The organism is Pseudomonas sp. Tof1 (assembly GCF_055390395.1).
The window spans coordinates 2,393,471-2,850,570 of sequence record NZ_AP024344.1 but is presented as its reverse complement, the minus strand read 5'-3'; the positions used below and the strand labels follow the sequence as shown (position 1 = coordinate 2,850,570).

General features: G+C 63.6%; 397 protein-coding genes, 1 tRNA gene, 32 pseudogenes and 1 riboswitch (2 of these 431 running past the window's edge). Of the genes and pseudogenes, 202 read left to right on the top strand and 228 right to left on the bottom strand.

Annotated features, from left to right (window positions below):
* The 3 genes in view from ACZ5KU_RS13205 to ACZ5KU_RS13195 are tightly spaced (each overlapping or abutting the next) and all read right to left on the bottom strand, a layout consistent with a single transcriptional unit that may run on beyond the window.
* Positions 1-504, bottom strand: partial view of an ABC transporter permease gene (locus ACZ5KU_RS13205; protein WP_054056730.1) — the 5' portion only. The gene continues 369 nt to the left of window position 1, outside the view; the window shows 504 of its 873 coding nt (coding positions 1-504); its start codon is at positions 502-504; its stop codon lies off the left edge, out of view.
* Positions 497-1,312, bottom strand: a complete 816-nt coding sequence (locus ACZ5KU_RS13200; protein ID WP_054056729.1) for an ABC transporter ATP-binding protein — start codon at positions 1,310-1,312, stop codon at positions 497-499. Before ACZ5KU_RS13200 ends, ACZ5KU_RS13205 begins: the two co-directional genes overlap by 8 nt.
* On the bottom strand, positions 1,312-2,343 hold the full coding sequence (locus ACZ5KU_RS13195) for an ABC transporter substrate-binding protein (protein WP_464737294.1): 1,032 nt from the start codon (positions 2,341-2,343) through the stop codon (positions 1,312-1,314). The genes ACZ5KU_RS13200 and ACZ5KU_RS13195 overlap by 1 nt, the downstream gene beginning before the upstream one ends.
* Positions 2,344-2,569: 226 nt before the next feature.
* Here ACZ5KU_RS13195 and ACZ5KU_RS13190 point away from each other — a divergent pair, with 226 nt between their 5' ends.
* Positions 2,570-3,490, top strand: coding sequence for an SMP-30/gluconolactonase/LRE family protein (locus ACZ5KU_RS13190; RefSeq protein ID WP_273825696.1), 921 nt, complete (start codon positions 2,570-2,572; stop codon positions 3,488-3,490).
* A gap of 42 nt (positions 3,491-3,532) precedes the next feature.
* Positions 3,533-4,872: pseudogene (locus ACZ5KU_RS13185) on the top strand (MFS transporter).
* A 16-nt stretch (positions 4,873-4,888) separates the two neighbouring features.
* On the opposite strand, the gene ACZ5KU_RS13180 reads toward ACZ5KU_RS13185, so the two are convergent.
* Positions 4,889-6,118: an MFS transporter gene (locus ACZ5KU_RS13180; protein WP_464737293.1), complete on the bottom strand. Its 1,230-nt coding sequence runs from the start codon at positions 6,116-6,118 to the stop codon at positions 4,889-4,891.
* Positions 6,119-6,203: 85 nt separating this feature from the next.
* Positions 6,204-6,881 (bottom strand): RraA family protein, encoded by a 678-nt coding sequence (locus ACZ5KU_RS13175; RefSeq protein ID WP_054059558.1) that lies wholly within the window; start codon positions 6,879-6,881, stop codon positions 6,204-6,206.
* Positions 6,882-7,106: 225 nt separating this feature from the next.
* On the opposite strand from ACZ5KU_RS13175, the gene ACZ5KU_RS13170 reads away from it, so the two are divergent.
* From ACZ5KU_RS13170 to ACZ5KU_RS13160, 3 genes are all read left to right on the top strand, one after another.
* On the top strand, positions 7,107-8,084 hold the full coding sequence (locus ACZ5KU_RS13170) for a hydroxyacid dehydrogenase (protein ID WP_054059559.1): 978 nt from the start codon (positions 7,107-7,109) through the stop codon (positions 8,082-8,084).
* 82 nt (positions 8,085-8,166) lie between these two features.
* The gene (locus ACZ5KU_RS13165; protein WP_054059560.1) at positions 8,167-9,495 is read left to right on the top strand and encodes an MFS transporter; all 1,329 of its coding nucleotides are present in this window, start codon (positions 8,167-8,169) and stop codon (positions 9,493-9,495) included.
* Positions 9,496-9,580: 85 nt separating this feature from the next.
* Complete coding sequence (locus ACZ5KU_RS13160; RefSeq protein WP_464737292.1) at positions 9,581-10,498, top strand: amidohydrolase family protein; 918 nt, start codon at positions 9,581-9,583, stop codon at positions 10,496-10,498.
* A gap of 54 nt (positions 10,499-10,552) precedes the next feature.
* On the opposite strand, the pseudogene ACZ5KU_RS13155 reads toward ACZ5KU_RS13160, so the two are convergent.
* Positions 10,553-12,432 (bottom strand): annotated as a pseudogene (locus ACZ5KU_RS13155) (sigma-54-dependent Fis family transcriptional regulator).
* 387 nt (positions 12,433-12,819) lie between these two features.
* On the opposite strand from ACZ5KU_RS13155, the gene ACZ5KU_RS13150 reads away from it, so the two are divergent.
* The 7 genes from ACZ5KU_RS13150 (at position 12,820) to ACZ5KU_RS13120 (ending at position 21,221) form a co-directional block, all read left to right on the top strand.
* Positions 12,820-13,890, top strand: coding sequence for an ATP-NAD kinase family protein (locus ACZ5KU_RS13150; RefSeq protein ID WP_054062388.1), 1,071 nt, complete (start codon positions 12,820-12,822; stop codon positions 13,888-13,890).
* The gene (locus ACZ5KU_RS13145; protein ID WP_054062389.1) at positions 13,871-14,845 is read left to right on the top strand and encodes a thiamine pyrophosphate-dependent dehydrogenase E1 component subunit alpha; all 975 of its coding nucleotides are present in this window, start codon (positions 13,871-13,873) and stop codon (positions 14,843-14,845) included. The genes ACZ5KU_RS13150 and ACZ5KU_RS13145 overlap by 20 nt, the downstream gene beginning before the upstream one ends.
* Positions 14,846-14,913: 68 nt before the next feature.
* Positions 14,914-15,933 carry an alpha-ketoacid dehydrogenase subunit beta gene (locus ACZ5KU_RS13140; RefSeq protein WP_054060718.1) on the top strand — a complete coding sequence of 340 codons (1,020 nt, stop codon included), beginning with the start codon at positions 14,914-14,916 and terminating at the stop codon, positions 15,931-15,933.
* A complete protein-coding gene (locus tag ACZ5KU_RS13135; protein ID WP_464737291.1) occupies positions 15,930-17,042 on the top strand; it encodes an acetoin dehydrogenase dihydrolipoyllysine-residue acetyltransferase subunit in 1,113 nt (370 codons plus the stop codon). Before ACZ5KU_RS13140 ends, ACZ5KU_RS13135 begins: the two co-directional genes overlap by 4 nt.
* Before the next feature lie 64 nt (positions 17,043-17,106).
* Positions 17,107-18,171, top strand: coding sequence for a 2,3-butanediol dehydrogenase (locus tag ACZ5KU_RS13130; protein ID WP_241494296.1), 1,065 nt, complete (start codon positions 17,107-17,109; stop codon positions 18,169-18,171).
* Between the two features lie 234 nt (positions 18,172-18,405).
* Positions 18,406-20,148 (top strand): copper resistance system multicopper oxidase, encoded by a 1,743-nt coding sequence (locus tag ACZ5KU_RS13125; RefSeq protein ID WP_464737290.1) that lies wholly within the window; start codon positions 18,406-18,408, stop codon positions 20,146-20,148.
* Positions 20,149-20,270: 122 nt separating this feature from the next.
* On the top strand, positions 20,271-21,221 hold the full coding sequence (locus ACZ5KU_RS13120) for a copper resistance protein B (protein WP_464737289.1): 951 nt from the start codon (positions 20,271-20,273) through the stop codon (positions 21,219-21,221).
* Positions 21,222-21,264: 43 nt separating this feature from the next.
* On the opposite strand, the gene ACZ5KU_RS13115 is transcribed toward ACZ5KU_RS13120, so the two are convergent.
* Positions 21,265-22,170: a methyl-accepting chemotaxis protein gene (locus tag ACZ5KU_RS13115; protein WP_054060723.1), complete on the bottom strand. Its 906-nt coding sequence runs from the start codon at positions 22,168-22,170 to the stop codon at positions 21,265-21,267.
* A gap of 257 nt (positions 22,171-22,427) precedes the next feature.
* Positions 22,428-23,657, bottom strand: a complete 1,230-nt coding sequence (locus tag ACZ5KU_RS13110; protein WP_464737288.1) for an MFS transporter — start codon at positions 23,655-23,657, stop codon at positions 22,428-22,430.
* A 68-nt stretch (positions 23,658-23,725) separates the two neighbouring features.
* Between ACZ5KU_RS13110 and ACZ5KU_RS13105 the strand changes: the two genes are divergently transcribed.
* Positions 23,726-24,166 (top strand): helix-turn-helix domain-containing protein, encoded by a 441-nt coding sequence (locus ACZ5KU_RS13105; protein WP_054062396.1) that lies wholly within the window; start codon positions 23,726-23,728, stop codon positions 24,164-24,166.
* 26 nt (positions 24,167-24,192) lie between these two features.
* Here ACZ5KU_RS13105 and ACZ5KU_RS13100 read toward each other — a convergent pair whose 3' ends face one another.
* Positions 24,193-25,185, bottom strand: a complete 993-nt coding sequence (locus ACZ5KU_RS13100) for a putative bifunctional diguanylate cyclase/phosphodiesterase (RefSeq protein ID WP_464737287.1) — start codon at positions 25,183-25,185, stop codon at positions 24,193-24,195.
* A 29-nt stretch (positions 25,186-25,214) separates the two neighbouring features.
* Complete coding sequence (locus tag ACZ5KU_RS13095; RefSeq protein WP_464737286.1) at positions 25,215-25,961, bottom strand: GAF domain-containing protein; 747 nt, start codon at positions 25,959-25,961, stop codon at positions 25,215-25,217.
* Positions 25,962-26,170: 209 nt separating this feature from the next.
* Between ACZ5KU_RS13095 and ACZ5KU_RS13090 the strand changes: the two genes are divergently transcribed.
* The 3 genes from ACZ5KU_RS13090 to ACZ5KU_RS13080 all read left to right on the top strand — a co-directional run bounded on the left by ACZ5KU_RS13090 (position 26,171) and on the right by ACZ5KU_RS13080 (position 29,867).
* Positions 26,171-28,081 carry an ATP-binding protein gene (locus ACZ5KU_RS13090; RefSeq protein WP_464737285.1) on the top strand — a complete coding sequence of 637 codons (1,911 nt, stop codon included), beginning with the start codon at positions 26,171-26,173 and terminating at the stop codon, positions 28,079-28,081.
* Between the two features lie 251 nt (positions 28,082-28,332).
* On the top strand, positions 28,333-28,779 hold the full coding sequence (locus ACZ5KU_RS13085) for a hypothetical protein (protein ID WP_464737284.1): 447 nt from the start codon (positions 28,333-28,335) through the stop codon (positions 28,777-28,779).
* Positions 28,780-28,781: 2 nt separating this feature from the next.
* Positions 28,782-29,867 (top strand): diguanylate cyclase, encoded by a 1,086-nt coding sequence (locus ACZ5KU_RS13080; protein WP_464737283.1) that lies wholly within the window; start codon positions 28,782-28,784, stop codon positions 29,865-29,867.
* A 123-nt stretch (positions 29,868-29,990) separates the two neighbouring features.
* On the opposite strand, the gene ACZ5KU_RS13075 is transcribed toward ACZ5KU_RS13080, so the two are convergent.
* Positions 29,991-30,548: a hypothetical protein gene (locus ACZ5KU_RS13075; RefSeq protein ID WP_464737282.1), complete on the bottom strand. Its 558-nt coding sequence runs from the start codon at positions 30,546-30,548 to the stop codon at positions 29,991-29,993.
* A gap of 141 nt (positions 30,549-30,689) precedes the next feature.
* On the opposite strand from ACZ5KU_RS13075, the gene ACZ5KU_RS13070 reads away from it, so the two are divergent.
* Complete coding sequence (locus tag ACZ5KU_RS13070; RefSeq protein WP_054062402.1) at positions 30,690-31,226, top strand: hypothetical protein; 537 nt, start codon at positions 30,690-30,692, stop codon at positions 31,224-31,226.
* An 87-nt stretch (positions 31,227-31,313) separates the two neighbouring features.
* Here the strand turns inward: ACZ5KU_RS13070 and ACZ5KU_RS13065 are convergent, their stop codons facing one another.
* Entirely contained in the window at positions 31,314-32,180 is an 867-nt protein-coding gene (locus tag ACZ5KU_RS13065; RefSeq protein ID WP_464737281.1) for a hypothetical protein, read from the bottom strand.
* A gap of 986 nt (positions 32,181-33,166) precedes the next feature.
* Between ACZ5KU_RS13065 and ACZ5KU_RS13060 the strand changes: the two genes are divergently transcribed.
* On the top strand, positions 33,167-33,451 hold the full coding sequence (locus tag ACZ5KU_RS13060) for a hypothetical protein (protein ID WP_464737280.1): 285 nt from the start codon (positions 33,167-33,169) through the stop codon (positions 33,449-33,451).
* 399 nt (positions 33,452-33,850) lie between these two features.
* A complete protein-coding gene (speD, locus tag ACZ5KU_RS13055; RefSeq protein WP_054059646.1) occupies positions 33,851-34,213 on the top strand; it encodes an adenosylmethionine decarboxylase in 363 nt (120 codons plus the stop codon).
* Between the two features lie 58 nt (positions 34,214-34,271).
* Here the strand turns inward: speD and ACZ5KU_RS13050 are convergent, their stop codons facing one another.
* From ACZ5KU_RS13050 to ACZ5KU_RS13030, 5 genes are all read right to left on the bottom strand, one after another.
* Positions 34,272-34,973, bottom strand: coding sequence for a YczE/YyaS/YitT family protein (locus tag ACZ5KU_RS13050; protein ID WP_054059645.1), 702 nt, complete (start codon positions 34,971-34,973; stop codon positions 34,272-34,274).
* 49 nt (positions 34,974-35,022) lie between these two features.
* Positions 35,023-35,955, bottom strand: a complete 933-nt coding sequence (locus tag ACZ5KU_RS13045) for an ROK family protein (RefSeq protein ID WP_054059644.1) — start codon at positions 35,953-35,955, stop codon at positions 35,023-35,025.
* The gene (locus ACZ5KU_RS13040) at positions 35,955-36,698 is read right to left on the bottom strand and encodes an SDR family NAD(P)-dependent oxidoreductase (RefSeq protein WP_416773113.1); all 744 of its coding nucleotides are present in this window, start codon (positions 36,696-36,698) and stop codon (positions 35,955-35,957) included. Before ACZ5KU_RS13040 ends, ACZ5KU_RS13045 begins: the two co-directional genes overlap by 1 nt.
* A gap of 254 nt (positions 36,699-36,952) precedes the next feature.
* Entirely contained in the window at positions 36,953-37,672 is a 720-nt protein-coding gene (locus ACZ5KU_RS13035; protein ID WP_464737279.1) for a transglutaminase-like domain-containing protein, read from the bottom strand.
* Positions 37,672-38,955 carry an alkaline phosphatase family protein gene (locus tag ACZ5KU_RS13030; RefSeq protein ID WP_081009819.1) on the bottom strand — a complete coding sequence of 428 codons (1,284 nt, stop codon included), beginning with the start codon at positions 38,953-38,955 and terminating at the stop codon, positions 37,672-37,674. Before ACZ5KU_RS13030 ends, ACZ5KU_RS13035 begins: the two co-directional genes overlap by 1 nt.
* A 510-nt stretch (positions 38,956-39,465) precedes the next feature.
* Between ACZ5KU_RS13030 and ACZ5KU_RS13025 the strand changes: the two genes are divergently transcribed.
* Genes ACZ5KU_RS13025 through ACZ5KU_RS13010 form a run of 4 tightly spaced genes read left to right on the top strand, consistent with a single transcriptional unit; the run spans position 39,466 to position 44,015 of the window.
* Positions 39,466-40,674 (top strand): DegT/DnrJ/EryC1/StrS family aminotransferase, encoded by a 1,209-nt coding sequence (locus ACZ5KU_RS13025; protein WP_054059639.1) that lies wholly within the window; start codon positions 39,466-39,468, stop codon positions 40,672-40,674.
* Positions 40,671-41,735 (top strand): Gfo/Idh/MocA family protein, encoded by a 1,065-nt coding sequence (locus tag ACZ5KU_RS13020; protein ID WP_081006030.1) that lies wholly within the window; start codon positions 40,671-40,673, stop codon positions 41,733-41,735. Before ACZ5KU_RS13025 ends, ACZ5KU_RS13020 begins: the two co-directional genes overlap by 4 nt.
* A gap of 50 nt (positions 41,736-41,785) precedes the next feature.
* Positions 41,786-43,141, top strand: coding sequence for an MATE family efflux transporter (locus tag ACZ5KU_RS13015; protein ID WP_054059637.1), 1,356 nt, complete (start codon positions 41,786-41,788; stop codon positions 43,139-43,141).
* 16 nt (positions 43,142-43,157) lie between these two features.
* Positions 43,158-44,015: a glycosyltransferase family 2 protein gene (locus ACZ5KU_RS13010; RefSeq protein WP_464737278.1), complete on the top strand. Its 858-nt coding sequence runs from the start codon at positions 43,158-43,160 to the stop codon at positions 44,013-44,015.
* On the opposite strand, the gene ACZ5KU_RS13005 is transcribed toward ACZ5KU_RS13010, so the two are convergent.
* The 29 genes and pseudogenes from ACZ5KU_RS13005 to ACZ5KU_RS12865 form a co-directional block, all read right to left on the bottom strand.
* Positions 43,970-44,701, bottom strand: coding sequence for a PIG-L deacetylase family protein (locus tag ACZ5KU_RS13005; RefSeq protein WP_160320653.1), 732 nt, complete (start codon positions 44,699-44,701; stop codon positions 43,970-43,972). The two genes, ACZ5KU_RS13010 and ACZ5KU_RS13005, sit on opposite strands and share 46 nt — an antisense overlap.
* A gap of 44 nt (positions 44,702-44,745) precedes the next feature.
* A complete protein-coding gene (locus ACZ5KU_RS13000; protein ID WP_054059634.1) occupies positions 44,746-45,891 on the bottom strand; it encodes a bis-aminopropyl spermidine synthase family protein in 1,146 nt (381 codons plus the stop codon).
* Positions 45,892-45,924: 33 nt separating this feature from the next.
* The gene (locus tag ACZ5KU_RS12995) at positions 45,925-47,115 is read right to left on the bottom strand and encodes a hypothetical protein (RefSeq protein WP_054059633.1); all 1,191 of its coding nucleotides are present in this window, start codon (positions 47,113-47,115) and stop codon (positions 45,925-45,927) included.
* A gap of 59 nt (positions 47,116-47,174) precedes the next feature.
* Positions 47,175-48,386 carry a hypothetical protein gene (locus ACZ5KU_RS12990; RefSeq protein ID WP_054059632.1) on the bottom strand — a complete coding sequence of 404 codons (1,212 nt, stop codon included), beginning with the start codon at positions 48,384-48,386 and terminating at the stop codon, positions 47,175-47,177.
* A complete protein-coding gene (locus ACZ5KU_RS12985; RefSeq protein WP_054059631.1) occupies positions 48,383-49,186 on the bottom strand; it encodes an outer membrane lipoprotein-sorting protein in 804 nt (267 codons plus the stop codon). Before ACZ5KU_RS12985 ends, ACZ5KU_RS12990 begins: the two co-directional genes overlap by 4 nt.
* 40 nt (positions 49,187-49,226) lie before the next feature.
* Positions 49,227-51,551, bottom strand: a complete 2,325-nt coding sequence (locus ACZ5KU_RS12980) for an efflux RND transporter permease subunit (protein WP_464737277.1) — start codon at positions 51,549-51,551, stop codon at positions 49,227-49,229.
* 2 nt (positions 51,552-51,553) lie between these two features.
* Positions 51,554-52,171, bottom strand: a complete 618-nt coding sequence (gene cysC / locus ACZ5KU_RS12975; protein WP_054059629.1) for an adenylyl-sulfate kinase — start codon at positions 52,169-52,171, stop codon at positions 51,554-51,556.
* Between the two features lie 17 nt (positions 52,172-52,188).
* Positions 52,189-52,806 (bottom strand): sugar O-acetyltransferase, encoded by a 618-nt coding sequence (locus tag ACZ5KU_RS12970; RefSeq protein ID WP_054062413.1) that lies wholly within the window; start codon positions 52,804-52,806, stop codon positions 52,189-52,191.
* 27 nt (positions 52,807-52,833) lie between these two features.
* Positions 52,834-53,574, bottom strand: a complete 741-nt coding sequence (locus ACZ5KU_RS12965; RefSeq protein WP_054062414.1) for a class I SAM-dependent methyltransferase — start codon at positions 53,572-53,574, stop codon at positions 52,834-52,836.
* Between the two features lie 105 nt (positions 53,575-53,679).
* On the bottom strand, positions 53,680-54,033 hold the full coding sequence (locus ACZ5KU_RS12960; protein ID WP_054059626.1) for a DUF1801 domain-containing protein: 354 nt from the start codon (positions 54,031-54,033) through the stop codon (positions 53,680-53,682).
* A 43-nt stretch (positions 54,034-54,076) separates the two neighbouring features.
* The gene (locus ACZ5KU_RS12955; protein WP_054059625.1) at positions 54,077-54,469 is read right to left on the bottom strand and encodes a VOC family protein; all 393 of its coding nucleotides are present in this window, start codon (positions 54,467-54,469) and stop codon (positions 54,077-54,079) included.
* Positions 54,466-55,287, bottom strand: coding sequence for a 4'-phosphopantetheinyl transferase family protein (locus ACZ5KU_RS12950; RefSeq protein ID WP_054059624.1), 822 nt, complete (start codon positions 55,285-55,287; stop codon positions 54,466-54,468). The genes ACZ5KU_RS12955 and ACZ5KU_RS12950 overlap by 4 nt, the downstream gene beginning before the upstream one ends.
* Entirely contained in the window at positions 55,284-55,928 is a 645-nt protein-coding gene (locus ACZ5KU_RS12945; RefSeq protein WP_464737276.1) for an alpha/beta fold hydrolase, read from the bottom strand. Before ACZ5KU_RS12945 ends, ACZ5KU_RS12950 begins: the two co-directional genes overlap by 4 nt.
* On the bottom strand, positions 55,823-58,840 hold the full coding sequence (locus tag ACZ5KU_RS12940) for an amino acid adenylation domain-containing protein (RefSeq protein ID WP_464737275.1): 3,018 nt from the start codon (positions 58,838-58,840) through the stop codon (positions 55,823-55,825). Before ACZ5KU_RS12940 ends, ACZ5KU_RS12945 begins: the two co-directional genes overlap by 106 nt.
* A 317-nt stretch (positions 58,841-59,157) precedes the next feature.
* Positions 59,158-59,313 (bottom strand): annotated as a pseudogene (locus tag ACZ5KU_RS12935) (hypothetical protein); the annotation flags it as partial.
* On the bottom strand, positions 59,310-59,618 hold the full coding sequence (locus tag ACZ5KU_RS12930; protein WP_054057969.1) for an acyl carrier protein: 309 nt from the start codon (positions 59,616-59,618) through the stop codon (positions 59,310-59,312). The pseudogene ACZ5KU_RS12935 and the gene ACZ5KU_RS12930, both read right to left, overlap by 4 nt.
* Entirely contained in the window at positions 59,611-60,045 is a 435-nt protein-coding gene (locus ACZ5KU_RS12925; protein ID WP_054057968.1) for a type II 3-dehydroquinate dehydratase, read from the bottom strand. Before ACZ5KU_RS12925 ends, ACZ5KU_RS12930 begins: the two co-directional genes overlap by 8 nt.
* Positions 60,023-60,694: an HAD-IA family hydrolase gene (locus tag ACZ5KU_RS12920; protein WP_081005938.1), complete on the bottom strand. Its 672-nt coding sequence runs from the start codon at positions 60,692-60,694 to the stop codon at positions 60,023-60,025. Before ACZ5KU_RS12920 ends, ACZ5KU_RS12925 begins: the two co-directional genes overlap by 23 nt.
* Entirely contained in the window at positions 60,687-61,328 is a 642-nt protein-coding gene (locus tag ACZ5KU_RS12915) for a sulfotransferase domain-containing protein (RefSeq protein ID WP_160319832.1), read from the bottom strand. Before ACZ5KU_RS12915 ends, ACZ5KU_RS12920 begins: the two co-directional genes overlap by 8 nt.
* Positions 61,329-61,368: 40 nt before the next feature.
* Positions 61,369-61,734 (bottom strand): VOC family protein, encoded by a 366-nt coding sequence (locus ACZ5KU_RS12910; RefSeq protein ID WP_464737274.1) that lies wholly within the window; start codon positions 61,732-61,734, stop codon positions 61,369-61,371.
* Positions 61,724-62,782 (bottom strand): OsmC family protein, encoded by a 1,059-nt coding sequence (locus ACZ5KU_RS12905; protein ID WP_054057964.1) that lies wholly within the window; start codon positions 62,780-62,782, stop codon positions 61,724-61,726. The genes ACZ5KU_RS12910 and ACZ5KU_RS12905 overlap by 11 nt, the downstream gene beginning before the upstream one ends.
* Positions 62,779-64,104, bottom strand: coding sequence for a trans-sulfuration enzyme family protein (locus ACZ5KU_RS12900; protein ID WP_464737273.1), 1,326 nt, complete (start codon positions 64,102-64,104; stop codon positions 62,779-62,781). Before ACZ5KU_RS12900 ends, ACZ5KU_RS12905 begins: the two co-directional genes overlap by 4 nt.
* A gap of 70 nt (positions 64,105-64,174) precedes the next feature.
* A complete protein-coding gene (locus ACZ5KU_RS12895; protein WP_054057962.1) occupies positions 64,175-64,429 on the bottom strand; it encodes an acyl carrier protein in 255 nt (84 codons plus the stop codon).
* A 2-nt stretch (positions 64,430-64,431) separates the two neighbouring features.
* Positions 64,432-66,645, bottom strand: a complete 2,214-nt coding sequence (locus tag ACZ5KU_RS12890) for a class I adenylate-forming enzyme family protein (RefSeq protein ID WP_464737272.1) — start codon at positions 66,643-66,645, stop codon at positions 64,432-64,434.
* The gene (locus tag ACZ5KU_RS12885) at positions 66,635-67,468 is read right to left on the bottom strand and encodes a radical SAM protein (protein WP_464737271.1); all 834 of its coding nucleotides are present in this window, start codon (positions 67,466-67,468) and stop codon (positions 66,635-66,637) included. Before ACZ5KU_RS12885 ends, ACZ5KU_RS12890 begins: the two co-directional genes overlap by 11 nt.
* A complete protein-coding gene (locus ACZ5KU_RS12880) occupies positions 67,465-67,761 on the bottom strand; it encodes a hypothetical protein (RefSeq protein WP_464737270.1) in 297 nt (98 codons plus the stop codon). Before ACZ5KU_RS12880 ends, ACZ5KU_RS12885 begins: the two co-directional genes overlap by 4 nt.
* A gap of 3 nt (positions 67,762-67,764) precedes the next feature.
* Entirely contained in the window at positions 67,765-68,949 is a 1,185-nt protein-coding gene (locus tag ACZ5KU_RS12875) for a B12-binding domain-containing radical SAM protein (protein WP_464737403.1), read from the bottom strand.
* Between the two features lie 65 nt (positions 68,950-69,014).
* Positions 69,015-69,578 (bottom strand): hypothetical protein, encoded by a 564-nt coding sequence (locus tag ACZ5KU_RS12870; protein WP_464737269.1) that lies wholly within the window; start codon positions 69,576-69,578, stop codon positions 69,015-69,017.
* A complete protein-coding gene (locus ACZ5KU_RS12865) occupies positions 69,579-71,078 on the bottom strand; it encodes an alkaline phosphatase family protein (protein ID WP_054057958.1) in 1,500 nt (499 codons plus the stop codon).
* 272 nt (positions 71,079-71,350) lie between these two features.
* Between ACZ5KU_RS12865 and ACZ5KU_RS12860 the strand changes: the two genes are divergently transcribed.
* The 3 genes from ACZ5KU_RS12860 to ACZ5KU_RS12850 all read left to right on the top strand — a co-directional run bounded on the left by ACZ5KU_RS12860 (position 71,351) and on the right by ACZ5KU_RS12850 (position 74,337).
* A complete protein-coding gene (locus ACZ5KU_RS12860) occupies positions 71,351-72,142 on the top strand; it encodes a TolC family protein (RefSeq protein WP_464737268.1) in 792 nt (263 codons plus the stop codon).
* A 295-nt stretch (positions 72,143-72,437) separates the two neighbouring features.
* Complete coding sequence (locus ACZ5KU_RS12855) at positions 72,438-72,803, top strand: DUF6124 family protein (RefSeq protein WP_464737267.1); 366 nt, start codon at positions 72,438-72,440, stop codon at positions 72,801-72,803.
* 196 nt (positions 72,804-72,999) lie between these two features.
* Positions 73,000-74,337 (top strand): chloride channel protein, encoded by a 1,338-nt coding sequence (locus ACZ5KU_RS12850; protein ID WP_464737266.1) that lies wholly within the window; start codon positions 73,000-73,002, stop codon positions 74,335-74,337.
* 269 nt (positions 74,338-74,606) lie between these two features.
* Here ACZ5KU_RS12850 and ACZ5KU_RS12845 read toward each other — a convergent pair whose 3' ends face one another.
* Complete coding sequence (locus ACZ5KU_RS12845; protein WP_464737265.1) at positions 74,607-75,353, bottom strand: SDR family oxidoreductase; 747 nt, start codon at positions 75,351-75,353, stop codon at positions 74,607-74,609.
* Between the two features lie 97 nt (positions 75,354-75,450).
* On the opposite strand from ACZ5KU_RS12845, the gene ACZ5KU_RS12840 reads away from it, so the two are divergent.
* The 3 genes from ACZ5KU_RS12840 (at position 75,451) to ACZ5KU_RS12830 (ending at position 78,240) form a co-directional block, all read left to right on the top strand.
* Entirely contained in the window at positions 75,451-76,353 is a 903-nt protein-coding gene (locus ACZ5KU_RS12840) for an AraC family transcriptional regulator (protein ID WP_464737264.1), read from the top strand.
* Positions 76,354-76,969: 616 nt separating this feature from the next.
* On the top strand, positions 76,970-77,311 hold the full coding sequence (locus ACZ5KU_RS12835; RefSeq protein WP_206542439.1) for a hypothetical protein: 342 nt from the start codon (positions 76,970-76,972) through the stop codon (positions 77,309-77,311).
* Entirely contained in the window at positions 77,308-78,240 is a 933-nt protein-coding gene (locus ACZ5KU_RS12830) for an AAA family ATPase (protein ID WP_464737263.1), read from the top strand. The genes ACZ5KU_RS12835 and ACZ5KU_RS12830 overlap by 4 nt, the downstream gene beginning before the upstream one ends.
* 477 nt (positions 78,241-78,717) lie before the next feature.
* Here the strand turns inward: ACZ5KU_RS12830 and ACZ5KU_RS12825 are convergent.
* The 4 genes and pseudogenes from ACZ5KU_RS12825 to ACZ5KU_RS12810 form a co-directional block, all read right to left on the bottom strand.
* Positions 78,718-79,499 (bottom strand): annotated as a pseudogene (locus ACZ5KU_RS12825) (EAL domain-containing protein).
* 181 nt (positions 79,500-79,680) lie between these two features.
* A pseudogene (locus ACZ5KU_RS12820) lies at positions 79,681-80,462 on the bottom strand (IS256 family transposase); the annotation flags it as partial.
* A gap of 321 nt (positions 80,463-80,783) precedes the next feature.
* Positions 80,784-80,869: transfer RNA gene (locus ACZ5KU_RS12815), tRNA-Leu, on the bottom strand.
* A 261-nt stretch (positions 80,870-81,130) separates the two neighbouring features.
* Positions 81,131-82,048 (bottom strand): LysR family transcriptional regulator, encoded by a 918-nt coding sequence (locus ACZ5KU_RS12810; protein ID WP_054057951.1) that lies wholly within the window; start codon positions 82,046-82,048, stop codon positions 81,131-81,133.
* Positions 82,049-82,154: 106 nt separating this feature from the next.
* Here ACZ5KU_RS12810 and nfsB point away from each other — a divergent pair, with 106 nt between their 5' ends.
* Positions 82,155-82,811 carry an oxygen-insensitive NAD(P)H nitroreductase gene (nfsB, locus tag ACZ5KU_RS12805; RefSeq protein ID WP_054057950.1) on the top strand — a complete coding sequence of 219 codons (657 nt, stop codon included), beginning with the start codon at positions 82,155-82,157 and terminating at the stop codon, positions 82,809-82,811.
* A gap of 25 nt (positions 82,812-82,836) precedes the next feature.
* Here nfsB and ACZ5KU_RS12800 read toward each other — a convergent pair whose 3' ends face one another.
* From ACZ5KU_RS12800 to ACZ5KU_RS12785, 4 genes are all read right to left on the bottom strand, one after another.
* Positions 82,837-83,697 (bottom strand): TIGR03915 family putative DNA repair protein, encoded by an 861-nt coding sequence (locus tag ACZ5KU_RS12800; RefSeq protein WP_054057949.1) that lies wholly within the window; start codon positions 83,695-83,697, stop codon positions 82,837-82,839.
* Positions 83,694-84,914 carry a putative DNA modification/repair radical SAM protein gene (locus tag ACZ5KU_RS12795; protein WP_416773083.1) on the bottom strand — a complete coding sequence of 407 codons (1,221 nt, stop codon included), beginning with the start codon at positions 84,912-84,914 and terminating at the stop codon, positions 83,694-83,696. The genes ACZ5KU_RS12800 and ACZ5KU_RS12795 overlap by 4 nt, the downstream gene beginning before the upstream one ends.
* A 157-nt stretch (positions 84,915-85,071) precedes the next feature.
* A complete protein-coding gene (locus ACZ5KU_RS12790; protein ID WP_054057947.1) occupies positions 85,072-86,091 on the bottom strand; it encodes a branched-chain amino acid aminotransferase in 1,020 nt (339 codons plus the stop codon).
* Positions 86,092-86,243: 152 nt separating this feature from the next.
* Positions 86,244-87,320 (bottom strand): diguanylate cyclase domain-containing protein, encoded by a 1,077-nt coding sequence (locus ACZ5KU_RS12785; protein ID WP_419736305.1) that lies wholly within the window; start codon positions 87,318-87,320, stop codon positions 86,244-86,246.
* Between the two features lie 384 nt (positions 87,321-87,704).
* Between ACZ5KU_RS12785 and ACZ5KU_RS12780 the strand changes: the two genes are divergently transcribed.
* Positions 87,705-88,049, top strand: a complete 345-nt coding sequence (locus ACZ5KU_RS12780) for an FKBP-type peptidyl-prolyl cis-trans isomerase (protein ID WP_416773080.1) — start codon at positions 87,705-87,707, stop codon at positions 88,047-88,049.
* 5 nt (positions 88,050-88,054) lie between these two features.
* On the opposite strand, the gene ACZ5KU_RS12775 is transcribed toward ACZ5KU_RS12780, so the two are convergent.
* Positions 88,055-88,510, bottom strand: a complete 456-nt coding sequence (locus ACZ5KU_RS12775; RefSeq protein WP_054057944.1) for a GNAT family N-acetyltransferase — start codon at positions 88,508-88,510, stop codon at positions 88,055-88,057.
* A 141-nt stretch (positions 88,511-88,651) separates the two neighbouring features.
* On the opposite strand from ACZ5KU_RS12775, the gene ACZ5KU_RS12770 reads away from it, so the two are divergent.
* Positions 88,652-89,491, top strand: a complete 840-nt coding sequence (locus ACZ5KU_RS12770; protein WP_054062557.1) for an NAD-dependent protein deacetylase — start codon at positions 88,652-88,654, stop codon at positions 89,489-89,491.
* A 24-nt stretch (positions 89,492-89,515) separates the two neighbouring features.
* Here the strand turns inward: ACZ5KU_RS12770 and ACZ5KU_RS12765 are convergent, their stop codons facing one another.
* Positions 89,516-90,214 carry a glutathione S-transferase N-terminal domain-containing protein gene (locus ACZ5KU_RS12765; RefSeq protein ID WP_464737262.1) on the bottom strand — a complete coding sequence of 233 codons (699 nt, stop codon included), beginning with the start codon at positions 90,212-90,214 and terminating at the stop codon, positions 89,516-89,518.
* A 132-nt stretch (positions 90,215-90,346) separates the two neighbouring features.
* Here ACZ5KU_RS12765 and ACZ5KU_RS12760 point away from each other — a divergent pair, with 132 nt between their 5' ends.
* A complete protein-coding gene (locus ACZ5KU_RS12760) occupies positions 90,347-90,571 on the top strand; it encodes a YgdI/YgdR family lipoprotein (RefSeq protein ID WP_054061542.1) in 225 nt (74 codons plus the stop codon).
* Between the two features lie 70 nt (positions 90,572-90,641).
* Here ACZ5KU_RS12760 and ACZ5KU_RS12755 read toward each other — a convergent pair whose 3' ends face one another.
* From ACZ5KU_RS12755 to lexA, 4 genes are read right to left on the bottom strand one after another with little or no spacing between them, the layout of a single operon-like run.
* Positions 90,642-93,722, bottom strand: a complete 3,081-nt coding sequence (locus tag ACZ5KU_RS12755) for an error-prone DNA polymerase (protein WP_464737261.1) — start codon at positions 93,720-93,722, stop codon at positions 90,642-90,644.
* Positions 93,719-95,137, bottom strand: a complete 1,419-nt coding sequence (locus ACZ5KU_RS12750) for a Y-family DNA polymerase (RefSeq protein ID WP_464737260.1) — start codon at positions 95,135-95,137, stop codon at positions 93,719-93,721. The genes ACZ5KU_RS12755 and ACZ5KU_RS12750 overlap by 4 nt, the downstream gene beginning before the upstream one ends.
* Positions 95,138-95,144: 7 nt before the next feature.
* Positions 95,145-95,762, bottom strand: coding sequence for a translesion DNA synthesis-associated protein ImuA (gene imuA, locus ACZ5KU_RS12745; RefSeq protein ID WP_054062560.1), 618 nt, complete (start codon positions 95,760-95,762; stop codon positions 95,145-95,147).
* A complete protein-coding gene (gene lexA, locus ACZ5KU_RS12740; protein WP_054062561.1) occupies positions 95,762-96,382 on the bottom strand; it encodes a transcriptional repressor LexA in 621 nt (206 codons plus the stop codon). The genes imuA and lexA overlap by 1 nt, the downstream gene beginning before the upstream one ends.
* Positions 96,383-96,786: 404 nt before the next feature.
* Between lexA and ACZ5KU_RS12735 the strand changes: the two genes are divergently transcribed.
* Positions 96,787-97,923: an aKG-HExxH-type peptide beta-hydroxylase gene (locus ACZ5KU_RS12735; RefSeq protein WP_416773072.1), complete on the top strand. Its 1,137-nt coding sequence runs from the start codon at positions 96,787-96,789 to the stop codon at positions 97,921-97,923.
* A 9-nt stretch (positions 97,924-97,932) separates the two neighbouring features.
* Here ACZ5KU_RS12735 and ACZ5KU_RS12730 read toward each other — a convergent pair whose 3' ends face one another.
* Positions 97,933-98,949 carry a M14 family metallopeptidase gene (locus tag ACZ5KU_RS12730; protein WP_464737259.1) on the bottom strand — a complete coding sequence of 339 codons (1,017 nt, stop codon included), beginning with the start codon at positions 98,947-98,949 and terminating at the stop codon, positions 97,933-97,935.
* A gap of 210 nt (positions 98,950-99,159) precedes the next feature.
* On the opposite strand from ACZ5KU_RS12730, the gene ACZ5KU_RS12725 reads away from it, so the two are divergent.
* On the top strand, positions 99,160-99,795 hold the full coding sequence (locus ACZ5KU_RS12725; RefSeq protein WP_054060972.1) for a TetR/AcrR family transcriptional regulator: 636 nt from the start codon (positions 99,160-99,162) through the stop codon (positions 99,793-99,795).
* Positions 99,796-99,836: 41 nt separating this feature from the next.
* On the opposite strand, the gene ACZ5KU_RS12720 is transcribed toward ACZ5KU_RS12725, so the two are convergent.
* From ACZ5KU_RS12720 to ACZ5KU_RS12700, 5 genes and pseudogenes are all read right to left on the bottom strand, one after another.
* Positions 99,837-100,535 carry an ABC transporter permease gene (locus ACZ5KU_RS12720; RefSeq protein WP_054060973.1) on the bottom strand — a complete coding sequence of 233 codons (699 nt, stop codon included), beginning with the start codon at positions 100,533-100,535 and terminating at the stop codon, positions 99,837-99,839.
* Between the two features lie 5 nt (positions 100,536-100,540).
* Positions 100,541-101,254 carry an ABC transporter permease gene (locus tag ACZ5KU_RS12715; protein ID WP_273825655.1) on the bottom strand — a complete coding sequence of 238 codons (714 nt, stop codon included), beginning with the start codon at positions 101,252-101,254 and terminating at the stop codon, positions 100,541-100,543.
* Between the two features lie 167 nt (positions 101,255-101,421).
* Complete coding sequence (locus ACZ5KU_RS12710; RefSeq protein ID WP_054060975.1) at positions 101,422-102,204, bottom strand: transporter substrate-binding domain-containing protein; 783 nt, start codon at positions 102,202-102,204, stop codon at positions 101,422-101,424.
* Positions 102,205-102,231: 27 nt separating this feature from the next.
* A pseudogene (locus ACZ5KU_RS12705) lies at positions 102,232-104,234 on the bottom strand (aminotransferase class I/II-fold pyridoxal phosphate-dependent enzyme).
* Between the two features lie 150 nt (positions 104,235-104,384).
* Positions 104,385-106,016, bottom strand: a complete 1,632-nt coding sequence (locus tag ACZ5KU_RS12700) for a 5-guanidino-2-oxopentanoate decarboxylase (protein ID WP_054062565.1) — start codon at positions 106,014-106,016, stop codon at positions 104,385-104,387.
* A 277-nt stretch (positions 106,017-106,293) separates the two neighbouring features.
* Between ACZ5KU_RS12700 and ACZ5KU_RS12695 the strand changes: the two genes are divergently transcribed.
* A complete protein-coding gene (locus tag ACZ5KU_RS12695; protein WP_464737258.1) occupies positions 106,294-111,336 on the top strand; it encodes a dermonecrotic toxin domain-containing protein in 5,043 nt (1,680 codons plus the stop codon).
* Positions 111,336-111,929, top strand: coding sequence for a hypothetical protein (locus tag ACZ5KU_RS12690; protein WP_464737257.1), 594 nt, complete (start codon positions 111,336-111,338; stop codon positions 111,927-111,929). Before ACZ5KU_RS12695 ends, ACZ5KU_RS12690 begins: the two co-directional genes overlap by 1 nt.
* Before the next feature lies 1 nt (position 111,930).
* Here ACZ5KU_RS12690 and ACZ5KU_RS12685 read toward each other — a convergent pair whose 3' ends face one another.
* From ACZ5KU_RS12685 to ACZ5KU_RS12660, 6 genes are all read right to left on the bottom strand, one after another.
* Positions 111,931-112,638, bottom strand: a complete 708-nt coding sequence (locus ACZ5KU_RS12685; protein ID WP_054056934.1) for a winged helix-turn-helix domain-containing protein — start codon at positions 112,636-112,638, stop codon at positions 111,931-111,933.
* A gap of 127 nt (positions 112,639-112,765) precedes the next feature.
* Positions 112,766-113,398 (bottom strand): TetR family transcriptional regulator C-terminal domain-containing protein, encoded by a 633-nt coding sequence (locus ACZ5KU_RS12680; protein ID WP_054056935.1) that lies wholly within the window; start codon positions 113,396-113,398, stop codon positions 112,766-112,768.
* Between the two features lie 47 nt (positions 113,399-113,445).
* On the bottom strand, positions 113,446-114,147 hold the full coding sequence (locus tag ACZ5KU_RS12675; protein ID WP_464737256.1) for an NAD(P)H-dependent oxidoreductase: 702 nt from the start codon (positions 114,145-114,147) through the stop codon (positions 113,446-113,448).
* Between the two features lie 128 nt (positions 114,148-114,275).
* Complete coding sequence (locus ACZ5KU_RS12670) at positions 114,276-116,363, bottom strand: acetate--CoA ligase family protein (RefSeq protein WP_464737255.1); 2,088 nt, start codon at positions 116,361-116,363, stop codon at positions 114,276-114,278.
* Between the two features lie 20 nt (positions 116,364-116,383).
* Positions 116,384-117,544 carry an acyl-CoA dehydrogenase family protein gene (locus ACZ5KU_RS12665; RefSeq protein ID WP_054062570.1) on the bottom strand — a complete coding sequence of 387 codons (1,161 nt, stop codon included), beginning with the start codon at positions 117,542-117,544 and terminating at the stop codon, positions 116,384-116,386.
* 18 nt (positions 117,545-117,562) lie between these two features.
* Positions 117,563-118,354, bottom strand: coding sequence for an enoyl-CoA hydratase/isomerase family protein (locus tag ACZ5KU_RS12660; RefSeq protein WP_419736318.1), 792 nt, complete (start codon positions 118,352-118,354; stop codon positions 117,563-117,565).
* A 340-nt stretch (positions 118,355-118,694) separates the two neighbouring features.
* On the opposite strand from ACZ5KU_RS12660, the gene ACZ5KU_RS12655 reads away from it, so the two are divergent.
* Together ACZ5KU_RS12655 and ACZ5KU_RS12650 are read left to right on the top strand one after the other, a co-directional pair.
* A complete protein-coding gene (locus ACZ5KU_RS12655) occupies positions 118,695-119,897 on the top strand; it encodes an MFS transporter (protein WP_054062572.1) in 1,203 nt (400 codons plus the stop codon).
* 169 nt (positions 119,898-120,066) lie between these two features.
* The gene (locus ACZ5KU_RS12650) at positions 120,067-120,663 is read left to right on the top strand and encodes an NUDIX domain-containing protein (protein WP_054059120.1); all 597 of its coding nucleotides are present in this window, start codon (positions 120,067-120,069) and stop codon (positions 120,661-120,663) included.
* Positions 120,664-120,669: 6 nt separating this feature from the next.
* Here the strand turns inward: ACZ5KU_RS12650 and nadE are convergent, their stop codons facing one another.
* The 3 genes and pseudogenes from nadE to ACZ5KU_RS12635 all read right to left on the bottom strand — a co-directional run bounded on the left by nadE (position 120,670) and on the right by ACZ5KU_RS12635 (position 123,384).
* A complete protein-coding gene (gene nadE / locus ACZ5KU_RS12645; RefSeq protein WP_054059121.1) occupies positions 120,670-121,497 on the bottom strand; it encodes an ammonia-dependent NAD(+) synthetase in 828 nt (275 codons plus the stop codon).
* Position 121,498: 1 nt separating this feature from the next.
* On the bottom strand, positions 121,499-122,728 hold the full coding sequence (gene pncB / locus ACZ5KU_RS12640; RefSeq protein ID WP_054059122.1) for a nicotinate phosphoribosyltransferase: 1,230 nt from the start codon (positions 122,726-122,728) through the stop codon (positions 121,499-121,501).
* 3 nt (positions 122,729-122,731) lie between these two features.
* Positions 122,732-123,384 (bottom strand): annotated as a pseudogene (locus tag ACZ5KU_RS12635) (isochorismatase family protein).
* A 168-nt stretch (positions 123,385-123,552) separates the two neighbouring features.
* Between ACZ5KU_RS12635 and ACZ5KU_RS12630 the strand changes: the two are divergent.
* From ACZ5KU_RS12630 to ACZ5KU_RS12615, 4 genes are read left to right on the top strand one after another with little or no spacing between them, the layout of a single operon-like run.
* The gene (locus tag ACZ5KU_RS12630; protein ID WP_054059124.1) at positions 123,553-124,098 is read left to right on the top strand and encodes an adenylyltransferase/cytidyltransferase family protein; all 546 of its coding nucleotides are present in this window, start codon (positions 123,553-123,555) and stop codon (positions 124,096-124,098) included.
* 1 nt (position 124,099) lies between these two features.
* Entirely contained in the window at positions 124,100-124,816 is a 717-nt protein-coding gene (locus tag ACZ5KU_RS12625; RefSeq protein WP_054059125.1) for an NUDIX hydrolase, read from the top strand.
* A gap of 8 nt (positions 124,817-124,824) precedes the next feature.
* Positions 124,825-125,247, top strand: coding sequence for an NUDIX hydrolase (locus tag ACZ5KU_RS12620; RefSeq protein ID WP_464737254.1), 423 nt, complete (start codon positions 124,825-124,827; stop codon positions 125,245-125,247).
* A complete protein-coding gene (locus tag ACZ5KU_RS12615) occupies positions 125,184-125,339 on the top strand; it encodes a hypothetical protein (RefSeq protein WP_464737253.1) in 156 nt (51 codons plus the stop codon). Before ACZ5KU_RS12620 ends, ACZ5KU_RS12615 begins: the two co-directional genes overlap by 64 nt.
* Here the strand turns inward: ACZ5KU_RS12615 and ACZ5KU_RS12610 are convergent.
* The 3 genes from ACZ5KU_RS12610 to ACZ5KU_RS12600 all read right to left on the bottom strand — a co-directional run bounded on the left by ACZ5KU_RS12610 (position 125,334) and on the right by ACZ5KU_RS12600 (position 127,714).
* Entirely contained in the window at positions 125,334-126,176 is an 843-nt protein-coding gene (locus ACZ5KU_RS12610; RefSeq protein ID WP_464737252.1) for a PhzF family phenazine biosynthesis protein, read from the bottom strand. The genes ACZ5KU_RS12615 and ACZ5KU_RS12610 overlap by 6 nt on opposite strands.
* 66 nt (positions 126,177-126,242) lie before the next feature.
* Positions 126,243-127,217 (bottom strand): porphobilinogen synthase, encoded by a 975-nt coding sequence (hemB, locus tag ACZ5KU_RS12605; RefSeq protein WP_054056483.1) that lies wholly within the window; start codon positions 127,215-127,217, stop codon positions 126,243-126,245.
* A 173-nt stretch (positions 127,218-127,390) separates the two neighbouring features.
* Positions 127,391-127,714 carry a hypothetical protein gene (locus ACZ5KU_RS12600; RefSeq protein ID WP_464737251.1) on the bottom strand — a complete coding sequence of 108 codons (324 nt, stop codon included), beginning with the start codon at positions 127,712-127,714 and terminating at the stop codon, positions 127,391-127,393.
* A 196-nt stretch (positions 127,715-127,910) separates the two neighbouring features.
* Between ACZ5KU_RS12600 and ACZ5KU_RS12595 the strand changes: the two genes are divergently transcribed.
* Positions 127,911-128,225 (top strand): hypothetical protein, encoded by a 315-nt coding sequence (locus ACZ5KU_RS12595; RefSeq protein WP_054056481.1) that lies wholly within the window; start codon positions 127,911-127,913, stop codon positions 128,223-128,225.
* A 241-nt stretch (positions 128,226-128,466) separates the two neighbouring features.
* On the opposite strand, the gene rtcA is transcribed toward ACZ5KU_RS12595, so the two are convergent.
* From rtcA to ACZ5KU_RS12575, 4 genes are all read right to left on the bottom strand, one after another.
* The gene (gene rtcA, locus ACZ5KU_RS12590) at positions 128,467-129,486 is read right to left on the bottom strand and encodes an RNA 3'-terminal phosphate cyclase (protein ID WP_054056480.1); all 1,020 of its coding nucleotides are present in this window, start codon (positions 129,484-129,486) and stop codon (positions 128,467-128,469) included.
* A gap of 12 nt (positions 129,487-129,498) precedes the next feature.
* Complete coding sequence (locus tag ACZ5KU_RS12585; RefSeq protein ID WP_464737250.1) at positions 129,499-130,287, bottom strand: nucleotidyltransferase domain-containing protein; 789 nt, start codon at positions 130,285-130,287, stop codon at positions 129,499-129,501.
* Positions 130,288-130,414: 127 nt separating this feature from the next.
* Positions 130,415-131,641 carry an RtcB family protein gene (locus tag ACZ5KU_RS12580; protein ID WP_054056478.1) on the bottom strand — a complete coding sequence of 409 codons (1,227 nt, stop codon included), beginning with the start codon at positions 131,639-131,641 and terminating at the stop codon, positions 130,415-130,417.
* 390 nt (positions 131,642-132,031) lie between these two features.
* Entirely contained in the window at positions 132,032-133,579 is a 1,548-nt protein-coding gene (locus ACZ5KU_RS12575) for a TROVE domain-containing protein (RefSeq protein ID WP_054056477.1), read from the bottom strand.
* A gap of 204 nt (positions 133,580-133,783) precedes the next feature.
* Here ACZ5KU_RS12575 and rtcR point away from each other — a divergent pair, with 204 nt between their 5' ends.
* From rtcR to ACZ5KU_RS12545, 6 genes are all read left to right on the top strand, one after another.
* A complete protein-coding gene (gene rtcR / locus ACZ5KU_RS12570) occupies positions 133,784-135,391 on the top strand; it encodes an RNA repair transcriptional activator RtcR (RefSeq protein WP_464737249.1) in 1,608 nt (535 codons plus the stop codon).
* Between the two features lie 174 nt (positions 135,392-135,565).
* The gene (locus tag ACZ5KU_RS12565; protein ID WP_054056475.1) at positions 135,566-136,009 is read left to right on the top strand and encodes a CBS domain-containing protein; all 444 of its coding nucleotides are present in this window, start codon (positions 135,566-135,568) and stop codon (positions 136,007-136,009) included.
* A 370-nt stretch (positions 136,010-136,379) separates the two neighbouring features.
* On the top strand, positions 136,380-136,970 hold the full coding sequence (gene pmrG, locus ACZ5KU_RS12560; protein WP_239687877.1) for a lipopolysaccharide core heptose(II)-phosphate phosphatase PmrG: 591 nt from the start codon (positions 136,380-136,382) through the stop codon (positions 136,968-136,970).
* A gap of 281 nt (positions 136,971-137,251) precedes the next feature.
* Positions 137,252-138,943, top strand: coding sequence for a lipid IV(A) 4-amino-4-deoxy-L-arabinosyltransferase (arnT, locus tag ACZ5KU_RS12555; protein WP_464737248.1), 1,692 nt, complete (start codon positions 137,252-137,254; stop codon positions 138,941-138,943).
* Positions 138,940-140,505: an ArnT family glycosyltransferase gene (locus ACZ5KU_RS12550; protein ID WP_464737247.1), complete on the top strand. Its 1,566-nt coding sequence runs from the start codon at positions 138,940-138,942 to the stop codon at positions 140,503-140,505. The genes arnT and ACZ5KU_RS12550 overlap by 4 nt, the downstream gene beginning before the upstream one ends.
* A gap of 96 nt (positions 140,506-140,601) precedes the next feature.
* On the top strand, positions 140,602-141,126 hold the full coding sequence (locus ACZ5KU_RS12545) for a DUF2867 domain-containing protein (RefSeq protein WP_464737246.1): 525 nt from the start codon (positions 140,602-140,604) through the stop codon (positions 141,124-141,126).
* A 55-nt stretch (positions 141,127-141,181) separates the two neighbouring features.
* Here ACZ5KU_RS12545 and ggt read toward each other — a convergent pair.
* Positions 141,182-142,908 (bottom strand): annotated as a pseudogene (ggt, locus tag ACZ5KU_RS12540) (gamma-glutamyltransferase).
* A gap of 186 nt (positions 142,909-143,094) precedes the next feature.
* Between ggt and ACZ5KU_RS12535 the strand changes: the two are divergent.
* Complete coding sequence (locus ACZ5KU_RS12535; RefSeq protein WP_464737245.1) at positions 143,095-144,540, top strand: SulP family inorganic anion transporter; 1,446 nt, start codon at positions 143,095-143,097, stop codon at positions 144,538-144,540.
* Positions 144,541-144,767: 227 nt separating this feature from the next.
* Positions 144,768-145,166 (top strand): hypothetical protein, encoded by a 399-nt coding sequence (locus ACZ5KU_RS12530; protein ID WP_054062580.1) that lies wholly within the window; start codon positions 144,768-144,770, stop codon positions 145,164-145,166.
* A 7-nt stretch (positions 145,167-145,173) separates the two neighbouring features.
* Here ACZ5KU_RS12530 and ACZ5KU_RS12525 read toward each other — a convergent pair whose 3' ends face one another.
* Complete coding sequence (locus ACZ5KU_RS12525; RefSeq protein ID WP_464737244.1) at positions 145,174-146,154, bottom strand: arsenic resistance protein; 981 nt, start codon at positions 146,152-146,154, stop codon at positions 145,174-145,176.
* A gap of 66 nt (positions 146,155-146,220) precedes the next feature.
* Positions 146,221-146,832: a LysE family transporter gene (locus ACZ5KU_RS12520; RefSeq protein WP_464737243.1), complete on the bottom strand. Its 612-nt coding sequence runs from the start codon at positions 146,830-146,832 to the stop codon at positions 146,221-146,223.
* A gap of 217 nt (positions 146,833-147,049) precedes the next feature.
* Between ACZ5KU_RS12520 and ACZ5KU_RS12515 the strand changes: the two genes are divergently transcribed.
* Positions 147,050-148,264: an MFS transporter gene (locus ACZ5KU_RS12515; RefSeq protein WP_054062782.1), complete on the top strand. Its 1,215-nt coding sequence runs from the start codon at positions 147,050-147,052 to the stop codon at positions 148,262-148,264.
* Positions 148,265-148,275: 11 nt separating this feature from the next.
* Here the strand turns inward: ACZ5KU_RS12515 and ACZ5KU_RS12510 are convergent, their stop codons facing one another.
* Entirely contained in the window at positions 148,276-149,631 is a 1,356-nt protein-coding gene (locus ACZ5KU_RS12510; protein ID WP_054056466.1) for an MATE family efflux transporter, read from the bottom strand.
* A gap of 488 nt (positions 149,632-150,119) precedes the next feature.
* Here ACZ5KU_RS12510 and ACZ5KU_RS12505 point away from each other — a divergent pair, with 488 nt between their 5' ends.
* Positions 150,120-150,620 carry a DUF1640 domain-containing protein gene (locus ACZ5KU_RS12505; protein ID WP_464737242.1) on the top strand — a complete coding sequence of 167 codons (501 nt, stop codon included), beginning with the start codon at positions 150,120-150,122 and terminating at the stop codon, positions 150,618-150,620.
* A 219-nt stretch (positions 150,621-150,839) separates the two neighbouring features.
* Here ACZ5KU_RS12505 and ACZ5KU_RS12500 read toward each other — a convergent pair whose 3' ends face one another.
* Positions 150,840-151,712, bottom strand: a complete 873-nt coding sequence (locus ACZ5KU_RS12500; RefSeq protein ID WP_464737241.1) for a LysR family transcriptional regulator — start codon at positions 151,710-151,712, stop codon at positions 150,840-150,842.
* A gap of 207 nt (positions 151,713-151,919) precedes the next feature.
* On the opposite strand from ACZ5KU_RS12500, the gene ampC reads away from it, so the two are divergent.
* Positions 151,920-153,089 (top strand): class C beta-lactamase, encoded by a 1,170-nt coding sequence (gene ampC / locus ACZ5KU_RS12495; RefSeq protein ID WP_464737240.1) that lies wholly within the window; start codon positions 151,920-151,922, stop codon positions 153,087-153,089.
* Between the two features lie 43 nt (positions 153,090-153,132).
* Complete coding sequence (locus ACZ5KU_RS12490) at positions 153,133-153,534, top strand: hypothetical protein (protein ID WP_054056463.1); 402 nt, start codon at positions 153,133-153,135, stop codon at positions 153,532-153,534.
* 7 nt (positions 153,535-153,541) lie between these two features.
* Here ACZ5KU_RS12490 and ACZ5KU_RS12485 read toward each other — a convergent pair whose 3' ends face one another.
* On the bottom strand, positions 153,542-154,444 hold the full coding sequence (locus tag ACZ5KU_RS12485) for a helix-turn-helix domain-containing protein (RefSeq protein WP_464737239.1): 903 nt from the start codon (positions 154,442-154,444) through the stop codon (positions 153,542-153,544).
* A gap of 172 nt (positions 154,445-154,616) precedes the next feature.
* On the opposite strand from ACZ5KU_RS12485, the gene ACZ5KU_RS12480 reads away from it, so the two are divergent.
* From ACZ5KU_RS12480 to ACZ5KU_RS12470, 3 genes are read left to right on the top strand one after another with little or no spacing between them, the layout of a single operon-like run.
* On the top strand, positions 154,617-155,975 hold the full coding sequence (locus ACZ5KU_RS12480; RefSeq protein WP_054056461.1) for a glutamine synthetase family protein: 1,359 nt from the start codon (positions 154,617-154,619) through the stop codon (positions 155,973-155,975).
* Between the two features lie 45 nt (positions 155,976-156,020).
* A complete protein-coding gene (locus ACZ5KU_RS12475) occupies positions 156,021-157,109 on the top strand; it encodes a polyamine ABC transporter substrate-binding protein (protein ID WP_054056460.1) in 1,089 nt (362 codons plus the stop codon).
* Positions 157,106-158,407 (top strand): NAD(P)/FAD-dependent oxidoreductase, encoded by a 1,302-nt coding sequence (locus ACZ5KU_RS12470; protein WP_464737238.1) that lies wholly within the window; start codon positions 157,106-157,108, stop codon positions 158,405-158,407. Before ACZ5KU_RS12475 ends, ACZ5KU_RS12470 begins: the two co-directional genes overlap by 4 nt.
* 3 nt (positions 158,408-158,410) lie before the next feature.
* Here ACZ5KU_RS12470 and ACZ5KU_RS12465 read toward each other — a convergent pair whose 3' ends face one another.
* From ACZ5KU_RS12465 to ACZ5KU_RS12450, 4 genes are all read right to left on the bottom strand, one after another.
* Positions 158,411-160,012, bottom strand: a complete 1,602-nt coding sequence (locus ACZ5KU_RS12465; RefSeq protein WP_464737237.1) for an ABC-F family ATP-binding cassette domain-containing protein — start codon at positions 160,010-160,012, stop codon at positions 158,411-158,413.
* 265 nt (positions 160,013-160,277) lie between these two features.
* Positions 160,278-160,589, bottom strand: a complete 312-nt coding sequence (locus ACZ5KU_RS12460) for an AzlD domain-containing protein (RefSeq protein ID WP_162491338.1) — start codon at positions 160,587-160,589, stop codon at positions 160,278-160,280.
* Positions 160,589-161,287, bottom strand: a complete 699-nt coding sequence (locus ACZ5KU_RS12455) for an AzlC family ABC transporter permease (RefSeq protein ID WP_464737236.1) — start codon at positions 161,285-161,287, stop codon at positions 160,589-160,591. Before ACZ5KU_RS12455 ends, ACZ5KU_RS12460 begins: the two co-directional genes overlap by 1 nt.
* 117 nt (positions 161,288-161,404) lie before the next feature.
* Positions 161,405-162,064 carry a ribonuclease T2 family protein gene (locus tag ACZ5KU_RS12450; RefSeq protein WP_054056455.1) on the bottom strand — a complete coding sequence of 220 codons (660 nt, stop codon included), beginning with the start codon at positions 162,062-162,064 and terminating at the stop codon, positions 161,405-161,407.
* 296 nt (positions 162,065-162,360) lie between these two features.
* Between ACZ5KU_RS12450 and ACZ5KU_RS12445 the strand changes: the two genes are divergently transcribed.
* Positions 162,361-163,185, top strand: a complete 825-nt coding sequence (locus ACZ5KU_RS12445; protein WP_054056454.1) for an aspartyl/asparaginyl beta-hydroxylase domain-containing protein — start codon at positions 162,361-162,363, stop codon at positions 163,183-163,185.
* 390 nt (positions 163,186-163,575) lie between these two features.
* Here ACZ5KU_RS12445 and ACZ5KU_RS12440 read toward each other — a convergent pair whose 3' ends face one another.
* Positions 163,576-164,853, bottom strand: a complete 1,278-nt coding sequence (locus ACZ5KU_RS12440; protein WP_054056453.1) for a serine/threonine transporter — start codon at positions 164,851-164,853, stop codon at positions 163,576-163,578.
* A 488-nt stretch (positions 164,854-165,341) separates the two neighbouring features.
* Between ACZ5KU_RS12440 and ACZ5KU_RS12435 the strand changes: the two genes are divergently transcribed.
* Positions 165,342-165,887 (top strand): DUF4946 domain-containing protein, encoded by a 546-nt coding sequence (locus tag ACZ5KU_RS12435; RefSeq protein WP_054056452.1) that lies wholly within the window; start codon positions 165,342-165,344, stop codon positions 165,885-165,887.
* Positions 165,888-165,897: 10 nt separating this feature from the next.
* On the opposite strand, the gene ACZ5KU_RS12430 is transcribed toward ACZ5KU_RS12435, so the two are convergent.
* The 6 genes from ACZ5KU_RS12430 to galU all read right to left on the bottom strand — a co-directional run bounded on the left by ACZ5KU_RS12430 (position 165,898) and on the right by galU (position 170,939).
* The gene (locus ACZ5KU_RS12430) at positions 165,898-166,356 is read right to left on the bottom strand and encodes a DUF2214 family protein (protein ID WP_054056451.1); all 459 of its coding nucleotides are present in this window, start codon (positions 166,354-166,356) and stop codon (positions 165,898-165,900) included.
* A 210-nt stretch (positions 166,357-166,566) separates the two neighbouring features.
* Entirely contained in the window at positions 166,567-167,526 is a 960-nt protein-coding gene (locus ACZ5KU_RS12425; RefSeq protein WP_464737235.1) for a quinone oxidoreductase family protein, read from the bottom strand.
* A 34-nt stretch (positions 167,527-167,560) separates the two neighbouring features.
* Positions 167,561-167,734, bottom strand: a complete 174-nt coding sequence (locus ACZ5KU_RS12420; RefSeq protein WP_017906538.1) for a DUF1427 family protein — start codon at positions 167,732-167,734, stop codon at positions 167,561-167,563.
* Positions 167,735-167,839: 105 nt separating this feature from the next.
* Complete coding sequence (locus ACZ5KU_RS12415) at positions 167,840-168,607, bottom strand: AraC family transcriptional regulator (RefSeq protein WP_416773014.1); 768 nt, start codon at positions 168,605-168,607, stop codon at positions 167,840-167,842.
* Between the two features lie 2 nt (positions 168,608-168,609).
* Positions 168,610-169,968 carry a glutathione-disulfide reductase gene (gorA, locus tag ACZ5KU_RS12410; RefSeq protein ID WP_054059650.1) on the bottom strand — a complete coding sequence of 453 codons (1,359 nt, stop codon included), beginning with the start codon at positions 169,966-169,968 and terminating at the stop codon, positions 168,610-168,612.
* A gap of 131 nt (positions 169,969-170,099) precedes the next feature.
* A complete protein-coding gene (galU, locus tag ACZ5KU_RS12405) occupies positions 170,100-170,939 on the bottom strand; it encodes a UTP--glucose-1-phosphate uridylyltransferase GalU (protein ID WP_054059651.1) in 840 nt (279 codons plus the stop codon).
* 280 nt (positions 170,940-171,219) lie between these two features.
* Here galU and ACZ5KU_RS12400 point away from each other — a divergent pair, with 280 nt between their 5' ends.
* Positions 171,220-171,396, top strand: a complete 177-nt coding sequence (locus ACZ5KU_RS12400) for a hypothetical protein (RefSeq protein WP_192842751.1) — start codon at positions 171,220-171,222, stop codon at positions 171,394-171,396.
* 19 nt (positions 171,397-171,415) lie between these two features.
* Positions 171,416-171,697: a hypothetical protein gene (locus tag ACZ5KU_RS12395; protein ID WP_054059652.1), complete on the top strand. Its 282-nt coding sequence runs from the start codon at positions 171,416-171,418 to the stop codon at positions 171,695-171,697.
* A gap of 20 nt (positions 171,698-171,717) precedes the next feature.
* Here the strand turns inward: ACZ5KU_RS12395 and ACZ5KU_RS12390 are convergent, their stop codons facing one another.
* On the bottom strand, positions 171,718-172,077 hold the full coding sequence (locus ACZ5KU_RS12390; protein ID WP_273820493.1) for a hypothetical protein: 360 nt from the start codon (positions 172,075-172,077) through the stop codon (positions 171,718-171,720).
* Between the two features lie 211 nt (positions 172,078-172,288).
* On the opposite strand from ACZ5KU_RS12390, the gene ACZ5KU_RS12385 reads away from it, so the two are divergent.
* From ACZ5KU_RS12385 to alkB, 3 genes and pseudogenes are all read left to right on the top strand, one after another.
* Positions 172,289-172,594, top strand: coding sequence for a DUF1883 domain-containing protein (locus tag ACZ5KU_RS12385; RefSeq protein ID WP_017906757.1), 306 nt, complete (start codon positions 172,289-172,291; stop codon positions 172,592-172,594).
* A gap of 33 nt (positions 172,595-172,627) precedes the next feature.
* Complete coding sequence (locus ACZ5KU_RS12380) at positions 172,628-172,789, top strand: hypothetical protein (RefSeq protein WP_162491336.1); 162 nt, start codon at positions 172,628-172,630, stop codon at positions 172,787-172,789.
* A 31-nt stretch (positions 172,790-172,820) separates the two neighbouring features.
* Positions 172,821-173,485: pseudogene (gene alkB / locus ACZ5KU_RS12375) on the top strand (DNA oxidative demethylase AlkB).
* Here alkB and acuI read toward each other — a convergent pair.
* Positions 173,475-174,458: an acrylyl-CoA reductase (NADPH) gene (gene acuI / locus ACZ5KU_RS12370; protein ID WP_419736341.1), complete on the bottom strand. Its 984-nt coding sequence runs from the start codon at positions 174,456-174,458 to the stop codon at positions 173,475-173,477. The pseudogene alkB and the gene acuI overlap by 11 nt on opposite strands.
* Before the next feature lie 46 nt (positions 174,459-174,504).
* Complete coding sequence (gene acuR / locus ACZ5KU_RS12365) at positions 174,505-175,140, bottom strand: acrylate utilization transcriptional regulator AcuR (protein WP_464737234.1); 636 nt, start codon at positions 175,138-175,140, stop codon at positions 174,505-174,507.
* A gap of 198 nt (positions 175,141-175,338) precedes the next feature.
* Here acuR and ACZ5KU_RS12360 point away from each other — a divergent pair, with 198 nt between their 5' ends.
* The 5 genes from ACZ5KU_RS12360 to ACZ5KU_RS12340 all read left to right on the top strand — a co-directional run bounded on the left by ACZ5KU_RS12360 (position 175,339) and on the right by ACZ5KU_RS12340 (position 180,168).
* The gene (locus ACZ5KU_RS12360) at positions 175,339-176,403 is read left to right on the top strand and encodes an NAD(P)H-dependent flavin oxidoreductase (RefSeq protein ID WP_464737233.1); all 1,065 of its coding nucleotides are present in this window, start codon (positions 175,339-175,341) and stop codon (positions 176,401-176,403) included.
* 134 nt (positions 176,404-176,537) lie between these two features.
* Entirely contained in the window at positions 176,538-177,305 is a 768-nt protein-coding gene (gene modA / locus ACZ5KU_RS12355) for a molybdate ABC transporter substrate-binding protein (protein ID WP_054059657.1), read from the top strand.
* On the top strand, positions 177,306-177,986 hold the full coding sequence (gene modB / locus ACZ5KU_RS12350; protein ID WP_054062596.1) for a molybdate ABC transporter permease subunit: 681 nt from the start codon (positions 177,306-177,308) through the stop codon (positions 177,984-177,986). It begins immediately after the preceding gene.
* A 3-nt stretch (positions 177,987-177,989) separates the two neighbouring features.
* Positions 177,990-179,078 (top strand): molybdenum ABC transporter ATP-binding protein, encoded by a 1,089-nt coding sequence (modC, locus tag ACZ5KU_RS12345; RefSeq protein ID WP_054062597.1) that lies wholly within the window; start codon positions 177,990-177,992, stop codon positions 179,076-179,078.
* Positions 179,079-179,148: 70 nt separating this feature from the next.
* The gene (locus ACZ5KU_RS12340) at positions 179,149-180,168 is read left to right on the top strand and encodes a DNA topoisomerase IB (protein ID WP_054059660.1); all 1,020 of its coding nucleotides are present in this window, start codon (positions 179,149-179,151) and stop codon (positions 180,166-180,168) included.
* A 15-nt stretch (positions 180,169-180,183) separates the two neighbouring features.
* On the opposite strand, the gene otnI is transcribed toward ACZ5KU_RS12340, so the two are convergent.
* On the bottom strand, positions 180,184-180,969 hold the full coding sequence (otnI, locus tag ACZ5KU_RS12335; RefSeq protein ID WP_054059661.1) for a 2-oxo-tetronate isomerase: 786 nt from the start codon (positions 180,967-180,969) through the stop codon (positions 180,184-180,186).
* A 178-nt stretch (positions 180,970-181,147) separates the two neighbouring features.
* Here otnI and traD point away from each other — a divergent pair, with 178 nt between their 5' ends.
* Complete coding sequence (traD, locus tag ACZ5KU_RS12330; RefSeq protein ID WP_054059662.1) at positions 181,148-183,250, top strand: type IV conjugative transfer system coupling protein TraD; 2,103 nt, start codon at positions 181,148-181,150, stop codon at positions 183,248-183,250.
* A 67-nt stretch (positions 183,251-183,317) separates the two neighbouring features.
* On the opposite strand, the gene gabP is transcribed toward traD, so the two are convergent.
* The 6 genes from gabP to ACZ5KU_RS12300 form a co-directional block, all read right to left on the bottom strand.
* Positions 183,318-184,724, bottom strand: coding sequence for a GABA permease (gene gabP, locus ACZ5KU_RS12325; RefSeq protein ID WP_054059663.1), 1,407 nt, complete (start codon positions 184,722-184,724; stop codon positions 183,318-183,320).
* Between the two features lie 264 nt (positions 184,725-184,988).
* On the bottom strand, positions 184,989-185,447 hold the full coding sequence (gene msrA / locus ACZ5KU_RS12320) for a peptide-methionine (S)-S-oxide reductase MsrA (protein WP_054059664.1): 459 nt from the start codon (positions 185,445-185,447) through the stop codon (positions 184,989-184,991).
* Positions 185,444-186,355 (bottom strand): homocysteine S-methyltransferase family protein, encoded by a 912-nt coding sequence (locus ACZ5KU_RS12315; protein WP_419736352.1) that lies wholly within the window; start codon positions 186,353-186,355, stop codon positions 185,444-185,446. Before ACZ5KU_RS12315 ends, msrA begins: the two co-directional genes overlap by 4 nt.
* Positions 186,352-187,398 carry an ABC transporter substrate-binding protein gene (locus tag ACZ5KU_RS12310; RefSeq protein WP_054062600.1) on the bottom strand — a complete coding sequence of 349 codons (1,047 nt, stop codon included), beginning with the start codon at positions 187,396-187,398 and terminating at the stop codon, positions 186,352-186,354. The genes ACZ5KU_RS12315 and ACZ5KU_RS12310 overlap by 4 nt, the downstream gene beginning before the upstream one ends.
* Before the next feature lie 8 nt (positions 187,399-187,406).
* The gene (locus tag ACZ5KU_RS12305) at positions 187,407-189,464 is read right to left on the bottom strand and encodes an ATP-binding cassette domain-containing protein (protein ID WP_464737402.1); all 2,058 of its coding nucleotides are present in this window, start codon (positions 189,462-189,464) and stop codon (positions 187,407-187,409) included.
* Positions 189,465-189,691: 227 nt separating this feature from the next.
* Positions 189,692-190,747, bottom strand: coding sequence for an NAD(P)-dependent alcohol dehydrogenase (locus ACZ5KU_RS12300; RefSeq protein WP_054060787.1), 1,056 nt, complete (start codon positions 190,745-190,747; stop codon positions 189,692-189,694).
* Between the two features lie 440 nt (positions 190,748-191,187).
* Between ACZ5KU_RS12300 and ACZ5KU_RS12295 the strand changes: the two genes are divergently transcribed.
* The 9 genes and pseudogenes from ACZ5KU_RS12295 (at position 191,188) to codA (ending at position 200,193) form a co-directional block, all read left to right on the top strand.
* Positions 191,188-191,346: a hypothetical protein gene (locus ACZ5KU_RS12295; protein ID WP_160319901.1), complete on the top strand. Its 159-nt coding sequence runs from the start codon at positions 191,188-191,190 to the stop codon at positions 191,344-191,346.
* Positions 191,347-191,383: 37 nt separating this feature from the next.
* A pseudogene (locus ACZ5KU_RS12290) lies at positions 191,384-192,615 on the top strand (alpha/beta hydrolase).
* Between the two features lie 73 nt (positions 192,616-192,688).
* Positions 192,689-193,591, top strand: coding sequence for a LysR substrate-binding domain-containing protein (locus ACZ5KU_RS12285; RefSeq protein ID WP_054060785.1), 903 nt, complete (start codon positions 192,689-192,691; stop codon positions 193,589-193,591).
* Positions 193,592-193,746: 155 nt separating this feature from the next.
* Positions 193,747-194,672, top strand: a pseudogene (locus tag ACZ5KU_RS12280) (AEC family transporter).
* A gap of 74 nt (positions 194,673-194,746) precedes the next feature.
* On the top strand, positions 194,747-195,595 hold the full coding sequence (locus ACZ5KU_RS12275) for an AraC family transcriptional regulator (protein ID WP_054060783.1): 849 nt from the start codon (positions 194,747-194,749) through the stop codon (positions 195,593-195,595).
* 48 nt (positions 195,596-195,643) lie between these two features.
* Positions 195,644-196,030: a cupin domain-containing protein gene (locus ACZ5KU_RS12270; protein WP_054060782.1), complete on the top strand. Its 387-nt coding sequence runs from the start codon at positions 195,644-195,646 to the stop codon at positions 196,028-196,030.
* 448 nt (positions 196,031-196,478) lie between these two features.
* Positions 196,479-197,744 carry a cytosine permease gene (gene codB, locus ACZ5KU_RS12265; RefSeq protein ID WP_464737232.1) on the top strand — a complete coding sequence of 422 codons (1,266 nt, stop codon included), beginning with the start codon at positions 196,479-196,481 and terminating at the stop codon, positions 197,742-197,744.
* Positions 197,741-198,961: a PucR family transcriptional regulator gene (locus ACZ5KU_RS12260; RefSeq protein WP_464737231.1), complete on the top strand. Its 1,221-nt coding sequence runs from the start codon at positions 197,741-197,743 to the stop codon at positions 198,959-198,961. Before codB ends, ACZ5KU_RS12260 begins: the two co-directional genes overlap by 4 nt.
* Positions 198,958-200,193: a cytosine deaminase gene (codA, locus tag ACZ5KU_RS12255; protein WP_054060351.1), complete on the top strand. Its 1,236-nt coding sequence runs from the start codon at positions 198,958-198,960 to the stop codon at positions 200,191-200,193. The genes ACZ5KU_RS12260 and codA overlap by 4 nt, the downstream gene beginning before the upstream one ends.
* A gap of 347 nt (positions 200,194-200,540) precedes the next feature.
* On the opposite strand, the gene ACZ5KU_RS12250 is transcribed toward codA, so the two are convergent.
* Positions 200,541-201,227: a GNAT family N-acetyltransferase gene (locus tag ACZ5KU_RS12250; RefSeq protein WP_206542425.1), complete on the bottom strand. Its 687-nt coding sequence runs from the start codon at positions 201,225-201,227 to the stop codon at positions 200,541-200,543.
* Positions 201,228-201,277: 50 nt separating this feature from the next.
* Complete coding sequence (locus ACZ5KU_RS12245) at positions 201,278-201,685, bottom strand: MAPEG family protein (RefSeq protein ID WP_054062603.1); 408 nt, start codon at positions 201,683-201,685, stop codon at positions 201,278-201,280.
* Positions 201,686-201,777: 92 nt separating this feature from the next.
* Between ACZ5KU_RS12245 and ACZ5KU_RS12240 the strand changes: the two genes are divergently transcribed.
* The 3 genes from ACZ5KU_RS12240 (at position 201,778) to ACZ5KU_RS12230 (ending at position 204,867) form a co-directional block, all read left to right on the top strand.
* Positions 201,778-202,740: a GlxA family transcriptional regulator gene (locus tag ACZ5KU_RS12240; RefSeq protein WP_054060354.1), complete on the top strand. Its 963-nt coding sequence runs from the start codon at positions 201,778-201,780 to the stop codon at positions 202,738-202,740.
* Between the two features lie 115 nt (positions 202,741-202,855).
* Positions 202,856-203,497 carry a DUF2239 family protein gene (locus ACZ5KU_RS12235; RefSeq protein WP_054062604.1) on the top strand — a complete coding sequence of 214 codons (642 nt, stop codon included), beginning with the start codon at positions 202,856-202,858 and terminating at the stop codon, positions 203,495-203,497.
* Between the two features lie 23 nt (positions 203,498-203,520).
* The gene (locus ACZ5KU_RS12230) at positions 203,521-204,867 is read left to right on the top strand and encodes an alpha/beta fold hydrolase (RefSeq protein WP_464737230.1); all 1,347 of its coding nucleotides are present in this window, start codon (positions 203,521-203,523) and stop codon (positions 204,865-204,867) included.
* A 1-nt stretch (position 204,868) separates the two neighbouring features.
* On the opposite strand, the gene ACZ5KU_RS12225 is transcribed toward ACZ5KU_RS12230, so the two are convergent.
* Positions 204,869-205,735: an AraC family transcriptional regulator gene (locus ACZ5KU_RS12225; protein ID WP_054061235.1), complete on the bottom strand. Its 867-nt coding sequence runs from the start codon at positions 205,733-205,735 to the stop codon at positions 204,869-204,871.
* Between the two features lie 130 nt (positions 205,736-205,865).
* Between ACZ5KU_RS12225 and ACZ5KU_RS12220 the strand changes: the two genes are divergently transcribed.
* Positions 205,866-206,252, top strand: a complete 387-nt coding sequence (locus tag ACZ5KU_RS12220) for a hypothetical protein (RefSeq protein ID WP_054061234.1) — start codon at positions 205,866-205,868, stop codon at positions 206,250-206,252.
* Positions 206,253-206,262: 10 nt separating this feature from the next.
* The gene (locus ACZ5KU_RS12215) at positions 206,263-206,619 is read left to right on the top strand and encodes an antibiotic biosynthesis monooxygenase (RefSeq protein WP_054061233.1); all 357 of its coding nucleotides are present in this window, start codon (positions 206,263-206,265) and stop codon (positions 206,617-206,619) included.
* 19 nt (positions 206,620-206,638) lie between these two features.
* Here the strand turns inward: ACZ5KU_RS12215 and ACZ5KU_RS12210 are convergent, their stop codons facing one another.
* The 5 genes from ACZ5KU_RS12210 to ACZ5KU_RS12190 form a co-directional block, all read right to left on the bottom strand.
* Complete coding sequence (locus ACZ5KU_RS12210) at positions 206,639-207,310, bottom strand: DUF3313 domain-containing protein (RefSeq protein WP_054061232.1); 672 nt, start codon at positions 207,308-207,310, stop codon at positions 206,639-206,641.
* A 98-nt stretch (positions 207,311-207,408) separates the two neighbouring features.
* Positions 207,409-208,053: a DUF4180 domain-containing protein gene (locus tag ACZ5KU_RS12205; RefSeq protein ID WP_464737229.1), complete on the bottom strand. Its 645-nt coding sequence runs from the start codon at positions 208,051-208,053 to the stop codon at positions 207,409-207,411.
* Complete coding sequence (locus ACZ5KU_RS12200; protein WP_464737228.1) at positions 208,053-208,652, bottom strand: alpha/beta fold hydrolase; 600 nt, start codon at positions 208,650-208,652, stop codon at positions 208,053-208,055. The genes ACZ5KU_RS12205 and ACZ5KU_RS12200 overlap by 1 nt, the downstream gene beginning before the upstream one ends.
* Positions 208,649-209,071 (bottom strand): helix-turn-helix domain-containing protein, encoded by a 423-nt coding sequence (locus ACZ5KU_RS12195; protein ID WP_054061229.1) that lies wholly within the window; start codon positions 209,069-209,071, stop codon positions 208,649-208,651. The genes ACZ5KU_RS12200 and ACZ5KU_RS12195 overlap by 4 nt, the downstream gene beginning before the upstream one ends.
* Before the next feature lie 86 nt (positions 209,072-209,157).
* Positions 209,158-210,732 (bottom strand): L,D-transpeptidase family protein, encoded by a 1,575-nt coding sequence (locus ACZ5KU_RS12190; RefSeq protein WP_416772983.1) that lies wholly within the window; start codon positions 210,730-210,732, stop codon positions 209,158-209,160.
* 133 nt (positions 210,733-210,865) lie between these two features.
* On the opposite strand from ACZ5KU_RS12190, the gene ACZ5KU_RS12185 reads away from it, so the two are divergent.
* Complete coding sequence (locus tag ACZ5KU_RS12185) at positions 210,866-211,582, top strand: murein L,D-transpeptidase catalytic domain family protein (RefSeq protein ID WP_054061227.1); 717 nt, start codon at positions 210,866-210,868, stop codon at positions 211,580-211,582.
* 137 nt (positions 211,583-211,719) lie between these two features.
* Here ACZ5KU_RS12185 and ACZ5KU_RS12180 read toward each other — a convergent pair whose 3' ends face one another.
* Entirely contained in the window at positions 211,720-212,931 is a 1,212-nt protein-coding gene (locus ACZ5KU_RS12180; RefSeq protein ID WP_273820454.1) for an MFS transporter, read from the bottom strand.
* A 275-nt stretch (positions 212,932-213,206) separates the two neighbouring features.
* Here ACZ5KU_RS12180 and ACZ5KU_RS12175 point away from each other — a divergent pair, with 275 nt between their 5' ends.
* The 3 genes from ACZ5KU_RS12175 (at position 213,207) to ACZ5KU_RS12165 (ending at position 217,377) form a co-directional block, all read left to right on the top strand.
* Entirely contained in the window at positions 213,207-215,126 is a 1,920-nt protein-coding gene (locus tag ACZ5KU_RS12175; RefSeq protein ID WP_464737227.1) for a HAMP domain-containing methyl-accepting chemotaxis protein, read from the top strand.
* Positions 215,127-215,204: 78 nt separating this feature from the next.
* A complete protein-coding gene (locus ACZ5KU_RS12170) occupies positions 215,205-215,885 on the top strand; it encodes a class I SAM-dependent methyltransferase (RefSeq protein WP_464737226.1) in 681 nt (226 codons plus the stop codon).
* A 35-nt stretch (positions 215,886-215,920) separates the two neighbouring features.
* A riboswitch (Fluoride riboswitch) is annotated at positions 215,921-215,991 on the top strand.
* A gap of 78 nt (positions 215,992-216,069) precedes the next feature.
* Positions 216,070-217,377: a voltage-gated chloride channel family protein gene (locus ACZ5KU_RS12165; protein WP_464737225.1), complete on the top strand. Its 1,308-nt coding sequence runs from the start codon at positions 216,070-216,072 to the stop codon at positions 217,375-217,377.
* A 70-nt stretch (positions 217,378-217,447) separates the two neighbouring features.
* On the opposite strand, the gene ACZ5KU_RS12160 is transcribed toward ACZ5KU_RS12165, so the two are convergent.
* A complete protein-coding gene (locus tag ACZ5KU_RS12160) occupies positions 217,448-219,163 on the bottom strand; it encodes an amidase (protein ID WP_273820449.1) in 1,716 nt (571 codons plus the stop codon).
* A 271-nt stretch (positions 219,164-219,434) separates the two neighbouring features.
* Positions 219,435-220,934 carry a MocR-like pyridoxine biosynthesis transcription factor PdxR gene (pdxR, locus tag ACZ5KU_RS12155; protein ID WP_464737224.1) on the bottom strand — a complete coding sequence of 500 codons (1,500 nt, stop codon included), beginning with the start codon at positions 220,932-220,934 and terminating at the stop codon, positions 219,435-219,437.
* Positions 220,935-221,017: 83 nt separating this feature from the next.
* Between pdxR and ACZ5KU_RS12150 the strand changes: the two genes are divergently transcribed.
* Positions 221,018-221,647 (top strand): FMN-binding negative transcriptional regulator, encoded by a 630-nt coding sequence (locus ACZ5KU_RS12150; protein WP_464737223.1) that lies wholly within the window; start codon positions 221,018-221,020, stop codon positions 221,645-221,647.
* Between the two features lie 58 nt (positions 221,648-221,705).
* Positions 221,706-222,470, top strand: coding sequence for a sulfite exporter TauE/SafE family protein (locus tag ACZ5KU_RS12145; RefSeq protein ID WP_054056676.1), 765 nt, complete (start codon positions 221,706-221,708; stop codon positions 222,468-222,470).
* A 59-nt stretch (positions 222,471-222,529) separates the two neighbouring features.
* Here the strand turns inward: ACZ5KU_RS12145 and ACZ5KU_RS12140 are convergent, their stop codons facing one another.
* Together ACZ5KU_RS12140 and ACZ5KU_RS12135 are read right to left on the bottom strand one after the other, a co-directional pair.
* Positions 222,530-223,306 carry an N-acetylmuramoyl-L-alanine amidase gene (locus tag ACZ5KU_RS12140; protein WP_464737222.1) on the bottom strand — a complete coding sequence of 259 codons (777 nt, stop codon included), beginning with the start codon at positions 223,304-223,306 and terminating at the stop codon, positions 222,530-222,532.
* Positions 223,307-224,100: 794 nt separating this feature from the next.
* Positions 224,101-224,843, bottom strand: a pseudogene (locus ACZ5KU_RS12135) (outer membrane beta-barrel protein).
* A 529-nt stretch (positions 224,844-225,372) separates the two neighbouring features.
* Here ACZ5KU_RS12135 and ACZ5KU_RS12130 point away from each other — a divergent pair.
* Complete coding sequence (locus ACZ5KU_RS12130; protein ID WP_464737221.1) at positions 225,373-226,455, top strand: DUF1176 domain-containing protein; 1,083 nt, start codon at positions 225,373-225,375, stop codon at positions 226,453-226,455.
* On the opposite strand, the gene ACZ5KU_RS12125 is transcribed toward ACZ5KU_RS12130, so the two are convergent.
* The 3 genes from ACZ5KU_RS12125 to ACZ5KU_RS12115 all read right to left on the bottom strand — a co-directional run bounded on the left by ACZ5KU_RS12125 (position 226,366) and on the right by ACZ5KU_RS12115 (position 229,006).
* Positions 226,366-226,611: a Y-family DNA polymerase gene (locus ACZ5KU_RS12125; RefSeq protein WP_416773475.1), complete on the bottom strand. Its 246-nt coding sequence runs from the start codon at positions 226,609-226,611 to the stop codon at positions 226,366-226,368. The genes ACZ5KU_RS12130 and ACZ5KU_RS12125 overlap by 90 nt on opposite strands.
* 73 nt (positions 226,612-226,684) lie before the next feature.
* On the bottom strand, positions 226,685-227,905 hold the full coding sequence (locus tag ACZ5KU_RS12120) for an MFS transporter (protein ID WP_054062617.1): 1,221 nt from the start codon (positions 227,903-227,905) through the stop codon (positions 226,685-226,687).
* 276 nt (positions 227,906-228,181) lie between these two features.
* Complete coding sequence (locus ACZ5KU_RS12115; RefSeq protein ID WP_464737220.1) at positions 228,182-229,006, bottom strand: helix-turn-helix domain-containing protein; 825 nt, start codon at positions 229,004-229,006, stop codon at positions 228,182-228,184.
* 107 nt (positions 229,007-229,113) lie between these two features.
* On the opposite strand from ACZ5KU_RS12115, the gene ACZ5KU_RS12110 reads away from it, so the two are divergent.
* Together ACZ5KU_RS12110 and ACZ5KU_RS12105 are read left to right on the top strand one after the other, a co-directional pair.
* Positions 229,114-229,428, top strand: coding sequence for a hypothetical protein (locus tag ACZ5KU_RS12110; RefSeq protein WP_054062619.1), 315 nt, complete (start codon positions 229,114-229,116; stop codon positions 229,426-229,428).
* Positions 229,425-229,856: an MAPEG family protein gene (locus ACZ5KU_RS12105; protein WP_464737219.1), complete on the top strand. Its 432-nt coding sequence runs from the start codon at positions 229,425-229,427 to the stop codon at positions 229,854-229,856. Before ACZ5KU_RS12110 ends, ACZ5KU_RS12105 begins: the two co-directional genes overlap by 4 nt.
* A gap of 185 nt (positions 229,857-230,041) precedes the next feature.
* On the opposite strand, the gene ACZ5KU_RS12100 is transcribed toward ACZ5KU_RS12105, so the two are convergent.
* The 4 genes and pseudogenes from ACZ5KU_RS12100 to ACZ5KU_RS12085 all read right to left on the bottom strand — a co-directional run bounded on the left by ACZ5KU_RS12100 (position 230,042) and on the right by ACZ5KU_RS12085 (position 233,425).
* Positions 230,042-231,079 carry a GGDEF domain-containing protein gene (locus tag ACZ5KU_RS12100; protein ID WP_464737218.1) on the bottom strand — a complete coding sequence of 346 codons (1,038 nt, stop codon included), beginning with the start codon at positions 231,077-231,079 and terminating at the stop codon, positions 230,042-230,044.
* An 85-nt stretch (positions 231,080-231,164) separates the two neighbouring features.
* Positions 231,165-231,530: pseudogene (locus tag ACZ5KU_RS12095) on the bottom strand (methyl-accepting chemotaxis protein); the annotation flags it as partial.
* Positions 231,531-231,704: 174 nt separating this feature from the next.
* A pseudogene (locus tag ACZ5KU_RS12090) lies at positions 231,705-232,433 on the bottom strand (PAS domain-containing protein); the annotation flags it as partial.
* 98 nt (positions 232,434-232,531) lie between these two features.
* Positions 232,532-233,425, bottom strand: coding sequence for a hypothetical protein (locus tag ACZ5KU_RS12085; RefSeq protein WP_054056685.1), 894 nt, complete (start codon positions 233,423-233,425; stop codon positions 232,532-232,534).
* A 524-nt stretch (positions 233,426-233,949) separates the two neighbouring features.
* On the opposite strand from ACZ5KU_RS12085, the gene ACZ5KU_RS12080 reads away from it, so the two are divergent.
* Positions 233,950-234,141 carry a hypothetical protein gene (locus ACZ5KU_RS12080; RefSeq protein ID WP_054056686.1) on the top strand — a complete coding sequence of 64 codons (192 nt, stop codon included), beginning with the start codon at positions 233,950-233,952 and terminating at the stop codon, positions 234,139-234,141.
* Positions 234,142-234,154: 13 nt separating this feature from the next.
* On the opposite strand, the gene ACZ5KU_RS12075 is transcribed toward ACZ5KU_RS12080, so the two are convergent.
* The 3 genes from ACZ5KU_RS12075 to ACZ5KU_RS12065 all read right to left on the bottom strand — a co-directional run bounded on the left by ACZ5KU_RS12075 (position 234,155) and on the right by ACZ5KU_RS12065 (position 239,938).
* Positions 234,155-235,117: a bifunctional helix-turn-helix transcriptional regulator/GNAT family N-acetyltransferase gene (locus tag ACZ5KU_RS12075; protein ID WP_054056687.1), complete on the bottom strand. Its 963-nt coding sequence runs from the start codon at positions 235,115-235,117 to the stop codon at positions 234,155-234,157.
* 174 nt (positions 235,118-235,291) lie between these two features.
* Complete coding sequence (locus ACZ5KU_RS12070; protein ID WP_464737217.1) at positions 235,292-238,198, bottom strand: sensor domain-containing phosphodiesterase; 2,907 nt, start codon at positions 238,196-238,198, stop codon at positions 235,292-235,294.
* Between the two features lie 369 nt (positions 238,199-238,567).
* On the bottom strand, positions 238,568-239,938 hold the full coding sequence (locus tag ACZ5KU_RS12065; protein WP_464737216.1) for an MFS transporter: 1,371 nt from the start codon (positions 239,936-239,938) through the stop codon (positions 238,568-238,570).
* 94 nt (positions 239,939-240,032) lie between these two features.
* Here ACZ5KU_RS12065 and ACZ5KU_RS12060 point away from each other — a divergent pair, with 94 nt between their 5' ends.
* Positions 240,033-240,893, top strand: coding sequence for a LysR family transcriptional regulator (locus ACZ5KU_RS12060; protein ID WP_419736386.1), 861 nt, complete (start codon positions 240,033-240,035; stop codon positions 240,891-240,893).
* A 112-nt stretch (positions 240,894-241,005) separates the two neighbouring features.
* Positions 241,006-243,207: an OsmC domain/YcaO domain-containing protein gene (locus tag ACZ5KU_RS12055; RefSeq protein WP_464737215.1), complete on the top strand. Its 2,202-nt coding sequence runs from the start codon at positions 241,006-241,008 to the stop codon at positions 243,205-243,207.
* 77 nt (positions 243,208-243,284) lie between these two features.
* Here the strand turns inward: ACZ5KU_RS12055 and ACZ5KU_RS12050 are convergent, their stop codons facing one another.
* Positions 243,285-244,493 (bottom strand): TraI domain-containing protein, encoded by a 1,209-nt coding sequence (locus ACZ5KU_RS12050; protein WP_464737214.1) that lies wholly within the window; start codon positions 244,491-244,493, stop codon positions 243,285-243,287.
* 193 nt (positions 244,494-244,686) lie between these two features.
* On the bottom strand, positions 244,687-245,022 hold the full coding sequence (locus ACZ5KU_RS12045) for an ArsR/SmtB family transcription factor (protein WP_054056713.1): 336 nt from the start codon (positions 245,020-245,022) through the stop codon (positions 244,687-244,689).
* 57 nt (positions 245,023-245,079) lie between these two features.
* Between ACZ5KU_RS12045 and ACZ5KU_RS12040 the strand changes: the two genes are divergently transcribed.
* From ACZ5KU_RS12040 to ACZ5KU_RS12010, 7 genes are all read left to right on the top strand, one after another.
* Positions 245,080-246,171: an NADH:flavin oxidoreductase/NADH oxidase gene (locus ACZ5KU_RS12040; protein WP_054056693.1), complete on the top strand. Its 1,092-nt coding sequence runs from the start codon at positions 245,080-245,082 to the stop codon at positions 246,169-246,171.
* A gap of 243 nt (positions 246,172-246,414) precedes the next feature.
* Entirely contained in the window at positions 246,415-247,080 is a 666-nt protein-coding gene (locus ACZ5KU_RS12035; RefSeq protein ID WP_054056694.1) for a hypothetical protein, read from the top strand.
* On the top strand, positions 247,077-247,598 hold the full coding sequence (locus tag ACZ5KU_RS12030) for a hypothetical protein (protein WP_054062626.1): 522 nt from the start codon (positions 247,077-247,079) through the stop codon (positions 247,596-247,598). Before ACZ5KU_RS12035 ends, ACZ5KU_RS12030 begins: the two co-directional genes overlap by 4 nt.
* Positions 247,595-248,116 carry a hypothetical protein gene (locus tag ACZ5KU_RS12025; RefSeq protein ID WP_054056696.1) on the top strand — a complete coding sequence of 174 codons (522 nt, stop codon included), beginning with the start codon at positions 247,595-247,597 and terminating at the stop codon, positions 248,114-248,116. The genes ACZ5KU_RS12030 and ACZ5KU_RS12025 overlap by 4 nt, the downstream gene beginning before the upstream one ends.
* 62 nt (positions 248,117-248,178) lie before the next feature.
* Positions 248,179-248,406: a hypothetical protein gene (locus ACZ5KU_RS12020; protein WP_054056697.1), complete on the top strand. Its 228-nt coding sequence runs from the start codon at positions 248,179-248,181 to the stop codon at positions 248,404-248,406.
* A 35-nt stretch (positions 248,407-248,441) separates the two neighbouring features.
* Positions 248,442-249,020 carry a DUF4291 domain-containing protein gene (locus ACZ5KU_RS12015; protein WP_464737213.1) on the top strand — a complete coding sequence of 193 codons (579 nt, stop codon included), beginning with the start codon at positions 248,442-248,444 and terminating at the stop codon, positions 249,018-249,020.
* 51 nt (positions 249,021-249,071) lie between these two features.
* Positions 249,072-249,632 (top strand): enolase-like domain-containing protein, encoded by a 561-nt coding sequence (locus ACZ5KU_RS12010; protein WP_416772953.1) that lies wholly within the window; start codon positions 249,072-249,074, stop codon positions 249,630-249,632.
* A gap of 155 nt (positions 249,633-249,787) precedes the next feature.
* Here the strand turns inward: ACZ5KU_RS12010 and ACZ5KU_RS12005 are convergent, their stop codons facing one another.
* Positions 249,788-250,153, bottom strand: a complete 366-nt coding sequence (locus ACZ5KU_RS12005) for a winged helix-turn-helix transcriptional regulator (protein WP_416772951.1) — start codon at positions 250,151-250,153, stop codon at positions 249,788-249,790.
* A 73-nt stretch (positions 250,154-250,226) separates the two neighbouring features.
* Between ACZ5KU_RS12005 and ACZ5KU_RS12000 the strand changes: the two genes are divergently transcribed.
* A complete protein-coding gene (locus ACZ5KU_RS12000) occupies positions 250,227-250,781 on the top strand; it encodes a carboxymuconolactone decarboxylase family protein (RefSeq protein WP_464737212.1) in 555 nt (184 codons plus the stop codon).
* 204 nt (positions 250,782-250,985) lie between these two features.
* Here the strand turns inward: ACZ5KU_RS12000 and ACZ5KU_RS11995 are convergent, their stop codons facing one another.
* The 6 genes from ACZ5KU_RS11995 to ACZ5KU_RS11970 all read right to left on the bottom strand — a co-directional run bounded on the left by ACZ5KU_RS11995 (position 250,986) and on the right by ACZ5KU_RS11970 (position 261,205).
* Positions 250,986-251,456, bottom strand: a complete 471-nt coding sequence (locus ACZ5KU_RS11995; protein ID WP_416772948.1) for a hypothetical protein — start codon at positions 251,454-251,456, stop codon at positions 250,986-250,988.
* 16 nt (positions 251,457-251,472) lie between these two features.
* Positions 251,473-251,952 (bottom strand): hypothetical protein, encoded by a 480-nt coding sequence (locus tag ACZ5KU_RS11990; protein WP_464737211.1) that lies wholly within the window; start codon positions 251,950-251,952, stop codon positions 251,473-251,475.
* The gene (locus ACZ5KU_RS11985) at positions 251,949-257,927 is read right to left on the bottom strand and encodes a DUF637 domain-containing protein (protein WP_464737210.1); all 5,979 of its coding nucleotides are present in this window, start codon (positions 257,925-257,927) and stop codon (positions 251,949-251,951) included. The genes ACZ5KU_RS11990 and ACZ5KU_RS11985 overlap by 4 nt, the downstream gene beginning before the upstream one ends.
* On the bottom strand, positions 257,855-258,772 hold the full coding sequence (locus ACZ5KU_RS11980; RefSeq protein ID WP_464737209.1) for a filamentous hemagglutinin N-terminal domain-containing protein: 918 nt from the start codon (positions 258,770-258,772) through the stop codon (positions 257,855-257,857). Before ACZ5KU_RS11980 ends, ACZ5KU_RS11985 begins: the two co-directional genes overlap by 73 nt.
* A 33-nt stretch (positions 258,773-258,805) precedes the next feature.
* On the bottom strand, positions 258,806-260,521 hold the full coding sequence (locus ACZ5KU_RS11975) for a ShlB/FhaC/HecB family hemolysin secretion/activation protein (protein WP_464737208.1): 1,716 nt from the start codon (positions 260,519-260,521) through the stop codon (positions 258,806-258,808).
* Positions 260,522-260,680: 159 nt separating this feature from the next.
* On the bottom strand, positions 260,681-261,205 hold the full coding sequence (locus ACZ5KU_RS11970) for a hypothetical protein (protein ID WP_464737207.1): 525 nt from the start codon (positions 261,203-261,205) through the stop codon (positions 260,681-260,683).
* 307 nt (positions 261,206-261,512) lie between these two features.
* Here ACZ5KU_RS11970 and ACZ5KU_RS11965 point away from each other — a divergent pair.
* The 13 genes and pseudogenes from ACZ5KU_RS11965 to ACZ5KU_RS11905 form a co-directional block, all read left to right on the top strand.
* Positions 261,513-262,646: pseudogene (locus tag ACZ5KU_RS11965) on the top strand (cache domain-containing protein); the annotation flags it as partial.
* A 339-nt stretch (positions 262,647-262,985) separates the two neighbouring features.
* Positions 262,986-263,507, top strand: a pseudogene (locus tag ACZ5KU_RS11960) (methyl-accepting chemotaxis protein); the annotation flags it as partial.
* A gap of 139 nt (positions 263,508-263,646) precedes the next feature.
* Entirely contained in the window at positions 263,647-264,111 is a 465-nt protein-coding gene (locus tag ACZ5KU_RS11955) for an SRPBCC family protein (protein WP_464737206.1), read from the top strand.
* Between the two features lie 169 nt (positions 264,112-264,280).
* Positions 264,281-264,727 (top strand): DUF411 domain-containing protein, encoded by a 447-nt coding sequence (locus ACZ5KU_RS11950; protein ID WP_464737205.1) that lies wholly within the window; start codon positions 264,281-264,283, stop codon positions 264,725-264,727.
* Between the two features lie 63 nt (positions 264,728-264,790).
* Positions 264,791-265,813, top strand: coding sequence for an alpha/beta fold hydrolase (locus ACZ5KU_RS11945; RefSeq protein WP_054056709.1), 1,023 nt, complete (start codon positions 264,791-264,793; stop codon positions 265,811-265,813).
* A gap of 10 nt (positions 265,814-265,823) precedes the next feature.
* Complete coding sequence (locus tag ACZ5KU_RS11940; protein ID WP_054056710.1) at positions 265,824-266,777, top strand: D-2-hydroxyacid dehydrogenase family protein; 954 nt, start codon at positions 265,824-265,826, stop codon at positions 266,775-266,777.
* A gap of 476 nt (positions 266,778-267,253) precedes the next feature.
* Positions 267,254-268,818 (top strand): annotated as a pseudogene (glgA, locus tag ACZ5KU_RS11935) (glycogen synthase GlgA).
* Positions 268,819-268,831: 13 nt separating this feature from the next.
* Positions 268,832-270,636: pseudogene (gene treZ, locus ACZ5KU_RS11930) on the top strand (malto-oligosyltrehalose trehalohydrolase).
* Complete coding sequence (malQ, locus tag ACZ5KU_RS11925) at positions 270,633-272,714, top strand: 4-alpha-glucanotransferase (protein WP_464737204.1); 2,082 nt, start codon at positions 270,633-270,635, stop codon at positions 272,712-272,714. The pseudogene treZ and the gene malQ overlap by 4 nt, the downstream one beginning before the upstream one ends.
* The gene (locus tag ACZ5KU_RS11920) at positions 272,711-275,449 is read left to right on the top strand and encodes a malto-oligosyltrehalose synthase (protein WP_464737203.1); all 2,739 of its coding nucleotides are present in this window, start codon (positions 272,711-272,713) and stop codon (positions 275,447-275,449) included. Before malQ ends, ACZ5KU_RS11920 begins: the two co-directional genes overlap by 4 nt.
* 22 nt (positions 275,450-275,471) lie before the next feature.
* Positions 275,472-275,756, top strand: coding sequence for a DUF2934 domain-containing protein (locus ACZ5KU_RS11915; RefSeq protein WP_054062641.1), 285 nt, complete (start codon positions 275,472-275,474; stop codon positions 275,754-275,756).
* Positions 275,757-275,944: 188 nt separating this feature from the next.
* Complete coding sequence (gene glgX, locus ACZ5KU_RS11910; protein WP_054056944.1) at positions 275,945-278,089, top strand: glycogen debranching protein GlgX; 2,145 nt, start codon at positions 275,945-275,947, stop codon at positions 278,087-278,089.
* Positions 278,090-278,229: 140 nt separating this feature from the next.
* Positions 278,230-278,988 carry a PIG-L deacetylase family protein gene (locus tag ACZ5KU_RS11905; protein WP_054056943.1) on the top strand — a complete coding sequence of 253 codons (759 nt, stop codon included), beginning with the start codon at positions 278,230-278,232 and terminating at the stop codon, positions 278,986-278,988.
* A 68-nt stretch (positions 278,989-279,056) separates the two neighbouring features.
* Here the strand turns inward: ACZ5KU_RS11905 and glgB are convergent, their stop codons facing one another.
* From glgB to ACZ5KU_RS11890, 3 genes are read right to left on the bottom strand one after another with little or no spacing between them, the layout of a single operon-like run.
* Positions 279,057-281,285 carry a 1,4-alpha-glucan branching protein GlgB gene (glgB, locus tag ACZ5KU_RS11900; RefSeq protein ID WP_054056942.1) on the bottom strand — a complete coding sequence of 743 codons (2,229 nt, stop codon included), beginning with the start codon at positions 281,283-281,285 and terminating at the stop codon, positions 279,057-279,059.
* Positions 281,282-284,620 (bottom strand): maltose alpha-D-glucosyltransferase, encoded by a 3,339-nt coding sequence (gene treS, locus ACZ5KU_RS11895; RefSeq protein ID WP_464737202.1) that lies wholly within the window; start codon positions 284,618-284,620, stop codon positions 281,282-281,284. Before treS ends, glgB begins: the two co-directional genes overlap by 4 nt.
* Positions 284,621-284,649: 29 nt before the next feature.
* Entirely contained in the window at positions 284,650-286,647 is a 1,998-nt protein-coding gene (locus ACZ5KU_RS11890) for an alpha-1,4-glucan--maltose-1-phosphate maltosyltransferase (RefSeq protein ID WP_054056941.1), read from the bottom strand.
* Positions 286,648-286,854: 207 nt separating this feature from the next.
* Here ACZ5KU_RS11890 and ACZ5KU_RS11885 point away from each other — a divergent pair, with 207 nt between their 5' ends.
* Positions 286,855-287,022 carry a hypothetical protein gene (locus ACZ5KU_RS11885; RefSeq protein WP_193394198.1) on the top strand — a complete coding sequence of 56 codons (168 nt, stop codon included), beginning with the start codon at positions 286,855-286,857 and terminating at the stop codon, positions 287,020-287,022.
* Between the two features lie 124 nt (positions 287,023-287,146).
* Here ACZ5KU_RS11885 and ACZ5KU_RS11880 read toward each other — a convergent pair whose 3' ends face one another.
* The gene (locus ACZ5KU_RS11880; RefSeq protein WP_464737201.1) at positions 287,147-287,647 is read right to left on the bottom strand and encodes an MgtC/SapB family protein; all 501 of its coding nucleotides are present in this window, start codon (positions 287,645-287,647) and stop codon (positions 287,147-287,149) included.
* Positions 287,648-287,791: 144 nt separating this feature from the next.
* On the opposite strand from ACZ5KU_RS11880, the gene ACZ5KU_RS11875 reads away from it, so the two are divergent.
* The 3 genes from ACZ5KU_RS11875 to mapR all read left to right on the top strand — a co-directional run bounded on the left by ACZ5KU_RS11875 (position 287,792) and on the right by mapR (position 291,241).
* Positions 287,792-288,031 carry a DUF3203 family protein gene (locus tag ACZ5KU_RS11875; RefSeq protein WP_054056939.1) on the top strand — a complete coding sequence of 80 codons (240 nt, stop codon included), beginning with the start codon at positions 287,792-287,794 and terminating at the stop codon, positions 288,029-288,031.
* Between the two features lie 207 nt (positions 288,032-288,238).
* On the top strand, positions 288,239-289,654 hold the full coding sequence (ccoG, locus tag ACZ5KU_RS11870) for a cytochrome c oxidase accessory protein CcoG (RefSeq protein ID WP_273820405.1): 1,416 nt from the start codon (positions 288,239-288,241) through the stop codon (positions 289,652-289,654).
* Positions 289,655-289,831: 177 nt separating this feature from the next.
* Complete coding sequence (gene mapR, locus ACZ5KU_RS11865) at positions 289,832-291,241, top strand: GntR family transcriptional regulator MpaR (protein WP_464737200.1); 1,410 nt, start codon at positions 289,832-289,834, stop codon at positions 291,239-291,241.
* 126 nt (positions 291,242-291,367) lie between these two features.
* On the opposite strand, the gene ACZ5KU_RS11860 is transcribed toward mapR, so the two are convergent.
* The 6 genes and pseudogenes from ACZ5KU_RS11860 to ACZ5KU_RS11835 form a co-directional block, all read right to left on the bottom strand.
* Positions 291,368-292,114 carry an SDR family oxidoreductase gene (locus ACZ5KU_RS11860; protein WP_054062647.1) on the bottom strand — a complete coding sequence of 249 codons (747 nt, stop codon included), beginning with the start codon at positions 292,112-292,114 and terminating at the stop codon, positions 291,368-291,370.
* A gap of 105 nt (positions 292,115-292,219) precedes the next feature.
* A complete protein-coding gene (locus tag ACZ5KU_RS11855) occupies positions 292,220-293,665 on the bottom strand; it encodes an efflux transporter outer membrane subunit (protein ID WP_416772928.1) in 1,446 nt (481 codons plus the stop codon).
* A complete protein-coding gene (locus tag ACZ5KU_RS11850) occupies positions 293,662-294,723 on the bottom strand; it encodes an HlyD family secretion protein (protein WP_273820398.1) in 1,062 nt (353 codons plus the stop codon). The genes ACZ5KU_RS11855 and ACZ5KU_RS11850 overlap by 4 nt, the downstream gene beginning before the upstream one ends.
* A gap of 25 nt (positions 294,724-294,748) precedes the next feature.
* Positions 294,749-296,290, bottom strand: coding sequence for an MFS transporter (locus tag ACZ5KU_RS11845; protein WP_464737199.1), 1,542 nt, complete (start codon positions 296,288-296,290; stop codon positions 294,749-294,751).
* Between the two features lie 138 nt (positions 296,291-296,428).
* On the bottom strand, positions 296,429-297,337 hold the full coding sequence (locus ACZ5KU_RS11840; protein WP_054062784.1) for a LysR family transcriptional regulator: 909 nt from the start codon (positions 297,335-297,337) through the stop codon (positions 296,429-296,431).
* A 93-nt stretch (positions 297,338-297,430) separates the two neighbouring features.
* Positions 297,431-298,557 (bottom strand): annotated as a pseudogene (locus ACZ5KU_RS11835) (MFS transporter).
* A 360-nt stretch (positions 298,558-298,917) separates the two neighbouring features.
* Here ACZ5KU_RS11835 and ACZ5KU_RS11830 point away from each other — a divergent pair.
* From ACZ5KU_RS11830 to ACZ5KU_RS11820, 3 genes are read left to right on the top strand one after another with little or no spacing between them, the layout of a single operon-like run.
* A complete protein-coding gene (locus ACZ5KU_RS11830) occupies positions 298,918-299,910 on the top strand; it encodes an aliphatic sulfonate ABC transporter substrate-binding protein (RefSeq protein WP_054060292.1) in 993 nt (330 codons plus the stop codon).
* 19 nt (positions 299,911-299,929) lie between these two features.
* Positions 299,930-300,769 carry an ABC transporter permease gene (locus tag ACZ5KU_RS11825; RefSeq protein WP_054060291.1) on the top strand — a complete coding sequence of 280 codons (840 nt, stop codon included), beginning with the start codon at positions 299,930-299,932 and terminating at the stop codon, positions 300,767-300,769.
* 2 nt (positions 300,770-300,771) lie between these two features.
* A complete protein-coding gene (locus ACZ5KU_RS11820; RefSeq protein WP_054060290.1) occupies positions 300,772-301,485 on the top strand; it encodes an ABC transporter ATP-binding protein in 714 nt (237 codons plus the stop codon).
* Position 301,486: 1 nt separating this feature from the next.
* Here ACZ5KU_RS11820 and ACZ5KU_RS11815 read toward each other — a convergent pair whose 3' ends face one another.
* A complete protein-coding gene (locus tag ACZ5KU_RS11815) occupies positions 301,487-303,130 on the bottom strand; it encodes an acetolactate synthase large subunit (protein ID WP_054060289.1) in 1,644 nt (547 codons plus the stop codon).
* Positions 303,131-303,355: 225 nt separating this feature from the next.
* A complete protein-coding gene (locus ACZ5KU_RS11810) occupies positions 303,356-304,528 on the bottom strand; it encodes an acetyltransferase domain-containing protein (protein WP_464737198.1) in 1,173 nt (390 codons plus the stop codon).
* A 283-nt stretch (positions 304,529-304,811) separates the two neighbouring features.
* Here ACZ5KU_RS11810 and mrdA point away from each other — a divergent pair, with 283 nt between their 5' ends.
* From mrdA to ACZ5KU_RS11795, 3 genes are all read left to right on the top strand, one after another.
* Positions 304,812-306,704: a penicillin-binding protein 2 gene (gene mrdA / locus ACZ5KU_RS11805; RefSeq protein WP_273820385.1), complete on the top strand. Its 1,893-nt coding sequence runs from the start codon at positions 304,812-304,814 to the stop codon at positions 306,702-306,704.
* Positions 306,705-306,983: 279 nt separating this feature from the next.
* Positions 306,984-307,727 (top strand): ABC transporter permease, encoded by a 744-nt coding sequence (locus tag ACZ5KU_RS11800; protein ID WP_464737197.1) that lies wholly within the window; start codon positions 306,984-306,986, stop codon positions 307,725-307,727.
* On the top strand, positions 307,727-308,431 hold the full coding sequence (locus ACZ5KU_RS11795) for an ATP-binding cassette domain-containing protein (RefSeq protein WP_464737196.1): 705 nt from the start codon (positions 307,727-307,729) through the stop codon (positions 308,429-308,431). The genes ACZ5KU_RS11800 and ACZ5KU_RS11795 overlap by 1 nt, the downstream gene beginning before the upstream one ends.
* 30 nt (positions 308,432-308,461) lie before the next feature.
* On the opposite strand, the gene ACZ5KU_RS11790 is transcribed toward ACZ5KU_RS11795, so the two are convergent.
* Positions 308,462-309,091: a LysE family translocator gene (locus ACZ5KU_RS11790; RefSeq protein ID WP_054060284.1), complete on the bottom strand. Its 630-nt coding sequence runs from the start codon at positions 309,089-309,091 to the stop codon at positions 308,462-308,464.
* A 168-nt stretch (positions 309,092-309,259) separates the two neighbouring features.
* Between ACZ5KU_RS11790 and ACZ5KU_RS11785 the strand changes: the two genes are divergently transcribed.
* Positions 309,260-310,885: an NADP-dependent glyceraldehyde-3-phosphate dehydrogenase gene (locus tag ACZ5KU_RS11785; protein ID WP_464737195.1), complete on the top strand. Its 1,626-nt coding sequence runs from the start codon at positions 309,260-309,262 to the stop codon at positions 310,883-310,885.
* Between the two features lies 1 nt (position 310,886).
* Here the strand turns inward: ACZ5KU_RS11785 and ACZ5KU_RS11780 are convergent, their stop codons facing one another.
* Positions 310,887-311,105: a hypothetical protein gene (locus ACZ5KU_RS11780; RefSeq protein WP_054060282.1), complete on the bottom strand. Its 219-nt coding sequence runs from the start codon at positions 311,103-311,105 to the stop codon at positions 310,887-310,889.
* Between the two features lie 182 nt (positions 311,106-311,287).
* On the opposite strand from ACZ5KU_RS11780, the gene ACZ5KU_RS11775 reads away from it, so the two are divergent.
* Together ACZ5KU_RS11775 and ACZ5KU_RS11770 are read left to right on the top strand one after the other, a co-directional pair.
* Complete coding sequence (locus ACZ5KU_RS11775; protein WP_464737194.1) at positions 311,288-312,856, top strand: sensor domain-containing diguanylate cyclase; 1,569 nt, start codon at positions 311,288-311,290, stop codon at positions 312,854-312,856.
* A 101-nt stretch (positions 312,857-312,957) separates the two neighbouring features.
* The gene (locus ACZ5KU_RS11770) at positions 312,958-314,106 is read left to right on the top strand and encodes a MalY/PatB family protein (RefSeq protein WP_416772914.1); all 1,149 of its coding nucleotides are present in this window, start codon (positions 312,958-312,960) and stop codon (positions 314,104-314,106) included.
* Between the two features lie 124 nt (positions 314,107-314,230).
* Here ACZ5KU_RS11770 and ACZ5KU_RS11765 read toward each other — a convergent pair whose 3' ends face one another.
* The 11 genes from ACZ5KU_RS11765 to ACZ5KU_RS11715 form a co-directional block, all read right to left on the bottom strand.
* On the bottom strand, positions 314,231-314,884 hold the full coding sequence (locus tag ACZ5KU_RS11765; RefSeq protein ID WP_054060279.1) for an iron-containing redox enzyme family protein: 654 nt from the start codon (positions 314,882-314,884) through the stop codon (positions 314,231-314,233).
* 50 nt (positions 314,885-314,934) lie between these two features.
* Positions 314,935-315,333 carry a nuclear transport factor 2 family protein gene (locus ACZ5KU_RS11760; RefSeq protein ID WP_054060278.1) on the bottom strand — a complete coding sequence of 133 codons (399 nt, stop codon included), beginning with the start codon at positions 315,331-315,333 and terminating at the stop codon, positions 314,935-314,937.
* Between the two features lie 38 nt (positions 315,334-315,371).
* The gene (locus ACZ5KU_RS11755) at positions 315,372-316,148 is read right to left on the bottom strand and encodes an N-acyl amino acid synthase FeeM domain-containing protein (RefSeq protein WP_239688074.1); all 777 of its coding nucleotides are present in this window, start codon (positions 316,146-316,148) and stop codon (positions 315,372-315,374) included.
* Between the two features lie 319 nt (positions 316,149-316,467).
* Entirely contained in the window at positions 316,468-316,905 is a 438-nt protein-coding gene (locus tag ACZ5KU_RS11750; RefSeq protein WP_054060277.1) for an HIT family protein, read from the bottom strand.
* Between the two features lie 326 nt (positions 316,906-317,231).
* Positions 317,232-317,438, bottom strand: coding sequence for a hypothetical protein (locus tag ACZ5KU_RS11745; protein ID WP_054060276.1), 207 nt, complete (start codon positions 317,436-317,438; stop codon positions 317,232-317,234).
* 132 nt (positions 317,439-317,570) lie between these two features.
* Positions 317,571-318,413, bottom strand: a complete 843-nt coding sequence (locus ACZ5KU_RS11740) for an alpha/beta fold hydrolase (RefSeq protein WP_464737193.1) — start codon at positions 318,411-318,413, stop codon at positions 317,571-317,573.
* A gap of 36 nt (positions 318,414-318,449) precedes the next feature.
* The gene (locus ACZ5KU_RS11735) at positions 318,450-320,093 is read right to left on the bottom strand and encodes an ABC transporter ATP-binding protein (RefSeq protein ID WP_464737192.1); all 1,644 of its coding nucleotides are present in this window, start codon (positions 320,091-320,093) and stop codon (positions 318,450-318,452) included.
* Positions 320,090-320,599, bottom strand: a complete 510-nt coding sequence (locus tag ACZ5KU_RS11730) for an ABC transporter permease (protein ID WP_464737401.1) — start codon at positions 320,597-320,599, stop codon at positions 320,090-320,092. Before ACZ5KU_RS11730 ends, ACZ5KU_RS11735 begins: the two co-directional genes overlap by 4 nt.
* Entirely contained in the window at positions 320,599-320,937 is a 339-nt protein-coding gene (locus tag ACZ5KU_RS11725; RefSeq protein ID WP_464737191.1) for a hypothetical protein, read from the bottom strand. Before ACZ5KU_RS11725 ends, ACZ5KU_RS11730 begins: the two co-directional genes overlap by 1 nt.
* Positions 320,937-321,926 carry an ABC transporter permease gene (locus ACZ5KU_RS11720; RefSeq protein ID WP_419736418.1) on the bottom strand — a complete coding sequence of 330 codons (990 nt, stop codon included), beginning with the start codon at positions 321,924-321,926 and terminating at the stop codon, positions 320,937-320,939. The genes ACZ5KU_RS11725 and ACZ5KU_RS11720 overlap by 1 nt, the downstream gene beginning before the upstream one ends.
* A complete protein-coding gene (locus ACZ5KU_RS11715) occupies positions 321,923-323,533 on the bottom strand; it encodes an ABC transporter substrate-binding protein (RefSeq protein ID WP_054062664.1) in 1,611 nt (536 codons plus the stop codon). Before ACZ5KU_RS11715 ends, ACZ5KU_RS11720 begins: the two co-directional genes overlap by 4 nt.
* A gap of 313 nt (positions 323,534-323,846) precedes the next feature.
* Between ACZ5KU_RS11715 and ACZ5KU_RS11710 the strand changes: the two genes are divergently transcribed.
* Positions 323,847-325,208: a tetratricopeptide repeat protein gene (locus tag ACZ5KU_RS11710; RefSeq protein WP_464737190.1), complete on the top strand. Its 1,362-nt coding sequence runs from the start codon at positions 323,847-323,849 to the stop codon at positions 325,206-325,208.
* Between the two features lie 93 nt (positions 325,209-325,301).
* Here ACZ5KU_RS11710 and ACZ5KU_RS11705 read toward each other — a convergent pair whose 3' ends face one another.
* From ACZ5KU_RS11705 to ACZ5KU_RS11695, 3 genes are all read right to left on the bottom strand, one after another.
* The gene (locus ACZ5KU_RS11705; protein WP_416772905.1) at positions 325,302-325,811 is read right to left on the bottom strand and encodes a GNAT family N-acetyltransferase; all 510 of its coding nucleotides are present in this window, start codon (positions 325,809-325,811) and stop codon (positions 325,302-325,304) included.
* The gene (locus ACZ5KU_RS11700; RefSeq protein ID WP_464737189.1) at positions 325,801-326,580 is read right to left on the bottom strand and encodes a HesA/MoeB/ThiF family protein; all 780 of its coding nucleotides are present in this window, start codon (positions 326,578-326,580) and stop codon (positions 325,801-325,803) included. The genes ACZ5KU_RS11705 and ACZ5KU_RS11700 overlap by 11 nt, the downstream gene beginning before the upstream one ends.
* A gap of 115 nt (positions 326,581-326,695) precedes the next feature.
* Positions 326,696-326,872: a hypothetical protein gene (locus ACZ5KU_RS11695; RefSeq protein WP_160319858.1), complete on the bottom strand. Its 177-nt coding sequence runs from the start codon at positions 326,870-326,872 to the stop codon at positions 326,696-326,698.
* A 157-nt stretch (positions 326,873-327,029) separates the two neighbouring features.
* Here ACZ5KU_RS11695 and ACZ5KU_RS11690 point away from each other — a divergent pair, with 157 nt between their 5' ends.
* Together ACZ5KU_RS11690 and ACZ5KU_RS11685 are read left to right on the top strand one after the other, a co-directional pair.
* Positions 327,030-327,389: a hypothetical protein gene (locus ACZ5KU_RS11690; protein ID WP_464737188.1), complete on the top strand. Its 360-nt coding sequence runs from the start codon at positions 327,030-327,032 to the stop codon at positions 327,387-327,389.
* Positions 327,334-329,441: pseudogene (locus ACZ5KU_RS11685) on the top strand (peptidase domain-containing ABC transporter). The gene ACZ5KU_RS11690 and the pseudogene ACZ5KU_RS11685 overlap by 56 nt, the downstream one beginning before the upstream one ends.
* Before the next feature lie 95 nt (positions 329,442-329,536).
* Here ACZ5KU_RS11685 and ACZ5KU_RS11680 read toward each other — a convergent pair.
* Positions 329,537-330,529 (bottom strand): P1 family peptidase, encoded by a 993-nt coding sequence (locus ACZ5KU_RS11680; RefSeq protein ID WP_464737187.1) that lies wholly within the window; start codon positions 330,527-330,529, stop codon positions 329,537-329,539.
* Positions 330,530-331,026: 497 nt separating this feature from the next.
* Between ACZ5KU_RS11680 and ACZ5KU_RS11675 the strand changes: the two genes are divergently transcribed.
* From ACZ5KU_RS11675 to ACZ5KU_RS11650, 6 genes are all read left to right on the top strand, one after another.
* Positions 331,027-333,462 carry a TonB-dependent receptor plug domain-containing protein gene (locus tag ACZ5KU_RS11675; protein ID WP_054061119.1) on the top strand — a complete coding sequence of 812 codons (2,436 nt, stop codon included), beginning with the start codon at positions 331,027-331,029 and terminating at the stop codon, positions 333,460-333,462.
* Between the two features lie 64 nt (positions 333,463-333,526).
* Positions 333,527-334,855: an LLM class flavin-dependent oxidoreductase gene (locus tag ACZ5KU_RS11670; protein ID WP_054061118.1), complete on the top strand. Its 1,329-nt coding sequence runs from the start codon at positions 333,527-333,529 to the stop codon at positions 334,853-334,855.
* Positions 334,852-335,871 (top strand): LLM class flavin-dependent oxidoreductase, encoded by a 1,020-nt coding sequence (locus ACZ5KU_RS11665; protein ID WP_464737186.1) that lies wholly within the window; start codon positions 334,852-334,854, stop codon positions 335,869-335,871. Before ACZ5KU_RS11670 ends, ACZ5KU_RS11665 begins: the two co-directional genes overlap by 4 nt.
* Positions 335,868-336,863 carry an LLM class flavin-dependent oxidoreductase gene (locus ACZ5KU_RS11660; RefSeq protein ID WP_464737185.1) on the top strand — a complete coding sequence of 332 codons (996 nt, stop codon included), beginning with the start codon at positions 335,868-335,870 and terminating at the stop codon, positions 336,861-336,863. The genes ACZ5KU_RS11665 and ACZ5KU_RS11660 overlap by 4 nt, the downstream gene beginning before the upstream one ends.
* Before the next feature lie 219 nt (positions 336,864-337,082).
* Entirely contained in the window at positions 337,083-338,087 is a 1,005-nt protein-coding gene (locus tag ACZ5KU_RS11655; protein WP_464737184.1) for an LLM class flavin-dependent oxidoreductase, read from the top strand.
* Between the two features lies 1 nt (position 338,088).
* A complete protein-coding gene (locus tag ACZ5KU_RS11650) occupies positions 338,089-339,228 on the top strand; it encodes an LLM class flavin-dependent oxidoreductase (RefSeq protein WP_464737183.1) in 1,140 nt (379 codons plus the stop codon).
* Between the two features lie 171 nt (positions 339,229-339,399).
* Here the strand turns inward: ACZ5KU_RS11650 and ACZ5KU_RS11645 are convergent, their stop codons facing one another.
* Positions 339,400-340,479: a sigma-54 interaction domain-containing protein gene (locus ACZ5KU_RS11645; protein WP_054059387.1), complete on the bottom strand. Its 1,080-nt coding sequence runs from the start codon at positions 340,477-340,479 to the stop codon at positions 339,400-339,402.
* A complete protein-coding gene (locus ACZ5KU_RS11640) occupies positions 340,476-340,691 on the bottom strand; it encodes a TOBE domain-containing protein (protein ID WP_186680386.1) in 216 nt (71 codons plus the stop codon). Before ACZ5KU_RS11640 ends, ACZ5KU_RS11645 begins: the two co-directional genes overlap by 4 nt.
* A 243-nt stretch (positions 340,692-340,934) precedes the next feature.
* Here ACZ5KU_RS11640 and ACZ5KU_RS11635 point away from each other — a divergent pair, with 243 nt between their 5' ends.
* The 4 genes from ACZ5KU_RS11635 to ACZ5KU_RS11620 all read left to right on the top strand — a co-directional run bounded on the left by ACZ5KU_RS11635 (position 340,935) and on the right by ACZ5KU_RS11620 (position 343,473).
* Positions 340,935-341,756, top strand: coding sequence for an aldo/keto reductase (locus ACZ5KU_RS11635; RefSeq protein WP_464737182.1), 822 nt, complete (start codon positions 340,935-340,937; stop codon positions 341,754-341,756).
* Between the two features lie 153 nt (positions 341,757-341,909).
* A complete protein-coding gene (locus ACZ5KU_RS11630) occupies positions 341,910-342,266 on the top strand; it encodes a VOC family protein (RefSeq protein ID WP_464737181.1) in 357 nt (118 codons plus the stop codon).
* A 98-nt stretch (positions 342,267-342,364) separates the two neighbouring features.
* Entirely contained in the window at positions 342,365-342,934 is a 570-nt protein-coding gene (locus ACZ5KU_RS11625; RefSeq protein ID WP_464737180.1) for a saccharopine dehydrogenase NADP-binding domain-containing protein, read from the top strand.
* A complete protein-coding gene (locus ACZ5KU_RS11620; protein WP_464737179.1) occupies positions 342,862-343,473 on the top strand; it encodes a hypothetical protein in 612 nt (203 codons plus the stop codon). The genes ACZ5KU_RS11625 and ACZ5KU_RS11620 overlap by 73 nt, the downstream gene beginning before the upstream one ends.
* A gap of 7 nt (positions 343,474-343,480) precedes the next feature.
* On the opposite strand, the gene ACZ5KU_RS11615 is transcribed toward ACZ5KU_RS11620, so the two are convergent.
* The gene (locus ACZ5KU_RS11615; protein WP_464737178.1) at positions 343,481-344,392 is read right to left on the bottom strand and encodes an MFS transporter; all 912 of its coding nucleotides are present in this window, start codon (positions 344,390-344,392) and stop codon (positions 343,481-343,483) included.
* A gap of 2 nt (positions 344,393-344,394) precedes the next feature.
* On the bottom strand, positions 344,395-344,670 hold the full coding sequence (locus ACZ5KU_RS11610; RefSeq protein WP_464737177.1) for a hypothetical protein: 276 nt from the start codon (positions 344,668-344,670) through the stop codon (positions 344,395-344,397).
* 164 nt (positions 344,671-344,834) lie between these two features.
* On the opposite strand from ACZ5KU_RS11610, the gene ACZ5KU_RS11605 reads away from it, so the two are divergent.
* Entirely contained in the window at positions 344,835-345,563 is a 729-nt protein-coding gene (locus ACZ5KU_RS11605; protein ID WP_464737176.1) for an AraC family transcriptional regulator, read from the top strand.
* 147 nt (positions 345,564-345,710) lie between these two features.
* Here ACZ5KU_RS11605 and ACZ5KU_RS11600 read toward each other — a convergent pair whose 3' ends face one another.
* From ACZ5KU_RS11600 to ACZ5KU_RS11520, 17 genes and pseudogenes are all read right to left on the bottom strand, one after another.
* Positions 345,711-346,037, bottom strand: coding sequence for a hypothetical protein (locus ACZ5KU_RS11600; RefSeq protein WP_054059381.1), 327 nt, complete (start codon positions 346,035-346,037; stop codon positions 345,711-345,713).
* 116 nt (positions 346,038-346,153) lie between these two features.
* Entirely contained in the window at positions 346,154-346,786 is a 633-nt protein-coding gene (locus ACZ5KU_RS11595) for an RraA family protein (protein WP_054059380.1), read from the bottom strand.
* The gene (locus ACZ5KU_RS11590; RefSeq protein ID WP_416772865.1) at positions 346,777-347,556 is read right to left on the bottom strand and encodes an IucA/IucC family C-terminal-domain containing protein; all 780 of its coding nucleotides are present in this window, start codon (positions 347,554-347,556) and stop codon (positions 346,777-346,779) included. The genes ACZ5KU_RS11595 and ACZ5KU_RS11590 overlap by 10 nt, the downstream gene beginning before the upstream one ends.
* Entirely contained in the window at positions 347,553-348,344 is a 792-nt protein-coding gene (locus ACZ5KU_RS11585) for an ABC transporter ATP-binding protein (RefSeq protein WP_273825614.1), read from the bottom strand. Before ACZ5KU_RS11585 ends, ACZ5KU_RS11590 begins: the two co-directional genes overlap by 4 nt.
* A 10-nt stretch (positions 348,345-348,354) precedes the next feature.
* A complete protein-coding gene (locus ACZ5KU_RS11580; protein WP_464737400.1) occupies positions 348,355-349,386 on the bottom strand; it encodes a FecCD family ABC transporter permease in 1,032 nt (343 codons plus the stop codon).
* Positions 349,387-349,392: 6 nt separating this feature from the next.
* Positions 349,393-350,367 (bottom strand): annotated as a pseudogene (locus ACZ5KU_RS11575) (FecCD family ABC transporter permease); the annotation flags it as partial.
* Positions 350,364-351,260 carry an ABC transporter substrate-binding protein gene (locus ACZ5KU_RS11570; protein ID WP_054062679.1) on the bottom strand — a complete coding sequence of 299 codons (897 nt, stop codon included), beginning with the start codon at positions 351,258-351,260 and terminating at the stop codon, positions 350,364-350,366. The gene ACZ5KU_RS11570 and the pseudogene ACZ5KU_RS11575, both read right to left, overlap by 4 nt.
* Positions 351,250-353,118 (bottom strand): IucA/IucC family protein, encoded by a 1,869-nt coding sequence (locus tag ACZ5KU_RS11565; protein ID WP_464737175.1) that lies wholly within the window; start codon positions 353,116-353,118, stop codon positions 351,250-351,252. The genes ACZ5KU_RS11570 and ACZ5KU_RS11565 overlap by 11 nt, the downstream gene beginning before the upstream one ends.
* 4 nt (positions 353,119-353,122) lie before the next feature.
* Positions 353,123-353,896 carry an HpcH/HpaI aldolase family protein gene (locus tag ACZ5KU_RS11560; protein WP_054057941.1) on the bottom strand — a complete coding sequence of 258 codons (774 nt, stop codon included), beginning with the start codon at positions 353,894-353,896 and terminating at the stop codon, positions 353,123-353,125.
* Entirely contained in the window at positions 353,890-355,770 is a 1,881-nt protein-coding gene (locus ACZ5KU_RS11555) for an IucA/IucC family protein (protein WP_464737174.1), read from the bottom strand. Before ACZ5KU_RS11555 ends, ACZ5KU_RS11560 begins: the two co-directional genes overlap by 7 nt.
* Before the next feature lie 34 nt (positions 355,771-355,804).
* On the bottom strand, positions 355,805-357,211 hold the full coding sequence (locus tag ACZ5KU_RS11550; RefSeq protein ID WP_416772860.1) for a DHA2 family efflux MFS transporter permease subunit: 1,407 nt from the start codon (positions 357,209-357,211) through the stop codon (positions 355,805-355,807).
* Positions 357,208-358,430, bottom strand: a pseudogene (locus tag ACZ5KU_RS11545) (type III PLP-dependent enzyme). Before ACZ5KU_RS11545 ends, ACZ5KU_RS11550 begins: the two are co-directional and overlap by 4 nt.
* Complete coding sequence (locus ACZ5KU_RS11540) at positions 358,423-360,207, bottom strand: IucA/IucC family protein (protein WP_416772859.1); 1,785 nt, start codon at positions 360,205-360,207, stop codon at positions 358,423-358,425. Before ACZ5KU_RS11540 ends, ACZ5KU_RS11545 begins: the two are co-directional and overlap by 8 nt.
* Positions 360,208-360,462: 255 nt before the next feature.
* Entirely contained in the window at positions 360,463-361,839 is a 1,377-nt protein-coding gene (locus ACZ5KU_RS11535) for a diaminobutyrate--2-oxoglutarate transaminase (protein WP_054061085.1), read from the bottom strand.
* Between the two features lie 327 nt (positions 361,840-362,166).
* Positions 362,167-364,571, bottom strand: a pseudogene (locus ACZ5KU_RS11530) (TonB-dependent siderophore receptor).
* 68 nt (positions 364,572-364,639) lie between these two features.
* On the bottom strand, positions 364,640-365,602 hold the full coding sequence (locus ACZ5KU_RS11525; RefSeq protein ID WP_464737173.1) for a FecR domain-containing protein: 963 nt from the start codon (positions 365,600-365,602) through the stop codon (positions 364,640-364,642).
* A complete protein-coding gene (locus ACZ5KU_RS11520) occupies positions 365,602-366,111 on the bottom strand; it encodes a sigma-70 family RNA polymerase sigma factor (protein WP_054057388.1) in 510 nt (169 codons plus the stop codon). The genes ACZ5KU_RS11525 and ACZ5KU_RS11520 overlap by 1 nt, the downstream gene beginning before the upstream one ends.
* Before the next feature lie 206 nt (positions 366,112-366,317).
* On the opposite strand from ACZ5KU_RS11520, the pseudogene ACZ5KU_RS11515 reads away from it, so the two are divergent.
* Both ACZ5KU_RS11515 and ACZ5KU_RS11510 read left to right on the top strand, forming a co-directional pair.
* Positions 366,318-366,965: pseudogene (locus tag ACZ5KU_RS11515) on the top strand (sterol desaturase family protein); the annotation flags it as partial.
* A gap of 115 nt (positions 366,966-367,080) precedes the next feature.
* The gene (locus ACZ5KU_RS11510) at positions 367,081-367,410 is read left to right on the top strand and encodes a hypothetical protein (RefSeq protein ID WP_054057386.1); all 330 of its coding nucleotides are present in this window, start codon (positions 367,081-367,083) and stop codon (positions 367,408-367,410) included.
* A 14-nt stretch (positions 367,411-367,424) separates the two neighbouring features.
* Here ACZ5KU_RS11510 and ACZ5KU_RS11505 read toward each other — a convergent pair whose 3' ends face one another.
* Complete coding sequence (locus tag ACZ5KU_RS11505) at positions 367,425-368,108, bottom strand: ATPase (protein ID WP_464737172.1); 684 nt, start codon at positions 368,106-368,108, stop codon at positions 367,425-367,427.
* 513 nt (positions 368,109-368,621) lie between these two features.
* Positions 368,622-369,953, bottom strand: a complete 1,332-nt coding sequence (locus tag ACZ5KU_RS11500) for an aminotransferase-like domain-containing protein (protein ID WP_464737171.1) — start codon at positions 369,951-369,953, stop codon at positions 368,622-368,624.
* Positions 369,954-370,051: 98 nt separating this feature from the next.
* Between ACZ5KU_RS11500 and ACZ5KU_RS11495 the strand changes: the two genes are divergently transcribed.
* On the top strand, positions 370,052-370,948 hold the full coding sequence (locus ACZ5KU_RS11495; RefSeq protein WP_464737170.1) for a DMT family transporter: 897 nt from the start codon (positions 370,052-370,054) through the stop codon (positions 370,946-370,948).
* Between the two features lie 197 nt (positions 370,949-371,145).
* On the top strand, positions 371,146-372,999 hold the full coding sequence (locus tag ACZ5KU_RS11490; protein ID WP_054062734.1) for an ABC transporter ATP-binding protein: 1,854 nt from the start codon (positions 371,146-371,148) through the stop codon (positions 372,997-372,999).
* A gap of 159 nt (positions 373,000-373,158) precedes the next feature.
* Here ACZ5KU_RS11490 and ACZ5KU_RS11485 read toward each other — a convergent pair.
* From ACZ5KU_RS11485 to ACZ5KU_RS11460, 6 genes and pseudogenes are all read right to left on the bottom strand, one after another.
* A pseudogene (locus ACZ5KU_RS11485) lies at positions 373,159-376,304 on the bottom strand (efflux RND transporter permease subunit).
* Entirely contained in the window at positions 376,301-377,554 is a 1,254-nt protein-coding gene (locus ACZ5KU_RS11480) for an efflux RND transporter periplasmic adaptor subunit (RefSeq protein ID WP_081009833.1), read from the bottom strand. Before ACZ5KU_RS11480 ends, ACZ5KU_RS11485 begins: the two are co-directional and overlap by 4 nt.
* Positions 377,551-378,804 (bottom strand): TolC family protein, encoded by a 1,254-nt coding sequence (locus tag ACZ5KU_RS11475; RefSeq protein ID WP_464737169.1) that lies wholly within the window; start codon positions 378,802-378,804, stop codon positions 377,551-377,553. The genes ACZ5KU_RS11480 and ACZ5KU_RS11475 overlap by 4 nt, the downstream gene beginning before the upstream one ends.
* Before the next feature lie 89 nt (positions 378,805-378,893).
* On the bottom strand, positions 378,894-379,238 hold the full coding sequence (locus ACZ5KU_RS11470) for a hypothetical protein (protein WP_416772843.1): 345 nt from the start codon (positions 379,236-379,238) through the stop codon (positions 378,894-378,896).
* Between the two features lie 104 nt (positions 379,239-379,342).
* A complete protein-coding gene (gene hglS / locus ACZ5KU_RS11465; protein ID WP_464737168.1) occupies positions 379,343-380,725 on the bottom strand; it encodes a 2-oxoadipate dioxygenase/decarboxylase HglS in 1,383 nt (460 codons plus the stop codon).
* 15 nt (positions 380,726-380,740) lie between these two features.
* A pseudogene (locus ACZ5KU_RS11460) lies at positions 380,741-381,984 on the bottom strand (2-aminoadipate transaminase).
* Between the two features lie 309 nt (positions 381,985-382,293).
* Here ACZ5KU_RS11460 and amaB point away from each other — a divergent pair.
* The gene (gene amaB, locus ACZ5KU_RS11455; protein ID WP_273825644.1) at positions 382,294-383,784 is read left to right on the top strand and encodes an L-piperidine-6-carboxylate dehydrogenase; all 1,491 of its coding nucleotides are present in this window, start codon (positions 382,294-382,296) and stop codon (positions 383,782-383,784) included.
* A gap of 98 nt (positions 383,785-383,882) precedes the next feature.
* On the opposite strand, the gene ACZ5KU_RS11450 is transcribed toward amaB, so the two are convergent.
* Entirely contained in the window at positions 383,883-384,704 is an 822-nt protein-coding gene (locus ACZ5KU_RS11450; protein ID WP_054060789.1) for an amino acid ABC transporter permease, read from the bottom strand.
* Positions 384,701-385,522: an ABC transporter substrate-binding protein gene (locus ACZ5KU_RS11445; RefSeq protein ID WP_054062740.1), complete on the bottom strand. Its 822-nt coding sequence runs from the start codon at positions 385,520-385,522 to the stop codon at positions 384,701-384,703. Before ACZ5KU_RS11445 ends, ACZ5KU_RS11450 begins: the two co-directional genes overlap by 4 nt.
* Before the next feature lie 104 nt (positions 385,523-385,626).
* On the opposite strand from ACZ5KU_RS11445, the pseudogene ACZ5KU_RS11440 reads away from it, so the two are divergent.
* The 3 genes and pseudogenes from ACZ5KU_RS11440 to ACZ5KU_RS11430 all read left to right on the top strand — a co-directional run bounded on the left by ACZ5KU_RS11440 (position 385,627) and on the right by ACZ5KU_RS11430 (position 388,734).
* Positions 385,627-386,525, top strand: a pseudogene (locus ACZ5KU_RS11440) (homocysteine S-methyltransferase family protein).
* Positions 386,526-386,824: 299 nt separating this feature from the next.
* On the top strand, positions 386,825-387,211 hold the full coding sequence (locus ACZ5KU_RS11435) for a hypothetical protein (protein ID WP_192842823.1): 387 nt from the start codon (positions 386,825-386,827) through the stop codon (positions 387,209-387,211).
* Complete coding sequence (locus tag ACZ5KU_RS11430) at positions 387,208-388,734, top strand: conjugal transfer protein TraG N-terminal domain-containing protein (protein WP_419736456.1); 1,527 nt, start codon at positions 387,208-387,210, stop codon at positions 388,732-388,734. The genes ACZ5KU_RS11435 and ACZ5KU_RS11430 overlap by 4 nt, the downstream gene beginning before the upstream one ends.
* Before the next feature lie 9 nt (positions 388,735-388,743).
* Here ACZ5KU_RS11430 and ACZ5KU_RS11425 read toward each other — a convergent pair whose 3' ends face one another.
* Positions 388,744-389,109: a DUF3742 family protein gene (locus tag ACZ5KU_RS11425; protein WP_054056888.1), complete on the bottom strand. Its 366-nt coding sequence runs from the start codon at positions 389,107-389,109 to the stop codon at positions 388,744-388,746.
* Between the two features lie 447 nt (positions 389,110-389,556).
* Here ACZ5KU_RS11425 and ACZ5KU_RS11420 point away from each other — a divergent pair, with 447 nt between their 5' ends.
* Complete coding sequence (locus ACZ5KU_RS11420) at positions 389,557-389,847, top strand: hypothetical protein (RefSeq protein WP_054056889.1); 291 nt, start codon at positions 389,557-389,559, stop codon at positions 389,845-389,847.
* 52 nt (positions 389,848-389,899) lie between these two features.
* Here ACZ5KU_RS11420 and ACZ5KU_RS11415 read toward each other — a convergent pair whose 3' ends face one another.
* Positions 389,900-390,121, bottom strand: coding sequence for a PLD nuclease N-terminal domain-containing protein (locus ACZ5KU_RS11415; RefSeq protein ID WP_054056890.1), 222 nt, complete (start codon positions 390,119-390,121; stop codon positions 389,900-389,902).
* 249 nt (positions 390,122-390,370) lie between these two features.
* Here ACZ5KU_RS11415 and ACZ5KU_RS11410 point away from each other — a divergent pair, with 249 nt between their 5' ends.
* A complete protein-coding gene (locus tag ACZ5KU_RS11410) occupies positions 390,371-390,637 on the top strand; it encodes a hypothetical protein (RefSeq protein ID WP_054056891.1) in 267 nt (88 codons plus the stop codon).
* A gap of 19 nt (positions 390,638-390,656) precedes the next feature.
* Here the strand turns inward: ACZ5KU_RS11410 and ACZ5KU_RS11405 are convergent, their stop codons facing one another.
* From ACZ5KU_RS11405 to ACZ5KU_RS11395, 3 genes are all read right to left on the bottom strand, one after another.
* Positions 390,657-391,808: a carboxylate-amine ligase gene (locus ACZ5KU_RS11405; RefSeq protein ID WP_464737167.1), complete on the bottom strand. Its 1,152-nt coding sequence runs from the start codon at positions 391,806-391,808 to the stop codon at positions 390,657-390,659.
* Between the two features lie 15 nt (positions 391,809-391,823).
* Entirely contained in the window at positions 391,824-392,783 is a 960-nt protein-coding gene (locus tag ACZ5KU_RS11400) for a methyltransferase (RefSeq protein WP_054056893.1), read from the bottom strand.
* Between the two features lie 143 nt (positions 392,784-392,926).
* Positions 392,927-394,171 carry an iron-containing redox enzyme family protein gene (locus ACZ5KU_RS11395; protein WP_464737166.1) on the bottom strand — a complete coding sequence of 415 codons (1,245 nt, stop codon included), beginning with the start codon at positions 394,169-394,171 and terminating at the stop codon, positions 392,927-392,929.
* A gap of 430 nt (positions 394,172-394,601) precedes the next feature.
* Here ACZ5KU_RS11395 and ACZ5KU_RS11390 point away from each other — a divergent pair, with 430 nt between their 5' ends.
* The 6 genes and pseudogenes from ACZ5KU_RS11390 to ACZ5KU_RS11365 all read left to right on the top strand — a co-directional run bounded on the left by ACZ5KU_RS11390 (position 394,602) and on the right by ACZ5KU_RS11365 (position 399,586).
* Positions 394,602-394,781, top strand: a complete 180-nt coding sequence (locus ACZ5KU_RS11390) for a con-10 family general stress protein (protein ID WP_464737165.1) — start codon at positions 394,602-394,604, stop codon at positions 394,779-394,781.
* A gap of 406 nt (positions 394,782-395,187) precedes the next feature.
* Positions 395,188-396,216: an acyl-CoA dehydrogenase family protein gene (locus ACZ5KU_RS11385; protein WP_464737164.1), complete on the top strand. Its 1,029-nt coding sequence runs from the start codon at positions 395,188-395,190 to the stop codon at positions 396,214-396,216.
* Positions 396,217-396,224: 8 nt separating this feature from the next.
* A complete protein-coding gene (locus ACZ5KU_RS11380) occupies positions 396,225-396,980 on the top strand; it encodes a PIG-L deacetylase family protein (protein WP_054056930.1) in 756 nt (251 codons plus the stop codon).
* Positions 396,977-397,576, top strand: coding sequence for a class I SAM-dependent methyltransferase (locus tag ACZ5KU_RS11375; protein WP_054056897.1), 600 nt, complete (start codon positions 396,977-396,979; stop codon positions 397,574-397,576). The genes ACZ5KU_RS11380 and ACZ5KU_RS11375 overlap by 4 nt, the downstream gene beginning before the upstream one ends.
* Positions 397,573-398,225, top strand: a pseudogene (locus ACZ5KU_RS11370) (glycosyltransferase family 2 protein). The gene ACZ5KU_RS11375 and the pseudogene ACZ5KU_RS11370 overlap by 4 nt, the downstream one beginning before the upstream one ends.
* A gap of 8 nt (positions 398,226-398,233) precedes the next feature.
* Positions 398,234-399,586: a cation:proton antiporter gene (locus ACZ5KU_RS11365; protein WP_464737163.1), complete on the top strand. Its 1,353-nt coding sequence runs from the start codon at positions 398,234-398,236 to the stop codon at positions 399,584-399,586.
* A 60-nt stretch (positions 399,587-399,646) separates the two neighbouring features.
* On the opposite strand, the gene ACZ5KU_RS11360 is transcribed toward ACZ5KU_RS11365, so the two are convergent.
* Positions 399,647-400,177, bottom strand: a complete 531-nt coding sequence (locus ACZ5KU_RS11360; protein WP_054056900.1) for a hypothetical protein — start codon at positions 400,175-400,177, stop codon at positions 399,647-399,649.
* Between the two features lie 322 nt (positions 400,178-400,499).
* Here ACZ5KU_RS11360 and cyoA point away from each other — a divergent pair, with 322 nt between their 5' ends.
* From cyoA to ACZ5KU_RS11300, 12 genes are all read left to right on the top strand, one after another.
* Positions 400,500-401,426 carry a ubiquinol oxidase subunit II gene (gene cyoA / locus ACZ5KU_RS11355; RefSeq protein ID WP_416772823.1) on the top strand — a complete coding sequence of 309 codons (927 nt, stop codon included), beginning with the start codon at positions 400,500-400,502 and terminating at the stop codon, positions 401,424-401,426.
* A gap of 1 nt (position 401,427) precedes the next feature.
* Positions 401,428-403,407, top strand: a complete 1,980-nt coding sequence (gene cyoB, locus ACZ5KU_RS11350) for a cytochrome o ubiquinol oxidase subunit I (protein WP_464737162.1) — start codon at positions 401,428-401,430, stop codon at positions 403,405-403,407.
* A complete protein-coding gene (cyoC, locus tag ACZ5KU_RS11345; RefSeq protein WP_464737161.1) occupies positions 403,404-404,018 on the top strand; it encodes a cytochrome o ubiquinol oxidase subunit III in 615 nt (204 codons plus the stop codon). The genes cyoB and cyoC overlap by 4 nt, the downstream gene beginning before the upstream one ends.
* A gap of 1 nt (position 404,019) precedes the next feature.
* Positions 404,020-404,358 carry a cytochrome o ubiquinol oxidase subunit IV gene (cyoD, locus tag ACZ5KU_RS11340; RefSeq protein WP_054056904.1) on the top strand — a complete coding sequence of 113 codons (339 nt, stop codon included), beginning with the start codon at positions 404,020-404,022 and terminating at the stop codon, positions 404,356-404,358.
* 297 nt (positions 404,359-404,655) lie between these two features.
* Positions 404,656-404,958 (top strand): con-10 family general stress protein, encoded by a 303-nt coding sequence (locus ACZ5KU_RS11335; protein WP_081005884.1) that lies wholly within the window; start codon positions 404,656-404,658, stop codon positions 404,956-404,958.
* A gap of 154 nt (positions 404,959-405,112) precedes the next feature.
* Positions 405,113-406,000: a manganese catalase family protein gene (locus ACZ5KU_RS11330; RefSeq protein ID WP_464737160.1), complete on the top strand. Its 888-nt coding sequence runs from the start codon at positions 405,113-405,115 to the stop codon at positions 405,998-406,000.
* A gap of 458 nt (positions 406,001-406,458) precedes the next feature.
* Complete coding sequence (locus ACZ5KU_RS11325; RefSeq protein WP_054056907.1) at positions 406,459-406,728, top strand: DUF6555 family protein; 270 nt, start codon at positions 406,459-406,461, stop codon at positions 406,726-406,728.
* Positions 406,729-406,799: 71 nt separating this feature from the next.
* Positions 406,800-407,072 (top strand): hypothetical protein, encoded by a 273-nt coding sequence (locus ACZ5KU_RS11320; protein WP_054056908.1) that lies wholly within the window; start codon positions 406,800-406,802, stop codon positions 407,070-407,072.
* Between the two features lie 131 nt (positions 407,073-407,203).
* Positions 407,204-408,994 carry a thiamine pyrophosphate-requiring protein gene (locus ACZ5KU_RS11315; protein WP_464737159.1) on the top strand — a complete coding sequence of 597 codons (1,791 nt, stop codon included), beginning with the start codon at positions 407,204-407,206 and terminating at the stop codon, positions 408,992-408,994.
* A 208-nt stretch (positions 408,995-409,202) separates the two neighbouring features.
* Positions 409,203-409,439, top strand: a complete 237-nt coding sequence (locus ACZ5KU_RS11310; RefSeq protein ID WP_054056910.1) for a hypothetical protein — start codon at positions 409,203-409,205, stop codon at positions 409,437-409,439.
* A gap of 133 nt (positions 409,440-409,572) precedes the next feature.
* Positions 409,573-410,133 (top strand): type 1 glutamine amidotransferase domain-containing protein, encoded by a 561-nt coding sequence (locus ACZ5KU_RS11305; protein WP_054056911.1) that lies wholly within the window; start codon positions 409,573-409,575, stop codon positions 410,131-410,133.
* Between the two features lie 174 nt (positions 410,134-410,307).
* Positions 410,308-411,165, top strand: a complete 858-nt coding sequence (locus tag ACZ5KU_RS11300; protein WP_054056912.1) for an SDR family oxidoreductase — start codon at positions 410,308-410,310, stop codon at positions 411,163-411,165.
* Here the strand turns inward: ACZ5KU_RS11300 and ACZ5KU_RS11295 are convergent.
* Together ACZ5KU_RS11295 and ACZ5KU_RS11290 are read right to left on the bottom strand one after the other, a co-directional pair.
* Positions 411,160-411,912, bottom strand: coding sequence for an alpha/beta hydrolase family protein (locus tag ACZ5KU_RS11295; RefSeq protein WP_054056931.1), 753 nt, complete (start codon positions 411,910-411,912; stop codon positions 411,160-411,162). The two genes, ACZ5KU_RS11300 and ACZ5KU_RS11295, sit on opposite strands and share 6 nt — an antisense overlap.
* Positions 411,902-413,002 (bottom strand): DUF3182 family protein, encoded by a 1,101-nt coding sequence (locus ACZ5KU_RS11290; RefSeq protein ID WP_054056913.1) that lies wholly within the window; start codon positions 413,000-413,002, stop codon positions 411,902-411,904. Before ACZ5KU_RS11290 ends, ACZ5KU_RS11295 begins: the two co-directional genes overlap by 11 nt.
* A 276-nt stretch (positions 413,003-413,278) precedes the next feature.
* Between ACZ5KU_RS11290 and ACZ5KU_RS11285 the strand changes: the two genes are divergently transcribed.
* From ACZ5KU_RS11285 to ACZ5KU_RS11270, 4 genes are all read left to right on the top strand, one after another.
* The gene (locus ACZ5KU_RS11285) at positions 413,279-414,073 is read left to right on the top strand and encodes an endonuclease/exonuclease/phosphatase family protein (RefSeq protein WP_054056914.1); all 795 of its coding nucleotides are present in this window, start codon (positions 413,279-413,281) and stop codon (positions 414,071-414,073) included.
* On the top strand, positions 414,070-415,266 hold the full coding sequence (gene clsB, locus ACZ5KU_RS11280; protein WP_054056915.1) for a cardiolipin synthase ClsB: 1,197 nt from the start codon (positions 414,070-414,072) through the stop codon (positions 415,264-415,266). The genes ACZ5KU_RS11285 and clsB overlap by 4 nt, the downstream gene beginning before the upstream one ends.
* Positions 415,266-416,222, top strand: coding sequence for a lysylphosphatidylglycerol synthase domain-containing protein (locus ACZ5KU_RS11275; protein WP_054056916.1), 957 nt, complete (start codon positions 415,266-415,268; stop codon positions 416,220-416,222). Before clsB ends, ACZ5KU_RS11275 begins: the two co-directional genes overlap by 1 nt.
* A gap of 87 nt (positions 416,223-416,309) precedes the next feature.
* Positions 416,310-416,546 (top strand): hypothetical protein, encoded by a 237-nt coding sequence (locus ACZ5KU_RS11270; protein WP_054062761.1) that lies wholly within the window; start codon positions 416,310-416,312, stop codon positions 416,544-416,546.
* On the opposite strand, the gene ACZ5KU_RS11265 is transcribed toward ACZ5KU_RS11270, so the two are convergent.
* The 3 genes from ACZ5KU_RS11265 to ACZ5KU_RS11255 all read right to left on the bottom strand — a co-directional run bounded on the left by ACZ5KU_RS11265 (position 416,527) and on the right by ACZ5KU_RS11255 (position 418,238).
* Complete coding sequence (locus tag ACZ5KU_RS11265) at positions 416,527-416,973, bottom strand: DUF421 domain-containing protein (protein ID WP_054056918.1); 447 nt, start codon at positions 416,971-416,973, stop codon at positions 416,527-416,529. The two genes, ACZ5KU_RS11270 and ACZ5KU_RS11265, sit on opposite strands and share 20 nt — an antisense overlap.
* Positions 416,974-416,980: 7 nt before the next feature.
* Positions 416,981-417,499, bottom strand: a complete 519-nt coding sequence (locus ACZ5KU_RS11260; RefSeq protein ID WP_464737158.1) for a hypothetical protein — start codon at positions 417,497-417,499, stop codon at positions 416,981-416,983.
* Between the two features lie 484 nt (positions 417,500-417,983).
* Entirely contained in the window at positions 417,984-418,238 is a 255-nt protein-coding gene (locus ACZ5KU_RS11255) for a DUF1652 domain-containing protein (RefSeq protein ID WP_054056919.1), read from the bottom strand.
* Between the two features lie 990 nt (positions 418,239-419,228).
* On the opposite strand from ACZ5KU_RS11255, the gene ACZ5KU_RS11250 reads away from it, so the two are divergent.
* Entirely contained in the window at positions 419,229-419,780 is a 552-nt protein-coding gene (locus ACZ5KU_RS11250) for an ATP-dependent Clp protease proteolytic subunit (protein ID WP_054062763.1), read from the top strand.
* A 28-nt stretch (positions 419,781-419,808) separates the two neighbouring features.
* Positions 419,809-420,048, top strand: coding sequence for a DUF2934 domain-containing protein (locus tag ACZ5KU_RS11245; protein ID WP_081009834.1), 240 nt, complete (start codon positions 419,809-419,811; stop codon positions 420,046-420,048).
* 377 nt (positions 420,049-420,425) lie between these two features.
* Here the strand turns inward: ACZ5KU_RS11245 and ACZ5KU_RS11240 are convergent.
* A pseudogene (locus ACZ5KU_RS11240) lies at positions 420,426-421,975 on the bottom strand (histidine kinase famiy protein).
* A gap of 680 nt (positions 421,976-422,655) precedes the next feature.
* On the opposite strand from ACZ5KU_RS11240, the gene ACZ5KU_RS11235 reads away from it, so the two are divergent.
* Positions 422,656-423,132: a nuclear transport factor 2 family protein gene (locus tag ACZ5KU_RS11235; RefSeq protein WP_054056923.1), complete on the top strand. Its 477-nt coding sequence runs from the start codon at positions 422,656-422,658 to the stop codon at positions 423,130-423,132.
* A 459-nt stretch (positions 423,133-423,591) separates the two neighbouring features.
* Positions 423,592-423,786 carry a hypothetical protein gene (locus ACZ5KU_RS11230; RefSeq protein ID WP_416772804.1) on the top strand — a complete coding sequence of 65 codons (195 nt, stop codon included), beginning with the start codon at positions 423,592-423,594 and terminating at the stop codon, positions 423,784-423,786.
* 212 nt (positions 423,787-423,998) lie between these two features.
* On the opposite strand, the gene ACZ5KU_RS11225 is transcribed toward ACZ5KU_RS11230, so the two are convergent.
* From ACZ5KU_RS11225 to ACZ5KU_RS11215, 3 genes are all read right to left on the bottom strand, one after another.
* The gene (locus tag ACZ5KU_RS11225; protein ID WP_054056924.1) at positions 423,999-424,253 is read right to left on the bottom strand and encodes a DUF2790 domain-containing protein; all 255 of its coding nucleotides are present in this window, start codon (positions 424,251-424,253) and stop codon (positions 423,999-424,001) included.
* 122 nt (positions 424,254-424,375) lie between these two features.
* Positions 424,376-424,846 carry a cyanase gene (gene cynS / locus ACZ5KU_RS11220; protein WP_054056925.1) on the bottom strand — a complete coding sequence of 157 codons (471 nt, stop codon included), beginning with the start codon at positions 424,844-424,846 and terminating at the stop codon, positions 424,376-424,378.
* Between the two features lie 28 nt (positions 424,847-424,874).
* Complete coding sequence (locus ACZ5KU_RS11215) at positions 424,875-425,534, bottom strand: carbonic anhydrase (RefSeq protein WP_054056926.1); 660 nt, start codon at positions 425,532-425,534, stop codon at positions 424,875-424,877.
* A gap of 111 nt (positions 425,535-425,645) precedes the next feature.
* On the opposite strand from ACZ5KU_RS11215, the gene cynR reads away from it, so the two are divergent.
* The 9 genes and pseudogenes from cynR to lysA all read left to right on the top strand — a co-directional run bounded on the left by cynR (position 425,646) and on the right by lysA (position 436,601).
* A complete protein-coding gene (cynR, locus tag ACZ5KU_RS11210; RefSeq protein WP_464737157.1) occupies positions 425,646-426,533 on the top strand; it encodes a transcriptional regulator CynR in 888 nt (295 codons plus the stop codon).
* Positions 426,534-426,910: 377 nt separating this feature from the next.
* The gene (locus tag ACZ5KU_RS11205) at positions 426,911-427,963 is read left to right on the top strand and encodes a diguanylate cyclase (protein ID WP_054062766.1); all 1,053 of its coding nucleotides are present in this window, start codon (positions 426,911-426,913) and stop codon (positions 427,961-427,963) included.
* A gap of 18 nt (positions 427,964-427,981) precedes the next feature.
* Positions 427,982-428,098: pseudogene (locus ACZ5KU_RS11200) on the top strand (DNA alkylation repair protein); the annotation flags it as partial.
* Positions 428,099-428,229: 131 nt separating this feature from the next.
* Complete coding sequence (locus ACZ5KU_RS11195) at positions 428,230-429,606, top strand: nucleobase:cation symporter-2 family protein (RefSeq protein WP_464737156.1); 1,377 nt, start codon at positions 428,230-428,232, stop codon at positions 429,604-429,606.
* Positions 429,607-429,775: 169 nt separating this feature from the next.
* Complete coding sequence (locus ACZ5KU_RS11190) at positions 429,776-431,617, top strand: DAHL domain-containing protein (protein ID WP_054061092.1); 1,842 nt, start codon at positions 429,776-429,778, stop codon at positions 431,615-431,617.
* Between the two features lie 221 nt (positions 431,618-431,838).
* Complete coding sequence (locus tag ACZ5KU_RS11185; RefSeq protein ID WP_464737155.1) at positions 431,839-433,191, top strand: OprD family outer membrane porin; 1,353 nt, start codon at positions 431,839-431,841, stop codon at positions 433,189-433,191.
* Positions 433,192-433,407: 216 nt separating this feature from the next.
* A complete protein-coding gene (locus ACZ5KU_RS11180; protein ID WP_464737154.1) occupies positions 433,408-434,190 on the top strand; it encodes an ATP-grasp domain-containing protein in 783 nt (260 codons plus the stop codon).
* A 60-nt stretch (positions 434,191-434,250) separates the two neighbouring features.
* A complete protein-coding gene (locus tag ACZ5KU_RS11175; RefSeq protein ID WP_054061094.1) occupies positions 434,251-435,168 on the top strand; it encodes a LysR family transcriptional regulator in 918 nt (305 codons plus the stop codon).
* Between the two features lie 194 nt (positions 435,169-435,362).
* On the top strand, positions 435,363-436,601 hold the full coding sequence (gene lysA, locus ACZ5KU_RS11170) for a diaminopimelate decarboxylase (protein WP_464737153.1): 1,239 nt from the start codon (positions 435,363-435,365) through the stop codon (positions 436,599-436,601).
* Positions 436,602-436,703: 102 nt separating this feature from the next.
* On the opposite strand, the gene ACZ5KU_RS11165 is transcribed toward lysA, so the two are convergent.
* A complete protein-coding gene (locus ACZ5KU_RS11165) occupies positions 436,704-436,919 on the bottom strand; it encodes a DUF2790 domain-containing protein (RefSeq protein WP_464737152.1) in 216 nt (71 codons plus the stop codon).
* A gap of 298 nt (positions 436,920-437,217) precedes the next feature.
* On the opposite strand from ACZ5KU_RS11165, the gene ACZ5KU_RS11160 reads away from it, so the two are divergent.
* From ACZ5KU_RS11160 to ACZ5KU_RS11145, 4 genes are all read left to right on the top strand, one after another.
* Positions 437,218-437,916, top strand: a complete 699-nt coding sequence (locus ACZ5KU_RS11160; protein WP_054062770.1) for a YoaK family protein — start codon at positions 437,218-437,220, stop codon at positions 437,914-437,916.
* Between the two features lie 444 nt (positions 437,917-438,360).
* Entirely contained in the window at positions 438,361-438,858 is a 498-nt protein-coding gene (locus ACZ5KU_RS11155; RefSeq protein ID WP_054059450.1) for a hypothetical protein, read from the top strand.
* Between the two features lie 57 nt (positions 438,859-438,915).
* Entirely contained in the window at positions 438,916-439,236 is a 321-nt protein-coding gene (locus ACZ5KU_RS11150; protein ID WP_464737151.1) for a hypothetical protein, read from the top strand.
* Entirely contained in the window at positions 439,212-439,412 is a 201-nt protein-coding gene (locus ACZ5KU_RS11145) for a hypothetical protein (RefSeq protein ID WP_464737150.1), read from the top strand. The genes ACZ5KU_RS11150 and ACZ5KU_RS11145 overlap by 25 nt, the downstream gene beginning before the upstream one ends.
* Before the next feature lie 71 nt (positions 439,413-439,483).
* Here the strand turns inward: ACZ5KU_RS11145 and catC are convergent, their stop codons facing one another.
* Together catC and ACZ5KU_RS11135 are read right to left on the bottom strand one after the other, a co-directional pair.
* Positions 439,484-439,774: a muconolactone Delta-isomerase gene (catC, locus tag ACZ5KU_RS11140; protein ID WP_054059448.1), complete on the bottom strand. Its 291-nt coding sequence runs from the start codon at positions 439,772-439,774 to the stop codon at positions 439,484-439,486.
* An 18-nt stretch (positions 439,775-439,792) separates the two neighbouring features.
* Positions 439,793-440,913: pseudogene (locus ACZ5KU_RS11135) on the bottom strand (muconate cycloisomerase family protein).
* A gap of 130 nt (positions 440,914-441,043) precedes the next feature.
* Between ACZ5KU_RS11135 and ACZ5KU_RS11130 the strand changes: the two are divergent.
* Together ACZ5KU_RS11130 and ACZ5KU_RS11125 are read left to right on the top strand one after the other, a co-directional pair.
* A complete protein-coding gene (locus ACZ5KU_RS11130; protein WP_054059446.1) occupies positions 441,044-441,928 on the top strand; it encodes a LysR family transcriptional regulator in 885 nt (294 codons plus the stop codon).
* 216 nt (positions 441,929-442,144) lie between these two features.
* Positions 442,145-443,170: an AraC family transcriptional regulator gene (locus tag ACZ5KU_RS11125; protein WP_464737149.1), complete on the top strand. Its 1,026-nt coding sequence runs from the start codon at positions 442,145-442,147 to the stop codon at positions 443,168-443,170.
* Positions 443,171-443,241: 71 nt separating this feature from the next.
* Here ACZ5KU_RS11125 and ACZ5KU_RS11120 read toward each other — a convergent pair whose 3' ends face one another.
* Complete coding sequence (locus tag ACZ5KU_RS11120; RefSeq protein WP_464737148.1) at positions 443,242-444,213, bottom strand: AraC family transcriptional regulator; 972 nt, start codon at positions 444,211-444,213, stop codon at positions 443,242-443,244.
* Positions 444,214-444,421: 208 nt separating this feature from the next.
* On the opposite strand from ACZ5KU_RS11120, the gene antA reads away from it, so the two are divergent.
* Genes antA through catA form a run of 4 tightly spaced genes read left to right on the top strand, consistent with a single transcriptional unit; the run spans position 444,422 to position 448,303 of the window.
* Positions 444,422-445,810, top strand: coding sequence for an anthranilate 1,2-dioxygenase large subunit (antA, locus tag ACZ5KU_RS11115; protein ID WP_054059443.1), 1,389 nt, complete (start codon positions 444,422-444,424; stop codon positions 445,808-445,810).
* On the top strand, positions 445,807-446,298 hold the full coding sequence (gene antB, locus ACZ5KU_RS11110) for an anthranilate 1,2-dioxygenase small subunit (RefSeq protein ID WP_054059442.1): 492 nt from the start codon (positions 445,807-445,809) through the stop codon (positions 446,296-446,298). The genes antA and antB overlap by 4 nt, the downstream gene beginning before the upstream one ends.
* An 11-nt stretch (positions 446,299-446,309) precedes the next feature.
* Positions 446,310-447,344, top strand: coding sequence for an anthranilate 1,2-dioxygenase electron transfer component AntC (antC, locus tag ACZ5KU_RS11105; RefSeq protein ID WP_464737147.1), 1,035 nt, complete (start codon positions 446,310-446,312; stop codon positions 447,342-447,344).
* A 32-nt stretch (positions 447,345-447,376) separates the two neighbouring features.
* Positions 447,377-448,303, top strand: a complete 927-nt coding sequence (gene catA / locus ACZ5KU_RS11100; RefSeq protein WP_054059440.1) for a catechol 1,2-dioxygenase — start codon at positions 447,377-447,379, stop codon at positions 448,301-448,303.
* Between the two features lie 70 nt (positions 448,304-448,373).
* Here the strand turns inward: catA and ACZ5KU_RS11095 are convergent, their stop codons facing one another.
* The 6 genes from ACZ5KU_RS11095 to ACZ5KU_RS11070 form a co-directional block, all read right to left on the bottom strand.
* The gene (locus ACZ5KU_RS11095; protein ID WP_464737146.1) at positions 448,374-449,795 is read right to left on the bottom strand and encodes a methyl-accepting chemotaxis protein; all 1,422 of its coding nucleotides are present in this window, start codon (positions 449,793-449,795) and stop codon (positions 448,374-448,376) included.
* An 81-nt stretch (positions 449,796-449,876) separates the two neighbouring features.
* Complete coding sequence (locus ACZ5KU_RS11090; RefSeq protein WP_416772784.1) at positions 449,877-450,809, bottom strand: SphA family protein; 933 nt, start codon at positions 450,807-450,809, stop codon at positions 449,877-449,879.
* 100 nt (positions 450,810-450,909) lie between these two features.
* Positions 450,910-451,443, bottom strand: a complete 534-nt coding sequence (locus ACZ5KU_RS11085) for a flavin reductase family protein (protein WP_054056397.1) — start codon at positions 451,441-451,443, stop codon at positions 450,910-450,912.
* A 12-nt stretch (positions 451,444-451,455) separates the two neighbouring features.
* Positions 451,456-452,694 (bottom strand): styrene monooxygenase/indole monooxygenase family protein, encoded by a 1,239-nt coding sequence (locus ACZ5KU_RS11080; RefSeq protein ID WP_464737145.1) that lies wholly within the window; start codon positions 452,692-452,694, stop codon positions 451,456-451,458.
* Between the two features lie 67 nt (positions 452,695-452,761).
* Positions 452,762-453,547, bottom strand: a complete 786-nt coding sequence (locus tag ACZ5KU_RS11075) for an SDR family oxidoreductase (RefSeq protein ID WP_464737144.1) — start codon at positions 453,545-453,547, stop codon at positions 452,762-452,764.
* Between the two features lie 3 nt (positions 453,548-453,550).
* Positions 453,551-454,801 carry a dienelactone hydrolase family protein gene (locus ACZ5KU_RS11070; protein ID WP_464737143.1) on the bottom strand — a complete coding sequence of 417 codons (1,251 nt, stop codon included), beginning with the start codon at positions 454,799-454,801 and terminating at the stop codon, positions 453,551-453,553.
* Positions 454,802-455,825: 1,024 nt separating this feature from the next.
* Here ACZ5KU_RS11070 and ACZ5KU_RS11065 point away from each other — a divergent pair.
* Positions 455,826-456,581 carry an RHS repeat-associated core domain-containing protein gene (locus ACZ5KU_RS11065; RefSeq protein ID WP_464737142.1) on the top strand — a complete coding sequence of 252 codons (756 nt, stop codon included), beginning with the start codon at positions 455,826-455,828 and terminating at the stop codon, positions 456,579-456,581.
* A 383-nt stretch (positions 456,582-456,964) separates the two neighbouring features.
* Here the strand turns inward: ACZ5KU_RS11065 and ACZ5KU_RS11060 are convergent.
* Positions 456,965-457,100, bottom strand: a pseudogene (locus ACZ5KU_RS11060) (transposase); it runs 565 nt beyond the window's last position.

The window sequence follows — 457,100 nt, the reverse complement described above, 5'->3', positions numbered from 1 at the left end:
CGAAACGGCCCACAGCACCGAGTGCACGATCACCAGCATCAGGCTCTGGATACCCAGGCCGAACCAGAGCATGGCGAGCGGCAGGATGGCGATCGCCGGCAACGGGTTGAACATGGCCGTGAGGGTGGCCAGTACGTCGGTGCCCAGGCGCGTCGACACGGCCAGCGACGTGAGTATCGCGGCAAGCCCGATAGCCAGGGCATAGCTCATCAGCAGCACCTTGAGCGAACTCACCACGGCCTGGGGTAATACGCCACTGAGCAGGTCCCGGGTCATGGCCACCACGGTTTCGCTGAAGGTGGGGAACATCAGCGAATTGTCCAGGTAGCGGGCATACACCTCCCACAGCACCGCCAGGACCACCAATACCAATGTCCGGCGGACACCGGCGTGAGCGAAGAGACGTTCGAACAGGCCCAGGCGCCGGGCGATATCGCCCACCTGGCCGGGCGCTACCGGGGCGTACTCGACATCCGCACGCGCTTGAATCACTGGCTTAGTCATGGGCAGTCTCACTGTGACCGAAGAGCATGTGGCTGATGCGCTGGTGCAGTTGGGCGAAAGCCGTCATGCCCTGCTCGGCGAACCCGAAGGCACTGGCGTCCAGCTCGGCACGCACCTGCCCCGGATGCGGGGTCAGCACGAGAATGCGCGTGCCGAGCACGATCGCCTCATCAATGGAATGGGTGACGAACATCAGGGTGAACGGTGCCTGGTCCCAGAGTTCCAGCAGTTCCTCCTGCATGCGGCGACGGGTCAGCGCGTCGAGGGCGGCGAACGGCTCGTCCATCAGCAACATCGCCGGCTCCATGGCCAGGGCCCGGGCAATGGCCACCCGTTGCTTCATCCCCCCGGACAACTGGTGGGGGTAGGCATCCCTGAATTTTTCCAACCCCACCTTGGTCGCGGCCCGGGCAGCACGCTCGGCGATCTCCTCACGGGGAAAGCGGGCGGTGACCTGCATCGGGAACATGATGTTGCCGATCACCGTTTTCCACGGCATGAGCTGGTCGAACTCCTGGAACACCATCATGCGGTCGGGGCCCGGCTCGCGAACCAACTGCCCATCCAGGCAGATCTGCCCGGCCACCGGTTCGACGAAGCCGGCCACGCTCTTGAGCAGGCTGGACTTGCCGCAGCCCGAAGGACCGAGCAGGACGAAGCGATCGTTGCGCTGCACATCGAACGAAACGCCATGGGTTGCCGTGATCAACTGATCCCGGGTCTTGTACTGCAACGTGACGTTTTCGACCCTCAGCAGTGCAGCAGCACCGAGATCGCTGGATACGGCGATAGGCGACAGGAGGCTCATCAGCTGCCCTCCCCGTTCGAAACCGGGGCGAAAAACACTTCGCGCCAATCGTCCGGTGCCTTTTTCAAGGCCCCGGATCGCACCATGAAACGGGCCAGCACCATCACCCCTGTCGGCTCCACCGACCACTCGCTTTCCACCTGCCGCAGCATGTCCTCGATCTGCTCGACCGAAAGGCTGGAAGGCTCGCTGGACAGGAACAACTGCGCGGCCTTGCGCGGCTCCCGACGGATGTAGTCGTTGGCCTCATCGATCGCCGCGACCACCGCGGCACTCAACTGCGGGTTGTTTTTCACGAAACGGCCGGTACTGGTCAGCACGCCGCTGGTCATGCGCAGGTTCAGTGCCGAGGAAAAGTCGTAGAGCTTGCTGACCCGGGGGTCCTGAGCCAGCTGGTAACGGTAGGGGTTGGGCCCGATGTAGCCCTTGATGCCTGCCTTGTTTATCAGGCTGGAGGTCGCATCGGGGTGCGGCAGGCTGACCATCAGCCGGTCGAGACGGTGGATCTGCTCGGGCCCGAACTCGCGCTCGGCGGCCATCTGCAGCAACAGGGCCTGCTGGCCACTGGGCGAACTCACCGCGATCTTGTCATCGGGCTTGAAGTCGGCCAGCGAGCGGATCGCGGGATCGTTCACGAATAATCCGTTATCACCGGCCACCAGCCCACAGAGCGCCCGCACATCCAGGGATTTTCGGGTTTTCTCCCAGGCGATCAGGGTACCGGACAAGCCGTAGCCGCCAATGTCGACGTTACCGCTGATCAAGGCATCGTTGATCGCCGGAGCCCCACTGATGCGCTTGATCTCGAACGTGGTTTCCGGCTGCCCATGGGCCTGGGCCTGTTTCTGGAACAACCCCAGTTTGTCCGCGACCGTGACGGGCAGATAGGCATATCCGTACTGGATCGCCAGGGTCACCCTGGCCTGCTCGGCCTGCGCCGCGGCACTGAGGGTGAAGACGCTCACGGCCAGGGACAGCGCCTTGAACGACAACCTTGAACGGCACGCTCCGTGCCGGGAATGGCTGTGCATGGGAACCTCCATTTTTCTTGTTTTTAGAATGACATTCCTTTTTTAAGCTATTCACAACCGCGCCAACCGTCAATCGCATTTTTACAGCGCAGCAAAATTCGGAAATACCGGACATTCGGCATCGCTTTTTTAAAACTCATGATTTATTTTGAAATGGCATTGCATTAGATTGCGAAACATAACAACAACCAGGCGCCCTGTTGCGCCCCTGTCGCCCGGAGCCTCCATGAGCTTCTTCGCCGCGCCACCGCGCACCGAAACCACCGTTTTCACACGCCTGCCCGATCGCTACCGCGATGTCCGCCCCACTGCGTGGGCCAATGCCAATCGCCAGGGCCGAGCCATCGACTCGTTTCTCGAAGGCCCGTCCTTTGATCGTCAAGGCAACCTCTACGTGACCGACATCCCCAACGGCCGGATTTTTCGCATCTCCCGCCAGGGAGAATGGGAACTGGTCTGCCAGTACGACGGTTGGCCGAACGGCCTGAAAATCCACCAGGATGGGCGAATCTTCATCACCGACTACAAGCGCGGCATCATGGTGCTCGATGCGCAGAGCGCAAGGATCGAGCCATTGCTGGAGTCCGCAGGCTCGGAAGGTTTCAAGGGCGTCAATGACCTGGTGTTCGCCCCCAACGGCGACCTGTACTTCACCGACCAGGGCCAGACCGGCCTGCAGGATGCCAGTGGGCGCGTGTACAAGCTCGACGCCGGCGGCAATCTCACCTGCCTGCTCAATACGATCCCCAGCCCCAACGGCATCGTCTTCGACCCGCACCTGAACCACCTGCTGATCGCGGTGACCCGCGCCCAGCAGATCTGGCGAATCCCCCTGGGCAACGGCTCGATCATCGGCAAGGTGGGCGTCTTCGCCCAGTTGCATGGCGGCCTCGGCGGCCCGGATGGCCTGGCCCTCGATGCCCAGAGCAACCTCTATGTCGCCCACACCGGTTTCGGTTCGGTCTGGAAGCTGTCCAGAGTCGCGGAGCCCCTGGAGCGCATCGTCTCTTGCGCCGGGATCAGCAACACCAACCTGGCCTTTGGCGGCGACGATGGACAGACCCTGTTCATCACCGAATCCGAGACCGGCAGCATCCTCCAGGTTCGTACCGCCAGCCCTGGGCTGCCCCTGTATTCCCATAGCTGACAGCCATACGGCTCACACAACAATTACAAAAAGAGTAATGACATGTCCCACGACACTCCCAACGCTGCGGCGCCGCTCGACGACGCCGAGGGCGAACGCCTCATGCGCCGCGTTCTCTGGCGACTGATCCCGTTCATCTTCCTCTGCTATGTGATCAGCTACCTGGATCGCACCAACGTCGGCTTCGCCGCCATCAGCATGAACCAGGACCTGGGCCTGACCGCAACCTTGTTCGGCTGGGCCGCAGGGCTGTTTTTCTTCGGCTACTTCATCTTTGAAATACCCAGCAACCTGCTGCTGCAACGCTTCGGCGCACGCGTGTGGATTGCGCGGATCATGATCACCTGGGGCCTGGTCTCCATGGCGACGGCGTTCGCCACCGGCCCCATCAGTTTCAGCATCGCACGCTTCCTGCTGGGCCTGGCCGAAGCGGGCTTCACCCCGGGGTGTACCTGTACTTCACCTACTGGTTCCCGGGCAAATGGCGGGCCAAGGCGACTGCGGCATTCCTCCTGGGAATTCCCGTTGCCAACATCGTCGGCTCGCCGCTGTCCGGCTGGCTGCTGGAACAGCACGGCGTCTGGGGGCTGAAGAACTGGCAGTTGCTGCTGGTGACCGAGGCCATGCCGGCCGTGCTGCTGGGCGTTGCCTGCCTGTTCGTGCTGGTCGATACCCCGGCGAAGGCCAAGTGGCTGACCGCGCGCGAAAAAGCCTGGCTCAGCGAAAGGATTTCCAAAGAGCAGCGGACCATTGGCGCATCGCACGGCAATACCCTGCGCGCCGCCCTGACCAACCCCAAGGTGTTTACCCTGGCCGCCATCAATTTCTGCTGTATCGTCGGCTCCATCGGCATCGGTATCTGGCTACCCCAGATCATCAAGGGCCTGGGCATCAGCAACGGGATGGTTGGCCTGGTGGTGGCCCTGCCCTATCTGCTGGGTGCGGTGTCGATGACCCTGTGGGCCCGTCTGGCCAACCGCAGCCAACGGCGACTGCCCTATGTCGTGGCGGCCCTGGCGCTGGCCGCAGTGGCCCTGGTTGCCGCCGCCCTTACGACCCATCCAGTGCTCAGGATCGCCAGCCTCTGCGTGGCCGTGGCCAGCATCCTGTCGTTCCAGGCAACGTTCTGGGCCATTCCCTCGACATTCCTCACCGGCCGCGCCGCGGCGGGAGGCCTGGCGATGATCGTTTCGATCGGCAACCTGGGCGGTTTCACCGGTCCCTTCCTGATCGGCCTGATCAAGGATGCGACCCACAGTTTTACCCTGCCGTTCTTCGCCGTGGCGTCGATCCTGCTGATCGGTACCTGCCTGATGATCTGGCTGGGCGACCCGGCCAAACAGCAGCCGGCACAGCCCCGGGCACTCGACAGTCACGCCTGAGCCGCCGCGTGGCGCCTTATCGCAAAGGGCGCCGCGCGACCAGGATCACCAGAAGACCGACCGCCAACAGGCCGCCGGCAATCCCCAGGGTTGCCGGCGCACCGCAATGGGCGGCCATCAACCCCGCCAACATGCCGCCCAGCGCTTCGAAACCGAAACGCATGGCGATGTAGAACGCGACCACGCGACCACGCAACTGGGCCGGCGCAGTGCTCTGCAACTGCATGTTGGTGCTGACGTTGTTCAAGGTGATGCCAAACCCCAGCAGCCCCAGGGCCAGCAGCGCCCATGGCAGCGCCTCCGAGAGCCACAGTCCGATCAGGGCCACCGCGCAGAGCAGCGCACCGGCATCGGTAAAGCGCCGCAAGCGCTGCTGCGCTCCCCCGACCGCCAGCACCAGGGTGGCGACAAATGCGCCCGCCCCTGCCGCCCCCCAGAGCCAGCCGAGAATACGCGCATCGCCGGCATACACGGCCTTGGCCAGAATGGGCAGCAAGGCGGCGTAGCAGGAGGCCAGCAGGTTCACCATGATGACGTTGCCCATGAGCTGGCGAACGCTTCGGCTGCGCCACATGTAGGCCAGCCCCTCGCGAAACACCTGGGCAGTCGATCCGGCGGCCTTGGGCGCCGGCGTGCCGCGCACCTTCAGCAGGCCACCGAGCAACGCCAGGAACCCCAGGGCCGTGAGCAGGAAACAGGGCGCTTCGCCAGCCAGGGCGATCAGGCCGCCCGCCAGGGGTGGGCCGACGAAACGCGCCGCATTGATGAGCATGGCATTGAGCGCCAGGGCGTTCGGCAAGTCCGCGGGGTCGTCGACGAAACTGCCGATCAGCGCCTGGCGTAAAGGAGTCTCCAGGGCATTGAGCAAACCCAGCAGCAGCGCCATTACGGCGATGAACACCCCATCGATCCAGCCCTGGCTGGTTGCCAGGGCCAGGACAAGCGATTGCACCACCAGCATCCCCTGCACGGCGATCAACAACCGGCGCTTGTCATGGCGGTCGATCCAGGCACCGGCGAGCGGACCGATCACCAGCTGGGGGGCCAGCGAAAGAAAGGTGATCAGGCCCAGCAGGACGGCCGAGCCTGTCAGGTGATAGGCCAGCCAGGACAAGGCGACCTGCTGCACCCATTTGCCCAGGGTCGAGACACCCTGGCCAATGAAGTAGATCTGGAAGTTGCGATAAGCGAGCGCCCGAACGGCCGCGGGCCACGGGTTACGACGAGACGACGATGAATCGGACAAGACTGCGTATCCTCAATAGGCCCGCGTCCGTGTCCAACTCATCGCCTCGTGCATACCGGTGGCGAGGTATGCATTCTGTGCTGAATCAGCCCGGCAGCAGGCAACCTTTCTTCTTCAGGGAATCCAGGACCCAGGAGCGGTCATTGGTACCCTGGGCAATGTGCTCCATCTGGGCGGTTTCGGCAGCATGCTTGGCGGTCGCACGCTCGTAGACTTCGGCAACATGGTCGTAAGGCACGCACAGCAGGCCATCGTCATCACCGATGACCAGGTCGCCCGGCTCGATCACCATACCATCAATGGCGATCGGTACGTTGATCTCACCCGGACCATCCTTGTACGGCCCCCGGTGCGAAATACCGGCGGCAAACATCGGGAAGTCGCCTTCGCCAATGCTCGCGGCATCACGGATCGCGCCATTGACCACGATACCGGCCACACCCCGCTTGACCGCGTAGGCCACCATCATTTCGCCGATCAGGGCGTTGGTCAGGTCGCCTCCGGCGTCCACCACGATGACATCGCCGGGCTCGGCGATATCGATCGCGTAATGCAGCATGAGGTTGTCACCAGGGCGCGCCTTGACGGTCAGTGCCGGGCCGGCGAGTACGCCTGCGCGATGCATCGGGCGCAGTCGGGCTCCGCCTGCGGTCATGCGATTCATCGAGTCGCTGACGTTGGCGACCGGAACCTCGCGATAGCGCCCAACCCATTCTGTGCCGACCTTGCGCGCGCGCTCAAGCACTTGGAAGCCAATGCTCATGTGACCTACCTCTCTTGGTTTTTATTGGATGTCTTCGACGGCTGCCGAATCACATTTTTAGAATGTCATTTCATATTTGCATTGGCAAATGCTTTTTCAACCTACATTCGTGGACTAGACGAATAGCAGAATCATTTTCTTGCAACGTCATTTCATTATGTTAGGGTTAATCCATCGCCGCTTCCGAGCGAGCGCATTTGCCCAGACAAGAACAAGGTACTCACGATGTCCCGCACCCTGCTGCTTACCGGCCCTGAACTCGCCGCCGATGCCATGACACTCGCCGCCGAGCACGGCATCCGAGTGATCCCGACCACACCGTATCTGCCGGAGCAGGAGCTGGAAGCGATCATCCGCGCCGAGCAGCCCGACGCGATCATCGTTCGCCAGGGCAAGCTGACCCGCGACATGATCCAGGCTTCGAGCAAACTCAAGGTGATCGCCAAGCATGGTGTCGGCTACAACACCATCGACATCCAGGCCGCCGCGGATCACGGTATCCCGGTCTCCATCGCGGTCGGTGCCAACGCCCAGTCCGTGGCCGAGCATGCCTTTGCATTGATGTTCAGCGTGGCCCGGCAAACCGCGCTGCTCGATGCGCGGATGCGCGATGGGCACTGGGACAAGAGCTCGGCCAACGGCATCGAGCTGTTCGGCAAGACCCTCGGCCTGGTCGGGCTGGGCTCGATCGGCAGCATTCTCATGGACCTGGTCGCGCCCCTGCGCATGAAGGTCAAGGTATACGACCCCTACCTCAAGCAGTTACCGGAGCGCGCCCATGTCGAGCGGGAGGAGGATTTCGATCGCCTGCTGAGCGAAAGCGATATCATCAGCCTGCATTGCCCGCTGACCGAGAGCAACCACAACCTGATCGCTGCCGATCAGTTCGCCCGCATGCGTCCCGAGTGCATCCTGATCAACACCGCACGGGGCGAGCTGATCGACACCGACGCCCTGGTACAGGCGCTGAGCGAGCGCAGGATCGCCGGTGCCGGCCTGGATACCTTCAACCCCGAGCCGCCGCCTGCCGACAGCCCGCTGTGGGGGCTGCCGACACTGGTTGCCACTCCCCATGTCGGCGCCAACACCTCAGCAGCCAGGGATCGGGTCGGACTGGTCGCCCTGGGCCAGGTACTCGACACCTGGGCGGGCAAGGCCCTGGATCCGCGCTGCGTCGTCAATCGCCACCTGCTCGACAACTGATCGATAGACAGGCGCCCGGCCGTTGCCCGGCCGAGCGCCTTCACCCAGCGAAACTCCAGAAAAAAAACAATCGGAGAGCCCCATGAATCCTGCAACTTCCCAGCCTGACGCACTCGAGCGCAGTACCATGCGGCGGGTCGCCTGGCGACTGCTACCCTTCCTCATCGTCTGCTACCTGATCGCGATCATCGACCGCGGCAACATCGGCATGGCCTCGCTGCAGATGAATGCGGACCTTAACCTGACAGCCAAGGTCTTCGGCTTCGCCAGCAGCCTGTTCTTCTTCGCCTACTTCCTCATCGAAGTCCCCAGCAACCTGGCCATGCAGCGCTACGGCGCACGAATCTGGATTGCCCGGATCATGATCACCTGGGGCCTGATCTCCGCCGGCACCGCCTTCGTCCAGGGGGCCAACTCGCTCTATGTGATGCGCTTCCTGCTGGGGGCGGCCGAGGCCGGCTTCTTCCCCGGCGTGCTGCTCTACCTCACCTATTGGCTGCCGTCGGCCTACCGTGCCCGCATGGTGGCGTTGTTCATGGTGGCCATTCCGGCGGCCAACTTCATCGGTTCGCCGTTGTCGGGCCTGCTGCTGGGACTGGACGGCTGGATGGGCATGCGCGGCTGGCATTGGCTGTTCATCCTCGAAGGCATCCCGGCGGTGCTGCTGGGTATCGCCTGCCTGTTCGTGCTGACCGACCGTCCGGAGCAGGCCCAGTGGCTCACCGACGAGCAACGCTCCTGGCTCACCAGCCGCCTGGCTGACGAAGCCTCTAAAAAGACCGCCATCGGCCACATTTCCCTGTGGAAGCTGCTGCGCCACAAGGATATCTGGGTGCTGGCGCTGATCTATTCGGGAGCCTCCGCGGCGGGCAGCACCATGAGCGTGTGGGCGCCACAACTGCTCAAGACCTTCGGCCTGACTTCCCTGCAGATCGGCCTGGTCAATGCCATCCCCTACGGCATCGCCTCGGTACTGATGATCATCTGGGGCCGCAGCTCGGACCGTACCGGTGAACGCCGCTGGCACACCGCCATGACCCTGCTGCTGATCGCCGCCGGCCTGCTGATGACCCTGTTCACCTCGTCGCTGGCCGCCACGGTGTTCATGCTGACCCTGGTGCTGGTCGGTGCCTACTCGATGAAAGGCCCGTTCTGGGCGCTGGTTTCCGGCTGGCTTTCGTCATCCACCGCCGCCGCCGGCCTGGCCGCCGTGGGGGCCATGGCCAACCTGATCGGTGGCGGCCTGATGGTCAACGCCTACGGCGCCATCCACGATGCCACCGGCAGCTATGCCCTGGCGCTGATGCCACTGGCAGCCCTGTGCACCTTCGCCGGCATCAGCGTGCTGGTCATCGGTCGCAAACGCCAGCTTGAGCAGGCCGCACCCGTCCCCGCGGCCAGCGCCAAGTAACTCGCTGCCCCTCCCCGCGATACCCACCTCCGCCCTCGGCGGTGGGTATCGTGCCCCCAGAACAACAATAATCGAGGTATACCCGATGTCCCTGTCACGTCGTCATTTCCTGCTGGCGGGAGGCGCACTCGGCGCCGCCGCCTCCATGGGCGCCCTGGCCAAGGTGCCCTTCAGCGAGGGGGAAGCCAGCCCCCGACTGACTCCGCCGGCTGGCAGCGTGGACTGCCACATGCACCTGTACGACAGCCGTATCCCGGCGGCCCCCGACGCCACCCTGCTGCCACCCGATGCCTCGCTGGAGGACTACCGCGCGCTGCAGAAACGCCTGGGCATCCGCCGCATGGTGATCGTGACGCCGTCCACCTACGGCACCGACAACCGCGTCATGCTCGATGGCCTGCTGCGCAGCCGGGGGGATGCGCGCGGAGTCGCCGTGGTGGATGGTTCGGTCACCGACGCCGAACTGGCCCGCCTGCAGGACGCCGGCGTACGGGGTATCCGCTTCAACCTCAGCCTCGGCGGTACCGCCCTGGACGATCTCGAACGTCTGGGCGCACGGGTCAACGAGCTGGGCTGGAATGTCCAGTTCGCAACCGGGCCCTTGCTGCCGGAAGTGGCGCCGCGGCTGCTCAAATTGCCAGGGAGCATCGTCATCGACCACATGGGCCACGTCCCCCAGCCTGAAGGTCTCAAGTCGGCGGCATTTGCCTCGCTCGTGCAATTGCTCGACAGCGGTCGGGCATGGGTGAAGGTCTCGGCACCGTACGTGCGCTCGAAGGTTGGCGCTCCGGGGTTCGAGGATGTCGGGAGGGTGGCCAGCCACCTGATCGGTCGTTACCCCCAGCGCATGCTCTGGGGCAGCGACTGGCCACACCCGACACTCACCAGCGGGCAGAAGCCGGATGATGCCTCTGTCCTGGACCTGCTGCTGGCCTGGGCGCCTGAGGAAAGCACCCGCGCCCTGATCCTGCGCGACAACCCTGTCAGCCTGTACGGTTTCTGATTCGCTGCGGGCGCTGCCCCGGCGCCCGCCTCCGTTGCCGACCGTTGGAGGGTTTCAACGGCCTGGCACCGGTTCATGGGGCTTGACCCGCGGCATCACGATGTCATGCTGCTTCACGCGCCGATACAAGGTCGCCCGGGAGATACCCAGGGCTTGCGCCGCCGGCCCCGGCTGCCAGCGATGGCGCACCAGGGCCTCGAGCAACGCCTGGCGCTCGGGCTGGCGGGGCCCTCCGCCCGCACCGGTGGCAAGCGGCCGTGCAGGTCCTCGGGCAGGTCCTCCAGGCGGATGCTGTCACCCGGACAGATGGCGCAGGCGTAGCGCAGGACATGGCGCAACTGGCGCACGTTGCCCGGCCAGCTGTAGCCCAGCAGACACTCCAGGGCCGCAGCCCCCAACCCCAGGCGCATGCCGCAGCGTGCGGCTTCCTCGTCGAGGATGCGGTTGATCAGGTCCAGCTTGTCGCTACGCTCGCGCAGCGGCGGCAGTTCGAAACGCGCACCGCTGAGACGAAAATACAAGTCCTCGCGAAAGGCGCCTTCGGCCACCAGGCTCGCCAGGTCGCGGTGGCTGGCACAGATCACCTGAATGTCCACCGCCTGCCGCCGCGCCGCCCCCAGCGGCGCCACTTCGCCCTCGGCCAGCGCCCGCAGCAGGCGTGTCTGCAGGGCCAGCGGCATGTCACCGATCTCGTCGAGGAACAACGTGCCGCCATCGGCCTGCTGCAGCAGCCCGCGCGCGCCCTTGCGCTCGGCACCGGTAAAGGCGCCGGCGACATAACCGAACAGCTCGCTCTCGATCAGGCTCTCGGGGATCGCGGCGCAATTGAGCGCCACGAAGGGCTTGTCGCGCCGCGCGCTTTGCTCATGCAACTGGCGCGCGAAGACCTCCTTGCCGGCGCCGGTTTCGCCATGGATCAGCACGGGCAGGTTGCGGTCCTTGACGCGGACCGCCAGGCGCAGGCTCTCGGCGATCCGCGGATCCGGTTCGCCGGCGGCGTGGCGCGCAACCGCCCTCTTGTGCGCGCCCCGGGGAACGCTCAGACGAATATGCAGGCCGTGCTCGGCAACATGCCGCGGATGTTCGTCGGCGGCCGCGTGCAACAGGTCCGGGTCGAAGACCTCGCCGATGTGCCGTGGCAGTTGTCCATGGCGCTCCAGCAGGTAATGCCGGGCCGAGGGGTTGAGCGCCTGTACGCAACCGTCGGCGTCCCAGGCGAAGAGAAACTCCGGCTGGCTGTCGACATAGCCCGGGGCGGCGTGTGCCCGCAACACCCACAGGCCACGGGTGCTGTGCATGAAGAAGGCGTTTTCGATGTCACGGGCACTCTGCACGGTCATCTGCCGGATCAGGTGCTGGCTGCGGCGGTCATCCGGGGATTCGACGGCCGACACGTCGAGGACACCGAGCAGCTCGCCCCAGGGGTCGAACACCGGTGCCGCCGAGCAGGTCAGGCCGATGAAGGCGGCGCGGAAATGGTCACGCTTGTGCACCGTCACCGGGACGCCATTGGTCAGCACCGCGGCCACGCCACAGGTGCCCTCCTCGCCTTCCGACCAGCAGGTTCCCAGGTACAGCCCGGCACGCCGGCAATCGGCACGGATCGCCGACTCCACGCGATAGTCGATGGTATTGCCCTGGGCGTCGGTGAGCAGCACACAGTAGTCGGCGTCGCGCACCCGGCCATGCAACCGCGAGACCTCCTCGCCGGCGATGCACAGGAAGCTCTCGGCGCGCTCGCGGTATTCCCTGAGCAGCGTCTGGCTCAGGATCCGCGGGCCCTGCAGGGAGCCCGGATCCAGGTGGTGCTGCTCCATCGAGCGGCGCCAGGAGTCGAGGATCAGGTTCGGTACCGGCGCTTCAGGCAAGCGGCCAGCATGACGCAACACACGGCTGACACAGTCCACGTGGGCTCTGGAGTAGGCAGGAAGCATGGGGCCTCCACGGCGTGTTTCATTGTTCTTGTTGCGCTCATTTAAGCCCCGCCTCGCCTGCGGGACAAGTGCCACGAACAGACGGCGGCCGACTGAGACGCAGCGTCTCAACGTCTCACCGCAACGCCGGGCAGGCTGACATGGCCCGTCTCATTCGGCTGTGGTCCCAGGCCCCGCCCGATACGGCACCAACCGCTCTGGCCCGCCACATGCGCCGTCATGAACAGCGCCCTGGCACCGCCCTTGCTATGACCCGGCAGACACCGGGACGTCATCCCGCACCCACAACAACAATCAGAGGTGCCTCATGTCCGCAACTGTTGCTTCGCCCTGCTTCCTGGCCGCCAAGGTCGCCCTGATCAACGCCGTCGGTGGCGGCCTGTCCCTATGAGCGCCGCCCTGCGTGTCGGCATCATCGCCAACCCCGCCTCGGGACGGGACCTGCGCCGCCTGACCGCGAATGCCGGGCTCTACTCCAGCACCGACAAGGCCGCCGTGGTCCAGCGCCTGCTGGGCGCCTTCGGTGCCACCGGCATCGAGGAGGTGCTGATGCCTCCGGACATGACCGGCATCGCCGCCGCCGTGCTCAAGGCGAGCAGCGGCCGCCACGCCCGCGAAAGCCGCTGGCCACGCCTGGAGTTCCTCGACATGCCGCTGCGCCAGAGCGTGGAGGACACCCGCCTGGCCGCGCGCCTGCTGGTCGAGCGAGGCGTCAGCCTGGTGGCCGTGCTCGGTGGCGACGGCACGCACAAGGCAGTGGCCGCCGAGGTCGGTGACATCCCCCTGCTGTGCCTGTCCACCGGAACCAACAACGCCTTCCCGGAGCTGCGCGAGGCCACCGGGGCCGGGCTGGCCGGCGGGCTCTATGCCAGCGGGCGGATTCCCCCGCAGGTCGGCCTGCGGCGCAACAAGCGCCTGCGCGTGCGGCTGGCGGCACGGGGTATCGACGAGATCGCCCTGGTGGAGGTCGCCGCCTCGCCGCTGACCTTCACCGGCGCCCGCGCCATCAGCCGCGCCGAGGACCTGGCGGAAATCCACGCGGCGTTCGCCGAGCCCCACGCCATCGGCCTGTCCTCGCTGTGCGGGTTGTGGAACCCGGTGTCGCGGCGCTGTCCCCGCGGCAGTTGGCTGCGCCTCTCCCCGCAGGCTGACGAGGCACTGCTGGCGCCGCTGGCTCCGGGCCTGCTGCAAGCCTGCGGCATCGTCGCCAGCGGCAGCCTCGAACCGGGTGTGCCGCGCCTGCCGCTGCTGGCCGCCGGCACCCTGGCGCTGGACGGTGAACGCGAGATCGAGTTCGTCGCCGCCGACCGCCCCAGCATCACCCTCGAACTTGACGGCCCGCTGAGCATCGACGTCGAGGCCGCCCTGGCCTTCGCCGCCCACCATCACCTGCTGGCCGTTGCCGGCAAGCCCGTGAACCACCCTGGAGAACAAGAAAATGTCCACGCTACCGACTGAACAACTGCTCCATGCCTATCGCGTGATGCGCACCATTCGCGCCTTCGAGGAACGCCTGCACGTGGAGTTCGCCACCGGCGAGATTCCCGGCTTCGTGCACCTGTACGCCGGCGAGGAGGCCTCCGCCGCCGGGGTCATGGCCCACCTCGACGACGAGGACTGTATCGCCTCCACCCACCGCGGCCACGGTCACTGCATCGCCAAGGGGGTGGACGTGTACGGCATGATGGCCGAGATCTACGGCAAGAAGACCGGCGTCTGCCAGGGCAAGGGTGGCTCCATGCACATCGCCGACCTGTCCAAGGGCATGCTCGGCGCCAACGGCATCGTCGGCGCCGGCGCACCGCTGGCGGCCGGTGCGGCACTGGCCGCCAAACTCAAGGGCAACCGCGCGGTGGCCGTGGCCTTCTTCGGCGACGGCGGCTCCAACGAGGGTGCGGTGTTCGAGGCGATGAACCTGGCCTCGGTGTGGAACCTGCCGTGCATCTTCGTTGCCGAGAACAACGGCTACGCCGAGGCCACGGCCTCGAACTGGTCGGTGGCCTGCGATCACATCGCCGACCGTGCCGCCGGTTTCGGCATGCCCGGGGTGACGGTGGACGGCTTCGACTTCTTCGCCGTGCACGAAGCCGCCGGGGCCGCCATCGAACGCGCCCGCGCCGGCGAGGGCCCGTCGCTGATCGAGGTGAAACTCACCCGCTACTACGGCCACTTCGAAGGCGATGCCCAGACCTACCGTGCCCCCGATGAGGTCAAGCACTACCGCGAAACCCGCGACTGCCTGATGCAGTTCCGCGAACGCACCGTGCGCGCCGGCCTGCTGCAGGCCAGCGCCCTGGACGGCATCGACGCCGAAGTGCACGCGAGCATCGATGAAGCCGTGTTGCGGGCCAAGGCCGATCCCAAGCCGTCGCCAGCCGACCTGCTGAGCGACGTGTACGTCGCCTACCCCTGAGATCAGCCGCCGGGCGCCGTGCGACAGACCCGCACCCCGGCCCATGGAACAACAAGAGGAGAGCCATCATGGCCAGAAAGATCAGTTACCAGCAGGCCATCAACGAAGCCCTGGCCCAGGAAATGCGCCGCGACCAGACGGTGTTCATCATGGGCGAGGATAACGCCGGCGGTGCTGGCGCACCCGGTGAGGACGACGCCTGGGGCGGCGTGCTCGGCGTCACCAAGGGCCTGTTCCACCAGTTCCCCGGCCGCGTGCTGGATACCCCGCTGTCGGAGATCGGCTACGTCGGTGCCGCCGTGGGCGCCGCGACCCGTGGCCTGCGCCCGGTGTGCGAACTGATGTTCGTCGATTTCGCCGGCTGCTGCCTGGACCAGATCCTCAACCAGGCGGCCAAGTTCCGCTACATGTTCGGTGGCAAGGCGGTGACCCCGCTGGTGATCCGCACCATGGTCGGTGCCGGCCTGCGCGCCGCCGCCCAGCACTCGCAGATGCTCACCGCGCTCTGGACGCATATCCCCGGGCTCAAGGTGGTCTGCCCGTCCTCGCCGTATGACGCCAAGGGGCTGCTGATCCAGGCCATCCGCGACAACGACCCGGTGATCTTCTGCGAACACAAGCTGCTCTACTCGATGCAGGGCGAGGTGCCGGAGGAGCTGTACACCGTGCCCTTCGGCGAAGCCAACTTCCTGCGCGAGGGTGATGACGTGACCCTGGTGACCTACGGGCGCATGGTCCACCTGGCCATGGACGCCGCCGCCAGCCTGGCGCGCCAGGGAGTCTCCTGCGAGGTGCTGGACCTGCGCACCACCAGCCCGCTGGACGCCGACAGCATCCTCGAAAGCGTGGAAAAGACCGGTCGCCTGGTGGTGATCGACGAGGCCAACCCCCGTTGCTCCATGGCCACCGACATCGCCGCGCTGGTGGCCGAACAGGCGTTCGATTCGCTCAAGGGCCCGATCCGCCAGGTCACCGCGCCGCACACACCGGTGCCCTTCTCCGACGCCCTGGAAGACCTGTATATCCCCAGCGCGGCGAAGATCGAGGCCACGGTCCTGGAACTGGTGCAAGGGAGGAAGGTGGCATGAGCCGAATCCATACCCTGACCATGCCCAAGTGGGGCCTGTCGATGACCGAGGGGCGTATCGACTCGTGGCTCAAAGATAACGGCGACGTCATCGAGAAAGGCGACGAGGTGCTCGATGTGGAGACCGACAAGATCAGCAGCAGCGTCGAGGCGCCCTTCAGCGGCATCCTTCGCCGGCAGGTGGCACGCGAGGAAGAAGTCCTGCCGGTCGGCGCCCTGCTGGGCGTGGTCGTCGAAGGTGAAGCCAGCGACGAAGAGATCGACGAAGTGGTCAGGCGCTTCCAGGCCGAGTTCGTTCCGAACGGCGGCAGCGAGGCTGACAGCGGGCCCACACCACAGAAAGTCGAGCTGCAGGGGCGTGTCGTGCGTTACTTCGAGCGCGGCGAAGGCGGCGTACCGCTGGTGCTGATCCACGGTTTCGGCGGCGACCTGAACAACTGGCTGTTCAACCACGAGGCGCTGGCGGCCGGACGCCGGGTCATCGCTCTGGACCTGCCGGGCCATGGCGAGTCGGGCAAGACGCTGCAACGCGGCGACCTCGACGAATTGAGCGGCGCGGTACTCGCCCTGCTCGATCACCTCGATATCCAGCAGGCACACCTGGCCGGGCACTCCATGGGCGGCGCGGTGGCGCTCAATACCGCACGGCTGGCGCCTCGGCGGGTGCGCACGTTGAGCCTGCTGGCCAGCGCCGGGCTGGGCACGCAGATCAACGGCGACTACCTGCAAGGCTTCGTCAGGGCCAACAGCCGCAACGAGCTCAAGCCGCAGCTGGTGCAACTGTTCTCCGACCCGGCGCTGGTCAACCGGCAGATGCTCGAGGACATGCTCAAGTACAAGCGGCTCGAAGGTGTGGGCACGGCGCTGCAGCAGCTTGCCGACCAGCTCTTCGCCAACGGCCGGCAGCAGCACGACCTGCGCCATGTCCTGGATACCGCCGAACATCCGGCCCTGGTGATCTGGGGCGAGGCGGACGCGATCATCCCGGCCAGCCACGCCGAGGGGCTGCCTGCCGAAGTTCACGTGCTGCCCAAACAGGCCCACATGCTCCAGCTCGAAGACGCCGAGGCGGTCAACGCCCTGCTGCTGGACTTCCTCAAACGCCATTGACCAACGAGGGTCCGCCCATAGGGCCGGGCCCCAGGAGACAGCCATGACCCTCAACACCAACAGCATGCGTGCCGCGGTCTGGCACGGCCGCAACGATATCCGTGTGGAAAACGTGCCGCTGCCGGGTGACCCGCCAGCCGGCTGGGTGCAGATCCGCGTGCACTGGTGCGGCATCTGCGGTTCGGACCTGCACGAGTACGTCGCCGGTCCCGTGTTCATACCGGTGCAAGCGCCACACCCGCTCACCGGCATCAAGGGCCAGTGCATTCTCGGCCACGAATTCTGCGGCGAAATCGTCAAGCTCGGCCCCGGCGTCGAAGGCTTCAGCAGCGGCGAGGTCGTCGCGGCCGACGCCTGCCAGCACTGCGGGACCTGCTATTACTGTCGCAACGGTCTGTACAACATCTGCGAGAACCTGGCCTTCACCGGCCTGATGAACAACGGCGCCTTCGCCCAATGGGTCAACGTACCGGCCAACCTGCTGTACAAGCTGCCCGCGGGCTTCCCCGCCGAAGCCGGGGCGTTGATCGAGCCGCTGGCGGTGGGCATGCACGCGGTGAAGAAGGCCGGCAGCCTGCTGGGGCGCAACGTGGTCGTAGTCGGCGCGGGCACCATCGGCCTGTGCACCATCATGTGCGCCAAGGCCGCCGGTGCCGCGCAGGTGATCGCGCTGGAGATGTCCTCGGCCCGCAAGGCCAAGGCCCGTGAGGTCGGCGCCAGCCATGTGCTCGATCCGAACGAATGCGACGTGCTGGCGGAGGTGCGCCGCCTCACCCAAGGCCTGGGGGCGGACGTCAGCTTCGAGTGCATCGGCAACCAGCACACTGCCAAGCTGGCCATCGACGCCATCCGCAAGGCCGGCACCTGCGTGCTGGTGGGCATCTTCGAGGAACCCAGTTCGTTCAACTTCTTCGAACTGGTGGCGACCGAGAAGCAGGTGTTCGGCTCGCTGGCCTACAACGGCGAGTTTGCCGATGTGATCGCCTTCATTGCCGACGGCCGCCTGGACATCGCCCCGCTGGTCACCGGACGCATCGAGCTTGAGGACATCGTCGAGAAGGGCTTCCAGGAGCTCGTGAACAACAAGGAGCACAACGTGAAGATTATCGTTTCACCCCAAGTGCCTTGAGTTTCACCTTGAGGGCCGCAGGTTGCGGCCCTCTTCAGTTATGCAGCCGGCATCAGACCCCACCTGTTCCATCGGTGAACAGCAGAATCTCCCCTCCAGAAGCTGACGGAAAAGTAATGTCGGGCTCAGGTCGCTGACAGCACGGGATCACTAACTTGATCACGAAGCCAGGGACCAGGCCGGCCGCATTGGCCTGCCTGGAGACCCGCGAATCATCTGACTGGACGCAACGGCATGCAAAGCAAAACCACGAGACGTTCCTTCGTCAAGGGCCTGGCCGCCACCGGCCTGCTGGGCGGGCTGGGCATGTGGCGCGCCCCGGTTTGGGCGCTGACCAGCCCGGGCCAGCCGAATGTGCTGACGGGCACCGACTTCGATCTCTACATCGGTGAGCTGCCGGTGAACATCACCGGCACCCCACGCACGGCAATGGCAATCAACGGTTCCCTGCCCGGGCCGACTCTTCGCTGGCGCGAAGGCGATACCGTCACGCTGCGCGTGCATAACCGCCTCAGGCAGGATACCTCCCTCCACTGGCACGGCATCATCCTGCCGGCGAACATGGACGGCGTGCCAGGCCTGAGCTTCCACGGCATCGCGCCCGATGGCCTGTACGAATACAGGTTCAAGGTCCGCCAGAGCGGCACCTACTGGTACCACAGCCACTCCGGCCTCCAGGAGCAGGTGGGCGTGTACGGCGCACTGGTGATCGATGCCCGGGATCCCGAGCCATTCACCCACGAACGTGATTACGTCGTCATGCTCAGCGACTGGACAGACGAGGACCCGGCGAGGGTTGCCTCCAGGCTCAAGAAACAGTCCGACTACTACAACTTCCACAAGCGGACCGTCGCGGACTTCATCAGCGATGTGAGCGAGACGGGTTGGTCGGCCGCGTTAGCCGATCGCAGGATGTGGGCCGAGATGAGGATGAACCCTACCGACCTGGCCGACGTGAGCGGGTACACCTACCTCATGAACGGCCAGGCCCCGGACGGCAACTGGACCGGCGTATTCAAGCCCGGCGAGAAAATCCGCCTGCGCTTCATCAACGCCTGCGCCATGAGCTATTTCGATGTGCGGATTCCCGGCCTCAGGATGACGATAGTCGCCGCGGATGGGCAACCCGTCCATCCGGTTTCGGTCGACGAGTTCCGCATCGCCGTTGCGGAAACCTACGATGTCATCGTCGAGCCTGAAGACCAGCCGGCCTACACCATTTTCGCTCAGTCCATGGATCGCACCGGGTACGCCAGGGGCACCCTGGCCGTCCGCGAAGGCTTGCAAGCCCGGGTGCCGGCGGTCGACCCGCGCCCCCTGCTGTCCATGAATGACATGGGCATGGATCACGGCGGGATGGATCACGGCGCCATGCCGGGCGGTATGCCGGGCATGGACCACGGCACGATGGCCGGCATGGACCACGCCGGCATGACCGGCATGAGCACAACGCGGCAGGGCCATCCGGATTCGGAGAAGCACAATCCCCTGGTCGACATGCAGGCGACGAACCCGCTACCGAAGCTGAACGATCCGGGCATCGGGCTGCGTAACAACGGACGCCGCGTGCTGACCTATGCGGACCTGCGCAGCACCTTCCCCGACCCGGATGGCCGGGAGCCGGGCCGCACGCTCGAGTTGCACCTGACCGGCCACATGGAGAAATTCGCCTGGTCCTTCGACGGCATCAAATTCTCCGATGCCGAACCGCTGCGCCTCAGGTACGGCGAGCGCCTGCGCATCACCCTGGTCAACGACACCATGATGGCTCACCCCGTCCACCTCCACGGCATGTGGAGTGATCTGGAGGATGAGAACGGCCGTTTCCGGGTGCGCAAGCACACGATCGACATGCCGCCCGGCTCAAAACGAAGCTATCGGGTAACGGCCGATGCGCTGGGGCGTTGGGCCTATCACTGCCACCTGCTGTTCCATATGGAAATGGGCATGTTCCGGGAAGTCCGCGTGGAAGAATGACGGGAGATTCGAGATGACCCCACCGATGCAGCGTAACGCCCTTTTCCCCATGGCGGCGGCAGGCCCGCTTGCAGCCAATACCCCATTCTCCTGGTACGGTGACCAGGCCAAGGCAGGGCAACATGAGCAATAACCTGGCAAGACCCGCGCTGCTGACCTTGACCGCTGCCCTCGGCCTGCTGAGTGGAGCGAGCGGTTTCGCCGCTCAAGAGAGGGACCATTCGGCGATGGGACACGGCAACATGCAGACGGATAGCGTGCCCTCGCCGGGATCGATGCCAGGCATGGATCACGGCGCCATGAATCATGGTGCCATGAATCATTCCGGCATGAACCCTGGCCCGGCTACGCCGGCGGCGACCAGCCGGACGCCGATTCCGGCCCTGACCGACGTCGACCGCCAGGCCGCCTTACCCCCATTGGGCGGGCACCAGATCCATGACAACCGGATCAACAGCTTTTTCCTGCTGGACCAGCTCGAGTACCAGTCTGCCAACGAGGGCAGCACCCTGGCCTGGGAAGCCTCGGGCTGGGTGGGCACGGACACCGACCGGCTCTGGCTTCGCTCCGAAGGCCAGCGTACCGATCGCACCACCGAGGACGCCGAGCTGCAGCTGCTGTACGGGCATTCGATCAGCCCCTGGTGGGACGCCGTCGCAGGGGCACGCCAGGATTTCAAGCCGCAATCGCCCCAGACCTGGGCGGCGTTCGGCGTCCAGGGCATGCCGCTCTATGACTTCGAAACCCAGGCCACCGCCTTCATCGGTGAAAACGGCCGGACAGCCGTTCGGCTGAAAGGCGAGTCCGACATCCTCCTGACCAATCGCCTGATCCTGCAGCCAACCGCTGAAGCCAATTTCCATGGCAAAAACGACCCGGCACGCGGCGTGGGTTCCGGCCTCTCCAATACCGAAGTCGGGCTGCGGTTACGCTATGAAGTCGTGCGCCAGTTCGCCCCCTACATCGGCGTCACCTGGAGCCGCGCCTACGGCAGGACCGCCGGCTTCATCCGCGACGAGGATGGGGACGTGGATGAGGCGCGTTTCGTTGCCGGCATCCGGATGTGGTTCTGAGCATGAACCGTGCCCGCGCCGCCGTGGCAGTGGCCGATGCCCTTCATTGTTTGTGCTGGTGCAACATGGTCTGAATCTGGTGGGTCGCCTGGCGGGTACTTTCCGCCAGTTTGCGCACCTCATCGGCCACCACGGAAAATCCACGTCCCACCTCCCCCGCCCTGGCCGCCTCGATCGCCGCGTTCAGCGCCAGGAGATTGGTCTGGTCGGCAATCCCCTTGATCACCCCCACCACCGTCGCAATCTGGTCGTAGGTCGCCTGATTCTGCGTCAGCATCTGCTGATGGGCTGACTGGGCCGATCGCTCATCGCTGATGTCGCGCACCGCGCCAATCACCCGGGTCAATCGCCCCTGCTCATCGCGCACCCCGCGGCCACGCTCGCGGCACCAGATATAGCCCCGGCTCTTGTGCCGCATCCGGTACTCGAAAACATACTCGCCACTGCCGTGGAGACCGAGGATTTCGCGGTCGAAGATTGCCATCATCTTCGGCAGGTCGTCCGGATGGGTAATACCCACCTGGGCCTCCCAGCCATCGGGCAGCTCCTGGGCGGTGTACCCCAGCAGGACGCGGAACTGATTGGAAAAGCGCATGCAACTGGCCGGGTCCTGAACATCGCCGTTGACCACCGCGATGTCCCAGCAGCCCTCGGTCAGGGTCGACTGCAACAGTTCCCAGACCCTGGCCTCCAACTGATGCTGGCCAGCCCGCTGCAGGTGCTGTTGCACCTCGAGGTCGAGAGCCTGCTCCCGCTGGCGCATCGGCTCCAGTTGCCGATGCAGGGTTTCAAGCGCGTGCTCAACCTGCGCCAGGCGAATGGCCTGTTGCTCGGCCAACTGCGTGGCCGCCTGCAACTGCTGTGTAAGACGCGCGTTTTCCTGCGTGGACTGCTCCAGTTGCCGGGCCTCGCCGGACCCTTGTGGCTGTTTGTGCTTCTTGAAGAACATGCGCCTGCCCTTTGTGCGTCACGTCGAAACACTGAATCTAATCGCAGGCCCAGGGTGATTACTTGTACGAGCCTGAAGCGGGTCTTGCCCATGCCTGCCAGGCAAGGGGACAGCACCCTGTCGACAAGAGGGGTTCGCCAGGCAGGTGTAAGGATCACGGTCTCGCATCGATGAAACACCGTGGTGCTTCAGGACTACAGGGGGCAGCGTGGCCCTTTGAAAAACAATGTTATCCGGGCCTGAGGGGTGTGTTGTTATCACGAACGACAGGAGGCGCGACCGACGGTGATCACGATTGAGGCGATCATCATCACGCCAGCCAGTATGAAGGTCAGGCGCATCCCGGAGGCGATCGCCAAAGCGCTGGCGTGCGAGAACGCTTGCGTTCCGACACCGTACGAGAAAACGGCCCCCATCACGGAAGCCCCGGTGATCAGGCCGACATTGCGCGACAGGCTGAGCAGTCCCGACACGGTGCCGCGCCGATCCTGGGGCACGTCTGCCAGCGTGGTGGTGTTGTTGGCCGCCTGAAAGAGCTGGTAGCCCGGCGTCAGGACGATAATGGAAATCAGGTAGCCCGCAACGCCGATCATGTTCGGCAAAAACGCGAGCAAGAGAGCGCCCGCCGCCAACAGGGCCAGTCCCAGGGCCAGTGCACGTTCACTGCCCCAGGTATCAACGAGCCGTCCCGAGGGAACCCCGCTGAAGATGGAAATCACCGGTCCCATGGCCATGACAAAACCGACCTGCGCCGCCTTCAGGCCCAGACCGACGCCCAGAAAGAAGGGCCCCACCACCAGCGTCGTCATCATGACAGCGGCCACCAGGCCGTTGACAAGCAGGTTGGGCACCAGGCGCCAGCCCAGCACCGACCACACGCCTGCAGAGGGCGTCGTGCCCTCGCCGGTGTCGCCCGGCAGCGTCACGGCAGCCAGGATCAAGGCGATAAACGCCAGCGGGAACTGGACCCAGAAGATCCCGCGCCATCCCGTCACCTCGATCAAGAGCCCTCCCAATGAGGGGCCCAGCGCTGTTCCGAGTGCCGAGACGGTACCGAGCAGGCCCATCGCACGCCCCATACGCGCCTCACTGGCCGTCTGGCGCATCAACGCCATGGCCAGCGTCATCAGGAAGGCGGCGCCGATACCCTGGAGCGCCCTCGCACCGATCAGCAGCCACAGGTTGGGCGCAACGCCGCACAGCCCCGAGGCAACGCCGAATATCGCCAGTCCAGCCATGAGCATCGGTTTCAGCCCGAAGCTGTCGCCGAGCCGGCCGGCGATCAGGACCGCGATCGTCAGGGTCGCCAGGTAGGCGACGACCACCGACTGCACCTGGGCGAACGGTGCCGAAAACGCCTCGGCCAGCGTGGGCAGCGCGATATTGGCAATGCTGGTGCCGAGCGAGGTCAGCAGCATCGACAATGCCAGCGTGAACGTGATGCCTGCTTGTGTTCTCTTCGATACAAGCGATTGCGCCCATTTCATCACCTTGCCCCTTTCCAGAATTTCAGACTCAAAGTAGTTTGCAACTTCAAGTCAACTTGAGGTCAAGCATGAAACTTCTGGATATTGGCGAGGTGTCGGCGAAGAGCGGGATCAGGCCCTCGGCGCTGCGCTACTACGAGGAAGCCGGGTTGATCGCGTCCATCGCACGGCATGGGCTGCGCAGGCAGTTTTCGCCCGAGGTGCTGTTGCAGCTCAAGCTGATTTCGATGGGTAAATCAGCGGGTTTCTCGCTTGGGGAGATTGCCGGCATGTTCGGCAGGGATGGCCTGCCGGACCTGTCACGCCCCTTGCTCCATCACAAGGCTGACGAGATTGACCGCCAGATCCGCGAGCTGACGGCCCTGCGCGACACCCTTCGCCACGTTGCCGACTGCCCTGCGCCATCCCACCTGGAATGCCCCACTTTTCGGCGACTGGTAGAGATGGCCGGCAAGCGCGACATCAAGCAGGCAAAGAAGAAATCACCCGCCTTCAAGGCCAACCGGTGACCCTGGAAGCGGGCCCGCTCAAGGCGTCACACCGGCCTCGCCAACCAGGCCACGAGGTCCTCGGGCGGCATGGGCTTGGCGTAGTAATACCCCTGCCCCTGATCACATCCCCAGCCACGCAGGAGATGATGGTGTAAATCCGTTTCTATACCTTCCGCCACGACCGTGAGACTCAAGTCGCGCAGAAGGCTGATCAGGCCTCGAACAATGTGCCACTCATTGTTCCCCGGCTGCAGGTTGGCCAGCAGCGAGCGGTCGAGCTTCACGCTGGTGGCGGGAATTCTGCGCAGATACACCCAGTTGCTGTAGCCACTGCCAAAATCGTCGATGCCAATCGCCACACCCAGGTCTCGGAAGCGTTGCAGTTGCTGGTGGACCATATCGAAGTCGGTCACGAGTGCGCTCTCGGTGAACTCGAGTTCTATATGGCGAGCGTCCAGGCGGTATTCGCTCAACGCGCGGGTCAAGTCCTCGAACAGGTGGCCGTCACCCAGATCCAGCGCAGAGATGTTCAGCGATACCGACAGCTGCAGCCCTTGAGCCTGCCATTGGGCCAGTTGCTCGCAGACACGCCGGACCACCAGGCGTGTGATGCCACGAATCGATGCGGTCGTTTCAGCCAAGGGGATGAATTCCGCAGGGCTGATCGGACCCAAGGTGGGATGGGTCCAGCGCAGAAGTGCCTCGACTGCCACACAGCGATTATTGGCCAGGCCGACCCTGGGCTGGTAGACGAGGCGCAATTGATCCGAAGCGATAAGCGCCGCCTCGAGGTCGTTGAGCAATGTGGTGCTGCGACGCAGGCTGGCATCCACCACAGGGTCATAACCCAGCCAGCGATGTTCGCTTTGACGTGCGGCGTCGGTCATGCTGGCCATCAGGCGCAGGCTGTCGAGTGAGGCATCGACCTCTACGCCCAGTTCCAGAACACTGATAGCCACGTCCGCGAACACCGGCACGTTGCCACAGTGCAGCGGCCTGCTCAGCGCCAGGACGATTTTATTGAGTTGTTCGGACAAGGCCATCGCCTCGCAAGGCTCGACCAGGGTCAGGAGCTCAGGGTACTGACCCGATACAAACGTGCGGATGCAGGCAGCACCTCCAACAGGACTTCCTTGACCGCGAGCATGAAATCGGTGAAAAACTCCACACCCAGAGCCTTCACCTGTCTGTCCATGCCAGATGCCGAAATCGGCTCGATCAATACAGCCAGTTGGCCGGCAAATGCATCGGCGTCATGAAGGTCAGCCTCGAAGCGCCGCCGATTGGGCAACCCGGTGATCGGGTCGTAAAAATGTTGCTGGTGGATGGACTGCAGTCGCGACACCACAATCTGCGCGGCATTGCGCAGCAGCTCCTGATCGCGCTCGTTCAGAGCCGCTCGCGTCTTCCGGTCGATGATGCACAGGCGGCCTACACTCACACCGGGCCTGACCATCAGGGCAGCCCCGGCGTAGTAGCGGATGTACGGGTCCCCCGTCACCAACGGATTATCGACAGTACGGGAATCTGTCTGTGCATCGCAGATTTCCAGCACCGTCTCCTGCCCCAGGCAGTGAGCACAGATGGACAGCTCCTTCGGCGTACGCTCCAGGGCCATACCTATCCGTGCCTTGAATATCTGATAGTCGCGATCAATGATGCTGACCAGTGCGATCGGCACATTGAAATAAGCGCAGAGCATGGATACGACGCTGTTCAGCACAGGGTCCGAGCCGCTTGAAAGCTCGGACGTCAAACGGTCGACCTCGACCAGACGCAAGCGTTCATCCTGCTCGATTGTCGTATTGTCCATGGTAACTCCAGTTGCAGTGTGAAAGGCGCATGCCCTTAAGAGTGGCACATTGCCGGTTTGTTCATCCTTGAGGGCTCCGCAAGATGGAACCTCATGCTCCTTCAAAGGAACTAATGCCAGACCGTTACTGACGGGGAAAGCCTCCAGGCAGCGCCCTAGACGCTTGCCAGCTATGATGATGGCCAGAAACCTCAACACCGGAGTCATTCTTGTCCAGTTTTTTTAGACGGGCCGCCAACGTTCTTCAACGTTTGGAACGAATTCATCTCAAGCGCCCGACACGCTACCTGGGGGCTGTGCTGGTGGTTGCGTTGTGCTGTGTTGTGCGTGCACAGATGTCAGCCACGGCGCTCCCTTATCTATTCTTCATACCCGGCTTGATGCTCATCGGCTTCTGGTTTGGTGTAGGACCCTCCGTACTGGGATGCGTCCTGGCAGTGCTCGCGGCACAATATTTCTTCATAGGACCGATCGGTTTTGAAGACGACCCGACGACGTGGCTCAACAGCCTGAATTTCGGATTGGTCACCTTGGGCATAGCCATCGTCTGCGCCCTGTTGCGACGCAGCCTCAGAGCACTGGACAAGGTCAATAAAAACCTTGAAGGCGAAGTGCAACGGCGCACGGATGAGCGCGATGGTATCTGGAAGGCGTCTCCCGACCTCATCTGCACACTGTCCGAGAGCGGTGAAGTGCTGGCGATGAACCCCGCCTGGCAGGTCGAAACCGGCTGGAGCGAGCAACAGCTCAGGGAAGGCGCGTTTTCCAGTCTGATTTCACCGGCACAGTTATCGGACGCCTTGCGCAGTCTCGGTGATCGCCCCATAGCGGAACTCGATACCCAGAGTGTGCGCAGCAATGGCCAGCCCCTGCTCCTGAACTGGAGAATCGCGGAGCGTGCAGGCCTCTATTTTGCTATCGCACGGGACATCACCCTCTACCGTGAGCGACAGCAGGCACTGGAACGGGTCAGCACCCAGTTGCAGCAGAGTCAAAAAATGGAATCGCTCGGACAATTGACGAGGGGGCTGGCGCACGACTTCAACAACCTGCTCACCATCATCAATGGTACCCAGGAGATGATCCAGCAGCGCCTCCTCCAGGGGCGATTCGGTGAAGTCGAGCGCTATGTCACGCTGGCCAGAGACGCCACCCACAGGGCCAGTTCACTGACACATCGGCTGCTGGCTTACGCCAGGAAGCAACCCTTGGCGAGTGAAACGGTCGACCTCGCCCTGCTCATGGAGGGCATGAAAGAGCTGATTGCCAGAACGCTGACACCGCAGATTGAATTCCAGTTGCTGACAGTTTCAGACTCAGCCCTGTGCTACTGCGATGCCCATCAATTCGAAAATGCCCTGTTGAACCTGTGCATCAACGCACGCGATGCCATGCCCAACGGCGGTTGCCTGACCGTCGAGGTGCTCAGGCTGACTCTGGACACTCCCCCGCCGGGTTCCGATCTGCACAGGGGTGACTATGTGCAGATACGGGTCACGGACACCGGCCAGGGCATGCCGGCCAGTGTGGCCGAGCATGCGTTCGAGCCGTTTTTCACCACCAAACCGCTGGGTTCGGGTTCCGGCCTGGGACTCTCGGTGGTGCAGGACTTCATACGTCAGGCATCCGGGCATGCGCAAATCGAATCAGTGTTGGGTGAAGGCACCTCGGTCAGCCTGTTCTTGCCGGTATACAGCGGCGTGATGCCGGCTGCGAAAGATACCCCCGTCGACAGGATCGATAGGGCCGGACAGACGAACCTGGGCTCGGCGCTGGTCCTCGACGATGAGGCCGCCATACGCGAACTGGTCGGAGAGGCATTGCAGGACATGGGCTACCAGGTGGTCGAAGCGAGTACACCCAGTCAGGCTCTACAGCAGATCAATGAGCTACAGAATCTGCAGTTGATTGTGACGGACATCATATTGCCCGGTAACGTGAATGGCCACGACGTCGCCAAGGCTGCATGGGCAATGCGACCCGCCCTCAAGATTCTGTTCATATCAGGTTTCGTCGATGCCACCACCCGTATTCACGAACAGCAGGGCAAGGCCAAGCTGCTGGTAAAGCCCTTTACCATTCAGGAGTTCAAGACAGGCGTTGAACGACTGCTCAGTTAGCCCGACGGCTTCGTCGGGGGGATCATCGATTCACCTGCAAGCCAGGAAACTAGCTAGCCATACTATTACCACGACGCCGAACGATTAAACTTTCTGTGAAATCTTCATGGCTTGGATGAGAGCCATGGGGAGCCCTTTCAAAAACGTCTTGTTCCAACACCTTGTTCATAAAGATAACGGCAAGCGTGCCGATACTCCAAAAGCACTCCAGTCACTGCACGCTGTTTTTGACGATGAGCAAGGAACACAAAATGATGTCTACTCGTCAGAACGCACTCAAAGCAGCAGACGTCATCCTGTGCGGATTGGTGTGCCTGGCAGGGCTGGCCATCACCTTTCTGGTACTGGCTCTGTTCGAAAGGTCAGAGCAGCGTACCGTTAGCGTTGCTTTTCAGCTGGAGGTCGACGAGAGATTCAGTCGCCTGCAACGACGCTTTAATACCCAGGTCCTGAAACTGGACGTTGTGAGGCGTTTCTTTATCAACGCCGACAATGTCACTGAAAGGGAGTTTTTGGGATTCGTCACGCCCCTGGTCGGAGAGGACGAATCCTGTGGCTGGGTACCGAGGATTCTCGAGAAGGACCTCCAGGCTTTTCGCGCCAAGGCGCTTGGTAACGGCACCAGTGATTTTTCATATCATGAAATGAATCCCGTCACCGGCGAGAGAGCCCCCTCACCCACCGGCCGGAACACCTGATATTGCTCTACTTATTGAAGCGCGATGACGTAACGATCATGCCCGGCATGGATGTTCTGGCTCGCCCGGGCCGCCAGGCCTTGATGAGCAAGGCACGAGAAACACGTCAAATAGCCGTGTCGGAACCGTTGGAAATGACCAATGGGCAGTCGGGAATTTTCTTTGTCGCACCTGTCTTCCGCGAGTCCCGCAAGGCTTCCTTGAACGATGATGATTTGCAGGGATTCGTTGTCTCCACCGTGCGCTTGGCTTCTTTGATGGAACAAGGGATTCCATTGCCAAGTCTGCAACGACTGAACGTGACGCTTTCATTGAGCGACACGCAGCATCAAGGGGAAACCATTTATCACAGCTCGACCCCTGCTGCCCCTTCAGGGCTGTACGCGCAGCGGCTGCTGAAAGTAGCCGACCAGAATTACCTGATCCAGTTCAGACCCAGCTCGACCTTTCTGCTCAGCAACAGCTACGCCCTGTCCACCAACCTGATTATCGCGTTCGGAGCAGGGTTGACACTGCTGCTGACCTCGATGGTGTACATGCTGATCACGCAGCGCGCCCGTGCGCTCTTGCTGGTTGATGAACGCACACAAGACTTGCGTCTGTTGAACATCACCGACCACCTGACCGGCGTCTATAACCGCCGATACTTCGAAGAATTGATGGAAAGCCTGCTCGTCGAGGCTACCGTGCACTACCGCCCTCTGTCGCTGATCATGTTTGACGTCGATCACTTCAAACAGATCAACGACCGCTACGGCCATCAGTGGGGTGATAACGTTCTGAAATCGTTGTGCACACGGATACGTTCGGCCACACGCAAAACCGATCTGTTGTGCAGAACGGGCGGAGAAGAGTTTGCATTGATCTGCCCGGATACCGAACTGGACGATACGAGACTGCTGGCAGAAAAGCTTCGAGCTCTGATAAGCAACCTGCCGTTTGACGATATTGGACAGGTGACTTGTAGCTTCGGCGTTGCGACGTGGACTCCATCAGAATCGTTTGACGCCTTCGTCCGGCGTGCCGATACCGCGATGTACAGAGCCAAATCAAGTGGTAGAGATCAAGTCCAGCTTGCCGAGGTGTAGCAGAGCGGCTGCCGGGGTCCAACACCACCAAGCAGCACGCCGGAAGATCATCTTCACCAACAGCCCGCCCACCGAGGGGACTATTGCGGCTTTTCCCGACGATAAGGTGAGGCTTCACCCGTACTAGGCCCATCGTGTCCCCGCCACATCCCATGACAGCGCCTGCTGCTCTCTCACGTGACTCCAGGTGCCGTGGTCCAGGCGGTACATGACCATCGTCTTGAGGATCCGCTTATTGAACCCTTCGTACTCGATCAGCGTGACCAGCAGCGGAACGTCGGCTTCCCAATATTGCTCAATGTAAGCCAGCTGTTTTTCGAGGGTACCCGTGGGCGCATAGCTGAACAGAAAACAGAACTGGGGACGCTCCTTGAGGGCTGCATCAGAGAGCTTTTTTGGCTCGTTGATCTCGTTTTCAAGGGGACTCTCCCACTCCCACTCGGCAAAGACCACCGCGCTTTTCTGCGCGTCGCGGATCACCGCATCGGTACGGCCACTGGACTCAAAATGAGCGTAGTACCCCATCAGGTCGGCGACCCGGCGTACGGTGTAGCCGGTATGGATGCTCCAATCCGAAGTCGAGCCCCAGTCCCGACTGTAGCCATCCAGGGGAAGTCGCGGTACCAGCAATAGGCAAACAGCGTCGAGAAATCGTTGAGCAGGTCCGTCTTCATGTTTCATATCCTTTTGGCCCAGTGAAATGCTGAGCCCTTGATAAAACCCCCAACCTCGCTTTTTTGCGCCTTTGGGCCCCGCTGCGCAGGTATGATACGCGCCCGAAGCCGTCCGCTGGAGGCGGTGTGTTTGAGCACAGGAAGTCCCATGAAAAAAATGCTGTTCGGTGTGTGTCTGCTCTCACTGGCCGGTTGCGTCAGCTCGCCCGATACCACCTTCACCCAGGCCACCCCAGGCTGCAAGTCGTCCACCACTGAGGTCAACGGAAAACCGGTCACCACGCAGTTCTGCATCAAGTCCATCGCCTTCAAACCCTCGCAATACCGAGTGGCTGTCAACGACCAGGTGCTGTTCACCGGTACGGATTACCAACGCGTAGCCTTCACCAAAACCATCAAGGAAGGCCCGGCCAAAGGGGGGTGCGATGAGCTGATGCAATTGCAGGGCTCAGGTTCCAAGCCGGTACTCTTGAACCAGTTGCCCGCCGAATTGGTGGCCGGTTGCCGGATTACCGCCGACGCGGCCGGAAATGCCCAGGCCTTCAGCAAAGACGCCGCATGCGACAAAGTGTTCTATAAGTCGCTGGTGTCGTTGTTGGGGAAAGTGACGCCGGTTGAAGTGGCCCGCCAATGCACCGTGGCGGTCGGTGAGCAAAAAGTGTTTGACCAGCGTTTCGATTTTTAGAGAACGCAGCTGGAGCGGAGGAATGGATAGCGTTCCTCTGCTCTGGCCGTCAGTCGGGAATGCAGCTGCCGCTCCGCTGCGCGGGGCCTATAAGGCGCTTTCGAAGCGCTCCTTGATGCCCGCCACAATGGCAGGAATGTTGAAATCGTGGGGCGCCGCAGTGGCCCGTGGCGAAATACCTTTCAGTTTTCGATCAATGCTGCTCAGGCGAGACAAGAGCGAGCCACTGATGGCTGCGTACTTGGCCAGCAGGAGCAGATAGTCGTCAGCGGCAGGGTTGAGGGCGTCGACCGCCCCAGCAATTTTCATTATCTGCTGGAGCGTAAACTGTCGCTGGTCCTGATAGGTCTGCAGGTCATTGACCCGGTTCAGGGCCCGGCCCTCCCGGAGAGAGAACCGGATATCAAACAAAAAGTGGGTCTGAACAATCGGCTCGTTATTGAAGAAGTCCTTACGACGGCATGCGCTCTCCAGCACGGTCATAAACAAGGTGATGCCGGGTGCCAGTGTCCTCTTATCCGCCTTGATGGTAACAAGGTCCTCGGTTGGCGAGCCGGAACGGGTCAATAGCCCCTGTACGGTGTCGAATGCAGCATTGGAGATCAATACGTCAAGATTGCTCATTTCCCCAAGCACGTAGCTCGTCTCGCTGGCAAACGGTCCCCAGAGTACGCCGACCGGGGGCGGAGCACCAAAAAGGGTCTTGCAGCAGGCATCGATCATCTGCTCGACCGACTCAAGCGACCACTCACTGACCAAGGTCAGGTGCCGAAAGTCGCCCGACATGAGGGAGGTGTCGTCGCCATATGAGCGGTAATGGGCTTCGATCCTTTGCTTGAGCTCGGCGGCTTGGCCGTCAAGGCGCCTATACAACTCATTAAAGGATTGATCGATGTAAACCTGGAATCGGGCGTTCAATTTGAGCAGCTGTTCGACACTTCTCGACTGTCCCATACATCGCTCCTGGTGTGAGTGGATATCAGCCCGTGCTGCGCACCTCAGCTTCTGGTCCTTGGGCACCCAGCACAGGCGACGGCCAGAGCATAAGCCGGGGTTCCCGGATTGCTTATGGCTATCTGCCAGCTAACCCCTGGCGTATGATCCTGAGGGCACCCTGAACGCACTCAGTCCCTCGCCATTGGCGACAGAGGCGCCCTTCTAGCCCTACACGATGCCCACTCCACCATGACACTCTGCGAAGGCGACACCATCAGGCTCATCACCGTTGATCTGGCCGAGATCACCTATAGGGATTGGCTGAGTTTCAGGGAGGCAGCGCCGGGAGACATTGCCCAAGTCCTGCACCTGTATGACAGCCCCTCCGGCAGATCTCTGCAATTGGTCTGCGGGCCTCCACCCGGTAACTTCGAGTGGGGTGCTACGTTCAAGGAGCAAGGGTTCACTTTTGAGGTCGTGTCCAGGAAGGTCGATGAAATATAGCCGTATCTCACGACCCCGGCGCAGCTTCAAGGTAAATGATCGCTGGCGCAGCTGCGAATGGACTGGATGCTGGAGAAGCAGACCGCCAGTGCCAGCAACTGACCGCGCTGTGTAGAAAAACGGGAAGCCAGGCTTCCTGCTTAACCATATGAAGGCACGCGGCGACAACCGAGCCTCACCGCAGCCTCAGGTCATTTGGCGCTGAAGTCGAAGCGCCAAAGACCGTGATCGCGGGTGAGAGTGACATCCACCTGTGTAGCAGTTACAGGCAAGACGTACTGGGTCATATCAGAGATGTTCTGAACGATGAACCAGCTCGATGGCTTCCCGCTTGAACCCGGGGCTGTATTTCTTGCGCTTCATGAACACTCCTTCAGCTCGGTGTGAGCTTACTCGAAAGTGTCCGTGTTAGTGGGGTAGAACCGAGGCAAGCCTACAAGCTTTGCAAGTCCACCGTTTCTGCGGCCAAGCTGATTACTGATCCGATCGTGGAACAGGCCATGATGTCGCTGACCGCGATAGTCAACCGCGCTCACAGTATTCTGCACCCGTCCGATAAGGATCACGCCAAACGCATTCTGCGAATCCTGCGTTCGCGCAATCACCAAGAACCGGCTCAAAACATCAAGCTCTGGGCAATCCAGAATGGCTGGTTACCCAAGGCTGCTGAACGTTTGGAAGCCCTGGCCGAAAAGACGTTCGCGTTGCGGTCAAAGCCAAAATTCGATACCCCAGAACATGCCAAGCAAAGCTACCAGCGTTGGACGGACGCAGCTAAGTCTTAGCAGCACGACCAAGCGGGAGGGCTACTAAAAATGCCTTACTAAACATCCCCGGCGCCATCTCAGTCAACGCAAGAAGATCCCTCTCGCCTTCGAGATAGCCGCCTGTCACACCTTGCAGATGGCTCTCGTAGGTGTTGGCATTTCGCAAACCCACTCCTTCCACACACTGAACCAGCACCCGAGCGGTGCATTTCTGGCGCAATATCATGGGGGCGCAAGCATGGAACAATCACGCAGGTTGAACACAGGCAAACGGTAATATTTGGTATCAACTAATCACAACTTCAAACAATCCCCGCCTGATTTTTTTAGTGTCCAGCGAAACGCTGCTGCATGATCGGCAAGTGAACTCAACCTGGTCGACACGCTGTTGTCGCTTCCCCTGAACACGGATGTCAAATGAACACCCACACCAACTTTTTCTTTGGAAAGCACGCCCTTGGCGAACTCTATGACGTTGCCCTGGACAAACTCAACGACATCGACGGCCTGACACAATTGCTCTGCAATGCAGCAGCCAAGGCCGGTGCAACAGTCTGTGGCACCCTGACCAAACGTTTCGAACCTCAAGGCGCAACGATTCTGGTGCTACTGGAGGAATCGCACGCCTCCTTCCACACCTATCCAGAACATGGTGCATTGTTTCTCGACATCTTTACTTGTGGAACAAGCTGCGACCCCACCAAGGCCTTCGATTTCATTCGTGAGCATTTGCAGTGTGGCGAATCGGCGATGAAGGTCGTGGAGCGCGGTGCAATCTGATAAGAATGCCGCCCGGTTTTCCCCAGGCGGCAGGCGTTGCTTGAGCAGGTAACCGGTGTCACTCGACCGACAGGGATTGACGCTGGCTGAGTCCATAGTTGGATAGGCGCAAATAGCGTTCATTGAGGTTCATGAACGGCCGAATCAGCGGGGCGATGATGAGCAGAAATGCAATCGTACCAATACCGAAAGGCCCGCCCAATACCCACCCAGCCAGGAAGATGGAGATCTCCAGAACCATTTTGGAAAAGGTGAAGGACCAGCCCACCTTGCGCATGATGGTGATCACCATCAGATCGATGACACGAATACCAATCCCGCTCATGATAATCAGCGCAGAAGCATAGGCGCACAACGCCAGGCCGATGGCGAGCATCACATAGGAAGTGAACCTGGCGCTCAGCAGGTCATCGATCTCCAGCAGCAGCCATAAGTCGATGAACAGACCGGTCAGCGTGGTGGTGACAAACGGACTGATGGGAGGCCATCGCTTGTTCCACAGGGCCCACCAGGCCAGCATGGCGATGGAAAAAATCGCGGAACAGGCACCCAATCCCAAATTCAACTTACCGTTCAAACCAATAACGAACACGTCTAGCGGGTCAGTCCCCAGATGGCTGGTGATGAAGAACAACGCCCCCAACGAAAATACCACCACCCCTCCCAGGTACATGCTCAGCCGATCCACCGCCGACCAGGCCCTGGCACTTTCAATCAATACCCGTCGAACGGTGCCGTTACGATCACTTCTGTTTCTCATTCCAAGTACGCTCCTTCGTTGAAACTTTCGGTTGTCCAAGGCCATCCCCTCAGCGTGTGCTCATGGAGATGAAGCTCAACCCGTTGCCGACATGGCGGATGGTTGCCTTGCTGTTGCCCTGGCCGCCTTCACAGATTTCGTTCTGTACTTCATGGCTGGCCTCGGCCAGGTACAGTCCTCCCAACAGGGAAGCCTCGGTACCCTGGGGGGACTGCATGACCAACGGGGCAGTCAGAGACGGCTTGAGATAGCCGGGCTCGCGCAGCAGAACGCTGACCATCTGCGGCATTTCAGGAAAACGCCCCAGCAGACCGCCGCCGAGGCAGACGACCTCGACTCGGAACAGCTCGACCAGGTTGGCCACAGTCAGTGCCAGCGCCTGAACGGCCCGCAAACGCCAATGGCTGAGCGCGGCCTCGTCAGAGAACCCCATCGAAGCGACAAACTTGTCCAGTGAGCGAAACGAGGCGTAAGCCTGCAGGCAACCGCTGCGGCCACAACTGCACAAAGCCCCTCCTGGCCAGACAAGCAGATGCCCCAGCTCCCGATTGGGCAGGATGCGTCCCTGGTAGACCACGCCACCGCCCACACCGGTACCCAGCGACAGATGCAGCAGGTTCGAGGCCCGCATGACCGTGGCATCACCGTAGGTCGCAGCGGTACCATCATCACACCAGATCACCCGATCGACGCCGGCGACACGAAAGACATGTGCCAAGGCGACCCCCTCCCAGTCGGGCCGATTGGGCCAGCGGATGATGGTGCCGTCGGCGTTGAGCGTCGGAGCGCTGGCGATGACCAGGCTACTGATCGGACCATGGAGCAGGATCTGCGATTCGATCAGTGCCTTCACCTGGTCCAGGATGACCTGAGGATGAAGACCGGAGGGAATCTCGATACGCTCACGCTGCATGATCCGTCCCGAGAAACTGAAGCACAGGGCGATCTTGCTACCACCCAGATCTACGCTTGCGCAATGCATCAGAAGCGCCCTCCACCGTCGACGGCAATCACCGCCCCGTTGATGTAGGAGGCCTCCGCACCGAGCAGAAAGGCGACCACCCCGGCCACCTCGGCTGGCTGCCCCAAACGACGCAAGCCGATGTGCCGACAGATCTCGCTGGCTTCGGTTTCGCTGTAGTGAGTCAAGGGGCCGGCGATCGCACCAGGGGCAACTACATTGACCGTGATGCCCTGTTCGCCTACTTCGAAAGCCAACGAACGAGCATAGGCATGCAGTGCACCCTTGGTTGAGGCATACAGGCTTTGGCCCGGCATTCCGGTCTCACCAGCACGCGATCCGATCAGCACCACCCGCCCCTGGCGCCGCTGTAGCATTGGGCGCATGAATTGACGCAACAAGCGCGTGACGCTCTCGAAATTGAGCGAAAACAGCCGTTCGCTATCCGACGGGCTACTGAATAGGGCCGATTTGCGCAACAGATTCGCCGCACAACAAACCACCGAGTGAATGACCAGCCCCCTGTCAGAGCAGATCGACATCAATCGCGTTGTCTCCTGCGCATTCGTCAGGTCGCAGGCCAAAATGATCAAGCGACCTGGCCACTCCCGTGTCCGCTCGAGCAGAGCCTGCAACGGTTGTTCATTGCGGTGAAACAGCGCAACCACGGTGACGCCCAGGCTGAGCAACTTTTCGCATATGGCAAGGCCCAGCGTACCGGATGCCCCTGTCACGAGGCATGCCTGTCTATTTGATTCCTGCATGATTTTCCCTATCTGCTACAGCTTTGATATTGGTGGTTGTACAGCCACCTTGAATGACACCGGGTGCTGCCTGTCCCCCGCTGTCACGACAGGCAACTGACGAAATTGCTGACCCTCGAAACAACTCAGGCAAGGCGCCCCGTCCTGGTCATAGGCATCGACGCAAGAAAGTCGTAACAAGGCAGTTGCTGGAGATCGGTGCAGTGGCCAACGAGTTTCATCAAGACCGGCCTGGCTGCAGAGCAGCCGAATCATCAAGGGGTCGACGGCGACCCACTGATCCTCCACCAGCAGCTCGGCCCAGTAGTGCCCGTGGCATAGGGAGCGCTTAGCAACAGACCAAACACCTGTCGTGCGGGCATCCCACGCATCAGGGCCTGCTGCACCAGCAATTTGGAGAAGCCGCCACACTCGGCCACCCGGTGCTCGACCATGAACGCCAGATCCCAGCGCAAGGCGTCGTGCAGCATGAAAAAGCGCATATCGGCACAGGTGTGTTCGATGAGTTCGATAAAGGGTGACGGCAGCAGCCTCTGGTGCCCCGGCAGGATCAACTGCTCCTGGTGCACCTGCATCTGGTCAGGCGTATCACAGACACGCAACTCACCACTGGGGAGCAAGATCGTGATGGCGTGCTCTGGCACCGCATCGAGTGCGTAGCTGAGCTCGATGCACCGATCACGCTCACTGTCACGAAAGGCTGAAGACCAACTGCGCATGGCCAACTTGTGCAGCGATGGCAAGCGCAGGTAGAGGGAAAGGTTGTACAGGTCATCAGGGTCGAAGCATTCGCCGTCCTTGCCCTGACATGAGGCCAGCCCCAATGCCTTGAGCTCTGCCAGCAACTGCGGTGCGATACCGTAGAGCGCCGCACCCTGCTCGTCCACACAAAAGCGGCGGTGACCGTCCTTCACCTTGGCCAGCTCCACCAGCACACGCCGGGCTTCGCCTTGAGCCTGCTGCGCCAGCGTCATCATACAAAGCCCGGCAGCTCACATTGTTCATGAGCCTGGCAACCACTCAAGGTCGCGATCGAAGGCGCAATCTGCTGCAGGTGCAACGGCCCTTCGGGTGCCTGAATGCATGCGTCAACACTCAACACGAAGCCACGCTCGCGATGCCAGCCCGATTGCGAGGTGCGCCGAACATGATTGGCCCAGCGCGGGTCCCCCAAGGGGGGGCGCCGGGCATCGGCCGGCCTGACGATGAAGGTTGGCGCTCGATCAGTGTAGGGCCCCGTATACATGCTCTCTCGCGAGCGGACATCAGCCAACGCCAGGCGGCCATCGGCAAAGCGGATTTCGCGCAGGCATTGCTCGACGTCCCGGCGTAGTGTGAGGTCGGAGCGACCGGAGTTGCACAGGTCGGCACATAGCATCACCCCATGGGAGCCTTGCACGGTCTCCAGCGCGACACTGCGCTCAAGGTCCACCTGTCCGTGTTCATCGAGCACCTGCAGACCCGCGGCACGCAGGTGCTCATTGATGGAAAAGAAACCATCGAGCGGACCGAAACCCATCTCGGAAAATACCAGCATCGAATCGGGCGCCAATGCTTGCAGTCGGGCGCAGGCCTGGTCGATGAAATCGTAGGCCCTCAGCACATGGGGACGGTATCCGGGCTGGGCCTGCTCCACCTCATGCCAGAGAAAATGCGACAGGCGATCCGCCAGTGTGAGGTTCACGATCATCACATCGGCTTCAGCGCCCAGCGCCATTGCGCTATCCAACTGCAGCGACGCAATCCGGTAGGCCTGCTCGGCGAAATCTTCGAGTGGCTGACCGGTGTAGAACAGTGAAACGTCGTGGGCATACCTGACCCCGCGAGCATTGAGGTCTCGCAGCAGGCTTCTCGGGTAGCTGGTGTTCATGGCATTGAGCATCGGATAGGTGATCAAGGTGCCATTGAGCGGCTTGGGAGGATGCGTCAGTTGCACATTGACCACGGCAAAACGCTGTTGCGCCATCTGCGGCCACTCCCATAACCTGGGCGCCATCACATCGGTGGTTTCCAGAATCCGTGGCATCTCCCCGGCACTGTGCGCACTCCAGTAGGAGAAGCAGCCATGACGACCGGGGTTCACACCGCTAAAGGCAGTTGCCAAGTTGCTCGGCTCATAGGGAACCGGGCCGCAGTCCAGATGGCGATAATTGTTAACGCCCAAGTGTTTTGCAAACCACGGCAGTCGGCCCTGAGCAACTTCTTTCTCGAGAACAAGCGGATCCATACCCTCCGCAACGACAATGAGAGTTCTCATGCTGCCAATCACCTCTTTTCTTCCCTGAAATAACGTCGAGCACAGCCAAGTACATCTTTTATCGATGTCCTCGACATGACAGCGCCACAAACTTCCAAAATATCTCTATGAATTCAAAGCGCATCCAGGCACCCAAAAGGGGCACCTACGCAACTCTGTTCAACACGTCCAAAGCGTAAGGGAAAGCGGATAAAAATTTTGTGACAGCGTGCCTATGCCACGCCAACCGTGGCTCCCCGAAAAGCTCTGGAGGCGGAATTTGTTGGTGCTTTTTTAGCACAGTGATTGGCGATGTAACGAGAAGTGTAATTCCGAGGTTATTTCATAATATTACAAATGATTTCTAAAAAAAACTTTTGCGCCCGACTTAAATTCACATGCTATCGTCTGCCACGCGCTTAATTGCCAAGCATCTTTATTCTTTAAGTTTGGCACTAGTGTACAAACTCCACCATTAGAACCGTATTCAAGCGGCGTACCTGCGCGCTTGCCTCACCAAGGACGGAAACAATGACTCTCGCAATTCACGGCGGTACACCACTACGCCAAACAGCATATCCACAATGGCCGCATTACGGCCCCGAAGAAGAACAGGCTCTGCTACGCAGCCTGCGCCAGGGACACTGGTGGCGCATGCAAGGCAACGAAAACCTGGCCTTCGAGCAGAGCTTCACCCAAGTGCACGGTGGTCACTCGGCTTTCGCCGTAGCCAACGGCACGGTTGCATTGGAAATCGCCCTGCAGGCGGCCGGGGTCATGCCCGGTGATGAAGTCATCGTTCCGGCCTTCACCTTCATTTCCACCTCGATGGCCTGCCAGCGCATTGGCGCGACGGCCATACCGGTCGATGTGTGTGCCGATACGCTTTGCATTGACCCGGCTGCGATCGAGGCCAACATTACTCCACGCACGCGAGCCATCATCCCGGTGCACATGTCCGGGCACATGAGTGACATGGCCAGCCTGAGCCGTATCGCCGATCAGCATCGCCTGGTGCTCATCCAGGATGCTGCTCATGCTCATGGTGCACAGGGTCTGGGTGGTGCCAAAATCGGCGACTACGGCACGCTGGCCTGCTTCAGCTTCCAGAATTTCAAGCTGATGACTGCTGGCGAAGGTGGCTTGGTTTTGTGTCCGAATGAAGCCTTGCGAGAGAAGGTCTTCCTGTATGGCAATTGCGGACGTCCGCTGGGCGATCGCAGCTACCAGCATACGGTGGTCGGTACCAATGCTCGCTTGGGCGAGTTCAACGCCGCAGTGCTCAGTGCCCAGCTTGAGCGCCTCCCGGCACAGAACGAACTTCGCCAGCACAACGCCCGGTTACTGATGGACGCCCTGAACCATGATGCGCTGGTGATTCCACAAGGCCGTACGGCTGATGCCCATGTGCACCCGTACTATATGGTGCTGTTCACCCTTCCCGAAGACGGTGATCTTGGCCAACTGGACCGCAATCAGGTGGTCGATGCACTGGTTGCCGAGGGTATCCCGGCGTTCCGTGCCTATCAGGCGATCTACCGCATCCCGAGCTTCTGGCAAGCACCGGCGCCAGCCCACTACGACCAGGCGCATTTCATCACCCATTGTCCTGTCACTGAGCGGGTGGCTAGCCGAGGGATCTGGATCCATCACCGTGCACTGCTTGGCAGCGAGCAGGACACGCTGGATATCGCCCTTGCCGTGCGCAAGGTGGTCCAGCACCTGGCTGGCTCGCGATGATGGGACCCGGCATCGCGCTAGTTGGTTCGGGTTGGGTCGTCAGGACGATCTGGGCTCCGCTGCTACAGCGACATGGCGGTCGGATCGTATCGATCATCGACCCTGATCCGCAGGCAGGCCAGGCACTCGCGGAGTTGGCACCCACAGCGCGCCAGCATGCCTGTATGAGCCATCAGGCCCTGCAGGGGTGTGACGTGGCCCTGATCTGTTCTCCCAACGCCCACCACACTCGACAGGCACTGCGGGCCATGGAGCAGGGACTGCACGTCATCCTGGAAAAGCCCGCTTGCCTGTCGCTGCGTCACGCTCAGGACCTGATCGAGCGCAGTCAGCACATGGGGGTGCAATTGTCAGTGACGGGGGCGGCCTCCCATCGCAGTGACGTGCGAACCCTGCTGGATGCCGTCGCAAGCCAGGCTATCGGCAAGGTGCACTGCATCGACGTCGCCTGGCGTCGGCGCAATGGAGTGCCTCGTCCAGGGTCGTGGTTCACGCAGGCGGATCAGGCGCTGGCAGGATCAGGCGCCGATCTGGGCTGGCACCTGCTGGAGGTGGCCCTGCAGGCACTGGGCTATCCCCTGGTGGACAGCGCCCTGTGCAATCACGTCCCCGCCGACGGTAGCGAAGCGGCGCAACGGGCCAATTGGCGAGCCGACACCGACGACCACGAGAACGCGGTCCTGGAGGTCGAGTCGCAGTCATATTGCGCACTGCGTACGCAGGCCGGTGCCATGGTCTTTCTGCGCACCGCCTGGTCGTCCCATCAGCCCTGTGACGAAACCACCATCACCCTTTACGGCACTGCCGGCGAGTTGCGGTTGCATACCACGTTCGGTTTCAGTCAAAACCGTGTGCAAGCTCCCAGCCTGGTCCTGAGCACCAAGGGAAGCCAACGGCATCTGAGGTTCGAGGCCGAAGACAACCTGGCACCCTACTCGGCGTACCTGGGCCACACACTGCCCCATCTAGGCAGGAGCACAGCCGGCAACGAGCTGGAGTTCTGCAAGTTGCGCTCGCTGACCAGTGCCATGTCCGCGATGTATCCGAACCTGCCGAACTGACCGGGCCCGGCCCGGCAGTTCATTGAGTATTCGTGCAAGGAGCTATCACCATGACCGGTTACAAGGCGATCACGGAAAAGCTGAAGCAACTGTCCAAACTTTCACTGCCGATCGTCATTTCGCGTATCGGTTTTCTCCTGCTCTCACTGGTCGACACGCTTCTGGTCGGTCGCTATGCCACCGACGCGCTGGCGGCCATCTCGATCACCCACGCCATTGCCGATACCTACATGCTGATCGCGGCAGGCTTGCTGTTCGGGATTCTGGTCATGAGCTCGATTGCCGTCGGCAAGCAACAACCCCGGGAGGCGGGGCTGGCTCTGCAACGTGGCGTGATACACGCCCTGGGCCTGGGCCTGGTCTGTATCGTTGCCAGCCTTGCGAGCCTGCCGCTGCTGGTGAGGTTCGGCGTGGACGCGTCCCTGGCAGGTGCGATCGCCGAGCTGATGCAGGTCGTGGCACTCGGACTGCCCGCTATCCTGTTGTACATCGCCTACTCGTTCTTCCTGGAAGGCATATCGCGCCCACTGCCGGCGACGTGCGTGATTCTGGTAGGCAACCTGGTCAATGGCGTGCTGTGTTACGCGATGGTCTACGGCAAGTTCGGTTTCGATGAGATGGGCGCGCTGGGCTCCGCCTGGTGCACGACCTTCGTACGGATCCTGATGGCCGTTGCGATCATCTTCTATGTGCATCGCCTGTTTGCTCAACGCCAGGAATACGGTATCAATACGCGGTTTGCCTGGGCCTGGTCGCAATGGAAAATGCAGCGGCATATCGGCTACGGGGGCGGTCTGAGCTTCGGTATTGAAGCCGGTGCATTCATGCTGATCGCGGTGATGGCCGGCATCGTTTCACCACTGATCGCGGCGGCCTGCGCCGTGGTGGTGAATATCCGTTCGATCCTATTCATGATTCCCATGGGCATCGGCTTCGCCACCTCGATCCAGGTGGGGATGGCCCATGGTCAGGGCGATACCCGAGAGATCAACCTGTCCACGTGGTGCGGTCTGTGGTTTGGCGTGTCGTTGACGGCAATCTGCGCAATCGTGCTGGCGATCCTTCCCGGCCCGCTGCTGGCGCAGTACAGCACTGACAGTCAGTTGCTGCAGATTGCGGTACCGGCCATGTTGCTGCTGGCCCTGGCCCTGCCCTTGGACGCTTGGCAGGGCGTCATGTCCAATGCGCTGCGTGGGCGCGAAGATGCCATGGCCCCCACGCTGATCCACGCCATTGCCTATCTGGTGGTCATGACCCCACTCGGCTGGCTTCTGACCGTCCAGTGGCAGCGAGGCCTGGTGGGTATCGTCGAGGCCATGCTCGTGGCCAACGTGCTGGCAGCCTCGCTGATGACCTTGCGACATCGCCAGCTCAATCAAGGCATGCGCCAGCCCACACTGGCCTGATCGGCGAGGGATGCCCATGAAACTGTCCGTCATCATGCCGGTACATGCCAAGCCAGAACGTTTGCGTTTATGCCTGGCAAGCCTGCACCGACAGCAGGAGCGTTGTGACTTTGAGACCCTTATTGTCGCCGATGCCGCATGTCCAGCCGTGCTGGCCCAAGTTGCCGAACAGCCTCATGCCCGGGTGCTGAGCACACCCGGGCTAGGCCGCGCGGGCGCAAGAAACCTGGGCGCGAGCGCAGCCCAGGGCGAAGTGCTGCTGTTCATCGACGACGACGTACTGGTGCTCGATGGCTTCTTCGAGGCCCACCTGCAAGCCCAGACAAAACGACCCGGGTTGATACATGGGCGTATCCGAGAGTTGATCGCGCTGTGCGGACGAGGCGATCCACGCCTTGGTACGATCGGTTGCCCGCCGATCCTGCCACAGGATCTGTTGCAGGGGCGCTGGAGTCCTCAATCTTCGCGACTGGCCACCAGCCCCCTGGAGCAGGCGGCTGAGCACCCGCGATGCAACGAATGGCCCTGGCTGGCCAGCGCCGGCGCCAACCTGTCGATCCAGCGTGAACACTGGCAGCAAGTCGGAGGGTTCGATGAAGCCTATGGCAAACGCTGGGGTATGGAGGACCTGGATCTGGGATGGCGCCTGTGGCGTGCGGGCGTGCCTATCAGCATGGAGAGGGATGCCTGCGCCTACCATCTCTCCCATTACAACCCAACCCGCTGGGAAGAGCACGCGCCCAACCTTGCCCATTTCCAGGCCCGTGCCAACACTGCCGAGGCCCTGGCTCTGGACGCACTGCTTTCCCCGACCGGCTCGTTGGCCCGCTACATCGAACGGCTCGACCAGATCCGACAGCAAGCCCCTGTTTGAGACACCTGTGCGTGAGCCGCCAAGGCGCCGACGAAGCGCGCCTGGCTGGCGAACAACATCATTACCTGGCTGCGGTACATCAGGGCAGCCTTCAGCCAGCGATCCCAAGAGCACTGGCATGAGTGGCTGACAAGCCCGAGCCCCAGGCGCTCGACGTGGCTGGCCAGGGCCTGTTCATCCAGTTGGCCCACATAGGGGAAGTCGGCGTAGAAACACACCGGGTTGTCCAACTGGCGGGCCAGCCGGTGCGTCAGGCAGTGATCCACGTGCCCACCGATGCCCAATGGCGCGCAGACGATATCGGCGGGCCTGAGCATCGCCCGCACCGTGGCGAGCTGCATTGCATCCGGTTCTGGCCACAGCGCCGGGTCAACCCGGGCCGGCAGGAACAAGGCATTGATGTCGGCATGTGCGAACCGGTCGCGACCGTCCAGGCGCAATGCGGCATCATCAAAGCCCGCTCCTGCCCGCTCGATGCCCAGGCTCATCGCGGCCCGGATATCTTCCTCGCGGCGCAGCGGCGGTGAGGCGAATCGCCGCCAGCGCGCATCGCCAACCGCCAGCGTGCTACCCGCCGTCGCATCACCGTCGAACAGGGTCAACAGCAAGACATCGCGCCCCCGGGCCAGGCCGGTCATGCCACTGCCCAACGACCAGACAGCATCGTCCGGATGGGCTGACAGCACGACCAACCGCCCCTCAAGCCCGTTCCGGGTAATCGGCCCCATGCTCAAGCCACCTCGGGAGTACTACGGGCATAGAGCTGGCTCAGGCGCAAAAATCGTGACACCTCGCGGCGATTATCGCTGGCCACCCGGCAACGCCCCAGTTTCAGCGGTGACAACTGGATGTCCGGAAAACTGTGCATGCGCACCCAGGACAAGTCGGCAAAGCGCTCGGCCAATGTCTCCAGCCACTGCTCGCAGGCCTGCGCGCGTCGTTCGCCAGGCAGGGCCGCGCATTCGAGAACCCCGTGCAACATGGCCTGCTCGAAGGCTTCGCTGACGTGGGTCTCGGCGCAAGGCACGCAATGATCCATGTAGAGGCCGAAACGCAGCAACGCCTGGTGGATCTGCACTTCCATCGCACGCTGGGTGGCGTCCTGGACTTCATGATTGCCAAAGTTCACGTATCCCACATCCGCCGTCGGCGCCAGCGACTGCACGCCACGGCAGATGAACGTGAGCAAGCCACCCAGGTCCTTGAAACCATTGACCGCGAAACAGTCGAAACGGCCCTGCAGTTGCTCTGGAAGCGGCTGGAATACGTCATATTCGACCACTTCTATCGTGTCGATCGCCTGCGCCCGGCAAGTCCGCTCGATGGTTGCCAGCAGGTCACGGTCGATATCGGCCACGACGATTCGCTGACGATAGCCGTGCAGTGCCAGGAACAGCGAGAACAGGGCATCATCTCCGAGCAGCAGCAGGTTACCGTGGTTCAGATCACCGAGGCTCTGCATGATCTTGTAGCGCCGGATCTGGGTTTCGAAGGTTTCGATGGACTGGTCATAGATGGACTTCTTGTCACTGAGCAGGTCAGCCATCACCTCACGATAGCGGGGTTCGAGGCGCAGGCAGGCATCGTCCACCAGGTGCAGACCATGGCCAGGCAAGGCCCCCACCGGGGTGCCCAGCACCAGTTGTGGCACCGCCTGCTCCCGGATCAGCTGAAGTTGCCCCTCGGCCAGCAACTCGACCAGGCAATGCAGGATCTGACGAACCGTCAGGCGGGAGGACAGCAGCTGATGGATTCGGCGCGGGCGGGTCAGTTTGCTCAGCAAGTCGTCCAGTGCGGCCTGCTCCTGGACGGGCGCTGCCAGACGAGCGGGCAGGTGTGCCAGCAGGCGTTCACGTAGTTGTACCAGGTTGTGCATGCAACCTCCTGTTCATGCGAGTGAATGGCGCCGTCAGAGCACGGCGTCGAGGATGTTGCTGGCGCAACGTCCGTGGAAGAAATTGACCCCGACCTCAACGGTCTCCCCGCGGCGGTCTGAGAATCCCAGGCCGGTGCCGAACAGCCCGCGCACCGCCTGTCCTGCGCAGGTCAGCTCATGGCTCAACGGGTGCTTGCAGAGGTTGCCTTGGAGGGTATCCAGCGCCATGGCACACCCTTGCGGGTCACGCAGCTCAGGCATCCGGGCTTCATAGCCGGTGGCGTTTATCAACAGCGGCGCTGCCCGTTGCCACAGATGGAAGTCGGGATCACCAATGTGCAGCACAACGCCTGGAGATCGTCCGGACTCGATGTCCAACAAGGTTTGCCGGGCCGATCCACGCAATCCCCGGAAGCGGTTGACCTCGCCGGTCACCTCATCCACCAGATCGCCTGGTTGCAGCAGTGCCGACGGTGTTCCTGATGCCATCCACAGCCCTGGGCGCTTGCGGCACAACACATGCAGCGAGCGCGGCGCCCATGCATCGCTGAATCGCCTGAGCAGGTACTCGACGGTGGAAAAGGCACTGTGGCTGCCACCCAGTACCAGTACCTGGCGGCCCTGGCCGAGAGCATCGCGCAGTTGCGCATCAGCCTGGCCCCTGAGCACCGGATCGGAACCCAATGGCGCCGGCCAATCTTGCTCGATCATTTGGCGCATCTTCGCGCAGGGCACCTGTAATTCACGTCCTTGGGCGCCACAAGCCAGCACCAGATAACGGCTGGTCAACTGCCCCCAGTCTCCCCAGCAGGTGAAACCTGCGTCGCTCTGTTGCACCGCGTCGACCTGCCGACCGAATGCAACGGTGGTGGCCGGGTGCTCAGCGCATAGCTCGAGCACTACCCGCGCCAACTGCCGAAGGAAAGCCGAAACGCTGTCGAGCGACAGAATCCGGGAAGGCTCTTGCAACCAGCGTTGTACATCGCGCTGGCGAAGGCATTGGGCAAAGGCACCGTCAGGTCGAATACCCTTCAGAAAGTCCTGGATGGGCGAGTTGGCCTGGATGTCGTAGGCCAGGCAATCCCATTGGGCCAACGAAGCACTGCGCTCATGCACCTCGACGCCAAGCGACAGCAGCGCCGGCAACTTGCGCTCACGATCGGCGGCGATGAACAGGCCAAGGGCTGCGGGGCCGAAGCCGATAATCTGAAGCTGTCTATCCATGTGCTTGCATACCTCTGTCGAAGGCGGCCGGAACACTGGCCGGCCTGCGCGACGGTCAATCAGAATGAGTAGGACAACTCGACGCTGACATGGGAATCGCCCGAGAGCGCCTCCCAGGTGTCATCGCTGCCGGAACTGTCGATGTAGACGGCACTCAGGCCGGCACGCAGGGCATCGCTCAAGCCAAGGTCCAGAGACGCGTTGATCATGTTGTTTTTCGCATCGCTGGCTTGTGCGGTAAATCCAAGAAATACCGAAGAGAGATAGCGGTCGTTGAACTGCAGGCGCCCCCCCAGCAGGAACTTGCGATCAAAGATGCTCACCGGTGCCAGCGCCTTGTCACGGTCACGGTGGTACTCCCCGATCAGGCTCAGGTCAGCCTCGCCCAATACCCGATTGATCGCATACTCCACACCCACCGACAGCTTCCTGGAGTTGTAGTCGCTGTCCGAGACCCGCTGGTCGAGCGCCTCCAGCTTGTACAGCCACTGGCCGTCCACCCAGATGGCATCCAGGCCCCACTGGCTGACCTCGGTGTATTGGGCGACCAGGCTCTCGCCCTCCTGGCGAAACGCCGGCGTGCGATTGGTGCCCTTGAAGTAACTCAGGCCGATATCCAGGTCCGAGAGGGACATGAAGTAGCGTGCGGCAATGTCCAGGCTGTCCGGATTGCCGCCATGAATGTACTCGGCCGTCGGCCGCACCCGATAGGGTGCAAACCGCGACGGTTCGGCATAGAACTGTGTCGGTTCGAAGCCGTCCAGCAGGTACAGACTCAGGTGTCCGGGCCCCATCAGGCTGCCCAGCTTCAGTGCTTTCTGCGAGAGTTTCTCTTCCGGCTGCAGGCCATCGAGGTTGTCATAGGTGTTGATCACATCGACCAACTGGCGAGTCTCCATCACCCCCCAATGCTCCTTGATCCGTCCCAGCTTGGCTTCGCGACCCTCCTGTTCCAGCAGCAGATACAGCTCGTCCCAATAGAACGACGGGCGCGGGTCCCGGTCACTGCTCGACAGATAGCGTGGGTTGGCCACCACCCGCATGCGCAGCGAATCCCAGCTGTCCACGTACTGGTAATCCACGCCAAACTCCCGAGTGACCGGCAATTCGCTCTCCTCAAGCTCAGTGGCCGGGTCGGAGGGAAAGTAGTAGCCCTTGATCGCGAGCTTGCCGGCTAGCGAATGCTCCGCTTGCGCAGCCGCGTCGTACCCGGACATGAGCAGCGCCGCGGCCAGTGGCCAGGTCCATGGGTGGCGGACGCCGTCGGTCATTGGGTCAGGTTCCCCAGCCGGGCAGGCTCGAACGCCTCCTCCTTGATCCCGGTACGAAATTGCACGTCGGAACTGACCAGGACCGTCTGGCGACCGGTGATATGGTTGACCATGCTCATCTTCAGCGCCCGCCAGTAGCGGTTCAGGAACAGCTGGTAGCCATCCAGGCTCAGGGTCTTGAACAGCGTCCCCTTGCGGTCGTAGTACTGGGTCTTCATCTGCCGGAAATCGTGCTTGTCGTACCAGACCTCGATCGCGGAATAACCCGAGTAGGGATAAAGAGGGATTTGCTTGACCACCGCACACTCGGACTGACCGCACGCCTCGTCACGCAGCCACTCGTAGTCGTAGTTGCCCACCTCCATCGAGCCGATGTCCTCATAGGAGAACTCGCTGCCGGAGAACGAACCGGAGCGGTCTGCGGCAGCGACTCGCTTGACCCGTCGCAGGCTTGGCAGGTACAGCCAGACCTGGTCACCCTCCATGATCTTGGAATGGATCAGCACCCGGGAATTCTTGATGTTCTCGGGGGCTTCGAAGGTCAGCAGTACCTTGTCGCCCACCTGCTTGTCGGCCATTTCGAAGCTGTTCATGCGCATGAAGCGATCGGTGCTGGCACCGCCCTTCTCCACCAGGGTCAGGCGGATCCTGGCTGAAGTGTCCTGGTAGCCCTCATCGCTGTCGCGCCACTTCTGGGCGTAATGCCGTCCCAGGTCCTGGGCCTGTCCCGCATGGGCGGCAACAGACGACAGCGCGGTTGCCATCGACAGGCAGGCGACCATGAAGAGATTGCGGTTCATTCTGACTTTCCTTGTATAGGGTGGCGACTGGGAGAACGATTCATGCCTGGCGCACAGCGAGCCCGGCTGCGGCTCGTCCCCAGAGGTAGCGATCAAAGGTCAACAGCACCAATGGCAGGCACAACGCATCGAATATCAGGCCGAGGAAGATCGCGATGGCAGCCAGCAGGCCGAAATCGGCGTTCATGGAGAACGGCGAAAGCGTCATGACCAGGAAGCCCGAGGCCAGAATCACGGCATTGGCGAACACCGACGGCAGTACGTGCTGATAGGTCGAGCGCAGCGCCTCGCGCGGCGGCTGGCCATGTTCCAGGCGCTGGGCCTTGTAGTGGCTCATCAGGTGGATGGTGGCCTCGACAATCAGCCCGTAGGCCACGACACAGACGTTGATCGCGGCGGTATTGACCTCGCCCCGCATCAGCCCCCAGAGACCGAACATGACGAAAAACGGAAACACGTTGGGCAGCAGGCTGATCAACCCCAGCGGCACATTGCGCAGGAACAGGGCCACCATCAAGGTGATGCTCACCAGTTCGAACAGCAGGCCATCGACCATGTACTCGATACTGATGTGGGTGAGGTTGGCAAAGACCACCGCCTCGCCCGTGCCCACGCCCGGTACCAGGGCGGTACGGTCGGCATGGGTGTTCCACCAGGCGTCGGCACGGGCCTTGATATCGCGGATCTGCTGGGTATCCAGGCGCGTCAATGTAATGACCACCCGCGTGGCCGACTTGTCGATGTTGATCTGGTTGCTCAGGTCCAGGCCAAACGGCAGTGACATCTCGTAGACCAGCAGCATCTGCGCTGCGAGCGCCGGGTCCTGCGGCAGTCGGTACGCCTCGGCGCGCCCACCGTCCATGGTCTGGTTGAGCTTCTTGATGGCATCGCTGAGGGTGGTGACCGAGTCGACCTCTTTCTGCGTGCGCAACCACTGGGCAAAACGATCAAGCTCGGCCAGGAAACGGGGGTCGGAAATGTCCCCGCGACTGGACGTGGCGACATACTCCAGGCGATAGATACCCGAGAGGTTGTCCATGGCGAATTCGGTCGCAGTGCGCACCGGGATGCTGGTATCGAAGTTCTCGACGATCCGGTCGTTGATCAGGTTCTTGCTGGCCGGACCAAGCGCCAGCAGGAACACGGCCACGAAGCCGAGCAACCACAGCTTGGGCCGACGCAGCAAAGGCTCCATGTACAAGTAGTAGCGACGGCTGGCGGCCCCCTCGAGCGGCTTGAGGCGCAACAACGGAATCAGGACCGCCGAGACCGCAACCGAGACGACCAGGGCCATCACCGCACCGATCGCGGCCAGCACCCCGAACTCCTTGTAGGGCGGTGAGGCGGCAAACACCAACGAGTAGAACCCGACGGCGTTGGTCGCGGTACCGATGGCAATCGGCTTGACCGTCTCACGAATGGCCGCGCAGGCCAGGTCCACACGGCGGTTTCCGTACTGGCCACTCTTCTGTCGAGCGGCCGAAATCATATGCATGATCTCCGCCACCGACGTGGCCAGCACGATGGTTGGCAGCAGCCCGGTCAGCGCCGTGGCCTCGAATCCAAGCCAGCCGCTGGCGCCCAGGGTCGCGGCAGTGGCCATGGTGATCGCCACCAACACCACCAGCAAGGCACCCAGACTGCGCAACATCAGTACACTGGCCAGCAGGATGATTGCGTACATCAGCGGCGTGAGGACGGCCATGTCCTGCTGCGAAGCTTCGGGGTACGCCGCTTCGACGGCTGCCAGTCCTGTCAGGTGGATCTGCAGATGGGGATTGGCCTGACGGAAGGCATCGACCATCGTACGCGCCCGGGTGGTCGCGTCGATGGCCGCATCGAGGGTCTGGGGCGGGAACTGCAGCGTGACCAGCACGCCAGCGGTCTGGCCATCAGCCGAGACCAGGCGCTTGACCAACTCAATGTCGTTGCGCCCAAGGCGCTCCATCAAGGCGATGTGCGAGTCCGTCAGATCCGCCGGCTCACGTACCAGTTCATCGACATGGACCGTATCGCCCTCGGCAAAGACATGCTGGAAGTTGGTCACCGAATCGACACGATAGGCGTGCGGGATCATCCAGGCCTGTTCAGTCAGCGCATGCAACTGCCCCAGGTCTCGGCGGTTGAACAGGCTGCCCTCGGGGTTCTTGATCACGAACAGGAGCGTGTCGGACTTGCCGAATTGACGATGCAAGGCATCCAGTTGTTCGACGGTTTTCTCGCCCTCCGGAAAGAACGATCGATAGTCGGCAGCGAACCGTATTTGCGTCATCCCCCACGACATCGCCAGCACCAGCACGGTGACCGCCAGGAACAACACATGGCGGTAGCGTTTGAGCAGGAGCTCGAATTTTTCTCCGGACATCATCAGGCACCTTTCCTTTCGCCAACGGGGGCCGGGGAACAGCAACGCTCGATGATGGCGAGTACCTGCAGGACGCCCTCATCGACCGTACACCGCTCACTCTGCACAACACACTCGCAGTCACGTGGCGGTTCGTAGGCGCTGTCTATTCCGGTAAAACCGGGCAAGTCACCGCGACGGGCGCGCTGATACAGCCCCTTGGGGTCACGTGACTCGCAGACTTGCAGTGGCGTGGCCACATGCACCTCAATGAAACGCCCCGCTGCAAATAGCGCCCGGGCAGCCTGGCGATCCTCGGCAAAAGGCGAGATCGCGCTTACCAGGACAATGAAACCGCTGTCATGGAACAGCCTGGCCACCTCGCCCAGGCGCCTGACATTCTCCTTGCGATCCCCGGCACTGAAGCCCAGATCACGATTGAGACCGACGCGCAGGTCGTCACCATCGAGCACTCGGGCACGTGCCCCTGACTGCAACAGGCGCTGCTCGATACCCCGCGCCAATGTGGTCTTGCCCGAACCGGACAAACCCGTGAACCACACGCACAGGGGCAGGTGGCTGCCCGCCAGTGCCGCCTCCGGCCAAGGGTGCAGGTTGCCGCTCGCTTTCACGTTGCTCATTGAGATTTCCTGTACGTTCATTCGTAGGCCGAGCGGATGACCCGGCAGGGATTGCCCGCAGCGACGACGCCCGGTGCGATCGAACGGGTGACGACGCTGCCGGCGCCGATCACGCTGCCCTCGCCCACCTCGACACCGCCCAGCAGGATCGCGCCGGCGCCGATCCAGACATCGTTGCCCACCCTGATCGGGTCGGCTCGCAGCACACATTTGCGTTCTCCCTCGACCTCCACGGTGCGTTGTGCCGGGTGCACGGGGTGACGGGTGGTGATCATCTGCACATTGGGCGAGACGTAGACCCGATCACCGATCTCGATCCGGTTGCCATCGAGCAGCGTGCAATTGACGTTGATGTACACGTCGTCGCCGATCTCGATGTGCGCGCCGTAATCACACTGCAACCCCGGCTCGATCCAGCTGCCCTGGCCGAAGCGGCCCAGCAGTTGCGCGAGCAGCGCCTGCCGCTCGTCGTACGCCGAGGGGCTGGCCTGGTTGAAACGCTGAATCAGCCCCTGGGCCCGCAGATGCAGGCGGGTCAGATCAAGGCTGGGCGAGTGGAACCACTGGCCCGCCAACATGCGCTGGCGTGTGCTGGCGAACGCCTGGGCGCTCACCTCGGTTTCCTGGACATCCATGCTGGAGCTCCTGCGCACTGGGCTGCGTCAAGGGGTAAAGGGTTTTTCGAAGACCGAGATATGCTTGAAGGCCCCGGCCACGAACGGGCTCCTGTCCCAGCCGGCCCACCGATGGACCCGCCGCAGTCCCGCCAGACGCGCCATCAGATCGAGCTCGGCGGGCCAGGCGTAGCGCAACTCCACCGGAATGACCTGCGTCCCCTGGCCATCCAGGCGGATGAAACGACAGCTGATGCGCTGAGCAATCGGCTCCAGGCGAGAGGCCTCCAGCAGCACCTCATTGCGCTCCAGGCCACCGACATACACCGGCTGGTCCTTGCCATAACGGCTCAGGTCGGGGTTGAAGGCCTCGATCACCAGCCGCCCACCAGGCTTGAGCAGACCGCTGGCTGCCTGGAAGCAGTTGACCTGGTCATCCTGGGACAACAGCAGGAAAAGCGAGCTGAACGTACAGAACGCCATCTGGAAGGGGCCGCCGCCAACACCTTCGAGGGTTGAAAAATCGGCCAGGGTCGTCGGTACCGCGTTACCACCGGGTTTCAGGCGCAGCTTGTCGAGCATCGCTGGCGAGGCGTCGACCCCGTGCACGTCTACGCCACGCTCGCGCATCGGCAAGGCAAAGCGCCCGGTGCCGATGCCCAGTTCCAGGACAGGTCCCTGCCCTGTGCACAGCTCGACCAGCGTATCGATGGCATTGTCCGCCGCTTCGCCATACAACTCGTCGTAGACCGGAGCCAGGGTTTCCCCGTAGAAGCTTGGATCGTTCATTGATTTATTCATGTCTTGGGTTTTCCTGGGCAAAAGCCTCCCCGACGGGGGATTTTCATCCCCCGCTGGGTTCAACGTTCAGTGGTTGTCGAACTCGGTTCGACGCTAGGAAAGCGCCTGCTTCACGTAGTCACCGAGGTGCTTGTCCTGCACGTCGGCCACGCTGCGCAGTTTGATGTGGCGACGAAACTTGCCACCGCCTTCGAGCACCCCGTGCGGGTCCTGGAAGGTGTAGCCCTGGCCAAACTCCACAGACACGTGTTCCTGGTAGGCATAGACGCCGCAGAACGGCGCCGCATGGGAAAAGATGATGCCGCCATACTTGACCATTTCGGACACGGTCCCGGCCACCTCCTCCACCACCGTACGCACCCGCTGGACGATCTCCAACATGGACTCGTGAGTCGTGGCCAGGTCATGCAGCAGCGCCGCAACGGCTTCATCGCTCTGACGCGTCATGATCGGTTTCCTTGCATGTCTGACTCCTCCTTGGACGTAGCGCTCACTGACCCACGGGCGAGCACAGTTCGATCAGGGTGCCGCTCGGGCAGCGTACGTACGACACCACCTGCCCCCAGGGTTTGCGGGTGACCGCCGCATGCTCGCTGGCACCGGCCGCCAGGGCCTTGTGGTGGGCAGCCTGGACATCGTCGGTCACCAGCGCGATCTCGATACCCAGCGGTTTATGCTTCGGTTCACAGAAGTGGTAGCCGCCCTCGCAGTTGGAGTCGGCCAGTTCCCGGCTGGCAAAGGCCAGGGTCGTCGCCCCGGTCTCCAGCTCGCCATAGTCACCGGAGTCATCGAGAAAGCGCGTGGCCAGGCCGAAGGCCTCGCCGAAAAACGCCAGGGTCGCAGCGACATCAGGGACATAAACGATCGTGTATCCAAATTTCACAGTGTCACTCCTTGATTGGTGTATCTCATGTGGCCCGTCTCATCGTCACCCGGATGGTGCTCGAGCCAGCGTGGATTGTCCCGGCATAAGCCGTAGCCCGCCAGCGCTGTGTCAACAAATGTACGAATCCTCATCGCTCGGGACGACCAGCCGGCCACGGCCAGCGAATAGCCATCGAGGCAATCGCTCGCGGCCAAATGCCAGCAAGCCTGCTCGGAACGCTTGCGCGTGCCGTGCCCTCGAGCGATCCGCACCTGCCGCCAGTGCTGGCAGATGCCCAGGCCGGTGGCCTTGGCCCAGGCTTCCCTGAGGGTCCACAACCGGTAGAAATACGCCAGGCGCCGGGACGGTGCGGTCCGACTCAACGCCCGCTGCTCGCCAACGCTGAAGAATCGCCGACACAGTGCCTGGACATCGCGTGGCTGATGCACCTCCACATCCACCCCGACCGGGCTCGCCGACACGGCAAGCACCAACCAGCCCTGGCTATGCGAGAGGTTGAAGTGCAGCGACGGCTCCTGGGGTCCCAACAGCCTGGGTTTGCCATGCGGTCCCTGCCCCAGGGTGATGCGCGCCGGCTCACATTCCAGGTAGCGGGCCAGCACCTCTCTGAGCCAGCCATGACCGGTCAGGAACTGCTCGCGCCAACCCAGGTCGACGCAGGTCTGGTAGCGGGCCTGCTCCTGAGGACCGAGCCACTGCAGATAACGCGCACGCGCAGGACGATGCATCCCTTCGGACAGGGACAGGCGCCATAGGTCGACGCATCCTGGGCCTGGCAGCGTCATCGCCACAGGTACCAGCGGGCAGGCAATCATACCGTCAGCTCCTCCCTCGACGACGGTGCGATGACCTCGAGCGCCTGGCGCAACGTGGTGATGACAACGTGCATGGCAGCGCCACCGAGCATCCCATAGTGGTCGGCGTCGATCGTCGTGCAGCCGGCCTGCGGGTTCAACTGCGCCAGTGGCTGCAGGCCGCTGGAGCGGTTCTGCGCGCTGGCCCGCAGGTGCCAGGTGTAGCAGTCGACGGGTACATAGCGGTAGGCCAACAGGGCCGCGTAGTGCCGGCAGAACAAGGTGAAACGCTCCTCCAGCACGCGCCCCACCAGCGTATCGTCCTCCTCTGGCGCCAGCAGCCATTGCCGGGTCTGTTGCAGGTCCTGCTGGAACAGCTGTTGCAACAGGTCCGGGGGGAATGCCGCAACGTCGCCGCCGCGGGCGCCCGCATCGATCGTCACGACAGCCAGGCGCTGGGAAACCTCGGGCATGCCGATCATCTGGCGCGCCATTTCCGCGGCCACCACTCCCCCAAACGACCAGCCGGCCAGCACCACCGGCCGGCAATCAACGATCAGTGGGCACAGTTGTCGAACATACTCACGGGCCTGTTCCTCGATCGAAGCGAAGTGCTGCTCAGCATCGGCGCAGACACCGGCAATATCGAAGACGCCACGCAAACTCTCGACCAGCGGCAGGTAGCAGGACAGCGCACCACCGACCGGGTGTACCAGCACCAGCAGAGCACGCTGGTTGTCGTGACTGAAGCGCACCAGGTTGCGCGAACGTCCAACCACTGCCTGCAGGTGGCCCAGCAGGCCGAAACGCTGGGATGGGCATAGAGATCAGCCAGGCTCAGTTGCATGCCCAGTTGCGTATTGAGCGCCTGCAGGATGCGCACCGCGTGCAAGGAAGTGGCCCCGAGTTCGAACCAGCTACTCTGGGCGTCGCGAACCGCGGGCAACACCTGGCGTACGCATTGCAGCACCAGTTCTTGCTGGGGACAGAAGCTTGGGTCTGTCTCTACCGCGTCTGCCGCCTGCGCAGCCAATCCGGCCAGGCTCTTGCGATCAAGCTTGCCATTGGCCGTCAGCGGCAACTGGGCCAATTGCACCATGCGCGATGGCAGCATGTAGTCATTGAGGTACTGCCCAGCGAAATGCCGCAGGGCCTGCGTGTCCACCGCCGATCCGTGCTCCGAAACAACGAACAACGTGAGCCCACCGTTGGGGTCGAGGCATGCCACAGCCTGGCGTACCCCGTCGGCTCGGCAGAATACCGCCTCGATCTCCGCCAGTTCGATGCGAAAACCATTGCGCTTGACCTGCAGGTCCTCGCGTCCCAGCAATTCCATTTCTCCATCCATGCGCAGGCGCCCCAGATCCCCGGTGCGATAAAGGCGTTGTCCCAGGCCCGAGTGCTGTGTGAACACTTGATCGGTACGTGGCTGGTCCTGCACGTAGCCAGTGGCCAGGCCCTGCCCGGCGATGAACAGCATGCCCTTGACGGCAGGCGGGCAGCAGCGTCCCAATGCATCGAGAATGTAGAAACGCTGGTTGGCCAAGGGTCGGCCATAGGGAATACTCGGCCACGCCGGGTCCACGGCATGAACCTCGAAGCTGTTCGACCAGATCGCCGCTTCAGTGGCACCGCCCAAGGCGATGAAGCGCGACTGTGGCGCACACTGGCGCAATCGCCCGGGCAAGCCGAGGCCGATCCAGTCGCCGCTGGCCATCCACAAGCGTACGCTGGGCGCCGGCGCCCCCAGCGCCATGGCCTGGGCGTAGTCGAGCAGCATCTCCATGATCGCCGGTACCGAGTTCCACACAGTCACCCGGTGCTCGCGCGCCAGGGCGACCCAGCCCTGGGGATTGGCCTCGCGGCCCTCCTGCGCGAGCACCAGCGCACAGCCGCTGAGGGCCGGCATGAAGAGATCGAAGACCGACAGGTCGAAACTGAACTCGCTGACGCCGAACAGCCGGTCGCCGTGACCGATATCCCAGCGCGCCTGGCAATCCTGGAGGGTATTGACGGCCGCATGATGGGTGATGCTCACGCCCTTGGGCGTCCCGGTGGTCCCGGAAGTGAACATGATGTAGGCCACGCTGCTGTTCACCGCCGGATACGTCGGCGCAATGAAGTCTCCCTGTGCCTCGTCGCCGCGCAGCCAGGAGCGGTAGTTCAGGGTCCAGTTGACCGGCGAGGCCAGGATCGCGGCAATATCGTCATCGTCATCACCCAGGACGGTGGTGGCCGCCGCCTGGCTGATCATCGCCCGTACCCGTTTCACCGGCGAACGCTTGCTGACCGGCACGTAAGTGGCTCCAGCCATGAGCGTGGCGTAAATGGCCACGACATTCGCCACGTCGTGACTGCCGCGGATAACCACATGATCGCTAGGGCCCACGCCGTTCTCGTTCAGGTGACAGGCCAGCAGGCTGGCCTGACGCAACAACTGTGCGAAGCCCAGGCTGCCCTGCGCATCTATCACCGCCGGTGCATCGGGACACTCCCGGGCCTGGTGCAGCAGCCCTTCCCAGAGGGTCATGGGGGCAAATACGCGCTCGGTCCGGTTGAACGCCAGGAGCCGCTCCTGCAACACGGCAGGCAGGCGCATCTCGACGTCCCCCCAGGCCGCGCTGTCGGTCGCCAGGTACAGCAGGTGATCACAATAGGCCTGGAACGCCTCGGCGATCACGCCCTGCTCGAAGACGCCCTCGCGCTCGTCCCAGGTCAGCCAGAGGACCGAGTCCTGCTCGAATGCCTGCGCATCGATCCAGATCTGCGGGGTCATCATGGCGTGATCGACCTGCTCGAACGCCGGTGGTGCCAGTTGCATGTCCAGCAGCGAAGAGAACACGTAGGGCATTGGAGGCTCGGCGCTGCTGCTGCGGGTGTCATGCCGGCGGATCCACTCGCGTACCGCGCTGGTGCCGTCGTAGGCGCCGTGCTGCATGGCCGCATGCAGGTCTTGCTGCAACAACCGCACCCGTTCGCCAAATGGCAACTGCGTGGCGGGCAGATCGATGAGCACCGTGTCGGAATGATTGCCAAGGCACCTTTGCACCGCCTGCCCGAGCGCCGCCCGATTGCTGTACATCACACTGCTGGTCACCGACGCCACGCCGGACCAGCGAGCCAAGGTCTGCAGGTAAGCCGTGAGCAGCACCGCGTTGAGTGAAACATGATGCGCCCGGGCCTGGGCCCGCAGCGCCTGCACCTGGGCGGCCTGCAAGGGCATCCGGTGCTCGATGAAGCGCCCTGGCCTGACGGTCGGCGAACGCCGGCAAGATCTGGGCAGGTCAGGCCCGGCGGCCAGCGTGGCAATCCGCTCGCGCCAGTAATGCCGGGCCTTGAAACGGGCCAGGCGCTGCACACGGACCCGCTGCGCCACCACCTCGGACCGATAGCCGGCTGACACGTGGGGCCTGTATTCAGGGTCTCGGAGCAGCGCTGCCAGATCGTTGATGAAGATCTGCACGCTCGGCGCATCGAACAGTGCCAGCCGGTAGACCACATGCAGGCACCGCTGCCCCTGCCCCTCGACCAGGACCAGGCGAACCAGGGCGCGCCCGGCCGACAGCGCCGCCACCGGCAGCCCCTCCCCCAGCGCCGCGCAGCTGCGTGGGGATGCCCGGCATGGGCCTGCACACGCTCCACGACGCCTGGCCCGACCTGCATGAGCTTGAAACGTGGCACCTCGGCATCCAGCGTGTAACCCAGGATCGGGTGCAGCAACACGAGCCGTCGCAGGGCCTCTTGCAGGGTCTCCTGCCTCGGGATATCACCGGCATACACCAGGTGCAGATAAGCCGCTCCCCCCTCGGAAAACGCCGAGTGCTCACCCAGCCAATAGGCCTGGCGCAGGCCGGACAGTTCGCTGGCCAACGGGTCGGGCTGGGCAAGATGGTCGAGCAAGCGCGTTTTTTCGCGCCGGGCGGCCTCACGAATGTGATCGGGCAGCTCGGGTTGCTCACTGTAGTACCTGAGCGCACCGGCCTCTTCATACAGGTGCACGCCGCAGGCCTCGCAGTGTTCGATCAGGCTGACGATCGACTGGCTCACAGCTCCCCCTCCGTCATGCCCCTGAACTGCCGGCTGTCGTCCAGCAAGGCGCCGGCGAAGCTATGCAGGTCGGCACTGCTGGTCACTCGTGTCAGCTCGATGCCGCTCTCGCCAGCCAACTGGGGATAGCGCTGTTCCAGCAGCGCGCACAGTTGCAGCGCCTTGAGCGAGTTACCGCCCAGTTCGAAGAAGTTGTGCTGCGCCGACAGCGTCTCGCTTGGCACTGCCAGGAGTTCGGCACACAGGCGCAAGACGTCAGCCAGCAGTTGTACGTGCTCGGGAAGCGTCCCTTGTCGTTCATCCATGGTATTTCTCGATCAGCAGTGCGGCCGCCGTCGCATAGGCATCGGTGCCCATGCCGGCAATGAACCCGTGGCACAGCGGGGCCGTGACCGAAGCGTGACGAAACGCTTCACGGCCGAACAGATTGGAGATATGCACCTCCATCCAGCGCCCGGGATAGTCCTCCAGTGCATCGCGTAACGCCCAGCCGGCCATCATCAGCGCACCGGGGTTGATCACCATGGCCTCGGCCGTGTGATTGGCCTCGATAAAGTCGATCAACTCGCCTTCGTGGTTGCTTTGCAGCGCACGAACCGTCCAGCCATGCGCCGCCGCGACCGTCGTCACCTCGTCGGTGATGTCCGCCAGCGTGCGATGCCCATAGACCTGCGGCTTGCGCAGGCCGAGGCGCCCCAGGTTCGGACCGTTAAGCAGTAGCAACGTCGGCATGCCGGCCTACCTCCAGCAGGTTCAGCAATTGTCCCGGCTCCACCAGATGGTGGTCGCAGGGGTGGGCGCGGACCTCCTCGACCGGGTTGTCCCAGAGCGCGAGCGCCGTCTGCATGCCGGCGCTGCGGCCGCACTGCAGGTCCGCCACGGCATCGCCGACGAAGAGGGTCGTTGCCGGGCGCAACGCCAGCGCCTGGACGATCTTCAACGCCATGTCGGCCGCCGGCTTGGGTCGAGCGACATCATCGCTGCCGACAACGGCGCCGAAGTACTTGAGCAACCCCAGGCTGCCGAGAATCGCCTCAGTCCGCGCATGGTCCTTGCCGGTGGCGATGGCCATCGGCACCTGACGTTCATGCAGGGTGGCGAGCAGTGCCCTGACCCCGTCGAACACCTGGATGCGGTGCATGCGCGCATTACTCTCGCGCATGAACACCGGGTGCATGGCCAGCGGCAGTCCCATCTGCCGCATGATTTCCGGGAAGCTGCGCCCCAGGTACCGACAGTACTCACTGAACGGCGGTGGTACGGCGTCCGCTCCCAGTACCTCGGCATGAGCGGCATGGTAGGCCTCGGCGATCACCTGCTTGCTGTCAATGAGGGTGCCATCGAGATCGAAGATCACGGCCTGAACAGGTAGGTTAGCCATGGGCACGCACCTCCATTGCCTGGTGGTTCAAGCCGGCGTCCACCGTTGCAGCCATGGCACCGACATCCAGTGAAGTCGGTGCCAGGAACCGCGCAACCGCACCGAAACTGCCCAGGGGATCATGCAGCACCTGGTCGTAATCCACTTCGAGCAGGCGCATGTTCGGACGCGAGCGGACCCAGCGCAGTACATTCGGTACATGTTCGGCATACAGGCGGAACAGGGCCTGGCCCTCCTCCTCGTTCCACTCCTGGCCGCTGTGGTGCCGGGCCATATCGCCCTGTGAGCGAATCACTGCCTCCAGTTGCCGGTGCATGAATACCACCCGGTAACCATGGGTGGCCGGCAGGTGCGGGAGGAAACGCGACACCAACTTGACGGCCCGGCCCCTGGCCTGGGCCATCCAGGCCTGATAGCCATCCCGGTTCTTGACCGCTTCCCATTCGAAGTAGCCGTGGGGATTGCGATCGTCCTGTCGACGAACGTTGTCGGTCAGCACCGGCATGCCCGCACACAACAGGGCACGCATCATCATCGAGGTGCCAGAACGCGGTAAGCCGGAGATCACCGTCACGTATCCACCGTCACCGCTCACACAGTCCGGTACATCCATACAACCAAATCGTTTGAGCATGCCTACTCCTTGCCAGCTCATCAGTTGGGTGGCGCGCCGATCAGCCGCGCGCCACCAGCCCCAGGCGATTGCCGAACGGGTCCTGGATGGTCGCCTTGTAGCTACCCCAGCCGGTGCGTACAGGCGGTTCGATCACCTCGACCCGTGTGGCCAGGCGATTGAAGATCTGGTCCAGGTCAGTGACCTGCAGGTCGATCATCGTTTTCGTCGAGGGCCTGGCCATGGCCGGGTCCTCGATCAGCCCAAGGCCCGCACCGCGTTGTTCATCGACATCCAGGCTGATCCAGACCGTTGCCGCATACCGACGACTGACACTCAGGCCCAGCACGTCGACGTAGAAGGCTTCGGCGGCGACCAGGTCCGGCACCGCCAGCGTGCAGAAGCACAACGTGGTGTCATTGGGCACTGACCACCTCCCGTGTCTGGGCCTGCAGGTCATGACCGATATGAAACTCGAACTGCACCGGACGCCGGATCAGCGCGCAGACCTGCGACTGGGCGATGCTCTGTGCCAGAGCCTGCTCCAGTTCCTCGACACGCGGCGTCGCCCAACTGCCCAGTGACAGCTTCAGTTCAATGTCCTGCAAATGAACCGGCGTCGGAGCGACGTCACACATGCCACGAATGTCCACCATGGCCCGGGCATCGAGCGTGGCGGTCTCGGGCAGTGGGAAACGCGTGGCCAACTGCTGCAGCACGTCCGCGGCGATCGCCATCAGCAGGTATTCCTGGGGGTTGGGGCCGCAGTCGATACCGGCCAGTTGCTTGGGCTGGTCGATGAGGAAACTGCGGCGGTCACCGGCATCCTGTCGCTGGAAGTCGGCGCGCAATTGAGTGCCGTACAGCCACTGGCAATCGAGCGCGAGCTTCTGTGGCTGATCCAGGGACGCCCCGGCCTCAGCCTGGGCAGGGAACTGCAGGTCCAGCAACGGTTCGCCCGCCGCGCTCACGGTGACCGAAAGCGGCAAGGGCTGGACGAAACTCTGGTGGTTCGGGCTGTGCGACTTGACCGCTTCGATCACGTCCACCACCTCGCTGATTTTCTTGTCGATCATCGAGCGGATCTGGTACCGGACCTGCGGGGCCAGCGTGTCGCCTTCGGTCATGGACGCCCGGGTGGTCATCGACAGGTGACCCACCGTGGTGCGCCGGGCCGAGAACCCGGAGACTGCGGAAACCAGGAAACAGCCGGACAAGGCGATCAGTGCCAGCTCTCGCGGGGTCGCTGCCTCCAGCATGCCATGGGCCGCCAGTGACGACCCTGGGCGCACGGGGACTTCGAAACAGCGCGGCGCCCTGAGCGTCCCGATGGTTGCAGAGTGCACGCCGGCCAGCATGTCGCCGGTGGGCGAGCAACGGGCATAGGCGCCATAGCGAAACAGCGCCTGCTGCGGCTCCCGCTGGACCTCGTGGACGATCTCGCTGAAGCCCGAAATGTTCATGCCGTTTCTCATACGCCGGGCTCCTGCCAGTAGACTTTTTGCAGCGCTTGCTCGAGGTCCGCGCACAGATCCTGCGCATCCTCGATTCCAACCGACAGGCGTATCAACCCCGGCCTGATGCCAATGCGCTCCTGCTGCTCGCGGGTCAGGCCGCTGTGCGAAGTGTTAAACGGCAGGCTGATCAACGACTCGATGCCACCCAGGCTGGTGGCGCTGGTGATCAGTTTCAGGTGTTCGAGCAATTGCAGGGCCGCGGCATCGCCACCCTCGACCTCGAAACCGAGCATGCCGCTCACCGCTTCACCGGCGTAGTCGAACAGGTGCCGATGGGCATAGTCCTGCGCGTAGATCGAATACACAGCCTTGACCCGCGGGTGCGACTCCAGGAAGCGGGTGACCTGCCTGGCGCCCTCGGCATGCGCCTGCATGCGCAACGCCAGGGTCTTCATGCCCCGCTCGAACAGGAAGCACACGAACGGGTCGAGGTTGCCGCCAAAGCGCAGCATCTGCGCCCAGATGCGATCGACCAGCTTGCGACTGCCGGCCACCGCCCCGCAGGTGGTATCACTGTGCCCGTTGAGATACTTGGTGGCCGAATGGATCACCACATCGGCGCCCCACTCCAGTGGCCGGCAACTGATGGGCGTGAGGAAGGTGTTGTCCACGACCAGCAGGATATTGTGCTCCTGGCACAAGGCCGCAATCGCCTTCAGGTCAATGGCCTTCATCAGCGGGTTGGACATCAGCTCGAAGAACACCAGTTGGGTCTGGGGGCCGATCGCCTGGCGAATCTGCTCCAGGTCCAGCGGGTCGACGTAACTGACCGAACGACCGGCCTGGCTGATGTCGGCATGCAGCAAGTTGTAGCTGCCGCCATAGAGGTCATGGGAGGAAATGATGTGGCCGTTGCGGTTGGTCAGGGCGAACAGCGTGCAGGCGATGGCGGCCATACCCGATGACAGCACCAGCGCACTCTCGGCACGCTCCAGCGTGGCCACCTTCAACTGCACCGACCACTGCCCGGGGTTGCCGTAACGGCTGTAGGTCGGGATGTCCCGGACATAACCCTCCAGGAACGACTCGTAGGTCGTCTGGCTGAAGCGAAAGGTGGAACTGGAGAAAATCGGCGTCCCGACGGCCCCGGTAACCGGGTCCTCATAGGTTCCGGCGTGCACGCATAACGTGCTCTGGCCTTCGTCGAGCGTCATGCGCCGATTGTTTTCCATTGCCGGCCCGGCCAGCCGCTGGCGGCTCAGTTGGTTGAGCCAGGGCAACTGATCATTGGTGCCTGGGCGATTGGCGAACGTCTCTTGCATCTGTCTGGAGTCTCTCACGCGGCGGCCTCCATAGATCGAGATCCGACATCGCGCCGGGCAGGCCCGGCGTCAGTCCAAATGGGCGACATCAGGCAGTCCTCGCCGGCTGCTTGCTGGCAACAAAGGTTTCCAGACGTTCGAGCGAATCGACCAGGTCGATGGAAAGTTCCTCGTCCTCGATGTTGAAACCGAACTCGGTCTCCACCTGGATCAGCAACTGCAGGGCATCGATCGAGTTCAACCCCAGGCTGCTGATGAGATTGCCCCCCGTCAGCTCCTCGCGGCTCAGTTCCCGGCCCACAGTCGTCGAGAACACCTTGATCAAACGGTCGGTATCGCTCATTTTCACAGCTCCTTGGTGAATGAAATCGTGCATTGGAAAATCGTTGACTCGCGCCGCGACAGTTCGCGACCGATAAAACCCAGGCGGCCCAGGGCGGACATCAGGTCGACCAGGCGCAGGTAGGCGGTCCCTCCATGGGTCAGCCAGTCCAGGCCGACGCCCGCCGCCTCGCCGTCCTGCAGGAAAATCTCATCAACGATGAGCGTTCCGCCGGGCGCCAGGCGCGCCAGAAGCCCGGCCAGATCCTGGGCAACCGGGGCCTGGTGCAGCGTGTTGTCCAGGACGATGACGTCGAAAAGATCGGCCTTGCCGCTCGCCAGGCACGGGTCGATCGCCACGGGGATATCGAGGTCCGGTGGGTTGAGCCCGCCCAGCAGGACGACACGGCTGGCGGCACGGTCCAGACCTGCGCGCTCGAGCAGAACCCGGGTGTAGGTCGCACCCGTGGCACTGACGTCCAGCACCCGCAAGGCACCGGCTCGAACGCGCTGCACACTGCGCCAGGCCAGTTGAGCCAGTAGGCGCTTTTGCGGGCCGGCCACCGCTCGCTGATACGCCTCGCGCAACGCGGCTGGCTGCTCGCCGGCTCGCTCGAACGATCGTTGCCAGGCCCCACGGGCAAGCACCTCGGTCAGGCTACCGGGTTGGTTGTAACCCTGGGCGCTCAGTACCTCGAGGTCCAGCATTGGTGCCAGCGCCTCCAGTCGCGGGGACTCATCGAGCGGCTCACGACTCTCCGAGACCAGTCCGCAGGCGGCGGCGATGTCGAAGGCGCTCGCCAGCATCGAGGCATTGAGCCCCGTGCGCTGGGCAACCTGGTCGATGTTCAGCCCCTGGGCGCTCAACTGGAGTGCACCGCTCTGCCACAGCCCCAGCAGCAGTTGCGAACGCTTGTAGGCCTGTGCGACCGAGGCCAGCGCCTCATTCGAAGCCGGCCGGTAGTGCCGGCTCAGCAAAGGCTTGCCAGTGCTTGCGCGTGGTATCGACACCACGCGCTCGAAGCGATCGGGCACCTTGCCCGCACCCAGGCGCTGCTGGCAGTGAGCACGCAACTGTGCCTCGTCCCAGGCCCGCTCCGCCGACCAGACCACGAACGCGAAAATATGATCATTGCCCACCTGCCGCGACCTGACCGCACGTACCGTGCAGTCGATCACCGCAACGTGGCTCGCGATCACGGAGGCGATCTCGAATGGCGAGATCCAGCGCTCGCCACGGCGAATGGCGCTGCTTTGCCGCCCGACCACGCCGTAGCCGCCAGCGGTCCGCTCGACGATATCGCCAGTGTCATGGACCTTGCCGTTCTCCAGCAGGGTCCGCAACACGAATGGCTCACCCGCCGGCGGTTCATCAAGAACCCGGATCCCGGGCAGCGGGAAGCCGATCGACAAGGCCGGCAGCGGCGCCACACCGCCGAACAAGGCACCACTCTCGGTGCTGCCGTAGTTGCGCGAAAGCCCCACGCCAAAGGCCTGTTCGAATTGGCTGTCCAATACCTGGTCCACCGGACCGGCCCCGGACATGGCCACCTTGAGCCGGGCACATCGCCCACCCGTACCCGCCCGCTGCGCCAGCAACCCGGCAAGCATCGGCGTAAGCACGCAGTGCGTGGCCCGCTCACGCAACGCCTGCTGCGCCAAGCCCAGTTCCATGGGCTTGCAGATCTCGACTCCGGCTCCGGCCAGGATCGCCCCCCATAGCCACCCCAACGCGTAGGCATGGTAGATCGGCGCGACAAACAGCACCCGGTCATCCGGTCCCAGTTGCAACAGGTTGCAGTAGCGCAACCCCTCGTCCCGCCAACTGGACAGCTCGCGAATCACCAGTGACGGTTCACCCGTCGTACCCGAAGTCATCAGGCACAACCCCAGCGGCTGATCGGCCGCCTGCCCGTCGGGTACATCGGGCATGTCGCTCACCAGCAGGTTGCCATCGCCCAGTTGGAGCACCTGCCGTGTGCTGCCACGTACGGCGTAACGCTGCAACTCGTCCGACGGGGTATCGCCCGCCACGAGCAGCGGTGAAAGGCCCCTCTTGAGCATCAGCAGCATCAGCGCGGCATGCTCGACCGTGCTGTCCAGCAGCAGCAGGACACGGCGTGGGCCCCGTTGCGCCAGCTCATCCAGTTGTCGTTCCCAGGCGCTTCGGCGATCGGCAGCGACCGCAGCCACGATCGGCCCCTCGAGCACCGCCTCGAACCACGACTCAAGCACCACGGCGGTAGTCCTCCCTGGCACGTTCGAGCAGGGTCCTGATGACCTGCGGGGCATAGGACGGCGCGCGGCAGAGTTCATCGAGGCTGATGGCATCCTCGAAATACAGGCTCAGGGTGTCCCACGGTGTGAAACAGCCCTTGCAGGCATCCAGACGAGGACGCTCGGCCAGCAGCAGTTGGTAGAACGGCGACCGATTGACCGGTGCCAACGCCTTTTGCCAATCGCCGCTGACCAGGTTGCCCATGTTGTGGAACCAGATATTGGGACACGGCGTGGCGACACCGTCACTGAACGTCGACAGTACCAGACGTGGCAAGTGGCAACGCCAACTGCGCCGACCGTCCCGGTAGAAGCTGCTCAGGCGCTCCAGGTACGCCTTGGGCGGAAGGATTTCGGGATACCGATCCCTCAGTTCGAGCAATTGATCAATATGGACATGCTGCTCGGGTCGGACCTTGAAAGCCTCGCTGTCTGGTCCCCGTACCGGAAAAGGGAACAATTGCGGCGGGTTGTCCGGGAACCGCGCACACCATTCGACGAATTCACGCAGGTAGGGGGCGCTACGGTCGTTGAGCACGCCATAGATTTCCAATGGCAGGCCAGCGCGCAATACCATCTCTATGCGATCCATGATCATCTGATGGATACGTGGCGACTGGACGCGGTAGCTGTTGCCGTCGGCATTGCTGCTGTCCAGGGAGATCTGTACCACCACGTTGCCCAACTCGGCCAGGCGCCGGACCTTGACTTCAGTCAATGGCAGGCCATTGGTCTGGACCACCAGCACTTCATGCAACGGGGACATGCGTTCGATGAACGTCATGATGTCCTTGATGATGAAGATCTCGCCCCGGTGAGCTTGAGCAAGGGGGGACGGAAGCTCTGATTGACGCGCTCGACCACCGCGTGCAGCCGCTGGCCCAGGTCGCTCTCTTCACCGTAGACATCGTGCACCGGCGGCTGGAAGATCAACTTGCCTTCGTGGGAGGACTTCATGTTGCTCTGCCCGGTCAGGCAATAGGCACACCCCAGGTTGCAGGAGTCTTCATTGATGACCAGGTCATTACCCAGCAACTGGCGATGACCGAGAAAGTTGACCGGCTCTGCGTGGCTCATGGTTCAGGCCCCCTTGCTGAACTGGATGTCACGCAGGCTCAACCCGGCGCGGTGAAGTTGCATGCTGATACCCAGTTGCACCTGGCGCAGCTCGCTGAGCTTTTGCCGATAGAACTGCTCCAGCTCGGGGCGCTTGGCGTTCGCATAGCTGTCATCGAGCGCCTCGCGCTCAGCCAGGTCGGTCATCTCGGACACCAGTGCGTAGTTGAACGCACTCATCGCCGCACGCAACTCGGTGGCCTTTGCCTCACCGGCCTCGAGAATCTCAAGGCCCCTTGGAGAGTCGAGCACCGATCGGCGCAGACGGGACATGAACGTGTGCATGACGATGTCGTAGGTTTCGAACTCGAACACTGCCGGCTCTTTCTCGATGATCCCCTCTTCGGCGTACTTCTCGCCGTACAGTAGCGCACTCACGTTCGACAGCTTGAGCACGCGTGGGTCCTCGAAGTCGTAACTCAAGGCATTGAGTGAGACATCGAAATCGTCGTGCAACTTGCCCTCGGCTCGCAGGGTCTCGACCGCCTCCGCCCCCGGGTAGAGTTCCAGGCGCACCGTGTAGCGGCGCAGGTTGTGACCCATGTACTGGCGCAGGAAATCGTTGTTGTCGCGGATCTCCTGGAAGGTCGACCAGGGGTGGTAGGCAATGAAACCAAACGCCACGTAAATACCGGCCCCACGCACCAGCTCGATGGCGCGCTTGTTATCCTCGACCGTGGACTTTTTCTTCCAGCGATCCAGACCGATCTGCGAGCCGGACTCGATCCCGATCAGCACCTTTTCCAGGCCCGATCGATACAACAGGTCGAGGAGCGGTTTATCCTCCTCGTGCCAGTTCTTGGCCTGCATGCAGCAGTTGTAATAGATCTTCATGCCTCGATCGAGGATACCCTGGGCAATGTCGGCGATCCGTTGCTTGGCGAACGGTGCGCCACCCGGATCCTCGAAAGTCGAGTCGACAAAGTCGAAGGTATTGAAGTTGTACCGGTGGTACAGCCGCTCGATCTCGTCGACGATGTTGTCCGGCGTTCGCGCGCGCCAGAGCTTGCCCGGGTTGACCTTGTTGCCCGCATGCGGAGCGTTGCAGAACGTGCAGCGCGCCGTGCAGCCACGGGTAGTCGCCAGCCGCAGGTAGGGCAGCTTCCCGCTGTTGATCTCGAACTGGTCGCGGGCAGGCTCTGGCAGCATGTCAAGCTCCGGGACCGGCTTGCCGATGGGGTTATCGATGACCACACCGCTGCTTTCGCGCCAGCTCAGGCTGGGCACTGTGGTGTAGTCCTTGTGATCCCAGAACGCTTCGACGTAGCGCACCAGAGGTACATCGCCCTCGCCCCGTACCAACGCATCGAGAAACGCCCAGTTGGGGTTGTCCAACAACTTCGAACCCAGGAACGTCGCCAGCGGCCCCCGGCCAGGAACGCCACCTGCTCGGGCAAGGCCGCCCGCAATGCCGAACCGAAGGCCGTAGCGTGACTGACGGTCACGGTCGTGAGGGAAAAGCCGATCAGGTCGGGAGCGAACGCCACGACCTCTTCGATAGCCAGTTCATCGCCACCGACCACCGGCTTGACCTCCACCACCCGACACTCGGCTCCCAGGTTGCGCAGAATGGCCACCAGGTAGCTGACCCCCAGGTGCTCCGAACTCATCACCAGGTCACCATCGAGCAATACCGGAAAGCACACCCGCATTGGCCTCGGATGCCGGAAGTCGACCGCTGAATGCAACGGGTTGGCTGCGGGTTCCTCGACCACTTGCGCCAGGTTGGTCAGCGGGATCAACCCGGCTGCAGCATTAGTAAACTGTGCACTTTGCATTTAGAAATACCCGATCTGCTGCAGTTGGCCATCCATGAATTGCTGCTCCTGCTCGCTCATGCGTCGTCCGCTCGCGGCCCTACGCCCGTCTTCGCGGACAGGTTCCCGAACGGGGTCGATCAGCCAATGGCCGTCAAGACCTTCGGGTACCGCCAGCCCGAGGTGAGCCAGGATCGTGGGGAAGACATCCTCGATACGCGCCTGGAGGGCGCCATTGGGCGGGAATTTCGGCCCGCGCACGAAGAGCACACCGTCCGGCCGGTGCACACCACGTTGCGCGGGCACGTTCCAGATCGCCCCATTCAGCGAGGGGGTCGGCATCACGGTGAAATCCTTCGGTATGAGCAGGTAGTCCGGAGCTTGGTCTAGGCTATCGCCGGCATAGACTTCGTCACGCTTGACCAAGGTGAACCAGGGCTGCCCCTGCTCGTCCACCAGTTCAGCCAACGCGCCTCGCAAACGCTCCTCGGCCGCTGGCAACTGCGCTTGGTCCAGGTAACCCTGCGCTTCGCGCCCCTGCAGGTTGGCATTGAGCCCGAAGCAACCCGGGGTAGGCATGTAGAAGCTGGTCCGCGACCAGTCGACGGTCCGACGGTAGAGCCCGGGTGCATCGAACCAGGAACGCACGCCTGGATCATCCGAGCCAGTGGTACTCGCCGGTGCGACGGGCTCGTGCCGGCAGGCAAGCAGGTCATGCCCGAGCAGAAACTCATGCATGCTGAAGTCCGCATGGCACAGGCCAAACCCGTGATCGGAAGCCACCATCACCAGGGTGTCGTCATCGGCAAGACTCATGACCTGCCCCAGTGCGCGATCGACTTCGATGTAACAGTCCTCGACTTCCTGCCCCGGACGCTCTTGATCGCCCCAGTAGTAGTGACTGACTCTGTCAACTTCCGTGAACACCACAAACAGTGCATCCACCGGACGAGTTCGCTGCAGAAAGTTGCAGGTTTCCGCACGACCACGAATAAACTTTGCAGCCTGCTCGCAATAATCTTCCTGCCCGCGATACATGGTTACGATATCGGAGTGATAGTGCATATCAGCCTGCATGAGCTCGTGCATCAACTCACTGGGGGCGGTATAGCGCAAGGTTTTTGCCAAGGGCCAACTGATCATGTAACCACCGGCAGGCTCTACCGGAGGATGTGTCATGGGGATGTTATAGACGCCGACTTTCAAGCCTTGGCGCTCCAATGCCAGCCAGCAAGGTTCACGACCGTAATCGGCAGCATTCATGGCCCTGAAGCGGTAGTCCGGCGACTGGGTCGCCCAAAACTGGTAGATGCCATGTTCACCGGGCGAAACACCCGTAAACATGGAGGCCCATCCCGGTGCCGTATGGGGAGGAAAAGTCGATTGCAGGACACCCTGGCCGCCTTGGGCAGCCAAAGCACTGAAGTTGGGAAGCAGGCCGCGCGTCATGAGGTCCTTCATAACCGTGTACGAGGCGCCGTCCACGCCAAAGAACAAAAGCTTCAACTTCTGACTATCCATAGTCCACCTTGAACTCTCGAAAACCAGGCCGACTTGAGCTTAGTTTTTCGACTTATAACCGGACCTTAATTATTTAATTAACTTCCACACTCAAGATCAACCAGACCACACCTGACTGATCATGCTGAAAGAAAATAACACCGAGGGTCAACGGGGACATTTTTTAAATCCAAGAACATGTAACAAAATCATTCGATATTTTAGAAATCAATACAGAGTTTGATTTTTCTGAAACAGTCCAGGCGATAGGCCAATTATTTAGCACTTGCGTAGTGGTGGACTTCAGGCAACCGCGCGAGGCCGGCCTCGACCTGGCCGATGATTGCCTCGTTTACCGGTTGGCGACCCTCGCGTGGTCTGCGTACCAATACACCCAATACGAAGTCAGCTACGGTCATCTCGCCCAAAGCCAGAACAATCGCAGTTACAGCGTGCAATTGGTACAACCACTGTTGCACTGGCAGAATTGGATCACCTACCAGCAGGGTCACTTACAACAGCTGCTGGCCGATGCGCAGTTGGAAAAGGCGCACCAGGCGTTGATTCTGCGCTTGGCGCAAGCCTACTTTGCGGTTCTGGCCGCAAAAAATGTCGTCGAGTCGGTTGAGCAACTGCGCATCACCTCCAGCGCCCAACGTGACAGCGCATGCAAACGCTACGAACTGGGCGGTGCCACCATCATCGATGTGCAGGAAGCGCAAGCCAGCTCCGATATCGAGGGCAACACCGACTTCACCAGCAACACCCAGGACCGCATCAGCTCTACCAGCGTGCCGTTGATTGAACCCGCCCATGTCGTGAGCCTGCCCAAAGGCCAAGCCTTCGCCCTGATCGAAGGCGCCAACCTCTGGAAGATCCGTATGCCCCTTCCTGCCCACGATCCCGACGACTGCATGCCCAGGGACCTGCAGACCCTGGCCGCCAACATGCGCAAACGCCACGTCGATGGAGGCGGCGAATTGTGGGTCGGTAGTGGCAGCCGGGGTTCTTCCCATTTCCACGGACACACCGATCAGCAGCTTTTGCCCACTCAGCGCCAAACCAGACAACTCCCTTTCCCTTGAGTGAAATTTCCTAGAAAATCCCGAGCGCTTGTTTTGCGCCTGATCACGGGGCTAGGCTCCGGCTTGTCACTGCCAATTCAGTGACCGGGTTTAGTAGCCCGCCATATGACTAGGCGCGAAGTGCCCCCTTCTGCCAGGCTCGTTTTTCAGCCTTCGCTTTATGGTGGCCGTGCGCAGGGCGCCTTCGTGCGCGCCGGGCCTAGTCACCGGTCTACTAACCTGCGTTCGGCCGCCACCCTATCGTTTAGTAGCGATGGTTGCGGCTCTCTCAGCTGACTGACTGGAGTCACGCCACATGTTCAAACCTACCCCCAATCCGCCGGCAAGATCCAACGCCGGAGCCATCGATCCGCGCATCGCCGACCGGGCACTGTCCCACTATGACCTGGGGCCAGAGGCAACACCGAGACCCGTACCGACGTTTGCTGTCTCTGCGGCAGCCACGCCACCTGGGCAGCCTCCGCTCTCGTTGAACCACGAGGCTACTCTTCTCGACCTCCATTCGATTCTGCAGTCAGCGGCAGCCACGGCCTACGAGAACGCCGACAACCAGACCGGCTCGAATCGCAAGGTGGCGATGGGTGTGGTGCACCTGATAGAGCTGGCGCAACTGAGGATGGATTCGATGCTGGAGAAGTCGATCGTCTGTGCCAATGGCTGACGTCATTCTGCCGTGGAGCGGGAAGCCCAGCGTCCCGTTTTTTGCCCAGCAGCAAGAGGTGCTCGGTGCGGATCAGTACCAACTCCTGGAGCAATGCATGCACGGCCTGGTCTTCCAATGACAACGTGCTGTATCACCTGTATGGGCAGCAGATTTGAGTAGAATTGCCCCTTGCTCCACGATCCTGGTCGCGCCGATGTCCGAACAACCCACCCCAAACGTAGAACCCGTCCCCACCACCCAGCCACGGCGCTTCCGACGGCCACGCTGGCTGGAGTGGCGACAACGCCTGGCGTTCTGGGTCGGCGCGCTGCTGGTGGGCCTGGTCGCGCTGGCCTTCGCCTGGCTGGCGGACCAATCCTTCGCTCTGTTTAAGCACATGCTCGGCGTCGCCTCCTGGCTGCCGCTGCTGGTCACCCCGGCGGGCTTCGCCCTGTTGGCCTGGATCACCCAGCGCTGGCTCGTTCAGGCCAGGGGCAGCGGCATTCCCCAAGTAATTGCCGCACTGGAGTCGCCCTCGCGGCGCTTGCGCGCCAGGGTGCTAGCGTTACCGGTTGCCGCCGCGCGAATGCTCTTCACCCTGGCCGCCCTGCTGGTCGGTGGCTCGGTGGGCCGCGAAGGGCCTACGGTGCACGTCGGCGCCGCCGTCATCTATGCCTTCGGTCGACGTCTGGGCCTGCACGGCAGGCGCACCATCGCAGGACTGATTCTCGCCGGCGCCGCCGCCGGCATCGCTGCAGCTTTCAACACGCCGCTGGCAGGTATCGTTTTCGCCATCGAGGAACTCAGCCGCACCTTCGAGCAACGCTTCAGCGGCCTAGTGCTGACAGCGGTTCTAATCGGCGGATCCATCACCCTCGGCCTGATGGGCCACTACTCGTACTTCGGTGAGATCGGCGGCAGCCTGCCGGCCGGCTGGGGCTGGAGCGAAGTGCCAGCCTGCGCCCTGCTCGGCGGCCTGCTGGGCGGGCTCTACGTCAAACTGGTGCTCCCCACCCAGGCCGGCTGGCTTGGCCGCATGTGCCGGCTGCGCGAGCGCTTCCCGGTATCCTTCGCCGCAGCCTGCGGCCTGTTGCTGGCGCTGCTGGGGCTGGTCTCCGGCAACCATGTGTTTGGTACCGGCTACGAAGAAACCCGCGCCCTGCTCGAAGGCCACCCGATGACCGGGCAGGACTTCCTGCTGTGGAAGTTCCTGGCCAACGTGGTGTCCTATCTCTCCGGGATTCCTGGCGGCCTCTTCTCGCCCTCGCTGAGCATAGGCGCGGCTTTCGCCCCGCTGCTGTCGTTGCTGCCCAACCTCAACCCACAGACCTGTGCGCTGCTGGGCATGGGCGCCTACCTCGCTGGCGTGACCCGCTCGCCGCTGACCGCCTCGGTGATCGTGCTGGAACTGTCCCATAGTCCCGACCTGCTCATCCCCATGCTGGCCGCCACGGTCATGGCCGCCACCATTTCCGGCTGGATCGCCCCAGTCTCGCTGTACCACGCGCTGGCCCGGCCACTGCTGGACAAAATCGTACCGAGCAACCCTTGATCCGTGTATCGCCATGTCGGTGGTGATCGATGAGCCCAGTCGCGGCGATTACTTGGGTGCCAAGGTTGCCGCACGGGTGTTCCGTCGCGTGAGTTGCCGGATGCTGGCGGCTGCCTTGGGTCGATGTAGCCTGTCGCGACACGCTGCAATCGGCCAACGCAGACCTTCGCATGAGTCTGAAAAATGAGGCGCCTATAAAAGTCAGTGACGATTGAGTGAGCCTAAAGATGTAAAGGCTCTGATACACAAGAATTGTCAGACGGCGCACATTATCTGCGCGACTGAGTAACAAGCGCCAAAGCATCTGCCCCCGCTGCAAAACGCAGTTGCCCGGAGGTATCGTTTGCCGCACGCCATACGCCTTCGGCTACGTCCTGCTCGAGGGTGTATTGGCCGCTGCCCAACTCGGCGAAAATCGCCTGGGCCATTGGCGCGTAGTCGGCAGGAATCATCCCTGCCATGCGCTCGCTGGCGTTTTCGCTGAAGCGAGTAGTGGGGGCGTAGCCGGGTTCCACCAACTTGGCGCTCACATTGAAGGCCGCCAGTTCCAGGGCCAATGAGCCGGTAAACCCTTCAATCGCCTGCTTGCTGGCGGTGTAGGCGGCGACCAGTGGCATGGGCGCCAGGGTCGCGCTGCTGGTGACGTTGATCACTACCCCAGAGCGACGGGCGCGCATTTGCGGGATCACCGCCTGGGTCATGGCTATCGGTCCGAAGGTGTTGGTTTCAAAAATCTCCCGCACTGCGGTCATGGGCGTGGCCTCCAGCGCGCCGAACAGGCCGATACCGGCGTTGTTGACCAACACATCAATAGTCCCGCTGGCCTCAATGGCAGCGGCGATGCTGTGGGGCTGGGTCACGTCCAGCGCGAGGATGCGCAGGCGCTCCGAAGAGGGCAACAGCGTGTTCTGTGGCCTGCGCATGGTGGCGATCACGTTCCAGCCTTGGGAGAGGAAATAGCGCGCGGTTTCAAGGCCGTAGCCGGAGGAGCAGCCAGTGATAAGGACGGTTTTCATGAGGTATTCCAGGCAGTGAGTCTGGTGAAAACGATAACCCTACCCTACTGGACTCACTATAATCGGCTGTCCACATTTCATTCGCAGGAGTCCATTTATGGGCGACCCGCTGTCCGATGTCATCGCGCTGCTCAAGCCGCGTGCGGTGTTTTCCAAAATCATCAGCGGCGCCGGGACTTGGGGCGTGCGCTACTCCGAATTTGGCTTACCCAGCTTTTGCGCGGTGCTGGAAGGCAGTTGCCGGCTTGCCATCGACGGCCAGCCTGAGCTAGTCCTGGAAGCGGGGGATTTTTTGCTGCTGTCCAAGACACCCGCGTTCACCCTCTCGGGGTTCGCACCCGTGCAGCCGTTGGCAATGGTGCCCGTGTATGGCAATACCCATCCCGATGAACTGCGCCACGGCGACCCCGACGCACCGGCCGATGTGCGCCTGTTGGGCGGGCATTTCGACTTCGAGACCCCCGAAGCCTCCCTATTGGTAGCGATGTTGCCGGCACGGGTGCATATGCGCGGTGTCGAACGCTTGACGACCTTGGTGCGCCTGCTGCGAGAAGAGTCTATGGCGCAGGCGGTCGGGCACCAGTTGATCCTCACGCGGCTGGTGGAAGTGTTGCTGATCGAGGCCCTGCGCTCGATCCCGCCGGAGCAAACGCCCCAAGGCTTACTGCGCGGCCTGGCTGATCCTCGGCTGGCCAAGGCCCTGCGCCAGATGCATGGCGACATTGCCTACGGCTGGACAGTCCCAGAGTTGGCCCAGGTGGCCATGCTTTCCCGTTCGGCTTTTTTCAAACGCTTCATGACCACCCTGGGCCAGTCGCCGATGGAGTACCTGCTAGGCTGGCGCATGACCGTGGCCAAGGACCTGCTGCGTCACACGCAAATGGGGATGGTTGAGGTAGCGGAGGGCGTGGGGTATCGGTCCGCCAGTGCGTTCAGCACGGCGTTTACCCGGCATGTGGGGACGCCGCCACGTCAATACGCCAGAGGCGCTAGCCGCTAGTTTTCATGAACGACTATCAAGTTCAGTCCTTTGAAAAACAGCGGCCTGAATCGAGTCTCTTGTCTGGACAGATCTGGCCGGCAGTTTGTGGCCGAGTGCAGCCCCTCGGGGTAGCACGCGAGGGCTAAGAAGGAACGTATCGGAAGAGTAGTATGACAAACAGCAAAAAGCCGCAACACTGCACGATCTGCGCACGCCTACTCGACAATCCGCAAGATCCGCTATGAGGCAATACCGGCGGGGATTGCTGGGGATGCATAGGCGCTATCGAGGCGCAAATGGGATGCGCAGAGTCGCTCGACTACGTACTGTAGTGGTCAAAAACTCCCGGACACAGAATTGAGTTTTTCTTCCGCAACCGCCGGCGGTGCGAAGCCGTTGTGCTGATGCGGCCGTGTCCAGTTGTACCGCTGCATGAGGTAAGCGAGCCGGTTCCCGTCCATCATCATGGTCAGGGCCCCCTTGATCATACGCAACGCTGCATGATGAGGCCCAAGCTCTATGGGAGCGCAAGGTCCGCATCGCAGCGAGCTCACTGTCGTATCGATCGAGAAACTATTCGACGTGCCTACCGACTGGTTTTATAGTTCCGTTTAGTGGAACAGATGTGACCCGTATGAGCGAATACGAAGTGAATGAGCATGGCGTTCCTCAGTATCCCAAGGGGCATGCTGGACGGCTGTTTGTGACCCTGGCCGCGATCGACCGCCTGGAGCGTGCGACGACTACCAGCGTTGCGGCGTTGACGGGGCTTAGCAAAGGCAAGATTGACGACTACGTGCGAGTACTCAACCTAGAGTTCGGCACACGTATTGTGAAGCAAGGTCCCGAATTTCGTATTGAGTCTTGGGGAGAGGTGTTGAAGCGAGCAGGTGTCAGAAAGGCTCTTCAGGCCCCCTTTGACGGGGCAAACCCGACGCCTACTGAAGCTCAGAATGATCGACAGGAAACCTCATGAATATCAAGAAGCTGCACATAAAAGGCTTTAAGAGCTTGGCTGATTTTCAGCTTAAGGATGTCTCGCCGTTTCTGGTATTTGCAGGTGCCAATGGCTCTGGGAAAAGCGACATTGCCGATGCTCTGGCATTCATGGGGGCAGTCGTCAAATTCGGTGCGTCACAGGCCAGGACGCAGCTTGGAGGTTTTTCTCAGATTCACTGTTACAAGTACCGCAAGGAGCTGCGCACCAGCATCAGTTTCTCCATGGAGGTTGAGCTGGATGGCAACCTCCACGATTACAGCCTCACGATCCGCTCCCTGGACAAGAAACCTCAGTTGGCAGAGATGTTGAAGGTGGATGGCAAACTGTTGATTGATCGACGTCCGGGGGCGGATTTAAAAGTCCAAATGGGCGAGTCGACGGGTCTCCAAAGCCTGCCTGACTACCCGCAGGATCTGGCGGCACTGATGCTGTTGGGGCAGAGTCCACTTCGTGCGTTTTTGACCAATACCAAGGTGTTCCGTATTGATCCGATGGCGGCGAAGGAGCCGGATAGTTCGACCACCGATACCACCGAGCTGGACACTCAAGGGAAGAATGTTGCGTCCATGCTGACTGTCCTTGAGAAGGACCCTGATTTCAGGGACCAAGTCCTGGAATGGATGGAGCTGATCGTCCCCGGAATGGAAAGCCTCTCCACTGAGAAGCAACGCTTGGATGGATCGACGGTCATTACGGTGGGGCTAACCTGCTACCCCATAACATCGAAGCGTTTGTCGATCGACTGGATGAAGCGGGTGCGCAAGAGATTTTCATCCTCACGGACTTGGAGGATGAAGCTCATGTGCAGACGGTCAGAGACCGGGTGTCCCATCAGCGCATTCGCTTTGCGTTTGTGGCCGTCAAGGCACTGGAGGCTTGGTTCCTGGCAGACACCCAGGCCATGAACGCCTGGCTGAAAACTGATGATTTTTTGAAGAAGCGCCGGAGCAAACAGCAGAAAAACCCTGGGAGAGAGTCAAGCAGGTTGCTGCACAGCGAGGTGCTCGAGGGCCTGGCAGCAAAGTCGCTCTTGCCAAAAAGGCTGTCACACACTGGGGATTCAGCGTCGAGCACTCATCGGCTCACCCTTCCTGCCCCAGTGCACGGGAGCTGATTGAATTCCTTCGCAATAACCGGTGACCGCCCAGTGCCAGACGTGACGATGCACTGGCTCGAGGCCGTATGACCTGTCGTAAACCGCAAGCTGCTTTGGCGAGTTTGCGACCCTTGGGGCTTGCTTGCATCCCCATGCCTCTGGCCCGTCCGGGGCCGGCTCGCTCCGCTTGCTTGGGACGACTCCGAGACAACGGATGCCAAAAGCCTGGTGATTAATCCGCACTGGGTTCACGAAGGTTAAGTCAAGCTGTTCTATCAGAATAAGATCAAGAAAGCCGCTCAAACAACGGCAACCCATTTATCTGAGGCCGAGCAAATAAATAACCTTGCATCAAATCAATACCCAGCGCCACCAAAGCTTGGCTCTCTTCGTCAGTCTCAATCCCTTCGGCAATAAGCGTAATGCCCAATCGCTTGGCCACCAATACGATGCCGGCGACGATGGCTTGGCGAACCAAATCCTGATTGATTCCCCGAGTGAGTGCCATATCTAGCTTGAGTACAGCAGGCTGAAACTCTGCGAGTAGATTCAGCCCTGAGTAACCCGAGCCAAAATCATCTATTGCAGTGGTGAAGCCCTGTCGCTCGTACTCCTTGAAGATTGACTTCAAGTGCTCGGTGTCTTCGATCCGCTCGCCCTCGGTCACTTCGAACATGAGCAGGTTGGCGGGGAAGTTGAATGTTCGAGTTGCCTCTAAGGTAGCCCGAATGCAAGTGTTGGCACGGTAGACGGCATTTGGCAGAAAGTTGATGCTCAACTTACAGTCTGTCTGCCGCCCCAACCCCAGTGCAGCCGCTTGCTCGATGGCTTTCACGCGACAGGCCTGATCAAAGCGGTACAAATTGTCGGGGATACCTTGGCCAAAATTTCCCCAGCGCTTTCGCCCTTCAGACCGCGAACCAGTGCCTCATAGGCGAACGGTCTGCCTGAGGGCACATGGATTATGGGCTGGAATGCCATGATAATTTCGAAATCCAGGCTGGCAAGATCACGACATTGGGAGCAACCAATCGCTAAAAAGGGCTGGGGAAAAACAGGCTTGCTCATAGAATATCGTCGAGATCAGGAAGTATGTCTGTGCAGGATGCTCGAATATGCACATTAAGCCAATCTCTTCCCGTCCAATCCATCGACGGATGGACTGACTGCCCAAACGTTTTCTGCCTTGTGCGATCGATAGTCGACGACGGTTCGATACAGAGGGTCAGCATAACGTGGTGACCAGGATCTTGCCGACATGGGCCATGGCGTTGCGCATGAAGTGCACGCGGCAGCGCTGCCAGGTGGTGTGGAAAACCTTGGAAACGGCGGCCTTGAGGCCTTCGTGGGCATCGGAGATCACCAGCCTTACGTCCCGCAGGCCCCGTCGCATCAGGCTGCGCAGGAAGTCCGTCCAGAACGGCTCTGCCTCCGATGGACCGACCCGCATGCCCAGGATTTCACGCCCGCCATTGGTGTTCACGGCCACGGCGATTATGACGGCGACCGAAACGATACGCCCGGCCTCCCGCACTTTGACGTAGGTCGCGTCGATCCAGAGGTAGGGCCAGTCGCCTTCGAGGGGCGGTCGAGAAAGGCGTGGACGCGTTCGTCGATCTCGCCAGCCAGCCGTGACACCTGGCTCTTGGAGATGCCGGTCATGCCCATGGCCTTGACCAGTTCATCGACCGAACGCGTCGAGACGCCTTGGATGTAAGCCTCCTGCATGACCGCTACCATGGCCTTTTCGGCAGTGCGCCGTGGCTCCAGGAAGCCTGGGAAATAGCTGCCTTGGCGCAGCTTGGGAATCTTCAGATCAACATCACCGGTGCGGGTTTGCCAGAGGCGATCACGGTAGCCGTTGCGGCTGTTTGTCCGGTCAGGGCTTTTGACGTCGAAGCCGGCGTTGCACAGGCCTTCGACATCGAACTCCATCATGCGCTAGGCAACGAACTGGATCATTTGCCTGAGCAGATCAGCATCTGCCCCTTTCTCAACCAACTCGGTCAATGCGATAGTGGGCTTGGGCATCGTGGTTTCCCTGGTGTTCGTTAGGTCTTCGCAAACTCAACGTTAGCCAAGAACCACGATGACCATCCTCTTTCGCCCGCAGGGCGCCTTCGGTTGGTTCAGTTACACCACTTCTCGGGACACGATCATCAGAAAGCGGAACAGTTGTACGCGACATAAGGGTACACCCCCTTTATCGAACTGGCTGTTGTACCCCTAAAACGACTGGATTTCCGTGAATGAGTCTGGAATCCGATGGACCGTAAAAAACGAAAAAACCCGCCAGAAGGCAGGTTTTTCAAGGCTTCCAGAGATCCTGCAAGCTTTCTATGGAATGTCAAATGGTGCCCGAAGCCGGGGTCGAACCGGCACGTCCTTACGAACGGGGATTTTAAGTCCCATGCGTCTACCAATTTCGCCATTCGGGCGGCAGCGCGGTGAAGCGGTCGACACGGTGGCTCATGCGGAGCAGGAGCAGCTCAAGGCCTCTCGACACCGGTGCGACAAGGGCACGAATATATACATCCCCTCCCCTTGAAGCAAGTTCACCGGCGCCAATTTCCCGTATTCGACACATTTCGCAAGCTTATGATTTTCAAGGGATTGCGTTCTGGTTCGGATGAAGCGGTGAATCAGGGAAACACTTGCCCGTCATCTTCCCGCTTTTTCATTGCCGGCACTACCCGTTTTCAGGGCGGCAGCATCGGTCCCTGCCGATCCAACTCACGGAATTTTCCCTGGAGAAACTGATACAGGGCCTGCACCGAGGCGGAAATCTGCCGACGATGAGGACACACCAACTGCAGCCGGGTGTTCTCGCCATGATATTCGGGCAGCAACAGTTCCAGGCGCCCGGCCGCGATATCGGCGCGTACTTCCAGCCAGGCCTTGTAGATGATGCCCTCACCCGCCAGCGCCCAGTGCCGCACCACATCGGCATCGTCACTGAACAGCGTGCCCGTCACCGAGACGTCCCGGCGCTGGCCGTCCTTGTAGAACGCCCACTTGTCGTAGTAGCGACCTTGCAGCACGTAGCAGAGGCAATTGTGCCCAGCCAACTCATCGAGGCTGCGCGGGCGCCCGTGGGCTTTCAGGTAGGACGGGGCCGCCACCAGCACCCGGCGATTTTCCGCCAGGGGCAAGGCGACGAAACTCGCATCCTCGAGTTGACCGTAACGGATCGCGACATCGACGGGATCACGGAAGACGTCGGAAATCTGGTCGGAGACGGACAGGCGCAGAATCAACCGCGGATGCAGGCGGCGAAACTCGATCAGCCAGGGTGACAGCAGGTTGCGCCCGAGGTCGGAGGAAACCGCCATCTGCAGGGTACCCTGCAACTCCAGGCACTCGACATGCAGTTGCTCGCGCCCTTCGCGCAGGGTCTCCAGCACACCGCGCGCATACGGCAGGTAGCGCTCGCCTTCGGCGGTCAGGCGCAGGCTGCGGGTCGAGCGGGCGAACAGGCAGATGTCCAGCTCACGTTCCAGGCGCTGGATCGCCGCGCTGACCTGGCCAGGCAGCAGGTCCACCTCGCGGGCGGCATTGGAGAAGCTGCCCAGGGCGGCGGAGCGAACGAAAAGAGCCAGGTCATCGAATCGGATCATTTTCACACCCGGAGTGAAAGAGCTAACCGATCTTACCCCTTTATCTCTCCGAGCACGAAGATCAGAATCAGCGCCAATCCCTCATCCCGCTTCCATGGAGTTCCTGATGAACCTCGCGCACATCACCGCCCAGCGTTACACCACCAAGGCCTTCGACGCCTCGAAACGCATTCCCCAGGCCGCCATCGACGAACTGCTGACCCTGCTGCGCAACGCCCCTTCATCGGTCAACTCGCAACCTTCGCACTTCATCGTGGCCTCCACCGCCGAGGGCAAGGCGCGCCTGGCCAAGGGCGCCGAGGGACGCTTCGCCTACAACGAACCGAAGATCCTGAATGCCTCCCACGTGATTGCCCTGTGTACCCGCACCGGCATGAGCGACAGCCACCTGGAGAAGGTGCTGCAGCAGGAACAGGCCGACGGACGCTTCGCCAGCGATACCGCCAAAAGCGGCCAGCAACAGATCCGCTCGGGCTTCGTCGACCTGCACCGCTATGAGCAGAAAGACCTGCAGCACTGGATGGAGAAGCAGACCTACCTGGCCCTTGGCACTCTGCTGCTCGGTGCCGCCGCGCTGGGTATCGATGCCACGCCGATGGAAGGCTTCGATGCCAAGGCGGTGGATGCCGAACTGAACCTGCATGCACAAGGCCTCACCTGCGTGGTACTGGTCTGCCTGGGCTATCGCAGCGACAGCGACTTCAATGCCAGCTTGCCGAAGTCGCGCCTGCCGGAAGACTATCTGTTCACTCACCTCGACTGATCGGGCTCAGCCAAACCGGTTTGCCTCAGCTTGCCAGGCCATGGCCTGGCGAGCCCTTGCGGCCCGCAATCCGCTTGCCCTCCTGCAACCCCACCTCCTGCGCCTGCCCGTCGCGCTGCTTGCCCTGTCGCGCCTGCCCCACCAGCCGGGGAATCAGCGGCCCTTCCGGCAGATGCCGCCAGAAACGCCCCGGCATGTGCTGGCGCATCGCATCGGGATTGACCCGGGCCGGGTTGAAAATGTGCCGGTAGTAGGTCAGCCACAATTCAGCACCGGGATCATCGGCATGCCGGGCCCATTGGCGCCACTGCTCGGGGCAGTGGCGCCGGTAGTCGAGGGTTTCGCCATCGAAACGGATGCCATCACGCGGCGTCGCGATCAGCCAGCGCTGCCGGCCCAGTCGTTCGGCGAAATGCCCGCTGGCACTGGCGAGAATGTCATGGGCCGGCTCATGGAAGGCCACCAGGTCCAGTTGCAGTCGCTCGGCCAGGGCCTCGGGCAGCGGCACGAAGCGCACGAAGGCATGCAGGTGATGGGCCTCGCGACCGACCTGGCGGATCCGTCGTTGCAACTCGCTGCCCAGGCGGTCGCCGGCGAGCATGGCGGTGCGGTCGCCATGGGCGACCCGCCAAAGCACCTCATAGAGCAGATTCCAGCGCTGCTCGCCACGGTAGCGGGCGGCCTGTTCGAGTTGCGCCAGCAAGGCCGCCGGCACCCGCGCACAGAACACCCCCGGGCCCGTGGGCAACGGGGTGGATCCGGCCAGCAGGTCGGCCACCGGCCCCTGGCTCCAGGTCACGTCGACCGGGTCGATACCATGACCGAGCAGCACCCGCGCCTGGTCACGCCAGGTCGCGAAATCATCGTCACAGTCCAGCGCGATCATCCCCACAACCCCATCTGCAGGGGTGCCTGGGGCTCGCGCAAGCGACTGCGCAGCAGGCCGCTGCAGGCTTCCGCCTGGGACGGCCGATAGTCGCTGGTGACGATGAACGGCCGGGCCTTGTCCAGCACGCAACGCAGCTGGATCAGGTCGTCGTAGCGAATGCGCCGCTCCCGCCGCAGCGCGACCATGCGCTGCACGCTGCGCAGGCCGATCCCCGGAATGCGTGCCAGCAACGCCGGTTCGGCACGGTTCACGTCCAGCGGAAAGACCTCGCGGTTGGCCAGCGCCCAGGCGAGCTTGGGGTCGATGTCCAGCGCCAGGTTGCTCGACTGCTCCAGCAGTTCGCCCGCCTTGTAGCCGTAGCCGCGCATCAGGAAGTCGGCCTGGTACAGGCGGTGTTCACGCAGCAAGGGGGGCGCAGCCAGCGGTACGCTGTCGGGGCTGTCGGGGATCGGGCTGAACGCCGAGTAGTAGACGCGCCTGAGGCCATAGCCCTGGTAGAGCGATTCGGCGTTGCGCAGGATGGTGCGGTCGTCCGTGGCATCGGCGCCGACGATCACCTGGGTGCTCTGCCCGGCCGGGGTGAAACGCGGCGCCCTGGCCTCGCCCGCCACCGCCTGCTGGCCGAGGTGGATGGTCCCCATGGCCTGGCGGATGGTGGTCACCCGCTTCTCCGGCGCCAGGCGCTTGAGGCTGGCCTCGGTGGGTAGCTCGATGTTCACGCTCAGGCGGTCCGCCAGGCGCCCGGCCTCCTCGATCAGCAGCGGGTCGGCGTCGGGAATGGTCTTGAGGTGGATGTAGCCACGGAACTGGTGCTCCTCGCGCAACAGCCGCGCCACCCGGATCAGTTGCTCCATGGTGTAGTCGGCCGAGCGGATGATGCCGGAGCTGAGGAACAACCCGCTGATGCAGTTGCGCCGGTAGAAATCGAGGGTCAGGCGCACCACCTCCTCCGGCGTGAACCGTGCCCGCGGCACATTGCTGGAACGGCGGTTGACGCAGTACTGGCAATCGTAGAGGCAGAAGTTGGTCAGCAGTACCTTGAGCAGCGAGACGCAGCGGCCGTCCGGGGTGAAACTATGGCAGATGCCCATGCCGTCGGTGGCACCGAGCCCGTCACGGCCACGGGAACTGCGCTTGGGCGCGCCGCTGCTGGCGCACGAGGCATCGTATTTGGCGGCGTCGGCGAGAATGCCGAGCTTGGCGATGAGTTGCATGGGACACACTCGAATACTGATTATCCATACAGTATTCCGAGATCACGCCACATGCAAGCGCCACCCGGCAAAAGGCCCGTTCAGAACGTCGCAAAAACAGAAAAGCCCGAGGCGATCACTCGCCCCGGGCTTTCAGACAGCCGGGCTCAGTAGTCGATCAGACCTTGACGATCCAACCGGCTGGCGCCTCGATGTCACCGGTCTGCACGCCGGTCAGTTCCTTGTACAGGCGCTGGGTCACCGGGCCGACCTCGGTTTCGCTGTGGAACACGTGCAGCTTGCCCTGGTACTCGATGCCGCCGATCGGCGTGATCACCGCGGCGGTACCGCAGGCACCGGCTTCGGTGAAGTCGCCGATCTTGTCGATCAGCACATCACCTTCCACCACTTTCAGGCCCAGGCGCGATTCGGCCAGCTCGATCAGCGACAGACGGGTGATACCCGGCAGTACCGAAGGCGACTTCGGCGTGACGAACTCGTTGTTGGCGGTGATGCCGAAGAAGTTGGCCGAACCCACTTCCTCGATCTTCGAATGGGTCAGCGGATCCAGGTAGATGCTGTCGGCGAAGCCATTTTTCTTGGCTTCGGAGCCCGGCAGCAGGCTGGCCGCGTAGTTGCCGCCGACCTTGGCTGCACCGGTACCCTGGGGGGCTGCGCGGTCGTAGCTGGAGATCACGAAGTTGTGCGGCTTCATGCCGCCCTTGAAGTACGGGCCGACCGGGATGCAGAAGATCGAGAAGATGAACTCCGGTGCGGTACGCACGCCGATGTTGTCACCCACGCCGATCACGAACGGACGCAGGTACAGCGCACCGCCAGTGCCGTACGGCGGAATGAAACGCTCGTTGGCCTTGACGACCTGGCGGCAGGCCTCGACGAAGGCTTCGGTCGACGGCGCCGGCATCAGCAGGCGGGCACAGCTGCGCTGCATGCGTGCGGCGTTCTGGTCAGGCCGGAACAGGTTGATCGAACCATCCTTGCAACGGTAGGCCTTCAGGCCCTCGAAGCACTGCTGGCCGTAATGCAGCGCGGTCGAGCCTTCGCTGATGTGCAGGACGTTGTCTTCGGTCAACACGCCATTGTCCCACTCCCCCTTGCGGAAGTAAGACAGGTAGCGCTTGTCGGTCTTGATGTAGTCGAAACCCAGCTTGTCCCAGTTGATGCTTTCCTGACCCATGACACCCTCAATCTGATAACTGCCCGGATACCCCGGGTTTATGACTTTTTTGCGCAGACCACCACAATACTCTATTCGGACAGGAAATCGCAGCCTGGACGATGTGCATGTCCTACATGCGTTTATGCGTGGTTCCCACGACGTGCGGATATTCAGTCGATACCGGCCGCCAGCACGGCCGATCGGCCCAGGCGATACTGGTTGTTGCCACTGCGCTTGGCGTCGTACATCGCCAGGTCGGCGATGTGGATCAGGGTGTCCATGCTCACGGCATGATCGGGGAAAACCGCCACGCCCAGGCTGGAACCGATACGAATCGGCTGTTCGTCGAGGCTGATCGGTACCGACAGCTCGATCAGCACCTTCCCACACAGGCGATGAATCTCTTCCGACAGGCCAATCCCCTGTTGCGCCAACCCCTCGAAAATCAGCACGAACTCGTCGCCGCCGATGCGCGCCACGGTATCGGAGACCCGCATCAGGTTCTTCAGGCGGTTCGCGGTGGCGATCAGGATCTGGTCGCCGGCGGCGTGACCATGGGCATCGTTGATTTCCTTGAAGCCGTTCAGGTCGAGAAACACCAGGATCACCCGCGTTCCGCCATCACGGGCACGCTCCAGGGCCCGGGACAGCCGTTCCTCCAGTACCAGGCGATTGGGCAGCCCGGTCAGGGCATCGTTGTGGGCCAGGGTATGCAATTGGCTGGCCCAGGCCTTTTCCTCGGTGATGTCGCGGACCACACCCATCATCTTGACCACCGAATCGTGGACGTTCTTCACCACGTTACCGGTCTCGCGCAGCCAGTGGATACTGCCATCCGGCCAGATCACCCGGTATTCCTCATCGTGGTTCTCACCGGTCTCGATGCAGCGTAACTCGCCGGCACGCACCCTGTCCCGGTCATCGGGGTGCACGCTGGCGCAAAACAGTTCGTAGGACGGCACCACTTCGTCGACCTTGTAGCCGAACATGCCGTAGATGGCTTCCGACCAGTAGAGCTTCTCGGTATCGACATCCCAGTCCCAGGTGCCGATCCGGGCGAAATACTGGCTGCGCCGGAAACGCTCGGCATCGTCACCAGTCTCGCCGCGCCGGTTGCACTCGCTCAACCGGTGCAAGAGCGTCCGGCACTCAGCCAGCTCCCGACGAGCCTGGCGCCCGCGCCACCAGAACACGACGATCAGGGCAACCATCGACACCGCGACAAACGCCTCGATCCACTCGCTCATCCGTGAAAACCAGTCAACTTGAACATGGGCACGCAAAAGGTTAATAGCCAGTGGCTATCTTAATCCATGCTCAAGGTGCGCCATAGCGGTTTAGTGGCAATGTGCCTCGATCCTCGACCGAGGTCACGCCGGCCGCCGGCAAGCGCCGCGTAAAGACAGCCCGTCGACGCCCGTCACTCTTCTTGTTCGAGAGAGTCGATTTTGCTATACCTGCACGCTGTTTTTCACCCGCAATAACAGGCGCCTCTCCCGCATGTTGCTTGTGTTGATCCGAACGGACCGCCACGCCCCGCCTGCTCGGCGAAATCACCCTGCTCGACATCCACCACGCCCTCGGCGCGCCGAGCTGGAAATCATTCATGGGGTAGCCCCCCTGGAGACGTCATGACACAGACAGAACTGCAGGTCACCGACCTGCTCGAAGGCGACGGCAAGGCTGTGGTCAAGGGCGCGCTGATCACTACCCAGTACCGCGGCACGCTCGCCGATGGCAGCGAATTCGATTCTTCCTACAGCCGCGGCAAGCCGTTCCAGTGCGTGATCGGCACCGGCCGGGTGATCAAGGGCTGGGATATCGGCCTGATGGGCATGAAGGTCGGCGGCAAGCGCCGGCTGTTCGTGCCGGCGCACCTGGCCTATGGCGAGCGCGGCATGGGCTCGCGGGTGGCGCCCGGTGCCGACCTGACGTTCGAGATCGAACTGCTGGAAGTACTGACCCGCGACGATTGAGGCGCTCAGGCGACCAGCCGCAGTTGCATGACGATGGTGCGTTCCTCGCCGTGCCAGACATCACGCACAGCCTCGAACCCCAGCCGTGCGTAAAAGCCTTCGGCGGTCACCGTCGAGGGCACCTTCAACCACCCGACACCCGCCTCCCGGGCCAGCCGGACCACCTCGGCCAACAGGGCCCGGCCGACGCCAGAGCCCTGGGCCCGCGGCGCCACGAACACGCTGCGCACCACCTCGCCATCGAGGCTGGCGGTGCCGATGATCCGCTCTCCCTGCTGGGCCACCAGCATGCTCCGAATGCCCAGCAGGCTGCGCACATCCTGCGGGCCGAAGCGCTGTTCGACGCGGTCGATCACCGCTGCCGGATAATCCGCGGCATTGCTCTCACGCAGAGCCTGGATGATCACCTGGCTGATGGCTTCGGCATCCTCGTCACGGGCCAGGCGAATGCTGTACACCATGGGGCTGAACCTCAAGCATCCGTTCACTGAAGGCACTATCCTACGCGCCGCGACCAGTGCGCAAGGGCAAGCTTGTTCCCCGGGAAACCCTGCGACTATGCTTGGTTTGCCGCCCGCCTTTCGCCCACCGGAGATGACCTCATGCCCGACCCGCAAGTCGACAGCGCCCTGGAAACCCTGCTGCCCCTGATGGCCGGGCAACCCTTTCTGGTGCTGACCGGTGCCGGCATCAGCACCTCCTCCGGCATCCCCGACTACCGCGACAGCGCCGGCGTACGCCGGGGCAAGGCGCCGATGATGATCCAGGAGTTTCTCGGTTCGCCCCAGGCCCGCCGTCGCTACTGGGCCCGGGCCATGCTCGGCTGGCCACGGGTGCGCCAGGCACGGCCGAATGCCGCCCACCGGGCGCTGGCCAGCCTGCAGGCAGGCCAGCACCTGAGCGGCCTGATCACGCAGAATGTCGATACCCTGCACGACCAGGCCGGCAGCCATGACGTGATCGAGCTGCATGGCAGCCTGCACAAGGTGTTGTGCCTGGATTGCGGCATCCGCCTGGAGCGCGATGCCGTGCAGCACGCGCTGGAAACACAGAACGCCTATCTGCTGGAGATCGAGGCGGACCAGGCGCCCGATGGCGACACCCTGCTCGATGCCCATTTCGAGTCGGACTTCCAGGTCCCCCGCTGCCCCCACTGCCAGGGCGAGCGGCTGAAACCGGATGTGGTGTTCTTCGGCGAAAACGTCGCCCCGGCGACCGCCAGCCGCGCCCTGGCCTGCGCCGAGCAGGCGGCGGGGCTGCTGGTGGTCGGCTCGTCGCTGATGGCCTATTCGGCCTTTCGCCTGTGCAAGCGCGTGGCCGAACGCGGCAAGCCGCTGATTGCCATCAACCTGGGCAAGACCCGCGCCGATGAACTGCTGGACTACAAGTTCGCAGCCTCCTGCGAGCAATTGCTGCCCTTGCTTGCCGAACGCCTGGGCTGACCGGCCAGGCTTCGCACAGTCGACTCAACCCGGAATGGTCAGCCCCTTGATCACCGCCGGCCGGGCGAGGAACGCCTCCAGCGCGCGGGTGACGTGGGGGAAGTCCTGGATGCCCACCAGCTCGCCGGCCTCGTAGAAGCCGATCAGGTTGCGAATCCATGGGAAGGTGGCGATATCGGCGATGCTGTAGTCGTCGCCCATGATCCAGCGGCGGTTCTCCAGGCGCTGGTTGAGCACCCCCAGCAGGCGCCTGCTTTCGGCGACATAACGGTCGCGTGGCCGCTTGTCCTCGTAGTCCTTGCCGGCGAATTTGTTGAAGAAGCCGAGCTGGCCGAACATCGGGCCGATTCCGCCCATCTGGAACATCAGCCACTGGAGGGTTTCATAGCGGGTGGCCGGGTCCACGCAGAGGAAACGACCGGTCTTCTCGGCGAGATAGACCAGGATCGCCCCGGACTCGAACAGCGGCAACGGCTGGCCGCCCGGGCCATCCGGGTCGATAATGGCAGGGATCTTGTTGTTGGGGTTCAACGACATGAACTGCGGGGTCAACTGGTCGTTGGTGGCGAAGCTGACCAGGTGCGGCTCGTAGGGCAGGCCCAGCTCTTCGAGCAGGATCGACACCTTGACGCCGTTGGGGGTCGGCAACGAATACAGCTGGAGGCGGTCTGGATGTTGAGCGGGCCATTTTTGCGTGATGGCGAACGACGAAAGATCGGTCATGAAAGGCTTCCGGCTGGCGACTGGGAACAACGTTCGAGCCGATTATAGGCACAGCCTGCGGGTCCGCTCACCCTGTCTGAGCCGGCAATTTGCGATACGGATGATCATCAACCCGTGAGTCTGGAGATACCCATGAAAGCGAGAACCCTGAGCCTGTCACTGTTGACGGCAGCCCTGCTGGCCCTGGGCGGCTGCTCGACGCCCACGGTCGTGACCTTGCAGAACGGCACCCAGTACCTGACCAGGGACATGCCGAAGACCCACGGTGCCGATGGGTTCTATGAGTTCCGGGACATCTCCGGGAAGAAGGTGCGGGTCAAGGCCGACGATGTGGCGACGGTCAAGGCGGAGGATTGAGGCGTCGACTCCGGGGGGCTGTCCGCGGGCAAGCCCTGCCCGCAGAGAGGGTCGCACAAGGCCAGAAAGATCAGCGGAAATCCCGGCTGCGCACGGTGATGTCCGCCAGCATCGGACTCAGGTCGCTCAGGCGCCCGGCAATCACATTGCGCACCTCGCCCTCGGTTTCCAGGCGCCCATCCACCCTCAGCAATTGCGAACCCACCAGCACCTGTCGCTGGCGTTCGGCCAGGTCGCGCCAGACCACCACGTTGGTGTTGCCGAACTCGTCTTCCAGGGTGACGAAAGTCACGCCGCTGGCTGTGCCCGGACGCTGGCGGCCGGTCACCAGGCCAACGATGCTCACCGGCCGCCCATGTTCGAGCGCCAGCAGTTCCCGCGAACTGCGGCAGCGCAAGGCACGCAGTTGCCCACGCAGCAAGGCCAGCGGATGCGGTCCGAGGGTCGTGCCCAGGCTGGCATAGTCGGCCTGCAGGTCCTCGCCGACACTTGGCCGCGGCAGGGCCACGGCGGTCTCGGCCTCCCGTGACAAGCCGGCGAACAGGCCCAGTTGCGGGTCGACCCCGGCTACCTCCCAGCGGGCCCGGTAACGATTGCCCGCCAGGCCACGCAAGGCACCGGCATCCGCCAGCAGCTCGCGGGTCCGGCCATCGAGCCGCGCCCGCTCGATCAGGTCGGCAATATCCGCAAAGCCCCTGCCCTGCCTGGCCGCCTCGATCTGCCGCGCATCCTCCTCGCGAAAGCCGCGGATCATCCGCAGCCCCAGGCGCAGCGCCGGCTGCGGCCCCTCGTCCGGCTCCAGGCTGCAATCCCAGGTACTGGCGCGGACATCCACCGGAAGAATCCGCAAGCGGTGACGCCGGGCATCCTGGAGGATCTGGTCCGGACTGTAGAAGCCCATCGGCCAACTGTTGATCAGCGCACAGGCGAACGCCGCCGGCTCATGGCACTTGAGCCAGCAACTGGCATAGGTCAGCAGGGCAAAACTGGCGGCATGGGACTCGGGAAAACCGTAGCTGCCAAAGCCCTTGATCTGCTCGAAGATCTGCGCGGCGAACTCCGGCTTGTAGCCACGCGCCGCCATACCATCGGCCAGTCGCTGACGATGGGGTTCAAGCCCACCGTGGCGTTTCCAGGCCGCCATGGAGCGGCGCAACTGGTCGGCCTCGCCGGGCGTATAGCCTGCCGCGACCACCGCGATCTGCATCACCTGCTCCTGGAACAGCGGCACGCCCCGGGTCCGCTTTAGGACTTCCTTGAGATCGTCTGACGGATAGGTCTCGGGCTCATGGCCGTGTCGCCGACGCAGGTACGGATGCACCATGCCACCCTGGATCGGCCCCGGACGGACAATCGCCACCTCTATCACCAGATCATAGAAGTTCTTCGGCTTGAGCCGCGGCAGCATCGACATCTGCGCCCGCGACTCGATCTGGAACACACCGATGGTGTCGGCCCGGCCGATCATTTCGTAGGTCGCCGCATCGTCCGCCGGAATGCTCGCCAGGGTCCAGCGCGGCCCGCCGCGATACTGCTGCACCAAGTCGAAACAGCGGCGCAGGGCGCTGAGCATGCCCAGGGCCAGTACATCGACCTTGAGCAGCCCGACCTTGTCCAGGTCGTCCTTGTCCCACTGGATGATCGTCCGCTCGGCCATGCTGGCGTTTTCCACCGGCACCAGGGTGTCCAGCGGCTGCTCGGAAATCACGAAGCCGCCCGGGTGCTGCGACAGGTGCCGGGGAAAACCGATCAGTTGCCGGGTCAACCCCAGCACCCGGCGCAACACCGGGCTGTCGGGGTCGAAGCCGTTTTCCCGCAGCCGCTCGGCCGACGGCGGCTCGTCGCTCCAGCGGCCGCAGGCATCGGCCAGGGCATTGACCTGGTCCGCGGGCAGGCCCAGCGCCTTGGCCACATCGCGCACCGCCCCCGCGCCGTGATAGGTGCTGACCACCGCGGTCAATGCCGCCCGCCCGCGGCCGTAACGACGGAAGACGTACTGCAGCACCTCTTCGCGGCGTTCGTGCTCGAAGTCGACGTCGATATCCGGCGGCTCGTTGCGCTCGCGGGACAGGAAGCGCTCGAACAGCATGTTGGTGCGATCCGGGTTCAGTTCGGTGACCCCCAGGGCATAACAGACCACCGAGTTCGCCGCCGAGCCACGACCCTGGCAGAGGATGCCCTGGCTACGGGCAAACTGGACGATGTCCTGCACTGTCAGGAAATAGCTGTCGTAGTCCAGTTCGGCGATCAGCTTCAGTTCCTTTTCAATCAGATCCCGGACCCGCTGGCTGATCCCCTCGGGCCAGCGTCGGCGAAGCCCCTGCTCCGTCAGGTGGCGCAACCAGGAAGCCGGAGTCTGCCCCTCGGGTACCAGCTCGCGGGGATACTGGTAATTCAGCTGGTCGAGGGTAAAGCGGCAACGCCGGGCAATCACCAGGCTCTCGGCCAGCAAGGCTGGCGGATAGAGACCGCGCAGGACATCGAGGCTGCGCAAATGCCGTTCGCCATTGGGATACAACTGCTGCCCGGCATCGGCCACGCGCACGTGCAGGCGGATGGCGGTCATGGTGTCCTGCAAGGCACGGCGGCTACGCACATGCATATGCACGTCGCCGCTGGCCACGGCAGGGATCGCCAGTGTCGCGGCCAGGGCCTGCAGGCGGGTCAGGCGCCCTTCATCGTCTTCGCCGCAATGCAGCTCCACCGCCAGCCACAGCCGTTCGGGAAAACGCTCGCGCAACCAGCGCCCATCGGCCTCGGCCAGGTCCGGGCCCGGTAGCCACAGGGCCAATAGCCCCGGCAGCGCCTGTTCGAAATCCTCGCGCAGCACCTGGTATCGGCCCTTCTCCACCCGCCGCCGGGCCTGGGTGATCAACCGGCAGAGCACCTGGTATCCCGCCAGGTCCTCCACCAGCAGGACGACACGGGGGCCGTTCGCGATCCGCATCTCGCTGCCGATGATCAGCGGCAAGCCGGTGTCCTGCGCTGCCTGCCAGGCACGCACGATACCGGCCAGGGTGCACTCGTCGGTAATCGCCAGGGCTTGATAACCCTGCTCACGAGCCCGCTCGAACAGTTCCCGGGCACTGGAAGCACCGCGCTGGAAGCTGAAGTTCGACAGGCAATGCAATTCGGCGTATTCGCCACTCATGCGAACCAGCCCTGCAGCAGCAGCGGGCCGCCCTCACCTGCCGGACGATAGGCCCAGCCCTGCCGGCCGCCACGGATCTCGACCCGATAGTAGTCGCGGCGCACATCCGCGCCGTCCCACCAGCCCGACTCGATGCGTTCCGGCCCGAGCAACACCCGCGCCGCCTGCTCGGGCAGCGGCAGCGGTTCCCTGAGCAACCAGCCCGGACGCAGCGGCCCGGCCTGGGACAGTGGGCCCGGCGTACTGGCGGCCAGCGGCTGCCAGGCGCATTCGGGACGGTGGTCGGCCTGGAAGCACAGGCCCTGCACGGCCTCGTCGCCCAGCCGGGCGCGCAGGCGTTCGCGCAGTTGCTCCCAGGACAAGGACTGTTGCGGGCGTTCGTCGAACAGCTCGCGGTGTTGGGGGACGAACGCCGGCAGGTCCTCGGCCTCCAGACGAAAACCGCGCACCGCCGACTCGACCTGGATCTGCTCCAGGCGCCCACGGGCCAGTTCGAACAGCATCGCCGGGTCACGCTCGGCACTGAGCAGACCGACCTTGATCCGCGTGTCGACGCCTTCGGCATGTTCCAGCAGCAGGTCGAAGCGCTGCACACCGCTGTCGCGGCCACAGAGAAACGCCGCCAGGTCGCCGGTCAACCGCCGCAGGGGAAACAGCAAGGCCTGGTGGGACGTCACGTCGAAGTTCAGTTCGATCCGCGCGGCGAAACGATCCGGCGGCTGGTAGAACGCCAGGGCCAGCGGCCGCTCGCCCAGCAGGGTGTCGATATGCTTGAGCAACGACGCCTCGAAGCGCCGGGCCAGGCTGTGCCGGGGCAACGCCAGCACCTGCTGCAGGGTGCGCAGGCCCATGCGTGACAAGGCCGTGGCCGCGCCCTGCTCCAGCCCGACCCGGTCGATGGACATCTGCCCCAGGGCCTGTCGCAGGGCGGCCTCGTCGGCCAGGGCCAGGCCATCGTAGGCATTGGCCAACACCCTGGCCGCCGCCGGATGGGGCGCAACCACGATCCGGTGACGAAAACCCAGTTCGGTCAACTCCCTGCGCAGGCGCGCCTCCAACTGCGGCCAGGGGCCGAACAGGCCCAGGCTGGACTCGATCTCGAACAGCAGGGCCCGGGGATAACGCAGGCTGACCTGGGAACTGAAGCCGTAGGCCCAGGCGGCGAGCAACTGCTGCCACTGCTCGATCTCGGCAGGGTCGTATTCGGCCGTGGCGAACGCCTTGGTCAGCGCATGGGCGGCCGTCAGCGATTGTCCGGGGCGCAGGCCCAGGGCCCGGGCCGAGGCGTTCACCGCCTGCAGCACCCGCCGTTGCGGCGAACCGCTCAGCAGCGCCAGTGGCGCATCGGGCTCGGGGATTCGCCGCAGCACGCCGTCCAGCGCCAATTGCGGGAACACGATGCAGACCCAGCGCATGCCAACCTCAATGCCCCGCGCCGAAGGCGATCGGTGCCGGATAGGCCAACCCACCCCGGCACTTGAGCACGCGCAACTGCGCGGGCCTGCCATCGATGGCGAGCCGCAGGGAAGCGGGCGACGGGTTGATCGCCTCCTCCAGCGAGCGATAGGCGAATGCCAGGGTCTGGCCACTTTCCGCCGCCACCTGCAAGCGCCGCAGCGCCCGGTCATCGGCCTGTTGCGGCCAGCACAGCACGGCACCGCAACTGCCGGAGCGAAGGCACTGCTCGGCGGCCCACAGGGCATCACGGGGAGCGGCCTGGATCACCGACAACTGCCGCAGGTCCACGCCAGCGCCGAGCCAGGCCTGGGGGTAAGGCACATGAGGCGGCGCCACCAGCACGACTCGCTCACCGCTGGCCGACAGGCGCGCCAGGGTCGGCCAGAGCAGTTGCAACTCGCCCACGCCCTCGCCGGCGATGAGGATCTCCGTCAACGCCGACTCCGGCCAGCCACCGCCGGGCAGCACCGCATCCAACCGGGCATGCCCGGTCGAGGGCAGGCGGGCGGCCTGTACCGCCGGCCGGCCCTTCCAGACCCGCCGCTCATCGAGCAGCGAATCGAGCGCGACCACGGCCCCCATCAGCCTTGCCTCACCAGGCCGCAGAACACCCCTTCGATGGCCAGTTCCTGGTGTTCAGGGTCGACGACGATCGGGGCATAGGCCGGGTTGCGGGCCAGCAGGCGGATACCGGTCGCACTGCGTTCGAAACGCTTGATGGTGACTTCGCCATCGAGTCGGGCGACGACGATCTGGCCGTTGCGCACCTCGACATTGCGCCGCACCGCCACCAGGTCGCCATCGAGGATGCCGTCGCCAATCATCGAATCACCCTGGACCCGCAACAGGAAGTCCGGCGTGCGGGAAAACAGCGCCGGGTCGAGCCACAGGCGCTCGTGAACCTGCGCATCGACATCGATCGGCCGCCCCGCCGCCACCCGCCCCAGCAGCGGGATTTCCAGCAGGGCCGGACGTGCGGGCTGGTTGAGCAGGCGGATGCCCCGCGCCTGATGGGCATTGACCTCGATGAAGCCGGCCTCGGCCAGGGCCACCACGTGCTTGCGCGCCACGCTGCGCGAGGCGAAACCAAAGGCCTCGGCGATCTCGGCGAGGCTCGGGGGCTGGCCGTGGTCCGCGATGCGTTCGCGGATGAAGGTCAGGATGGCGGAACGGCGGGGAGTCAGATTCGTCATGGAGTACATTTGTACTCCTATGGGATTTTCCTGACAAGAGCCGCCAGTCGCTCGCCGGCCATGGATCGCTCCCAGGCCGTCACCCAGGCTGCGGAACCCGCTCCAGCGAATCACTGAAAACGCCATGAACCGAACCGACCTACAGACTTATCTCACCAGCCAACTACATGTAAGAAAACACCTGAATAACCAGAATAAAAACAACAAACATCTTTAATCCGAAGAAACCTAAAGAATATTGAAAATGGAAATCCAGCCGTTATATTCAAACCCGGCAAATAGCGAAACCCCTCTACAACCCTTTGAATCCAAAGCTTCAGCAACCACAGATCAAAAAGGCAAGTCATAAGGCCAAGTCCAGCAAATGGACTTTCACGATAAAAACGGAAACTTGTGCCAGGAGGCCATCCCGCATGCATCCAAAACATCCGGCTGAACTCGACAACCTGTTCCAGCACAATACTTTCATGCCCGACGCGTCGCCCAACCGTTTCAGTCGCCTGCTGGACCAGATCGACCAGGACCGCTACACCACCCTCGCCACCCTCTATGCCGAAGCCTATCGCCTGTTTCCCGCCACGCCCGAACTCGGCGGGTTCTTCGCCAGCACGGCCAGCCTGATCCTGCTGCCAGCCGTCGAGCGACGGGCAACCCTCAATGAACCGGCCTTCCAGATCTGGGCACGCCGCTGCGTCGGCCTGACCTACCAGGTCCTCGACGGCCTGCAATCGGCTCGCGGGGTCCTGCTGGAGAGCCTGCGGGCCTTGCCGGAGCTGCTGCAGCGCCTCGCCCGGGCAGCCGCGGAGCACCAGCACGCCAACCGCCCACCCGTGCGCCGCTTCGATATCGACCCGCTGATCGCCGCCGAACTCGCGCCCTGCTACGAATTCCCGAGCGACGAGGCGACCCGCCAGCGCCTGGAGAACACTGGCTATTCCATCCATTTCTTCAGCGATGTGGTGAATGTCGCGCTGTCGCGCATCGCCCTGACCTGGCCCGGCTGTCACGAGCAGTTCCGTCACCTGGTCCGGCTCATCTGCTACCTGCCGGACAGTCACTTGCGCAGCGGCTCGGCCAGGCGCTACAGCGGCGCGATCCTGCTCTCGGCCAGGGACCACTCGCTGCTCGAGGTCGAAGAGTCACTGGTGCGCGAAACCGCCCACCAGTTGCTGTATTGCATCGAGGAGATCTGCCCGATCGTCGATCCCCAGGCCGATGAGGAACGCCTGTACTTCCTGCCCTGGTCGAACCGCCCCTGTGGCCTGGCCGAATATTTCCAGGCGTTCTTCGCCCAGCTCATGCGGCTCAAGTACCTGGAGCGCGTGCGCCAGCGCCCGGCCAGCGAAATGCAGCGCGCCGAGCACCACCTGGTGTTCATCCTGCGCGGCCTGGGCCGGGCCCTGGCGACGCTGACCGGCAGCCGCGAACTCACCGCCCGTGGCCGCCTGCTGCTGGACAACCTGGCCGAGGAGGTCCTGGCGCTGGAGCGGCATCACGCCAACCTGCTGGCTCGCAGCGGCCAGCTGTACGACCTGCGCCTGGCGGTCTGAACGCGCCGCTCAGTTTGGGTCCAGCAAACCACCGGCCCAGTTGCGCGACAGGCGACTGCCGGTGAACTTCGCCACCACCATGCCCTGGGGCACCAGCCGGTCGCGATAGCGCGTCAGCATGCGGCCGGCCTGCTCGGCATACAGCACCACCTCCGAGGACGGGTCTCCCGGGCGACCGATGATCCGCGCAAACCGCTGGCCCTCCTCGACCTGCTCGCCCAGTTCCCGCTCAAACACCAGCACGCCGGGGCACGGTGCCAGGATGGTTTCCATGTGTCCCATTTCCATGGCCGCCACCGGCCAGTCAGCCACCGCCAGGTCCTCGGCGATCACCCCCTGGGCACACAGCCAGGCATACAGGCCGGCGGCATCCTGCTCGGCGAAACGGTCGACGACATCGCCCTGCCCGCGCAACTCCAGGGTCGCCGCCATGCGCCCGGCCGTCTCGCCGGCCCGCAACCAGGGGGCGATGAGGGTTTCCTCGAAGGAACCGTCGCCGCCATCGTCCCAGATGATTGCCACGTCCATCTTCATCGCGGCCGCCAGGGTCCGGCCGCGAGGCCAGAAGCTGCGGTGCAGGTAGAGGTAGGGCAGCGCCTCGTCATCGGTGTGCAGGTCCAGCACCACATCCGCCGGAGCCGCCAGTTCCACCAGTTGGCGCTGCCATGCCTGGACATTGGTCGCGCACCGCCCCAACGCCGCCGACTGGTCGAACCCGCGGTTGAAGTTCTGCCCGGTGGCCTCGTGAAAACGCCCGAGGATCCGTCCCTGGCGAAACTGCCCGATGCCCAGCGGGTTGGCCTGCGGCACCACGGTCACACTGCCCCGGAGCCGGCCCGCGGCCTCGGCGCCGGCCAGGCGCTGCAGCAGCAGGTGCAGCACCAGCATGCCGGCGATCTCATCGGCATGGACCCCGGCCTGCAGGTGCACCTTCAGGCCTTCGCCAGGCTCGCCGAAGCGCCAGGCGCCGACCCGGACCGGATCGCCGTTGTTGTTGCGCACACTGAACGAAACATCCTGCGCCATGCCCCCGCCCTCCCCTCATTGAAGGTTGAAAATCGTTACCGTCGACAGTGGAAATTGAACATACGTTCAACTAAGCTTTCACGGGCAAGCCCGTTCCCGCAGTGGTCGTGCCCGCCGCACATCCGGTGCCCACTGGATACTTCTGGCAGCGGCTTGCCGGACCGCCGTGAGGCACCCGCCCATCCGCTCTCTCGAACAAAGGAACATCGCGTGCCAACCGCCTCTCCCAAATTCCGCCGTGCCGAACCCGACGAGCGTCGCGACCTGCTGATCGCCGCCACCCTGCGCTGCCTGGCCCGGGACGGTCATGCCGGCATCTCGGTGCGACGTATCGCCAGCGAGGCCGGGGTCTCCGTCGGCCTGCTCAATCACCACTTCGGCACCCTCGACGCCCTGATCGCCGACACCTACCACAAGCTCGCCAGCGAGCTGACCAGCAGCCTGCTCGACGAAGTCAACCAGGCCGGCAGCGCCGCGGAAAAACTCGAGGCGTTCCTGGTCGGTTCCTTCTCACCCAGGGTCCTGGACCCGCAACTGCTGGGCGTCTGGGTGGTGTTCTGGAGCCTGATCCGCCATTCCGAACACGTCAGCCAGTCCCACGAACGCAGCTACGGCGCCTACCTCGACCTGATCCATCGCCTGCTCGACGACCTGGCCGACAGCGAAGGCTTCGTGATCCGTGACACCCGCCTGGCCGCCATCGGTCTATCGGCGATGCTCGACGGACTCTGGCTCGAGTGGTGCCTGAACCCCGAGACCTTCAGCCCCGCCAACGGCCTGCACATCTGCCGGTGCTGGATAAAGGGGTTGCGAAACGGCGCATTCGACACCGACGACGTCCCGTGAGGCAGGCTCAACCAGGCCGGCGTCACCCCGGGGCCGGCTCATCACACCGACCTGCGCAGCGGTGTGCCGCGCCGTTCGGCGAAGGCGAACAGCGCCTCGATCAGGAACGTCAGACAGACATAGACGCCGGCCACCAGCAGCAGCGGCTGGTACACCTGCAGGGTCTGCGCGCGCACCACGTTGGCCGCCCCCAGCAGGTCGATCACCGCGATGGTCGAGGCCAGCGCCGTGGACTTGAGCAGCATCACCGTCTCCCCCGCCAGGGTCGGCAGCAGCAACCGCAGGGCCCGTGGCAGACGCACCCGCAACAGTGCCTGGCGCGGCGTCATGCCGAAGGCCGAAGCCGCCTCCATCTCGCCCTTGGGTACCGCCAGCAGCCCACCGCGGATCACCTCGCCGACATAGGCGCCCACCGACAGCACCAGGGCGAAGACGATGTACCAGTAGCCGTCGCGCAGATAAGGCCAGAGAAAACTGCCGCGAATCGGCGGGAACTGCGCGAACAGGCTGCCCAGGCCGTAGTAGAAGATGTAGATCTGGATCAGCAGCGGCGTGCCGCGCAGCACGCTGGTGTAGAACAGGCTGGCCCTGGCCAGCAGGCGGTTCTTCGACAACCGCGCCAGGGCCACCAGCACGGCCAGGATGAAGCCCAGCACGCTGGAAATCAGCAGGATGCCGACGGTGGTCTGCAAGCCGCGCCCCAGCAGTGCCGTGTACTCGAATATCCACGCTGGAATCATTGCGTTCACTCAGCCAAAGGCATCCAGCGACGAATGCGCCGCTCGAGCCTTCCCGACAGGTAGTTGGACACCAGCGTCACCGCGTAGTACAGCGCGGCGGCAGTGAGGTAGAACAACAGGTAGTGCCGCGTCGAACCCGCACCCTGCTTGGCGGTGTACAACAGCTCGTTGGTGCCGACCACGCTGATCAGCGCACTGTCCTTGATCAGGTTGATCCACAGGTTGGCCATGCCGGCCAGGGCATGGGGCGCCATGATCGGCAGCGTCACCCGCCGGAACAGGGCCAGCCCGGTCAGGCCATAGGCCTTGGCCGCCTCGATCTGGCCGTAGGGAATCGCCTGGATCGCCGCGCGGAAGATCTCCGAGGCATAGGCGCCCTGCACCAGCCCCAGCACCAGGATCGCCGCCAGCGGCCCGCTGACATTCACCGCCGCCTGCCCGAAATGGGCCAGCAGCGAGTTGAGCAGCATGGAACCGACGTAGTACAGCAGCAGGATCAGCAACAGCTCCGGCACCGCGCGGAACAGGGTGGTGTAGCCGCGCATCAGCGCCGCCACCGGCCGCGGCCCGCCGACTTTCAGGCAGGCCACCAGCAGGCCGATCAACAGCCCGACGACGAAGGCCCCGGCGGAAATCTGCAGGGTCATCCAGAGCCCCTTGAGCAGCGCACTGCCCCATCCCTGCTCGCTGAAATCGATCAATTCGAACATTGCTGGCATTTCACTCTCCAGTCACTGACCTCAAACTTCGCACCTACCGCCGTTTCTGAAATCGGCACCGTCCTGTAGGAGCAGGGCTTGCCCGCGAAGCCTTTCAGCGATCCCGGGGACGCCTTCGCGGGCAAGCCCTGCTCCTACAAGGGGCGGTGGTGTACCGGGAACGGTGTTCAGAACGCCGGTTTCACGCTGGTACCGAAGTAGCTCCGGGAGAGTTCGTCATAGTCCCTGCTCGCCAGCAGGGTCGTGATGGCCTTGTCCAGGCGGGCCTTGAGTTCGGTGTCGTCCTTGCGCAGCCCGGCGCCCACACCGCGACCGAAGATCGGGTCGTAGGGCACCGAGCCGAGGTAGGCCAGGTCCTTGGCGTCGGGGGTCTTGACGAAGGCCGTCATGGCCGTGCCGTCCGCCATCATCAGGTCGATGCGCCCGGCGATCAGGTCGGCGTTGGCCGAGTCCTGGGTGTCGTAGTACTTCACCTCGGCGATCTTCTCGTAGTAGGCCTTCAGGTAGCTGGCGCTGACGGTGGAGTTCTGCACGCCGATGATCTTGCCCTTCAGATCATCCGGGTACTGCTTCACCGAAGCCCCCTTCGGGCCGACGATGGCGATCGCCGAGTCGTAGTAGGCCTTGCTGAAGGCGATCTGCTTTTCCCGTTCCTCGGTCACCGACATCGAGGAGAAGATCACGTCGATCTTCTTCGCCAGCAGCGACGGGATGATCCCGTCCCAGGCCACCTCCCTGATCTCGCACTCGGCCTTCATTTCGCTGCACAGCTTGTGGATCAGGTCGACCTCGAAGCCCTTCCACTCCCCGTTGGCCTGCTTCTCGGTGTACGGCGGATAGGGTTCTGCCGCGACCGCGAAGCGGATGGGCTGAGCCTGTGCAGCACTCATGCCGGCCAGGAGGATGCAGGCCGCACCGGCCAACCAGTTTGCCAAACGTCGATATCCCATGATGTTGCCCCGTCTTCTTATGTTGCGTTAGCGAGTTTGATGAGCGTTGACGAACTGCCGGCAGCGCTCACTGCGTGGGTGTACGAACACTTCATCCGGCGAACCGGTTTCCTCGATCAGCCCCTGGTGCAGGAAAGCCACCCGGGAAGAGACATCGCGGGCGAAGGCCATCTCGTGGGTCACCAGGATCATGGTCCGGCCTTCTTCGGCGAGGGAGCGGATCACCCGCAGCACTTCGCCGACCAGCTCCGGGTCGAGGGCCGAGGTGGGTTCATCGAACAGCATGACCTTGGGCCGCATGGCCAGGGCCCGGGCGATGGCCACCCGTTGTTGCTGGCCCCGGAGAGAAACGCCGGGTACTCGTTGCGCTTGGCCGCCAGTCCTACGCGCTCGAGCAGCGCCTCGGCCCGTTCGGTGGCCTCGGCGCGGCTCTCGCGCAGGACCTGGGTCGGCGCTTCGATCAGGTTCTCCAGCACCGTGCGATGGGGCCAGAGGTTGAAGTTCTGGAACACCATGCCCAGGGTCGAACGGATGCGCACCAGTTGCCGGGCATCGGCCACCAGCGGCGCGCCGGGGCGGTCATAGTTGAGCCGGAGGCTTTCACCATCCACCAGGATGCGGCCCTGGTCCGGTACTTCGAGCAGGTTGATGCAGCGCAGCAAGGTGCTCTTGCCCGAGCCGCTGGCGCCGATCAGCGAGATCACCTCGCCTTCACGGGCGGTCAGCGAGACGCCCTTGAGGACCTCGATATTGCCGAAGCGCTTGTGCAGGCGGTCGACTTCGATCATCGGTCGGGTCACCTCCACTTGCACCGTGCCCTGCACCGTCACCGGCTCGATCAGCGGACGGGCCGGCTCGTCGGCCAGCCGCCCGACGAATTCGCGAATCCTTCGGCAAGCCTCGGCCAGGCGTTCCTCGCCAAGCGTGAAGGACAGGCGCACGAAGCCCTGTGCCGGCTCGCCGAACGCCGCCGCGTCGAGCACCGAAACCCCGGCTTCGCGCAACAGTCGCCAGGCGAACTCCAGCGAGGTGAGACCGGTCTGGCGCACATCGAGCAGCACGAACATGCCGGCGTCGGGCTTGAGCACCGCGAGCCGCGGGCATCCGGACAATCCCTGTACCACCAGGTCACGGCGCCGGCGATAGATGTCGCGCATGCCCTGGGTCACCTCGTCATGGGCCTGCACCGCCTTGAGCGCGGCCTCCATGACGAAGCCGGGCAAGCCGTAGAGCATGCTCAGCACCAGGGTCTCGGCGTGGCTCACCAGGGTGGCGTCGGCGACGATCCAGCCGATGCGCCAACCGGTCATGGCGTGGGACTTGGACAGGCTGCCGATGGTCACGCAGCGTTCGGCCATGCCTGGCAAGAGCGCGAGACTGACATGCTCGCGCTCGAAGGCCAGGCTCTCGTAGACCTCGTCCACCACCACCCACAGGTCATGGGCGATGGCCAGCTCGGCGATCGCCTGCAATTGCTCTCGGCCAAGCACCACGCCGGTGGGGTTGTTCGGATTGGAAAAGAAGATCGCCCGGGTACGTGGGGTAATCGCCTTGGCCAGCAACGCGGCATCGAGCGTGAACCCTGCGTCCGCGGCACAGGGCACGCGTACCAGGGTCGCACCCGAAGCCTTGAGGGTGGCCTCGTAGGTGACGTACATCGGGTCCAGGGCGATCACCTCGTCGCCGGCATTGAGCAGGCACAGCGAGGTGATGAACAACGCATTCTGTGCCCCGGCCACGGTGATCACGTTCGCGGCCTGCAACGGCCGATCGAAACGCTGGCCGTAGCGGGCGGCGATAGCCTCGCGCAAGGCCAGGCGGCCGGCGATCTCGGTGTAGTGGGTATCGCCTTCGCGCAGAGCCTCGATGGCCGTCTCGGTGATGAAATCGGGGGTGGGGAAATCGGGGTCGCCCACACTGAGGATGATCACATCCTCGCCACGGCGCTGGGCTTCGAACGCCGCATGATGGATATCCCAGGCGGCGACGCCCTGGCCACTGATCCGTTCGACAAAGGGTGAAAACCGCATGCCAGTGCCTCGTTCGAAGTTGAAGAAACGCAAGCCCGCAAGCCACCCGAGGGTGCTGGAGCCAACATAGCCAAGACTGAACAGTCGTTCAATAGCAGACAGCCGTGAGCTTCGCGTTCAGCGCAAACAGGTCGTTTTCACGACAGTGCCCTAACGCACACAGGTGTGTCTGAGTTCGATCAGCGTCACCCCGGCATGTGCGAACCCGGCGCGCAGATCACGCTCCAGCGCCTCCAGGTTCTGCGGCTCGGCCACCCGGCAGCCGAACGCCCGGGCCAGCAGTTGAAAATCCGGATTGCGCGGCAACACGCCGATCGGCTCGATATCCAGGTCGAGCATGTCGTCGCGGATCTGGCCGAGGGCATCGTTGTTCCAGAGCAGCACCACCAGCGGGCTGTCCAGTTCCTCGACGGCCGTGGCCAGCTCCTGGGCGGTGTAGAGAAAGCCGCCATCGCCCACCAGCACCAACCCGGGACGTTGCGGTGCGGCGAACTTGCCACCGATCCCCGCCGGCAGGCCGTAGCCGAGGGTGCCGTAGCCGGTGGGGTGCAGCCAACTGCGCGGGGTGCGGCTGGCGAAGGCGTAGTTGCCGGTGTAGGCCAATTGGGTCATGTCGCTGCTGATGAAGGCATCGGCCGGCAGCACCGCCGCGATGCGATCGAGAATACGCTGGTGGAGGCTCTGCAACGCGCCGTGCCCCTCGCGGATGGCGGCCTTCAAGGCCGCGACCGCCCGGCTCGCCTGTGCGGCATCGCGCGACGCCGTCGGCAGTCGCGCCAGCAACGCCGCCAGGGTCTGCTGCGCATCGCCGTGCAGCGCGACGCGGCAGGGATAGCAATCGTTGAACTTGCGCGGGTCGATATCGACCCGGATCACCTCGCCGCTCAGCGGCAGCCGTTCGCGCCAGTAGTCGGTATCGGCCATTTCGGTGCCCACCGCGAGCACCACGTCAGCCTGCCCGATCAGTTGCCAGCCGGGCTCGACGCACAGGCTGGCACCGGCATTGAGCGCCAGCTCCGGGGCCAGCAGGCCCTTGCCGGCGACACTGGTGAACAGGGGCGCCGCCAGACGCTCGCTCAGGGCCCGCAACTCGTCCCCGGCCGCCAGGGCACCGCCGCCGGCGATGATCATCGGCCGCCGGGCCTGCTGCAGCCGCGTGGCGGCCTTCTCCAGCGCCTGGGCACTGGGCAGCCCACGCCCCGGACGGCGTACCACCTCGGCACTCCAGTCGCGGCTGACCGGCTCGGCCAGCACATCCAGCGGCACCGCAATGTGCACCGGCCGCGGCCGCTCGCTGTCGAACACGGCAAAGGCGCGGGCAACCAGTTCCGGCAGGTCGTCGGTGTTCAGCGCCACCGCGGAAAACGCCGTGATCGGCGCGGTGATCGCCCGCTGGTCCCGGGTTTCATGCAGGCAACCCCAGCCCTTGCCGAGGCTGGCGGTGTGATTGACGCTGGAAATCACCAGCAGCGCAACCGAGTCGGCATAGGCCTGGCCAATGGCAGTGGCGGCGTTGGTCACCCCGGGACCGGTGATGATGAAACAGACCCCCGGCTTGCCGCTGACCCGGGCATAGCCGTCAGCCATGAAACCGGCCCCCTGCTCATGCCGGGTCAGCACGTGGCGAATACCGCTGCCGGGCAGCCCGCGATACAGCTCCAGGGTATGCACGCCGGGAATGCCGAACACCGTGTCGACACCATAGCGGGCCAACAGCCGCACCAGGGCCTGGCCACCGGTGAGCGGGGTCAAGGAAACGTCGGGGATCGATGGGGAGTTCATGCCAGCCCTCGCCTTTGTCGTTGTGGAGTGATGGGGACCGCGCAGAGATATTAAACACTTGTTCAATAGCATGGCAATCATCACCCAACCCCGCCAAAAAACCGAAAAGAACAGCTATCAGCTTGTTTTTAAAGGCTATTTTTTGTGACGAAAAATGCGTCCGGCACAGACCTGTTACATCTTTGAACATCCTTGTCGCGTCCAGCATTAACTACCGCTCCCGGCTCTGGGCTTGCGCGCTGAATGGCAGCCATCACCCAACGACAAGGAACCCGGCATGAGCCCCACCCTCCCCTCGAAGACAGCCGACCCGAGCGTTTCGCTGGAGCAGGCCATCGAGCACTTTCTCGCCGACCTGCCCGAGCAGACCGCCCGGCGCATCCGCCTCGTCAGCGGCATCGACAGCCCGGCGCTGCGCAGCGCCTACGCCGAATCCCCGCAGGTCCCCGCACTGCTGCAAGACACCCGCGCACGCTTCGAGCTGGATCGGCAGATCGGCGACTTCATCGACACGCTGGACACGGCCCCACCGGCGAACGCCGGGGTGCCCCATGTGCACTGGCAGTTGCAGTTGTCGGGCCTGGAACTGGTCTGGCCGGCGATCTGCGTTCTGCAGGTGTACGATCCACCGGCGACGGTGGCGGGCGAATATGGCGCCGACCTGTCGCCTGACCTGCCCAGGGTACGGGTGGCACGTGCCCACCTGCTCGACGGCACCCTGTGGAGCCATGCCCTGGCGCAGATGTCCCCGGACCAACGCGAGCGGCTGCTGGATGGCCAGTACCTCACCGCCGATACGCAGTTGGCGGCGCTCAGGCAGAGGATCAGGCCCCTGCTGCGCTCGCACCGGCAGGAACTGTTCGACAGTTTCCACGCCGCCAGGCAGCGCTCCGATGATCCCCTGGTGAATCGGCTGCGCCAGCGGCTGCCGCGCCTGTCGAAGTCGGCCGCCATCGAGCTGCTGGTCAATGCCAGCGCAGGCGATCTTGAGGCAATGCGCTTTTCCACGGGTGAACTGAGCGGTCGCCAGGTGCGGGACGCCCACTGGTATCTGCAGGAAGAGCGCTTGAGCCAGGCCTATGAGGGGCTGTTTCTCAAGAGTCGACAGCACCATGGCGACAGCCTGCGACTGATGCTCTACAGCGTCGCCAGCCTGCCCGGCTGGCCAGCGGAGGGGGCTCGCCTGGAACTGCGCGACCAGACGGCGGACGGCCCATTGCTGGCCGGCATCGGCGCCTCCCAGGCCGGACAGCGGCATATCATCCTGCGCCACCCTGACCACTTCACCCTGGCGGTCACCGAAGGCACGGCGCCAGCCCCGGAGCCCGACCTGCCCTCGGCCCTGGCGAGCCTGCCCGAACCGCTGCGCAGCCAGCTCGGCCTGACAGACGCTGAAACCAGCCGACGCCAACTGCAGCAGGCGGCCCTTTCACGCGACCACCTGCGCACCCTGCTGGAGATCCCCGCCATGCAACCCCCGCAACGCCTGCCCGACAGCAATGGTTTCCAGCATGCCTCGCCTGTCGCCTTCGTCTCCCCCGACCAGCTTGCCCAACGCCAGCGAGCCCTCTTCGACAACCTGGCGGCCACCAACGGACGGACCCTGTTGCTGGCGCAACAGCAGCCCAACTTCCGCTGGTTCGCTGACCTGCTCCTGGGGCGGCAACTGGCGCAGGACTTCCCCCAGGCCGCCTCGACGGCCCCCGATGCGATTTACCTCAACACCTTCGAACAGACGCGCTACCGGCCCTTGTCGGAGCTGGGCGAACCCGGCGAGCAGGTGCTCTATCGCCGGGTCACGCAATCGCGCACGCTGAAGGAAGTCTTCGTCCAGCACCTGGCCGGCAACCGCCAGACGTTCGACACGACCCACAGCGGGCTGTATGCCAGCCCGACCGACGCCTATGCGCCGCAACAATTGATCGGCCTGGACCTGGACCGACTGGCAGGTACCCTGGACAAGGCCGGCAAGACCTTCGACACGCAGTTCGCCGATCGGCTGGACAATTTCTGGAACGGCGCCGAGACGCTGCTGAAGGAGAATCTGCGCACGCAGATTCGCCAGGAAGCGCAGTTGCGCGAGCTGGACCTGACCCTGGACGAGAGCAATCGACAGGACCTGGAGCGGGTGCTGGACCATCCCACCCAGGCCCAGCGCCTGAAAGCCCATCCCGCCGACGGGCCGATCCATGTCTATCGGATCGTCCTGCAGGCGCAGGATGCGCCCCTGGAAGGCAGCCTGGTCATCACCCGCAGTCCCGATCTGGACACCTACAAGCTGCCGGCCGTGCTCTATCAGGTCGGCCGGGGCCTGGAGCAGTTCGTGACATTGCAGGCCCTCAAGCGCAGCCTGGTACAACGCTTGAGCGACGAAACCGAGCGCGAGGCGCTGCTCGACCTGCTACCCAACCGGCAGCACGCCCTGATTGCCGCCAACCCGCCCGAGCGCACGGCGCCGTTCAGCTACCGGATCGAGACGGGCGACGCCCTGCAGGTGCTGGTCGATGGCCTGCTGGCCAAACAGAAACTGGATTTCGCCGACACCTGGCGCTTCGTCCGGGGAGCGCCTGGGCTCGACAATGATGCCGACGAGTTCGCCCGGCAACTCAACGACTCCGTCAACCTGGCGAAAAGCCTGGACATCTTCCCGGTGCTGGAACGCCGCAATCGCGACCTGATGTTCGGCGACCTGCTCGGGCGCCTCGAAAAACTTTCGGCAGACGAACAGAGCCGGCTGGCCAGGCTGTGGCGCGCAACCCTGAGGACCAGCCCGGTGCCCGCCAGCCTCGGCGATCTGCCCGCCCTCAGGAGCCATGCGAGCGGCCTGCTGCGCACGTACCTGCAACAGCACTATCCCCAGGCCGCCATCGATCCCGACAGCACCGAGGTACAGGTCACCCACACCCGCACCTACCCGAGCCCCGCCTGGCAGAGCCTGCCATCGACCGTGACCAGCCGCCATCGCAGCCTGTCGCTGACCGCCCTGGCACTGGAGAACATTCCCGGCTCGCGCCTGGGCGAGTCCGTCACGTTCAAGGCCAGGGCCAGCACGCTGACGGGCAGCCCGCTGAACCTGTCGAACAGAGACATCACCACCATCGTCCGCACCGTGGATGCACCGGGTCGATACAAGGCACTGCTGAGAAACAGACTGCAGGGGCCGGACCAGGCATCGCTGCGCCGTGACTGGGTCGAGGGGGAACGGGCCCGCCTGGAACTGCATGCCTATGTCGCGCACCTGAGTGGCGATCTGCTCGATGACAAGGACAGCCCGTCACAAAACGGCTACAGGCGTATCGAGCATCTGCTCAGGTACCCCTCGGCCAGCAAGCGCCCGCTGCTCGATGGGCATGAAGTCCATGCCAACTACCTGATGCTCGGCGGCACCGGCGAGGCACACAATGGCATGAGCGTGGACGAAGTGCTGGTCATCAGCACCAGCGCGCCAGCCAGCACGCTGCTGTTCCTCGCACCCCAGGCACCGGACGGCAAGGCCTTGCGCGAACTGGCCAACCCCGCCGCGCTCGAAGCCTTGCTGCGCGAGTCGGGCTGGAAGCAATACTGCATCTCGCGGGCCGCGCGCAACGAACAATGGGACCCGCAACAACTGTTCGCGCGCCAGTTCCCGCAGGTACGCTACTTTCCCATCGCCGGCGATCTGTTCAGCACCCTGTTCGATGCCCGGATCAGGCATGTGATTGCCAGCGTGGAATATTTCGCGGCGAGCAACCAGCGGGTGGACCGTGACACCCTCTGGTACTGGATCAATGCCGGCCTGCACCTGGCCGCCGAGATCGTGCTGGGCCTGGCCCCCTTGCAACTGAGCCTGCCGGCCTACCTGCTGCGCGGCCTGTACGGGCTGGCCCATGCCAGCCAGGCCTTGGCCCTGAGGCACTATGAGGAAGCGGCCGATGGACTGATCCGGACACTGTCCGATGCCGCAGCGCCGTTGCCCCTGCAACCGCTAAAACCGCTGCTGCGACAGATTCCCTCGATGCCCTCGAAGCTGTCCCGCCTGATCAGGACCACCCGGGCCGGCCAGGACGGCCTGCGCCAACCGCTACTGAGCGCCGAGCCCTCGACGGTCACGCCGATCCGCTACCTGGCCTCGAACCTCAGGCGGCATGAAGTGCGCAGGCTCCCCGAACTGGAGTACCTGCGCGACGGCCTGTTCGTCGACCGCGCCTCGCGCCTCACGCAGTACCTCCAACTGGAGGGCAAGTGGTACCGCACCGGCACCCGTGCCGGCCGGCGCTACGTGCTCATGGAGCAGCATTGGACGCAGGATATCGAACTGATCCGGGTTGGCAGGCATTGGCAGCCCCTGCCCATGGGCCGCCTGTCGGGCGGTATGCGCCAGGCGCCGGACCAGGTCGGCGCCGCGCGCTATGAGATCCCGGCCGCCCATCGCCAGACGATCGCCACCTACATCGACAGCGGCGCCGCCATCGACCCCAACGCTCCGGGGCTTTCCGCAGGCCAGCGGCAGGCCGCCCTGCAATACACCCAACGCCGCCAGCAATTGGTGGCGCACGCCGAGCGCTTCTTTGCCGAGGGCCCGGCCCTGCCTGCCAGGACACCCATCGCCGACCTGGCGAGCGCCGGGTCGGCGACACAACTGTTCGAGCGAGCCTATCGACACCAGGACGGCATCGTCCTTGGGGTGCCCCATGGCGCCAAGGGCGGTCGAAAGATCCTGATCGAGCAGATGCGTTCACTGGCCAGGGACCACCGGCTCAAGACCCTCTACCTGGAAAACCTGATGAACGACCTCGACCAGGCGAGCCATCTCGATGACTTCAACCGCACCGGCTACCTGTCGCCGCTGTTCAGGGAAAAGCTGCGCCAGTTGGATATCCTCGAGGGAATCGACCACCAGGGCCTGCAGTCAATCCTTCGCCTGCTGCGCGAGGCCCATGAAAATGGTGTCCGGGTCCAGGCCCTCGACTGTGTCGCCAGCTATCGCCTGGGCCTCAACCAGTCGAACCCGAACAGAACCCGCCCCCTCAAGTACTACGCCCGGCAAGTGATCAACGCCGACCAGTTGCAACACGGGCCGGGCCGCTGGATCGCCCTGGTCCAGGACATCCATGCCGCCACCCTCAAGGGTGAACCCGGCCTGGCAGACCTGATGGGCGCGGTGAGCCTGCGCGCCAACGATGTCGGCGGGCAGCCCTTGCCCCTGCAGATCCTGCAGGATACGGGAGACTCCACGCGGAACAGGTTCGGCCAGCTGTGGTTTCTGCGCGCCGATGCCCGACTGGATGTGAACGTCTCCCCCTGCCCCTGCCACAGGTGCCGAGACCCCATCGGGCGCTGATGAGAACACGAGGGGACTTCCTGATCGAACAACGTGGCGGGCAGTATCACGCGGTCTGGCTGTCCCGGCGCCTGATCGACCCGGGAATGCCGCAGCCGTTCGTGGTGTTCGACCAGCCCATCGTGCAGAGCCGGCGTGTGCACAGCTCGGGGCGCAGCTACGAGGTGTTCCATATCGAGGATCCCACGGGGTTGTTGCGCCCGGAACTCGGCCGTCTCATCGGTACCGAATACAACAGCCTCGCCGACCTGGCCTGGGGGCTCCAGCAATCCGGCCTGAAGCAGGTGGTGGAACTCGACGACCTGGCCGTCTACCTGCGCCAGCCGGTACTCGACACCCACCCACAGTTGACCCGGCCGGGCATGTTCACCATCGAGACGGCACCCCAGGGGCCGGTGCTGATCAGCCGCTCCGTCGATCGCTCGCTGAAGGCCACGCCCATCAGGATCAAGACCGGGACCCGGCAGTTCTATATCCATCAACCGAGGTGGGGCTTCAGCGAAGCCCGCCTGTTCGACAGCATCGACAGCCTCAGTCAGGCCCTGGTGAGCGAACGAGGGCTGGTGCGTTGGGTCGAATCCACCGACCTGTGACTCACGCCGCCCGCGAGGTGCGGGCGGTGAACAGGTAACCCGCGCCGTGAATGGTGATGATCAGTTCCGGCGCGGCCGGGTTGTCATGCAGTTTGCGCCGCAGGCGCCCGACCAGCACATCGATGGAGCGGTCGCTGGGCAACCATTCGCGGTTGCGCAACTGCTCCATCAACTGATCGCGGCTCAGGGTCTGGCCACTGTTGCGCAGAAATACCTTGAGCAACTGGAACTCGCCGTGACTGAGCAGCGTCTCGCTGCCATCGAAGGCCTTGAGCCGACGGCGCTCGGTGTCCAGGGTCCACTCGGCGAAACGGGCGAGGTGGCTGGAGTCGGCCGGCTGGTCCGGCTGTATCCGGCGTAGCAGGTTGCGCGCGCGGCACAGCAGTTCCCGCGGATTCAACGGGCTGCCCAGGCAGTCATCGGCGCCGCAATCGAGCGCGGCGATCCGCTCGGCCTCGTCATTGCGCCCACCGACCAGGATGATCCCCACCTGCGAATTCGCTCGCCATTGACGGACCCGTTGCAGGCAGGCCGGCAACTGCATATTGAGCACCACCAGCGCCACCGGCTGGCGCTCGAGCAGGCACGCGGCCCGCTCGGTGGACGCGACGCCGTCGACGCCATACCCCTCGGCGGCGAGACAGGCCTGCAACTGTTCACGGATCAGGCGATCGGGCTCGACCACCAGTACACGAGGCATGCTCTTCATTGCCAGGCTCCTGTTCGGCCGGCGGGCGGCCGTTCTTGGAATCATGCGAAGCGGTGGGACTGGCATGCACTCTAACGACTATTGAACACTTGATCAACAAGCGTGACGGAGTGCCCTGAATCCTCGTTCAGCGCAGAAAACGCCGGTAGCCGCCCATCTGCAGGCCGTCGACCCAGGCCTCGCAGATCTGCACGCCCTGGGCCGGGGTGAAGGTGTTGGGATTGAGCCCGCATTCGAGCCACAGACCATCGAGCAAGGCACTCAGGCCGATGGCCGCCAGGTCGCTGTCGAAGCCCTCCCAGCCCTCCTCCTCGGCCAGCAGGCTCAGGGCATTGCCCACGATGGTGCGGTACTCGCCGTAGGAATGGTCGTGGGCGCGGTCGATGGCATCGGCAGTCTTCACCGCGCCCCAGAAGGCCAGCCAGGCTTCCAGCAGCTCGGGGTCGAGCATGGCCGGGGAAAACGATGATTCGAAAAACGCCGACAGGTGCCGACGGGCGCCCTCGCCCGCCCTGGCCACCGATTCGCGCAACAGGCTCATGACCTGCCCGGTGATGTGCAGGTAGGCATCGGCCACCAGTTCATCCTTGCCGGCGTAGTGATGGCCGATCAACCCCACCGACACCCCGGCCTCGGCGCAGATCTTGCGGATCGAAGTGCCGACGAAGCCGTACTTCTTCAGGCAACGCAAGGTCGCGGCCACCAGGTTGGCCTTGCGCAATTGGGGGTCCATCCGTAGAAAACGTGCTTCCTCGGCCATAGTGCTCCTGCCCTCTCAAGGTCGATGACTGACGGTACCTGCCCGAATCAGCCGATGGGGTACAGCGCCTCGTCGAACTGCGCCAGGCGCGGAAACACCAGCGGACGGTCCTGGTCGAGGCTTTCCAGGCGCCGATGGTAACCGAGCAGGCATTGTTCGCGAGCCTCGGCACTGATATAGGGCACGTGCCAGGCCACGTAGGGTGGCAGCACGTCCAGCCCGACATAGGCCAGGGTGCCGCGCAGCAACGGGCGCAGCATGTCCTCCAGCGGCCCGTGGATCGCGCCCTCGCCGAACATGTGCTCGCGCCCGCCCAGGGTCACGGTGACCAGCGCCCTCTTGCCGACCAGGCCACCCTGGTCGTAGAAACGCTTGCCGCCGTAGCAGAGGCCGGACACCAGCACACGGTCGATCCAACCCTTGAGGATAGCCGGTACGGAGAACCAGTAGAGGGGGAAATTGAGGATCAGCAGGTCGGCCCACAGCAGCTTGTCCAGCTCCTGGCGGATATCCGCGGCCAGGCTGCCGTTCTTCACGCCCACGCGTTGTTCCAGGGCATAGACCAGGTAGTCGGGGTTGTCCCGGCTGGAAAAGTCCCCGGCACTGGCGACCGGGTTCCAGTTCATCGCGTAGAGGTCGCAGACCTGCACGCTGTGACCCTGAGCCTGCAGGGTCTGCAGCGCCTGGTCGCGCAGGGCGGCGGTGAAGGATTGGGGTTCGGGGTGGGCGTGGATGATCAGTACGTTCATGGAAGGTCCTCATGGCGATGCCGAAGCGGCCGGAACAGCGCCGCCAAAATGGTCGCAAAACTCTGTGGGAGCCGGGCCTGTCGGGAGGCCGCACCGCCGCGAATGGGCCCGCCCAGACATAACCCGGCTCACGCCAGGCGAATCAACGCATCCACCGCCAGCGCCCCCTCGGCATTGACCAGCAGCGGATTCACATCCAGTTCCAGCAACTGCCCGGCGTTCTCGCAGGCGTAGTCCGCCACCGCGCGAATCGCCGCGACCAGCGCCGGCAACGGCACCGCCGGGCCGCCGCGAAAGCCGCTGAACAGCGGCGCGCAACGCAAGCCCAGCAAGGCCTGCTCGATGGCCTGGTCGGTGGTCGGCAGCAGCAGGCTGCGGCTGTCCTTGAGCAATTCCACCAGGATGCCGCCGGCACCGATCACCAAGGCCAGGCCAAAACCGGGCTCGCGCTTGACCCCGACGATCAGTTCGGCCAGCGGCGGCGCAGCCATGCGTTCGAGCAAAACCTGTTCGAAGCGCACTTGCGGCGCGTGCCGGGCCAGACGCTCGCGCATCGTCTGCAGGGCACTGGCCAGGGCGACCTCGTCCTGGAGATTGAGCGCGACGCCACCCGCCTCGGTCTTGTGCGGCAGCTCGGCGCTGACCACCTTGAGCACCAGCGGATACCCCAGGCTGCCGGCCTCCAGCAGCGCCTGCTGCGGATGGCCGATGCGCGCCTGCGGCAATGGCAGGCCGAACGGCCGCAGAGCCTGCTTGGACTGCCACTCATCCAGCAGGTGGCCTGAGCCTGCCGCGGCCGGCGGGCAGATCGGCACCAGGGCCGCCTGCCCATCGGCCAGCAGCCCTTCGCGGCGCGAGCGGTAATGGGCGATCCGTGCCCAGGCCGCCAGGCCGTCCTCGACCCCTTGCAAGGCCGCCACCCCATGGGCGTGCAGGCGCTCACGAGCCGATGCCGGCAGCAGCTCGGGAAACGCCGAGGCGACGAAGCCGGTCCTGCCATGACGCTCGAGCGCCTGGCAGTAGAGCTCGAGCAACAGGTCGCACTCCTGGCGCTCGCCGGTGAACTCGGCCGGATAGTCGAGCACCAGCAGGGCGGCATCGGCCGGCGTTCTCAGGGCGGTGTCGAGCATCCGCTCCAGCGCATCCCGGTCGCCCCAGATCGCCGTGGTGAAGTCCAGCGGGTTGACCAGGTTGGCGTAGCCGGGCAGCACCTGCGCCAGTTCCGCGCGCTGCCCGGCATCCAGTTTCGGCAGTTTCAGGCCGTTGCGTTCGGCGTAGTCGGCAATCAACCCGGCATCGCCACCCGAGCAGGCCAGCCCGGTCAGGCTCGGCCCCATCGGCAGGTTGCCGCAGGCGGCGGCCTTGAGGGTTTCCATGAAGCTCACCGGGCCGCTGACGCGAATCACCCCGAGGCGATCGAACAGGCTGTCATAGAGCGCGTCGGAGCCGGCCAGGGAACTGGTATGACTCAACGCCAGTTCGGCGCCGATCTGCGACACGCCGGTCTTCAGGGCGATCACCGGAATACCCTTTTCCAGGGCCTTGCAGGCCGCGCGGGCAAACCCCGGCACGTTCTTCAGGCCCTCCAGGTGCAGGCCGATGGCGGTGACCCGTGGCTCGTCGAGCAGCACGTCCATCAGCTCGGCCACGCCCAGTTGCGCCTGGTTGCCGACCGAGGCCAGGTAGGCCAGCGGCAACGAACGGTCGCTCATGGACAGGTTGTAGGCGAAGTTGCCGCTCTGGGTCAGCACCGCCACCCCCTTCTCCACCGTCTTGCCGCCATGGGCCACTGGCCACAGGGCGACGTTGTGCAGGTAGTCGAGCAGGCCATAGCAGTTGGGCCCGAGCAGCGCCATCTCGCCCGCCGCCTGCAACAGTTGCGCCTGCAGGGCCTGGCCTTCGGCACCGGTCTCGGCGAAGCCGGAGGCATAACAGATCGCCCCGCCCGCGCCCCGGGCCGCCAGCTCGGCGACGCAGGCCAGGCTCAGTTCGCGGTGGGTGGCGATGAACACCGCGTCGGGAGCGCAAGGCAATTCCGCGACCGAAGCCACGCAGGGAATTCCGTCGAGGCTGGCATGTTGCGGGTTGACCAGCCACATCGGCCCCTGGAAGCCGCCTTCGGCGCAGCGCTTGAGCGCCCGCGCCATGCTGCGCCCACCGACGAACGCCAGGTGCCGAGGGGCCAGCAGACGCTTGAGATTGTCTCGAATGGACATGCCGTGCTCTCCTGGTTCGCTCAGCGCAGCAACGGCCGCAGCAGCTCGCGGGAAATGATGTGGCGCTGGATTTCCGAGGTGCCCTCCCAGATCCGCTCGATCCGCGCGTTGCGCCAGATCCGCTCCACCGGCCCCTCGTCCATCAGGCCCATGCCGCCGAAGATCTGCACCGCCTCGTCGGCGGCACGGCCCAGCACCTCGCTGGCGAACAGCTTGGCCATGCCGGCCTCGCCGTCGGTCAGGGTGCCCTGGTCCATCTTCCAGGCGGTGTGCAGGGTCATCAGTTCGGCGGCGCGGATTTCCGTGGCCATGTCCGCCAGCTTGAAGGAGACGCCCTGGTAGCTGCCGATGGGCTGGCCGAACTGCCGGCGGTCGGCCGCCCACTGCAGGGCCGCCTCCAGCGCGCGCTGGGCCTGGCCGACGCAGTTGGCGGCGACCATCACCCGGCCGGCGGTGAGCCAGGCGTTGGCGACTTCCCAGCCCTTGCCCACCTCACCGAGCACCTTGGACGCCGGGACGCGACAGTCGTCGAAAAAGATCTCGCTGGTGTGATACCCACGGTTGCTCACGCATTTGGGGCCACGGCGGATGGTCATGCCAGGGGTGTCGCAGTCGACCAGAAAGGACGTCACGGCATTGCGCCGGCGGCCGTTGTGCTCGTAGGTGTCGGTGACCGCGAAGACGATGGCGAAGTCGGCGTGCCCGGCATGGCTGATGAAATGCTTGCTGCCGTTGAGGATGAACTCATCGCCCTCGCGCACCGCGCGGGTCTTGATCGCATTGGCGTCGGAGCCGGCACCGGGTTCGGTCAGGGCGAAACAGTCGATCTTCTCGCCGCGCACGCAGGGCAGCAGGTAGTCCTCGATCTGCGCGCCCTGGCAGGCCATGAGGATCTTCGACGGCCGCGCGACGAAGACGTGCAGGGCCCAGGAGACCTTGGACAGCTCACGTTCGATCAGCGCCTGGGACAGGTAGTCGAGGCCGCCACCGCCGACCTGCTCCGGCATGTTGAAGGCATAGAAGCCGGCGGCGATGGCCTTGGCGCGGATCTGCGCGGCAAGCTCCGGCGGCACGGCATCGGCGCGGTCGACCGCATCTTCGTGGGGCAGCAGTTCCTTCTCGACAAAACTGCGCACCGCTTCGACCAGCATGTCCTGCTCTTGGGTCAGTTGGAAATTCATGGGTTACCTGCTGTCCGGTTACTGGCCAATGAAGTGGGGAGCACGTTTTTCCACGGCGGCCCGCAGCGCCTCGACGCCATCGCGGCTGCGGCCGCAGAGCAGGCCGGCGGCCTGTTCGGCCTGCAGTTGCTCGGCCAGGCTGCGAGCGGCGCCCTCGCGCAGCAGCGCCTTGGTCTGGGCGAAAGCGAAGGTCGGGCCGGATGCCAGCCGCGCGGCCAGTTCATTGGCGGCGCCGGCCAGTTGCTCATCGGCGCAGACTTCACTGACCAGGCCGGCGGCCAGGGCCCGCTCGGCACTCCAGAGTTCGTCGAGGAACAGCAGGCGCTTGGCCTGTTCCGCGCCGATCAACCGTGGCAGGTGCCAGCTGGCCCCGGCGTCCGGCGAGTAGGCCATGCCGGTGTAGCCGGCCTTGAACCGCGCGGTTTGCGCGGCCAGGCGGAAATCGCAGCACAGGCTCAAGTCCATGCCCGCACCGACGGCCGTGCCGTTGACAGCGGCAATGGTCGGCTTGGCGAAACCGTGCAGGCGGCTCATCAGCACATGGGCGGTTTCGGTCCAGCCATAGGTTTCGAGGACGCCGCGGCGTTCGGCGTCGGCCCATTCGGCGAGGTCGGCGCCAGAGCAGAAGCTGCGGCCATGGCCGGTCAGCAGCAGTACCCGCACCGCCGGGTCGGCGGCATGCCGGTCGAGCAGATCGATCAGCGACTTGAGCGTGGGGATGTCCAACGCATTGCGTTGCTCGGGGCGGTTGAGGGTGATCCGGGCGATGCCGGCCTCCACCGTATCGAGCAGGGTCGGTTGGGAGCTCATGAAAGGCCCTCGGCTTATTGTTCTTGGGTGTGAGGTGGAACATTGAAGGCATACTAAACAAGTGTTCAGTAGAGTCGCAATCACTTGAAGTCCTTCATTCAATTTCTTGGAATATTCATCAATCTATTGATTTATATGAATTTATCTTGATGAAAAAGCCTGCCGGCAGGGGAAGTTGTTACATCTTCGAACAACTCGCTGGAGGGGTTGACCGGGGGCCGTCAGCAGCAGACCAAAGAACATCAACACCGCTGATATCAACTATTCCTGCCACCGCCTTACACCGCCTCGGCCCAATCACTAAACTGCCCTACCCGTCCCGTTCCAGAGCTTCCCGACCATGTCGACCCACCCCCACGCCACGCCCGTGATGACCCGCGCCCTGGTGATGCTGTTCGCCTTCTGCTGCGGTGCCATCGTGGCCAACATCTACTACGCCCAGCCGATCATCGAACTGATCGCCCCGGACCTGGGCATCTCCGCCCACAGCGCCAGCCTGATCGTCTCCCTGACCCAGATCGGCTATGCCCTGGGGCTGTTCTTCCTGGTGCCGCTGGGTGACCTGCTGGAGAACCGCAAGCTGATGATCGCCACCGTGGTGGTCTCGACCCTCAGCCTGGTGGCCGCCGGCCTGTCGCGGCAGCCCGGTGTGTTCCTGATGGTGTCGCTGCTGATCGGCTTCAGTTCGGTGTCGGTGCAGATCCTGATTCCCCTGGCCGCGCACCTGGCCCCGGAGGCGTCCCGCGGGCGGGTGGTCGGCGGGATCATGGGCGGCCTGCTGCTGGGCATCCTGCTGGCCCGGCCGCTGTCGAGCGTGGTGGCCGACCACTTCGGCTGGCGCACGGTGTTCATCGGTGCCGCGGTGCTGATGCTGTTCATCATGCTGGTGATCCTGACCACCATGCCCAGGCGCCAACCCAGCCACAGCGCCACCTACGGGCAACTGCTCGGTTCACTGGGCAAGCTGTTCCGTGACCAGCCGGTGCTTCGCCAGCGGGCCTGGTACCAGGGGTTGATGTTCGCCACCTTCAGCCTGTTCTGGACCGCCGTGCCGCTGGAGTTGTCACGGGTCCATGGCCTGTCGCAGTCGCAGATCGCGCTGTTCGCCCTGGTCGGCGCGATGGGCGCGATTGCCGCGCCACTGGCCGGGCGCCTGGCGGATGCCGGACACACCCACCGCGCCTCACTGCTGGCGATGCTGCTGGCGACCCTGAGCTTCGTTCCGGCGCTGGTTCACCCGGCCTATAGCGTGATCGGCCTGGCCGTGACCGGCGTGCTGCTGGACTTCGCCGTGCAGATGAACATGGTGCTCGGCCAGCGCTCGGTGTATGCCCTGGATGCGGCCAGCCGCGGGCGGCTCAATGCGCTGTACATGACCAGCATTTTCATCGGCGGTGCCATCGGTTCGGCAGTGGCCAGCAGTTTGTACGAGCAAGGTGGCTGGGCGGCGATCATGGCGCTGGGCAGCGCCCTGCCGCTGGTGGCGCTGCTGAGCTTCCTGGTGGTGGCCGGTCGGCAGAAACGGCTGGCTGCGGTGGCCTGACCATCGGGATTGGTGGTGACCGGTCTTTGGTTTTCGCGGATGAATCCGGCTCCCGGTTTTGTGGCGCACACAGGATTTGGGCTCGGCACGTCATTCGCGAAGGCGCCCCCCCACAGCCACCACCGAATCCAAGTATGATCGACATTTTGCTCACCACAGGGCGTGGATCATGACCGCAACGAAAGACCGGGTTCGCATCGTCGACAGCACCGTCCTCTCCGACGACTGGTACCTGCTGAAGAAAACCACCTTCGATTTCCTGCGCAGCGACGGCACCTGGCAACGCCAGAGCCGCGAGACCTATGACCGTGGCAATGGCGCGACCATCCTGCTGTTCAACCGGGAAAAACGCAGCGTGGTACTGACCCGCCAGTTCCGCTTCCCAGTGTTCGTCAACGGCCATGACGGCATGCTGGTGGAGGCCGCCGCCGGCCTGCTGGAGAACGCCTCGCCCGAAGAGCGGATTCGCGCCGAGGCCGAGGAGGAAACCGGTTACCGGGTGCAGCATGTGCAGAAGATCTTCGAGGCCTACATGAGCCCCGGCTCGGTCACCGAAAAGCTGCACTTCTTCCTGGGCGAGTATGACGGCGACAGCAAGGTCGGCCATGGCGGCGGCCTGGAGGCCGAGGGTGAAGACCTGGAGGTCCTGGAGCTGTCCCTGGAAGATGCCCTGGCGGCAGTAAGGCGCGGGGAAATCGTCGATGCCAAGACCATCATGCTGTTGCAGTACGTGGCCTTGAACAACACCCTCGATACCCCGCGCTGATCCACCTCAGACCGGCGAGTACGGCAAGGCCCGCTTGTGCGCGGTCCGGGCGTAAGCCGCTTCGATGATTGCACTGACCTGCGCCGCCACCGGCTCGCCCAACAGGTAGGCGTCGATCTCGGCGTAGGTGCAGCCATAGGCGGCTTCGTCCGGCTTGCCCGGCACCAGCTCCTCCAGGTCCGCCGTCGGCGTCTTGAACACCAGGTGCTCCGGTGCGCCCATGGCCGACGCCAGCCGACGCACCTGGCCCTTGGTCAGGCCCGACAGCGGCGCCAGGTCGCAGGCCCCATCACCGAACTTGGTGAAGAAGCCCATCAGCGCCTCGGCGGCATGATCGGTGCCCACCACCAGCCCGTCGACGAAATTGGCCAGCGCATACTGGGTCATCATCCGCGCCCGGGCCTTGACGTTGCCCTTGACGAAATCCACCCGGGCCGGGCTGGCTTGCAACGCCTCGACGTCGAGGCTGTCCATCAGCCCCTCGACACAGGCCGAGATATTCGCGCTGCTGATCTCGTCCGGCCGGATGAACGCCAGGGACGCCTGGGCATCGCTTTCGTCGGCCTGGGACCGGTACGGCAGGCGCATGGCGATGAAACGTGCCGCCACGCCCTCCTCGCGCAACTGCTCGACCGCCAGTTGGCACAGCCGGCCGGCGGTCAGCGAATCGACCCCGCCACTGATGCCGAGCACCAACGCCCGGCAGCCGGAACGCTTGAGCGTCGCCTTGATGAAGTCGATACGCCGGGCCAGTTCCACGGCCTCGTCACCACCGGCCAGTTGCCGGTTCACGCCGAGTGCCTGGGCAATACGATCCTGAGTCGCGGTTCCCATCTCACACCTCCAGTTGCCGATTGATTTCAGTCACCTTGAACACCTGCGCCGCGTAGCGCAGGAACGACGGGTCTTCACAGACGTTCTTCACCGGGTCGTCGGAGAACTTCACCACCGGTTCGCCGTGCACCCGCACCAGCTTCATCACGATGCTCAGCGGTTCGACACCCTCGACGTCGCACGCCAGGCTGGTGCCCATGCCGAAGCCGAAACGTGCCTTGCCCCGCACATGGCGCATGATCGGCAGGCACTTCTCGAAGTCCAGGCCATCGGAAAACATCAGTTCCTTGCTCATCGGATCGATGCCCAACTGCCGGTAGCGCGCCAGCACCTTGTCGGCCCAGACCAGCGGATCACCGGAGTCCTGCCGCAGGCCGTCGTAGAGCTTGGCGAAGTACAGGTCGAAGTCCTTGAGGAAAAAGTCGGTGCTGATGCAGTCGGTCAGGGCGATCCCGAGCCGGCCGCGATACTCGCGTACCCAGTTTTCCAGGGCTGCGTTCTGGCTTTCGCGCAGGCGACCGAGTTGCTGGTGCACCATCAGCCACTGGTGGGCCATGGTGCCGATCAGCGGCAGGTCGAACTCGTAGGCCAGATGGGCGTTGCTGGTCCCGACGAACACCCCGGGGAAGTCGCGGCGCATGATGTCCACCACCTCGCGCTGGGCGCGGAACGACAGCCGCCGGCGGGTCGAAAAGTCCGACACCCGCAGGTCGGCCAGTTCCTCGCGGCTGAGGTTCTTCTCCAGCCATTCGAACTTCTGGTAGAGCTTGCGGCTGACGTCCTCCAGCAGCACATCCGGGTACTTCTCGCGGTTGCGCAACTCGCTGACCAAGGCCAGCACCGGCTGCTCGAACATGATGCAGTGCAGCATTGGCCCGCGGACGCGGATAGCCAGTTGCCCATCCACTTCGCTGACGTGGATGTAGCGCAGGTTGAAGCGGAACAGGCCGAGGAACTGCTCGAAGTCCGCCGTCAGGTACTCGCGAAACCGCCGGTTGAACAGGAAGCGCAGCTCGCCTTCGCGCATCTGCAGGCCGGCGAGCTTTTCCAGCTCGGTGCGCACTTCGGGAATCAGGTGGCCGAGCTTCTCCCGGGAACGGACGATGAACTGGTATTCCACCTCGACGTTGGGGTGCTGGTGCAACACCGCCTGCATCATGGTGAAGGTGTAGTAGTCGGTATCCAGCAAGCCCTGGATGACGCCGCCTTCGCGGTTGAATGCGCTTTCCATGAATTACTCCTTGTGGCCGGTCGCACGGACCAGCTGTTCGCGACTGTTGACGACTTCGATACGCGCCTGCTGCAGGTCGTGGATGGCCTGCTGCGCGCCCTCGGCGCTGATGGCCCGGCAGGCCGGCAGGTAGACGATGACCTTGAAACCGGCCCCGCCAGTTGCAGCGCGGTGGTCTTGACACAGAAGTCCAGGGCCAGGCCGCCGACGATCACCTGTTGGACCCCGCGGGCATTGAGGTACTCGATCACCCCCGTGGAGAGCTGGTGGTAGAGGTCATGGAAACAGGCCCCGTAGGGGTGCAGCGCCGGCTCCACGCCTTTCCAGACGAAGTAGTCGTAGTCCTGGGGCGCCGGCAGTTCGTCAAGCAGGGTGAATCCTTCGGTGCCGGGGACGCAGTGGCTGACCCAGGTCAGGTCGGCATGTTCCAGGCCGGTGGGCTTGAGCATGTCCTCGTGGGACTCGACCACCCAAGGCGCCTGGGGACTGTGGGCGTCCTTGCTGCCGACGCGGATCCCGGCCAGCGAGGCCATGAAGTTCAGCTCGGCACCGATCAGGTGGCCACCGACGACCGGCAGTTCATCCGGGCAGAGTGGCGTGAAGCCCTTTTGGGCATCGACATCGAAGGCGGCGGTCGTGATCACTTGAGCAGTCATGGCAGGTTCTCCCTTTGCGATGAGACAAAGGTACATGTCATGTACTTTCAAATCAAGCCCGATTTCAAAAATATTCAGATCACCCATTTAAAAGCTACGAACCGCGAGGAACCCTTCTTGACCAATAAGTACATGACAAGTACTTTTAAGAAAAAGGAGATACCTTCCATGTACGAGCTCGCAATTTATGGCGGCGCCTTCAACCCGCCCCACGCCGGTCACGCCCAGGTCATGATCGAGGCTTCGCGCCATGCACGTTCAGTGTGGGTGGTGCCCTCCTTCAGGCACCCCCATGGCAAGCGCATGGCCGAATACGAGCGGCGCCTGGGCTGGTTGCAGGCAATCGTCGAACAGGTGCGGCCGGCCTGCGCCTCGGCGATCTCGGTGAGCCGGATCGAGCAACAGTTGGCCCGACTGACCGACGCACCGATCTACAGCTATGGGCTGCTCTGCACCCTGGCCGACATCACCAGACTGCCAACCCGACAGATCGCCCTGGTGGTCGGGCATGACGTCGCCGCGCAACTGCCGGACTTCCATCTGGGTACGCAACTGCTCGAACGGTTTTCGGTGCTGTGCGTGGATGAACAGGTGGGAGTGCGCAGCACCCTGCTGCGCGAACGGCTGGCCCTGGGCGAGACACTGCCAGCCCACTGGATGGCACCGGGGATGAATCCGGTAGACTACGGACTCTATGCCGCACACAGGAACTGACATGCCGGACCCGATCCCCAGCTCACCGAAGAAAAGCGACTACCTGCACACCGTCGACCTGTGCGTGCTTTTCTACTGCCGCGAGACGCAGGCGCTGCAGATCCTGCTGCACAAGCGCGAGGCCGAGCCGTTCCAGGGCCATTGGGCGCTGCCCGGCCTGGTGGTCAACGGCGCGGTGCCCGACCTGACACTGGCCGACGCGGTGGAACGCCTGCGCGCCAGCGACAAGGTCAACCTGCCGCTGGCCTGGATCGAACAGGTCGGTACCGTCGGCGATGCCTTCCGCGATCCCCGCTGCTGGTCCTCCTCGACCTACTACCTGGCGATAGTCGCCGAACCGCCGAGCCTGAACGAACACCAGGCCTGGTTCGCCCTCGACAGCGTTGCCGACGGCTCGTTGCGCCTGCCGTTCGATCACAACACGCTGGTGGCGGCGACCCAGGAACGCCTGCTGTCCAAGTCGCTCTACAGCAGCCTGCCGTTGACCTTCCTCGGCGCCGAGTTCAGCGCCCCCGAGGCCACTGCGATCTTTTCCCTGGTGCTGGCGCGCCCGGTGCTCAAGACCAGCACCCGCCAGCGCCTGCTGAAGATGACCGAAGCCGGTTACCTGCGCGAAACCGGGCGCAAGAAACAGGGGGACGGCGGCCGCCCGCAGGCCACCCTGGAAAACCTCAAGCCCGGTGCCCTCTACCTGTTCGACCGCTGTTTCCTGGAGTGAAAGCCCGCATGAAGCCCGATACCGAATCCGAATGCCTGTTGCACACGCCCTACTTCGACGTGGTCAAGCAAGGCGGCTATTTCATCGTCAAGGAACGCCAGGCCATCAACGGCGTGGTGGCGATCCCGGTGATGCCCGACGGACGCCTGATGCTGGCGGTGCTGCAGCGCCGGGCCATCGGCGCGCAATCCATCGAGTTTCCCCGTGGCGCGATCGACCCGGGCGAGACCGCCCGCGATGCCGCGGCCCGCGAGCTGCTGGAGGAGACGGGCTGGCCGGCGCGCAATGTCACGGAGCTGGGGTTGCTGCACAGCAACACCTCACTGATCGCCAGCGCGGTGGCCGTGTGCAAAGTGGACATCGAGGGGTGGCCAGCGAAAGCACCGATGGCGAAGTCGACAAGGTACTGTTCGTCACCCGACAGGAACTGATGGCGATGATCGCCGCGGGCAGGATCACCGACGGCCACACCCTGTCGGCCGCCATGATGCTGGTCGCCCAGGCTCCCGGCCCGACGTTATAGCGTCACGCTGCCGCTGATGCAGGTCACGGCGGCACCGCCGACCCAGATCTCGTCGCCGACCTGCTCCACCCGGACCCGCCCGGCACGCCCCATCGCCGTACCCTGGCTGACCCGATAGGACTGCGGCGCCCGCCCCTCGCCCAGCAGCCAGCGGGCGATGCCGGCGTTGAGGCTGCCGGTGACCGGGTCCTCGGGCATGCCGTCGCCGGCGATGAAGGCCCGCACCTCGAACTGGCACTCATCGCCATCGAGTTCCGGATGCCAGGGCGCAACGACACCCACGGTCAAGCCTGCCAGTTGCACGTAGTCGGGCCTGATCGCCAGCACCCGCCTCCGGTTGGGCAACATCAGCACCATCCAGTCCGCCCCGTTGTCGACCCACTGGGCCTCGAGCACGTCTTCAGGCGCCAGGCCAAGGCCCAGTCGGGCCCGCTCGCGCAGTTCCGGCTCGACCGGGCCGGCACGCAGCAGCGGTGGCGCAAGAAACGCCAGGTCCTCGCCCTGGCGGCGAATCCGTACCAGGCCGACGCCACACTCCTGGATGATCTCGTCGCCCCTGGGGACACCGCCGGCCTCCAGCCAGGCATGACAACTGCCCAGCGTCGGGTGGCCGGCAAAGGGCAGTTCCCGGGTGGAGGTGAAGATCCGCACCCGATAGTCCGCCCGCGGGTCGCGGGGCACCTGCAGGAAGGTGGTTTCGCTGAGGTTGGTCCAGGTCGCGAAGGCCTGCATCTGCTCGTCGGTCAACGCATCGGCGGCGAACACCACGGCCAGCAGATTTCCCTTGAGGGGTTGGCGACTGAACACATCCAGTTGCTTGAAATCGTGCTGGCTCATGGTGCTACTCCCTGTCGAAAGAACGTGATCGGTGGTCAGTGCGCCATTTCAACACACAACCCTCGTTCAAATCCCGTCGCGGGCAATGTCCATCGCAAAGTAGGTCAGGATGATATCGGCGCCGGCGCGCTTGATCGCCCCCAGGCTCTCGCGCACCACGCGATGCTCGTCGACGGCACCGGCCTGGGCGCCGAACTTGATCATCGCGTATTCACCGCTGACCTGGTAGGCCGCCAGCGGCAGGCGCGAGGCTTCGCGGATATCGCGGATGATGTCGAGGTAGGCCCCGGCCGGCTTGACCATCAGCGCGTCAGCGCCTTCCTGCTCGTCCAGCAGCGACTCGCGCACCGCTTCGCGGCGGTTCATCGGGTTCATCTGGTAGGCCTTGCGATCACCTTTCAGCGCGGTGCCACCGGCTTCGCGGAACGGCCCGTAGAGGGCCGAGGCGAACTTGGTCGAATAGGCCATGATCGAGGTATCGAGAAAGCCGGCGGCATCCAGCGCACCGCGGATGGCCTGGACCTGGCCATCCATCGCCGCGGACGGCGAGATGAAATCGGCCCCCGCCTGGGCCGCGACCACCGCCTGGCGGCCGAGATTGCGCAGAGTCGCGTCATTGTCCACCGCATCGCCATGCAGCACGCCGCAATGACCGTGGGAGGTGTACTCGCAGAAACAGGTATCGGACATCACCACCATTTCCGGCACGGTGTCCTTGCAGATCCGCACCATGCGCGCCACCAGGCCCTGCTCGTTCCAGGTGTCGCTGCCATCCGCGTCGAGGTGGTGAGACACCCCGAAAGTCATCACCGACTTGATCCCGGCACGGGCGTAGCGCTCGATCTCGCTCGCCAGCTTCTTCTCGGGAATCCGCATCACCCCGGGCATGCTGGTGATGGGTACGAAATCATCGATGCCCTCCTCGACGAAGATCGGCAGGACCAGGTCGTTGAGGCTGAACTCGGTTTCCTGGAACAGGCCGCGCAGGCTTTCGTTACGGCGCAGGCGACGCAGGCGCGTGGTCGGGAATAGCTGTGACATGGAATTTCCCAAAGCAGATTCAGAGACGGATTCAGAGGCTGCCGAGCTTAGGTCAATCGACCAGCGGTTTACACCGGCAGATCAGGAAAGCTCTATTGCACCCCCTGCAACAGTCTGCCGCCCACAAGACCCGCGGCACCAGCGGTTTTCACCGCGAAATCAAGACTTGCCGGTCATTTTCCGGCCATCCGGCCTGTTGGCCAAACCGCCAGCGGTGGTGAATTTGCAGCATGTAGTGCGATAAAAAAATCACTACAAAACCATTGACGGGCGCTTTTTGCCCTTGCATGATGAAGCCACTCCCCGATCGGGAGTGCTGCAAAAAGCTGTTGTGACAACAGGCTCGACAAGCCGTCGAGCTGTTCCGGATCTGTACTGCCCACAAGGCAGATTGATGAAGCTGACCTGTCGTGATCGTCCCAACGGGCGAGAAGCACCGGCCTAACATCCTCAAAATGCTTGTGGCTGACTTCGTTACTGTCGTCGGCGCCGTTCAAGGATCGCGCTGCTGCTTCTTTTCGTCGAGACGTCCTGTGTAGCGGGCCTGAACCCACGCTACACGAATCATCACCAGGGCTGGCGCCACATTCCACGGGCAGTATTGCCCGCATGCGGCACCTCAGCAATTCGCCGTCTTGGCAACGATACACGCGTAAACCAGACAGATTAACGAGTGGTCAAAGGGGCTTTAACATGAATCTGAACAATCATCCAACTCTCGATCAACTGGCTGAACTGTTCGCATCCCGCAAGGACAGCCACGACGACCATATCCTCTGGATCAGCGAAACCGGAGAGGTAAGGCTCGATCGCCGCGCGTCCCATGTCGACGAGCAGCATTTCAGCCGCGCCCAGCCCAACCTGCTGGCCTGCCTCGTGATGTACCGTCGCGGCCAGGGCTACACCGGGAAAAAGGCGGCGGCGGACAAGGACTTCATGGGCCGCGTCATGCAGTCCCTGAAGGCCGAATGGGCCTCCCACCATCACGCGCTGGCCAAGAGCGCCTGACGGCTTGAGCCATCGAGCCCACCCATGATGGGTGGGCTCACCCCCACGCTCCCACCGACGTGCAAAAATCCAGAATCCTGCCGGATTTGCCCAGCTCAGCGTAGCGCCTCTCTTCCACACTGAAGTCATTGCCGATCACCTGCGGCCCGATTCCATTGAGGAGAACCCCACGGGCGACCGCGCCTTCGCGCCCAGGGCCTGCCACCGGGTCAGTTCCGGCGCCAGCGGCAGCCGCGCTTAGTCAGGCCCGACACTCGACGTGCAGCACACCGTCCGCGCCTGACGTGCAGCGCATTTCCAGTGGCAGGAAGGCTTCGATCACCCGCATGTTGCTCTGCAGGTGCCCGGTCATCTGCGGCGTGGTAAAACTCCCACCGCCCGCCATCGCCATGGGCAGTAGCAGTTGATCGGCCAGATGCTCGCCCACCGCCGCCTTGCTGTTCAACCAATGCCGTGCCGCGTCGACCGCCGCATCGGCGACCGCCTCGGAGCGCACGTTGAACTGCCCGAAGGCGCAGAACACCTCGCTCAACCGCTCGCAGCGAAACTCCAGCAACAACACGTTGCCAGGGCTGTCCGCCGCGATACGCTCCGTGCGACAGGCCTCTTCGGGCAAGTGCAGGCGCTTCGCTACCCGGGCCAGCTCACGCTGGGCAACGTCTTCGACAATACCGCCGAGCAGCACCCGCGCATCACGCGCCAGCACTTCACCGCGCTCGGTCAGGTACAAGGGCTGCAAGGTGGAAGGCTGGACGAACACTTCCAGTTCGCCACCCCCGGCCGGCACGAAGCCGTGGCGCAGCAGTTGCAACTCGACCTTTGCGCCCATCCGCCGCAGCAGCGGCAACCAGGCGCGCTCGAGGAACTCGTATGGCGGTGCCAACGGGTTGTGGGTTCCACCACTGATCAGCACCCGGCTAGGCTCCGGCGCCCGCAGCAAGGCCGGCAGCAAGGTCTGCAACACCAGCGAACAACTCCCGGCCGTACCGATGGCAAAGCGGAAATCCCCGCCCCGAATCGCCCCCGGCTCGAAATACAGGCTTTGCGAACCCAACTGTGCGCCTTCCACCTGAGCCCCACAAACCTCGGCAGCCGCCAGCACCGCCGTCAAGTGCTGACGCAGCAGGCCGGGCCGGCTGCGCCGTGCCCGAATGTTACCGATACGCAGTGCCCGCCCGGTCAACATCGACAGGCTCAGGCCGCTGCGCAACACCTGGCCGCCGCCCATGGCGCCGTCCAGTTCGATCATGTCCTTTTTCATAGGCTTCCTGAATCATGCATAAGTACGGACCATCTCCCTCAGGTAGTGGTCCAGTCGTTCACTGTTCTCATGGGTGCGCGGCAAGACCGGCACCGGCCGCTCCAGTTGCGCCTCGATGAAGCCGTGCAACGCCGGGCGACGCGGGCCATGGGCGGCCTCGTCGGCGCTGCGCTTGAGGTGCAGCAACTCATCGACTTCCGCCAGCAGCATCGGATCGTCGACCGTCCCGAGCAGCGCATCGAAGGTCATCGGCGGCCGCCCCCGTCCCAGGTCGATCCAGCGCACCGCCAGCAGGGGCCGCAGCACGTAGAAGTACTTCTTGAAGCGCACCGTTTCCCCTTGCAGGTAGCCACGAAAATTCTTCCTGGCCATCGACAGGTAGTGATTGCGCGCGGCGGGCGGGCTGTAGAACGCCTCGGCCAATTCACGCAACGAACGGGTCGCGGCCTCCTCACGGCGATACACCAGGGGCGAATCGAGCCATTCGAGCAGGGTCGGGTTGGACTTGCGCAGCAACCCCAGGGTCTTGCGCAACTCCCAGCCACCGATATCCAGCTCATCGTCCAGCGGCCGCTCGATCACATCCCGTGCCTCGTTGACCTGGATGAACCAGTCCGGCTTTTCCACATAGACGAAGCGCACATCGTAATCGCTGTCCGTCGAGGAAAAACCCCAGGCGCGGCTGCCCGATTCGCAGGCATACAGCACCTTCACATTGCGCTCGCGCTCTATCCGCGCCAGCTCCTGCAACACCCGGGCACGCATGGCGTCATCCAGCGGGTGGCGTTCGAAGTGTTCCATTTCCCTATCCTTTCAACCGGTTGCACTGGCACCCCATGCACTCAACAGGCGCCGCCCCGTCCAACATGATCTTCATCCTTCTTTTGCAACGGAGCAGAGTCCCCCTGGGCAACCCCATCCCCTTGCCCTACCCCTTCACACAAACCACCTGCCGCAAGGTATGCAGCACTTCCACCAGCTCACGCTGGGCGTGCATCACCTGGTCGATGTCCTTGTAGGCCATCGGGATCTCGTCGATCACCGCTTCATCCTTGCGGCACTCCACATGGGCCGTCGCGCGGATCTGGTCTTCGACCGTGAACATCTGCTTGGCCTTGGTCCGGCTCATGACCCGCCCGGCACCATGGCTGCAGGAGCAGAACGATTGCTCGTTACCCAACCCGCGGACGATGAAGCTCCTGGCCCCCATGGAACCGGGAATGATCCCCAATTCACCCTTCTTCGCCGAGACCGCGCCCTTGCGGGTCACCAGCACCTCTTCACCGAAATGCCGTTCCTTCTGCACGTAGTTGTGGTGGCAGTTCACCGCCTCCAGCGCCACGTCGAACGGCTTGCGAATCACCTGGCGCGTGGCGGCGATCACCGCCTCCATCATCACCGCACGGTTCTGCCGGGCGAAGTCCTGGGCCCAGGCGACCGCTTCGACGTAGTCGTCGAAGTGCTGGCTGCCTTCCTCGAAGTACGCCAGGTCCCGGTCCGGCAGATTGGCGATGTGTCCGCGCATATCGGCACGGGCCAGTTCGATGAACAGGTTGCCGATAGCGTTACCGACACCACGCGAACCGCTGTGCAACATGAACCAGACCCGGTTCGCCTCATCCAGGCAGACCTCGATGAAGTGGTTACCCGACCCCAGGGTTCCCAGGTGCTTGCGATGGTTGGCGTTCTTCAGTTTCGGGTACTTGTCGGCAATGGCCTTGAACCGCGGCTCCAGCGCCGACCAGGCCAGGTCGGCCACACTCGGTACCTCTTCCCAGGCGCCTTTATCACGGCCACTGCGTGGGCTGGTACGACCATGGGGAACTGCCCGCTCGATGGCGCTACGCAGGCCCTGCAAGTTGTCCGGCAGGTCGCTGGCGGTCAGCGAGGTGCAGGCAGCAATCATCCCGCAGCCGATATCCACGCCCACCGCCGCCGGGATGATCGCGCCCACCGTCGGGATCACGCTGCCGATGGTCGACCCCTTGCCCAGGTGCACATCGGGCATCACCGCCATGTGCTTGAAGATGAACGGCATCTTCGCCGTGTTCATCAGTTGCTGGCGAGCCTCGGGCTCGACCGGAACCCCCTGGGTCCAGAGTTTGATCGGTTTGCCGTTGGCGACTTCGAGCAAGGTGTAGGTCTGGTCTTGCATATTCTTCATTTCCTGATGGCCGCAACTTCGGCCTTGTCCTGGTTTGACGGCGACAACGAGGGGTGAAACCTGCGCCACGCTCTGCCATTGAGCTATCACCTTGCGGTGTACGGGAATCGAACCCGCGACCACGGCGTACTGTAGTTCCACCGGCATTCGCCGGGTAAATCATCAAAAGGGTGGTACGACAAGGGAAGTGACTGATCCGTGTTGCCACGGGCCGGATTCAGACCGGCATTCAGATGTACAGCCACTGGCATTCGTACCTTTCGTGACAACCGACAAGAGGGTGATGAGACGTCTTTGGATGTAGTCCCACCGGCATTCGGTTGCCGCGAAATTCAACAGGGTCGCGCCCTGCCCATCACGGGCGAGCAGGCTTTCCTTCGTTCAGATCGGCAGTTCGTCGATCACCTGCACCCAGTGCCGCGCACTGTAGGTGCCGGCGGTGAACTGGTCGATGACATCGAACACCGCGTCACTGAAACCGCCGACATTGAGGATGTCCGGCCGATCCGGTGCCTGGGTGCTCGCCCCGGGCTGCAGGTCGATGCAGATCAGGCGCGCATCGGGGTTGATCCGGCGCAGACGCTCCCACTGCAACAGGGTTTCACTGGCGCCATAACGGCGATCATCGATCCAGGATTCGTTGTCCGAGACCAGGATCAGGGTATCAACCCTGGCCTTTTCACGAACCAACTGTGCCAGGGGCGCCGAACAGCAGGTTCCCCCGCCACCGATCGCGGCCAGTTTCTGGGCATTGCTCATGACGCTGTCGCGTGGGTTGAGCTGCACCTTCACCACCTCGTTTTCAAAGGGCATCACCCTCGCCTGCGGCGTCTTGCGCAGCACGGCAGCCGCGATCATCGCCGCCACATCGATGCAGCGCACCGCCGTGGTCGCCCCCTGGCGATAACCGGTGACCGGGCTGTGCATGGAACCGGAAACATCCGGGCAGACCACCACCGAGCCGCGCAAGGCCGGGACATTGTCCAGCGACAACTCCAGGGCATCCTGCAACGCCTCGCCAATCACCGCCGGCACCTCCTCGCCGATCATCCGGTAGGCCGCGAGCAACTGGTACGGATAAACCCGCGCCTTGGCCACCTCCTCCGGGCTCGACAACCGCGCGGCCACCGCCGCGGCACATCCCGCAACCTTGAAAGCATCGTGGCGGGCCAGGGTGTTCAGGTTCATCCGTAGGGCCTGCCAGCCCATGTTCATCGCCAGCTCCGCCCACTGCTGCGGGTCCAGTGCCTCGTTGCCCAGCAACTGGAACGGTACCTGCGGCAGTTGCCGGCTCGCCCCGCCACGAAACTCCAGCAGCGATCGGGTCAGCGGCGGCAAGGCATCGAACGCCACCGGCTTGCCGATCACCCAGGCGAAGAATGCCTCGCGCCAGGCCTCTGCCGGCTTGGGATGAACCATCTTCAGCACGTCGGCCAGGGACGGCTGGTTACCCACCGAAGCCTGCAGCAACTGTCGCTCGCTGGCGTTGTTCAGCCACTCCTGGACCAATCGCTTGGGCTGCGAGCCCAGCGACTTGCGCCCGGTGACACCGCTGCGCAGGATCTGCACGAAGTTGCGCAGCATCTTGCCGCTGTCCACCACCTGGGCGAATACCACCGGCAGCATCACCGACCGCTGGGCCGCCAGGGCTGCCAGCAGCAAGGCCGGCATATCCTTCATGTGACCGTGCTGGCGAGCGTAGATCGCCGCCTTGGCGACGAAGGCACTGTCGACCTCGGCCACCCGCTTGAGCACTTCGTCCAGCTGACCTTGTGCGCTGGCATGGTAGGTCTGGTTCAGGCAACCGGTCACCGCCAACTGTGCCAGGGCATGGCGAGCCGTGTAGGCGTATGCCGCAGCGCCGGAGGCATTGTGGGTATCACAGGCCACAGGCTGGGTGCGGGTCTGGAACAGTTGGGTGTTGGCCATCTTGGCTTCTCGCTCTGTTGTCTCGTTCGTTGCCAGAGATATTGCAGAGCACGTGCCAGCTTTCCAGAACCCGCCCAATATTTTTATAAACAATTGATTTTATTGATAAAAATATTTTAACCCAAAAAAATCCAACTCAATGACCCGACGACCCCGTGATTTTTATTTATCATTGGATATCGTCATTTATCCAAAAAGATAAACATGTCCAGCAAGCGTACGGTCACCATCGGTTTCATCGGTTCCAACCTCGATCGCGTCGGCAAGGGCGCCAACCGCTGGGGGCATTGGCGGCCCAGCATCGGCCTGTGCCAGCAGCCCGACCTGCTGGTCCATCGCTTCGAACTGATCCACGGCACCGATGCCCGCGATGTCAGCCTGGCCGAGCGGATCCGCAACGACATCCGCCAGGTATCGCCGGAAACCGAGGTGCGCCTGCACCCCATGACCCTGCGCAACCCCTGGGATTTCGAGGAGGTGTACGGCGCGCTGGACGACTTCACCAACGCCTACCACTTCGATACCGAGCATGAGGAGTACCTGGTGCATATCACCACCGGCACCCACGTGGCGCAGATCTGCTGGTTCCTGCTGACCGAAGCGCGCTACCTGCCGGCACGCCTGGTGCAGACTTCGCCGGCCCGACGCCTGGACGAAGAGGCCCGGGCCACCGGCACCCACACCCTGATCGACCTCGACCTGTCGCGCTACGACCGGATCGCCAAGCGCTTCAGCGACAGGCGCCTGGAGGGCCTGGCCTTTCTCAAGTCCGGGATCGCCACCCGCAACGCCGCCTTCAACCGCACCATCGAGCAGATCGAGCGGGTCGCCGTGCGCTCACGTGCACCGATGCTGCTGATTGGCCCGACCGGGGCCGGCAAGTCGTTTCTCGCCCGACGCATCTATGAACTCAAGCGCAACCGGCATCAGGTCGAGGGCCGGTTCGTCGAGGTCAATTGCGCCACCCTGCGTGGCGATGGCGCCATGTCGGCGCTGTTCGGCCACACCAAGGGCGCGTTCACCGGCGCGCAAAACAGTCGCGAGGGGCTGTTGCGGGCAGCCGATGGCGGCCTGCTGTTTCTCGACGAAATCGGTGAGCTGGGCCTGGACGAACAGGCGATGCTGCTCAAGGCCATCGAGGAGAAACGCTTCTTCCCGCTGGGCTCGGACAAGGAGGTCGACAGCGATTTCCTGATCATCGCCGGCACCCATCGCGACCTGCGCAGCCGGGTGGCCGAAGGCCTGTTCCGCGAGGACCTGTACGCCCGCATCAACCTCTGGACCTTCGACCTGCCCGGCCTGGCGGACCGCCGCGAAGACATCGAGCCGAACCTGGATTTCGAGCTGGAGCGCCACGCCCGCGAACAGGGCCACCTGGCGCGCTTCAACGTGCAGGCGCGGCGCCGCTACCTGGCCTTCGCCTGCTCCAGCGAAGCGAGCTGGCTGGGCAACTTTCGCGAGCTGTCGGCCTCGATCACCCGCATGGCGACCCTGGCCGACAGCGGGCGTATCGACGAAACCCGCGTCGAGGAGGAGATCGGCCGCCTGCGCCGCGCCTGGGGCCTGAGGGAAGCCACGGACGCCGTGGAGCGCCTGCTCGGCGAGGGCGCCGGGGATATCGACCTGTTCGACCGCCTGCAACTGAAGGCGGTGATCGAGGTCTGCCGCCGTGCCAGCAGCCTCTCGGATGCCGGCCGACTACTGTTCAACGCCTCGCGCCAGGCCAAGGCCAACCCGAACGATGCCGACCGCCTGCGCAAGTACCTGGCACGGTTTGACCTGGACTGGAAACAGCTGAAGGACGACGCTTGAGGGCATTGCGTGGGATAAAGGCGCTCAAATGAGCGGAAAATGACGTTTTTTCGCGTCTGGAGGCCGCTTTCTGTATCGTCCTCGCGGGATCAGTCTACGATTCTGTAAGACCGGTCGCCATGGAGTGTGGCCGCGACACAAGAACCAGATGAAAACCGCAAGAGAGAGCCATCCATGAAGACCGTCGCAGAACTGTTGAAACTCAAGGGTAGCCAGCGCCAGGAGGTTTACACCGTCCGCAACGATCACACCGTGTTCGAGGCACTGATCAAGATGGCCGAGAAAAACGTCGGTGCCCTGCCGGTGGTCAGCGAAAGTGGCCAGGTGGTCGGCATCATCAGTGAACGCGACTACGCCCGCAAGGTGATCCTGCACGGGCTGAGCTCGGTGACCACCAAGGTCAGCGAGATCATGAATGCCCCGGTCATCACCGTGGACACGCACCAGCGGGTCGAGACCTGCATGGCCATCATGACGGAAAAGCACCTGCGTCACCTGCCGGTGGTGGAAGACGGCCAGCTGATCGGCCTGCTGTCGATCGGTGACCTGGTCAAGGAGGCCATTGCCGAACAGGCCGACCTGATTCGCCAACTGGAACAATACATCCGCGGCGAATAACCGTTTTTTCCACTGAGTTGCCAATGTCGATCCAGCCACGATCGGCATTGGCATGCCGGACATCCCCCCGCAAACCCCTCGCACAAATACTCCCGGATACGGCCCAAAGCCCCGTAAATCCGGGGGAATTCGCACTTCCAAATTTTTCACAACGCTTTCACTTCGCGCCCACCTGCGCCTCTTTAAATTCCCACTATCGCGATCAGCCCTCCGTGGACGCCTGATCACGAGGGTCATTTACCGGGCCGATGCCCTTTCAAAGTTGCCAGACCAGTCGATGGGGGAATTCGTGGTTATCCTTACTGCCGTCCAATCCGTGTTGCCGCAGCCCCTCAAGCCCCGCGTCAGGTCGGCACTGCTGGCAGTCGGCATGGCCCTGGCTGCTCTGATGGCCACCGGCTTTGCCCTGTGGCCCAGGACCCCCATCGACCTGGCGGTGCGGGATCACCTGCGCAGCACTGGCGTCTATGCGCAATGGAAAGCCGGGGATGTGATCGTACTGGTACGCCACGCCGAGCGCTGCGACCGTTCGAGCAACCCCTGCCTGGGTCCGGAGGATGGCATCACCCGCCTGGGCAACCGCTCCGCCGCGCAGGTGGGCAGGGCCTTTCAGCAGGTCGGCATGAACAACACCGACGTACTGAGCAGCCCGACCACGCGCACCGCCCAGACCGCGCAGGCGATGTTCGGCAAGAGCGCCATCACCGCGGACTGGCTGGTCAGTTGCGGGCCAACCCTGGGACAGGATGCGCTCGCCCACAAGGCGGCTCATCGCAACCTGGTGCTGGTGACCCATAGCGGTTGCATCGACGACCTCGAAAAACAACTGGGTTATCGCCACGTCGCCAAGAGCGAATACACCAGTTCGTTATTTGTCTCGGTAGGTGCCGACGGCCAGCTGAAAATGCTCGGCATTCTGAATGCCGAAGATTGGCCAACCGCCCTCGGCACCAGGATATGAGCGGCATGTAACGGACACTTTGCAATTTTAAACATCACGACCATGGAACCGGGTCGTCAAATGAATGCATCTTGCTTCGCCCACTTCGGTTGAAGTCTCGCCCGCTGCCAGATCCGGCATTTACGTCTGCGCCACAATCCCCCCAGGCTCGGTTCCTGTCGTGAACCTGAATCTGTCCGGGCAGGCGTGCACCCATGGTTTGCAGCGTTACCGGTCGGACAACCGCTGTCGCGAATCCTGGTTAAAACCCTTGTGGCGGTAGAGACCGCTAAGGCCAACTCATGAACGCTCACATTCCCCACCTCTCCCCCGCGACGCTCAGGCGCTGGTCGCTGCCGACCCTGATACTCGCCTTCGGACTCTTCTATCTGTTGCCGATGATGTTTCACGGCCTGTGGATCCCCGACGAAACCCGCTACGCCCAGATCAGCCAGGAAATGTTGCTTAGCGGTAACTGGACCGCTCCACATTTCATGGGCCTGCGGTACTTTGAAAAACCCATCGCCGGCTATTGGATGATCGCCATCGGCCAGGCCATCTTTGGCGAAAACCTGTTCGGTGTGCGTGTCGCCTCGGCACTCAGTACCGGGCTCAGCGTGTTGCTGACCTACCTGATCGCCCGCCGCCTGTGGAACGAGCCGCGCAAGAGCTTCGCCTCGGCCCTGCTGTTCATGAGCTTCGGCCTGGTCGCCGGACAGGCCGGCTATGCCAACCTCGACCCGCAGTTCACCCTGTGGTCGAACCTCAGCCTGGTCGCTTTCTGGTTCGCCAGCGACAGCCAGCAGCGCCGCCAGCGTCTGTGGGCCTGGGCCGTGCTGGGTCTGGCCTGCGGCATGGGGTTCCTGACCAAGGGGTTTCTGGCCCTGCTGCTGCCGGTGCTGGTCGCCCTGCCCTACATGATCTGGCAGCGCCGCCTGGGTGAGTTGCTGCGCTGCGGTCCGATCGCCGTGGTGGTCGCACTGGCCGTCGCGCTGCCGTGGGTAATGGCGGTCAACGCCCAGGAACCCGACTACTGGAATTTCTTCTTCTGGCACGAGCACATCCAGCGCTTTGCCGGCAACAACGCGCAACACGCACAACCCTGGTGGTTCTACCTGCCGTTGCTGGTGGTGTCGTGCCTGCCCTGGTCGGTGCTGCTGGTGCCGACGTTCAAGCAGGCCTGGCAGCAAAGGCGCCAGGCCGGCATCGGCTTCCTCTGGCTGTGGTTCGCCCTGCCGCTGGCGTTCTTCAGCCTGAGCAAGGGCAAGTTGCCGACCTACATCATGCCCTGCCTGCTGCCGCTGGCACTGATGATGGGCCATGCGCTGATCGATCGGGTGGCCCGTGCCGAAGGCCGCATCCTGCGCCTCAACGGCATACTCAACCTGACCCTGGGCGTGGTGGCGCTGGCTGGCCTGCTCGTGCTGCAGGCGACACGCGGCCTCTATGCGAACAGTCATGCCGAGGTGTTCAGCCTGTCGCTGGTGTTCATCATGCTGATGGTCTGGATCATCGCCAATGCCCTGCAGGTTCTGCGCCCCGTGGCGTTCTGGGCAATGCCGGCACTGGGTATCGCCCTGCTGGTAAGCCTGCTGCCGGCAGGCATGCCGGCCAGCGTGGTGAACCACAAGATGCCCGACCAGTTCATCGCCGAACACCTGGATGAACTGCGCCAGACCAGGCGCCTGCTGAGCAACGAGCTGGGCACTGCCGCGGCGCTCTCCTGGCGCCTGCAATGTCCACAGGTCGATTTGTTCAACACCGTCGGCGAACTGAAATATGGCCTGGATTACCCTGATGCGCAGGGGCGCCAGGTCACGCTCGAAAGCGTCGGGCAGTGGATGAGCGAAGCCCGCAGGCAAGGCTCGGTGGGGGTGGTCATGCGCGTCAGGGACACTGCGCAAATGGAGGAGCTCGGACTGCTGCCACCCGATGGCAAGCGCTACCACAAGGGTGACAGCGAGATCATTATCTTCCCGCAGACCCGGCCATGAACCTGAGCCACTGGAAAACCGACAGAGGCGCCCTGGCCCTTTTGCTCGGCGTTTCGGCCCTGCTTCTGCTGTCGGGCCTGGGCTCGCGGGAGTTGTGGGGCGCGGAAACCCGCTGGGCAAACATCGCCTTGCAGATGCTGCAGTCGGGCAACTATTTCGACTCGTATCTCAAGGGGCTGCCCTACTACGACAAGCCCCTGCCCTCCTACTGGCTGATCACCGCCAGCGCCAAGCTGCTGGGGGGACTGGGCAACGTTTCGCTGCGCCTGTCCTCGGTGATTGCCGCCTGGCTGAGCGTGTGGCTGGTCTACCTGCTCGGTGAGCGCCTGTGGCGCAAGGGTACCGGCCTGGTGGCCGGCTGGATGCTGGCGACGACCTTCTACTTCGTGTTCTGGGCCCGCGTGGCCACCGCCGATATCCTCACGGTGTTCGGTGTACTGGCCGCTGTCTGGTGGTACTGGCGCGACCCGGATGACACGCGCCTGGGACGCTACGCGATGTTTTTCCTAATGCTGGCACTGACCTCGCTGCTCAAGGGCCTGATCGGCTTCGTACTGCCGGGACTGTTATTGCTGCCACACCTGTTGGCCGGGGGCCGCTGGAAGCGCCATCTCAACCTACGGCTGCCGACCGCCCTGCTGGCCGCCCTCGCGCTCTACGCTGTGCCCTTCGTGCTGTCGAACCTGTACGGTGCGCCGACCTACGGCGAGAGTGGTCTGGCACTGGTGTTCAGGGAAAACGTCGTGCGCTTTTTCGATCCTTTCGACCACATGGGCCCGATCTACACCTACCTGATCTACCTGCCGGCCTACACCCTGCCCTGGGCTCCCTGCTGGATGTTGGGCCTGTGGCTGGCACTGCGCCAATGGAAACGGATCGAGCCCAATACCCGCTGGCTGGTCTGGGGCCTGGGCCTGTTGTTCGTGTTCTTCACCGCCAGCGGCAGCCGCCGCAGCTATTACGTGCTGCCGCTGGTGCCGTTCGCCCAGTTGCTGGCGGCCTGGTGGGTGACCCGAAGCATGGCGCAAAGACGCGCCGACGGCAAAGTCAGCGGCCCCGGCTGGGCCAAGGGTTTCGCGGCGGCGGCAGGATTCGTGCTGCTGGTCGTTGGCATCGCCTATCCGTGGAGCAATGGCGGTGGTGGTGCCATGCGTTTGGCCGACGATGTCCAGGCCAAGGCCAGCCAGCGGGCGCCGTGGGACGAATGGCAGATGGTGATGATCGAGGTCGACAACAAGCTGCCGATGTACCTGAACAACCAGGGCAGACCCTTTTACTACGTGCAGGAAAACCAGGATTACCCGCGCAACGGCGACAGCGACGACCTGATCGACTGGCTGGAAAGAACCAGCGGCCGCCGCTGGGACCCGACGCGGACGCTGATCGTCACCAGCTTCCGGGCCGGCGACCCGCTGCCCCTGAACTACCTCGCGGCCGATCATGACGTCGTGCTGACCCAACCCACCAACGGCGCGCGGCTCGCCCATACCCGCGAGGATGGCAGCGTCGCCTATATCCCGCGGCGTGAAGGCCCGCTGGAAACCGTGGGCCGCCCGCAATAGCGGATCGGGCCGGATGCATGCAGCGGCCGGTTCACGTAGAGTGGAGACCCCGACATGGCTCGGGGCTCCATTCATTTCCCGCAAGGATCGCCATTGATGAAGCCCGCCGTGCACCGCTGCCCGGTACCACCCGACTCGAGTATCAACCGCCTGCTGGCCAACGCCGACTTCGTCGACAGCCAGTGCATCAGCGATAGCCATCTCGACCGCACGGCCCTGCGCCATGCGTTGAACATGATGGCGACGACACCGGCCTGGATCGACGGGCTGATGCAGTTGCGCAATCGCCTTGTGGGCCTGTTCGGGCTCAAGGACCTGGGGCGCCTGACCCGCATCGACCTGGCGCGGGCGGATGCCGACTACCGGGAGAACGATCGCGTCGGGATCTTCACGCTGGTCTCCAACCAGCCGGATGAAGTGATGCTGGCCGACCGCGACAGGCACCTCGATGTCTATCTGACGCTGCACCACTCGCCCGTCACCCCAGAGGGTACGCGCACCCTCACATTGTCGACGGTGGTCCACACGCACAATCGGCTGGGCCGCCTGTACATGCTGCCGGTGGCGCCGTTTCACCGGCTGATCGTGCCGCTCACCCTGCGAAACGCCGGCCGCCGCTGAACCGGCCAGCGGCCCCGGACGCCCGCAAGGCGCCAGGGCCGCCGCCGGCGAGCACTCAGTAGCCCAGCGACAGGCCGGTATTGCGCCGCGGGTCATTGGCCCCGTAGAAGCGGTTGTTGCCCACCGGCTTGCCATCGAGCGAAGGCGCGCCGACCAGGATCGCCGCCAGGTGATTCAGCGGCTGCGGGCCGGTGAACCGGTGCCCCCAGCTTTCGAGAATCTTCTGCGTGTCCGGGCTTATCGCGTAGGTCTCGAGATTGGTCTCCTCCGGCAGCCATTGCTGATGGAAACGTGGCGCATCCACGGCTTCCTGGATATTCATCCGGTAGTCGATGACATTGAGGATGGTCAGCAGTGTTGCGGTGATGATCCGGCTGCCACCGGGCGTACCGACCACCATGACCGCCTTGCCATCCCTGGTGACGATCGTCGGGCTCATCGATGACAGCGGCGTCTTGCCAGGCGCGATGGCATTCGCCTCGCCCTGCACCAGGCCGTACATGTTCGGCACGCCGACCTTGGCGGTGAAGTCGTCCATCTCGTCGTTGAGGAGGACCCCGGTCCCGCTCGCCATCACCCCGGCGCCAAACCAGTCGTTGAGGGTGTAGGTCACCGACACCGCGTTGCCCCACTGGTCGACGATCGAATAATGGGTGGTGTTGTTGCCTTCATGAGGCGCCACACCCGGCTTGAGGTCCGGGAGAGTCCGGCCTTGTGCGGATCGATCGCGGCCCGCAGCTTCTCGGCATAGGCCTTGTCCAGCAGCTGCGCCACCGGGTTCTTGACGAAATCGGGATCGCCCAGGTAGCTGTTGCGATCGACATAGGCGTGGCGCATGGCCTCGATCTGGTAGTGCAGGCCCTGGGCCGAGTGATAGCCCAGTTGCTGCATCGGATAACCTTCGAGGATGTTCAGGATCTCGCAGATCACCACGCCACCGGAGCTGGGTGGCGGTGCCGAGACGATGTGGTAGCCGCGGTAGTCGCACTCGATGGGGGCCAGCTCGCGGGTCTTGTACCTGTCGAGGTCATCCTGGGTGATGATGCCCTTGCCGGCCTGGCTGGAGTCGACGATGGCCTTGGCCACCCAGCCCTTGTAGAAGCCGTCGGTACCCTTGGCGGAGATTTCCCGCAGGGTTTTCGCCAGGTCCTTCTGCACCAGTTTCTCGCCGACCTGCAGCGGCTCGCCCCTGTTCAGGAAGATTGCACCGGAGTCGTGGATATCCTGGCGGAACTCGTCGGTGGCGGTGTGCAACAGGTCGATGTCGCCCTGCTCCAGTGCGAACCCCTCCTCGGCCAGCCTGATGGCCGGGGCGATCACGTCGGCGCGCTTTTTCGTGCCGTATTTTTCCAGTGCCCGTTCCAGGCCGGAAACCGTGCCCGGCACGGCAACCGCCAGGTGTCCTTTCGAACTCAGGTTGGGGACGACGTTGCCGTCCCTGTCCAGGTACATGTTGGCCGTGGCGGCCAGCGGCGCCTTTTCACGGAAGTCGAGGAAGGTCTTGCGGCCATCGGCCAACTGCACGGTCATGAAGCCGCCACCGCCGAGGTTACCGGCTGCCGGATAAACCACCGCCAAGGCGTAACCGACCGCCACCGCGGCATCCACCGCATTGCCGCCCGCCTTGAGCACATCCACCCCGACGTGGGTGGCCAGGTGTTGCGCGGTGACGACCATGCCGTTCTCACCGGCGACCGGTGCCTGGGACGCCGCATGGACAGGGGTAACAGCCAGAATCAGCGCCGTCGCCAGCAGCGAGCGCGCAAGGGTTTCGAATTTCATGAGCCGAATTCTCTTTTTCTTATTTGCTGGGAACGCAGACGCCTGTCTGCGCAGGCCCTTGACAAGGTAGCCGCTGCGAATGCCCGTTACCGACTTTTTTGCAGGACCTGTTACATTTCCGTAACATTTCCCGCCTTTCATATAGCCCTCGCTTGCTCCCCCGCTGGCCCCCATCTCAGGTACACCATGAAACCCGCCCGCCTACGCGCCGATGTCCTGGCCGGACTCACCACCGCTTTCGCCCTGGTGCCCGAGTGCATCGCCTTTGCCCTGGTCGCTCATCTCAACCCGCTGATGGGCCTGTATGGCGCCTTCATCATCTGCACACTGACCGCGCTGTTCGGCGGCCGGCCGGGCATGATTTCCGGTGCCGCAGGTTCCATGGCGGTGGTGATCGTCGCCCTGGTGGTGCAGCACGGCGTGCAATACCTGCTGGCGACGGTCGTGCTCGGCGGCCTGATCATGGTCGCCTTCGGCCTGTTGCGCCTGGGCAAGCTGGTGCGGATGGTGCCGCACTCGGTGATGCTCGGCTTCGTCAACGGGCTGGCGATCATCATCGCCCTGGCCCAGTTGGAGCAGTTCAAGGACGGCGAGGGCTGGATCCGCGGTGAACCGCTGGCCGTGATGCTCGGCCTGGTGGCACTGACCATGGCCATCGTCTACCTGCTACCGCGCCTGAGCCGCAGCGTACCGCCGGCACTGGTGGCGATCCTCGGGGTCGGCCTGCTGGTCTACCTGTGCGGCCTGCCGACCCGCACCCTGGGCGACATGGCCCACATCGCCGGCGGCCTGCCGCTGCCCACGCTGCCACAAGTGCCGTGGAACCTGCAAACCCTGCAGATCATCGCCCCCTATGCGGTGCTGATGGCCCTGGTCGGCCTGCTGGAAACCCTGCTGACCCTCAACCTCACCGACGAGATCACCGAAACCCGCAGCTACCCGGATCGCGAGTGCACCGCACTGGGCGTGGCCAACATGGTTTCCGGCCTGTTCGGTGGCATGGGCGGCTGCGCGATGATTGGCCAGACGGTGATCAACCTCAGTTCCGGTGGCCGTGGCCGACTGTCCGGCGTGGTGGCCGGGCTGATGGTCCTGCTGTTCGTGCTGTTCCTGTCACCGCTGATCGAACGTATCCCGCTGGCCGCACTGGTGGGAGTGATGTTCGTGGTGTCCCAGCAGACCTTCGCCTGGGCTTCGCTGCGGGTGCTGAACAAGGTGCCGGTGAACGATGTGCTGGTGATCATCGCGGTCACGGTGATCACGGTGTTGACCGACCTGGCGATGGCGGTGCTGTGCGGGATCGTGATCGCTGCGCTGAACTTCGCCTGGCAGCATGCCCGCGAACTGTACGCCGATACCCATCAGGAGCCCGACGGCAGCAAGCTGTACCGCTTGCACGGCACGCTGTTCTTCGCCTCGACCACGCCATTCCAGAACCTGTTCGATCCGGCCAACGACCCACAGAAGGTGGTGCTGGACTGCCGCCACCTGAGTTTCGTCGACTACTCGGCGATTGCCGCACTGAAAAGCCTGCGGGAACGTTACGCCAAGGCCGGCAAGCACCTGCGGGTCGAACATCTGTCGGAACGCTGCAAGCAGCTGCTCAAGCGGGCGGGAGTGCAACACGGATAGGCATCCGGTCTCTGCCTGATCGCCGCGCCGTCTATTCACCCCGGCCCGGTATACGAAGTGGCTGACAACAAGCGGAATAATGGCTTGGAAATATCGGGACACAACTGACAAACCTTGGGACAGCACGCCTGCACAATCTGCGAAGATGGAGAAACAGCCTACCCGGCTGTCCGTTCCCATCGGTCGTCACCGATTGAGAAAGCGTACATGGAACAAGGAGTGTCAGGATGAAAGCCCTTCTATTGATGATCGCCGGCCTGCCCCTGGTCGCCTGCGGCAGCGACACCCCGCCAACCGCCAATGCGGTGCTGGAGGCCCTGAAGGCCAACGGGGTGCCCTTCGGGGCCGTGAGCTACCCGAAGCGCAAGCCCCTGAGCCTGCTGCCCAACACCTACAAGGAGCGGGTGGAAGTGGCATTCCCCAGCATCGCGCCCAAGGGCGGCCAGTTCTTCGTCTGCGAGACCCGCGAATACTGCGATCATCTGCAGGAGCACTTTCATGCCTTGCGGGCCCTGGCCGGCCCGCATGTCTATCGCTCGAAAAGCGGCCGGGTCCTGGCCCAGCTCTACAGCACCCTGGAGCAGCCGGTCGCCAATCAGATCCGGGCCGCCATCGAGGAACTGTAGAAGGGCGTCAGCCCTGGGAGTCATCCGGGCGATTGCGCCAGACCAGCGCCGGAATGGCACGCACATAGATCAGCTCCCCCACCAGCTCGACCAGGGTCTGGGTGATCACGGCGGCAGCTGCCAGGCTGCGGATATCCTCGGGTAACGCCAGGGCCAGCGGCAGCACCACCAGGGAATTGCGCGTGGAGGCACTGAAGACGACGGCACGGGCCGCGCTCGCCGGCAGTCGGCACAGGCGCGCGGCCAGTGCACCCGCCAGCGGTGCCAGCAGCAGGAAGCCGAGGTACACCGGCAACACCGGCGCAAGACGCTCGATATCGCGCACCACTCCGGCGATCTGCGATCCGATCACCGCCACCAGCACCGCGGCCATCGCCGGTACCGGCAGCCAGGCCCAGCTGTCGTTCCAGGCCGTGACCACTCGCGAACGGCGGGCCAGTGCCGAGGTCGTCAGGGCCAGCAGCAATGGCGCGACGATCAGCAGGAGGAAGGCTTCGACAAACGGCCCGACCGCTATCACCACCGCGGACTGACCACCCAGCATGCAGGCCAGGTAGACCGGCAGCAGTATCAGTTGCAGCAGCAACAGGATCGGCGTCGCCGCCAGTACCCGCCGCGAATCGCCCCTGCCGATATGGGTGAACACCACCACGTAGTCGATGCAGGGCGTGAGCAGGACCAGCAGTGCCCCTGCCAGAATGGCCGGATGCGCCACCAGGCCGCGACTCAACGCCCAGGCCAGCAGTGGCACCAGCACGAAGTTGGCCAGCAGCAACGCCGACATGAAGCCCTTGTGGCCAAGGCCCTGGCGCAAGTCGAGGAAGGGAATCTGCAGGAACATCGCGTACATCAGCACCGCGATCGCCGGCGTCACCAGGGCATCAAGGCCCCGGGCGATACCGGGAGCCATCAGCCCGAGCAGTATCGCGATGGTCACCGCAACGAAGTAGAGCGGTATCTGGTTGCGCTCAAGTGCGTCCCGATTCAAGCCACGTCCCCCTGCCGCAAGAGCGGGTAAGCCCATGCAACGGCGGGACGTTCGTCGAGCGGCGAATTACTGGACCGCCACACGGATGCCGAAGCCGATCAGGAACATGCCGGCGACCTTTTCCAGCGCCGTGGTCAGCTTGCGGCTGGATCGTACCTTTTCGGCGAAGAAGTGCGTCAGCAGCACCACGACCAGGCCATAGAGGAAGGTCAGCGACGAGACGGTCACCGCCATGAAGGCGAAGGTCAGCGCGCCCGGATGCTGGGCCGGGTCGATGAACAGTGGGAAAAACGCCATGTAGAACAGGATCGCCTTGGGGTTGAACAAGGTGATGATCATGGTCTGGCGCAGGTACTGGCGGGCTTTCATCTCGAAGGGCATCGCCGTGCCGGACTTGGCGAACAGCAGTCGGCTGCCGAGATAGAGCAGGTACGCCGCGCCCATCCACTGCACCAGGTGAAACGCTGCCGGATAGGCCTTGAGCAGAGAAGCCACGCCCGCGACCGCCAGCCACATCAGTACCTGGTCACCGAGGATCACCCCGACGGTCGCCGCCAGCCCTGCGCGCACACCCCCCTTGCCGGTCGAGGTGATCAGGGCGAAATTTCCCGGCCCCGGAATCAACAGCAGAATCACGAACGCGAGCACGAACGCCCCGTAGTTACTGACACCCAGCATCACCTGCACGCCTCCTCGGTTCCACGAGGCACCAGCATGCGCATCCCCCGCCAAAGAAGCAACAGGTCGAGGTGCCCTTGCCCAACCCGGCGGTCACTTTCAATCTGGCGTTGAAAGTTCATCAAGGAACCGGCCCATTATCAAATGCCCCGCGATGCCGCAGATTACCGCCCTCGCCGATGCGATCCCGAATCCACCCTGGAAGGTAGTCCCGGACATGAACCATTCCCTGCTCGCCAGCCAGCCTACGCTCACGGCTGCCCGCCTGCCGATTGCGCGCCTGCTGGCGCTGACCATGACCAGTTTCATCGCCACCGCCAACGAAACCGTCCCGGCCGGGCTGCTGCCGCAGATCGCCCGGGGGCTCGATGTTTCCGAAGCCCTGGCGGGCCAGTGGGTGACACTCTGCGCCCTGGGCTCGGGGCTCGCGGCGATCCCGCTGACGCTCGCCACCCGTGGTCTCGGACGACGCTCGTTGCTGCTGTTGACCCTCGCCGTGTTCTTTCTCGGCAATGCCCTGAGCGCCCTGTCGTCTTCCTATGCCCTGACCCTGCTTGCCCGTCTGCTGATCGGCGCGGCCACCGGCCTGGCCTGGAGCCTGCTCGCCGGCTGCGCACGGAGCATGGTCGAGGTGCCCCTGCAAGGCCGTGCCATGGCCCTGGCGATGCTCGGCATTCCGCTGGCCCTGGCGCTGGGCGTACCGCTCAGTGCCTGGCTCACCCACTGGGTTGAGTGGAGAACGATCTTTGCCCTGCTCTCGGGGCTGAGCCTTGTGCTGATGCTCTGGGTAAGGCTGGGAATTCCCCAAACCCATACGCCAGGACCCATTGCCCGCCTGCCCCTGCGCAGGGTGCTGAACACGCCGGGCGTACGGCCGGTGTTGCTGGTGGTCTGGCTCTGGATCATGGCGCACTACAGCCTCTACACCTATATCGCCCCCTTCCTGGAAAGTGCCGGCCCGGCCGTATCGCTGGAACGTGTGCTGCTGGTTTTCGGCATTTCGGCCATGCTGGGCATCTGGCTGGTGGGCCTGCTGGTCGATCGCTGGCTGCGCCGGCTGGTCCTGCTCAGCCTGGGCATCTTCGCCGCCGTGGCGTTGACCCTGGGTCTGAACGGCGCCTCGACGGCCGTGCTGTATGTGGGCGTAACACTCTGGGGCCTGAGCTTCAGCGGCGCGCCAACCCTGCTGCAGACCGCATTGGCCGATGCGGCCGGCGAGGCTGCCGATACGGCTCAGTCGATGCTGGTGACCGCCTTCAACCTGGCGTTTGCCGCCAGTGGCGTGATGGGCGCACTGCTGCTGGACACCTTCGGCGCGGCGTCGATTCCCTGGTCGCTGCTGGCCTGGCTGCTGCCGGCCTGGCTGATTGCCTGGGCTGCCCGCCGCCACGGTTTCCCGGCGGGACGACGCTCGCCACGCAAGCCGGCCTGAGCGCCCGACGATCAGATCAGCCGTTCGATCCGCTTGTGCCGCCAGACCAGCTGATAATAGACGGCCTGCAGTAACAGCATGCCGATATAGGCCGCCGGGAAAGCCATCCATACGCCCTCGAGGCCCAGACGGGCATCGAGCAGATAGGCCACCGGCAGCTCAATTGCGACAATGCAGAAAATGATGATCAATACCGGCGCCATCACCGTGCCACTGGCCCGCATGATGCCACCGATCAACGCCTGGAAGCCGAATATCAACAGGCTCCAGAGCAGGATGTGCAACAGGTGGCCGGCGGTGGCCCTGGTCGCCGGATCGGTGATGAACAGGCCCAGCAGCCAATGGGAAAGACCATATCCGAGGGCGATCAGCCCACCGGTCAGGCCGGTGTTGATCAGCATGCCCGTGCGCAGGATCGGCCCGATCCGCTCCAGGCGCCCTGCCCCGATGGCTTGTGCGCCGAGGATCGAGGCGGTGATAGCGATCGACAGCGCCGGGAACTGTACGTAGTTGACGATCTGCGTCACCGCGCCATAGGCCGCGGTGGCCTGGGAACCGTGCTGGTTGACCAGCGCCAGGATCACCAACTCGGACAACGACAGCACGATCATCTGCAGCCCGGTCGGCAGGCCGATACGCAGTACCTTGCCGAGGATCGCCCGGTCCAGGCGCATCGCCGCCAGCATTTCGCGGTCCGGTGCCATGACACTGTCCTGCTGGCGCAGACGCAACCCCAGGAACGCCATCGCACAGGCCGTACTCGCCAGGCTAGCCAGGGCCGCGCTCTGAATACCCATCTGCGGCAGTCCCAACCAGCCACGGATCAGTGCCGGCGTCATGACCAGACCGATACCGGTGGAGACCAGCAAGGCCAGTAGGGGCGACAGCGTGTCGCTGATACCGCGCAACAGTTGGGTGAACAGGATGAAAATCAGCAACAGCGGCATGGTCAGCATCATCACCTGCGCGTAGCCGACCGCGTCGTCCAGGACATCGGCGGGCGTACCCAGCGCCTGCAGGGCCGGCCGGGCGAAAATGCTACCGAGTACCGCCGCCACCAGTCCGATCAGCATGCCCAGGGTCAGGGTCGCGCCCACGACGGCCTTGAGCGCATGCAGTTCACGCGCGCCCCAGGCCTGGCCGATCAGCACCGAGGCGCCGGCCCCCAGGCCGATGATCAGGGCAATGAAGAAGAACACCACCGGAAACATTCCGGACACCGCCGCCAGGGCTTCGGTGCCCAACATCTGACCGATGTAGATACTGTTCAGCGTGCCGGAAAACGACTGCAGGAAGTTGGACAGCACCATGGGTGCGAGGAAAACCAGATAGACCTGCCAGAGAGGACGCTGCGGGTGTGGCTGCATGTAGGACTCGGATCTCGGATGAGGTACATCGACGTAGGCGCCGACTCTAACCTATAGAAGATTCGTGAGGGACTTTTGTCACCTGCCCAGCTTCTGGGCGAAGGGATTTTCCTGACGTTGTCCAGCCATTGCGGGTCCGGCCTCGCCTGCCCGGGATCGACCTGGGTGACGCGCACCAGACTGCGCCTGAGCCGAATACAGGGCTGCCCGGATCACTAAAAGGTGTTTCAGCACTCGCCTGTGAGAGTGTCTGGACTGCACAGCGGACATCGTTGAATGGCAGGCAACAAGCTAGGCAATTGCCCACAAAATCTGAAGAACGAACTGACTATCAGGCACTGCCAGCTTGAATCGACTATCGCACCTGGATCGCTATCGTCTATCGCAGGAGCAATGATGAACTTATCCCTGAGCCTATACGAGGCGCTGACCACCGCCAGCGCTCCCCCGATAAAGCCAAGGCAGCGGCAGATGCCTGGGAGGCCGAAATGCAGAATCTTGCGTCAGGATCCGATCTGCGACAGACCGAGGAACGCCTGCTGGCATCGATCTCCGAGCAGGGCAAGGACCTGCGCGCAACGATGAGCGAGCAGGTTCACGAACTGCGAACCACGATGAACGAGCAGGTTCACGAACTGCGCGCCACGATGAACGAGCAGGCTCACGAACTGCGCGCCACGATGAACGAGCAGGTTCACGAACTGCGCACCACGATGAAAGAACAGGCCCATGAGCTGCGTACCCTGCTCAAGGAACAGAACCACGAGTTGCGTACCCTGATGTTCCAGCAAGGTGCCGAACTCCGCACGCAGAGCCACGAACAAGGCAGCGAGCTTCGCCTGTTGATGCAGCAGCAGGGCGCGGACCTCCGGTTGTCGATGTCCGGGTTGCAGGCACAGATCAACGTGATGCGCTGGCAGATTGGCCTGATCCTCATCTGTGTCGCGATACCGCTGCTCAAGCTGGCGTTCGACCTGCTGACCCGCTGAGCCGGCCAGCCACAAGACGAGTGCCACTGACTCCAGGCACCGAATCATCATTTCAATTGATCATTCAAATCGTGAAACGGAATTTTTTATTTGCCTCGGTTCCCGACAGGATAAGTCACCTTTCAACCGTCGGATGCTCCACCATGAACCTGAACCTGGCCATTGCCTGCGCAATCGTAGTCTCTTTCGCCGTTGCGCTGATTCACACCTGAGTTCCCATCAACGCAATTGCTCGACCAGCCATTTGCGAAAGGCCGCCATCGCCGCCGTTTCGGCACGCGACTGCAAGCGGGTCAGCCAGTAGCTGCCCGTGACGATACCGATATCGAAAGGCTGCCGGATATCACCGGTATCCAATTGGCGAGAGAACATCATCGGCGGCGCCAGCGCCACCCCCGCTCCCTGCAATGCAGCCTCCATCATCGCCAGCGACGAATCGAAAACCACACTGTCGGCCACCAGGCTGTTGCTCGGCAAGCCGGCACGCTGGAACCACTCGGGCCATTCATCGGTGCGGTAGGAACGCAACAGCGTCTGTTTCAGAACATCCGCCGGAGACTGCAATTGCTCGGCGACCTGCGCAGTGCACAACACCGAGAGCGGTGCCTCCAGCAAGCGCATGGCGTCGACGCCATGCCAGGCTCCCGTACCGAAACGAATAGCGAAATCGAGCCCCTCGGCCGCCACATCCACCCGGTTGTTGTTGGTGGACAGGCGCAGGTCGATAAACGGGTGGCTCTCGCGAAAATCCGCCAGCCGCGGCAACAACCACCCCACGGCGAACGTGCCCACCGCCCCCACCGTCAGCACCTCCCGGTAGTGCCCACCCTCGAACCGGCCCAGGGCCTGGGCAATCCGGTCAAACGACTCGCACAGCACCGGCAGCAGGCTCTCGCCTTCGGCGGTCAGCATCAGGCCACGGGGCAGGCGCTTGAACAGAGCGACCTGCAACTGGCTCTCAAGGCTCTTGACCTGATGGCTGACCGCCGCCTGAGTCACGCACAACTCGACCGCTGCCCGGGTAAAACTCAAGTGCCGCGCGGAGGCCTCGAAAGCCCGCAGGGCATTGAGTGGCAAATGAGGACGGACCATGGCGCTTGCTCCTAGTTTTTCTAATGGCTAATCCGAAATTTCATCGTTTGTCGAGGGGCCGACTCATCCCCTAGATTGAGCTTCGCCCCGCAACTGCGCCGTGGACCAGGCAAGCCTCACGCCATGGGCCGGAACATGGACGACGGTCCAGAAAACAGCCCGACAGGATGCGGACAAACAATCAAAATCATGGAAAAAAGCCAGATTATGCCGATAAGACTCACAATTCGTGACAAATTACTCACCAGCCTCTTGTGCCTGCTCAGCACCGGGAACAGCTTTGCCGGCCAGACACCCGTCGACCCGCTCAAGGCCGTCGTGGATGCCGCGATTGAACCGATCATGCAGGAACAGGGCGTCCCCGGCCTGGCCGTGGCGGTCCTGGTCAACGGCCAGGCACATTATTTTAACTACGGTGTTGCCTCCAAGACGGACAAACAGCCGGTAACAGAAAACACCCTGTTCGAGATCGGTTCGGTCAGCAAGACCTTCAACGCCACACTCGCGGCCTATGCCGTAGCCCAGGGCAAACTGTCGCTGGCGGAAAACACCAGCCACTACCTGCCCGAGCTGCGGGGCAGCGCCTTCGACAGGATCAGCGTGCTCGACCTCGGTACCTACACCCCCGGCGGCCTGCCGTTGCAGTTTCCCAACGAAGCGGACAGCACCGACAAGATGATGGGTTACTTCCAGCACTGGAAGCCGATCTACCCTGTCGGCGAGCGCCGCCAGTATTCCAACCCGAGCATCGGCCTGTTCGGCTACGTGGCCGCCAGGAGCCTCGGCCAGCCATACGACGACCTGATGGAAAGGACCCTGCTGCCCAAGCTGGGGCTAAAGCACACCTACCTCAGGGTTCCCAAGGACCAGATGAGCCGCTACGCCCAGGGCTACACCAAGGATGACAAGCCTTCCCGGGTCGGCCCTGGCGCGCTGGACTCCGAGGCCTATGGCATCAAGACCACCGCCAGCGACCTGCTGCACTACGTCCAGGTGAACATGCGGCCCCGGCAACTCGACGCGCCCCTGCAACAGGCGATCAGCCTGACCCACAGTGGCTACTACCGGTTCGGCGACACCACCCAGGGCCTGGGCTGGGAGTTCTACCCCTCCCCGGTCAAGCTGGACACCCTGCTCGAGGGCACCTCGTACAAGATGCTCGAACCGCAGGACATCACCCGGTTCAAGACCCCACAATCACCGCAGGCCGATAGCTGGGTCAACAAGACAGGCGCCACCAATGGCTTCGGCGCCTACGTGGCGTACCTGCCGGCGAAGAACATCGGCATCGTGCTGCTGGCCAACAAGAACTACCCCAACCCGGTGCGGGTCAAGGCCGCCTACCAGGTACTGAGTGCCGTGCAAGGCATGCAGTAACCCCATGGGCAAAAGCCCTTGCACTTGGCTATGATCGGAGGTCATGAACACCCTGCCTCCGATCCGCCAGCCCTGTCCTCCCGGCGCCTGCAATTGCGAGCGGGAACGGCTGCTGGAGACACCCGGTAGCGACATCCGCATCCTGCGCCTGACCCGCCAGGAAGAGAAAATCCTGCTCGAACGCCTCGAAGACCTCAAGAGCCTGGCCGACCTCGAACGCCTGCAACAGCGGATGTACGAGCAACTGGGCATTCGCCTGACCATCGCTCCTGGCCCCAACGAAGTGCGGACCATGCGCGGTATCGGCATTCACATCGAAGAGCTGCCGGGCCTGTGCCGCAAGACCCGCCAGTCGATCCCGGCAGCGATCCGCCGCGGCCTGGAAAAACGTCCGGAAATCGCCTACGAACTGCTCAACGCCCACGACCTGCTGGGCGGTCTGTGAACCCCTCTCAGCGGCTCATCTGCCGACGCTTCAGGGTCTGGCTCGGCAACTCGCGGAACAACGCCCGATAGCTGCTGGAAAAACGTCCCAGGTGCCAGAACGACCAATGCATCGCCACTTCGGCGACGGTGCTCTGCGCCTTGCCGTGCAGCAGTTCGTGGCGCGCGCCGTTCAGACGGCGCAAGCGCAGCCATTGGGTCGGGGTCATCCCGGTGAACGCCTTGAAGGCATGCTGTAACTGGTGCAGCGACACGCCGGCCACCTGAGCAAGTTCCAGCAGGTTCAGGGTTTCCTCGGGGGCATCGGCCGCCCATTCGCCAATGCGCTTCATGATGCCGCGCTCTTCCGTGCGCCGTTGCCACGAGCCGCGGTCCAGGCAGGCGTTATCGAGAAGGTACAGGCAATCCTCCAGCAACTGCTGGCTCAGGGCCTCCCGGCTTGGCGGATCGCCAGCCTGACTCAGACGAGTCAGGGTTGCGCTGAGCCAGCGGCCGAACAACGCATTCTGCTGCGAGTTGAGCGGCGCCATGAACAGGCCGTCGAGCCGGGCGATGTCCAGGCCGTGATGCCGAACGAACTCAGGGCCGAACACCACCGCCACTTCCTGGTAGTTCTCCGGTGTGATCCAGATGTTGCGGCTCTCGCCATTGAGCATATACAGGGCATTGTCGCTGCGGTCGAAACAGAAGGCCAGCGCGCCCGACGGGGCACTGAAGTTCTGCTCCACACGGGTGTTCATGCACTCCTCGTAGATTTCCACGCCCTGCAGGTCCAGGTAGCGAATCTGCCCGGCGAAATGCCCCGGCGACATCTGCTGGTAATGCTGGACCCAACCCGGTGTCGCCCGGATCTGTTCGGTCACGTCGGCGGTCTTGAACGCCTGGACCCGCAAGGAATTTGGCTCTGTCATGGGAGACCATCGCGCACCTTTATGGTGCATCTTGGTATGGGAAAAGTGGATAGATGGAACCGCGCAACTGACAGCAAGATAGTCGCCAACGCGCTGCAGGGGAAGCCTCCCGCCGTTTTCAGGCAAGCGGAAGGCCCAACCTGGCGTCGATGAAACCAACGACGAGGTCCTTATGAACGCCCCTTTCGATCAGCTGTCCTCATGGCTGAAAGAACACAAGATTACCGAAGTGGAATGTGTGGTCAGCGACCTGACCGGCATCGCCCGCGGCAAGATCGCACCCACCAACAAGTTCCTGCATGAGCGAGGCATGCGCCTGCCGGAAAGTGTGCTGCTGCAAACGGTAACCGGGGACTTCGTCGAGGACGATGTCTACTACGACCTGCTCGACCCGGCCGACATCGACATGATCTGCCGCCCCGACGCCTCGTCGATCTACCTGGTGCCGTGGGCCATCGAACCGACCGCGATCGTCATCCACGACACCTTCGACAAACAGGGCAACCCGATCGAGCTGTCGCCACGCAACGTCCTCAAGAAGGTCCTGCAGCTCTATACCGACAAGGGTTGGCAGCCGATCGTCGCGCCGGAGATGGAGTTCTACCTGACCCAGCGCTGCGAAGACCCTGACCTGCCGCTCAAGGCCCCGCTGGGTCGCTCGGGCCGTGCCGAAAGCGGTCGGCAGTCGTTCTCCATCGACGCCGCCAACGAATTCGATCCGCTGTTCGAAGACGTCTACGACTGGTGCGAAGCCCAGGGCCTGGACCTCGACACGCTGATTCACGAAGACGGCCCGGCGCAGATGGAAATCAACTTCCGCCACGGCGATGCCCTCGACCTGGCCGACCAGATCACCGTGTTCAAGCGCACCCTGCGCGAAGCGGCGCTCAAGCACAACGTCACCGCGACCTTCATGGCCAAGCCGATCGCCGACGAGCCTGGCAGTGCCATGCACCTGCACCAGAGCGTGGTCGACATCGCCACCGGCAAGCCGATCTTCGTCAACGCGGACGGTTCCAAGAGCGAGCTGTTCCTGCACCACATCGGCGGCCTGCAGAAGTACATCCCCAAGGTGCTGCCGATGTTCGCCCCCAACGTCAACTCGTTCCGCCGTTTCCTGCCGGACACCTCGGCGCCGGTCAACGTCGAGTGGGGCGAGGAAAACCGCACCGTCGGCCTGCGGGTGCCAACCTCCAGCCCCGAGGCCATGCGCGTGGAAAACCGCCTGCCGGGCGCCGACGCCAACCCCTACCTGGCAATCGCCGCCAGCCTGCTGTGCGGTTACCTGGGCATGGTCGAAGGCATCGAGCCCAACCCGCCGGTGGAAGGCCGCGCCTACGAGCGGCGCAACCTGCGCCTGCCGATCACCATCGAGGACGCCCTGGCCCACATGGAAGATTGCCCGACCCTCGACCGCTACCTGGGCAGCCAGTTCGTGCGCGGCTACGTGGCGGTCAAGCGCGCCGAACACGAAAACTTCAAGCGGGTGATCAGTTCCTGGGAACGTGAATTCCTCCTGCTCAGCGTCTGATCCCCCAACCCGACCTCACCCACAACCACTCAACGAGGTGTCGACATGCGTCTATTGAAATCCGTGGTCCCCTTCACCCTGGCGCTGCTGTTCGGCGCCACGGCTCACGCCGAACCGACCGTCAGCGTCTACAACTGGACCGACTACATCGGCGAGACCACCCTCGCCGACTTCCAGGCCAAAAGCGGGATCAAGGTGATCTATGACGTGTTCGACTCCAACGAAACCCTGGAAGGCAAGCTGCTCGCCGGCCGGACCGGCTATGACGTGGTGGTGCCTTCCAACCATTTTCTCGGCCGCCAGGTGAAAGCCGGGGCGTTCCTCAAGCTCGACCGCGCGCAATTGCCGAACTGGAAAAACCTCGACCCGCAACTGCTCAAGCTGCTGGAAAAGAACGATCCGGGCAACGCGCACTCGGTGCCCTACCTGTGGGGCACCAACGGCATCGGCTACAACGTCGACAAGGTCAAGCAGGTACTGGGTATCGACCACATCGACTCGTGGGCGGTGCTGTTCGAACCGGAGAACCTGAAGAAGCTCAGCCAATGCGGTGTCTCGTTCATGGACTCGCCGGACGAGACCTTCCCGGCGATCCTCAACTACCTGGGCATGGACCCACGCAGCTCCAACCCCGAGGACTACAAGAAGGCCGAGGCCAAGCTGCTGACCCTGCGGCCGTACATCACCTACTTCCACTCCTCCAAGTACATTTCGGACCTGGCCAACGGTGACATCTGCGTTGCCTTCGGCTACTCCGGCGACGTGTTCCAGGCCGCCAACCGGGCCAAGGAGGCGAAGAACGGCATCAACATCGCCTACTCGATTCCCAAGGAGGGCAGCAACCTGTGGTTCGACCTGCTGGCGATCCCGGCCGACGCCGCCAACGTCAAGGAGGCCCATGCCTTCATCAACTACCTGCTCGATCCGCAGGTGATCGCCAAGGTCAGCGCCACGGTCGGCTACGCCAACCCCAACCCGGCCGCCCAGCAGTACATGGACGCCGACCTGGTGCACAACCCCGAGGTCTACCCACCGCAGGAAGTGCTCGACAAACTGTACATCTCGACCACGCCGACCCCGGAAATCATGCGCCTGATGACCCGTTCCTGGAGCAAGGTGAAGACCAACAAATGAGCCACGACAGCACAATGGAACATACCCGTTCCTATTACGCTGCCACCGCCCACTCGATGCCGGACCGCCCCCGGCTCGAGTCGGACCTGGTCGCAGACGTCTGCGTGATCGGCGGCGGCTTCACCGGCGTCAATACCGCGATCGAGCTGGCCCAGCGCGGCCTCTCGGTGGTCCTGCTCGAAGGCCGGCGCATCGGCTGGGGCGCCAGCGGGCGCAATGGTGGCCAACTGATCCGTGGCATCGGCCATGATGTCAGCGGCTTCGCCCGCTACGTCGGCACGGGCGGCGTGCGCTACCTGGAGCGGGCCGGCATCGACTCGGTCGCGCTGGTTGGCGAACGGATCCGCGAACATGCCATCGACTGCGACCTGCGCTGGGGCTTCTGCGAACTGGCCAACACCGCGGCGCAGTTCGCGGCATTCCAGGCCGAGCAGGAACACCTGGCCCAACTGGGGTATGCACATCAAACGCGAATCGTCGAATCGCGGGACATGCGCCAGGTGGTGGCGTCCAGCGCGTATGCCGGTGGCCTGATCGACATGGGCTCCGGGCATCTGCATCCGCTCAACCTGGTACTGGGCGAAGCGCGGGCAGCCGAGTCGCTGGGGGTACGGATCTTCGAACAGAGCCCGGTGCTCGAACTGCTGCATGGCAGCCGCGTGCGGGTGCGCTGCGCCCATGGCAGCGTGCGCGCCGACAGCCTGGTGCTGGCCTGCAATGCCCACCTCGATGATCTCGAACCGCGCCTGAGTGGCAAGGTGCTGCCGGCCGGCAGCTACATCGTCGCGACGCAACCGCTGACCGCGGCGCTGGCCGCCGAACTGATCCCGCAAAACCTGGCGCTGTGCGACCAGAAGGTCGGCCTGGACTACTATCGACTGTCCGCCGACCGCCGCCTGCTGTTCGGTGGCGCCTGCCACTACTCCGGGCGGGATCCGGCGGATATCGGCGCCTACATGCGGCCGAAGATGCTCAAGGTGTTCCCGCAACTGGCGGATGTGCGCCTGGACTTCCAGTGGGGCGGCAGGATCGGCATCACCGCCAACCGCTTCCCCCAGGTCGGCCGCCTGCGCCAGCAGCCGAACGTGTTCTATGCCCAGGGCTATTCCGGTCACGGCGTCAATGTCACCCATTGGACCGCCCGGCTGTTGGCCGAAGCGATTCACGCCGGACAGAGCCAGGGCATGGACATCTTCAGCGCGGTCCCGCACATGACCTTCCCCGGCGGCAAGGCCCTGCGCTCGCCGTTGCTGGCGCTGGGCATGCTCTGGCACCGGCTGCGCGAGGTGCTGGGCTGAGCATCACGCCCAGGGTTGCAGTTGCCAGCCATCGACGCCGGCCTGCAACCGTTCGGTCAGTTGGAGCCGATCGAGAAAACGCCGGTCATGGGACACCACCAGCAGCGCACCGTGGAACTGCACCAGCATGCTTTCCAGGGCCTGCAGCGACGGCAGGTCCAGGTGATTGTTCGGCTCGTCCAGCAACAGCAGCTGCGGCGGCTCGTCCGCGTAGAGCACGCTGGCCAGCGCACCCTTGAGTCGTTCGCCACCGCTGAGCAGGCCGCTGGGCTGCATGACGCATTCGGCCCCCAGGCCCAACTGCGCCAGACGGCTACGCAACTCGCCTTCGCTCGAATGCCGATTCACCGCTCGCAACTGTTCCAGGATCGAACGCTGCGGATCGACAGCGGACAGGGCCTGGTCAAGATAGGCCAGCGTGCCATTGACCACGAAGTCACCCCCAGTCGTCGGTAGTTGCCCTGCCAGGACCTTGAGCAAGGTGGACTTGCCGCTGCCGTTGCGCCCCACCACGCCGATCCGCTGCTGCCCATGCAGGACCAGGCTGAGCTGTCCCTGTACACGGGGCAGGCGCAGGTCGTCGAGGACCAGCACCCGCCGTCGCGCAAATTGCGCACTGGCTGGCGCCTGCAGCACGACCGCCACCTCCTGCTCCACCGCACGGGCCGCTTCACGCACCTGTTGCGCCAGGTTTTCACGTACAGCCGCCTGCTGGGCCTGCTGCTTGCCACGGGTGTTTTCACTGATGCCCTTGCGACGCCCCAACAGGATCGGCGCCTGGTTGGCCTGCCCGGCCTGCCGTTCGGCACGGGCCTGGCGCTGCTCCTGGCGCGCCTGCTGAAGCCGTAGGGCCTGCTCGGTACGCTTGCGTTCGAGCCGGGCATGCTCCAACTGGCGCACCGCCTCGTCGCGCTCGACGGCCTTCTGCTGCAGGTAAAAACTGTAGCCGCCGCCATAGCTGCGCAGGCCCAGGCTGGACAGTTCGACGATCCGGCTCATCTGCTCCAGCAGCTCCCGGTCATGGCTGATCACGATCAGGCCACGGGGCCAGCGCCGCAGTTGCTCCATCAGGGCCTGACGCGCAGGCCGATCGAGATGATTGCTCGGCTCGTCGAGGATCAGCGTCTGCGCATCCGACAGGCTGGCTCCCGCCAGCGCCACGCGCATCGCTTCGCCACCGCTCAGGCTGGCGACGGGACGGCTGATGTCCAGCCCCTTCAGGTCATGGCGCTCCAGTTCGGCCTGCAGTTGCTGGCGAATATCCCAGCGCTCGCCGACCTGGTCGTAATCGGCCGTATCGAGACCACCGGCTTCGATACGCTCCAGGGCTGCCAGCAGTTCCTGCACGCCGAGCAATGTCGCGATCGAGGCATGGGGGTCGAGCTGCTGGGCCAGATAGTGGACCTTGCCGCCACGCCGGCAATACCCTTCGGCCGGCGATAGCTGCCCCGCGAGCAGGCGTGCGAGCACGCTCTTGCCGACGCCATTGCGCCCGACAATCGCCGTCGGTTGTCCATCGAAGCGGGCATCGAGCCCGGAAAAAAGCACCCGGCCATCGGCCAGGACATAGGAAACGCTTTCCAGCGCCAGGTACGAATTCGTCATGCGAACTCCCATCAATGCCATGGACTCCACCCTGCAGCAGGGGGTGCGGAGACTGGCCGTCGGAACAGACGGCGGCATCAATTGCGCATTGGACGAACACCTCGAAAAAAGCAATGGGCCGTCAGTATCACCGTGACCGACGCCCCCTGACAAGCCTATGCCAACGCGCAGAAATCGCTGCGGCCGTCACAGGTGACCCGGATCGTCAAGGAAGGCGACGTCGGCACGCTCGCAGCCCCTGGGGCTGAACCACCGTTTCCAGGAGCTACAGCCACCAGCGCAAGAGGAAGAAGAACGCCATGCTCAGCAACATGCTGAGCAGCGTGTTGCGGGTATAAAGCACCAGGCCGACGGCCACCAGCGAACTGATCAGGTAGGGATTGTCCCACTGCAGGTTCAACTGCCGGTCCGGCATGAACACGATCGGCCCGCAGATCGCCGTCAGCATCCCCGGCACGGCAAAACCGAGAAACTGCCGGGCATTGCTGCTCAGGCGCAACGGCAGGCGCGGTTCGAGAAACACATAGCGGTTGAGGAACACCAGCAGCCCCATTCCGACAATCACGGCCCAGACCATCATTCACGCCCCCGATACAGCTTGTTGCAGACGAAACCCGCCGCCATCCCCGCCAGCCCCGACAGCACCAGCGCCGCCCCCCACTGCCAGTAGCTGAACAGCACCGAACAGAACAGCGACACCGCCACGCACACCACCGTCGGCACGTTGCGTACCACCGGCGTGATCAGGGCGATGAAGGTGGCGGCAATGGAGAAATCCAGCCCCAGGTGTTCCAGCCCGGGAATGCTGCTGCCCAGCACGATTCCGGCCAGGGTGAACAGATTCCAGGCGATATAGAACGTCAGCCCCACCCCCAGCGCGTACCAGCGATCGAACTGGTGTCGGTCGTGCTGGCTGGTCAGGGCGAACAGCTCGTCGGTCAGCAGAAACCCCAGGCCAAGGCGCCAGCGTCCCGGCAGCGGCGCGATCACCGAGCGCATGCTCATGCCGTAGAGCAGGTGTTGCGAGGTCAGCAGCGCGGTGGTCAGCAGGATCGAGAAGATCCCCGCCCCGCCCTTGAGCATGCCGATAGCCACCAGTTGCGCGGCGCCGGCAAACACGATGCCGGAGAGCCCCTGGCCTTGCAGAGGGGTCAGATCGGCCTCGATGGCCATGGAGCCGGCCAGCAGCCCCCAGGGTGCGGTCGCCAGGGAAAGCGGCATGATCGCCACGGCACCGCGCAGGAATGCACTGCGGGGCAAGGAATGTTCGGACATGGAAGCTCGGACGTCAGTAAAGGGCTGCCGACTGTGGCAGGCCCTTTGCGCCGTGTCTTGAACAATCTTGCAACGCTGAGCGGCGCCAGCCGGCACCGCTCAGGATGCGAACCGCGCTCAGCGGATCGGCGGCAGACGTACCTTGCCGTCGCGGCACTGGGTTTTCACGCCCTTGCCGCACGACTCGAAACCCAGGTCCTTGTTCAGGCACACCCGGACTTCCGACAGTTGCGGACCGCTGCAACCCACCGTGACGCCATCGGCCGGCAGGCCCGGATTGCCCTGCTGGAACAGCTGGACGATTTCTGCGGCGGAGTACTCCCGGACGCTGGTCGACGGCTGCAGCTCATCGGGGATGTGCACCTTGCCCAGGGCCTGGTCGGTGGTCTGCAGGTAGCGGTCGGCGCCCAGGCCACTGCAGGTACCGTGCTTGCTCCACTCATGTTCGAGCAGCTTGGCCGTCGGGAACATCGTGCTGCCCTGCTGGCGCTGGGCAGCCGTCAGCGGTGTCAACGGCGCACAGAACTGCGGCCAGCCGCCCTTGGCATACTGCGGCCAGAGTCCGTGGAGCACAAAGCCGTAACCCTTGCCCTTGCACTGTTCATTACCGGCATGGGTCAGGCAGAAGGTCGGCGACCACGACAGGCTCAGCAGGTAATAGTCGAACTCGCCAGCCTGCCCCTTCTGCCTGTTCTTTCCCGATGAAGACTGCTGATCCGCCTGTGCGCCGCCCATCGACAACATCAGCACGGCCAATACCACGCAAATCCACTTCATACTGACTCCCTGCTCCTGGTTAGGTTGGACATCGATCCCCGATGTCAATGATGGCTCTACACGAATCCCGTTAAATAAATTGTTAAGAAACCTTACAAAACAGTAACATTTGATACGATTATCCCTCGCCCGAACTTCTATCATGGCAGGCATCGCTTGACCTGCCCGGCCTGCTGGTTCGGGCAAACCGTCGCCCCGGACGGTTGCGCACCCGAACACGGTGCTTTCCTGGGTTCCAACGCGCCATCCGGCGCCCGCCACTACCTGCTGCAATCGCTCTAAGGGAGCCCCGGTTCATGAGTATCCGCAACATCCGCAAGAAAGTCGTCTCGCTCCTCTGGACGCTGGGCGTGCTTCTGGTCATCTACTGCTTCCCGAAAACCGTGTTCGGCTTCCTGGCGCTGGTGGTGATCTGCGGTATCTACGATTTCCTGCGCAATGGTATCTATACCGCCGAACTGGCGAAGAAATATTTCATCGGCAACGGCCGCAATACCTGGGTCCTGTCGCCGTTCAACACCCTGTTCGACCTGGTGAGCCGGCGCAACCGCGGCGTCTATCGCATGCAGGACCTGCCCGAAGACTGCCAGCGCGAGTTGCAGCAGGTCATCGACCGGGCCATGGACCACAAGGACGAGATCATCCAGTACCTCGACGGCCGCATGGCCCAGAACAAGCGCGGCATGCTGTTCTTCCAGTGGTACGGGCGCAAGATCGACACCGAACTGGACATCCGCGAACTGCAGCAGAAATTCCCCTATGTGAAGACCGTCGGCGTCTCGGTGTTCAACGCCAACCAGTCGACCTCGTTCCACTTCGGCCCGCTGCGCATGATGTTCCGCGTGCTCTACAACATGGCGCCGGCACCGCATCATGACGGTGTCTACATCCAGTGCCGCAAGGACAAGCACTTCTGGCATGACGACCCGTTGTTCATCTTCGACGACACCCTGCTGCATGCCTCGTTCAACAAGAACGACACCAAGCGCTACTGCCTGTTCATCGACATCGTGCGGCCGTCCCGCACGCCGTTCATCCTGCGCGGCGTGATCGCCGGCTTCGCCGGTGCGGTGTTCGCCCTGCGCCGGGTGTTCTACAAGAACTGGAAGCTGATCCAGTAAGCCCCACCCCACCCTGGGCGCCGCATATCCGCTCGCCCAGGGCCCTCCTGCACAAACACCACCTACATACCTGCCCGCCCCCGCTGCCTGACGGTGGAAAACGGCCCGGCCGAGGTCCGCCGGCATATCCAGACGGCCTTCAGCCGGGTCGGTTGCGAGGGATTGAGCGAGCGTGAGCACAAGACGGCGCACATACTGCCGCATGGCCATTGGGCGAAGGCCACGGCGAAGGAAATGAACAGTTCCCGCAGACCGTGCGCCTGCACCGCAAGAATTTCTATCTGAAGCCTTGAGGTGGGAGCCGGCCTGCTGGCGATCCGGACAACGCGGCTTTCAGCTCTACCGCGTTGAGGCCATCGCCAGCGACCGTCTCCTGAAGGGGGTGTTGGATCAGGAGGCCAGCGAGTAGATCAGCGCCGAAATCGATACCAGACCGACCAGCGTGACGAACACGTTGGACAGCTTGCCCGAGTACTGACGCATCGAGGGAACGCGGCGGATCGCATACATCGGCATCAGGAACAGCAACGCGGCGATGATCGGCCCACCCAGGGTCTCGATCATGCCCAGGATGCTCGGGTTCAGCGTTGCCACCAGCCAGCAGACCACCAGCATGAAGGCCGCCGTCATGCGGTCCAGGGCCTTGGCACCGGGCTTGCGGCCGCTCTTGATGATCAGGCCCTTGAGTCCTTCACTGGCACCGATGTAATGGCCCAGGAACGACTTGGCGATCGCCACGAAGGCAATCAGCGGCGCGGCGAAGGCGATGGTCGGGTTGCTGAAATGGTTGGCCAGGTACGACAGGATCGACAGGTTCTGCGCCTTGGCTTCAGCCAGTTGGGCCGGCGACAGGGTCAGCACGCAACTGAACACGAAGAACAGCACCATCACCACCATCAGCAGGTGGGCGCGGGACAGGATCTGGCTGCTGCGCTCTTCGGCGTGCGCCCCGTAACGGCGCTTCTGGTCCACGGCGAAGGCCGAGATGATCGGCGAGTGGTTGAACGAGAACACCATCACCGGAATCGCCAGCCACAGCGTGTGCAGCAGTGCCGACGGCTCCGGCAGGCTGCTGGCGGTGGCGAGAATGCCGCCGTTCCAGTGCGGGATCAGGTACACCGCCAGGAGCGCCAGGGCGACGATGAACGGATAGACCAGCATGCTCATCGCCTTGACGATCAGTTGCTCACCACACCGTACCACCGCCAGCAGGCCGAGGATCAGCGCCAGGGACAGGATCGCCCGCGGCGGCGGCGCGATGTGCAACTGGTGTTCGAGGAAGCTGCCCACGGTGTTGGTCAGGGCGACACTGTAGATCAGCAGGATCGGGAAGATCGCGAAGAAGTACAGCAGGGTGATCAGCGCACCGGCGGTCAGGCCGAAATGCTCCTCGACCACTTCGGTGATGTCCGAACCATCGCGCCCGGAGAGCACGAAGCGGGTCAGGCCGCGGTGCGCGTAGAACGTCATCGGAAACGCCAGCAACGCCAGGATCAGCAGCGGCCAGAAGCCGCCCAGCCCCGCATTGATCGGCAGGAACAGGGTTCCGGCGCCGATCGCCGTGCCGAACAGGCCCAGCATCCAGGTGGTGTCGTGGCGGCTCCAGCTGCTCAGTGCAGCGGGAGCCGATTCATAGCGTTCGTCGACGCTGTTGGCCTGGTCATTCATCCGGTCGAGTCTCCGTTAGCCGGTCATTACCACGCGACCGGGGCGGAAAACAGCTTATTGGCAGCGCCCCGGCCATAAGAGGGGCGCGATTGTCCGGGATAACGCTTGAGAAGCAAAGGGCTAGCTGAGCAACGGTTGCCTGTGCCGGGGTTTCCGGGGGCGTCTGTGCCGTTGCCTGACGGCCTGTACGCCCTGGTTGCGACCCGTCGTCACAGCGCTGAAAAGCCGTACGTTCCTTGAACTTGCCGGCAATAACCCACGCAATCGCGCATGGAGCCTGGATCCACCCTGGCGCTCAACGGCGGGTCCGGATTAAGTTGCTGATTCAGCAGGAAAAATGGAAATTCCGATAAAAATACCCAGGGGCGCGCCCCGTCGGGCACCCGAAGGCGCTCTCCCCACCCGGCCCCGCAGAAGAATCGGCCTGTGGCGCCCAACTATTGATACACTGTAACAACCCATTTCATCCTCCCTTGCCAGTACCCTCCATGATCCCAGTGCAATGTCGTGTCTGTTTCACCGCCCTGCTCCTGCTGCTGGGCGGCTCGTCCGCCCTCGCCGATGACCTGATGATCACCTGGCCCGGCGACTGGGAAGTGCAGACCCTGCCACCCGCGCAAAATGCCGTGGGCGAGGTGATCAGCGGTCTGCGCCAGCGTGCGGTGAAGAACGATGCCAACGGCGACCCGCTGATGGTCATGGAACTGACCCAGTCCGCCCTCACGCCCGGGCATCAGGTCAACCTGCCCGGCGTGCTGCTGGAAATGCGCAAGGCGGTCCAGAAGAACTTCGTCGAGCGCGGTTTCATGAGCGTCTGCAACCGCATCCACGACAGCACCCTGGGCGGCATGCCAGCGGTGGAAACCACCTGCACCATCACCCAGAACGGCGGCCACGTGATGACCCAGACCCTGGTGGCCGCGGCGCGTGAGGGCAAGGCCTACTCCCTGCTGTACGCCGGCTCCGCGGATGGCTACAAGGCCCAGGAAGCGACCGTCAATGGCATCCGCGCCAGCCTGCACCTGGAGCCCTGAACCACGGCCTTCAACCGGCCAGGAAGCCTCGGGCCATGCCACTGGCAGCGATCACGATCAGCATGATCAGCAGCGCCTCGACATGGCTCAGCCGGGCGAACAGCCGGGCACGGCGAATGTCGATAGAGGCGCCCTTCTTCTGCGCGATGCGCCACTTGATCAGGCTGATCATCGGTGTCAGCTCCAGCAGCAGGACAATCACGAACAGCGTCAGCTTGAGGTGAAACAGCGGCTGGTGCAGGTAATAGTCACTGCCCTTCTCGAAACCGCCGAAGGCGCGCAGACCACCGGTGATCAGCAGCACCGCGGCACTGATCCCCCACAGGTTGTCCCAGACGAAGACCGGGCGCAGATCGGTCGCAGCGCTGCCGCCAAGACGCAACAAGGCACCGCCCCGACCGAACACGGCGGCCAGGGCAATGCCGTAGGCCAGGAGGTGAAGAGCGGCCAGGAACCAGTGGACGAGCATGGTGGTGTCTCCATTGTTGGACACCACAGTTGTAGCTCACTCCCCCGATCTCTGCCGATGACTTCCTGCTGATGAGCGCCTGTAGGAGCCGGCGGTGCGGCGATCCGACTTGCCCGCGAAGCTTTCAGCGACCTCAAGGGCCTCTTCGCGGGCAAGCCCTGCTCCTACAGCGGGTCCTTCGTACGCATTTCGGTGTACGACTCCATCATCTCAAGGCAACAGAATCACCTTCTCGCTGCTGCCCTGGTTGACCTCGGCATAGCGCGTCGGCCCTTCGGCCAGCGGCGATTCGCGCAAGCCCGACGGCAGCTCCAGCAGCCCCTCATCGAAGAAACGCCCGAACTGTTCGAGCATCCGCGCGCAGGCCGCAGTGCCATAGAGCAGCGAATTGATCCCGACCACCGAGCCCCCCTTGCGATACAGCGCCAGCGCCGGCAATTGCACATGCCCGTCGACCGGTGCGGCGATGATCGCGATACGGCCGAATGTCGCCAAGGCACCGACCGCCGCCGGCAGCCAGAAGCCGGTGGTATCGAAGATCACCTCGGCCCCTCCGGGGAACACGCCATTGACCGAGGCTGCCAGGTCTTCGGGCTGGCCCAGCACGATCGTCTCGAACCCCCGCGCCTGCAACGCCAGGGCCTGCTCCGGCCGACGGACTGCCGCCAGCACCTGCGCCCCACGGATCTTCGCCAGGGCGATCGCCGCACTGCCGACCGCGCCATTGGCGCCGATGACCAGCAGCCGGGTCTCGGCCTTCACCAGGCTACGCTCCAGGGCATCCCAGGCGGTGGTGTACGGCACACCGAGGCTGGCCGCCTGGGCAAAGCTCAAATGCGCCGGCTTGCGCGCCACCCCCTCGGCCGGCAGGGTCAGGTACTGCGCATGGGAACCGTCGCCGGTGAAGCCCAGCTCCTTGCCAGTGCCCCAGACTTCCTGGCCGAGCAGCGCCTGCGGGCCCTCGACCACCACTCCGGCGAAGTCCCGCCCGGGTACCCGCGGCAAGGTGGTGTAGGAAAAACGACCCAGTACGTTCTTCACATCGCTGGGGTTCAGGCCGGCAGCCTTGACCTGTACCAGCACCTCGCCGGCGGCGGGCACGGGCATGGGCAGGTCGACCCATTGCAGGGCGCAAAGATCACCGGTTTTCGAAAATTGCAGAGCTTTCATGGAGTGCGTATCCAGACAGGGAACGGAAAGGGGTTCAGGACAACCAGCCAGCCACCAGTTGCTTGCCCAGCGGCCAGGCCTTCTCGCCCAACTGCATGCCGAGCAAGCCCACCAGGGCCACGGCGGGAGGCGCCGGGGAACGGAAATCGAGCCCGCCGTACAGCAGCCCGACAGCAAGACCGATAACGAGAGAAATCAGGTAGCTCATGATGAAATCCAGGCTCCGAAAGGGAATGCCTGCAGTTTATGGCCGACAAACACGGGCTGTCGGCCAAAGGCTTCTGGATATCGGTCAAGCGAGGGAGAAAGGGGTTCAGTTCACCGGGTAATGCGAGGGCGAGATGCCCAGGGCCCGACGGAACATGTCGCTGAAGCTGCTGGGCGAATACCCCAGCGACCGGGCGATGCGGCTGACCGGTACGCCCTGGATCAGCTCGGCCACTGCGGTCGCCAACTGCACCTGGCGCCGCCATTCGGCGAAGCCCATGCCCAGTTCCGCCTGGAACAACCGCGCCAGGGTGCGCACGCTGGCCCCGGCGGTCTCGGCATGCTGGTCGAAGGAAATCGCCAGCGACGGGGCACTCATCACCGCCTGGCACACCGTCAGCAGGCGCCGGTCGCTGCCGGAAGGCAGGGCGATCTTCAACATCGAACGCCGCGCCCGCCGCAGCTCCAGCAGGGCCAGGCGGGTCAGTGCGTCGTAGTACTCGCCCTGGGTCTCGTCGGCCTGCGCCACCAGGCCGATGATCAATTCGCGCAGCAGGCCGCCGACCTCGATCACCTGCACCGTGCTTTCCAGCGTCGCGGCCAGGGCCGGACGCAGGTAGATGTTGCGCATCTGCAGGTCCGACACCACCCGGATCCCGTGGGAGACGCCCGGCGGCAGCCAGACTGCCCGCTGCGGCGGCACCGCCAGGGCCTCATGGGGCGTCTCGACCCACATCACCCCGGACATCGCATACAGCAACTGCCCCCAGGCATGCTCGTGGGGCTCGATGAACAAGCCCCGCGGGTAGGTCCGTGCCAGCGGTTGCACCGGCCGGTCGGTGTCACTCAGGTCGGGCGGCGCGGCCAGGGCCATGGTCAGCCCGCGACAGGCGTACGCAGGGTGACGAATTCTTCGGCCGCCGTCGGGTGCACGCCGATGGTTTCGTCGAAGTCACGCTTGGTCGCCCCGGCCTTCAGCGCAATCCCCAGCCCCTGAATGATCTCGCCAGCGTCCGGTCCGACCATGTGGCAACCCAGGACCTTGTCGCTACGGGCATCCACCACCAGTTTCATCAGGGTTTTCTCCTGGCAATCGGTCAGGGTCAGCTTCATCGGCCGGAAGCGGCTCTCGAAGATCGTCACCTCATGGCCCTGCTCCCGCGCCTGCTCCTCGGTCAGGCCGACGGTACCGATGTTCGGCTGGCTGAACACGGCGGTGGGGATCAGCTTGTAATCGACCGGGCGATACTGCTCGGGCTTGAACAGCCGCCGGGCGACGGCCATCCCTTCAGCCAGGGCCACCGGCGTCAATTGCACACGGCCGATCACGTCGCCCAGGGCGAGGATCGACGGTTCGCTGGTCTGGTACTGCTCGTCGACCTGGATGAAACCCTTCTTGTCCAGTTTCACCCCGGTGTTTTCCAGGCCCAGGTTGTCCAGCATCGGACGCCGCCCGGTGGCGTAGAAAATACAGTCGGCCACCAGCTCGCGACCGTCCTTGAGGGTGGCCTTGAGGCTGCCATCGGCCTGCTTGTCGATACGTTCGATATCGCTGTTGAACTGCAGCGTCAGGCCCTGCTTGGTCAGTTCCTCGGCCAGGTGCTTGCGCACCGCGCCATCGAAGCCGCGCAGGAACAGGTCGCCGCGATACAGCAGCTGGGTCTCGGCGCCCAGGCCGTTGAAGATGCCGGCGAACTCCACGGCGATGTAGCCGCCGCCCACCACCAGGATGCGCTTGGGCAGTGCCTTGAGGAAAAACGCCTCGTTGGAACTGATGGCGTGCTCATGCCCCGGAATGTCGGGGATCTGTGGCCAGCCGCCAGTGGCGATCAGGATGTGTTTGGCGCTGTAGCGCTGGCCGTTGACCTCGACCTGATGCGGGTCGACCAGCTTGCCATGGCCTTCGAGCAGGGTGACGCCGCTGTTGACCAGCAGGTTGCGATAAATGCCGTTGAGGCGGTTGATTTCCTTGTCCTTGTTGGCGATCAGGGTCGCCCAGTCGAAGTTCGCTTCGCCCAGGGACCAGCCAAAACCCTTGGCCTGCTCGAAATCCTCGGCGAAGTGCGATCCGTAGACCAGCAGCTTCTTGGGTACGCAACCGACGTTCACGCAGGTGCCGCCCAGGTAGCGGCTTTCGACCACCGCCACCTTGGCTCCGAAACCGGCGGCAAACCGCGCCGCCCGCACACCGCCGGAACCGGCGCCAATCACAAACAGATCAAAATCGTAGGCCATGTCTATCTCCTCGGCAGGCACACAGCATACTCGCTGTAGCCTCTCAGGTCAGTTAGCCATTACATAAGGGCGCATAACAAAAAAGCCACCCGAAGGTGGCTTTTTCTGGAACGCTACGAAGCTGAAGGCGCTTAGTAGGCCTTGCCAGTCTTGTAGAAGTTCTCGAAGCAGAAGTTGGTCGCGTCGATATAGCCTTCGGCGCCACCGCAGTCGAAACGCTTGCCCTTGAACTTGTAGGCAATCACACAACCGTCCTGGGCCTGCTTCATCAGGGCGTCGGTGATCTGGATCTCGCCCCCCTTGCCCGGTTCGGTCTGCTCGATCAGGTTGAAGATGTCCGGCGTCATGATGTAGCGACCGATGATCGCCAGGTTCGACGGCGCATCTTCAGGTTTTGGCTTCTCGACCATGTTGCGTACGCGGTACAGGTCATCACCGATCAGGTCGCCGGCGATCACACCGTACTTGCTGGTTTCCTGCGGGTCGACTTCCATGATCGCCACGATGGTGCAGCGGTACTGCTTGTACAGCTTGACCATCTGCTTGAGGACGCCGTCGCCTTCCAGGTTGACGCACAGGTCGTCCGCCAGCACTACCGCGAACGGCTCGTCGCCGATCAGCGGACGACCGGTCAGAATGGCGTGGCCCAGGCCTTTCATTTCGGTCTGGCGGGTGTAGGAGAACGAGCACTCGTCCAGCAGGCGGCGGATACCGACCAGGTATTTCTCCTTGTCGGTGCCCTTGATCTGGTTTTCCAACTCGTAGCTGATGTCGAAGTGGTCTTCCAGCGCGCGCTTGCCGCGGCCGGTGACGATCGAGATCTCGTTCAAGCCAGCGTCCAGCGCTTCTTCGACGCCGTACTGGATCAGTGGCTTGTTCACCACCGGCAGCATTTCTTTGGGCATGGCCTTAGTCGCTGGCAGGAAGCGAGTACCGTAACCGGCTGCTGGGAACAAGCATTTCTTGATCATATGAGTCCTTAAAAAGGGCGGTGTGTACGAGTTTCGGCGCAGTCTAATCAGGCGGCGGTCACCTTACAATGCCCCGCTGATAGCATCCTGACGCCAACATAGAGAAAAACGACGGCAGATAGTTCCAAGGCATCGACAAATAGTCTGGCGCCCGGTATTCGAGGCGACTGATGAGCCCCTCCTGCCCCACCTTCAAAACCCTGATTCTAGCTGCTGATAGCGGCTCGCGCCGGGTTCTGCGCTATCATCGTGACATTTCCCCAACCAGTGAGACGAAGCGATGTCGGCAGCGAAGAAAGTGAACGGTTACCTGATTACCCAGGCCACCGATGGCCAATGGTGGGTGGCCGGTGTCGACGGCGAGCAGATTGCCGGGCCGTTCGCGACCGAGGCCCTGGCCAGTGAAGTGGCCTCGGTGTTCGAGGATACCCCCGCCCCAACGGCCAAGCGCCGCTAAAAATAAAGGGCTGAACGACATGAAGGGTTTTCTGGCATTGCTCGCGGTACTGGCCCTGGCGGGATGCGCAACGGCCTCCAAAACCTACCTGGACAACGGCCAGCAAGGCCTGGAAATCGATTGCTCCGGCGAAGCGATGTCCTGGGCCAAATGCTACGAAAAGGCCGATGATTCCTGCGCGGGTACCGGCTACACCATCGTCGGCACCGATGGCACGCCGCAGCCGAAGGAAAGCGACAAGACCCTGGGCGTGGACGTCGGCAACTTCAAGAGCCGCACCGTGGTCGTGATCTGCAAGTGACCGGCGTGGGCGGGCCGGCCTCAGGGCTGGCCTGAAATGCAGCGGGTCGCCGCATCGAGCACCGCGCTGGAACGCAGCGGGTTGTTCGACATGCTTTCATAGAGGCGGATGCTGCTGCCCCCCGAACGCTCCTCGATATCGAGCAGGGCCGCCGGCGAACTCGACAGACGATCGCGCACCACCATCCTGATCCCGCTCTTGTGCGGGGTCAGCAACGAAGGACCGCGGCTCTTGTTCAGAATCGTGTCCACGCAGCTGGCATATTCATTGGGCTTCTTGCCCGAAATCACATTCAGCGTCGGCGGTGTCTGCTGGATTTCCGAAACACTTGCACATCCGCCCAACGCCAACATCGCAGCGACCCAAGCGCCCCACTTCATGAAAAACCCTCCAATAAAGACGCTCCGACAGCATCAATGCGATTTTTCTCCGTTGCGAAGAGGAATTTAATCCAACTTTTATGGCGACAAGCCGGTGTAATCCGTCAGACTTGTCACCCTACCCGCAGAATCCATCCATCGCAGCGATAAAACCAGGCTGCGCTACATGCTATCTTTTTGATTTTGTAGAAAAAGCCTTCTGGAGGCGGTCATGAAATTCATCCACCAGCGCGAGCACCTCAACGAAGACGACATCGTCGTGATCGAATGCTCCCAGACCTGCAACATCCGCCTGATGAGCGACGCCAACTTCCGCAGCTTCAAGAACGGCGGCCGCCACACCTACCACGGCGGCGCCTTCGACACCTTCCCGGCCCGGATCACCGTGCCCAGCACCGGTTTCTGGAACATCACCCTGGACACCGTGGTGACCAAGCGCGCCATCAGCGTCACCCGCAAGCCGAACCTCAAGCATTCGATCCGCATCATCCGTCGCTCCGCCTCGAAGCTGCGCTGAATCTCCCCTTTCCTTTTAGTGAGTGGAATGACCGTGACTACCAAATACGTCATCAAGTACACCCTCAACGGTGAACGCCGTTTCGAGTTCGCCCAGTTGGAGAACGGCACAGAGGCCGAGGCCCGTGCCGCGCTGGAAGCCGTGCATGGCAAGGACGATGTGATTGCCGACGTGAAAGTCAGCAAGGCGCTGTAAGCGCCGCGCCGGACAATGCCGCGAGCAGCGCATGACCCTTGATCTGTTTGCCGACGACGAACTGCGCCAACCCGAACGCCACGAGCGGATCGGCGAGCAATCGTGGGTGCTGCGCGGCTTTGCCCTGCCCCGGATCGAGCAACTGCTCCCGGCCCTGCGCGAGGTGTTGCGCCAGGCGCCGCTTCGGCAGATGGTCACCCCCGGCGGCTTCACCATGTCGGCCAGCCTGAGCAGTTGTGGCCGTTGGGGCTGGACCAGCGACCGCGACGGCTATCGCTACAGCGCCGTCGACCCGCAAAGCGGCCAGCCCTGGCCGGCGATGCCCGAGGTGATTCGGCAGTTGGCCGTCGACGCCGCCCGCGCAGCGGGTTTCGAAGACTTCGAACCCGATGCCTGCCTGATCAACCGTTATGTGCCGGGAGCGAAGATGTCCCTGCATCAGGACCGCAACGAGCGCGATCTCGGCGCCCCGGTGGTCTCGGTCTCGCTGGGGCTGCCGGCGATGTTCCTGTTCGGCGGCCACGAACGCGCCGACAGGAGCCAGCGCATCCCGCTGCTGCACGGCGATGTGGTGGTCTGGGGTGGCGTCGACCGCCTGCGCTTTCACGGCATCCTGCCGGTCAAGGACGGTCACCATCCAGTACTGGGGCCCAGCGCATCAACTTCACCCTGCGCCGTGCCGCCCTCAACGGTTGACGTCCACCACCACTCGTCCACGCACGTGCCCGGCGAGTAGGCGCGGCGCGACCTCCAGGGCTTCCTGCAGACCGATTTCGTGGCTGATCAATGCCAGTTGCTGGAGATCGAGGTCTCTTGCCAGGCGTTCCCAGGCCAGGATGCGCTGCGCCCTGGGCTGGGTCACGCTGTTGATCCCGGCCAGGGTCACGCCACGCAGGATGAACGGCGCCACCGTTGCCGGAAAGTCCATGCCCTGAGCCAGGCCGCAGGCGGCGACGGTGCCATTGGCGCGGGTGCTGGCACAGACATTGGCCAGGGTATGGCTGCCCACCGAATCGATGGCGGCGGCCCAGCGTTCCTTCGCCAGCGGCTTGCCCGGTTGCGACAGGGTCTGGCGATCGATGATCTCGGCGGCGCCCAGCCGTTGCAGATAATCATGCTCGCAGGTGCGCCCGGTCGAGGCCACCACCCGATAACCGAGCCGGGCCAGCAGCGCCACGGCAAAGCTGCCGACACCACCGTTGGCGCCGGTCACCAGCACTTCGCCCTGGTCCGGCGTCAGGCCATTGCGCTCCAGCGCCAGGATACTGAGCATCGCGGTGTAGCCGGCGGTGCCGACGGCCATGCTCTGCGCCGGGGTAAAGCCCCTGGGCAGCGGGATCAGCCAGTCGCCGCTGAGCCTGGCCTTCTGCGCCAGGCCACCCCAATGCCCTTCGCCGACACCCCAGCCATTGAGCAGCACCCAGTCGCCGGCCTGATAGTCGGCATGACTGCTGTGCTCCACCGTCCCCACCAGGTCGATGCCCGGCACCATGGGGAAACTGCGCACCACCGGGCTGGCCCCGGTGATCGCCAACCCGTCCTTGAAGTTCAGAGTGCTGTAGGCCACCCGCACCGTCACATCGCCTGGCGGCAATTGTGTTTCGTCGAGAGAGGCCAGGTTGGCCCGGTAACCGCTTTCGTCCTTTTCGATCAGGATGCCGCTGAACATGCTCACCTCCAATTTAGACCGATCGTCTAGAAATAATCCTGAAAAACTACCGCGTCAGGCTGCCCATGAACCCCTGCATGAAGGTCTCCAGCGGAGCCTCGCTTCCCACCAGCCGGGCCCGCAGTACCGCGCCTTCCCAGCCGATCCAGAAGAAACTCGCCAGGGCCGGACAATCGGCGGTCACCGCCAGCTCACCGGCCTGTTGCGCCGCCTGCAGGCAAACGCTCAGGCGCTGCTCCCAACTGCGCAGCACCGCCTCCAACTGCTCACGGTAGCTGTCCGGCAATTGGGTCACTTCCTGGCCCAGGTTGCCCACCAGGCAGCCGCGGCGAAAAGCGTGTCGGGCCATGCCGGCCTTGGCCTCATCGACGAAACCGCGCAGACGCTGCAAGGGCGACAGCGATTCGTCCAAAAACCAGCGGTCGAGCTTGCGCGCGAAGTAGTCGGCGTAATTGGCCAGCACCGCCTGGCCAAAGGCTTGCTTGCTGTCGAAGTAGTGATAGAACGAGCCCTTGGGCACCCCGACCCGCTTGAGCACGACATCGATACCGGTGCTCATGAAGCCTTGTTCGGTGAGGATTTCCGTACCACAGCGCACCAGCAGCTCGCGGGTCTGCTGGTGTTCCCGAGGCACCTTCGGCGGGCGGCCGGGCTTGCGTGGCAAAACGTTGCGGGTCGTCATGGGAACAATATAGACCGATCGTCTCAAAAATGCATCCGACCCGGGTCGTGATATCGGCTCGATCGACCAGGCCGAGGCTTTCGCAACGCCGCCGAGCCTGTTCAGGCGCAGAAGTCACTGGCCTGGCCGATGGCATTCCTGATACAAACCTGTGCTGTTCCCGTCGTCATTCCCTTATCTGCCCGGAGAGAAGTCGTCATGAGCAACTGGCCCGACACACGTCTGCTTGAGCTGTTCGGCATCCAGCAACCGATCATCCAGGGCCCGTTGGCGGGAGTGACCACGCTGGCGATGCTGGTCGGGGTCGCCAGGGCTGGCGGCCTGGCCTCCCTGCCCGCCGCCATGCTGACCGCCGAACAGATCCGCCAGCACACCGAGGCGTTTCGCCGCGCGGTCCAGGCTCCCCTGAACATCAACTTCTTCTGCCACCCGATGCCCACCCCGGACCCGGAGCGGGAAAAGCGCTGGAAGGAACGCCTGGCGCCCTACTACCGCGAGCAGGGCCTGGACTTCAACGCCCCCACACCGGTGTCCAGCCGTGCGCCCTTCGACGAAGGCAGTTGCCAACTGGTGGAAGAACTGCGTCCGGAGATCGTCAGCTTCCACTTCGGCCTGCCGCCCCAGCCCATGCTCGACCGGGTCAAGGCCACCGGCGCGACCCTCGTCGGCTGCGCCACCACCGTGGATGAAGCCCTCTGGCTGCAGGAACGCGGCTGCCACGCGATCATCGCCATGGGGGTCGAGGCCGACGGCCATCGCGGCATTTTCCTGAGCAACGACCTCAACACCCAGGTCGGCACCATGGCCCTGGTTCCGCAGATTGTCGACGCGGTGAAGGTCCCGGTGATCGCCGCCGGCGGCATCGGTGATGCACGGGGCATCGCGGCGGCCTTCATGCTCGGCGCGAGCGCGGCGCAGTTGGGCACCAGCTACCTGTTCACCCCGGAGGCGAAGGTCTCGGCGTCTCACCACCAGGCGCTGCGCACCGCCAAGGAAAGCGAGACGGCCCTGACCAACCTGTTCACCGGCCGCCCGGCGCGCGGGATCATGAACCGGGTCATGCGCGAACTGGGACCGATCAGCGACATGGCGCCGGCGTTCCCGCTGGCCGGCGGCGCGCTCATGCCCCTGCGGGCCAAGGCCGAGGCGGACTTCAGCAACCTGTGGTCGGGCCAGGCCCTGCGGCTGGGGGTGCAATTGCCTGCCGAGGAACTGACCCGGCAACTGGCGCAGCAGGCACTGGCCAGGTTGCAGGGCCGCTGATCGTGGGGGGATGGCCCACTCGCCATGGCCATGAAATCGCTATATATTTCCCTATATAGCGTTTCATCCCAGCCGGCGCCGCACACGTCCTATAACAAGCGACGCCCGTCCCACCCCTTGAACGGAGCCGCTTCATGATCACTCGTGCCTCACGCCTTGCCCCGACCTGCCTCGCCGCCCTGCTCGGCGTGTTCGCCTTCGCCCCGGTCCAGGCCGCCGAAGTCCAGGTGGCCGTCGCCGCCAACTTCACCGCGCCGATCCAGGCGATCGCCAGCGACTTCGAGAAAGACACCGGGCACAAGCTGATCGCCGCCTACGGCGCCACTGGCCAGTTCTATACCCAGATCAAGAACGGCGCGCCATTCGAAGTGTTCCTCGCCGCCGACGACACCACCCCGGCCAAACTGGAGAAGGAAGGCGACATCGTGGCCGGCTCGCGCTTCACCTACGCCGTCGGCACCCTGGCCCTGTGGTCGGCCAAGGACGGTTACGTCGATGCCAAAGGCCAGGTGCTCAAGGACAATCACTACCAGCACCTGTCCATCGCCGACCCGAAGGCCGCCCCCTACGGCCTGGCCGCCACCCAGGTCCTGGCCAAGCTGGGCCTGACCGACAAGGTCAAGGACAAGCTGGTCACCGGCCAGAACATCACCCAGGCCTACCAGTTCGTGTCCACCGGCAACGCCGAGCTGGGCTTCGTCGCCCTGTCGCAGGTCTACAAGGACGGCAAGCTCACCAGCGGTTCGGCGTGGATCGTCCCGGCCGACCTGCATGAAGCGATCAGGCAGGACGCGGTGATCCTCAACAAGGGCAAGGACAATGCCGCCGCCAAGGCGCTGGTGGAATACCTGAAGGGCCCGAAAGCTGCGGCCATCATCCACGCCTATGGCTACGCCCTGTAAATGCCGCTCGACAGTACCGACTTCGCCGCGATCTGGCTGACGCTGAAACTGGCGTCGCTGACCACGGTGATCCTGTTGCTGGTCGGCACCCCCATCGCCCTGTGGCTGTCGCGCACCCGATCCTGGCTGCGCGGGCCGATCGGCGCGGTGGTGGCCCTGCCGCTGGTGCTGCCGCCGACGGTAATCGGCTTCTACCTGCTGCTGGCCTTCGGCCCTCACGGTTTCATCGGGCATTTCACCCAGGCCATCGGCCTGGGCACCCTGACCTTCAGCTTCACCGGCCTGGTCATCGGTTCGGTGATATACTCGATGCCGTTCGTGGTCCAGCCGCTGCAAAACGCCTTCAGCGCCATTGGCACCCGCCCGCTGGAAGTGGCCGCGACCCTGCGCGCCAACCCCTGGGACACCTTCTTCAGCGTGATCCTGCCGCTGGCGCGTCCCGGTTTCATCACCGCCGCGATTCTCGGCTTCGCCCACACCGTCGGCGAGTTCGGCGTGGTGCTGATGATCGGCGGCAATATCCCGGACCGGACCCGCGTGGTTTCGGTCCAGATCTACGACCACGTCGAGGCCATGGAGTACCTCCAGGCCCACTGGCTGGCCGGCGCCATGCTGGTGTTCTCCTTCCTTGTCCTGCTGGCGCTGTACTCGAGCAGAAAAACCAGGATGGGCTGGAGCTGAGCCATGACCGCCTCGATACAGACCCGCCTGAAACTGCACTACCCGGGCTTCGCCCTGGATCTGGACCTGCGCCTGCCCGGCCGCGGTGTGACCGCGCTGTTCGGCCCCTCGGGTTCGGGCAAGACCACCTGCCTGCGCTGCCTCGCCGGCCTGGAAAAAGCCCCGCAGGCCTTCATCCAGGTCAACGACGAAATCTGGCAGGACAGCGACCGCCAACGCTTCGTGCCCCCGCACAAGCGCGCCCTGGGTTACGTGTTCCAGGAAGCCAGCCTGTTCCCGCACCTCTCGGTGCGGGCGAACCTGGAGTTCGGCCTGCGCCGCATTCCCCGGGCCCAGCGGCGGGTGGACATGAGCCAGGCCTGTGAGCTGCTGGGCATCAGCCACCTGCTGGAGCGTCACCCGCAACACCTCTCCGGCGGCGAACGCCAGCGTGTCGGCATCGCCCGGGCGCTGCTCACCAGCCCTCGCCTGCTGCTGATGGACGAACCCCTCGCCGCGCTCGACAGCCAGCGCAAGACCGAGATCCTGCCGTACCTGGAACGCCTGCATGACGAGCTGGATATTCCGCTGCTCTACGTCAGCCATTCCCAGGACGAGGTCGCCCGCCTGGCCGATCACATCGTCCTGTTTTCCGCCGGCAAGGCCCTGGCCAGCGGGCCGATCGGCACCACCCTGGCGCGGCTCGACCTGCCCCTGGCCCTGGGCGACGACGCCGGCGTGGTGATCGCCGGCCAGGTCAGCGCCTACGACCCGCACTATCAGCTCGTGACCCTGCAACTGCCCGGCAGCCCATCGAACATCCGCGTGGCGCACACCCCGCAGGCCATCGGCAGGCAATTGCGCTGCAAGGTCCAGGCGCGCGACGTCAGCCTCAGCCTGCAGGTGGAAGAACACAGCAGCATTCTCAACCGCCTGCCGGTCACCGTCACCGGCGAAACCGCCGCGGACAACCAGGCCCATGTGCTGGTGCGGCTGGATGCCGACGGCACCCCGCTGCTGGCGCGGATCACCCGCTACTCGCGCGACCAGTTGCAACTGCGGACCGGCCAGCGGCTCTGGGCACAGATCAAGGCGGTGGCGGTACTGGCCTGATAAAAGGCACCTCCGGGCACGGCCGCGGTCAATCGGTCATACCGTCTGATTCTCCTTCAAGGACGCCGCCATGCCCGATGCTTCAGCCCCCGCCGAGCTGTCACCCGACCTGCATTACGTCGACGACACCCAGCCAGGTATCCGCCGCAGGAAATGGCGCAAGCGGTTCGCCTATTTCAATGCCGAGGGCGAGCGCATTCGCGACCCGCAGGAGATCCGCCGCCTCGACGCCCTCGCCGTGCCCCCGGCCTACACCGACGTGTGGATCTGCGCCGATCCGCAAGGCCACCTGCAAGCCACCGGGCGCGATGCCCGGGGCCGCAAGCAGTACCGCTATCACCCGCGTTGGCGGGAGATCCGCGATCAGGACAAGTACGCCCGGCTGCTGGCCTTCGGCAAGGCGCTGCCCAAGTTGCGGCAACAGTTGCAAATGATCCTGGCGAAACCGGGGTTCAACCGCGACAAGGTCATGGCCACGGTGATCAGCCTGCTCGACACCACCCTGATCCGCATCGGCAACAGCCGCTACGCCCGGGAGAATCGCTCCTACGGCCTGACCACCCTGCGCAACCGGCATGTCGCGATCAACGGCAGCGCCATCGTCTTCCAGTTCCGTGGCAAGAGCGGCGTCGAGCACCGGGTCACGGTCAGGGACCGGCGCCTGGCCACGGTACTCAAGCGCTGCCTGGAACTGCCCGGCCAGCACCTGTTCCAGTATCTGGACGAAAACGGCGAGCGGCATGTCGTCAGCTCCTCGGACGTCAACGCCTGCCTGCAGGAACTGACCGGTGCCGATTTCACCGCCAAGGACTTCCGCACCTGGGCCGGCAGCGCCATGGCCCTGACGGTACTGCGTGAACTGCACTGGGAACCGGAGGCCGAGGCCAAACGGCAGATCGTCGAAACGGTCAAGAGCGTCGCCAGGCAGTTGGGCAATACCCCGGCCGTGTGCCGCAAGTGCTACATCCATCCCGGCGTCCTCGAGGCCTTCGTCCTCGGTGAGCTGGCCAGCTTGCCCAAGCCGAGGCTGCGCAAGGGCCTGCACCTGGAGGAAGTCGGCCTGGCGATGTTTCTGCAACGCCAGGCGTGACACAGCCCCCGTCGGTCAGTGCCGGGCCTTCCAGTCCCGCAGCCATTGCAGGCCGGCCGAGGTGTTGCCCCGTGGGCGATACTCGCAACCGATCCAGCCCTGGTAGCCCAACTGGTCGATCAGTTCGAACAGCCAGGGGTAGTTCACCTCGCCCAGGTCCGGCTCGTGGCGATCCGGTACTCCGGCGATCTGGATATGGCCGATATGGGCCAGGTCGCGGCGCAAGGTGGTGGCCAGGTCACCTTCGACGATCTGGCAGTGGTAGCAGTCGAACTGCACCTGCAGGTTGGCTGCGCCGACCGCCTCGCGAATGGCATGGGCCTGGTCCTGGCGGTTGAGGAAAAAGCCGGGCATGTCCCGTGGGTTGATCGGCTCCAGCAGCACCGTCACCCCGACCTTGGCGGCCGCCGAAGTGGCATGGGCGAGGTTTTCCAGGTAGGTCGCCTGATGGCGTTCGCGGCTGGCATCGGCGGGCAACAGGCCGGCCATCACATGGATATGCCGGTTGCCCAGTACGCTGGCGTACTCCAGGGCCCTGGCAAAACCGTCGCGGAACGCCTGCTCACGGCCGGGCAAGGAAACGATACCGCGCTCTCCCGCCGCCCAGTCGCCCGGCGGTGCATTGAACAGCACCTGGTGAAGGCCATGGTCGTCCAGGCGTTGTTTCAGTTCCTGCACGGGATAGTCGTAGGGAAACAGGTATTCCACCGCCTCGAAACCATCGGCGGCGGCGGCCTGGAAACGATCCAGGAAGTCGTGTTCCGGGTAGAGCATGCTCAGGTTGGCAGCAAAACGGGGCATGGGAATTCTCGGTGTCCGTGGCGAAAGGCGTAGCAATACACAAGGTTGGCGGATCGGGCAATGACACATGATGGCCGCGAACGGCCAAACCCGCCCGGCCCGTTCCGGTTTTACCGCAGCGCAGGGCCTCCCACCCTGCCACCCTAGGCCTTCGAGATCACCACGGAGCGCCACTCCCATGACCCAACAGCATACGGTCGAGGTGCTGCTGCGCCCGGCCGTGGAGTTGTACACCGTCGCCGTCTGCGCCGGCTGCATCGGGCTGTGCCTGTTCGCGCCCTGGGTACTTGGCCTGACACCGCTGTTCGGTGCACTGACGGCACTGGGTTATCTGCTGCTGGGCTGGATACGTTTGCGCCAGGCACTGATGGTACTGCGCTTTCGCCGCAATATCCGGCGCCTGCCGCGCTATGTCATTACCAGCCAGCGCATCCCGGTCAGTCACCAGCGGCTGTTCGTCGGTGCGGGTTTCAAATGGGAGCAACGGCATACCCAGCGCCTGATGCAGACCTACCGCCCGGAATTCCGTCGCTATGTCGAACCTTCGCCGCTGTTCCTGCAGGCCCGCCGACTGGAACGACGCCTGGAACAGGCGCGTTTGCCCCTGAGCCTGCTGCCTCGCCTCACCGCCTGGGACAGTCCGTTGAACCCGGTACGGCCGCTGCCACCGGTAGGCGGCTCGCCCCGCCTGCATGGCGTGGAGCCCGATGAAGTCGAGGTGTCACTGCCCCTCGGCGAACGCGTCGGCCACAGCCTGGTGCTGGGCACCACCCGGGTCGGCAAGACTCGCCTGGCCGAGCTGTTCATCACCCAGGACATTCGCCGGGTCAAACGCATCGAGGGGCGCACGGAATTCGAACCGGTGATCGTCTTCGACCCCAAGGGCGATGCAGACCTGCTCAAACGCATGTACGTGGAAGCGCGCCGCGCCGGACGCGACAAGGAGTTCCATGTGTTCCACCTCGGCTGGCCGGATATTTCAGCCCGCTACAATGCCGTCGGCCGCTTCGACCGGATATCCGAGGTGGCCAGCCGGATCTCCGGGCAACTGTCCGGCGAAGGCAGCAGCGCCGCGTTCCGCGAGTTCGCCTGGCGCTTCGTCAATATCATCGCCCGGGCCCTGGTGGAGCTGGGCAGCCGCCCGGACTACCTGAAGATCCAGCAGCACGTGATCAATATCGATGCCTTGTTCATCGACTACAGCCACCACTACTTCGCCCGTCATGACCCGGATGCCTGGGAGTTGATCGCCGGCCTCGAAGGCAAGCTCAACGAAAAGACCACCCCGCACAACATGCGCGGCCGCCAGCCACGAGTCACGGCCATCGACCAGTACCTGTCGCGCACCCGGGTCGCCGACCCGGTGATGGACGGCCTGCGTTCGGCCGTGCGCTATGACAAGACCTACTTCGACAAGATCGTCGCCTCGCTGCTGCCGCTGCTGGAAAAACTCACCACCGGACGCATGGCCGAACTGATCTCGCCGGACTACGGCGCCCTCGACGATCCGCGGCCGATCTTCGACTGGATGCAGGTGATCCGCAAGCGCGCAGTGGTGTATGTCGGGCTCGATGCGCTGTCCGACCCGGAGGTCGCCGCGGCGGTGGGCAACTCGATGTTCGCCGACCTGGTCTCGGTGGCCGGGCATATCTACAAGTTCGGCGTCGACGACGGCCTGCCCCACGCCGACCGCGAACAGAAGATCCCGATCAACCTGCACGCCGACGAATTCAACGAACTGATGGGCGAGGAGTTCATCCCGATGATCAACAAGGGCGGCGGCGCCGGCATCCAGGTCACCGCCTACACCCAGACCCTCAGCGACATCGAGGCCCGGCTCGGCAACCGTGCCAAGGCCGGCCAGGTGGTCGGCAACTTCAACAATCTGTTCATGCTGCGGGTACGCGAGACCGCCACGGCGGAACTGCTGACCCGACAATTGCCCAAGGTCGATGTGTACTCGACCACCCTGGTCAGCGGTGCCACCGACAGCTCGGATGCGTCGGGCAGCACCGACTTCACCAGCAACACCCAGGACCGGGTCAGTTCGACCTGCGTGCCGCTGATCGAGCCGGCCCACGTCGTCAGCCTGCCCAAGGGCCAGGCCTTCGCCCTGATCGAGGGCGCCAACCTGTGGAAGGTTCGCATGCCCCTGCCCGCCCCCGATCCGGACGAGAGCATGCCCAGGGACCTGCAGGCCCTGGCCGCCCACATGCGCAGGCGCTACGCCGACGGCGGTGGCGAATGGTGGAGCGCCTCGACGGCGCCCGGCTCGTCCTGAGCGATGTCGCAGAGTGCGCGACGTACAGCCTGCGAATACCCCTGCGACAGCAGTTGATCCAACCCTGTCAGGCATCGCTCAGCAGGCTGGCCTTTTCCGGCTGCCCATGCTGGCGGGCCGTCACCAACCCGATAAAGGAAATCGCCAACGCCAGGACGATGGTCGAGGTCACTTCCGTGCGGTGCTCGGGCGTTGCCATCATCACCCCCAGTGCCGCGCAGATGAAGGCGATCACCAGGTAGGTCAGCCACGGGAACAGCCACATGTGAAAGGCCAGCTCGATGTTCTGCCGCTGCAGGCGCCGACGCATGCGCAACTGCGAGATCGCGATCACCAGGTACACCAGCAGCGCGATTGCACCGGAACTGGCCAGCAGGAAATCGAACAGGCCAGCCGGGGCGAAGTAGCTGAACAGGGTCACGCCGGCACCGAGCACACTGCTGGCGATCACCGCCGCACGCGGCACACCGGCCGACGAGGTTCGCTTGAGTGGCCGGGGCGCATCACCGCGCTTGCCCAGCGAGAACAGCATGCGCGAGGCGATATAGATCGACGAGTTCATGCAACTGGCCACGGCGATCAGCACCACCGCATCCACCATGAACTTGGCGTGGGGAATGTTCATCAGTTCCAGTGCCCGCTGGTAGGAGCCCACCGTCGTCAGTTGCGGATCGTTCCAGGGCACCACGGAGATGACCACGAAGATCGACAGCAGGTAGAACACGCCGATCCGCCAGATCACCGAACGGGTCGCCTTGGCGATGTTGCGCGACGGATCGTTGGATTCGGCTGCGGCGATGGTCACCGCCTCGGTACCGATGAAACTGAACATGATGGTGATGAATGCACCGACCACCGCCGACAGGCCATTGGGCGCAAAACCACCGTGCTCGGCCATGAGCCGGCTCAGGCCGCTGGCCTCGCGCTCGGGAACCCAGCCCATCAGCACGGCGAAACCGACGCCGATGAAACCGATGATCGCCACGACCTTGGCCATGGCGAACCAGAATTCGAACTCGCCGTACTTGGACACGCTGAACAGGTTGGTCACCACCAGCAGCACGATCGACAGCAGGGCGAACAGCCAGGCATCGATCCCCGGGAACCACTGGTTGAGCACATGTCCGGCGGCCAGGGCCTCGATCGGGATCACCAGCACCCAGAACCACCAGTAGAGCCAGCCGATGGTGAAGCCGGCCCAGCGGCCGATGGCCTGGTCGGCGTAGGTGGAGAAGGAACCGGTGTCGGGATTGGCGACGGCCATTTCGCCGAGCATGCGCATCACCAGCACCACCAGCAGCCCGGAAAACAGATAGGCCAACAGCACGGCGGGACCGGCCGCGGCAATGGCATGCCCCGAACCGACGAACAGGCCTGCACCGATGATCCCTGCGATAGACAGCATCGTGACATGGCGCGGCTTGAAGCCCTGCGCCAATTGGCCGTTGGAATCCTTGGGGTTCAGGCTATGCATTGTTTTTCTTCCCTAAAGCGTCGCAACGAGACGGCACGCCACTTTACGGACTTTGAGCGACAGGCAAATGTCCTGAGCACGTCGCTCATCGAACTGATTTCGACATGGAACGATCGTGCCTGGAGCCGGCGATCCGGCGTCCGGATTCATTCACGAACGGGGTCAGCGGAAACATCCCGAGCCATTGATTCGGCCGCCCGCCAGAGCCGGATCCTGTAGCCTCCAGAGGCTCTGGCAGCAGGAGCAGCAACAGCTGCAAAAGGTTCAGGCGTGGCTGATCGAGCAGGCCGTCAGACCGTTTCTCTCCAGATAACGCTGCTGGTCCTCTGCCGCCAGCTCGAACGTTCCCAGCGGCACGACGACCGTGGCGATGGCCCGGTTGAACCGCCTCGAAGCCTCGAGTTCCGCCCGTGCCAATTCGGCAATGGCCGCCTGCTGCGGCGAGTGGACAAAGATCGCCGAACGATATTTCACCCCGATATTATCGCCCTGACGGTCCCGCGACGTCGGGTCATGCAGCCCCCAGAACGCCTCGACCAGCGCCGGATAGTCGATGACGCCAGGATCGAAATCGACCTGAACCACCTCGATCAGCGGCTCGCTGCGACCCGCTTGCGCCGCGTAGCCGACCCGGCTGTCCACCACTCCGTGCAGCTCGCGCAAGGCCGCTTCGGCACCCCAGAAACAGCCCGCGCCGAAGGTGGCCTGTTGTAACCCGCTCATGAGCTCACCTCCCCTGCTTGCAAGTGCTCGTTCAATTGCCGGATGTGCTCCGGGCCGATACCGCAGCAGCCACCGACGATCAGCGCGCCTTCATCGACCCAGCGCTGCGCCCATTGCAGGTAGGCCGCCGGGCCCAGGTCGGCACGAATATCGAGCAGGGTGTCGTTGGCCTGGGCGTCTTCGCTGACCGGCGCAAACGCGTTGGCATAGACCCCCAGTTGCAGTTCGCCGGCCTGCGCCGCGAGTGCCTGTCGCGCGCTGATCAACGCCGGGCCCATGCTCTCGGGCTGGCTGCAGTTGAACAGCAGCGCACTGGCACCCAGTTCCAGCGCCACCTGCGCCGCCTGCTCGATGCTTTCGCCGGAGCGCAGGCGCGGTACATCATCTGGCAAGGCGTCCACCAGGGTGAAAGACAGCCACAGCGGCTTGTCGTCACGGCCCAGCGCCTCGCGTACCGCCCGGGCCTCGGCCAGGGAACTCTGGGTTTCCGCCAGCCACAGGTCGACATGCGGGCCCAGGCCGGCAATCAGCTCACGGTGAATGGCCAGCGAACGCTGGTGGTCGAACAGATCCGGCCGATAGGAACCCAGCGCCGGGGGCAGCGAACCGGCCACCCGCACATCGGTCCCCTCGGCCGCCTCCCGCGCCAGTCGGCCGGACAGCGCCGCCAGCCCACGGCCATCGCTGGCGAAACGCGCCTCACCGATATGAAACGGCACCACCGCGTAGCTGTTGCTGGTGATCACCTGGGCACCGGCCTCGATAAAGGCGCGGTGTACCCGGGTCACATGCTCCGGGCCCTGCAACAGCGCCAGCGCCGACCACTCCGGCTGCCGGAACGGCGCTCCGATACGCTTGAGTTCGCGCCCCATGCCGCCGTCGAGCAGCGTCAATGCGCGCCGGCTCATTGCGCCGCCACCTTGTCGCCAGCAGCCTGCAGCCACTGGTTGACGGTCGCCGGGTTGGCCGCGACCCAGGCCTTGGCAGCCTTCTCGGCCGGTTGCTTTTCACGCTCGATCTTCAGGATCAGTTCGTTCAGCGAGGTCGGGTCGATGCTCACGTTCTCGAGGAACGCGGCGATACGCGGCGCGCGCTGGCGCAGGCTGGCGGATGCGAGAATGTGCACCTTGGCATCCGGATAGGCGCAGGTGATGCTGCTCTTGTTCAGCCAGTCGGTATCGACGGTCGGGCTGATGAATTTCCAGCAGCCGTCGGCCTTGTACAGCGGGTCGCCCTTCTTGTTGTCCTGGGCGTAGCCGTCGAACGGCGGCTCATCCAGGCGACGCAGGTCATAGGCGGAGAAGATCCAGTCCGGGGTGTAGGCATAAAACACCACGCCACGCCCGGCCTTGTAGGCGGCATCCAGGCGCGCGTAGGTGACCGCGGCCTCGGTGGAGACCGACTCGAAGTTCCTGGCGAAGCCGAAGTCCTTGGCCTTGATCTCGCCGATGTAGGTCGACTCCCAGCCGGCCGGCCCCACCAGCAGTTGCGCCTGGCCACCGCCGGGCGGCGCGAACAGCTGGGCCACCTCGGGTTTGCGCAGGTCATAGACCGACTTCACACCGTACTTGTCCTGGATGTAGCCGGGAATGTAGAAGCCCTGCACACCAAGGTAAGGCTGCTTGTTGGGGACCAGCGAACGGGTACCGCCGGTGACGTACCTGGCCCATGCCGCCGACTGGTTCGGCAGCCAGATGTCGGTGAGCACGTCGACCGAACCATCGCCCTTGGCCGCGGCGGCGAACAGCACCGGCACGTCACCGGCCAGATAGGAGACATCGCCGTCGAGCCGGGAACTGATGATGTCGCCAAGGATGTACTGGATGGCGACGGCGCCGGTCCAGTTTTGCTCGCCGATGACGATCTTGTCCTTGGCCAGTGCTGCCGTGGCCGGCAGCAAGGCCCCCAGCAGAGCGGCGCCGGCCAGGGCGCGGGAGAGGAACTTGGGCATGAACGGGGTTACTCCTGAATGAAACGATGACGTTTGCGAAGGGAAGCCTGGATGATCCGGTCCGGTACCAGGGCACAGAAAACGATAGCGATGCCGGCGAGAACGCCCTCACCGCCCTTGATGTTGCGCAGCGCGGTCATGACGTCGTAGCCCAGGCCACCCGCGCCGATCAGCGCTGCGACGACCACCATCGACAGGCTCATGACGATGGTCTGGTTGACGCCCAGCAGCAGCGAACCGGCCGCCAGGGGCAACTCGACCCGGGTCAGCGTCTGCCAGGGTGTCGCCCCATGGGCCACGGCTGCCTCCACCGCCGCCTTGGGCACCTCCTGGATGCCGAGAGCGGTGAGACGAATCATCGGTGCCAGGGCGAAGACCACCGTGGCGATGACCGCAGGCGTCTTGCCCACGGAAAAGAACGCCACCGCCGGAATCAGGTAGACGAAGGTCGGCAGGGTCTGCATGACGTCCAGCCATGGCGTGATCAGGCGCCGCGCCAGGGGCCGCTTGGCCAGCAGGATGCCGGTGGGAATGCCGATCAGCAGCGACAGCAGCACGGAGGCGCCAACCAGGGCGATGGTCGAGACGGTGTGTTCCCAGAAGCCGAACAGGCCGATATAGCCCAGAGCCAGGGCACAGGTCAGGGCCAGCGGCGCACCGGCGCTGCGCCAGGCCAGGTAGACCAGCGCCAGCGCAGGCACCGGCCAGGGGATCCAGCTCAATGCGCCTTCCACGCCCTCGATGACCGAGCGCACCGCGACAATCACCCCGACGAAGGCGCTTTCGAAGGTCAGTTGGGACCAGCCGATCAACCGGTCGATGCCACCCGCAATCGCCAGCATGCTGTCGCGGTCGGCCGGAAACTGCAGCCAGACACCGGCCGCGTCAGGGGTGAAGGCGCGCCACAGGGTCAGCACCTGGCTTGCCAGCAACAGGGCTGCGGGCAATGCCCAGGCGTGCGGCGCACGGCCCTGAGCGTGACGGCTCAACCCGGCACTGGCGGCGCGGTTGCCCAGCAGTACGGCCAGGGCAACGGCCACGCCCACGCTGGAACCGCTGCGCCAACTGCCGCCAAGCAATGCCAACGATGCCAGTTCGATCAGCAGTGCCAGCCAGAACAGCCCATTGCGTCCGACCGCGGCCAACGCAGCCGGGCCCAGCAGCCAGGAAGTGAGGCCCGTCTTGCCCGATACGGTCTGCGTCACGTGCGCCGGTGCTGCGTCCTCTGGCGCGCCGGGCACCGCCAACGGCGCGGCAGCGCGCGGCCGCTCATCGAAGAAGTCCGCCACGCCGGCATCCGCCGGGTGTTCGAGCAGTTCCTGCGGCGTGCCGACCTGGATCAGCTCGCCAGCGCGCAACACGGCAATGCGATCGGCCAGGCGCAGGGCCTCGCCCGGGTCATGGGTGACCAGCAAGGTGGTGATGCCGCGCTCACGTACCAGTTGCAGGAAGCGCCCCTGGAGGTCGCGGCGGATGGTCGGGTCCAGGGCGCTGAACGGCTCATCCATCAGCAGGATGTCGGGCTCGGTCACCAACGCCCGCGCCAGTCCGACCCGTTGCTGCATACCGCCGGACAGCTCATGGGGAAAATGCTCGCCCCACTCCGCCAGCCCCACCGCCTGCAATTGTCGCTGTGCCGCAGCCAGCCGGGCGGCCTCCGGCTCGCCGCGCAGTTCGAGGGGCAGGGCCACGTTGTCACGCACGCTGCGATGGGGCAACAGGCCGAAATGCTGGAACACCATGCCGATGCGCTGCGAGCGCAACTCGCGCAGCGCCTGGGCCGACAGGCTGCCCAGGGCCGTGCCCTCGATCAGCACCTCGCCGCTGCTCGGTTCGATCAACCGGTTGACGTGGCGCAACAGTGTCGACTTGCCGCTGCCCGATGTACCCATCAGGCACAGCACTTCGCCGCGCCGTACCGCCAGGCTCACGTGCTCCACGGCATTGTTCGAGGTGTGCCGCCCATTGCCGGCATAGCACTTGGTCACGCCGCGGAACTCCAACGCGATATCGCAGGCCAAGGACGGCAGCGGGGAGAGGGTTGGCGCGTGGGAAGGCACCGGCACGGCAGCACTCTCCCGGCCCCTGGCAATCAGTTGGTATTCACTAGCGCTCACGTGTGCCCCTGGAATTCATAAACTTTCCAGGTGTACATGGCAGACTTCATGCCAACCATAAAATCATTGAAATACAATGACTTGCCAACATATCAGCGCAACGCGCCTGCTGCTAAACCAGCATCGCTGCCCGCCAACTGTTGGCTGGCGAACAGCGTTTGCACTTCAGTCGGCGATCAGCGCTGCGGGTTCAGGGTGGCGTTGTCGATGACGAAACGGTACTTCACCTCGCCCTTGAGCATGCGCTCGTAGGCATCGTTGATCTCGTCGGCGCGGATCAGTTCGATGTCGGCGGTAATCCCGTGTTCGGCGCAGAAATCCAGCATTTCCTGGGTTTCGGGGATGCCGCCGATCATCGAGCCGGCAATGGTGCGACGCTTCATGATCATGTTGAACACGTTGGGCGACGGATGCGGCGAAGCCGGTGCGCCGACCAGCGACAGGGCACCGTCACGCTTGAGCAGGACCAGGAACGCATCGAGGTCGTGCGGGGCAGCCACCGTGTTGAGGATCAGGTCGAAGCTCTTGGCATGGGCGGCCATCTCGTGGGCATCACGCGACACCACCACTTCATCCGCGCCCAGCGCCTGGGCGGCCTCGCGCTTGGAGGCCGAGGTGGTGAAGGCCACCACGTGCGCGCCCATGGCGTGGGCCAACTTGATACCCATGTGCCCCAGGCCACCGATACCGACCACACCGATCTTCTTGCCGGGCCCGGCATTCCAGTGCCGCAACGGCGAATAGGTGGTGATGCCGGCACACAGCAGCGGCGCAACAGCGGCCAACTGGTTTTCCGGGTGAGCGATGCGCAGGACATAACGTTCATGCACGACGATCTTTTCCGAGTAGCCACCCTGGGTCCAGCCCGGGGCATCGGGCGTCGGGAAGTTGTAGGTGCCGATCATCCCGTCGCAATAGTTCTCCAGGCCCTCGTCGCAGTCGGCGCAATGCCTGCAACTGTCGACGATGCAGCCGACCCCGACCAGGTCGCCGGCCTTGAAGCCGCTGACGTGGGCGCCGACCGCACTGACGCGACCGACGATTTCGTGGCCGGGTACGCAGGGATAACGGGTACCCTCCCACTCGGAACGCACCTGGTGCAGGTCGGAATGGCAGACGCCGCAGAAGGCGATGTCGATCTGGACATCGTGGGCACCGGGCGCACGACGGGTGATCTGCAGGGATTGGAGTGGTTTATCGCCCGCATGGGCACCATAGGCATGCACTTGCATCGGAATTTTCCTCTGGCCGTGAATCGAACGGGCGGTTGCACGCGGCAACGACCCGGCTACCCATATTCACAGGGAGGCGGCGGACCGCAGTAGCGCAATCCGGTCGTATTCTTGCCTGATCCTCTCGATAGCACAGGCAAGACCGGAGAGGACACTGGACTATCGGCCGATCGGCATGGAGCGCAGGTCCTGATCCGCCACAACGGTTCGAAAATCTTCTCCTGCCCGGGCAGGCCAGGCATGAACCGGGACGGCGCTGCTGCACAGGCAGCAGGCCAGCAGCAATCGATGCTTCCCCACCATCATCCGCCTCTCCCCGCCCATCCCTGCCGTTCCCGCAGGCCACGTCCTGCAAGGGCTGCAGCCTTGCCCGGGGCGCTGGCACACATCCTGCTCACCCCCGGGACTGCCGGCCCGCCCGGTGCCCATGGAGCGACACGATGATGAGAACCGCTGACGCAGCACGCCTACTGATCCTGGCCGCCCTGTTCGGTGGCGCAGTGATCCTGGCTCCGGCACAGCCGCGCCAGGACGGCTTCGCCAATATCGCTCCAGGGCATGCCGCATGGGCCCCCAAGGACTACTGGCCGGGCCCCTGAGCCCTGCCGACGTCTTCATCCAACCAGGAAGCAATCCATGAAACTGCCGTTCAAGCTGGCCTGCGGTGCCGGCCTTCTCGCCCTGTCGCTGCAGACCCTGGCCGCCGTGCATGCGCCACGCCCGGATCCGCAACAGGGCGATGGCCGCGTGTCGCCCTTCTACACCTGGCAACAGGAGATTCCGGCCCAACCCGGCAAGCTGCTGCGCAGCGAGCCTCTGCCGGTACAACTGAGCCTGGCCGAGGCCGGCGCCCAGCAACGCATCCTCTACAGCTCCACCAACGGCATCGACGGCAAGACGCCGATCGTGGTGTCCGGCGCGCTGTTTTTGCCCAAGGGCAAGGCTCCCACCGGTGGCTGGCCGGTGGTGTCCTGGGCCATGGCACGGTTGGCGTGGCGGATATCTGCGCGCCGTCCTGGGCCGGTCGTTCGATCCGTGACGTCAACTACCTCAACGCCTGGCTGCGCGAGGGTTATGCCGTGGTCGCCACCGACTACCAGGGCCTGGGCGTGCCCGGCGGGCATCCGCTGCTCAACAGCCGCGTGGCCGCCTACGGCATTCTCGATGCCGCACGTGCGGTGATCGCCGGCACACCGGGGCTGGCCAACAAGGTGCTGATCGTCGGCCAGTCGCAAGGCGGCGCCGGAGCCTATGCGGCGGCAGCCTATGCGCCGGACTACAGCCCGGCCCTGGGCGTCAAGGGCACGGTGGCCACCGGGGTGATCTACAAGATCACCGATAACAAAACCCGCCCACCGAAGGACCCGAACCAGGTCGATGAAACCCTCGCCTACGGCTTCTACACCCTGCTCGCGCAACAGCAGTACGACCCGAGCATCGATCCGCAGGACTATTTCACCCGCGAGGCCCTGCCGTTCGTGGAGCAGGCCCGTACCAGCTGCCTGGCTGCGCTGGAGGCAGACACCGTGTTCAGCGGTCGGACCCTCGCCAACCCCCGCAAGCAACCCAGCGCCGAAGCCGCGGCAAAACTGCGGCCGTGGATCCAGGCGATCGACTTCCCGACACTGAAGCTCAAGCAGCCGATCTTCATCGGTGCCGGCGAGACCGACCCGAGCACCACCGCGCAAAGCCAGAGCAGCCTGGCCCGCGACAGTTGCGCGGCGGGCAGCGTGGTCGAGGCCCATGTGTATGCCGGGCTGGAACACAGCGGCACGGTCAACGCCTCGCTGAAGGACTCGATTCCCTTCGCCCGCAAGGTGCTCGCCGGTGAACCGATCACGCCGGTCTGCAACCCGACTCCGCAGTAGCCACCGCTTGAGGCGGTACATGCCCGGGGATCAATTGGGGCACAATGGCCACTGATCCCCGGAGCAACGCCCAATGTCCCTACGCGAATTCCGCACCCTGGTCGCCATTGCCCAGTACGGCTCCTTCGCCCGTGCCGCCGAAGCCATCCACCTGACGCAATCGGCGGTCAGCCTGCACGTGAAGAGCCTCGAGGACACCTTCGGCGCGCCATTGTTCGACCGCACCCGGCGTATCCCGCTAATGACGCCGGCCGGTCACCTGGTGCTCGATCGGGCCCGGGAGATCCTGGCGATCCACGACAGCATCGCCGCCGACCTCAGCGACGGTTCACAGCTGCGCGGCACCTTGCGCATCGGCGCGATCCACACAGCCCTGTCCGGCTTCCTGCCGGCCGCGCTGGCGGCACTGAGCGCCGAACATCCGCACCTGCGGGTGAACGTGGCGTCCGGCATGTCCGCTGAGCTGGCCATTCGCATCGACAACGGCGAACTGGATGCGGCCATCACCACCGAGCCGGTCAAGCCCTACCCCTTCGGGCTGGTCAGTACCCCGCTGTACCAGGAAGGGTTCTGGATCGTCGCCCCGGCCAACCTGCCCTGCCGCGATCCGCGCGGCTTGCTGCAGGACTACCCGTTCATCCGCTTCGACCGCCGGGCCTGGGCCGGCAGGACGATAGAGCGGGAACTGCGCAGGCTGCGCATACGGGTACAGACCAGCATGGAACTGGACAGCCAGGACGCCATCCTGCAGATGGTCGCCAGCGGTCTGGGTGTGTCGATCATCCCGCTGTCGCGGCAGAACCTGCCGGCATCGCGCAAGATGCTTTGCCTGCCCTTCGGCGAACCGCAGCAGATGCGCACGGTGGTTCTGCTCGAACGCGAGGATCGCCCGGCGGGACGCTCGGCCCAGGCCCTCGTGCAAGCGGTGCGCACCCAGGCCGGGCACGCGACAACCCATGAGAAATTATCAAGCTAGCGGCAATTTTATATCGTTTTTTATTGTCGATCGTGAACGCTATCGTGGGGCGTTTCGTTGCCATCCGAGAGCGCCATGCCTGCTACCACCGATCAACCGACCCTCACCGCGGAGAAAACCCGACAGCGCCCTCATCCGGCACCGGGAGCCTGTCGATGAACGCCACGCTGATCCTGGCGCTGGTGCCCATCGCCTTGCTGATCGCCCTGGGAGCGTGGTTGCGACATGCCCGCTTTCTCGCCGAAGGCTTCTGGCCCCAGGCCGAACGCCTGGGCTACTACGTGCTGCTGCCGGCGCTGTTCTTCCACGGCCTGTCCAGCGCGCAATTGGGCGACATTCCGGTCAGGGAGATGATTCTCGCGCTGGTGCTGCCCACCCTGGCGGTAGCGGCCATTCTGGTACTGTTACGACGCAACCTGGCCGTCGACGACCCGGCCTTCACCTCGTTGTTCCAGGGTGGCGTGCGCTTCAACAACTACGTCGGAGTCTCCGCTGCCGCCGGGCTGTTCGGCAGCCACGGCATCGCCCTGGCCGCAGTCGCCAATGCAGCCATCGTGCCCACGGTGAACATCCTCTGCGTACTGGTCTTCGCCCGTTATGGGAGTGGTACGAGGCTCGGCCTGGCAGGCGTGGCCCGGCAGCTCGCGCTCAATCCACTGGTGGTGGCCTGTACCCTGGGCATCCTCATGCAGCTCACGGGTACCCGCTTGCCGGCCGGCCTCGAACCGACCCTGAAGGCGCTGGGCCAGGCCTCACTGCCCCTGGGCCTGCTCTGCGTGGGGCCGCCCTGGACCTCGCCGCCTCACGCAGTTGGCTACGACCGGTGGGCGTTTCGTCAGTCGCCAAGTTCATCGCCATGCCCCTGACGACCCTGCTGATCTGCCACCTGCTGGGCCTGCGTGGCGAAGCCGCGATTGCCGCTATCCTGTTCCAGGCACTGCCCACTGCGTCGTCCTCGTACATCATGGCCCGCCAGTTGGGTGGCGATGCGCCGTTGATGGCCGGCATCATCGCCAGCCAGACCCTGCTCGCGGGCATCACCCTGCCGCTGGTGGTCATGGGCTGCACCCAGTGGTTGTAAGGGAGCCGGGGCTGACGCCAACCGGCCATCACGGGTATCGTGGCGCCTGACACCCGCCCCCGGATATCGCACTGATGGACACAGACACACCGCCCCCCGTCTCGGACTGGGTGGTACGCAACGCACAACCCGGACGAGTGGAACGGATCGAAGCCTGGTTCGGCGGCCACGGCTACGATCCGCACCGCCATGACACCTATTCCATCGGCCGCACGCTCGCCGGCGTGCAGAGCTTCCACTACAAGGGCTCGCTGCGCCATGGCATCCCCGGCAACACCCTCGTCCTGCACCCCGATGAGCTGCACGACGGCATGGCCGGTACCGAGGCCGGCTTTCGCTATCGCATGGCCTACGTCGACCCGGCGTTGATCCAGCAGGTGCTCGGCGGCGAGCCGCTGCCGTACATCGCCGGCGGGCTTTCCCAGGATCCGCGCCTGTATCACGCCAGCGAGGCGTTCGTGCAAGGCATGGATCATCCGCTCGATACCCTGGAGGAACAGGACGCCCTGTTCGACCTGGCCATGGCCCTGCGGGCGGTCGCCGGCAAGCCCCGTGGACGCAAGCGCCTGGACTACCCGGCGGCCGAACGGGCCAGGGAGTTCATCGTGGCGCACCTGAACCAGGAGATTACCCTGGAGATGCTCGAGCACGTCAGCGGCCGCGAGCGCTGGAGCCTGTCCCGGGATTTCCGGGTCCTGTATGGCACCAGCCCCTATCGCTTCGTGACCCTGCGCCGCCTGGACCAGTTCCGCCGACTGATCCTCGACGGTTTCACCCTGGTCGACGCCGCCCTGATCAGCGGTTTCCACGACCAGAGCCACATGACCCGCCACTTCACCCGCTGCTACGGAGTCCCGCCTTCACGCTGGCTGGAGCGCCTGCGAGCCAGCGGCCGACTTGCAGGATCGTACAAGTGCCACTGATCAGCCTTTGGCTAGACTGACGGCTCCCATTCATAAAGAGGATTCGTCATGTCCCATTCCCTGCCCGAGCCGAGCCTGCAAGCCGTGAACCTGGCCCACAAGGTGTCGCTGATCGATGAGCACTGGAGTCCGAAAGTGGTCGCCGAGATGAACGACTATCAGTTCAAGGTGGTGCGCATCGAGGGTGAGTTCATCTGGCATTCCCACCCGGAAACCGACGAGGCGTTCATCGTGCTGGACGGGACCCTGCGCATCGATCTGCCCCATGGCAGCGTGTACGTCGGCCCGGGCGAGCTGTATGTGGTGCCGCGCGGCGTGGAACACCGGACGGCCGCCGACAGCGAGGCCCGGCTGATGATCATCGAGCCGCGGGGCATTGTGAACACAGGCCATGAGGGCGGCGAGCTGACGGCGCCCAACGATCTCTGGATCTGAGTCAGAGCGACCAGGGCCGTGCCCCTCACCGGCTTCAGAGACAGGCCCAGGTGAGGCCGGCCAGGGCTGCGGCCAGCAGGTATCCGCAACCGGGTTGGAACAGCAGCAACAGCACCGTCACCCCCAAGGCTTGTGTAACCGCTTGCCGGGGGTGAGCCAAAGACAGTTGGCTGCCATAGGCAGGGAGCGTGCACCGCCGAACACTGCGGCAAAAAAATGTTACGACAATGGACTCACTTGGTGCACACTCGCCCCGCCTTGAAGCATCCTGCACATATTCAACGGTGATTTCCCCCTAAAAATGTGCGCTTCGCACATAAAACAATGTCAGACCTGCCCGCTTTTTCTGCCCGTCCCGAGCCGCTGAAAGTGGGCCTGGTTATTGCTCATGCCCAGGCAACGCAAGCCCACCTTTCATTGCACCGTTTTTCGGTTCGGAGAAAAGCACATGAGTTCCACCGGCGAATTTCCCCTGAGTGAAGCCCCCTTCCATGCCCGCAAGGGACTGCTGTCCATTTCCATGGTGCTGTTCAGCTTCACCTTCTTCACCGGCACCATGTTCGCCGGCGGCAAACTGGGCATGGCCTTCAATTTCGTCGACATGCTGTGGGTCGCGGCCATCGGGAACAGCCTGCTGGCGCTGTATGCCGCGGTGCTGGCCTTGATCGCCTCGCGCAGCGGCCTCAATACCGTCCTGATGGGTCGCTTCTGCTTCGGCGAAGCCGGTAGCCGCCTGTCCGACTTCATCCTCGGTTTCGCCGAACTGGGCTGGTACGCCTGGGGTACCGCCACCGTGGCCATCGTGCTGGTGAAGATGCTCGGGCTGGCGAGCGGCCTGACCATTCCATTGATGATCCTGTTCGGCCTGGGCTTCAGCCTGACCGCGATCATCGGCTACAAGGGCCTGGACGTGCTGTCGCGGGTTTCGGTACCGCTGATGTTCATCCTGCTGGTGATCTCGATGGTCATCGCCACCCGCAAGATCGGCGGCCTGCAGGGCCTGGCCGCAGTGATCCCGCATGAGGCCATGAGCTTTTCCGCAGCGGTGACCATGGTCTTCGGCACCTTCGCCAGCGGCGCTACCCAGGCCACCAACTGGACCCGGCTGGCGCGCAGCGGACGGGTCGCGGTCATCGCCAGCGTGATCAGCTTCCTGGTCGGCAACGGCCTGATGATCGTCGCCGGCGCCTGGTGCGCGATCGTCTACCAGCAGGCCGACATCGTCGAGGTGATGATGTTGCAGGGGCTGTCCTTCGCCGCCGTGGTCATGCTCTGCCTGAACCTGTGGACCATCCAGGGCCCGACCATCTACAACGTCTCGGCCGCGGCCTGCCACCTGCTGCGCAGCGAGCGTCGTCGCAGCATGACCCTGGCCGCGGCCGGTGTCGGCATCCTGCTGGCCATCGGCGGCATGTACGAAATGCTCATCCCGTTCCTGGTGCTGCTCGGCTCGATCATCCCGCCGATCGGCGGCGTGATCATGGCCGATTTCTGGTACCGCCATCGCGGCAAGTATCCGCAACTGGCGAGCGTCAAGCTGCCGCGCTACAACTTCAATGGGCTGGTGGCCTATGCCGTCGGCGCCCTGCTGGCGTACAGCTCGCCCTGGGTTGCGCCACTGGTGGGCATCGCCGCCTCCGCGGTGTGCTACATCGGCCTGGTGGAACTGCGTGGCCGGGACAGTGCCCTTCACCCCATGCAAGGTGGTCAATGAGCCTGACGGTCGAGGAAATCCTCAAGCTCCCCGGGCTTGAGGAACTGCGCGTCCGTGCCGGCGCCGCTCACCTGCAGCGCAGCGTGCGCTGGCCCTACGTGGCCGAGAACGAAGGCATCGCCGAGTGGGTGATGGGCGGCGAACTGGTGTTCGTCACCGGCATCAACCACAGCCGCGAGGAAGGCAACCTGCTCAGCCTGGTCGAGGATGGGGTCGCCGTCGGCATCGCCGGGCTGGTGATTCTCACCGGCGAGGCCTTCATCCAGCGCATTCCCCAGGCGGTCATCGAGCGCGCCGAACAGCTCGGCCTGCCGCTGATCGAGCAACCCTACCTGCTGAAGATGGTGGTGGTCACCCACGCCATCGGTACCGCGCTGGCGCACATGGCCCAGGCCAGGCGCTCGCGGCAGGACATTCTCGGCCAGTTGCTGACCGGCGACTACCCGAGCCTGGCCATCGCCCGCCAGCGCGCCGCCCATGCGCAACTGCCGGTCGAGGGACTGCGGCGCCTGCTGGCCTTGCGGCTGTCGGCGGTCAACCTGCTGTTCGAGCGCCACGCGCCCGACCAGGCGGAACAGTTGCTGCAAAAGACCCGCCAGGCGTTGCAGGATCACCTGGAAGCCTGGAGCCGCCAGCAACCCGAACCACTGCCGGTGATCCTGCAAGGCGACCTGTTCGTGCTGCTGCTCGCCGACCATGCCGAACTACCCCAGGCCCTCACGGCGCTGTATCGCAGCGCCAGCGGGCAGATCGGCGAGCTGAACCTGTTCATGGGCCTGGCCAGCCGCGTCGAGGACTGCGGGCAGTATCGCCGGGCCCTGGGCGAGGCCCGCCAGGCGCTGGACGTCGCCGAAAGCCTGCGCCCGGCCAGTGGCCTGTGCGACTTCAGCGAGCTGGGGGTGCTGCGCCTGCTGCAGGGTATCGGCGACCGCACACTGATCGATGACTTCGTCAGGCAGACCCTCGGCCCGCTGATCGGCACCGGGCGCAAGCAGCCGCTGACCCTGCTCAGAACCCTCGACGCTCTGCTCCAGGAAAACGCCAACACCTTCAAGGCGGCCAGCCGCCTGCAGATCCACCGCAACACGCTGGCCCAACGTATCCAGCGCATCGAACAACAAAGCGGGCAATCACTGGACGACCCGCTGTTTCGCATGAATGCCGCCGTGGCCCTGCTGGCCTGGCGCATGACTCAAACCTGTAAGGAGCCTGCATGAACATCATCAATGCCCGCCTGCGCGGCAAGACCGGCCTCTATCGCATCGAACTCGACGGCGAGCGCATCGGCGCCATCGTCGCCCAGCCCGGCGTGGCCCAGGCACAAGCGGCGGACCTGGACGCCGACCAGAACCTGGTCACCGCGCCCTTCATCGAACCGCACATCCACCTCGACGCCACGCTGACTGCCGGCGAACCGAGCTGGAACATGAGCGGTACGCTGTTCGAGGGCATCGAGCGCTGGGCCGAACGCAAGGCCCTGGTCACCCATGAAGACACCAAGACCCGCGCACGCAAGACCATCGACATGCTGGTCGACCACGGTATCCAGCACGTGCGCACCCACGTCGACGTCACCGACCCGACCCTGGCCGCACTCAAGGCCATGGTCGAAGTCCGCGAGCAAACCCGCCACCTGATCGACCTGCAGATCGTCGCCTTCCCCCAGGAAGGCATCGAGTCGTACAAGAATGGCCGTGAGCTGATGACCGAGGCCGTGGCGCTGGGTGCCGACGTGGTCGGCGGCATTCCGCACTTCGAGAACACCCGCGACCAGGGCGTGTCCTCGGTGAAGTTCCTGATGGACCTGGCCGAGCGCACCGGCTGCCTGGTCGACGTGCACTGCGACGAGACCGACGACCCGCAGTCGCGCTTCCTCGAAGTGCTCGCCGAAGAGGCGCGGGTTCGCGACATGGGTAGCAGGGTCACCGCCAGCCACACCGTGGCGATGGGTTCCTACGACAACGCCTATTGCTCCAAGCTGTTCCGCCTGCTCAAGCTGTCCGGGCTCAACTTCGTCTCCTGCCCGACCGAGAGCATCCACCTGCAAGGACGTTTCGACACCTTTCCCAAGCGCCGTGGCGTCACCCGCGTGGCCGAACTGGACCGGGCCGGCCTGAACGTCTGCTTCGGCCAGGACTCCATCGTCGACCCCTGGTACCCCCTGGGCAACGGCAACATCCTGCGAGTGCTCGAAGCCGGCCTGCACATCTGTCACATGCTCGGCTACCAGGACCTCACCCGCGCCCTGGACCTGATCACCGACAACAGCGCCCGTACCCTGAACCTCGGCGAGCGCTACGGCATCGAGACCGGGCGCCCGGCCAACCTGCTGATCCTGTCGGCACCGGACGACTACGAGATGATCCGCCGCCAGGGCCAGGTGCTGGTGTCGATCCGCGCGGGCAAGGTGCTGCTCAAGCGGACGCCGGCGACGGTGCAGCGCTATTGATCCTGATCGCCAGGTTTCCCCCATCCGGCCGGGTATGACGAAGGATTGTCCACCCGGCAGGCCCAGCCATTACCGGTACGGAAAAACATCCGCCTGTGACAGCCCACGGGAGCGGGCGTACGCCACCAGCAACTGACTGACCAAGTGGACGCATGGCCCCTGGCAACGCTGCTTTCCTCGCGCGAGAGGGCACCGGTGCGGAGCACCCGTGGGCCTACTGTAGGGGTGGCATGCACTGTGTCATCCAACAATAGCCGACCGGGTCGGTATGGGGTCAGGCCATGCCTCTATTGAAGATCGCCGTTAACCAGATGCGCCCCTCCCGGGCGGGGCCGGGGCACGAGGGTTCAAGCGGCAGAGGGGTCGGCAGTGCAGCCGATCCTCCATAACGAAAACACCTGCCGGGTTTCGAACCCCAACCGCCGATAGAGCGAGACAGCCGACCGGTTGTGACTGAACACATGCAGAAACGGCAGGTCACCACGCCTCAGGATATCGCGGCGCAGGCTGTTCATCAGCCGCGCGGCCAGACCTCGCCCCCTGTAGGCCTCGTCCACGCAGACAGCGCTGATCTCGATGAAGCCGTCGAGCCGCATCCGTTCACCGGCCATGGCGATCAATCGCCCTTGATCACGCAGGCCAATGTAGCGGCCCATTTCACCAGTGCGTTGGCCGAACGGGCCGGGGCGGGTCTGCTGCGCCAGCTGCAGCATCGCCGCGGTATCCGCAGGCCCTAGGCACTGCAGATCCTTTTCGTCGACCGAAGCGGGAGGGTCGATGGCGACCATCTGCAGTATCTCGCCCAGCGCCTGCACCGGCAGTGCCTCCAGCGGCGGGCAGGTGCTGATCGTCTGCATCAGCACAGGGCCGGTTTCGCCAATAAGTCGGCCAAGTGCCTGAAACGCCTCCGGGCTCGGGCTCGCCACTGCCGCAAAGGGACTGACCGCCGGCAGATAGCGCCGGGCCAGGCAACCGCCCTCCCCCAGTTCGCGTTGCCGGCCCGTCAGCGCATGCCAAGTCGGATTATCGAGCATCACCTCGTTCCTGTTCATCGTCTGCCTACCCTTCAAGGTGGTTAAAACCATCAGCCCAACTGGCCGATCAGGGTAAAGGCGAAGACCAGCGTCGCCGCGAAACCCACTAGGAAGGCCAGGGTGCGCAAGCCTGCGATACCGCCGGTGTACACCGCGAAATGCACCAGCCGCGCGCCCAGGAAGACCTTGGCCGCCATGACCGTGGCCGGGGTACTGATGCCCAGCGTGGCAGCAGTCAGCACCAGCGGCGCGAACACCGCCAGGTTCTCGATCGCATTGGCATGGGCCAGACGTGCCCGCTGTGCCCAGCGCGGCCCCTGCGGCTTGGCCGGGTCGGGGTTGCCCAAGGCCGAGGCCAGCCCCTGCATCCTTGCCCGGGCCAGGGTGTAGGGCAGCCACATCAGCGCGGTAGCCAGCACGACAAGGGTGAATGAGTAGAGTTCGCAGGTGAGTTTCATGAGTGCGTTCCAGATGGGAGACGCGACCAGTCTGTTGCGCTTGAGGCGAATGAGCTATGTTCATAAATGACTTTTTTACGATCATTCACGACATGAAAATCGATATTCTGGTACTTGATGGCGTCTTCGACACCGGCCTGACTGCGCTGCTGGATACCTTCGCGACCGCCAATGAACTGATGGCCCGGAGCGGCGATGCCAAAACGCCTTTCGAGGTTCGCCTGACCGGCCTGCACAGCCCCGTATGCACAGCCATGGGGCTCACCACCCTGGTCGAGGACCCAGCGTGCGGACACCGCCCCGACTGGGTGATCGTGCCGGCGATCAACACCAAGCAACCCGAGCGGCTGCTGGAGGCGCTGAACCGCCGGGACGTGATAGACGCCAAGGCCCGCCTGCGCGACTGGCACGCAGCCGGCATCCCGATCGCCTCGGCCTGCCTGGGCACCTTCATCCTGGCTGATGCCGGCCTGTTGGACGGGCACAGGGCAACTACCAGTTGGCCCCTGGCAACCCTGTTTCGCCAACGCTACCCGAAGGTCGAGCTGGACGATTCGCACATGGTTATCGCCTGCGACAACCTGGTGACCGCCGGGGCTGCCATGGGCCATCTGGACCTGGCACTCTGGCTGGTACGCCAGGCCAGTCCCGATCTGGCAGCACGGGTGGCACGCTTCCTGTTGATCGACACCCGTGCCTCCCAGGGCCAATACATCATTCCCGACCACCTGGCCCATGCCGACGCACTGATCCAGCGTTTCGAGCGCTGGGCCCGCAGACGCCTGGCCCTGGGCTTTTCTCTCAAGGAGGCGGCGCAGGCTCTGCACGTCCATCCGCGCACCTTGCAAAGGCGCACCGAGGCGGTCCTGGGCAAATCGCCGCTGGCGTTTTTCCAGGACCTGCGGGTCGAACGGGCCAGGCAACGGGTGGCCAACGGCGGTGATCTGGAGGCCATAGCCGGCGAAGTCGGTTACGCCGATGCCTCAACCCTGCGCAACCTGCTGCGACGCAAACTCGGCCGTGGGGTACGGGAGCTGCGCAACGAAATCAGATAAGGCGGTGTTCCGGCACAAATCGTCAGGCCGTTGAGGCCTAATTATTACCCGGACAATATTGACTAAAAATTAATACCCGGATATTAATAGCCTCCTCACAAGGAGGGATGATCAAATGTCCGAGCTGCTTACAAAACCTGTCACGGCCTTCGAGGCCCATCGTCTATTGAGCGCAGGGCCGCTGGTGGAGGTGGCACTGGCCGTCAAGGCCACTCACGAAAAAGCCCCGGCCAGTCCGGTGCTGGTGTTCGACGACCGCACCGGCCGGGTCATCGACCTGGACCTGCGTGGCACCAAGGCCGACATCATCGAGCGCCTGTCCCAGCCACCCCGGCCATCTGCCGGGCGCTATCGTCCACGCAAGGACGCGCCCACCGTGCCCGCGGCGGACCAGCCCACGGAACCGAAAGGCCGTGGCCGGCCGAAACTCGGCGTGGTGGCCCGCGAAGTGACCCTGCTGCCCCGACAATGGGAATGGCTGGCGGAGCAACCCGGCGGCGCTTCCGCCGTGCTGCGCCGCCTGGTCGACGACGCGCGCAAGAACGGCGGTTCACGCCAGCAGCGGCGCGCGGCCCAGGAGGCCGCCTACCAATTCATGCTGGCCATCGCCGGCGACTTCCCCGACTACGAGGAAGCGACCCGGGCACTGTTCGCCGACGACCGCGCGGGCCTGGAACAACGCCTCGCGACCTGGCCCGAGGATATCCGCGAGCACGCACTGCGTCTGGCCTTCGCCCCCAGGGACAACGCCCGGTAAACCACCCAATGACAGGAGTCACGATGAGCGCCCCCACTGCCCGATGCCATCTCGAGCCGACCCGGGAGGCTGGTCGACGTTTCATTCAGCGAGGCCTTGTCGGCGAAGTGACGATGCTCAACCTGCTGCGCTTTCGCGAAGTCGCCGACTACGGCGCCACCCCCGAACTGGCACCGGCGCCCCCCATCAGTGGCGCCGAGGCCTTCGAGCGTTATATCCGGCACACCCTGCCGCTGCTGCGCCAGACCGGCGGCGAACTGCTTTATCTGGGCAGCGCGCAAGCCTGGCTGATCGGTCCCGAAAACGAACGCTGGGACCGGGTGATGCTGGTACGCCAGAGCAGTGTCGAAGCCTTTCTCGGTTTCGCCAGCCACGCCGGCTACCTCGAAGGCCTCGGCCACCGCACCGCGGCCCTGGAAGACTCGCGTCTGCTGCCGATGACCGCCCCCCCCATTCACCGCTGTCGAAGGAGCCCGCCCATGACCACCCTGCACGCCAATGGCCTGGAACTGGCCTACGACAGTTTCGGCAACCCCCACGACCCGGCGATCCTGCTGATCGCCGGGCTCGGTAGCCAGATGATCCGCTGGAGCGAACCCTTCTGCCGAGCCCTGGCGGTCGAAGGGTTCCGGGTGATTCGCTTCGACAATCGCGACAGCGGCGGCTCGACCCACTTCGGCCAGCACGGCACGCCGGACCTCGGCGCCCTGGTCGCCGCCCTGATGGCCGGGCAACGCCCCCAGGTGCCCTACAGCCTGCACGACATGGCCGGGGATACCCTGGGCCTGCTCGACGCCCTCGCCATCGACCGAGCCCACGTGGTGGGCCGCTCCATGGGCGGCATGATTGCCCAGTTGCTGGCCTGCGAACATCCCGAACGGGTGCTGTCGCTCACCTCGATCATGTCCAGCACCGGCAACCCGGCCCTGCCCCAGGCCGCCCCTGAGGTCATGGCGATGCTGATGCGTCCGGCACCCGACCCGGCCACCGACGAAGCCGCGTTCCTGGCCCACAGCCTGGCATTTGCCCGGCGTATCGCCGGCAGTGGCCAGCCCTTCGACGAAGCAGCCCATCGCGAACTGGTCCTGGAGGAGCGCCGTCGCGCCCGCGGCAGCGGCGGCACGCCACGGCAGATCGCGGCCATCGCCGTCACCGGCGACCTGCGTTCGCGCCTGGTGGCTGTCCGTGCTCCGACGCTGGTCATCCATGGCGCGGACGATCCGCTGATCCTGCCCGCCTGCGGCCAGGACAGCGCGGCGTCGATCCCGGGTGCCGAGTTCCTGCTGATCGAAGGCATGGGTCACGACCTGCCACCCGCGCACTATCCGGCCATCAGCAAAGCGCTCGTGCGCAACGCCCGCCGGGCGTGAATCATTGCCGGTCCGGCTCGCCGGCCAGCACGATGCCCGGCACCCTGGCGAAGTCGCCCTCGCGGGACAGTTCCGCAGTCCGTTCCAGCAGGTAACGCGCCGGCGGCTTGCCGACGGCCTTGCGGAACATGGTGACGAAACCGCTGGAGCTCTCGTAGCCCAGGTCCAGGGCCACGGTCTGCACGCTTTCACCCCGACTCAAGCGGCGCAACGAAAGAATGACATGCAGTTGCCTGCGCCAACGGCCGAAGCTCACCCCGGTCTCCTGCAGCAGCAGGCGGCTCATGCTGCGCTCGCTCATGCCGATGCGGCGCGCCCACTCACCCATGGCAATCCTGGCGCTGGGCTCGGCCAGCAGTGCCTGGGCCAACTGACGCAGGCGCCGATCCCGCGGCATGGGCAGATGCAGGTCTTCCACCGGGGCCTGGCACAGCTCGTCCAGCAGCGTCGCCACCAGCCGCGCCTCACGCCCCTGTTCGGCATACAACTGGGGAAAGCTCGCCGCCCGCAACAGCAGTTCACGCAGCAGCGGCGACACGGTCAGGGTGCAGCAGAACTTCGGCAGGTCCGGTGCGGCATCGGGCTCGACGAACAGGCAGTAGCACTCCGTCTCGCCGGCACTGCGCGCCACATGCTGCAGGCCACCGGGGATCCAGACCGCGCACTGCGGCGGCACGATCCAGACCCCCTCGTCGACCTCGCAACTGAGGATGCCACGCACCGAATACAACAGCTGCGCCTTGCGATGCTGGTGGAGGTCATACTCCCAGCCGTCGGAGACCCGCGAAGCATGCAGGGCATAAACGGGACGGGGGATTTCGTCGACCGCCCCGTAGCCTGCCGGGTCGTCGAAAGGAATCTGTAGCATGCCGGGCTGTCCTTGAATGATGAACGGCCCTTGGCCGTTTTGAACAATAGTGTGGCCATATTGCGCAATGACGTCCAGCCAGGGGCGGGGTATCGTGAAGTCATTGCAGTGAAAACCCAGGAGAACGGACATGCAGGTCGATGACACCCACTTCCCACTGGTCTGGATGCAGGCAAACCGGACAGGCCTGGCCGCCGACGACAACCCCTTCGCCGGCTTCGAAGCCTTGCTGGAACGTCAGCAGCCCTTCGTTCTGCTCAACGAGGAGGGCCTCGGCGAAGGTCGTTATGAGCACACCCACGAGGAGCGAAAGCAGGTTTCGCTGTGGATGAAACGCCACAGGGAGCCGCTGCGGGCCTTCGTGAAGGTGGCGATCTATGTCGAGGCCGACGCGGCGACCCGGGCGGCGACCGAGTCCTTCGCCCCCGCCTACGAGAAATTCTGGGGCTACCCGATGCTGATCGTCGCCAGCCGCGACGAAGCCCTGGCACGGGCCCGGGACTACCTGGCGAACTGAGGCGAAGGCCGTGCAACCCATTCCATCCACGATAGAGGGGGCCCTGCCCCTGGTTGCCATCAGCACCGTTGAAATCCGCGCACTCGGCCAGGCGACCACAGCCCTGCAGGATCGCCTGGGCCACCTGCTCGAGGCCCTGCAAACCGGCTCCGGCTGCACGGCCTACAGCCTGGCGCGCAGCACCTCATGCCCGCGTGCCTGGATCCTGACCGGCTACTGGAGCGCCCTGGCACCCATGCGGGCGCATTTCGAACTGCCCTGCCTCAAGGAGCTGTTCGCCCTGACACGGGAGCGGCTGGCCGACCGGCTGAGGTTCGCCACCTTCGAACTGAGCCTGCCTCCACCCGAGGAACGACCGGGCAGGTGAAACGCCTGCCCGGCCCGGCTCAGTGTCGCTGCAGCCGGAGGTAGGACTGGTGCATGTCCGCCGCCCAGCCGTCAATGACCGCTTTCACATCATCGGGTTGCATCACCTGGCTGGTGTTTTCCAACGGCTTGCCGGTACCCTGGCGGACCACCTCGCCGATCACCGCGTGGCTCTGGCCATCGAGAAAGGCGGTTTCCGTCGCCAGCGTGGTTTGCTGGTCACGAATCCCCGAAGCCGTGCTGACCGCCGCCGCTACCAGGGCGATTGGCACCAGCTCGTAGGGCTTGAGGCTTTCGGTCTTGCTGCTGACCGCGGTGATCGCCGCGCGGACCACCACCACGCCGGGGCCGGGCCCGTTGGCCAACGGCAGGGATTTGCCCAGCTCACGCTGCAGGGCCTGGTCGTAGTAGCGGGTGATGCCCTGCAAGGTCGCCAGGGGGATCTGCGCCGTGGGCTGGGGCGCGGGATACAGCTGGGTCGGCTCGATATAGACGCGGGTGTATTTCCTTGGCTCAAGCCGGGGGTCGACCCAGCGCATCACCTCGGCCCCCGAGGGGGTCTTCTCCCGCTTGAGCAGACTGTAATCCTTGAGAAAACCCGAGTAGTGATCGGATTGAGCGGACTGGCCCGCACAACCGACCACCGCAAACGCGGCGACGCACAACGCACCGATCATCAATCCTGACTTCATGCCGACACTCCTTTTGGCTGGCCACTACCGGTACAGGAAAGGTAGGTATAGTCAAGGAACACCGTCTCGGCACCTGCCGCACTGGCGCAATCGTCGTGTCAGCGCTCAATTGCAGTTTCCGTCAGGCGGGCCTGCAAGGCCGCCCGGGAGGAAACGAACCAGACGTTCCCACCGGCATTGGACTCGGCCACGAACTCGGCCAGGGCCTTGCTGCCTCGGGTATGGGCGGATAGGTCACCGATGACGGCCACATGCAGCCGGTAGTTGACGAACTTCTGCAACAGCGCGCCGGCCAGGCCGCTGCGCAAATCGAAGAACGTTGGGGCCAGGCGTTCCACGGGAATTGCCAGCCAGCTCGCCTGCACCTCCCAGGCGGCGGCGATCAGCTCGCGAGCATCCTGCTCATGCACCAGCACTGCGCCGCTGTCGGCGCAGGCCAGCACCCGCACGGAGCCCATTCGAACCACTGTGTGCTCATGCATGGGGGGCCTCCTTCCCGCTGCGCAGAAACGCCAGTACCTCGTCGCCCTGCCCCGGACATAGTGCGGCGCCTCGGCAACCAGACGGGTAACCGCATGGGGCACATGAGCCGCCACACGCGCCATGGTCTCACGGCTGTCGAGCAATACGTCTCTGCCCCCGGCCACCACCAACAGCGGCATATTCAGGCGACGCAGTGCCGCATCATCGAGGACCGGTACCTTTTCCAGGCGGGGCTTGAGGCTGCGGCCGATCAGTTCCATCAACTCGAATACCCCGAGCGCCTCGGCCGACAAGCCCGGGGAGGAGCCCCGAGTACCTGTCGCCGAACCCGACGGCGCCCCCACTCCCCCAGCAACAGTAACGGCAGCGCCTTGTACCAGAACGCCCGTTGCCGGCCGATGCCCGAGGGATAGAGCAATACCAACTGCCCCACACGCTCGGGATGGCGCGAAGCAAAATCCACGGCCAGCCAGCCACCCAGAGAAGCGCCCACCAGCGCCGCCCTATTGATCCCCAACTGCTGCAGCACCTCGGCCAGCCAACTGGCATAGGCGCCACTGGCCAGGGCCGGTCTGGTCGCGGCGCTGAAGCCCGCCTCGCCGATCATATCCAACGCGTAGACGCGCAAATGCCGGGACCAATCGGCCGCCTCGAACATCCATGCGGCCGCGTTGGACAGCGAGCCGTGCAGCAGCACCACCGGCGTTGCGCTCGGGTCACCACACGCCACGACAAAGGTTTCCCCATGCGACGTCTGCAACCGCAACTGCTGGTTCGGCACCGGCCAGCTCGACAGTACCGCCCGGTAACGGTCGAGCACCTGCCGCTCAAGGGCCGCCGACTTGTAGAAACGGCTCACTGGAAGTCGTCCACCAGTGCCTGGATCGTCGCCAACAGCGCCGCCGCATCGGCGGGTGCCGCGATCAGCACGATCTTGAGCAGCGAGCGCGACAGGTCATGGGCGGTCTGGCACTGGATCGGTTCGGCCTCGCCACGACGTCCCATCAGCGTGGCCTGCAACAGGGTGACCAGACGCTCGGCCTGCGGCACCGACAGTGCGGGCACTTCGACGATACAGGTGGCGCGAAGCGGCTCAGGTGGCAGGTTTTCGGCCGCCGCCCTGCCGGCAAAGGCCGCCACGTCTGCGGCCTTCAACCGATAGGATTTGCCAATGCGAGTCGCCGCCAGACGGCCCTCGCGGATAAAGCGCAGGACCGTCTTGGCGTGCAATTGCAAACGCTCGGCAGCCTGGGCAACGGTGTAGAACTCTTCAAACATGTGAATACCAACACTCCCCATTGCTACCTAATATACAAAAAACAGGTAGCAATAGGGAACAAATCAGTCCTTCACCTTCGCCGCGATCAGGAGGAACTGCCCAGGGCTTTCAAGAGCACGGGGTCACGCCCATAGATATCCGGCGCGTAGAGCAAGGCGCCATCGTGGTCGACCTGCACCGTCCAGTACCCCAGCACGATCGGCACCGGGGCTGTCAGCCGGTACTCATGAGTGGTACCGCTGGCCAGCAGGTCATCGGTGCGGGTTCGCTCGGTGCTGCTCAACAGCAGATCACGCAGATGCAACGGCTGCTCGACCCGCACGCAACCCGAGCTGAACGCCCGCGGCCCCTTGGAGAACAGCGGCTGGCTGGGGGTGTCGTGCAGGTACACCGAGAACGGGTTGGGGAAACGCAGGACGATCTTCCCCAGCGGGTTGCGCGGGCCGGCGCCCTGGCGCAGGAGGATGTTGCCCGGTCGTTCCCAGTCGACTTCGTTCGCCGCCAGCGGGCGCCCTTCGCTGTCGAGCACCTGCAGGTTCTGCTGGGCGAGGTAGGCCGCGGGGTCAGGACGGATGGCCGGCAGCTTGTCCTCGCGAAGGATGGTCGGCGGGACAGTCCAGGTCGGGTTCAGGGTCAGGCGGGTGATGCGTGACTTGAGCAGTGGCGTCTGCCGATCGGCCCGGCCGACCTGCAGGCGCGTCTGCCACAGCGGTTCACCGTCACGATAGAAGCTCAACTGCGCCGCCGCGACGTTCACCAGCACGCCCTCGGGCTCCAGGTCCGGAGCCAGCCAGCGGAAACGTTCAAGGTTCAGCCGCAACTGTTCGCGGCGCAGCGCCGGGCTGATGTTCAGCTCGACCAGCGTGCCAGGCCCGATCACCCCGTCGGCCTGCAGCGAATGCCGGTACTGGAAGTGCTTGACCGCCTCGGCGAGGTCCTCGCCGTAGACCTTTTCAGGACCGGCGGGCAGGCGCTGCAGGTAACCTTCGGCCAGCAGGCGCCGGGCCAGGGCCGGCACCCGTGCGTCCTCCATGCCGGGCCGCAACAGCGGACCGGAGGCGAGTTCAGACCAATGCGGCAGCGGCTGCTGGCGCTGCGCCGCATAGGCGCTGCGCAGGCTGCGGTACAACTCGGCATGCGGGCGAGCCTGATCGAAGGCCTGGGCCAGGTCCTGCAAGCCGGTCGCGGCCAGCGTCAGCAGCTCGGCATCGGGTTCGCCGGTGGGTGGCTGGGAACGCCAGAGCGGCTCGAAACGCGCCTGTGACAGGCGCCCATAACGCAGGTCATGCAGGGCTTGCAGATACTGCCGGCTGATCTGGATATCGCTGCACAGCGGATCACCCGCGCCCGGCTCCCGGGCCAGCGGATAGCGTGCCGGGTCCAGCCCATCGTCAGCCAATAGTGGCAATTGGGCCTGCAACGCCGCCAGACGCCCTTCGACGGACCAGAGCGGAACATTCCCCTGCTGCTGGTAGAACGCCTGCAACCTCAGCTGTGTCGGCGCATCCAGCTGCGCGGCCAGGCCCGGACAGCTCGTCGGCAACTGGGCAAGCGCCGCCTGCAACGGCGTGGGGGGATCGCCGAGCAGATCGTCGGCCGTCGCGACCAGTGGTGCAACGAGCAGGCAAAGGCTCAAGTAACATGCGTGTTTTTTGAACAAGGGCTAGGCTCCCATCCACGATTATCGCGCGGGCGGTCTAAGGTTATGACAGAGGCGAAAACCCTCGAGACAGCCGGGATCGCACAACCCATGGGATGCATGAACCTGCACTGAAGGCGGAGACGCTCTCTACATGCTGACATCTTGCTATCGACTCTGCCTGATTATTCTGACCCTGGCCGTACCCTTCGGTTCAGCCCTGGCCGCCAGCGCGGCAAAACCGACGCTGTACGGCAGCCTCGCCCACGCCGCGCCGGAACTCAACCCCCTGGTGCTCAAAAGCGCGCTGAATGCCATGCAGTGTGCAGTCGGTCGCGGCCATGAACAGTCCGAGCGCCTGGCGGTGATCGACTATTCACTGCCCTCCACGGCCCGCCGCCTGTGGATCTTCGACCTGCGCAAGCGCACCCTGGTACTGCGTGACCTGGTCGCCCACGGGCAGAAATCCGGAGAGAACTTCGCCACCCGTTTCTCCAACCGGGTCGGCAGCTACCAGTCGAGCCTGGGGCTGTTCCGCACCCAGGAGAGCTACGAGGGCACCCATGGCTACTCGCTGCGCATGGACGGCCTGGAACCGGGCTTCAACGACCGTGCCCGCGACCGCGACATCGTGATCCACGCCGCAGACTACGTCAGCCCCCTGTGGAGCCAGCGCGAAGGCCGCATCGGCCGCAGCCAGGGCTGCCCGGCCGTGCGCCCGCAGGTGGCGAAGCAGGTGGTCGACAAGCTCAAGGACGGCCAGTTCATGTTCTCCTGGTACCCTGACCGGCACTGGCTGAAGTCCTCGACCTACCTCAACTGCAAGCCGCAGCAGATGGCCAGTGCCAAGGCCAAGGGCGTCACCCGCTAAACCTGCTGGGTTCACGCCACACCGCCCCTGTGCCTGGCGCGCCCTCCTGTGGGAACCGGCTTGCCGGCGAAGGCGGCCGTGTGGACGGTGCAGGGCTTGCCCGCGAATGGGCCGCCCAGCCTTGCACCTGAATGCCGTCAGCGCCCGCTCTGCCCCGCCGCCTCATGCTGGCGCGCATAACTGGCCCCCATCAGGTAGAAACAGCCACCGGCAATGATGAACCCGGCCAGCATGTAGAACATGAACTGCGGCGCCCACCAGGCCAGGGCAAAGCCGCAGAGCACCGGCCCCATCGCGCCACCCAGGGCCGACAGGTTCTGTGCCCCATAGTACATGCCGCGCAGGTGCGCCGGGGCGATCCGGTCGATGAACATGTACTCGGCCGGAAACACGATGATTTCCCCCAGGGTGAACACCGCCATCGCCAGCGACCAGTGCAACACCGTGCTCGACAACGCAAAACCCGTCACCCCCAGCAGGAACAGAGTGAAGCCGGCCGTCAGCCACAGGTTCAGGTGCTCATGGCTGATGCGCTTGCCCACCAGGAACTGCAAACCGATGACCACCACCGCATTGACCGCCACCACCGCACTGATGATGCGGTAGGTGAACTCCGGGCTGGTGGTGGTCACCAGGTACTGCGACAGGTACGCGGTGAACTGCCCGAACACCACCGCGCTGAGCAGGCCACCGAGGGTGAAACAGACCAGGCGCTTGTCCCTGAGCAGAATCCGTCCCACGCCGATGAAGGACACCGGCGCGCGGGTCCGGTCGACCGGCGCCAGGTGCCGCTCGCCGAAGTGGTAATACGCCAGGAACGCCAGCGCGCCCAGCAGCGCCGAGACCACGAACGGCAGCCGAACGTCCAGGTGCGCCAGGCCCGCGCCCACGAACGGCCCCACCGCATAGCCGATGTTGATCAGCGTGTAGCGCGCCGAGAACACCCCGGCCTGCTCCGCTTCCGCCAGTACGCGGCCGAGGGTCGCCTTGACCACCACGTCGACCGCCGCATAGGCGAAGTTGAACAGCACCAGGAAAAGGAAGAACAACCAGAGCCGATGGGTGATGCACATGCCGATGAAACCGAGCATGAACAGCACGGTGAAACCCAGGATCAGGCGAAAACTCGAGCCGCGGTCGGTCAGGTAGCCGCTGTAGACACTCAGCAGCGAGCCGGCCACCAGCGCGCAGCCGACCGTCAGGCCGATCTCGCTGATCGCCAGGGAAAACTGGGTGGACAGGAAAATCACCAGGTAAGGCAGGGTAATCGCCCGCCCCAGGGTGAGGATCAACGTTGAAAACAGCAGCAGATTGACCGAAGTCGGATAACGCTTGAGTACCGCCAACATCCTTATTGCCTCCTGGTCCCACGCCACTCAGGGCAGGTCCCTGCAAGGCTCGACGCTGTCTTCTGACGAAAGACCCAAAGTATCCCAGAAGCGGCCTGCCCCGTCATGCCCTCACACCGCGTGCACCTCACGGCATTCGCGCCAAAAGCCCGTGGGAAATTACACGCCCTGAAACATAAAGTTTCAATTTCCTCGACCGATACTCCGGCCGTGCCCCTTCGATCGGCACGTATCCTCTTTCATACCAGCGGTTTATCCCGGCGGAGATTGCCCGAATGCTTGCCCCACTCAACAGGCTGTTGGAAAACATCAGTGTCAGAGCCAAGCTCACCCTGGGCTTTGGGGTCGTCATGCTGCTGACCCTGCTGATCGCCACCACCGGCTGGCTGGGCATCCGGGCCCTTGGCGACCGCAGCGACCGCATCCTCGACATTGCCAAGCTCAACGACCTGACCCGCGACGTGCGCAATGCCCGGCTGTTCTACAGCATCAACCCGAACGCCGAGCGCGCCGCCGCCGTGGTCAAACTGCTCGACAGCCTCGACAGTCACCTGGCCAACGACCGCTCGGTGTTCCACTCCCCGGCCAGCCGGCCCCTCCTCGAAAACGCCAGCACGGTCGCCAAGAGCTACCGGGCGCATTTCAACGACTTCAGCCAGGCCGTCCAGGCCCGGGATGCGACTCGCGCGGTGTTTGGCGGTCACGCCGACGAAGCCGTCGCCCAGTTGAAGAAACTGATGGAGATGGCCACTTCGCCGAGCGGCGACCAGGCCCAGATCGACAGCCTGGTGAAAGCACAGACGGTGGTCCAGCAAGCCCGCTTCCAGTTGCGCGGTTACAGCTACAGCCTCAAGCCCGAGTTGCAGAAGCCGGCCAAGGAGGCGATCGATGACGCTATCGCCTACATCAAGACCCTCCTCAGCCACCTCCCGGCCGCCATGACCGCCGACGTGCAGCGCCTGCAGCAGGCCATGAGCAGCTACCGCGACACCGTTGCCCTGTTCTCCGATGCCCAGGACAAGGCCGACAGCGCTCAGGTGCAACTCGATGGCGACATCAAGAACCTGCTCGCGGCCACCCAGCAGCTGTCCCAGGACCAGATCGACCAGCGTCGCGACGATGTCGAGGCCGCCCGTAACCTGCTCGCCGGCGCCCTGCTCGCCGCCCTGCTGCTCGGCATCATCGCCGCCTGGGTCATCACCCGGCTGATCGTCGGCCCGCTGATGGAAACCCTGCGCCGGGCCGAACAGGTGGCCAGCGGCAACCTGAGCGACAACGCGACGGTTTCGCGCCGTGACGAACTGGGCCTGCTGCAACTGAGCATGCAGCGCATGACCCTCAACCTGCGCGAGCTGATCGGTGGCCTGCGCGACGGCGTGATCCGCATCTCCGGCGCCGCCGAGCAACTGTCGGCTGTCACTGAACAGACCCGTAAGGGAGTCAACAACCAGAGACACGAGACCGACCAGGTCGCCACCGCCATGAACGAAATGGCGGCGACCGTACAGGAAGTGGCACGCAACGCCGAACAGGCTTCCAGCGCCGCGGTCAACGCCAGCCACGAGGCGCGCGCAGGCGACGAGGTGCTGGCCCAGGCCATGACGCAGATCGAGCGGCTGGCCGACGAGGTCGGCAACTCCACCCTGGCAATGAGCGACCTCAAGCAGGAAAGCGAGAGGATCGGCAGTGTGCTCGACGTCATCAAGTCGGTGGCGCAACAGACCAACCTGCTGGCGCTCAACGCCGCCATCGAGGCGGCCCGGGCCGGCGAGGCCGGTCGCGGTTTCGCCGTGGTGGCCGATGAGGTACGCAGCCTGGCGCAACGCACCCAGAGCTCCACCGAAGAAATCGAACAACTGATCAGCGGCCTGCAAGGCGGCACCGACAAGGTCGCCAGCAGCCTGGACAGCAGCCGTGCCCTGACCGACAGCAGTGTCGAACTGACCCGCCGGGCCGGCGCCTCGCTGCATGGCATCAGCGAATCGGTACAGGCCATCGAGTCGATGAACCACCAGATCGCCACCGCCGCCGAGCAGCAGAGCGCGGTGGCCGAAGAAATCAACCGCAGCGTGATCAACGTGCGCGACATTTCCGAGCAGACCTCGACCGCCAGCGAGGAAACCGCCGCGTCGAGTGTCGAGCTGACCCGTCTGGGCAACCACCTGCAGACACTGGTGGGCAAGTTCACCCTGTAACCCCGCAAGACGTACTGGCCACGAACGTGCATTCGGCCGCACACTGCCGGGGAGAATCCTCCCGGCAAGGCGCCTGACATGCACGATGATCCCTCGAAAGCCCTGATCGACAGTTGGACCGGCAACGCCCGGGCCTGGGCCACGGCGATCCGCGAGGGGCAGATACGCAGTCGCCGCGAAGTCACCAACGCCGCGATCATCAACGCCGTGCGGCCCTGCCTGCCGGGCCGGGTGCTGGACGTCGGCTGTGGCGAAGGCTGGTTGTGCCGGGCCCTGGCCGAACACGGCGGCCAGCTCACCGGCGTCGATGTCTCGCCACCGCTGCTGGAGTTGGCGACGCAAGCCGGCGCGGGCGATTTCCACTGCCTGTCCTACGCCCAGATCATTGCTGAACCGCAACGGCTCGGCACAGACTTCGACGTGATCGTCTGCAACTTCTCCCTGCTCGACGAGCAGACCGCCGAACTGCTGGCCGCCCTCGCCCGCACGGTCCGCCCCGACGCCCACCTGATCATCCAGACGCTACACCCACTGTGCGCGGAGCCACCCTACGCGGACGGCTGGCGAATGGAACATTTCACCGCGATGGGCCCCGGCGACTGGCAGCCGATGCCCTGGTTCTACCGCACCCTGGGCAGTTGGCTCGCCACCCTCGCCCCGGCCTGGCGGCTGGAGTCCATGGAGGAACCGCGTCTGCCCGAAGCGCCGTTGCCAGCTTCATTGATCATCAAGGCCCAACACACCGGGCCGAACACGTAACAAGATTTTACAAGCCCATTGCCACTGGCTATGATCGGCGCTCCGGAGATGGCATTCCTCCGTTCCCAACCGCTGTGCTGCTGCAGCTGATGATGCCTACAGACACCTGGCCAGTTCGGGTCTGTAGGCGCGCGCGTGCAGAATCCCTGCTGGTCAGGCCCAAACGATGACTGTGGCTGACCCTATGTCCAGACTTTCACGCCCCGAACAACTCGATCTCCTGCCCTACCTCGGCAAATGGCTGCTGTTGGCCAGTGCCATAGCCCTGCTGGCCGGCAGTGCCTCGGCGTTCTTCCTGTTCTCGCTGGAGCATGCGACCCAATGGCGCGAAAGCCATCCGTGGGTGATCTGGCTGTTGCCGCTGGCCGGCCTCGCCGTCGGCCTGGTCTATCACTGGCTGGGCAAGCCGGTGGACGCCGGCAACAACCTGCTGATCGACGAGATCCACGACCCGAAGAAGACCGTGCCACTGCGCATGGTGCCGCTGGTGCTGGGCGGCACACTGGTGTCGCACCTGTTCGGCGCCTCGGTCGGTCGCGAAGGCACCGCGGTGCAGATGGGTGGCGCCCTGGCCGATCAGATCACCCACTGGCTGCGTCTGCGCCGGGAAGACCGGCGGATCATGCTCATGGCCGGCATCAGCGCCGGCTTCGCCTCGGTGTTCGGCACACCGCTGGCCGGGGCGCTGTTCGGGCTGGAGGTGCTGGCCATCGGCCGGATGCGCTATGACGCGCTGTTCCCCTGCATGGTCGCGGCCATCGTCGCCGACCAGGTCGGCCTGGCCTGGGGAGTGGCGCATACCCATTACCCGATCGGCGAAGTGGTGCCGGTGCAGTTCTGGAGCATCACGGCGACGATGCTGGCCGGTGTCGTCTTCGGCCTCGCCGGCCTGCTGTTCGCCACCGCCACCCACCGGTTGGGCGCCTGGGTGAAACGGCGGGTCGGCTACCCGCCGCTGCGGCCACTGCTCGGTGGCGTGGTGATCGCCGTCGCGGTGTGGGCACTGGATGCCCACCGGTACATCGGCCTGGGCATTCCCGGTATCGTCCAGTCATTCCAGATGCCGCTGGCGCCGTGGGACTGGTTCGGCAAGCTGGCGTTCACCGTGGCTTCGCTGGGGTCGGGGTTCAAGGGCGGGGAAGTGACGCCGCTGTTCTACATCGGCGCCACCCTGGGCAACGCCCTGGCACCGCTGCTGCACCTGCCGTTCGCCATGCTCGCCGGGCTCGGCTTCGTCGCGGTATTCGCCGGGGCGGCCAACACCCCGCTGGCAACCATCGTCATGGCCATGGAGCTGTTCGGTGCCGAGATCGCGCCGTTCGCCGCCATCGCCTGCGTCGCCAGCTATCTGGTGTCGGGCCATACCGGTATCTACAACGCCCAGCGCGTCGGCCACAGCAAGCATCGTGGTGGGCTGCCCGAAGACCTGCGCTTGGGCGAAGTGAAGCAGTACCGGGCGCAGGCCAGGTCCGCCGAGAAAGACCAGGCATAAGGCCAGAGAGCTCTGGTTCGAGATGAACAGACGGATGGGCGCCAGCGTGACGCCAATCCCGTTTCGGTGCTTACTGTTTGCCGGCGCCCAGCGGCGGAGTCCGCGGCGGAACCAGGCGCTTGCTGCCGGTCGCCTCGAACGCCGCGGCCAGTTGCAGCAGCGCCGAGTCGTCATAGGCACGGCCGGCGAAGGTCAGCCCCACCGGCATGCCGATATCGGCCATCACGCCCATCGGCACGGTGACCGTCGGCACGCCCAGGTGACGGATCGCCAGGTTGCCGTTGGCCACCCAGATACCGTTGCTCCAGGCGATGTCGGCGGACACCGGATTCACATCGGCATCGGCCGGGCCGACGTCGGCCACGGTCGGGAACAGCACCGCGTCCAACCCCTTCTCCTGCATCCAGTCCTCGAGGTCGATGCGCCGGGTCTGCTCCAGCCCGCGCAGGCCATCAGGCAGCGTGCTGATCTCGTTCCACGGGGTGATACCACGTTCGGCCATGCGCACGTACTCGTCCATGCCGGCGGCCAGGTCGCCCTCGCGGTTCGGCAAGGTGCCCGGGTCATGCGGGAAAATCTTCGGCCCGTCGACATCCACCAGACGGTTCAGCTTCGGATCGCCGTTGGCCCGCAGGAAATCGTCGAACGCCCAGGCGCTCAGGTCCCACAGTTCATGGTGCAGGAACTCCTTGGACACCAGCCCGCGGGTGAACACCGTCGGCGCTCCGGGGCGGTCGCCCTCGCAGTTGGACACCAGCGGGAAATCCACCTCGACCACTTCGGCACCGGCCGCTTCCAGGGCCTGGCGTGCCTGCTGCCACAGGTCGATCACCGAGGCGCGGGTGTGGATGCGCTGCCCGGTCGGGCCGCCGATGCCCGGCGCTTCGCTGGTGCCCGCCTCAGGGTCGGCGTTGATGAACATGCGCGGCACGCCCAGGCGCTTGCCGGCCAGGGCCTGCGTGCCAACCGCCAGCGCCGGATAGGACCCGGGCCGCACCGAAGCCACGCTCGGAATCGGCACCCAGGGCTGCAGGCGCCACAGGTCGCCACGGGTGTCCGGGTCTTCGGCGACCACCACATCGAGCACTTCCAGCAGGTCGGCCATGGTCCGGGCGTACGGCACCACCACGTCCATGGTCGGCGTCAGCGGCCAGTTGCCGCGGACCGAAATCACCCCGCGCGACGGGGTGTAGGCACACAGGCCGTTGTTCGACGCCGGTCCGCGGCCGCTCGACCAGGTTTCCTCGGCCAGGCCGAAGGCGGAAAAACTCGCGGCGGTCGCCGTGCCGGCACCGTTCGACGAGCCCGAGGCAAAGGGTGCGGTCAGGTAGTCGGCGTTGTACGGGCTCTCGGCCCGGCCGTAGACGCCCCGCTGCATGCCGCCGTTGGCCATCGGCGGCATGTTGGTCTTGCCCAGGCAGATCGCCCCGGCGGCGCGCAGGCGCTCGATGGTGAAGGCGTCGCGATAGGCGACCAGGTCCTTGAAGGCGGGGCTGCCCGACGCTGCGGTCAGGCCCTTGACCAGGTAGCTGTCCTTGGCGGTGTAGGGAATGCCGTCCAGCGGGCCCAGGGTCTCGCCGCGCGCACGGCGCGCATCGGAGGCCCTGGCCTCGTTGAGCGCCTCGGGGTTGCGCACCACCACCGCGTTGAGCGCGGTGGGCGTGTCGGGGCCGTCGTAGGCATCGATCCGGGCGAGATAGGCCTGAACCAGTTCTACCGCCGTGGTCTGGCCGGATTCGAGCGCGGCGCGCAATTGCGCGATGGAAACCTCGGTTACTTCGATCATGCTGTTACCGTCGACTGCTGAGGGTGGACGCGATGCAGGCTGGCCTCACGCCAGATAGCGGGCACTGGCCTGTCGCATTGCTCAAAAAATAGTGTGTCCGGGTGGTTCACTGGGCTCTTTTACTGTCGGATCGAGGGCTCTGGGGAACGACCGAAGCCGCCGGCTGCTCGACTGGAACCGCTGCCATCTTACCGCGAACAGGCCATCGACGAACCGGATATTGCCGAGGTTATCTGTCGGCGGACAGTGCTGGCGCCCCGGTGCCAGGGGTCTACATGCCTGGCTGAACATGGTCGGCCAGCCGCTGGCGAAGCACTCGCGCGAGCAAGGCAACGCCCTCCTCGATGTCCTGGGGGCTCAGGCCGGCATAGCCAAGGATCAATCCGGCGGGGCGCTGCGGCGCGGTCGAAGCCGGGTCGGCAAACAGTGGCGAGAGCGGATACACGCCCACCCCCAGCGCCAACGCGCCGGCCTGCAACGCAGCTTCATCCTCGCAGGACAGGCCAGGCAACCACAGCACGCCGTGCAGCCCGGCGGCCATCCCGACCAGGTAACCGAGCCCCGTCAGATGCCGCTCGACCGCCCCCAGCAGCGCCTTGCGGCGCCGATCGTTCTCGCGGCGCAGGCGACGAACATGACGCTCATAGGTGCCGCTCTCGATCAGGCTGGCAAGCACGTTCTGCTCCCAGCGCGGCGAGTGGCGATCCATCATCCGCTTGGCCTCGCGAAACACCGCGACCAGCGCGCGCGGCAGCACCAGGTAGCCCAGCCGCAACTGCGGCGAAAGCGCCTTGGAAAAGCTGCCAACGTAGATAACCCGGCCATCGCCGTCCATCGACTGCAAGGCATCGATGGGCCGCTGGCCATAGCGGAACTCGCCGCCATAGTCGTCCTCGATGACCCAGGCACGCTGCCGTGCGGCCCAGCTCAACAGCTCCAGCCGGCGCGCGACCGGCAGCACCGCCCCCATGGGGAACTGGTGCGACGGCGTCACATAGACCAGCCGCACGCGCTCGTCCTCGGGCAACCCGTGGGTCGCCAGGCCGCTGCCGTCGACGGCGATCGGCAACGCGGTCGCTCCGGTGGCCTCGAAACAGTAGCGGGCCATGCGGTAACCCGGCTCCTCGAAGACGAACGCATCGCTCGGGTTCAGCAGCAATCGCGCACAAAGATCGAGGCCCTGCTGCGAACCGTGTACGACAAGAATCTGTTCGACATCACAGGCCAGCCCACGCGCACGACGCAAATAGCCCTGCAGCGCCCGGCGCAGAGGTGCCTCGCCTTCAGGCTGGCTGTAGTAGAGGCTGGTCTGGCGTTTGACCAGTTCGGCACGATAGGCACGCTGCCAACCCAGGGCCGGAAAGTCGTGCGAGGCCACCGAACCGTACTTGAAGTCGATGCGCGCCCCGGGCGCATGGACGCTGTAGGGCGTGAACGCCGCGACACGCTCCGCATACCGGGAGAGCAATGGCGCCGGCCGCGCTGGCCGCCCCCGTTCGTCCCGCTCCGGTACATCAACGGCGCGGGTCATGCAAGCCACACGCGCCGCCCTTCCTGCCGAGGTCACGACAAACCCTTCGGCGGCCAACTGTTCGTAAGCGGCCGTCACCGTGGTGCGCGACACCCCGAGCTCGGCCGCCAGCGCCCGGGTCGAGGTCAGCCTGGCCCCTGCGGCCAGGCTGCCGTCCTCGATCTGCCGGCGCAGCCTGGCATAGATACGACGCTGCGCACCACGCGTAGCGAGATCGGAAGGCGTGGCAAACTGGCCCATGAAAAAACCTCGAAACTGGCACTTTTTGTCAGGCAGGTCATGACCGAGATTATGGCCTCCCACCGCCATGAAATAAAACGCCCATGTACATTCCCGAACACTTTGCCGAGCGCCGCCCCGAGCAGGTGCACAGGATCATCCGCGACAATCCGCTGGGCATGCTGGTGACCTCGACCGCCAGCGGTCTCGACGCCGAGCACATCCCCTTCGAACTGGACAGCGAGGCCGGCCCCAACGGGCGGCTGCTTGCCCATGTCGCCCGCGCCAACCCGGTATGGCGACACTGCGCCGAGGGCTTGCCGGTGATGGTCGTGTTCCGTGGCGCCAACGGCTATATCTCACCCAACGGTTACCTGTCCAAGCACGAGACCCACCGCCAGGTGCCGACCTGGAACTACGAGGTGGTGCATGTGCATGGGTTCCTGCGCGCCGTCTCGGATGCGCGGCAACTGCGGCGCACCCTGACCCTGCTCACCCGCCATCACGAGGCGAGCCAGGACACCCCCTGGCGAATGGGCGACGCACCCGCGGACTACCTGGACGACATGCTCACGAAAATCGTCGGCATCGAAATCGACGTGCTGCGCCTCGAAGGCAAGCGCAAGCTCAGCCAGAACCGCGAGCCGCGTGATCGCCTGTCCACCCTGGACCACCTGCGCCAGCAAGGTCGCGACGACCTGGTGTCGGCCATGCGGCAAGGCCACGAATCATGAACGCCCGCTCCCCCCGCACCCCGGGCGCTTGCTGCGAGTACAAGCCGGAGGCCATCACATGGAACTCGAACTGACCACCACCACGCTGCTGGTGACCTTTGCCGCAGTGTTCCTGATCTGCTTCATGAAAGGCGCGTTCGGCGGCGGTTTTGCCATTGTCGGCATACCGCTGTTGTCGCTGGTGATGGACCCGATCACCGCCGGCGGCCTGCTGGCGCCGCTTTTCATTGCCATGGACCTGTTCGGCCTGCGCTACTGGAAGCCCTCCACCTGGTCAAAACCGGAACTCAAGCGGCTGGTACCGGGACTGGTGCTCGGTATCGGCATCGGCTACCTGTTGTTCCAGGTCCTGGACCACCGGGCGATCGCCATTGTCATGGCCGCCGTGACGCTGCTGTTCGTCGGGCTGTGGTTCCGGGCCGGCGGCGAAGTCCGGGTACGTCCCAGCTCGTCACCCAAGGCGGTCGCCGCCGGCATCAGCTCGGGCATCACTACCATGGTCGCCCACTCCGGTGGGCCGCCGCTGGCGATGTACCTGCTGCCGCTGGGACTGAGCAAGCAGGTGTATGCCGGTACCACCAGCCTGTTCTTCACCGTGGGCAACCTGCTCAAGGCCGTGCCCTGGCTACTGGTGGCCAGGCCCAGTGGCAACGTGCTGAGCCTGGCGCTGATCTGTCTGCTGGCGGTGCCCAGCGGGGTCTGGCTGGGCTGGCGACTGCACGCCCGGCTCGACCAGCGCCAGATGTATCGCGCCTGCTACGGCCTGCTGGTGATCACCGCGCTCAAGTTGCTTTGGGACGGAGTCGCCGGTTATCTGGGTTGAGCGCCTGGACCGCCGCCGGGGGCAAGGCCGCCGCTCCCCGGCCGAGCGCAAGCGCATCGCTATGCAGTCGTCGGAAAATACTTCGCCACCAGTGCCGCCAGGATGGCTGCGCTCTCGGCGTCCATCACCCCGTCGTAGTTCGTCGGCCGGAAGTGCAACTGGAAAGCCCTGACCAATTGCTTGAGTCCCTCGGGCGTATCCGCGTCCGTTACCTCATAACCGTACTGCTGGAACAGCGCCAATACCGCGGTTTGGGAAGGCAAACCGTCGCGAATGTATTGCTGCTGGTAGCTATCGCGGGTCGCCTCGTCGAACCAGGCCCCGACGCCTGCCAGGTACAGCTCACGCCAGGGAAAGGCCGCCCCCGGATCGCTCTTGCGGCGCCAGGCGATATCCGAGTGCCCGAGCACCTGGGTTGGGCCGATGTTGGGGTAGCGGGCGAGGATATTCAGGGCCAGCTGTTTCACGGCTTCGATCTGCCGGGGTTCGTAGGGCGGGAAGTGAAACGCTCCCTCGCTCTCGGAGGCCAGGTTGACGATCTCGATGCCGATCGAGGAGTCATTGAGTCGGGTTCTGCCGCCCCAGGCACTGACGCCCGCGTGCCAGGCACTCTTTCCCTCGTCGACCAGGCTGAAGACTTCCTGCTGGCTGAAGCCAGCCTGGATATAGCTTGGGTCGGTGACATCGGGTACCAGGTAATGACAACTGACACTGGGTCCGGTGAGCGCGGCGACGGAAGTGGCGAAGTCACCGGCGGTGTAATGCAGCACCAGCAAGCGCACGCGTTCGTCGACACTGCGTGTGCTGCGATAGGCCTTGTAGTTGATGGCTTTCATGGGCGGTTCCTTCCCTGTATGTGGATGTTGTCGAGGGCCAAGGTGAACCGCACCGTCAGTCAGTGAAAAGAGGGCGGGAGGCTTTATCGCTATAGGAGATGTCTGGACGAGCCGGATTTTCAGTGGCCAGCAAGACGCCTCCCTTTCCCTTGACTGAAATTTCCTAGAAAATCCCGAGCGCTTGTTTGCGCCTGATCGCGGGACCAGGCTCGGTTCGTCACTGCCAATTCAGTGACCGGGTTTAGCAGCTCAGAGTGGATCAGGCGCACAGCGCCACCTTTTGCGAGGCGCTTTTTTACAGCCTCCGTTTTTATGGTGGTCGTGCGCAGGGCACTTCGGTGCGCCGGTTTTCCTGATCACCGGTCTGCTAACCTGCGTACGGCTGTCACCCTCTCGTTTAGCAGCGATGTTGGCGGCTCCCACAACAGATCGGGAGTCACCACTCTATGTTCAAGGTCACACCAAATCCGCCACCCGCCTCCCATGCTGGAGGTATCAATCCACGTGTCGCGGACCGGGCTTTGTCGCACTACAGCCTGGGGCCGGATGCGGGGTCGAATTCCTTGTGGCGATGGGCGTGGTGCACCTGATTGAGTTGGCGCAGTTGAGGATGGATGTGGTGTTGAGTCAGCAGGTTGCCGGCGTAGGCAACTGATGGGGTCAATAGCTGGGCGGGAGGCTAGCCATCCCGCTTCGCTCATCTTCGTAAACTTCAACCTATGTGCGTAAAGTCATTTGTCACCCATGTAGGTGAGCCATAACCCACAGGTCTATTGGCCACTTTCAGTACTTCGTTAAAATGCGATACCCACCTTGGCACCCCATTCATCACGCTTGAGCTCAAGCTTGTTCAGTTCCTCGTCATGGATATCCAACTGATACCCGGTCCGGGTGTAGTAAACCCCGGTGGAAATCGGCAACCTGCCCTGGGTATTGAAGAGGAAGTTGGCTTCGGCATAAGGATTGGTACGATTCTTCATATCGGCAGTGGCGATATCCATGCCATTGACCTTGAGCTTCAGATCACTATCCACGGTGCGCCGAACACCCACTTCCAGACGCAGGGTGGCGGCATCAAAGCGGTGGTTATAACCCATGGCGGCCTTGATAAACGGCGAGCGACCACGCAACTCAGCCTTGTAACCCTCGATACTGGACGTGAGGTTGGACTGGCTGTAGCCACCACCACCGATTACATCGAGGGTGTCACGGCCCCCAGTGCCATGCGCCAGCCCAGGTCCAGGTCGCCGTGGAAGTCCTTGAGCTTGTGACCGCTGTCCTTGCCGGACTTCAGGTCAATCCCGGCCTGATAAATCAGACCGGTCTCGGCAGTCATCTTGTTGCCGAAGTTATAGAACAGGCCGGCTTGGGACAACGAGTCTTTCCAGGGCTCGCCGGCACCGTCAAGTTTGAAGTCGTTATAGGCCCCAAGGATCCCCAACTGGGAAATCGGTCCGGTGGAAGGAGCAGCCACTGCCAACAGAGGCGCTGCAACCAGGGAGACAGCAGCAGACTTGATCATTAGCCGAGTGAACATGGGGGAAGCAATTCCTTCTGAGTGTTTATAAAGTTGAGCTGAAATCCGAATGAACCTCCCCACACGCGTAATGCGACGCTCGCATGCATGAAAGGTGCTGAACAGGCAACTCAATCGGGGCGCAATCCTACGGAAGGAAAACCCGGGTGGAACTAGGCGGAATCAAACATGGGAGATGGGATATAACGCTGCACTGCGTCCAACATTGTGTTGTCCCAGGTAGGACTTGTTTCGCAAGTTTCAGATATTTTGTGTTCAGGTTGCTGAGACCCTCATCTGGCAGACCATGACCTGCAGAAGATGGAACTGGATCGGGCCCGTGGCTGATGGCTGCCGTGAGCGAACCACTGGTCAAGTCAATGCAGTTACCCATTCAGCGGTCGGGCAGGCAGGCTGAAGTCGGCTGCCGTCCAGCCTCAAGGCGCTGTTGTGACAACGGCTCTTTTTCCTGTGCCGCGCGGCCAACGGTTAACCCTGAGGGTTGATTCATGGCCTAATATCGCCGCCCCCATGCCCAGGTAGTGCTCTTATGGCCCGCCCTCTCGTCGCCCTGCTGCTCGTCGTCACCAGTTGCGCTGCCTACGCAGAAGAACAGGTACCGCTCTACCGGGAAATCAAGGACTGGGTGGTCGCGTGCGACAACATTCGCTCGTGCACCGCCATCGGCGCAGTTCCCATGCGCGACGATACGGGCGCCAGGCTCACCTTCAGCCTGCGTATCATCCGCGAAGCGGGGCCCACAGGGGTATTGCGGGTCGGGATGTTCAGCTATAACCCCGCTACCGGAAAGCCGCTGCTCGACGGCAAGCCGCTGCGCACTTCCCTGGCCGCTGGCGAGTTGAAAGAGGGTGATGTGCCCGAGGTCCTGAGTGCGGCAGGCGATCAGGCCAGAGCACTGATCGCGGAGCTGCGTAATGGCAACGAACTGACCCTTCCCACCCAGGATGGCCAGTCGTTTGTCTCCCTGGCCGGTATGAGCGCAGCACTGCTGCTGATGGACTCGGTACAGGGCCGGGTCGGCACCGTCACGGCGCTGGTACGCCAGGGGGCGGCCAGCGCCAGCACTGTAACACCCGCCCCACCCCGTCCGACCCTGCCCCCATGGTATCCGCCAGTGGCGCTGACCCCGCCCCAGGCCCAACACATCCGGGATGTGGTCATGGCGACCACGCGCGCGTCATGGCAGCAGGACCAACTCGACGACACCCCCGCCGAAGGCGAGGCCTTTGCCCTGAGTGATCGCCAGGCGCTGGTGATCATCAAGACCGATTGCGCCGCGTACAACTGTTCATACCGCCTGTATGAAACGCCCATCGGCCATCCCGAACAGGCCCGCCCAGCCAGGATCGATGCAGTGCCGCGGATGCCGGACATGTTGCCCAACGGCAGCATCCGGTTCGATCCGGCCAGCGGAGAACTCAGCAGCCATGAACTGGCAATGGGCATGGGCGGATGCGGCACGTCACTGCGCTGGCAGTACGACGGCAGCGCGTTCAGGCTGACCCGCGCAGCGCAGCTGACCCTATGCGTGGGGCTGAACGAAGCGTACTGGCCCGTGCTGTGGCGAAGCCCGGCGCTCCCAGCCGCCGTTGGGCCTGCCCACGTTGAATGAGGCAGGTTTTTTCGCCGAGTTTATCCCGAACGGCCTTGCCGGGTGACTGGCAGTACTGATCGCTCCGCGTTCAGCGGCGTTGCCACCTACCGCCACGGGCCGATCACGCAACCATGGAGCCTGAAGCAACTCGACGGACACAAAGAAGGAGTCCATGTCGACATGGATAAACTTGCGCTCATCATCCTGACGGGCAGCACCAGAAGCAGATAGCCGGACATCATCCAGATCAATCAGCACGATGTTTGGCATCATCCGAGCTGCCTTTCATATTCCAGCGCAAGGGCGCAACGAACAGCATCAACGTCATCCAGATGAAAGTCGCCGGCCCCGCCAGTAGGAAAACCAGGCTGGCGATCAGGCCAGAGACGGCATCACCGATGACGGCGGTGAAGTAGTAGAGGGAGAAATTCCGGCCCACCTGGCGATCGTCGGACAGGCACTGGATATTGGTCACGATGGCGATATCGACGAAGGCGCCGACGAACCCGACCACGAACAGGATCGCCAGGAACAGCCAACTGTGGAACTGCAGAGCGATTGCAGCGGCGAAAAACAACGCGCCGTACAACGCCCAGTAGCGCAGTACCAGGCGGGCCGTGGTCTGCCTGTTGAGCCGGGTGTACAGCATGCCGCCCAACACGGTACCGGCCGCCAGCAGCGAGAAGACATAGCCGACGGCCGCTTCCGAGCCAAAGTGTTCCAACACCGATGCCGGCAGGATGAAGCGGATCACCGAGGTGGCGAACATGGCGCATAGCGTGGTGCAACAGATCACTGCGAACAAAGGTGCGTTGCCCACCCGCAGTTCGCCCACGCTGCGTAGCGCGTCGCGGATCACTGATCGTCCATCAAACGCCACCGGTACGCTCACCTTGCCGGGCAGCAACGTGGCGATGCTGATGGCTGACAACGCGAGGCACGCGGCAAAGAACAGGAAGGTCACCGCGCTGCCAAGGGACAACGCAAAGGCAGAGAACACCAAGGGACCGAGAATGGAGGAAATGTCTTCGATGACCTGGACGCCACTGTTCACCGACGACAACCGGTCCTTTTCCACGATGTCCGGGAAATACGCCCGGAAGGTCGGCACATAGAGACAGTCCAGAGCCGTCATCAGCATCGCCAGGCCGATGACCACCAGCAACGCCGGTGTGGCAAAGGAAAAGAGCGCAAGGAAAGCCAGCGCCAGCACACTCTTGGCAAGCTCTACCCCGACCAGCGTACGACGCTTCTGACAATTGTCCGCCAGCCAGCCGCCAATCGGAGAAAACAACGCACTGGGCAGGTAGCGGAAGAAGTACACCATCCCGATCAGCAACAGGTTCGCTTCGGTCATGGAGACTACCGCAACGGCAAATGCCGTTTCGAAAGCGAATTCACCACACTTGGAGAAGAAGTACCCTACCGAGAGCGTGCGTGTGCTGCGGTTCAGATTCAACGCTTGCATGTCGATACTTCACTTTCTGCCAGCTCAGGCGGCTCAGACGTCATTGATCATCGTGAGTCCCGAAGCTCGCAGAATGGCCGGAAATAAACGATGCAATACGCTGTCATTACGCAACAACTGCGCGTCAGCACCCGTGATACCCAAGGGACGAGGAAAACTTAACAACCGTCCCTTTCAAAGACAAACGCATGCCTGTAAGTAATCATGTCCTGATGGATCGCCGGCACGCGAGAGGCAGGCACACCACTACCGCGCCAAGGCAGCGCTCACCGCCACTCAGAACTGGCCGTGGGCCGCACTCCACTGTTCGAACGCATCCATCATCCGGCGCCGGGTCAATGGATCGGCCGGTATCAGGTGTTCGATTCTCAATGACTCCACGGTGATATCCAGCGGCATGCCGAAGGTCGTGAAGGTGGAGAGAAAACTCAACTCCCCCTCAGGGGTGCACACACGAGTCAGCAGCACAGGATTGGCAGCCAGTGCCTGCGGAGCGATGGCGGGCGCCGGCAGGTTGCGCAAGCGCATGGCAAGTTCCGGATTGCCAACCGACTCCCTGGAAGCGCGTTGCCAGGCAACCGCACGGATCTCGTCGGCATTGGCCAGCCGGTCGCCCAGGCCACCGGGGCACAGCAACATGTCCAGCAGGTTGAGGCCTGAGGCCAGGTCCTGGGCAACGCCTGCCATCGCCAGCAGCAGGCCGGTGCTCACATTGGCGGCGGTGACATTCCAGTGGCTGTCGATCACGATCGCCGGTGCCGGATTGTTCGCCTGCAGGATGTGATCGATGGCCCCATGCACTATCTCCAGGGCGGGCGCATCGAGCGGCGAGGCGGCGTAACGGGGTGCGTAACCGGCGGCGAGAAAGACTTCGTTGCAATGCTCCAGCGAGGCGCCCAGGGCCGAAAGGATGGCGTGCAAGGTGCTGGGGCCGGCCTTCGCGCGCCCGGTTTCGATGCAACTGAGGTGGCGCTGCGAAACCCCGGCCATCAGCGCAAGGTCGAGCTGGCTGAGCCCCGCCTGCTGCCGCAACTGCCGCAGGTGTTGACCCGCCGCCAGGCCCTGCGCGGGCCGCTTGTGATGGAACAACTGCTGATTCATGCCTCGCCTCCGACCGTCCTTGTGCCTGGCGTCCATGACCTCACAGGTCATTGAGCGCTCATCACCCTACCACTAGTGTGCCTGCAACCCCTACCCAGGAGAGGACAATGGCACTTCGTTTCATGGCGCTAGCATTGCTGGTGCTCTTTTCGCTTTATACCGGCTGGACGATGCTGATCGCCGAGCAGTCGCTCGTGGCCTTTGGGCTTGAGCTGATGTCGCGGCCTGACACCGCCCAGGTGGTCGTCGACCTGTACCTGATGGCAGCCCTTGCCTGCATCTGGATGCTGAAGGACAACCGATCGCGCGGAGGTTCAGGCATTGCCGTGCTTCCCTACCTGCTGCTGACAGCCGTGTTCGTTTCCCTGGGGCCGCTGCTGTACCTCGTGGTCAGGGGCCTTGATGGGGGGCGCCAGGCATGAACACGGCCTTGAACCTCTATGCGCTCTGCGTGGTTGTGCTGTTCCTCAAGATGTTTGCGCTCTCCTGTTATCAGGGCTTCTTCCGCTTGCGACATAAGGCATTCACCCATGCGGAAGACGCCGCCGTTTTCAATCAGGTCGCACAAAAAACGGAACGCCCGGAAGTGATTCGCGCCGCCAAGGCCTGGGCGAACGACCTGGAAAACATCCCGGCCTTCTTCGCATTGGGCGGGCTGGCCATCGCCCTGGATGCACCGGCATTCGTCATCGCCGGGTCGAGCCTGCTGTTCACCCTGGCCAGGGTGCTGCACACGCTGGCCTATCTGACGGGCATCCAGCCTTGGCGAACCGTTTTTTATGGCGTTGGAACCCTGTGCCTGCTGGGGCTCTGCGCGGCTGTCGCGATGAGGGTGGTGATGACTGGGTAACACCAGCCGGCAAGACAACTCCCGTTCCCTTGCCGGAGGCTTCCTGAACGATTGTTTACCCCCCTGATCAGCGAACCCGCCTCGTCGGGGAATGGCCATGAGGCCACGACTCACGCGATGCTTCCGGCAGCCCTGCTGGTTCCCCCAGCGCTGCCGGTCGAGATCAGGTCCGCCAGAATCGCTCGTTACGCCGCCGGAGGAAATGGCGGCACAAGCGGCTTGCCATCCTGAAAGACCCGGTCCTTGCCGTCCTGCTTGGCTTTATACATATTGCTGTCGGCACACTTGAGCACGGTCGACATATCGGAGGTCGCCGAAAACCGTGCGATGCCCGCACTGCAGGTGTAGTGGTGCGGAGGCGAGACGCTGACGCGGATGGCGGCCAGCAGACGCAGGGCATATTCATGGGCAATCGCGTCATCGTCGCCCAGCAGCAAGACACCGAATTCCTCGCCGCCGAGCCGCCCGACACTATGGCTGCCCGGCGTCGACTTCAGGCAGGTGGCCATGGCGCATAAAATCCTGTCGCCGATATCGTGACCATATTGATCGTTTTTCAGTTTGAAACTGTCGATATCCAACATGATGAAGTAGCCACTATTCCCTTGTGCCAGCACCTTCTGGAAACTACCCATGAATGCACGCCGATTGAGCAGAGAGGTGAGAAAATCCGTCTCCGCCAACGTTCTGAACTCACTTTCGATCAACAGCACCGAACGCATATTCCTCAAGTAGGTCAGATTCAGGATAAAGCCGATCATCATGGAGAAGATGCAAAACAGCACCAGATAAATCTCCAGCCCCTGGTACGCACCGACATCGAGACTGGGCCATATCAATATCCAGACGGCCGTGGTGGAGATCAGGTAATCCTGAATCGTGATAAATAATATGGCGCTGCCTACTACCATGATCACCGCAAGCGGAAGAGAAAAAATACGCAATGCCACGTGAGCCTCGATCACCTGTACAAAACCGAGGGCCAGGAAAAAAATATAAAGGCCACCCAATACTCGCCATACGGGAAAGCTGGTCACCACACGATGGAAGTACCAGAGAGCCAGCAGGCACGCCGTGACCAGTACATTTGCAAGGTTCAATCCCGACAGGGGATCAAGCAGCAGTACCCATAACCATGCGACCAGTCCTGCCAATTCCGCCTTGGTTACCGCTGGCGATAATAATGTACGCATTCTCGGCCTGATCTTGAAAGTCGCCGGCATTGTTCAACTCCTCTTCCCGTAACGACTCAAGTGCAATGTCCAAAGGAAACGCCCCGTTTCCCATGACAGATACCCATGGCGCAGATCAACTCAAGTCGCTGGTGACCCTGCCAATGGCATCAACCACTTGCTTGGCGCCCTGCTGGATATCTCCCATTGCCATGCCTGCCTGCTCCGCCAGCCCCAGCAAATGGTCGGCCTGGTCCCTGCTGCCCTGGACAAGCACCGCGGCTTGATCGGCCAGTTCCCGGTTTTGTCGCACCACGTGGGTAATCTCTTGCGTGGCCGCGCTGGTACGGCCGGCGAGCTTGCGTACCTCATCCGCCACGACTGCGAAACCACGCCCATGGGTTCCTGCGCGTGCGGCTTCGATAGCAGCGTTAAGCGCCAGGAGATTGGTCTGGGTGGCAATGGCGCCGATGGTGTCCACGATGGAGCCGATCAACTGGGACTGCGACTCCAGCGCTGTCATGCTGTCGGTCACTGAAGCCATCTGCTGCGCAATGGTTTGCGTGCCAAGAATCGAAGCAGCGGCCAGTTCCATGCCTCGATTCGCTTTCACATCGGTATCGCGCGATACGTCGTAGGCCATGTTCGCGGCCTGCTTGATCACCTCGGCTTTCTCGACCTGTTCGGTCACTACGCTGGCGAATTTGGTGATTTTGTACACCCGGCCGGAGGCGTCCTTGACCGGGTTATAGGTGGCCTCCAGCCATACCACCCGACCGCGTTTGTCCACCCGACGAAAACGTCCGGCACTGAACACACCCCGATTCAAAGACTTCCAGAACTCGGCGTAATCTGCCGAAGCCACGTCCTCGGCCAGGCAGAACAGGCGGTGGTGCCGCCCCTGGATCTCCGCCAGGCTATAACCCATCGCCTGGATAAAGGCCTCGTTGGCAGAGAGTACCTCACCCGCAAGATTGAACTGGACCATGGCCATCGAGCGGTTCAGCGCACTGAACATTTCGATGACCTCCTGCTCCTTCTGCGCCAAGGGCGGCGTGATGAAACCATACCCCTGGAAGGCGCGATCCGCCGCGTTGAGCCAACACATGCCGAGTACCACGGCACGACCGTCGGCGGCGGTATAGCATTGCTGTTCAATGGCTCGCGGATTCGCCGCAAATCCACCCTGCGGCTCAGCCATGAGCTCGCCCATCGCCCTGCCTGACAGATCACTCGACGAGTACCCCAGTGCCTCTGCGAAACGCTGGTTGGCCGAGACGATCCGGCCCGTTCCATCGACCCTTACTGAAAGAAAAACCGAGTCGATGTCGGTGATCGTCCCCAGCAATGTGGTCAGATCCTGCCGACAGTCGAACAGGGCATTCTTGATTCGACGATTAAACACACTGACCTCCGGTATCAATGAGTACAACGAACAAGGACGGTGCCTGGCGATCAAGTCGCTCTCAACGGCGCGGCCAAGGAACAGGCCCGCTCATCGGCCTAGAGGCCGCGAAAGTTCCAACCTTCGACAGTCTCGCTATTCGCACAGCTGTCTTTGGCACCCAACTCCATGCTCACCCGTGCCACCGCAAAATTGATGGACATGGCCCGCCGAATCAGTTCGAGGAACGCAGGACTCAGTTCGACCAGATTCTGGTGGCATTTGAAATATCCCTGCAGTTTTCCCTCTTTGATCATGCGTCGCATATGAGTCTTGGAGACCCCGAGGCGCGATGAGAGCTCAACATAAGACGATACGTTATAACCTCTCTCCAGCGAGCCGTTGCGCAAGGCATCGGTATACAGCGCGAGCATCGGCAGGTGGCCGCCATCACGATTCATGATCCACTTAGCTTCGGGCAAGAGCTTATCGAGCATCAGGTCCGCTTCCAGTAACCTGGCAAACCCGCGGAAAAAAATCTGCAGCAAATCCGTAGATCCTCGAGGCTCCGCCAACCAACTATCGTAGGGAGGAATGATCTGCGAGGGCAGCAAGTACGACTTGATAATACGGCTGGCTTCAAGCAACGCCATTTCGGTAGGCCCGAAAATACGCTGGCGCCCATCTTCGGCATGCAGGCCAATATGCATATAACCGGTAATAAACAAGAATGAACAATAGGAATCCAGACTGTTGCGCGACAGATAGCCACGCTCCTGACAAAAAGCCTTGACTCTGGACAGAGGAATCCGATTATCGCTGAAATTAAAACTCAACAACGAGAGAGCCACCATGAGCCTGTCATATTTTAAAAGATTTTTATAAAACAGGGGCTTTCTCCGATAACTTTCCATTACCAGGTCGAAATGCAAAAGAATAGCTCCATCCATATCGCCCTGGGTCATCTCGGAACTGGTCTCTTTCAAATACTCAAGCAGATCAGTTTTATTCATCAACGCTCAACAACCCTCACAAGACGACCTTAAACAGCTGCTACAGCGTTGCTGACAGTATAGGCATATTCGATCAGCTGGTTAGTTCACCCCAAAAATGTTCCATGGTTTTCCCTTGCCGGAATTACCCTTGATTTCGTACGGATACGGTCAATTTCTTTAATCGATCTCTGCCTGGTAGCCAGCGACTGTACTGGCAGTTCAAATGGGCTTGCCCGATCTTCAGACCTTCCGTTTCCACCCATTCACTTCAATACGGCAGTCCTCGGTTATTTCATCCAGATAAGGGGCTATCTTCTCTTCATCCAGCATGATCAGGGTCCGCCCGGCCGCAGCTCGCAAAGGCGCTCCTTTTTAATTCAACCGAAACAACACCCGCGCAAGCATGAATGCGTGCTCTATGGGCAAAGTGATGGTAGCGTGTGCCCGCGCCCTGTCGCCGGCAGGCAAGCGGCGTCGAGCGCGGATTGGTCGAGACCAGCCCATGACGATCAGCAAAGCACAGACAGGTAGTTGTCCTCACCATGCCATTCACCCGCCCACCCGAAGCGCTGGCACGCCAGATCGAGCAACTCGAGGAGGCGGTCGTGCGTATGCGCGAACAGGCATCGGTGCTGGCCGGCGAGAGGCTGTTCGTCGCTGCGGAACAACTCCTGGAAAACGCCAGCAGGCTGGAGCATGCCACGGCAAACCTGAAATCCACGGCCGGTCGATAGCCGCTCGCGCCCCTCAACGAGCGAGCCGGGCCCTGGTGCGGATGAATTGCTGTTCAGTGACAACCGTCCCCCACTGGCTGCCCTGCTCCTGCTTCACCAGCTCGAACCCCTGGGCCTCATAAAGTCGCCGCGCAGCGTCGAGGCCGCTGAACGTCCAGAGTCGAGTCGCATCGAACCCGGCATCGTCACAGAAGCCCAGCGCCTCGCTCAACAACCGACGCCCCACCCCACTCCCTCGACAGCCATCGTCCAGGATGAACCAGCGCAGGTGGGCCTCGTTGTTGCCCAGGTCCTGCCCGTCGATGGCGATCGAACCCACAATGCGTCCATGGTGAGTCGCGAGCCATAACCGGTTGCACGGCTGGTCGAGACGCCCGACGAACTCGGCAACAGCGGTGGCCACCTGGCTTTCGAACACCTGGCCGAACCCTGCCAGCCGGGAGTAGAACGCCGCATGCATCTCGGCTATCCGGCCCACCACGCCTGGTCGATATCCGCTAATGATGCTGATGCCATGGGCTGCAGGCTCGGCAGAACCCAGTCGCCTTGCGGACAAGGCGCGAGCATAGGCCGCCAGGCCCTGCGCGACCACCTGCTGCTCGGTCGGGTTCAGGTGGCCCAGCGCGGCGCTGACTTGCAACTGGCCATAGCCATGGATGTCTGCAACGGTCTTTCTACCGTGAGGGGTCAGACGCAGCAGCTTGGCGCGGGCATCGTCATGACTGGCCGTCTCTTCCAGTTCGCCGGCCTCGATCAGCTTGCTCACCATGCGGCTCACACTGGATTTCTCAAGCCCCAGAACCTGCACCAGTTGGGCGGCCGTCATTACTCCCTGCGCGTCGATCTCCAGCAAGGTGTGCACGGCGGATGCCGAATGGTCGGTCCCCGCCAGTGTCGTGCGCATGAACCCCAGTTCACGCACCATGGTGCGTGAGGCCGAGCGTATTTCATCGATCAGTAAGGAGCTGTCGTTCATGGGAAATGCTCGCCGCCAAATAGTTGCATCATACAACCATTACTTTGACGGCCTGTCCAGCGCTCCCTGGCCCCTCCGTAAGCCATCAGCCCTCAACACCCGTGTAGGAGCGGGCTTGCCCGCGAACACCGGCGCAGCCGGTGCCACTCCCACAGGGGCGCGCCGAAGCCGCCACTAGGGGATCCAGGACCGGGCGTTCTCCCCGCACCCTCTCAGTGCTTCCAACCCCATCGGTTTGGCGAAGTAATAGCCCTGCGCCTGCCCCGCCCCCATTTCGCGCAGCAGTTCCAGGGTCTCCTGATCCTCGACCCCTTCCGCCACCACACTCAGATCCAGCGATTCCGCCATCCGTACGATGGCCCGTACGATCGCCCGGCTGCGCGCGCTGCCGGTCAGCTCGAAGATGAACGACTTGTCGATCTTCAACCCGCTGAAACGGTACTGGTGCACATAGCTCAGCGACGAGAACCCCGCACCAAAGTCATCGAGTACCACCGACATGCCGTTGTCGGCCAGCCGCTGCATGGTCTGCCGGGCAATCGCCGGTTCGGCCACCAGCGCGCCCTCGGTCAGTTCCAGGCAGATCCGCGACGGCGAGACGCCATGCTGCGCCAGCAGCGCCAGCACATCACCGGCAAAGTCCGGGCGGGTGATGCTGTAGCTGGAGCAGTTGACATGCACCGCCGGCCAATCGGCGTGCTCGGGTTGGGCAAGGATCGCGGCGACGCTGCCGAGCATGTACAGGTCCAGCCGGCCGATCAGGCGCAGGCCCTCGAAATCCGTCAGGAATTCGCCCGGGGCGATCACCCGCCCGCCCGGCTGGTGCCAGCGGACCAGCGCTTCCAGGGCCAGCAGTTCGCCGGTTTCAACGTTGACGATCGGCTGGAAGTACGGCAGCAGCTCGTCGCTGCGCTTGAGTGCGTTGCGCAGGGCCCCTTCCCGCTCGACCTGGTCCGAGACCTCGCGGCGCAGTTCCTGGTTGAACACCGCGTAGCTGTCGCGTCCGGCGCTCTTGACCCGGTACATCGCCGCATCGGCGTCGCGCAGCAGGTCGGCGGGCTCGTGGTGGAACTGGCTGTCGGCACTGACGATGCCGATGCTGCAGGAAGAAAAGACTTCATGGCCGTTGATCAGGAACGGCAGGTCGAACGCCACCAGGATCCGTTCGGCGACTTCGGTCACCACCTCCAGCGGCGCATCGGGGACGAGTACCGCAAACTCATCGCCGCCCAGCCGTGCCAGCATGTCGCTTTCGCGCAGGCAACCGCGCAGACGCTGGGCCGCCTGCATCAACAGCAGGTCGCCAAAGTGATGGCCAAGGCTGTCGTTGACCATCTTGAAGCGATCGAGGTCGATGAACATCACCGCCAGGTGCCCGCCTGCGCTGTCGAAGTGCGACCAGGCCAGGTTCAGACGCTGCTGCAGGTAGGTACGGTTCGGCAGCCCGGTCAGCGCATCGTGGGTGTTCTCGTGCTGCAGCTTGGCGTTGGCATGGTCGAGTTCGCGGGTGCGGCTCTGCACCCGGGCCTCGAGCATGAGGTTGGCGGCATGGATCGCCTCGGCTGCGCTGCGCCGCGACAGCGCGGTGTCGATGTGCCGCGAGACGAACGTCAGCAGTTCCTGGTCGCGCTGGGTGTAGCGCACCTGCGCGGTGTAGCTTTGCACCGCGAGCACGCCACGCACCACGTCGCCATCGAACAGTGGGATGCCCAGCCAGGAGTGGGAACGGACGTTGTCTTGCGGCGCGTCGATCTCGCCGATCGAGGTCAGCCGGTCGACCTCGTCGACGTCGAACAGGCAGGGCCGGCGCTGGCGGATCACGTACTCGGTCAGGCCGCGGCAGCCGCGCCGGGGGGCCGGACGGTTGGTCTGGCGTTCGTCGACGTAATAGGGAAAGGTCACCTCGCCCGTCGCGTCGTCGAACAGAGCGATATAGAAGTTCTGCGCAAACAGCAGCGCACCCACGATGTCATGCAGGCTCTGGAACAACTCGGCCATGTCGCCGGGCCGGCTCGACAATTCGGCGATCTGGAACAATACGCTCTGCAGGTGCTCGGCGCGCTCGCGGTCCAGTATTTCCTGGCGCAGCGCGTCGTTGAGCGCCGACAGTTCGAGGGTGCGGCGCATCACCGTTTCTTCCAGGTCCGCGCGGTGCAGCATGCGGTCCAGCGCCATCGCCACATGGCGGGCCACCACCAGGAACAGCGCGCGGTCCTCGGCGCTGTAGATACGCGACACGTCGTAGACCTGCATGGCGAGCATGCCGAACACCTCGTCCGAGGCGTTTTTCAGCGGCGCCCCCATCCAGAACTCGGGGCGGTCGCCCACGCAATAGAAGCGCTGCTCGGCCTGGGCGGCGAGGATCCCGGCGGCGTCGATCAGCAGCGGCTGGCCGCTGGTCAGCACCTGGCCGGTCAGGGACAGGTGATCGGGGTCGAGGTATTCGTAGTTTTCGGACTGCAGGGCCTGGGTGTCGATGATGTCGACATAGTACGGGTAGTCGATCTTGCCGGTGTGCGGGTCGTACAGCGCGAGGTAGAAGTTCTCGGCGTCGATCAGGCTGGCCAGCAGCCGGTGAATGCCCACCAGGAACACCGAGCGGTCACGGGTCGAACTGGCCAGGTAGATGATTTCATAGAGCACCCGCTGGGTGACCTGCGCCCGCGCCAGGGCATCGGCCTGCACCTGGACACCCAGGCGTCGGGCGAATTCGGCAAGTGCCGGCTGCGTGGCCTGCTCGAGCGGCGCGAGCAACCAGCCCAGGACGCTTTCGCCACGGCCGGTGGGCCAACGGTGCAGGTGTCGGGCCCGGCAAAAGGCTTCGAATTCGTCATTCGAGACGATGGACGGCCACTGCGCCCGGGGGTCGCCCCGCCCGACCAGGTGCAACTGTTCGCCAGCGCGATAGACCGCCCAGGCGCTGGTGTGAACCCAGTTGCGCGCCGAGTCCAGCAGTTGCTCGATCGTGTCCTCGTTGTCCGCGGCAATCGCGGCAATGTCCGAGTGACCTTCCTGTTGATCGGCGACGGTATCGCAATCGTTCGATTGCCCAGAGGAGTCGGTCAAGCGACGAAAACTCATCAACACTCCCAGAGCCAAAACTGGCGATACTCAGTGACTGACCGCTAGCGATCCGCTCTCAGGTCAACCCCATGGCGTTCTTTGAATCGTTTATATGTCGGGTGCCAGCCATAGCGCCTTAATGCCATATTGACAGTATCGAGGCGCGTTGAGAATGGGGCTGAGACAGGAGTTTTCCGAACGGTAAATGGGGCCTGATAGGCTCACCCGGACGTGAGTGACGGGGGATGGCCGCCATTGGCGGTTCGCGGTCAAGGCCAACGGCCGTGTGCATCCGGCTCAACGCAGATATTGGCCGCTTCGAAGCCATGCGGATGCTGTCATTCGACCGGGATGAGTTGGTGACGCGGTGGTAGGCGGTTGAATCCCTCATTCCAGGCACAACGGAGCATCGCGGCAAGCGCTCGGTTTCAGTCCACTGAAAGCGATTGCCATCGCCAACAGCAAGGCCGCCACGCAACCACCGAGCGCCAGGTTGATGCCAGGTAGACTCGCCGTGCCACCAAGCAGCGCAACCCCCATCACACCGCCCATCTGCCGGGCTGCGTTGAGGGTGCCGGAGGCTGTTCCGGCATGGTGTGCCGGCACCGCTTCGAGCATCGCGTGGGTGAGCGTGGGGATCGCCAGCGCGATACCGCCTCCAGCCAGCAGCATCGGCAGGATCAACAGTCGGTAAGACTGCTCGGCCAGCGCCGCCAGCATCAGCCCGTAGCCACAGGCGGAAATGCCCAGGCCCAGCATCACCAGGGTGCGACCCGACCAGCGCCCTGCCAGATGCCCGGCCAGCAGGTTCATCACCATCAGCACCCCCATCATCGGCAGGAAGGCCAACCCCGTGCGCTCGGGTGTCCAATGCCATTGCGCCTGGAAGTACAGGCTGAAGGTAAAGACCATGCCGTAGAACACCAGGTTGGCGATCAATCCGACGCTCATCGTGCACCTGACCACCCGGTTGCGCAGGACAGCTGGTGGCAGCATGGCATTGGGATTGCCGTTCTGCAGATGGAGAAACAACCCTGCGGCCAACAGGCAGACCACAAAGGCCGCCAGCACCAGCGGATTGCTACAGCCCTCATGACCGGCTTCGGTCAGCGCCAGCGTGAGCATGACCAGGGCCAAGGCGCCAGAGAGTTGCCCGGGCAAGTCCAGCTTGCGCCCGGGCTGCCCCGTTCCGGCGGGAATGCCGCCGAGCGTGAACCACAGCCCCAGCAGACCGATCGGCAGGTTGATCAGGAACACACTGCGCCAACCCCAGTGCTCGACCAACACCCCGCCGAGCACTGGCCCGGCCGCCAGCGCGATACCACCACCGGCACTCCACCAGCCCACGGCCCGACGACGCTGGGCAGGATCGATATAGAGCTGGCGCAGCAAGGCGAGTGACGTCGGCACCAACAAGGCCGCGCCGAATCCCTGGATGACCCGCCAGCCGACCAGCCCCCAGAGCGTCGAGGCCACCCCAGCACCCAGCGAGGCGCCGGTGAACAGCACCAGGCCGATCAGGTACAGGCGCCTGGCGCCCAGGCGATCGCTCAACGTACCCGCCAGCAACAGCGAGGCGGCAAACACCAGGGCATAGGCATTGACCACCCATTGCAAGCCGCGCACATCCGTGTCCAACGCGCTGCGCAAGGTATCGAGGGCCACATTGACGACGCTCACGTCGATCAGAACGATGGCGAAACCGAGGCAGGCCGCCAGCAACGCTCGGGTGGAAGGGGATTGCGGATGCTCAGTCATGTCCGACTCCTCAAGGAAAGAAGCGACGATACAAGCCGGACTATCCGTGCGAATATTCCGTAAATGCTCACGCCATATCGGGAAAAACGCACAGATGCTGGACTGGGAAAACCTGCGCTACTTCGTGGCGATCGTCGAGGCCGGTAGCCTCTCTGGCGCCGCACGGCACATGAAAGTCGACCATGGGACGGTCAGTCGGCGCCTGTCGGCGCTCGAAGCCGAACTGGGCGTGAGGCTGCTCGACCGACTGCCGCGCCGATGCAGCCTGACCGCCATGGGCATGCAGATCCACCGGCTCGCCCAGGACATGGAGCGGGCCGCATTCGGCATCGAACGCCTGGCCAGCGCTGAACAGGCGAACATGTCCGGCAAGGTCACCTTGAGCGTACCGCCGGTACTGGGCACGAACTTCTTCGCCGATCGGCTCGCCCCCTTGAGGACACGTCACCCAGGCATTCAGCTGTCGATGGCCAACCAGGCGCAGAGCGTATCCCTAGAACGCCGCGAGGCCGATATCGCGGTCCGGCTGTTTCGGCCGAGCGAACCGGCCAACGTCACCCGCCGTATCGGGCGCATGCCGTTCGGGCTCTATTGCGCCCACGACTATGCCCACGCGACACAGCCACAAGACTGGGGTTTCATCGCCTATGACGCGCAGTATGCCGACATGCCGCACCAGCAATGGCTGCTGTCCGTGGCGGCAGGCCGCCCGGTGGTCTGCGAGGTGAGCGACATCAGCACCCAGCAACGGGTCGCGCGCTCGGGCCTTGGCGTGGCCGGACTGCCACTGTTCATCGGCGACCCTGACCCGGCGCTCAGGCCCCTGCCCTGCGACGGCGAAAGCTTCTACCGCGATATCTGGCTGGTGGTGCATGGCGACCTTGGCAAGTCACCGCTGATCCGGGCCGTACTCGATTATGTTTCGGAAACGGTGGAGCAGGTGTTTGCCACCTGAGCCAGGCGGCGCAACCGCGAAGATCCGCAGTCTCGTCCGCTATCGCTTCCTTCCCGGCGAAAAGACCGGATAATAGCGGCCATTCGTATTTTCGCTCTTCTGGTAATCCCGCATGGAAATCAAGGTCAACTTTCTCGACAACCTCCGACTCGAAGCCAAATTCGATGACTTCACGGTGGTGGCCGATCAACCCATCCGCTACAAGGGCGATGGCTCGGCACCGAGTCCCTTCGACTATTTCCTGGCCTCCTCGGCCCTGTGCGCGGCCTACTTCGTCAAGGTGTACTGCGAAACCCGCAATATCCCCACCGACAACATTCGCCTGTCGCAGAACAACATCGTCGACCCGGAGAACCGCTACAACCAGATCTTCAAGATCCAGGTCGAACTGCCCGCGGACATCTCCGACAAGGACCGCCAGGGTATCCTGCGCTCGATCGATCGCTGCACGGTGAAAAAGGTCGTGCAGACCGGGCCGGAGTTCGTCATCGAGGAAGTGGAGAACCTGGACGCCGATGCCCAGGCCCTGCTGATGCCGAGCAGCGATTCGCCCACCCGCACCTACATTCCCGGCAAGGACCTGCCGCTGGAGCAGACCATCGCCAACATGTCCGCCATCCTCTCGGGCCTGGGCATGAAGATCGAGATCGCCTCATGGCGCAACATCGTGCCGAACGTCTGGTCGCTGCATATCCGCGATGCGCAGTCGCCGATGTGCTTCACCAACGGCAAGGGCTCGACCAAGGAAAGCGCCCTGGCTTCGGCCCTGGGCGAGTTCATCGAGCGCCTGAACTGCAACTTCTTCTACAACGACCAGTTCTGGGGCGAAGAGATCGCCAACGCCGAATTCGTCCACTACCCGGACGAACTCTGGTTCAAGCCCGGGCGCCAGGACGCCCTGCCCAAGGAAATCCTCGACGAGCACTGCCTGGCGATCTACAACCCCGATGGCGAGCTGCGCGGTTCGCACCTGTACGACACCAACTCCGGCAACACCGAGCGCGGCATCTGCTCGCTGCCGTTCGTGCGCCAGTCGGATGGCGAGGTGGTGTACTTCCCGTCCAACCTGATCGAGAACCTGTTCCTCAGCAACGGCATGAGCGCCGGCAACACCCTGGCCGAAGCGCAGGTACAGTGCCTGTCGGAGATCTTCGAGCGTGCGGTGAAGCGTGAAATCCTCGAAGGCGAAATCGCCCTGCCGGACGTGCCGCAGGAAGTACTGGCGAAGTACCCGGGGATTCTGGCCGGCATCCAGGGTCTCGAGGAACAGGGCTTCCCGGTGCTGGTCAAGGATGCTTCCCTGGGCGGTGAATTCCCGGTGATATGCGTGACCTTGATGAACCCGCGCACCGGCGGTGTGTTCGCCTCGTTCGGCGCGCACCCGAGCTTCGAAGTGGCGTTGGAGCGCAGCCTGACCGAACTGCTGCAGGGGCGCAGCTTCGAGGGGCTGAACGACCTGCCGCAGCCGACCTTCGAAAGCCAGGCGGTGATGGAGCCGAACAACTTCGTCGAGCACTTCATCGACTCCAGCGGCGTGGTGTCGTGGCGTTTCTTCAGCGCCAAGGCCGACTACGAATTCGTCGAGTGGGACTTCTCCGGCCAGGGCGAAGACTCCAACGCCGAGGAAGCCGCCGCGCTGTTCGGCATCCTCGAAAGCCTGGAGAAGGAAGTCTACATGGCGGTGTACGAGCACCTGGGCGCGTCGGCCTGCCGCATCCTGGTGCCGGGCTACTCGGAAATCTATCCGGTGGACGACCTGATCTGGGACAACACCAACAAGGCACTGTTCTTCCGCGAAGACATCCTCAACCTGCACCGCCTGGACGAGGAAGGCCTGCAAGGGCTGGTCGGCCTGCTGGAAGAAAGCGAACTGGACGACTACACCGACATCACCACGCTGATCGGCATCGAGTTCGACGAAAACACCGCCTGGGGCCAGTTGACCATCCTGGAGCTGAAGCTGCTGATCCACCTGGCGCTGCAGAACTTCGAGGAAACGAAGGAGTTGGTCGAAACCTTCCTGCAGTACAACGACAACACCGTCGAGCGCGGCCTGTTCTACCAGGCCCTTAACGTGGCGCTGGAAGTGGTGCTGGACGACGATTTGGAGATGGCCGACTACGAAGTCAACTTCCGCCGCATGTTCGGCAACCCGCGCATGGACGCGGTGCTGGGCTCGATCGACGGCAGCGTGCGCTTCTTCGGCCTGACGCCGACCAGCATGAAGCTCGAAGGTCTCGACCGCCATCAGCGGCTGATCGACAGCTACCGGAAACTGCACGCGGCCCGGGCCAGGATGGTCGCCTCCCGCTGAGCCCTGTCGAGAGAAAAAAGCGCCCCGTGCGCTCTTTTCTCCCTGGCGACCGAAGTAGCCTGGACCCGCCGCGCGAGTCACTCCTTCAACCGCAAGGAGGGATTGTCCGCCGGGGCCTCGGCAAAGATCAGCAGCGGGTCCTTGAGCAGGTAGCCCTTGAGGTCGCGGACCTTGTGCAGGTCCTGAAGCTCGCAAGTCCAGATGTTCAGGCCCTTGCTGCCCTTGCGATGCACCCGCTGCTTCTCGAAACAGCGCTGAACCCAGCGCCAGTCGTCGGTGTCCTGCGACTTGGCCAGCTCGGCTATCTCGGGGTGCTCCTGGACATAACGGTGAAAGATGGCCGGGGACACCATGAACGCCGTGCCGGCAACGCTGTGAACCTTTGCCGCGGCGGTGTTGGTCACGATCCTGCCGGTGAGGATGCCGTCGCGAAGCCAACGGATGAAAGCCTCCCCCCTGGCCTTGTCGCCCCCATCGTCGCTTGCCTCGGCACAGGCCAGCGCAACCACCGGCTTCGGAACCACTTCGGCGGGTGGCGGTTGAGACATCCTCGCCGAACTGCCCTCCTGCCCATCGGCAATCGATGCCAGGTCAGCCTGGGTCAGTAGTTCACCCAAGGCGCCGGCCTTTTCATCGTGCCCCGCCAGAACATGGATCAAGGCCCTCCAGAGCTCGGGGTAGCCACTCAACCACTGGAGTGTCGAATGAGACACCAACTGGGTGAACAACAGGCCAGCCGCGGCGACATGAGCCTGGTCCGGACTGTCGTTGAGGTACTTGAAGCGGTAGGGTCGCTCGGGTGGCCCCATCCAGGGATACCATGCCGCACCGTTGGACAACTGCACACTCATGTCGACGATGATCCTGCCGAGATCGCGCAACAACGCGCCATAGGCCGTGGCGACGCTCCAGGCCTCCGCCTGGACGCCCTGCACTTGCGTACTGGCCCCGGCCGGCAGCAGGCGCGACTGGCGCAACTTCAGCACATAAACCGTGGTGCTCAGGCAGTGGTCGAGCAAGCCACCGGGGTAGGCGTGATGAGCGTGCCGCGAGGCGGGAAACTGCTGGGCCAGCTCGGCACAGCGCTCGATGGGCTTGAGATAGAGCCCATCGAACTGGTCGCGTGACAGCGAAACGAGTTGCCAGATCTGCCCGAGCAGCGCTTGCCGGCGCGGCGTCGCAAGGAGTTCGGCAGCCGACTGCGGGATGAAGTACCCGACTGTCGGCGCTGCCCCATGGGAGTCTGAATCTGCGGGGTTTATTTTCAGCAACCGGCGCCAGAACATCGAAGTGTCATCCGTATCCGTGGAAAGACCTTTCGAATTCCCGGGCAGCCTGCGACGAACCCCGCCGCCCGTGAATCCTCGTTTTCTACCTGGATTTACGCACTTGCACGGGGAGGATAACCATGGAGAAACAGGTTTGCGGCTTGCGTGTTTTCAGCCGCTGAAAGCGTTGCGCACCCGGCAGGCGCCTGGATCAGCGCTGGGACAGGATGCAGCCGAGCAACCCGGGAAAACGCGTGTCGAGCATTTCCAGGCGCAATGAATTCATGTGCGTGGTGCCGACATTGCGAGTGTGCACCAGCCCCGCATCGCGCAGCACGCGAAAGTGGTGGGACATGCTCGACTTGGGCCGCCCGCCATCCAGCTCACCGCAGCTCGCCTCGGCCACACCGGCCAGGCTGCGGACGATTTCCATGCGCACAGGGTCGCTCAAGGCGTAGAGCACGCGTTCGAGCATGAGGTCTTCGGGAGCCGGGTGTTTGAATTCTCGCATGCCGGGAATGATAACAAGACTTCCCTTTATTGCCATAGTTCGATTACCATCGAACAAACGAATCAACCTATCCATCGTCTCCTGGAGATTTCCATGTCGGCACTGTTCGAACCCTACAAGCTCAAGGACGTCACGCTGCGCAACCGCATCGCGATCCCACCGATGTGCCAGTACATGGCCACCGACGGCCTGATCAATGACTGGCACCAGGTCCACCTTGCCGGCCTGGCCCGTGGCGGCGCCGGCCTGCTGGTGGTGGAGGCCACCGCCGTGGCACCGGAAGGCCGCATCACCCCCGGCTGCGCCGGCATCTGGAACGACGAACAGGCCCAGGCCTTCGTTCCCGTGGTCAAGGCCATCAAGGCCGCAGGCTCGGTGCCCGGCATCCAGATCGCCCACGCCGGCCGCAAGGCCAGCGCCAACCGGCCATGGGAAGGCGACGACCACATTGCCGAATCCGATGCCCGCGGCTGGCAGACCATCGCGCCGTCCGCCCTGCCCTTCGGCGCGCACCTGCCCAAAACACCAAAGGCCATGACCCTGGAGGACATCGCCCGGGTCAAGCAGAACTTCGTCGATGCCGCCCGTCGCGCCCGCGATGCCGGCTTCGAGTGGATCGAGCTGCACTTTGCCCACGGTTACCTGGGCCAGAGCTTCTTCTCCGAGCATTCCAACCAGCGCACCGACGCCTACGGCGGCAGCTTCGAAAACCGCAGCCGCTTCCTGCTGGAAACCCTTGCTGCCGTGCGTGAAGTCTGGCCGGAAAACCTGCCACTCACCGCGCGTTTCGGCGTGCTGGAATATGACGGCCGTGACGAGCAGACCCTCACCGAGTCCATCGAACTGGCCCGCCGGTTCAAGGCCGGCGGCCTGGACCTGCTGAGCGTCAGCGTCGGCTTTACCATCCCCGACACCAACATCCCATGGGGCCCGGCCTTCATGGGTCCGATCGCCGAGCGCGTGCGGCGCGAAGCCGATATCCCGGTGACCTCGGCCTGGGGCTTCGGCACCCCGCAACTGGCGGAAGGCGCCCTGAAGGCCGGGCACCTGGACCTGGTCTCGGTAGGCCGTGCGCACCTGGCCGACCCGCATTGGGCCTACGCCGCAGCCAAGGAGCTGGGCGTCGACAAGGCCGCCTGGACACTGCCGGCGCCTTACGCGCATTGGCTGGAGCGCTATCGCTGAGTCGTTGTCGCGTTGAACCGGAAAGGCACCGATGTTCCGGTGCCTTTTCTTGCCCGGCTCGATGGCCCCCAAAAACCGCGACGGATTTCGGGCGTCAATAACTCGAAAATCACGACCGATCGCTAGCAAAACGCCAGCACTTCCCTTAGGCTTCGCCTCGCAAAACCCGTGTGCCAGGAAGGCCGCCATCATGACTTTCCAATCGACACCGGTGCTTGACCGTCAGTTCAATCAGGGAAGTCCATGTTCCGCGTCATCAAGGCTTCGGCCATCCTCTTTCTCGTCGGCCTGCTCAGCGGCTGTATCACCCACAGCGCCTCACTCGTCAGCGACCCGCTGCAACCGGCCAGCGGTGAGCCCGTGGCCTACCTGGTCGGTTCCATCGGCCCACAGTCGTTCAAGCTCTCCCCGGCCGACAACCAGCGCCTGCTGATCCGCAAACGCGGCTCCGCCTATGGCGCCGCCGGCCTCTGGATGCGCGGTGGCAACCAGACACCGCAAGACATCGAGGATGGCGACGGCGCCGCCAGTGTCTTCGTACTGCCCCTCAAGCCCGGCGACTACGAGTTCTACGATTTCCAGTTCTTTTCCGCCCAGTACACGCCTGGGCTTGGCACCACCTTCACCTCGCGCCAGGCCCGGGAAAAATTCAACCTGCCGCTACGGCTCGAAGCCGGCAAGGCCTACTATCTCGGCGAATTCCGCTCGATGTGCCTGATGGGCGACCGCTGCGCCTTCCTGTGGCGGGACCAACTCGCCCGCGATGGTGCCATCGCCCTGCGCCAGCAGCCCGCCCTGCCGCCGCTGCAGCGCCTGAACCTGGATCTCAAGAGCGCCGCCCCCTACCTGTTCATCGCCCCCACGTCGACCACCGGCAAGCCTGCCGGCGCCACGGAAGTCAAACCATGAGAACACTTGCCGGCCTCGTCGCCGCGAGCCTGCTGACCGGCTGCACCGCGACCAACACCCTGCCCGACAGCACCTTGGCCGATGGCCAGGACTACCTGCAACCCATCCATGTGATGGTCGACGACCCCCTGCAGTCCTCGACGCTGCGCAACCACCTGCGCGAGACCGGGGTTTTCCGCAACATCGAAACCGGCAGCGGCAAGGCCGACGAGTACAGCGTGCAGGTCAAACTGAAGATGCAGCGCGAGTACCCGCCGTTCCCGGTGGTTCTGCTCAGTTGCGCCACCCTGTTCATGCTGCCCCTGTCGAAGGAAATCGATACCGACACCGAGTTCACCGTCCTGCGCGGCGACCAGCGTCTCAAGCAATACCGCTATCGCAACAGCACCCGCAAATACACCTGGCTGCTGGACCAGGGCGGCGAGATGGAAGGCCAGAACCTCGGCCGCATCGCCCGCGCCTTTGCCCGGGACGTGCGCCAGGACCAACTGATCCCTGCCGTCGGAGCTGCACAATGAGCCTGAAGCCTTCAGCTGCCGCTGCGCTGCTGGGTGCCGCCCTGCTGACCAGCGGCTGCACCAACAACCTGAAGCCGCTCGACTACCACGCCGAGCGCGCCTACGTCCCGGTCACCCTGGACCTGGGTTCCATCAACAATCGTTTCGACGAGCAGCGTCATCGCCAGATGATCGGCGTGCTCAAGGACACCGGCGCGTTCTCCATGCTCGACGGCGGCTACAGCCGCAGTGGCTACAGCCTGTCGATCCGCGAGCCCTATGACGGTGGTCCGAGCTACCTGGGCCTGCTGAACGTCTTCACCCTCTTCACGTTCCCGATGCCCTACCCTTACAAGGACAACCTGCGTGGCCAGGTCTATAAGGACGGCGAGTTGCTCAAGACCTACAACTATTCCCGCGAAGGCTGGAGTGTGCTGGCCTGGTACGTGCCACTGTCGAGCGTGGAAAACCGCCGGCAGATGCTCGATCAGTTGATGAACGAAATGGACAAGGATCAGGTGATTCCCCATCAACCTTGAACCCCGGCCTGGTCAGGGCCACTGACTTTTGCACCCCTCTCAGACGCTCGGGAGAGCCATGGATGTCCGGCAATATCGGTAACGAGTACCTTCACGCAGTGCTGACCGGCCTGCGCTTCGTCTTTCTGATGGTCCTCTCGGCCTGGCTTGCCGGCAAGTTGCAGGGCCTGTTTCACAACCACAACACCTTCGTGTTCATCGGTTTGTTGATGACAATCTGGTTTGTCCTCAACGAACTGTTGGAACGGGCCGGCAGGAAGCGCCGTCGCGCGTCATCCGAGAAACACTGATTACCCCATAGCCAAAACAACCACAGGACTATCATTTGCCTACACCTCCACTTCGCCAGATCCGCGCGCAGTACGACGAGCAGACCATTCGCGTCTACCAGGCCTATTCGGACTCCATCGCCGAGGCCGCCCTCGCCCACGGGACCTTCGTCTCGCCGCCGTTCAAGATGGAACGGATGACCTGGATAAAACCTTCCTTCCTCTGGATGATGTACCGCGCCGGCTGGGGCCTGAAGGACGCCGGCCAAACCCGCATCCTGGCGATCGACATCACTCACGAAGGCTTCGCCTGGGCCCTGGAACACAGTTGCCCGAGCCACCCCGACGAATCGATGAGCCAGGAACAATGGCAGGCCCTGAAGGACAACTCCCCGGTCCGCATCCAGTGGGACCCGGAGCGTGACCTGCACCTGCAACCGCAGACCCACCGCGCCATCCAGATCGGCCTGGGCAAGGAAGCTGTCGCGCTTTACGTCAACGAGTGGATACGGAACATCACCGACGTGACCCCGCTGGCTCGCCATATCCATGGGCTGGTAACCGGGAACCGGCTTGCCGAGGCACAGCAGGCGCTGCCGGTGGAGGTCGAGTACAGACGACCTTCAGTGGCCTGAGCAGTACCTTTTCATCATTCAGACGAACATGTTCAAGGATATTCATAAGTCATGAAGAGTCCCAAACTACTGACCCTCGCTCTCGTCCTGGCATTACCGGCCTGCCACTCCAATGTCCGGGACTCTTCGCCCAGTTTCGCGAAGGATGGGGTGCAACTGGGTCAGAAAAAGGTGGCGGTCGATGCCGAGCACGCCAAGGTGATCCTGAAGTCATCCGGCAGCACCGCTCCCGTGGAGTATTCGATCAGTCGCGCCAATGACCCCGACCAGCGCCTGGAAGTCCTTGGACGCGTGGTGGACTCGGGCCGCGGGAAAGTATTTGGCTGGATCGCCAAGCTCAACGAAACCAGCAGCAGCGCGCTGCTGAAGAACTTCCCGCAGTTGGAAGTCCAGGCCGATGCCAACCAATCGCTGCTGGTATCGGGTTACGGCCGCAGCCTCGGGACCGCCAATCATTATACCTGCGGCCCGATCAACACCCGCTTTACCCCGCAGAGCGGCAAGGTTTACCTGGTGGAATTCCAGTACATCGAACAGCGCTGTGAACTGCATGTCTATGACGTGACGAAGCCCAAGGAGCGCATTCCTGTGCAGAGTACGCCTTCGACGTAAAAAGCGTCGGCGTCTTTCATCGGCTGATGACGAATCGACCTGCATCGCCCTCCACACCCGCTCGACGAACGAAAGGCTCCATCAGGCGTTCCCCCGAAGGCCTGAGGAACGACCCTCGGATGTCCGAACGGGCCGGCCGGCTCGGCATTGCGCTTTCATGATTTCGTCGCGGCAACTGCCTTATTTTGGGGAGGCCGTGAATTGACGGCTTCATCCCACTTTTCCGCGAAGCGGTAAAGCGGCAGAAACGCTTGCGTGAGTTCGATACCCAGCCGGGTTAGACCATAACCGCTTTTCCCGGACTCAACGATACCCGCCTCGCGCAGCTCATGAATTCGAGCCTGAAGGACTGTGGGAGAAATCTCACCAGCGGCAGTACGCAGTGCCCTGGAGCTGAGTTCGCCGCCTTGAAGCTCCCAAAGTATTCGCAAAGCCCATTTTTGCCCCAAAAGATCCAGCAGCGCCATGATAGGCCGGCGTGGGATTTCAATTGATTGGCTGGTAGGTCTGTCATCACTCATGCTGATTGGCCTTGACTGCTACGTTTACTGTAGCAATCCTCACTGCTACATTATCAGTAGCGGAGGATACACCATGTCACGCATTTCGCCTCTCAGTGCTCCATACCCGCAAGATATCCAAACCGAATTCGATCGAATCATGGGACCGGGCGTACCGCCCCTGGTGCTCTTCTCGACCCTTGCAAAGAGCGAACGAGCCTGGCGCAAATTCATGGGAGGCTCGCTGCTGGACGGTTCTGTCCTCACCCTTCGCCAACGGGAGCTGGTGATCAACAGAGTCTGCGCACGCACGGGGTGCGAGTACGAGTGGGGGGTGCATGTCCTGGCATTCTCAAAAGCTGCCGGCCTCTCCAGGGAAGACATCGCCGAAACCTTGCGGTATCCGCTCAATGGGACTCACTGGTCTGCCGATGAGGCGGCCCTGCTAAGCACCATCGACTCTCTGCATGATCGAGCTACGTTGAGCACCGCCGAGTTCGAACTGGCAAGAGAACACTTGAACGAGGAGCAAATTCTGGAGGTGCTGATGCTCGCCGGCTTCTATCACACAGTTTCGTACATCGCCAATGGGCTGGATCTCCCACTGGAGAAGCACGCAGCCCGATTCAGCGCGTTCAATCCCGGCTGAAGGTCAGCTCGCAAGGTGCAGCCCATGGCCCAGATCGAGCTCAAGAGTCCAGGCACTGGCACCGTCAGCGACGGGTTTATTTTCACACCATCAAAATCAGAAAATAAATCCATCCCATTGTCCTTACGCTCTCCAATGGGGTAGAGGCCGAAATATCGCTGCTATAGCCGCCTTCACCTTCAGGAAAACACTACACAGGACAAATCATAATGAGATGGCCATTTCCAGAACAGTCTCCACATGGGTCTCATTGCCACTTACCGCTCCCGGTTTCAACTCATCCAGGACATAAGCAATCTGGACCTTGGCCCCCACAACAAAAAGCTTACGATCCTCCTTGGCGGTAGCACTGTAGATGCTTTCATCCCTCACAGAACCATCGTCCAGCAACAAGCTGAATGAATTAACCCCCGTAGAAGAATCCTGCCCTGCAAAATAGACTTTTTTTACAATACCAGACACAAGCAGAAGAGGAATTTTCCGTTCCTCGATATTTTTCCACCATTCTTCCGACCCAAAAAGACCATGAGTCCCGTTAAGTCCTAAAAATGGCTTATTGGGATTCAACGTTAAGGCTTGTGTCAAAGCGACCCGATCCGGATTCCTTTTCAAGTCCTCAGATAGCAGATATACGGTCTTCATAGGCCCATCGGCCTCATTAAAACTCAAAAACACGAAACCACCTCAAAAATCACTTAGGAACCACTTCAAATTTAACTATATTTTCATTAAAAATATCTAGCGCCTTGCCTTTGCCAAGCTGCGTTGTCATCTGACCCTTCTCAACCTTAAAACGCGCATTCTCCTGGTTCCAGGGCCCCTTGACGATAGGCATGGAAAGCTGATTCATCGCAGGCTCGTTTGCAGCAATACCAATGCTTTGGAGCTTTGCAGAGGTCCCCGGGGCAGTCGTTATCCGAACGGTTACACCATCATAGCCAGACGAGTAAGACAACAGCGGAGAGGTGGACGTTTCTCCTGTTCCTGACAGAGAACCTGTAGCTTTGAGAGTATTAAAATGCTCTAAAGACATCGTACGGTAAACAATTTCATTGCCATAGGCATCAAACTCCAATACCGGGCTCAGTGGGTTTTCGGCTCGGGAAACCGGCACCCCCACACCAGGCCGCCCTGAATTTCCTGGCAGAACATCGACATAGCCACTGTTCACAGAGGAAGAAGCTCCCTTGCTTCCCCCGGGACTACAGTTGCCGACAAACCTGGTGCGCTGACGGAAAACGGATTGAATCCTGTCTGGTCCAGCCATTGCCCAAACGAAGGAGCCCAGCCCGACTCCCCATTTACGAACATATGAGCGACTTGATCGATATGCAACTGGCCAGCAGTAGTCCAGTCGCGAGTATTGCCACCACCAAAACCAGTAAATTTCCCAAGAATATCCGCTGCCTTTCCGTCAGGAAGTGTCGCAACGAACTCATCCACGGCTTTTGAGCCGGCATCAATTTCAGCTCGGATTTCAGGGCAGTTCCCGGTCTTTTGACAAGCCATGAGCCGCTCGCGATTCGCAGCATCTCTGGCATTGGCTTCTGCCTGCAGCTGATCGCAAGTACCTTCGGCCTGACAACGTCGTGCTTTCTCGGACAGTTCCTGAATATCTCTATGATTCAAGAAGTTATATTGCGTTGCGTTCTCTGCAACCGAAGATGCGATACCAGAGTCGCCTCGCGAGGCAACAGCACCCAAGACTCCAACAATCTGCGAAAGTGCCTTCAGGCTCGCTTCAGCCCTGATGTACTCGGTCGATCCTGGGATCAAGTTCGCCGGCATCAGCTTGTCGCCGACCGCTCCGAGCAATAGCTCGTTAACCCCACCCGAAATCGCCCCGGTCTGGAAGTCGCCGCCCATTGCCTTGGAGAGCAGACCACCCAGGCCAGCATGCAGGAGGATCTTCTCCAGGCTACCCTCGTCGAGGCCAAGGTCACCGATCTTCCCGGCGCCCACCGCGCCGCCGATGCTGATTGCCGTGCTCGTCGCGGCACTGGCAAGGTTGTCCTTGAGACTACCCCCGTACACCGCCGTCTTGATCAGCGCATCGGCCGTCACCTTCATTGCAACGGTCTGCGCGCTCGGAAGGTCGAAGCCTATCTTGTCAGGACTGTAGCCAAGGCTCTGCGTCACCCCGGCGGTCGCGAACGAAACGGCATACCCCTTCATCGCATCGGACGAGGTCACGTCCTTGAACACCGCGCCCAGGTTGCCGCCATTGTTGATGAAGCTGGTGGTGGCATTGGTCGCTGCGCTGGTCGACACCGCAGCTACACCTGCCGCCAACACCGGCGAGCTGCCCGCCATGGCGGTCATGACTGCCGGCCCGACCACTGCCGCCATGATGATGGCGATAATCAGCTGCGAAGCCGGCCCCAGCCCCGAGGTGTTGTACTTGAAGGACTCGTGGATCTCCTTCACCTGCCGCCAATCCACGTCGCCGCGCTGCTCGGCATCCTTCAGCCAGGCCAGTTTCGGGTCGGCCTTGACCATGGCGTCGATGGTCTGGCTGACCGTCTGCTGGTTGACCTCCTTGACATCGATCTTCAGGCCTTCGACCGCCTTGATGGTGATCTTGCCCTCGGCGATCATCTGTGTCTGGCGCAGGGTTTCGTCGGTGTTGCCCTTGCCCTTGGCCGAGTTCCAGAACGAGTTGTTGTTGGTCTTGGTATGGCTCTCGTCGTGCAGGTCCTTCACGCCCTCGAAGACGATGGCCCCGCCACTGTCAAGCGTGATGTCCTTGCCACTCTGCAACTGCGCCACCTGGTAGCGCTGGTCGCCACCGCTCTTGAGCGTCAGGTCGCCGCCGGTGGTGATCTGGCTGCCGACGTGGGTGACCTGGGTCACTTCGTCATGCTTGAGTTTCAGGTTGCCGAAGCCACCCTTCTCCTTCATGTCGTACAGGGTATGGTCGGTGTTCTGCGCCGCCAGCAGTTGCAGGTTGTTCCCCGCATTCACCCCCACATCGCCGCCCGACTTCAGGTTACTGGCGACCAGCGTCACATCCTGCTTGGCCTGCGCCGTCAGGTTGCCACCAGCGGTGAACTCGCTCGTGACCTGTTGGGTATGGCTGTCCAGCTCGTGGATGCGCTTCTTGCCTTTCTTGCTGCGAGTGTCGACGCTGTCCTCGTCTTCGGCCGACATCAGCGTCAGGTCACGACCGGCGCTGACTTCAAGGTCCTTGCCCGCCTTGGCGGTACTGGCGACGGCGTTGATGTCCTGCCCCGCCTCCAGCACCAGGTCACCTTCGGCGCTCACGCCGGAACCGAGGTTCTTGACCCGCGTGGTCACGGTGTTGTTATGCCCACCGTTCTTGATGACATGGGTCTCGCTGCTGTCAGTCACCGCCAGCAGGTTGATGTCGCGACCGGCCTTGAGCGTCGCATCACCACCACTGCTGATCTGGCTCTTGTTGGTCAGGTCCTGCCCGGCAATCATGCTCAGGTTGCCGGTCGCCGAGATGTGGCCACCGTCATCGAGGATGGTGCGATGGCCACTGCCATCGCTGACCAGGATGGCGGTGCGGTCGTTGACGATGTCGCCGTTCAGCACCGTCAGGTTGACCTGGTTGCCGCGGATGTCGCCGGCCATGGCATTGCGGATGCTGTCCTGGGCCATCATCGAGAAATGCTGGCCGGCTTCCATCAGGCCGCCGTTGTACACGCTTTCGCCGGCGATCACGCTGGCATCGTTGCTGGCACGCAAGGTGCCGACGCTGACCAGGTTATTGCCGGCAATCACGCTGATGTCGCGCCCCTGGACCAGGCTGCCGCCGCGAATGTCGCGGGAATCGACCTTGGCCAGGTAGAGCACCGGCACCAGGACTTTCTCGCCCTGCACCTCGCGCTCTTCCATCCAGACGATGTCGTGGGTCAACGACGCTACCTGGGCCGAGGTCAGCCCGACACCGACGGTCAGGTTGAGCTGGTCCTTCGAAGCGATGCCGTTGTCCATCAGGTAGCGGAACTGGTCGTACTCGCTGGTCAGGCCGTTGGCCAGGAAACGCTGGCCGGTCTGGGCGAATACCGCGTCGCTGACCAATCGGGTTTCGTAGCCGCCGTCACCGAGCCGGCGCCAGGCCTGCTGGTTGTCATAGCCCAACTGCCCGAGCATGTAGTCCGAGCTGAAGAAGCTCTTCAGGTCGGTCAGTTGCGGGTTGGTCTCGATCAGGTACTGGCCCTTGGGGTTACGGCTCTGGGTGAACATCCCGTAGTCGCCCTGGGGCAGGCGGAAAGTCGGCAGCGCCGTCGGATCGACGGACACGAATGGCGAGCCACTGAAGTCGGCCGGCACGAAGCTGACTTCGACGCTACCATCCGCATTGACGTGCTCGACCCGAGTCACATCCTTCGGTGCCTGGGCCGGCGGGCTGCTCGCGTTGACCGCGATGTCGATACCGCCGACTTTCGCGCCCAGCTGGTTGTCGCCCAAGGTGCCCGTCAGTTGCGCCAGGGTGTTGTCCACCAGGCTGCCGTTCTGGATGTTCTGGGCGACGTTCAGGCTGACCTTGCCGCCCGCCTGGATGGTGGCGGCATAGACGGTGTTGCCATCGGCACTCCAGGTGGTGACGTCGCTCATCAGGCTGAAACGACTATCGGAGGAACGGCTGATCAGCTCGTTGAAACGCGCCTCGTCGAAATGGCCAGCAGCGACGGCGGCGTTGAAAGCCGGCACATCGGAGGACTCCATCTGGTCCCAGTAGCCGGTATCGATCCGGCCTGGCGTGCCGATCTGAATGACGTTGTAGCCCTTGCGCGATACCGCCCCCTGGTTGAGCAGGCTGCCTGCGGTCAGGGTCAGGTCGCCGTTGGCCGCCATCAGGCTGTAGCGGTTCTCGATCTTGTCCGCCTGGGCCGTGAAGCCCTTGCCCGCCACCAGGCGCGCTGCCGCCGAGTCCTTGAGCGCCTGTTCGTTGAAGACCTTGGTGATGGTGATGGTGCCGCGCTTGAACGAGTCATGCCCGCCACAGTGCTGGCCACAGACCCAGGACAGGCTGCCGGAAACCGCCCCGCCCTTGCTCATCTCGAACTCGGCCTTGGCGTTGGTCAGCTCGCTGGCCTTGAGGTCGATATTGCCTTCGCTCTCGACGCTGCCGGAGAGGTTGCTGAACACACTGGCCTTGCCGTCATCCAGCGCGGCGAAGCTGAGGTCGCCCTTGCTATAGATGTCGCCGTAGAAGTTGCTCAGGCTGTCGCCACGAACGCGCAGGTCGGCGCCGCTGAACAGCAGGCTGTCCTTGTCGTTGTAGACGCCGTTGGCCGCCGTCAGCCTGACGGCGCCAAGCGCACCGAGGGTGCCGTGGTTGTTGATCCGTGCCGCCTGGATCGCCAGGGCCTGGTCGGCCACCAGTCGGCCGAGGTTTTCCAGGGTGCCTTGCAGCGTGAGGCGGGTATCGCCACCGCTCGCCAGACGACCACCGGACTGGTTCAGGTCGACAGCAGTGATCTCCAGCGCCTTGAGGGAGGAGATCACCCCGCTGTTGCTCAGGTTGCCCGCGAGTTTGAGGGTCAGGTCGTTGTCGCTGACCAGTTCGCCGGCGTTGCTCAGGCTGGCGACGTCGAACTTCAACGCACCGGCACTGGCGATACGCTCGCCTGCGGCGAGCGCCAGGGCCTGGCTGCTGGTGTAGGTCAGCCCGCCATTGAGCTGCCAGGTGCCCACACCCTCCACGCTACCGATCTTCCAATCGCCAGCGCCCAGGCCGATCATGCGGCCCTGGCCGCTGCGCAGGCTGGCAAGACCCAGGCTGAACAGCCCCTGGCCACCGTGCTCGATACGGCCGCCGGTATTATTCAGCGATGCCGCGGAGAGGCCGAAAGTGGTGCCACCGACAACGATCGAAGCATTCTGGTTATTCAACTCGCCATTGAGCGCGATATGGCTGGCGTCGCCCTTGAGCGCGCGCAACTGACCAGCGCTGTTGTCGAGGCTGTCGCCGTCGACGGTCAGGTTGCCCGCCGACTCCACCAGGCCGCCCCGGTTGATGATCCGGTCCACGGTCAGTTCGAGGTTGCCCTTGAGGCTGGCGATCAGGCCCAACTGTCCGTTGAGGGCGCTGTTGTCGAGATCCCCGGCAATGAGCTGGACGTCCGAACCCTTGATACTGCCAGCCTGGTTGTCCAGCGAGCCCTTGTTCAGCAGCAGCGAAACCTGGCTGCCTTCGGCAAGCAGGTTGCCCTGCTGGTTCAGCACCTTGTTGGCGGCGAGCTTCAGTCCTTCGCTGCCGGCCAGGACCTTGCCTTGCCCACTGTTATCGATCTCGGCGGCCGACAGCTCGATCCGGCGGGCCAGGACCTGGCCATTGCGGTTGTCGATACGCCCCTGGCCAGCCGAGACCCGGACCTGCTCGCCGACCACGACACCCTCGCGGTTGTCGAGGTTCGTCGCCGTCACGTCGACTGCACCGCTGGTGGACTGCAGGCGACCGCCCTGGTTGTTCAGGTCCTGTCGGGCCGTGATCTTGAGCGTGCCGGACTCGGCACTGACACGGCCCTTGAGGCTGTTGTCGAGGCTCAGGATATCGGCGGTCAGGCTATTGGCGATCAGGGCGCCGTTGCGGTTGATGACCTCGCCGCCCGTCAGCAACAGATCGGTACCGGCCAGCAGCTTGCCGTCGGTGTTGTCCAGTTGCTCGTCGGCCTGCACCTTGGCCGCGCCGCCATTGGCGTTGATCAGGCCCTGGCGGTTGTCGATGCGGGCTGCGCGCACCTCGGTCTCGGCCGATACCAACTGGCCGCCACGGTTGTCCAGGGTCTGCCCGGCCTTGGCGTCGATCTTGCGGCTGGCGATCACATTGCCACTGTTCTGGATCGTCTTGCCCAACAGCGTGACATCGCCTTCGACGTTACGACTGCCATCCTGGTTGACCCCGGCATCGATGCTGCCGCTGTTGACCAGTTGGCCGCCACTTTCCAGGCGGATGCCGTCATGGGCCGCCAGGCTCTTGCTGCTTTGCAGGTCGCCGCTGGTCTTGATATCGAGCTGGCTGCCGGCATAGACCGCGTCCTTGGTTTCCAGGCTCTCGGCCTTGACCTTGACCGCCTCGCTGGCAATGGCCTGGCCCATGGTCAGCTTGCCGTTGGCATCGATCTGGATGTCGCCGGCACTGGTGGCCATGTTGCCGGCCAGGCGTACACCCACACCTTTTTCCGTGCCCACCAGGCGAATGCCCCGGCATACATGCCGCCCAGGGCGGAACTGTCGATGGCCAGCGCCGGGGCCGCACTACCGTCGTCGGCCCGCGCCACAGCGGTCAGATCATCGGCCTTTACATCATTGCGGCCGGTGATGACGTTGAGCTGCCTGGCGTAGATTTCGGCGTTGATCCGGGCACTGCGGGTGATCAGGTCGAACTGCTCGACGGTCCCGGCCTTGAAGCCCGCTCCGTCGATGTCGATGGCCCCGCCATCCACCTGGAAATGGTCGACCCGGCCATTCTCGATGACCGCCTTGCCGGTGCTGAGGGTGACCCGCGGGGTATTGATGAAACCGCAACCGTTGCAACTGATGCCATAGGGGTTGGCGACGATCACGTGGGCCGACTGCCCCGCCACTTCGGTATAGCCACGCAGTTGGCTGGGACTGCCGCCGTTGACCTCGTTGAGGATGGTCGACGCGGCGCGACCGTTGAGGTTGCTGTTGCCGAGGATGATCCCGCCCAACTGGGTAGACTGAGTGCGGCCGGTGGCGTTGTTGAGGATGACGCCGTTGCTGCCGACGTTGTAGTCCTTGAACTGGTTGTGCGACAGCCCGTTGGCATTCGGGGCGGCGATGTTGACGATGGGCACGCCATTGCCCGCCTGCCCGAGCGTGGTTCCCGGTGCACTGACGACGATGCCATCGGCCTGGGCCCACAACGGCTGCCAGAACATCACGTTCGCCAGCAGGAAGGCGACCCCGCGCTTGGGCAACCCGAGGAAATGGTCACGGTTTTTCAGGGCAGCAGAAGGCTGCCCCGCGAGGAAGGCGAACTGGCGAACGTCCATGTCGGAAAATCTCGAATCGGTCGAAGCAAAAAATTAAAGGAAGAAGTCCAGGCGGAAGTAGATCGGCGCCTCACGCTCGGTAATCGGTGCCGGGCGTTCCAGGGAATGGGCAAAGGTCACCGTCGCCGCCACGTGCTGGCCGCGGGCGAACAGTTCCAGCGAGTCGCTGGTCATGCGCCCGTGCTGCTCGGCGTTGTAGCGGTCGCGGCGGATCACGCCCTGGTCATAACCGATACTGGTGCCGTACTCGGCGAAGACCGGACGCATCCAGTCCCAGGTCACCGGCCGGCTCCAGCGCAGGTCGTTGCGCCAGTAGCCACCACTGTCCCCTGCCAGGGTCTGGTCCTTGTAGCCGCGAATCGACGACTGGCCGCCCAGGCTCATGCGCTGCGGGCTGAACAGCACGTCTTCGCTGCGCTGGCCGGTCATCAGGCTGCTGAAACTGAAGGACTCACCCCACAGCTTGAACGGCTGCAGGTAGCTGACGGTGGCGGTGTACTTGCGGTAGCGGGCATCGGCCTGACCCGGCTTGGGGTCGTGGTTGGCCTGGGCGTCAAAGGCACCGATGCCGTTCTGCATGCCCAGGTCGACGTTGACGAACGCGCCGCCGATGCGCCGGCCATGGTTGATGCCGAACTGCGCTTCGCTGATGCGGTTGCTGCTGACCGCCAGCTTGCTGTCTTCGATAAAGTTGTTGGTGCGCAGGTAGGACACGCCGGTGTTGAGCGAGGTCTTGCTCATCGCATCGCGGTAGATCACCCGTTCCAGCTTCAACTGGTGGTTCTGGCTGTCGCCGGTCTGCTTGAAGTCGAAGCCGCTGGCCTTGGCCAGGGAACGGTATTCGCTTTCGCTGTAGGTGTAGCTGAGGTTCCACCAGCCGAACGGCAGGTTGTAATAGAACATTGCGTTGCGCGAGGTCTTCTGGTGATCGCTGATGGCATCGTGGCCGGCACGCAGCGAAAACTGGTCGGCCAGGCCCAGCGGGCTGTCCCAATCTAGGCTGGTGCCCCACTGCTGCTCGCCGGTGCTGCGCTGGCCATCATTGTGGCGCGACAGGCCGACCCGCCAGGGTTTCTGCGGGTTGTTCCTGACCAGTACCTCGCTGCCGCCCACTTCCCTGCCCGGAGCCAACTCCATCTGGGCCTGGTTCGACGGCAGGCGGTTCAACTGGTCGACCATCTGCTCGATCTCCCGCAGGTTGAGCAGGTCGCCCTGCCGGCCGGGAAAACTCATCTTCAACTCGCGCTCGGAAATGCCGCTGCCCTCGGCGCCCTTGAGCCCTTCGAGCTTGCCTTCGACCACCAGCACTTTGAGGTTGCCGCTGGACAGGTCCTGCTGTGGCAGGTAGGCGCGACTGGTGACCAACCCCTTCTCTATATAGAGGTCGGTGATGACCTTGAGCAGTTCGTTGAGTTGCGGCACGCCCAGGCACTGGCCGATGTAGGGCTTGAGCAGGCGCTCGCGCTCACCGCTGGAAAGCGAGTCCGCGCCCTGCAGGTCGATGGTCTTGATCGGGAAGCAGCGGCTGTCCACCGGTGCCTGGGGTGCCACGGGGGTGGCACTCTTGCCAGGCAGGTCCTTGAGTTCTTCGAGACGGCGGCGCTGTTCTTCGAGGAGGCGATCCTGACGATCTCGGATCAGGTCAGTGATACCGGGGGTATTATCAAGAGAAGCGGCTTGAGCGGTATTCAGAGCGGAAACACACAGCAGCGCAACGCAAATCCTCGTCCCGAAGGCGAGTGGAGACATGTTCGATCCCTCGAAAAACAACTGATAGCAAAATAGTGGCGCGATGGTAGAGAGACGTATCCTTGACGTCAACAAATGCTACTTTTTATTTCAGAGCCGACACACCCGGGAGGGCCCGGCATGCCCCCGGCAGGAGCGCATGCCTTGGCAGGGGGCCGGTCAGGCCTTGGTATTGACCGTAACGGCAGCGCCGGTGCTGCCGAACTGCTGCAGGTTCTGCAGCACGTTGATGGCCTTCTTGTAAGCCGGAACCATGTAGTTGGAATACACGTCCTTTTTCATGGCGCGGTCCTGGATCGTGGTGATCTGGGTCGCGAAATACTCCATGGCGTTGAACTTGTCGTCAGTGTTCTTCTGGACGCCGAACTTGTCGAAATCCTGGCCGGCGTTAAGCAGCAGGCTGGCGGTGAACGTATCGATCAGGCCGTTCTCCTTCAGGAAGGTGCTGATCTTCCCCAGTTGGGCCGGGCTGACCTGTTCCGGGTTGAAGTCCTTGAACTTCGAACGCATCTTGGCCGCGGCCATCTTGCCGGTATCGAGTGCCAGCGGGTCCTTGCCGACCGTGCGCAGCAGTTGCTGGGCCTTCTCGCTCTGGATCTTGTTCTGCTGCGCGGGAGCGCCGTCCTTGACAAAAATCTTCAGCCCCGCTGCCGAGGCCCACGCCCCTACCGTTCCCATGCTCATGGTCGATCTCCCTGGCTCAGGTAGGTGAAAATCTGCTGCTGCGGTCGACGTGCTGGTGAGGCAGTCATAGGAAACGTCCCTGATTTAGGTATGAAAGGCGAAATTCTAGTCAATGTTCCAATCAGGATACAATCTATCTACATTCCATTACATAAAGATGGCGCCTGCTCCCACCGGGTGAAAGCCGGTGCCAGAATTCCACAATCCTGCACGATCGTACCTAAAGACCCTCCAGACCAGGCCGATAACCTCTCGCAGCCCTGAAAAGCTGACGAATAATAAAAGCCGCTCTGCAAGGACAGGTCCCATGCCCACGTTCCGTACGATCCAAGCCCGCTACACGCTGTTTCTGGTCCTGTTTGTCCTGCTGCTGTTCGTCCTGACCGTGGTCGGCATCGGCCAGTTGGTCGCACCCAAGCTGCGCCACACCGAAGAGCAGGTGGCACTCAATCGCATTGCCGAAGTGGCGGAGCAGATCCAGGGCGAACTGAACAAGGTCCAGGCCCAGCAACGCAGCATCACCCAGACCATTCCCCTGCTCGACAGCGACGCCATCGACAAGGTCCTGCCCGGCCTGGTGGACCAGTACGGGGAGCTCAAGGTGTTCGGCGGCGGCATCTGGCCCCTGCCCGGCCAGCGCACGCCGGGGCAGAACAAGCACAGTACCTTCTGGCACCGCGATGCCAACGGCCAACTGAAGGTCAATACTTTCTGGAACAGTGCCGAGGCCCCCAACTACTACGACCAGCCCTGGTACAAGGGCGGCATGGCCACGCCACGCGGCCAGTGCGCCTGGGCGGCGGCCTACAAGGATGACGCCAGCCAGGAACCGCGCACCAACTGCGCCATGGCGATCCAGCGCAACGGCGCGCCCTACGGCGTATCGACCATCGACGTGACCCTGGGCTTCTTCAACGACCTGGTGGCCCGCAAGGAGAAAGACCTGGGCGCCGAGATGCTGATCGTCGAGGCCGACGGCAAGATCATCAGCAACAGCACCCACATCAGCAGCCCGGTGGTGCTCAAGAACATCAACGACCTGGCCGGCAACTCGCCCTTCGCCGCCCAGATCAAGGCCGCCCTGCAGGAACGCGACCATGGCCGGCGGCGAGTGGAGTTCGATAACGCCGGTGTCGCCAGCACCTTCTTCATGCGCCCCATCGAAGGTTCGCCGTGGTTCCTCGCCACCGCCCTGCCGACCCAGTCGATCACCGCCCAGCGCGACGACGTGCTCAAGACCCTGAGCCTGCTGCAGGTGCCGATGATCGTGCTGCTGGTGCTGCTGCAGATCTACGCCATTCGCAAGCTGGTGCAGCGCATGCGCGTGCTCAAGGGCAATATCGATGCGCTGTCCAGTGGCGATGCCGACCTGACCCGGCGCATCGTCATTCGCGCCGAGGACGAACTGGGCGCCATCGGCCATTCGGTCAACCGTTTCATCGTCTACCTGCAGAACATGATCGGCGAAGTCACCCAGGCCACCGGCGACATGTCCAGCAGCCTGGAAAAACTCCAGCAGACGTCGGCGCAGACCAACCAGATTCTCGCTCGACACGCCTCGGAGACCGACCAGACGGTGACCGCCATCACCGAGATGAGCAGCACCGCCGAAACCGTGGCGCACAACGCCGCCGAAACCGCCGCCTTCACCCGCCGCGCCAACGAAGACGCCGACCGTTCGCGGGTGGTGGTGGGCGAAGCCTCCGGCAGCGTGATCGCGCTGATCGACGAAGTCTCCAGTGCCACCCAGAAGGTCGGGAGCATGCAGGAGGATGCCCAGCGCATCACCGAGATTCTCGGGGTGATCGGCGCCATTGCCGGGCAGACCAACCTGCTCGCCCTGAACGCCGCCATCGAGGCCGCCCGGGCCGGCGAGCAGGGTCGCGGTTTCGCCGTGGTCGCCGACGAAGTCCGTGCCCTCGCCGCCCGGACCCAGGCCAGTACTTCGGAAATCAACGAAATGCTGACCCGCCTGACCCAGGGCGTCAGCTCCTCGGTCAGCGCCATGGAAAACACCCAGGCCAGTTGCCAGTCGGCCGCCGACGCCACCGCCCGGGTCAACGCCGGGCTGGACGAAATGGCCGGCTCGGTCAGCCACATCAACAGCCTGAGCACGCAGATCGCCACGGCCGCCGAGCAGCAGAGCGCGGTGACCGAGGAGATCAACCGCAGCATGGTGCAGATCCGGCACATGGTCGAGGAACTGGTGCACAGCGGCCAGGCCACCGACGCCAACACCCGCAGCCTGCTGGAGGCCAACAACCGCGTCAGCGCGCTGATGGGACGCTTCAAGGTCCGCTGACCCGCCACAACGCAGTACCCCGCGACCGTTCGGCGTGGGGTACTGCAACACTCATCGACTGCCCGGGTGCAATGCTGGCTCATCGCCTATGCTCACTGCTGCTTCTTCCCTTTAAACAAGGAATGCAGTAGGAGCTAACATGGAACAGCCCTCTTTCCAGACCTATGCCAAAAGCCTGAGCAACGAGATCCATATAGAAGCCGATATTGCCGTGGTCTACGCCTACGTGACCCAGCCGGATCGCTGGCACGAATGGCACCCGACCTCCGTCAGCGCCGAAACCGGCATGCACGGTCCCGTGCCCAGGGATCATCGCTTCACCGAGGTCATCGACCTGCTCGGGTTGCGCGTCGACATGAACTACCGTGTTGTCGTGGCCGACCCGCCCCACACCTTCAAGACCGCCTTCACCTCCTCCGTCGTCGACGGCTGCATCTATTACGAACTCCAGCGTCAGGGCCGCGGCACCCAATTCTGCCGAACCCTGCAGTACATCACCGAACTCAACCTCAACGGCCTGCAAGGCCGCATGCACGAACTGTCGGCCCGGGCACTGAACAACCTCAAGTACGTCCTGGAAACCTCGCGCCATACCCTTGCCTGACAAATCCGTCATCTTCCCCTCAGGTTGCCGACAGCGGCGACGGCGCATCATCGATGCCCGTCGCCGCCTCTCCCGCCCGCAAGAATGTTGCTGACTGTTTCAGAACCCCTTGCGATTGGCGTTATCGGCGAAAATGTCGCCCTCTCACCCAGCCTTCCGGAATCTGCCCATGAAAACCCCACTGCGCATGGTCGCCCTCTCGGCCCTGTTGATCGCCTCCCTGGCCAAGGCCGCCGAACCGCTGTCCATCGATGTCCATCGCGATGCCAACTGCGGTTGCTGCAAGCAGTGGATCGTCCACCTGCAGGCCAATGGCTTCCAGGTCAACGACCACGTCGAGGCGGACATGAGCGCGGTCAAGCAACGCCTGGGCGTGGCACCCCGACTGGCCTCCTGTCACACCGCGGTGATCAACGGCAAGTTCGTCGAGGGCCACGTGCCGGCCGAACAGATCAAGGCCCTGAGCCAGCGCGCCGACCTGCGCGGCATTGCCGTGCCCGGCATGCCCATCGGCTCGCCGGGCATGGAGATGGGGGATCGCCAGGACGCCTTCCAGGTCATCGGCCTGACCAAGTACGGCACCGACCAGGTGATCGCCGACTACCCGGCGCGCTGAGCGCCTTAATCGGCCGTTAATCGTTTCTGCGCAGCATCGGGCGGATTCCCCAGGAGGTCGCCCATGCCCACGTCACGCTCCCTTGTCCTCGGCAGCCTGCTGCTCGCCGCCTCGCTGCCGGCCCTGTCCCACGCCGCCGAAGGCCCGGCCTACGGGCCACAGCTGCAAGGTTTCGACTATCCCTATCCGCTCGAGCACTTCGCCTTCCAGTCCCAGGGCCAATCCCTGCAGATGGGCTACATGGATGTGAAACCCAGTGCGCCGGCCAACGGCCAGAGCGTGGTGCTGATGCACGGCAAGAACTTCTGCGGCGCCACCTGGGACAACTCGATCAAGGCCCTGAGCGCAGCCGGCTACCGGGTCATCGCGCCGGACCAGATCGGTTTCTGCACCTCCAGCAAACCCGCCCACTACCAGTACAGCTTCCAGCAACTGGCGGCCAATACCCATGCCCTGCTGGAGAGCCTCGGCATCCACAAGGCCGTGCTGCTCGGCCACTCCACCGGCGGCATGCTCGCCACCCGCTACGCCCTGCTCTACCCGCAGCAGGTCGAGCGCCTGGCACTGGTCAACCCGATCGGTCTGGAGGACTGGAAAGCCCTCGGCGTGCCGTACCGCACCGTCGACCAGTGGAACGAGCGCGAGCTGAAACTCAGCGCCGAGGGCATTCGCAACTACGAGCGCAACACTTACTACGCCGGGCGCTGGAAGCCCGAGTTCGAGCGCTGGGTCGACATGCTCGCCGGGCTGAACAAGGGCCCGGGGCACGTCGCGGTGGCCTGGAACTCGGCGCTGATCTACGACATGATCTTCACCCAGCCGGTGTACTACGAATTCAAGGATCTCAAGGTGCCCACCCTGCTGCTGATCGGCACCGCCGACACCACGGCGATCGGCAGCGATATCGCACCGCCCGAGGTCAAGGCGCGCCTGGGCCGCTACGACGTGCTCGGCAAGCAGGTGGCCAGGCTGATCCCGCACTCGACACTGGTGGAATTCCCCGGCCTGGGCCACGCCCCGCAGATGGAGGAACCCGACCGGTTCCACAAGGCCCTGCTCGGCTGGCTGGCCGCACGACAATCATGAGGAGCACCCGATGACGTTGCAGATTGCGGTAATCGATGACTGGCAGGGCGTGGCCGGCGAGGTGGTGGACTGGTCGCTGCTGGACGGTATCGGCCAGGTCAGCTTCCTGCATGACTACCCCGCCGCCACCGAGGTCATGGCCGAGCGCCTGGCCGGCTATGACGTGATCTGCGTGATGCGCGAACGCAGCACCTTCGACGAAGCCCTGCTGCGCCGGTTGCCGCGCCTCAAGCTGCTGGTGACCGGCGGCATGCGCAATGCCGCCCTCGATATCCAGGCGGCCAGCGCCCTGGGCATCCAGGTCTGCGGTACCGAGAGCTACAAGCATGCGGCGCCGGAACTGACCTGGGCACTGGCCATGGCCCTGAGCCGCAACCTGGTCCGGGAAGCCAACTCCCTGCGCGCCGGCGACTGGCAGGTGGGGCTGGGCAACGACCTCTACGGCAAGACCCTGGGCATCCTCGGCCTGGGCAGCATCGGCCAGAAGATCGCCCGCTACGGCCAGGCCTTCGGCATGCGGGTGATCGCCTGGAGCCAGAACCTCACCGCCGAACGTGCCGCCGAAGCGGGCGTGGAATACGTCAGCAAGCAGGCGCTGTTCGAGCAGGCCGACCTGCTGTCGGTGCATCTGGTGCTCAGTGATCGCTCCCGCGGCCTGGTGGATGCCCAGGCATTGGGCTGGATGAAGCCGTCCGCCTACCTGGTCAACACCGCCCGTGGCCCGATCGTCGACGAGGCGGCGCTGATCAGTGCCCTGCAGCAGGGCCGGCTCGCCGGCGCAGCGCTCGACGTATTCGAACAGGAACCGCTGCCGGCCGGCCACCCGTTCCGCACCCTGGACAACGTCCTGGCCACGCCCCATGTCGGCTACGTCAGCCAGAACAACTACCGGATGTTCTACAGCCAGATGATCGAGGACATCCAGGCCTGGGCCACCGGCGCACCGATCCGCGTCCTCGGCTGACGCCCCGAAACCGGCCACGGCCGTGCCTTGTACGGGCGCGGTCGGCGCCCCCTTCTCGCCCATCCGCCCCTCGCCCCGCGCCAATCGGGTGCAGACCTCCCTGCCCGCTTGTTCCCGAAAGTTGTCGTGAACCACGCGCCTTATATCCAGTAGGAAACTTTTTGAAATTTGTCGTCTAAATACCGCCCCACCAGTCGGCAACATCTCTCCTACACTGTGTTTCTGGGCCTACTGACCAGCCGGTCATTTCCTCGGAAAAAAAATCGAACCTTCTGAACCGGTCGTCAGTCAGGTTAAAGGTAAGGCGCCTGATCCGGGTGGAACAGGCACAGGCGCCACCCCACTCTTTTTCTTGCTCAGGTGCGTCGAGCGGCCTCGTGCCCCAACCACCCGAGCGGGCGTGTCCGACAAAAGGAAGCGGTTTGGGCACGCTGCGTGAAAGCCATGGATCAGATCGGATAAAACGGGAGAGGCACATGATCAGCGCTGCGTTGGAGATTCAGGGAGAAGGTTTGATTCAGGTCAGCGAACCGGTCCACGTGCCCGTCCCTTCAACGGGAGGGAAGACGTTGTCATCGGTGGTAAGCGTCAACCCCAACAAGAAGAAAGTGCTGTTCGTCACCTCCGAGTTCGCCGACCTGGTCAAGGCCGGCGGCCTGGGCGATGTCTCGGCGGCGCTGCCACGGGCCATGCGCCACCTGCATGATGTGCGGGTGCTGATTCCCGGCTACCCGCAAGTGCTGGACAGCGACAACCCGATCCATATCGTCGGCGAGCTCGCCGGCCACGCGGCTCTGCCCCCCTGCCGGATCGGGCGCATGGACATGCCCGACGGCCTGGTGATCTACGTGCTGATCTGCCCCGAACTCTACGAGCGCGATGGCACCCCGTACGGTGCCAACAACGGCCGCGACTGGCCGGACAATCACATCCGCTTCGCCCGCCTGGGCCTGGCCGCGGCCGACATCGCCGCCAACCTGGGCCAGATCCACTGGACCCCGGACCTGGTCCATGCCCATGACTGGCCCGCCGGCCTGGCCCGGCCTACATGCACTGGCGCGGCCAGCGCACGCCGACCCTGTTCACCATCCACAACCTCGCCTATCAGGGCGTGGTCAGCCTGGCCTGCTGCCCGGAGCTGGGTATTCCGGCCCACGCCCTGCAACAGGAAGGCATGGAGTTCTACGGCAAACTGTCGTTCCTCAAGGCCGGCATGGCCTACTCCAGCCACATCACCACGGTCAGCGCCACCTACGCCGAGGAGATCACCACCCCGGAATTCGGCTGCGGCCTGGACGGCTTCCTTGCCAGCAAGACCTACCAGGGCCTGCTCAGCGGCATCCCCAACGGCATCGACGAAAGCTGGGACGCGGCCACCGACCATCACCTGGTCCAGCCCTTCCACATCGGCGACTGGGAGGGCAAGGCGGTCAATGCCGCCCACGTGCGCCAGCTGTTCGGCCTCGAAGCATCCACCGGCCCGCTGTTCGCCGTGGTCTCGCGGCTGGTCTACCAGAAGGGCCTGGACCTCACCCAGGCGGTGAGCGAGTTCATCGTCCGCTCCGGCGGCCAGATCGCGATCATCGGTCGTGGCGAGCCGGAGGAAGAGGAAGCCATGCGCCAGCTGGCCCTGCGCTTCCCCGGTCGGATCGGCGTACGCATCGGCTTCAACGAAACCGATGCCCGACGCATGTTCGCCGGCAGCGACTTCCTGCTGATGCCCTCGCGCTACGAGCCCTGCGGCCTCAGCCAGATGTATGCCCAGCGCTTCGGCTCGCTGCCGGTGGCGCGCAACACCGGCGGCCTGGCCGATACCATTGAGGACGGCGTGACCGGTTTCCTCTTCGACGAATCCACCGTGCAAAGCTACGAGTCGGCGCTGCGCCGGGCCTTCAAGGTGTTCGCCTACCCGCCGCTGCTCAATGCCATGCGCTGCCGCGCCATGGCCGCACCGTTCAACTGGTGCAAGGCGGTGGAGCCCTACGCCGAGCTCTATGAAACCTTGGTCGCCAATTCCCGGAGCAGGTCGGGCAAGCACTGAGGAGTGGCCACGGATGTCACTAAGGACTCTGGAAACCTGGTCCCACGGCGCGGTCATGCTCGACGCGGAACACACCCGTTTCGCGTTGTGGGCACCGGACGCCTTCTACGTCAGCGTCGAGCTGGAGGATGGCCGCTCCCTGGCCATGCTGCCGCAGAACGACGGCTGGTTCACGTTGGAAACCCGCTGCGCCGCCGGGACCCGCTACCGTTACAACATCGACGGCGAACTGCAGGTCTGCGACCCGGCCTCCCGCTCCCAGGCCGGCGGGATAGCCGAACCGAGCCAGGTGGTCGACCCCCTCGCCTATCACTGGCGACACAAGGACTGGCAGGGACGGCCCTGGCACACCGCGATCATCTATGAGCTGCATGTCGGCGCCCTCGGCGGCTACCGCGCGGTGGAGCAGCACCTGCCGCGCCTGGCCGAACTGGGCATCACCGCCATCGAACTGATGCCCCTGGCCGAGTTCCCCGGCGAACGCAACTGGGGCTACGACGGCGTACTGCCTTACGCGCCGCAATCGAGCTATGGAACGCCCGAAGACCTCAAGCACCTGATCGACAGCGCCCACGGTCATGGCCTGGCAGTGATCCTCGACGTGGTCTACAACCACTTCGGCCCGGACGGCAACTATCTGGGGCGCTACGCCCGGGACTTCTTCCGCGAGGACCGCACGACCCCCTGGGGTGCCGCCATCGACTTCCAGCGCCGCGAAGTGCGCAGCTTCTTCATCGACAACGCGCTGATGTGGCTGCTGGAGTACCGCTTCGACGGCCTGCGCCTGGATGCGGTGCACGCGATCGACGACTCGACCTTCCTGCGCGAACTGTCCCGGCAGGTGCGCCGTCAGGTCGACCCGGCGCGCCATGTGTGGCTGACCGTGGAGAACGAATTCAACCAGGCCAGCCTCCTGGAAGAAGCCTATGACGGCCAATGGAACGACGACGGCCACAATGCCCTGCACGTGCTGCTGACCGGGGAGACCGAGGCGTATTACGCCGACTATGCCAAGGAAACCACCCACAAGCTGGCGCGCTGCCTGAGCCAGGGTTTCGTCTACCAGGGCCACCCCAACCGCCACGGTCGCTGCCGCGGCGAACCCAGCGCCCACCTGCCGCCCAGTGCGTTCATCCTGTTTCTGCAGAACCACGACCAGATCGGCAACCGCGCCTTCGGTGAACGCCTCAACCAGCTGTGCCCGCCACAGGCCCTGCGCGCGGCCACCGTGCTGTTGCTGTTGTCGCCGATGATCCCGCTGTTGTTCATGGGCGATGAGACCGGCGCCGAGGAACCGTTCCTGTTCTTCACCGACCACCACGGCGAACTGGCCGATGCCGTACGTGAAGGCCGGCGCGGGGAATTCGCCGAATTCGCCGGTTTCGCCGACCCGCAACGCCGCGCGCGGATTCCCGACCCGAACGCCGCGGCCACCTTCGAAGCCTCGCGACCGAACCTGGTCCCGACCACCGAGGGCAACCGTGGCGCCACCGCGCAGCTCTACCGCCAACTGCTGCAGATCCGCCACCGTGAACTGCTGCCCCGCCTGCCCGGCACCCAGGCACTGGACGCCGAGGTGCTGGCCGAGGGAGCCATCAGCGCACGCTGGCGCCTGGGCGATGGCAGCCTGCTGCGTATCGACCTGAACCTGGGGCCCGAGCCGGTCGAACAGGGCGCCGACGGAGTCATCCGTTGGCTGTTCGAAAGCACCGCCGGGCCGCCCGGCAACTGGATGAAGGCCAACTGGCGCCCTACTGCGCGCTGGTCGGCCTGAGCAACGACGATGACCCGTCGACCCTCGATGGAGAACGCCCATGAGCGATGCGCAACTTGAAATACTCGCCAGCCGGGCGGGCCTGGCCGTTGACTGGATCGACGCCAATGGCCGGCCGCAGAAGGTCCGGCCCGAGGTCCTGCGCAAGGTGCTGGCCGGCCTCGGCCACCCGGCCCATGACGAGGCCGCCATCGAGGCCAGCCTGCTGGAACTGCAACTGGCGCAACAGGACCAGCAACTGCCGCCACTGCTGACGGCGGACGTCGACAAGGGCCTGGACCTGGCCCGCTATTTCGCCCCCGACACCCCCTGCGAGGTCCACCTGGAAAACGGCTCGGTGCTCCGTCTGCGGCTGGACAACGAAGCGGTCCTGCCCGGGGTGGTGCCGGTCGGCTATCAGACGGTGCGCATCGACGGCCAGCAGTTCACCCTGGCCGTGGCCCCCGCCACCTGCTTCAGCGTCGACGCGGCCACCGACACCCGCCCGGCCCGGGCCTGGGGCCTCGGGGTACAGCTCTATAGCCTGCAACGCCCGGCCGACGGTGGCTTCGGCGACACCCAGGCCCTGGAGGAACTGGCCCGGGCCGCCGGCGAGCGCGGGGCCGATGCCCTGGCGATCAGCCCGGTGCACGCGATGTTCAGCAGCGACCCGAGCCGCTACAGCCCGTACTCACCGTCCAGTCGGCTGTTCCTCAACAGCCTGTATGCCGCACCGGGGGCGATCCTCGGCGAACGCGCCCTGCGCCTGGCGATCGACAGCACCGGGCTGGCCGATGAGCTGCACGCGCTGGAGCAGTTGTCGCTGATCGACTGGCCCCGCGCCGCACGGGCCAAGTACCGCCTGCTGCGCGCGCTCTACGAGGGTTTCCGGCTCGGCGACCATCCTCAGGGCGAGGACTTCGCCAGCTTCCGCCGCGCCGGCGGCGAAGCCCTGGAAAACCACTGCCGGTTCGAGGCCCTGCAAACGCGCTGCGTCGCCCGTGGCGAAAGCGGCGACTGGCGCCACTGGCCGCAAGAATGGCGGCAACCGGACAGCCCGGCCCTGGCCCGCTTCGCCGAGGAACACGCCGAAGACATCGAATTCCATGCCTTCAGCCAATGGCTGATCACCCGCAGCCTGGAGCGTGCGCAGGAGGCCGCGCGCAGCAGCGGCATGGCCATCGGGCTGATCGCCGACCTGGCCGTCGGGGCCGACGGCGGCGGCAGCCAGGCCTGGAGCCGGCAGGACGAACTGCTGGCAGAGCTCACCGTCGGAGCACCGCCGGATGTGCTCAATCGCTCGGGCCAGAGCTGGGGCATCTCCGCCTTCGCCCCCGAAGGCCTCAAGCGCCACGGTTTCCGCGCCTTCATCGAAATGCTGCGGGCCAACTTCGCCTATGCCGGCGGCCTGCGCATCGACCACATCATGGGCCTGCAACGGCTCTGGGTGATTCCCCTCGGCTCGCCGTCGAGCGACGGCGCCTACCTCTATTACCCGATCGACGACCTGCTGCGCCTGCTGGCCCTGGAGTCGTCGCGGCACCAGGCGATCGTCCTCGGCGAAGACCTCGGCACGGTACCCGATGGCCTGCGGGAAAAGCTGATCGCCCGCTCGATACTCGGCATGCGCGTGCTGCTGTTCGAACAGGAATACGGCCATCGCTTCAAACCTATCCTCGACTGGCCGGACAATGCCCTGGCCACCACCACCACCCACGACCTGCCGACCCTGAATGGCTGGTGGCACGCCCGCGACATCGACTGGAACATCCGCCTCGGGCTGATCGACACCGCCACCGCCGACCACTGGCGCCAGACCCGCCAACATGAGCGCGACGGGCTGCACCGGGCCCTGAGCAACGACCCGCAGAACTTTCGCGACGAAGCCCACGAGACCGACCAGGTCGTCGACGCCAGCGTGCGCTTCCTCGGCCACACCCGCGCCCCGCTGGTGCTGCTGCCGCTGGAGGATGCCCTGGGCGTGGAAGAGCAACCGAACCTGCCCGGTACCATCGACACCCACCCCAACTGGCGCCGGCGGCTGCCGGGCTACAGCAGCCAACTGCTGGACGATGTCGATGCCGCCCGGCGTCTCGAACTGCTGGCCTGCGCCCGGCTGCAGGCCGCCGAGCGTGACCGATGAGCAGCCTGCGCGCCACGCTGCGCCTGCAACTGCACAAGGGTTTCCCGCTGGACGCCGCCATCGAGTGGGTGCCCTATTACGCCCGCCTGGGCATCAGCCACCTCTACGCCTCGCCACTGCTCTGCGCCCGCGCCGGCTCGATGCACGGCTATGACGTGGTCGACCCGACCCGGGTGAACCCGGAACTGGGAGGCGAGCCGGCGCTGCGACGGCTGGTGGCGGCCCTGCGCGAACACGGCATGGGCCTGATCCTCGATATCGTGTCCAACCACATGGCCGTCGGCGGTGCCGACAACCCCTGGTGGCTCGACCTGCTCGAATGGGGACGACGCAGCCCCTACGGGGAGTTCTTCGACATCCAGTGGCATTCACCGGACCCGTTGCTCGAAGGCCAGTTGCTGATGCCCTTCCTCGGCAACGACTACGGCGCGGCCCTGCAGGAAGGCTCGGTGGTGCTGCGCTTCGATGCCGAACGCGGCGGCTTCCATGTCGAGCACTACCAGCATCATTTCCCGATCTGCCCGCGGGACTACGGCCAGATCCTCGCCGACCTGCCGGAACTGGACGACCTCGCCGCCCGCTTCAAGGCCCTCAACACCCTGCCCGATGCCTACGGCCGGGCCCGGCAGTTGCGCGCGGAACTGGCCAGCCGCACCGCCAGCCACCCCGTCATCGAGGCCAGCCTGCAACGCTACGACGCCCGGGAACCGGAAGGCTTCGAGCGGCTGCACCGGCTGCTCGAACGCCAGCACTACCGGCTCGCCAGCTGGCGCACCGCTGGCGATGACATCAACTGGCGACGCTTCTTCGATGTCAATGAACTGGGCGGCCTGCGCGTCGAGCGTCCGGCGGTGTTCGAGGCCACCCACCAGAAGATCTTCCAGCTGGTCGAGGAAGACCTGGTCGACGGCTTGCGTATCGACCATGTCGACGGCCTGGCCGATCCCCGCGGCTACTGCCGCCGACTGCGGCGGCGGGTCGACGCCCTGGCGCCGGGGCGACACCTGCCGATCTACGTCGAGAAGATCCTTGGCCAGGGCGAGCAACTGCACCGCGACTGGAGGGTCGATGGCACCACCGGTTACGAATTCATGAACCAGCTGTCGCTGCTGCAGCACGATCCCCGCGGGGCCGAACCGCTGGCCAGGCTCTGGAGCCAGCTCAGCGAGCGGCCCGCCGCGTTCGGCGAAGAAGCCCGGCTGGCGCGCCAGCAGATGCTCAACGGCTCGCTGGCCGGCGACTTCGAGAGCGTCGCCCAGGCCCTGCTGCAGGTCGCCCGGGACAATGTCATGAGCCGCGACCTGACCCTCGGTGCGATCCGCCGGGCGCTGCAGGAACTGATCGTGCACTACCCGGTGTATCGCACCTACATCAACGCCTGCGGCCGCCCGGCCGACGACGAGCCGTTCTTCCAGCAGGCCCTGGCGGGAGCCCGTACCACCCTCGGCGAAGCCGACTGGCCGGTGCTCGACTATCTGCAGCAGTGGCTCGGCGGCCAACCCTGGCGCCAGCGTCCACCGGGCCGCGAGCGCAAGTTGCTGCGCCACGCCAGCGTGCGCTTCCAGCAACTGACCTCGCCGACCGCCGCCAAGGCCGTCGAGGACACCGCGTTCTATCGCTCGGCGGTCCTGCTGTCGCGCAACGACGTGGGCTTTTCCACCGAACAGTTCAGCGCGCCGCCGGCGGACTTCCACCAGGCCAACCGGCAACGGCTGGCAGCCTTCCCCGACAACCTGCTGACCAGCGCCACCCATGACCACAAGCGCGGCGAGGACAGCCGGGCGCGTCTGGCCGTGTTGAGTGAATGCGCCGACACCTATACCGGCTGGGTCGGACACTGGCGTGAGCTGGCGACTGCGCTGCGCAGCAGCCCGGACGCGCCTTCGGCTGGCGATGAGCTGATGCTCTACCAGACCCTGCTCGGCAGTTGGCCCCTGGACCTGGCCGTCGACGACCAGGCCGCCTTGCGCGACTACGCCGAACGTCTCGGCCAATGGCAGCGCAAGGCCCTGCGCGAAGCCAAGCTGCAGAGCAGTTGGAGCGCGCCGAACCAGGCCTATGAAAACGCCTGCCACGACTTTCTCCAGGCGCTGCTGCTCAAGCCCGAAGGGCTGGCACTGCGCACGGCGATCGCCACCGCGGTGCACACCATCGCCCCGACCGGTGCGCTCAACAGCCTGGCGCAATGCCTGCTGCGCATGAGCGTGCCGGGGCTGCCGGACCTGTACCAGGGCAACGAGTTCTGGGACTTCAGCCTGGTCGACCCGGACAACCGTCGCCCGGTGGATTTCGCCACCCGGCAAGCGGCACTTCAGGCAGCCGGCACGCCCGCGGAACTGATCGACGACTGGCGCAGCGGACGGATCAAGCAGGCATTGATCGCCCAGACCCTGGCCGTGCGGGCCCGGCACCCGGAACTGTTCCGTCATGGCGACTATCAGCCCCTGGAGGTGTGTGGCGAACACGCCGAAAAGGTACTGGCCTTGCGTCGTGGCAACGCGACGCAACAGGCCATCGTGGTGGTGCCAAGGCTGGCACATGGGTTGTTGGCCGAGGTCGGTCGGCCCTGGGTAGCCCCGGCGACGTGGGGTGATACCCGGATCAAACTGCCGCTCGCCGCCCCGCACGGCAAATTAAAGGGACTTTTTTCCGCAGGTGCAGTCACACCCCATGGGGAGCTTATGGTCGGTGACGCACTGGGAGACTTCCCGGTCAATCTCTTTACCCAAACTTGAGTGTCTGTTCAGGAGCATGGCGATGAGTACCGACGAAAAACGCATCCGCGAGTTTGCCTATCAGATCTGGGAGTCGGAGGGCCGTCCCGACGGCCAGGAGGCCCGCCACTGGGAAATGGCCCGCAAGCTGGCCGAGGCCGAGGCCCTGGCACCGAGCAGGCCGGCCACGGCCGCCAAGGCCAAGCCCAAGGCCGCCACCACCGCGGCCAAGCCGGCCGCCAAGAGCACGGCCAAGCCGGTGGCGACCAAGGCCACGGAGCCGGCCGTCAAGAAGCCCCGGGCGCCACGCAAACCGGCGGCCAGTTGAGCCGCTGAAGAACACCTCGATCCTCCTCTCGCTGGAGCCGGCTTGCCGGCTCCCACAGGGTCCGAGTCGCCCATGGATCGGGGGCGGGAACGGGCTTGCCCGCCAATTGCCCCCTCAGGCATGCCCCCACAAAAGTCCGAACGGTGTCGGGGATATTTGAAGGGCCACCACTCTCAGCAGGAGCACCCATGAGCAAGCCAAAGCACGACAAACCCACTCCCCAGGCCTCGCGTATCCGCGAGGGCCTGCCCTTCCCCCTCGGGGCCACCTGGGACGGCCTGGGCGTCAATTTCGCGCTGTTCTCCGCCCATGCCACCAAGGTCGAACTCTGCCTGTTCGACGCCAGCGGCGAGGTGGAACTGGAGCGCATCGAGCTGCCCGAGTACACCGACGAGATCTACCACGGCTACCTGCCCGACGCCCATCCCGGACTGATCTACGGCTACCGGGTGCACGGCCCCTACGACCCGGGCAACGGCCACCGCTTCAACCCCAACAAGCTGCTGATCGACCCCTACGCCAAGCAACTGGTCGGCGAACTGAAATGGTCCGAGGCGCTGTTCGGCTACACCATCGGCCATCCGGACGGCGACCTCAGCTTCGACGAACGCGACAGCGCGCCCTTCGTGCCCAAGAGCAAGGTCATCGACCCCGCCCACACCTGGGGCCGCGACCAGCGGGTCAACGTGCCCTGGGAGCGCACCATCATCTACGAGGCCCACGTGCGCGGCCTGACCAAGCGCCATCCCGCCGTCCCCGAGGCGATCCGTGGCACCTTCGCCGGGCTGATGGTCGACGAAGTGCTGGAGCACATCCGCTCCATCGGCGTGTCCTCGGTGGAACTGCTGCCGATCCACGCCTTCGTCAATGACCAGCACCTGCTGCACAAGGGCATGACCAACTACTGGGGCTACAACAGCATCGCCTTTTTCGCCCCCGACCCACGCTACCTCGCCAGCGGCAAGATCGCCGAGTTCAAGGAGGCCGTCGCGCACCTGCACGCGGCCGGCCTGGAGGTGATCCTCGACGTGGTCTACAACCACACCGCCGAAGGCAACGAGCAGGGCCCGACGCTGTCCATGCGCGGCATCGACAACGCCTCCTACTACCGGCTGATGCCCGACGACAAGCGCTACTACATCAACGACTCGGGCACCGGCAACACCCTCGACCTGAGCCACCCGTGCGTGTTGCAGATGGTCACCGACTCGCTGCGCTACTGGGCCACGGAAATGCACGTGGACGGTTTCCGCTTCGACCTGGCGACCATTCTCGGGCGCTACCACGACGGTTTCGACGAGCGCCACAGCTTCCTCGTCGCCTGTCGCCAGGACCCGGTGCTGCGCCAGGTCAAGCTGATCGCCGAGCCCTGGGACTGCGGCCCCGGCGGCTACCAGGTCGGTGGCTTTCCGCCGGGCTGGGTCGAATGGAACGATCGTTTCCGCGACACCGTGCGCGCCTTCTGGAAAGGCGACGACGGCCAGCTCGCCGACTTCGCCGCGCGCATGACCGCCTCGGGCGAGATGTTCAACCAGCGCGGCCGTCGCCCCTACACCTCGGTCAACTTCATCACCGCCCACGACGGGTTCACCCTGCACGACCTGGTGTCGTACAACGACAAGCACAACGAGGCCAACGACGAGAACAACCAGGACGGCAGCAACAATAACCTGTCCTGGAACCATGGCGTCGAGGGCCCCACCGACGACCCGGCGATCAACGCGCTGCGCCTGCGCCAGATGCGCAACTTCTTCGCCACCCTGCTGCTGGCCCAGGGCACGCCGATGATCGTCGCCGGCGACGAATTCGCCCGCACCCAGCACGGCAACAACAACGCCTATTGCCAGGACAGCGAAATCGGCTGGGTCAACTGGAACCTGGACGACGACGGCCACTCCCTGCTCGCCTTCGTCAAACGCCTGGCCAAGCTGCGTCTGGCCTACCCGATTCTGCGGCGCGGGTGTTTCCTGGTCGGCCGCTACAACGAGGAACTCGGGGTCAAGGACGTCACCTGGCTGTCACCCGATGGCAACGAAATGACCACCGAACAGTGGCACGACCGCCACGGCCGCTGCCTGGGCATCCTGCTCGACGGCCGCGCCCAGGTCTCCGGCCTGCGCCGCACCGGGGCCGACGCGACCCTGCTGATCGTGGTCAACGCCCACCATGACGGGGTCAACTTTCGCCTGCCGGCCGTGCCCCAGGGCCGCTACTGGACCTGCATGCTCGACACCAACGACGCGCAGATCCATGGCCGCGAGCAGTTCGACTTCGACCGCGAGTACACCGTGACCGGGCGTTCACTGGTGCTGTTCGAATTGCACCGGGAATAGGGGCGGCGTCTCGAAGCGACAATAAAAAGTCGCATTTCGGGCCACATGAGCGATACTTGAATTCGGCGCTTCAGGATCGAGGCGCCCGCAGCCCCTCCACCAGGGGCTGCACGAACTTCCCGCACAAGGATGTGGAACCCATGAAATATCAATCCGCTGCCCGACATCAGGCCGCGCCGCCGATCTGGAGTGCTTCCCGGCAACTGGCCAGGGTGCCGTGCCTGAACCTCAACCGCCTGGTCGAACCGGGCGGACGGGTCGTGGTCATCGCCCCCCATCCCGGTGATGAAATCCATGCCTGCGGCGGCGTGCTGCAGATGCTCTCGACCCTCGGGCATCCCCTGCAACTGATTTCCCTGACCGATGGCTGCGCCATCTATCCCGGTTCCCAGCTCTGGTCGGAACAGCGCCTGAGCGTGGTCTGTCCCCAGGAAACCGCCGAGGCGCTGCGGCGCCTGGGGATCGAGTTGCACTGCCTGAAGTGGATACGTGGCGGCTTTCGCCACGGCGCGCTGGAACAGCAGGAGGATGCGATCTGCCAGTATCTGCGGCGTTATCTGCGCCATGACGACGTGGTCTTCACCACCTGGCGCGAGGACGGCGACAGTGACCATGACGCGGTCGGTCGCGCCAGTGCCAGGGCCTGTGCCGCCACGGGCGCGCGGCTGGTCGAGGTGCCGGTCTGGACCTGGTTCCGCCCGCTGCGCGAGGAATACCTGCTGCCCTGGCACCGGGCCCGCAAGATACGCCTGAACACCTGGGGCGTGGCACGCAAGCAACATGCGCTGCACGCCTTTCACAGCCAGTTGCAGGGCGACCCGGAAAGCGGCATCCCGCCCGTCCTCAAGCCCAACCTGATCGAACAGGCCCGGCAGCCGTTCGAAATGGTGTTCATCTGAGGCCGCCGAACCCCATCCTGTAGGCACGAGGAGCCGGGACAAGTCCGGCTCCCGGCGTCATGTCGACATCAGGACACCGGCTGCAGCATCAGTACCGCCAGCGGCGGCAGGTTCAGCACCAGCGAGGAGCCCTGCCCATGGCTGGCGATGTCCTCGGTGAATGCCCCGCCGCCATTGCCATAGTTGGATCCGGCATAGATCGCCGCATCACTGTTGATCACCTCCTGCCACTGCCCGGCGAACGGCACGCCGATGCGGTAGCCCTCCCGCGGTACCGGCGTGAAGTTGGCGATCACCAGCAGCGGCCGACCTTCGCGACTCCAGCGCAACCAGGCATAGACGCTGTTGCTCGCGTCATCGCCAATCAGCCACTGGAAGCCCTGGGGCAAGTCGTCCTGCTCGTGCAGCGCCGGCTCCTGGCGATACAGCTGGTTCAGATCGCTCACCAGCTTCTGCACTCCCAGGTGCTCGGAGTACTGCAGCAGGTACCAGTCCAGTTGCCGGTCATGGTTCCACTCACGCCACTGGCCGAACTCGCAGCCCATGAACAGCAGTTTCTTGCCCGGGTGCGCCCACATGAAACTCAGGTAGGCCCGCAGGTTGGCGAACTTCTGCCACCGATCACCGGGCATCTTGTCGATCAGCGAATGCTTGCCATGCACCACCTCGTCATGGGAGATCGGCAGGATGAAGCGCTCGGACCAGGCATAGACCAGGCCGAAACTCAGTTCATTGTGGTGATGGGCGCGGTACACCGGGTCCTGCTGGATGTAATGCAGCGAGTCGTGCATCCAGCCCATGTTCCACTTGTAGGCAAAGCCCAGGCCGCCCTGCTGGGTGCCTTGGCTGACCCCCGGCCAGGCCGTCGACTCCTCGGCGATCACCAGCGCCCCCGGCGCCTCGAGGGCCACCACGTCGTTGAGATGGCGCAGGAAATCGATGGCCTCGAGGTTTTCCCGACCGCCGTGGCGGTTGGGCACCCACTCACCGGCCTTGCGCGAATAGTCGCGGTAGAGCATCGACGCCACCGCATCGACCCGCAGCCCGTCGACGTGGAAGTGCTTGAGCCAGTGCAGCGCCGAAGCCAGCATGAAGCCATGCACTTCGGTGCGCCCGAGGTTGTAGATCAGCGTGTCCCAGTCCTGGTGGAAACCCTCCAGCGGGTTGCCGTACTCATACAGGGCGGTGCCATCGAACTGCGCCAGGCCATGGGCATCCGTGGGGAAATGCGCCGGCACCCAGTCGAGAATCACGCCGATACCGGCCTGGTGGCAGGCGTTGACGAACGCGCCGAACTCCTCCGGCGTGCCGTAGCGGGCACTCGGGGCGAACTGCGACAGCGGCTGGTAACCCCAGGAGCCGCCGAAGGGATGCTCCATGATCGGCATCAGCTCGATATGGGTGAAGCCCAACTGCTGCACATAGGGAATCAGCCGCTCGGCCAGCTCGGCCCAACCGTAGCGGCGGGAAACCTCGCCAACCTCGTCGGTCTCGCACTGCCAGGAGCCGGCATGCAGTTCGTAGATCGACAGCGCGGCGCTGGTGCGTTGCCGCTCGCCCCGGGACTGCATCCACTCATGGTCCTGCCAGTCGATCCGCAACGGCGCCGCCACCCGCGAGGCGGTGTCCGGCGGCAGCTGGGTGGCCAGGGCCACGGGATCGGACTTGAGCGGCAGGATCGAATGCGGCCCGAGGATCTCGTACTTGTACGACTCGCCGGGCTGCAGCCGCGGGATGAAGATCTCCCAGACCCCGCTGGGGTGACGCAGGCGCATCGGGTGGCGGCGGCCATCCCAACTGTTGAAGTCACCGACCACCGACACCCGTCGGGCATTCGGCGCCCACACGGCAAAGCGCACACCATCGATGCCGTCGACCTGGGTCAGTTGCGCCCCCAGGCACGTGCTCAAGTCACGGTGGTTGCCCTCGGCGAACAGGTACAGGTCCATTTCGCCCAGCAACGGGCCGAAGCTGTAGGGGTCTTCGCCCACCTGTTCGCCGCCGGCCCACTGGATACGCAACAGATAGGGCCGGGGCGGCTCGAACCGGCCGGCATACAGCCCCGGCACTTCGGTTTCACCGAGGGCGCCGAGCACCTGGCCGTCCTCCCGGGCCAGCACCTCGACACTCAGCGCACCGGGCAGGAACGCACGGATGATCTGCCCGCCCGCCCCGTCGTCATGGGGCCCGAGAACGGCGAACGGGTCCTGGTGTTCGGCCCGCACCAGCGCCTCGATATCACGGGCCGCCGGCAACAGGCCGACCCTGGCTTTACCTTGTTCCTTGCTTGAACTCATAACGACTCTCCACCGGACAAGGTTTTCACCTCACTCAACAGTCTGTCCAGACCGTGCAACGGTACCCGCAGCCAGGTCGGACGATTCTGTGCCTCATAGGCAATTTCATAGGCAGCCTTCTCCAGACTGAACAGGGCCAGGGCCGCTTGCGCGCCCGCCGGATCCTGCCACGCATGAGCAAGACTAGTCGTTGCCTGCTCATATGCCCGGATAAAGGCCTGCCGCGATTCCTTCAGGTAGCGCTCGGTCACCCGCGTCAACGCAGCTTGCGCCACCTCGGAAGAGTCGACGCTGTGGGAGCTGTCGAGGGCCATCGCCGCGGCATAGTCGAACGAGCGCAGCACGCCGCTGACGTCCTTGTACGGACTGTGCTTGCCCCGCCGTTCCTGCAACGAACGCGCCGGTTCGCCCTCGAAGTCGATCAGGTAGGCATCGCCCTGCACCACCAGCACCTGTCCCAGGTGCAGGTCGCCATGCACGCGGATGCGCAAGCCGCCCACCGCCTGGACGGCCAGGGCCTGGACATGGGCGAGGATGGCCTTTTTCCCGGCGACCAGCCGGGCGACCAGGGCCTGGTCCGCGGCCGGCAACTGCGCCTGGTGCTGTTCGAGCAGTTGCAGGGCACGGGTGACCTGGCTGCCGATGTGCTTGCCCCAGGCCTGGCCGTCCTTGCCGGTGCTGACCTCGGCGCTGAAGGCCGGGTTGTCGGTCGGTGCGGCCAATACCTGGTGCATTTCGCCCAGACGCTGGCCGAGCAGGCCGGCGAAATTCACCAGTTCGTCGTGGGCATCGATGGACACCTCGTGCTCCGCCGTGCCATCGGCGAGCTCGTCACGAATCGCCCGCTCCAGGTTGTTCTGGGTCCAGATCCAGGCATCGCCCTGGTTGTTCAGCAGGCCCTGGGCAATCATCAGCAAGCTCTCCTCACCCGCCGGGTCGCGACGCACCACCGAGCCCAGCAATGGCGAAATATGGCGGTAGCCGCCGGCGCCCAGGTAGGCGCTCATTTCCAGTTCCGGGTGGATACCGGCACTGACCTTGCGGATCAGCTTGAGCATCACCCGCTCACCCACCACCACCGAGCTGTTGGACTGCTCGGCCGACAGGTAACGCACTTCGGCATCCGCCGGCAGCGGCTGCGTCAGCAATTCGGCGGTGGCCTGGAAGTGCAGCTCGCCGGCCTCGCCGCTCAGTACACGGCCCTCCTGCAGTCCCTGGATCACCGCCCGCACGAAGCTGTCGAGGCTGAAGGCATCGGTGATCAGCCCCACCTGCCGTCCACGGCGCACCCGGGCCAGGGCCAGTTGCTGCGGCAACGCGGCGTTGATCTGCTCCTCGGCGAGCAGGCCGAACGGCACCTGGTAGCGACTGACCTGGCCGCCGACGGTGACGTGCACTTCACTGAGCAGCACCGGCTGCTGCGGCTCGCCGAAACGCAGGCCATAGGCGATATGCACCTGCTCGATCGGCGCATGCTTGTCGGCGAACCAGCGGCGCATCGGCAGCCATTCGGGCAGCGAGGTCTGCTCCAGGCTGGTGCGGGCCGGCGCTTCGAGCAGTTCTTCAAGGCGCTTTTTCAACACCAGGGTGGTGAAGTCCGGCATGCACTGCGGCGGCTCCACGTGCCAGGCGGGCATCTGGGTCTGCGAAGCGAGCAGAAACCAGTAGAAGCCGTAGGGCGCCAGGGTCAGCAGGAAGTTCAGTTGACCGATCGGCGGAAAGGCATTGCCACCGAGCATCTCCACCGGCACCCGGCCGGCGAACTGCGACAGCTCCAGCTCCGCCGCCTGAGCCGTGCGCGAGACGTTGGCGACGCAGAGGATGATTTCGCTCTTGCCCTCGGCATCGGTGTATTCGCGGGTGTAGGCGAGAATCCGGCGGTTGGCCGGCGAGAGCATCTTCAGGCTGCCACGGCCGAAAGCCTTCTGCTGCTTGCGCACCGCCAGCAGGCGCCGGGTCCAGTTCAGCAGCGAATGCGGATCGCCGGCCTGGGCCTCGACGTTCACCGACGCATAGCCGTAGAGCGGGTCCATGATCGGCGGCAAGACCAGGCTCGCCGGGTCGGCGCGGGAGAAGCCGCCGTTGCGGTCGATCGACCACTGCATCGGCGTGCGCACGCCATCGCGGTCGCCCAGGTAGATGTTGTCGCCCATGCCGATCTCGTCGCCGTAGTACAGGGTCGGCGTGCCCGGCATCGACAGCAGCAGGCTGTTGAGCAGTTCGATGCGTCGGCGGTCGCGCTCCAGCAGGGGCGCCAGGCGCCGGCGGATGCCAAGGTTGATCCGCGCCCGGCGATCGGCGGCGTAGTAGTTCCACAGGTAGTCGCGCTCGCGGTCGGTGACCATCTCCAGGGTCAGCTCATCGTGGTTGCGCAGGAAGATCGCCCACTGGCAGTTGGCGGGAATCTCCGGGGTCTGGCGCAGGATGTCGGTGATCGGGAAACGGTCCTCCTGGGCCAGCGCCATGTACATGCGCGGCATCAGCGGAAAGTGGAAGGCCATGTGGCATTCGTCGCCGTGGTCGCCCTTCTGCTCGCCGAAATACAACTGGGTGTCTTCCGGCCACTGGTTGGCCTCGGCCAGGAGCATGCGGTCGGGGTAATGGGCGTCGATCTCGGCACGGATGCGCTTGAGCACATCGTGGGTCTCGGGCAGGTTCTCGTTGTTGGTGCCATCGCGTTCGATCAGGTACGGGATGGCGTCCAGGCGCAGGCCGTCGACGCCCATGTCGAGCCAGTAGCGCATCACCGACAGCACCGCCTTCATCACCTGCGGGTTGTCGAAGTTCAGGTCCGGCTGGTGGGAATAGAAACGGTGCCAGAAGTACTGGCCGGCCACCGGGTCCCAGGTCCAGTTGGACTTCTCGGTGTCGAGAAAGATGATCCGGGTGCCGTCGTACTTGTCATCGGTGTCGGACCAGACGTAGAAATCCCGCGCACTGGAACCGCGCCTGGCCCGGCGCGCCCGCTGGAACCACGGGTGCTGGTCGGAGGTGTGGTTGATCACCAGTTCGCAGATCACCCGCAGGCCGCGCTTGTGCGCCTCGGCGATGAAGCGCCGGGCGTCGGCCAGGGTGCCGTAGTCCGGGTGCACCCCGCGGTACTCGGCGATGTCATAGCCATCGTCGCGACGTGGCGAGGGGTAGAACGGCAGCAGCCAGATGGTATTGACGCCCAGATCGGCGATGTAGTCGAGCTTGGCGATCAGCCCGGGAAAGTCGCCGATCCCGTCGTTGTTGGAATCGAAAAAGGACTTTACATGGACCTGATAGATGACCGCGTCCTTGTACCAGAGCGGGTCGTTGATGAAGGTTGCAGGGCGGGATTTCTTCGCCATGGCGAACTCCTTTGGTTAGCGCCTGCTCATCAGAGCGGCTGGATGCGCCAGATCCCGAACGGCTGGTGCCAGGGCTCGATACGCATCCACTGGGTCTTGCCGTACCAGGTCCAGGTATGGCCATTCATCAGGTCTTCGCCGCGGGTCTGGGCGTCGTCGGGCAGGCCGAACTCCCACAGCGGCAGCTCGAAATGCGCCTCCTGGGCGTTGTGCGGGTCGAGGCTGACCGCCACCAGGATGAAGCTGCTACGGTCCGCGGTGCGCTTGCCGAAATACAGGATGTTGTCGTTCCAGGCGTTGTAGACCTGTAACCCCAGGTGCGTCTGCAACGCCGGATGCTGGCGGCGGATGCGGTTGAGCTGGGCGATCTCGGCGATGATGTTGCCCGGCGCGCTGTAGTCCCGCGGACGGATCTGGTACTTCTCCGAGTCGAGGTATTCCTCCTTGCCCGGCAACGGCGCCGACTCGCAGATCTCGAACCCCGAGTACATGCCCCACAGGCCCGAGCCCATGGTCGCCAGCGCGGCCCGGATGAGGAACCCGGCCCGCCCCGACTCATGCAGGAAGGTGGGGTTGATGTCCGGCGTATTGACGAAGAAGTTCGGCCGGTAGCACTCGCGCCATGGCGACTGATTCAGCTCGGTGAAATAGCTGGCCAGCTCGGCCTTGGTATTGCGCCAGGTGAAATAGGTGTAGCTCTGGGAATAACCGATCTTGCCCAGGCGCGCCATCATCGCCGGTGCGGTGAACGCCTCGGCGAGAAAGATCACCTCGGGGTAACGGCCACGAACGTCGGCGATCAGCCATTGCCAGAACGGCAGCGGCTTGGTGTGCGGGTTGTCGACGCGAAAGATCTTCACGCCCTCCTCGACCCAGCCGACCACGATGTCACGCAGCTCGATCCACAGACTGGGCACGGCGTCGGCGGCATAGAAGTCGACGTTGACGATGTCCTGGTATTTCTTCGGCGGGTTCTCGGCGTACTTGATCGTGCCGTCCGGGCGCCAGTTGAACCAGCCGGGGTGCTGCTGCAGCCAGGGGTGGTCCTGGGAACACTGGATGGCGAAGTCCAGGGCAATCTCCAGGCCGTGCTCGGCGGCGGCGGCCACCAGCCGGCGAAAGTCCTCGCGAGTGCCCAGTTGCGGATGGATCGCCTCGTGCCCGCCCTCTTCGCTGCCGATAGCGTAGGGGCTGCCCGGGTCGTCGGGGCCGGCGGTGAGCGAGTTGTTCGGTCCCTTGCGATGGCGACGGCCGATCGGATGGATCGGCGGGAAGTACAGCACATCGAAGCCCATGTCGCGGATCGCCGGCAGGCGGGCATGCACATCATTGAAGGTGCCATGGCGCGCGGCATCGTCGGTGACCGAACGCGGAAACAGCTCGTACCAACTGGCGAATTGCGCCCGTTGGCGCTCCACATCCAGGGCGAAGTCCTGGCTGAGGCTGAGATAGGCCTGGTGGTCGGCCTGGCGCATCAGCACGGCGGTGGCCGGCTTGAGGAAACATTCCACCTGCCCCTCGTTCGAACGCTGCGACAGCTCGTCGTACAGCGCCGCCAGGCGTTCGGCCAGCTCGCCCTGGCTGCGCTCGCTGGCCTGGCGCACGTGCTCGCGGCCCTCCTGCAATTCCAGGTCGATGGGCACCGCGGCGACGAATTTCTTTTCCAGTTCATAGCAGTAACTGCCGAACTGATCGATCCAGGCCTCGATCCGGTACACGTAACGGCCCTGGCCGCCGACGCGCAGCCGGCCCCGCCAATGGTTGTTGCCCTGGTCGGTCATCGCCGCGCGCTGCCAATCCTCGGCCTCGAGCGGCTTCCAGGCCAGCAGCACCGCCAGCTTGTCATGGCCGTCGACGAACACCCGGGCCGTCACGGTCACCTCCTGCCCGACCACGGCCTTGACCGCGAACTGGCCGCCGTCGATGGCCGGCATCACATTCTCGATGGCGATGCGCGGCAGCAATAGCGCCTGGGACAACGGCAGGACTTCGGCGACCTGCTCATCCAGCGGTTTATCAGTTGTCATCGAGCATCGCTCCCTACGTCCTGTGGACGCTCTACCTTGCGTGATCATCCGGCTTCGTCCTGTAAAGGCCGCTCAAGTTCGGAGCCGGTCGGTGGCGCAAAAGTTCAGACGGATTTGGCGAACGGGCCGCTCGTCCAGAAAATGCAGTCGATTGCGTTGCAACGGGGTCAACCGCAGCACCTGATGGCCATGCACCCAGGAGTGCCCATGAACATTCCGATTCCGGCGGAAACCCCCGATCCCAATATCGACCAGCCGACCCTGCCCCCCACCGAACCGCAACCGGTTCCCGAGCAGGAACCCCCGGAGAGCACACCGCCGCCCAAGATTGATCCACCGACGACCATGCCGCCGGTGATCGCGGAACAAGCATAGTCAAGCCTGAACACGGACACGCTCCCGTAGGAGCCGGGCTTGCCCGCGAAAGCGGTAGTGTCGGCGCCACAATGCCTGGGTGAATGGGATCAGCAAGAGAACCAGACGCCCGGCAGAATGGGGATCAGCGACGATCCTTTTCCAGCAGCCGGACGATTCCCGGCATCAGGCTGAACACCCCCAGCGCCAGCAGCGTGCTGAGCACCGCCGTGGCCTCGCGCCCCAGGCCCACCGCCACGCCGATGGCGGCGGTCATCCACAGCCCGGCGGCGGTGGTCAGGCCCTTGACGTGTTGCCCCGCCTCGTCGGCATGCCCCTTGAGGATCGTACCGGCGCAGAGGAAACCGATGCCGGCGATCACCCCCTGGACCACCCGGCTCATGGCATCGGCCTGGGCACCGGACACCTGCGGCACCAGGACGAACAGCGCCGCACCGAGGGCCACCAGCATGTGCGTGCGCACACCCGCGGCCTTGCCCTTCTGTTCGCGCTCGAAACCGAGCAGGCCGCCCAGCAGCGCGGCGATCAGCAGGCGCAGGGTGATGCGCGTGACCTCGCGGATATCGCCGATATCGGCGAATTCGGCTTGCAGCGTTACCCATACGGTGTGCCACACGGCGTCCATGTCCCCAACCTCTCTGAGCTCGACAGACGGTGGACAGCGGATCGCGGGCAACGGTTCGACCGTTGACCGCTAATCGGCTGCGGCGAACGAAGCCCCCTGCCCGCACCCTAAATCCTGTCAGCCCGGAGAAATGAGGAGAACACCATGCCCGTGCAAATCGATCGCGCCAGCCAGACCTGCACCCTGCAGGAAAACGACACCCGGATCAGCGGCTTGGCCAGGGATGTGAAAATCACCACCGACGACGCCAGGAGCATGTCCCGCGCCGAACTCGATGGCCGGCAGATCTGGATCACCGAGGCCGAAGCCGACGCCCTGACCGTCGCCGGCGCCTTCGACGGCCGTCACCATGTGAAGGCGACGTCGAGTGATTCGGTGATTTGATTGACCCGTGTCAGCCTGCCCGCCCGGCACCTGTGCCAGGCGCCGGCAGGCGCACGCCGGCGTGGCCTGCACCGGGGATGACAAGTTGTCGCAGGGGTTTTTCCGGCGCCATCTGATCCGCTTTTTATTCAGATACCTGAGTCTGTTATGCAAACAGTTCGCTCGGCATAGTGTCCTGGCCTGATGGAGGCTGACGAGCGACAGATCATGAGCGAAAGAATCCCCGTCCAGTTAGTTGACACCTTCGAGCCTTCGCGCCCCAACAAGATGAAGGCCAAGTCGAGCGACAACCTGATTCACACCCGCAGTTTCACCGGCCTGTTCCGCAGCCTGCGCATCAGCGGCGCGGGCTTTCTGTTCCTGCTGTTCTTCGGCACCGTCTGGTTGAACTGGGGCGGCCGCCAGGCGGTGCTCTGGGACCTGGCCAACAGCAAGTTCCATATCTTCGGCGCGACCTTCTGGCCGCAGGATTTCATCCTGCTCTCGGCCTTGCTGATCATCTGTGCCTTCGGCCTGTTCGCCATCACCGTGTTCGCCGGACGTGTCTGGTGCGGTTACACCTGCCCGCAGAGTTCCTGGACCTGGCTGTTCATGTGGTGCGAGAAAGTCACCGAGGGCGAGCGCAACCAGCGGATCAAGCTGCAGGCCGCGCCCTGGGGGCCGAACAAGCTGGCCCGGCGCGCCGCCAAGCACACCCTGTGGCTGGCGATCAGCCTGATCACCGGGCTGACCTTCGTCGGCTACTTCACCCCGATCCGCCCGCTGGTGCAGGAACTGCTGAGCCTGCAACTGGGCGGGGTCAGCCTGTTCTGGGTGCTGTTCTTCACCGGCGCCACCTACATCAACGCCGGCTGGCTGCGCGAGGCGGTGTGCATGCACATGTGCCCCTATGCGCGGTTCCAGAGCGTGATGTTCGACAAGGACACCCTGACCATCTCCTACGATGCCGCCCGCGGCGAGAACCGGGGCCCGCGCAAGCGCGAAGTGGCGCCGGCCAGCGTCGGCCTCGGCGACTGCATCGACTGCCGCATGTGCGTGCAGGTCTGCCCCACCGGCATCGACATCCGCGACGGCCTGCAGATGGAATGCATCGGCTGCGCCGCCTGCATCGACGCCTGCGACTCGATCATGGACAAGATGGGCTACGCCCGCGGCCTGGTCAGCTACACCTCCGAGCACCGGTTGCAGGGCGGCCGCACCCACCTGCTGCGGCCGCGCCTGGTCGGCTACAGCGCCGTGCTGCTGATCATGATCGGCGCGCTGGCAGTGGCGCTGGTGCAGCGGCCGATGGTCTCGCTGGATGTCAGCAAGGACCGTGGCCTGTTCCGCGAGAACAGCCTGGGGCAGATCGAGAACATCTACAGCCTCAAGGTCATCAACAAGACCCAGCAGCGCCAGCAGTACCGCCTGGAACTGATCGACGGCGACGGCTTCCAGCTGCAGGGTCGCACCGAACTGAGCCTGGCGGCCGGCGAGATCGCCGACTTCCCGGTCTCGGTGGCGATGACCACCGAGCGGGCGAAGAGCAGCTCCCAGGAGCTCGCCTTCCGCCTGGTCGACATCGATGAGCCAGGCGTCTACAGCGTGGCGAACAGCCGCTTCGTCGCCCCGATGAACCGCTGATGACCTAGAATCCCCGGGGCGCCAACCCCAGGGCCCGCGGGGAGTGTGGGACGCAACACTGTGGGAGCCGGCGGTCCGGCTCCCACAGGTTAGTGTCCCGACAGTTACAACAGCCAGCTCCAACAAGACAACCGAAAACCTGCCGTTGCGTGCCCGTATCCAATGAGCCAAGCCACCATGAAACGCTACGAAAAATTCGCCGACGACATCGCTGAACTGATCCGCTCCGGCGTCCTCGGCCCCGGCCAGCGGGTGCCGTCGGTCCGTTATGCCAGCCAGACCTACGGCGTCAGCCCGTCCACGGTGTTCCAGGCCTACTACCTGCTGGAACGCCGTGGGCTGATCCGGGCCCGGCCGCGCTCGGGCTACTTCGTCAACACCCATGCGCCCAGCCCGTTCTCGGAGCCGGTGATCAGCAGCCAGGTGCACGAGTCCACCGAGGTCGACGTCAGCGAACTGGTGTTCTCGGTGCTCGACTCGATCAAGGACCCGACCACCGTGCCCTTCGGCTCGGCCTTCCCCAGCCCGACGCTGTTCCCGCTGCAACGCCTGGCCCGTTCCCTGGCCAGCGCCAACCGCGAGATGGACCCGCGCATGGTGGTCACCGACCTGTCACCGGGCAACCCGCAACTGCGCCGGCAGATCGCCCTGCGCTACATGGTCGGCGGGCTGATGCTGCCGATGGAGGAGCTGCTGATCACCAACGGCGCCCTGGAGGCGCTGAACCTGTGCCTGCAGGCGGTGACCGAACCCGGCGACCTGGTGGCCATCGAGGCCCCGGCGTTCTATGCCTGTCTGCAGGTGTTGGAGCGCCTGAAGCTCAAGGCCGTGGAGATCCCGGTGCACCCGCGTGACGGTATCGACCTCGGCGTGCTGGCGCAGAACCTCGAAAAGCATCCGATCAAGGCCGTGTGGTGCATGACCAGTTTCCAGAACCCGATGGGCGCGACCATGCCCGAGGCGAAGAAACAGGCACTGGTGGAGTTGCTGCGCGAGCACCAAGTGCCGCTGATCGAGGACGATGTCTACGCCGAGTTGTACTACGGGCAGCAGGCGCCCAAGCCAGCCAAGGCCTTCGACACCGAGGGGCTGGTGATGCACTGCGGTTCGTTCGCCAAGAGCCTGGCGCCCGGCTACCGCATCGGCTGGGTGTCGGCGGGGCGGTATGCGCAGAAGATCGAGCGGCTGAAGCTGATGACCTCGCTGTGCGCCTCGATGCCGGCCCAGGCGGCCATTGCCGACTACCTGCAGCACGGCGGCTACGACCGCCACCTGCGCCGCCTGCGCTATGCCCTGGAAGAACAGCAGAGTGCGATGCTCGCGGCGATCGCCCGCTATTTCCCGGCACAGACCCGGGTCAGCCAGCCGGCTGGTGGCTACTTCCTCTGGCTGGAGCTGCCGGAACAGATGGATTCGCTGAAGCTGTTCCAGATGGCGCTGGCCCAGGGCATCAGCATCGCACCGGGACCGATCTTCTCCCCGGCGCGGCGCTTTCGCAACTGCATCCGCCTGAACTACGGCAGCCCGTGGGATGAAACGTCGGAGAAGGCCATGGAGACCCTGGGGCGGATCGTGCGTTCGTTCTGAGCGGACCTATTCGCGGGCAAGCACTGCTCCTACAGGCCGGAGTCGTACTCAGGATTACCAGACCCACTCTGTAGGAGCAGGGCTTGCCCGCGAATAGGCCGTCAAGCCTTGCGCCCGGTCATGAAATCAGCGCCCACCGGCGAGGTCGAGAAAGGTCCCGGTGGTGTAGGACGCCTTGTCCGAAAGCAGCCAGATGATGCCCTCGGCCACCTCTTCGGCACGCCCGCCGCGTCCCATGGGAATTCCCGGCTCCAGCTTGCTGACCCGGTCCGGGTCGCCGCTCAGCGCATGAAACTCGGTAAAGATGTACCCGGGACGCACGGCATTGACCCGGATCCCCTCCCCTGCCAGCTCCTTCGACAACCCCAGGGTAAAGGTGTCCAGTGCGCCCTTGGACGCCGCATAGTCGACATACTCGTTCGCCGAACCGAGCCGCGCCGCCGCCGACGACACGTTGACGATGCTGCCGCCCTGCCCGCCATGCCGTGTCGACATGCGCAGCACCGCGTGCTTGGCGCAGAGCATCGGCCCCAGCACGTTGGTCTTCAGGGTCTGCAGGATGCGGAACTCGGACATCTCGTCGACCCGCGACTTCTGCCCCACCGTCCCGGCATTGTTCACCAGTGCGGTGACCGGTCCGAGTTCGGCGTCGACGCGCTGGAACAGGTGGATCACCCCGTCCTCGTCGCTGACATCCGCGCGCACCGTGATCGCCTGGGCGCCCAGCGCCCGTACCTGTTCCTGCACCCGGTGGGCCGCATCTTCGTCCCGCAGGTAGTTGATGCAGATGCGGTAGCCCTGCCGTGCCGCCAACAACGCCGTCGCCGCGCCGATACCACGGCTACCACCGGTGATGACGATGACTTTTTCCATGACACCCTTCCCCCGTCGCCTGGTCGCTCTGAACCTTCAGAATAACCGCGCAGCAGGAAGTTTGTGTAGCCACCCGGGCCGCCGGGAAGGCTGTCATCGGGAGCGTCACGGAATCGCGCGATCGGGCAGCGCCTGCTCCCAGCCACCGCCAAGGGCCCCGTACAGTCCGACCAGCGCCAGCGACACCGCCGCCGTGCTGTCCACCAGCGCGTCCTCGTTGGCGAGCAAGGCGCCCTGCACCGTCAGCACGTTGAGAAAGTCCACGGTGCCCTGCTCGTACTGCTGGCGGGCACTGGCCAGGGCCAGGCGGCTCTGCTCCACCGCCTGGTGCAAACTGTCGCGCCGACGCTGCCCGGCCTGGTAGGCACTGAGCGCGTCGTCCACCTCGTGCCAGGCATCCAGCACGGTCTGCCGGTAGCGCAAGGCGGCTTCCTGCTGACGACTCTCGCGCAACTGTAACTGCCCTTGCAGGCGCCCACCCTCGAACAGCGGCACACTCAGGCTGGGCCCCACGGCCAGCGTATGCGAACCCCAACTGCCCAGGTCGGACAACTGCAGCGCCTGGAAGCCGAGGTTGCCGGAGAGGCTGATACGCGGGTAAAAGTCCGCCCGGGCCATGCCAATGGCCGCCGTGGCCGCATGCAGGTCGGCCTCGGCCCGACGGATGTCCGGGCGCCGTCGTGCCAGTTCGCTGGGCAGGCCGATCGGCACGCTGGCGGGTGGCACGGGAATCGCCGTCGCCGCCTGCAACTGCCCGGCCAGGGCCTGGGGTTCGAGCCCCATCAGGCGGCTGAGGGCATTGATCAACCGCGCTTCGCCCTGTTGCAGGGCCGGCAGTTGCGCCTCGATGGTGGCGACCTGCGCCGTGGCCTGGGCCACTTCCAGTTCGGTGGCCACGCCCTCGTCGCGACGCAGGTGCGTCAGGGCCCGGGTCCGTCGGGCAATCTCCAGGTTCTGCCGGGTCACCGCCTGCTCGTTCTGCAGCGCCCGCAGCTGGATATAATCGCGGGCGGTTTCGGCCAGGATCGTCACCAGCACGGCGCGGCGGTCCTCTTCGGCGACCTGCACATTGGCGTCGGCCGCCTCCACCGAACGTTTCACCCGCCCCCACAGATCGGCCTCCCAACTGATGCCCAGGCCGGTGCTCCAGAGGTTGTAGTCGTGCCGGCCGTTCTCGCCGGAAGGGTCGCTCAGGCCCCGACTGCTGTTGCGCGCGCGGCTGTAGCCGGCGGCGCCGTCGACCTTCGGCAGTTCATCGGCGGCGATACTGCGCCGTGCCGCACGACTCTGCGCCAGTCGGCTGGCGGCCCGTTGCAGATCGAGATTGCCCGCCTGGACCTGGCGCATCAGCGCGGCCAGTTGAGGATCAGCGAAACCCTCCCACCAGGCGGCTTCGGTCGCCCCCTCAGCCGGCTGGCTGTGCCCGGGCTCGCCCTGCCGGGTGTGCCAACGCTCACCCAACTCAGGCTTCGGCGCCTCAAAGTCGGGGCCCAGCGTGCAACCCTGTACCAGCAGCGTGGTGATCAACAACCAGGGGAAATACCGGTTCATCGCAAGCTGACCTCACGCACGGCCGTCGAAGCGGTATCGATTCGCGCCTCCACCGACATGCCCGGCCGCAGGCGCTCAAGCAGCGGCTGCCCACGGTCGAGGACGATCTTCACCGGAATACGCTGAACCACCTTGGTGAAGTTGCCGCTGGCATTCTCCGGAGCGATCGCGGCAAAGGTCACGCCGGTGGCCGGGGCGATGCTCTCGACCTGGCCCGTCAGCGGCGTATCGGCAAAGGTGTCGACGGTGATACTCACCGATTGGCCGGGGCTGACATGGGTCATCTGGTTTTCGAGGAAGTTGCCCACGACATAGGCTGCGTTCACCGGCACCACGGCCAGCAGCACATCGCCCGGCTTGACATAGGCGCCCTGGCGCACACTGCGCCGCCCGACCACGCCGTCGAACGGCGCCACCAGCACGGTGTGCGCCAGGTCCAGTTCGGCCCGTGCCTGGCGTGCCTCGGCCTGCTGCACGGCCGCCTGGGCGGTATCGCGCCGGGCCAGCAGGACATCGGTCTGCTTGCGGGTCGCCTCCAGGGCCGCCCGGTGTTCGGCCAGCCGGGCCGCGGCGGTGCGCTGGCGGGTCTCGGCCTGCTGGGCATTCTGCAGGGTGCCGGCGCCCTGCCCGGCCAGGTGCTGGTAACGCTGCCACTCATGGGCGGCGAACTGCACATCGGCCTGATCGGCGTCGACCACCGCCCGCGCCTGCTCGATCAGCGCCTGCTGGCGCAGGAGGCTCGCCGCGGCATTGGCCAGCTGTGCCCGGGCACTGGCGACACCGGCGCGGGCCGCCGCCAGGTCGGCCTGGTAGTCCTGGTCATCGATGCGCACCAGCACCTGCCCCGCCTCTACCCGCTGGTTGTCACGCACCAGCACCTGGCCGATGAAGCCGGCGACTTTCGGTGCCACCAGGGTGTAGTCGGCGTTGACGTAGGCATCGTTGGTGCTCTGCACCGGGCCGCCGCCGAGCAGCAGGTACCAGAGTCCGTAAAGCAAGGCGCCGGCCAGGAGCACGGCGAGGATCAGCAGGGGTTTGCGTGAAATTGAAGTATTCATGGTCAGTGTCCGAAAAAGGGGGAGATCAGGCCGCGGCGCGCGGTGGGTAGATGCGCGTCGGCAGGATCGGGATCAACAGGATCAGCGCGATGGCGAGGCCCGCCACGCACAGGTAGAGGTCGGCGCTGGTCAGGGTCACCACCTGCTCGTGCAGCCGATGGGCCAGTTGCCCAGGCTCCACCGAGTCCGCCAGCCAGGGCTGGCTGCCCAGGCGGTCGACCAGGTGACTGGAGTGAAAGTGCTCGCGGCGCACCGTCAGGGTTTCCAGCAGGCTGCCCGCCGCCACTGCGGCAAAGCCCTTGATGGTGTTGAACCAGGCCGAGGCGAACGGCCCATCCGCCGGGGTGATGCTGCCGGTCGAGAGCATCAGCAATGGGATCACCGCCATCGGCTGGGCCACGATCTGAATGGCCTGCAACAGGTAGAAGTTCTCGCGGTTCCAGGCCACGGTGACCTGGGAGCCGATCACGCAGACCAATGCCAGCAGGAACAGCCCGGTGGCCAGCACCCAGCGGCAATCCACCACCCGGTTGTTACACAGCGCGACCACCAGCGGCAGCGCCAGCAGTTGCGGTACGGCGACCCAGAGCAGCACCGGCGCGGTCTGCAACGGCCGGTAGCCCTGGACCTGGGCCAGGTAGCTGGACGGGATCATGATCACCGCCAGCAGCACGAACAGCACGCCACCGAGGGTGACCAGCGCGTGGGTCAGGTTGCGGATGCCGAGCATCTGCAACTTGAAGAACGGCAGCGGGTGCGACCATTCGTTGATAAAGAACAGCACCAGCAACAGCAATCCACCGCCGACCAGCACCCGGATAAGCTGCGCATCGAACCAGCCCAGGCGCTCGCCCTGCTGCAGGCCGAGCACCAGCATCACCAGGCCGGGAAAACCCAGCAGCAGCCCGCGCCAGTCGAACTGGCGCAAGCGTTCCAGGCGCAGCGGGTCCTGCGGTATGCCCCAGGCCACGCAGGCCATGGCCACCAGCCCGAGCGGGATGACCTGCCAGAACGCCCATTGCCAGCCGGCGTATTCCACCCACCAGGCGGCCAGGGGCGTGCCGAAGCTGGGGCCGAAAGTCGCGGTCAGGGCATAGCCGCCCAGGCCATAGAGCTTGATGCCCGGCGGCAGGAAGCGCAGCGCCACCGACATCAGCATCGGCGGCAAGGCGCCGCCGGCAAAGCCCTGAACCACGCGGATAAGCATCAGCACCTGGGTATTGGGTGCGAACGGCGCCAGCAGGGCCAGTACCAGCAAGCTGCCGATGGCGCAGAGGGTGAAGCGGCGCAGGGAAAAGGTCACGGCGCACCAGGGGGCAAAGGCCATGGCGCTGACCGACATCGCTGCGTAGGCCGCAATCAGCCAGGTACCCTGGTCGTAGCTCAGGCCCATGGCGCCGCGGATATCGGCCATCGCCACCTTGGTCACGTTTTCGTTGAAGCCCGAGGCCAGCACCGCCAGCAACACGCCGACCAGGCCGACGCCGATGCGCAGGCCCAAAGGTGTGGCGGCCGCTGCGGGCCTGGCTGCGGCCGCCAGCGGCAGGCTGGTTTGCAGGGCGGTCATGAGCCGGCCGTCCGAGCAGGCTCGGAGGGAAGAGACATCGCAAAAACTCCGGTTTCACGGGGAAATCCGAGTCTATGCAGGGCCTGAAGCTATAAAAATTGACAAATATCTACAACTGGATTGCACCAGACGCAATGATTACGCCGGCGTAGCGTCGCACATGTCCTTCAGCGTGCGGCGCAACCAGCGATGGGCGTGGTCATTGTCCAGCCGGGGATGCCAGGCCTGGATCACCACGATGGTTTCCACCGGCACCGGCAATTCGAAAGTGCGCAGGGGCAGCCCCAGACTTATCAGGTTGCGCACCATTGGCCGCGGTATCGACGGCAGGATCAGGTCGGAGCCGGCCACGGCGAACATCGCCGCATGAAAGGTCGGCAGCACCAGGGAGACCCGCCGCCGCAGATTCAGCTCGGCCAGCAGCGCATCGATCGGCCCACGCGCCCGGCCACGGCGCGACACGCTGATATGGTCGTAGCGGGCAAAGCGCTCGGCATCCAGTTCCTCGTCGAACAGCGGATGACCTGCCCGGGCGATACCGATCAGCGAAGTGTTGAACAGACGTTGCACCTTGATATCGGCACCGAACTTGCGAGGGGCACAGATCGCCAGGTCGATGCGCCCCTCGTTGAGCGCATCGTCGTCGGTATCGCCTTCCGGCACCATGCGCAGCGTGGCGTTGGGCATGTCCCGGGCCAGGCGTTCGAGCAACTGGTTGCCGAAAGCGCCGAAGAACATGTCGTTGGCCCGCACGCTGAAGGTCCGCTCCAGGGTCGTCAGGTCGGTTTCCTGGCCGGGGGCGAAGACCCCATGGGCCAGCTCCACCACGCCGCGCACCTGTTCGCGCAGCTCCAGCGCCCGCGGGGTCGGCGCCAGACCACGCCCGGAGCGGACCAGGATCGGGTCATTGAGGGCTTCGCGGATGCGCGTCAGCGTGCGACTCATGGCCGGGGCACTGAGGTTCATGCGCCGGGCGGCCGCGGTGACCGAGCCTTCTTCGAGCAGGATGTCGAGGGCTACCAGCAGATTCAGATCAGGTATTTGCATGGGCTGAGCATACCCGGCAGCCGCGTCGATCGCCACACCGGACTCTTGCGCAGGGTGCAATCATCAGGGGAACGGATGCAGCATTCGAACGACTCAATCAGCCTTGTAACGCGCGCAGGCCAGTGCACTGAGGGCAATGGCCAGGCCGGCCAGGGAATAGACCCAACTGGCCGAGGCGACCGGCAGCAGCACACCCGCCAGTAACGGGCCGACACCGGCACCGATGTCGCGCCATACCGCATTCGAGGCCAGGGCCTGGACACGCCCGGCGCCGGGATTGCGCTCGGCCACCAGGGTCACCACCAGCGGCAATTGCAGCGCCCGCAGGACCAGCACCGAACCGGCGCCGAGAATCAGCCAGTGGCTGCCGAAGGCTGCCAGGGCCAGACCGCTGAGAATCGAGAACAGCAACAGCATGCGTACCACGCCATAACGGTCGGCCACCCGCCCGCCGAGGGGGCTGAGGAACATTTCCGAGACATAGCGCAAAGCCATCAGCCCGCCGGCGATCACCACCGCATTGCCACCGAGCACGGCACTGGCCTGCAGCGACAGGCCGAAGATGAACAGCCCGTCCAGCGCTACCCCTTCGACGAAGGACCAGAGCGCGACACTGTCCGGCCACTTGAAGCGTCGCCCGGCCGGTGCCGCCAGCTCGTGCCCCTGGCTCGGCAGGCCGTGCGCCACCCACAGGCCGATCAATGAAGTGGCGCACAGCAGCAGGAAAATCAGCCGCGGGCCGATCTGCAGACTCAACCAGCCCCCAGGGCCAGGGCGATCATCGGACCGATGGCGATGATCCCCCGCGAGCGCCCTGCCCGGCGTGCCGCGCCGGCAGGCTCGAGGGTCGCCAGCACCTGCGTCGACAGGTTCAACGCGGCAAACGACAGGCCCCAGCCCAGGCGCAACAGCAGCAGCCAGAAGAACCCTGAAATCAGCGAATTGCCCAGGGCGCACACGGCACTGACGGCCGCGGCCAGCATCAGGGTGGCGCGGTCGCCCTGGCGGGCGTAATAGCGCAGCACATGGCCGTAACCGAAGATCCGCACCAGCCGGTTGGCCGCCAGCAGCACCCCGGCCTGGGCCAGGGTCACGCCAAAGGCCTGGGTGTTCATCGGCAGCAGCAGGTACAGCAGGACATCGCTGGGCAGACACAGTGCCAGGACAATCGCCGCACGGCGGGAGGCGGAGTCGGTCGAGTGAGCGGCCACGGCTGACATGAGGGCAGGATCTTCGCGTGGTGGAACAAGCCCGTCAGCATGCCGGGTCGAAACGATCGACCGCAACATTTTTTGAAACATGTTTGTCATGTTGCTGGAGCAACAGCCGTTCAACAAAGTGCATGCGAACAAACACCAGCGCCCCCCCCCGGCAGGAGCCGGATTGCCGGCAATAGCTATCGCGCTGGCACCCTCCTTTTCATTGGATCGTTCCCACACAGAGCGTCATCGTAGGCTCTTTGAGGGCAAGCCCTGCACACAGCTGGCATAGAGACTGCATTATTCCTTTTAAGCAGCTCATCATCACCATGACTGCTTAATTAAGAATAAGCCCTGCAGTCCCTCTCCCTGGAGCATTCGATGAAATCCCTCAACCCGATCACCAAGGCCGCCCGCCTTCTGGCCGCCGCCACGGCGCTGGTACTGGGCCTGCATCCGCTGGCGCAGGCCGCCGAAACCACCCCGGCCGAAGTCAAACTGGACTACGCCTATTACTCGCCGGTCAGCCTGGCATTGCGGCATTTCGGCTGGCTGGAGAAAGCCCTGCCGCAGACCAAGGTCACCTGGGTCCTGAGCCAGGGCAGCAACCGTTCCCTGGAATACCTCAACAGCGGTGGCGTCGACTTCGGCTCCTCAGCCAGCCTGGCTGCCGTACTCAGCCGGGCCAACGGCAGCCCGATCAAGTCGATCTATGTCTACAGTCGCGCCGAGTGGACCGCACTGCTGGTGCGCAAGGACTCGCCTTACCAGAGCCTCGCCGACCTCAGGGGCAAGAAGATCGCCGCCACCAAGGGCACCGACCCCTACCTGTTCACCCTGCGCGCCCTGCAGCAGGCCGGCCTGGGCAAAAACGACGTGGAACTGGTGCACCTGCAGCATCCCGATGGCCGCACCGCCCTGGAAAAAGGCGACGTCGACGCCTGGGCCGGGCTCGATCCGCACATGGCCGCCAGCGAACTCCAGGCCGGTTCGCGCCTGCTCTACCGCAATCCCGACTTCAACAGCTACGGGGTGATCAGCGTCACTGAGAAGTTTGCCAAGGAACATCCACAGACCATCGAAACCGTAATCGGCGCCTATGAAAAAGCCCGCGAGTGGGCCCTGCACAACCCTGACGAACTGGCCGGCCTGCTGGCCAGCGAATCCGGCCTGCCGTTGGATGTGGCCAAGCTGCAACTGTCGCGCACCGACCTGAAAAACGCCCGTCTCGGCCCTCAGGACCTGGTGGCCTCGAAAGCCGCCGCCCCGATCCTGGTATCCGAGGAGCTGGTTCGTCGTGGGGTGAATGTCGATCAGGTCATCGACCAGTTGATCGAAACCCGGTTCAACCCTGTCGCGGTCGCCCGCCAGTAAGCGCGTCCCGGGAGCCCCCATGAACGCCAAAAGCAAAGCCCTGCCTGCCGCCCTGGACACACCCGCCCCCGCCGCCGGCACCACGTCGGTCTGGCCTCGGCGACTCAAGGGGCTGGTGCTGCCGGTGCTGATCATCGCCCTGCTGGAGGGAGTGGTGCGCCTCGGGTGGGTGCCCGCGTATCAGATGCCGGCACCGAGCGATATCGTCCTGACCCTGCGCGATCTCGGTCAGGGAGCTCTGTGGAAACACATTGGCGCCAGCCTGCTGCGGGTGCTCAGCGGCTTCGCCATCGGTACCGGCCTGGCCCTGCTCTTCGCCGCCTGGGTCGGACTCAGCCGCGAAGCCGAAGCCTACCTGGAACCGACGTTCGCCGGACTGCGCTCGATCCCGAGCCTGGCCTGGGTGCCCCTGCTGCTATTATGGCTGGGCATCGATGAAACCTCGAAGATCGTCCTGATCGCCATCGGCGCATTTTTCCCGGTGTACCTCAACGGTGTCGCGGCGATCCGCAATATTGACCGCAAACTGGTCGAGGTCGGACAGATGCTCGGCTTCAGCCGTTACCGGCTGGTGCGCCGAATCCTGCTGCCGGCGGCCCTGCCGGGGCTGTTCACCGGCCTGCGCAGCGGCATGAGTCTGGCGTGGATGTTCCTGGTGGCCGCCGAGTTGATCGCCGCAACCAAGGGCCTGGGTTACCTGCTCAGCGACGGCCGGGAAACCTCGCGCCCGGATATCGTGCTGGCGGCGATTATCGTTCTGGCCCTGCTCGGCAAACTCAGCGACGGCCTGCTGGCCGGACTGGAAAAACGCTGGCTGTCCTGGCGCGACACTTTCAATGGCCAGGACCGGGAGTCTTGAACATGAGCGAAACACTGCTGGACCTCTACGTCGAACGCAAGGCGTTTGCCCAGACCACCGTGCTCAGGCAGGTCAGTCTGCAACTGCACGCAGGGGAAACCGTCAGCCTGCTGGGCCCCAGCGGCTGCGGCAAGAGCACGCTGCTGAGGATCGTCGCCGGGTTGGAAAAGGACTTCGAAGGTGAACTGAAACACACGACCTCGCCCATCGCTTTCGTCTTCCAGGAACCCCGCCTGATGCCCTGGCTGACGGTGGAGCAGAACATCGGCTTCAGTGAAGACGAGGGTTACGACCGCGCCTGGGTGACACAACTGATCGAGGAGGTCGGTCTGAGTGGTTTCGCCCAGGCCTTGCCCAAGCAACTGTCAGGCGGCATGGCGCAACGGGTGGCGATTGCACGCGGATTGTATTCGAAACCACGGGTGCTGCTGCTCGACGAGCCATTCAGCGCGGTCGACGCCTTTACCCGCATGAAGTTGCAGGATTTGCTCCTGCAACTGGCTCGGCGGCATGGCATCGCGCTGTTGCTGGTGACTCACGATGTCGACGAAGCGTTGTACCTGAGCGACCGGGTGCTGGTGATGGATAACCGCCCCAGCCGCATTCGCCAGGCCCTGGCGGTCGACCTGCCACATCCTCGCGATCGTCGCGATTCGCAGTTGGCCGACCTCAAGGCCCTGTCACTGACCGAATTGCACCGGGCTCATGTGATCTAGATCAGACCAGCAATGCGCGACGCTTGAGCTCGTTGTTGAGAATGAAGTCATTCTCCGAGTAGTCGATCGGGCAGTCGATCACGTGCACGCCCGGGGTCTTGATGCAGTGTTCGAGCAGCGGCAGCAGGCCCTCGGCGCTTTCCACGCGGTGGCCGTTGGCGCCATAGGCTTCGGCGTACTTGACGAAGTCCGGGTTGCCGTAGTCCAGGCCGAAATCGGTGAAGCCCATGTTCGCCTGCTTCCAGCGGATCATGCCGTAGCCGTCGTCACGCAGGATCACCACGGTGATGTGCATGCCCAGGCGTACCGCGGTTTCCAGCTCCTGGCTGTTCATCATGAAGCCGCCGTCGCCGCAGACCGAGATCACCGGACGGTCCGGGTGCACCAGGTGCGCCGCCATCGCCGAGGGCAGGCCGGCGCCCATGGTCGCCAGGGCGTTGTCCAGCAGCACGGTGTTGGGCTTGTGCGCCTTGTAGTTGCGGGCGAACCAGATCTTGTAGATGCCGTTGTCCAGCGCGACGATGCCTTCGGACGGCAGCACCCGGCGGATGTCGGCGACCAGGCGTTGCGGGTACACCGGGAAGCGGTTGTCGTCGGCGCCTTCGGCGATCTGCGCTTCGTTGGCCTCGCGAATCGCCATCAGGCGGCTGAAGTCCCAGTGCGGGTTGTCGCCCAGGGCTTCGCCGATCTGCCAGACGGCGTTGGCGATGTCGCCGATCACTTCGATCTGCGGGAAGTACACCGCATCGACTTCGGCGGAGCGGAAGTTGATGTGGATGACTTCGGTGCCGCCACGGACCATGAAGAACGGCGGCTTCTCGATCACGTCGTGGCCGATGTTGACGATCAGGTCGGCCGCTTCGACGGCGCGGTGGACGAAGTCGCCGGACGACAGCGCGGCGTTGCCGAGGAAACGCGGGTGACGCTCGTCGACCACGCCCTTGCCCATCTGGGTGGTGATGAACGGGATGCCGGTCTGGTCGATCAGTTGCTTGAGGACCTTGGCGGTCATCTTGCGGTTGGCACCGGCGCCGATCACCAGGATCGGGCTGCGGGCCTTCTGCAGTTTTTCCACGGCAGCTTCGACGGCCTTGTGCTCGGCCAGCGGGCGGCGGTGCAGGCTCGGCGGGATCGGCATCGAGTCGGTCTGCTCGGCGGCGATGTCTTCCGGCAGTTCCAGGTGCACGGCACCGGGTTTCTCTTCTTCAGCCAGGCGGAAGGCTTCGCGCATGCGCGCCGGGATGTTGTCGGCCGAGGCGAACTGGTGGGTGTACTTGGTGATCGGGTCCATCATGCCGCAGACGTCGATGATCTGGAACCGGCCCTGCTTGGACTTCTTGATCGGCTTCTGGCCGGTGATCATCATCATCGGCATGCCGCCCAGGTAGGCGTAGGCGCTGGCGGTCACCAGGTTGGTCGCGCCGGGGCCGAGGGTCGACAGGCTGACGCCGGTCTTGCCGGTCAGGCGGCCGTAGGTGGCGGCCATGAAGCCGGCGGACTGCTCGTGGCGGGTCAGGACCAGCTTGATCGGCGACTTGCGCAGCGATTCCAGCAGGTCGAGGTTTTCCTCGCCAGGAATGCCGAACACATACTCGACACCTTCGTTTTCCAGGCATTGCACAACGACATCGGCGGCCTTGGCCATTTATCTACCTCAATCTCGACAAGCGCTTTCGCGCGTCTTGCAGTTGTTGTCAGGGGACGGACCCGGTTTTTCACGCAGGCGGTGCCACAGTAACATCGCTCTGGCCACTCTGGACCAACGCAGAGCGCACAAAACCTTCGACTTTGCGCCGTTCGACGAAGTCACGGATAAAGGCGGCTGCGGCCTTGCGACGAATTGGCACAGCCATGGCCCACCCTGCACGCCTCAGAAGTACTTGAGCCAGACGATATCCCGCCGCCGCTGCTTGAGCCGGGCGAACCAGCGGGTCGGGAAGAACAGCGCGAAGCCCAGCAGCAGGCTCAGCAGCCAGACGCTGGAGAGTTGGCTGAACGCATAGACCCCACCCTCGGTCGCGCCCCAGAAGGCAAAGGCCGGCAGGTACATCGCCTTCAGCACATACAGGTGCAACAGGTAGAAGAACATTGGCGCCCCGCCATAGATCGCCAGGATCGCCACCACCTTGCGTTGCTGCAGCTGCTCGAACAGGGCCAGCAGCAACAGGCCGACGCCCAGGGTCGGCAGCAGGAACATCAGCGACGGTGGATACTTCTTCGCACTCAGGAAGCTCATGACCGTGCGCAGTGCATCGCCGGTATGCACCCAGGGTGCGTCGCCATAAACGTTCAGGTAGCGGATCGACACAAACGCTAGCAGCAGGCCACCGCCGAGTTTCAGCAGGCGGGCGCGACGCACCGCCGACTCGACGCCGCTGGCGAACCAGGGGCCGATACTCCAGCCGAGCAGGATCACGCCGATCCACGGCAGTACCGGGTAGGTGGTGCGGGCACGGGTGTACTCGGTGAGCTGGATGAAAACCTTCTGGTGCAGCACCGACCAGGGGATGAAGAACGGCGACTCGGGCCCCAGCACTATGCCATCAAGCAGATTGTGCCCGCCGACGATCACCAGCCCGAGCCATACCAGCCAGGCCCGCCGCAGGTGCAGCAGGCCGGCCAGCACGATCATGCAGAGGCCGATGCACCAGATCACCTGCAGCCACAGGGTCTTGGGTGGGAACTCGCCGTTCCAGGCGAAGCAGACCAGGGTCAGCTCCAGCAGCACCAGGAAGACGCCGCGTTTGAGCAGGAAGATCGACGTCTCGCGAGCGCTGTGCTTCTGGCTGTAGAGAAACGCCGACAGACCGGTGAGGAAGATGAACACCGGCGCACAGAGGGTGGCGAGCAGGCGGGTGAAGAACAGGTCCGGCGCGACCGTCAGCGCATCGACTGGGTCGCTGACCTGGCGGTGCATGAAAAAAGTTTCACGAACATGATCGAGCACCATGCACAGCATGACAAAGCCACGCAGCGCATCGATGGCACAGAGACGGAGGTTGGGACCGGCCGATGAGGCGAACGGCCCGGAAGTAGGCGTCATATCGATAGCTTACGGAGAGGGATGAGGCGGCAGAATCTAATTTCGATACGATATAACATCAATAAAAGAAACATCTTGAAACGTTTGTACCGTGGTTTAACCGAAGGGATTGCAGGCTCGAACCGCCCCGCCCTCGCCGCCTTTTGGCGGATGCTGCGGCAATAACGTCCCTAAATCCGGTGCTTCTTGCTATCTTGTGCGCCGTTTTAAATAGCCAGCTATGCATTTTCCCTATTAGCCGCCGCCTTCATAGTCATTTTCCTTTGCACGAGACAGGTTCCGCATGTCCGATCCCATTCATCTCAAGGATCACGAGACCGAAAAACGCCTGGTCAACAAGCGCCTGATCGCCTGCGGGCTGCTGGTGCTGGGCCTGGCCGGCGCCCTGGTGGGCCGCCTGTACTTCCTCCAGGTCGTCGAGTTCAGCTACAACTCCACCGTTTCGGAGAACAACCGCGTTCACGTGCTGCCGATTCCACCGGAGCGCGGGATCATTTTCGACCGCAACGGCGAAGTGCTGGCCGACAACCAGCCCAGCTTCAACATGACCCTGACCCGCGAACGTGCAGGCAATGTCGCCCAGGTGCTGGACACGGTGATGAACGTGCTCAACCTGCCGGAAGAAGACCGGGCGATGTTCGCCAAGGCGCTCAAGCAGTCACGCCATCCGTTCGAGCCGGTGACCCTGCTCTACGAACTGACCGAACAGCAGATCGCCCTGCTGGCGGTGAACGAATTCAAGCTGCCGGGGATCGAGGTCGAGCCGCAGTTCGTCCGGCATTACCCGCTGGGCGACCACTTCGCCCATTCGGTGGGGTATGTCGGGCGGATCAACGAGAAGGAAATCAAGCAGCTCGACCCGGTGGAATACCGCGGCACCCAGTCCATCGGCAAGACCGGCATCGAGCGCTTCTACGAGAGCGAACTGCACGGCCATGTCGGCTACGAGGAAGTCGAGACCAACGCCCAGGGCCGGGTGATGCGGGTGCTCAGGCACACCGATCCGATTCCCGGCAAGAACATCGTCCTGAGCCTGGACATCAAGCTGCAGGAAGCTGCGGAAAACGCCCTGGGCGACCGCCGCGGCTCGGTGGTGGCCATCGATCCGAAGACCGGCGAAGTGCTGGCGATGGTCAGCAAGCCGAGCTTCGACCCCAACCTGTTCGTCACCGGCATCCGCGCCAGGGACTACTCGGCCCTGCGCGACTCCATCGACCGCCCGCTGTTCAACCGCGCCCTGCGCGGCCTGTATGCCCCGGGCTCGACGATCAAGCCGGAAGTGGCGATCGCCGGCCTCGACAGCGGGGTGATCTCGCCGACGACGCGGGTGTTCGACCCCGGCTACTTCCAACTGCCGAACGTCGATCACAAGTACCGCAACTGGAACCACAGCGGTGACGGCTGGGTCGACCTCAACGCGGCGATCATGCGCTCCAACGACACCTACTTCTATGACCTGGCCAACAAGCTCGGCATCGACCGCCTGCATGAGTACCTGGACAAGTTCGGCCTCGGCCAGAAGGTCTCCCTGGACATGTTCGAGGAATCCCCCGGCCTGATGCCGTCCCGCGAGTGGAAACGCGCCACTCGCCGCCAGGCCTGGTTCCCGGGCGAGACGGTGATCCTCGGCATCGGCCAGGGCTACATGCAGGTCACCCCGCTGCAGCTGGCCCAGGCCACCACCCTGATCGCCAACAAGGGCGTGTGGAACCGCCCGCACCTGGCCAAGACGATCGGCCAGGAGGCGCCGGTGGACGAGCATCCGATTCCGAACCTGGTGCTGCGCGATCCGCGGGAATGGGAACAGGTCAACTACGCCATGCAACTGGTGATGCACGACCCTCGCGGCATCGCCCGGGCGGCGGCGCAGGGTGCGCAATACCGCATCGCCGGCAAGAGTGGTACCGCGCAGGTGGTGGCGATCAAGCAGGGCGAGCGCTACGACCGCCTCAAGACCGCCGAGCGTCACCGCGACAACGCCCTGTTCGTCGGCTTCGCCCCGGCGGAGGATCCGCAGATCGTGATTTCGGTGATGATCGAGAACGGCGAGGCCGGCGGCCGCGTCGCCGGCCCCGTGGTACGCGAGATCCTCGACGCCTGGCTGCTGGACAAGGACGGCAAGCTCAAGCCGCAGTATGCGCACCCGCTCAAGGCGCATGAGGATCCGAAGGTCTGAGGCAATGAGTCCATCCTACCGCTCCATTTTCCAGTTCAGGCCAGTGGAGCGGTAATCTCAAACCGACAATTGAAGATCTCCTTTTCTCTTGAAGGAAGTCTCTTACAACAACGTCCCCATCCCCTCTTATTCCATCTTGAAAACGACAGAGCTTGACGAAATCCTATCCACCTGAAGAAAAACTCCATAAAGAAAATTCCCACAGAAAGAACCTCCTGAGTGGCAGCACCTCCTCCCAGCCACTATAGATAGTGTCCCCACCACTCAGGATGCAGCCACATGAAAGCCTGTACCGCCTATCGTGCAGGAAACTTGGCCCTGCTATTCATCAAGGAACAACTCAAGGAGCCCATAGCGCTCTTCTGGATCATCATTTCCCCCTGTGCAGCCTTTTACCTGCTGGTACTGTTCAAGGGAGAAAGCCTTGCCTTTTCCCATGACTATATCCAGCGCACCGCCTGGTTCTACGCCTACGTCGCCTCAAATGTCGCCCTATTCGGCTTTTCCTTCTACATCATTGGCCGTCGGGAGAGCGGGTTCATCCGCTCATTCGCCTACAACCGTAAAGCAAGGCTGGTTTTCCTCATTGCCCAGAACTTGGCCTACCTGACCATTGCAACCATCTATTGCGCCACCTTTTATCTGAGCACGCGCCTGCCTTTCGAATCCTACTCAATCCGCGAATTCAGTCTTATCCTGATAAGATTCCAGGTCAATTACCTGTTCTTCTGCTCACTAGGAGTTTTGTTAGCGCTACTGCCCATCAACTTCCAGAACGCCAATACCCTGTTATCGGCGGTGTCGCTGGTCATGCTGGTACTTGGCCTGTCACGCGGTGTTTCCGAGAACTTCATGCTTGCAGCGCTCAACACCAGCAATCCCTTGTGGCATGCATCGCAACTGATGGCGCTGGGGCTCAACCAGCAATATGAGTGGGTGCTGCTGTCTATCGTCCTGTTTACCGTCAGCATGGCAATCAGCGTCAAGCTGCTCCGCATCAACCCTGTATGGAGCCGGTACTGATGAACTCCCTGCAAGCCAATCTCCTGTCCTTCAACTATGAGAACAAGGTCATTTTCAAGGAGGCTTCACTCACGGCAGAAGCCGGGGCGATTACCGGCCTGCTCGGCTCGAACGGCTCAGGGAAAACCACCTTCTTCGACATCATCTGCAAACTGAGAAAACCCGCCAGAGGCAAGGTGATCAATACCTTCGCCAAGCAGCTCTATCTCTCACAGATACTCACAACGCCTCCCGCCCTGCGCATGTTCGACATATTCAGGATGACCAACCTGCTGTGCTCATCCAAACAGATCTCCCAGGCACAGGTGTTGAGCAGGCTTTCATCATGGAGCCCGAGCATCACGGAACGCTATCAGGAGATCTGGAAGAAGAAGTCATCGCTATGCAGTTATGGAGAAAAACGCTGGTTCTTCACCCTTTCTTTGCTGTCGATAGAGGCTGACCTGATCATTCTTGATGAGCCAACAGCGGGTGTAGACCCGGAGTTCAGGCACTACATTTGGCAGTGCCTGCATGGTGCGGCTCAGAGTGGGAAGGCCATTCTGGTTTCGTCGCACAACGTCAATGAGATCGCCGAACACTGCGACTGTTTCTACATGATCACTCACAAGCAGTTCAGGCGCTTTGCCGATGGGCAATCATTTCGGGACAGCTACAGCGCCCATACGCTCGATGAGGCATTCATCAACGCCGCGGCTTGCTGAGAAGACCACTCGATCCAACGGCCTGGCTCGTCAGGCCGTACTCCCCCGCCGATAAAACGCCAACACCCCACCCAGGGTCATCAGCAGTCCACCGGTCACCCGGTTGAACGCCCGCAGGTGCCCGCCCTGCAAGCGACTGAGCAAGCGGGCGCCGCACAGCGCGTAAAACAGCATGATGCTGACATTGAGCAGCGTCAGCACCACGGCCAGCGCCGCGTACTGCGGCAGTTGCGGCTGAGTGCTGTCGATGAACTGCGGCAGGAAGGCCGACATGAACAGCAAGGCCTTGGGGTTGGTCAGGGCCACCACGAAGCAGCGCACGAACAACCCGACGCTGCGACTGGAGCCCTGCTCCACCGGCAGTTCGGCCAGGGCTCCGCTCGAACGCAGCATTTTCCAGCCGAGCCACACCAGGTAACCCGCCCCCACCCATTTCACCGCCTGGAACAGCGTCTCGCTGGCCTGCAGCAGGATGCCCAGGCCACAGGCCACCGCCGTGACCAGCAGGGCATCGGCCAGCACCGCCCCGCCCATGCCCCAGGCCGCCGCCCGCACGCCGTGGTTGGAGCCGTTGTGCAGGGCCAAAAGCACCGTCGGGCCCGGCATGGCGATGATCGCCGCCGCACTGATCAGGAACAGAAGCAACGTTGCCAGCGTCATAAATGAAGATCGCCTTGAAAAGAAAAAAGAGTGCCATTTTGCGGCCTGCGCCCCTGCCCTTCAACCGACCTGTCGTTTGTAGTGGACGGGACTAAGATGTTTCGTGATAAAACACCAGCATGCACTGAAGCGTTTCAGCGTCCTTCCCATCAGACAGGGTATTGCCTCATGACCGATCAGAAGCTGCTCGACTCACTGTTTCCCGCCGCCGCGGACATTCCGGAAAAGTACCGGCTCGACGGCCAACTGGAACAACGCGAATACCTGGTGGACGGCGCCCTGCGTACCTGGAGCGGCCCACTGGCGCAAGTGCGCAGCCCGGCGTATCTGGCCGGCCCCGACGGCGACGAGCAGGTGATCCTCGGCAGCACCCCGCTGCTGGACGCTGAAACCGCCCTCACCGCCCTCGATGCGGCGGTCCGCGCCTACGACCGTGGCCAGGGCCAATGGCCGACCCTGCGCGTGGCCGAACGCATCCAGCATGTCGAAGCCTTCCTGCGGCGCATGCGCGAACAGCGCGAGGCGGTGGTCAAGTTGCTGATGTGGGAGATCGGCAAGAACCTCAAGGACTCGGAAAAAGAGTTCGACCGCACCTGCGACTATATCGTCGACACCATCAACGCCCTCAAGGAGCTGGACCGCCGCTCCAGCCGCTTCGAGCTGGAACAGGACACCCTCGGCCAGATCCGCCGCGCGCCCATGGGCGTGGCGCTGTGCATGGGCCCCTACAACTACCCGCTGAACGAGACCTTCACCACGCTGATCCCGGCACTGATCATGGGCAACACCGTGGTGTTCAAGCCGGCCAAGCTCGGCGTGCTCCTGATCCGCCCGTTGCTGGAAGCCTTCCGCGACAGCTTCCCGGCCGGGGTGATCAATGTGATCTACGGCAGCGGCCGGGAAACCGTCAGCGCGCTGATGGCCAGCGGCAAGATCGACATCTTCGCCTTCATCGGCACCAACAAGGCCGCCAGCGACCTGAAGAAACTGCACCCGCGCCCCCACCGCCTGCGCGCGGCCCTGGGCCTGGACGCGAAGAACCCGGGGATCGTGCTGCCGGAGGTGGACCTGGACAACGCGGTCAACGAATCGGTGACCGGCTCGCTGTCGTTCAACGGACAGCGCTGCACCGCGCTGAAGATCCTGTTCGTCCACGAGGACGTGGTCGAGGCCTTCATCGAGAAATTCAATCGCAAGGTGCAGAGCCTGTTGCCCGGCATGCCCTGGGACCATGGCGTGGCACTGACGCCGCTGCCGGAAGCGAGCAAGGTCGACTATCTCAACGGCCTGGTGGCCGATGCGGTCGCCAAGGGCGCGCGGGTGGTCAACCCCGGCGGCGGCCAGACCCGTGCCTCGTTCTTCTACCCCGCGGTGCTGTACCCGGTGAACGCGCAGATGCGCGTGTACCAGGAGGAACAGTTCGGCCCGGTGGTGCCGATCGTGCCCTATCGCGACCTGGAGACAGTGATCGACTACGTGCTGGAATCGGACTTCGGCCAGCAACTGAGCATCTTCGGTACCCACTCGGCCCAGGTCGGGCGGCTGGTGGACACCTTCGCCAACCAGGTCGGGCGGATCAATATCAATGCCCAGTGCCAGCGCGGCCCGGACACCTACCCGTTCAACGGCCGCAAGAACTCCGCCGAGGGCACTCTCTCGGTTCACGACGCGCTACGGGTGTTCTCGATCCGCACGCTGGTGGCGACCAAGTTCCAGGAAAGCAACAAGGCGCTGATCAGCGACATCATCCGTAATCGCGAGTCGAGTTTCCTGACCACCGACTACATCTTCTGAGTCAGAGAAACAGATACACCGCCAGCAACACCAGCGAAACCACCAGGATGGCTTCCCCGAACAGTTCGAGGGAGCCCTCCCGCTCCGGGCCATACTCCCAACTCACACTGGGCTGGCGCATGGCCCAGCGCCGCTGCGGCCGCCTGTCGAAATGTCCCAGTGCCCAGATGGCAGCCCCGATGGCGCCGAACTCGAGGGCGATGATCAGGAAAAGTGTCATACCGCTGTCCTTTTCAGGTCGGATAATCAAGACATTAGGGCGTCGTCGAGGAAAAACGTTCGTCGTGGAACGGCATTTTTTTACTCGCCGGCCTGATGTCCTTTCGTCCTGCAGCCCGCACTGTTCTATCATTACCCCCAGGCTCCATCGGCCAACGATTTCGCCATTCTCATAAGAAACTCATGCCACGTATCGACCTGCGCCGACTGATCCTGTTGCTCTCGCTTGCCGTTGTCACCCTGACCGCCGGCAACCTGTTCTTCGCCAGTTACCAGACCCAGCGCAACTTCCTGATGGCCCAGACCCTGGAAGCCAACCGCATCTACGCCGTGAAGCTGGCCAGCTCCACCGATGACTTCCTCAAGTCGACCCAGCAGCAACTGGCCCTGAGCGCCAACCTGCTGCCGGAGATCTGGGACCAGCCGGACCGACTGTGGCAGGAGGCGCGCCGCTTGCGCCGCCAGACCAACAGCTTCAATTCGGTGGTGGTCATTCGCGCCGACGACCGGATCATCGCCTCCTCACCACTGTCGATGCACCTGACCGGAACCCTTTCCGTCAGCGAAGGCACCCGCCAGGCCAGCGCCTCGCGCCAGCCCTATATCTCGACCCCGTATGTGGGCAACAACAACCACCTGATGATCCAGATCTCCCATCCGATCTTCGACGGCAAGGGCAATTACCTGGGTTACCTCGGCGCCGGGATCTACCTCAACGAACCGAACATCCTGCATTCGCTGCTGGGCGAGCATTACTACCGCGACGGCTCCTATCTCTACGTGGTCGATACCCAGGGCCGGCTGATCTACCACCAGGACCCCACACGGATTGGCGAGGTGATCAAGGGCAATCCGGCGATCGACGCGGTCATCACCGGACAGACCGGCAGCCGGCGGCTGACCAACTCCAAGGGTATCGACATGCTCACCGGCTATGCGCCGGTGCCCCGTATCGGCTGGGGAGTGATCAGCCAGCGGCCCACCGACATCACCCTCGAAGGCCTGCAGCGACTGATGCTGGAGGTTGCCGGTTACGCCGTGCCGCTGTCGCTGCTGTCGTTGCTGGCCATCTGGTGGCTGACTTCACTGATCACCAAGCCGCTCTGGCAGCTGGCCAATTCGACCGAGCACTGGGGCTCCTCGAGCGCCGCGCAATCGGTGAGCAAGGTCAGGGCCTGGTACTACGAGGCGGCGCAATTGAAAAACGCCATGCAGAAGGCGCTGCTGTCCCTGCACCAGCAACTGGGCCGGCTCAACCTGGAGAACGTCACCGACTCGCTCACCGGCCTGACCAACCGGCGCGGCCTGCAACTGATCCTCGAGGACTGGGAAAACCACCGCCAACCGTTTTCGGTGCTGGCCCTGGATATCGATCACTTCAAGCAGGTCAACGACAACTACGGGCACAGTGCCGGTGATCTGGTGCTGCAGCACGTGGCCCAGCAGATGCGCCGACACTCGCGCGAAAGCGACGTGCTCTGCCGCCAGGGCGGCGAGGAATTCCTCATGCTGCTGCCCGGTATACCGCTGAACCAGGCGCTTCAGGTCGGCGAACGGCTGCGTGCGGCCATGGCCTACACCGAAAGCCCGAACGGCATCCCGGTCACGGTGTCCCTCGGCGTCACCGACTGGCCGCGGGACGGCGAAACCGTCGCCCACGCCCTCAAGGAAGCCGACCTGGCCCTGTACCGGGCCAAGGGCAAGGGGCGCAATCGTGTCGAAGCAGTGCCGCCGGCCACCACGACCGGGTAGACTGGCCTACACGTGACAGACAACGGGCCAGCCAGCGCCCGCCTCTGCAGATTCCGAACACCCGACGACTTCGGGGACTTCCCGCGAGACTTTCCGCCAGCATGACTTTCAACTTCGACACCCTGCTCGACCGCCGCAACACCGGTAGCACCAAGTGGAGCCGTTATCCCGCCGATGTCCTGCCCATGTGGGTGGCGGACATGGACCTGCCGGTGGCGAACGAGATCACCCAGGCCCTGCACAAGCGCCTGGAACACCCGCAACTGGGTTACAGCGTGGCCCAGGATGCCCTGCGCGAAGCCATCGTCGTCGACCTGTGGAACAAGTACGCCTGGCGGATCGAGCCTCAGGAACTGGTGTTCCTGCCCGGCGTCGAGCCGGGCTTCAACATGGCCCTGCGCGCCTTCGTGCAACCGGGCCGCAATGTCGTGGTGCAAACCCCGAACTACCGCCCGCTGCGCCTGGCCCCGGGCAACTGGAACCTGCCGAAGGTCGAACTGCCCTTCCAGCGTGACGCCCAGGGCAACTACATCACCCCCATCGCCGCCCTGCGCGACGCACTGCAGGACGGCGGTGCGCTGTTGCTGAGCAACCCGCACAACCCACTGGGCAAGGTCTTCCCCCGCGAGGAACTGCAACAGGTGGCCGAGGCCTGCCTGGAACGCGGAGCCCTGATCATTTCCGACGAGATCCACGCCGATCTCTGCTACGACGGCCGCCGCCATGTGCCGACCGCGTCCCTGAGCCCGGAGATCGCCAAGCGCACCATCACCCTGATGTCGGCGAGCAAGGCCTACAACATCGCCGGCTTGAAGACCGCGTACGCGATCATCCAGGACCCGGTCGTACGCGAGCGTTTCAACGCTGCCCGTGGCGGCATGGTCGACAGCGTCAACGCCCTTGGCCTGGAAGCCACGCTGACCGCCTACCGCGAATGCGGGCCATGGCTGAAGGGGTTGGTGGACTATCTGCAGGGTAACCGCGACTACCTGCAGCGCGCGGTGGAAACTCGCCTGCCCGGCGTCGTCCTGCAGCCGGCCCAGGGCACCTACCTGGCCTGGCTCGATTGCAGTGCATTGGGGTTGGAAGATCCGTACCAGTTCTTCCTCGACAAGGCCAGGGTCGGCCTGAGCGCCGGCGTCGAATTCGCCGACGAGGCCCGGCAGTTCGTCCGCCTGAACTTCGGCTGCCCGCGGGCGTTGCTGGAAGAAGGGATCAGCCGGATGGAGAACAGCCTGCGCCAGCGCTGAAAGCCCAGGCTGACGCAAGACCTGTAGGAGCCGGCATGCTGGCGATCCGCCGCAGGCGACCATTCAATGAGAATGCTGTTGCCTGGGCTACTGCTATCGTCAGGCCGGCTCCTACGGCGCGGGATCAGAATTCGTCGGCAACCGACTCAAGGATCTTGCCCATCAGGTACACGGTGGTACGCGCCACCTGCTTCACCGCTTCCTTCTCTTCATCGGTGACCACCCAACGGTCGATTGCCGCGTTGACCTCCTCGGAGTGCTTGGCATCGATGATCGCGTGGGCGACGAAGAAGGTCATCTGCTTGTCGGTCAGCTTGAGGCTGTTCTTGCAGATGTCCATCATCGGCTCGAGGTGCTCGTAGGAGTCCTCGGCCCAGAAGCTGTAGCCCAGGCGCGGGATGATGCCACGGCAGACCGAGACGTAGTCCAGGTAGCCGTAGAAGGCCTCGGTGGCCGGCAGCATCGGTTTTTCGAACTCGGCCGGGTCCACGCCGATGGCGATCAGGTCGTTATAGGCCATGTTTTCATGGCCCAGTTCTTCCAGCGCATGCTTCATGGCGAAACGCAGCAGGCCGACCTTCTTGTGATCCTGGTTCCAGCAGGCCACCGCCTGGTTGATCGCATTGTTCTTGGTGTAGTGATACACCTGCACGATCGACTTGATGTACAGCTCCCGTTGCAACTCGGGACGTTTCATCATCTGGAAGAAACGCCCGGCCTTGATCTTGGCCCATTCGGCGTCGCAGACGGCCTTCAACTCGGTACGAAACTCAGTCATTTCACTCTTTCCCTGTTGGTTCATGAATCGCTTATGACATTTGTTATGGATTACAGGCGCAATACGGACTTGATGATGTACATGAACTTCGAGAAGAACCCGAGACCTTCGATCGTGTCCCAGTGCTCCATCAACACTCCATTTTCCACCCGATAGATATCGATCACCTTGTACTTCACGGTAAAGAACCGATGTTTCGCCCAATGGGTGGCATAGAGGAAGACATAGTCACCCTCGGCACAGACTTGCTTGATATGCGTGCCGGACTCCGGGAAAGTCTTGAAGAACTGTGCAAAGTACTTCTTGAAACCTTCACGACGCGGCGGAATGAACACATTGTTGTGCTGTACATAGTCTTCGGCAATCAATGTATCGGCGACCGCCAGTTCACGCTTGGCAAACATGCGTTCATAGAACTCGATAACCACGGCCTTGTTCTGGGCTTCCATCTGAGATCAACCTCATTATTGTCGTTTTATTATGCTTTTCAGACCGCCAGGACCTGGCGGCTGGCACGGGCGGCCAGGGTATGGCGCATCAGTGCATCGATATCGCCGAGATCGGCCGGGCACTGTTCCAGGCCGAAATAGGGGGTCACCGAGGGCAGCAACTCGCCCTTGTACACCGCGTAGTAGTGGTCGCCGCGTTCCGGGATCTTGAACAGGATGCCGTCCTGGTCGAACACCGAACTCTCGAATTTCGGTGCCAGGCGCGGTTTCACATAGGTGATGAAGGTCCTGTAGCCGCCCAGCAACGCCACCAGCGAGGCGCCGGTCATGGCCAGTGCGGTGACCACGTTGCCGACCGGGGCGTGCTTGTCGACGATCAGGCGTGAAAGCTCGATGCACTCCCGCTCGTAACCGGGGCCGGAGAACTGCACCAGGCGCTGGTGGTCGATGTATTCACCGGACTCATGGGGAAACGGCGTAAACCGCTGGGTACCGATGATTTCACCGTCGTAGTAACAGGCGAACACATAAGAACGGGAGTCGTACTCGTCGAGACAGACGGTTTCATCGACCGCGTCACCGAACAAGGTACGGTAATACACCTTGCGCTGACCATAGAGACGATACCGGGCCCGCGACAACTCGGAAAATTGCTCAGGCGTTACAACTTGCCTGATCTTTACCTTATCGGACTGGCAATGTTCCTGCAGGACCGAATCGTAGAAGGCATGAATCGCCGCACCGGCCGAATCATCTTTCACCAGTTGCATGGGGGTGAACGGCAATACCGCCTTGTTACTTCCGTATGACGACATGAGACGCTCCTTTATTATTATGCTTCGTATTGTTTCTCTCAACCAGACACACGATACAGAACCCATGATTCAACTCATGAGTTCACTTCCTGATACAACGATGCTGCCAAACCCGATGTGCAAGAGACTGAAATTTGGCAAGAGCCAAGGGCCTATTCGCGGGCAAGCCCGGCCCCGACAAGTTCTGCGCCGGATAAAAGTTCCAGATGCACTCTGTGAGCGCCAACTGGCTGGCAATAAACGTTGACGCGCAATAACAGACAGACAACGGCACCTGAACAGCCGACTCCCCAGTCGGCTGCCGCACGCTACCTTTTGTTCAGCGTTGTTCGAGGGCCGAACGAATCAGCTCGGCCCGTTCACCCAGCACCTGCGGGTTGGCCAGGGGAATATCGCCGTGGGCAAGGTCGAAACCGTCGCCGACGAACCGGGCGATCACATGCAGGTGGGCATGACCGACGGTCTGCCCGGCCACCGCACCATCGCACAGCAGCAGGTTGATGCCCTCGCACGGCTGGCCGTCGAACCGCAGGCCACTGTTGCGCAAGGCCGTTGCCACGCGCTGGCCGACCACCATCATGTGGCCCGCGGTTTCCGGAGGAATTTCGCCCAGGCCGCTGGCATGGGCCTTGGGAATGACCAGCACATGACCGGGAGTGATCGGCTGGATGGACAGAAAGGCCAGGCACTGTTCGTCTTCATGGACGATGCTTGCGGGTGCCAGCTTGGCGACGATCGCGCAGAAAATGCAGTTCACGAATTAGCTCCCTCTAATTGTTATGTGCAAACCCATGACACGCTTGTGCTCCGGGCTTGCTAGGCTGAATTCCCTTACAGACCTATACCGCTGATCGAACAACTGGGGGCGAAAATACGCCGAGGTTTGAATGGCTGTACACGCGAGTTTTGAAATTTTTTGTATCCGGCGTCCCCGAAAAGCAGCTAACGCGCTGATTTGTCTTCAGAAAATCGCCCAAAAGCCTATTTCCCGCCCCCACGGCCCAGCCAAAAAAAAACCGGAGCCGCTTCGGACTCCGGATTTTTCCTGGGCTCGGCGGCCTCGATTCACCACCGACAAAGGCCTTAAGCCAGTTTTTTCAGGCGCGGCCTGGCCTTGGGAAAATAGGGTCGCCTCAACAACCCTCCCGGTGCCGATTGGCTGGTCCGAGTCGAAGTCTCCTGCACTGGCGCCTCTCCCCCAAACTCGGCGACATAGGGCGTCTGCCCGCAGCGCACCAGGTTGTTGATCGGGAACTCATCGCCATTGTCTTCCATGTACGCCTTTTTCATGGGGCCACTCCTTTCCAAGGTTGATCACCGCCGACTGGCAGTCGGCGCCTCAAAAACCTTCAGCGTAGACCAGCCACGGCGATCCGCAGGCTCTGGCGCAAGGTTCCGACGAATGACCGATCGGTCACCGAATCACACCGAATCGAGCCGCTGCCGCAGGCGGCCGAAGGCTTCCAGCACCTGCCGGGGTTTCTCCAGCATCAACTGGTGCCCACAGTCGCGCAGCACCTCGAACCCGGCCTGGGGCAATTGCCGGGCCAGGGCCTCGCCGCCGCTGGCCGGGGTCAGCCCGTCGCTGTCGCCGCAGAGCACCTCGATCGGCAACCTGAGGCTCGCCAGGTGCCCGGCATCCGGCCACTGCACGCCTTCGAGCAGCCCCTTGAACACATACAACCGATTGTTCTCGGTGATCTTCTCCTCGTAGGCCACCAGCTGCCGGTCGGCCGCCGGATGCCAGGCACGCTGGCGAAAGCCCTTGGCCAACACCGGCCGGATCAGTTCCAGCACCCAGGCCGGCAACGCCATCAGGCCACCGCGACTCAGCGGCCGGTGCAGTTGCGAGCCCAGCAACAGCGCGCCACTGACCGCCTGCGATTGCAGCAACGCGCTCATCGACAGGCCGGTGCCGAAGGAGTGCGCCACGATCAGGTTGCGCCTGCCGCCGAAACGCCGCAGCAGTTCCAGGTAGTCGGCCACCAGCTCGGCCCAGGCATAGGCCGCTGACCGGCGCGGCTTGCCGCTGGCGCCATGACCGAGCAGGTCCCAGGCCACCAGGCCGTAGCCCTCCTCGCCCAGTGCCTGCCACAGATGGCGCCACTGGTCCTTGTTGCCGCCGGCGCCGTGGCAGAAAAACACCACGGTGTCGGCCTGGGCCTGGCCGGGCTGGTGAGCCACGCTCAAGTGGCGACCCGGGCGGATCTCGAGCAACTCGCCGCGCACCTGCGGCAGATCAACGGAGGAAAAGGCTTCAGCCATGCGCTGTGGGTCCTGTCGGATGGAAAAGGGATGGGTTCACCAGGCGCCCTCGCGACTCTGCGCCGGGCGGGACGCTTCGGCGAGCACCGATGAGGCGCCAAGCAACGCGCGGGTGTAGGTGTGCTGCGGCTCGGCGAACAGCCGCGCCGTCTCGCCCTGCTCGACGATCCGCCCGCCCTGCATCACCGCGATGCGATCACACAGCCGCGCCGCCACCCGCAGGTCGTGGGTGATGAACACGATGCTCAGGCGCAGGCGGCGTTGCAAGTCCTCCAGCAATTCGAGGATCTGCACCTGAATCAGTGCATCCAGCGCCGACACGCATTCGTCGGCGATGAGAATCTTCGGCCGCACCGCCAGCGCCCGGGCGATGCCGATACGCTGGCGCTGGCCGCCGGAAAATTCGTGGGGGTAACGCTCGAAGGCGGTGGGCGGCAGGCCGACCAGTTCCAGCACCTCGCGGGCGCGCTGCTGCGCTTGGCGAGCCGGCACGCCCTGGGCCAGCGGCCCGGTCATGACGATCTGGCCCACGCTCTGGCGCGGATTGAGCGAGGCGAACGGGTCCTGGAAGATCATCTGGATCTCGCCCCGCAACGGCCGCAGGCGGCGCTGGGACAAACCGGCGACCTCCCGCCCCTGCCATTGCAGTTGCCCGCTGTCCGGTTGCAGCAGGCGCACCAGGCAACGCCCGAGGGTCGACTTGCCCGAACCGGACTCGCCGACGAGGCCCAGGGTCTCGCCTTCACGCAGGTACAGATCGACGCCGGCCAGGGCCCGACTGGCGCGCTTGCGCCACCAGCCGCCCTGTCCGGTGTAGGATTTCTCCAGTTGCCGCGCCGCGAGCACCGTCGACACCTGGCTCAGCGGCGGACGCGGCGCCAGCGGGCTGGCCGAGACCGCCGCCAGCAGCCGCCGGGTGTACTCCGCCGCCGGAGCCTGTAGAACCTGGGGCGCACTGCCCTGCTCCACCAGATGGCCCTTTTCCAGCACCAGCACGCGATCGGCAATCGCCTGCACCACGGCAAAGTCATGGGTGATGAACAGCACCGCCATGCCCTTGTCGCGCTGGATCCGTCGCAGCAGTGCGAGGATCTGCGCCTGGGTGGTGACATCCAGCGCCGAGGTCGGCTCGTCGGCGATCAGCAGCGCCGGGTCGAAGGCCAGCGCCATGGCGATCACCACCCGCTGGCGCTGGCCGCCGGACAATTCGAAGGGATAGGCGTGGCGCAGGCGTTCCGGGTCCGGCAGGCCGACGTAACCGAGCAGTTCGAGTACTCGCCGGCGACGGCTGGCCGCCGCCTTCACACCATGGGCGGCGAGGGTTTCGTCGATCTGCCGACCGACGCTCAGTAGTGGATTGAGCGCGCTCATCGGTTCCTGGAAAACCATGCTGATATCGCGTCCACGCAACTGGCGCATGCTCGCCTCGTCGAGTCCGGCCAGATCATCGCCGCGCCAGCGGATGCGGCCGCTCTCCAGCGTCAACGACTCGGGCAACATCCGCAGCAGGGCCTTGGCCAGCATCGACTTGCCCGAGCCGGACTCACCGACCACGCAGAGCAGTTCGCCGCGTTCGAGCTGCAGCGACAGGTCGTACAGGGCATGGCTGCGATCGGCACCGGCCGGCAGCGCGATGCGCAGGTGCTCGATGCTCAGCAAGGGATTGTGGCGGTCTGTCATGAGTGGGCTCCTGGTTGCCGCAGCGGCGCGCAGGCCACCCGCAGGCCCTCGCCGACGCGGTTCACCGCCAGCACGCTGAACAGGATCACCAGGCCCGGCCACAGGCTCATCCACCAGGCATCGCGCAGCAGGCCGCGGGAGGCGTTGATCATGTAGCCCCAACTCATCGCCTCGGGATCGCCCAGGCCGAGAAAGGCCAGGGCCGCTTCGGTGAGAATCGCGGTGGCCATGACGAAGGTCAGGGTCACCAGCAGCGGTGCCAGGGCATTGGGCAGGATCTGGCGGAAGATAATCGCCGTCGACGACTGCCCGAGCACCCGCGCCGCCTGGACGAATTCGCGCTGGCGCAGGCTGAGGAATTCACTGCGCACCAGGCGCGCCACCGCCGGCCAGGCGACCAGGGCGATGGCCAGGACGATCGAACCCAGGGACGGTTCGAGCACCGCCACCAGGATCACCGCCAGCACCAGTTGCGGCACGATCTGGAAGAACTCGGCGATGCGCATCAGCACAGCGTCGAGCCAGCCCCGAAGTAGCCGGCCAGGGCACCGACCAGGGCGCCCACCAGCAGGGTCGCCAGGCTGGCCAGCGCCGCCACCGCCAGGGACACCCGCGCGCCATACAGCAGGCCACTGCCGAGGTCGCGACCGAGCATGTCGCTGCCCAGCCAGTGTGCCGGGTCGTGGAACGGTGCGAGCAGCGGCTGGCTGTTCATCTCCCAGGGCTGGCTGTCGGTCAGCCAGGGAGCGGCCAGCGCCAGCAGGCCCAGCACCAGCAGAAACAGCAGCCCGGCCAGTGCCGACGGCTGCGCGAGGAACCGGCGCAGGAACGAATGCCGTTGCATCAGTGTGGCCCTCCGGCGCCGATTCGCGGATCGAGCCAGCGACAGGCCAGGTCGGTCAGCAGGTTGAAACTCACCACCATGATCGAAATCACCAGGAAGCCGCCCATCAATACCCCGTAGTCGCGCTGCGCCAAGGCCTCGTACATCAGCCGACCGATGCCCGGCCAGGAATAGACCACCTCGATCAGCAGGATGCCGCTGGCCAGTTGGCCCAGTTGCAGGCCGGCGAAAGTCACCACTGGCAGCAACGCATTGCGCAGCACGTGGGCCCAGAGAATCCGCCGCGGCGACAGGCCCTTGGCCCGCGCGGTGCGCACGTACTCCTGGCCCAGCGCTTCCAGGGTCGCGGCACGGGTCAGGTGGATGTAGAGGGCCAGGAACAGAAAGCTCAGGGACAGGCATGGCAGCACCAGGTGCTGCAAACGGTCAGCCCACCAGGCCAGACCCTGGTAGTCGGCAGCGACGGTTTCCATGCCGAAGGCCGGCAACCAGTCGAGACTCACCGAGAACAGCAGGATCAGCAGCATCGCCAGCCAGAACGACGGGGTGGCATAGAGCAGCAGCGCGCCCTGGGCAATCAGCCGGTCGAGCCACGGCCGGCGTTCCCGGCTGCGCGCTGCAAGCACGCCCAGGGCGATGCCGGCCAGCGATGACAGCAGGAACGCCGAGCCCATCAGTGCCAGGGTCGCCGGCAGCCGCTCGGCGATCAGCGACCAGACCGGCGCCTGGTTGCGATAGGAATAGCCCAGGTCCAGTCGCGCGATATGGCCCAGATAGATCAGCAACTGCTGGGCCACCGGCTTGTCCAGCCCCATGTCCTGACGCAACTGCGCGATGTACCGGGCGTCATCGACCCCGGCTTCGCCGGCCAGCATCAGCGCCGGGTCGCCCGGTGCCAGGCGGATCAGCAGGAAGCTCAGCACCAGCACCCCGAGCACCATCGCCAGCGCCCGCAGCAGCCGCGAGCCAAGGAAGATCAGCCCGCTCATGGCGTCGGCGCATCGAGGTAGACGCTTTCGTCGTCTTCGTTGAGGCTGGTGGCGGTCTGCAGCAGGTTCCTGACCTGGCTATGGTAGAGCGTCGGATAGCGCATCTCGAAGATCGGCAGGATCGGCAGGTCGGTGTTCAGGCGGTTCTCCAGCTCGCTGTAGACCTGGCGACGCTGCTCGCCGTCCGCCGTGTTGGCGACCTTGCTCCACAGCGCATCCGCCTGCGGGCTGCTGTAGCCGCTGACGTTGGCGAACGGCGAGGTCTTGAGGATGTAGTCGGAGCGGTACAGGTAGGCGGTGGTCAGGTACGGATCGCCGACCTGGAAGATGAAGTTGTAGGTCAGGTCGAAATCCCAGTCGCTGACCCGCTGGAACCAGGTGGCCGCGTCCGAGGTGACCACCTGGACCTTGAAGCCCAGCGGCTGCAGAGCCTGCTTGGTGTACTCGGCGGCGCGCTCCCAGGCACCGCCCTTCTCGCCGTTGAGCAGGCGGATGCGCACCGCGCCGACATCGACGCCGGACTCGGCGATCAGCGCCCTGGCTTTCTTCAGGTCATAGCTGTACTGCGGCAGTTGTGGATCGTGATACGGCGAGCTGGAGACGAAGGGTCCCTGGGCCACCTTGCCCGTGCCGAAGAAGATGTTGTCGACAATGAACGGCCGGTTCAGCGCATAGAGAATCGCCTGGCGTACCTTGGGGTTGTCCAGCGGCGGCTTGCGGGTGTTGATCTGCAGGAAGGCCAGCCCGGAGTACAGTTCCCAGCCCTGCTCCGAAGACTGCACGCCCGGCAGGCCGCTCAGGCGCTTGAGGTCGGAGTAGTCGGCATCGCCGCTGCGCAGCACCTGCACGTCGCCACGCTCGAAGGCGGCGGCCCGGGAGGAAGCGTCGGGGATCACGTGGAAGACGATACCGTCCAGGTGCGGCAGGCCCTTTTTCCAGTAGTCGGGGTTTTTGCCCAGCTTGATATAGGCACCTCGTTTCCATTCCTGGAACACGAACGGACCGGTGCCGACCGGCTTGAGGTTATAGGGGTTGTTACGAAAATCGGTGCCTTCGTAGAGGTGCTTTGGCACCACCGGGCGCAGGCCGCTGCCCAGGGACGAGAGCAGCGGTGCGAAAGGCTTCTTCAGGTGGAAGGTCACCTGCAGCGGGCCGCTGGCGTCGATGGAGGCGACGAATTCGGTGAACACCCCGCCGAGGCGCTTGTCCACTTCCGGGTAGAAGGTCCGAAAGCTGAACACCACGTCGTCGGCGGTGAACGGCTGACCATCGTGCCAGCGCACGCCGTCCTGCAGGTCGAAGGTGTAGGTCAGGCCGTCGGCGGAGACAGTCCAACTCCTGGCCAACACCGGTTTGGGTTGCAGGTGGGTGTCGTAGGTCAGCAGGCCCTGGAGGATCTTGCCGCTGACGTACTGGGTCGAAACATGGGAGACCACGCCATGCATCAGCGATGGCGGTTCCGGCTGGGCCACCAGGTTGAGCACACCGCCATCGCGGGGTTGTGCCTGCACGCTGCCAGCCAGGATCAGCGCACTGGCGGCGAGGCCGAGCAGGGCCCGGCGCAGGGGCCGGGTGCGAGATGAAGGGGTCGGCGAAAAATCAGGCATGGCGGGCTCCGCAGGAAAGATTCGGCAGGCACGGCACAGGGTGTGCGACCGGCCCTTTCGAGGGTTTTAGCAAGGCCTGTGCCAGTGCTTTTGCGCCCGTGTTTGCGCGGTACCGGGTTGCCGCGCAGTGATGAAAAAACCACAACCCGTGCCGGACACTGTGGAAAAAGCAGCAGCCTCCCCTGTCTCATCGTTGGGAACCGGCTTGCTGGCACCCAAAAACACCAGTCGCGGCTCCCCGAGAAAACCCATTGCCCTGCCCTGGCACAACCCTTGCGACAACTGCGATCTTCGAACCCGCGAGCCTCTTCCCATGTTTCTGGATTACCTGGGCAACCCCATCGATAGCGACCTCTCCACCACCCGACGCGGCATCGACGACTTCATCGGCGGTTTCCTCGGTTATCACCCACGCGCCGAAAACATTCTCGCCGCCGCCGATGCCGACCCGAACTCGCGGCTGGCCAATGCCCTGGCCGGCATCCTGCTGATGTTCAGCGAGTCTCCCGACGGGCCGCGCCTGGCCGAGCGTTATCGCCAGCAGGCCGATGCCGTGCACGTCGCTCACCGCCGTGCCGACCTCTACCTGGCGACCCTCGATGCCTGGATCGCCGACGATCTGGAACGGGTACTGGGCCTGACCGAGCATTTGCTGGACAGCTTCCCCCGCGACCTGTTCGCCGCCAAGCTCAACCAGTACGTGGAATTCAACCGCGGCAACTGGCCGGCGCTGCTGCGCATTGCCCTCAAGGCCCGCGACGCCGCGCCGGAAATCGCCCATAGCCATGGCCTGCTGGCCTTCGCCTATGAACAGTGCCACCTGCTCGATGAAGCCGAGGCCGCCGCCCGCCAGGCCCTGGCGCTGCAGGCCGACGAAGCCTGGGCCCAGCACGCCCTCGCCCACGTGCTGCTGACCCGCGGGCGGATCGAGGAAGGCATCGACTTCCTGGAAAGCGTCAAGCACCACTGGCAAGGCCTCAACTCGTTCATGTACACCCACAACTGGTGGCACCTGGCGCTGTTCTACCTGGCCCGTGGGCAGGATCAGCGAGTGCTGGAAATCTATGATCGACACGTGTGGGGCATCCTCCCGGAATACTCCCAGGACCAGATCGGCGCGGTGTCGCTGCTGGCCCGCCTGGAGCTGGCGGGGGTGGATGTCGGCCAACGCTGGCAGGCCGTGGCGGCCTACCTGCGGGTGCGGGTCGCAGACACGGTGCAGCCGTTTCTCAGCGTGCAGTACCTGTATGGCCTGGCGCGCGCCGGGTTGCCCGAGGCGGACCGATTGCTCGAGGCCCTGCGCGAACGCAGCCACAGCGCACCGGCTTTCAGCCGCGACACCTGGGCCCAGGTGACATTACCCCTGGCCGAAGGGTTGCTGGCCCATGCCCGTGGCGACTGGCATACCGCAGCGCTACGCCTGGGCAGCGTGTTGCCGCGCCTCAACGATATCGGCGGCAGCCACGCCCAGCGCGACCTGTTCACCCAGATCGAACTGGATGCACGGCTGCACGCGGGCGATTGGCGAGCGGCGCAGCAGACCCTGGAACTGCGCCGAGGCTACGATGCGCTGGATGTGCCGACCAATCGGCATCTGGTACGGGTGTATGAGGCGCTGGGGTTGCCAGAGCAGGCACGGAAGGCTCAAGACCGGATTCGGCAAGCATTCAATTGAGGCACGTCATTCCAAGAGGCCGCTCTGCTTACAGCAAGGATAGGCGTTAGGCCTCTAGGTGATACGACAGCATGGAATCAGCATCCCGCCAATTCAGCCTATCCTTTTCGAATAGAATTCCCGACTAATATAAATCCCCTCCTTTTTATAGTAATCAGGAATACTACCAGAATACTCAAACCCACAAGAGCGAACGACTTCTATACCTTGCCTCTGAGTTGCCAAGTGAAAATAGTAAAGCACTTCAATATCTATCCCCCTCGCTCTCTGCTGCAGCAACTCTATCAGCGCAACGCCTTGGGCGTGATACCCAGGAAGCAAGCCAAATCTTATTTCCGCCACATGACGCTCAATCCACCGAGATCGCCGTTCGACTTCCCCCAAACCGACAATCGCAGAGGACTCATCCAGTACGCAAATAGCGATACCTTCGCCATCATGCTCCTTTTCGATCAATTGCCCCACCCACGCTTCCTCCATGCTCTGCGTTAGCAGACTGACATCCTCAGATCGCTCAACCCGTTCAGAGTCCTCACCAACCAATCGAATGAAAAAGCTCAACAAACTCTCCGCATCCTGAACAGACGGCTGCTTAAATCTCATTTCGCTTCTTCTCATAATAGGGCGCACAACACACGCAGTCAGGTTTCCTAGGTACAACATCGACCTCAAATATTCCACTCAAGAGCAACGAGGAAAATGTCATTCGTCGATTTACGTACATCTTCTCCTCATGACCGAGAAACCATTTGAAAACCTCAGCAGCACCCAGCGTTCCAGCAACGGAAGTCGCCAAGACATTCACCGGCACCGGACCTGTATGTTCCGAGCGTGAATAATCATCAGGGAAAAGGCATGCGAAGCAAGCGCTTTCCCTCGCTGGCAGCATTGAAAAAACGTAACCATATGAAAACTGCGCAGAGGCATGCACCATAGGCTTCAAGGTCCGGATACAATACTCACTCACCGCATTCCTGCCATCAGGTGAATCACCACCCTCGACAATCAACTCATAACTCTTCAGTAACCTATCAATATTTTCCCTTGTTAATTTCTCCTCAATCAGATCAATCTCAATTTCTGGATTCAGGTCACTCAGTGCCTTCTGCGCAGCGCGCCCTTTAGAAGTTCCGATGTCGCTGGTTCTGTATAAAATCTGCCGATTCAGATTCGACAACTCAACGATATCGAACTCAATGATGGCGATTCGCCCAATTCCACCAGCTACCAGCGACATCAATAGAGTAGACTTGACCCCACCAGCGCCGATGACAGCCACTGACGCACGAGCAAGACGTCTTTGACCCGCCTCTCCCCACTCAGGCATGTTTTCATGTCGATTGTATCGAGCATCCTTGAAATCAAACCGCATATTTCCCTGCCTCAACGCATCAAGAAATTTATTAAAAATATAATTCGGCTCTGAACACTCTCCCAATCTGGCGTCAGAGCTGAATCATTCAAGATTTCAAGCTGACTGCTGCTTTTCAGCCATCACAAGCACGAAAGCTCCTCGCATTGCAGTTACCACCGCTGACATATTCCAAATCTTCCTGAAACAACTCAAGCACTGGATACTCATCGAGAGCCGCTTCTATTGATTCAGACTCGATTTCAGGTTTCCCAATCAAACCTTCAGGCAAACCGCGCAAGTAAATCTTCATAAGACTTTCCTCATTTCCCAGATAGATTTAATCTCAGACCAGAGCCCTCCCGGCCCGACGTTCAGAAATATAGAAACCAGAATAAAATAACGTCAACAAAAACGGCATGAATTTTTTATTTAACAAGCACAGACTTAAGCCACACAGGAAAACTAAAATGACTACAAAAAATATAGAAACATCCCACAAAAAAGCCCTTCCTTTATTTAGAAATGAAGTACTAGCGCGTGCTACAGGAAACCGATACGGCCACCCCTTGGACATCAACCCTTCCAAAGAAAATAAATTCGTCATATTCCTGACGTACATATGGAGCCTACTTATGGTTTCCAGTGCAGGCTTGTACATAATCAATCATCAAGAAATCCGCCTTGAATGCTCTGGCAATTATGCCACCAGCAAATATTACCCCTGGAATCCACTGAAGCCCCCAGAAAGCCTCAAGGACTGTAGAACACCATATGAAATGGCCGAAAACCAAACTCAAGAAGAAACTTCCAATCCTTCTGCAGACTGAAACGACAGAGTGCGGTCTGGCTTGCATCGCCATGGTGACGAGCTATTGGGGAAAATCTCTTGACCTGATGCTTTTACGCCAGCATTTCAATGTATCGCTGAAGGGATCCTCCTTAAAAAGCTTGATACAGATAGCCCAACATATGGGTTTACAGTCCCGACCATTACGACTGGAACCTGCCCAATTACCCAAACTGAAGCTTCCATGCATTTTGCACTGGGATATGAACCACTTCGTGGTGCTGAAGAAAGTCACCGGAACCCGTTTGACCATACACGACCCCGCCTACGGGATCAGAAACATGAGTTGGACCGAACTGTCTCGACATTTTACCGGCGTAGCGTTGGAACTCACCCCGGGAGAGCTATTCAAGTGCTCTGACAGCCCTCGAAGAACTCCCCTGCTATCCATACTCGGTAAAGTCGACGGACTGTACTCAGGGGCTACCAGACTGCTACTGATAGGGTTAGTCCTGCAGACAGTCACCTTGATCACCCCTTTTTACCTGCAGTGGGTACTGGACGACGTGTTGGCCAGCAATGATCAGCAACTGATGACCCTTCTCGGTGTTGGATTCTTGCTGCTGATGGTGCTTCAGGCCGGACTTGGGCTGTTGCGGTCGTGGATGACTAGCGCACTATCGACCTATTTGAGCTATCAATGGCTAGGCAACGCCTTTTCTCATCTGCTACGCCTACCCGTCACCTGGTTTGAAAAACGCCACCTGGGCGATATTACATCCAGGTTCAATTCCCTCCACGCAATCCAGAAGGCCCTCACAACACAACTGATCGAGGGCGTGATCGACGGTGTTCTGGTCATCACCACCTTTTTTCTCATGCTGTACTACAGTGTCCTGCTGACAAGCATATGTGTTCTAGCCGTAAGCATATATGCAACCTTGCGTTGCTGTGCCTTCCGTATTCAGAAGGAAAAAACATCCGCACATATCTCGCAAATAGCGAAACAGAATACTCTTTTTATCGAATCGGTCCGCAGCATACAGAGTATTCGTTTGTTCGGGCGCGAGGAGGAACGACGGATTACCTGGATAAATGGCCTGGTAGATCAACTCAACATTGAACTTAGAATTTCACGAATTTCAATCTCACTCCAGTCGACCAGCACCCTGATCTTCAGCTGCGAAAGAGTCGTGGTGATTTGGCTGGCAGCACTTTCCGTCATGAGCAGCAACTTTTCAGCTGGCATGCTATTAGCCTTTCTAAGCTACAAAGAGCAATTCAGTCAGCGCATAGCTGTACTCATCGACAGGATCTTCGAACTACGTATATTGCGACTCCACGGTGAGCGCGTCGCCGATATTCTATTGACGGCGACTGAGCAGGACACAGAGGCTGCTGAAGCAGAATTGCACGACCTGATAGTCAATATTGAGTTACGAAACGTCTCGTTTCGTTATGCCAAAGATGAACCCGATATAATAAACGACTTGAGCCTGATGATTCCAGCAGGCGAATGCATCGTAATCACCGGAGCGTCGGGGTGCGGAAAGACAACCCTGCTCAAGTTATTGCTAGGCTTGCTTAAGCCCACCAAGGGGAAATCCTCATCAATGGAATTTCACTTGAGAGCCTGGGTTTGAAAAACTACCGAAAACTGGTCAGTACGGTAATGCAGGACGACCAACTATTCAGCGGTTCGTTATCAGATAACATCTGTTTTTTCGATGCTCAACCTGTTGTAGATCGTATTATCGAAAGTGCTCAGCAAGCGGCTATACACGATGAAATCATGGACATGCCCATGGCCTATAACACCCTGATAGGAGATTTGGGCTCAGGCCTTTCAGGTGGACAGAAGCAGCGCATTCTGCTGGCCAGGGCCCTCTACCGGACACCCAGATTGCTGGTACTTGATGAAGCTACCAGCCACTTGGACGCGTGGAATGAAAAGCGGGTCAATGCTGCAATTGCCGATCAGGCCATGACTCGAATAATGGTGGCACACCGCAACGAAACTATTGCAATGGCACAGCGCGTGGTGACCCTGGATAAGGGACGAATCTCAAGTGATACTCGCGCCGTCAGCTAGGGGCTGTATGAAACGTTTTCAAGCGAAGGCCGGTTTTCAACGCAGCCCGGGCGCACGCAGATACATTTCGTACAGTGTCTGATGCTGCTGCGCAGTCACCGCCGCGCTTCGAACACCCCCCGCGCAATCGCCCGCGCCACGCAATCGGCTGCCGCCGAGCCGATATAGCCGATCTGCACCTGCCGACGCGGCCCGTCCACCAGCGGCAACTCCCCGGAGGCCAGGGCGAACACCGTGTCGCCATCGAACGGCAGGTGCGCCGGCCGCACCGCCCGGGCAATGCCGTCCTGGGCCATGATCGCCACACGCTTGCACTCGGCAGTGGTCAGCCGGGCGTTGCAGGCCACCGCCACCAGGGTGGTGTTGGCACCGGCCTGCAGGCGGCCCATGCTGTCCAGCCGCGACAACTCCGGCATCGGGTCGCTGGCGTCCGTCACCGCGGTGGGCCGCGCGCCCCCGAACTCGCCGGCGATCTCCCAGGGCCAGGACCAGAAGGTCTGTCCGTCCGGCATGTACACCGAGCCGATGGGGTTGGCCACCACCAGGGCCGCCACCACCAGCCCGTCCTCGAGGGCCAGCGAAGCCGAACCGAGCCCGCCCTTGAGCACGCCGGCCATCGCTCCACGACCGGCCCCCACCGAACCCAGGGCGAAGTCTTCACCGACATTGTCCAGTGCCTCGAAGCCAAGGCGGCGGTACGGCGGCTCCAGCCCCCAATGCTTGTCGCCACCGTTGGCCAGGTCATGCAGCACCGCCGCCGGCACGATCGGAATCGCCGGTGCACCGGCCTTCAGGTGCAGGCCGACTTCCTGTTGCGACAGCGCCGCCGCCACCGCATCCGCCGCGCCCAGGCCGAACACCGAACCGCCGGCGAACACCAGCGCATGCAGTTGCCCGACCATGTTCTGCGGCTCCAGCGCCGCCGACTCCCGCCCCCCCGGACCACCACCACGAATATCGATGCTGGCCGTCCAGGCGCCATCGGTGCGGATCACCGTCACGCCGGTGTCGACCCGCAGGTCGGTGGCGTGTCCGACGCGAACGCCAGGTACATCGGTCAACAGGTTACGGGGTCCCGGTAACGGCATGGTCATTTCCTGAGTTGAAGAATATCGGTGTCCTGCCCTTGCGGGAGCCAGCTCCCACAGCACATGTATCGGATCCATTGAGCAAGTGATGTGCCAGCCATCGATGACCCCATGTCGGCTCGGCATGGCTGGCGAAGGCCTGTTGCTAACTCAACAGCCCCCATCGCGACTGCTGACAAATCAACACTCGCCTTCCCCGCTACGCCCACCCACCGCGCGCTGTAGAAAAACCAACAGCCTGAATCGCCGCCGTTGGAAAAACACCAGATCCGCTTCGTCATACGAGCCAAAACCTTGATTTTAAAGGGCTAAAACACATGGCACAGGCCTTGCTCCACGGCCTTCAGCAGAGCTTGAGACCGCGGCCATCGCGCCGGTCCGGCAACAAGCCGTCACTGACCACGCTTGCGACGACCCGCCACGACACCGTCGCCTTACCCGAACAAGGTGGGCCCTGCCAGGGGCCACACCGGGGAACCACTGGAGCGATTCACATCATGAGTTCGACACGCGCCGCCGGCCGCCAGGCCCTTACCACCTTCACCCACAGCCTGCTGTTCCTCGCCGTCTGCGAGGCCCTGAGCTACAGCAGCCTGACCCTTGCCGCCGACATCCCCGCCAGCGACAACCCACTGGACACCGTGGTGGTCATCGGCAACCGCGGCCAGGCCCGTACCCTGGCCGAAAGTCCGGCCCCGGTGGACGTCATTTCCTCCAGGCAACTGCTCGCCACCGGTCAGGGCGACCTGACCCGCGCCCTGAGCAAGGTCCTGCCGTCGCTGAACCTGCCGGCCTCCTCCGGCTACGGTTCGGCCTCGGTGGTACGCCCGGTGAGCCTGCGCGGCCTGAACGGCGACCAGGTGCTGGTGCTGGTCAACGGCAAGCGCCGCCACAACAGCGCCCTGCTCAACAACGGCACTTTCCTCAACTCCGGCTCGCAACCGGTGGATCTGGACATGATCCCCACCGCCCTGGTCGATCATGTCGAAGTCCTGCGTGACGGCGCCTCGGCCCAGTACGGCTCCGACGCCATCGGCGGCGTGGTCAATATCGTGCTCAAGCAGACCGACCACGGCGGCAGCCTGTCCACCACCTACGGCCAGAACTTCGAGAACGGTGACGGCGAGACCGCCCGCCAGACCGGCAACCTCGGCCTGTCGCTGCCCAACGACGGCTTCATCAACCTGGCCCTGGACGTGAAGAAACAGAACGTCTCCGACCGTTCGGACGCCGCGCCCTACACCGACAGCGCCGGCAACACCAGCCTGCGCCACACCTACTACGGCACCGGCCTGCCGGAAGCGCGCAACTTCAGCTTCGGCTACAACGCCGAGTTGCCGGTGGACGACGCCCTGACCCTCTACTCGTTCTCCACCTACACCCGGCGCAACTCGGAAAAACCCCTGGCCTTCCACCAGCCGGCCAGCTTCGACGGCATCGCCACGCCGTTCCCCGAAGGGGTCGAGGACACCCTGCGTTTCATCGAGAACGACTTCCAGGTCGCCTTCGGCGGCAAGGGCCAGGTCGCCGGCTGGGACTACGACCTGTCCAGCACCTACGGCCAGGACCATGCCCAGGCGACCCTGCGCCACACCTACAACCTCAGCTACGGACCGGACTCGCCGACCTCCGTCGACACCGGGGTCAAGACCTTCAGCCAGTGGACCAACAACCTCGACCTGACCCGCGCCTTCGACCTCGGCCTGGCCAAGCCGACGCAGATTTCCTGGGGCCTGGAACAGCGCTATGAAAACTACAAGATCGGCAAGGGCGACTACGAGTCCTATGCCCTGGGCAACTTCAGCACCGGCGCCAGCGGCAACCCGATCGCCCCGGGGACCATTTCCGGGGCCGGTACCACGCCGGCCGATGCCGCCGAAAAAGGCCGTACCAGCGTCGCCACCTACGCCGAGATCGGCCAGGACCTGACCGACAAGTGGCACGTCGACCTGGCCGGGCGCTATGAGCACTACAACGACGGCTCCGGCACCACCACCAACGGCAAGCTCGCCACCCGCTACCAGCTGACGCCGATTCTCGCCGTGCGCGGCAGCTTCAGCACCGGGTTCCGCGCACCGTCGCTGGCCCAGCAAATCTACAGCTCGACCTCCCAGAGCAGCGTCAACGGCAACCTGATCGACTACCGCAACGTCGCCGTCGACTCGGCCGTGGCCAAGGCCCTTGGCGCCGAAACCCTCAAGCCGGAGAAATCGACCAACTTCGGCCTGGGCCTGACTCTGCAACCGCTGGACAACGCCAGCATCACCCTCGATGCCTACCAGATCAAAATCAAGGACCGCATCGCCCAGACCGGCTACCTTGGCGGAACCCCGCAGATCAACGCGATCCTCGCCGCGGCCGGACTCAACACCAACCAGGCGGTCACCTACTTCACCAACGCCCTGGACACCACCACCCGCGGCATCGACCTGGTCGGCGACTACCGCCAGGACCTCGGCGCCTACGGCAGCCTGCGCTACACCCTGGGCTTCAACTGGAACACCACCGAGATCGATGCGATCCACGCCTCGGACGTGGCCCAGCAGGCCCTCGGCCCGGATGGCGGCTACGACCGCCAGCGCCAGGGCAACCTCAAGCACGGCACGCCGGAATCCAAGCTGCTGCTGGGCGGCACCTGGACCGTCGACAAGTTCGACATCGGCCTGAACCTGACCCGCTATGGCGAGTACACCCAATACGGTACCGCGGCGATCTACGACCGCACCTTCGCGCCGACCTGGATCACCGACCTCAACGTCGACTACCACGTGACCAAGGCCATCACCCTCACCGCCGGGGCCAACAACCTGTTCAACATCTACCCGGAACGCACCAGGCTGGCGAGCAGCTCGGGCGGCTTCCCCTACGGCAACTTCTCGCCCTACGGGACCACCGGCGGCTACTGGTACACCGGCGTGACCTACAACTTCTGACCCACCTGGCGCTGCCGGCGATCACCTGCGTCGCCGGCCTTGCCTGCTCAACGGGAGCCCGTTAATGACCCGCCGAACCGATCAACTCAAGCTCGGAGCCTTTCTCGCCAACAGCGGCCATCATGTCGCCGCCTGGCGCCATCCCCTGGCCCAGGCCGATGCCAGCCTGGACTTCGCCCACTTCAAGACGATTGCCGAAACCGCCGAACGTGGCCGGTTCGACGCCCTGTTCATCGCCGACGTGGTTGCGCTCTGGGGCCACCACCACGATGCCCTGAGCCGCACCGCCCGCGCCGAACATTTCGAACCGCTGACGCTGATGTCCGCACTGGCGGCCGTGACGAACCACATCGGCCTGATCGCCACCGCCACCACCAGCTACAACGAGCCGTACCATATCGCCCGCAAGTTCGCCTCCCTCGACCACCTTTCCGGCGGTCGTGCGGCCTGGAACCTGGTGACCTCGGTGGTCTCCGACGAGGCCTGGAACTTCGGCCGCGAACGGCACATCGACCACGGCGACCGCTACCAGCGCGCCGAGGAATTCCACGACGTGGTCAAGGGCCTGTGGGACAGCTGGGACGACGACGCCTTCACCCGCGACAAGGCCAGCGGCCAGTACTTCGACCCGGACAAGCTGCATACCCTCAACCACCGTGGCGAACACTTTTCCGTACGCGGCCCGCTGAACGTCGCCAGGCCACCCCAGGGCCACCCGGTACTGGTCCAGGCGGGCGCCTCGGAAGCCGGCAAGACCCTCGCTGCGCGGGTCGCCGAAGTGATCTTCGCCTCCGCCAGCGACCTGGCCGATGCCCAGGCCTTCTACCAGGACATCAAGGCCCGCGCCGCCGATCTTGGCCGCGACCCGGACCACATCAAGATTCTCCCCGGCATCACGCCTTTCATCGGCGAGACCCGCGAACAGGCCCAGGCGCTGTTCGACGAGTTCCAGGCCCTGATCGACCCGGTACTCGGCCTGCGCCTGCTGGCCGACACCCTTGGCGAAGATATCGACCTGAGCGGCCATGACCTCGACGGCCCGTTGCCCGAGACCCCGGTCGGCCAGCGCGGCAGCCGTCGCGACAAGGTGCTGGAGCTGGCGCGCAAGGAAAACCTCAGCATCCGCCAGCTGTACCTGCGCCTGGCCGGCGGCAACCCGGTGATCGGCACCGCCGCCGATATCGCCGATCATTTCGAGGCCTGGTTCCAGGCCCGCGCCTGCGACGGCTTCAACGTATTCTTCCCGTACTTCCCCGGTGCCATCGAGGTGTTCGTCGACCAGGTGACGCCACTGCTGCAGGCGCGTGGACTGTTCCGTCGTGAATACCAGGGCCGCACCCTGCGGGAAAATCTCGGGCTGCCACGGCCGGCCAACCGGTTCAGCCGATCATGAGCGGCGGTTTCTCCCTGGGCTTTCTCAGCCGCGTCTACCGCCCGGCCTTCGACCCGCAGGTCTACCGCGACACCCTGGAGCTGTTCCGCGTTGCCGAGGAGCTGGGCTTCGACAGTGGCTGGGTGGCCCAGCACCACTTCGCCAGCGAACAGGGCCGCCTGCCCTCGCCACTGGTCCTGCTGGCCGCCATCGCCCAGCGCACCCGGCGCATCGCCCTGGGCACCGGCATTATCGTGCTGCCACAGGAGGACCCGCTGCGCCTGGCCGAGGATGCGGCGGTGCTCGACCTGCTCAGCGGCGGCCGCCTGGAACTGGGCCTGGGTGCCGGCTTCGACCCGCAGACCTACGACGCCTTCGGCCTCGATCACGGTGAGCGCCACCGCGACTACGAAACCCGCCTGCAACGCCTGCGCTCGGCTCTGGGCAACGCACCGCTGAGCGCCGACGGCCCGCACCTGCTGCCTCGTGCCGAAGGACTTGGGCGACGGTTGTGGGAGGCGACTTCACGGGTCGAACAGGTCGCCGCCTGCGGCAACGGGCTGATCATGGCACCCAATCCGCACCTGCCGCCCGAGGCCGGCGTGGAGCTGGTGGAGCGCTATCGCCAGGCCTGGACCGGCGACAACGGCACCCCGGCGCGGGTGGTCCGGGTTCAGGCGGTCTTCCCTGACGCGGATGCGGCGGCGCCGGGATCGACGCTGCACGGCGATCTCCTCGCCTACGTGCGTCGCCAGCAGAGCATCGGTGTCTATCGGGCCGGAATCGATGCCGACTTCAACCAGGTGCTCGCCCGTCTCGGGGTGCTTCACGGAGCACCGGAGCGGATCGTCGAGGCCCTCGCCCAGGGACCGCGCCTGGGTGCCCACGACCATCTGGTCGTGCAGGTGCAGACCGCCAGCACGCCACTGCGCGAGGCCATCCGCGCACTGCAGATCATCCGCGAACGGATCGCCCCGGCGCTGGGCTGGCAGCCGCCCCCGCAGCGTCCCTCGTCCCTGGAGAAACCGCATCCATGAGCAGCGTCCGTCCCTTCAAGCTGGGTTTCCTCAGCCATGCCTTTGGCGATGATCCGCAGCAGGTCTATCGCGACCTGATCGAACAGTTCGAGGTCGCCGAAGCCCTCGGCTTCGACGGTGGCTGGATCGCCCAACACCACCTGAGCAACGGTTTCGGCCGCCTGCCCTCGCCGCTGATCCTGCTGTCGGCGATCGCCGAACGCACCCGCACCATCGAGCTGGGCACGGGTGTCATCGTGCTGCCCTTCGAGGACCCGGTGCGCCTGGCCGAAGACGCCAGCGTGCTCGACAGTCTCAGTGGGGGCCGCGTGCAGCTGGGACTGGGCAGTGGTGGTGCCAACCTCGACAACTTCGCCGCTTTCCGGCGCGACGCCGAGGAACGTCAACGGGACTTCGCCCGACACCAGCAACGGCTGCAGCAGTTGCTCAGGGGCGGCCCGGTGGGCACCTCAAGCGACCTGACCCTGCAACCGCCGGCAGCGGGCCTGGCCCGACGCCTCTGGCATTCCCACGGCAGTGTCGAGGGCGCGGCCTACACCGCCCGGCAGGGCAATGGCCTGCTGTTGGGGACGGCGACCCATGATCCGCTGACCGTGCAGAAGCCTTTGGCGGATGCCTACCTGCAAGCCTGGGAGCATACCGGGCAACCGCCGCGCATCGGTGTGGTCCGGGCGATCTTTCCGGCGGCCGACCGCGCCAGCGCCCAGGCCGAACTGGCGGTGGACATCGAACGACATATCCCGCGTCTCAAGCGCGAGGGGCTGATCGATGAGGCGGTGGACCTGCAGGAACACCTGCGGCTGATGAACGTGCATCACGGCCACCCCGACGAAGTGATTGCCAGCCTGCGCCAGGACCCGTCGCTGCTGCCCTACGCCGACTACGTGATCGCCGTGGTCCAGGCCGAAAGCTCGACCCAGGCGCAGATCCTCCGGCGCCTGGAAATCCTCGCCGGCGAAATCGCCCCGGCCCTTGGCTGGCGTCGCGCATGAGCACAGCGCAACCCTGGCTGGCGGTGGCGTATGCACCGACGCTGCAAGGCCGGGGGGCCCATTCGCGGGCCAGCCCGGCTCCTACGGATGTGCGTCATGCCTCCTTGCCGCCTACGACTCGATCCATTGGAGGAGCGGGCCGATCGGTGCTCCGCTTGCTGGCGATCGACAACAACGCGCAGTATCAGGCACAACCCCATTCCTGTCCGGGAACCCCACATGGCACTTGAATTCAGTTGGCAACTCCCCCTGTGCGGTCCCGGCCAGACGCCGGGCTGGGCCCAGCGGCCCGGCCAGTGGATGCAACTGGCCCAGGCGGCGGAGTACGCCGGGCTCGACGGCCTGTGGATCCCTGGTGGCGCCCATTGCGCCGACAGCCTCGGCGTGGCCGCTGCGCTCTGCGCCCATACCCGGCACCTGCACCTGACCGTCAGCGTACCGCCGGAAGTCATGCTGCCCGCCGCCCTCGCCGCCACTGTCCAGAGCCTGCAATCGATCAGCTCCCACCGCGTGCGACTGCACCTGCCCGACAGCGAACAAGGCAGCCTGCGCAGCGCCTTCGGCGAATGGCTCAACCGCGACCAGCGCAACGAGCGTATCGGCGAATACCTGGAAATCCTCGGTCCACTGCTGCAACCCGACGGCGACGAATTCAACTACGACGGCCGCTACTTCCAACTGGAAAACGCCGGCGTCGGTCGCCGCCCGCTGCCCGCCCCGCCCCTGGTGCTCGATGACTCCCAGGACGCCGCGCTGATCGCCCGCCATGCGCAGGTCTGCCTGCTGCGCTCGGGCGCACCGCACTGGCTGCAGCAGGCCATCGAACGCCTGCGCGACAGCCAGGGCCGGCTGACCTTCGCCAGCCGCTTCGGGCTGATCGTGCGCGACACCGAGGACGAAGCCTGGGAGGCCGCCCAGGCCATCCTGGAACAGCCCCCCTTGCAGGTCCCGGACGTCCCGTCGCGGGTCCTGCCGCTCAAGCGCCAGCAGCACCCGGCACGGCGCTTCGAGATCCATCCGAATCTGTGGCAACCCCACAGCGACCAACCGCTGTACATCGTCGGCAGTCCGCACCAGGTCGCCACCCGCCTGCAGCAACTGCACGGACTGGGCCTGGGTCAGGTGATCGTCCAGGGGGAGCCGGCGGTGCGCGAGGTGCTGCGGTTCGGCGAACAGATCCTGCCGTTGCTGACGGCCCAAGGCTTGCGCAAGGAGCGCTGCTAGCATGCCCCACGAATACCGCTCGGCCCTGGAAATCGACTGGTTCCTGCCCACCAACGGTGACGGCCGCCACCTCACCAGCAGCGGCCTGCCCCGCACCGGACTGCTGCAGGCCGGCGAGCGCGCGCCGACCCTGGACTATCTGCGCCAGATCGTCCGCGCCGCCGAACTGGCCGGCTTCGACTCGATCATGGTGCCGACCGCCAGCGGCTTCGAGGACCCCTGGCTGATCACCGCGGTACTGGCCCAGGAAGTGCGTCGGCTGAAGTTCCTGCTGACCCTGCGCCCCGGCCTCGAACTGCCCGCCTACACCGCGCACCGGGCGGCCACCCTGCAACTGCTCAGCGACAACCGGCTGGCCCTGCATGTGGTCAGCGGTTCCAGCCGCTTCGAGCAGCGCTCGCTGGGCGACTACCTCGAACACGACGAGCGCTACGCCCGTACCGCGGAATTCCTCCAGGTGTTCCAGGCGGTCTGGGCCGGCAAGGGCCTGCCGTTCCACGGGCGCTACTACCGCAGCACCAGCGCCACGCCGATCAGTCCCTATGCCTCGGCACCGGCGATCTACTTCGGCGGAGCCTCGGCGGCGGCCGAACAGGTTGGCGCCACCCACGCCCAGACCTACCTGATGTGGTGCGAACCGCCGGCGATGATCGCCGAACGGATCGAACGCATGCGCGAACTGGCGGCGCTACAGGGGCGCACGCTGCGCTTCGGCCTGCGCCTGCACATCTTCGCCGCGGCCACCGACGATCAGGCCTGGGCCCATGTCGAGAAGCTGCTGGAGGAGATTCCCAAGGAGGCCATCGACCGGGCGCAATTGCAACTGGCGGCGTACGAGTCGGTGGGCCAGAGCCGCCAGACGCAACTGGTCCGGGGCCGTGGCCGACGGGCGCGGGAACTGGAGGTTTCGGCCAACCTGTGGGCCGGTGTCGGCCTGGTGCGGGGGGGCGCCGGAACCGCGCTGGTGGGTAGCTATGAGCAAGTGGCGCAGCGGATCGAGGAGTATCACCAGCTAGGGGTCGACAGTTTCATCCTGTCGGGTTTTCCGCATCTGGAAGAGGCGATTCACCTGGGCACTGAGTTGCTGCCTCAACTGCGGCGCATCAGGGCGGCGCAGCGACAAGCCGAACAACGAATTTGAATGGTCTTCACGGGTACGGTTTTGCCTGAGCCGGCCTCTTCGCGGGCAAGCCACGCTCCTACAAAGGTCGTGTCGTACGCCGGTCTTGCGCACAACATGGCTCTGTAGGAGCGTGGCTTGCCCGCGAAGAGGCCGGCACTCCTTGCACCAAACTACCGCCCCTCCACCGACTCAGGATTTCGCTCGGCCCTTGAGCATGCCGTGGTTGACCAGCAAGGTACGCATCGCGTTACGGGTAATCCCCAGCAATTGAGCGCTGCGCAGTTGGTTGAACCCGGAAAAGGCAAACGCCTCGCGCACGATCAGGTCTTCGATGTCATGCAGCAGGCTCTCGCCCGGCACCTCGAACAACCGCAGCAACTGCTCGCGGATCACCTCCTGGGGTACCCGCGCCACCGTACTGGCACTGGGACTGCGCGCGGCACTGAGGCCGGCGGAAAACTTCAGGTGCTCGGGGCGGATCGGCTTGTCGCCCGCCACCAGCAAGGCCAGGTGCACGACATTCTCCAGCTCGCGGATGTTGCCCGGCCAGGGATAGTCGAGCAGCGCCTGGGTAGCCGCCTCGGAGAGCATCGGTTCGACGATTTTCAGCCGTTGGCTGTAGAGCTTTCGGAAGTGCTCCACCAGCGGCAGGATGTCCAGCGGCCGCTCGCGCAACGGCAGTACGCGGACCTGGGCGACGTTGATCCGGTAGAACAGGTCGAGGCGGAAATTGCCCGCCTCCACCGCCTGTTCCAGGTCGATGTTGGTCGCCGTCACCAGGCGGATATTGATCTTGATCGGCTTGCGCGAGCCGACCCGGACGATCTCCTGCTCCTGCAGCGCCCTGAGCAGTTTCACCTGCAACGGCAACGGCAGGTCGCCGATTTCGTCGAGAAACAGCGTGCCGCCATCGGCCTCCTCGAACCAGCCGGCACGCCGCCCGACCGCTCCGGAAAAGGCCCCGGCCTCATGCCCGAAGAACTCGCTCTCGGCCAGGGTTTCGCTGATCGCCCCGCAGTTCACCGGAACGAAGGCACCCGTGCGACCGCTGGCCGAATGGATATAGCGCGCCACCAGTTCCTTGCCGGTGCCGGTCTCGCCATTGATCAGCACCGGCGCTTCGCTCGGTCCGACCCTCTGCAGGTAATCGAGCAGTTGCCGCGAACGCGGGTCGGCGAATACCAGAGCCTTGGCGCGAATCGACAACGGGTCCTTTTCACCCTGCGGCAGGGTCAGGATCGGGCCGGACCGCCCGGCGGTCGTACTCATAGCTTGGCGATGGACACTTCTGTGGATTTGACGAAGGCGATCACCTCGCTGCCGACCGACAGTTCAAGATCGCGCACCGAGCGCGTGGTAATCACCGAAGTGACGATGCCCGAAGCGGTCTGCACATCGATCTCGGACAGCACCTGACCGAGGTTGATTTCCTTGATGACGCCACGGAACTGGTTGCGGACGTTGATAGCCTTGATGGTCATGGGGCAGCTTCCTGTCTGGGAGAGTGGCACGAACGTCGTGCGGTTCGTGGATAAGGTGCACCTTTCTCTATTTTTTCAAAAGGAATTAATAATCATCATTTTATTCCTTTAAGAAATAAGGTAGCGAATCTTCCTGAACATCCTTCCTGCGTGGCTAGAATCAGCTTTCGGAAACCGGCATGGCGGAACCTCGCGGACCGACCGTTGCCACACGGATACCCCCGGTATTTCAAGGAGACTTCAATGCGAACGCTCGATCTGGCCGGCGTGGCCGTCCCCGTCATCGGCCAGGGCACCTGGCGCATGGGCGAGGATCGCCAGCAGCGCGCCCATGAGGTGCGTGCCCTGCAGGCGGGTATCGACCTGGGCATGACCCTGATCGATACCGCCGAGATGTATGGCGACGGCGGTGCCGAGGAAGTGGTCGGCCAGGCCATCGCCGGGCAACGCGACAAGCTGTTCCTGGTCAGCAAGGTCTATCCGCACAACGCCAGCGGCAAGGGTATTCCCCTGGCCTGCGAACGCAGCCTCAGGCGCCTGGGCACCGAATACATCGATCTGTACCTGCTGCACTGGCGCGGCCAGTATCCGCTGGAAGAGACGGTCGAAGCCTTCGAGCGCCTGCGCGAGCAGGGCCGGATCGGTCGCTGGGGCGTGTCCAATTTCGATGTCGAAGACCTGCAGGAATTGGCCTCGCCGTTCTGCGCCACCAACCAGGTGCTGTACAACCTGCAAGAGCGCGGCATCGAGTTCGACCTGCTGCCCTGGTGGCAACAGCACAACCTGCCGCTGATGGCCTACTGCCCGGTCGGCCAGGGCGGCGCCCTGCTCGACAGCCCGACGCTGCGGCAGATCGCCGCTCGCCACGACGCCACCCCGGCCCAGGTCGCGCTGGCCTGGGTGATCCGCCATGAAGGTGTGCTGGCGATTCCCAAGGCGGTCAACCTGGAACACGTGCGGCTCAACGCGGCTGCGGTGCAACTGGAGCTGGACGAACACGACCTGGACGCCATCGGCAGGGTGTTCATGCCGCCCAAGCGCAAGCATCGGTTGGCGATGGTGTAAGCCGGGGTGATTCCTGGAAGATGGGGGCGCACCCAGGGAAATATCGATAGCTCCAGGCTAGCCCGATCGGCCTGCGGGCGCTGGGCACCGGCTGAGGCTGTCGGGACGAATCTCGGTTAGACTCTCCAACCTCCATCAACAGGGAAGTAACACATGAGTGTTCGAGGCAAGGACCGGCAGATCGACAACATCGAGTTCAACGTCAGCGACATCGCGCGCAGCAAGACCTTCTATGGCGAAGTGTTCGGCTGGAGCTTCGTCGACTATGGCCCCAGCTACACCGAGTTCAGCGACGGCCGCCTGACCGGTGGCTTCACCACCGGAGAGCCGGTGCGGCCGGGTGGGCCGCTGGTGATTCTCTATGGGCAGGATCTCGAGGCGATCCAGCAGAAGATCGAAGCCGCGGGCGCGACCATCAGCCGGGCACGGTTCTCGTTCCCCGGTGGCAGCCGCTTCCACTTCATCGACCCGGATGGCTACGAACTGGCGGTCTGGAGCGACCAGCAGTAACGACTTGGGGCAGTCCAAGCCGGCAGTATTCACAGAATCTCCTTCTGCAAGGCAGCTCCCATATACTGCCGCCCTCTTCCCTCATTCAAGGATGAATCGTGCGTATCATCGTCATCGGCGGCCTGGGCAATTTCGGCGCGCGGATTTGTCGGCGCCTGGCGCTGGGGCCCGGCCTGGAGCCGATTGCCGCCAGCCGCAGCGCCAGCGCGGGCCGGCACCGCTTCGACAATGGGCAGACCGTCGCCACCCTGCGGCTTGATATCGAAGCCGCCGATTTCGAGCAACGCCTTGCCGAGGCCAGGCCGGACCTGGTCATCCACTGCGCCGGGCCCTTCCAGGGCCAGGACTATCGGGTTGCCCTGGCGGCCTGCGCCGCCGGAGCGCACTACATCGACCTGGCCGACGGCCGCGACTTCGTCGACCGCTTCGCCGCCAATGTCGATGCGCAGGCACGAGCGGCCGGCGTACTGGCCGTCTCCGGTGCCAGCAGCGTACCGGGCCTCTCCTCGGCGGTAGTCGACCACCTGGCCCGGTCCTTCGCCCGCCTGGACAGCATCAGCACCGCCATCGCCCCGGCCAGCAGGCGCCTCGCGGCGTGGCGACCATCCAGGCGGTGTTCGGCTACGCCGGCCTGGCTTTTGACCGCTGGAACGGTGGCGCCTGGGTGAAAAAGTACGGCTGGCAGGACATCCGCACCTTCCGCTTCGCCGGCATGGGGCGCCGTTGGGGCGCGGCCTGCGACGTGCCGGACCTGGCCTTGTTCCCAGCCCGTTATGCCGGGGTCCGCGATGTCGAATTCCATGCCGCCCTGGAACTGCGCCTGGAACATGCCGGCCTGTGGCTGGCGGCAGCCTTGCGGCGCCTGGGCATGCCACTGCCGATCAGCCGGTTTGCCGCACAGCTGGATGCCTTGTCGAGAAAGGCCCTGGACCGCTTCGGCAGCGACCTGGGCGCCATGCGCGTGCACCTGCGCGGCCTGCGCCAGGACGGCACACCCGGCAGCCTGACCTGGCAACTGACCGCCCCCGGCGGCAACGGCCCGGAGATTCCCTGCATGGCCACCGTGCTGCTGGCCTGCAAGCTGGCCAAGGGGGAAATCCTCCGGACCGGGGCGATGCCGTGCCTGGGCCTGGTGCAACTGCAGGAGTTCGAACCGGAATTCCAGCGCTGGGGCTTCAACTCGGCAGTTGTCGACGGCGAAACCTGACACGCCATCAATGCCTGTGCGGCTTAAGCAGCGGCGTCAGCACCAGCATCGCCAGCGAGGCCACCACCAGCAGGCCGTAAGACGCCTCGAAGGTTCCGGTATGATCGCGCAGGAAGCCGAAGGCAAACGGACCCAGGGCAGCCACCAGGTAGCCGATGAACAACATGAAGGCGGTCCATTGGCCGGCTTGCTCATGAGTGCGGGTGTTGTCCAGTGGCAAGGTCATCGCCAGGGCGAAGCAGGTGCCCTGCCCCAGGGCAATCGCCACCACTGGCAGTGCGCCAAGCAGGGCCGGGGCCAGCCAGAGCGCCGCCGCACCAGCGGCCGAAAGAACCGCCGACCCGCCCAGCCAGGCACGGCGATCCGGTGTGGAGCGGGTCATGACCCCGGAGACGAAACTGCTGATCGCGATGATGGCGGCGAACAGGCCCAGGTTCAGCCCCGATCCCAGGCTGTTGATCGCCAGTTCCCGACTGCTCTCCCCCACCCAGGCGAAACAGGCATAGCAGACGAACTGGCCCAGGCCGAAGTACACCGCGATCAGCCAGGCCCGGCCGCTGCGAAATGCCGGTTGGCTGACAGGGGCGCTGGCGCTTTGCACAGCCTGCGGTCGGGACGGGAACGCCGTCGCCAGACGTTGCCAACTGATCATCGCCAATACGCAGAGCACCGCCCAGATACCCGCCGCCACACGCCAGCCACTCTCGGCCAGCGCCACGTATTCACTGCCCACCGCGGCCAGGGTGGCGCCTATGCCGAGACCGGCGGCATAGATGCCCATGAGCATGGCCGCGTTGCTGGCGAAGTGGCTCTTGATCCAGCCGCCGATCAGCGGGCCGGAGATGGCAACGCCCACCCCCACCAGGAAGGTCGAAAACAGCAGGCCGGTCGATGACCCGGCGAATGCCCGCAGGACCATCGCTACCCCAGCAGGGCCAGGGAGAACAGCACCACCCGGTCGTTGCCGAAGCGGCGACCGATGCGCGGAATGAAAATGGCGAACAGGCCCATGCACACATCCGGTATCGCCGTCAGCAGCGCCGCCTGGGCGTGCCGCAGGCCGAATTCGGCCTGTATCGCGCCGATCAGCGGCCCGACCGAGACGATGCCCGGTCGCAGCGACAGCGCCAGGATGAACAGGCCGAGGCCCGCCATCAATTCGATTGCCCGCGTTCTCTGTGCAACGGCGACTGACATGTGCTGCCTCCAGGTATCTATCGCTGAACTGATTTGTGTGGCAAATACTAAGTTCGCCACCGACCTGGACGGTTTTGCATGAATGCCAATATTCGTCGCCAAAGTGACAGCCGCAAAGCCGAGGGCACAGCGATGATCATCACGACTATCAGGACCTGCCCCGGGTGATCACCGCGTTCTCCCGCGACCAGCCGGCCGGCAGCTACAACGCGCCGCACAGCCATCCGCGGGGGCAGTTTCTCTATGCCAGCAAGGGCCTGATGCGGGTCGCCAGCGAACAGGGCATCTGGTACATCCCACCCCAGCGCGGGCTGTGGATTCCGGCGGGGGTGGTGCACGACCAGGTGATGCTCAGCGACACGCGGATGCGCACGATCTACGTCGAGCGCAGCCAGGCCGAACGGTTCGGTGAGCGGGTCAAGGTGATCGAGGTCGACACGCTGCTGCGCGAGCTGATCCTGGCCCTGGCCGAGCAGCCGATGCTGTATCCGGACGACCCGCCCAACCGCAGCATCGTCACGCTGATCCTGCACAAGCTGGAACATTCGCGGACGGTGCCGCTGGAGATTCCCTGGCCCCGGGACCGCCGTCTGGTCACGATCTGCCAGCAGATACTGGAGGAGCCGGGCAAGGCACAGACCATCGAGCAATGGTCCGAGGTGGTCGGCGCGAGCAGCCGGACGCTGATCCGGTTATTCATCAGCGAAACCGGCATCACCTACCGGCAGTGGGTACAGCAGGTCCGGGTAGCCCGGGCCTTGACCTTGCTGGAGGCTGGCGAACCGGTCAATCGCATTGCCGACAGCCTGGGGTTCGCCAGCCCGAGCGCCTTTTCGGCGATGTTCAGGCGCCTGCTGGGCGAGTCGCCCAGGGACTATCAGGAGCGGGACTGAAGACCTAGGCTATGTACGAAATCGCTTGAAACTTGGTTATGCGGCGTTAAAAACCGGCTCGGAATGCTCATTGACAACCAGTCAACTGCGCTTCCTCGCCGGTTTTTGCCTTGCCTAACCTGCGTTTCAAACAATTTCGTACACAGCCTAGATCGGCTTGATCGAAATCACCTCGAAGTAGCGAAACTTCTTCTTTTTCGCCGCGGCCTTGGCCTCCTGCTCGGCGGTGAAGGTGCTCAGGGTGTTGGCGTCGTACACCAACTCCTCGATCTCGCCTTCGAACTCCTTGGTCGCGTGCAGGATCACCCGCAGCTTTGGCGACAGAGCCTTGGCGACGGGCCGGGGTTTGGCGGGCGCTGCCGGGGTGACGACAAGCTTGGGTTCAGGTACTTGCGGGGAGATCGGTTCAGCACTCGGGCGCAGGGAGCCGAACAGCGCCAGGCGCATCTCCTCTTCGCTCAGGACATTGCTCATTGCGGGTGTCTCGATTACAGGTAGGCAACTGGATATGTAGTAAGCTAACGAACTTTACCAGAGTTGTCTGTCGTCCGCTGCGATCGTTGTCACCGTTTGCTTTCCACCTTGCAGAATCAGGCCCCCTTGGCGATCAACTTGGCAAGAAGCCCCGCCCGGCGCAGGCGATCGGCATTTTCCTTCGCCACGAACTGCGGCAACAGTTCCCGGGCCTGCTGTGCCGTGAGGATAAACACCCCGTCATCGTCACCGATAGCCAGGTCACCCGGCTGGACCTGGACGTCACCGACCCGCACCGGCAGGTTGAGTTCGCCGCTCTGCCCCAGGCTGCGGGTGGTCAGTGCGCTGACGCCTCGGCTGAAGATCGGCAGACGGTGCTCGCGCAGCGCCGCGACGTCGGTCACCGCGCCGGACACCACCACGCCGGCCAACCCCTTGATCAGCGCCGCCAGGGTGCGCAACTCGCCCCAGCAGGCACACTCGCGGTCGCCCTCGCATTCGATCACCAGCACATCACCCGGCTCGCAACACAGCAAGGCATCGCGCAGGATGCTGCCATCGGGTGTGCGCAGCCTGGCCGTCACCACGTTGCCGATCATGTGGATGCCCTCGAACAACGGCCTCAGGCCCCGCAGGTAGCCCGTGTCGAGCACATGGCCGATGGTGGAGCTGGAAATACTCCGGTACTGCAGCAGCAGTGCTGCGTCGACCAGTTGCCGACGCGGTGCGATTCGTGGGTTCAGCGACATTTCTTCGGCCTCAGCAGGGGGCAGGTGGAACAGTATTCGACCGGATGGCTCGCCTCGTAGTAGAAGCAGCAGGTGCGTCGAAAGCGGATGCGCTTGCCTTCGTTTTCAAGGATCGTCGGCGGTCGGCGAAAATGCCGGAGCGGGTTGTAGTCCAGGCCGAACAAGGCCGGCTCGGCCTCGTTCAGCAGCCAGTGGAAATCAGCCTCGCAGCGCTGGCGAATCAAGGGGTCCTCGACCTTGGCCATGCGCTTCTCGTACAGCGAAAAGACCCGCACCGCGGTGTTCTCCCAGAGAATCCTGCGGGAAATGCCGGTGACTCGGTAGAAAGTCTGCCACAGCGGCTGGAACGTTCCGGCGAACAGGCTGGAGACGATGGACTCGCGCCAGGCCTCGCGCTGCCCCGGCGCGTAGCCGAACGCCTGGGGCTGATCCAGCGGCATCGACGAGGTCCACAGGCCATCGTCATGCCCGTACTCGACCCGGCAGTTGTCCAGCGACAGCAGCAGGCCCTTGTCGTACACCGACATCGCGTACAGGCAGGCGCCGGTGCCGAGAAAGGAGAAACGCTTGGCCAGCAGCGAAGCGGTGATCGCCAGGGTCGGCGAACCGATCACCGGACCCAGCGCCTGCAGCAGGTCTTCGCAGGTCGTCTCATCGAGCAGGGCCCGCGCCGGCAGCGAACGCGGGTCGCTCTGCTGTACCGGCTTGAGCCGCAGCGCCCCGGACAGCAGCGCCCACTGTGCGTCGGTGAACAGATGGGCCAGGGTCATTGCGGCAATTCCCGGCCAAACGGGATGCACAGCGGTGTTCCGAAGAACGGGTCGCTGATGATCCGGCAGTTGAGGTTGAACACCTGCTTGACCAGCGCCTCGCTGAGAATGTCCGCCGGGCGCCCCTGGGCGAAGGCCGTGCGCTGGTGCACCGCGACCATGTGGTCGGCGTAGCGGCAGGCCAGGTTCAGGTCGTGCAGGACCATGACGATGGTCTTGCCCTCCTGGCGATTGAGGTCGCGCAGCAGGTCGAGGACTTCGATCTGGTGAGCCAGGTCGAGAAAGGTGGTCGGCTCGTCGAGCAGAACCATCTCGGTGTCCTGGGCCAGGGTCATGGCGATCCACGCCCGCTGCCGCTGGCCGCCGGACAGCGCGTCCACCGGACGCTCGGCCAACTCCAGCGTGCCGGTCTGCTGCAGGGCGCGCTCGACCATCGCCTCGTCCTGCTGCGACCACTGCTGCATCCAGTTCTGGTACGGGTAGCGCCCCAGCGCCACCAGTTGCCGCACGCTGATACCCTCGGGCGCGCTCGGCATCTGCGGCAGGATCGCCAGTTCGCGGGCCACCGTCGCCGTCGACTTGCGATGGATGTCGGTGCCGTTGAGGATCACCCGCCCCTGCTGCGGTTTGAGCAGCCGGGCGAAGGATTTGAGCAGGGTGCTCTTGCCGCAGCCGTTGCTGCCGATCAGTACCGACACCTGGCCCTGGGGCAGTTGCAAGTCGAGCCCTTCGATGATTGCCTGGCGCTGGTAACTCAGGGTCAGGCCTTGGGCTGTAATGGATGCCATCTGCAATTCCTCAGTGCCGCTGGTTGATCAGGAGATAGAGAAAGAACGGTGTGCCCAGCACCGCGACGAAAATACCCGCGGGCAGGTCCAGGGGCAGAAACAGCGTGCGCCCGACCAGGTCGGCCAGCATCACCAGGTTCGCGCCGACCAGCGCCGACATCAGCGCCTGCCCGGCAAACCCCGGCGCCACCAGGCGCTTGGCGATATGCGGGGCGACCAGCCCGACGAAGGCGATCGCCCCGCCCCAGGCCACGGCCGCACCGGCCAGGGCCACGCTGACCAGCAACAGCCCGGCGCGCAGCCACTGCACCCGGGCGCCGATACCCCGGGCCAGGTCGTCGTCCAGTTGCTGCACCCGCACCTGCCGGGCCAGCCAGAGCAGCAACGGCAGGATCGCCAGCAGACAGCCGGCCAGGGCCCGCGGCTCCGGCCAACTGGCGCCGTAGACACTGCCCGTCAGCCAGACATAGGCCGACAGGGTGGTGGTCAACGGGCTGAACACCAGCAGGAAGGTGGTCACCGCCGCCAGCAGCGCCGACACGCCGACGCCGATCAGCACCAGGCGCAGCGGCGACGTGCCCTGCTTCCAGGCCAGCAGGTAGATCGCCAGCGCCGCCAGGCCGGCTCCGGCCATCGCCGCCAGCGGCAGGAACTGCGAACCCAGGGCCAGCGAGAAGAACGACAGGTAGCCCACCGCCGCGGCGCTGGCGCCACTGGTGATGCCCAGCAGATCCGGCGAGGCCAGCGGGTTGCGAATGATGCTCTGCAGGATCAGCCCGGACACCGCCAGCGCCGCCCCCACCAGAGCCGCCAGCACCAGACGGGGCAGGCGCAGTTGCTCGACGATGAAGGTCAGCCCCGGGTCCGCGCCGCCGGCGAGCACGCGCAACACGGTCAGCGGTGACAGGTTGACCTTGCCCAGCGCCAGCGCACCGAGCATCACCAGCAGGGTCAGCAGCAACGCCAGCACCAGGCGGCCCAGGCTGGAGAGGTCGAGCTGCCGGGAAAAGACCCCGTTACGTACGGTCACAGGCCTAGCCATGACGAGCCCCCGTCGAGCCAGGACAATGAAGAACGGCGCCCCGAAGAACGCGGTCATCACCCCCACCGGCACCTCCTGCGGCAGGATCACCACCCGCGCCAGGGTATCGGCCAGCAACAGTAGCGTCGCGCCGAGCACCGCGCAGCCCGGCAGCAGCCAGCGATGATCGACGGACAGGCTCTTGCGCACCATGTGCGGCACCAGCAGACCGATGAAACCGATGCTGCCGGCCAGTGCCACCGCACTGCCGGCCAGGCCGACGATCAGCACGCTCATCAGCAGGCGGATCGAGCCGGTACGCTGCCCCAGCCCGGTGGCGATCGCCTCGCCGGCGCTCAGCACATTGACCTGGCCGGCCAGCAGCCAGGCGCCGAACAACGCGAACGACACGCCGACCAGCAGCGGTGCGGCCATCGCCAGGTCACGCTCGGAGAGCGAACCGGCGAGCCAGAACAGCACCGTGTCCAGGCCCTCCTCGTTGACCACCAGCAAGGCCTGGCTGAAGGCGGAGAACAGCGCGGTCACCGCCGCCCCGGCCAGCACGATACGCAACGGGCTGAGACTGCTCTCGCCCCGGTTGCCGATCAGCCACACCAGGGCGCCGGCCAGCGCCGCGCCGAGAAAGGCGCACCACAGCCATTGCTGCATCGACGACAGGGCCAACAGCGACGAACCGAGGATGATCGAAAAGGTCGCACCGGCGTTCACCCCGAACAGCCCCGGCGAGGCCAGCGGGTTGCGCGTCAATGCCTGCATCAGCGCGCCGGCCACGGCCAGGCTGGACCCGACCGCGATCGCCATCAGGGTCCGCGCCAGGCGGGTGCTGACGATCAGTTGCTCGCCGGCGCTGAGGCTGTCGGCCTGCATCAGGCCACTCAACAGCTGTGCCGGAGAGATCCAGGTGGCACCCGCCGCCAGGCTCAACAGGCAGGACAGCAACATCAGCAGCAGCGCCAGGCTCAGTTTCGAACCACGACTCATGAGGAGGCCACCACCCGGGCGATGTCATCGAGCATCTGGTTGGCCCCGAGGATACCGCCGGAAAAACTCCAGGCGATGCTGTCGACCCGCCAGACCTGGCCATCCCGCGGAGCGCGCAGGTGCTGCCAGAACGGGTAATGCAACAGACGCTCATAGTTGTGCTGCACGGTCTGGCTGTCCGTGCGCTGGAAAACGAAAAACAGGTCGGCATCGACCACAGGCAGGCTCTCTTTACTGGTGAGTTTCATATAGGTGCCATGCGCGCCACGGGCCACCGGGTTCCAGTCGAAACCCAGCTCGGTGAGCACGGAGCCGGCGAAGCTGCCCGGCAGGTAGCTGCGCACATGGTCTTCGCGCACATCCAGCACCGAGACGGTCAGCGGCCAGCGCCCGGCGAACTTCGCCTGCAACTGCTCGCGCAGGCGGATGACCCGCTGCTGCCACTGTCCGAGCAGGTCGCTGGCCGCCTGCTGACGGTTGAGCGCCACGCCCATCAGCGCCAGGGTCCGCTTGAACTCGAAAACCTCTTCGAGCATCAGCACCCTGCCCATGCGCTCCAGCAACGGCGCGATACGCTGGTGGCGAAACCGCGAGGCGACGATCACGTCCGGCTTGAGCAGGACGATGTCCTCCAGGCTCGGCTGGGTTTCCAGGCCGACATGGGCGACACCGGCCAATGCCGGACGCAGGTAGCGAAACGTCGGTTTCTCGGTAGGCGAGTCGACCACGCCGACCGGCGTCAGCCCCAGGGCCACGGCGCAGTCGGTGGCGCCCTGGAACAGCGTGACCAGCCGCGGCCCCTCGGCCCGGGCCAGGGTCGGCAGGGCCAGCAGGCCGAGGGACAGGCGCAGCACGCTGCGCCTGGAAGGATGCCAGGAACGCTCAGACTTCACGGCGCAACCTGTGGAACGGGTTGACCACCTCGCCCTTGCCGAACGGCATGCTGCCCGGCCCACCGGCGCGGGCGATCATCGGCGTCAGCAGCAGCTTCTGCGGCCAGCGCGGTACCTCGAACAACTGGCGCTGGATCATCGCCCGGGCCTCGTCGTCGAATTCGATGCTCTGCAACAGGCCTTCGAGCACATCGCGCAACACCGTCCACAAGGCCGTCACCGGCACCGCATAGACCTGCGCCAGGGTGTCGATGATCGCCCGCACGTTGACCTGGATGCCCAGGGTCTGCAGCCAGAACAGCAGATCCTCGGGACACTCGTGGTAAAGGGTGTTGGCATGGCCCTTCTTGATCCGGTAGACCGGGTCGGCCATGCCGTTGCGCTCCAGCCACGGCACGAAGATGCGCAGCGAGTCATGATCGCGCAACAGCAGGCCCTGGGCCTGGCCGGCCTTCCACACCAGCACCGCGTTCTGCCCATGGACCTCGCCGAGCATGCCGATGCGCAGCATGCGCAGGTTGATGTCGAAGAAGCTGTGGCTCAGTTCGCGAAACAGGGTCAGCACCGAAGCCTGGTTGCGCGGCAACTGGCGATACTCCAGCCACTCGTCGAAGAAGTGCCGGTCGCTGTCGGGCAGCGGCGCGCCCAGCGCGGCCATCGGCAGCAGGCGGCACTCGGGATCGTCGAGCAATGCCTTCGGATAGCCCCGCACCATCGCCGACAGGTGCCGCGGCGCCTCGTCGAACAAGGTCGCCTCGGGCGGCATGAACGCCCACCACTTGCCCTCGTCGCACAGATGCAGCGAGCGCGCCAGGGTCTCGTCGCGGGTCAGCGCCTGGCGCAGCAGGTTCTCGCTGAGGCCGCCGTTGATCATCTTCACCGCCGGCAGGTAACGCGAGGCACCGAGGGAGTAGATCGCCATCGGCAACTTGAGGTAGTCGGCACTCGCGAAGCACGGGGTCATGGACCGCAGCGACGACGTGGCGAACACCGGCGCGCCCTGGAAGGCCAGGCGGCGGCAGTCACCGCGCGCGAACGCCGAGCCCAGCTGTGCCTCCAGCACATGTTCGAACTGCCAGGGGTGAACCGGCAGGGCGACGTGGCTGCGCTCGATCCCCAGCCCACGCAGTTCCTGTTCCAGCTCGGCCTGCAGGTTCTCCGGCAGCAGGTAGCGCGCCGGGAAGGACTGTTCGAGGTCCCCGACCCCGTCGCCGCATTGCAGCAGGGTCTTGTCCACCGCGACCCAATGCAGGCTCACCGGCTGGGCGAACTCGGCCTGGTAGCGCCGGTACTCGTCCTCGTCCAGGCCCTGCTTGGCCTTCGCCAGCGGGTGGTACGGACGATCGCGCAGCGACGCCCACTGCTCCATGGTGCGAAAGAAGGTCGCGCCATCCTGTGCCATCAGGTCCTGGTGGTCGATGCGGTGTTCCAGCGACAGCGCGGTCTGCCAGACACTGATGCGCAGCACTTCGAGAAACAGCGCCAGGCCCTTTTCATTGCCCTGCAGGCGCGGCGCCAGGCCGCTGAACACCCGCTGCATGAAGTCCTCGGGCGACAGTCGGGCCCAGCTTTCGCCCTGGCGCGCCAGCACCGGCGTACCTGGCACCTTCTCCCATTGCTGGGTGATGCCGGGACGCAGGGCGATGCTGATGAAGCGCTGCTCCGCCGCATCGCAACACCACTCCCAGATACGCTGCTGCGGGCTCGCCTCGGCCAGCAGCGGCGCCTGCGGATGAGCCAGTTGCCAGTGGGCGGTGTCCACCAGGTTCAGCGGTTCGCTGCCAAAGAAGTCTTCCGCCAGCAGGCAGTCGACCAGATCCTGCATCACCAGATCGGCGGCACGTGAAGTGAAGTTCATCGAGTCATTTTCCTTCTGCAGAAAGGGTGGCCAGGCGCGCTTGCAGCGCCCGGAAGGCAATACCGCGCTCATCGCCGAGAACAAAGGCGCGCACGCCCCGTTCCTGCCAGCGGGCGGCATCACCGGGTTGTCGGGGGATGGTGCAATACGGCACGCCGACGGCCTGCGCGGCCTGCCAGGTGTCGAACAGCGCCTGCTGAACCGCCGGCTGGTCGATCCGCCAGGGCATGCCCAGCGATTGCGACAGGTCGGCGGCGCCTTCGAGGATCATGTCCAGGCCCGGTACCGCGGCGATCTCGGCGGCGCGACGAACGCCTTCGGCGCTCTCGATCATCGCCACCAGCATGATCTGCTCATTGGCCTCGCCGACGTACTGCGCCAGGCTGTGCTTGCCGAACGCGCCGGGGCGCCCGGCGTTGAGGCTGCGCCGCCCCAGCGGGTGGTACTTGCAGGCGGCGATGGCCTCGGCCAGTTGCCCGGGGCTTTCGATCATCGGCAGGACGATGCCCTGGGCTCCGCCATCGAGCAGGCGCAGCAGGGTCTTGGGGTTGAGATCGGCGACCCGCACCAGTGGCGTAAGACCATAGGATTCGGCGGTGCGAATCATGTGCTCGACGGTTTCCGGGTTGATCAGCACATGTTCCATGTCGATGATCACGAAGTCGAAACCGGCCTCGGCGATCAGCTCGATGGCCGCCGCCGCCGGGATCGAGCTGATCAGGCCGTAGACCGTCTCGCCCGCCTGCAACTTGCGCTTGAGCTGGTTGGTCCTCAGCATGCTTGCGGCCTGTAGGCGTGCAGCGGGTTGGGTACCGAGCGGAAGCGCCGCTCGCCGTCACCGAGCAGCCGGCGCTTGGTCAACTCCTCGACCTCGTAGCTGGGCGCGAATACGTCGAACAGCGCGAAACGCTCACGGTGCTGCGGATGGGCCGCCTGGTAGGCCAGGATCACCTCGGCGGTCATCTGCCAGAACAGCGCTTCGTCCAACTGGTACTGCTGGCGCAGGAAGATCGCCATTTCGGTCAGGCAGATGAAGAAGAAGCAGTCGCAGGAGAAGTCGCGTACCGCCTCGACATCGTCGGTGATGATGAACGAGTTGCGGTTGAGCCTGGCGTGGCTGGCCGGCAGCGGGACCAGGGTCGGGCACAGTTCCGGGCGCGCCAGATGGGCCGGCGAATAGCGGACACCGTCGTGGAAGTCCTTGAGGGCGATACGCTGCGGCCACCCCTGCTTGACGATCAGCACGATGTTCTGGCCGTGGGACTCCATGCCGATGCCCTCGGCGTAGAGCATGTGGATGATCGGCGGCACGGTGACCTGCAGCAGCTGGCGGGTCCAGGCCTGCAGGCCGTACTGGCGGATCCAGGCATCGATGAACGGCGCCTGCGTGCCCTCGCCGTAACGATTCTCCACATGGCTCAGGCCGTTGAACGGCACCGCCTGCTCGTCGGCCCTGAGGTACGGGTGCAGGCTCTCGCGCCAGATCGCCCCGAGGGTGCCGTAGGTCTGCGGCGCCCGGGACTCGGGCAGATGGTCGTAGTCGAAGCTGACCCCGGCGACTTCGCCGAGGATGACGAAATCCAGCGCGCGGGCGGTGGCGTCGCTTGCAATCAGCTGCTGCAGCCAGTCGGTGATGATCGGTCCGTTCATCACCGTATGCCGCGCCAGGATGCGGGTACTGGAGGTGTTGGTCATGCTCATCGCCAGCTTGACGTACGGGCGCTCCCTGACGCTGGCATTGGCCAGCGTGCGGATCGACTGCTGGGCCTTGTAGGTATCGTCGGAGGTGCCCAGGTAGATCAGCTCGCCACTGAGCAGTTCCGGGTAGAACGTCGCGACGATGGTGTTCTCCCACTGCCAGGGGTGCACCGGCAGCAACTGGTAATCGTCGATACTGCGCCCCTGCCCGGCCAGGCTGCTGGCCAGTTGTTCCCAGCGCGCGGCACCGAACTCCTGGCGGATAAACGCCGCGAAGTCGAGGTTGCGCGAGTGGTTGACCGCCGCCCGCGAGTTGGCCACCGCCAGCCAGACCACGGCGATCGGCGTGGCGAACTCCGGACCGTAGCGGAGGTTGTCCGCCAGGGAGAAACCGATGCGCGACTTGTAGCAGGGGTGATAGCTGTGGGCGTCCATGAAATGCTGCTCCAGGGCATCCACGTCCAGTTCATGGGCCGGCACCGCGGCGGCATAGCCCTGGCTACGGGCCTGCAGGTCCTTGAGCTGGGTCTGCTCCAGTTCGAGGATGAAACGGGCCAGGTGCGGGCTGTCGCGGAACTCGCCGAGCCATTCGGCCAGGGCTTGGTGCAGGTCCGGGGTGCTGCGCTGACCGTTGCCGTCGACCCGCTCCAGGCTGCCATGTTCGAGGCGGATCACCGCGAAGCTGTCGCTGAGCAGGCCCTTGCAGTGGTACTGCACCGGGGCCTGTCGGGCATCACGGCCGTGTACGGTGAAACGATGCAGGCCGTCGCCCAGCGGTTGCGCCTCATAGGGCAGAACCGCTTCATACAGCAGGGTCTGCAGCAGTTGCCCGACCACCCGCTGCTGCACGGTGGCCCGGCAGCGCTTGTCGACCGTGGCCAGCCAGGCGGTGCTGGCCGGGTGGCCGAGTGGCGTTTTCAGCCATTGAGCGGTTGCCAATTCGAAAGTCGTCATGTCCGTACCTTGAAAAAGAGTGTCAAAAGAAGAGTCATCGCTGCTCGACGGCGGCGGGCTGGGCCTCGGCCGTTTCGTCGTGCTGCGGAAAACGCCAGGCGCATGGCAGCGCCAGCAGGATCAGGATGCCGGTGGCGATAAACACCTCGCTGATGGCCGCCGGGCTGGCCGCCTGCCCCGCCGGCCCCATGCGCCACTCCAGCCAGAGCGAGGCGATGACGATGGCCAGGGACGCCACCAGACGCCGGGAGATGTTGTTCATCGCCGCCCCCTGGGTCACCATCGGCTCGGGCAAGGCATTGAGCCCGGCGGTGGTCACCGGCATGTAGGACAGGCCCAGGCCGGCGCCGCGGACCATCATCAGGGCGAACACCACGGCGATCGCCGCGTCGGCCTTGAGCAGGCCCAGGGCCAGGGTCGACAGGCCAGTGAGCAGCAGACCGCAGGCCACCACCGTGCGCGGTCCGTGGCGGTCGAGGATGCGTCCGCCCATCTGCCCGAACAGGCTGGCGAACGCCGCCGTGCACAGCAGCGCCAGGCCGGTCCAGATGGCGCTGTAGCCCAGCACCACCTGCACCAGCAACGGCAACAGCACCAGGCATTCGAACATGCCGACCGACTGCACCACGGCAATCACCACGCTCAGGCGATAACCGCGCAGGGCGAAGATCCGCAGGTTCAGCAGCGGCGCCTGGCGGCTCAACTCCACCCGGACAAACGCCACCAGGCACAGCAGACCGGCCAGCAGCATGCCCAGGTCGAGGGGATCGAGCAGCGTGCTGGCGTGGCGCAGGCCGCTGATGGACACCATCAGCAGACCGATACCGGCCGCGATCAGCAGGTAGCCGGCCAGGTCGAACGGCTGCCGCTCGGCGGGCTCCGAATCCGGCAGCACCACCATCCCCAGCACCAGCGCCAGCAGGCCGATCGGCACGTTCATCAAAAACAGCGAGCGCCAGCTGAACCACTCCAGCAGCAGGCTGCCGCACAGCGGCCCGAGTGCCGGGGCGAGCATCACCGCCGCACTCCACAGGCCGGTGACCCGCCCCCGTTCGGGCTTGGCGTAGACCGAGAAGATGATCGCCAGCGACAGCGGAATCATCAGCCCGCTGGCAATGCCCTGCACCACCCGGGCGGTGATCACCAGGCTGATCGAATTGGCCACGGCTCCGAGCAGCGAGGCGCCGACGAACAGTGCCACGCCCCACAGGTACAGGCGCTTGCGCCCCAGACGCTGGCTGAGGAAGCTGGTCAGCGGCATGGTCATGCCCATGCTGGTCATGAACCCGGCGACGATCCAGGTCGCCAGCAACGGGCCGATCCCGAACACGTTCATGAACATCGGCAGCGCCGGGTTCAGCGAACTGTTGCTCAGGCTGACCGTCAGCGTCCCCAACAGGACGTTGAACACCACCCAGCGCCGCGGCACGGCGAACCTCACGCCCACTGGCCGTTGCCCCGCAGCAGTTCGCCCTGGCGCACGAAGAGTTGCGGCGGCCTGGGATGACAGAGGAAGTCGGCATGGGAGATGTTGTAGCCGTAGGCCCCGGCCAGCGGCAGTACCAGCAGGTCACCGACTTCGACCCCCTTGAGCGGCCGGGCGCGGCTGAGCACATCCTTGGGCGTGCACAGCTGGCCAACCACCGTGTACAGCCGTTGCGGCGCATGGGCCGACACTGCCGTGCGCGGCAAGTGCAACACCGGATGATCATGGCTCTGCGCCGCCGGCAGGCGGAACTGGTGGGTCCCGCCACGGCAGACCAGGAAGTTCACGCCGTGGCTGCTCTTGCGGTCCAGCACCTCGATCACGTAGTAGCCACAGAAGGCACTGATGAAGCGCCCGGGCTCGAAGCGCAGCACCGGGGCATCGGCCTGCCCGGCGAGCCGGCGCTCCAGGTAGCGGCACAAGCGCTGCCAGTCGAACTGTGGACCGCCCAGGTAGTCGACACCGATACCACCGCCGACGTTGAAATGCGTCAGTTGCTCGGGATAGGCCGCCAGCGCCCGCCACAGCTCCCAGCGTTGCAGGTAGAAATCCAGCAGTTGCTCATGGCGCTCCACCGACAACTGATGGGACATGGCGTGCACATGGAAGCCCTTGAGGCTCAGGTGGCTGGCACTGTCGACCCGTTGCACCGCCAGGGCCAGGTCCGCCTCGTCGATGCCGAACGGCGTGGCGGTACCGGCCATCGCCAGCTTGCTCGACAGGGTCGGTGGCAGTTGCGGGTTGACCCGGATGAACACCGGCTGCACCCGTCCGACCTGGTTGGCCAGCCGTTGCAGGCGCTCGATCTCGTTGAGGCTTTCCACATGGATGGCCTCGACCTGATGCTCCAGTGCCGCACGCAGATCGGAGTCGAGCTTGCCCGGGCCGGAAAACACGTAGGGCTTGCGGGTCGGGCAGGCCATCACCCGCTCGATCTCGCCCCCGAGGAAATCTCGAAACCGCTCACCAGCGGCGCCAGGGCTTCGAGCATCGGCGCCTCGCTGTTGGCCTTGATCGCGTAGTACAGCTCGACGCCGGCCGGCAGCGCCGCCATCACCTGGCGCACATGCCCGACAAGCGCATCGAGGTCGTGGATGAACACCGCCAGCGGATCGCTGCTCATGGCCCGGGCGTCCCGAATCGCGCCCAGAACGGTTTCAGGCAACTCAGCCATAGCGAACCTCCTCGCTCCAGGGTGAATGCAGGTTGACGTAACCCGCCTGACGGTCAGCCGCGGCCGCCAGCCGCACCTTGAGGTTGGTCTTGCAGGCGATCGGTTGGCCGGCGATCAGCGCGTCGAGCTCCGGCGCCGGGCCGACCAGTTCTTCGCGAATGCTGCGCAGTTGCCGTTCCACCTGCCGCCACATCAGCGGGGCCAGGTGTGCCCGCTCCCAGCTCAGGGCGAGCACCGCCTCGGACAGGTTGTTGATCAGCAGGCAATAGCTGATCCGGCTCCAGCCCTGGGCACGGGAATACAGCAATGACTGCCGGACCCGCGGATGCAGGCCGACCTCGATATGGCCCGCGCCCAGCTCCTCGGTCAGCTTGACGCCCTCGAAGTCGCGCAGCAGCAGTTGCCGGGGCTGGCCGGCGTCGTGGATCAGCACGGTGTTCTGCAGGTGCGGCTCCATCACCACACCGTGGTTGAAAAACAGCGCCATCACCGGCCTCAGCAGCAGGGCCTGGTAGCGCTCGAACCAGTCCAGCAACTGGCTGTCTTCCAGCGGCTGGTCATGAAAGCCCTGCAGAAAGCCGTGCACCAGCGGCCGCGAATGAATATCGCGGGCGAACAGCGTGCCGGCCATGACACTGCGATCAGCACCGGCCCGCCGACAGAAGTTCTCCCGCAGGATCGCCCCGGTCTGTTCGCGGAACCAGTGGGCATCGGCTTCGTCGGCCTGCTGCGGTGCCCAGCTCACCGAGCCGGGCTCGGCCACGGTCGACAGGCCACCCAGGGTCTGCGGCGTGCTCTGCTGCAGGCGCTGGAACAACTGGTCGATGATCAGCGTGCTTTCCAGTTCGTACCAGGCGTTCTTGCGCACGCAGTTGGTGATGCGCACATTCAGCGAACCCTTGATGAAATAGTCATGCCCTTCGATGTACCAGGTGCGCATCGAGGCGGTCGGGCTGGCCAATGGACCGGTGGTGCCATGGTCGAAGATCTGGCCCTGTTCCAGCAGGCGCCGGACCCGACGGTCCTGCATGAACAGTTGCCCCTGTACCGGGTGCATGCACAGCATGGCGTGGCCTGGCCGGGCCCGGCGCTGGTCGGCGAAACCGGCCAGCACCTGTTCCTCGCTCAAGCCGTTGGCAGTGATCCGCAGGCCCTGCAGCGGTACCTCGAACAGGTGCAGCGCCGTGCGTGCCTGGAACTCCGGGGCATAGGTTTCCTGGGCCAGATGGGCCGGCCACAGGCGCGCCTTGGGGGCGGGATGGTTGGGATGACCGAACCACAGCCCCTGCTCGCTGGCGAGGTAGTCGCGCAGGGGGTCCGGCCGTTGCTCGTCGAGATTGTGCGCGACGATGGCCGCGGTCAGGTGCTGGCTCTGCAGGACCTGATCGAGCAGTTCGTCGTTGCTGGCGTTGGTCATGTGCTCGCAGGCCGCCAGCAGCTGTTCGACGAATTCGGGGAACGCCAGGCAATGCCAGACACCCGGCCCCTTGCGCGCATAGACGTCGGACAGGTAGCGATGGCTGCCCAGGCGGTCGCGGCGATCCACCAGCACGAAGAACTGTTGCTGGTTCGGCAGGCTGATGGTCAGCGGAATGCCCTTCCAGGCCAGCCCCTCCAGGTAACAGCCGGGAGCGATGCCCTCCATCTGCTGCGGCCATTCATAACGCAGGCAGTTCTCGGGTAGCGCGAATTCCTTGATCAGGCAATTGAGCAACGCGCGAGTGCTCGCCAACTCACTCACCATTTTCGAAATAACAGCACGATCGGGATTATTCATGGTCGCTCCACATTGGCCGCAGCCTCACCGGGGACGTGATATCGCAATGACGACACGTGGCATTCATTGCCAGAAAACAGCCAGTTTCTTTCCATAATAAGCAGATAACTCGAAGTGGATATTCGACAAACTCTGCAACTACCTGAAGTTGCCCCTTGATGACCGGAGCCAGGCAACAGCCAAGTGCACCGCATCAATCATCGCGGTGGGTTTTCAGCATTCATCAATATTGGGCAAACAGTGTCGCGAACAACTTCAGCCGCGTACCTGCAACAGGGCGGCCGCCAGGGCCTTTTCAAACCGCTGGATGACCAGTCCGCATTGTTCGTCATCGATGATCAATGGCGGCAACAGGCGAATCACGTTGCCGTGGCGTCCGCCGCGTTCGAGCAGCAGCCCCTGCCGGAAGCAGTGCTGCTGGATCGCCACCGCCAGTTGCGGATCACCGGGGAAGCTGCCGAGACGGTCGGCCGGCTGGCGCTCGTCGACGATCTCGATACCCAGCATCAGGCCCGGCCCGCGGACCTGGCCGATGGCCGGGTGGCGTGCCTGCAGCAACTGCAGTTGCTCCTTGAGCCAGCGGCCGCGGGTTTCGGCCTGGGCCGCGAGGTCCTGCTCCTGCAGTACGCGCAAGGTCGCCAGACCCGTGGCCATGGCCATCTGGTTACCACGGAAGGTACCGGCGTGGTTGCCCGGCGACCAGGCATCGAATTCGCGCCTGAGCCCCAGCACCGCCAGGGGCAGGCCACCGCCGACCGCCTTGGACATGACGATGATGTCCGGCTCGATCCCGGCGTGCTCGAAGGCGAACATCCGGCCGGTACGGGCGAAGCCGGCCTGCACTTCATCGAGGATCAGCAGGATGCCGTGCTGGCGGGTGACCTCGCGGATCCGGCGCAACCAGCTGGCCGGCGCGCTGTTGACCCCGCCCTCGCCCTGCACCGCCTCGACGATCACCGCGGCCGGCAGGGACACGCCGCTTTCGACGTCCTCGATGAACTGGCTGAAGTAATAGCCCAGCGCCTCGACCGCGGCCTCGCCACCGATACCCAGCGGGCAGCGGTATTCATGGGGATACGGCAGGAACTGCACCCCCGGCATCAGCGTGGCGATGGCATTTTTCGGCGCGGTGTTGCCGGTCAGCGCCAGGGCGCCATGGGTCATGCCGTGATAGGCGCCGCTGAAGCTGATCACCGTATTGCGCCCGGTGAAGGTCTTGGCCAGCTTGAGTGCCGCCTCCACCGCATCCGCCCCGGACGGCCCGCAGAACTGCAGGCAGTAGTCCCGTCCCTGCCCCGGCAGCAGGCCGAGCAGGGTTTCGCTGAAGGCATCCTTGACCGGCGTGGTCAGGTCGAGGGTGTGCATCGGCAGGCCCGAAGACAGGAAACTGTCCAGGGCACCCATGATCGCCGCATGGTTGTGCCCCAGCGCCAGGGTGCCGGCACCGGCCAGGCAGTCGAGGTAAGTATGGCCTTCGACATCCGTCACCCAGACGCCATGGGCCTTGGCAATCGCCAGCGGCAACTTGCGCGGATAACTGCGCACATTGGATTCGAACTTGCCTTGACGAGCCAGATAATCGGCATTGGTTTGCCGCACAGGATTAGAATGCAATAGGCCATCATTCAACATCTGCTCACCCTCCATAATTCCTGAATGAAAATTATTACCAATGACTGACAAGTGCAACTGTTAGTTCCTGAATATTTAAAAATTCATGAAACTTGCGGAAACTTCGCAAAAAACATCAGACAGCCGGATACCCAAGTCTTATAAACTTGTAATACGCAAAGATGCGCGGCGTGCGTTATGCATCTTCAATATAAAAACAACAGGTGCCGTTATATGTTCAAGGCATTATCCAACTTGCATATCGTCAAATGATTCGCTGCTGTTGCCGAACCGCGGAACGCGCAATGATCCTGCGCAGGCGCCGATCCCTGGCGCACCCGCCCCGAGTCAGAAGCCGACGGTGGCCGAGAGCAGATAGGTCCTGGGGGTCGACAGGGTCAGGCCGGGCTCGCTGTCATCCGAGGCACCGGCCGAACTCCAGTAGCGCTTGTCCATCACGTTCTCGACGCTGGCGCGCAAGGTGATGGACTTGTCGTCGATCTTGAAGGCGTAGCGGGCACCGACGTCGAAACGCTCCCAACTGTCGATTTCCTTGCTGTTGGCCTGATCCAGGTACTGCGAACTGGTGTAGATACCACGGCCGGTCAGGGTCAGCCCCTCGACACCGGGGATGTCCCACTCGGCGCCCAGGTTGACGTTGTACTCGGGGTGGCCGGCGCGCGGTTGCCGTCGAAGGCGCCGTTGGTGGTGTTGTTCAGCTTGCTGTCGATGTACATCACACCACCGAGCAGGCGAAAGCCCTTGAGCGGTTCGCCGAACACGCTCAGTTCCACACCGCGGTTCTGGCGCTTGCCGTTCGGGCCGAAGACCCGCGAAACGGCATTGGTCTCGTAGGCCGGCTGACGGATCTGGAAGGCCGCGGCGGTCAGGGCGACAGGGCCGAAGTCATACTTGGCACCGATCTCGAGCTGGCGGCTGATGAACGGCGGGAAGATCTCGTCCTCGTTGATCGAGGTCGACGGGGCGATCTTGCCCTGGCTCAAGCCCTCCATGTAGTTGGCGTACAGCGACAGCTCGTCGGTGGCCTTGAACAGGATGCCACCCGATGGCGAGACCTTCTCCTCGTCGTAGGAGGTATCGCCCTTGACGCCGTTGGTCCAGTCGTCGACCTTGACCCGCTGCCAGCGGGCGCCGAGGGTCAGCAGCAGGCGGTCATCGAAGAAGCCCAGGGTATCGGACAGTGCCACGCCAGTGAAGCGGTTCTCGGTATAAACCTTGTCGTCGTAGCGGGTGGGCGTCAGGGGGTCCGGTGTCTGCACCGGGTTGTAGAGGTTGCTTCGGCCCGTCGCGTAACGCGCCCCGCCGTTGGTGAAGTCCATGTAGAAGTCACTGGCCGCCAGGTTCAGCTCATGGCTGACGGAGCCGGTGTGGAACCAGCTGCGCACGCCCGCCGTGGCGGTGCGGACATTCTCGTCCCGGGTGAAATCCCGCGGCGAGACCGTAAAATCTCCGGCATTGTTGGTGATCGACACGGCGTGGCGCAGAAAGTCGTGGTTGCTCTTGCGCAGGCCGACACCGCCGTAGACCATCACCGAATCGCTGAGGTCGTACTCGCCGTTCAGCGTGCCGAAGGTGTCCTTGGTGTGCGCCCAGCTCCAGGCCTGCGCATAGTTCCTGTGCACGTCGTTGGGGTTGGGCACCTTGGCGTTGGCGCCAATCTGTACCCGCTCCTGCGGCGCGTCGGTGTCACGTTCGGTATGGCCGATATCGGTCGACAGGCGCAGGCGCTCGCCGCGAAAATCCAGGCCCAGCACCGCCATCTCGCGATCGACGCTCTGGTGATCCCAGGTGGTGTCGCCGGACTGCTTCACCCCGTTGAAACGGACACCGAACTGGTTCTCCTCACCGAACCGCCGACCGATATCCACGGCACCGCCAGTCTGGCTGTCGGAAGCGTAGCTGCCGGTGAACTCGGTGATCGGCTTGTCGGTGGCCCGCTTGGGCACCACGTTGATGCCACCGCCGACGCTGCCACGCGGCGAGATACCGTTGATCAACTGGGTCGGCCCCTTGAGGATATCCACCCGATCGGCCATTTCCATGTCGATGGTGTAGGTCGGCAGCACGCCATACAGGCCGTTATAGGACACGTCGCTGTTGAACAGGCTGAAACCGCGGATGGTGAACTGCTCGTAGCGCCCGCCGGCCGGGTTGGTGGCGCGAACCGAGGGGTCGCTGGCGATCAGGTCGCCGAGGGTACGGGCCTGCTGGTTCTTGACCGCCTCGCTGGTGTAGGTGGTCATGCTGAACGGTGTTTCCATGAAGTCCCGCGAACCGAGCATCCCCTGCGAACCACGGCGCGCGACCTGGCCACCGGCATAGGCCTGACCACCGGCCGCGCCATCGGCACCGAGGATCGAGGTGGTCGGCAACTGTACGCTGCCGCTGCCCTGCGGGGCCGGCACCAGGGTGTAGGCCTGGTTGCCCACCGGCACCAGTTGCAGCCCCGAACCCTGCAGCAGGCGGGCGAAGCCTTCCTCCACCTCGTACTCGCCGGACAGGCCGTTGCTGTTGTGCCCGCTGACCAGCGCCGGGTCGACCGACAGGTTGACCCCCGCCAGCCCGGCGAAACGGGTCAGGGCCGCGCCGAGACTGCCAGCCGGGACTTCATAGCTACGACGGACACCGTTCTCCGCCCAGGCGGGCGCAACCAGCAACGGTGTGGAACTCAGACTCAGCACGAGGCCGAAACGCAACAGGGGACGCAAACGCAAGGGAGGTACTGCGGACATGGGAGAAAGCTCTCATATTTTGTTCACTTACCTGGAATGACCGGCGAGGTGAAAAAAAGGGACAGCCTTCAGGCAATATTTTTTTCCGCGACTTTTTTACGAGGTACCAGGGTGACCCAATAGCGGGTGCGCATGTGCACATCCACCGGCAGGCTGGCGGTCAACAGCTCGAGGATGCGATCGGTGTTGTCGAGGCGGAAACTGCCGGTCAGGCGCAGCGTTTCCAGGGCCGGCTCCCAGCGCAGCAGGCCGCTGCGATAACGCCCCAGTTCACGCAGGAAGTCGCCCAGCGGCTGGTTCTGCGCCATCAGCACGCCGTCGCGCCAGCCCGGCAGTTGCCCGTCGAAGGCGCCCACCGCGCCCGCGCCGGAGGCACGCAGGCTGATTTCCCGGCCCTCGCCCAACGACAGCGCCGGGCCGTGCAACGGCTGCAACTGCACCGAACCGCTGACCACCGACACCCGGCAATCCTCGGCATTGAGGCGCACGCAGACCTCGCTGCGGCTGACGACGATACGCCCGTACGGCGCCTGGATGGTCAGGGCGTCGCCGCCCGGCACCTTGAGGGCCATTTCGCCACGCACCAGGGTCAGCCGCCGGGCCTTCATGTCGACGTTCACCGCGCTGGCGGTGTTCAGTTGCAGGGTGCTGCCGTCGGCCAGCGGTATGCGCTTGCGCTCGCCGGTGGAGGTCTGCAGGTCGGCCCGCCAGACCTCCAGCGGCAGTTGCCGACCGATCAGCCAGGCGGCCGGTACCAGCGCCGCCACGCCGAGGGCACGCTTGAGCACGGCACGTCGCCCCGGATCCGGACGATCCAGGGTGGCCATGGCCAGCGCCGTGGGCAACCCGGAAAAACGCTGGCGCAACAACTGCGCCTTCTGCCAGGCGGACTCGTGGGCACTGCTGCTTTCGCGCCAGTGCTGCAGCTTGCGGCGGTCATCCTCGTTGGCCGCACCCGATTCCATCAGCGCCAGCCATTGCCCCGCGGCGCGGGCCACGGCACGGGCCTCGGGCGTAGCATTGGAATACATCAGAGTTCCACCAGCAGGCAGTGTTCGTAGGCCTGGGCCATGTAGCGCTTGACGGTCCGCTCCGAGACCTGCAGGCGCTCGGCGATCTGGCGATAGCCCAACCCTTCGAGCTGGCTCCAGAGAAAGGCGCGGCGTACCACGGCCGGCATGCCATCGAGCAGTTCGTCCAGGGCCTGCAGGGTTTCGAGCCATACCCAGCGCTGCTCCGGCGACGGCACGCACGCCTCGGGCAACTGGGCCAGGGCTTCCAGATAGGCCTGTTCCAGGCTGCGTCGGGTGTAGAAATTGCTCAGCAGGCGCTTGCCGATCGTCAACAGGAACGCCCGCGGCTCACGCAGCTCGACCAGCGGCTGCGCGCTGGACAACACCCGCAGGAAGGTATCCTGGCTCAGGTCGGCGGCATCCCAGGCGTTGCCCATGCGCCGCCGCAGCCAGCCTTCCAGCCAGCTGCCGTGATCGCGGTACAGGGTATGCAGGGTGTGCTCCGTTGGCGTCGTGGCTTCAATCATGGGAGAGAACCTGAGCGTAAGGGTGTTAATGAGACTGATTCTAATTAGTGTTACATCCATAAACCAAGTCTTTTTGTGAAAATGCTTACAATCAGGAGGGCTGGCGTCTGTCGGGCCCGATCTCTTCACCCCTGAACCGGACCGCCGCCGCCCCACGCGCAGGCTGCTACGCTGCTGTCAATCACCACAACAGCTGGAGCCCGACCATGCGCAACCCCATCCCGGACTTCCGCGCGCGTTACCGCGCCGCCGTTCACCCGCGCTACAACCCTTGGCTGCATGGGGGTTTCGTCCTGGCTTACGGGGCGCTCTGCATCGGCCTGTTGTGGCACTCGCTGCACGCGTTGCAGCCAATGGAATGGCTGGCCCTGCCGCTGTCGCTGCTGTTCTTCAACCTGTGTATCTATGTCGTGCACCGCTGGCTGGGGCACCACCGGCAGCCGTTCGCCCGGCTGTTCTATGCCCGCCATACCGGTGACCATCACAGTTTCTTCGGCCCCGGCTACATGACCTGCGACACGGCACGGGATTGGCGGGTGGTGCTGTTTCCCGCCTGGCTGATCGTGCTCCACAGCCTGGTGTTCGCCCTGCCGCTGTGGCTGGCCCTTCTGCCATTGAATGCCAATGTCGCGGCGCTGTTCGCCAGCGGCACCCTGCTCGGCTACCTGGCCTATGAGGTGTTCCACGCCTGCGAACACCTGCCGGCGAAACATCCGCTGGCGAGCCTGCCGTGGATCCGCCAGATGCGCCGGCTGCATGAGCTGCACCATCGGCGCGAACTGATGCAGGGGCGCAATTTCAATATTGTGCTGCCATTGATGGACTATCTGTTCGGCACCTTGCACTGGGAACCGCTGGAGGACTGACAGGCCTCAGCCACCCGTCCAGAGAGCAGGCACATTGATGGCCCCGCGACCGTTCAGCAACAGCCAGAATCACTTTATTTTCAGGCAGTTAGGTTGAGCATAGATGCGAACGGTATGGACCACGCTGATCTCGTTTTCCCTCGCAGGCGTAGCGCTGTGCGCCGATGGCAAGGAACTGAAGCCCAATGATCGCTACATGTGCAGTTGGGGGGCCGGCACCGCGGCGCGGGCGCAGGAACTGAAGCTGTCGGGGGTTTCGCTGTATGCCGCGCGGCAGAAGATCCAGGCCTACAAATTCAGCAAGGGCTGGATGCGCATGATGGCCCTGGGTATCACCGAACAGACCTACGACAGCCCGTCACGGCTCAAACCCGAGGCCATCCGCCGCGGTTTCTACGAGGATTGCGTCAAGTACAAACTGGCACGCCGCTGACTGGGAACGGCCGCTCAGTTGCTCGCCATCCGTTCCACATTGCCCGAGGTCACCAGCGCCTTGAGCGAGGCATCGAACCGTTTCAGGGCATCGACCTGCAGGTCGCGCTGCTGGTTGATCTGTGCGGCGATCTCCGGCGCTGCCTTGCCCTTGACCCACACCGAAGACAGTTGCTTGCCGGTGGAGCCTTCGGCCTGGCCGATGTATTGCAGGTTCGAGTCATAGAACTTGGCGATGAAGCGGGCCTCGAACTGGTTGTTGCGCTTGGTGACCAGGCGGCTGTAGGTATCGAGCATCACCACCACGTCAGGGCGGGCCTGCACCACCGCATCGAGATTGTCGTAAACGGTCACCGAAGCGAATTGCTTCTGCAACGAACCCTTGAGCCAGTCGATCGCCAATTTCGGGTCCGAACTGTTGACGAAGGCGCTGCTGATGCGCGAATCGAGGGCATCGTTCTTCGCCCCGTTCAGCGCAACGCTGTGGTAGCGCTCCAGGTACTCGAGCGTATTGACGGTGTTTTCGCTGTACAGCACACCGACCGCGCGGGCCTGCTTCAGGCTGAAGCCGCTGTCGGCCACCGGCAGGAAGTGGCAGGCCTGGTCGCCATTGGCGCTCTCGGCGGCCTGGGCGGGAAAGGTGGTGGCGATACCTGTGCTGAGGACGGCGACAAAAGCCAGCAGGGTTGAAATTTTCATCGCTCGGGTTCCTTCAAAAGCAGGTTCGGTATGTCGCTATCTTCCTCTTTCGCTCAAAAAACAGAACTTGCGTTTTTTGATGGTCACTATCAACCGAACGAATGATGGAAGGCAGCAAGCTGCAAGGGCTGACATTTGCGCCGACCTCGCCCCCCCTTCCCTGGCAGTAGGCCGTGCTAGGCTATGTACGAAATCGCTTGAAACTTGGTTATGCGGCGTTAAAAACCGGCTCGGAATGCTCATTGACAACCAGTCAACTCCGCTTCCTCGCCGGTTTTTGCCTTGCCTAACCTGCGTTTCAAACAATTTCGTACACAGCCTACTGCTTACGCAACTGCCACACACGTGCTGCAGATACAGGCTCTAGCCTAGCAGAGCGCTGGCACCGGTGTAGGGTTTTTCTGACCCTTTGGACAGCCTGCATTCAACATTCGGCAACGGCCAGGCCAGCGCTATAACCCCCTGTGCTATCGAGTCCACGATCCAGCACTTTTGCGTCTGAACAGCGGCTGATCAGGACGCGGCCTCGATCACCCATTTCACCTTTTTCAGCGCTTCACGCAGCACCGTCATGTCCACCGAACCGAGCGCCAGGCGGATCGCATGGGGCACATGGGCCGAAACGGCAAAGGGCTCGGCGGTCGACACCGAGACGTTCAGGTCCAGCAGCGCCTTGGTGATCCGGTCCGCCCGCGCCTCCTCGGCCAGCGGCAGCCAGAGAAAGTAGGAGGCGGGATGGGTGATGCACGGCAACCCCGCCAGCACCTCGGCGGCCAGGGCCTGGCGGGCGCGGGCATCGCGGCGTTTTTCGGTTTCCAGGCGGGCGACCGTGCCATCCTCCAGCCAGGCACAGGCCAGGGCCGTCATCACCCCCGGCGTGTTCCAGGTGGTGGCCCTGATCGCCCGCTGCACCAGCGGCACCTGGGGCAACGGCACGGCGACAAAACCGACCCGCAGGCCGGTGGCGACATTCTTCGACAGCCCCGAAACATAAATCGTCCGCTCGGGCGCCAACGCGATCAGCGGTGCCGGTGGATCTTCGGCCAGGAACGCATAGGCACCGTCCTCGATCAGCCAGAGATCGTGCCGCCGGGCCAGGGCCACCAGGTGCTCGCGCTGCTCGAGATCCAGCACCCAGCCCAACGGGTTGTGCAGCGTCGGGATGGTGTAGAGCGCCCGCACGCGGCGTGTTCGACACAGTTGCTCGAGCGCCGCCAGGTCGGGCCCGTTCGGGAGCACGGGAATCGGCAGGATTTCCAGGTGCAGGGCCTCGGCGATCACCTTGAAACCGGAATAGGTCAAGGCATCGGCGGCGATCACGTCGCCAGGTTGCAGCAGCGCCATCATCGTCACCGCCAGGCCATGCTGGGCGCCGCCGACGATGAGCACCTGCTCGGGCGTGACCGTCACGCCACGCACCCGCAGATGGCGGGCCACGCTGTTGCGCTCGTGCTGGCGGCCCGCGTGGGGCTGGTAGCGCAGCAGGGACTCGAGGTCGCCCGACAGCGCCAGTTGGCGCAGGCCGTTGCGCAGCAGCTCCGACTGGCCTGGCAGCGAGGGATAGTTGAAGTTGAGGTCGGCCACGCCCACGGCGATTTCCGGCTGGTCGATGCCCTGCCCCGGCGGCAGGGTGGTTTCCCGGACGAAGGTGCCGCGCCCGGTCTCGCCGCTGACCAGGCCCATGTTCTCCAGCTCGCCATAGACCCGCGTGGCGGTGACCAGCGCCACCCCGTGGGTTTCGGCCAACTGCCGGTGGGTCGGCAGGCGGCTGCCCGGTGACAGCCTGCCCGAGCGGATATCCGCAGCGAGGGTGTCGACCAGCGTCTTGTAGCGCAGACGTGGCATGTGAAAGCGTATCCATGACAATTTTTTGATTGTCATCATGGTCGACCCTAGCATGCCCTTCATGCAACCCCCACGTGAGCCGAGGAGCCTGCTGCCGAATGGAACAGCTATCGAACCTGCAACAATCGACCACCCGCCAGCGCACGCAAGGATGGCTCAACGGCCTGATCGGCGTGGTGATTTTCAGTGGCTCGCTGCCCACCACACGGCTGGCGGTGCTGGAGTTCGACCCGGTGTTTCTCACGGTGGCCCGCGCCAGCATCGCCGGCTTGCTGGCGCTCGCCCTGCTCTGGATCTTCAGGGAACGGCGACCGGCCCGGGGCCAGTGGCTGTCGTTGCTGGTCGTGGCCCTGGGGGTCGTTGTCGGTTTTCCCTTGCTGACGGCACTGGCCCTGCAGCACGTGACCTCGGCGCACTCCATCGTCTTCGTCGGTTTGCTGCCGCTGGCCACGGCGATCTTTGGCGTGCTGCGCGGCGGTGAGCGGCCACGGCCGGCGTTCTGGTGCTTTTCGGTACTGGGCAGTCTGCTGGTGGTCGGTTATGCGCTGGCCCAGGGACTCAGCGCGTCGCCCGTGGGGGATCTGCTGATGCTGGCGGCGATTCTCGTCTGTGGCCTGGGTTATGCCGAAGGGGCCAGGCTGTCGCGCACCCTCGGCGGTTGGCAGGTGATCTGCTGGGCGCTGGTGCTGTCGTTGCCGGTGATGCTGGTATTGAGCGGGGTTTGCGCGCCGCCGAGCTTTTCGGGCATTACGCCGGCGGCCTGGGCCAGCCTGGGGTATGTGTCGCTGTTCAGTATGCTGATCGGGTTCGTGTTCTGGTACCGGGGGCTGGCTCAGGGAGGGATTGCCGCGGTGGGACAGTTGCAGTTGCTGCAGCCCTTCTTCGGCTTGGCGTTGGCGGCAACCTTGTTGCATGAGCGGGTGAGCGTGGGGATGGTGGGGGTGACGGTGGCGGTGATTTTCTGTGTGGCGGGGGCTCGCAGGTTTTCTCGGTAGAGGCTGGGAGAGCTTCTGAAAATCGAAGCGCGTTGCCGGCGTGATCGACGGCGCCGGAGACCGTCATGGAAAAACCTTATAAAACAATAAGAAAAGCCCTCTCTGAGAACGTCCTGAAGCGGGTCGATGAGGGTCTTTCCGGTCGAGATCCGACTCTCTTGATAGACTCTCTGCAACGTCACCACCCGGAGATCACTGTGCTTCGTACGTTTGAACGATGGCTCGACCCCTTCCCGCCCGACGAGGTGCCACCGCCGCCCATGGGCCTGCTGCGGTTCCTCTGGGCCTGCACCCGCGGCGCCCGCGGCTACATCCTCGCACTGGCACTGCTCAGCGCCGGGGTATCGATCTACGAAGCCTGGCTGTTTTCCTTCCTCGGGCAGGTGGTCGACCTGCTTTCCAGCTGGAAGGCCGGCGGCGCCGCCAGCGGCGAGGAAAGGCGCGTGCTGTGGGGCATCGGCATCGTGCTGCTGACCAGCATCGGCCTGGTGGCACTGCGCACCATGGTCCAGCACCAGGTCCTGGCGATCAATCTGCCGCTGCGGCTGCGCTGGGACTTCCACCGCCTGATGCTGCGGCAAAGCCTCTCGTTCTTTTCCGACGAGTTCTCCGGCCGGGTCACCACCAAGGTGATGCAGACGGCGCTGGCGGTACGCGAAGTGCTGTTCACCGTCATCGAGATCCTCCCCGGTATCGGCGTGTACTTCATTGCGATCATCGCGCTGGCCGGCGGCTTCGCCCTGAAGCTGATGCTGCCGTTCGTGGCCTGGGTCGCCCTGTTCGGGCTGGCCATGCTGTACTTCGTGCCGCGCCTGGGACAAGTCGGCCAGGAGCAGGCCCATGCGCGCTCGTCCATGACCGGGCGGGTCTCGGACGCCTACACCAATATCACCACCGTGAAGCTGTTCTCGCACTCCCGGCGCGAGGCACAGTTCGCCCGTGCGGCGATGGAAGACTTCAAGGACACCGGCTTTCGCCAGATGCGCCTGGTCAGCCAGTTCGAGATCGTCAACCAGGCGCTGGTGGTCGGCCTGATCCTGGGGGCCGGCGGTTATGCCCTGTGGCTGTGGCACCAGGGCGGGATCGGTACCGGTGCGGTCGCGGCGATCACCGCCATGGCCTTGCGGATCAACGGCATGTCGCACTGGATCATGTGGCAGATGACTTCGCTGTTCGAAAACATCGGCACCGTGCAGGATGGCATGGCCACCCTGACCCGCGGCCCCAAGGTGCAGGATGCGCCGAACGCCGGCGAACTGGTGACCTCGGGCGGCGCGGTCAGTTTCGATAACGTGAGCTTCAACTACAACGGTGAGCGCCAGGTGCTCGATGGCCTGAGCCTGCAGATCCGCGCGGGCGAAAAGATCGGCCTGGTGGGGCGTTCCGGCGCCGGCAAGTCCACGCTGATCAATCTGCTGCTGCGCTTCTACGACGTGGACCGCGGCGAAATCCGCATCGATGGGCAGAATATCGCCCAGGTCACCCAGGACAGCCTGCGCAGCGCCATCGGCATGGTCACCCAGGACACGTCCCTGCTGCACCGCTCCATCCGCGACAACATCGCCTACGGCCGCCCCGACGCGAGCGAAGCGCAGATTCGGGCCGCCGCGGCGAACGCCCAGGCCGACGGGTTCATCAGCCAACTGAGTGACCGGCAGGGCCATACCGGCTACGACACCCTGGTCGGTGAGCGCGGCATCAAGCTGTCGGGCGGGCAGCGCCAGCGCATCGCCATTGCCCGGGTGATGCTCAAGAACGCGCCGATCCTGCTGCTCGACGAGGCCACCAGCGCGCTGGATTCGGAGGTGGAAGTCGCCATCCAGGAAAGTCTCGACGAAATGATGGAGGGCAAGACCGTCATCGCCATCGCCCACCGGCTGTCCACCATCGCGGCCATGGACCGGCTCATCGTCATGGATGACGGGCGCATCATCGAACAGGGCACCCACAGCGAACTGCTGGAGAAGAACGGCACCTACGCCCGGCTCTGGCAGCACCAGAGTGGTGGATTCCTGGGCGAGGACCTGGGCGTGGTGGAAGCAGTGGAGTAGCGAGAGCCCTGCGCGGCGGTTGAGGTGAAAAGGCCCCGGAGAGCCTTTTCATCTCAACGCATGGGTAGCGCATCCGCGTTCGGCCACACGGCGGGACGCCTTTGCCGATTGGCTGTTCGCGCAATTCGAACAGTGCCGGGCGTCGTTGCACCTGGCCTGTCAGCCAGCGGGCCGTGCAACGGCGGCCAGGCCGCGGCGCCGGATCAGCCAGTACACCGCGGGAATCACGAACAGGGAAAGCAGGGGTGCGGTCAGCATGCCGCCGACCATCGGCACCGCAATACGGCTCATGACTTCACTGCCGGTACCGCTGCTCCAGAGGATCGGCAAGAGCCCGGCGACGATCACCGCCACGGTCATCGCCTTGGGCCGGATACGTTGCACCGCGCCTTCGCCGATCGACGCCAGCAGCGCCGACTGCGTGCACTCGCCGTTGGCCTGTCGCTCGGCCCAGGCATTGTTCAGGTAGATCAGCATGATCACCCCGAACTCCGCCGCCACCCCGGCCAGGGCGATGAAGCCGACACCGGTGGCCACCGACAGGTTGAAGCCCATCAGGTACAGCAGCCACACGCCACCGGTCAGGGCAAAAGGCAAGGTGCCCATGATCAGCAGCGCTTCGCCAAGACGGCCGAAGGTCAGGTAGAGCAGCACGAAGATGATCGCCAGGGTCGCCGGTACCACCCAGGCCAGACGTGCGTTGGCCCGCTCCAGGTACTCGAACTGACCGGAGTAGCTCAGGCTCATGCCGGGCTCGAGCCTGACCTCGCGTTCCACCGCCTGGCGCAGGTCGGCCACCACCGATGAGAGGTCACGACCGCGTACGTCGATGTACACCCAGCCGGAGGGACGGGCGTTCTCGCTTTTGAGCATCGGCGGCCCGTCGGCAATGCCCACACGCGCCACGCTGCCGAGGGTGATCTGGCTACCCTGCGCGGTGTAGATCGGCAGTTGCCGCAGGGTTTCGACAGAGTCGCGCCATTCACGCGGGTAACGCAGGCTGATCGGGTAGCGCGCCAGGCCCTCGACGGTCTCGCCGATGTTGTCGCCACCGATGGCTCCGGCGACGATGGCCTGCACGTCGGCAATGTTCAGGCCGTAACGCGCCGCAGCCTGGCGGTCGATATCGAGGTCGATGTAGCGTCCGCCGGTCAAACGCTCGGCCAGGGCCGAGGTCACGCCGGGCACGCCCCTGGCGACCCGCTCGATGGCCTGGGTCACGTGGTCGATCCGGGCCAGGTCGTTACCGGCCACCTTGACCCCGATCGGGCTCTTGACCCCGGTGGCGAGCATGTCGATCCGATTGCGGATCGGCGGGATCCAGATATTGGTCAGGCCTGGCACGTGCACGGTACGGTCGAGCTCCTCGACCAGTTTCTCGCTGGTCATGCCCGGGCGCCACTGAGCCTTCGGCTTGAGCCGCACGATGGTCTCGAACATTTCCAGCGGTGCCGGATCGGTGGCCGACTCCGCGCGCCCCGCCTTGCCGAACACGCTGGCCACCTCGGGCACCGTGCGAATCAGCCGGTCGGTGCGCTGCAGCAACTGCGAAGCCTGTTGCGCCGACAGCCCTGGCAGGGCCGAGGGCATGTACAGCAGGTCCCCCTCATCCAGCGGCGGCAGGAATTCCCCGCCCAGGTGGGTCAATGGCCACAGGCTGCTGAGCAGGATCAACAGGGCGCCCAGCAGTGTCATCAGCGGGCGCCGCAGTACAACCGCCAGGGCCGGGCGGTACAGGCGGATCAGCCCCCGATTGAGCGGGTTATGCTGCTCCGCCGGCAGCGGCCCGCGAATCCAGTAGCCCATCAGCACCGGCACCAGGGTCACGGCCAGGCCGGCGGCGGCGGCCATGGCGTAGGTCTTGGTGAAGGCCAGCGGTGCGAACAAGCGTCCCTCCTGGGCCTGCAGGGTGAACACCGGGACGAACGACAGGGTGATGATCATCAGGCTGAAGAACAGCGCCGGCCCCACCTCGATGGCCGCCTCGGTCATGACCTGCCAGTGCTGTTCGCCGTGCAGCAAGCGCCCCGGATTGAGCCTGTGCCAGGCCTCTACCCGCTTGTGCGCATTCTCGATCATCACCACGGCGGCATCGACCATCGCGCCGATGGCGATGGCAATCCCGCCCAGCGACATGATGTTGGCGTTGATGCCCTGGTGACGCATGACGATCAGCGCGACCAGCACCCCCACCGGCAGCGAGATGATCGCCACCAGCGACGAGCGCAGATGCCAGAGGAATGCCGCGCACACCAGGGCGACCACGATGAACTCCTCGATCAGCTTGTGGCCGAGGTTGTCGACGGCGCGGTCGATCAACTGGCTGCGATCATAGGTGGTGACCAGTTCGACGCCGGCGGGCAGGCTCTTCTTCAGCGCCTGGAGCTTGTCCTTGACGCGGGCAATCGCCTCCCGCGCATTCTTGCCACTGCGCAGGATCACCACGCCCCCCACGGCCTCCCCCTGGCCATCCAGCTCGCCAATGCCGCGGCGCGCCTCCGGCCCCCGTTGCACCCTGGCCACATCGCCCAGCGTCACCGGCGCCCCCTGGGCGCTCAGGCGCAGGGGATGGCACGGAAATCGTCCAGCGTCTTCAGGTAGCCCGAGGCCCGCACCATGAACTCGGCCTCACCCTGTTCGAGTACGCCGCCCCCGGTTTCCTGGTTGGCCTTGCCGATGGCCTGCGCCACTTCTTCCTGGGTGATGCCGAGGCTGGCCATGCGCAACGGATCGAGCACCACCTGGTACTGCCTGACCATGCCACCGATGCTCGCCACCTCGGCGACATCCGGCAGGGTCTTGAGCTCGAAGCGCAGGAACCAGTCCTGCAGGCTGCGCAACTGCGACAGGTCATGCCCGCCGCTGCGATCGACCAGGGCGTACTGGTAGATCCAGCCCACCCCGGTGGCATCCGGGCCGAGCACGGGCCTGGCCGAGGCTGGCAGGCGCGACTGCACCTGGCTCAGGTACTCCAGTACCCGCGAACGCGCCCAGTACAGGTCGGTCCCGTCCTCGAACAGCACATAGACAAAGCTGTCGCCGTACGCCGAATAGCCGCGCACGGTCCTGGCGCCCGGCACCGAAAGCATGGTCGTGGTCAGCGGATAGGTGACCTGGTTTTCGACGATCTGCGGCGCCTGCCCCGGATAGGAGGTGCGGATGATCACTTGCGCGTCCGACAGGTCCGGCAACGCATCGATCGGCAGGCTGCGCAGTGAAAACAGCCCCCACGCCAGCAGAAACAGCGTGATGAGCAGCACCAGGATGCGGTTGCCCACCGACCAGCGAATCAGTTTCTCGATCATGGTCGGCTCTCCCTGGCAGGCGCTGCCGAGGCTGACGGAATGTCCGGTGCCGTCGTGGCCTCGATACCCTTGAGGCTGGCTTCGGAATCGATCAGGAACTGTCCCGAGGCCACCACCTTCTGCCCCGCCTGCAGCCCTTGCAGCACCGCGACCTGGCCGTTGCTCTCCAGCCCCAGCCGCACCTGTACCGGACGGAAACGTCCCTGGTCCTCGGCCAGCATCACCATGTCGCGCTTGCCGCTGCGGATCACCGCTTCGGCCGGCAACAGCAGGCTGTCATCGGCCTGTTCGTCCGGATGCAGGGTGACTTGCGCGGTCATGCCCGGGCGCAGCCGCCCCTCGCGATTGGGCAGTTCGATACGCAGGCGCAAGGTGCGGCTCTGCAGGTCGGCGTCGGCGAGCATGGCGGTCAGCCTGCCCGGGATCACCTCGCCGGGATACGCCGGCAGGCGTGCCTCTATCGCCTGCCCTTCGCGCAGGCCGCCGGCCTGGCCTTCCGGCACCGCGGCCTCAAGCCAGACATTGAGCACGCCATTGATCCGCGCCAGGGTCGCCCCCGGCATCAGCGCCATGCCCGGACGCAACTCCAGCGCCTGGATCACCCCCGTGCCGGGCGCCACCAGCGTCACCCGGTTCTGCACCTGGCCGCTGCGCGCAACCCGCCCGATCAGCTCGGCGGGCATCCCCGCCAGCAACAGACGCTGGCGCGCCGCCGCCTGCAACCCCGCATCCCCCAAGCGACGCAGGGCCAGAAACTCCTCCTGCAACCCGACCCACTCCGGTGCCAGGACATCCGCCAACGGCGCCCCCTTGACCACCCTGTCGCCCGTGGCCCGGCCATAGGTACGTTCGACGAAGCCCGCGGTGCGGGCCTGCAGCACGCTGAAGTCCCGCTCATCGTAGGCCAGCACGCCGCTGACCAGCAGCGAACGCTGCAGCCGTCCGGGGGTTGCCGTTGCCAGGCGCACCCCCAGGTTCTGCTGCACCCCCTGGGTGATCTGCACCGCCGGCTGCATCTGCCCGGCATCGGCCTCGGCGTACTTGGCCACCAGTTGCATGTCCATGAACGGTGACTTGCCGGGGGCCGAAAAATGCTGCTGCGGGTACATCGGGTCGTACCAGTACAGCGCCTTCTGCTCGTCGGCAACCGGCGCAGGCCCGCCACGGCCCTCCTGCGCCAGCCAATAGCCCGCCGCGACACCCGCGGCCAGTGCAAACACCACGCTCAATCCGATAGAGGTCCGCTTCATGCCCGCACCTCTCCATAGACGAAGTGCAGCCGCGCGGCCGTCGCCGCCAGTTGCCCCTGCCAATCGATATCCTGCAGCCACGCCTGCACCCGCTGGCGCCGTGCCTCAAGCACCTCTGCCAGGGCCAACTTGCCCGCCCGGTAGTCGGCCAGGGCCAGGTGCACCCGCTCCTCGGCCAACGGCAGCAGTGTCTGGCGACTGCGTGTCACCGCCCGTTGCAGGCGCTGGTACTCGGCCAGGTCCGCTTCCAGTTGCGCGGTGTGCTCACGCAGCAACGCCTCGCGCTCGTCTTCGAGCTGCCGCACCTGCGCCTGTCGCGCGGCAATCGTCGGGTCCTGGCGTGATCCGCTGAACAGCGGCAACTGGAAGCTGACCTGCACACTGACCATGTTGCTGAAGTCCGGCCCACGCCGCTGGTAATCCACCTGCCATCCCCAGTCCGATTTCTTCTCGGCCTGCGCCTGATGCACCTGGGCCTGCGCCTCGCGGGTCATGGCCCCATAGGCCGCCAGTTCCGGATGGTCATGCAGGGCATGCAGGTAGTGCGGTGCATCCACGGCCCATTCGGGGAATGCCCGCGCCCGAGGGTCGCTGTCCTGCCCGACCCAGCGTTTGAGCGCCGCTCGCGCCTGGCTCGCCTGGCTCGACAACCGGTCTTTCTGCTCATCCAGTTGCGCCGCCTCCTGTTGCGGCGCCAACGCATCGGCCGTCGCGCCTCCGCCGCCGGCCAGCCGTGCGCGCACGACCGCGGCGAGCAAAGCGTTTTCGCGGTAAAACTCGTCGAATTGCTGCAACTTGCGCTGCACCGTATAGGCCGCGATCCAGGCCTGCGCCGTGGCTGCGCGCACCTTCAGGCGCTCGACCACGGCCTCGGCATCGGCCCGCTCGACAGCCGCCTGGGCCGTCTCGACCCGCGCCTTGCGCTTGTCACGGTTGGGCACCTCCTGCGCCAGGCCGACCACCTGCATGGTCATGAAGTCGCGATTGGCATTCCAGCGGTCGCTACCGTCCACCGGCAGGTTCTGTACCCCCAGGTTCAAACGTGGATCGGGCAGTTCACCGGCCGGCAGCACCGCATGGCGTGCCGCCGACATCTGCTCCTGGCGCGCCTGGAGAGAAGGCGCGTTGCGCTCGGCCAGTTGCAGCGCATCGTCCAGGGAAAGTGAAGCCGCCTGCACCGACAGGGTCGGCAGCAGGATCACCAGGGCGGCCATCGGCGTCAGCCCTGCATGAAGACGTGGGAAAGTCATGAAGAGGATTCCTCGAAAAAACCGGCGCATGCGCGCATGCCATCGTCCGGCCGCGAGGGCGGAACGATGCTCTTGGGTTTACGAAGGAATCAGGCGCGGGGCGGTCGCCACAGGTCGGGCGCAGCCCGGGTCAGCAGGTTCCGCGCATAGCTGTCAGCCAGGCCTGGCGCGGCAAAGGGCATGGCGGGCTCAGCCAGGTTGACCTGGAGCACGCTCGCGGTGCTGCACTCCTGGCCGACCTTGCAGGCCTTGGAGCCATGATGGGAGGACTGTCCCTGGTCCTGACAGCAGTCGTGCTGCATCCCCGCCATCCTGTTCATCCCCGCGGCCTGCATCGGGCAGGGTTCGACGGATGAGTCGATCCCCGCCATCCCGTTGAAGGGAAGCGCGAGAACAAGCATCAGGAGGGTGAGCCGTCGCAGCAGGTCGATCATGCCGGTGAGTGTAAGTGAGTTCCGTTAGCTCGACATTAACAACCTTCACACTCGTGCCCCGCAGGAACGACGTTCCAACCCCTGGCGTTCACCCTCGGCCTCATTCAGGCCCCTGAACCTGTCAGGGCCGCCAGTGCGCTGCGCAGCGACGCCTGCTCGGTGAGCTGGTAAAGCTGCAACTCATCCAGCGTCTCCCGGCCCAGTGCGCGCTGGAAGGCGTCGCGGTTGGCCAGTTCCGCGTAATGGGCCTGGGCATGGTCACCGAGGTTGGACTGGAAGATCCCCGCCGCACTGACCGGCAGGAAGTCTTCGTAGACCAGAGGCTCATAGGCCAGCTCCCCACTGGCCAGTAGCGCCTCGACGTCCCGGGACACCCCACCGGCCGCCAGGCCCTTGTCCGTCGCCCGGTAGCGGAAGAACGCCAGTTGCTCGCGGCGCAAGGTCTCGTAGTCATCCGGGAAGGCCTTGAACGCCTCGGCCAGCAGTTCACTGTAACGCTGCGCATTGGCTTCCGAGGGGAATCCCCCCAGCGCCTCGCGGGCCTGCCCCAGCAAGGCGTCGTACAGTGCACGGCCTTTCGGGGTCAACGCCACGCCGCGCTGCTCGATCTCGCCGAAACGCGCCGAGTGACTGCCCTGCTCCGGGCCCTGCGGGCCGACGAAGTCGATGGCCTCATTGAGGGCCTTGAAGCTGGTCTGACGCAGCAGGATCGGGCAGCGACGACGTGGCGGCCCCTCGATCACCGCCTTGGGCGTGATACCACGGCCGGGCATGTCGGCCTGCACCTGGTCGATGTCCAGGGTGCGCGGCGTCAGGTGGTTGATGTGCGGCCCCTTGAACGCGACCACATCGGCGATCAGGCGATGGGCACCGTCCAGGCGCTGGTAATCGGCCAGGCTGACGGTGGCCTGGCCGTGCCAGCGGAAGGTTTCCAGTGCCTGGGTGACGAACTCGTCAGCCGCCGCGGCATCGAGGCCGCCGTCGCGCTCGGCCTGGGCGATCAGTTCCAGCACCCGTGGGGTGAAGATCTGCCGCGCCGCCAGGGTGCGCTCGGCGAAGGCCCGCAGCTCGGTGTCCTGGATCAGTTCCAGGCGCAACAGCGAGGTGAATACCCGGAACGGGCTGGCGCGCAAGGCGCTTTCGTCCACCGCGCGAAAGGCCGTGGAATGCACCGGTACACCGGCCGGGGTCAGGTCGTAGTAACCCACCGGCTGCATGCCCATGACCGCGAACAGCCGGCCCATGGTCGCCAGCTCCGCGGCGGTGCCGACGCGGATCGCGCCGTGGCGCTCCAGGTCCAGCCGCTCCAGCTCGCCGGTATGGGCCAGCGCCTGCGCCACGGCCGGCTGCGCCGCCAGGGTATGGCGGTTGGTGTCGGCCACCAGTTGCATCAGGTCGCCATACAGCGGCACCTCCTGCTGGTACATGGCGCTCATGGCCCGGGAAAAGTCGGCACGAATACGATCAGGCGAAACAAGGGTGCTCATCAGGCAGGTCTCCGCTCAGGCCAGTTGCGCCAGGCATTGTTCAAGGATGTTCAGGCCATCTTCCAGAATGGCCGGTTCGATGGTCAACGGTGGCAGCAGCCGGATGATATGCCGCGCCTTGCCGCTCGGCATCAGCAGCAGGCCGGCTTCGCGGGCGCTGGCCAGCACGGCGGCCAGATGCTGCGGCGCCGGGCTGCCATCGGCATTGACCAGTTCCAGGCCACGCATCGCGCCGACCCCGGTCAGGCGGCCGACGCAGGCAAAGCGTTCTTTCCAGGCGGCGTGATACCGGGCGATCAGCGTGCCCTGCCCTTCGCCCCAGCGCGAAAGGTTGTCATCGCTCATCTGCCCCAGCGTCGCCAGGCCGGCGGCGCAGGCCAGCGGGTTGCCGGAATAGGTGCCGCCCAACCCGCCTTTGGGCAGGGCGTCGAGCAGTTCACGGCGGCCGACCACCGCCCCAGCGGCACCCCGCCGGCCATGCTCTTGCCGAGCAGCAGCAGGTCCGGTTCGATGCCCAGCCGGGTAAAGGCAAAACGCTCGCCGGTGCGGCCGAAGCCCGACTGCACCTCATCGATCACCAGCACGATGCCGTGGCGGTCGCAGAAGGCCCGCAACGGCTTGGCGAAATCCGCATCCAGGGCCAGGAAGCCCCCCTCGCCCTGCACCGCCTCGATGAAGATCGCGCCGATGTCCTCGACCGCAATTTCCACGCTGACCAGGCGCTCCAGTGCCTTGAGCGCCTGCTCGGCGGTGACGCCGCTGTCGGCACTGGGGTACGGCAGGTGAAACACCGGCCCCGGCAGGCTGCCGACCTTCTGCTTGTACGGCGCCACCTTGCCGTTGAGATTCAAGGTGGCCAGGGTGCGGCCATGAAAGCCGCCATCGAAGGCCACCACGCCACTGCGCCCGGTAGTACCGCGAACGATCTTCAGGGCGTTTTCCGCCGCCTCCGCGCCGCTGTTGGTGAGCATGCCCGACAGCGCATAGCTGACCGGCACGAACGCGGCCAATGCCCGCAGGTAGGCGCCATATTGGTCGTGGGGTACGGCATTGAACGCGGCGTGGGTCATGCGCCCGGCCTGCTCGCGAATGGCCGCCACCACCGCCTCGTTGCAGTGCCCGAGGTTGAGGACGCCGATACCGCCGATGAAATCGATGTAGCGCTTGCCGGCGCTGTCCCAGACAAGTGCGTTGCGTCCGTGGGTCAGCTCCACAGGGTGAACGATGTTGATCGATTGGCTGATGCAATCCTGATTCATGGCCCGCTGCCGTTCCTGGTGAAAGTGCCTCCATTCAAGCGAGCAGGTACGGGCAAGACAAACGATAAATAGTCGCGGGTTCATTCCTTTCAGTCATGAAGTCGCGCTATCACCCCAAGAACCCCACCCTACATCCCTGCCATAGACGGATAAAACTGAAAAACTCGTTCTGAACCCACACCCTCTCTGCCCATTGAATTCCAGGAAGGAATGATATTTGGAATTTTGCTCGTTTGTTCGACCAGGCTCTCGGCGCCGATACTGCCCCCTGTCAATTGTGCCTGTCGTCACGCCAAAGGAGTCCGAATCATGATCAGTCAACTGCTGCAACGCCTGGGGGTGCCCGCCCACGCTTATAGCGAAGGCACCTACGCGGTCCATACCCCCATCGATGGCAGCCGTATCGGCTCGGTCAAGCTTGAGGATCGCGAACAGGTGCTGTCGCGCATCGCCACCGCCCAGCGTGCCTTCCAGGCCTGGCGCCAGGTGCCGGCGCCGCGTCGTGGCGAGCTGGTGCGGGTGTTCGGCGAAGTGCTGCGCGAGCACAAGGCCGACCTCGGCGAGCTGGTGTCCATCGAGGCCGGCAAGATCACCCAGGAAGGCCTGGGTGAAGTGCAGGAAATGATCGATATCTGCGACTTCGCGGTGGGCCTGTCGCGCCAGCTGTACGGCCTGACCATCGCCTCCGAGCGTCCTGGCCACCACATGCGCGAGACCTGGCATCCGCTGGGCGTGGTCGGGGTGATCAGCGCCTTCAACTTCCCGGTCGCGGTCTGGGCCTGGAACACCGCCCTGGCGCTGGTCTGCGGCAACGCGGTGATCTGGAAACCGTCGGAAAAGACCCCGCTGACCGCCCTGGCCAGCCAGGCGCTGCTGGAGAAGGCCCTGGCCCGTTTCGGCGAGGCCCCTGAAGGCCTGGCGCAACTGATCATCGGCGACCGCCAGGCCGGCGAAGTACTGGTGGACGACACCCGCGTCGCCCTGGTCAGCGCCACCGGCAGCACCCGCATGGGCCGCGAAGTGGGCCCACGGGTCGCCGCGCGCTTCGGCCGCAGCATCCTGGAACTGGGCGGCAACAACGCCATGATCCTGGCCCCGAGTGCCGACCTGGACCTGGCGGTACGCGCCGTGCTGTTCAGCGCCGTCGGCACCGCCGGCCAGCGTTGCACCACCCTGCGTCGCCTGTTCGTGCACAACTCGGTCAAGGCCGAGGTGGTGGCCCGGGTCAAATCCGCCTACGGCAAGGTGCGGATCGGCGACCCGCGGGAAGGCAACCTGATCGGCCCGCTGATCGACCAGCAGAGCTTCAACGCCATGCAGAACGCCCTGACCCAGGCGCGCGACGAAGGCGGCCAGGTGTTCGGCGGTGAACGCCAGCTCGCCGACCGGTACCCGAACGCCTACTACGTCAGCCCGGCGCTGGTGGAAATGCCGGGCCAGTCCGCCGTGGTACGCCACGAAACCTTCGCGCCGATTCTCTACGTCATCGGCTATGACGATTTCGACGAGGCGCTGCGCCTGAACAACGAAGTGCCCCAGGGCCTGTCGTCGTGCATTTTCACCACCGACGTGCGCGAGGCCGAAGCCTTCCAGAGCGCAACCGGCAGCGACTGCGGCATCGCCAACGTCAACATCGGCACCAGCGGCGCGGAAATCGGCGGTGCGTTCGGCGGCGAGAAGGAGACCGGCGGCGGCCGCGAATCCGGCTCCGATGCCTGGAAAGGCTACATGCGGCGCCAGACCAACACCGTGAACTACTCCCGCGAGCTGCCGCTGGCCCAGGGCATCGTGTTCGACTGACCGCTATCCGGGGTCATCGCCGGTCGGTGACCCCGCTCTCTTCAGGTTGTCGAAATGCGGCGTCATTTCGACACCGCCGCGCGGGACGCCAGCCGACCCTACCGCCGATAAGCCTTGCCGAAGTGCCGTTCCAGTCGCGACTGCACCAGCTCCAGCAGGATCGACAGCAACCAGTAGATAACCGCCGCGGTGGTCAGCATCTCCATGTAGCGATAGCTGGAGCGGCCGTAGGACTGCGCCAGGAACATCACTTCCCACACCCCCATCACCGAGATCAGCGACGAGTCCTTGAGCATGGAGATGAACTGGTTGGCGGTGGGTGGAATGATCACCCGCATGGCCTGGGGCAGGATGACGTGCCGGAAGATCTGCCGCGAGCGCATGCCCAACGCCAGTGCCGCCTCCCGCTGCCCCCGGGCAACGCCCAGGATGCCGGCGCGGAAGATCTCGCTCAGGTAAGCCCCGTAGTTGAGCGACAAGGCAATGATGCCGGCACTGATTGCCCCTGGCACCATGCCCAGTTGCGGCAGCCCCAGGTAGATCAACAGGATCTGGATCAGCAGCGGCGTACCGCGGAAGAACGAGGTATAGAAGCTGGCAATCCCCACCAGGACCGCGCTGTTCGACAACCGCGCCAGGGCGGCGGCGAAACCGAACAACACCGAGACCACCATCGAGCACAGGCACAGGAACAGGGTCAGCGCCGCACCCTGCAGGAAGCCGTTCGGCCCCAGTTTGAAACCGGCCAGGTTCGGGAACTTCTCCAGGATGATCGAGAATTTCAGGTCAAAGCTCAGGAAGAACGCCACGAACAGAACGAACAGCGCCAGCCAGGTCAGGTACAGGCGCGTGCGAAAACCCAACAGGCGCGTGCCCGCGGCCTTGGCCACGGGCTTCGGGGAAGGTTCGAAGGCACTCATTTACTGATGTCGGCGCCGATCCATTTCTGCGACAGACGAGCCAGGGTGCCGTCGCTCTTGAGTTCGGCGAACACCTGACGCACCTTCGCCTCCCACTCGGGGTCGCCCTTCTCAATGGCGACCGAGTTGGGCTCCTCATACAGCGGGGCACCGGCCAGCTTGAAACGCTTGTCCTGGTTCAGGCGCGGTTGCGCGGTCACCAGGTTGGTCAGGATGGCATCCAGACGGACCCCGGCGCCCAGTCCCAGGTCCTGGAAGGCCACGTTGTCGGTGTCGTAGGGCGCGATCTGGACGAAGTCGAAGGGATAATCGATCTTCTGGTCTTCGGCACCTTCGATCACCAGGTTCTTGTTCAGGTAGCTCTCGTAGCTGGAGGCGCTGGTCAGGCCCACCTTGCGACCGTCCAGGTCCTTGGCCGAATGAATGCGGTCATCCTGGGCGTTGACCACGATCACCGCCGGCGAGGCGTAGTACTCGACCGGGAAATCGAAGACTTCGGCCCGCGCCTTGCTCGGCGTCATCGAGCAGATGCACAGGTCATAGCGGCCGCTCCAGCGACCGGCGGCGATCACGTCCCAGGAAGGTGTTTCCAGGCGCAGCTTGACGCCCAGCTTCTGCGCGACCGCCTTGGCCACGTCCACGTCGAAGCCATCGAGCTGGTTCTGCTCGTTCAGGAAGGAAAACGGCGGATAGCTTTCCATCAGCACATTGACCAGTTCCTTGCGTGACTCGACCCGATCCAGCGTGACACCGGCAACAGCCTGTGAAGCAGCGGCAAGGGCGAGCAGCCCTGCGCCCAGCAAGGAAGGAAAACGCATATAAGTACCTGAAAAGTTGGCTGAAAACGAATTTCAGCTATTTAATAGCTATAAGCGCACTGAACATAGTGAATTTTCTTCATAAGCACATCCAGGAAGGTTATATGAAACAACGATCGATGGTGGTTCTAGACGGTGGCATGGGGCGCGAACTGCAACGCAGCGGTGCTCCGTTCCGCCAGCCGGAGTGGTCCGCACTGGCGCTCAGCGAGGCCCCGAGGCGGTCGTGGGCGTGCATGCCTCGTTCATTGCCGCCGGAGCCCAGGTCATCACCAGCAACAGCTACGCCGTGGTGCCCTTCCATATCGGTGAGGAGCGCTTTGCCCGGGAAGGACGTCAACTGGCCGAAACCGCCGGCAAGCTGGCCCGTACCGCTGCCGACGCCAGCGCGCAGCCGGTGCAGGTGGCGGGCTCCCTGCCACCGCTGTTCGGTTCCTATCGGCCCGACCTGTTCCAGCCTGAGCGCGTGGCCGAAGTGCTCACGCCGCTGCTCGAAGGTCTGGCGCCGCACGTCGACCTCTGGCTGGCCGAAACCCAGAGTTCGATTGCCGAGGTCCGGGCGATCCACGCCCACCTGCCGGCCGATGGCAAATCGTTCTGGGTGTCGTTCACCCTGCAGGACGAAGACATCGACGATACACCACGCCTGCGCTCCGGCGAGCCGGTGGCCGAAGCCATCAAGGTCGTTGCCGGCCTGGGCGTGAGCGCCGTGCTGTTCAACTGCAGCCAGCCGGAAGTCATTGGTGCGGCCGTGGACGTGGCGCGCTCGGTGATCGAAGGGCTGAACGTCGATATCGCCATCGGTGCCTACGCCAACGCTTTCCCGCCGCAACCCAAAGAGGCCACCGCCAACGATGGCCTGGATGAACTGCGCGAAGACCTCGACCCACCCGGCTACCTGGCCTGGGCCCGGGATTGGCGGCAACGCGGTGCCAGCCTGATCGGTGGCTGCTGCGGCATCGGCCCGGAACATATCGCCGAATTGAAGCGCAACCTGGCTTGAGCCTCTGATGAAACAGGCTCGCGCCGGGATCGAGCAGCCGCTGCATCACGCCGCGTTCGGACTGACGTTCGTGGCCCTCGACCCCGATGGTCACCGGTTGCGCGTCTGCCTGCCCTGTCCGTCCGGGCAAACGGCGTAGAGGCGTCTCTGATACCGGCGGCCGCGTGGCGATATGTGGTCGCCTGAAAACCTGTCAAACGGTCCTGTGCAGCAAAGGCATGCGGCTTGATCCAGTTTTCCGGCTGCGATTGCCAGGGGGACTGGGGAGGATTCGAGGCTTCTCTTTCAGGAGCCCCGCCATGTCCCACCCTCGCCACACGCCCTCTGCGCTCGTCCCCACTGGCCCGATGAAGCCTCTCAGGCGCCTGGGTCTGATTGTTCTCATCCCCCTGGTGCTCGCCCTGCTCAGCCTGCTCGTGGGCAGCCTGGTGAGCATCAGCGGGCTTTCGCTCATGCGCTTCGCTCAGTGGCAAGCGTGGCAGGTCCACCATTACGGGTACTTCCTGCTCGCCCGCCTCCTCCTCTTCAGCCTCGCCGCGTGGGGATGGGTGTGGTTCCGTCGCAGGGCCCTGCCGGTTCAGCCGGGCGTTCCCGACAGCCTGAAAAGGGCCGAGGTCATTGCCGCCCTCGGCATCCTGCTGATCGAGCTGGTGCGGGCCCTGGCACTGTGGGAGGGCCTGGCATGACGCTCTATGCCAACGATTACCTGGAGTACTACCTGACCCTGGTGGGCTGGCTGGTCAGCAACGGGATCTGGAACGTGATGATGGACTCGGGCTTCTTCGCGCTGCCCTTCCTGGTCATCCTGCTGCAGGAGTGGTTCAAGGCCCGGGAGGAAGGCGGTGGCGCCGAGCTGGCGTTTGCGGCCAGCGCCAGCATCGAGCACCGCTTGTGGCTGGCGACCGCGGTGATCCTGTTCGCCGGAGTGCCCGTCATGACCGTGAGCCTGAGTACCCTGGAGTTCGACCAGAGTCGTTCGGAACAGTGTCAGCATCAAGCCCCCCTGCCCCAGAACACCGGCTGGTCAAAGTCCTTCACCACCCTGAACGGCCAGAGTGCGAAGGTGCCGTTCTGGTGGTTCTTCGTGCACTCGGCGTCCAAGGCCGTGAGCGGCGCCGCGGTAGCGGCCATTCCCTGCGGGACGGATCTGCGGCAGATGCGCATGGAGGTGAACAACACCCGCCTGACAAACCCACTGCTGGCTCAGGAGGTGGCCGACTTCGTCGACGACTGCTACGGCTACTCCCGCGCCAAGCTGTTCATGAAGCAACCTGACCTGACCGAGGAACAGACCAACGACATCAACTGGATCGGCTCGCGGTATTTCCTGGAGAACAAGGGGTTCTACGACACCTATCACTCCAAGACTCCACGCGACGCATGGCCTTACGATCCTGAGCGGGACGCGGGCCTGGCGAAAGTACCCGGCGGTGGCGGCTACCCGACGTGCAAGCAGTGGTGGAGTGACGAAAAGGAGGGATTGAAAAGCCGGGTGCTCGCCGAAGTGGACAGCTCGCTACTGGAGCGTTTCACCAAGTGGGCCACGTTTACCAGCAAGGACAAGGTGGACGAAGCGCTCATCCGGCAGGTGGTTTCACCGAGAAATCAGCAAATGACCCAGGGCAAGGTCTATACCGACTACGGTGGCCGGATTGGCCCTTCGATTCCTGACGTTGCGGCCCGGGTGACCGGCGCGGTGGGCACGACCATGGGCACGCTGACGAACCTGCCGGCGATGGACGTCGTGCGCCAGGCGCTGCCGATGGTGATGGCCCTGCTGAAAATGGCGCTGGTGATCTGCATTCCACTGGTGCTGGTGCTCGGCAGCTACGACCTGAAGGCGGTGATCACCGTGTCGGTGGTGCAGTTCGCGATGATCTTCGTCGACTTCTGGTTCCAGCTGGCGCGCTGGATGGACAGCACCATCTTCGATGCCTTGTACGGGTCCGGCTCGCCCCATTCGAACCTGAACCCGTTGATGGGGTTGAACAATGAGCAGGCTGATTTTCTGTTGGGTATTGTGATGGGGGCGATGTTCCTTGCGCTGCCTTCATTCTGGATGACCTCATTGGCCTGGGCCGGCCTACACACAGGCCATTTCCTAAAAGGTCTGGTAGATGGAACTATTAGCCCTCAACAATATGGAGGAAAAGGCAAAGATATATTGCAGCGGACTGCACAGAAATCAATAAAGAGAAATTCTAAATAGTTATTAAACTCATAGATCACGATGAAATGCAGGATCAATTCGATTCTCTACGGAGTACGGATCCGGAAAAAGCCTTTCTCCATCCATCCAAACCGGCTCTTCTTCATCCTCTATCTCTGAGCTATTAAGCAGTATTTCCTTAAGTGTCAAAACGCCAACAACAACGACCAGAATCCAAAATACCAAACCCAGAAACCCGCCAATCAATAACAATCGCACCAACCCACCCAGCAAGCTCGCCAACATGGCGGGTACTCCTTTCTTCATCGCCCACCCGATCACTGGCTCCTCCCACCTGCGATAGCGGCGGGAGAGCCAGTCAAATACGCGTTTCAGACGATAGAAAAGTCCCTTTTTCCTGGCTTTAGCAACCATGCTTATACCCTCGCGATTGAGATTTCCGGCGCCGTACTGCTTCTCGGCACGACGCTCAAATCAGCTTGGCAGAGGGTCTGTACAAGCACCTGTAGGCTTTTTCCCAAATAAAGACGGATTCGACATCTGGGTCCCGGAAACCCGATTCAACCAACCCAGCGCGGGGTGGCGATGGGCGTGGTGCACCTGATCGAACTGGCACAGTTGAGGATGGACAAGCTCCTGAATGGGCATGCCGTCAGCCGATAGCACTGGCGCTGTAAGTACCACCGGCGCGGTGGGTCAGCGGGCATCTTCCAGCCGACAGTTTCTCCAGTGGCAGAAACGTTGAATCATCCCCTGCATGATCCGTCCAATGACCTACTGCCCTGTATCCGGGCAGCGAATTCATCCTGATAAAGCGCAGGTCATCCGTCCCCCGGCGCTCAAGAACCCCGGAGAAGTCCCATGCATCGTGTGGTCGACAGCGATACCCAGGAAATAAGAATAGATTTTCTTCAGGACACCCTGTTCGGCGTCAACGCCTTCAATTTCCACTGCACGGCACAGCTTTCACTCTCACCCACCGGCCCCTCATCGACCTTGCAACTCTTGATCGCACCGCCCTGGCCTGAACAGTTCGAAGCGGCTCATTCGCTCACCTTCCGTTGGAACGAGACGCTGTACAGTGGGACGGTCCGCGCCGCACACCGGCAGCCCGATGGCCGCCTGCTGCTGACCCTCGAGCGGCAACCCTGAGAGGCAGCCGCCCAGCAGGCGCAGCAGCAGGAAGCACCGAGGCCACCGGCGTTCAGCCCTTGCTGTGTTCGGGAGAGGACGGCCCCTTGGTCACACCACGTGGGCCGGTTATTCCCCAGGCCACCAGGCCGACCACGGGCAGCAGGAAAATCACCGCCGTCCAGAAGGCCTTGCTGCCAGAGGGTTCGGGGCTTCTCCAGACGCTGTTGATGGCCCACAGGTCCAGTAACAAGAGGATGGCCAGAGCCCCGATCCAAAAGTAATAGGTTTGCATGATGGTTCTCCTGGTTGATAAAGCATTAGGTCGGACGCTATCCGGGCAGTTCAGTCAATCTCTCAGCCCTCGGACCAGGGGCGAGGCCAGGTTTCCCGGGATCGCCGCCCGGTTGATCGGGCACGGGGCATTGTCCGGGGGAAAAGGATTTAAGAACTTCAGCCCGCGGGGTGGTCGATTCAAGGAGGTGCCCGTCTCACAGCCAGTGAACAAACACCGCTCAACGAACCGATTGATCAAGGGGAAGTCATGGCTTACCTGGACCTGCTGCAATGGCCCGCCATGGTGGTCACCGTATTGGCCGCCTGGCTGATCGGCTCACTTAAACCCAGACGCCGAATGATCGGCTTCGTCTGTTTCACTCTCAGTAACGTGCTGTGGGCGATATGGGGATGGCACGCCCAGGCCTATGCGTTGATCGTATTGCAGGTCTGTCTGTGCGCAATGAACGTGCGTGGTTTCGGGAAAAACGCACGGGATCGCAAAACCGCCCACTCGCCCAGCCAAGGGCACTGATCTCGAACAATCCCCGGAACTACCCGGCACGCTGGCGGGTGGGGTCGCGGCTCTGCGCCAGCAGCAGGTCGACCACTGCACGACAACGTGCCTGATCATCCAGGTGCGCGGGTTGGGCCTGGAAGCAGCGCAATTGATGTTCGGCGCTGGTGCCGTCCCGCAACAGGTTGAAGGCCTGGTTGAACAGCTGCTCCTGGCCCAGGGCCTGCGCCGTGGCGCCGAAGGTGTGCCGGGCCGACGCCAACCAGTGGTGCAGATCCATCACCGGCTGTTCGGGGTCCATCAGGTAGTGCCCGTGCACGCCCCAACGGCGAGCCTGAAAACGGTTCTCCTTGAGCAACCAGTGATGGACCAGGGTGTAGCGCTGACCGGGCTCGGCGTGCAGGCAGGCATGGCGCACCATGACGCTGAACAGGCCGGCCAGGGTCAGGACATCCTCGACGCGAGGACAGGCATCGGTCAGGCGCAGCTCAAGCGTCGGATAGCGCAACGACGGCCGGATCCCCCACCAGATCGGCGTGTCGGCACGTAGCGCCCCGGCGCGACGCAGCAGGGCCAGATAGTCGCCGTAGGCCTGGTCATCATTCAGGTATTCGGGAACGCCCATGCGCGGCCACTCATCGCACACCACCTGGCGGTAGCTGAAGTAGCCACTGTCGCGGCCTTGCCAGAACGGTGACGAGGCGCTCAGCGCCAGTAGCAACGGCAGCCAGGGCAGCACCTCGTTCATGACGCGGATGCGGTCAATGCCGGGGGGCACTTCAGCATGCACATGCAGGCCGCTGAGCACACTGCGCTGCGCGACCTGGGCGTAATCGCCGAACAACTGCCGGAAATGCTCCTGCCCGGTGGCACGTTGAAGGTGCCACTGGGCCACTGGGTGCGTTCCCGCGCAGAGGAAGCCCAAGCCGTGAGGCGCCAACGCCTGGTCGAGTGCGTAGCGTCGCTGGCGCAGGTACTCGCTGGCCTGAGCGAGATGCTCGAACACGGGCGACGCCACTTCGATCTGGCCCTGGAACATTTCGGCGGCGAACCCCGCGCCCAGCGCCTCACGACAATCGCGCAGCACCTGGGCCGAAGGCTCGGCGACCATCTGCCGGCTGTCCAGATCGGTGATGAAATACTCTTCTTCGACCCCCAGACGCTGTGGCAGGCCGTGATCGAAGGACATGGCGGGCCTCATCGCTCAGGGCAGACGGGTGACGGTGAGCACCACCACCGCGATCCGCTCCACCTGCTCATAGCCGGGTTTGTCCAGCTCCTCGCCAAACACATCAGGGTCCAGTTCCCGATAGGTCCAGCCATAGCGCCCATCGACCAGAAGCGTCCGGGCGGCCTCGAGAAACGGATCCTGCCCCTGGACTATCGCCACGCCGGTGTACAGGACCAGCGCACCGTTGACGTCCAGCCGTGGCAGGGAAGCCTGGAGGATGCGCAACGACAGGTGCTCGCCCAGTGCCCCGCCGCCATGACGATAGGCTCGTTGCCGGCTGTCGTTCATGTAGGGGGGATTGGCCACGATCAGATCGAAACGCCCCTCGATGCTGTCGAGCAAATCACTGTGGTAAACGCTGAGGTTGCGCACCCCGGCCAGCTCGGCATTCACCGCACTCAAGCGCAGGGCGCGCGGGTTGATGTCGACGGCCAGCACCTGCGCATCATGCCGGGCACGCGCCACCAGCAGGGCCCCGACACCGGTGCCGCAGCCGATGTCCACGGCACGCCGCACCGGTGCAAAACGCTGGTTCAAATAGTCTGTGATCACACCGGCAAACCGATAACTGTCGGGCCCGAAAAACACGGCATCCGGCTCTTCGGTCGGAAACGCGGAATGGGCCAGCAGCAGGTCTCCCAGGCTCGACCATCGAATCGTGCTGCGCAGGCGACCGGCGTCTTCCCGCAAGATCCCGGCCTGCTGCAGTTGGGCAAGCTGCGCCGCCTCCAGCAGGCTGGGCTCGAAGGGTCGGGACCAGCCAAATACATCGCGAAGATCCACCGCACAGGGTAGCGGTGATCGGGCCAGCACCCGCTGGTGCGTCAATGGCGTGGGTGTGACGAAACGGTAGCCGTCCGCCTGCAGACGCCGCCCCAGTTGCACCAGCGCCTGGTCGGTCTGGCGCGACAGCGTGTAGTCGCAAGGATTCATGGCCGCTCTCCTGAGCAATCAGCGCAAGCGCTTACGCAGTTCGAGGAAGGTGCGGGCGGCAAAGAGCCCGGCGGGCCGGCTATGGCGAGGGGCGGATAGCCAGGGCAACAGCACCGCGATCTGCTGGTCAGGTGAATACCGGTTCAACACCTGGCGCAAGAGGCAGGTTTCCGGATCGTCTTGAGCATCCTCCGCCGCCCGGCGATGGGCCACTCCCCCCGGGGAATGCCAACAGGCGTTGAGTCCTGCCACCTTCCCGCAATCCAATCCTTGATCAGTTGCTTCTCATAGCCATTGAACACCCCGAACATCGCCGCGGCGTCACCCTCGATCAGACGCCAGAAGCGACTGTCTCGCGGGTCCTGGTGACGACGGATCCAGCCCCGGTCCTGCAAGGCCTGCAAGAACGCCGGAATACACCCCGGTTGCTCCAGCCACTGGTTGACGGTCCTGCCTTCGAAGCGACAGCGATCGGCATGCAGGTACTGGCCGGCCAGTCGCTTGCGCTCCAGCATCGACACCACTTCCCGCTCCAGATCGAAAGCCCTGATCACGTCCAGCGTGCCCAGTCCCAGGTCATTGAGCTGATAACCGCGGGCCACTCGTTGCCAGTACTGTTTGGCGTCCATGCCGATCGGCTTCAGTTCGCTGACGGCTTGCACGGCCTTGCGCGCATGACCCGTGCTGGCGTTGTCGATGGTGACGTGCAGCGTAAAGTAGTAGGGGTCGATGCCCCATTCGCTCAGCTCGTAGGCGCAGATCAGCAAATGCAGGGGCAACTGCTCGTAACCCAGGTTGTAACCCAATACCTCCGGCAGGAAGGCATCGGCAGCGTGCCCCAGCGCCAGTTGAATCACACCTTGCCGATAGTGCTCGTCGCCCAGATCCGGATCGTGCTCGCAGTCTTCATCGGCCAGCAGCCGGCGATACAGGGCCACATGATTGAGCGCGGCCTCGCCATCCCCCAGCTCCTGCAGATAGGTGGTGATCAGACCGTCATAGCGATAGTCCCTCCAGTGTTTCAACGTTCCGTACAGCCAGGCGCCATCGACCAGCTTGGTCGGTGCCACGGCCTGCAGGAAGTACAGTGCATGCGCCTTGTTGCGCAGATAACGTCGCCCAGCGCCCTGGCGGCGTTCCTGCAGGTAGTGAGCGTACTGCCGGGCGACCTCGGCACAGTGGCCCTCGACCCAGGCCAGCAGCTGATGGAATTGAGTGGGCAGCGGATGGGCAGCCGGTTCCACCTGTTGCAATTGCTGGTGGAGAACGTCACAGGCCAGCTCCACGGGCGGCTCGTCACCCAGGGCCAGCAGTTGCTGGTACAGGTTGCGCAGTGGCGCGCACGGTAGCGGTGCCAAGCTTGCGCTCAGCGCTTTGACTGGCGTCATCGAGTACTCCTTCAAATCAGTGGCTCATGAGGGGAAGAGCCGCTGCGCAAAGGAAAGATTCCATTCCGTTTCATCAATGGCTGATGACCGGTCCTGCTGACGGAAATTCGCCGTTTCGCTTCATCGGCACCGGGCCTGAAAGAATGCTTCGCGACGGTCGAAGTCTGATAAGGCGCAGCGCTCCTGTCCCTGTGCCAAAGACCTCAAGGCGAAGCGGCCAAGCCGACGTCAATGCCGCACCGCCCTCCCCTCTCTATACCCCTATTGCAGAAGCACGCCGGTTGCTTATAAGCATCAAACGGCAGAAAAACAGCAAACTACCGTTCATCGCCAGAAGAAAATTTAGTTCCAACTTCTCCCACCCACCCCAATCCCAGTTAATGCTCGCCCTGCGGTGAGCGAAACAACTCAACGAACCAGAGGTATCATCATGACCAGTAAAGGCAATTCGAACCCAGGCAACTTCGCCAACGATCGTGAAAAGGCATCCGAGGCCGGCAAGAAAGGCGGTCAGGCGTCGGGCGGCAATTTCGCCAACGATAAGCAGAAGGCCTCTGAAGCGGGTAAAAAAGGTGGCCAGCATAGCCACGGTGGTCAAGGCCGCAGTTGATGTCTGAGTCCTTGCGCAGGGGCTGCGGCCCTTGCGCCTCTTTTTGCAAGCCTTGCACCCTGCTCTCTCAGGCTAGGCATGACGACTCTCGGAGATTGTCCCTTTATTCTGGATAGTCTCTGCTTCGGTATATTCTCTATAAATCGAAAAATCCGGCTGTAATAAAGAAGTCAAACCCAGAGCATTGATGGCCCTAAAAAATGTCGAAATTACCGATCATGGGTGTTTCATATTTAAAGTCTATTCTCCTTTCGGGATGAGTTGAAACTACCAGGCCACTCCTGCTCGATACGGATGTTGCCTTGCACAACCGCTGCCGTTCAAACGCAATCGGATTGAACTCCCTTCAAGCACTCTGCTTCATACCTTAGGCAATGGTTCTCCACCGTTCCACCCGCCAAGGATGATGAGCATGCCCCATGCCGACACCCTCCAGCATGACGTACTGCAAACCCTGCTCAGCCGTTTTCCGGCGTCTGCGCCTGCCGCTCAAACCCTGCGCACCTTGCAGGCCCACGGCCTGGATCGATTGCCGTTGCCAGGCCAGGGCAAGACCTTGCAGCGCTGGCAAAAACTGGCCCAAGTGGCCGGGCATGACCTTTCACTGGCCAAACTCTATGAAGGCCATACCGATGCGCTGGCAATCCTGGCTGAATGTGATGCCCGGCACCTGGAGGACCCGCATATCTGGGGCGTCTGGGCCGCCGAGCCGCCCTTTGCCAGCACGCGGATTGTCGCCCGTCGCGGCCCGCAGTTGCAGTTGCGCGGGCGCAAGGCCTGGTGCTCGGGTGCCCACCACATCGATCGCGCACTACTGACCGCCTGGGATGAAGAAGGCCGTCAGCAACTGGTCGCCATCCATCTCAATGAGCCCACCCAACACCTGGACGCCAGCACCTGGCACGCGGTGGGCATGGCAGACACCGGCAGCGTTGAGCTCGAGTTTCGCGACACCCCTGCGTACCCGGTGGGTCAACCGGGGCGTTATCTGGAGCGTCCGGGTTTCTGGCATGGCGGGGCAGGTATTGCCGCTTGCTGGTATGGGGCCAGTGAGGCCCTGGCCGAGCATCTGCGCCAGTACTGCTGCACCCGGCGATCCGATCCCCATGCCAACGCCCACCTGGGGGCCGTCGAGGCGTCCCTGTGCGCCGCCAGAGCCACACTGCGCGAATGTGCAGCCTGGATCGACGCGCATCCGCAGGCCGAGGCCAGCGTCCCCGTACGCCGCTTGCGGGCAGTGGTGGAAGAAGCCGCCTCGAACGTGAGCGCTCATGTGGGACGTGCGCTGGGGGCCAGCCCCTACTGTCGTGATCCCCACTTTGCCCGGCTCGCTGCCGACCTTCCGGTGTACCTGCGGCAAAGCCATGCCGAGCGGGACCTGGCAGAGCTGGGCCACCAGGTGGCCGATGCGGCGCCAGGGAGCTGGCAGCTATGAGCACCGCCATGGACTCGAAGGCGATTGAGGGAACCGGCACGCCCCTGGCCGACTGGCAACGCTCGGTGTCCCTGGCGGAGGTGCCGCCCATCAGCCGCAACACGCTCGTTCCCGACGGATGCCGGCTGGTCGTGGTCGCACCGCACCCCGATGACGAGGTGCTGATGTGCGGGGGGCTGCTGGTGGGCCTGGCGCAACAGCCGGCACCGAACCTGTTGTTGATCTCGGTGACGGACGGCGAAGCCAGCCATCGAGGGTCGACGCGCTGGACTGAACACCGGCTTCGGCAGGTGCGCCCCCAGGAGAGCCTGGCCGCCCTGCATGAACTGGGACTCAAGACCACGCAGCTGCAATGGTTGCGCCTCGGGCTGCCGGACAGTGACGTTGCACGCCATGAACCCGAGCTGTGCCACGACCTGTCGCAATGGATCGAACCCGGGGATCGCGTGATCACCACTTGGCGCGAGGATGGTCATGCTGACCATGAAGCGGTTGGGCGGGCCTGCGCCGGGGCAGCCCGACAACGCCAGGCCATGCTGTTCGAAGCCCCCGTGTGGGCGTGGCACTGGGCCCTGCCGAACGATGCCCGCCTGCCGTGGAAACGTGCTCGCAAACTCTCGCTCGACGCCTCGACGCTCTCACTCAAGCGTCGGGCGATCGCCGCTCACCGCAGCCAGACAGTGCCTGATCAGGACACCGCGCCAGTGCTGCAGGCCCATGCCCTCGAAAGGCTTCTGCAACCCTTTGAACTGGTATTCACATGAGTGTGAGCGAGCACTACTTCGCCCAGTTGTTTGCCGCCAGTGACGACCCCTGGCAATTTCGCAGCCGCTGGTACGAGCAACGAAAACGCGACCTGATCCTGTCCTGCCTGCCACGGCAACGCTATGGGCGTGTCTTCGAGCCCGCCTGTGCCAATGGCGAGCTCAGTGCCGCCCTGGCCTGCCGCTGCGACGCACTGCTGTGCCAGGACGGCGACCCGACGGCCGTGCGCCTGGCACGGACACGCCTGGGCGACCTGCCCCACGCGGTGGTCGAACAGGGCCGGCTGCCCACGACCTGGCCGGCGGGACCGTTTGACCTGATCGTACTGGGCGAGATCGGCTATTACCTCAGTGCCTGCGACTGGCGCCAGGTTATCGCCCAGGCCCTCGACAGCCTGGCGCCCGGGGGTGAAGTGCTGGCCTGCCACTGGCTTGCGCCCATCGCGGGGTGCGAACAGGACGGAAGCCAGGTCCATGCCCTGCTCGAACGCCATCTGCCCCTGCATCGGGTCGTGCGCCATGAGGAAGCGCAGTTTCTGTTGGAGCTCTGGAGCCCGGAGCCCTGCGTCGTCAATCTGCAGGAGACCTGCCTATGATCGCCGTGATCGTACCTGCCCATAACGAGGCCCAGCGACTGGGGAAATGCCTCCAGGCCTTGAAACGGGCCGCCCGCCCTGTGGAACGCCTGGGCGAAGCCGTCCAGATCCTTGTCGTCCTGGATCAGTGCAGCGATGCCAGCCACTCCATCGCCGTGGCACATGCCGTTCGCACCCTGAGCATCGACGCACGCAACGTCGGCATGGCCCGCCGGGCCGGCGCCTCCCTGATGCTGGAGAACGGCGCTCGCTGGCTGGCGTGTACCGATGCCGACAGTTGCGTCCCTCCCGACTGGTTGCTCTGCCAACTGGCATTTGGCGCCGATGCCGTGTGCGGCACCGTGCATGTGGAGCACTGGCAGGCTCATCAGGATGCCCGGCTGCGCCAGCGTTATCAGGCGCACTACCAGGCGCGCGAGCATCATCGCCACATCCATGGGCCAACCTGGGCATTTGTGCCAGGGCCTACCAACGGGCCGGCGGCTTTCAACCCCTGCCACTGCACGAGGATGTACAACTGGTGAACGACCTGCAGCAAAGCGGGGCTCGAATCGTGTGGACCGCCCGCAACAGTGTCTCCACCAGCAGTCGCAGCGACTGTCGCGTGCGCGGCGGCTTCGGCGATTTTCTCACTGCGCTGGGCACTTGAGCCCCGCCATGGGCTTCCTCCTGTGGATGAGCGTGCTGGGCGGAATCCTGCTGGTCCTGGCACTGACCTCCTCCGCCTTGCGCTGGATGCCGATCACCACCTCGGCCGCCTGCCTGGTCATGGGGATTGCCATGGGTCCTGCCGGACTCGGCTGGCTGCAACTGGACCTTCATCAGGCGTCGTCCTGGATGGAGCACCTGAGTGAGGTCGCCGTACTGTTTTCCCTGTTCGTGTGCGGACTCAAGCTGCGCCTGCCTCTGAAGGACCCCAGCTGGCGAGTCGCCTTGGGGCTTGCCGGACCGGTGATGCTGCTGAGCATTGCGGCCACCGGCATGGCGCTGCACTATCTGCTCGGACTGCCCTGGGGAGCCGCTGTGCTGGTGGCCTCGATCCTCGCCCCTACCGACCCGGTATTGGCCTCCATGGTTCAGGTGAACGACTCGAGGGATCACGACCGGGTGCGTTTCGGCCTTTCCGGCGAAGCAGGACTCAACGACGGGGTGGCCTTTCCATTCGTCCTGTTGGGGCTGGCGATGCTCCAGGCGCCAGGCAGCACCAGCGATGGCTGGCTGGAGTGGCTATGCAAGGATCTGGTGTGGGCCGTTCCGGCAGGCCTGCTGATCGGCTACGGCATGGGGCGCGGGCTGGGCCGGCTGACGCTGCTGATGCAAACCCGAAACCGGGACAGCACCTCCTCGCCCAACGACTACCTGACGCTGGCGCTGATCGCCCTGGCCTATGTGATTGCAGAGGCATTGCAGGGGTATGGTTTTCTCTCGGTCTTCGCGGCCGCGCTCGGCTTGCGCCGGTCGGAAGTGCTCTCCTCGGACAGTGCCAAAGCGCCCGCCGAGCACCTGGTGCAGCCCGTGGTCGGGCACCAGAACGTCGAGCCGCACCTGGCCCTGCATGGCGATGTCGATGCCCTGGAAGAGGCCCAGGTGGCGGCGGGGGTGATGATGGGGGACATGCTGGCCTTCGGTAACCTGGTGGAAAGGGCCATGGAGGTGTTCCTGGTCACCCTGCTGGGGGTCGTCATCGTGAACTGTTGGGACGGGCGGGCAGTGATCATCGGCGCCCTCCTGTTTCTCGTCATCCGGCCGTCGAGCGTCCTGCTGCTGCCTTGGGGCCCACTGCTGCAGACGCCTCAACGGTGGCTGGTGGGCTGGTTCGGTATCCGCGGGATCGGCAGCCTGTATTACCTTTTCTACGCCTTGAATCACGGGCTGGACGCGGACCTGGCCGGGACCTGTGTCGGCCTGACCCTCTCGGTGGTCGCCCTCAGCATCCTGATCCATGGCCTGAGTACCCAGCCCATGCTTGCCCGCTATGAGCGCCTGAGGGCGAAGCAGGATGACACCTGACCCGAACGGGACCGCCTGCCAAACAGGTCCACGCCCTGCCGCTTCATCCTGCAAGTCGAATCAGAAGCTGACGGTCTGCACTATCACCGACCAGCTTCCGAGCAACAGCCAGAAGAGGGCAAAAAGCAGCGGTGAACGCAGGGAGAACAGCAGCGATTTGCGGTACCCCTTGTGCGTTGATTCACTGGCGCAGAATAACGGCGACTCATCATAGGCCAATCCCATCACCGGCTCGCTCTGCAAGAGCTGGCTTTGCTTGAAGTGCCAGTGATCGATGATCTCGTACGCCGCCTTGATGCCAGGCCAGGCGTTCAGGGAACTGAGAATGCCGAGCAAGGCCAGTATCGGCGGCAGGGACAGCGTGAACAGCTTGCCCCACTCAGGATTGACGTTGCTCATACAGGAAGCGAAAGCGATGACCAGAAATGACTGGGCCGTGAGGTAGGCGTCCGTCCGATTGGACAGGATGGTGGTTTCGTACTGGATTTCACGGCGATAGAAATCCAGGCGCTCCTTGGGAGAGCCGAACATCTTGGCATTCTGCTCGGTCAGGTCATCCTCGTTGATCCGAGACGTCAGGATCCGGGGCATCGCAACAGGCTCTCGTGGTCAGTTTCCATTACGCGTTGTCGGGCTGCCCGGAGACAGATCCTCGGCGATACATGACTGCTCTCCTGAAAAGCGCTTGAAACTCAAGGACCCGGCCGCCGCGATAATAATTCCATTGTTTTTATCCAGGCCCGACACAAGGCAATCACAGCGCAACTGGCCGCTTCGCCAGTTTTACCGCTCGTCCGTAAAAAAAACATCCGTTCAAACCAATCCGGGCGACGCCTTTTCCATACCCCTGTTACCGATTCAAACGCACTGAAACACACACCGCACTGAATGCAGTGCGCGTGAGGGAGCACCTATGAAAATCAAAAAACCTCATCTGTCTTTCCTGATCAGTGCAATGACGCTACAGGGGTGTAATGCCGTTCTGTTGAACCCCAAAGGCCAAGTCGCCATTGACGAGCGCAACCTCATCTTTCTCGCCACGGCGCTGATGCTGGTTGTGGTCTTGCCGGTGATCGTCATGACCTTCTGGTTCGCCTACCGCTATCGCGCCAGCAACAAGACTGCGCCCTACGCACCGCGCTGGGCCAGCTCACACAGGATCGAGGCGGTCGTCTGGGGAGTGCCGCTGCTCATCATCTTGGTTCTGGGTGTCGTCACCTGGCGGACCACCCACTCGCTGGATCCCTACAAGCCCCTCGAGTCGCAGGTCGCACCGCTGAATGTCCAGGTGGTGGCGACAGACTGGAAATGGCTGTTCATCTATCCCGACCTGGGGATCGCCAGTGTCAATGAGCTGTCCCTGCCGGTAAACACTCCGGTCAGCTTCACCATCACTTCCGACGCGGCGATGACGTCATTTTTCATTCCCGCATTGGGAGGCCAGGTCTACGCCATGGCCGGCATGCAGACCCGGCTCCACCTGATCGCCAACGAAACGGGGCAGTTGCGGGGCATCGCCGCCAATTACAACGGCCCCGGTTTCTCGGACATGCACTTCGATACCTATGCCACGACCGCCAGCGGGTTCGAGGCGTGGGTGGCCAAGGTGAAAACCGCCCCACGATCACTGGATCACGCGCAATACGCAAGGCTCGCCAGACCCACCATCGCCCATCCGGTGACCTACTACTCCCGCGTCGATGAAACGCTGTTCCAGGCCATTGTGGACCAGTACGAGGGGATGAACCCATCCAACGGAACCAAGGGCAAGGAAACCGGGATGCGTGCCATCGGAATCCATGACCGCAAGCCCCAACCCATGATGTCGAAGGAGCCCTGACATGTTCGGAAAATTGACCTGGGACGCCATCCCCACCGATGAGCCGATCATCATGTACACCCTGGCGGTGGTGGCGCTGATCGGCGTCACCCTGCTCGCCTGGGTGACCCATAAGCGGTACTGGGGCCACCTGTGGCGCGAATGGCTCACGAGCGTGGACCATAAGAAGATCGGCTGCATGTACATCATCGCGGCACTGGTCATGCTGCTGCGCGGTTTCTCCGACGCCATCATGATGCGGACACAGCAGGCCATGGCCGCCGGTGGGGGAGCCGGCTACCTGCCCCCGGAACACTACGATCAGATCTTCACCGCCCATGGCGTGATCATGATCTTCTTCATGGCCATGCCGTTCGTGGTGGGGCTCATGAACGTCGTCGTGCCGCTGCAGATCGGCGCCCGCGATGTCGCCTTCCCTTTCCTCAATGCCTTGAGCTTCTGGCTGTTCGTGGTCGGAGCCGTGCTGGTCAACGTGTCATTGGGGGTCGGCGAGTTCGCCCGCACCGGCTGGGTGGCCTACCCGCCTCTTTCAGGGCTCGCCTATAGCCCTGGCGTCGGGGTCGACTACTACATCTGGTCGTTGCAGATCTCCGGCATCGGTACGCTGCTCACCGGGGTCAACTTCTTCGTGACCATCCTGAAGATGCGGACCCAGGGCATGACCCTGTTCAAGATGCCGATCTTCACCTGGACGGTGCTGTGTACCTCCATTCTGATCCTGGCCGCCTTTCCCATCCTCACCGCTACGCTGTTGATGCTGACCATGGACCGCTACCTGGACATGCACTTCTTTACCAATGAAGCCGGCGGCAACCCGATGATGTACGTCAACCTCATCTGGGCCTGGGGACACCCGGAGGTGTACATCCTGATCCTGCCGGCATTTGGCATCTTTTCGGAAATTGCCGCCACGTTCAGTCGCAAGCGCCTGTTTGGCTATGCCTCGTTGGTATGGGCAACCATCGCCATCACGATCCTGTCGTTCATCGTCTGGCTCCATCATTTCTTCACCATGGGTGCCGGCGGCAACGTCAACGCGTTTTTCGGCATCATGACGATGATCATCGCCGTGCCGACCGGGGTGAAGATCTTCACCTGGCTGTTCACCCTGTACAAAGGCCGGGTCCGCTTCGAAACACCCATGCTCTGGACGCTGGGCTTTATCGTGACGTTCAGCATCGGTGGCATGACCGGTGTGCTGCTCGCGGTGCCGGGGGCGGACTTTCTGCTGCACAACAGCCTGTTTCTGATCGCGCACTTTCACAACGTCATCATTGGCGGTGCGGTGTTCGGCTACATGGCGGGCCTGACCTACTGGTTCCCCAAGGCCTTCGGCTTCCGTCTGAACGACAAGTGGGGAAAGACCGCCTTCTGGTGTTGGCTGATCGGCTTCTACTTCGCCTTCATGCCGTCCTACGTGTTGGGTTTCATGGGCATGACCCGACGCCTGAATCACTTCAACAACCCCGAGTGGCGCCCATGGCTGATGCTGGAGTTGATCGGCGTGGCGATCATTCTCTGTGGAGTGACGTGCCAGGCCGTGCAACTGTGGGTGAGCATTCGCGATCGCGACAAGAATCGGGACAAGACCGGAGACCCCTGGGACGGGCGCACCCTGGAATGGGCAACAGCCTCCCCGCCCCCGGTCTACAACTTCGCTCAACAACCGGTAGTGGATGACCTGGATGCCTATTGGGGAATGAAGGAGCGTGGCATCAGCACCCTCACCCTCACCGACTACCGGCAGATCCACATGCCCAGCAACACCTCGGCCGGCCTGCTGATCAGTCTCTTCACCTTCCTATGCGGTTTTGCCCTGGTGTGGCACATCGGGTGGCTGGCAGTGCTGGGACTGGTCGCCGCCGGTGTGGCCCTGATTGTTCGCAGTCATGACGAGCACACCGACCATTTCATACCCGCGCAGGAAGTCGCCGTGATCGAGAAAACCCGGCTTCAGCATCTGACGGAGGCGTCATCATGACTCACACGGTATTGAATCAAGCTATCGCCCATAACCACGAACAGGGCCATGAAGACGCGGGCTCCCTGAAGGTGTTCGGCTTCTGGGTCTATCTGATGACCGACTGCATTCTGTTCGCGACGCTGTTCGCCAGTTACGCCGTCCTGCGCGACAACGTCGCCGGTGGACCTTCGACGGTCGACATCTTCGAGCTGCCTTATGTCCTGGGAGAAACCCTGTTGCTGTTGCTGAGCAGCATTACCTATGGCTACGCGATGCTCGCCCTGAACCGAGGTGCCGCCGGACAAGTGATTCGTTGGCTTGGGCTGACGTTCCTGCTGGGGTCCGCCTTCGTGGGCATGGAGATCAATGAGTTTCACCATCTGGTTCAGAAAGGGTACGGCCCTGCCCGCAGCGGCTTTCTCAGTGCCTTTTTCACGCTGGTCGCCACCCACGGTCTGCACGTCGCCATCGGCCTGATCTGGATGGCCGTTCTCATGTGCCAGGTCGCCCGTCGGGGGATCAACGGCACCACGGCAATGCGTCTGAGTTGCCTGAGCCTGTTCTGGCATTTTCTCGATGTCATCTGGATCTGCGTGTTCACCGTCGTCTACCTGCTGGGAGTGGCCTGATATGTATACCCAAAGCCCCATTAACAGCTCAGCCGGTTCAAGCCATGGCAGCAGAACGTCCTATCTGATCGGATTTGCTCTGTCCCTGGTGCTGACGATCATCCCTTTCGGCCTGGTCATGTTCCCGACACTCCCTCGCCACTTCACGGCCTGGTTGGTCATCCTGAGCGGGATCGTGCAAGTCTTCATTCACTTGAAGTACTTCCTGCATCTGGATACAGCCGCCGAGCAGCGCTGGAACCTGATTGCGTTCGTTTTTTCGCTGGTCATCATCCTGCTGCTGGTGGGGTTGTCGTTATGGATCATGGAAAGCATCCACATCAAGATGCTGGCACATTGAGTCACGCTCCCGGGCACTTGATCACCCCACTATCGCCCGTTACTTGCCAGCCCTGACAATCGACCTTCAATCATTCTCAACCTGAGGCTGCGCACGAGCAGTCGACGCGCCCCACAGAGGCTTTATTTAGCGAGACGATTTATCGACTGACCATCGAATAAACTCAAAACAAGTTGAACCTTCAATAAACATCCATCCGTCGCCCCTATAAAAGAATAAAAAAACCTTGAGCGTTTTCTCTCCTCAACATTAAACGGGCCAACGGTTCGTACTTTAACAATCATGAGGTGAGATAAAATGGCTAATACTGAAAACACCAATCCTGGAAACTTTGCCAATGACCGTGAAAAAGCCTCTGAAGCAGGCCGCAAGGGAGGCCAGGTATCGGGAGGCAACTTCGCCAATGATCCGGAACGAGCCGCCGAAGCCGGTCGCAAAGGCGGTGAGCACAGTCACGGCGGGGGCCGGCATGCCAGCGACGCCCAGGACAACGAGTCTAACGGCGGTCGCGGCGGCAACTTTGCCGAAGACCGTGAAAAGGCTTCAGAAGCGGGGAAAAAAGGTGGCCAACATAGCCACTCCGGTGGGCAGAAATCCTGAGTACGTGTAACCCGGACCAGGCCTCAGGGACATCGGGGCCTGGTCACCCTCTCGCCAACCCCTCTTTTCATCCTGATATTGAAGGGCCCATCACCTGAACGGCCGTGATGCCTTGTGCGACCCAGACAGACCGATGCGCCCGAGGAGATTCAGCATGTTTTTACACAATAAGCGCCTTCAATACACCGTACGCGTCGCGCAACCCAACCCGGGCCTTGCCAACCTGCTGCTTGAGCAGTTTGGCGGTGCCAATGGCGAGCTCGCCGCCGCCGCCCGGTACTTCACCCAGGCCCTGGCCGAAGAGGATCCAGGCCGCAAGGACCTGCTGATGGACATTGCCACAGAAGAACTGAGCCATCTGGAGATCGTCGGCTCGATTATTGTCATGCTCAACCGGGGCGCCAAGGGCCAGATGGCAGAGGGCGTCCAGGCAGAAGGCGAGCTGTATCGATCCCTCAACGGGGCCGGCAATGATTCACACATCACCAGCCTGCTCTACGGGGCCGGAGCCCCACTGGTGAATTCCGCCGGCGTGCCCTGGACGGCGGCCTACGTCGACTCCATGACGGAACCCACCGCCGACCTTCGCTCCAACATTGCTGCCGAAGCCCGCGCCAAGATCGTCTACGAGCGGTTGATGAACGTGGTCGACGACCCCGGTATCAAGGAGGCGCTCGGTTTCCTGATGACCCGGGAAATTGCTCACCAGAAGTCGTTCGAGAAAGCCCTGCACGCTATTCAACCCAACTTCCCCCAAGGCAAGCTGCCGGGTATGCCTGAGTTCGCCAATACCTATTTCAGCATGTCCAAGGGCGAGCCTGACCTGCGCGGTCCATGGAACAATGACGAGGATTTCGAGTACGTCGACAATCCTCAACCGGCGCTCGATGGTGGGGACGGTAGCGCCAGCGTGGACCTGCCCGCTGCCGACGAGGATGTGCTTGAAGCCATGAAAATTCGAACCCAGTCGGACCCGGCAGCCAACCCTCTCACCGGTGCGGATCTGGGGTCTGGACTCACTCGCAGCAAAAACCCCCTGTAAACGTCAAACGAGTGCGGCGACGGTCGCACTCTTCCAGGTGGAGGGCGCGCTGAATAATGGGTTAACCACAACTTGTGTACACCCCCTCATTCAGATACCCCAGGCAAATAACCGCACCCGAAAGAGCAAGAACGCCCTTCCATCCTCGATATCCGATGTTATTCAGCGATTCGCGGCGAACCGACTCAACCCGCCAAGTTCCCGGTTAGTTCCTCCCATCCCCCGCTTGTTTCACGACGATCCAACCACGCCTTATGAAATGACGCCAATCATTTAAAACCTATACAAAACATGTACAAGAAAAAATATCTGTACAACATTAATCCGAACAACAAACCATACACGCGTTTAAATAAAAACCCAGAGGCTAATTGATATCACGCCATTCAATTCAACCTTCAAATAATTTGAACCTCCTGCCTTGCCCGCCCGACCAACTCAAACAACAAGGAGGGAAAATGAACAATCAACTTTTCATCATCGAATACTTTCTTCACGGCGAGCAGAAGTCTTTCATCATCAGGGCACCCACAATGAATAACGCCGAGGCTTGGCATTGGGCCTGTTGTGATGCGGGCATAGGCCGTATTCCCCGATTCGCCCGAGAGCGCGTCAAACGGATCAGTAAACCGCTCGCCGAACGCTATGGCGTCGAGAACGTGAAATGGTGGCGCTCCGGCGAAGCGCCCTTTGTTCCAAAACCCTATATCCCGCCGCCACCCGACTGACCGCCTGTTGCGACAGATAGCCGGGTTGATTCCCTTCATTTGCAAGACAAGCCAGAAAAAGGAGGACTGCGATGAACCGAGTAGCGAATAACAAAAAGACCACCCAAAACCGTTGGCTCGCGGCAACCGAACGCAGCAACCGCCTGTTCAGGGAGGCGGCCCGGTTGGATGACGAAGCCTACGACCTGCTCAGCGACGGTGTCGTCACCTCGGACACACTGGAGAAATTTCGCCTCGCCAAGGAGCAGGCCGCGGCCAGGTACGCGCAAGCCCGCAAGGCCTGGGAGCAAGCCAAGAATGAGTTTCAGCTAACCCCTGAAGACGCTGGCGACAGCTGCGGCTGATCCGCAGCCGTTGCCGGCCACCGCGTTCGGGCGCCGTCAGCCCAGCGCCCCGTCAATGATCCGTGGCGTGAGCCGGTGGCCAGGGTGAAAGCCCCATCACGATGCCCTTTTGGAGAACAGTGAGGTGTTCAATGACCATGACCGTAGGCGATTTTCTGGTGCAACGCTTGTATCAATGGGGTTTTCGACGCCTCTATGGCTATCCGGGCGACGGCATCAACGGTGTCTTCGGTGCCCTCAACCGCAGCCAGGGCAAGATCGAGTTCATTCAGGCCCGGCACGAGGAAATGGCCGCCTTCATGGCCACGGCCCACGCCAAATTCACCGGCGAACCCGGCGTGTGTATCGCCACCTCAGGTCCGGGCGCTGCACACCTGCTGACGGGCCTCTATGATGCGCAGATGGATCATATGCCTGTACTGGCGATCGTTGGACAGCAGGCACGCACGGCGCTGGGCAGCCATTACCAGCAGGAATTGGATCTGGTGTCGATGTTCAAGGACGTCGCGGCCGCCTTCGTCCAGCAGGCCTCAACCCCTTCGCAGGTTCGCCACCTGGTCGACCGGGCACTGCGGATCGCCATCGGTGAGCGACGCGTCACAGCCTTGATTCTGCCCAACGATCTTCAGGACCTCGAATACGAGGAGTCAGGTCGCGCCCATGGCACCGCGCATTCCGGCTCAGGCTACAGTGCCCCGCGGGTGATCCCTCATGCGCAGGACCTGCAACGCGCGGCCGAGGTCCTGAACGCCGGGAACAAGGTGGCGATCCTGGTCGGCGCCGGCGCGTTGCAGGCCACCGAAGAGGTCATCGCCGTGGCCGAGAAGCTCGGAGCCGGCGTCGCCAAGGCGCTACTGGGCAAGGCAGCCCTGCCTGATGACCTGCCCTGGGTCACCGGCTGCATTGGCCTGCTGGGCACCGAGCCCAGCTACAAGCTGATGAACGAGTGCGACACCCTGCTGATGATCGGTTCCGGGTTTCCCTATGCCGAGTTCCTGCCCAGGGAAGGCCAGGCGCGTGCGGTGCAGATCGACCTGCGGCCCGGCATGCTCAGCCTGCGTTACCCGATGGAGGTCAATCTGCAGGGCGATGCCAGCCAGACCTTGCAGGCACTGCTGCCATTGCTTGAGCACAAGACACGCCGCCAGTGGCGCAAGAAGATCGAAAGCTGGCGCGCCAGTTGGGACAGAACCCTGGAAAAACGCGCCCTGGCCAAGGCCGATCCGATCAATCCGCAACGGGTAGTGTTCGAACTCTCGCCCCGTCTTCCCGACCACGCCATCATCACCAGCGACTCCGGCTCCTGCGCCAACTGGTTTGCCCGCGACCTGCAGATCCGCCAGGGCATGCAGTGCTCGCTGTCCGGCGGCCTGGCCTCGATGGGGGCCGCGGTGCCGTATGCCATTGCCGCCAAGTTCGCCCACCCTCGGCGCACCGTGGTGGCGCTGGTCGGCGACGGCGCCATGCAGATGAACAACATGGCCGAACTGATTACCGTGGCCAAGTATTGGCGGCAGTGGGAAAGCCCCCGCTGGATCTGCGCCATCTTCAACAATGAAGACCTGAACCAGGTGACCTGGGAACAGCGCGTGATGGAAGGCGATCCCAAGTTCGAAGCCTCGCAGGGCATTCCGGACGTGCCCTACCACCTGTTTGCGATCTCCATCGGCCTCAAGGGCATCTTCGTCGAGCGCGAAGAGGACGTCGCCGCGGCCTGGGAGCAGGCCCTGGCCGCCGACTGCCCGGTGGTCATCGAGTTCAAGACCGACCCCAACGTGCCACCGCTGCCGGCGCATATCACGCTCGAACAGGCCAGAAAAATGGCCTCGACCCTGGCCCAGGGCGATCCCGATGAAGCAGGCATCCTCTTGCAGACCGCCAAACAGGTGATGAGCAGCGTACTGCCCAAACGCAAGAGGTGATGGGTCAGGCCTTGATGGTTCGCCGGCAGGCGCTACCCGATCTGGCGGCGCTTCCCTTTGACCGTTCGACTTTCCTGCTGTGTTAACGGCGCAACGCCACAGCTTTTCCAATGCTTTTATTTGCAATCCCTGCGCCCGGTCGAAGTCGGACCTTGTATGGCAGCCGTTCTGCCAGCCGCCACCGCTCATTTTCAATCAGGAGGAACCCATGCAAACCCAAGCTCATCACGCCCCACTCGAAGCCTGCAAACGGTTCGCGCTCGAACAGAACCGGCGACTGTTCGACAGGGCCTATGCCCTTCAGCATGCCGCCTATGAACTGCTGGAGCGCCCCGACCTCGATGCGGAAACCTTCAGCCATTACCAGACGCTGAAGGCCAAGGCGCAGAGTCAGGCCAGAGAAGCCATCGAGCATCTGCAACTGGTGGACCGGGATATCGCTTGAGCCCGATCGAGGCCACCGCCCGAAGGTGGCCACCGCGCATGAATCACCGGCCTACGGCATTGCCCATGAGGTCAGACAGGAGGTAGAGCGCCAACTGAAGCCCCCCCTTATTTAAACCGGAGAACTTTCACTCATGAACTCACCACTCCAGAGCAAGCACATACTCATCATCACCTCAAACACCGGTATCGAAAGAGATGAACTGTTAAAACCGCTGCAGACCCTGCGTGAGCTGGGTGCGACGGTCACCCATGGGTCCAGCGAAGGCGGTGCGACCCAGACCTTCCTGCACGATACCGACAAGGACAGGCAGGTCGAATCCGACGCTCGATTGGCGGATCTGAACGGCGGCGGCTTCGATGCGCTGCTGATTCCCGGCGGTACCGTCAACGCCGATACGCTACGCCAGGATGGCGAGGCCCTTCGTCTGATCAACGACTTTGTCCAGGCAGGCAAGGTCGTTGCCGCCATCTGCCACGGGCCCTGGACATTGATTGACGCCGGCGTGATCGCAGGCAAAACGCTCACCTCCTACCCCAGCGTACGGACAGACCTGGTCAATGCCAAGGCTGAATGGATCGATGCCTCGGTCACGCAATGCCAGGCCAATGGCTGGACGCTGATCACCTCACGCAACCCCGGCGACCTGGACGATTTCAACCAGGCCATTGCGCAGGCGCTCGTGGCCGCCTGACGACCTCCCTGGCAGGTCATTCGGCGTCAGGCGATACAGCCGGCAACAGTCAGATGTCCCAGCGGTATCGCATTGGCTCCTACCGGACAACTCAATCCAGGCAACTTCGCATGAGTCGCCACTGAACGACCCATCGCTGAACTGCCCATCCCTGATTCTGATGGAGACGCACGTATGAAAACCTATCCTCGCCCTCCCTTTCCGTCCCAACCCCAATCCACTCCCGGCTCGCAGAAAGCCATGGATCCCTACCCCGATTGCGGGGAGCAAAGCTACCGGGGCTCCGGCCGCCTGCAAGGCAAGATTGCCTTGATTACCGGCGCCGACAGCGGCATCGGCCGCGCCGTGGCGATTGCCTTTGCGCGCGAAGGCGCCGATGTCGCCGTGGCCTACCTGGATGAACATGAAGATGCCCGGGAAACCGCGCGCTGGGTCGAACAGGCCGGTCGCCAGTGCCTGTTATTGCCCGGCGATATAGCGCAGAAAGAGCAATGCAGCGAACTGGTGGCCAAAACCGTCGAGACATTCGGGCGCATCGACGTGCTGGTCAACAATGCCGCCTACCAGATGACCCACGAGACCCTTGAGGACATTGCCGATGAGGAGTGGGTGCGAACCTTCGACATCAACATCACGGCGATCTTCCGCCTCTGCAAGGCGGCCCTGCCCCACATGGCCAGCGGCAGCTCGATCATCAATACCAGCTCGATCAACTCCGATGCGCCCAAGCCGACCCTGCTGCCCTATGCCACCACGAAGGGCGCGATTGCCAACTTCACTGCCGGGTTGGCGCAACTGCTCGGTCCCCAAGGCATTCGTGTCAACAGCGTGGCGCCCGGTCCGATATGGACACCCCTGATCGTGGCCACCATGCCGCCTGAAGAGGTCAGGAACTTCGGTCAACAGACGCCCCTCGGGCGGCCCGGCCAACCCGTGGAAGTCGCGCCGCTCTACGTGCTGCTGGCCTCTGACGAGTCCAGCTATGTCTCGGGGTCACGCTATGGCGTCACCGGCGGCAAACCGATCCTATAGGCTGGAGATACTCAATCGCTCACCCACCACCATTTCGGTGATCCAATCGATCAGAATGGAGGTATAGGCATCCTGCGCGACCTCGGTACTCAAGCTGTGGTCGGCGTCATCGATGATGCGGTGGGTGAGCGAATGGGTCTGTTGAAACGCAGCCCGGTAGCTCATGATCGTGGCATGGGGCACATGCTCATCATGCTCCGACTCGACAATCAGAACGTCTCCCCGAAACGCCGCACACGCTCTCAGGGCGCGGTTTTCAGTCGCCTGGATGTGACTCGCCCGGTACTGCATCAGATCCCTGCGATCGAGTTGGCGTTTGGCCATGTGCCAGTTTTCATCACGATAGATGGCGGGTACCCGCAGGGCCAGCCAGCGCACCTTGCGCAGCTGGCTGAGAATCGTCGCCAGGTAGCCACCATAGCTGGTGCCCACCACAGCGATCGATGAGGTATCCAGGGCGGGATGCGCCAGCAGCCGATCATACGCGGCCAACAGGTCACGCAGGTTGTCTTCACGCGTGACCTGCGCCTGTCGGCTGTCCTCTGCGCCATGCCCGCGCAGATCGAAGGTCAGGCAGATACAGCCCAGGCCGGCGATCCCCCGGGCACGCTTGAGGTCACGCTCCTGGCTCCCTCCCCAACCGTGCACGAACAACACGCCGGGGACCTTGGATCGGGGGCTCAGAAAATTGCCCGCGATGGAGTCTTCCTCGACGTTGATCCACACCGGTTCGCTGTTAGCAATCATGGTCATCGACCTGTGCATACTTGAGAATGAAATCACCCCGGCCATCAGGGCCGCGATACAGCACCCGTGCCGACTCAGGCAGCGGGCATTCGGCATGGGCCTCATGGGTGGAAGCACGAACGGCCTTCACCGCCGGGCGCTCACGAAACACCTGCAACGCTGCCAGTTCGGCCCCCGTCGCGCCGCCCACCCGCCAGGACTGCTCAAGCACGCCGAACTTCGATTCTCCCTCCCTGCCCATGCCCTGCAGCACGTCATAGTTGCGACGCGAAGCAAAGAAGCCCGGAAAGCTCAGCGCGGCGGCAGTGTCATAAACGCGCGCATACTCGATGGCCTTGCGCACTTGCGGCTCCAGGTCCCGCGCCAGCAGATCGACGTAGTCGCCACGTACCAGCAACAGGTCGGAGCCGGCGTACACCGACTCACCGTGCCGGTTCAGTACCTGGTGCTGGTGGCCGTGATAGGTCATCAGCAAACCGTCGATCAGGGTCTGTCCCACGCTGTGGGTCACGGCCTGTTCAAGGTTTTCCTCCAGGACGATGCCCTGGGCACAGGTGGGCTCATCAAGACCACTCAACCACTGCGCCAGATCGGTGCTGTCGTGCAACACCGCCTGGCCGGACCCGCCGCACGCCTGCACCTGCTTGACCCGCAAGGGCCCTGAGCGCAGCGCCTCAATAGCCGCGTGCCGGGCATCGTCCCGATCGAACACCGTCAGGCCCGCCAGCACCACGGCCCGCACCCGTTCCGCGAATTGGGGATTCCACCCCTGCGGCTGCCAGCGCGTTCGGGAAAGCAACGGGTGGGAAATCGCCTTGGTGGCCATGAAAGCGTGTTGCACATAGCCACCCAGCAGGTCCTCCACACCGCTGATGCCCAGTTCGACCCGTTCCTCACCGACCAGGGTGTGGGCAGGAACGAAATACAGCGCCTGCGCCGACCCGCGGTCCTGCGACCTGATGTCGGTGAATGACCAGCCGAGAATCTGTGCCAACCAGCGCGCCAGCGCCAGGTTGGTCTGTTCCTCATGCTCCCCGGCCCCGACACTGCCGTAGGCCACCACACACCGTTGCTTCGCCGTAACGCTCATGGGGAGGGCTCCCTTTGTTGACCCTATAGGGAAGCCGACTGACCCCGCGGATCAATAGTTCGGCCGGATCGATCAACGGAGCGTGGCCGTCGTGACGGCCTGCCGACCCGCAGGGCGCCGGCTATCCGGGGCGCACGGATTCTTCTTGAACTGCACGGCGCAAGGCCCGGTCGCAGCTACAGGGGACAGCTCGAAATCAGCCCCCTCGCGCCCGCGTGGTCCGCTCACAGTGAAGCCGACACGCGCAGGCCAGACCCGGAAGGAAGGAGGAGAACGGTGAACCAGGTCAACCCCGTACCAGGCCCAGCCAGCCTGCCACCGGCTGTCGATGCGATACATCGCCTGACGGTGCTCACCCTCAATGTGCACAAGGGCTTCAACCTGTTCAACCGGCGCTTCATCCTGCCGCAGTTGCGCGAGGCCGTACGCAGCACCGGGGCTGATCTGGTGTTTCTCCAGGAAGTGCATGGCAGCCATCGCCAACACGAGCAGCGCTACCCCGATTGGCCTTCATTGCCTCAGTACGAGTACCTGGCCGACAGCATGTGGCCGCAGTTCGCCTACGGACGCAACGCGGTGTATCCCCATGGGGATCACGGCAATGCCCTGCTCTCCAAATTTCCGATCCTGGCCTATGGCAACCGGGATGTTTCGGTCCAGGGCAACGAGCAGCGCGGGCTGCTCCACTGCACACTGGATGTGCCCGGGCATGCCCGGGTGTTCGCCATTTGCGTGCATCTGGGCCTGCGCGAAGCCCAGCGTCAGAACCAGATCGATCTGTTGTTCGATTACCTGGGGGCATTGCCCCCCGACGCGCCGGTGATCATCGCCGGGGATTTCAACGATTGGCGTCGACGCGCTGACCGCCGGCTCTGCGAGAAGTCCTGGGTCGAAGCCTTCGCCCAGCTTGAAGGTGCGCCGGCACGCAGCTTTCCTGCGCGGTTTCCCTGGCTACGCCTGGACCGGGTCTATGTGCGCAATGCTTCGCCCCTGGGCGCACGCGTACTGAGCACACGCCCCTGGTCGCACCTGTCGGACCATGCGTCGCTGGTGGTGGAGCTGGCCCTGTGAACGCCCCCTGGCTGGAAGGTAATGACGTCCGGTTGCTGATCAATGGCAACGACTATTACCGCCGTGTCTTCGACAGCATCGGCCAGGCTCGCCAACGCGTGCTGCTTGAAACCTTCATCATCCAGGACGATGCCGTGGGCAAGGCGTTGCAGCAGGTGCTCGTCGAAGCCGCTCGACGGGGCGTGCAGATCGATGTCACGGTCGATGGCTACGGTACCGCCGACCTGCCTCCCGCCTTCATCCAGGCCCTGACCTCAGCGGGGGTGCGCCTGCATGTCTTCGATCCTCAACCGCGATGGATGGGCATGCGTACCAATCTCTTTCGGCGCCTGCACCGCAAGCTTGTCGTGATTGATGGCCAGCGGGCGTTTGTCGGCGGGCTCAACTATGGCGCCGATCACCTGGACGAATCCGGCCCCATGGCCAAACAGGACTATGCGGTGGAGGTGACCGGCCCCGTCGTGGCCCAGGTGCAGGCCTGCTGTCTGCGCCTGCTGGGCCAAGAGCCACCCGAGCAGCGGGCGGCGCCCGACGGCCGTCTGCGCGGACAGGCATGGGCACGGTTGCTTGACCGTGACAACCAGCATCACACCAATACGATCGAGGAGCAGTACCTGGCAGCCCTGCAGGCCGCCCGCTTTCGCGTGCTGATCGCCAACGCCTACTTCTTTCCGGGTTACCGGTTGCTGCGAGAGCTGCGTAACGCCGCCCGGCGGGGTGTGGAGGTGACGCTGATTCTGCAGGGGCAGCCGGACCTGCGTTGGGTGCGTGCCCTCTCCAGGCTGTTGTACAACCACCTGCTACGCGATGGCGTCAGGGTATTGGAATACTGTCGTCGGCCACTGCATGGAAAGGTCGCGCTGGTGGATGATCAATGGGCCACGGTGGGTTCGAGCAACCTCGATCCGTTGAGCCTGGCCTTGAACCTGGAAGCCAATCTCTTCATTCGCGATGACGTGTTCAACAAGCACCTGCACGATCACCTTCAACAGCTCATCCGCCACGACTGCAAGCGGATCACCCTCGAGCGCATGGTCCGCGGCTTCTGGTGGAGGGCCCCGCTGATCTTCCTGTGCTTTCACTGCATCCGGCATTTTCCGACGATTGCCGGCTGGCTGCCGGCGCACAAGCAATACCTGCGCCCCCTGGCCCCCCACGCGCAGCCCATCAGTTGCCAGGAAGGAGAGCGCTGATGACGGGCAAGGCCTGGCAGGCCCGAAGCCGGCAGTGGCTGACACTGTGCTTTGTGGCGCTCGTCTGCACGCTGCTTTACTGGATGGCCCGCCACCTGGATTGGCACCAGGTCCTGCGTTCGATTCAAGGCTATGAACCCGGGACACTGCTGCTCGGTCTGGCGATGGCCCTGTTGAGCTACGCACTGGTCAGCGGTTATGACCTGCTCGCCCGCGCCTACACCGGCCACACGCTGCCGGTGCGGCATGTTCTGCCGGTGGCCTTTGTCTGTTATGCCTTCAACCTGAACTTCACCACCTGGATCGGCGGCATCGCCTTGCGTTTACGCCTCTACAAGCGCCTGGGGCTTGAAACTGCCACGGTCACGCAGATCATTACCCTGGGGATCGTCACCAACTGGATAGGTTATGCGGCCCTGGCCGGCGTGGTGTTTTCCCTGCGTCTGGTGACCTTGCCGGACAGCTGGAGCCTGGGGGCGCTCGGTTTGCAGCTCATCGGACTGACGCTGGTCGTCATCGCCGGGGGTTATCTGCTTGCCTGCGGGTGGGCCAGGCAAAGGGCCTGGGCCTGGGGCAGGTACGAGTTCACCTTACCCTCGCTGCGCCTGGCGCTGTTTCAGGTCGGGCTCGGTGCCAGCAACTGGGCGTTGATGGCGGGCCTCATGTTCCTGCTGCTCCCGGCTCCCTTGAGCTATCCCGCGGTCCTGGGGGTTCTGCTGATCAGTTGTGTCGCAGGCGTCATTACGCATATTCCCGCAGGGCTGGGTGTGCTGGAGGCGGTTTTTCTCGCCCTGCTCCACGACCAGCTTGACCAGGGCCCGCTGGTGGCCGCACTGCTGGGTTATCGAACGCTCTACTACCTCATCCCCCTGTTGCTCGCGGGCGCCAGCTACCTGGTACTGGAAAAGCGTGCCAAAGCCATGCGCCAATCGGCCAACGAGAGTCCTGGAGGGTAACGCCTGGAACCCTGGCCGAGCTTTTCCGTACTGTCGTTCAACCGAGGCCTGAGCCCTTGCGCTCGTCATCATTCCATGAGGTGTGCCATGTACGAAGACCGAAAGGAACATGCCTTACAGGCTTGGGAAAAACTGCTGGAAAAACCGGAGAGCCACATGAACGCCCAGGAGCAGCATGAAGAGCTCGTGCGGCTGGCCGATGAGTACTTCGACGAAGGCTTCATCGACGGCGACGAGCGCGCCGCGCTGCTCGGCAGGGCAGCTCGTGCCTACGCGAATGTGGTTGAGGGCGCTGATGACTCCCTCATTGATCCTGCGCAATGACCGAGATTTTTCCATTTCGCTCAAGTATGGCGAACTTGATCTGGTCCACGCGTTCGATGCCCTGGTTTGAACGTGCCGCTTCCATGAGATCCGCTTCGATCAGACGCGCCTGACGCAAGCGCTCATGCAGAATCCTGCCGTGCTCGACGAGAATCGTGGGCTCGCCGTCGATCAGCCGGGATATCGTCGAGAATCGTCGCTTCAACAGCGACAGGCCCACGTCCACCGCAATCAGCGTGACGATGACCACGATGGAGTTGGTCAACGAGAAATCGTCGCCAAGCAGCGCCTGCTGCGTGGCCTCGCCAATAATCATGAGCAATACCAGATCGAACGTGGTCAGCTCCGCCAGCGAGCGTCTTCCAGCGATTTTGAACAGGATCATCAAGGCCACGTACATCGCGGCCGCTCGTAACACGGAGTCCATGGTGCACCTACGGTAGGATGTATTGTGTCAGTTCAACGGGCGAGGAGCCCGCTATCGATACGCGGCTGCTGTAGCCTCCCAGGCCATCGCCTCGCAGCATCAGATAAAGCGTGGCCTGTCCTTGAGCGTCGGTCTGCAGCCAAAACCTGAGCCCCCGTGCGGAGCTGACCGTCCTGATCGGATCGGGTTGCAGGGTTTCAATGCTGAATCCCTCGAAAAGATCCCCGTCCAGCGCCAACTCGACCTGCGAATGGGCCCGGCCACTGGCAACGGTTATCTTCATGGGATTGGTCGAGCCGTTGCGGTGAACGATCTCGTAGCGCAGCGTTACCCTGCCGTCCTGGCTGTGAAGCTCCCGGGTGCTCAGCGGCCCACGAGAAAAAACCCCGAGCAATGCCATCAACACGATAACGACCAAGCCATACCAACCCCACCGCTCAAATCGCCAGACTTTGAGCTGATAGGCCATGTCTTCGCGTACCGGGTAATCGCGACTTTGCTCGTCCGCGGATTCAGGCTGGTTCACGCAGCTCCTCCCATGCCCTCTCGCCGATCCTGCCTGCGGTGCACGACGGCGCGGTGGTGAACCGCAAGGCGTGCTTATGCAGACAAGCAATGATGTTTGCGGCGGTGGACATACCCCTTTCTCCCCAGGTGTTTTTCGACGGACGCCAAGGCTGTCACTGCCTCACCGACCGCTTGTGGTGGTCAAGACCGGATTGGCCCACCCGGCAGTCCTTGCGGATCGCCAGGTACCCTTCGCGCTCCATCACGACACGTTGCCTGTTCGGTGGAGTCTGCAAAGGGGGAAATTGTTCAGAAAAGCTGAGCGCAGGGGGAGCTGTTGCGGGGTGGCGTCAAAGATGAAGGGGTGTTGAAGCAGATGCCCGGGGTGTAGACGAACCGACGCTTACGTGTACATCTTTTAGAATTCTGTACAACTTTTCAGGTGGCGGTACCCAGCTATTCGAGTTTTCACCTCGATAGGGCGATGTCAGGGTATTGGCACCTCAGGTGTCTGCGGACTCATCCGTCGCTCGCGCATTGAGCCTGAGCTCCTCCTTGATCTCTGCGACCAGAAGCGCAATGGCCCGAATCGACCTCAAACCTTGAGGGTCAATGCCGGTGACGGTGAGCTGCTCCTGCCGGGTATCTGCGTCCATCAGTTGAATCGTGAGGGTTTTCCCCTGATCGACCGTACAGATGCACGGGGTTGGCAGAAATGCGGTTTCAATCAGACGACGCAATTCAAGAGTAGAAGGCATCGCAAGGGCGTCCCACTAGATAGGTGATTATTCATTCAGGAAGAAAACAAACCCAATTAATTGGGTGCGCACCGGGATTTATAGCAAGTTACTGAGAAGTTGAGCGTGCGGCCGAAATGTATCCCACGAAAGGGCATCCCGAGTCAATCCAGACTTGCTCACTGACAGATTCGGTTCTCATCGCTGCTCTTTATCAGCAAGCAGAAAGCCAAGCGGTCATTGCCATCACCTTAATATCAACCCCGCCAGCCTACTTATACGAAGCGGCACCCGACTTGTATAAATTTATCCGAATGCCGCTCGTCGCCATTTTCGAAAAAAAAGAAAACACACCCATCGCCGCCACTCTCTGAATAGTTGCCGGCAGCACGAATTAGGCTGTGTACGAAATTGTTTGAAACGCAGGTTAGGCAAGGCAAAAACCGGCGAGGAACGCCCGGGGTCGCGCCCGACTTGACTGGTTGTCAATGAGCATTCCGAGCCGGTTTTTAACGCCGCATAACCAAGTTTCAAGCGATTTCGTACATAGCCTAGATCGCCAGAAAACATGCAGTCAAACCAAGGATATCGATCATGGGAACGTCAATTGATAAGCAGCACAATAATCGCCAGCGAGGCGTGGAAACACGTCCTGAAGCCAAGACTGGCCCGACCTCGAATTCACCCCCTTGTTACGAACATCAGCGAAGGATCAGACAGTCCGAAGCCATCGTCGGTGCATCTCAGCCCCCCCCGTTTGTGAAAGAAACCTATTACACCATCCATAAGGCTGCGCTATTTGATAAAAACCCTGGCACATCAGCATTAAATTCTAAAAATCTCTCTGACAGAGAGGAAATCCAGCATGAGTACTCAAGACAAGCAAGGCCATATGAGTGTGAACGAAACCGCTAAACAGGGTGGTGGAAACAGCCATGGTAGCGGGCGCAACCGTTGACGTGCCTGATACAGGGGAGCTGCGCTCTCCTGTTTACCTCATGGAGCGAAACCATGCCTTTACACATTATCAACTTCACCGGGCCCATCACCGCCTCCACCTGCAGCCAACTGATCGAAAAGGCCTCGGCGGCCGTACAGCAAGACGCATCAGAGCTGGTGCTCAATATCGCGACCATGGGGGGTGAATGTAGCTACGGGTTTACCCTGTACAACTTTCTGTTGTCTCTGCCGATTCCCGTGCATACCCACAATCTGGGTACAGTCGAGTCGATGGGCAACATCATCTTCCTGGCTGGCGAGCGCAGGACCGCCTGCCAATACAGCAAGTTTCTATTTCATCCCTTTCATTGGCATGTTCAGGGTGCCGTAGATCATTCACGCATGTCCGAATATGCCATGAGCCTCGATTACGACCTGCAACTGTATGTGCGTATCGTAGCCGAGCGCACCCACGGCGCTATCGAAAAACTGGAAACCGAAAAATACCTGATCGCCGCACCGAGGATCATTGACCCGCAACAAGCGATCGCCGCCGGTCTGATCCATGCCATCGACTTGCCCATCATCAAGTCGGACTCGGTCAGCAGCTTCATTTATTCCTGACGACTTTGATTTAAACGGGAGAATCACAATGGACGAAGAAACGATTCGGCTCACCGCCTATCGCATCTGGGAGCAGCAAGGCAAACCTGATGGCCGGGACTTTGTACACTGGCTACAAGCCAGGGATGAGCTGGGAGCGGCTGGCACTGACGAGTTGTCGGGCTCTGTCGAGAGCAGCGTCGCGCCACCTGAACCGGAACACTCAAAAAGCAAGGCACCCTCCTCGTCGACCCCGCGCAAAGTACGCAGCAAAAAGACCGCAACCTGAACCCGCCTATCCGGGCATGGCGCGCTTGTTCAAGAACCTCCACCATCCGTCGGCAACCTGGAAAAACAATCGAGAAAGCTCAGGTTTTTTAAATCTCAATAGTGAGTCTGGTCACTCCAGGCTGCTCATAAGCACTCCTGTCTTGCCCGTACTCAGTGCGGGCTTTTTTATGGATTTTATCTGGCCAATGCGCCAAGGCTGGCTCGGGCAAACGCCTGAGCCCATGCCCCCACACGTCAATACGCAAGGGCTGTATAGGGAGGTGGATTTCAGAGGTCTGTGCCGGTGTACGCTTTGCCTGACAACGACAGGATTTTCACCTGCCCTGGGTAGCCCTCTCCCAGGTTCACCATGACCAGCGCGGTCTTGCGCCGGTGTCACTGAGCGTCAAGCACGGCACGTATCTTTCGGGGTAGGTCAGCAGGCTGATAAGGCTTGGGAAGCACCTCGAACTCATGCACCTGGATATTGGCCCGCTCCAGCGCGTCTTTCGCGTAGCCTGTGGTGAGCAGGATCCTGGTGTGCGGATACAGGCGGGATATCTCACGCGCCAGTGCCGCGCCGTCCATGTCCCCCGGCATGATCAAATCGCTGAACACCAGGTCGTAGGCCTTGTTCTGGAGCAGGGCCAATGCCTGGGCGGCATCGTGCGCGGTGTCTATCTGATAGCCGTAATCCGACAGAATCACCTGTGCCAGCTCGGCCACCTCGGGCCGGTCCTCCACAATCAGGATGCTTTCACAACCTTGCAGCGACAGAGGCGCTGTCGGCGCCTGCTCGTCGCAGTACTCGCTGTCATCTGCAGGAAAATACAGGCGTATCGTGGTGCCGACACCGGGGTATGAATGGATGCGGGCCGTGCCCCCGATTGCCTGGCAAAGCCGTACACCATCGACAACCCCAGGCCAGAACCCTTGCCCTCTTCCTTGGTGGTGAAGAACGGCTGCACGACTTTGTCCTGGAGCTCCGCCGCTATCCCCTTGCCATTGTCACTCACCGAAAGGCTGACATAGCGCCCCTCTGCCAACCCCTCCCGTTGAAGCTTGGCGTCGCCTGGAATCCGCACGTTGCAGGTTTTGACGGTCACTGTCGGATCGACGCGGCCCTCCAGCGCCTCCTGGGCGTTCGTCAGCAACTGCAGGACCGCCAGCTCAGCCTGGCCAGGATCAATCAGGCAGTTCCACAGATCGTCGGCCAGATCAACCTGCAGGTGGACGTCATGCAGCGCACGCGCCATGACGCCGGGGCGGCTCAACAAGGTGTTCAGGTTGAACACACGACTCTCCAGCCGTTGCTTGCGCGAGAACGCCAGTAACTGCTGAGTCAGGGTTTGCGCCTTTTCGGCGGCGGCCCTGGCACGATTGGCGCTATTGAAAATACGCTGCGGATCGCTGCCAGGACGCTTTGCGCTCAACTGAATCAATTCCAGATAGCCCACCATCACCTGGAGGAGATTATTGAAATCGTGGGCAATACCGCCGGTGAGCTGCCCCAGTGCCTCGAGGTCCTGGGCCCGACGCCTGCGCAGCGCCACATCGTGACGCTGGCTCACATCCAACTGGGAGGCGAAAAAATACGTCAGTCGGCCACGTTCATCGAAGAGCGGGAAAATAAAGAGCTCGTTCCAGAAAGAGGAGCCGTCCTTGCGGTAATTGATCACCTCCACACACACTTCATGGTACCGCCCGACCGCCAACTGCACCTGCCGTCGGGTGTCCTTGCAGGTCTGCGGGCCCTGCAGGAACCTGCAATTGCGTCCGATGACCTCGTCGTGCTCATACCCGGTCAGGGTCAGGAATGCCTGATTGGCAAAAATGATCGGATTATCCGGCTGCGCCGGATCGGTCACGATCATCGCGCTGTGGCTGGCGTCCATGGCTGCGAAGAAGCGGTCCTTGCGGTTGGAAGAAAGCGTCGTCAAATGCATGCCATCGACGACGGGCTTTTTCTGTCTTGCCAAGGTTCACCTCCCACTCAACGATGCGTTTTACATGGACCGTGAAAATGCTTCGGAGTGCAGCTTGATTCGTTTCTCGACCTGTTGCGCCATCGCAGGTGCATGACGTAGGCCGTCGAACAGGTTTCTATGAGGGTCGATCCAGCACTTTCGGAGTGCTCCCTGATGCCTCTCGACTTGGCCTGCTCACCCCCTCGGAAAAAAATTCTCCCGGTGTCGCTTGACCAGGGAGAACGATCGTTCTACATTGAACTCATGAACCCACCCATGACGGATCGCGTGCTTAATCCGTTCACGGCCGGTTCGAGTCGGAGGGTCTTTCTGGCTGTGGATGATCAACACTGCGGGAGAAGTTTGGGGATCCAGATGATCCCCATCCGCAAGTTTGCGAAAGTGCGCAGGCAGAAACGACTGAATTATACGCTTGGGCTGACCGGGCACTGAATATCGAGCAAACGCTGATTTTAAGCCGGGCAGTCAATAATATTAATGGAAGGCGCAATCACTATGGCACCCGCGCTGGATGATTATCGCGCAGCCGACCATGCAAGGGAATTTGCATAGTTGTTGTTAGAGGCCTCCTCATAAGGGCCTGAGTTTCAAAAGACGTTACCCATACCGATTTATCCAACCAGACTGGAGGCACTACCATGTCCAATGCCCAAACTCGCCCGCCACTTCCTCCCTTCACTCGCGAATCGGCGATTGAGAAAGTCCGACTCGCCGAAGACGGCTGGAACAGCCGCGATGCCGAAAAGGTCTCGCTCGCCTATACGCTGGATACCCAATGGCGTAACCGCGCTGAATTCGCGACCAATCGCGAAGAGGCCAAGGGCTTTCTCACCCGCAAATGGAAGAAAGAGCTGGACTATCGCCTGATCAAGGAACTCTGGGCCTTTACCGATAACCGCATCGCCGTCCGTTACGCCTACGAGTGGCATGATGATTCCGGTAACTGGTTCCGCTCCTACGGTAACGAAAACTGGGAATTTGAAGCGGATGGTCTGATGCGCCGCCGATTCGCCTGCATCAACGACATGCCGATCAAGGAAAGCGAACGCAAGTTCCACTGGCCACTGGGGCGCCGTCCGGATGATCATCCAGGCCTGACAGAACTTGGGCTGTAAGTTGTCCCATCAATCCAGATCCATCTTTATATCTCAAGTTGGTCAACTGGATAGGGCGTGACGAAAACCATTCGTTCAATATGAACGCTCTATAACGCAAGTACGGCTCCAAGCGTGATGACACTGCGCGGCGAAACTTCAGTTTCGAGGAGCCGTACGCCTGCGCCATAGAGTTTTGATACTACTGGCGAGCGCGTTATTTACGACGTCAGCGTTGGGTAACAGCCGCGTCGTCAACGCAAGTAAAGTTGCGCCAATATCGCTTCAACGCGCCTTTCTCCAAGGCCGGCCATTCAATACAAGCCAGATTGACTTGAACATCCCGTTAACCCCCGCCAAGCATCCAGCAGACCTGACCCTTCTCAAGAAGGATCAGGTCTGCTGATAAGGCCGATCCCTGCCTCTGCGTCGCCCACTCGCTCACAGATACCGCAGCCGCACCCGCCCCAAGCAGGCTCCATGACTGCCGAACTCATCCTGTTCAACGGCAAAACCGCGAAACGCCTGGCGCCACTGCCGTTGCCAGCAAGGAAGGCCACGGGCAACGATGGCCGCTGCGCCTGCACCCCACTGATCCCACATCGATCACACGCCTGCCAGAACCTCATCCAGCATCTGCGGCCAGAAACTGATCCAAGGCTTGTTTATGATTGAGTCGAAGCGTGCCAGAAAAACGAGGAAGTCAACCGCGAGCATGCGGTCGAATGTGGACTTGGCGGAACGGATCGCAACGACCGCGTTGAAACGTCAGAACGCGGAATGAGGAAGGGTTGGCTCCCGAGGAACCGGGCCCCGCGACTGCGGCCAAGGTCCCCCGCCGCTGGCGCCGCATGATCGGGCGCCAGACAGGCTGACGAGAGGCATGATCAGTGGGTACAGCCAGTCCCCATGACGTGGTACGCGATGGTGTGCCGAATGCCCTTGGAGTCGTCATAAGTCATCTGCACAGGCACTACGCCGCAGACGTCCGGTATTTCGGTACTGGCGACCACGTGGGCGATATCCAGGTCCTGAGCGTCACGATAGGACTCGACGGTAACCTGCGGGGTTTGGGCAGTGAGTTCATCGGCTACTGCAACGGAGCAAAGACCACCCAGGAATAAAGCGAATAAATATTTCATGGCAACTCACCTGTATTGAGGGCGAAAAAAGGCCTGGCTTCACGCCGGGGTGGCGCAGCCTGAGATAAGGGGTTGGGGGGTAGCCCGGTCGCCGTCAGACGCCGGGCAGACTCACAGCAGGGTCAGAAAGGCTTGGTCGGCAGATACTTGCCATCCAGGGTGATCACGGCACGGGAACCGCCTTCCGGATCTTCGACCTTCTTGATGTCCAGCTTGAAGTTGATGGCGCTGATGATGCCGTCGCCAAACTTCTCGTGGACCAGAGCCTTGAGGGTGGTGCCGTAGACCTGCAGCATTTCGTAGAAGCGATAGAGGGTGGGGTCGGTCGGTACGCTGTTCTCGAAGCAGCCACGAACCGGGACGGTCTGCAGCAAGGCGATGCCGTCGGCGTCAAGGTCCAGCTTTTCGCCCACGACCTTCGCGGCGTTGGCAGGCAGCGGGTGCTGACCCAGCAGGGCTGCCGTGACGAAGGCTTCGGACAGGCCGGTACCCTCGGTGAGTTGCGCGTAGGACAGGCCTTTGCGGGCCTTGGCCATCACGATGATTTCAGTCAGGGCCTGGCGAAGGCTTTTGGTGGCTTGTGTCTGGATCATGGGGTTATCTCCTCGGTTGATATCGGGTTCAGGCAACTTGCCTGGCTGGTTTGGAAACGGCGTGGACTTGCGGGTGGTCGGCGAGGGACACAAAGGTCCCGGTACTGCCATCGAAGGCGTCGATACGCCCGCTCTCGATGTCATAGATCCAGCCGTGCAGGGTCACGCGGCCCTCTTCAAGGGCCAGGCGCACCGACGGGTGAGTCTGGATGTTGGCCAATTGCGCAATCACGTTTTCGCGCACCATGGCCGCGACCTTGGTCGGCTGGTCCGGATGCTGGCGGGCCTCATTCACCACCCGGGCGGAATCGGCATAGCGCAACCAGCCCGCCACAGCGGGCATGTGGTCCAGGCACTTGCAGGTGGCAATGGCGGTCATCGCCCCGCAATCGGAGTGACCGCAGATGACAATATCGGCGACCTGCAGCGCGGCGACGGCATATTCGACCGAGGCCGACACACCGCCCGGCTCAGGGCCATAGGAAGGCACGATGTTGCCCGCGTTGCGGATCACGAACAGATCGCCTGGTTCGCGCTGGGTGACCAGCTCAGGCACCAGCCGACTGTCAGAGCATGAGATGAACAACGCCCTTGGGCTCTGCTGCGTGGCCAGGTCCTGGAACAGCTTGATCCGCTCGGGAAAGGCGTCCCTCTGGAATTTCAGAAAACCGTCAATGATGTCCTTCATGGCTTCGTCCTCGATGTCGCGGGTTGTTGAAGCCAAGATTAGGGGTGGACTTACATAAGGTAAAAGTCTCATTTATTATGCTGTTGATCAGATTATCTTATGGATAAATCCATGCTTGCCCGACACATCCAGTATTTCCTCGCCGTGGCGGAGCATCACAGCTTCACGCGGGCCGCTGCGGCGTTGCATGTCTCCCAGCCTGCGCTGTCCCAGCAGGTCAAGCTCCTGGAAGAAAGTCTCGGCGCCCAGCTGTTCGATCGCTCTGGACGCACGACCTGTCTGACCGATGCCGGGGAGGTCTATTTACAGTATGCGCGCCGGGCCTCACAGGAACTGCGCGAAGCCAGGCGAGCCATCCATGATGTGAGCGACCTCAGTCGCGGGTCGTTGCGGGTGGCGGTGACACCGACCTTCACGACCTACCTGGTGGGCCCCCTGGTCGAGGCATTCCACTCGCGTTACCCGCAGATCACCCTGAACGTGCAGGAGATCTCCCAGGAGCGCATGGAGGACCTGCTCATCGCTGGAGCGTTGGACGTGGGGATCGCGTTCGATGAAATACACACCCCGGACATCGATTCCCTGCCCTTGCTGATCGAAACCCTCGCCCTGGTGGTGAACCGCACCCACCCCCTGGCGCAGGAAAGTTCCATTGGCCCTCAGGCCCTGATCGGCGAGTCGCTGGTTCTACTCAGCACGGAATTCGCGACCCGCGAACAGATCGATCGCTACTGCCGCGAGCACGGAATACGCCCTGAAGTGCGGATGGAGGCCAATGCACTCGGTGCAGTGATCGAAATCGTTCGCAGGACCACGCTGTCGACGTTGTTGCCCGCCAACACCGCCTTCGCCCATGGCGACCTGGTGGCGATCGCACTCGAGCCCGAACGCTTGCAGCGCACCGCCGTCCTCATGCAACGCAAAGGCGCCTACCAGAGCGCCGCGGCTCGGGTTTTCATCGAGCTGGCGAAAGAAGTTTCTGCTCAACTGAACGAATGAGGGTCTAGAAGCCGCTGACCGGCTGGAGACGGCAGCCACGACAGGTCGGTTGAAGTCGAGGGGTCAGTGCCGAAAAGTCATGGTGCATTCAGGCGACCACCGACCAGGCCTGCACATCTATCTGAAATCCACACTACTAGGGTCTGTATGACAAAGCCTCTTCCGGGCCCTTACCCGAAGTGCTGTATCCGCTCCGATACATGAACCTCGCTCACCAACTAAAACTCATTGGCGTCAATCAAGAACCCGGTTAGCCAGTCCAATTTTCCCACAAGAGGAATTGGCAAAAACCGAAAACCAGAATCCATGATGCTAGACAAAACACGACAGACATGATGGCATACAGGAGCATGTCACGTGATCAGTAGAGGTGAACCTTGGATCGAATAAAGCATGGAAAACGGTTCACCAAGAGAATCTACTACCCACGAATACTGGGTACGATATTGTGTGCGCCCATCATTCTAGAATCCATCATCCACCAACAGAATTTCCTGATCCTGGCGTCATTGCTTTTTATAAATGTTGCAATATGGCCCCATGTAGCCTACAGAATTTCCAACCGCTCAAAAAACCCTTACATGGCAGAAATACGAAATCTGGACGTCGACTCACTGCTGTGCGGCTTATGGATGGGCGCCATCGGATTAAACCCGATCTCTTCAATAAGCCTATCCGCAATGGTGGCAATGAACGCCATCAACACGGGCGGTTTGAAGAGTCTGAAAAAAGGGCTGACCCTGCAAGCATCAGGCATACTCGCGTGGCAGATTCTCGTCGGAATAGACTTACAACAAAGCTCAATTCTGTCGGCTTGGTCAAGCCTGCCACTGTTGACGCTATACCCTATCTCGGTAAGCTTTACCTCATATAAGCTTGCCTCAGAGCTATACAAGATAAAAAACACCCTGAACAGCCTTAGCATAACAGACGAACTAACCGGGCTTTTAAACAGGAGATACCTGGACGAAGAGCTGAAGAACATCGCCAGCTCCAACAACAGAAAAAACAACACGTTTCTCATAGTGCTTGATCTGGACAACTTCAAAGCAGTGAATGACCGTTACGGCCACCCGACTGGTGACTCCATTCTTTGCCTGCTGAGCAAAACACTCAGGTCCTCCTTACGCTCTGCCGACCTTATTGCCAGGTTCGGCGGCGATGAGTTCTGCATAATCATGGAGGGCGTTTCCCTGGAGCAGGCTGCAACGATAATCGAGCGCGCCTGTCAAAATTTCAAAATCAACAGCGCTCATATCGTAGCCCCTTCATTGAGCGTCAGCGTAGGCATAGCCAGTTGGCATGACGAGTTCGAAAGTGCAAAACAGTGGTTCGCCCACGCAGACAGCCTTCTCTATAAAGCCAAGAAAAGCGGGCGCAACCGGATTGTCACGGACAGCCCCCACTGCGCCCCGACGGTCGTTCAATAAAAGCGCCGGAAACAGCAGAACACGAGCCGCCTCCAGCACATCCGCGAACTCACCACGCGCCGCCACTACAGCGGCCACCATGCAGTGCACCTGCTGATCAATGGCGAGCGGCTGGGCAGCGGTTTCGACATCCTCGACTGCGCCACGCGCGCCGTTGGGCGCTGGCGTTGTGGGAGCGGGCATGTCGAACCCGTTCCCACAGATAGTGCTTCACGCCCCAGACCGTTGCAGTAGAATCGCCGCTCATTTTTGCCAGGGCACTTGCCATGACCTCTCACCAGACCCCGCCCAGCGCCCCCCAGGCCAATGAACTGATCCTTGGCCTTGAGGACCGCCCTCGCCTGCTGATCGGCCTGCTCGCCGCGCTGCAACACCTGCTGGCGATCATCGTGCCGATCGTCACCCCCGGCCTGCTGATCTGCCAGGCCCTGGGCGTGTCGGCCCGTGACACCAACCTGATCGTCTCGATGTCACTGGTGATCTCCGGCCTCGCCACCTTCGTCCAGTGCCGTCGTTTCGGGCCGTTCGGCGCCGGCCTGCTGATCGTCCAGGGCACCAGCTTCAACTTCGTCGGCCCACTGATCGCCGGCGGCGCCCTGATGGTCAAGCAAGGCACACCGGTGGAAGCCGTCATGGCTGCAATCTTCGGCGTGGTCATCGCCGGTTCCTTCGTCGAAATGGGCATCTCGCGCATCCTGCCCTTCGTCAAACGCATGATCACCCCGCTGGTGACCGGCATCGTCGTGCTGATGATCGGCCTGACCCTGATCAAGGTCGGCCTGATCAGCATGGGCGGTGGCTTCAGCGCCATGGGCAACGGCACCTTCGCCAACGGCGAGAACCTGCTGCTGTCCGGCGTGGTGCTGGCGATCATCGTCGCGCTCAACCGCATCCCGCTGGTGTGGATGCGCAGTTGCGCCATCGTCATCGCCCTGGCCGTCGGCTACGCCCTGGCCGGCTACCTGGGTCGCCTGAACTTCACCGGCATGCACGAAGCGCCGCTGTTCCAGGTGCCGACGCCGCTGCACTTCGGCCTGGGCTTCTCCTGGTCGCTGTTCATCCCGATGCTGGTGATCTACCTGGTGACCTCGCTGGAAGCCATCGGTGACGTAACCGCCACCAGCAAGGTCTCGCGCCAGCCGGTCGAAGGCCCGCTGTGGATGCAACGGATCAAGGGCGGTGTGCTGGTCAACGGCGCCAACTCGCTGCTGGCCGGGGTGTTCAACACCTTCCCCAGCTCGATCTTCGCCCAGAACAACGGCGTGATTCAGCTCACCGGCATCGCCAGTCGCCACATCGGCCAGTGGATCGCCCTGATGCTGATCCTGCTCGGCCTGTTCCCCTCCGTGGCCGGCGCGATCCAGGCGGTCCCGGAGCCGGTGCTGGGCGGCGCGGCCATGGTCATGTTCGGCGCCGTAGCGGCCTCGGGCATCAACATCCTGGCGAGCATCACCCTCGACCGCCGGGCGCTGCTGATCATCGCCGTGTCCCTGGCCCTGGGCCTGGGGGTGTCGCAGGTGCCGGAGTTCCTCGCGCACATGCCGGCGGCGCTGCGCAACGTGCTCGAATCCGGTGTCGCCACCGGCGGTATTTGCGCCCTGGTACTGAACTGGTTCCTGCCGCCATCGCCGCAACACGGATGATTGCACGGGGCAACGCAAGGTTGCCCCACGTCCGGCCCGGCAGGCGCTGACGACCGCCCGGGCCCGGATGGACCGGCCCGGCTGTCGGGTCCGCATACCCCCTCTCAGGGCGAAAGCGTCAGCCGGCACTACACTCAGTGAAGACCCGGTAGTGCACAGGACGTCCGCCATGATGCAATGGAGCAGGTACAGAGGTACCGCGCTGATCACCCTGTTCGTCATTCTCGCCAGCCTCCTGGCATTCCTTCTGGTCAAGGCCTTCTCGGGCGAGACCTCCACTTACGTCGAATCCCGCGACCTGATTCGCCAGCTCAAGCAACTGGACGCCCGGCTCGATGCCAGGATTCTCAAGACCCGCATCAGCGACGAATACAACTACAACCTGCTGGCCGGCCCCGCCGCGGAATCGGGCAGGCGCTGGGAACAACTGGTCACGCTGAACAGCGCCCTGGACAGTTCCCCCATCTGGCAGGCCCGCAAGAAAGCCTACCTCGATGCCTCGGGGGAAAAGAGCAAACTGATCGAACAGTTCCAGGCGCACAACACCACGCTGCGCGATGACCTGGAAAGCCTGTCGGCGATCGAGGACGCGATCCAGGCCGACCTGCAGCCGTTGAGCACCAGCCACCCGGTGGAAACCCTCAGCGTGCTGTACAGCGCCTCGAAACTGACCCTGAGCACGATGGAATACGCCCACCACGTGACCAACGGCAGGGCCGAAAAGATCGAGCGCCAGATCCAGTACCTGACCTCGCAGAAAAACACCCTTCCCCCCGCCTTCGCCGCACCCATCGACAAACTGATCGAACAGGTCAACGTGGTGGTCAGCGAACAGCCCCAGACCAATGACCTGCTGGAACGCATCGGCTTCATTCCGGTGGCGGCGAACCTCGACGCCATCAACGAACTGCTCAATGAAAACCAGCGGCGCGCCGACCTGCAAAACCGCCAGTACCTGGTCTATCTGAGCCTGTGCGCGGCGCTCATGGTGCTGTGGGTGTTCTATCTGATCATCCGCCAGTTGCGCAGCCATGCCCTGATCAACCAGATGAACAGCGCGTTGCAGGCGGCCAACGAACGCCTTGAACAGCGGGTGGAAGAGCGCACCCGTGAACTGCGCGAGGCGCAGAGCGAGCTGATGAGCACGGCCCGGGCAGCGGGCATGGCGGAGATCGCCACCAACGTGCTGCACAACGTCGGCAACGTACTCAACAGTGTGAACATCTCGGCCGACCTGGTGACACGCCGGGTGCGTGGCAGCAAGGCACAGGGGCTCGGCAGGGCCGTGCAACTGATCAACGAACGGGCCGATGACCTGGGCCATTTCTTCAGCCAGGACGAAAAGGGCAAGCTGCTGCCCGCCTACCTCAACCAGTTGGTCACCGCCATTGGCGCCGAACAGACGGAGATCGTCCAGGAGCTGGGACAACTGAGCAAAAGCGTCGACCACATCAAGGAAATCGTCAGCACCCAGCAATCCTACGCCGGTGCACCCAAGCTGCTCGAACCCCTGAATATCGCCGATCTGATCGAGGATGCCCTGCGCATGAACAGCGGTTCGCTGACCCGGCATCACGTCAAGGTCGTCCGGGACTACCAGCCGGTACCGATCTTCCTCGGCGACAAGCACCGGCTGCTGCTGATCCTGATCAACCTGCTCAGCAACGCCAAGCAGGCCGTGTCCGACCTGACGAACCGCGAACGTGAAATCACCGTGAGCGTGCGGGTGGTCGACGGCACGACCTTGCGTATCGGCGTGCAGGACGATGGCGAAGGCATCTCGCCGGAGAACCTGCCGCGCATCTTCACCCACGGTTTCACCACCCGCAAGGACGGCCACGGCTTTGGCCTGCACAGTTGCGCCCTGGCGGCGGTCGAGATGAAGGGGCGCCTGAGTGTGCACAGCGACGGGCCGGGCAAGGGGGCGCTGTTCACCCTGGAAGTGCCCCTGGACGAACCGCCCCGCAGACCTGCCGACGTCAATGCTGCCACCCCCACGAACCCGCAGTAGGCCGGCCCCTCGGCATGCCACCCGCCCAAGGCCGGAAGCACTGCAACACACCGAAAAAAGGCTGATAAATCAAGGCTGTAGACTGGGTGAAAGGTGCCTTTTCTAAATTTAATTTCATCCGCTGCACGCCGCATTTGACTCGGAACTGTCACATGGCCACCGCTTAATTGTTTCAAGAGTTTTCAGCTCTTATTTCAATTTCGTGACCAGGACCCGAACCAATGAACAAGCTGTACAGTCCCGTGATGGGGGCCGCCCTGGCGAGTATCATGATGTCTGCCCACGCCGACTTCATCGATGACAGCCACGCCGACGTGACCCTTCTCAACCGCTACCTGAACCAGCAGGGGCGCGACATCAGCGGCAGCAGTGCCAAGGCCCACAGCATTCGCGACTGGGGCCAGGGCTTCCAGTTCGACTTCAAGTCCGGCTACACCGAAGGCACCATCGGCCTGGGCCTGGACCTGCAGGCCTTCTACGGCCTGAAGCTGGATTCGGGCGGCGACCTCAACGACAGGAGCCACCAGGGCCGCTACCCCGGCAGCATGTTCCCCCTGGATGACGGCAAGTCCGCCGACCAGTTCGGCGTACTCAGCCCGACCGTCAAGGCACGTTTCCTCAAGGACGAGCTGCGCATCGGCACCCTGTACCAGAACAACCCGATGCTGGCCAATACCGACGGCCGCCTGTACCGCCAGACCAACACCGGCGCGCAACTGGTCTCCAGGGACCTGGACAACTTCACCTTCACCGTCGGCGACATCAACCAGACCAAGATCCGCAACGAAACCGGCGACACCAGCATGATCACCGCCGGCGGCACCCAAAAGAGCGACCGCTTCCTCTATGGCGGCGCGGACTACGCGGGCATTCCCGGCACCACCCTGAGCGCCTGGTACTCGAGCCTGCAGGACTACTACCAGCAGGCTTTCCTCGGTGCCAAACGCCATGACGCACTGCCTGTCGGCGCCATCGACAGCGACTTGCGGGCCTACCGCAGCCTCGGCATCGGAGGCAACGGCGACGGTGACAGCGAGTACGCGGCGGCCGGCTACTACGGCAACGGCATCAGCAAGGGCCGGATCAACCAGGCGACCATCAGCCTGATGGAAAGCTACAGCCTGGCCGGCCATACCGTGGGCCTGGGCATTCAGAAAAACATTGGCGACAGCGACTTCCCGTACCTGGACTCGGGCCTCAACAGCGGCGACAACCGCCAGGGCCCGGGCTCCGGTGCCGACACCCCGGCGCTGACCAACCTGCAATTGAACAAATTCCAGCACGCCGGCGAGCGGACCTGGATGGCCCAGTACAAGTACGACTTCGCCCAATTGGGCATCGACGGCCTGAAGTTCGCCGCCACCTACGCCCACGGCGACCAGATCCGCACCGCCGCCAACAGCGATGCCAGCGAATGGGAACGCGACCTGGCGCTGACCTATGAAGTGCAGACCGGCCAGCTCAAGGGCCTCGGGGTGAAATGGCAGAACGCCCACGCCGCCCCGGAAATCACCGGCCAGACCCTTCAGGACGAAAACCGCTTCTACGTGAGCTACGTCATTCCACTGTGGTAATCCACGCCCTGCTCCCAGGCCTCCGATCGTTCCCACGCTCTGCGTGGGAATGATAAGAATCACCGCGCCCCTGTGGGAGCCGGACTTATCCGCGAACAGGCTTCCACAATCCGTCGCGGATCTGCGCTCCTCACGCTCAATCCAAACGCAAAGACGTGACAACCCCCTCCGACTTTGCAACCCTGCGCGCTACCAAAGCCCAGTGAATCGCCCGCCATGCACCTCCTCTATCCCAGCGATCCCTTCGACCCGCAACAACCGGATGAAACCTATCGCGACGAGCACACCGCCGCATTGGCCGAGGGGCTGGACGCCTCCCTGTTTTCCTTTGACGACTTCGAGGCCGGCACCTTCAAGGCCCGCCCAGCGATCCCCGCCGACGCGACCGTGCTCTACCGGGGCTGGATGCTGACCCCGGAAAACTATGCCAGGCTGGTCGAGAGCTGGCAGCAGCGCGACCTCCAGGCGTTCACCAGTGTCGAGCAATATCGACATTGCCATCACCTGCCGCTGTGGTATCCGCTGCTGAGCGAACACACCAGCGAAACCCGTGTGCTGGAGCCGGATGCCGACTTTGTCCAGGCCCTGGGCGGCCTGGACTGGCCCGGCTACTTCATCAAGGACTACGTGAAGTCCCTGAACACCGCAGGCGGGTCGCTGGTCGAAACCCCACAGCAGATCCGGGCCGTCGTCGAGCTGATGCAGCAATACCGCGGGCAGATCGAAGGCGGCATCTGCGTACGCAAACGTGAGGACTATCGTGAAGAGACCGAGCGACGCTACTTCGTCTTCCAGGGCAAGGCCTACGGTGAAGACGGCGAAGTGCCGAACATCGTCGAAGACTGTGCGCGGTTGATTCAAAGCCCATTCTTCTCGGTGGACATCGTGCTCAGGACTGACGGTGTACTGCGTATCGTCGAACTCGGTGACGGCCAGGTTTCCGACCGCAAGACCTGGCCCGCCGCAACGTTCGCCAAGCTGCTCAAGGCCCACCCCTAACGGGCAGGCCCTGCCCCAGAGATAACCCGCGCCCAGCGCAACATCGAGAACTCAAGCAACGTGGCCAAGCTCAACTTCAGGCACATGGAAATCTTCTGGGCCGTGATGACCACCGGCAGCGCCACCGCCGCCGCCGAACTGCTGCACACCTCGCAACCCACCGTGAGCCGCGAGCTGAGCCGCCTGGAGTCGATCACCCAGTTGGTGCTGTTCAAGCGGGCCAACGCCAAGCTGATTCCCACCGAACAGGCGCTGCGACTGTTCGAGGAGGTCGAGCGCGCCTATTTCGGCATGGAACGGATCGAACGCACCGCCGAAGCCATCCGCCAACACAAGAACGGCCAGATCGCCCTGGTGACCTTGCCGGCGTTCTCCCAGGCCCTACTGCCGATGGTCTGCAAGCGCTTTCTGCGGCAATTCCCGGATGTCGCGCTGACCATCACCCCGCAGGAACAGCCGCTGCTCAATGAATGGTTGTCCTCGCAACGCTACGACCTGGGGCTGATCGAGGACGCCACCCTTGCGCTCGGCACCGAAAGCGACTGCGTGTTCACCTCGGACATGGTCTGCGTACTGCCACCGGATCACCCCTTGGCAGCCAAGTCGGTGCTCGCCCCCGAGGACTTCGAAGGCGAACCGTTCATCTCGTTTGCCGCCAACGACCCCTACCGCAAGAAAATCGATGCGTTGTTCGAGGAGCATGGCGTCAGCCGCCGGCTGCAGGTGGAAACCCATAGCGCGGCTGCGGTGTGCAGCACCGTCGCCCAGGGTGTCGGGGTGTCGACCCTCAACCCGCTGACGGCGCTCTCCTACGTCAACCTGGGGCTGACCATTCGGCGCTTTGCCCTGTCGATCCCCTACTCCATCCGCGTGGTGCGTCCGCTGCATCGTCCCCACTCCGTACTGGTCGATCGATTCGTCGACGCCTTGCGCGATTGCTGTCGAGATCTCGAAGCCCAGCTCGCCGAGATTCCCTAGCCAGTGCACGGCCCACCGGCCATATCAGAAATGAATGGACACCCCGAAAACTGATATTTTTTATCCGGACACGGCAATGCTAAAAAGGCGCACCCACACCGGTACACCTCCTGACAACACTCGCGAGCCCCGGCGTGGCCTTATACGACCTTGGAAAACCCAGGGAACATCGCCTTTCAGCCCGAGCTTGCCCCATGACCCTCGAACAGCATGCCGCACACATCGCCAAAGCCCATGGCACCCCCGTCTGGATCTATGATGCCGCCGTCATTCGCGAGCGTATCCGCACGCTGAAAACCTTCGACACCGTGCGCTTCGCCCAGAAGGCCCTGTCGAACCTGTCGATCCTCAGCCTCATGCGCGAGGAAGGCGTGAAACTCGACGCCGTGTCCCTGGGCGAAATCGAGCGGGCGATCAAGGCCGGCTTCAACCCGCGCAGCAACGTCGATGGCCCCTCGGACCTGGTCTACACCTCGGACGTGTTCGATCGCCCGACCCTGGCGCGTATCGTCGAGCTTGGCGTCGAGGCCAACCTCGGCTCGCTGGACATGATCGAGCAGTTGGGCGAGCTGTCGCCCGGGCACCGTGTGTGGCTGCGGATCAACCCGGGCTTCGGCCATGGCCACAGCCCCAAGACCAACACCGGCGGCCCCAACAGCAAGCACGGCATCTGGCATGAACAACTGGCCGAAGCCCTTGAACTGCTGAGCCGCTACGACCTGCACCTGGTGGGTGTGCACGTGCACATCGGCTCGGGTGTCGACTACGGTCACCTGGGCCAGGTCTGCGACGCCGTTACCCAACTGCTGGAGCAGATCGATCGGCCGATCGAGGCACTGTCGGCCGGCGGCGGGCTCTCGGTGCCCTACCGCGAAGGTGAGGAACCGATCGATGTGGAGCACTACTTCTCGCTGTGGGACGCGGTGCGCCGTAATGCGCAGACCCGCTATGGTCGTCCGGTACGTTTGGAGCTGGAGCCTGGCCGCTTCCTGGTGGCCGAGTCGGGCACGCTGGTCTGCGAAGTGCGTGCGGTCAAGCAACAGGGCGCCAACCCCTTCACGCTGGTCGACGCCGGCTTCAACGAACTGATCCGCCCGACGCTCTACGGCAGCTACCACCGCGTGTCGCTGGTGGCCCAGGCCCCGGAGCGGCCCTCGATCAGCACCCTCATCGCCGGCCCCCTGTGCGAATCCGGTGACGTCTTCACCCTCGCCGGCGACGGCGCCCTGCGCTTCGAAACCATGAGCCGGCCAACCACCGGCGACCTCATCCTGTTCCACAACGCCGGGGCCTATGGCTCGACCATGTCCTCGAACTACAACTCGCGGCCGCTGGTGCCGGAATACCTGCTCGATGGCGAGCACTCCCGCCTGATTCGGCGGCGGCAGACCTTCGATGAACTGCTGGGCCCGGAACTGGCCTGCCTGGGCTGATCCCCAAAAACCTCGCGGCGTCACCTTTTGCAGGGTGACGCCGCGTTGGCGTTACAGGATTCAGTGGGCTTCGCTACACGACGTTCCCGCCCCGCGCTTCCCTCAATCCCCGGCACAACCGTTGCCCCAGGTCTTGTAGTCATATTCCTTGATCTGCCCGTCTGGCGTCTTGTAGGTCATCTTGGCGTTGGAAATCCCGCAGGCATACGGCTTGGAGTCCACGCGGATCACTTCGGCGACATCCTTCCGGTCCAGGGCAAACGCCTGGGCACTGAAAAGAACAGCGGCAACGGCCAAGCCCTTTACATAGATATTCATGGCAACTCTCTCAATAGGAAAAACACAAGCCGACCCGGCAAATCCGGTAGAAGGCGCTGGGTGGAGACTCGCAACCGTTCGTTATCCGAGGATTAAGAAAGTTATGAAAAAGTTTAAATAAAACGTTATGAATCAGTTAAATCAAAGTTAACTATTTAAAAATACAAGTTGCATTTTATTCCATTAAAAATCATGACAAAAAGTTCATGAAACCTGTCATCATCCGGCTACCCGGAACAGCGGCCTGCTCTGGCTGATCAGCCGCTTGCCGTCCACCGTCCAGTCAGGAGCCCAGCGGATGCTTCCATCAGCCCCTCTTCTTTCCGGCAACCGTTTGCACCTGCGCCGTCTGCGCGGCCGGGTCGGACTGGCCCTGGTGGCCTGCCTGTCCTTTCTCGCCGGCATGACCGACGCCATCGGCTTTCTCGCCACGGGCGACTTCGTCTCGTTCATGAGCGGCAACACCACGCGCCTGGCGGTGGCCGTCAGCGAGGGGGACCTGTCGATGGTGCTGCGCCTGGTCGCGGCGGTGATGGCGTTCATCGCCGGCAACGTGCTGGGCGTGCTGGCCGGACGCGTCGGCGGCAGGCGCTCGCTGCCGTTGCTGCTGTGCGTTTCCACCCTGCTCTGCATCGCCGCGATACTGCCGTTCAACACTCGCGTGCCGGCCTTGCTGACCGCGATCATTGCCATGGGCATGCTCAATGCCGCCGTCGAACAGGTCAACGGCCTGCCGATCGGCCTGACCTACGTTACCGGCGCCCTGTCCCGCTTCGGCCGCGGCCTGGGGCGCCGGCTGCTCGGCGAAAAGCGCGATGGCTGGCGGGTGCAGCTGGTACCCTGGAGCGGCATGCTGGTGGGTGCAGTGTTTGGCGCCATGCTGGAGCGCCAGATGGGCGTGCAGGCGCTGGTGGTCAGTGCGGCGATCGCCGCGGTGCTGGGGCTGATCGCGCTGAGGATTCCACATCAGTGGCAGAAGGATTTCATGCCGCGCTGAGGGCAGTCCGCAGACAATGAACGGCGGGTACGCTACAGGTATGCACTCACGCCTTCCTGCAGGAGCCGGCGGTGCGGCGATCCGACTTGCCCGCGAATAGGCCCGCCAGCACCACAAAAATATCTCGGGCTGCCCCTCTCCTCATTCCACACTCGCCCGTCCCAACATCCCATCTTGTAGCACCCAGGCTACAGCCATTTCCCACATATATTCACCCACGACCCCAGGGATGTTTTCCATTATTTCCAAATATTGAAAAACCTATCCGTTCAGCCAGTTATTAATCCCCTTCGAAAGATATTAAATATCTACTTACAAAAGAGCAGCGTCTCTCTCTTTCAACCAGAAGATTGGCGAACACTCTCCTCCTGCCTGATCTGTCAGGCCAAGAGTGGCCCTGCTTTCTCCTGGTCACCCAACCCCGAGTTCCACCTGGAGTCACCAATGAAAATCGGCCACCTATTCCTATTGTCAGCTGCATCGTTGCTGCCGGCCATCAGCATTGCACAGCCTTCCATTCTTTCTTCGCTGCAGGCCAAAGGCATTCAGGTCACGGTTCTCGATGATGAAAGCCTCAGCAAAATCAAAGGCGCGGCAATGATCACCGGTCACCCCTACCCCAGCGTTACGCAAGGGTTGAAGATCTACAACATCCGGCTGAAGCGCTTTGGCAACGAGCACGATTACCGGTCGTACTACTCGGTAGGCAGCCACTGGAGCCCGCACAAGGAGGTTATCTATACGGAAAATGGCATGAGCTACCACGTTGCCGGTGACCGTTGGCTCGCAGATAAATCAGATGCCCCCGGCGGAGAATGGAACGCCAATAACGCAGTGGAAGTTGACGTTCACTACCAAGCTCTGGACAAAAATGGTTCACCACTCAACTTCGGCTGGAGAAACACCAGCTGGAATCGGCCGATCTCGACTTTCTCCTGGTAGCGTCAACCTTTTGCAACAACACCCTCACCCACTTTAAACGCTACAAGAGAGAAGCCCATGAAGATTAATAACAGCATCCCATCACCCACCTACAATCCAATCACACCAAAAACAACTTCGACGAAAGACCACAGCGCCTTCTCGATAGAAACCGCCGAAAACATCAAGAACGAGACCGACAAAGTCAGCATAAGCGCTGCTGGCGCCGAAATGTCTGATGTGATGGATCCACCTGTGCCAATAGGTGCCGTACCAAAATGGTGGGGGAATTTGCACTCGAAGTCATATTCCTGCCAGATGGAACGTCAGCATTTAAAAATGAGGCAAGGTTCTCAAGCCTTTCCTCTGGAGAAATGGATGAGTACTTCACCCTGCTGAGACACCACACCGATGAACTGTACAAACGCAACGGCCTGATCGACGACGAATCGACCTACGCCGCCCTCAACTCCCGCTCAACCAACGAAAGGCTCCATCAAGAGTTCCTGGAGAGCCTGAGGAACGACCCGCGAATGGCCGAGTTGACCGGCCGACTCGGCATCGCCCTTTCCTGACTTCATCGCCGCCAGTCATCCAGCCATGCTCCGCGAGCCTGGCTGGAACTCCTTCACCGGGCTTCATCCCCTCACCGATCATCCTCGTGGATCGACGACGGATGCCGGCACAGGCCGTCAACCTCGATATCCATATAGGGGAACAACGGCAGTTGCATCAGCGTGTCATGCAGCGCCTCGACGCTGGGCACGTCGAACACGCTGTAGTTGGCGTAGTGCCCGGCGATCCGCCAGAGGTGGCGCCAGGTGCCCTCGCGCTGCAGGCGCTGGGCCAGTGCCTTTTCGTCGGCCTTCAGTTGCGCGGCCCTGGCCGGGTCCATGTCCTGCGGCAGTTTTACGGTCATCTTCACGTGGAACAGCATGGTCGTTTCCTTCTTGTCTTAGCGGCGGGCAAAGCGCGACAGTTGCGTCTCGTCGAGGGTCAGGCCGAGGCCGGGGGTACGCGGTACGTGCAGCTGGAAATCGCGATAGACCGGCGCTTCGCGGACGATTTCCTCGGTCAGCAGCAAGGGCCCGAACAGCTCGGTGCCCCAGGTCAAGTGGCGCAGGGTGAGGAAGGCGTGGGCCGAAGCCAGGGTGCCGACCGAGCCTTCGAGCATGGTCCCGCCATACAGGGCGATACCCGCCGCCTCGGCGATCTGCGCGGTGCGTAGCACGGCACGGGGTCCGCCGTTCTTGGCGATCTTCAGGGCGAAGATACTGGCGGCGCCGTCGGCGGCGAGGCTGAAGGCATCCTCGACGCTTTCGATGGATTCGTCGGCCATGATCGGTGCCGGGCTGCGCTGGTTCAGGCGCACCTGGCCGGAGCGGTTGACCCGGGAGATCGGCTGCTCGATCAGGTCGATGCCGTTGTCGCCCAGCACCTGGCAGCCGCGGATGGCCTGGGACTCGTCCCAATACTGGTTGACGTCGACGCGCACGCTGGCGCAATCGCCCAGGGCCCGCTTGATCGCGATCACATGCCGGAGGTCCTGTTCCAACGGGTTGGCGCCGATCTTCAGCTTGAAGATGCGGTGCCGACGCCGTTCCAGCATCTGCTCGGCTTCACCGATATCCCGGGCGGTGTCGCCGCTGGCCAGGGTCCAGGCCACTTCCAGGCTGTCGCGCACGCGACCACCGAGCAGTTCGCTGACCGGCAGGCCGAGGCGCTTGCCCTGGGCATCGAGCAAGGCACTTTCCAGGCCGGACTTGGCGAAGGTGTTGCCCTTGGCGATCTTGTCCAGCTTGAGCATGGCGGCGTTGATATTGTCCGCGGCCAGGCCGATCAGGGCCGGGCCAGGTGGCTGTCGATATTGGCCTTGATGCTTTCCGGGCTTTCATAGCCGTAGGACAGGCCGCCGATGGTGGTGGCTTCGCCGATACCCTCGATGCCATCGCTGCAGCGCAGGCGCAGGATCACCAGGGTCTGCTGCTGCATGGTGTGCATCGCCAGCTTGTGGGGGCGGATGGTGGGCAGGTCGACGATGACCGCCTGTACCTGTTCGATCACTGCATTGCTCATTTGCCTGGGCACCTTGTGGCCGGCGGCGCCCCTGCGCCGCCGTTGTCGTTCAATGGGTGGGCAAAGGATTGCCTGTTGGCGGCGAGCAATCCAATATCGATTACCTCTGCCACCATACCCAGGAAGTCTGATGGAGCTTCGCCACCTGCGTTACTTCAAGGCGCTCGCCGAAACCCTGAACTTCACCCGCGCCGCCGAACGCCTGCATATGGCCCAGCCGCCGCTGAGCCGGCAGATCGGCCAACTGGAAGAAGAACTCGGCACCCTGCTGCTCGAGCGCGGGCGGCCACTGCGCCTGACCGAGGCCGGACGCTATTTCTATGAACAGACCGGCACCCTGCTCCAGCAACTGGAACAGATCGGCGCCACCACCCGGCGCATCGGCCAGGGGCAGCGACACTGGCTGGGAATCGGCTTTGCGCCCTCGACTCTGTATGGACTGTTGCCAGAGCTGACCCGAGCGCTGCGCAGCGACGCCGAGTTGCAACTGGACCTGGTCGAGATGACCACGCTGCAGCAGGTCGAGGCGCTCAAGGCCGGGCGTATCGATATCGGCTTCGGGCGCATTCGCATTGATGATCCGGCCATCGAGCAGCGGGTGCTGTACGAGGACCCGCTGGTGGCGGTGCTGCCGCGCGGGCATGCGCTGGGTGGCACGACGCCGAGCCTGGCGCAACTGGCCGGAGAGGCCTTCGTGCTGTATCCGGCCACGCCCCGCCCCAGCTATGCCGACCATGTCCTGGCGCTGTTCGCCCACCATGGCTTGAGCGTGAAGGTCGGGCAGTGGAGCAATGAACTGCAGACGGCGCTGGGGCTGGTGTCTGCCGGGCTGGGGGTGACCCTGGCCCCGGCGTCGGTACGCCAGCAGCATCGGGCGGATCTGGAATACACCGGGGTGAGCGATCGGGATGCGGTGAGCCCGATCATCCTCAGTCGACGCAAGGACGAAGCAAATCCGGTGTTGCAGCGTTGCCTGGAATTGATCGAGGCACTGCTCGCGGAACGGGCGCCATAACCTCGTCGTCACCCGCGTTCGATCCCCGCTCGCGCGACGATCAACATCCAGGTTGGTCTGTTCCTTGCTGAGAGAGGGATAAGCCGACGGTGATCGGCACCAAGGATCACACTGCCGCCCGGGCATTATCCGGACACTGCAACGACTATCCGGTTACTGCAGAAGCCGGTGCCCGAAAGCGTGCAGACGTGGTTGCCTGTGTAACGAGAGGTGACAATGATCTCCATCGAAGCAAGCCTTGCGAGCGGTGAGTGCTTCAGTGATTTGCAGCTTTTCACTGAACAGAACCAGTTGTTCCTGCATTACGACCTGGACAGCGTGCGGACCAGTGTCGGGCGCATCTTCAAGCCGCACGAGCTGGTTGCGGTGCACACCAGCGAGGCGGTTGGCGCCTGCATGCACCATGTGACCCGCGGCGGCCTGGCACTGAGCCGGCTGGAGTACGCCACGGAAGTGGATATCGACCCCGGACGCCTGGAGGATTTCTACCTGATCCAGATCCCCATCCAGGGCGGCGCGCTGATCCGCTGCGAGGGGCTGGAATTCGAATCCTCGCCGCTGGTGGCCTCGCTGCTGTCGCCGACCCTGCCGGCGCGGATGCGCTGGCAGGGTCACTCGCCGCAGTTGACCCTGCGCATCGAGCAGGCCGACATGGCCTACCACTGCCGCCAGCACATCCCCCAGGCCAGCCAGCGCCTGCCGCAATTCGATCCGCGCCTGGATTTCTCGCGCCCCGGGGCCGCCTATTTCCTGCAGTTGCTCAACACCCTGGTCCACGCCATCGGCAGCGCGGAGCACCCGCTGCACCAGCCGCTGGTGCTCAAGCAGTTCGAATCGGCGCTGCTCAATTCCCTGCTCTACGGGCAGCCCCACAGCGCCCTGGACAATCTGGAGCGCCCGGCGGAAAAGAGCATCTCGCCCTACTTCATCAAGCGCACCGAGGCCTACATCCGCGAGCACCTGCACGAGCCCCTCAGCGTCGAATCGCTGGCCGAGCAGGCCGGGGTCAGCGTGCGCACGCTGTTTGCCGGCTTCCGCAGTTTTCGCAATACCAGCCCGATGGCCTACATGCGCGAGCTGCGCCTGGAGCGGGTGCATGAAGAACTGACGCGCAATGAACAGGCGTCAGTGACGGATGTGGCGTTCAAATGGGGATTTGCCCACCTGGGGCGGTTCGCCCAGGAGTACAAGCGGCGGTATGGGGAGCTGCCTTCGGCGACACGGCGCTTTCGGGTGTCGTGACCACCCGCTGCCCTGGCGACCGTCTTGAGAGCCCCCTGCGAGGGCTCTCAAGACGGTCTGAAAGAGGGGCCTCAGCGCAAGCGCGCCAGGGTGCCGGACGGCGACTCCCCGAACGCCTTGCGGTAATCACTGGCAAACCGCCCCAGGTGCCCGAATCCCCACTCCAGCGCCACACTCGACACACTCGCCGCCGCCCCGCCACTCAACAACGCGCTGCGCACCGCGGTCAGTCGGTAATGCTTGAGATAGGCCATCGGCGTCAGCCCGTGATGACGGCGAAACGCATCGTAGAGTTTCTCCCGCGAGACCCCGGCCACCTGCTCCAGATCGTCCAGGCGCAGCGCCTCGCGGGCATGGTCCTGAAGATACTGCCGGGCACGCACCAGGTAGTGCGGAATCCGCTCCTGCCCGCCCTGCTCCAGTTCATCGGAGTAGTTGTTCGGCTGCGCCAGCAGCAGCGCGCGGATCAGCAGGCCTTCCATGTCCCGGGCCAGACGCGGCTGGGCGTACAGCGCGCTGAGCTGCGGCCAGTTGTCCAGCAGCTGGCGCACGCTCAGCCACCAGGCCGCCACTTCCTCGCGGCCAATATCCATTTGCGCCCGAAAGCGGATCGGCTCGCGCAACGGCCGCTGCAGCATTTCCTCGGCCACCTCCTCCAGCGCCCGCCGATGCACCACCACCTGAAGCTTCTCGCAGTCGCCGCCCAGCTCCAGCGAGTGGGCTTCCAGCGGTGACACCACCAGCCCGCAGCCCGCATCGGAACGCACCTGGTCGCGACCGCTGCGCAAACGCTGCCGCCCGCGCAGCGGCAGGCTGATGCTGTAGGCGTCGAGCGAGCGGATACCGATATTCACCGCCGTGCCGTAGGCGATGCGCCCCAGCACCGTGCCCAGCGCCGGCAGGCGCGTGCCGAGGTGGCTGAAACAGAGCTGTTCGGGGTGCCGGGAACGCAACTGGTGCGGGCCACAGATGGCGCTCATCCATTGCTGCGCCTGGGTCAGTTCGGCGCAGCGGTTATGCAGGGTGGCAATGGCGCGGTGCATGGGCGTCTCCTCGGCTCGGTGGACTGGCTCGATTGTCCGGCGACAACGCCCCGTCCCACTATCCATTTTGTGCAGCTATTTGCCCCGCCGTCATCCGCGCCCTGCAAGGGCGGAAGAAATGGCTGGTCAACGCCCACTAAACGGCTAGAGCGACCTCGCCGCCAGCGCTTCAATCCGGCACAGAACTCCAACAACGAGGACACGCCCGATGAGCGCCCGCACCCCGAGCCAATGGCAAGACTACGTCCAGGGCTGCCTGGACTTTCGCCCCGTCGAGGGCATCTACCGCGTCGCCCGCGATATCTTCACCGAGCCGCAACTGTTCGACCTGGAGATGGAGCTGATTTTCGAGAAGCAGTGGATCTACGCCTGTCACGAAAGCGAAATCGCCAACCCCAACGACTTCATCACCCTGCGCGCCGGGCGCCAGCCGATGATCATCACCCGCGATGGCAACGGCGAGCTGCATGCGCTGATCAACGCCTGCCAGCACCGCGGCGCCACCCTGACCCGCCAGGGCGCGGGCAACCAGTCCACCTTCACCTGTCCGTTCCACGCCTGGTGCTACAAGAGCGACGGCCGCCTGGTGAAGGTCAAGGCCCCCGGCGAATACCCGGAAGGCTTCGACAAGGCCACCCGCGGCCTGCGCAAGGCACGGATCGAGAGCTACAAGGGCTTCGTCTTCATCAGCCTGGACACCCACGCCAGCGACTCGCTGGAGGACTTCCTGGGCGATGCGCGGATCTTCTTCGACATGATGGTGGCCCAGTCGCCCACCGGTGAACTCGAAGTGCTGGCAGGCAAGTCCACCTACACCTACGACGGCAACTGGAAGCTGCAGAACGAGAACGGCCTGGACGGCTACCACGTGTCCACCGTGCACTACAACTACGTGTCCACGGTGCAGCACCGCCAGCAGGTCAACGCGCAAAAGGGCCAGGGTGACAGCACCCTGGACTACAGCAAGCTGGGCGCGGGCGATGCGGAAACCGACGACGGCTGGTTCAGTTTCCACAACGGCCACAGCGTGCTGTTCAGCGATATGCCCAACCCCGCCGTGCGCCCCGGCTATGCCAGCGTCATGCCAAGGCTGGTGGAGGAATACGGGCAGGTCCGCGCCGAGTGGATGATGCACCGCCTGCGCAACCTGAACATCTACCCCAGCCTGTTCTTCATGGACCAGATCAGCTCGCAGTTGCGCATCGTGCGCCCGGTGGCCTGGAACAAGACCGAAGTGATCAGCCAGTGCATCGGGGTCAAGGGCGAGTCCGCGGCCGACCGGCGCAATCGCATCCGCCAGTTCGAGGATTTCTTCAACGTCTCGGGCATGGGCACGCCGGACGACCTGGTGGAGTTCCGCGAACAGCAGCGCGGCTTCCAGGCCCGCCTGGAACGCTGGAGCGATATCTCCCGTGGCCATCACCGCTGGACCGAGGGCGCCACGCCCAACAGCGAAGCCCTGGGTATCCGGCCGGTGCTGACCGGTCGCGAATTCACCCACGAAGGCCTCTACGTCAACCAGCACGGCACCTGGCAGCGCCTGCTGCTCGAAGGCCTGGCCCGTCGCGCCCTGCAACCGAAGGAAGTCCAAGCATGAACCTCTCCCTGCACTACACCATCGAGCAGTTTCTGTTGCGCAAGGCCGAGCTTTGCGATGCCCAGGACTGGGACGCCTACCTGGAGCTGTTCGACCCGGACAGCGTGTTCCACCTGCCGCAGTGGGAAAGCGAGCACCGCTACGTCGAAGACCCCAACCAGGGCCTCTCGTACATCTACTACGAGGACCGTTCCGGCCTCGAAGACCGGGTGTTCCGCCTGCGCACCGGCAAGTCCGCGGCGTCCACGCCGCACCCGCGCACCCTGCACCAGATCAGCAACCTGCGGGTGCGCGAACTGGAGGACGGGCAGTTCGAGGCCCGCGTCGCCTGGCAAACCCTGTACGCCCGCCAGGGGCGCCAGGGCAGTTTCTTCGGCCACTGCACCTACCTGCTGCGCCAGGACGGTACGGACTTGCGCATCCGCCGCAAGCACGTGCTGCTGCTCAACGACACCATCGATTCCGTGCTGGACTTCTATCACCTCTGAGGGCTGCCGCCATGACCCATAACGTTGCCCTCAGCTTTGCCGACGGCAAGACCTTCTTCATCGCCGTCAAGCCTGGCGAGCTGCTGCTGGACGCCGCCCTGCGCCAGGGCATCAGCCTGCCGCTGGACTGCCGCGAAGGGGTCTGCGGCACCTGCCAGGGCCGCTGCGAATCCGGGCGCTACGAGCAGGAATACGTCGACGACGAAGCCCTCAGCGCCCGCGACCTGGCGCAGCGCAAGATGCTCGCCTGCCAGACCCGCGTGCAGTCCGACGCCACGTTCTATTTCGACCACGACTCCAGCCACTGCCATGCCGGTGAGCCGCTGCGCTTGCAGAGCACGGTGCTGCGGGTCGAACAGATCTCGGCCAGCACCGCCATCCTCCACCTGGACGCCAGCGCCCAGGCCGACACCCTGCAGTTCCTGCCAGGCCAGTACGCCCGCCTGCAGGTACCGGGCACCGACCAGTGGCGCGCCTATTCCTTCGCCAACCGGCCGAATGCCGGCAACCAGTTGCAGTTCCTGATCCGCCTGCTGCCGGACGGGGTGATGAGCAACTTCCTGCGCGAACACTGCGTGCCCGGTATGGCGATGCAACTGGAGGCGCCACTGGGCAGCTTCTACCTGCGTCAGGTGGAGCGGCCGCTGGTGATGGTGGCGGGCGGCACCGGCCTGTCGGCCTTCCTCGGCATGCTCGACGAGATCGCCGAGCGCGGCGACTGTTCGTACCCGATCCAACTGTTCTACGGGGTCAACCAGGAAGCCGACCTGTGCGAGACCGCGCGTCTGGAAGCGCTGTGCCAGCGCATTCCCGGCTTCGAGTTCACCCCGGTGGTGAGCCAGCCCGGCACGGACTGGAACGGCCGCCGCGGCTATATCCACGAGCACTTCGACGCCGCGCGCCTGAACGCCGAACCCTTCGACATGTACCTGTGCGGCCCGCCGCCGATGGTGGAGGCGGTGAAAGGCTGGGTCGCCGACCAGGCACCGGGCGAGGTGCAGATCTACGCCGAGAAATTCCTGCAAAGCGCAACGACCCGACGTTAACCCGAACAATCACAACAACAGAGGCAAACATCATGACCGTAGCCATTTCCCAGAACGCCGACGTGCAGCGCTTTTTCGAAGAAGCCGCCGGCTACCGCAACGACAACGGCAACCCGCGGATCAAGCGCATCATTCTGCGGGTGCTGCAGGACGCCGCGCGGTTGATCGAGGACCTGCAGATCAGCGATGACGAATTCTGGACCGCCGTGGACTACCTCAACCGCCTCGGCGGGAAGAACGAGGCCGGGCTGCTGGTGGCCGGGCTGGGCCTGGAGCACTTCCTCGACCTGCTCGCCGATGCCCGCGACGCCCAGGCCGGCAAGGTCGGTGGCACGCCGCGGACCATCGAAGGGCCGCTGTACGTGGCCGGTGCGCCGATTGCCGAAGGTGAAACGCGCATGGACGACGGCAGCGAGGACGGCCAGGCCACGGTGATGTTCCTCGAGGGCCGGGTGCTGGACCTGAACGGCGCGCCGATCGCCGGGGCCACCGTCGACTTGTGGCATGCCAATACCCAGGGCAACTACTCGTACTTCGACCAGAGCCAGTCGGAGTACAACCTGCGCCGGCGCATCATCACCGACGCCGAGGGCCGCTACCGCGCACGCAGCATCGTGCCCAGCGGCTATGGCTGCAACCCGCAGGGCCCGACCCAGGAATGCCTGAACCAGTTGGGCCGTCACGGCCAGCGGCCGGCCCATGTGCACTTCTTCATCTCGGCACCGGGTTACCGGCACCTGACCACCCAGATCAACCTCTCGGGTGACCAGTACCTGTGGGATGACTTTGCCTATGCCACCCGGGACGGGCTGGTGGGGGAAGTGACGTTCAGCGAGAACGGCGTGCACGGCGTGAACGGGCGCTGTGCGCAGATGACCTTCGACTTCGCCCTGCAGGCGGCCACCCATGCCGATGACCAGGAGCGCAGCCAGCGGCCTCGGGCGTTGCAGGGGCATTGAGTCGCGGCACCGGTCCTCACAGCAGCGCGGCGGTTCGGCGGCCCGAAACGCCGCGCTCTACAGGAGGGCGTCAGCGATCGAAGTAATGTGCCAGGCTCAACAGGCTCTCCGACTGCCGCGTCAACTCCCCGCTCACCCCCTCCACCCTCCTCGCCTGCTCCACGCTGCGCCCGATGGCCTCGACATTGCCCTGCAACTGTTCATCCAGCAGTTGCACCACCTGCTCCTGCTCATGCATGGCCACGGCGATCTGCTGCCCGAGGCTGTCCACACTCTGCAATTGCCCGGCGACCGCGCTCAGGGCGCTGGCCACCGCCTGCACCCGGCCGGCGCCGGCCCGGGCCAGTTCCTCGCACTGCCGGGCGACCTCGCGGTTGCGGCCGTTGGCCTGCTCCAGGCGCTCGAGCAACGGCCGGATGCGTGCCGTGGCCTCCTGGGTCCGCGCCGCCAGTTGCCGCACCTCATCGGCCACCACACTGAAGCCGCGCCCCGCCTCACCCGCACGGGCGGCTTCGATGGCGGCATTGAGCGCCAGCAGATTGGTCTGGCTGGCAATGGCATCGATCAGGCTGGTGAACCCGCCGATGGCTTCCACCTCCTGCGCCACCTCCCGGGCCGCGCGGGCGCTGGTACCGATGGCCTGCTCCAGCGTGCCCAGCGCCTCGCCCGCCTCCCGCGCCTGTCGCTCACCGCCGCTGGCCAGGCTGCTGGCCTCGCTGGTGGACTGGCTGGCGAACTGAACATTGCGCGTCACTTCCTGGATGGTCGCCGCCAGTTCATGCAGCGCCGTGGCCACCTGCTGGTTGGCCTCGCGCTGGCGATCCAATTGCAGCGCCTCCTCGCGGATCATCCCGGCCATGTCCCGGGCCTGTCCGCCCAGCCCGGCCCCGGAGCCAGCGATACGCACCAGCGCCGCCTGCAGGCGCCGCTCTTCGCTGCGCAGGCCCCAGGCGACCCGGGCCAGGCTGCTCTCGCCGCCGAGAAAACCGGCCAACCAGGGATCGGCGCAGACTTTACCGTGATCATCCAGCAGACCGGCAAGGCGTCGTCGCAGCAACCCCTGCGGCAGCAAGCCGCCAGCCGCCGAGGACAACCAGCGCCACCAGGACGCGCCGCCCGGCGCGCCATGTCGGGCGATACGTCGATAACCCCGACGCGCCTGCCCGATGCCCGCCTCGTCCAGGGGCAGGAAGACCGCCCCGTAACCACTGATACCCGTGGCCCCATGCACCGGCTTGATGTACAGCTCCAGCCATAGCTCGCCAGCGTCGCCGCGCCGATGGCACAACGGCCCCAGCCAGGGCCGGCCGCGGCCGAGGGTCTGGTACAGGTGCTCGACCAGGCGCCGCGGCACCTGCGGATGCAGAAGGTCATCGAGGGACGTCTGCTGCACGGCGGTCGGGGTGAGCCCATGGGCCTGGCAGAAAGCCTCGTTGAAAAACACCAGCCGCCCCTGCAGGTCGGTCCGGCAGATCAATGCATCGAAATCCATGGCACTCCCTCAAACTCAAAAAAAAAGGCCTGCCACTCAGGGCAGGCCAAACGCTGATGAAGACTGACGCCCAGGAGCCGATCAGAAGTGGTGGATATAACGCACCTGCAGCCGCGAGCCGTCGGGGCGGTTTTCCACGTCCTGTTCGAAATAGGCGTTGAACACCAGGTGATCGTCCTTGGAGAAGCTGTACATCGCCCCCGGCCCGATGGCCCAGACCTTTTCCCGGCGCCCGGAGACTTCGTGGCCGTCGACCCGGGTGTCGCTGATCTGCTTGAGCCAGTAGCCGTTGATGCCCAGGCGCAGTTGCGGGGTGACCGCGTAGTCGGTGGCGAAGTTGGCGTGCAGGGCCTGGCCGGCCTGGATATCGCTGGCATCGCCGAAACCGTAGCCGGGGTCGTGGTTCTTGAAGTTGTACAGGTAGTGGGCACGCACCGAGGCCGTCCAGTTCGGGGTGAACCAGTAGGTCGCCGCCCAGTAGGGGTTGAACGACACCGCGTTGTTGCCGGGGTTGATGTCCTTCTTGTCGCTGTACTCGCCGGTGGGCAGGTTGACCTGCAGTTCGATGCGGTGCACGAACAGCGGACCGTCCTTGCCCATGATCGGGTCGAACTGGATGAACGGGCCGATCAGCCAGTCGCCGACCCCGCCCTGGTCCTTCAGGGCCGCGTTGTCGAGACCATCGTCGACCTTCATTTTGGTCACGATGGGCAACACGGTGTTCAGGCCGAGGCTGGCGTTGCCCAGGCGCAGGTCCGAGAGGTAGCTGACCTGGGTGACCGCGACCTGGTAATCCAGCTCGGTCCTGGGCAAGCCCAGCTTGTCGCCGTTCTTGTCCACCAGGCGGTTGGCGCTGTAGTTCTGGAAGTACTGCTGCAGGTACCAGCCCGGCCCCGCCGGCAGGCCGCCGTCGAGAAAGCTGGTGAGGCCGAGGTTGACCACCGGCAGGTCATAGGCCTGGGCGGCACCACTGCCGAGCGCGAGGGCACAGGCCAGGTTACGGATGTTGTTCATGCAAGGCTCCTTGGCTCTGTAGGAAATGCATCTGCGCTCGCCCAGGCGGCGTTGAAGACATTTCGTACAGACCCGAATGTTGTTGTAAGAGGCAGGAGACTCAACGGCCGAGTTCGGGGTGCGCGACGGCGACCCGGTACTGCCCGGCGTGGAAGACCAGCGGTTCTCCGCCGCTGTGTCGGTAGTGCTCGATTTCACCGAGGAAGATCAGGTGGTCGCCGCCCTCGTACTGGGTCAGGTTGCGACACACCAGGGTGGCGATGGCGCCGTCCAGCAGCGGCACGCCCGCCGTGGCCTCGACATGCTCGATGCCGGCGAACTTGTCCGCCGCCGGCCGCGCAAAGTGACCGGACAGGCCGTGCTGGTCGCTGCCCAGCACGTTGATGGCGAAGTGGCTGGCGGCGAGGAAGTCGCTCACGCTCGGCGCCGTACGCGCCAGGCTCCAGAGCACCAGCGGCGGGTCCAGGGACACCGAGGAAAACGAGTTGGCGGTCATGCCGACCTTGCGCCCGTCGACGCCACGGGTGGTGATCACGGTGACCCCGGTGGCGAACTGGCCGAGCAGGTTGCGCAGGGCGCGGGGCTCGCTGCTGTCGGCGGCGATCAGGTCCAGAGGCAGGTGCATTGCGTTCATATCCATCACTCCTCAGGCGGCCACGGGCGAAAGCTTGGCGATGAAGGCCTGGCAGGCCTGGGCATCGAACCACCACGGGGCGAAGCGGCGCGGATCGTCGAAGTTGTTGGCGATGACCGAAGCCAGGGCCTGCGACTGCCCGGCGGCGCCGAGCAACTGCAACAGATGCTCAGGCGGTGGCAGCAGCATGCTGTTGGTCCAGCCGACCACGTGCTGGGCGTAGTCCCAGTAGCGCTCGAAGGTCTGCACCATCCACTGCGGGGTGAACGGCTGGTCACCGTGGGCGAGGATCGCGTCGAGGTAGACCTTGCTGCACTTGGCGGCGTTGTTGGAGCCCTGCCCGGTGATCGGGTCGTTGACCACCAGGGCATCGGCCATGCCGAACACCGGCAGGCCCGAGGGCAGCTCCAGCACCGGCTTGCGCACCATCGGCGTGAAGCGTCCGGCCAGCACGCCGCCGGCATCGGTCAGCTCGACATGACGGCAGCGCTCGGCTTCCCACGGCACATAACGGCGCACGATCTCCAGGCTGCGTTGCAGATGCTGCTCGGGGGTCTGCACGTCCTGCCAGCAGTCCATCGGACCGCCGGGGATGCCTTCGAAAACCATGATTTCGCACGGCCCGCTCAGGGTCAGCGCCGGGAACACGAAGTACTCGCCCACCCCGGGAATCAGGTTGAAGGCCACCCGCGAGTACGGCGACATCGGCGTCATGCCCTTCACATAGGTCAGGGCCAGGGCCCGTTGCGGCTGGTTGAAGCGGGTGCGCTCGGCGTCCTTGGGGAACTGTTTGACGATCTCGCCCTTGCCGGCGGCCAGCAGCACCAGGTCGTGGCTGGCGGCCAGGCGTTCCAGTTCGGCGATGCCGACGTCCTCGATCTGCAGCTCGCCGCCACGGCGGACGAACTCGTCCATCCACGCCGGCATCTTCAGGCGCTGGTCCACCGCCTGGGCGTAACGCTCCAGGCGCGCGCTCCAGTCGATCAGCTTGCTGCCCGGCTGCTGCGGGTTGGGCACGGTCAGGCCGATGCCTTCCACCGCGGGGCACTGTTCTTCCCAGAAGTTCAGGCCCAGGTCGCGTTCGGTCTGCAAGGCGGTGTTGAACATGCACTGGCTGGACATGACCTTGCCGGCGCGGATCTGCTCGGCGGTGCGGTTGGTGGTGATGCTCACCTGGTAGCCCTGGGCAAGCAGCCCGAGGCCCAGTTGCAGGCCGGCTTGTCCGGCCCCGACGATAGCGATGCGACGCATGGAGTGTCTCCTGTTGTTCGAATGTCTTGAAGAAAAAGCCCGCGCACCCGGCGCGAGCAAAACGGCTCTATTCGGCCAGCCGCGCAATGGCGGGCTGGTTGCGCTCCGGTCCCATCACCGAGTAGCCGCCATCCACCGCGTAGTCCGCGCCAGTGACGAAGCTGGCCGCCGACGAACAGAGGAAGGCCACCACCTGGGCCACTTCGGCCGGATCGCCGAGGCGTCCGAGCAGGTGATAGTCGGCGGCCACCCGGTCGGCCTTGGCACGGTCGCCGCCGCTGACTTCGGCGATCACCCGCGACCAGGTCCAGCCCGGCGACACCGAGTTGACCCGGATGCCATCGGCGGCCAGGTCCATGGCCATGCACCGGGTCAGCTGCTGCAAGGCGGCCTTGGACACCGGGTAGAGCCAGCGCCCGGTCTGGGCACAGCCGGCGGAAATCGAGGTGAAATTGATCACCACGCCGCCGTTGGCCTTGAGGTCGGCGTGCACCGTACGCACCAGTTGCACCGCCGACACCAGGTTGATGTCGAGGGCGCGCAGCCACTCACTGCGGTCGGAGGCGATGCCCTGGTCGAGGTAGGTGCAAGCCAGGTTGATCACCAGGTCGATCCGGCCCCAGCGTTGCCGGACCTGCCCCACCGCGTCGCCGAGAGCGGCATCGTCGGTCAGGTCCACTGCCACGAACAGGCCGTTGTCGGCCAGGCCCGCCGCCACCTCGGCGCCCCTGGGATCGATATCCAGCAGCGCCACCCGGGCGCCGGCGGCGACCAGCGCCTCGGCGACGGCGACACCGATCAGGGTCGCGCCGCCACTGATCAGCGCCACCTTGTCCTGCAGGTTCATGGACATGGCTCAACCCTCGATCGGCAGGTCGGCGCTGGCGGCCCAACTGGGCATCAGCGTGTTCGACGGCAGGCTTTCATCGAGCAGCTTGTGCGCGGTCACCGCCCCGGCCACCGGCAGGCCGGTGGGGTCGAGCAGGCCGATCTGCACCAGCACGCTGGCCTGGTCCCAGTAGATATGCTCGTGATAGAGCTTCGGCCCGCGGAACTTGACCACGCCCAGCATCGGAATCTCGACAAAACGCCCGGTGGGGGCCACGCCCGGCAGCAGCCAGTCGATCTCACGGTCGTGGGTGAAGCTCATGATGAACTCGTCGACGATCTGCGAGGCCCCCACGGTGCGCGAGATCGGCGTCAGGCTCATGTCCTGCGGGTTGCCATGCACGAAGTGGTAGCGATAGAAACGCGCCAGCTCGCGGTAGCCGACGCCACCGGTCATGGTCGGGATATGGTTGACGTAAGGCTGGGGCACCATGGTCGCCATGGTCGCGGGCACGTCACGGGTATCGAACTCGTGGCGGATATGTTCTTCCCACAGCGCCGAGAGGTTGTAGTCCGGGCCGATGGTACGGCGCAGCGCGGCGATGGTGCGCTCGTGGGCGAGCAGTGCCGAAGGCTTGTGAAAGTGATCGCCGGCAGGACGGGCGAAGGCATGATCGACATTCGGGTAGACATAGGCTTCGGTGCCCGGCGCCTGCTGCAACGCGGCGATGATCGACTCGCGGGCGTCGGCCTGGCAGAACTGATCCCGTTCGGCGAAGTGCAGGACCAGGCGACCACTCAGGCCTTCGAGTTCATTCAGGGCCTGCTCGATGCCCACCCCGTAGTAGCCGACGGCACAGGCCGCTTCCGGCAGGCGACAGGCGGCGAGGTAGGCAAGCTTGCCCCCCAGGCAGTAGCCGACCACGCCGAGACCGTCTGCGCTGCAGGCGTCCAGGCCACGCAAATGGCGCAGGCTGGCGGCGATGTCGCGGATGCCGTGGCCTTCGTCAAAGGCCTGGTAAAGGGCGAAGGCGCGTTGGAAATCGGCTTCGTTGTAGCCCAGATCCACCCCGGCCTCCTGGCGCCAGTACAGGTCCGGCACCAGCACCGTGTAGCCTTCCTCGGCCAACTGGTCCGCCACTTCGCGCATGGCGGCGTTGACTCCGAAGATCTCCTGGCAGAGCACCACGCCCGGGCCGCGGCCATCGATGGATGTGGCCAGGTAGGCCTGGAACTGCTCGCCGGAATCCGAGCGGACGTTGACGTAATGTCCCTTCATTGCGATGTCTCCAGTCGTTGACGTGGGGACATCTTCGGGCGGTTGCGTGACTGGGGCTGTCCGCTGGCTGCGTGAAAAGTCCGCTGGCTGCGAAAAGTTTTCGGCGGGTGCCATTCATCACGACGCGGTCGTGTGGGAGTGGGTTTAACCGCGAATGGGCACGTCAGCACACTGCAAGCACTTCAGGTTCGCCCCCTCCTCCTCACTTCCCTTCACCGCGTAAACATCTGTTTTGTAGTCTTTATGCTACGGCCACTCCCTACGTATATTCACACGCAACTTCAGAGCGAACTTCATTATTTCCAAATAATAAAAAACCTATCCGTTCAGCCAGTTATTAAACCCCTCCAGAAGATATTAAATATCCACTTACAAAAGAACAGCACCTTTTCTTCCAATCAGGAAGGCGACGACCACTTCTCCCCAGCCTGAATCTGGCAGACAGACAGTGGCCTCGCCCTCTCTTGGCTCACAAAGCAACATTGAACCTGAAGTCACCCTCTATCGACCTTCTGGTAATTAACCCCTAAGCCAGCCAACTCAAGAGAAAATATAAGACATGAATATCAACGGACTTCCAAGCCCACAGACACATAATTCTTCCTCAACAAAGCCGCCCTCTACTCACCCCCTCCAAAATACCGTTTTCCGGACGCCCTCGCTGGCACGGCAAATAAAGAAGATAAAGTCAGCATCAGCGCCGCTAGCTCGACAAAAAACGGCAAAAAACGGGAAAAAACGGGGACGGATTTATTTCCCGAGCCTCGCTTCGGCCGCTCCGGACAACGTTTCAACAATACTCTCCACCTCGCCCACGAAACGATCTGTTCTTGTCAACGGGCCTCGCTGCGGAGCATTACCGGAGAAAATAAATCCGTCCCCGTTTCTGATCAGCAGACTGGGGATCAGGCAGTCGATAGCTCTGCAAGCAGGGGTACGAACCTGATAGTTCTGCCAGTAGGCAATGACCCGGAAAAAGCCCACACTCGGCACAGCAGTTTCGACCCTGCCTGGAGTCTGGCCAATGCTGACGCTCCCCCGCGAAACCCTACTGTGTCGCTATCACTACGATCCACTGGATCGCCTGATCGACTGCGCTGTATCAAACCAAGCCAATCTCCTGCGTTTCTACTGCGAAAGCCGCCTGGCCAACGAGATCCAGGGCGCTAAACAGACCCGTTTTTTTCAACACGACAACCAGTTACTGGCTCAGCAACAGCGCCAGGATAATGCCCAGGACACCTGGCTACTGGCCACAGACTCGCAACGCTCGGTGCTGAAAACCCTCCGAGGCGCCATCGACCACCCCATCGCCTATACCCCCTATGGTCATGGCAAGATAACGAGTGACCTGGGCAACTTGCTGGGCTTCAAGGGTGAAAGAGCCGATCCGATCACTGGGCACTATCCGCTGGGTAGTGGCTATCGTGTCTTCAATCCGGTATTGATGCGTTTCAATAGCCCGGACAGCTGGAGCCCTTTTGGTGCTGGCGGCATAAACAGCTATCTGTATTGCCTGGCTGACCCCGTCAATCGAGTAGATCGCGATGGACACATTTCAACTCCAAGCCCCCGCACGGTGCTTCCTGATCTCTGGCGAATAAAAAGCGCTAACAGCACAACAAAGTTCTACACCTCCAGACTGGGCGTCAATGCCTCCAACGAGAAGACGCTGAAGAAAACGATAATGCGCAACGAGACAGGCAGTGGCTGGACTGAGTTGACAAGTTGGCCCAAAAAAAATGGCGATGCAAGAACCAGAATGGCCGAAGGCAGTTAGCTAAAACCAGAAATCACCGTTACCGACAATAAAAGCATCCGGACAATAAAAAACAACAACCCGACCCTGCTGGAGCTGGCCTTCAATCAAACCCCCGGAAAACTATTGATAAAACCCAAGATACACAGAATCCCTTACGACGTCGACGACAGAAACTTGGAAAACTACAAACGTGCGCAAGTAGCAAAACTGCTGTCCAGCTGGCCCAGCGCAGAGGAGCGCGAGGCCCTCTCAGCCCGCATCACTGAGCACATGGAAAAAGGCTTGGTTCTCGGTGTTCGCCCCAAGTCATCAAGAGATAACATCAGAACCGACTGAACAACAGGAACACTTCCAGCAGCACAATCTTTAAACACTATTAAAAACGAAAAATGGGGACGGATTTATTTTCCTGACTCTCGAGCCGGCCGCCCCGGACCTCGTTTCTCTATCCGTAAGCCAATAATCCTTTCCACCTCGTCCACGAAACGATCCGTCCCGGTCAGCTGACTTCTTTGCAAAGCATCGCGGATAAGGCTG

Bases quoted from the DNA above. Each gene is read 5' to 3' on its own strand.
- ACZ5KU_RS13200 (WP_054056729.1), bottom strand. From the start codon at position 1,312: ATGAGCCTCCTGTCGCCTATCGCCGTATCCAGCGATCTCGGTGCTGCT.
- ACZ5KU_RS13195 (WP_464737294.1), bottom strand. From the start codon at position 2,343: ATGCACAGCCATTCCCGGCACGGAGCGTGCCGTTCAAGGTTGTCGTTC.
- ACZ5KU_RS13190 (WP_273825696.1), top strand. From the start codon at position 2,570: ATGAGCTTCTTCGCCGCGCCACCGCGCACCGAAACCACCGTTTTCACA.
- ACZ5KU_RS13175 (WP_054059558.1), bottom strand. From the start codon at position 6,881: ATGAGCATTGGCTTCCAAGTGCTTGAGCGCGCGCGCAAGGTCGGCACA.
- ACZ5KU_RS13170 (WP_054059559.1), top strand. From the start codon at position 7,107: ATGTCCCGCACCCTGCTGCTTACCGGCCCTGAACTCGCCGCCGATGCC.
- ACZ5KU_RS13165 (WP_054059560.1), top strand. From the start codon at position 8,167: ATGAATCCTGCAACTTCCCAGCCTGACGCACTCGAGCGCAGTACCATG.
- ACZ5KU_RS13160 (WP_464737292.1), top strand. From the start codon at position 9,581: ATGTCCCTGTCACGTCGTCATTTCCTGCTGGCGGGAGGCGCACTCGGC.
- ACZ5KU_RS13150 (WP_054062388.1), top strand. From the start codon at position 12,820: ATGAGCGCCGCCCTGCGTGTCGGCATCATCGCCAACCCCGCCTCGGGA.
- ACZ5KU_RS13145 (WP_054062389.1), top strand. From the start codon at position 13,871: ATGTCCACGCTACCGACTGAACAACTGCTCCATGCCTATCGCGTGATG.
- ACZ5KU_RS13140 (WP_054060718.1), top strand. From the start codon at position 14,914: ATGGCCAGAAAGATCAGTTACCAGCAGGCCATCAACGAAGCCCTGGCC.
- ACZ5KU_RS13135 (WP_464737291.1), top strand. From the start codon at position 15,930: ATGAGCCGAATCCATACCCTGACCATGCCCAAGTGGGGCCTGTCGATG.
- ACZ5KU_RS13130 (WP_241494296.1), top strand. From the start codon at position 17,107: ATGCGTGCCGCGGTCTGGCACGGCCGCAACGATATCCGTGTGGAAAAC.
- ACZ5KU_RS13125 (WP_464737290.1), top strand. From the start codon at position 18,406: ATGCAAAGCAAAACCACGAGACGTTCCTTCGTCAAGGGCCTGGCCGCC.
- ACZ5KU_RS13120 (WP_464737289.1), top strand. From the start codon at position 20,271: ATGAGCAATAACCTGGCAAGACCCGCGCTGCTGACCTTGACCGCTGCC.
- ACZ5KU_RS13115 (WP_054060723.1), bottom strand. From the start codon at position 22,170: ATGTTCTTCAAGAAGCACAAACAGCCACAAGGGTCCGGCGAGGCCCGG.
- ACZ5KU_RS13110 (WP_464737288.1), bottom strand. From the start codon at position 23,657: ATGAAATGGGCGCAATCGCTTGTATCGAAGAGAACACAAGCAGGCATC.
- ACZ5KU_RS13105 (WP_054062396.1), top strand. From the start codon at position 23,726: ATGAAACTTCTGGATATTGGCGAGGTGTCGGCGAAGAGCGGGATCAGG.
- ACZ5KU_RS13095 (WP_464737286.1), bottom strand. From the start codon at position 25,961: ATGGACAATACGACAATCGAGCAGGATGAACGCTTGCGTCTGGTCGAG.
- ACZ5KU_RS13085 (WP_464737284.1), top strand. From the start codon at position 28,333: ATGATGTCTACTCGTCAGAACGCACTCAAAGCAGCAGACGTCATCCTG.
- ACZ5KU_RS13075 (WP_464737282.1), bottom strand. From the start codon at position 30,548: ATGAAACATGAAGACGGACCTGCTCAACGATTTCTCGACGCTGTTTGC.
- ACZ5KU_RS13070 (WP_054062402.1), top strand. From the start codon at position 30,690: ATGAAAAAAATGCTGTTCGGTGTGTGTCTGCTCTCACTGGCCGGTTGC.
- ACZ5KU_RS13065 (WP_464737281.1), bottom strand. From the start codon at position 32,180: ATGGGACAGTCGAGAAGTGTCGAACAGCTGCTCAAATTGAACGCCCGA.
- ACZ5KU_RS13060 (WP_464737280.1), top strand. From the start codon at position 33,167: ATGATGTCGCTGACCGCGATAGTCAACCGCGCTCACAGTATTCTGCAC.
- speD (WP_054059646.1), top strand. From the start codon at position 33,851: ATGAACACCCACACCAACTTTTTCTTTGGAAAGCACGCCCTTGGCGAA.
- ACZ5KU_RS13050 (WP_054059645.1), bottom strand. From the start codon at position 34,973: ATGAGAAACAGAAGTGATCGTAACGGCACCGTTCGACGGGTATTGATT.
- ACZ5KU_RS13045 (WP_054059644.1), bottom strand. From the start codon at position 35,955: ATGCATTGCGCAAGCGTAGATCTGGGTGGTAGCAAGATCGCCCTGTGC.
- ACZ5KU_RS13040 (WP_416773113.1), bottom strand. From the start codon at position 36,698: ATGCAGGAATCAAATAGACAGGCATGCCTCGTGACAGGGGCATCCGGT.
- ACZ5KU_RS13035 (WP_464737279.1), bottom strand. From the start codon at position 37,672: ATGACGCTGGCGCAGCAGGCTCAAGGCGAAGCCCGGCGTGTGCTGGTG.
- ACZ5KU_RS13030 (WP_081009819.1), bottom strand. From the start codon at position 38,955: ATGAGAACTCTCATTGTCGTTGCGGAGGGTATGGATCCGCTTGTTCTC.
- ACZ5KU_RS13025 (WP_054059639.1), top strand. From the start codon at position 39,466: ATGACTCTCGCAATTCACGGCGGTACACCACTACGCCAAACAGCATAT.
- ACZ5KU_RS13020 (WP_081006030.1), top strand. From the start codon at position 40,671: ATGATGGGACCCGGCATCGCGCTAGTTGGTTCGGGTTGGGTCGTCAGG.
- ACZ5KU_RS13015 (WP_054059637.1), top strand. From the start codon at position 41,786: ATGACCGGTTACAAGGCGATCACGGAAAAGCTGAAGCAACTGTCCAAA.
- ACZ5KU_RS13010 (WP_464737278.1), top strand. From the start codon at position 43,158: ATGAAACTGTCCGTCATCATGCCGGTACATGCCAAGCCAGAACGTTTG.
- ACZ5KU_RS13000 (WP_054059634.1), bottom strand. From the start codon at position 45,891: ATGCACAACCTGGTACAACTACGTGAACGCCTGCTGGCACACCTGCCC.
- ACZ5KU_RS12995 (WP_054059633.1), bottom strand. From the start codon at position 47,115: ATGGATAGACAGCTTCAGATTATCGGCTTCGGCCCCGCAGCCCTTGGC.
- ACZ5KU_RS12990 (WP_054059632.1), bottom strand. From the start codon at position 48,386: ATGACCGACGGCGTCCGCCACCCATGGACCTGGCCACTGGCCGCGGCG.
- ACZ5KU_RS12985 (WP_054059631.1), bottom strand. From the start codon at position 49,186: ATGAACCGCAATCTCTTCATGGTCGCCTGCCTGTCGATGGCAACCGCG.
- ACZ5KU_RS12980 (WP_464737277.1), bottom strand. From the start codon at position 51,551: ATGTCCGGAGAAAAATTCGAGCTCCTGCTCAAACGCTACCGCCATGTG.
- cysC (WP_054059629.1), bottom strand. From the start codon at position 52,171: ATGAGCAACGTGAAAGCGAGCGGCAACCTGCACCCTTGGCCGGAGGCG.
- ACZ5KU_RS12970 (WP_054062413.1), bottom strand. From the start codon at position 52,806: ATGGATGTCCAGGAAACCGAGGTGAGCGCCCAGGCGTTCGCCAGCACA.
- ACZ5KU_RS12965 (WP_054062414.1), bottom strand. From the start codon at position 53,574: ATGAACGATCCAAGCTTCTACGGGGAAACCCTGGCTCCGGTCTACGAC.
- ACZ5KU_RS12960 (WP_054059626.1), bottom strand. From the start codon at position 54,033: ATGACGCGTCAGAGCGATGAAGCCGTTGCGGCGCTGCTGCATGACCTG.
- ACZ5KU_RS12950 (WP_054059624.1), bottom strand. From the start codon at position 55,287: ATGATTGCCTGCCCGCTGGTACCTGTGGCGATGACGCTGCCAGGCCCA.
- ACZ5KU_RS12930 (WP_054057969.1), bottom strand. From the start codon at position 59,618: ATGGATGAACGACAAGGGACGCTTCCCGAGCACGTACAACTGCTGGCT.
- ACZ5KU_RS12925 (WP_054057968.1), bottom strand. From the start codon at position 60,045: ATGCCGACGTTGCTACTGCTTAACGGTCCGAACCTGGGGCGCCTCGGC.
- ACZ5KU_RS12920 (WP_081005938.1), bottom strand. From the start codon at position 60,694: ATGGCTAACCTACCTGTTCAGGCCGTGATCTTCGATCTCGATGGCACC.
- ACZ5KU_RS12915 (WP_160319832.1), bottom strand. From the start codon at position 61,328: ATGCTCAAACGATTTGGTTGTATGGATGTACCGGACTGTGTGAGCGGT.
- ACZ5KU_RS12905 (WP_054057964.1), bottom strand. From the start codon at position 62,782: ATGAGAAACGGCATGAACATTTCGGGCTTCAGCGAGATCGTCCACGAG.
- ACZ5KU_RS12895 (WP_054057962.1), bottom strand. From the start codon at position 64,429: ATGAGCGATACCGACCGTTTGATCAAGGTGTTCTCGACGACTGTGGGC.
- ACZ5KU_RS12885 (WP_464737271.1), bottom strand. From the start codon at position 67,468: ATGACGTTCATCGAACGCATGTCCCCGTTGCATGAAGTGCTGGTGGTC.
- ACZ5KU_RS12880 (WP_464737270.1), bottom strand. From the start codon at position 67,761: ATGAGCCACGCAGAGCCGGTCAACTTTCTCGGTCATCGCCAGTTGCTG.
- ACZ5KU_RS12875 (WP_464737403.1), bottom strand. From the start codon at position 68,949: ATGCTGCCAGAGCCTGCCCGCGACCAGTTCGAGATCAACAGCGGGAAG.
- ACZ5KU_RS12870 (WP_464737269.1), bottom strand. From the start codon at position 69,578: ATGCAAAGTGCACAGTTTACTAATGCTGCAGCCGGGTTGATCCCGCTG.
- ACZ5KU_RS12865 (WP_054057958.1), bottom strand. From the start codon at position 71,078: ATGGATAGTCAGAAGTTGAAGCTTTTGTTCTTTGGCGTGGACGGCGCC.
- ACZ5KU_RS12855 (WP_464737267.1), top strand. From the start codon at position 72,438: ATGTTCAAACCTACCCCCAATCCGCCGGCAAGATCCAACGCCGGAGCC.
- ACZ5KU_RS12850 (WP_464737266.1), top strand. From the start codon at position 73,000: ATGTCCGAACAACCCACCCCAAACGTAGAACCCGTCCCCACCACCCAG.
- ACZ5KU_RS12845 (WP_464737265.1), bottom strand. From the start codon at position 75,353: ATGAAAACCGTCCTTATCACTGGCTGCTCCTCCGGCTACGGCCTTGAA.
- ACZ5KU_RS12840 (WP_464737264.1), top strand. From the start codon at position 75,451: ATGGGCGACCCGCTGTCCGATGTCATCGCGCTGCTCAAGCCGCGTGCG.
- ACZ5KU_RS12835 (WP_206542439.1), top strand. From the start codon at position 76,970: ATGAGCGAATACGAAGTGAATGAGCATGGCGTTCCTCAGTATCCCAAG.
- ACZ5KU_RS12830 (WP_464737263.1), top strand. From the start codon at position 77,308: ATGAATATCAAGAAGCTGCACATAAAAGGCTTTAAGAGCTTGGCTGAT.
- ACZ5KU_RS12810 (WP_054057951.1), bottom strand. From the start codon at position 82,048: ATGATCCGATTCGATGACCTGGCTCTTTTCGTTCGCTCCGCCGCCCTG.
- nfsB (WP_054057950.1), top strand. From the start codon at position 82,155: ATGAACCTCGCGCACATCACCGCCCAGCGTTACACCACCAAGGCCTTC.
- ACZ5KU_RS12800 (WP_054057949.1), bottom strand. From the start codon at position 83,697: ATGATCGCGCTGGACTGTGACGATGATTTCGCGACCTGGCGTGACCAG.
- ACZ5KU_RS12795 (WP_416773083.1), bottom strand. From the start codon at position 84,914: ATGCAACTCATCGCCAAGCTCGGCATTCTCGCCGACGCCGCCAAATAC.
- ACZ5KU_RS12790 (WP_054057947.1), bottom strand. From the start codon at position 86,091: ATGGGTCAGGAAAGCATCAACTGGGACAAGCTGGGTTTCGACTACATC.
- ACZ5KU_RS12785 (WP_419736305.1), bottom strand. From the start codon at position 87,320: ATGAGCGAGTGGATCGAGGCGTTTGTCGCGGTGTCGATGGTTGCCCTG.
- ACZ5KU_RS12780 (WP_416773080.1), top strand. From the start codon at position 87,705: ATGACACAGACAGAACTGCAGGTCACCGACCTGCTCGAAGGCGACGGC.
- ACZ5KU_RS12775 (WP_054057944.1), bottom strand. From the start codon at position 88,510: ATGGTGTACAGCATTCGCCTGGCCCGTGACGAGGATGCCGAAGCCATC.
- ACZ5KU_RS12770 (WP_054062557.1), top strand. From the start codon at position 88,652: ATGCCCGACCCGCAAGTCGACAGCGCCCTGGAAACCCTGCTGCCCCTG.
- ACZ5KU_RS12765 (WP_464737262.1), bottom strand. From the start codon at position 90,214: ATGACCGATCTTTCGTCGTTCGCCATCACGCAAAAATGGCCCGCTCAA.
- ACZ5KU_RS12760 (WP_054061542.1), top strand. From the start codon at position 90,347: ATGAAAGCGAGAACCCTGAGCCTGTCACTGTTGACGGCAGCCCTGCTG.
- ACZ5KU_RS12755 (WP_464737261.1), bottom strand. From the start codon at position 93,722: ATGAGTGGCGAATACGCCGAATTGCATTGCCTGTCGAACTTCAGCTTC.
- ACZ5KU_RS12750 (WP_464737260.1), bottom strand. From the start codon at position 95,137: ATGCGCTGGGTCTGCATCGTGTTCCCGCAATTGGCGCTGGACGGCGTG.
- imuA (WP_054062560.1), bottom strand. From the start codon at position 95,762: ATGGGGGCCGTGGTCGCGCTCGATTCGCTGCTCGATGAGCGGCGGGTC.
- lexA (WP_054062561.1), bottom strand. From the start codon at position 96,382: ATGTACTCCATGACGAATCTGACTCCCCGCCGTTCCGCCATCCTGACC.
- ACZ5KU_RS12735 (WP_416773072.1), top strand. From the start codon at position 96,787: ATGCATCCAAAACATCCGGCTGAACTCGACAACCTGTTCCAGCACAAT.
- ACZ5KU_RS12730 (WP_464737259.1), bottom strand. From the start codon at position 98,949: ATGGCGCAGGATGTTTCGTTCAGTGTGCGCAACAACAACGGCGATCCG.
- ACZ5KU_RS12720 (WP_054060973.1), bottom strand. From the start codon at position 100,535: ATGATTCCAGCGTGGATATTCGAGTACACGGCACTGCTGGGGCGCGGC.
- ACZ5KU_RS12715 (WP_273825655.1), bottom strand. From the start codon at position 101,254: ATGCCAGCAATGTTCGAATTGATCGATTTCAGCGAGCAGGGATGGGGC.
- ACZ5KU_RS12710 (WP_054060975.1), bottom strand. From the start codon at position 102,204: ATGGGATATCGACGTTTGGCAAACTGGTTGGCCGGTGCGGCCTGCATC.
- ACZ5KU_RS12700 (WP_054062565.1), bottom strand. From the start codon at position 106,016: ATGAACTCCCCATCGATCCCCGACGTTTCCTTGACCCCGCTCACCGGT.
- ACZ5KU_RS12695 (WP_464737258.1), top strand. From the start codon at position 106,294: ATGAGCCCCACCCTCCCCTCGAAGACAGCCGACCCGAGCGTTTCGCTG.
- ACZ5KU_RS12690 (WP_464737257.1), top strand. From the start codon at position 111,336: ATGAGAACACGAGGGGACTTCCTGATCGAACAACGTGGCGGGCAGTAT.
- ACZ5KU_RS12685 (WP_054056934.1), bottom strand. From the start codon at position 112,638: ATGAAGAGCATGCCTCGTGTACTGGTGGTCGAGCCCGATCGCCTGATC.
- ACZ5KU_RS12680 (WP_054056935.1), bottom strand. From the start codon at position 113,398: ATGGCCGAGGAAGCACGTTTTCTACGGATGGACCCCCAATTGCGCAAG.
- ACZ5KU_RS12675 (WP_464737256.1), bottom strand. From the start codon at position 114,147: ATGAACGTACTGATCATCCACGCCCACCCCGAACCCCAATCCTTCACC.
- ACZ5KU_RS12670 (WP_464737255.1), bottom strand. From the start codon at position 116,363: ATGTCCATTCGAGACAATCTCAAGCGTCTGCTGGCCCCTCGGCACCTG.
- ACZ5KU_RS12665 (WP_054062570.1), bottom strand. From the start codon at position 117,544: ATGAATTTCCAACTGACCCAAGAGCAGGACATGCTGGTCGAAGCGGTG.
- ACZ5KU_RS12660 (WP_419736318.1), bottom strand. From the start codon at position 118,354: ATGAGCTCCCAACCGACCCTGCTCGATACGGTGGAGGCCGGCATCGCC.
- ACZ5KU_RS12655 (WP_054062572.1), top strand. From the start codon at position 118,695: ATGTCGACCCACCCCCACGCCACGCCCGTGATGACCCGCGCCCTGGTG.
- ACZ5KU_RS12650 (WP_054059120.1), top strand. From the start codon at position 120,067: ATGACCGCAACGAAAGACCGGGTTCGCATCGTCGACAGCACCGTCCTC.
- nadE (WP_054059121.1), bottom strand. From the start codon at position 121,497: ATGGGAACCGCGACTCAGGATCGTATTGCCCAGGCACTCGGCGTGAAC.
- pncB (WP_054059122.1), bottom strand. From the start codon at position 122,728: ATGGAAAGCGCATTCAACCGCGAAGGCGGCGTCATCCAGGGCTTGCTG.
- ACZ5KU_RS12630 (WP_054059124.1), top strand. From the start codon at position 123,553: ATGTACGAGCTCGCAATTTATGGCGGCGCCTTCAACCCGCCCCACGCC.
- ACZ5KU_RS12625 (WP_054059125.1), top strand. From the start codon at position 124,100: ATGCCGGACCCGATCCCCAGCTCACCGAAGAAAAGCGACTACCTGCAC.
- ACZ5KU_RS12620 (WP_464737254.1), top strand. From the start codon at position 124,825: ATGAAGCCCGATACCGAATCCGAATGCCTGTTGCACACGCCCTACTTC.
- ACZ5KU_RS12610 (WP_464737252.1), bottom strand. From the start codon at position 126,176: ATGAGCCAGCACGATTTCAAGCAACTGGATGTGTTCAGTCGCCAACCC.
- hemB (WP_054056483.1), bottom strand. From the start codon at position 127,217: ATGTCACAGCTATTCCCGACCACGCGCCTGCGTCGCCTGCGCCGTAAC.
- ACZ5KU_RS12595 (WP_054056481.1), top strand. From the start codon at position 127,911: ATGAATCTGAACAATCATCCAACTCTCGATCAACTGGCTGAACTGTTC.
- rtcA (WP_054056480.1), bottom strand. From the start codon at position 129,486: ATGAAAAAGGACATGATCGAACTGGACGGCGCCATGGGCGGCGGCCAG.
- ACZ5KU_RS12585 (WP_464737250.1), bottom strand. From the start codon at position 130,287: ATGGAACACTTCGAACGCCACCCGCTGGATGACGCCATGCGTGCCCGG.
- ACZ5KU_RS12580 (WP_054056478.1), bottom strand. From the start codon at position 131,641: ATGCAAGACCAGACCTACACCTTGCTCGAAGTCGCCAACGGCAAACCG.
- ACZ5KU_RS12575 (WP_054056477.1), bottom strand. From the start codon at position 133,579: ATGGCCAACACCCAACTGTTCCAGACCCGCACCCAGCCTGTGGCCTGT.
- rtcR (WP_464737249.1), top strand. From the start codon at position 133,784: ATGTCCAGCAAGCGTACGGTCACCATCGGTTTCATCGGTTCCAACCTC.
- ACZ5KU_RS12565 (WP_054056475.1), top strand. From the start codon at position 135,566: ATGAAGACCGTCGCAGAACTGTTGAAACTCAAGGGTAGCCAGCGCCAG.
- pmrG (WP_239687877.1), top strand. From the start codon at position 136,380: ATGGCCCTGGCTGCTCTGATGGCCACCGGCTTTGCCCTGTGGCCCAGG.
- arnT (WP_464737248.1), top strand. From the start codon at position 137,252: ATGAACGCTCACATTCCCCACCTCTCCCCCGCGACGCTCAGGCGCTGG.
- ACZ5KU_RS12550 (WP_464737247.1), top strand. From the start codon at position 138,940: ATGAACCTGAGCCACTGGAAAACCGACAGAGGCGCCCTGGCCCTTTTG.
- ACZ5KU_RS12545 (WP_464737246.1), top strand. From the start codon at position 140,602: ATGAAGCCCGCCGTGCACCGCTGCCCGGTACCACCCGACTCGAGTATC.
- ACZ5KU_RS12535 (WP_464737245.1), top strand. From the start codon at position 143,095: ATGAAACCCGCCCGCCTACGCGCCGATGTCCTGGCCGGACTCACCACC.
- ACZ5KU_RS12530 (WP_054062580.1), top strand. From the start codon at position 144,768: ATGAAAGCCCTTCTATTGATGATCGCCGGCCTGCCCCTGGTCGCCTGC.
- ACZ5KU_RS12520 (WP_464737243.1), bottom strand. From the start codon at position 146,832: ATGCTGGGTGTCAGTAACTACGGGGCGTTCGTGCTCGCGTTCGTGATT.
- ACZ5KU_RS12515 (WP_054062782.1), top strand. From the start codon at position 147,050: ATGAACCATTCCCTGCTCGCCAGCCAGCCTACGCTCACGGCTGCCCGC.
- ACZ5KU_RS12510 (WP_054056466.1), bottom strand. From the start codon at position 149,631: ATGCAGCCACACCCGCAGCGTCCTCTCTGGCAGGTCTATCTGGTTTTC.
- ACZ5KU_RS12505 (WP_464737242.1), top strand. From the start codon at position 150,120: ATGCAGAATCTTGCGTCAGGATCCGATCTGCGACAGACCGAGGAACGC.
- ACZ5KU_RS12500 (WP_464737241.1), bottom strand. From the start codon at position 151,712: ATGGTCCGTCCTCATTTGCCACTCAATGCCCTGCGGGCTTTCGAGGCC.
- ampC (WP_464737240.1), top strand. From the start codon at position 151,920: ATGCCGATAAGACTCACAATTCGTGACAAATTACTCACCAGCCTCTTG.
- ACZ5KU_RS12490 (WP_054056463.1), top strand. From the start codon at position 153,133: ATGAACACCCTGCCTCCGATCCGCCAGCCCTGTCCTCCCGGCGCCTGC.
- ACZ5KU_RS12485 (WP_464737239.1), bottom strand. From the start codon at position 154,444: ATGACAGAGCCAAATTCCTTGCGGGTCCAGGCGTTCAAGACCGCCGAC.
- ACZ5KU_RS12480 (WP_054056461.1), top strand. From the start codon at position 154,617: ATGAACGCCCCTTTCGATCAGCTGTCCTCATGGCTGAAAGAACACAAG.
- ACZ5KU_RS12475 (WP_054056460.1), top strand. From the start codon at position 156,021: ATGCGTCTATTGAAATCCGTGGTCCCCTTCACCCTGGCGCTGCTGTTC.
- ACZ5KU_RS12470 (WP_464737238.1), top strand. From the start codon at position 157,106: ATGAGCCACGACAGCACAATGGAACATACCCGTTCCTATTACGCTGCC.
- ACZ5KU_RS12465 (WP_464737237.1), bottom strand. From the start codon at position 160,012: ATGACGAATTCGTACCTGGCGCTGGAAAGCGTTTCCTATGTCCTGGCC.
- ACZ5KU_RS12460 (WP_162491338.1), bottom strand. From the start codon at position 160,589: ATGGTCTGGGCCGTGATTGTCGGAATGGGGCTGCTGGTGTTCCTCAAC.
- ACZ5KU_RS12455 (WP_464737236.1), bottom strand. From the start codon at position 161,287: ATGTCCGAACATTCCTTGCCCCGCAGTGCATTCCTGCGCGGTGCCGTG.
- ACZ5KU_RS12450 (WP_054056455.1), bottom strand. From the start codon at position 162,064: ATGAAGTGGATTTGCGTGGTATTGGCCGTGCTGATGTTGTCGATGGGC.
- ACZ5KU_RS12445 (WP_054056454.1), top strand. From the start codon at position 162,361: ATGAGTATCCGCAACATCCGCAAGAAAGTCGTCTCGCTCCTCTGGACG.
- ACZ5KU_RS12440 (WP_054056453.1), bottom strand. From the start codon at position 164,853: ATGAATGACCAGGCCAACAGCGTCGACGAACGCTATGAATCGGCTCCC.
- ACZ5KU_RS12435 (WP_054056452.1), top strand. From the start codon at position 165,342: ATGATCCCAGTGCAATGTCGTGTCTGTTTCACCGCCCTGCTCCTGCTG.
- ACZ5KU_RS12430 (WP_054056451.1), bottom strand. From the start codon at position 166,356: ATGCTCGTCCACTGGTTCCTGGCCGCTCTTCACCTCCTGGCCTACGGC.
- ACZ5KU_RS12425 (WP_464737235.1), bottom strand. From the start codon at position 167,526: ATGAAAGCTCTGCAATTTTCGAAAACCGGTGATCTTTGCGCCCTGCAA.
- ACZ5KU_RS12420 (WP_017906538.1), bottom strand. From the start codon at position 167,734: ATGAGCTACCTGATTTCTCTCGTTATCGGTCTTGCTGTCGGGCTGCTG.
- ACZ5KU_RS12415 (WP_416773014.1), bottom strand. From the start codon at position 168,607: ATGGCCCTGGCCGCGCCGCCCGACCTGAGTGACACCGACCGGCCGGTG.
- gorA (WP_054059650.1), bottom strand. From the start codon at position 169,968: ATGGCCTACGATTTTGATCTGTTTGTGATTGGCGCCGGTTCCGGCGGT.
- galU (WP_054059651.1), bottom strand. From the start codon at position 170,939: ATGATCAAGAAATGCTTGTTCCCAGCAGCCGGTTACGGTACTCGCTTC.
- ACZ5KU_RS12400 (WP_192842751.1), top strand. From the start codon at position 171,220: ATGTCGGCAGCGAAGAAAGTGAACGGTTACCTGATTACCCAGGCCACC.
- ACZ5KU_RS12395 (WP_054059652.1), top strand. From the start codon at position 171,416: ATGAAGGGTTTTCTGGCATTGCTCGCGGTACTGGCCCTGGCGGGATGC.
- ACZ5KU_RS12390 (WP_273820493.1), bottom strand. From the start codon at position 172,077: ATGAAGTGGGGCGCTTGGGTCGCTGCGATGTTGGCGTTGGGCGGATGT.
- ACZ5KU_RS12385 (WP_017906757.1), top strand. From the start codon at position 172,289: ATGAAATTCATCCACCAGCGCGAGCACCTCAACGAAGACGACATCGTC.
- acuI (WP_419736341.1), bottom strand. From the start codon at position 174,458: ATGTTCAGCGGCATCCTGATCGAAAAGGACGAAAGCGGTTACCGGGCC.
- acuR (WP_464737234.1), bottom strand. From the start codon at position 175,140: ATGACGACCCGCAACGTTTTGCCACGCAAGCCCGGCCGCCCGCCGAAG.
- ACZ5KU_RS12360 (WP_464737233.1), top strand. From the start codon at position 175,339: ATGAGCAACTGGCCCGACACACGTCTGCTTGAGCTGTTCGGCATCCAG.
- modA (WP_054059657.1), top strand. From the start codon at position 176,538: ATGATCACTCGTGCCTCACGCCTTGCCCCGACCTGCCTCGCCGCCCTG.
- modB (WP_054062596.1), top strand. From the start codon at position 177,306: ATGCCGCTCGACAGTACCGACTTCGCCGCGATCTGGCTGACGCTGAAA.
- modC (WP_054062597.1), top strand. From the start codon at position 177,990: ATGACCGCCTCGATACAGACCCGCCTGAAACTGCACTACCCGGGCTTC.
- ACZ5KU_RS12340 (WP_054059660.1), top strand. From the start codon at position 179,149: ATGCCCGATGCTTCAGCCCCCGCCGAGCTGTCACCCGACCTGCATTAC.
- otnI (WP_054059661.1), bottom strand. From the start codon at position 180,969: ATGCCCCGTTTTGCTGCCAACCTGAGCATGCTCTACCCGGAACACGAC.
- traD (WP_054059662.1), top strand. From the start codon at position 181,148: ATGACCCAACAGCATACGGTCGAGGTGCTGCTGCGCCCGGCCGTGGAG.
- gabP (WP_054059663.1), bottom strand. From the start codon at position 184,724: ATGCATAGCCTGAACCCCAAGGATTCCAACGGCCAATTGGCGCAGGGC.
- msrA (WP_054059664.1), bottom strand. From the start codon at position 185,447: ATGAGCGGGTTACAACAGGCCACCTTCGGCGCGGGCTGTTTCTGGGGT.
- ACZ5KU_RS12315 (WP_419736352.1), bottom strand. From the start codon at position 186,355: ATGAGCCGGCGCGCATTGACGCTGCTCGACGGCGGCATGGGGCGCGAA.
- ACZ5KU_RS12310 (WP_054062600.1), bottom strand. From the start codon at position 187,398: ATGCCCAAGTTCCTCTCCCGCGCCCTGGCCGGCGCCGCTCTGCTGGGG.
- ACZ5KU_RS12300 (WP_054060787.1), bottom strand. From the start codon at position 190,747: ATGCAAGTGCATGCCTATGGTGCCCATGCGGGCGATAAACCACTCCAA.
- ACZ5KU_RS12295 (WP_160319901.1), top strand. From the start codon at position 191,188: ATGATGAGAACCGCTGACGCAGCACGCCTACTGATCCTGGCCGCCCTG.
- ACZ5KU_RS12285 (WP_054060785.1), top strand. From the start codon at position 192,689: ATGTCCCTACGCGAATTCCGCACCCTGGTCGCCATTGCCCAGTACGGC.
- ACZ5KU_RS12275 (WP_054060783.1), top strand. From the start codon at position 194,747: ATGGACACAGACACACCGCCCCCCGTCTCGGACTGGGTGGTACGCAAC.
- ACZ5KU_RS12270 (WP_054060782.1), top strand. From the start codon at position 195,644: ATGTCCCATTCCCTGCCCGAGCCGAGCCTGCAAGCCGTGAACCTGGCC.
- codB (WP_464737232.1), top strand. From the start codon at position 196,479: ATGAGTTCCACCGGCGAATTTCCCCTGAGTGAAGCCCCCTTCCATGCC.
- ACZ5KU_RS12260 (WP_464737231.1), top strand. From the start codon at position 197,741: ATGAGCCTGACGGTCGAGGAAATCCTCAAGCTCCCCGGGCTTGAGGAA.
- codA (WP_054060351.1), top strand. From the start codon at position 198,958: ATGAACATCATCAATGCCCGCCTGCGCGGCAAGACCGGCCTCTATCGC.
- ACZ5KU_RS12250 (WP_206542425.1), bottom strand. From the start codon at position 201,227: ATGCTCGATAATCCGACTTGGCATGCGCTGACGGGCCGGCAACGCGAA.
- ACZ5KU_RS12245 (WP_054062603.1), bottom strand. From the start codon at position 201,685: ATGAAACTCACCTGCGAACTCTACTCATTCACCCTTGTCGTGCTGGCT.
- ACZ5KU_RS12240 (WP_054060354.1), top strand. From the start codon at position 201,778: ATGAAAATCGATATTCTGGTACTTGATGGCGTCTTCGACACCGGCCTG.
- ACZ5KU_RS12235 (WP_054062604.1), top strand. From the start codon at position 202,856: ATGTCCGAGCTGCTTACAAAACCTGTCACGGCCTTCGAGGCCCATCGT.
- ACZ5KU_RS12230 (WP_464737230.1), top strand. From the start codon at position 203,521: ATGAGCGCCCCCACTGCCCGATGCCATCTCGAGCCGACCCGGGAGGCT.
- ACZ5KU_RS12225 (WP_054061235.1), bottom strand. From the start codon at position 205,735: ATGCTACAGATTCCTTTCGACGACCCGGCAGGCTACGGGGCGGTCGAC.
- ACZ5KU_RS12220 (WP_054061234.1), top strand. From the start codon at position 205,866: ATGCAGGTCGATGACACCCACTTCCCACTGGTCTGGATGCAGGCAAAC.
- ACZ5KU_RS12210 (WP_054061232.1), bottom strand. From the start codon at position 207,310: ATGAAGTCAGGATTGATGATCGGTGCGTTGTGCGTCGCCGCGTTTGCG.
- ACZ5KU_RS12205 (WP_464737229.1), bottom strand. From the start codon at position 208,053: ATGGAACTGATCGGCCGCAGCCTCAAGCCCCGCCTGGAAAAGGTACCG.
- ACZ5KU_RS12195 (WP_054061229.1), bottom strand. From the start codon at position 209,071: ATGTTTGAAGAGTTCTACACCGTTGCCCAGGCTGCCGAGCGTTTGCAA.
- ACZ5KU_RS12185 (WP_054061227.1), top strand. From the start codon at position 210,866: ATGCTGACATCTTGCTATCGACTCTGCCTGATTATTCTGACCCTGGCC.
- ACZ5KU_RS12180 (WP_273820454.1), bottom strand. From the start codon at position 212,931: ATGTTGGCGGTACTCAAGCGTTATCCGACTTCGGTCAATCTGCTGCTG.
- ACZ5KU_RS12175 (WP_464737227.1), top strand. From the start codon at position 213,207: ATGCTTGCCCCACTCAACAGGCTGTTGGAAAACATCAGTGTCAGAGCC.
- ACZ5KU_RS12170 (WP_464737226.1), top strand. From the start codon at position 215,205: ATGCACGATGATCCCTCGAAAGCCCTGATCGACAGTTGGACCGGCAAC.
- ACZ5KU_RS12165 (WP_464737225.1), top strand. From the start codon at position 216,070: ATGTCCAGACTTTCACGCCCCGAACAACTCGATCTCCTGCCCTACCTC.
- ACZ5KU_RS12160 (WP_273820449.1), bottom strand. From the start codon at position 219,163: ATGATCGAAGTAACCGAGGTTTCCATCGCGCAATTGCGCGCCGCGCTC.
- pdxR (WP_464737224.1), bottom strand. From the start codon at position 220,934: ATGGGCCAGTTTGCCACGCCTTCCGATCTCGCTACGCGTGGTGCGCAG.
- ACZ5KU_RS12150 (WP_464737223.1), top strand. From the start codon at position 221,018: ATGTACATTCCCGAACACTTTGCCGAGCGCCGCCCCGAGCAGGTGCAC.
- ACZ5KU_RS12145 (WP_054056676.1), top strand. From the start codon at position 221,706: ATGGAACTCGAACTGACCACCACCACGCTGCTGGTGACCTTTGCCGCA.
- ACZ5KU_RS12140 (WP_464737222.1), bottom strand. From the start codon at position 223,306: ATGAAAGCCATCAACTACAAGGCCTATCGCAGCACACGCAGTGTCGAC.
- ACZ5KU_RS12130 (WP_464737221.1), top strand. From the start codon at position 225,373: ATGGCCCGCCCTCTCGTCGCCCTGCTGCTCGTCGTCACCAGTTGCGCT.
- ACZ5KU_RS12125 (WP_416773475.1), bottom strand. From the start codon at position 226,611: ATGGACTCCTTCTTTGTGTCCGTCGAGTTGCTTCAGGCTCCATGGTTG.
- ACZ5KU_RS12120 (WP_054062617.1), bottom strand. From the start codon at position 227,905: ATGCAAGCGTTGAATCTGAACCGCAGCACACGCACGCTCTCGGTAGGG.
- ACZ5KU_RS12115 (WP_464737220.1), bottom strand. From the start codon at position 229,006: ATGAATCAGCAGTTGTTCCATCACAAGCGGCCCGCGCAGGGCCTGGCG.
- ACZ5KU_RS12110 (WP_054062619.1), top strand. From the start codon at position 229,114: ATGGCACTTCGTTTCATGGCGCTAGCATTGCTGGTGCTCTTTTCGCTT.
- ACZ5KU_RS12105 (WP_464737219.1), top strand. From the start codon at position 229,425: ATGAACACGGCCTTGAACCTCTATGCGCTCTGCGTGGTTGTGCTGTTC.
- ACZ5KU_RS12100 (WP_464737218.1), bottom strand. From the start codon at position 231,079: ATGCCGGCGACTTTCAAGATCAGGCCGAGAATGCGTACATTATTATCG.
- ACZ5KU_RS12085 (WP_054056685.1), bottom strand. From the start codon at position 233,425: ATGAATAAAACTGATCTGCTTGAGTATTTGAAAGAGACCAGTTCCGAG.
- ACZ5KU_RS12080 (WP_054056686.1), top strand. From the start codon at position 233,950: ATGCCATTCACCCGCCCACCCGAAGCGCTGGCACGCCAGATCGAGCAA.
- ACZ5KU_RS12075 (WP_054056687.1), bottom strand. From the start codon at position 235,117: ATGAACGACAGCTCCTTACTGATCGATGAAATACGCTCGGCCTCACGC.
- ACZ5KU_RS12070 (WP_464737217.1), bottom strand. From the start codon at position 238,198: ATGAGTTTTCGTCGCTTGACCGACTCCTCTGGGCAATCGAACGATTGC.
- ACZ5KU_RS12065 (WP_464737216.1), bottom strand. From the start codon at position 239,938: ATGACTGAGCATCCGCAATCCCCTTCCACCCGAGCGTTGCTGGCGGCC.
- ACZ5KU_RS12060 (WP_419736386.1), top strand. From the start codon at position 240,033: ATGCTGGACTGGGAAAACCTGCGCTACTTCGTGGCGATCGTCGAGGCC.
- ACZ5KU_RS12055 (WP_464737215.1), top strand. From the start codon at position 241,006: ATGGAAATCAAGGTCAACTTTCTCGACAACCTCCGACTCGAAGCCAAA.
- ACZ5KU_RS12050 (WP_464737214.1), bottom strand. From the start codon at position 244,493: ATGTTCTGGCGCCGGTTGCTGAAAATAAACCCCGCAGATTCAGACTCC.
- ACZ5KU_RS12045 (WP_054056713.1), bottom strand. From the start codon at position 245,022: ATGGCAATAAAGGGAAGTCTTGTTATCATTCCCGGCATGCGAGAATTC.
- ACZ5KU_RS12040 (WP_054056693.1), top strand. From the start codon at position 245,080: ATGTCGGCACTGTTCGAACCCTACAAGCTCAAGGACGTCACGCTGCGC.
- ACZ5KU_RS12035 (WP_054056694.1), top strand. From the start codon at position 246,415: ATGTTCCGCGTCATCAAGGCTTCGGCCATCCTCTTTCTCGTCGGCCTG.
- ACZ5KU_RS12030 (WP_054062626.1), top strand. From the start codon at position 247,077: ATGAGAACACTTGCCGGCCTCGTCGCCGCGAGCCTGCTGACCGGCTGC.
- ACZ5KU_RS12025 (WP_054056696.1), top strand. From the start codon at position 247,595: ATGAGCCTGAAGCCTTCAGCTGCCGCTGCGCTGCTGGGTGCCGCCCTG.
- ACZ5KU_RS12020 (WP_054056697.1), top strand. From the start codon at position 248,179: ATGTCCGGCAATATCGGTAACGAGTACCTTCACGCAGTGCTGACCGGC.
- ACZ5KU_RS12010 (WP_416772953.1), top strand. From the start codon at position 249,072: ATGAAGAGTCCCAAACTACTGACCCTCGCTCTCGTCCTGGCATTACCG.
- ACZ5KU_RS12005 (WP_416772951.1), bottom strand. From the start codon at position 250,153: ATGAGTGATGACAGACCTACCAGCCAATCAATTGAAATCCCACGCCGG.
- ACZ5KU_RS12000 (WP_464737212.1), top strand. From the start codon at position 250,227: ATGTCACGCATTTCGCCTCTCAGTGCTCCATACCCGCAAGATATCCAA.
- ACZ5KU_RS11980 (WP_464737209.1), bottom strand. From the start codon at position 258,772: ATGGACGTTCGCCAGTTCGCCTTCCTCGCGGGGCAGCCTTCTGCTGCC.
- ACZ5KU_RS11975 (WP_464737208.1), bottom strand. From the start codon at position 260,521: ATGTCTCCACTCGCCTTCGGGACGAGGATTTGCGTTGCGCTGCTGTGT.
- ACZ5KU_RS11970 (WP_464737207.1), bottom strand. From the start codon at position 261,205: ATGAGCATGGGAACGGTAGGGGCGTGGGCCTCGGCAGCGGGGCTGAAG.
- ACZ5KU_RS11955 (WP_464737206.1), top strand. From the start codon at position 263,647: ATGGAACAGCCCTCTTTCCAGACCTATGCCAAAAGCCTGAGCAACGAG.
- ACZ5KU_RS11950 (WP_464737205.1), top strand. From the start codon at position 264,281: ATGAAAACCCCACTGCGCATGGTCGCCCTCTCGGCCCTGTTGATCGCC.
- ACZ5KU_RS11945 (WP_054056709.1), top strand. From the start codon at position 264,791: ATGCCCACGTCACGCTCCCTTGTCCTCGGCAGCCTGCTGCTCGCCGCC.
- ACZ5KU_RS11940 (WP_054056710.1), top strand. From the start codon at position 265,824: ATGACGTTGCAGATTGCGGTAATCGATGACTGGCAGGGCGTGGCCGGC.
- malQ (WP_464737204.1), top strand. From the start codon at position 270,633: ATGAGCGATGCGCAACTTGAAATACTCGCCAGCCGGGCGGGCCTGGCC.
- ACZ5KU_RS11920 (WP_464737203.1), top strand. From the start codon at position 272,711: ATGAGCAGCCTGCGCGCCACGCTGCGCCTGCAACTGCACAAGGGTTTC.
- ACZ5KU_RS11915 (WP_054062641.1), top strand. From the start codon at position 275,472: ATGAGTACCGACGAAAAACGCATCCGCGAGTTTGCCTATCAGATCTGG.
- glgX (WP_054056944.1), top strand. From the start codon at position 275,945: ATGAGCAAGCCAAAGCACGACAAACCCACTCCCCAGGCCTCGCGTATC.
- ACZ5KU_RS11905 (WP_054056943.1), top strand. From the start codon at position 278,230: ATGAAATATCAATCCGCTGCCCGACATCAGGCCGCGCCGCCGATCTGG.
- glgB (WP_054056942.1), bottom strand. From the start codon at position 281,285: ATGAGTTCAAGCAAGGAACAAGGTAAAGCCAGGGTCGGCCTGTTGCCG.
- treS (WP_464737202.1), bottom strand. From the start codon at position 284,620: ATGGCGAAGAAATCCCGCCCTGCAACCTTCATCAACGACCCGCTCTGG.
- ACZ5KU_RS11890 (WP_054056941.1), bottom strand. From the start codon at position 286,647: ATGACAACTGATAAACCGCTGGATGAGCAGGTCGCCGAAGTCCTGCCG.
- ACZ5KU_RS11885 (WP_193394198.1), top strand. From the start codon at position 286,855: ATGAACATTCCGATTCCGGCGGAAACCCCCGATCCCAATATCGACCAG.
- ACZ5KU_RS11880 (WP_464737201.1), bottom strand. From the start codon at position 287,647: ATGGACGCCGTGTGGCACACCGTATGGGTAACGCTGCAAGCCGAATTC.
- ACZ5KU_RS11875 (WP_054056939.1), top strand. From the start codon at position 287,792: ATGCCCGTGCAAATCGATCGCGCCAGCCAGACCTGCACCCTGCAGGAA.
- ccoG (WP_273820405.1), top strand. From the start codon at position 288,239: ATGAGCGAAAGAATCCCCGTCCAGTTAGTTGACACCTTCGAGCCTTCG.
- mapR (WP_464737200.1), top strand. From the start codon at position 289,832: ATGAAACGCTACGAAAAATTCGCCGACGACATCGCTGAACTGATCCGC.
- ACZ5KU_RS11860 (WP_054062647.1), bottom strand. From the start codon at position 292,114: ATGGAAAAAGTCATCGTCATCACCGGTGGTAGCCGTGGTATCGGCGCG.
- ACZ5KU_RS11855 (WP_416772928.1), bottom strand. From the start codon at position 293,665: ATGAACCGGTATTTCCCCTGGTTGTTGATCACCACGCTGCTGGTACAG.
- ACZ5KU_RS11850 (WP_273820398.1), bottom strand. From the start codon at position 294,723: ATGAATACTTCAATTTCACGCAAACCCCTGCTGATCCTCGCCGTGCTC.
- ACZ5KU_RS11845 (WP_464737199.1), bottom strand. From the start codon at position 296,290: ATGACCGCCCTGCAAACCAGCCTGCCGCTGGCGGCCGCAGCCAGGCCC.
- ACZ5KU_RS11840 (WP_054062784.1), bottom strand. From the start codon at position 297,337: ATGCAAATACCTGATCTGAATCTGCTGGTAGCCCTCGACATCCTGCTC.
- ACZ5KU_RS11830 (WP_054060292.1), top strand. From the start codon at position 298,918: ATGAAATCCCTCAACCCGATCACCAAGGCCGCCCGCCTTCTGGCCGCC.
- ACZ5KU_RS11825 (WP_054060291.1), top strand. From the start codon at position 299,930: ATGAACGCCAAAAGCAAAGCCCTGCCTGCCGCCCTGGACACACCCGCC.
- ACZ5KU_RS11820 (WP_054060290.1), top strand. From the start codon at position 300,772: ATGAGCGAAACACTGCTGGACCTCTACGTCGAACGCAAGGCGTTTGCC.
- ACZ5KU_RS11815 (WP_054060289.1), bottom strand. From the start codon at position 303,130: ATGGCCAAGGCCGCCGATGTCGTTGTGCAATGCCTGGAAAACGAAGGT.
- ACZ5KU_RS11810 (WP_464737198.1), bottom strand. From the start codon at position 304,528: ATGACGCCTACTTCCGGGCCGTTCGCCTCATCGGCCGGTCCCAACCTC.
- mrdA (WP_273820385.1), top strand. From the start codon at position 304,812: ATGTCCGATCCCATTCATCTCAAGGATCACGAGACCGAAAAACGCCTG.
- ACZ5KU_RS11800 (WP_464737197.1), top strand. From the start codon at position 306,984: ATGAAAGCCTGTACCGCCTATCGTGCAGGAAACTTGGCCCTGCTATTC.
- ACZ5KU_RS11795 (WP_464737196.1), top strand. From the start codon at position 307,727: ATGAACTCCCTGCAAGCCAATCTCCTGTCCTTCAACTATGAGAACAAG.
- ACZ5KU_RS11790 (WP_054060284.1), bottom strand. From the start codon at position 309,091: ATGACGCTGGCAACGTTGCTTCTGTTCCTGATCAGTGCGGCGGCGATC.
- ACZ5KU_RS11785 (WP_464737195.1), top strand. From the start codon at position 309,260: ATGACCGATCAGAAGCTGCTCGACTCACTGTTTCCCGCCGCCGCGGAC.
- ACZ5KU_RS11780 (WP_054060282.1), bottom strand. From the start codon at position 311,105: ATGACACTTTTCCTGATCATCGCCCTCGAGTTCGGCGCCATCGGGGCT.
- ACZ5KU_RS11775 (WP_464737194.1), top strand. From the start codon at position 311,288: ATGCCACGTATCGACCTGCGCCGACTGATCCTGTTGCTCTCGCTTGCC.
- ACZ5KU_RS11770 (WP_416772914.1), top strand. From the start codon at position 312,958: ATGACTTTCAACTTCGACACCCTGCTCGACCGCCGCAACACCGGTAGC.
- ACZ5KU_RS11765 (WP_054060279.1), bottom strand. From the start codon at position 314,884: ATGACTGAGTTTCGTACCGAGTTGAAGGCCGTCTGCGACGCCGAATGG.
- ACZ5KU_RS11760 (WP_054060278.1), bottom strand. From the start codon at position 315,333: ATGGAAGCCCAGAACAAGGCCGTGGTTATCGAGTTCTATGAACGCATG.
- ACZ5KU_RS11755 (WP_239688074.1), bottom strand. From the start codon at position 316,148: ATGTCGTCATACGGAAGTAACAAGGCGGTATTGCCGTTCACCCCCATG.
- ACZ5KU_RS11745 (WP_054060276.1), bottom strand. From the start codon at position 317,438: ATGAAAAAGGCGTACATGGAAGACAATGGCGATGAGTTCCCGATCAAC.
- ACZ5KU_RS11740 (WP_464737193.1), bottom strand. From the start codon at position 318,413: ATGGCTGAAGCCTTTTCCTCCGTTGATCTGCCGCAGGTGCGCGGCGAG.
- ACZ5KU_RS11735 (WP_464737192.1), bottom strand. From the start codon at position 320,093: ATGACAGACCGCCACAATCCCTTGCTGAGCATCGAGCACCTGCGCATC.
- ACZ5KU_RS11730 (WP_464737401.1), bottom strand. From the start codon at position 320,599: ATGCGCATCGCCGAGTTCTTCCAGATCGTGCCGCAACTGGTGCTGGCG.
- ACZ5KU_RS11725 (WP_464737191.1), bottom strand. From the start codon at position 320,937: ATGCAACGGCATTCGTTCCTGCGCCGGTTCCTCGCGCAGCCGTCGGCA.
- ACZ5KU_RS11720 (WP_419736418.1), bottom strand. From the start codon at position 321,926: ATGAGCGGGCTGATCTTCCTTGGCTCGCGGCTGCTGCGGGCGCTGGCG.
- ACZ5KU_RS11715 (WP_054062664.1), bottom strand. From the start codon at position 323,533: ATGCCTGATTTTTCGCCGACCCCTTCATCTCGCACCCGGCCCCTGCGC.
- ACZ5KU_RS11710 (WP_464737190.1), top strand. From the start codon at position 323,847: ATGTTTCTGGATTACCTGGGCAACCCCATCGATAGCGACCTCTCCACC.
- ACZ5KU_RS11705 (WP_416772905.1), bottom strand. From the start codon at position 325,811: ATGAGATTTAAGCAGCCGTCTGTTCAGGATGCGGAGAGTTTGTTGAGC.
- ACZ5KU_RS11700 (WP_464737189.1), bottom strand. From the start codon at position 326,580: ATGCGGTTTGATTTCAAGGATGCTCGATACAATCGACATGAAAACATG.
- ACZ5KU_RS11695 (WP_160319858.1), bottom strand. From the start codon at position 326,872: ATGAAGATTTACTTGCGCGGTTTGCCTGAAGGTTTGATTGGGAAACCT.
- ACZ5KU_RS11690 (WP_464737188.1), top strand. From the start codon at position 327,030: ATGACTACAAAAAATATAGAAACATCCCACAAAAAAGCCCTTCCTTTA.
- ACZ5KU_RS11680 (WP_464737187.1), bottom strand. From the start codon at position 330,529: ATGCCGTTACCGGGACCCCGTAACCTGTTGACCGATGTACCTGGCGTT.
- ACZ5KU_RS11675 (WP_054061119.1), top strand. From the start codon at position 331,027: ATGAGTTCGACACGCGCCGCCGGCCGCCAGGCCCTTACCACCTTCACC.
- ACZ5KU_RS11670 (WP_054061118.1), top strand. From the start codon at position 333,527: ATGACCCGCCGAACCGATCAACTCAAGCTCGGAGCCTTTCTCGCCAAC.
- ACZ5KU_RS11665 (WP_464737186.1), top strand. From the start codon at position 334,852: ATGAGCGGCGGTTTCTCCCTGGGCTTTCTCAGCCGCGTCTACCGCCCG.
- ACZ5KU_RS11660 (WP_464737185.1), top strand. From the start codon at position 335,868: ATGAGCAGCGTCCGTCCCTTCAAGCTGGGTTTCCTCAGCCATGCCTTT.
- ACZ5KU_RS11655 (WP_464737184.1), top strand. From the start codon at position 337,083: ATGGCACTTGAATTCAGTTGGCAACTCCCCCTGTGCGGTCCCGGCCAG.
- ACZ5KU_RS11650 (WP_464737183.1), top strand. From the start codon at position 338,089: ATGCCCCACGAATACCGCTCGGCCCTGGAAATCGACTGGTTCCTGCCC.
- ACZ5KU_RS11645 (WP_054059387.1), bottom strand. From the start codon at position 340,479: ATGAGTACGACCGCCGGGCGGTCCGGCCCGATCCTGACCCTGCCGCAG.
- ACZ5KU_RS11640 (WP_186680386.1), bottom strand. From the start codon at position 340,691: ATGACCATCAAGGCTATCAACGTCCGCAACCAGTTCCGTGGCGTCATC.
- ACZ5KU_RS11635 (WP_464737182.1), top strand. From the start codon at position 340,935: ATGCGAACGCTCGATCTGGCCGGCGTGGCCGTCCCCGTCATCGGCCAG.
- ACZ5KU_RS11630 (WP_464737181.1), top strand. From the start codon at position 341,910: ATGAGTGTTCGAGGCAAGGACCGGCAGATCGACAACATCGAGTTCAAC.
- ACZ5KU_RS11615 (WP_464737178.1), bottom strand. From the start codon at position 344,392: ATGGTCCTGCGGGCATTCGCCGGGTCATCGACCGGCCTGCTGTTTTCG.
- ACZ5KU_RS11610 (WP_464737177.1), bottom strand. From the start codon at position 344,670: ATGTCAGTCGCCGTTGCACAGAGAACGCGGGCAATCGAATTGATGGCG.
- ACZ5KU_RS11600 (WP_054059381.1), bottom strand. From the start codon at position 346,037: ATGAGCAATGTCCTGAGCGAAGAGGAGATGCGCCTGGCGCTGTTCGGC.
- ACZ5KU_RS11595 (WP_054059380.1), bottom strand. From the start codon at position 346,786: ATGTCGCTGAACCCACGAATCGCACCGCGTCGGCAACTGGTCGACGCA.
- ACZ5KU_RS11590 (WP_416772865.1), bottom strand. From the start codon at position 347,556: ATGACCCTGGCCCATCTGTTCACCGACGCACAGTGGGCGCTGCTGTCC.
- ACZ5KU_RS11585 (WP_273825614.1), bottom strand. From the start codon at position 348,344: ATGGCATCCATTACAGCCCAAGGCCTGACCCTGAGTTACCAGCGCCAG.
- ACZ5KU_RS11580 (WP_464737400.1), bottom strand. From the start codon at position 349,386: ATGGCTAGGCCTGTGACCGTACGTAACGGGGTCTTTTCCCGGCAGCTC.
- ACZ5KU_RS11565 (WP_464737175.1), bottom strand. From the start codon at position 353,118: ATGAACTTCACTTCACGTGCCGCCGATCTGGTGATGCAGGATCTGGTC.
- ACZ5KU_RS11560 (WP_054057941.1), bottom strand. From the start codon at position 353,896: ATGCTGAGGACCAACCAGCTCAAGCGCAAGTTGCAGGCGGGCGAGACG.
- ACZ5KU_RS11555 (WP_464737174.1), bottom strand. From the start codon at position 355,770: ATGACGACTTTCGAATTGGCAACCGCTCAATGGCTGAAAACGCCACTC.
- ACZ5KU_RS11540 (WP_416772859.1), bottom strand. From the start codon at position 360,207: ATGAATAATCCCGATCGTGCTGTTATTTCGAAAATGGTGAGTGAGTTG.
- ACZ5KU_RS11535 (WP_054061085.1), bottom strand. From the start codon at position 361,839: ATGTTGAATGATGGCCTATTGCATTCTAATCCTGTGCGGCAAACCAAT.
- ACZ5KU_RS11525 (WP_464737173.1), bottom strand. From the start codon at position 365,602: ATGTATTCCAATGCTACGCCCGAGGCCCGTGCCGTGGCCCGCGCCGCG.
- ACZ5KU_RS11520 (WP_054057388.1), bottom strand. From the start codon at position 366,111: ATGATTGAAGCCACGACGCCAACGGAGCACACCCTGCATACCCTGTAC.
- ACZ5KU_RS11510 (WP_054057386.1), top strand. From the start codon at position 367,081: ATGCGAACGGTATGGACCACGCTGATCTCGTTTTCCCTCGCAGGCGTA.
- ACZ5KU_RS11505 (WP_464737172.1), bottom strand. From the start codon at position 368,108: ATGAAAATTTCAACCCTGCTGGCTTTTGTCGCCGTCCTCAGCACAGGT.
- ACZ5KU_RS11500 (WP_464737171.1), bottom strand. From the start codon at position 369,953: ATGCCACGTCTGCGCTACAAGACGCTGGTCGACACCCTCGCTGCGGAT.
- ACZ5KU_RS11495 (WP_464737170.1), top strand. From the start codon at position 370,052: ATGGAACAGCTATCGAACCTGCAACAATCGACCACCCGCCAGCGCACG.
- ACZ5KU_RS11480 (WP_081009833.1), bottom strand. From the start codon at position 377,554: ATGAAGCGGACCTCTATCGGATTGAGCGTGGTGTTTGCACTGGCCGCG.
- ACZ5KU_RS11475 (WP_464737169.1), bottom strand. From the start codon at position 378,804: ATGACTTTCCCACGTCTTCATGCAGGGCTGACGCCGATGGCCGCCCTG.
- ACZ5KU_RS11470 (WP_416772843.1), bottom strand. From the start codon at position 379,238: ATGATCGACCTGCTGCGACGGCTCACCCTCCTGATGCTTGTTCTCGCG.
- hglS (WP_464737168.1), bottom strand. From the start codon at position 380,725: ATGAGCACCCTTGTTTCGCCTGATCGTATTCGTGCCGACTTTTCCCGG.
- amaB (WP_273825644.1), top strand. From the start codon at position 382,294: ATGATCAGTCAACTGCTGCAACGCCTGGGGGTGCCCGCCCACGCTTAT.
- ACZ5KU_RS11450 (WP_054060789.1), bottom strand. From the start codon at position 384,704: ATGAGTGCCTTCGAACCTTCCCCGAAGCCCGTGGCCAAGGCCGCGGGC.
- ACZ5KU_RS11445 (WP_054062740.1), bottom strand. From the start codon at position 385,522: ATGCGTTTTCCTTCCTTGCTGGGCGCAGGGCTGCTCGCCCTTGCCGCT.
- ACZ5KU_RS11435 (WP_192842823.1), top strand. From the start codon at position 386,825: ATGTCCCACCCTCGCCACACGCCCTCTGCGCTCGTCCCCACTGGCCCG.
- ACZ5KU_RS11430 (WP_419736456.1), top strand. From the start codon at position 387,208: ATGACGCTCTATGCCAACGATTACCTGGAGTACTACCTGACCCTGGTG.
- ACZ5KU_RS11425 (WP_054056888.1), bottom strand. From the start codon at position 389,109: ATGGTTGCTAAAGCCAGGAAAAAGGGACTTTTCTATCGTCTGAAACGC.
- ACZ5KU_RS11420 (WP_054056889.1), top strand. From the start codon at position 389,557: ATGCATCGTGTGGTCGACAGCGATACCCAGGAAATAAGAATAGATTTT.
- ACZ5KU_RS11415 (WP_054056890.1), bottom strand. From the start codon at position 390,121: ATGCAAACCTATTACTTTTGGATCGGGGCTCTGGCCATCCTCTTGTTA.
- ACZ5KU_RS11410 (WP_054056891.1), top strand. From the start codon at position 390,371: ATGGCTTACCTGGACCTGCTGCAATGGCCCGCCATGGTGGTCACCGTA.
- ACZ5KU_RS11405 (WP_464737167.1), bottom strand. From the start codon at position 391,808: ATGTCCTTCGATCACGGCCTGCCACAGCGTCTGGGGGTCGAAGAAGAG.
- ACZ5KU_RS11400 (WP_054056893.1), bottom strand. From the start codon at position 392,783: ATGAATCCTTGCGACTACACGCTGTCGCGCCAGACCGACCAGGCGCTG.
- ACZ5KU_RS11395 (WP_464737166.1), bottom strand. From the start codon at position 394,171: ATGACGCCAGTCAAAGCGCTGAGCGCAAGCTTGGCACCGCTACCGTGC.
- ACZ5KU_RS11390 (WP_464737165.1), top strand. From the start codon at position 394,602: ATGACCAGTAAAGGCAATTCGAACCCAGGCAACTTCGCCAACGATCGT.
- ACZ5KU_RS11385 (WP_464737164.1), top strand. From the start codon at position 395,188: ATGAGCATGCCCCATGCCGACACCCTCCAGCATGACGTACTGCAAACC.
- ACZ5KU_RS11380 (WP_054056930.1), top strand. From the start codon at position 396,225: ATGGACTCGAAGGCGATTGAGGGAACCGGCACGCCCCTGGCCGACTGG.
- ACZ5KU_RS11375 (WP_054056897.1), top strand. From the start codon at position 396,977: ATGAGTGTGAGCGAGCACTACTTCGCCCAGTTGTTTGCCGCCAGTGAC.
- ACZ5KU_RS11365 (WP_464737163.1), top strand. From the start codon at position 398,234: ATGGGCTTCCTCCTGTGGATGAGCGTGCTGGGCGGAATCCTGCTGGTC.
- ACZ5KU_RS11360 (WP_054056900.1), bottom strand. From the start codon at position 400,177: ATGCCCCGGATCCTGACGTCTCGGATCAACGAGGATGACCTGACCGAG.
- cyoA (WP_416772823.1), top strand. From the start codon at position 400,500: ATGAAAATCAAAAAACCTCATCTGTCTTTCCTGATCAGTGCAATGACG.
- cyoB (WP_464737162.1), top strand. From the start codon at position 401,428: ATGTTCGGAAAATTGACCTGGGACGCCATCCCCACCGATGAGCCGATC.
- cyoC (WP_464737161.1), top strand. From the start codon at position 403,404: ATGACTCACACGGTATTGAATCAAGCTATCGCCCATAACCACGAACAG.
- cyoD (WP_054056904.1), top strand. From the start codon at position 404,020: ATGTATACCCAAAGCCCCATTAACAGCTCAGCCGGTTCAAGCCATGGC.
- ACZ5KU_RS11335 (WP_081005884.1), top strand. From the start codon at position 404,656: ATGGCTAATACTGAAAACACCAATCCTGGAAACTTTGCCAATGACCGT.
- ACZ5KU_RS11330 (WP_464737160.1), top strand. From the start codon at position 405,113: ATGTTTTTACACAATAAGCGCCTTCAATACACCGTACGCGTCGCGCAA.
- ACZ5KU_RS11325 (WP_054056907.1), top strand. From the start codon at position 406,459: ATGAACAATCAACTTTTCATCATCGAATACTTTCTTCACGGCGAGCAG.
- ACZ5KU_RS11320 (WP_054056908.1), top strand. From the start codon at position 406,800: ATGAACCGAGTAGCGAATAACAAAAAGACCACCCAAAACCGTTGGCTC.
- ACZ5KU_RS11315 (WP_464737159.1), top strand. From the start codon at position 407,204: ATGACCATGACCGTAGGCGATTTTCTGGTGCAACGCTTGTATCAATGG.
- ACZ5KU_RS11310 (WP_054056910.1), top strand. From the start codon at position 409,203: ATGCAAACCCAAGCTCATCACGCCCCACTCGAAGCCTGCAAACGGTTC.
- ACZ5KU_RS11305 (WP_054056911.1), top strand. From the start codon at position 409,573: ATGAACTCACCACTCCAGAGCAAGCACATACTCATCATCACCTCAAAC.
- ACZ5KU_RS11300 (WP_054056912.1), top strand. From the start codon at position 410,308: ATGAAAACCTATCCTCGCCCTCCCTTTCCGTCCCAACCCCAATCCACT.
- ACZ5KU_RS11295 (WP_054056931.1), bottom strand. From the start codon at position 411,912: ATGATTGCTAACAGCGAACCGGTGTGGATCAACGTCGAGGAAGACTCC.
- ACZ5KU_RS11290 (WP_054056913.1), bottom strand. From the start codon at position 413,002: ATGAGCGTTACGGCGAAGCAACGGTGTGTGGTGGCCTACGGCAGTGTC.
- ACZ5KU_RS11275 (WP_054056916.1), top strand. From the start codon at position 415,266: ATGACGGGCAAGGCCTGGCAGGCCCGAAGCCGGCAGTGGCTGACACTG.
- ACZ5KU_RS11270 (WP_054062761.1), top strand. From the start codon at position 416,310: ATGTACGAAGACCGAAAGGAACATGCCTTACAGGCTTGGGAAAAACTG.
- ACZ5KU_RS11265 (WP_054056918.1), bottom strand. From the start codon at position 416,973: ATGGACTCCGTGTTACGAGCGGCCGCGATGTACGTGGCCTTGATGATC.
- ACZ5KU_RS11255 (WP_054056919.1), bottom strand. From the start codon at position 418,238: ATGCCTTCTACTCTTGAATTGCGTCGTCTGATTGAAACCGCATTTCTG.
- ACZ5KU_RS11250 (WP_054062763.1), top strand. From the start codon at position 419,229: ATGCCTTTACACATTATCAACTTCACCGGGCCCATCACCGCCTCCACC.
- ACZ5KU_RS11245 (WP_081009834.1), top strand. From the start codon at position 419,809: ATGGACGAAGAAACGATTCGGCTCACCGCCTATCGCATCTGGGAGCAG.
- ACZ5KU_RS11235 (WP_054056923.1), top strand. From the start codon at position 422,656: ATGTCCAATGCCCAAACTCGCCCGCCACTTCCTCCCTTCACTCGCGAA.
- ACZ5KU_RS11230 (WP_416772804.1), top strand. From the start codon at position 423,592: ATGACTGCCGAACTCATCCTGTTCAACGGCAAAACCGCGAAACGCCTG.
- ACZ5KU_RS11225 (WP_054056924.1), bottom strand. From the start codon at position 424,253: ATGAAATATTTATTCGCTTTATTCCTGGGTGGTCTTTGCTCCGTTGCA.
- cynS (WP_054056925.1), bottom strand. From the start codon at position 424,846: ATGATCCAGACACAAGCCACCAAAAGCCTTCGCCAGGCCCTGACTGAA.
- ACZ5KU_RS11215 (WP_054056926.1), bottom strand. From the start codon at position 425,534: ATGAAGGACATCATTGACGGTTTTCTGAAATTCCAGAGGGACGCCTTT.
- cynR (WP_464737157.1), top strand. From the start codon at position 425,646: ATGCTTGCCCGACACATCCAGTATTTCCTCGCCGTGGCGGAGCATCAC.
- ACZ5KU_RS11195 (WP_464737156.1), top strand. From the start codon at position 428,230: ATGACCTCTCACCAGACCCCGCCCAGCGCCCCCCAGGCCAATGAACTG.
- ACZ5KU_RS11190 (WP_054061092.1), top strand. From the start codon at position 429,776: ATGATGCAATGGAGCAGGTACAGAGGTACCGCGCTGATCACCCTGTTC.
- ACZ5KU_RS11185 (WP_464737155.1), top strand. From the start codon at position 431,839: ATGAACAAGCTGTACAGTCCCGTGATGGGGGCCGCCCTGGCGAGTATC.
- ACZ5KU_RS11180 (WP_464737154.1), top strand. From the start codon at position 433,408: ATGCACCTCCTCTATCCCAGCGATCCCTTCGACCCGCAACAACCGGAT.
- lysA (WP_464737153.1), top strand. From the start codon at position 435,363: ATGACCCTCGAACAGCATGCCGCACACATCGCCAAAGCCCATGGCACC.
- ACZ5KU_RS11165 (WP_464737152.1), bottom strand. From the start codon at position 436,919: ATGAATATCTATGTAAAGGGCTTGGCCGTTGCCGCTGTTCTTTTCAGT.
- ACZ5KU_RS11160 (WP_054062770.1), top strand. From the start codon at position 437,218: ATGCTTCCATCAGCCCCTCTTCTTTCCGGCAACCGTTTGCACCTGCGC.
- ACZ5KU_RS11155 (WP_054059450.1), top strand. From the start codon at position 438,361: ATGAAAATCGGCCACCTATTCCTATTGTCAGCTGCATCGTTGCTGCCG.
- ACZ5KU_RS11150 (WP_464737151.1), top strand. From the start codon at position 438,916: ATGAAGATTAATAACAGCATCCCATCACCCACCTACAATCCAATCACA.
- ACZ5KU_RS11145 (WP_464737150.1), top strand. From the start codon at position 439,212: ATGGATGAGTACTTCACCCTGCTGAGACACCACACCGATGAACTGTAC.
- catC (WP_054059448.1), bottom strand. From the start codon at position 439,774: ATGCTGTTCCACGTGAAGATGACCGTAAAACTGCCGCAGGACATGGAC.
- ACZ5KU_RS11130 (WP_054059446.1), top strand. From the start codon at position 441,044: ATGGAGCTTCGCCACCTGCGTTACTTCAAGGCGCTCGCCGAAACCCTG.
- ACZ5KU_RS11125 (WP_464737149.1), top strand. From the start codon at position 442,145: ATGATCTCCATCGAAGCAAGCCTTGCGAGCGGTGAGTGCTTCAGTGAT.
- ACZ5KU_RS11120 (WP_464737148.1), bottom strand. From the start codon at position 444,213: ATGCACCGCGCCATTGCCACCCTGCATAACCGCTGCGCCGAACTGACC.
- antA (WP_054059443.1), top strand. From the start codon at position 444,422: ATGAGCGCCCGCACCCCGAGCCAATGGCAAGACTACGTCCAGGGCTGC.
- antB (WP_054059442.1), top strand. From the start codon at position 445,807: ATGAACCTCTCCCTGCACTACACCATCGAGCAGTTTCTGTTGCGCAAG.
- antC (WP_464737147.1), top strand. From the start codon at position 446,310: ATGACCCATAACGTTGCCCTCAGCTTTGCCGACGGCAAGACCTTCTTC.
- catA (WP_054059440.1), top strand. From the start codon at position 447,377: ATGACCGTAGCCATTTCCCAGAACGCCGACGTGCAGCGCTTTTTCGAA.
- ACZ5KU_RS11095 (WP_464737146.1), bottom strand. From the start codon at position 449,795: ATGGATTTCGATGCATTGATCTGCCGGACCGACCTGCAGGGGCGGCTG.
- ACZ5KU_RS11090 (WP_416772784.1), bottom strand. From the start codon at position 450,809: ATGAACAACATCCGTAACCTGGCCTGTGCCCTCGCGCTCGGCAGTGGT.
- ACZ5KU_RS11085 (WP_054056397.1), bottom strand. From the start codon at position 451,443: ATGAACGCAATGCACCTGCCTCTGGACCTGATCGCCGCCGACAGCAGC.
- ACZ5KU_RS11080 (WP_464737145.1), bottom strand. From the start codon at position 452,694: ATGCGTCGCATCGCTATCGTCGGGGCCGGACAAGCCGGCCTGCAACTG.
- ACZ5KU_RS11075 (WP_464737144.1), bottom strand. From the start codon at position 453,547: ATGTCCATGAACCTGCAGGACAAGGTGGCGCTGATCAGTGGCGGCGCG.
- ACZ5KU_RS11070 (WP_464737143.1), bottom strand. From the start codon at position 454,801: ATGAAGGGACATTACGTCAACGTCCGCTCGGATTCCGGCGAGCAGTTC.
- ACZ5KU_RS11065 (WP_464737142.1), top strand. From the start codon at position 455,826: ATGCTGACGCTCCCCCGCGAAACCCTACTGTGTCGCTATCACTACGAT.